Genomic DNA, 461,373 nt, shown 5'->3' with positions numbered 1-461,373 from the left:
CCTTGTTGTTATGAACCCTGTTTTTAAAATATAACTGTGCGCTGGTCGCTGTATGTGGCGGTTTTGTTGATGAATTGTCGGCTTTATTGAATATTGATAAACAATTAAAAATAAAAATGAATTTTGCATAACTGGATGGAAGTGACTGATATAATATTCGGGTCATATCTTTATTTACATATTATGTCTGGTGATCTGCGTCCATATTTCTGGAAAAGATACCCTTTAGCAGAGCTGACTCTTCCAGAATGGGAAGCGCTGTGTGATGGGTGTGGCCTGTGCTGTCTGGTGAAACTCGAAGATGATGAAACCCAGGAAGTTGCCTATACCCGCGTCTCATGTAAATTACTGGACTGTGAAACGGCTCAGTGTAGCAATTATCCTGAACGTCAGATGCTGGTTCCTGACTGTATTCAGCTGACACCTGAAAAGCTGGAAACCATACACTGGTTACCGCCCAGCTGCGCTTACCGCCGTCTTAAAGAGGGCAAAAATCTGCCGACCTGGCATTATCTGAATTCCGGTTCCAGAAGCAGTGTCATCAAAGCCAGAAAGTCCGCAGCAGGTCGGTGTATTTCAGAAACAGAAGTGGATGAAGACGATATTGAAGATCATATCGTGCGCTGGGTGCGTTAATCTTCTGTTAAAGCGAGTAGTTCTAAAAACTGATTTTCGGAAATGACCTGGAAGCCATGTTGTAGCAGCAGTGTTGCAGTAACCCCCATTCCCTTGATTTTCTGAGCATTGAAACTGCCGTCATAAATCCAGTGCCGACCACAGGATGGACTGTTTTCTTTGAGCACCACCGTCTGAATGTGGTGCAGCTGTGCGAGTTCCAGTGTCCGATATGCCCCTTGTATAAATGCCTGACTGACATCCTGTCCCACAGCATCAATGACCTGAGCGGTTCCATTCAGTACATCTGCACCATTACCATTCTGAATTTCAGCAGGCAGGCGAGGACACGAGAGCCCACCCAGCAGTTCAGGGCAAGCTGTTATGACTTTTCCCTGCTGAATCAGCCGTTGAATCTGCTCATAATGATAACTTTTGCTGTCATAACGGACAGGTTGTCCTGCCAGACAGGCACTGATCAGGTACATAAGGTCAAATACTGCAAAAAAAATATATGAAGACTTTATCGCAGACAGGGCGGAGATGAAACTAGATGAGAAGTGTCTGATTCAGTTTTTTTGCAGCAGTTGCAGGGCATCTGAAGATGACATAGGCTGATAAAAATAGAAGCCCTGTCCAATATGACAATCACAGTCGATCAGGGTGTTCAGCTGTTCTGTGACTTCAATGCCTTCTGCCAGAATATCCAGTGACATACCAGGGCCAAGCTGACTGATGGCACGGACAATGGCAAGAATCGAAGGGTCATTCTGCATACCGACCACAAAACTGCGGTCGATTTTCAGACAGTCCACAGGATAGTCTTTCAGACGGGTCAGAGATGAATGTCCTGTTCCAAAGTCATCCAGTGATATACGCAGTCCTGCTTTTTTCAACAGGTTTAAGGCGCGGATGACATAGCTTGCACCACCTTCAGCAAGGCTCAGCTCAGTGATTTCAATTTCGATCAGTTCTGGAGGAATTTTATAGAACTGCATACGTTTCAGCAGGGTTTCAGCATAGTTGTCACGCAGAAACTCAACTGGAGCAGCATTGATTGAGACAGGCAGAACTTTGGTATCCTGTTTCAGCCACTGTGCAATATCCTGAAAAACTGAGGTCTGCATTTTTTCACTGATACGGGTTGCCAGGTCATAGTCCTGGAACGACTTATAAATTCTGGAGGGTAACTGAACATCACCATGTTCATCACGCCAGCGTAACAGTGCTTCAAAGCCAACCAGTTTTTTATCTTTTAAACGGACTTTAGGCTGATAAAAAGGAAAAATGCTGTTATCACGAATCAGCTGTCGGGCAAGAATCAGCTGTCGGGCCGACTCCTCCAGCACATCGAGCATGCTCTGGCTGAACATCTGAATACCGCCACGCCCCCCTGATTTCAGGTTATTGAGAGCAATATCAGCACATTTCAGCAAAGCAGAGGAGTCTTTGGCATCACGGGGATAAACAGCATAACCGATACTCATGCTGCCATTTAAAAACTGACCGTTATAACGGATAGGCAGATCAAGCTGTTTCTGTAATTTAGCTGCAATGTTCAGAATATCCTGATCATCTCCAGTCTCTGGCAGAATAATGGAAAACTCATCACTGCCCAGTCGGGAAACATAGGCATTGCTGTCCAGACAGTTTTTCAGGCGTTTTCCGAGTACTCTCAGGAGGTGATCGCCCGCAACATAGCCCATTGCATCATTGATATGTTTGAAATAATCCAGATCCAGTAAAAGCAATGCTGTGGACGTGGTATTTCGTTTGGACTGCTGTAAGGTTTTACTCAGCAGTTTTTTAAAGGCACGACGGTTGTACAGACCGGTCAGGTCATCCCGCTCATTGAGCTGATGCAGTTTTTCAGCGGTAATCCGTTGTTCACTGACATCGCGTGAAACACACAGAATATTCTGAGGCAGACCCTCATGATTCAGAATAGGGGTCAGAATATTGTCCCAGTACTGTGGGTTGCCGTTTTCAACCTGGGTGATTCCATCAAATCGGGCTTTTTTCCCCTGAGCAGCAGCCTGAAGTGCCCGTTGTCCATTTTTACGGACATGAGGGGCGAGCAGATTCAGCCAGGGCATCCCAAAAGATGTGACATCATGACTGATCCCAAGAGCCTCACGTCCAGGCTGATTAATGGAAATGACCTGCCCTTTTTGTGACAGCAGTTTGATGCAGTCCACACTAGCATCAAGCATCTGCGTCTGAGCTGAAATCTGTTGTGCCAGTTTCTGCTGATTTATAATCTGGTCATCAATATCTGTACAGCTGATCAGCCATTCAAGCTCATTGTCCATTGCTGGAAAAACAGCAGAGATGCTGAACCAGTGATACTGCTGAGTACTGTCTTTAATACGGCAGGTGATTTCAATATGCTGCAGTTCAGACAGCCCTTTGAACCATTGAGCCAGAAAGTATTCATGGTCTTCTGGATGGATATACAGCTGCCAGAATTCTGGGTCATTCATTTCAATGGCGAGAGTGCCGGTATAACAGCGCATCGCCTGATTACAGAACAGGCGCTGTGAGCGTGTTTTAGTACAGATCAGCTGAGGCAGGGCATCGAGTAAATTTTCAGCGACAGTATCTGACCAGCGACTGACAGGCAGTACTGGGAAATCCTGAATTTCAGGCGATGCCTGTTTATTCTTAAATAAGGATTTCATACAGATGAAAAACTCGCTATAGGGTGAAAAGTGTGATTAATATCACATAATCAGTATATCAGTAAAAAATAGCCTGCTGAATATACACCATACCATTTTCGGATAAACAGGCAGGAGTATAAACACTGTATTAACATTCAAAAAGTGGCAGCTTTGAAAAATAAGCAGTTTAAAAACTGTAAATTCATACGGTGTATATTTTTATTACAAAAATATAAAACAGCGTATTGGAAATACTCGGTGGATGATTTACATAGTAGACTATCGACAGCACTATTTTTTAGAATTATCCAAGATGTCAGACAGCAGTATTCCACTTCCAGAAAGGCTTCGCCCGAAAGATCTGTCGCAGATTATCGGACAGGATCATTTATTGGGTGAGCATGCACCATTACGTCAGATGATTGACCAGGGGCATTTACCTTCGATTATTTTCTGGGGACCCCCTGGTGTAGGTAAAACCACCATTGCACTGTTGCTGGCTCAGGCGGTGGATCGCCCATTTGTCAGTCTTTCTGCGCTGAATACGGGTGTGAAAGAGTTAAGGGAAGTGATTGCAGATGGTGGAGATCTGCTGACACCTGTGGTTTTTATTGATGAGATACACCGCTTCAATAAATCACAGCAGGATGCACTGCTGAATGCGGTGGAAAAAGGCAAAATCACCCTGATCGGCGCAACGACAGAAAATCCGTCTTTTGAGGTGAACAGCGCGCTGTTGTCCCGCTGTCAGGTGTATACCCTGAATGCACTGAGCAATGAAGCGATTGAGCATTTACTGAAGCAGGCGGTTCAGCAGGATGGTTTCCTGAAAGAACGCTATATTCAGATCGAGGAGTTTGATGCGCTGATTCAGTTCGCCGCCGGTGATGCCAGAAAAGCACTGAACCTGCTGGAGCTGATTGCAGGCACTTTTGAGCCTGAGGTGGAAAACATCATTACCAATGCCATGGTGGTGAAAGTGGCACAGCAGAATATTGCCCGTTATGACAAATCGGGTGAACAGCATTATGATCTGGTTTCCGCATTCATCAAATCCATTCGGGGCAGTGATCCTGATGCGGCACTGTACTGGATGGCTCGTATGCTCAAAGGTGGAGAAGATCCTGTTTTTATTGCCCGTCGTATGCTGATTGCAGCATCTGAAGACATTGGAAATTCAAACCCGAATGCGCTGTTGCTTGCAGGAGAATGCTTCCGTTCAGTTCAGGCTGTCGGTATGCCTGAATGCAGAATAATACTGGGGCAGTGCGCAGTTTATCTGGCGACGAGTGCCAAGAGTAACAGTACTTATATGGCGATCAATAAAGCGATGGAGCTGGCTGAAAAAACAGCAAATTTGCCTGTTCCACTGCATTTAAGAAATGCACCGACCCGCATGATGAAAGAGCAGGGCTATGGTGCAGACTATCTGTATCCACATAGCTATCCTGAGCATTTTGTGATGCAGGATTATCTGCCACCGGAGCTGAAAGGCACAAAGCTGTATGAGTCTGCCCGAAATAAACGGGAAGTTGAAGGAGAGCGCCTGCAACAGCGCAGATGGCAGCAAAGTCAGCAACAGCAGTAAGCTGTGTGCAGAATGGATAGGATGAATCAGAACCTGTCACTTTTGATTCATCATAAAAAAACCGGGCAAAAGCCCGGTTTTTTAGATCTGATGTTTAAATCAGATATCAGAAAGGTCTACACCAATACGTGTAGCAACTTCTTCATAAGCCTCAACAACACCGCCTAAACCTTGACGGAAACGGTCTTTATCGAGTTTTTTCTTGGTGTCTTTATCCCATAAACGGCAACCGTCTGGAGAGAACTCATCACCCAGTACGATACGGTCATGGAAAACACCAAATTCAAGTTTGAAGTCCACCAGCATCATGTTGCCAGCATCAAATAATGATTTCAGTACTTCGTTGACTTTATAAGTCAGAACTTTCATCTGCTCAAGCTGTTCAGCATTTGCCCAGCCTAAAGCAATAGCCTGAGATTCGTTGACCATTGGGTCGCCAAGCGCATCGTCTTTGAAGAAAAGTTCAAAAGTAGGTGGAGTCAGTTCTTTACCTTCTTCAACACCTAAACGACGGCATAATGAACCTGCTGCAAAGTTACGGATAACGCATTCAACAGGAATCATGTGCAGTTTTTTCACTAAAACTTCAGTTGGAGAAAGCAGTTTCTCAAAATGAGTTTCAATGCCTGCAGCAGCCAGTTTTTCCATGATAAAGGCGTTAAAACGGTTGTTCACCTTGCCCTTACGATCCAGCTGTTCGATTTTTTCGCCATTGAAGGCAGAGGCATCATCACGGAAGACTAAGATCAGATGGTCTGCGCTGTCTGTTTCATAAACAGATTTTGCTTTACCGGTATAGAGCAAGGTTTGTTTTAACATGGGGGAACCTTTTGCAAAAAAAAATTGCCTAGAACGACTAGGCTGGCCAGTTTTGGGAAATCTGGGTTAACAGCTCAGCAGCTTTCTGAGGGTCTGCAAAACTGTTGTTGGCATTAAAAACAGCCAGGTTGTTGCTGGTCCCAACAGAGGTGAGTCGTAACACATAAGTCTGCTGATCGACTTTTAAAGTCACTTCGTGACGGTTTTTACTTTGACCAGCAATGGTGTGATTCAGACTGCCGAGAGTCGCAAGTGTGTACTGCCAGATTGTATCAGAATTTCCTTCTATTTTGAGCAGGGGATTCTGATTTCCATCTGTTACAAGTTGAGGACGACCAGTATTTGTACCGGTTTCCACAGCATCATTCGCTGAGGTGTCGGTCTGGGTCATCTCGGGACGGGGTAAAGCAAAACGGTTGCCACGCTTGTTCTCAAGCTTAGGTGCATGATCAATTGCAAGCTGTTCAACCGTAGGAGCAGGATACAAAGGCGTTGCCGGGCGAACCATAGAACCTTCAGGGTATTGCAGTGGCTCCAGTGAGGATGCTTTTTTATAATCCAGGGAACCGTTGCCGATGCCCATGGTGCTGCAACCTGCCAGTGTAAATGCTGAAAGTACGAGGGTCAGACCGAAACGTAATTGCATAGTGTCGTGCTCTTATTTAATGACGCCCGCAGCGATCAGTGCTTCGCGAAGCGGTGCGCGGTATTGTTGTGCCAATGGCGTTAATGGCAGGCGAATACCTGTACCGATTAATTCCATTTCATGAAGTGCCCATTTCACAGGAATCGGGTTGGATTCACAAAACAGAATATTGTGTAAATTTGCAATCTGGTTGTTCTGCTGTTCAGCCTGAGCTGCATCACCGGCAATTGCAGAGGCACAGACCTGACTCATTTCTTTCGGTGCGACGTTTGCAGTTACAGAGATATTGCCTTTTGCACCGCGTAAAATCAGCTGATATGCAGTTGCGTCATCACCTGAGTAGACGGTCATGTTTTTATTGCTCAGACCGTCCAGCAGTTCCTGACCACGAGGAATGTCACCGGTTGCATCTTTAATGCCTACGATATTTGCAATGTCTGCCAGACGGATAACAGTCTCATTTTCCATATCCACACCGGTACGACCCGGTACGTTATACAGAATGATCGGTAAATCAACAGCTTCAGCAATCGCTTTATAGTGCTGGAACAGACCTTCCTGGGTCGGTTTATTATAATAAGGAGTAACCAGCAGTGCTGCATCAGCACCAAGCTCTTTGGCTTCTCTGGTCAGTTCAATCGCTTCGTGGGTTGAGTTTGCGCCAGTGCCGGCAATGACAGGAATACGTCTGTCAGCGACACGGATGATTTCCTTGATCACCTGTGTGTGCTCAGCCATGCTCAGTGTAGAGGCTTCACCTGTTGTGCCAACAGCAACAATACTGTTTGTACCTTCCGCAATGTGCCACTCAACGAGCTTCTCCAGGCTCTTCCAATCTACACTGCCATCTTCAAACATTGGGGTGACGATTGCGACGATTGAGCCTTGAATGATCTGTGCTTGCTGAGTCATTTTGAAAAAATATCCTGTTTTTCCATCCGGATGGGTAATAAAACGAAGGTCGGGATGGTTGCGTTTTTTGATTTTCAGCACTTCAGACCTGTGTTTCAGGGTTGAATAATGCTTATGCAAATTATGACTGATCAGAGGCATAAGAACAATACGCTTTAGTCAAAGCTGTGAAAAACTTTATAAAAAGTACAGCAGAATATGGATAAAAAGCATGAGCTTCCAGTCCGGAACAGAACGGCTGTGAAAGTGATTTTTTCAGGCAGAGCCTGTAACAGCATTGAAATCCTATGAATTAACTCAGAATTTAAGATGAAATAAGAATCAACATAGATGTAAAAGTTATATTTACATTCGTGTGATTAATCGCAATGAATCATTAAAAACAAGGGGAGTAATCACTTTTAACTATTATTTGTAATTTTACGTAACTTCGGTGCTCAGGCTGCTGATATTGATATTTAAGTCGTATTTCTGATGGTTTTACTCAGAATTTATTTGAATTAATTGTTTTTACGACTATAGCCTGCCGGTTTCAGATAGCAGAAATTTCAACTGATGATCAGAAAAATAAGAAAAATCTTAAACTTATTGGTAGTTATGACAATACATCGACTGAGGGATGATGAGGCTTCTATTGGACACTGATTGAACAAGGAGCTGCTTATGGAAAAACCGGATAATAAACATGCCATTGTAACGGTGGCAATCTGTTTCCTGATCGCTGTGATTGAAGGACTGGATATTCAGGCTGCGGGAATTGCAGCTGCGGGTATCCGTGAGCATTTTGCTTTGGACAGTTCACAGTTGGGCGTGTTTTTCAGCGCAGGGATTCTGGGCTTATTGCCTGGTGCGCTGATTGGTGGTCGGTTTGCTGACAGAATCGGACGTAAAAAAGTCCTGATCTGGTCAACAGGAGTATTTGCGGTATTTACTTTATGTACCGCGTGGGTCAACAGCTTCAACAGTCTGCTGGCGGTACGTTTTCTGGCGGGTGCAGGACTGGGTGCTGCGATGCCTATTCTGATCACACTGGCTTCAGAAGCTGTTTCACCGCAGAACCGTGGACGGGCTGTAGGCTTGATGTACTGTGGTATGCCGGTTGGGGCAGCCATTCTGTCCCTGGTTGCCAGTACTGATTTTGGTACTAACTGGAAAAATATTTTTTATCTGGGTGGTTTACTGCCGATTATTGTGATTCCTGTGATGATGTTTTTCCTGCCAGAGTCGAAGGAATATCTGAAAGCACAGAATCAGGCTGTCACTGAAAATGTAGCACCACAGGCTTCATTTAAAGAGCTGTTTAATTCTACGAATTTTATGCGCACCATTCTGATCTGGGTCAGCTATTTCTTTACCCTGATGGTGGTGTACATCATGCTGAGCTGGTTGCCATCCCTGTTTATGGAACTGGGCTTCTCACGTAAGGAAGGCAGTACAGCACAGTTCTTCTTTATGGTCAGTGCGACTGTAGGTACTGTGATTCTGGGTATGCTGACTGACCGCTGGAAAAAAGCTTATGTGATTATTCTGATGTACGGTGGTATTCTGGCAGGTCTTTTTGCACTGAATTCAGCGGGTTCACTGACTCAGATGTATATGGCATCGGCACTGGTGGGGGCATTTGTGATTGGCTGTCAGGGCGTACTGTATGCGTTCGGCAGTATTGTTTACCCAACTGAAATGCGTGGTACAGGTGTCGGTATGGCTTCAGCTGTTGGTCGTGTGGGTGCGATGCTTGGACCGGTGATTGCAGGGCAGCTGCTTGCAGCAGGTTTTGGTGCAGCTGGAGTTATTTCAGCAGCGATTCCGTGTATTCTGATTTCAGCGGTATTTATGCTGTTCCTGGTACGTCGTATTCAGGCTTAAACTGCAGTAATTGATATTCAGCGTTGGACAGCCCGTTTTTACGGGCTGTTTTTTATCTGTATAAACTGTCGGACAGGCAGTGGACTGCGCATTCAACCGCAGAAAAGCATTCTGTTGTATGCTTGGAGCAGAATGAAAAAAATGGACAGAGGTATCATGCAGAAGAATACGGCTTTAATTGTTGTGGATGTACAGAATGGATTTACACCAGGGGGACATCTGGCGGTTGCCGGTGCAGATCAGATTATACCGGTGATCAATCAGCTGGCAGACAGTTTTGACAATATTGTCATTACTCAGGACTGGCATCCAGAAAACCATATTTCTTTTGCTGAAAATCATCCTGGGAAACAGCCTTATGATCAGATTGAGCTGAATTATGGAACTCAGGTGCTGTGGCCAGCGCACTGTGTTCAGGGCACACAGGATGCAGAGCTGCATCCGGCACTGAATTTACCCAGAGCACAGTTGATTATCCGCAAGGGGTTTCATCCTGAGATTGACAGTTATTCTGCATTTATGGAGGCAGACAGGAAAACCGTGACCGGACTGGAGGGTTATTTAAAAGCCCGTGGGATTGATACTGTTTATATCACCGGTATCGCGACTGATTTCTGTGTAGCATGGACTGCGATTGACGCCAGCCGTATGGGATTTAAAACTTGGGTGATTGCAGATGCGACCCGTGGGATTGATCTTCAGGGGTCATTACAGCATGCATGGCAGGATATGCTGGCTGCCGGTGTGAAACGGATTTACAGCAAAGCGCTGATACAAACACCGTGACAGCGGGTAAAAAAAAATGATATACCGCCAGTATGACAGTTCAGAAAAACTGAAGTGTCAGTTTACCGGGAATTCAGTATGTCTGCTTTTTTGCGTCTGACGCAGTTTATTCAGAAAACTTTTGCACTCTGGGTGGTGCTTTTTGCAGGACTTGCCATGCTCGAGCCTGCTGCTTTTGTGTGGCTGAAACCCTATATTACCTGGATGCTGGGCATTATTATGTTCGGAATGGGCATGACCATGACCGTGCAGGACTTCCGTGGGGTACTGCAAAGTCCAAAAGCCGTTTTGACCGGTGTCGTGGCTCAGTTTCTGATTATGCCTGCGCTGGCTTATCTGCTGTGTAAACTGTTCAGTCTGCCTGCTGAAATTGCGGTTGGGGTGATTCTGGTGGGGTGCTGTCCTGGTGGAACAGCGTCCAATGTCATTACTTATATGGCAAAAGGCAATACAGCACTGTCAGTTGCCTGTACTTCGGTTTCAACGTTGCTGGCACCTGTACTGACTCCTGCTGTTTTTTATCTGCTGGCCAGTCAGTGGATTGAGATTAATGCACTGTCCATGCTCACCTCGATTTTACAGGTTGTGCTGTTTCCCGTTTTACTCGGACTGGTCATGCGTACTGTGCTGAAACAGAAAGTTGAACGTTATATTGCTGTGATGCCACTGATTTCAGTCATAGCGATCGTGGCGATTGTTGCCGCGATTATTGGTGGCAGTAAAGCGCAGATTCTTGAGTCAGGTCTGCTGATTTTAGGTGTAGTAATACTGCATAACGGATTGGGTTATCTGCTCGGTTTCTGGGCAGGTCAGCTACTGAAGTTGCCTTACGCAGACTCCAAAGCAATTGCGATTGAAGTCGGTATGCAGAACTCAGGACTGGGGGTGGCACTCGCTGCTGTGCATTTTGCTGCGTCACCGCTGACCGCAGTGCCCAGTGCAATTTTCAGTTTATGGCACAATATTTCAGGTCCGGCACTGGCGACCTACTGGGCGTCAAAAACTGACCACCCTGAAACTTAAACGTACCGTATTTAACAATCAGAGGGCATCGCCCTCTTTTTTATGCTGCGGTTTTTTAAAGCTGTTTCATGAGCACCGTCCATAATTCTTTTTCAGATGTAACTAAACTGTCATAAAGCCTGCCTAACATGCCGTTGAGGGTTTTACAGACAGACTGTGGCAGACAGCAAAGAGAAATATGGAAAACTTCCAGCATTCATCCGAAACGTATTTTAACCGTGAACTAGCCTTATTTGAATTTCACCGCAGAGTCCTGGCACAGGCAAAAAATCCTGAATTTCCATTACTGGAACGGTTGAATTTTTTAATGATTTTTTCACGCAATTTGGATGAATTTTTTGAAATTCGGGTTGCTGGTTTAATGAAGCAGCTGGATCTGAACGCCATTACCCGGACTCCCGATGCGCTGCCGGCTGAAGTCGTGCTGCAGGAGCTGTCCGAAGCTGTTCATCAGTCAGTAAAAGAGCAGTATCAGCTGTTGAATCATACGTTATTGCCTGCTTTGCAGAGTGTCGGCATTCACTTTATTCAGTTTCAGGATATTCTGGAAAAGCATAAACGCTGGGTTGCAGAATATTTCAGTAAACAGGTGCAGCCTGTGCTGACCCCGATCAGTCTTGATCCATCACATCCTTTCCCACGGCTGGTCAATAAAAGCCTGAATTTTATTGTCAGTCTGGAAGGGAAAGATGCTTTTGGGCGACAGATTGAGATGGCGATTGTTCCTGCACCCCGTTCGTTGCCCCGTTTTATTTCCATTCCAGAACATGTTTCGGGCAATGCTCAGGAATATATCTTTTTAAGCGCCATTCTTCAGCAGCATATTGATGATCTGTTCCCAGGCATGAAAGCAACTGGCTGTTATGCATTTCGGGTCACCCGTAATGCGGATCTGGTTCTTGCTGAAGATGTGGATGATCTGGCGGTTGCCTTAAAGGATGAGCTGTCATCCCGCCGTTTTGGACGGGCAGTCCGTCTGGAAATAGAGGATGACTGTCCGCAGGAAATTACGGATTATCTGCTGAATGAGTTTGATCTGGACGAAAGTCATCTCTACCGCATAGATGGTCCTGTGAATTTATCCCGTCTGACCGCAGATTTTGACCGCCCTGAACTGAAATTTCCCGTGTATACACCGGTGATTCCAAAGATTCTGCGTAAAGGTTCCGTATTTGAAGTACTGAAAAAGCAGGATGTGCTGCTGCATCACCCTTTTGACTCATTTAAACCTGTGATTAATTTATTGCGTGAAGCTGCCAAAGATCCTGGCGTGCTTGCAATTAAACAGACGCTGTACCGCAGTGGTCCGGATTCTGAAATTGTGCAGGTGCTGGCAGAGGCAGCACGAAACGGTAAGGAAGTGACGGCCGTTATTGAGCTTCGTGCCCGTTTTGATGAAGAGTCCAATATTACCGTTGCCAATATTCTTCAGGAAGCTGGGGCAGTGGTGGTCTATGGCATTGTGGGGTATAAAACCCATGCCAAAATGATCCTGATTGTACGCCGTGAAGATAATCAGCTGGTGCGCTATGTACATCTGGGAACAGGGAATTATCATGCGGGCAATGCGCGGATGTATACCGATTATGGTCTGATGACAACAGATAGCCAGATCTGTTCGGATGTACATCTGATGTTTCAGGAACTGACAGGCATGGGCAAAATGGTGCATCTCAAAGCATTACTGCATGCCCCTTTTACTCTGCACGCAGGACTGTTACAACTGATTGAGCAGGAAACCGCGTTTGCCCGCGCAGGGAAGCGGGCGCATATTATGATTAAGGTCAATGCGCTGACAGAGCCGAAACTGATTACTGCACTGTATAAGGCTTCACAGGCAGGTGTAAAAATTGATCTGCTGATCCGTTCAATCTGCTGTCTGATTCCAGGGCAGAAAGGGCTGTCTGAAAATATTCGGGTACGTTCCATTGTCGGACGTTTTCTAGAGCATACCCGTGTGTATTATTTTGAACATGGGGGCGCACAGAAGCTTTATTGTGCCAGTGCGGACTGGATGGGACGGAATCTGTTTTCACGGGTTGAAACCTGTTTCCCGATACTGAACTCCAGACTGAAAAAACAGATTATTAAAGATGGCTTAGAGAACTATATGGCAGATAATCAGAATGCCTGGACTCTGTATTCAGATGGTCATTGGGAAAAAGTGACAGCGGGCGCAGATGAAAATCCGTTCAGTGCTCAGCTTTATCTGATGGAACAGAAACAGAACAATATCTGATCCATAAAAAAATGCCTGGTGTTGACCAGGCATTTTTTATGGGGAAAGAAAAATCAATCAGTGTCTCAGGATGCCCTGGACTGCTTGCCTTTCAGGATATCGGTTCTTAAGGTCTGTGCCAGTTCAGCAGTATTGCTGTCCATACCATTGATCATAAATGCCTGACGGGTCAGTACATTGGCAGGATTCGGCATGTTGACCAGCTGATAATGGTCTGAAATTTCTTTCAGCAGTTCAGCTGGTAAATGTACCGCACTTTCCTTGGCAGACAGGTGCTGTACAAGACGTTCAGCCGCCTGAACAGAACTCAGCTGCATAGCATCCACTGCACTGGAAACCGCACTTCGGGTCTGTAAAACAAAGCGTTTTTCTTCACGGTAGCGTTTATAGAGTACGTCAGACAGCAGTTGAAATACCGTGCCGATCATGGTCAGACATTCAACTGAGTTGGGTGTCTCAGCAGAAATAGTCAACGTTGCACCCTGCTCACAGAACTGCTGAACCGTGGTGATATCGGAACGGTTAAGTTTGTAATGCTGTAAGCACAGTTCAATACTTTTGTTCAGAAAGATCTGACACAGATTGAAGTAGGGAATGGATACGGTGTTATTGACCGAATCCAGCAGTTGCTTTGGATCATAAAACTGAATATTCAGAGCAACGGTGTTGTTGTCTGTTTCCACAGTGGCTTTGGCTTCTTTGGGTTTAATCCGAACCTGAACCTGCTGCTGTACCTGAGCAATCGCCACAGCGGAATTATGTTTTTCCTGCTCCAGTGCCTGGGTCAGTGTCTGAAGTTCATGTTTCAGACGGGATTCATTGTTAATACGGGCAAGGTATTCTGTACGGCTTGGACGGGCAATTGCACGATAGGCAAGCCACAACAGACCATGCAGGAACAGCGAAGTCAGAATCGCCAGCCATTGTGTACGCAGAATTTCCCCGATACTCGGTTTGATCAGTGTAATTTCAACCGTTCCGGCTTTTTTCTCATTCTGAAGCGCATCACGGACAAAAACTTCACCATTTCTTGTTTTTGCCTGACCACCCGTCGCCAGAACCTGATTGCCAGCGTCCAGAATACGGATGGATGCAACACTTGGGTTGGTGGCGTAACGATCCACCAGCAGCGCCAGTGACACTGTATTGGCAGGAGATAACTCAGAAAGACTGTCTGTAACCAGCTGACTGGTCATGAGCTGTCCCTGACTGGCACGGTTTTCATTTAGCTGGTGAGTGGTTGCAACCACTAATAAAAAGGTGTGCAACGCGAAACTTACAATCAGCAGGCTGGCAAACAGCCCTTGTCTAGGCGCATTCAACGTAAACTTCCAAGGCAATTATATTCAATTTCGATTATGATTCTCACAATAGTTGCAGTTCTGATTCGAGTCAATTCATGCGAGAAATCATTCTTATTTCATTTTTAGGACCCGACCAGCCTAATCAGTTCACCCGATTAATGCAGGTTTTATCCACTCATTCCTTACAGATCCTGGATGTTGGTCAGGCCGTCATCCATAACCAGCTGACTTTAGGTATTGTTGTTTCGTCAGATGACCAGACAGCTACAGCATTAGCCATGAAGGAAATTCTGATTTTAGCACATGATATTGGCTTAACTGTTCGCTTTAAGCCTATCTCTGCAACAGAATATGACCAATGGGTGAGTGAAGGTGGACGGACACGCTATATTGTGACAGCGCTGGCGCCTGAACTGACCGCATCTCATTTACAGGCTGTTACCCGTATTGTGTCTAGCCAGGGCTTCAATATTGAAACAGTGACCCGACTTTCTGGGCGTCCTGATCTTGTAAATGTTGCAGATGCACCAAAACGGGCATGTGTCCAGTTCGGTTTAAGCGGGCAGATGCTGGATTCTGTGGCAATGCGTGAGGCCTGCCTGCGTCTTTCCACGGAACTGAGTGTGGATGTTGCGGTACAGGAAGACAATGCATACCGCCGCAACCGTCGTCTGGTGTGTTTTGATATGGACTCTACGCTGATTGAACAGGAAGTGATTGATGAGCTTGCTATTGAGGCAGGTGTTGGCGATCAGGTTGCTGAGATCACTGAACGTGCCATGCAGGGTGAACTTGATTTTCAGCAGAGTTTCCGTGCGCGGGTTGCCTTACTCAAAGGACTGGATGCATCAGTGCTGCCTGCCATTGCAGAACGGCTGACCATTACAGAAGGGGCGGAGCGTCTGATTTCAACCCTGAAAGCACTGGGCTATAAAACAGCCATTCTGTCCGGTGGTTTCCAGTATTTTGCAGAATATCTTCAGCAGAAACTGGGCATAGATGAAGTGCATGCCAATATTCTGGATGTACAGGACGGTGTGGTCACAGGAGAAGTGAAAGGGCATATCGTGGATGGTGCACGAAAAGCACTATTGCTGCGTGAGCTGGCCGATAAGATGGGTATTTCTCTGGAGCAGGCGATTGCGGTAGGAGATGGTGCCAACGATCTGCCTATGCTTTCAATTGCAGGTCTGGGTGTTGCATTCAGAGCAAAACCGCTGGTGCGTCAGAATGCCAATCAGGCAATTTCCAGTGTCGGTCTGGATGGTGTTCTTTATCTGCTGGGTGTGCATGACAAAGACCTGAACAGAGCCTGAGATATATTGCATTTTTATGAAATGGCGCGACTGAAGTCGCGCTTTTTTTGTGCATAAATCCGTGTATTTCCGATAGATGACTGCATTCCATCGACTTAAAGAAAAACGATTATCGGGATCGGTAAAATTTTTTTTATTGCATGAAAATGGCGTTGTTTTTTTGTAATGACACGCTGAGCATGATGCTGTCTCACTTCCACAAAAGACGAAATTACAAAAAATGTAATGACAAAATAATATGGCGACAAAATGTGTCGTACGGGGAAAAAGCAAGACTTTTTTTATCGCTAAAACTCCTCATAATGCTTCCATAGAGACAAAGTACAAAAAACTGGAAATTTTTTATTTAACTTAAAACGGTGATGGAACTGGTCAGAATAATGCAGGTGCAGGAAACAGTTCTGGATGACGGAGGTTCATATGGTAACAGCGAATTTGGCAACCATAGCTGGCACAGGTTTGGTGGCAGCTGCTGTGATTGCTGTTTTCTTCTCGCCTTATCGCCGCTGGTTGGGATTCATGGTCGCAGGCATGGTGTTCTGGGGCTTACTGGAAACAGTACGTTTTGGTATTCAGAACCTGTTTGAGCTGTCGGTTGCTTACAGCTATCTGTCTGCACTGACACTGGCAATGGGTATGGTGACCTTACTGCTGCTGCGTGAAGACCGCCGTGCAGAGCGAGCAATGGCAAAACGCCGTTATATAGAACATACCCCTGTCTATGAAGAAGAGCGTCAGCAGATTTCAAGCCGCTGATTGCTTTAAGACAGCACGGTGTCAGATAAAAACAGAAACACGAAAAATGTACAGCAGTGTACATTTTTTTTTACCTTAGACTAATGATTGTTATACAAAGCCTTGATGCAGAAACAGCAACTTATGCTAGGATGAGGCAGTTAATTTTCCAACAATTACAACAGGCTTAAATGTCATGAAACTTTCTTCGATTCCAGTCGTGAAATTACCTTTGGTCGATGTCAGCACAGATCCACTTGATCTGCTTGTGGCGGGTCTGGCACTGCGCATGAAGCAGCTTGCCCGTACAAGTCCAAAATTTATTGAGCTGGTTCACGAACGTCAGTTCCGCATCCAGATCGGTACAGATCTGGGCATGGCGCGCCAGATTATTGTAGATAATGGACAGATTGATACTGTTGCCGGTGATGCAGAAAAAGCAGATTTTATTCTCCAGTTTGCAGACAGCGAACAGGGTGTGAAAACACTGGTGAAAGGTGATCCTTCAGCGTTCATGACAGGTATGCAAAGCGGTACCATTAAAATGGAAGGTGATTTTGGTTTGCTGGTATGGTTTAACCAGGCGGCGAAACTGATTCCACCTAAACTGCCAAAACCGGTCAAAGAAAAAATCAGACTTGCCCGTGCATTCATTAAAGAAAAAACAGGTAAATAAGATAAAAAACCATCGAATACAAAGGTTTTGATGGTTAAGAATGCCTCCTGTACAGGGGGTATTTTTATGAAAAAAATAATAACATCAGGTCTGATTGCTGTATCACTGAGCATGACAGGCTGTGCAAGTATTATTTCTGGGGCAAATCAGACACTGACGTTCAGATCTGTTCCAGTCGAAGCGTTGATTTCCATCACCAATAAAGCCGGTGAAAAAAATCATACAGGAACCATACCTGTAACAGTCACCTTAAAAAGGGGGGCGGGGTACGTTAAAGCCGCAGCTTATGAGGTCAGATTTGAGAAAGAAGGGTATCAGGCGAAAACTGTTTTATGTGCGTGGTACCGGAAATGGCTGGTATATTGCAAATGTTCTTCTCGGTGGTCTGGTCGGTCTGCTGATTGTAGATACAGTCACAGGTGCCATGTATACCTGACCCCATCTGATGTAAATGCTGTGCTGGATGCCAGTCCGGATGTGGTCACAAAGACAGGTGAACCGTCTTTAACGGTCATGCCTGTACAGGACATTCCAGCAGAGATGATGCAGCGTGCAGAGTTGATTACATTCTTATAATTCTGCAGCCTTGTTTGGAATTTCGATATAAAAGAGCCCGCGGTTGAGGGCTTTTTTTATATCAGCATCTGTTCTATTCAACTTCCAGATTGAATGTGACCGGTCCATCATTGACCAGGTGTACTTTCATGTCCGCTGCAAAAATACCCGTCTGCACCTGTCCGAACTGACTTCTGGCATAGTCCACCAGCTGCTCATAAAGCTCTTTTGCAGCTTCAGGCGGCATAGCAGGACCAAAGTCAGGACGTAAACCCTTTTGTGTCTGTGCCATCAGTGTGAACTGTGAAACAAGCAGTAAACCACCGCCTGCCTGGCTGACATTCCAGCCCATTTTGCCTTGCTCATCATCAAAGAAGCGGTATTTCAGAATCTTATCAATCAGTTTTTGCCCCTTCTCCAGCGTATCTTCTTTGCCGATGCCCAGAAAAACTAAAACTCCATGCTGAATTTCACCTGTGGTTTCGCCATCGACCACGACTTTCGCTTCCAGGACACGCTGTAATAAGGCACGCATATGGGTTTCTTTTCCTGCTGAATTTAATAAGTGTGAATTGTAGCGTACTGACTGTACGGCAATGCAGTTTTTACAGGTGATCAGTCGTTAATGTTCTGAAAAAGTAAAATAAAAAATAATCTATCTACTAATACGATTGAAATAATAAATATTATCTGTTTTGTCTATTTGTAAAGAATGGCTATCTTAGCGGGGCAGGAAAGGATCAATTATAGTGAGATGAAGACGATGTTTAAGCGTTCTTTACTTGTTGCCATGTTGGCAACAGCAACAGTGGCGGTTCAGGCAGCGCCATTAACTAAGGACAATGGTGCACCGGTTGGTGATAACCAGAACTCGATTACGGCAGGTCCGAATGGTTCTGTTTTACTTCAGGATGTTCAGCTGGTTCAAAAGTTACAGCGTTTTGGTCGTGAGCGTATTCCTGAGCGTGTGGTACATGCACGTGGAACGGGTGCTTATGGAGAGTTTATTGCGACTGAAGATTTGTCTGATCTGACCATTGCTTCAATGTTTAAAGCTGGGACAAAAACACCGGTATTTTTACGCTTCTCTACTGTAATTCATGGTAAAGGCTCTCCAGAAACTTTACGTGACCCGCACGGCTTTGCAGTCAAGTTCTATACGCAGGAAGGTAACTGGGACCTGGTGGGTAACCAGACACCGGTATTCTTTATCCGTGATGCGATCAAATTCCCTGACTTCATTCACGCGATGAAACCAAGCCCAGTCAGTAACGTACAGGATGCAAACCGCGTATTTGACTTCTTGTCCAGCCAGCCATGGGCAACCAACATGCTGACTTATGTGTATGGCAACCACGGTGTTCCAGCCAGTTACCGCGAACAGGACGGCTTTGGCGTACATGCTTTCAAACTTTATAACGATAAAGGCGAATACAGATACGTTAAATTCAACTTCCGCTCCAGACAAGGCGTAAAAGGTCTGAATGTTAAAGAAGCTGCTGAGCAGCAAGGTAAAGATTTCAATCATTTGACCAATGATCTTTATGCCAGCATCAATGCTGGAAAATTCCCGAAATGGGATCTTTACATCCAGGTACTGGAGCCTGAAGACCTGAACAGCTTTGAGTTCGATCCACTGGATCCAACGAAAATCTGGCCTACAGATTTAGTGAAAGAAACCAAAGTCGGTACTTTAACCCTGAACCGTATGCCGAAAAACTTCTTCCAGGAAACGGAACAGGTGGCATTGGCTCCAGGTAACCTGGTGCCAGGTATTGAGCCATCCGAAGACCGCCTGTTACAGGGTCGTATCTTTTCTTATTCTGATACTCAAATGTACCGTTTAGGTGCGAACCATCAGCAAATCCCTGTCAACCGTCCAGTTGTTGCTGTAAACAACAATAATCAGGATGGTTATATGAATGTTGGCGGTACTTCATCTGACGTGAACTACGAACCAAGCCGTATTGAACCAAAACCTGCGACTGAAAAAGCACGTGCAGTTCAGACTCCGCTTACGGGTACAGTTCAGCAGACTGGCGTGAAAGAGCAGAATTTCAAGCAGGCGGGCGAGCTTTACCGTTCATATACGGCTAAAGAAAAAGATAACTTGATTATGAATTTAGCGGCTGACTTAGGCAACGTTAAAGATTCAGAAACCAAGCACATCATGCTGTCTTACTTCTACAAAGCAGACGCTGACTACGGTACTCGTATGACGAAAGCTGTAAACGGCAACCTGGCGACTGTTAAAGCGAAAGCTACACAGCTGAAAGACTGATTACGGTTGGTCTGAATCAGACTGGTGACCAGGACTAAGGCATCACCGACAGAAAGTCCTGTAAAACTCTATACCTTTCCTGCAATCCTGGGATGGGTTTTACAGGCACTGATTTTTATTCTTTGATCTGAATGGACTGAATGATTTCCAGTTCAGTTCACTGTTCGATTTTTGTTGGAGTTCATTATGAGCATGATGCAACGTATATTTTCAGTCAGTATTCTTGCGGTGAGTTCAGCATTTGCAAATGTGACCCTTGCGCAGGATATTTCCCCCGCGAAAACCACTGTGGATGTTCCGATGACCTCACAACAGGAATTGATCGATTTCTTCTTTACTGCAGCCAGAACAGGCAATGAAGACATCATCAATGAATTTTTAAAGCATGGTTTTCCCGTTGATGTACGCAATGCTTCAGGTTTCACACCACTAATGATGGCGACTTATTATGGTCATCAAGGCATTGTCACGTCGTTACTGGCGCATGGCGCTGACCGCTGCGCGCGTGACAGCAAGGGCAATACTGCTTTAATGGGCGCACTGTTTAAAATGGAATTTTCTATTGCCAGACAGCTGCGTAAAGTCGATTGTGACGCCGCTGCAGGTCAGCGCGGGCAGAAGACAGTAGCTGAATTTGCACAGGTGATTGGGCAGGAAAAACAGTTACAGCAGATTGTGGCGTCTCTGGAAAAAGATTCAGCCAAAGACAGAAAGTAATCATGCACACGAACTGGACTTTGGTCTGGAATTCAGTTAGCTGTATGTAAAACTTGCAATACCACTGGGAAAAGTATGCTTTAATGCAAAAAGCACAGCGAAATTTTTCAGAGATATGGCTCCAATCATTCAATCCTTGCTGGACACTGATTTGTACAAATTCACCATGTTACAGGTGGTGTTGCACAAATTCCCTCAGACGCACAGTGTGTACCATTTTCGCTGCCGAAATCTGGAAGACACAGTCTATCCACTGACAGACATTCTGGATGATCTGAATGAACAGCTGGATCATCTGTGTCAGCTGAAGTTTGCTGATGATGAACTGACTTATTTACGCAGTCTGAGATTTATAAAGAGTGATTTTGTTGATTACCTTGAACTGTTTCAGCTGAAACGACGTTTTATTCATGCAGGACTGGATGATCAGGGACGGCTGGACATCTGGGTTGAAGGTCCTATGGTTCAGGCCATGATGTTTGAAATTTTCGTGCTGGCTATTGTTAATGAGCTGTATTTCCGCAGAATCCGCAGTGAACAGGTACTGGAAGAAGGCGAACGCCGTTTAAAAGCTAAAATTGCACTGATTCAGCAATACGAAAAACAGCAGAATCCTGCTGATCCTCCTTTTCTGGTCTCAGATTTTGGAACCCGACGCCGTTACAGTTATGACTGGCAACTGCACGTGATCAAAACTTTTCATGCCGCTGTGCCTCAGATCTTCCGGGGTACCAGCAATGTGCTGATTGCAAAAAATCTGGGTATTTCACCGATTGGAACCATGGCTCATGAATTTTTGCAGGCGTTCCAGGCACTGGATGTCCGTCTGCGTGATTTTCAGAAAGCAGCACTGGAAACCTGGGTTCAGGAATACCGTGGTGATCTGGGGATTGCACTGACCGATGTGGTGGGAATGGATGCATTCCTGCGTGATTTTGATCTTTATTTTGCCAAACTGTTCGATGGCTTACGTCATGACAGTGGTGATCCGTATGAATGGGGCGATAAAGCCTACGCGCATTACCGTAAACTGAAAGTGGACAGTCGAAGCAAAATGCTGACCTTCAGTGATGGTCTGAACCTGGAAAAAGCCTGGTCTTTACATCAGTACTTCAAAGACCGTTTTCAGGTCAGCTTCGGGATTGGAACCAACCTGACCAATGATATGGGACAGACGCCACTGAATATTGTATTGAAACTGGTGGAATGTAACGGTCAGTCTGTGGCAAAAATTTCTGACAGCCCGGGTAAAACCATGACCGATAATGATACGTTCCTTGCATATCTGCGACAGGTGTTTGATATTCAGGCTGAAGAATAATTCATCAGAAGGCAGTACCGTCAAATGCTGAAGGCTTATCTGATATTCTGCTAAAGCAATACATAAAATCTGAAATATTGTGCAAATGAGCTGTGTTAAGATCTGAGCATCTGATTTCAATAAAAACCGAAAATTATGACTCAATCTGCCCTCAGTTTCGGCTTGCTGGTTGAAGCCGAAGAACTTGTGCCTCATCTGGGAAATGAGAAACTTCGGATTGTCGATCTGAGCCGAAGTTCAGTTTATGAACAGCTGCATCTACCTCATGCACTTCACGTCCAGCCGAAGCTGCTGGTCCGTCAGGAAGAGTATGCGTCAGGTCTTTTACCTGATCAGGATGGGCTTGAAGCCCTGGTCCGTTATTTAAATATTTCGCCAGAGCACCATGTTGTGGTTTATGACGATGAAGGTGGTGCATGGGCAGGGCGTTTAATCTGGAATCTGCACTGCATCGGTTTTGAGCAGGTCAGTCTGCTGAATGGCGGTATTCATGCCTGGCTTGCTGCGGGTTATCCGACATCGGCTGAGACAGAAAAATCTGAACCGGTGGATGAGCTGATTTCCTGGCAACCTGTAGAGCAGACATACCGTATTCAATATGAGAGCCTGCTCAATCAGGTCAATAATCAGGGCATTCAGCTGTGGGACTGCCGCACTGAAGATGAATATACCGGTCAGCGTCTGGCAGCCCGACGCGGTGGTCATATACCAGGCGCACTTCATTTTGAATGGAGTACTGCCCTTAACCGACAAAATCATTTAAAATTGCAGCCACTTGAACGCACTCAACAGAGACTTGAGCAGGCTGGATTCAATCTGGAAAAGCCCGTAGTTGTATATTGTCAGTCGCATCACCGCTCAGGTTTTGCCTACATACTCGGACGCTTGCTGGGCTGGAATATACAGGCTTATGATGGTGCGTGGAGTGAATGGGGCAACCGCCTCGATAGTCCTGTCATTACTGGAGAGTTGCCGTCTTGAGCCTCACATCACGATTAAAAAAACAGATTTTCATCCAGGCACAGCGTGTTGTTCCACAGCATCAGTTATCCCGCGTTGTGGGAAAACTTGCAGCAAGTGAAAACCCACTGATTAAAAATACAGTTATTCAGGCATTTAAAGCGCAATACGGTATTGATATGTCTATTGCTGAACAGACCAATGCACTGAAATATAAATCATTTAATGAATTTTTTACCCGCTCTCTGAAAGAGGGTGTGCGTGATGTAGACACCGATCCTGCCAGTGTTGTTTCACCTGCTGATGGTGCGATTTCACAGCTCGGAAAAATTGAAAATGGCGATGTTTTCCAGGCCAAAGGTCAGCGTTTTTCTGTAGAAAAACTGATCGCAGATCCGCGTCTTGCTGAACCGTTTAAGAACGGTGAATTTGCGACGGTTTATCTTTCTCCAAAAGATTATCACCGCGTACACATGCCTTTTGCAGGCACACTGACTGAAACACTGTATGTGCCTGGTGAGCTGTTTTCGGTGAATCAGACCACAGCGGAAAATATTCCAGGGCTGTTTGCACGCAATGAACGCATGGTCTGCCTGTTTGACACTGAAGTCGGGCGTATGGCGGTTGTACTGGTGGGTGCCATGATTGTTGCAGGTATTGAAACGGTTGCAACCGGTAAGGTTAAACCATCAGGTCGTCTTGAACTGAACCAGCACAGTCTGCAACTGGAAAAAGGTGCAGAGCTTGGTCGTTTCTATCTGGGTTCAACAGCTATTGTATTGTTTGAACAGAATAAAATGCAGTGGGATGCAGCGTTTACAGCAAACTCAACTGTTGTGATGGGTGAAGCACTGGGGAAAATTCTGTAAGGGATGAATCAGGCTGAATGCTGTAATGAATATTAAAAAATGGGAGTAAACTCCCATTTTTTATGTCTGATACTGTCGCTCATTTCACGTCTGTGCCTACGCATTCACCTGAACATGATAATGCTTCAGCGTCTGTGTCTTTTTCAGCAGAAACTCAGGTTTCATCTGCTTTGAACAGACGGTCTTTAGGGAATACCACTTTAAAGACAGAGCCCCGATTTTCATGTGACTCAATTTCAAGATAAGCGTTATGCTGCATCAGCACATGTTTCACAATGGCTAAGCCCAGACCGGTTCCACCTGTCTGTCGGCTTCGGGCGCTGTCCACACGATAGAAGCGTTCTGTCAGACGGGGTAAGTGTCGTGGGTCAATTCCGATCCCTGTGTCTTCGACAGTAAAATAGCCATGATCATGATCGTCATGCCAGCCAATGGTGATGGTTCCACCCTTCGGGGTGTATTTGATGGCATTAGTGATCAGATTGCTGAAAGCACTCGCTAGTTCAATGTCTGAACCGATCAGATCACAGTGGCTGTCAATGTCCAGGTTCAGGGTGTGACCATAATCAACGTTGTATGCCTGAGCATCATCAAATAACTGATTCATCAGTCCTGGCATTTCCACGATCTGGTTTTTTGCAACTTTTTTGTCATTTTCCAGGCGCGACAGTAGCAGTAAATCATTGACTAGTGCATTCATGCGTTTGGTCTGTGCCTGCATCTGGTCAAATGCACGTTTCCAGCGGGGATTCAGGTCTTCCTGATCAGTAAACGTTTCAATATAACCACTGAGCACGGTCAGAGGCGTACGCAGCTCATGAGAGATGTTGTCGACAAAGTCTTTGCGCATCTGCTCAAGATTGTGCATACGGGTAACATCATAGGCGACCAGCAGACGACTTTCACCACCAAAACGGGTCATTTTGATCTGAACATAATGGTCTTCAAACGCTGAAGATTTCATTTTCAGCCCATCGGGTGCCTGATCAATATGATTGAAGTATTCAATAAAACCAGGCTGACGAAGAATAGTCAGAATGTTGCGCCCACGGTCCAGTGACTGAATGCCCAGCAGTTTTTCAGCAGCCGGGTTCCACCATTCAATCTGATGCATTTCATCAATCAGTACCACAGCCTCAGCCAGTGCAACCAGTGATGACTGCGCACGGTCAATCAGTCCGACCATTTCTGCCTGAACAATCCGTTCCTGACGCTGAGCACGGTAAACATTGAACAGCAGTGCGCCCCATATTCCATCCAGATTGGGTGGAACATCGTAGGGACGGTTGGAAATCCATTCATTGACCAGGAAAAGCGAGCGCAGCTGTAATGCAAAAAAGACTGCAAATGCAAGCAGCAGACAGCTCCATAAATACCCAGTCCCAAAGCCAACACAGGCCGCGATCAGCAGGAAAAAAGCGAGTAAGCGTAAGTCCTGTTTGGCAAAAGTCCATAAACTGCTGTATCGGAATTTTTTATGTTCACGGGCAAGTTCAGGGACGGGGTAGGGTTCATACATACAGTCAGATTAACCTAAAGCAACATCGGCACGGGTGGAGAAACGGTAGCCCGTACCACGGACAGTCTGTACAAAGCGATCAGCACCATAAGGTTCGAGTACTTTGCGCAGACGGCGGATATGGACATCAATTGTACGGTCTTCAATGTATACATTACCACCCCAGACCTGATCCAGTAACTGAGCACGGGTATAGGCGCGTTCAGGATGGGTCATGAAAAAGGCTAGTAAACGATATTCAGTGGGCCCCATTTCAAGAATGTTGTTGCCAAAGCTGACACGCTGACTGACAGGGTCAAGAATCAGCCCATTGGCATCAATGGTTTTTTCACCGCTGAGCGCATTGGCACGACGCAGAACCGCCTTGATACGGGACACCAGTTCACGTGTGGAAAAAGGCTTGGTCATGTAGTCGTCTGCACCTGCATCCAGACCCTGTACTTTATGGTCTTCTTCGCCGCGTGCTGTCAGCATGATCACTGGGATTTCATTCAGGTTTTCATCACGTTTCAGTCGGCGGCATAAGTCCACACCACTGACACCGCCTGGCAGCATCCAGTCCAGCAGAATCAGCGATGGACGTTGATCCACGATCATCTGGTGAGCCTGTTTGGCATCTTCAGCCTGCAAACACTGAAAGCCTGCCATGTCCAGAGAGGTATGAATCATTTCTCTGATTGGAAGTTCGTCATCGACGATTAATATGTAGTCATCTTTCACAACGCAATATCCTAATTAGTGTAAACGGTGGACCGCTTTTTATTTATGACAGGCTTATTACAAAGATTAATTATGACAGTATCATTGCAGAAAGGGGGCTATCGCTGATTATTGCAACCTTTTGTGACAATTTTTAGACGAATTCATGAACAGTTCAAGACAATGCCATTTTTGAAAAAAATTAAATAAAACAGTTTTCTGAATTGAACAGCATCTGAAAATACCGCTTTAACTGAGAATCAGCCGGGCAGTTCAGCGTGTTCTGCAAATGTTTCCAGCAGTGACAGAAACACGGTTTCACAGGCAGAAACAATCTCATCCAGTGACTGTCTGAAGCCACCCATCACCCAGCGGACAGCAATCTGAGTGACATAACCGTTCAGTCCGGTTGCGACCAGGGAAATTTCCTGCTCGCTGCGGGGAATGCGGGGCATCATCAGCATGACAAAAGCCTGAATCATCCGGTCAAAACGACCCATGGTTTCCTGTATGGTGGCGTGATTATGCAGTTCCTGAACCAGCATGGCATCGACATAAATGATCCGGGCGGTGCGCGGGTCATCTTTCAGCATGGAAAACAGAGCACGAAGTCCGCTGTGAATCATCTGACGTGGTTCGGGGGATGCCTGCATGACACCCTGCATGACGGTCTGCTGCAGCTGTTCAATCAGCTGTAAAAAAATGGTCTGAAACAGATCTTCACTCTTTTTGAAGGATTCGTAGAAGTAACGTTCAGTGAGTTTTGCTTCTACACAGATATCCTTCACAGTCACTGAAAAGAAACCCTGAGAGCCATAGGCTTCAATTCCAGCCTCAATCAGTTTGTCACGACGAGCCTGTTTCCGCTCACTCAGGGACATGCCTTTGAACTGACGCTCTTTGACTGTTTTTTTAACAGGCGCTGTAGAGGCGGTGGGTTTTACATCATGATCTGTATCTGAGTAAGTCATATGAAATTGTGCCAAATGAACCGTGCAAACTGGAATATTTTATCAATAAAATCAGCAGAAGCCTATGTCAGGCTGTTTGTGTAATATTTCATCAGTAAAACATGGATGGATGATATTGACAATATCTATTGTCAAATTTATATTGAGGGTGTGAGCTGCACATGGGTAAACTTTGTGCGGAATTTTGACAAAGGAAAGACAATGAAAAATTTTAAAAACAAAGTCGCTGCAATTACTGGTGCGGGCTCAGGTATGGGACAGCAGCTGGCAATTCTTCTTGCGAAAGCTGGCTGTCATTTATCCATCAGCGATGTCAACGAAAAAGGACTGGCTGAGACTGTAGAACTGACAAAACCTTATAACGTGCGTGTTACAAGTAAAAAAGTAAACGTGGCAGACCGTGAGCAGATGAAAGCATGGGCTGAAGAAACGGTTCAGAATCACGGTTCAGTCAATCTGATTTTCAATAATGCCGGTGTGGCACTGGGTTCGACGGTTGAAGGGGCGAGCTACGAAGATCTTGAGTGGATCATGGGGATTAACTACTGGGGCGTTGTGTACGGCACCAAAGAATTTTTACCGTATCTGAAAAAATCAGGTGATGGTCATATCATCAATACTTCCAGTCTGTTTGGTCTGACAGCTCAGCCAACTCAGTCTGCCTATAACTCTTCCAAGTTTGCGGTACGTGGCTTTACAGAAGCGTTACGTCAGGAACTGGACCTGGAAAAGTGTGGTGTGAGTGCGACCTGTGTACACCCAGGGGGTATCCGTACCAATATTGCCAACGATGCCCGTATGAATGACAGCCTGAAATCATTGGGTATGAATCCTGAAAAGTCAGCGAAAGCATTCAACAAACTGTTGCGTATGCCAGCAGAAGAAGCAGCTCAGGAAATTCTGGATGCTGTGCTGAAAAACAAACGTCGTCTGCTGATTGGTAATGATGCGAAAACACTAGATATTGTTCAGCGTATTCTGCCGACGGGTTATCAGAAAATTACGGGTCTGGCGACCAAAATGAGTAAGCGTCTGGAACCGAAATAAGTTCTGAATACTGATCATGAAAAAACCCGCATTTTGCGGGTTTTTTATTGGAAATTCAGTATCAAATGATCATTCATCCGGTTAAATCAGTGCCTTAATCGCTTTTTTCTTCCACACAAACTGATAATACAGTCCCTGCATCATACACAGACTGACAAAGGCGAGTGCATAAGCGTACCAGATGCCTTTCAGTCCCCACCACTCGCTGAACAGCCATGCAGCAGGAATTTCAATACACACAATCGCTGCGATATTTAAGATCATGGGAACGGTCACTGTTCCGCTTGCCCGCATAATGGAGGCAAAAATAGAAGCAGCACCAAAAAACAGAATTGACCACAGCACAATAAACAGCAGATTCTGTCCCAGCTCAATCACGGTATCATCGGTAATGAAAAGTGCCATCAGATAGCGGGAAAACAGATAGGCAATCGCAATCAGTCCACCTGTAATTGCAATATTCATCAGCAGAGAAGTTCGGGTCACTTTGCGTAACAGCTCAGATTTTCCAGCCCCGATCGCCTGTGCAGCAAAAATGGATGCTGCAATGGAAATGGACAGCGCAGGGAACTGAATATAATTCAGCACCTGATTGACCGCACCATAGGCAGCCGTGGCATGTGCCCCATAATGATTGACCAGTCCGATAATCACCAGGCCTGCTGTCGAGGTGGTGACCATCTGAATGGCGGTTGGAATACCGAGCCGTAAAATAATTTTACTCAGTTGGGGCTGATGTCTGATATGACTGAATAAGGAAGCATCGGGTTTTAAAGGATGATCTTTTTTATTGAGGTAAATAAATAAAAAAATCAGCACCGCGATATAACCGATACTGGTGGCAAGGGCAGGTGCAATAATGCCCAGTTTCGGCATGTTGAAATAACCTGCAATAAAGACAGGCGTAATGATAATACCGATAATAATGGTCATGCTGGACGCAATCAGGGGCGTCACACTGTCACCGACACCCCGCAGAATCGAGGTATAGATAATATAAATAAACAGCAGCGGACTACCGGCCAGCATCCATTGCACATAGGGCAGGGACAGGTGCATGACACTTGGGTCTACGCCCAGCAGGATTAAAATTCTGTGTGCGGACAGAACTCCTGTAATGGCAATAATACTGCCACCGATCAGCGTCATAAACAGCGTGGAACCCACGACACAGCGCACTTTTTCTGTATTGCCTGCACCCCATGCCTGACCGACCAGTACCGTTGCACCAGACGAAATACCAATCACAAAAGCCAGCAGAAAAAACAGAATTGGGAAAAAAACGGAAATGGCGGCAATCGCATCCACACCCATCATCTGCCCAACAAAAACAGTATTAATCGTTCCTGACAGGTTTTGCAGAATATTGGTTGCAATCAAAGGAAGCAGAAAAATCAGAAATGTTTTCCAAAATTTTTCCTGGTTGACTAATTGAGTCTGTGCCATGTGTTTTCAGTATGCTCCTGCTGGACTCTGTCTGATCATTCGGGTGAATGATCAGACTTTGCTTACTGACGCTATCATCCCACAATCCTCTGGAAACTGGATAGTGGTGAATGGTTAAACAGCAGAAAGAATTTTTCCTGCAAGTACCAGCGTTTCCTCTTTTTTTGCAAAACAGAAACGGATCAGTCTCAGGTCTTCAGGGGGCTGCTGATAAAACACAGATACAGGAATAGCCACGATTTTATATTCTTCTGCCAGCAGCTTACACATCTCAGTATCGTTCAGGTCAGGATGAATGTCGCTGTAATCGACATTCTGAAAAAATGTTCCCTGGGATGGCAACAGTTTAAATCTTGAGTCCTGTAAACCGGAGTTGAACAGATCTCTTTTCTGCTGGTAGAAATCAGACAGTCCAGCAATATGTTCCGGATGATTCTGCATATAGCTAGCCAGTGCCATCTGAACAGGCGTTACACCACAGAAACTGGCAAACTGATAAACCTGTCGGAAGATTTTCATCAGTGCAGGTGAAGCCACGCAGTAGCCAGTTTTCCAGCCTGTGACATGGAATGTTTTACCGAATGATCCGATCACAAAACTGCGTTCACGCAGCGCAGGAAAGCTCAGCGCAGAGCGATGTTTTTCGCCGTCATAAATCAGATGTTCATAAACCTCATCGGACAGAACCACAATATTCTTATCCTGAATCAGCGCGGTTAATGTATGCCAGTCCTGTTCTGACCAGATTGCACCTGTTGGGTTGTGCGGTGTGTTGACAATAATCATACGGGTTCGGTCATTGATGGCATCTTTGACCTGATTCCAGTCGACAGAAAAGGCTGGCGCATTCAGTGCAATATGAATGGCTTTTGCTCCGACCAGCTGTATGCTGGGCGCATAGCTGTCATAGGCAGGATCAAACACAATGACTTCATCGCCAGCATGAACGATTGCCTGAATGGCACAGAAAATCGCAATGGTTGCCCCTGGAGTAATGGTGATTTCATGGACGGAATCCAACCTTAAACCATCACGCTTTTGAAAAACCTCTGCAACCTGTTCTCTTAAAGGCAACAATCCATCACCTGGCGCATACTGATTGTATCCGTCCTGAGTCGCCTGACTGAGTGCTTCCAGCAGTGCAGGAGGGGCGGGAAAATCAGGAAAACCCTGGGACAGGTTTAATGCATTCAGGCGTTGTGCCATAGCGGTCATGGTACTGAAAACAGTAACACCTTGCGCAGGAAGTTTGGACTGGAGGTTGATCATATTCAGTGGTCTGAAATGTCTGAAGTTGAAACTGAGTGTAGCAGGTCAGTTTTATCAGCTGAATAGCGCCAGGCAGATGGAGAGCTGTTTTTTAAACCTGATGATTTAAAATCAGAACGGGCGGTATTTTTTACGATTGATTATTCTGGTCTGACTGCATATCGCCGTGTCATTTTTTAGAAGATTCGTTGAACCTCGTGATGACACTCCCTGTGCTGTATAACAAAACAGGGAGTAAATGGATATATGGATTAAGCCAGTTCCACTTCAATGCCTTTTGCCAGACTGGAACGGTCATGCTGTGAATTCTGTTTAATTTTCAGATACGATTTTTTTAATAAACGACGGGACGTTCGGTTCAGTGGTTTTTCAATCCAGCCTGGAAGTTTCATGCCCAGAGGATTGGTTTCGGTTACGGATGCATCTGTGGTTACACGGGTTCCCATAATGTAGTCAAACCATGGACGGGTTACACACCAGTTGGCATTCTGATTGCTGGTCATGTGGTGATCATAATGCCAGGGAATACGCTTTCTGGCATACTCTGGGTCTAAGTGAGATCTGGCATGAACTTTCCAGTAATTATGAATTGAATAATAAAGACCCGCAGTAAAGAATGGCGCAACGGGTAAAAAAATGGTTGCTGCACCTGCCAGACCGATCAGTGCCGTTTTTTCATTATAAATTTCTGCATTTTTAAACATCGACTCGGCATAGCCCTCATCATGAAAGGCATTTAAACGCGCCCGTTTGTGATGTGCAATATGTGTAAAAAAAGGGCTGTTACGGTACTTACTAGGATACTCATGCAACCAGACTTTATGGGCGTACCACTCAATACCATTTGCAACAAAAAGACCTATCGGGAAGCCAAGCATACTGAAAATACTCCATTCACTGTTCTGTGAATTATAGGAGTGAACCCGCAGAACCTTTTGACCCTGACGGAGGCTGAAAACATGTCACTACAGTCAAAACCTTAACTTTGTTTGCGCTGACGGTATGCGGTCGGTGTTTCACCTGTCCAGCGTTTAAAAGCACGTGTAAATGCAGAATGCTCTGAAAAGCCGGTGAGATACACAATCTGATCCATCGTTTCCTGAGTTTCAGCAAGAAGTTTACGAGCCAGACGTTCACGGTACTGATTCAGAATATGCTCATAACTGGTCTCAATGGTCTGTAAATCTGTTCGCAGGGTACGTGGGCTGCAGTTCAGATGCTGGGCAATCAGGGCTTGATCAAACTGTCGGGATTCCAGCAGACCACTGCTGAACAGACGCTCAATTTTATAGACCAGCTGATATTTTTCCAGCTGATGAAGCTTCTGTTCTGCTAGGTCCTCATGAATTTTAAGCAGTTCAGGTTCGGCCGCCAGGGATGCTTTCTGCAACAGTGCAGCAGGGAAAAAAATTGCACCTTTACTTTCACTGAAGTGAACAGGGCAATCCCAGGCATCCATATATGTTTTTTGAGAGGCACTGGAAGCATAGGTCAGTGAAATCTGACTGGGTTGAAAATCTCCGTCGCTGATATATCTGAAAAATGTGAGCATAATACCAATGGCACATTCCAGGTAATGCCTGACTGGATGTTCAAGCCCAGACAGAACAGCAGTGTCTCCTTCCACGGTTAAAGAAAGCTCAAATACATCGGTCAGAATCTTCTGATAACGTAAAAAACGTGCTAAACCCTCACCAAAATTTGGACTGCTTAAAAACAGGTATTCAATGACCAGGCCACGGAAAACAGGCATATTGACACCAATATGCAAGCCAATATCCGGATTCTGGCTGATTTCTTCGGCAGCACTCCAGAATCTGTTCTGGGTGGAGTTGTTACGGCGGACAGTTTTTACAGGTGGTTGGTCGGGTAAATTTACACTTGCAAAAATGGACGCAACATCCATCCCCATTTTTTGCATGGTCTGATAGACCATCCATAAAAACATACCGGCATCTGAAGATTCTTTCGACATATTTAAAATAAAGTCCTGATGTTGTTATAGGGCTTAAGACCTGTATCTGATGCGGATAAAACGAATATTTTTTGTTGTATGGAGCAAAGCCCGTTCATCTTTCAATCTAACATTCAATCAGTGACAGAGGCAAAGGGTTTGCATCGGTTGAATTTTGGGTAATGAGAGTCATTTTTTCAGGATGGGTAATGCAGATTTATAATCATCTGAAAATAAAGATTTGTAAAAAGCTGTTATTCCTAAGTAGAAATGTCCTACCTAATAACCAAATAGAAATGTCCTATACAGACACTTCCAAGTCAAGCACAGGATTCAGATTTCGTTCTTTGATTACTGTTTTCTGTGCACGTCTGCTCGGCATCTTTTGAGAACGATTGCGTTTGTTTTGCTGTTCTAATTCTTCGTGCTGTTGTTGAATATGATTGAGAACAGCACCTAAACGTTTATTCTCAACAACCTCTCGCTGGTTGAGCTGACTTAATTTATCGAAGATGCTGTAATTGATTTTTCTTCCTTGATGTTCAATGGCTACCGTGCCATCCGGGTATTCCAGAAACTCAAGATACTTGCCGATCAACCTTTTATTTTCTTCGGTATTTTCCAGTAAATATACGCATTTATCATAAGTAATCGTCAGGCTGTTCGTGACTCTGCGGGGTTCACGCCAGGTAAAAACATCATCTAATTCTTCGGCTGTTTCAGTGACAGTCCGGTGTAGATCCTTGGGATTAAAGGCCATATTGGCAAATTTACGATTAAATTGCTCGATAAAGCAGGGCAGCCAGGCATTCGCTTGCTCAATCGAATAGATGCCTTCCAGGCGCATTTCTTTAATCAGACGGTCCTGAAGCGTTCTATTCGCCCGTTCTACACGGCCTTTGGCTTGTGGTGAATTGGCGAAGATGATATCGATATTGAGGGTACTGAGTACGCGTCCAAACTGGGTAATCTTGGTGTCTTTCTTGCTGCTTTGATTCACCCTGAAGACTGAATGTTTATCACTGTAAAACGCCAACGGCTTACCATGCTGCTCAACATACAAACGTGTTGAAATCATATAGTCAAATGCTGATTCCGACTCACAGAAACGTAAATGCTGTAATTTTCCTGTGGCATCATCGATAAATACCAGCAGACAGCACTTAGCAGCGCGTCCTTCAAACCAGTCATGGTGTGAGCCATCGATTTGAATCAGTTCACCATAACAATCTCGGTTATAACGAGGCTGATACGGGCGTTTCAGGCGCTTGGCGCGAGGAATCCACAGATCGGCTGCAATCATCCAGGAACGCAGTGTTTCCACTGAAATATCGAATCCATGAACAGTGGTGAGCTTTTCATGCGCTAAAGTGGGTCCGAAACCATGCAGTTGATCCGAAACAATATTGAGGCACTTGAGTCTGAGCTCTTCAGGAAGCCTGGAATTGCTGATTTGGCCACGTGCAGCATGTGCTAATGCAGCTGGGCCTTGAGCTTTGTATTTTTGCAATAAACGTCTGATCTGACGTTCTGAAATATGAAGTAGCTGAGCAGCTTGGGACTGGGTTATGCGTTGATCACAGATTTCTTGCAAGACCGACAATCGTTTAAGTTCTTTATCCGACATAGACACCAACATATCAAACCGTCCGCTAAGAAAATTGCAAAAGTGCATATTCTAAAAGCGGACATTTTTACTTTGGAGAAACCGGACATTTCTACTTGGGGCTTACAAAAGCATTTCGCATAACCCCCATTATGTTAAATGGAGTCTAATTTAGAGGGAATTTCTAGTTTCTGAGTTTTGAATAAGAGACTTTAAATACTTTTAAGCTGAATAATCGCTTCTCTTAAATTTGGATTGTCTTTTATAATTTTATTTATATTATCAACTAATATCTTAGCCTCAGAAATACATTCAGCTCTTACATGTAATGCACAATTATAAAAATCATTTAAAAAATCTTTAGTTAAAAATTCAGAAATAAATCTTCTATTATCTAGGTTGTATGTCATAAATATGTTATTCGGATCAGATATATTAAAAAAAGCTAAATTCATTTCATAGTTATCTTCCATGTGGCTAAAAGTTTCATTACGAAATTTTTTAATTTTATTATGTATTGTTAGTATATTTTTATTTTTTGAAAAAATTTTATCTTTACTTAACAGTGTTTTATACTTTGATTTTTTTTCATTTATGCTTTTTCTGTCAGTATGATTAAATGCTTTATAATATTGAATTGTTATTCCTGCCATTAAGTTTATAGATACATTGATAGAATCTGAAATATCATTTCTTTCAGTTAAATCTATTTTTGTTGCTAAAAATTGTATTGAGTGCCCAATACCATTTAAGATAACAATATATTCTAGTAAGTCATTGAGTCTATGTACTTTTTTTGAAATTAAAGATGATGGTAATTTTTTTGTATTAACAGTAATAGACATTTTTATAAAAACTACAAGTAAAATATATAATTTAAAAGGGAAACTATTTTACTAGCTTTTTATACAAGTAGAATCTTACCCGCCCCCTCTTTTATTCATTAACTAAATAATGAAATGATATAAAAAATACCAGTCGCAATAGCGACAAAAGATATCTCAAATTCAATAGTGAACTTAATCATTTTTGATCTCCATAGTTGATTTTCTAAAGTTGACCGTAAACTCGGTAACACCGAAATTTAGGGACGTTCATGCATACAATCGTATGATGCTTCACCACGTAGATGCTTCCTAACGTGGATCACTTTCCAAATACAAAACTATGAATAACAATGAGATTACGAGCATTCTATAAGTAATTTAAATTTTTTCAAGCGAAATATTTTTAAGTTATTGATTAAATCAACTCTCTCTATTTTTTAAAGATCTCCTAAAATTAACATAATACACCTTATGCGAAATGCTTGGAATTTTACTATAAGCATCAATATCTTAGTCTAAGCCGTTTCAGTATGCAGCGCACTGGAACGGCTTTTTTAATGATTCTTCACGTTCCACGCTTATAAAACAGGAAATTTTCACAAAAACTGCTTAGGACAACTAAGCAGTCAAATTGCAAAATCAATCACTGCACGAATCACACCCAAAGTCAGGCCAATAAATGCACCGACCACAACACCGTTAACACGGATCATATGCAGGTCACCACCGACTTCATTTTCAATCTTGGCAATCATTTCAGTGGAGTCCCATTCATGAATCCGCTCACTGATAAAACGGATCACTTTTTCACTGTACTGATCACTTAAGTTGATCGCAATACCGCTGATACGGTCATTCAGCAAATCACGTACAGACTGATTCTGAATCAGGTTTTCACCGACCTGCTGAATAGCCACCCGCAGATTCATGGCTAACCCTGAGTCAGCTTTCATCAGGTCATTTTTTACAGCATCACACAGAATAACCACAGCCCCTGAAATAAAATTCAGTACAGATTCACTGTCCAGCAGGGCATTTTTAGTTTCATTCAGACGGATACTGGCGGTGCTGTTATTATCAGCCAGCTGTAGCATCAACTGATGAGCAGCTTCTTCAATTTTCTGGCGGACAGGATGTTCATCATCGGCCAGCATGGATTCCACTTTTTCCAGTAAAGAATCTATGGTGCGCTGTTCCACATCAATCCCGATCCAGCTTGCACCTTTGGCAAGCCTTGACACCCCCAGTTCCTTGAACATGGTCTGAGTCAGTTCACGGGTTTTTTCTGGGTGATTGATCATCCATTCATGTGCAACATCCAGTCCACGCTGTAACACATCCTGATGGAAGTCGTTGTCGAGTACAGCTCGCAGCATCTCGCTCGCCAGCTGATTCATGTGAGTATTTCTGACCCATTGAACACAGTTGTTCTGAATAAACTGTCCAATCTGTTCCTGACCGACAAATTCAAAAATTTTAGGAACAGTCTGCTGAATGACTTCAACGACCTGACCATTGTTCTGTGGGTTGGCAAGCCATTGACCGACTGCCATACTTAAATCTGTGTTTTTAAGACTTCGTTCAACCACCTGAGGGGATAAAAAATTTTCTTGGACAAAGCGTCCCATGGACTCCGCGATACGGGCTTTGTTACGTGGAATAATTTCGGTATGGTCTTTTAAAAAACGGGGAATTGGAATTTTTCCAAAAGGGTTACGGAACAGAACGGTAATGGCGTACCAGTCTGCTAAACCACCGACCACACCGGCTTCAGCACCGAGCATAAGGATATGAATAAACCAGGCATATTCAGGCAGCAGTTTTGCAGAAACAATCAATGCAAACCAGGCCACCACTGCAACCACTAAAGCAATGGTTGCAAAGCGTTTACTGCGATCCAGACCTGGAACTTCATGGGCTGATTCACTGTGTTCAATTCCGCTCATGCATTGTCCTAAAAATGATTATTTAGCTGATAGTACAGTAACAGGTTGTGGCTGGAGTACCTGTCCTGTCGGACTGACGCCATATTTTTGACCGAGGGACTGTAAAATCAGACGGGCGTCAAAAGCATCATCAGGTGCAGTTTTCTGTGTTTTATAGCATTCAATGGTATAGGACACCTGAACAGGGTCAATATTGACCACCTGTGGCATGTCATAAAACGGATCAGGCCAGAAACCTGGATAACGACGATAATACCCGTAAGGGGGATACATTGGGGTTGGATAGACCACTGCCTGTCTTGGTGGCTGCTGGTTACGGTTGCTCGGATCATCTATAACTTTAAAAAACTGAAAACCGTTCTGAAGCGCAGTCTGAGCAGATTTCACCAGGGTAATTTCTTCTGCTGTACCAAAACTGAAATTTGGACGTGCAACAAAGCTGACACGATAGGTCTGCGCATTCAGCGGAACAGTGTTGTACTGCCCAAGCTGATCAAAAGTCAGTGGTTTGGATGGTGTGGTGGCACAGCCTGTCAGACTCAGAGCAGCTGCCAGGCTCAGGCAGGTTATGACTTTTTTCATATTAAGCTCCTTAAAAAACCGGACAGGGAAAACAGGTGTTGATCATCTCAGAATTTGATGGATTAAGCATGAATTTCAAGAAGAATTTTGTTACCCGATGGACAGGCATTATAAATTTGTAGCGTCACTTTTTATTCAAAAAATAACTTCAGAGTTGATCAGATGAATCAAAGTGTCCTGGTGACTGGGTGAATATCAATACTTCAGGGATTTGATATACTCCAAGCAAATGAAAGGGTTGATTATGAATTGAATGAGTATTCAGATTAAAGGTTATATTGCGACAAGCGCAGATGGTTATATTGCAACAAAAGATGGCTCAGTTGACTTTTTGACGCCCTGGCAGGCAATTGACTGTGGCTATAACGACTTTATTCAGGAGATTGATATCGTCGTTATGGGGCGTAAAACTTATGAGGTGATCTGTTCCTTTGGCGGTGAATGGCCATACCCAGATCAAAAAGGATTTATCGTCACTTCTGATTCTTCACTGGACTTAATCCATTCGTCACTTTCAATATGGAATCATGGTGTTCATGAGTTGGTCGACCATCTCAGACAGAACTTTGAGGGAAATGTCTGGGTGGTGGGAGGAACGCAGTTACAGAATTCATTCCTTGAACACAATTTACTGAACAGTCTGGAGGTTTTTGTGATGCCGGTGTTACTTGGTGATGGTATTCCGCTGTTTCCGGGCTTTAAGTCGAATGTTCAACCGTTGAAATCCATACAGGCTGAAATGATTGAAAATACGGTCATTAAAAAAACTTATATTTTTTAATGACTGCTTAAAAATAAGATTGTTCAATTGATGAAGGATGCTGCTGCAAACCGTAGGGTGTCTGCAACAGCTTTTACTGATCAGAAACTGCTGTTGGGCTGTTTTAAAAATTCGATTTCTTCCGCAGTTGATTCACGTCCTAAAATTGCATTGCGATGTGGATAACGTCCAAAACGGTCAATAATCACTTTGTGTTTCTTTTCAAAATCTAAATTGATCGGATTGCCCAGTGTTTCAAACAGTTGCAGTGCCTGTTCATGAATCAAGCGGGATTCGCTGTGCATAAAGGGCATATACAGAAAAGAGCGCTGTTCCGGTTTTAACTGATCATCCTGCCCAAGCAGAATGCACTCCTGAGCCAGCGTCAGCGCCTGTGCATCCTGAGCAAAGGATTCTGGACTGTCTCTGAACAGATTGCGTGAGAACTGATCCAGCACAATAATTTCAGCCAGTCGGCCTTCTGCGCTGGTGCGCCATTGCCAAAGTTCTGCCTGACGTGCCTGCAATAACAGATTTTTAAACTTTTTTTCTATGAGTTGATCGAAGTCTGTGCTCTTAGCAAACCATAGAGGCTGTGTGTCTGAGCTGAACCAGAAGTCCAGAATTTCCTGATATTTCATGTGTTTTACAATTCATTAGCATTTATTCAGCAATACAATCACAAATTTTGAGTGTCTTATACAGTAAGTTTGTGATAAAAAATTGCGGAAATTTAAATATCTGTTTTGCCTGGAAAGCAATCAGGATGTCATATGACATTAAAAAATCACGGTATACTGATATAAACTGATGATTTTATTTAGCCGTATTCTGAAAAAAGCGAGATTGCAATGAGTCAACCCACACCAAAAGCTCTGGCTGTACTTCCAACCTGGGTGGATTCATCGCTGTTGAAAGGGATGCTGCGGGGGATTGAGCGTGAAAGCCTGCGTATGCAGAGTAATGGCTTTCTGTCACAGGCAGATCATCCCGCAACATTAGGTTCGGCACTGACACATCCGCACATCACGACAGACTATTCTGAAGCACTGATGGAGTTTATTACGCCACCGAAAGCCAGTATTCCTGAAGCACTGAATTTTCTTGCCGATATTCACGCGGTTGTTCATGCTCAGCTGGAAAACGGGGAAAAGCTGTGGCCTTTATCCATGCCATGTATGCTGGATGATAATGAAGAAAATATCCGTCTGGCACAGTATGGTTCGTCCAATATCGGAAAATTTAAAACACTGTACCGCCGTGGACTGGGCGTGCGTTATGGTCGCCGTATGCAGACCATTTCAGGTGTTCATTATAATATTTCATTCCCGGACCATTTATTTGAGCAGTTGCAGCAACACGAATCTGACGATGCTTTAAAGGCGCTGAATCTTCAGGATTACCGCAGTCACCGTTATCTAGGGCTGGTGCGCAACTTTATCCGTCTGACTCCGCTTGTGGTGTATCTGATCGGTTCCAGTCCTTCGGTGTGCCGTTGCTTTATGACAGGTCGTGAGCATCAGTTGCTGCCGCTGGTGAAAGGGACGCTGCATTTGCCTTATGCAACCGCACTGCGTATGGGGAGTTTCGGTTATCAGAACTCTGCACAGAAGCAGTTGGGCATCCATTACAACAACTTAAAATGCTATGTGGCAGAACTGCAGAAGGCAGTGCATACACCATACCCACCGTTTACACACCTGGGACTGAATGATGCGCAGGGTGAGCCTGTACAGATTAATGACCATGTGCTGCAGATTGAAAATGAATACTACAGTCTGGTGCGTCCTAAGCAGGTACCTAAAGCAGGTGAAACACCGTCTCAGGCTCTTGCGAACCGTGGTATTGGCTATGTGGAATTACGTGCGGTTGATGTCAATCCGTATAACCCTGTAGGTATTGATGAAACCACTGCCGCTTTCCTGGAAGTGCTTGCGTTGTACTGTCTGCTGAAAGACAGTCCTGAACTGCTTGAGCCTGAGCAGGATTTACTTGATCTGAATCATGCAGAAGTGGTGAACCGTGGCCGTGCGCCGAATGCAAAAATACTGGCTGCCGATGGTGAAACTGCACTGGTTGAATGGGTGCAGACACATGTCACTGCCATGCAGGAACTGGCTGAGCTGCTGAATCAGACCTATGACACAGAGTTGTACAGTCAGGCGCTCGTGCTCATGCAGAACCGTATCACTGATGTGGATGCAACATTATCTGCACAGGTGATTTCAGATACACTTGAACATGGTGGTACCTGGAGCTTTGGCAGTTTCATGGCACAACAGCATGCAGATGTGTACGCATCTCATCCGCTGTCTTCAGATGTACAGACTTATTTTGACCATGCCGCTCAACAGTCTCTTCAGCAGCAACAGCAGCTTGAACAGGATGAGAGCATCAGTTTTGAACAATATCTTGCTGATTTCAGATAGCAGGGAACAGATAAAAATTAAGAGGTTTCGCCATGCAGAAGAGTTATCGCCTGGTCAGTGGTCTGCTGGTTCTTGCCAGTATTGTCGGTATGGCATTTGCTTTGTATCTGGAGCACGGACAGGGGCTTTCGCCATGCCCACTGTGTGTATTTCAGCGCGTTGGTCTGATTGGACTGGGGCTGATCTCACTGATTGCATTTATTCATAATCCTAAAACAGGTGCATTCCGTCGCATTTATGCATTTCTTGGACTGGCATCCATTGGCTGGGCAGCAGGTGTTGCAGCCCGTCATGTATGGTTACAGAACCTGCCACCGGATCAGGTGCCAAGCTGTGGACCGGGTCTGGATTACTGGATGGATACTTTGCCGTTAAAATCTGTTTTTGAGCAGGTTCTGACAGGATCGGGTGAATGTGCACTGGTGGACTGGACCTTCCTGGGGCAGTCTTTACCGGTATGGTCACTGGTGTTTTTCAGTGTGCTGGTGCTGATCAGTCTGTGGCAGTTATTCAGAAAATATCCTGCCTGAACAGAGTAAAATAAAAAAAGCCAGCAGTTCTGCTGGCTTTTTTTATGGACTGCACTTAAGTCAGCGCAATACCTTCAAGGCTTTTTAGGTGAATAATATATTCACGGATCTGTTCTTCAGCCTCAATATCATGAACCGGATAAAACCATTTGGCGACCTGTTCAGCCACGCTTGAGTGATACTGAATTTCAAAGTGATTCAGACCATAAAATACTGCTTTATGTGACTCAGGCAGTTTGAGCTGGAAGCGTGGGTTTGGATGTTCACCCAGAGCACTTTTAACACTGACCAGATAGTCACCGATCACTTTTCGGGTTCTGTTCCTGCGATGTTCATGTTCAATGGTTCCAGCCACAAGGAAAGTGTTGATATGCGACGGTAATGGTGCAGGTTTACGGTTATCGTCCATCAGCCCAATACGGATATTATTGTGTTCCCAGTCATCATCACGGACGCTGCCGAAACGCAGATCCAGAATTCCGTTACTGCGGATGTTGACCACATGACCAATAATTTTCACCACAGGCAGGCGTCCCAGTTTTTCCTGCAGTGCAAAGCCAAAGCGTTCAAGTACCGCACCATGATGCGGTGATCCGAGACAGACCAGATTTTCCACCAGCTGAACCCATTCATACATGTTCTGCTTGCCATAGAACAGGGCACTGCGCGAGATCAACCCTCCCATGCTGTGCCCAATCAGATCAATACTGGTGATCCGTGGGTTACGGTGAATCAGATCTTCAAGTGTATTTGCCAGACTGCGTCCATTGGCTGAAATACGGCGACCTGAATTATAATTCAGATAAATCATGGTGTTGTGATCACGCTGTGCCAGCAGTTTTTCACCGATACCACCGAAATTCCGGTTGCTCCAGTCCAGATGGTTCATACACAGACCATGAGCAAACACGACGACACGACCGGTCAGCTCACCTTGCTGCACAGCACCATAATGGTCATACAGTGCCATTGGGAGTGCCATCGGATTCTGCTGTTCAAGCAGATAATCACCCAGCACCCCATTTAAAGCACCAATCAGAAAATGCATGGTGGGCGTTAAGGGCTTCTCGTGCAGATTAGGGAATTTTTCAATAATCTGCCGCAGACCAGGAGCCAGAAAATAATTACCATAATTCTGGAGTGAGCTGTATCCGAACTGATAAATTTTGTCGACATAGGAAATTTTTTGAAACTTTAAGGATTTCTGTTTGCTCAGACCAAAAATACTGAGCAGCATTTCACGCTGAATGCTCTGAATCAGATCCTGTACAACACCGGTCAGACGTGTACTGACCAGCTGTGCCAGTCCTTCAAGTACATCAGCCTGACTGGGTGGCGTCCTGTCCCATTTACAGTAAGTTTCATGCAGTGGTGTTAAACTTGGCATAGTTGTTTTCTGCCCCTATATTGTCTTTATACCTTGCTCTTTATTTTTCATCAGGATCGAGGTATAAATCTGTACGCTTTCATCTTATGTTGTTCATCCCGAACAGCTTTTAAAATACATGATGAATGCACCCATGCTTTAATTTTTTTGTCGGACAATTCTTAAGCTCATACAAATTAAAACACAAATGTGATATATGTCTCATTTTGAAATCTAAAACAGACTGGATAAATTTGCAATAAAAACAGATGAACGTCATTTATTTACATGGATTTAACAGTAGTCCATATTCCATCAAAGGGCAACAGCTGAAACATTATGCAGATGAGCGTGATGATCTGGTGGTGCATCTGCCTGATCTGAATATGCCGCCACTGGACGCAGTGGAAAAAGTGGCTCAGCTGATTCAGGACTTGGAACAGGCGGCACTGATCGGAAGCAGTCTGGGAGGCTTTTATGCGACACAGCTGGTCGCAAAGTATGGTGTGCCTGCTGTACTCATCAATCCTGCCATGCGACCATGGCAGCTGTTCAGAACACTGTTTGCTGAAGCACAGCTGCCTTATCAGGTGACTGCACAATGGTCACTGGATCATGCCCAGCTGGATCAGCTTGAACATATGGCAGTACCATCTGTTCAGTATGCAGACAGTCTGCTGGTGCTGTTGCAGCAGGGCGATGAAGTTTTGGATTATCGTGAAGCAGAACTGTATTATAGTGCAGGGCAGCATCAGTCACTGATCATGACAGAAATGCATGGTAACCATGCAATGGAAAATTTTGCAGATAAAATCCCGATGGTCTTACAGTTTTTATCGGATTGCATAAAATTAAGGAAACATTAAAACGTGTCTCAATATACGGCTCAATCACTTGAAGTTTTATCTGGTCTGGACCCTGTGCGCCGTCGCCCAGGGATGTATACCGATACTTCACGACCGAACCATCTTGCACAGGAGGTGATTGATAACTCTGTCGATGAGGCACTTGCAGGACACGCCAGTAAAATTACCGTCACGGTCTATAAAGACGGCTCCTTATCTGTTGAAGACAATGGTCGTGGTATGCCGGTCGATATTCACCCTGAATATGGGCAGAGCGGGATTGAAATTATTCTGACTAAACTGCATGCGGGCGGTAAATTCAGCACGGATAACTATCAGTTCTCAGGTGGTTTGCATGGTGTGGGGATTTCCGTCGTCAATGCCTTGTCAGATCGCGTTGAAGTGGAGGTTCAGCGTCAGGGCAATCTGTATAAAATGGCGTTTGAACATGGTGAAGCTGTTGCGCCACTGGAAGTCCTGGAAGGTAAAGCGCCGAAGCGTGCTTCAGGAACGACCGTTCATTTCTGGCCAGAAGCTAAATATTTCGACTCTCCAAAATTTGCTTTAAAAGCCTTAAAACATAATTTAAAAGCCAAAGCGGTACTAGCTGCTGGCTTGCAGATTATTTATATCGATCAGATCAATGATGAAAAAATAGAATGGCAGTTTGAAAATGGTCTGGTTGACTATTTGATGGATGAACTGGAAGATCGTGAAATTTTACCTGAGCCTGCTTTTGTTGCCACAGGTGAAGCTGAACGTGCTAGTGCTGAATTTGCGATCTGTTGGAATGTTGAAGGCGGTGAACAGATTCAGGAAAGTTACGTTAACCTGATCCCGACTGCACAAGGCGGTACGCATGTGAATGGCTTGCGTTCAGGTGTCACTGATGCGATGCGTGAGTTCTGTGAGCTGCGTAACTTGTTGCCACGTAACATGAAATTGTCAGCAGAAGATGTCTGGGATGGTGTGAACTACATTCTGTCTTTAAAATTTCAGGAACCCCAGTTTTCAGGTCAGACCAAAGAACGTCTTTCCAGTCGTGAAGCATCCAGTATCGTTTTAAATATTGCCAAAGATGCGTTTGCTTTATGGCTCAACCAGAACTCTGATGTGGCAATGCAACTTGCTGAAATGGTGATTGCCAAAGCAGGTCGTCGTTTAAAAGCTGCGAAAAAAGTTGAACGTAAGAAAATCGTTGCAGGTCCAACTTTACCTGGTAAATTGTCAGACTGTGTAGGGCACAGCCTTGAAGAATCTGAACTGTTTATTGTGGAAGGTGACTCTGCGGGCGGTTCTGCAAAACAGGCGCGTGATAAAAATTTCCAGGCGATCATGCCGATTCGTGGGAAAATTTTAAATACCTGGGAAGTGTCTTCAGATGAAGTTCTAGCTTCTCAGGAAGTCCATAATATTGCGATTGCCATCGGTGTGGATCCAGGCAGTGATGATTTGTCTGAACTGCGTTATGGCAAAATCTGTATCCTTGCCGATGCGGACTCAGATGGTTTGCATATCGCGACCTTGCTTTGTGCTTTATTCGTCAAGCATTTCCCGGCAATGGTGGATGCAGGGCATCTGTATGTGGCTATGCCACCACTGTTCCGTATTGATGATGCGAAAGACGTGCATTATGCGTTGGATGAGCAAGAGTTAGAGGCTATCTTAAAGAAAGTTAAAACGAAAAATCCACAGATTACCCGATTTAAGGGATTGGGTGAGATGAACGCAAGTCAGTTGCGTGAAACCACTTTAGATCCGAATACACGCCGTCTGGTACAGCTGGATCTGGATGATACTCAGCTAACTGCGAATTTACTGGATAAATTACTTGCCAAAAAACGTTCAGGCGATCGTAAAGACTGGCTGGAGCAGAAAGGTAATTTAGCTGATCTAGGTGTGTGATCAAGCCTTGAAAATGATCAAAGCAATCTAAGTATTGCTTTGATCCATCAGAGTGAATTTTAAAAGTTGATGGACTTTGGATAAATCAAGCTGATATTTATCTGCAACTATTAAAATATATTCTCGGATTTTTGGAAGTTCCTGTTTTAACTGCATCACTGCATTTTGAAATTCAGGAAAAGAAACATAAATGTCTTCGAGTCCTTCTTCCTCTTCTTCAATAAATTGAATTTGATCATTGTTTATTTTACAACACAGCATCGGATGACCAATCCAGAATCCCTCTGATTTATGTTCAGCAAGATTAATCCAGCTATCGATATCATTGAAATCTGAACAACAACGATGGGTCAGAATTGGGTTTACTCCATTCGTCACGTCACATAAGGCGAATCCACCTTCTAAGCTGTTTTTATTCTTCTGAATTGCATCCTTTAAAATCTTAAGTAAATTTTTTTCAGTGGTTTGTAAGACTGGATAAAGATTAAAACCTTGTGCAACTGGCTGAAATTTATCTATAAAACCATTTGATTTATAGACCTGGTCAAGATAATTTCCATATTCTTCATCTGTAAATGGAAATGCTGGAAATTTGATTTCAGGGTGTGAATATTCTAATTCAAATACAGGAATGAGCTGTAGTTTCATTTATTTTTCCACTTTTAAATAGGTGCCACCTGCATAAACATTGTGCCCAAAACCACAACCTGAAGCCCCATCATTCTGTTTCACTTCAATAAAATTGCCACGCTCAGGGCTTGTTTTAAAATTCAGATCAATTTTGCAGTCGTCATATTTAAAAGTGGTCTGTTTTTTATTGACAGGCATGTGAGTGTCAAACTCGCCCATGTTCGGTCCATAAATCAGGCTGCGGATTCCCATATACAGCCCGGAATAAGCGATTTCATAGCGTCCATTACGCTTGTTGACCGTAATATGATCCCATTCGCCAAAGCCTGCGTAACTGACATATTCTCCTGATAAATCCGAAGCTGATTTTGCTTTAGGCAACTGCTTTAAATTGTACTGACTGGCTCTGGAAGTGCTGTCTATTTCATACCAGGCCCGTGCCCAGCCTGGCTGGTTCATTCGGGCATAAGTCAGACCGACATTGTTACGGGCAACATCGAGTGCCTGATCTGAAAAACTCATGCCACTTTCATCTGAATTTGCTGTACAGAAATTTGACCATGCCAACTGAAATTTAAACTGTTCGAGTGCTTTTTTATACTGCTTCTGGTCGTACAGTTTTTTACCCAGTTTCGCCGCAGGTGCAATTTTCGAACAGTTCTGTTTAAGCTCCTGCTGGAAGGTGTTTTCTGCATGGCTGTGAGTCATCAACATTAAGCTGAGTATTGGAAATATTATTTTTAAGGTGACTTTATTCATTTTCTGACTCAATTTGATAATAGATACCTGAAGAGTTTACACCGCCGCCAAAGCCACAATCACTGTCATAACCTGTTTGTGTTACTTTGAGCTGATGCTGTTCAAACTGAATGGTGATGAAACATTCACGATCTGAAAATTCTGTATTTTTATAAACAGCAGTTTTTGAGTTGAATGGCATTTCTGTATAAAACTCTCCCATATTCGGGGCACCCAAAACAGCAGTTTTAGGGGTGAAGGCATAGCCTTGAAAGCCAATATCATACTGATTTTTATTTTGATCAACCGTAATCGTATTCCATCGACCATAACCTACATAACCAATATATGTACCATTGAGCTGTGAATTTTCCTCAAGTGGAGGTAAATTTTTTATATTGTACTGGCTGATTTTAGACTCATCCGAGATTGAGAACCATGCGCGAGCCAGCATCGGTTTTCCCAGACTGGCATAAGTTAAACCTACATTGTTCTCAGCTGAAATAATGTCTTTTTCCGAAATTTTGATTCGCGTTTCTTCTTCAAAACTGCTGCACACTGAAGACCAGGTAACCTGATTTTCAAACTGCTGTAAGGCCAGGTTAAATTGCTTTTGATCAAAATAATATTTTCCGTTTTTGGCATATTGTGAAATGCTGCGACATTCTTTATTGAGTATTTTATTTAAGTTTTCTTCAGAAAATTCATCATCTGCAATACAGTGTATAGGCAGGGCAAGGGTTGTTAATAAAATAATTTTTTTCATTTTTTATTCTCAGTTTGTATCAATGATTTTAAAACTATCCAAAAATTAACTGCATTAACACCAGATCTCGCCACTGACCAAATTTTTGACCGACCTGAGGCATATAACCTGTTTGCTTAAAACCGAGCTGTTCATGCAAACGAATCGAGCCAGTATTCTCATGATCAATTGCAGCGACCATGACATGAATGCCCTGTTGTTTGGCATGTCTGATCAGTTCAAGCATCAAGGCTTTGCCTAATCCCTGGCGTGCAAACTGTGGGTCAACATAGACCGCATGCTCAACTGTCTGATGGTAGCCATTAAAATTACGGAAAGTGGAAAATTCTGCATATCCTGCGATCTGCTGTGAGACGGACTCTACAGCAACAAACAGCGGGAAACTGTTTGTCTGCAAGTCATTAAACCACTGTTCATAATCCTGCAGTGATTTGGGCTGACTGTTCCATGTAGCCGTTCCTGTCATGATTTCAGTGTTGTAAATCTGCATAATCTGAGGCAGATCATCTTTTTGCGCAGCGCGGATCATAAAATTCATGAGTGTATGGACATGGAAAAGTGACATGCAATTGTAGCGCATTTACAGGAAACCAATCTGTATAAAACAGGCGGTAAGCTCAAGCAGCAGCGGGGCGAAGATGACAGAAATAAAAAAGCAGAACCGAAGTTCTGCCTGATCTGATGGATTCAGTGATTTATCAGAAATGGTATTTAACCAAAGCGCTGACGTTGTTTTCGTCTTTGCCTTTAACACCGAATTTGTTGTTCCATACGGAATGTTCAATACCGAGGTACAGACGTGTATCTGGAGAGATATGTTTACCTGCATTCCATTTCCACTGTGTCGTCCAGTTCAGTTCGCTTGCATGCGCAACGTCATCTTTTTCAGCAGTTGACCAGTCCAGGAAACCATCAACAAGGAAGTCTTCAGAACCCAGTTTGAATGGCACACCATAAGTGATGGTCATCTGGTAGTCATCTTTCTGAATTTCGTTGTTGGCACGGTAGAAATTGACACTTGCATACTGAGTGTATGGAATGTTCAGATCAAAGCCCACACCATAGAGGAAGTTGTCAAAATCGTTGCCGAAGTTGTCCTGGTTGCCTTCCCATGTAGTTGCGATCAGAACATCTTTAACAGGACCCGCTGCCAGTTTTTTACCGGTAATTTCGCCCAGGCTTAAACGAGGTGCAAGTTCAAAATAAGTGACATTGTTGTCATCTGAACCATGCATGCGATCCATAAAGAAGAATACATCTGCATATTTTACTTTAGCAGCATATTCAACAGTCAGTGTGGTCTGCTTTTCATCTACAACTTCATAGTTTTCACCATAAAGACCTGTCAGACTGAAATCCTGCCAGACTGGAGCAGCCTGAGTGAATGCAGCAGTGGATGCAACTGTCAGAGCAACAGTAATTTGTGTAAGTTTCATTAAAAATCTCTCCCCCGAGAAAGCGTAGTAGAGGATACAGATAATCAGGCAAAAATAAAGCCAAAATTGACCGATGACATGAATCTTCGCCAGTGGAAGACAGTCACAGCGAGCGGAAAAAAGAGGGGCAGGGTCGAAATTTTAAGAAAAAAATGAATAAAAACAGTTTTTTTGAGGACACAAACAGACTGATATTTTCACACTTCTGACCGCTTGTAAATGTGTTGGGTTAAAACACGTAACTTTAGTATGACTTTATTAAAAAAAGATGAAATAGGGCTTGCATATTTTCATTTTAAGCACGATATTCGAAGTATAAGAACACGGTTCTGCAGACTGTTAAAGGTGTTCATCATTCAATATGGAGGGGAGCGTTTCAAACCCGTATGAAGATGTTACAGTGCTGAAAAATCAGCAGGTTATATGCGTGCCAAGATAAAGTTTTGCACTTAAGAAGATTCTGATACACAGAGGACGAGATTATATGAACATTGAAATCCGTACTGATAAAAACATTCAAAACAGCGACCGTTTAATTAGTTATGTACGTGCAGAACTAAACCAGGAATTCCAGCGTCACAGCGAACGGATCACCCATTTTTCAGTGCATTTCAGCGATGAAAATGGTGACAAAGGTGGCGATGATGATATCAAGTGTATGATCGAAGCCCGTCCGGCAGGACTGAAGCCAGTTGTGGTGACCCATCGGGCACATAATGTGGACACCGCTGTTCATGGTGCGATTGATCGTTTAAAACGCAGTCTTGAGCATACATTTGAGAAAAAAGAGAATCCACGTGGTGGGCAGCTTGAATTTGCTGATGCAGATGCAGACATTGCAGATGTCGATGATTGATTTTCAGGTCTGACCTGAAACTGAAAAAAGCCCTGAGGGGCTTTTTTTATTGACATAAAAAATCAGGTTGTCGCATATTTACACAGAACAAAGTCCATATTACTGGGCATAATAGACAAAAATATACAGAAGAGATTCCTCTCCATGCTAACAGCACAGCAACAGGTTCTGGTTCAGGCCATTGAAGAACTGAACGTCGCTCTTGTACAGCGCCTTCTTGCAGAAGGTCTTGACCCTGATTTTATTGATCCTGAAAAAGGACCTGCAATCTCTGTCTGGTCAGACGGTCTGTTCCAGTGGTGGGAGCAGGTCTGTGAAGCCTATGAAACAGGTGAGCCGCTTTCTGAAGATCAGAAACAGCAGTTACTGGCAGCACACATGGATATTCTGGAAGCACTTATTCAGGCAAAAGTGAACCTTCATCTGTGGGATACAGAGGAAGTTTATGGACCCCTCTGGGATGCAGCAAGCTCAGCATGTGTACCTGCGGTTAAACGTTTACTTGAGGCTCAGGTTGAGCCGAACAGTAAAGATGATGAAGGTCTGACCATTCTGTCCTCCATCAGTGATCTGTTTTTTGACTGTGAGTTTGACGAAATTAACTGGGCAGAATCATTGCCTGAAGAAAAGCAGACACTGGAACTGTTACGCAGTCATGGTGCAAAAATGACCAAAGAATTAACATAAATCAACGGGATATATTATGTCAGTTTTTAAATTTACTGGTGTGGTGATTGCCGCCGGTTTCAGCCTGAACGCTGTTGCAGCAGAATTTTCTTTTGACCGCCCTGGCGCAGGTATGGGAACAGGGATTACACCTGTAGGACAGCTTGCCTGGGAGCAGAGTATTCCTGCTGCCAGCTATAATGAAACTGTGTCAGATGGTGTAAAGCAAAAAACAGTCACCCTCAATGGCGACATGCTGTTCCGTACTGGTCTGGCGAAAGATCTGGAACTTCAGTTGGGCTGGCAGGGACCGGGGTGGATCAAGACCAAAAGAGCAGGCAAGTCTGTAGAAGAAGATGGTCTGGGTGATGTCAGTATCGGGATCAAAAAAGCCATTGATCTGAAAGATGATAAACTTAGTATGGCTGTGCTGGCAGAAGCAATCATTGCAACAGGAAATGATGGTTTCACCAATGAAGATGATATTTACAGTCTGACTTCAGCGGTTTCCTATGATTACAGTGATCTGGTGACCACCTCGATTACAATGCGTTATGAAGCGCAGAACAGCGACTGGGCTGTTACGGCTGTACCAACCATTGAATATGCCATTACCGATAAACTCTCTGGCTTTTCTGAGTTTGTATACCGTAAAGCTGAAAGCCAGGATTATGAATATGCTTTAGGTTCAGGGGTTGTTTATGCACTGAATGAGAGTACCCAACTAGATGCCAGTATCGGTGTTGGTTTAAATGGTAATGATCGTGACTATCAGGCAGGCTTAGGTTTCTCATATCTGTTCTGATTCTGACCAATACAGGATTGGTACATCAAAGAGCAGTTTAAACTGCTCTTTTTTTATACCTGAGCCCTTGCATTTTCATGCAGGTAAAACTGATGTAAATGCAAGGGCTGGAGTACCTGTTCAATATTGCTGAAGTCCGTCATTCAGATTAATGTATAAGCAGAAATCATCACTCAGGATCATTAAGATGATGCAGTTATATACAGGCAATAAAAATTACTCCAGCTGGTCTATGCGTGCATGGCTGATTCTGAAGCATTTCGATCTTCCATTTCAGGATCATTTCGTTGCTTTTGATGATTTCAGTGCAGATGGGCAGTTTAAACAGCAGGTATCAAAGCTGAGTCCAGCAGGAAAAGTTCCCGTTTTACTGCATGATCAGCTGGCTGTCTGGGATACGCTTGCTATTGCAGAATATCTGGCAGAGCAGTTTCCAGAAAAGCAGTTATGGCCGCAGGATCGGTTACAAAGAGCCAAAGCCCGAACAGTGGCCGCTGAAATGCACAGTGGTTTTATGCAGCTCAGAAGTCTGTGTCCGATGAATATTGAAGCTGATTTATCCGCTGTAGGTCAGCAGCTGTGGCAGCAGCATGCGGGTCTGCGACAGGATGTACAGCGTGTGGAGCAGATCTGGTCAGAAGCGGATGGTTTTCTTTTTGGAGACTTCAGTATTGCTGATGCATTTTATGCGCCTGTGGTGATGCGTCTGATGAGCTACCGGCTGCCTGTGACTGAGTTGAGTCAGCAATACATGCAGAAAATACAGCATCTGCCTGCGGTCAGACAGTGGATGGATGCTGCAAAACGTGAACATTTGTTTGTACAGGCAGATGAGCCTTACCGTACATCCGGCGGATAACTTCAGGAATGGCGGTTTCTGGATCAGCAGTATTCAGACTGTATCCAGAAAAGCACTGTGGAAATATGAACAGACCTGATTACGCCCCTGAGCCTTTGCTTCATACAGTGCTTTATCTGCAAGATTCAGCAGTTTCATGGGTTTGATACCAGGTGCAGAAGCAGCAATACCAAAACTGGCTGTAATATGAATTGCTTCTTCATCATCACTGAAAAGTACAATCTGTTCAATCGCCTGACGACAGCGTTCTGCAATACGCTGAGCCTGCTGTTCAGAAGAATGATGCAGAATCAGAATGAATTCTTCACCGCCAAAACGCCCGACAATATCACTGTCTCTGACATGTTTTGACAGTTCATCACTGACCAGAATCAGTGCTTCATCACCTTTATGATGTCCAAAACGGTCGTTGATCAGCTTGAAATGATCCAGGTCGACCAGTACCACAGCATATACTGCACTTTCCTTTTCATTGAGTACATCCAGCTGTTCCAGGCATTCATTGATGCTTCGGCGGTTGCGTGTATTGGTCAGTGGGTCAACCTGACTTAAATGTTGAATCAGCTGCTCTCTGTGACGCCACTGGCTCAGAAGCGATTCGAACAGAAACAGACAGGTACACAGAATTGGAATGATAAAAAACAGCATGGAAAGAATCCAGAAGCCGTTTGTGTAGCTGTAACCGCTCAGATGAAAAATAGGTGCATAGGTCATTACCCCCATATAACTGAGATAGCCACAGCCTGCCAGAAAAATGGTTGCGGGTATAAAAGCACAGTAGACAAGCACTCTTGGGAGCAGCACCAGTCCAACTGTGACCAGGCTGACATAGGAAATCATGGTCGCAGGACTGAGCACACCGATCAGATAACCATCACGGCAGATGGATGCAACAAAAATACCGACCGAGATGTAAGGGAACCACTGCTGAACCCATTTTTTTTCAGCCCATAAACGGCAGGGAATAATCATCAGGGTAAAAAGAATCAGAAAGACAATATTGAGCTGAATCTGTTTTTTAATCAACGCCAGGTCAACCCATTGCCATAGCTCAGGATTCAGAATAATAGTGCCTTTCCAGATGACCCAGGTCAGGTGTACGCCTGCCGCAAGAATCAGCATCAGAATGCATTTATTCAGCGTGCCCCAGTTCATGACGGGACCACTTTCGAACAGACTCTCCACCATTTTTGTTTTTAATGAGGAGCTTTTAACCGATGAAAACAGTGCTTTCATTGTACAGACTGTACCCCTTATTCATCCTGAATTTTCTAATGTAAGTATGTTGCTTATATTAATTTTTTAATGTTGCTCAATAACATAGCATACTCTGCTGAATTTTGAACAGCAACAGTGCAGGATGGGGGAAAGTTGAAAAAACTGATTGTTTCAAAAATAGAATATTGTGTCTTGAATTGAGGGATTATCGCAATACTGTAATTTATATAGAATGCCATTATTGATAAAGCATTTTGGAAATAACATGAAAGTTCTACATATTGATTCAAGTATTTTGGGCGATGCATCTGTTTCACGTCAACTGAGTCAGGCGATTGTTAAACAGCTTCAGGCGGGTAACAGCACTGCTGAGGTGCAGTATCTTGATCTGGCACAGCAGGAAATTCCACATCTGACCGCAGACATTCTGATGGGACAGAATGCTGAGCAGTCAGCGCTGGGTGAAAAACTGATCCAGCAGTATCTGGATGCAGATGTGGTTGTAGTGGGTGCAGCCATGTATAACTTCGGTCTGTCATCTGCACTGAAAGCGTGGATTGATCGTATTGCAGTTGCAGGCAAAACATTCAAATATACTGAAAATGGTGCTGTGGGTCTGGCTGGTGATAAAAAAGTGTATATCGCCAGCAGTCGTGGCGGTGTGTATGGCGACAACAGTCCGGCTGACTTTCAGGAAGGTCTGTTGAAAACGGTATTTGGCTTTACCGGTGTGACCGATATTCAGGTGGTTCGTGCTGAAGGTGTCAACATGGGCGATGAACTGAAAAGCAAAGCACTTTCAGATGCGCTGGCACAGGTTCAGGCAATCTGATACCCGTCTGTATACATAAAAAAAGGTCAGCGTTATGCTGACCTTTTTTATGCGTTATGTTTCAGTCCGCATCACACTGATGTGCAAATTCGGCAATATCTGCCAGCGCACGTTCTGCTTCATCAAACCAGTGATGGAACATCTGAAAGTTATGCCACATGCCCGTGTAAAGCTTATAACTGACCTGTACACCCGCTTCGACCGCTTTCTTCTTAAAACGCTCGGCGTCATCCAGTAAAATTTCTTTAGAACCAATCTGCACCAGTGTTGGTGGAAGACCCTTGAAGTCATCAAATAAAGGAGAGACTTTAGGATCAGCCTTATCCATGCCGGCTGGAACATAGTAGGCAATACCTGCTTCCAATGCTTCAGGTGAAAGCAGGGCATCATGTTTACGGTTGTTACGGATGGAGTTTCCAGTCAGAGTCAGATCCAGAAAGGGAGACAGCAGCATCAGACCACTGACCTGTGGCATCTGTTCATTGCGTATTTTCAGGGTCAGTGCAAGAGCGAGGTTGGCACCACATGAATCTCCGGAAAGAATAATATCTTTTGACTGAATCCCCTGATCAATTAAAGTGCAGTAAACATCAAATAATGCATCGACTGCTTCCGGATAAGGATGTTCAGGTGAAAGAGGGTAGTCCACATGAATGACCTGCATTTGTGTACGCGCAGCAAGATCGCTCAGAAATGCCCGATGAGTATTTAATGAACCCAGGAAAAAAGCACCGCCATGAATATGCAGAATCAGCTGAGTTGATTCTTTCTGCGGTTTCAGCTCTTCTGCACGGATGCCGGAAAGTCGAAGGGCACGTACCTGAATATCTCTGTTCTGCGGGAAAATCCGACACATCTGTTCAAGTGCAAATCTGAGACTTCCGACAGGCAGAGTGAACTGACTGGGGGTACGGATGGCGGTCTTTAAAATACTTTCTGTAATAATTTGTTTCCACATGGGTGCGATCTTCATGTTTTTTCCATCTTGTTCTTTGTTTTATAGAATACGAGCATATTTACCAACACAACTTACAAGGTTACACTAAATGGTCACATTCAAAAATTGCAAAATTGTTGTGACTTTTTAATACTTAAAGTCGTCTACAACAGACCAGGGAAACAAACAAAAATGAAAAAAATTGCACTTGCATTAGGATTGCTCGGATTGACAGCTTTAGCTAATGCAGCAGACCCGCTGAATGGCACGGTCTGGAAAACGATTGACGATAAAACCAAGCAACCGAAAGCGGTTGTGAAGTTCACTGAACAGAAAAACGGTACGCTGACGGCCAGCATCCAGAACATTCTGACACCAGGTGAAGAAAACGCCTGTACCAAGTGTGAAGGACCTTATAACAATAAATCACTGAAAGGTTTAACGATTATTCATGGTCTGAAAAATACAGGCGGAACCAGTTATGGCAATGGTTCAATTCTTGATCCTCAGTCTGGTAAAACTTATAAGCTGAAAGGTGAACTGGCTTCTGGCGGTAAGAAACTTGAGCTGAGAGGTTATATCGGTGTTGCTGCTTTAGGTCGTAACCAAACCTGGATTCGTGCAAACTGATTGAGACAGACGCAGTCCATTAAAAAAAGCCCGAACAGATTCGGGCTTTTTTTGTTCAGTACATCAGCATGGTTGATGTGCCGAAAACCATAAAAATTATGCGGATAATTTGCGGTAAGCTGCTTCGTCAAAGCCAACCAGCAGTCCCTGTTCAGTTTCAAGTACCGGTCGCTTAATTATGCTGCTGTGAGTCATCAGTGTTTCAATCAGTGCTGCTTCACTGGACAGTGCATGCTGCTGTTCCTGTTCGGTCAGTTTTTTCCATGTCGTTCCTTTTTTATTCAGAATAACATCCTGTCCGGCTTGCTCAAGCCACTTTTGAATGGACTCGGCATCTATGCCCTGTTTTTTATAATCATGGAATTCGTAAGGCAGATTCAGTTCATTCAGCAGATCAAAGGCTTTTTTCATGGAACTGCAGTTTTTAATGCCATAAATTTTCAGCATACATTTTCCTGTTTTCAGTATGGGCGCATGTCAGGGTAGCGTTTTTTGCTGAAAAGTACCATTCCGCATGACTGAAAATATTTATCTGAAAAAGTGTGAAGAATGTCATGAAAATGAAACCTGTCATGGTCAGAATGAAGGCTATAAAGAATGCTTCATAATTCAAATAACAGAATAATAAAAATTCAAGGGTAGCAGAAAAGAGAAAACCCGCATTTAATCATCCTGATCATGCGGGTCTCATTTCAACGTCCAATGTCACGTCCTTGAGATTCACTGCAGGCAGTGTATCTTTTTCATCCTACGGCTTCCAATCCTTTTGCTGTCATCCTGACAACCATCCCTGTGCCGTGCGACTATAATGCTCGTAATTGGACTGTAAAATAAGTAGCAAACGCGACAGCTTATGTAAGAGAAAACACATTATTCAGTAAACGTATGTTCACTGAATAATGTTCTGCGGTTCAGATTTTATAGTCAATAATGACTGGTGCATGGTCGCTGAACCAGCTGTCTTTATAGACCCAGGCATTGAGCGTGCGGTCTTTCCAGTCAGGTGAGCATGCCTGGTAGTCAATCCGCCAACCGACATTCTTGGCACGAGCCTGCCCCCGGTTGGACCACCACGAATACAGTTCAGCTTCTTTACGCACTTCCCTGAATGTATCCACATAGCCCAGTTCATCATAAATATGATCCAGCCACGCACGTTCATGTGGCAGACAGCCTGAAGATTTCTGATTGCCAGACCAGTTTTTGATATCTATACGCTTGTGAACAATATTGTAATCGCCGCAGACAATGATGGATTTATTTTCATCACGCCATTGTTTTAAAATTTTTGTATATTCTTCAAGAAAATGATCTTTACGTGCCTGTGCTTCATCACCGGATGATCCGGACGGCAGATAAAGCGAGCAGATGTGAGCGGTCTGATCCAGTCCCAGGTCAAATTCAGCACTGATAAAACGCCCCTGAGAATCTGCCAGTTCAAAGCCAAGTCCATCTGTGACTGAAACAAAAGGCAGTCGGCTGTAAATCGCGGTACCTGCATAGCCTGGACGTTCCGCAGGAAACAGGTGGGTATACCATCCTTCAGGTTTGAATTTGTCAGTCCACTGAGCGTGTGTGATCCGGCTTTCCTGAATACAGATAACATCTGCTTCAGACTGTTCCATCCACTCAAGCAAACCTTTTGTGACAGATGATCGTAATCCGTTGACGTTAATTGACACGACTCTTAGAATTTTTTGATCACCTGGGTAGCTACTCTTTGGTATCATGCGCAGTCATAACCTCAATGTATGAATTCTGGAGCACCTCATGTCAACGCAAGCTCAATTTGATCCGCAAGCTTTTATCGAACTCGCATTATCACGCGGTGTGCTTAAATTTGGTGAGTTTACTTTAAAATCGGGACGTGTGAGTCCTTATTTTTTTAATGCCGGTCTGTTGAATGACGGTGAAGCTTTGTCATTGCTGGCTTCAGGCTATGCGGATAAGTTGACTCAGTGTAAAAATGTGGAAGTGATTTTTGGGCCTGCCTACAAGGGTATTCCTTTTGTTGCAGCAACCGCTGTTGCACTTTCACAGAATCATGGTGTCAGTGTACCGTGGGGTTTTAACCGTAAGGAAGCAAAAGATCATGGCGAAGGCGGTGTGCTGGTTGGTGCTTCGGTTCATGGTCAGAAAGTCTGGATTATTGATGATGTTATCACTGCAGGAACAGCAATCCGTGAAGTGGTCACTGTGCTGAAAAATGCAGGAGCAACCATTGCAGGTGTACTCGTTGCGCTGGATCGCCAGGAAAAAGGTCAGGGTGAACTGTCTGCAATTCAGGAAGTTCAGAAAGAACTGGAAATTCCAGTACATGCGCTGATTACCATGAAAGACCTGATGAATTATCTGGACGCAAAAGGTGAAAAGGATGCATTGGCGAAAATGGAAGCTTACCGCGTGAAATACGGTATTTAAACCCGTCCGTGAATATAAAAAGCAGTGTGGCTTTTTATATTCACGGTCAGCTGGATGGGGAAGTGCGTTATCATGCTTTTTCTTGTGTTGTTGGTCTTTTGTGCGGTGGCAGGTTTTTTGATCCTGCAGCATCTGGATCGGAAACGGTGGCACAGATATCAGATTGAACGGGATATTTTTTTCCGTCTGAATCCGTTTGTGCTTCAAAATGATCCTGAGTGCAAAATGATGATTACTCTGAATAAAGCAACACAAAAGAAACTGCTGGGTGTGCTGATGCTGAAACAGCCAGGTCAGTCTGTGAACCGAACAGTTCAGATTCAGCGTGAGCCTGAGCAGAAAAATCAGCAGTTTATTGTGGCAGTGTATTTTCAGGATTTTAAAATAGGCGAACTTGAGCCGAAATACACCACCAGATTGTGTCACAGCCTGGAAAAAACGGATTTTTATATTGGTCGTCCATTGGAAATATCCGCAGAAATCAGCATTACCGAGGGCTTTTCCGGAGATGCCGGATGTCAGGTTCGACTGGGGTTGCCGAGAGACCCGGGTAGCATTGATCAGTTGATTATGGAGCGGCAGAAAGTACAAAGCTGATTTTTAGATCGGGATAATGATCAGACAGATTATCATGATGCAAAAAATTGAACATAAAAATAATAGAACTGAGTGCAGGTTTTTAAAAACAGTGTCAAAAGGCTTTATTAATGAAGAATAAAATTGTTAATCAGCATATTGATTTACCCCATGAGCCTTCATCAGTTCTTCCTGCAGACAGAATTATTGCCATTCATACTGCAAAACAATAAACAGACTCACTCACAGCTTTAAAATATAAATCTGAAATTCCGAACAGTTCTATACCGAAATTGAGAAAAAGAACCGACGAATCTCCGCTATACTCATTCAGAATGAAACTGAAAAAGAGCAGTGACTATGCGTGTACTTGTGGTGATGGACCCAATTGAAAATGTGAACCTGAAGAAAGATTCAACCATGGCAATGCTGTGGGCTGCATCACGCCGTGGGCATGAGCTTGGCTATGTACTGCAGCAGGATCTTTACATTGATCAGGGTAAGGCATACGGGCTGATCTCATCGCTGCAGGTTTTTGAAGATTACAACCATTATTATGAACTGGGTGAAAAGAAAAAAGAATCCATCGCGGCTTATGATGTTGTACTGATGCGTAAAGACCCGCCTTTTGATATGAATTTTGTCTATACGACCTATATTCTGGAGCAGGCAGAGCGTGAAGGTGCATGGATTATCAATAAACCACAGAGTCTGCGTGACTGTAATGAAAAATTGTTTGCAACACAGTTCCCTCAGCTTCAGGTTCCAACTTTGGTGACATCACAGCAGAGCCTGATCCGTGAATTTATTCAGCAGCATGGTGATGTGATTGTTAAACCATTGGATGGAATGGGTGGAATGGGGATTTTCCGTCTTTCTGCCACAGGTGCAAATATTGGTTCCACTATTGAAATGCTGACCTCCATGGGTAGTGTTCCGATTATGGCACAGCGTTATATTCCGGAAATTGTGGATGGTGATAAGCGTATCCTGATGATCAATGGTGAACCGGTTGCTTACTGTCTGGCGCGTATTCCTCAGAATGGTGAAGTACGTGGAAATCTGGCAGCAGGCGGTCTGGGTGAGGCACGTCCACTGACTGAAAATGACAAAGCCATTGCAGCTGAAGTTGGACCATTTTTAAGAGAAAAAGGTCTGATTTTTGTTGGGCTTGATGTGATTGGAAATTATGTCACAGAAATTAATGTCACCAGTCCGACCTGTATCCGTGAAATTGATACCCAGTTTGGAACTTCCATTGCAGATGATCTGTTTGATGTGCTGGAAGCCGGTTTAAAAGCCTGAACAGAAATGAAGAATCATGAGGAGCTTTTACAGTGCATTCTCATGATTTAAGTTTTTATGATTCTGATGGTTAAATTCACTGTCAGAATCACAGAATTGGTACAGATTTTCAGGGTTCTGTATGAATTAATAATAAAACTGGTTTAAACTGAGAAAGATGAGGGAAAAAACAATTAAACACCGGGCGAAATACAGTAATTAAACTTTAATGCCTTGTCGTTTGTGATTACAATTGTCAACTTATATATGAATTTTTATTGCCAGATCTGAATTGAAGAATTAGACCGTGACCAACCCACAGCAAACTAAGCCAAGACATGTCATGATGATGGCCGCAGGTACAGGCGGACATGTATTTCCTGCACTCGCTGTTGCCAAAGAACTGCAACAGCAGGGTTCAGAAGTTTCCTGGCTGGCGACTCCAGCAGGAATGGAAAACCGTCTTCTGAAAAATCATGACATTCCTGTGTATCAGATTGATATTCAGGGTGTGCGTGGTAATGGTGTGCTCAGAAAACTGGCAGCACCATTTAAAATATTAAAAGCAACACTCAGCGCAATGCGCTATATGAAGCAGCTGAACGTGGATGCAGTTGCTGGATTCGGTGGTTATGTTGCAGGGCCTGGTGGTCTTGCAGCCCGAATCCTGGGGATTCCTGTGATTATTCATGAACAGAATGCAATTGCCGGTTTTACCAATACACAGTTGTCCAGAGTGGCAAAGACCGTTTGTCAGGCATTTCCAGGTGCTTTTCCTGATGGACCAAAAATTAAAACGACGGGAAATCCTGTCCGTAAGGAAATTACTGAAATCCTGAATCCGTCATGGCGTTATCAGGAACGTGAAAAATCAGGTCAGCCACTTAAAGTGCTGATAGTGGGTGGCTCACTTGGGGCACAGGCACTGAATGAGCGTGTACCTGCTGCATTGAAACAGCTCCAGGTTCCTGTTTCAGTGTTTCATCAGTGCGGTCAGAATCAGGCAGAAACGACACTGGCGCGTTATGCAGATGCACCAGTGTCACTGAGCGTGGAAGTTCAGCCTTTTATTGATGATATGGCAAAAGCCTACAGTGAAGCTGATCTGATTATCTGTCGCGCCGGTGCTTTAACTGTGACAGAAATTGCGACAGCAGGTGTAGCTGCCATCTTTGTACCGTTACCGAGTGCTGTGGATGATCACCAGACGGCCAATGCAAAATTTCTGGCTGACACGGGTGCTGCAAAAATATCTCCGCAGGCAGATCTGACTTCAGAAAGTCTGGCTGCACTGCTGACTCCTCTTATGAACCGCCAGCTTTTATCTGAAATGGCAGCAAAGGCGCGTCAGAAAGCGCAGCCTGATGCAACCCTGCAAGTGGTTCGTTTAATTCAAGAATTGTAATCCGAGTAAATTATGTCCCCGACTATTCCTGCTGAACAAGCAAAAAAATTAATTAAAATTCCTGAAATGCGCCGAATCAAACACATTCATTTTGTGGGGATTGGTGGGGCAGGCATGTGCGGTATTGCTGAAGTACTGAAAAACCAGGGGTACAAGGTTTCGGGTTCAGATATCAAAGCATCAAAAACCACGGCTCAGCTTGAAGAAAATGATATCCGTGTACACATTGGTCATACCGCTGACAATATTAAAGGGGCAAATGTGTTGGTTGTTTCCACAGCGATTGATCCTGAAAACCCAGAAATAAAAGCGGCGATTGAAAACCGCATTCCCGTGGTGCGCCGTGCAGAAATGCTGGGTGAACTGATGCGTTACCGTCATGGTATTGCGGTTGCCGGGACACACGGGAAAACCACAACCACCAGTCTTGTGACCTGTATGCTGGCAGAAGAAAACCTTGATCCGACTTATGTGATTGGTGGTCTGCTGAACCGTACCGGTGTCAATGCTGCACTGGGTGCGAGCCGTTATATTGTTGCTGAGGCAGATGAGTCAGATGCATCATTCCTGCACCTTGAGCCAATGGCAGCAATCGTGACCAATATTGATGCAGATCATATGGATACTTATGGTGGCAGCTTTGATGTGCTGAAAGACACATTTGTCAAATTCCTGCAAAAAATGCCGTTTTACGGTTTGGCGGTTGTCTGTGGTGATGATGCCAATATCCGTGAAATCATGCCACGGATCGGGCGTCCGTTACTGACTTATGGTTTTAATGAAGACAATGACATCCGTGCGGTTGATGTTGAACAGACCGGTATGCAGTCACACTTTACGGTATTGCGTAAAGGACGTGAGCCATTACGTCTGACCATTAACCTGCCAGGTCTGCACAATATTTTAAATGCACTGGCTGCAATCGGTATTGCAACAGATGAAGGTGTTTCTGATGCTGCCATTGCCCGTGCGCTTGAAAGTTTCAGTGGTGTGGGGCGTCGCTTCCAGGTTCAGGGTGAGTTTGAACTGGACGGTGGCAACGTCAAACTGGTGGATGATTACGGACATCACCCTAAAGAGGTGGAAGCAACCATTAAGGCTGCCCGCGCAAGCCATCCAGACCGTCGTCTGGTCATGATGTTCCAGCCGCACCGTTTCAGTCGTACCCGTGACTGTTTTGATGATTTTGTGGATGTATTGTCACAGGTTGATCAGTTGCTGTTGCTTGAGGTATATCCTGCGGGTGAAAAGCCGATTGTGGGAGCGGACAGCCGTGCTCTGGCAAGAAGCATCCGTTTACGGGGTGAGGTTGAGCCAATTTTACTCGATCCGGTTGAAGGTAATATTCAGAGCGTCATGAAAAAAGTGTTGCAGGCAAACGATCTGCTGCTGACACAGGGTGCAGGTAATGTGGGTGCAATTTCAGTGGAACTGACTCAGCATAACCTCTACTTAAAATAATTGAGCTGAGCTTGGATTTAACCCGTTTTTAAAGATTTAAGGATAAAAAATGTCAAATGCTTCAAAATTCGGCAAAGTTGCAGTGCTGTTGGGTGGTAAGTCGGCTGAACGTGAAGTTTCACTGGCAAGTGGTCAGGCAGTGCTTGAGGCGTTGCTGCGTTCTGGCGTAAATGCAGAAGGTTTTGATCCTCTGGAACGCAGTATTACTGAACTGGTCAATTTTGACCGTGCTTTTATTGTACTGCATGGTCGTGGTGGTGAAGACGGTCAGATTCAGGGTGCGCTTGAGTGGCTGAATCTGCCATATACCGGTACTGGTGTTCAGGGTTCTGCCATTGGCATGGATAAAGTCAAAACCAAACAGATCTGGCAGGGTTCTGAGCTTCCAACAGCACCATATCGCATTGTTGGCAAAGACACAGACCTGAATGAAGTGGTCAGTGTACTTGGTTTGCCATTGATTATTAAACCTGTGCATGAAGGTTCAAGCGTGGGTATGAGCAAGGTGGAAAAAGCAGAAGACCTTGCTGCAGCAATTGAAAAAGCAACGAAACATGATGCCGTTGTGATGGCTGAAAAATGGATTACAGGTCGTGAATATACGATTTCATTCCTGAACGGTCAGCCATTGCCTGTGATTCGTCTTCAGCCACCGGCTGACGTTGCATTTTACGATTATGAAGCAAAATATAACCGTGATGATGTTCAGTACGGTATTCCATGTGGTCTGGAAAAAGCTGAAGAAGAACAGCTTCAGGCGTTGTGCCTGCGTGCATTTAATGCAGTAGGTGCAAGTGGCTGGGGACGTATTGATGCCATGCGTGATGAACAGGGCAATTTCTGGTTGCTGGAAGTAAATACAGTTCCGGGTATGACCAGCCATTCTCTGGTGCCGAAAGCGGCTCAGGCGGTTGGATACAGCTTCGATGAGCTTTGTGTTGCGATTCTTGAGCAGACCTTAGCGGAAAAAGTTCACTGATTTATGGCTCAGCTTCCTGCATCCATGCGCCGAAAAAAGGCAGCAATCACCTCCATTCATGACAAGCCTCCGACACGTGGAGAAAAGCTTGCCAATGCAGGTGGGTGGTTATTGATGCTGATTGCATTCGCTGTACTTGCACTGGGTGTATATGCTCTGTATCAGGTCATGACGGATGCCCGGGTTGCAGAGCTGAATGTTGTGGGAAGCCGTTCGGATGAGGAAGCTCAGCAGGTGATCAAACTTGTATCGCCTGCGGTACAGCATAATTACTTCACCTCTGATCTTGAGCAGATCCGTGATAAAACGCTTGAGATTTCATGGGTGGATCGGGTTGTGGTTTCCAGGGCTTGGCCAAATGCCATTAAAGTCCGGGTTATGCCGAAGCATGCCATTGCCCGCTGGGGTACAGGACGGCTGTTAAGCGACAGCGGTGATGTGTTTTCAGAAGTAAAACCTAAAAATTATCAGAATTTACCGTTACTGCATGGTCCTGTGCATCAGTCAAAAATGATGATGCGCCGTTATCATGAAATTAATCAGTTATTTCAACCAGTGAATATTCGTCTAAAAGAATTATATCTAACAGACCGAATGACCTGGTTTATGCAGTTTGACTCTGGTTTGCGTGTTATCGTGGATCAGGATCAGACGATGAGTAAATTGCAGCGCATGAGCCATCTTGCGCAAAGCGATTTAAAACCGGTGTGGCCTCTGATTTCCTCAATAGACCTGCGGTACCGCAACGGTCTGGCAATACAGTGGAAAAATGGGCTGCCACCAAAAATTGTCAATGGTCACTTTGTTGTAACGATTAGTGACACAGGCATTGCGGATGGAAGAACGGCAAAGCCATAATACCTGGCTTTATAACATAGGCGTTAAGCCATAAATTAAACAGAAATGTAATGGTAGTGAATAATGAATGAAGCTGTTCCCTCAGTTGTTGCGATTGACATTGGGACACACAAAGTTTCAGTTTTGATTGGCAAGGTACACGCTCCGGACAACATCCAGGTGATCGGGATGGCGACTGCGCGTAACCGGGGCATGAGTAAAGGAAAAATTGTCAGTCTTGATAAAGTCATTACAGCTATAAAAAATGCCGTGCAGGAAGCGGAAGATATGGCTGAGTGTCGTGTGCATTCTGCCTGGGTATCCATTCCGAGTGCGGAACTGAAAAGTTTTTATGCATCTGGACGTACTCCAATCGACAACAGTGACCATTCTATTTCCACCAGTGAAGTGGTACGTGCCCTGGAACTTGCCAAAGCCAGTCATGTGACTTCAGACCATTATCTGGTCAGTGCAGTTCCACTGGGTTTTGATCTGGATGATTCTGGTGAATGGGTACAGAATCCGGTCAGAATGTCTGCGCACAGCATGACGGGACATTATCAGCTGATGATGCTGCCGATCAGCACCATGCAGAATCTGGACCGTGCCATGAAAGGCGCAAATATCAGTGTTGAAAAGATGGTGGTTTCCAGCCTGGCGACCGCTGAAGCAAGTCTGCTGAAAGATGAAAAAGAATATGGTGTCTGCCTGGTGGATATCGGTGCAGGAACAACAAATATAGCCGTGTATCTGGATGGGCGACTGGCGTTTGCACACACCTTACAGCGTGGTGGTGAGCATGTTACACGTGATATTGCAGCAGTACTGCAGACCACAACAGAAGAAGCGGAACGGATTAAACTGCTGTACGGCTGCGTAGACCTTAAAGTGGTCAAGCCGGATCACATGATTCAGATTCAGGGAATCGATGGACCTCAGACCATCAGCCGTATTGAACTGACAGAAATTATTATTGCCCGTTACGAAGAAATCTTTGGGCAGGTGCGTGAAGAACTGGAAAAAAGTGGTGCCATTCATGGGCTTTATCATGGTGTGGTGCTGACCGGTGATGCCTGCCAGATTGAAGGGATGATCAGCCTGGTCAGAAAAATGCTGGGTGTTTCTGCACATCTGGGCAATCCACCATTACAGATCAGTGCAGATGATCAGCACCTGGCCGCATTGAGACGTTCACAGTATGCAACTGCGGCAGGGCTACTGCTGTTCAGTCAGAGTGAAACTCAGGAAGCGGTTGTTGAACCGGAAGATACCGATCATTTATCCTTTGTAAAACGGATTGGACGGGCATGGTCAGGGTTAAACGAGAAACTGAAATCAGTTTTTTAGATTAATTTTTTAGGGAATATTGTTTGTAAGATGTACGTCAGACGACTTGGACTTGACAAGCCTTGAGTTGAACAGCATCCTAAAACACAATTTTTTTTGTTTATTAAGATCAAGGCAGTATACGGGCGAGCAGTTTCTGCCAGAGATGAATTAGGAAGTCCAAAGGTCATGGCCTCATTTGAATTTTTAGAAGATGATCAGAACGATAGCAACGGTCAAGCCCGTTTCACTGTATTCGGTGTAGGTGGTGCTGGTGGTAATGCCGTACAGCACATGCTTGAGTCTGATATTCAGGGTGTAAAGTTTGTCTGTGCAAATACGGACAAACAGGCACTTGATCGTATGAATGCTCAGTTCAAGATTCAGCTGGGTGAGCAAAGCACCCGTGGTCTGGGTGCGGGTGCCAATCCTCAGGTAGGACAGGCAGCAGCAGAAGAAAGCCGTGAACTGATCCGCCAGCACCTGGAAGGTACGGACATGGTTTTCGTGACTGCCGGTATGGGTGGTGGTACAGGCACAGGTGCCGCGCCAGTCGTTGCTGAAATTGCAAAAGAAATGGGGATTCTGACCGTTGGTGTTGTCACTACGCCGTTTAACTTTGAAGGTAAGCGTCGTCAGCAGTCTGCGGAAAAGGGCATTGAAGCCCTTGAAGCGCATGTTGATTCCCTGATTATTATTCCAAACCAGCGACTGCTTAAAGTCTTCCGTGATATTTCGATGAAAGATGCCTATAAAAAGGCAGATGATGTATTGCTGAATGCGGTGCGCAGTATCTTTGATCTTGTGGTTCGCCCAGGTCATATCAACCTTGACTTCGCCGATCTGAAAACTGCAATGAGTACCCGTGGTTATGCCATGATGGGTGTGGGCAGTGGACGTGGTGAAACACGTGCACGTCAGGCAGCTGAACAGGCCATCCGCAGTCCGTTACTGGATAATGTCACGATCATGAATGCAAAAGGGATTCTGATCAATGTCACTGGTGGCGATGATGTGACTTTCGGTGAAATTGAGGAAATTACCGATGTAGTCAATCAGATTGTTGATCTGGATGAAGGTCAGGTATTCTACGGTACAGTATTTGATCCAGATGCACGTGATGAAATCAGTGTGACAGTGATTGCAACAGGTCTGACCCGTAATTCCGCAGATTCAGCAGAGCCTGCAAAACGTCCTTCGGCACATGTCAGCCACAGTTCTGCACCTCAGAATACCGCTGAAGATGATGATGTACCTGCTATTCAGCGTCAGCAGGCAGACAGTGCGCCAGCTGCAAATACAGGCAGTTCAGCAGGGACTTCGCGTCCAACGCCAATGAGTATTCAGGATTATCTGAAAAATCAGCAAAGAAAATAAACACTGATCTTTTATAAATCAGTGCTTTATAGATAAAAGGTAGTAGCAATACTACCTTTTTGTTTTTTATCAATGGCTAAATATGCTAACGTATAGCAGTTTTGGAGCAGATGAAAGAAAACGCATGTTGAAACAGAGAACCTTACAGCGTGTAGTGAAAGCCAGTGGTATTGGTCTTCACAGTGGGCAGAAAGTTATGATCAACTTTGTGCCACATCATGTTGATGGGGGAATTGTGTTTCGTCGCATTGACCTGAATCCACCTGTGGATATTCATGCAGATGCCATGCTGATTCAGGAAGCATTTATGTGTTCAAACCTGGTTCAGGAAAGTGCCAAGGTTGGGACAATCGAACATGTGATGAGTGCTATTGCTGGACTGGGAATTGATAACCTGATCATAGAGGTATCTGCTTCAGAAGTCCCAATTATGGATGGCAGTGCCGGACCGTTTATCTATCTGCTGATGCAGGGAGGTCTTGCTGAACAGGATGCTCCGAAAAAATTTATCAGAATATTAAAACCTGTAGAAGCACTGATTGATGATAAGCGTGCGGTTTTTGTACCTCATCAGGGCTTTCAGCTGAATTTCACCATTGATTTTGATCATCCTGCATTTAAAAAAGAATATCAGTCTGCAACCATTGATTTTTCGACAGAGACTTTTGTTTACGAAGTCAGTGGAGCACGTACTTTTGGCTTCATGAAAGATCTGGATTATCTGAAAGCCAATAATCTGGCTTTAGGTGCAAGCCTGGATAATGCTGTTGGTCTGGATGATACCGGCGTGGTCAATGAAGAAGGTTTACGCTTTTCAGACGAATTTGTACGCCATAAAATTCTGGATGCAGTTGGTGATCTGTACCTGCTTGGGCACCAGATTATTGCCCGCTTTGATGGTTATAAATCTGGACATGCTTTAAACAATCAGTTGTTGCGCAATGTCAAAAGCGACCCATCCAGTTATGAAATTGTAACATTTAATGACACATCTGAATGTCCAATTCCTTATGTAAGTGTGACTTAAGTTGTTGTCTTTATAAGGTTGTGTTACAGGGTGATAAATAAAAACGATAAATTAATCACGTTTTATTGGTGAGTTATTATTTTAAAAATCACGCTGTTTACTTTTTATTTCTTGCCAAACGACGCAATGCCTGGCTAAGCTTAGGGTCGTTCACAAAGTCAGCAGCACCATGCAGCATGTCCTGGGTTTCCTGATCAAGTGGAGTTGCAGGGATATCTGATTTAGGGCTTGCCTTAGGCTGAAATCTTAACCTGACCTGTATTTTATGCAGATCATGTAATTCATCTATTTGTGACAATACAGAAATATACTGTTTCTGAAGATAACCGAGCTGACTGATCATAGCCTGATTTTCGCCCGTTAATGTCAGAATACCGTGTTGATAACAAACAACCTGCCATTGCTCTGGTTGGGGCAGCAAGGGTTGAATAATTTTTGTAAGTTTCTGCCATGCAGTCACTTGCTTTGAAAGAAACGTTAAGTTTCCTGTTTTTATGTGTTTTCTTGTTTGCTGAAACGGATTGACGGGTTCTGACATACATTGTTCCTTCATGTTTATGTCTTAATCTTAAGCCCAGTTTTCAGTGGATATCAAGGAAGAGATCACGCAAGGAAATTTTGAGTAAGAACAGTTTAAGAGGTTTTTTATGCATTTGCGACGTATTTTACTGGCATTTTCTTTTGCAGCATCAGCTGCGTCTGTAGCTTTTGCCGATCTGGTTCAACTTGATGCAGCAACAGCGAATGGCAGTTCAGAAGATCGTCTTGAACAGCTGACAAAAACACTGGCATCAGGCTCTTATGCTGAAGTTGAGGACATTGAAATTCCGGCAACTTCAAAAATGTCTGTTCAGCTGCGTGAAAAACCTGTTGAACTGAATAATGAAAGTATTGAAAAGAAATATGGCAGATCTGCCGTCAGTTATTCTTCCTCAAATCCGTATTCGTGGCTGGTTGCCCATCCTTTACCTGATATGAAGCGTGTCAGCTCAAACTATGGTGGTCGTACCATGGGCGGTCGTGCTGAAAACCATTCGGGTCTGGATATGTCTGCGCCAAGTGGCACACCTATTTATGCGACAGGTCCTGGTATCGTCACCAAGTCAGGTTGGGGTACAGGTTATGGTCAGTATGTTGAAATTAATCATGGTAATGGTTATATCACCCGTTATGCGCACGCATCGCGCCTGATTGCCCGTGTTGGTGACCGTGTGGACGCTGGTGAGCAGATTGCCAATGTAGGCTGTACAGGTCGCTGTACAGGCCCTCATCTTCATTATGAAGTAGTGAAGGACGGTCAGCGTAAGAATCCAGCGACCTACCTGGCTATGTTGCCTTAAGTTCACAGCTTATATCATTCAGATAAATTTAATCTGTACAGAAAACCGCCTTTACTGGCGGTTTTTTGTATTCTTGTGTAAGAAATAGTCATTGGGTATTTATTTTCTAAATAATACTGTCATGCTCTATTCAGCTATAGCGATAACTTCATACCACCGGAATATGGTACATATATAAAATAAAATTTGGTAAGGAACAGGTGAATTATGGCGTTTTACGGTGATACTGACGCGCAGGAAACACAGGAATGGCAAGATGCCTTTGATTCAGTTTTACAGCACATGGGGACAGAGCGAGCGGCTTTTCTGTTGGAAAAGCTGTATCAGCAGGCAATTGCAAAGCATGTTCCTATTCAGCGACTGAATACTCCTTACTTAAATACGATTTCGGTAGAAGAATCTCCTGCCATGCCTGGCGATCAGGATATGGAGCGTCGTATTCGCGCCCTGATCCGCTGGAATGCACTGGCGATGGTACTGCGTGCTAACAGAACAGGCGATGACCTGGGCGGGCACCTTGCAAGTTTCGCATCTTCTGCAACATTGTACGATGTAGGTTTTAACCATTTCTTCCGTGCCAACAGCGACAGCTTTGGCGGTGACATGATCTATTACCAGGGGCACTGTGCACCGGGTATTTATGCACGTTCATTTCTGGAAGGTCGTTTAACTGAAGATCAGCTGAATAATTTCCGTCGTGAAGTCGGTGGTCAGGGGCTTTCAAGTTATCCGCACCCATATCTGATGCCTGATTACTGGCAATTCCCAACGGTATCCATGGGTCTGGGTCCAATCATGTCGATCTATCAGGCACATATTCAGAAGTATCTGATGAACCGTGGTCTGATCAAAGAAGAGGACCGTAAAGTCTGGGCTTACCTGGGCGATGGTGAAATGGATGAGCCGGAAAGTCTCGGTGCAATTTCACTGGCAGGTCGTGAGAAGCTGGATAACCTGATCTGGGTGGTGAACTGTAACCTGCAGCGTCTGGACGGTCCTGTTCGTGGTAATGGTAAAATTATTCAGGAACTTGAGTCTGTTTTCCGTGGTGCAGGCTGGCGTGTGATTAAAGTAGTGTGGGGACGTCACTGGGACTCTTTACTCGACAAAGATACGACAGGTGCACTGAAATCCCGTATGGAAGAAGCGGTGGATGGTGATTATCAGCGTTACCAGGTGAAAGGTGGTGCATACACCCGTGAGAAATTCTTTGGGCAATATCCTGAAACTGCGGAAATGGTGAAAAACCTCAGTGATGAAGATATTGATAACCTGAACCGCGGTGGTCATGACCCATACAAAGTGTATGCAGCTTATGCAGCAGCCATGACAAGTAATGGTCAGCCTACTGTGATTCTGGCGAAGACAGTCAAAGGTTATGGTCTGTCAGATGAAATTGAAGCGGTCAATAAAACGCATCAGATCAAAAAAATGCAGATTGATTCGTTGAAATACGTCCGTGACCGTTTCAACCTGCCATTTACAGATGATCAGCTACAGGACGTTCCTCTTTATCGTCCAAGTGAAAATTCACCTGAAATAAAATACATGAAAGCGCGTCGTGAGAGTCTGGGTGGTTATTTGCCGGCACGTCGTAAAGAAAGTGAAGCACTTGCGATTCCTGAGCTTTCTGCTTTTGATGCTGTGCTGAAGGGCAGTGCAGGTAAAGAACAGTCCACCACGATGGTCATGGTTCGTTTAATTGCAGCATTGCTGAAAGATAAAGCGATCAAAGACCGTGTTGTCCCGATCGTTCCGGATGAAGCACGTACTTTCGGTCTGGAAGGCATGTTCCGTCAGCTGGGTATTTATGCTGCGCATGGTCAGAAATATACGCCTGAAGACCAGGAGCAGCTGATGAACTACCGTGAAGCGAAAGATGGTCACATGCTTCAGGAAGGGATCAATGAAGCGGGTGCAATGAGTGCCTGGTCTGCTTTGGGTACCAGTTATTCAACCAATAACCTGCCAATGATTCCGATGTACATGTATTACTCCATGTTCGGTTTCCAGCGTATCGGTGATATTGCATGGGCGGCAGGGGATTCACAGGCTCAGGGCTTCTTACTGGGTGCAACTGCAGGTCGTACCACGTTGAACGGTGAAGGTCTGCAGCATCAGGACGGTCATTCGCATATTCTGGCAAACACCATTCCAAACTGTGTGTCTTATGACCCATGTTTTGGTTATGAGCTGGCTGTGATTGTGCATGACGGTTTGCAGCGTATGTATGTCAATCAGGAACGTGTGTTCTATTACCTGACTGTGATGAACGAAAACTACGAGCATCCTGAAATGCCAGAAGGCGTGGAAGAAGGCATTAAGCGTGGTATGTATCAGCTCGAGCAGGACAGTAAGGCAACGGTTCAGTTACTGGGCTCAGGTGTGATTCTGCGTGAAGTGATCAAAGCTGCGAAAATCCTGCGTGATGAATACCAGATTCATTCCAATGTATGGAGTGTAACGAGCTATAACGAACTGGCACGTGATGGTATGGCTGTTGAAGAATATAACCGCCTGCATCCGCTGGAAGATGGTAAAGAAAGCTGGGTATCTCAGCAGTTACGTGGTACTGACGGTATTGTGGTTTCTGCAACTGATCATATGCGTGCTTACAGCGAACAGATCCGTGCTTATCTGCCAGACAGCCGTCCATTTGTGGCATTGGGTACAGATGGTTATGGCCGTTCAGATACCCGTGGCAACCTGCGCAGTTACTTCGGTGTGGATGCAGCACATATTGTTGTTGCGACACTGAAAAAACTGGCTGATGAAGGCGAAGTGGATGCCCGTCTGGTGAAAGATGCTATTTCGAGTTTTGAACTGGATGTAGACCGTCCTGTTGCATGGTTACCGCAGGCGCATCCATCAGTACAGGAAGTTGCAGCTTATGCTGAACCAGCTGAGGAGAAATAATCATGCAAATTAAAACTCCTGATATTGGTGTGGATAAAGCCACCGTTGCAGAAATACTGGTCAAAGTAGGCGATACAATTGCTGTGGATGACAGTATTGTCCTGCTTGAGTCAGATAAAGCTTCAGTTGAAGTACCCAGTACTGTGGCGGGTGTGGTGAAAAGTATTACGGTATCTGAAGGAGATGAAGTCTCTGAAGGTGCAGTGCTGGTTGAGGTTGAATCTGCTGATGCCGCAGTTGCAGATGAAGCACCTGTTTCATCAGAAGCAGCTCAGGAAGTTGCAGCTGAAACAGTAAAAGCTGAACCTGCCGCTGAAGCAAAAGCGCCTGTAACTGCGTCAGCATCTGCACAGGTTGTGGATGTTAAAGTCCCTGATATTGGTGTGGAAAAAGCACTGGTTGGAGAGATTCTGGTTCAGGTTGGTGATGAAATTGCCGTAGATGACAGCATTGTTGTGGTTGAATCCGACAAAGCAACAGTTGAAGTTCCAAGCACAGTTGCGGGTACTGTTGAAAGTATTACCGTCAAAGAAGGGGATACGGTCAAAGAAGGTGTGGTGCTGATTACAGTTAAAACAGCTTCTGCGGGTAATGATACCGCTCAGCCTGTGTCCACACCTGCAGAGCAGGCATCTGCACCGGTTGCAGAAGTGAAACAGGAACAGCCGGCATCTGCTCAGGCTGGTTCTGTGGATGTCACAGTGCCTGATCTGGGGGTGGATAAAGCTACCGTTTCAGAAATACTGGTGAAAGTTGGTGATCAGGTTGAAAAAGACCAGAGTCTGGTGGTTGCGGAGTCTGATAAAGCCTCTGTTGAAGTGCCAAGTACAGTGGCAGGTGTGGTCAAAGCTATTCATGTCGAACTGAATCAGTCGGTTTCACAGGGTGCAGCACTGGTGACTATTGAGGCTCAGGGTAGTGCCGTTGCGGAAAAACCGCAGCCAGCCCCAGCTGAGAAAAAATCTGAACCTGTTGCAGCTAAAACTGCTGAAGCACAGCCTGCAGTGAAGACAGATGTGTCAGCACCTGCGCAGACTGAAAAACTCAGCAAAGAACAGCAGGCTGAAAATGCCAAAGTGTATGCCGGTCCTGCGGTGCGTAAACTGGCGCGTGAACTTGGTGTTGTTCTGGCTCAGGTCAAAGCATCCGGTCCACATGAACGTCTGATGAAAGACGATGTCTTTGCTTATGTCAAAGGTCGTCTGACTGCACCACAGGCGACAGCTGTTGCTGCGGCAGCACCTGTTGCATCAGGTTTACCGTCATTGCCTGATTTCAGCGCATTTGGTGGTGGTGAAGTCGCGCCAATGACGCGTTTACAGCAAGTGTCTGTGCCCCAGCTGTCACTGAATAACTTTATTCCACAGGTCACTCAGTTTGATCTGGCTGATATTACTGAGCTTGAAGCATGGCGTGGTGAGCTGAAAGGCAAATTTAAACAGGATGGCATCAGTTTAACCATTCTGGCTTTCATTGCAAAAGCGGTGGCATTCCTGCTCAAAGAAGAGCCGTATTTTGCAGGTCATCTAGCAGATGATCAGAAAGGCGTACTGTTACGTAACGAAATTCATATGGGGATTGCTGTAGCAACACCAGATGGGCTGACCGTACCGGTACTGCGTAATCCTGATCAGAAGTCGATTAAACAGATCGCAATTGAACTGGGTGAGCTGAGTAAAAAAGCACGTGATAAGAAACTTTCACCGAAAGACTTACAGGGTGCCAACTTTACTATTACCAGCCTCGGCTCCATTGGTGGTACAGCATTTACCCCACTTGTGAACTGGCCTCAGGTGGCGATTCTGGGGATTTCTCCTGCGACCATGCAACCTGTATGGAATGGTGAAGGTTTTGATCCGAAGCTGATGTTGCCATTGTCCCTGTCATACGATCACCGTGTGATTAATGGTGCGGACGCAGCCCGTTTTACCAATAAACTGACGAAACTGCTGGCAGACATCCGTAATATTCTGCTTTAAGCCTGTCTGGGCTGTTTGATTAAAAACCTGCTTCGGCAGGTTTTTTGTTTTATGAAAGATGCTTTTCTGGATGAATCCCGTTGAAATGTCCTGCCAAGCCATTTAGAATGGATGTACTTCATTGGGGAGTAGCCGCTTTTTACGATCAGTAAAAAGGTGATGGTCAACATAATTGCTCAACAGAGCATGGTCATCATAGCAAAGAACCAATCCAGCTTTTCCAAAGCTTTCTTTTGTTGGCAAGACCTTTGATTTATCACTCTGCAGATATGGCTGGCAGGAGGGATAAGTCATCGGTAATTTTTTGCTGGCCAGAGAAAGACATCATGCATGAATTTCTGATTTCCACTGCAATTGTGGCACTTGCTGAAATGGGAGATAAAACCCAGTTGCTGGCTTTACTGCTGGCGGCAAGATTTAGAAAGCCTGTTCCTATTCTTATTGCCATTCTGCTTGCAACCCTGATCAATCACGGTCTTTCTGCGGCACTGGGTCAGTTCATCACCACATTACTCAGCCCTGAAGTCATGATGTGGATTTTATCGCTTGGTTTTATTGCCATGGCGGTCTGGATGCTGATTCCGGATCAGCTGGATGATGAAACCGACAGCATTAACCGCTGGCAGAAATTTGGTGTTTTTGGTGCCACATTCATTTTATTTTTTCTGGCGGAAATCGGTGATAAAACCCAGATTGCAACGGTTGCACTCGCAGCACGCTTTGACAGTCTCTGGTGGGTCATGGCGGGTACGACGGTCGGGATGATGCTTGCCAATGCACCTGCGGTATTTATTGGAAATAAAATGGCAGACCGTTTACCTGTTTCCCTGATTCATAAGGTCGGTGCTGCAATTTTCCTGATTATCGGTATTTCCACCCTGGTTCAGCATTACCTGTTCTGACCCACAGTAAAATAACCACAGTGATCACAGTTTCGGGTCACTGTGACCTGTTTTTCGACTAAAGATATTCAGAAATACTTGAAACATTCAATGTATATTTATTGTAACTTTCGCCATTTCCATTTATGTTATAAGGAATTAAAAATCCAATGTAAATAACAGATTGTCTGGGGAATTCGGAATGGCTTTTGAGCGCACTACATCGCAGGTACTTTTTGATAATGGTACGCATAAATGTATCAGTTTTACCAGCCTTGTAAAGGGCGAAGGTGTTCAGGCGAACCAGTTCCTGATTATTGACAATGAACGGGCGGCAGTACTGGATCCAGGCGGTGACCTGACCTATGTACCATTAACGATGGAACTAAATAAATATACCCGTCTGACCAACCTGGATTATGTCATGGCATCTCACCAGGACCCTGACATTATCACTTCCATGCCTCGCTGGCTTGTTTATACAGAAGCTAAAATCGTGGCTTCCAAGCTGTGGGCACGTTTCTTACCGCATCTGAATTCAGCTTTTATGAGTGACCGCATGAAAGGCAGCTGGCTGGAGCGTCTGATTGAACTTAAAGATGGTGGTCAGAGAATTCCTTTAGGTGAATCTTATATTGTTGCCGTACCTGCTCACTTCCTGCATTCAGTCGGTAATTTCCAGTTTTATGATCCAGTTGCAAAGATTCTGTTCTCAGGTGACATGGGAGCATCCATCGTGGATGATGCTTCGACACCTCTGGAAGACTTTGAATCGCATATTCCAAAAATGCGTGGTTTCCATCAGCGTTACATGTGCAACAATAAAATTATCCGTCTATGGGTGAGTATGGTTCGCAGCATGGATGTAGAGATGATTGTTCCTCAGCACGGTAATGCGTTTATTGGTCAGGAAAAAATAAACCAGTTCCTGGACTGGGTGGAAACTCTGCAGTGTGGTACAGATCTGATGGACGAATCTGTTTTCACCTGCCCAGAGTAAAAAATTAAAAAAAAATCTTGTGCGGAAAAACAACATTTTTTAAGATTCCTGTCGGGAAAATTAATTTTAACGACGAGAATTTATAAGAAATGTTATCTCAGGTACCGACACAGGATGCATGTCTCAGCTGTGGCGCTTGCTGCGCCTATTTCAGGGTTTCGTTTTACTGGGCAGAGGGCATGCCAATGCCTGATTCCTATACGGAACCGCTGTCAGCTGTATATTCCTGCATGAAAGGTACCAATCAGAAAAATCCTCGCTGTATCGCCCTGAATGGTGAAGTTGGTCAGGCAGTCAGCTGTGGGATTTATGAAGCCAGGAGTTCCTCCTGTAAAGAAGTACAGATTGCAGATGCGCAGTGCAATAAAGCACGACGGGCGCATAACATGATTCCTTTTGTGGAAGTGCTGCCTGATGACTCGGTCAACGACGATGATTTTGATCAGGTCTGTTAAACAGCAATATAAAAAAAGCAGGATGAGTTCCTGCTTTTTTTATGCCTGAATTTTAATAAAAACATAAATAAATTATAAATTTAGTATAAAGGCATACTTTTATTATGGAATTAACTGGTTATAATGTAATCAGTGCCACTCATGGAATGTGGGCGCAGAAATGATAAACAGACGGAGAACAAAAAGATGTCAAAAACCACATCCTATACTTTATTTGATAATGGGGAACATAAATGCATCGTCTTTACCAGTCTGGTTAAAGGTGAGGGGGTGCAGGCCAATCAGTTTTTAATTGTGAATGGTCAGGATGGAGCAATTATTGATCCAGGGGGAGATCTGACCTATACACCGCTGACGATGGAGCTGTTTAAATATATCCGGCTGGACAATATCCGGTATGTCTTTGGTTCACATCAGGATCCTGACATTATTACCTCGATGCCCCGCTGGCTGATGCATACCAAAGCTAAAATTGTGGCATCCAGACTCTGGGCGAGGTTTTTACCTCATCTTAACTCTGCTTTTACTATGGATAAAATGGAAGGTGAATGGTTTGAGCGTCTGATTGAACTGCCAGACGAGGGATTGAGCCTGCCCCTGGGGCAAAGTGAGCTGTTCAGCATACCTGCCCATTTTTTGCATTCAGTCGGTAATTTTCAGTTTTATGATCCGATTTCCAAAGTACTGTTTTCAGGTGATCTGGGGGCATCACTTTCAGGTGATCCGCAGACTCCGGTTCAGAACTTTCAGGCGCATATTCCACACATGAAATCCTTCCACCAGCGATATATGTGTTCCAACCGTGTTCTGCGTTACTGGGTGGATATGGTGAAGGACATGGATATAGAAATGATTGTTCCGCAGCATGGAGCACCTTTTGCCGGTCGTGAATCCATTGAGCAGTTACTGGACTGGTTATGGGATCTGCCTTGTGGTGTGGATATTATGGATAAAAATATTTTCCGCTGCCCTGAGAAAATCGCGACGATGGGTTAATCATGAATTTTGTGCATCAGGTTTAATCAGCTGAATCTGGCAGAGGTTTTCAGGTTAAAGCAGATTTTTTATGCGCTGTTGAAATGGGTGCATCAGTGGTGTTTACAGGGCTGATGTACCGTTATGGCACAAAATTACAGGATTAAATGGCAAATTCCACAATTTAAAATGAAAATTAAACTCAGATTTGTATATAATAGCTCACGGAAATTACCAGCGAGACTGTTATGTTGACCATCGTTCAAGACGCGCTAACCTTCGATGATGTCTTATTACTCCCTGCCTATTCTACTGTTCTCCCAAAAGATGTCTCTCTAAAGACACGCCTCACACGCGGCATTCAACTGAATATTCCCATGGTATCAGCAGCAATGGATACAGTGACTGAGTCACGTATGGCGATTGCGATGGCACAAAATGGTGGTATCGGTATTCTGCATAAAAACATGGATATTTCTGCTCAGGCTGCAGAAGTTCGCCGTGTAAAAAAATTCGAAGCAGGTATGGTGAAAGATCCTATCACTGTGACTCCTGAAACAACTGTACGTGAACTGATTGCCATTACTCAGGCAAACAACATCAGTGGTGTACCTGTTGTAAAAGACGGAAAAGTTGTCGGTATCGTAACCGGACGCGACACTCGTTTTGAAACCAATCTGGAACAGCCGGTCAGCAATATCATGACGGGTCAGGACCGTTTGGTGACTGTTCGTGAAAATGAATCCAAAGAAAACATTCAGGCGCTTCTACAGAAAAACCGCATTGAAAAAGTGATCGTTGTTGGTGAAAACAACGAACTGAAAGGTCTGATTACGGTCACAGATTTCCGTAAAGCAGAACTTTATCCAAACAGTTGTAAAGACGAATTAGGTCGTTTACGTGTGGGTGCTGCAGTTGGTACAGGTGTGGAAACACCAAGCCGTGTTGAAGCACTGGTTGAAGCTGGTGTGGATGCAATTGTGGTGGATACAGCACATGGTCATTCTGCTGGTGTGATTGAACGTGTACGCTGGGTGAAAGCAAATTATCCTCAGGTACAGGTGATTGGCGGAAATATTGCAACGGGGGATGCTGCTCTTGCATTACTTGATGCTGGTGCAGATGCGGTTAAAGTCGGTATTGGACCTGGTTCAATCTGTACAACCCGTATTGTTGCCGGTATTGGTATGCCACAGATTTCTGCAATTGACAGTGTTGCCAATGCATTAAAAGATCAGATTCCTTTAATTGCTGATGGTGGTATCCGCTTCTCAGGCGACATGGCGAAAGCGATTGGCGCTGGTGCAAGCACAATCATGGTCGGTTCACTGATGGCTGGTACTGAAGAAGCACCAGGTGAAGTTGAATTCTTCCAGGGTCGTTACTACAAAGCATACCGCGGTATGGGTTCTTTAGGTGCAATGGCTGGTGCAACAGGTTCTGCTGACCGTTACTTCCAGGACTCTAAAGCCGGTGCTGAAAAACTGGTACCAGAAGGTATTGAAGGTCGTGTGCCTTACAAAGGTCCAATGGGAAATATCGTTCATCAGATGATGGGTGGTTTACGTTCATCTATGGGGTATACCGGTTCTGCGACGATTGAAGATCTGCGTCAGAATGCAAAATTTGTGAAAATCACATCTGCAGGTATGTCTGAATCTCATGTTCATGATGTAACGATTACCAAAGAAGCGCCGAATTATCGCGTTGGTTAAACATTCGTATTGTTTATACATAAAGCCGTCATTTTTATGACGGCTTTTTTATTTTGATGGTAAAGTATGGGAAGTTTAAAGATTGATGAAATGTCCGGCAGAGATAGAAAATATCGCTGTGGAATATAAAAAAGTGAGCAGAATATGAGTTATTTCGGTACTGATGGCATTCGCGGAAAGTTTGGGGAACTTCCGATTACTCCTGAGTTTGCATTGAAACTCGGGTTTGCCGCAGGTAAGGTCTTAAAAAAATACAGTCAGAAAAATAAACCGATTGTGGTGCTGGGTAAAGATACCCGTCTTTCGGGATATATTCTTGAAGCCGCACTTCAGGCAGGTCTGAATGCTGCAGGTGTCTATGTACACCTGCTGGGACCATTGCCTACACCTGCGATTGCACATTTGACCCGTGCATTACACGCAAGTCTGGGTATCGTCATTTCTGCATCTCACAATCCATATTTTGATAACGGGATTAAATTCTTTTCATCTGAAGGGAAAAAACTGCCCGATGAAATTCAGAATGCCATTAATCAGGAACTGGAAAAAGACCTGGTGATTGAAGACACTGCCAACCTGGGTAAAAGTGTCCGTGTTAAAGATTCCAATGGTCGTTATATTGAATTCTGTAAATCCACATTCCCATACCATTTTGACCTGAACAATCTGAAAATTGTGGTCGACTGTGCCAACGGTGCAGCTTATAGCGTTGGACCAGCTGTATTCCGTGAACTTGGCGCAAAAGTTGTGGCTATTTATAATGATCCGGATGGTCTGAACATTAATGAAGGCTGTGGGTCAACCCATCCTGAAAATCTTCAGAAAGCCGTTGTAGAGCATCAGGCAGACCTGGGAATTGCTTTTGATGGCGATGCTGACCGGGTGATTCTGGTGGATAAAAACGGTGCACAGGTTACAGGCGATCACATTCTCTATATCCTGGCGACTCAGGGCAAAAATAAGCCCGCAGGTATTGCTGGAACTGTGATGAGTAATATGGCGCTGGAACTGGCACTGGAAAAAGCGGGTGTTCCTTTTGTCCGTGCTAAAGTCGGTGACCGTTATGTACTGCAGGCACTCGAAGAAAATGGCTGGGTGACAGGTGGTGAACCTTCTGGACACGTTCTGACGCTGGATAAAAGTACGACAGGTGATGCAATCATTGCTGCCCTGCAGGTACTGACCGTTATGGTTGAACAGGGTAAAGCACTGCATGAACTGACAGAAGGTTTCCATCTGTTGCCGAATGTGCTGGTCAATGTCCGCCTTGCAGAGATGTTTGACCCGTATGAAGTACCGGCACTGGTTGCAGCGTTTAATCAGGCAGAAGAACAGCTGAAAGGGCGCGGCCGTATTTTAATCCGTAAGTCAGGCACTGAACCTGTGATTCGTGTCATGGTTGAAGGTGATCAGATTGATGAAGTGACCACGCTTGCAAATCAGCTGGCAGATGCCATCCGTGAACATGCAGTCTGAGGTCTGAATAATGAGCGATGTGATTAAGGATTTAAGTGAGTTGCGCCTGACGTATGAAAAAGGTGAACTGCACGAAGACCATATAGATAAAGATCCACATGAACAGTTTCTGAACTGGTTCAATCTGGCTTTAGAGGCAAAACTGCACGAACCCTACGCCATGTCACTGGCAACAGCAGATGCTCAGGGGCGTCCGCATGTCAGAACAGTGTTGTTGCGTGGTGCAACAGAGGCTGGATATGATTTTTATACCAATTATGACAGTCAGAAAGGGCATGATTTAGCCGAAAACCCTTATGCTGAACTGCTGTTTTACTGGCCAGAGCTTGAACGTCAGGTTCGGGTCAGTGGTCGGGTGGAAAAAATATCTCAGGATGAATCTACAGATTATTATCATAAACGACCAAGAGACAGTCAGATTGCAGCACATATCAGCACACCGCAGAGTGGTGTGATTGCGAGCCGTGAACTGTTACAGCAACGCTTTCAGGCACTGCATGATGAAGTTGAAGGAAAGGCTGAGCTGAACAAGCCCGAATTCTGGGGTGGTTACCGTTTGACACCCGAATATTATGAATTCTGGCAGGGCAGACCGAACCGTCTGCATGATCGCCTTGTGTATGAAAAAAACAGCAATGTGTGGACAATCCAGCGACTGATGCCATAAATGTCAAAGATTCAGATTAAACAACGCCCATTTCTGACACGCCCTGAAAATTTTCAGGGCGTGTCACCGTTTATTGCTCAGATTCTTGCCCGCAGGGGGGTGGAGTCGGAACAGCAGCTTGAACTCAAACTGAAGCATTTACTTGCACTAGCCATGAAAGGACTGGATCAGGCGATTCAGCTGATGGATCAGGCGATTGATCAGCAGAAAAAAATTGTCATTGTGGGTGATTACGATGCCGATGGTGCAACCAGTACGGCTTTAATGGTGCTGGCATTAAGAGAGATGGGGGCTCAGGTGCAATACCTGGTTCCAGACCGTTTTAAATACGGTTATGGGCTGACACCAGCCATTGCAGATCTTGCACAGGTGACTGCACAGCCGGAACTGCTGATTACCGTGGATAACGGTATTTCCAGTCATGCAGGTGTAGAGCAGGCTCAGGCACATGGTATGCAGGTGATAATTACCGACCACCATCTGACCACGAAAGATACCCCAGCAGCAGAAGCTGTGGTCAATCCGAATCAGCTGGGCTGTGATTTTCCGAGTAAGGCTCTGGCCGGTGTTGGCGTTGCCTTTTATGTACTTGCAAATTTAAGCAGCCATCGGGCAAAGCAGAATAAATCCACTGCAAAAATGACCCAGTACCTGGATCTGGTCGCACTGGGGACGTATGCAGATGTTGCCAGTCTGGACTATAACAACCGCATACTGGTGGATGCAGGGGTCAAAAAAATTCAGCAGAATCTGTGCAGACCTGGCATCAGTGCGTTGCTGGATATCGCAGGACGCGAACCTGCGGAATTAAAAGCTTCTGATCTGGGATTTGTACTGGGGCCCCGTATTAATGCTGCAGGGCGTATGGATACTATGGATATAGGCATTGAATGTCTGCTCGCTGCCGATATGCAGACAGCCTATGCTTTTGCCCGACAGTTGAATGATCTGAATGTGGAACGCCGTCAGGTGGAAAGCCAGATGAAGCAGGAAGCACTGACCGAGCTGGATGTTTTACAGTTCGACCAGGAAAAGTTGCCAGCTGCCCTGATTATGTTTAATGAACAGTGGCATCAGGGTGTCATTGGAATTGTGGCTGGGCGTTTAAAAGAGCAGTTTCACAGACCAAGTATCGTCTTTGCAGCCGATCAGGATGGTGTACACATCAAAGGCTCAGCCCGCTCGATTGAGGGAGTTCATATCCGTGACTGTATTGAAATGGTGGCAGAACAGCATCCGCATCTGATCAGTCATTTTGGAGGGCATGCAGCAGCAGCAGGTCTGACCATCCGAAAAGAACATTTTGAAGAATTCAGTCAGTACTTTGAACAGTTAATCGCAAGTATGGATGAAACACTGTTTCAGGCAACATTATGGACAGATGGCATATTACCAGCTTCCGAATTTCAGCTTTCCACGGTTGACTTTTTACAGCATCTTTCACCGTGGGGACAGAAATTTCCTTCTCCAGTTTTTGAGGGGGAGTTTCAGGTGGTGGACTACCGCTGGTTAAAAGAGACTCATCTTAAACTTCAGCTGGTGCTGGAAAATGGGCAGGGAGTGGATGCCATTGCTTTTGGTGCTGCTGAAAAATATCAGTTTGATGCGATGAACAGTAAGGTTCGGCTTGTTTATGAACTGGATAAAAATACGTTTAATGGTCACACACGGTTGCAGTTAAGAGTTTTACACCTTGAACAGTAAAAAACCGCTCCATTGGAGCGGTTTTTTGTATTGAGGATGACGGAGTGATTTTAGAAACGGAATGTTCCGTTAATGCCATAAGAATCAGCACCATCCGTTGTTGTGTAGTTCACACCCACCGCAATGGCTGGAGTGAAGAACTTCTGTGCGCGAACTCCAAAAATGGTATCAAAGTCATCCATGGTCGAATCTGCAAATGAAGCGCCTACGCTCAGTGTTGGGTCAATGTACAAATCAGCACCCAGTTGGTAATAAGTTTCATCACCAAAAGAAGAAAGACCTTCAAAGTTGACGTAGTTGTTGCCAATCTGTGTGACATACTTACCGCGCAGGGTAAAAGCAGTATCATCAGCATCACTTGCAAAACGGGAGAAGGTTCTAGTCATACCTTCCTGTCCTGCATTGGCTGCATCAATATTTTCTTTTGAAATACCTGCTGCAATCAATAGGCCATCAACAGGTAAGTAGCCTGCTTCAAGTGCATAACCTGTGTTTGAGTCAGAAGCTTTACCTTCTTCGATTTCAACAGTTACTTTGGATTTGTTCAGGCTTCCTGAAACATAGAACTGAGAATCAGGAATAAAAAATTCACCAGAAACACCATAGCTTTCAATTTTAAATTCAAAACCTTCATCATCTTCGCTGTATTTTGAGTATGCAGCACCTACGTTACTTGCTTTGTTTACAAAAGCGGCTTCAGCAAGTGGAGCGTTTTTGGTTTCTACACTGTTTAAATAGTATTTCCCACCGAATGAATACAGATCACCACTTTCACTGTCATCAAAATCTGTTTTTTCATAACCGGCATTGATTTCTGCCTGATAAGCATGTGCAACCCCAAAGCTTGCTGTAAGTGCAGCAGCAAGAGCAATTTTTTTAAGCATTGGAAAGACTCTCGTTCTTAGTTTTAAAATGTTACTGATTTGTTACGGTTTTGGCTATTGTATGAAAAAAAACCAGTACGTCAATGATCCAGTACTGTTTTTATAAAAAATGTTCAAAAAAAAGCCCATCCGAAGATGAGCTTTTGATTATGAATACATTTTTTTGAACTTAGAAACGGTATTTTGCTGCAACACCGAATTTGTTGTAGTCATTGTTGCCAACTTCACCAAAGCCTACACGACCTTCCAGGCTGACCTGAGGTGTGAAGAATTTGCGGGCATTGATACCGAATTCGTTGTTGTCATTCAGATCATTGCTGTAGTAGTCAGCACCTACACTGAACGTTTTATCAATGAAGTAGTCAGCAGCCAGGTTGTATTCATCCAGGTCACCGAATGCAGCACCGGCTTCAAGGTTAATATCCTTGCCACCTACCTGAGTTACATATTTGGCACGGATAGTTGGATCGACACCATCTTTGTAATCATTGTCATAACCCTTAACACCTGCTGCAATCAGGAAACCAGGTGCAGGCAGATAACCGACTTCTGCACTGTACAGTGTTGTGTCAAGGTCGTTACCATGTTTGAATTTTACGTCCTGACGACCGACGTTACCGCTGACATAAAAGTCAGAACCAGGAACGAAGTATTCAATACCGGCACCGTAGTTGTGAACTTCGTCATCACCGACTTCATCGTAGTGATACTGTGCTTTCACGTTACTTGCACGGTCAAGGAATGCTGCTTCAGCAAGGGGTGCATTACGGGTCTGCACAGGGTTGAAGTAGTAAGTTCCATCAACACCGAAAGAACCGCTTGAACTGCCGTTATCCGGGTCAATTAAACCTGCAGATGCACCAACTTCTGCCTGATAAGCATGAGCTGTACCTGTGATGGCAATCATGGAAAGAACAGCTGAAGCAATGGCTAATTTTTTCATGGATACTACCCCTCTGAAAATGGATAAAAATAATACATTTTTTGTTACAACTTTCAGTCTAAAGAAAATTTCATTCAGGTCAACACGGGAAGCGTCATCATGATGGATTCACTGTAACATCACGTTAATAATGATATTTAAGATTATGATATTTAATGAAAATTAATAATGTTTTGTTTTATTAAAACTGTGTGGGAATTATGGATTTAAGTGTGTTTGAAGTAAGCAGCAGACAAATTTTGTAATATAAAAGTGGTTTGTATCAAAAACAGCTGAAGTGATTTTTCTGAGATTCCGCTCAGTTTTCTATCATTCTGGCGCAATAAAATAAAAAGAAGAATGCTGCGTGAACTGAAATTTTATCTTTCATACTGGTGCTTCTGTTTCTGATCAGGTCTGAAATAATAAAACATTCAGGCGTTGAGATGGGAAGTATTAAATGTGTCGGAATTATTCAGAAGTTAAGTGCTGAATGTGAAGGTTCAAACAGTATGAAAAGTCTGTGATATAATATCCGGCTATTTTTAAGCCCAATTTTTCTTGAGAGTAATTCCGTGGAAATCAATCCTTATCTAAACCAATTAAAAGACTTAAACGACCGTGGTCAGACATTACGGGGGTATCTTTGACTACGATCTGAAGAAAGAGCGTTTAGAAGAGGTTCTCCGCGAGTTGGAAGATCCTGCGATCTGGAATGACCAAAGCCGTGCGCAGGCAATGGCAAAAGAAAAAGGTGAGCTTGAAAACGTAATTAACGTTCTGGAAGGCTTATCGACACAAATTGAAGATGCACAAGCACTTTTAGATTTAGCTGTTGAAGCAGATGATGAAAGCCTTTTGACAGATGTACAAGCTGAGTTAGACACAGCAGAAGCAGAATTGGCGAAGCTTGAATTCCGCCGTATGTTCAGCAACCCAATGGATCCGAACCCATGTTATGTGGAAATTCAAGCGGGTTCAGGTGGTACAGAAGCTCAAGATTGGGCGTCAATGTTGTTGCGTATGTATATGCGCTGGATTGAACGTCATGGCTTTAAAGCAGAGTTGATGGAAGAGTCTGACGGTGATGTTGCTGGGATTAAATCTGCGACGATCCGTGTTGAAGGTGAGTATGCATACGGTTGGTTACGTACCGAATCTGGCGTACACCGTTTAGTGCGTAAGTCACCGTTTGACTCAGGTAACCGTCGTCATACCTCATTCTCAGCAGTGTTTGTATCACCTGAAGTTGATGATAATATTGAAATTGATATTAATCCAGCCGATGTTCGTACCGATACTTATCGTGCATCAGGTGCGGGTGGTCAGCACATTAACAAAACTGACTCTGCGGTACGTTTGACTCACGCACCAACAGGTATTGTGGTGGCATGTCAGAACCAGCGTTCACAACACGCCAACCGTGATCATGCCTGGAAACAGTTACGTGCAAAATTGTATGAGCTGGAAATGAGTAAACGTAACGAAGCTGCGCAAGCACTTGAAGACTCTAAGTCGGATATTGGTTGGGGCAGTCAGATTCGTTCATACGTTTTAGATGACTCACGTATCAAAGACTTACGTACAGGTGTGGAAAATTCCAACACAGGTGCGGTACTGGATGGTGATCTGGATAAATTTATTGAAGCGAGCTTAAAGCAAGGGCTTTAATCGGACGTTTGTTAATAAAATTCTCCATTTAAATTGTGATAAATAGCAAAGCTTTATCGGCATCTTTACAATATATCTAAAATATTCGATATTAAAATCGAAAAAATACGATATATTGTCCACAAAGATGCTGAATAGAGCTTTGCTTAAACTGGATGTATCTGATACGGGTTGTGGCTATGGATATTGATTTAATTTCTAAAGCATTGGCAAATCCGACTCGACGCCAGATTCTGGAGTGGTTGAAAAATCCTCAACAGTATCTGTGTGAAGAGCAGTGCGGTGGATTTAGTCGTGGCATATGTGCAGGGAATATCGAGAAACTTGGTAATGTCTCTCAGTCCACGATGTCTAATCATTTGTCAGTTTTGCAACAGTCAGGATTAATTCAAGCAGAAAAGTATGGTCAATGGTCGTACTTTTCACGTAATGAAGTTCTTATTCAGCAATATATTGAATACTTAAAAAACTCGCTTTGATTGTTGATTTCAACAAAGCGAGTGATGAGGCAAATATGGCTGAACTTAATTCTCCCCTTGTTCTGGGCGATTTACATCTCAAAAATCGTGTCATTATGGCACCACTCACACGTAGTCGTGCGACGGATGATCGTGTTCCAACCGCAATGATGGCGGAATACTATGCACAGCGTGCCAGTGCAGGTTTAATCATTTCCGAAGCGACGGTAATCTCTGAAGAAGCCAATGGTTATTTAAATACCCCAGGGCTATTCACAGATGCGCAAGTTGACGGTTGGAAAGCTGTGACTCAAGCTGTGCATGACAAAGGCGGTTTAATCATCGCGCAATTATGGCATGTGGGGCGTGTTTCGCATCCTGATCTTCTCAATGGTGAAACGCCTGTTTCTGCAAGCGCCGTGCAACAAGCGGGTCAGGTGAGTTTACTGCGTCCAAAACGTGATTATGTTGTACCACGTCCTTTGGAAATTTCTGAAATTAAAACCATTATTGCGCAATATAAACAGGCTGCAATTCGTGCCAAAGCGGCTGGTTTTGATGGCGTTGAACTTCATGCTGCTAATGGTTATCTGATCGACCAATTCTTACAAAGTTCTACCAATCAACGTGATGATGAATATGGTGGATCGGTAGAGAATCGCACGCGTTTATTACTGGAAGTGACTGATGTGTTGATCGAGGTGTGGGGTGCAAGTCGTGTTGGCGTGCATTTAGCTCCACGTGGTGATGAACATGATATGGGTGATGCTGATCCACGTGAAACCTTTGGCTATGCTTTGGAGCAGTTAGGAAAGCGTAAGATCGCATTCTTCTTTACTCGTGAATATCTGGCTGATGATAGTATCAGTGAAGATATGAAACAGCGTTCAGGCGGTGTGCCTTATATTGCCAATATGAAGTTGAGCCGTGATGATGCGATTGCGTTACTGGCTTCAGGTAAGGCAGATGCGGTGTCTTTTGGTAAGGCATATATTGCCAATCCTGATCTGTTTGAGCGTCTGGTTCAGGATGCGCCTTTGAATGAACTGGTGTTTGAAAATATGATCGGTTCGCAGACTGCTGAAGGGTATATTGATTATCCTGCTTTGGATGCAAAAGCTGAAAGTGAATTATCAGTTTAATAGTGAAAGACGGTATTTCTAAATATCGTCTATTTATTCTAGAGCATACGTGAGTTTCAATTTATTCATGATGCACTGCCTCATTTTCCATTAAAATTCTTTATTAGTTTGTGTAGGCGATTGTCACTTTGAGGGATCAAAGTAACCAAAATCCTTTGTTGGGTACAAGGTAAGTCCCTTTACCTGTACCCAACGGCGACATCCCTGTCGCCTAACGTGATAGCACCACCTACATTGAATTGCTTCAATATTGAATGTCCCCTCTCCTTTCAGGAGAGGGGTAGGGAGAGGTTTTCTATTCAAAAACCCCTCATCCTCTTGCGGAGTTTTACTCCTCATCCCAAAGGGAGAAGGGACTTTCATTATTTTATTGAGAATAGCGCTAAATAATATTGTTCTTACTGTCCAAAAAATATATTGAGATTTTTCACAACAATTCGTTAAAGATTATTCATTAACAACTGAATACAGCTCTGTTATATTTGCCCATTAAATTGATTCTGGGGCATTCTGTTTGGCTACTCCTTTTTGGTATAACGCAGCACTGGCGATCGTCAAACCTTTGTATCGCTCGAAAATTAAAAAACGTGCGCAAAATACAGCCGAATATCAACAAGAAGCCCTTGAACGTTTTGGCCCATTTCAGCCTGCTAAAAATCTGCAAACGATATGGTTTCATTGTGTTTCAGTCGGTGAAACCAATGCAGCCCAACCCTTGATTGAGCATTATTTAAAATTGGGTCATACCGTTCTGGTGACCAATACCACCAAGACGGGTCAGGCACGTTCTAAATCATTATTCTTAAAAGCACCCTATGAAGCTTTATTTCAGGCAGTCTATTTACCTGCGGATCAAAAGTTTTTAATCGCTGATTTTTATCAAAAATATCAGCCTAAACTGTTGATTCTGGTTGAAACAGAACTGTGGCCCAACCTGATTGATCAAGCCAAAGAATTCAAAGTGCCTTGTATTTTGGTCAATGCACGTCTTTCGGAAAAATCAGCCAAAGGCTATGGCAAAGTGCCGAGTTTGACCCGCCCAATGTTGCAAAAACTGGATCGTTTATTGGCACAGGATCTGGCAACGCAACAGCGTTTTATTACTTTAGGCAGTCAGCCAGATCAAACTGAAGTTGTCGGCAGTATCAAGTTTGATATTTCAGCACCTGAGCAATTTGTACAGAAAGCTCAACAGTTACAACAGGATTGGAATTTAAGTTCCCGTAAAATTATTACCATTGCCAGTACCCATTCTCCTGAAGAAGAAAAACTACTTACTGCTTTTAAACCGTATCTGGAACAGCATTCGGATTGGTTGTTGATCGTTGTACCTCGTCATCCTGAACGCTTTGATGAAGTCTTTAATATTGCCCAAAGTTTAAATTTAAATACCCAGCGTCGCAGTTTAAACCAATCTATTCAATCAGATACTCAGGTGTATTTAGCAGACAGTATGGGTGAAATGTGGTTGTGGTATGGTTTAAGTCAGGCTTGTTTTGTCGGTGGATCGCTGAATGAACCAGGTGGTGGTCATAATATTTTAGAACCTATGGTGTTAGATGTACCAACGGTGATTGGCCCTAATTATTTTAATTTCCAAGCCATTGTCGATGAGTTTATTCAGGCAGATGCAGTTGCGGTCGGGCAGTCTGTGGATGAAGTGACACAGTTATTAGTACGTTGTTTGCAGGATCAGGCATTTGCTCAGCAGTTGAGCCAACATGCGATTGAGGTTTTAAATCGTAATAAAGGGTCTTTGCAGAAGCATATTGCGGTGATTGATACCTATCTATGAACATCGTGCTGTTAGACCCTCGTCAGACTGAATCTGAAATATGGACAATCAGTTCCAAACGACAACTTGAACATTTACAGACCCATGTCGATGTCAAAGTCGGTGATACGCTGAAAGTTGGGATTCGTGAAGGAAAACGATATTTAACTGAAATTATTGATATTTCAGAAAATTCGATTCAGATCAAACCGCAAAAAGAAGAATCAGCCCCTGAAAAATTACCAGTGACTTTGATTGTGGCTTTACCACGTCCAAAAGTTTTACGTCGTTTAATTATGGATGCGATTACCTTAGGTGTGGATAAGTTGATTCTTATCCACAGTTATCGCGTGGATAAAAGTTACTGGCAAACGCCATTCTTACAACAGCTTGACCATTTTGTGGCATTAGGCTTAGAACAGGCAGGTGACACGATTGCACCAAAAATTGAGCTATATAAACGCTTTAAACCTTTTGTTGAAGATGTATTGCCGAGCATGATCAGCACTCAATGTCCTGCTTATGTCGCACATCCTTATACAGATTTAAAAATGCCTTATGCGGTTGATCATCCATGTACAGTGATCATAGGCCCTGAGGGTGGTTTTATTCCTTATGAAATTGATTTGCTCATAAAAAACGGCTGCCAGGCGGTGAGCTTAGGCAACCGAATTTTAAGAACTGAAACCGCAATTCCCTATGTACTGGGGCGTTTATTTAGCGCGTGCTGATTCATCATCAGGTTGTTCGCCACGATAAACTTTGACTTCCTGAACAGGATAAGGAATGGAAATGTTATTTTCAGCAAAAGACTGAATTACATGTTCCTGTACCATACTGATAGATGCAGATGTCGATGTTTCAGTGGTATTGACCCACCACTGGACTTTTAAATTGACTGAGAAATCCGCAAGTGCCGCCACATTTACAGAAAAACCTGGCTGACTCAGAATAGCCTGATCTTTATCCAGTAATTTTAAAATAATATCTTTGGCTTTTTGCACATCATCTTCATAACCGATACCGACAATAAATTCACAGCGACGACGCTGGTAGGCAGTATTGACCGTCACAGCACTGGTATAAACCGTTGCGTTTGGAATCACGATACGACGACCATCAGGTGAACGCAGGAAAGTTGCACGGATCTGAATATCTTCAACCGTCCCTTCCATGCCTGAAACGATAATGTCATCACCGATTTTAAATGGTTCAGAAAGCAGAATCAGAATCCCTGAAAGTAAATTCTGGAAAATATCTTTAAATGCAAAACCGATGGCTACGGAACCGATCCCCAGGGCGCTCATCAACTGACCTGGTGTAAAACCTGGAATCGCAATCACCATTGCGATCAAGAAACCGAAGAAAATAATCGCGGAGCTACCGACTCTGTTCAGCACCAGCACCAGGTTCTGTTTAGTGTACGAGCGTTCAGACAGCGTTTTGCGAACAAAGAATTTGAACAGTTTTGAAAGCAGGATAAAAACAGTAAATACAATGAATGCAATGCAGATATAAGGCAGGCGCTCCCAGAAACCATCGACAAATTTATCAATGGTTGAATACGCCTCGTTGTATTTTGCAGTATGTTCAATGACAGTCTGTGCTGTTTTTTCGCTAGCTTCCTGAATAAGCTGCGTTGTACCCTGAGTGACTTCACTCAGGGCATTCTGTTGTTCGGCCACGTGAATTCCTTAATAATGAATCATGAAATTTTCTTATGTTTCATCAGTTATGTCTAGAATTTATTGAGCGTTGAGATTAATTCTTTTCCTGTATTTTGAACATACAGTTCTACACCAGATTCATTTAAATGATTGGAATCAAAATAAATAGGTATATCTTTGTAAAATGGAGCAGCAGCAAACATATGATTCTTTGAAAAATCAAGGAAAGTAATATTTGATTTTTTTGATAGTGCCTGAATTTCCTGATTCGCTGTCGATTGATATTCTTCAACATGTATTTCAGGGTTGAGTCCTAAAGACTTGAAATGTTGTACTCTTTTAACATTTCTTGAAAAAGTAGGTATTTGAGCCATTATAAGAATATTATGTGTGTTTTTGGTTTTGTTAATAAAATCAGATAATACAGATGAAAAATCTTTATCTTCTAAGTGCTTCGACCAAAGGGCAGAAATGATAACTGTATCATATTTAGGTAATTCTTTCTGGATAATTTTTATCTGACGCTTACATGGTTCTACTGCCCATTCTGGTAAGTTGTTTATATTAAATTTTTCAATAGGTAAGCATGAGCTTGATGAAATAACATTGAAATTATAATCTGTACTTTTAGATAAATGTTTAAAATATAAATTTAACTGCCCTGCATGTGAGTCCCCGATAACAAGTACATTTTTTTCCTTGGGACTGGTCATAACTAAACAGGATGGAAGTATCTGACTATGACAGATCATCTTTGCATCGGCATATCTTGAGAGGCTTAAAGGATTATCAGGTGTTATTTTTTTATTTATATCTTTTCCATAAGTTAGTAGTAGTAAAATAAATATAAAATTGAATAGAATAAAAGAATAAACTCGGGATTTTTTATTTTTTGAAATAGACTTCTCGATTAAGTGATAAGATAATATAGATAGAATCGCAGTTAGAATAACTGACAGGATAATATATTTCAGATCTAAATTTTTTTGTTCTGAATAATATCTAAAAAAAGCAAGTATAGGCCAATGCCATAGGTATAGTGAATATGAGATAGTACCGATATAAACTATGATTTTTTTAGAAAAATACTGATTAATAATATTTTCCTGTTTTTGCAGAAGGATAAGAGCAGTTGCGAGACACGGCAGTATACTTAAAAATCCAGGAAATTTACTTTCAGGGATTAAAAACAAACATGGAATTAATAAAAATATACCGAAGTGTGAAAGATATCTTAGATTGTAATTTTTTCTATAAATAATTGCAGCGAATGTTCCTATTAAAAATTCAGGAATTCTTGCTGTTAATGAAAAATAGATATCCGAGTGATTTTTATTGTAAAGCTCACACCATATTGTTATAAGTATAATTGTAAATATAATGATCTTTTTATTTATTTTTTCTGAAAAAGCTAGAAGAAGAAATGGTAAAATAAAGTAAAACTGCATTTCTACAGAAAGTGACCATGTATGCAACAGGGGAAGCTCATCTGAGCTTGGAGAAAAATAATTTCCAAAATCTGAAAAATAATAATTGCTATAAAATAATAATGCTGTTTTTATACTCTGATAAAAATCAATTAAATCATTGTTGGTAAAAAGTATTGTTGATACTAAACAGGTTATGCTGAGTAGAAAAATATAAGGAGGAACAATACGTAAGATTCTTTTATTATAGAAATCTAAAATACTAAAATCACTTTTCCTGTTTAATATTATTGTGGAAATAATATAACCAGAAATCACAAAAAAAATATCTACCCCTATAAAACCAGAAGGAAGCCACTCCTTATTTATATGAAAAACTATCACGGCAAGCACAGCTAGAGCACGGAGACCCTGTATATCGAGTCGTAAGGGTAGAGATGACATATAGATGTTTTGAGCTGGTTGGGTGGAAGTTGTTAATAGTAAGCGATGAGTCTATATAAGTTATAGTAAAATCAACTTAAAAATACTCAGTGCGTTTCTGTAAAACTTCAGCCGGAGTATCCAGTTCGCCTGCACCCATCATATACGAGGCTAAACTGCCCATACTGAAAAGGCTCAGTACAGTCAGCAGAATAACCAGCCAGGCGAGGATTTTTTCCCATAAAGCAGTTGTTCTGGGCATACCATAACTGTTATTTCCCCGTGTTCCTGGTGCGATCAGTAAATACAGAATAAAAAAGAACTGAATCACAGGAACAAAGAACAACAGGATGAGCCATCCGGATTTATTCAGGTCATGCAGACGGCGAACAGCAATCAATAATGAAAAATAGAGATAGCTGACCACAAGTGCCAGATATATAAACCCAGTAAAACTTAAAAGAATATCAATAATATTATGGCTGAATGCCATCGCATTCAGATTGAAAATTCCTGTAAATAAACTCAGTGCAATCACCGCCAGAAACACGCTCAGGTTCAGGAAACTTTGCCATCCGATCATGCTTAAGCGACCAAACCGTCCTGCCGCTGACAGAGGGTTGTCTTTGACAGCAGGCTGAGATTTTGAAAAAAAAGAGGATGAACGATGTGAACTCATGAGTGATTCCGGTAGCTTTTCAGTAAGAGAATGCTGGTTTGTTTTAAATCGCCTGCACTGGCTCTGTAAAAATTATAGGATGAATTTAATGAAGCAGATACCAGATGGAGACATGTTTTTGTTGAATATGTTTTAAATGGAGGATAAAACTGTATATATAATATACGACTAAAGCATGATTGAGATGATCAAAAAACAAACGTAATAGTGATCTGATGCAGGTAATAAAAGCAAGAATTTCGGCATACATCTCGTGATGAGATGAATAAAATCAAGGAAGTATAATTATGAATGAGATATATCCGGTACCCGAACAATTTGTAAAAACAGCAAGAACCAATGAACAACAGTATTTTGAACGGTATCAGAAGTCTGTAGAAAACCCAGACGAATTCTGGGCAGAAGCAGCGAAGAAACTTGACTGGATTAAACCCTTCACACAAGTGAAGAATACCAGTTATGACCCCGATCACTTCAAAATCGAGTGGTTTGCAGATGGGCAGTTAAACGTTAGTGAAAACTGTCTGGATCGTCATTTAAAAGAACACCCATTGAAACCTGCGATTATCTGGGAGGGGGATCATCCATCACGTCATAAAATAATCTCTTTTGAAGAGTTACATGATGAGGTATGTCGTTTTGCCAATGTTCTAAAGAAAAATGGTATCCGTAAAGGGGATCGAGTGGTGCTGTATATGCCGATGATTCCAGAGACTGCCATTGCCATGTTGGCATGTACACGTATAGGTGCTGTGCATTGCGTGGTCTTTGGTGGTTTTTCGCCAGATTCTTTGGCGAGTCGTATTGATGACAGTCAGGCAAAACTGGTGATCACAGCTGACCAGGGCATGCGTGGTGGTAAAACCATTCCACTCAAAGAAAATGTCGATGCAGCATTACAACTGGATGGTACATCTTCAGTTGAAAAAATGATTGTGGTACACCGTACAGGGCATCCGATCACGATGAAAGAAGGCCGTGATCTTTGGTATCACATGGAAATCATGACCGTCACTGATATTTGTCCACCTGAACCGATGAATGCGGAAGATCCACTGTTTATTCTGTATACCTCAGGTTCTACTGGAAAACCGAAAGGTGTATTGCATACCACAGGTGGCTATCTGACCTATGCAAATTCAACTTTCCGTGAAGTGTTTGATATTAAACAGAGTGATGTGTTCTGGTGTACTGCCGATGTGGGTTGGATTACGGGGCATTCCTATGTGCTCTATGGTCCATTGTCCAATGGTACGACCACAGTGATGTCGGAAGGTATTCCGCAATATCCTAGCTGGGCACGTACAGGGCATATTGTTGATAAACATAATATTACCATCCTTTACACAGCACCGACTGCGATTCGCGCCATGATGCGTGAGGGTGATGCCTACGTCCGTGAGAGCGATCGTAGCAGTTTACGTCTATTAGGTACTGTGGGTGAGCCGATCAATCCTGAGGCCTGGAACTGGTACTATACCGTCGTTGGTGAAAGTCGTTGTCCAGTTGTAGATACGTGGTGGCAGACTGAAACAGGCGGTATTTTGATTTCCCCACTACCTGGCGCTACAGCGGTTAAACCAGGTTCTGCAACACGTCCTTTATTTGGGGTACAGCCTGCTTTGGTCGATGCAGAGGGCAATGAACTTGAGGGAGAGGCTGAGGGGAATTTAATTATCAAAGATTCCTGGCCTGGACAGATGCGGACGATCTGGGGAGACCCTGAGCGTTTTATTGAAGCGTATTTCTCAACTTACCCAGGAGCGTATTTCACCGGTGATGGGGCACGCCGTGACAAAGACGGATATTACTGGATCACTGGACGCGTCGATGATGTTCTGAATGTTTCTGGGCATCGTTTAGGAACCGCTGAGATTGAAAGTGCTTTGGTGGCGCATGAAAAAGTCGCTGAGTCTGCGGTGGTCGGTATGCCACATGATATTAAAGGTCAGGGCGTTGCCGCCTATGTCACTTTACAGGCAGGTGAAGCTGAAACGGAAGAATTGCGTCAGGAACTGGTGGTGTGGGTACGTAAGGTTCTAGGTCCTGTTGCGACCCCTGATGCCATTTATTGGGCGCCATCATTGCCAAAAACCCGTTCAGGAAAAATCATGCGTCGTATTTTGCGTAAGATCGTTGCCAATGAGCTGGATAGTCTGGGAGATACCTCGACACTGGCTGATCCGAGTGTGGTGGATCAGTTGATTAAAGAAGTGCAGGCGAATAGTTGATTTGACAATTGGTTTTCACCTTTTTCTTGCGGAGTTTCACTCCTCATCCCCAGGGAGAAGGGACTTACATTATGATTTTAATAGAAGCTAAGTGATTACTTTTTAAATTGTGGAAGAATACTATTTATTGAATCACTTTTAGTTCAACAAATTGAATCGAAGGTTAAATACCGTTAGCTTCAGGCCAGCGGTATTTTTTTGTGTGGCTCAGTATTTTCAAAATAGTGCATAAGCACAGCAGGCATTCAGATAAAGCAGTTCAGGATGATCTGCTAAGCTAAAAATATTGAAAATAAGGATAGTCATATGAATGCGCCACAGGCTTTAAACCGATCTCCCCTCGAAGTTGCTCAACGACTGGCTGAGCAATTTGCGCAGACTGCGGCTGAAAGAGACAAGACGGGGGGCAATCCAAAGTATGAACGTGATCTGATTCGTCGCAGTGGTTTGCTTGGACTGTCTATTCCTAAGCAATATGGCGGGCAAGGGGCGGATTGGAAAACTATTTTCCATACCATCCGAACTATTGCACAAGTCGATAGTTCTTTGGCGCATGTCTATGGTTTTCATCATTTATTGATTGCGACAGTGCAATTATTTTCTCAACCTGAGCAATATGCAAAATGGTTTGAAGATACGGCAAAAAATAATCTGTTCTGGGGCAATACTTTAAATCCATTGGATCAACGCACCACAGCAACTCAAATCTCAGAGAATAAATATATTTTTCAAGGTGATAAAAGCTTTTGTTCAGGTTCAATTGATTCAGATATTTTACTCTGTTCGGGTTTTAATGAAGCTGGAAAATTATTGATCGGGGTGATTCCCACTGCACGTGAGGGCGTAAGTTTTTTGGGTGACTGGAACAATATGGGGCAACGCCAGACCGATAGCGGTACTAGCCATTTTGAACAGGTCAAAATTTCCAAAGATGAATTGTTACTTAATCCAGGCCCTTTAAGTACACCATATTCGAGTATACGTCCGTTGATTGCGCAACTGATTTTTGTACATTTATTTTTAGGTGTGGCTGAGGGAGCATTTGAAATTGCCAAAGAGGCTGTGCAAAGTCAGAAAGCATGGTCGAAATCTTTGGCTGAAAATGCGGTCAATGATCCATTTACCCAAAAGCATTTTGCTGAATTTTATGTGCAGCTTGAAAGTGTGCTTTTACTTGCCAATAAAGCCGTAGAAACTTTGCAGGATGCGTGGAATGTAGGTGAGGATTTAACAGCAGAACAGCGTGGACAGGTATCTGTTGCGATAGCCACTGCGAAAATTGCCGCAACCAATACGTCGCTATTTGTGACGCAAAATATTTTCCAGGTCATGGGTGCAAGAGCCACCACAGCCAAACTGAATTTAGACCGTTTCTGGCGGAATGTACGCACGCAGACTTTGCATGATCCGATTGATTATAAGTATCAGGAAGTCGGTGAATGGTTACTGACAGGAAAAGTGCCTGATCCGAGTTTTTATTCTTAAATTCAATAAAATACAGATTTTATTAATATCTGGTCAGCAGTAAAAGCTGATCGTTTATTCATAGTAAATGATGTGCGATTGGCTTGTTTGTACTTAAATATCAACCTTTAAAAATAGGACAATATTTCCTATAAAGCGCACCTTTGGCTCAAAATAACTATGCTAAATTGATTCAATATCAAATCATTGATGAATGAATAATATTGAAAGAATGAGAGAAAATTCATGAAAAAATTAGCTTATGCATTGTTGTTATTACCTGCGATGAGTATGTCGCAAGCTTGGGCAGAAGATCGTCCTGTACAGGTTGAGGAGAAAACAGTTCTGAATTATTCAACAGGCGGTTATGCCACCGTTGAAATTCAAAAACCTGTTGCGCATGTGTTTAAATCATTGACCAATGTCAATATATGGCCAGATATCAATAAAGGTGTGACGCTGCGTATTCAACCTGAAAATGTGAAGGTGCAACAAGGCATTAAGTTTAAGGAAACGATTGCAAGTCCAATTCCTGGTATCAAAAACTGGACCAATGAATGGCATGTTCTGGAATATATTCCGAATAAAAAGTTTGTGATCGCAGGTTGGGAAACTTATGCGCAAGTGCCGATTCATTCTAAAATCAGTTATGAATTTGCAGAAAAATCTCAAAATACAACCGAGTTTAAGCGAACTATTGAAGTGACTTTAGATAAGAAATTTATTGAAGGTGCGAGCAAGCAAGAAGTTGAAGCATTGTATCGTTTTGTCGGTTCACAATGGGAAATGGCGCAACATTTAAAGAATTATATCGAAACACACTGATTGGCTGAAAACTTTAGAAAGCCTCATTGAAATAATATGGGGCTTTTTGCTTTTAGCATGCTTATGCCTCAAACACGTTACGGATGACGTTATCGCGTATCCACTTTTTATTGAGGTGCGATCTAAGATTTGATGTTATTGCGGAACATCAGTTAATAATATCTTTTAATTTTATGATGACCTCTTAACGGGAAATGTTAAGAGGACTTATTTTATGTGGTTATTCAACTGGCATTTTTAGAGTTATGTCGATTTTAATGCAATGAATGAAATACCTCATAAGCAGCTTTGATGCGTTCAGGATTCGGTATTTTTTTGTTCATCAACATCACTAAACCAAATTTTTCTTCAGGAATATAAATGATATAAGACCCAAAACCATTGGTAGAACCTGTTTTATGGAAGACCTTTGAGCCAGTCTCAACCGTTGTTTTCTCAACAGGGTTTGATTGCATAACAACACGCTCAGAGTTGCTTTCCTGTAAGGTCTGCAATGTCGCTGGATAAGTAAATTTTTCCCATCCGAGTGCTTGAGTCATGTCTCCAATTTTATAATAACCTGTATGTGTAGCCTTGATCGCAGGTTTGATCGTTGCTCTGGCAAGCTCAGGATCTATGTTTAAATTGATAAAATGCAACAGATCCGCCAGGTTCGATTTCACGCCATAGGCTTGAGTATCAAAAGCCCCCGCAGTCACACGTATCGGCTGATTCTTTTGATTATAACCAAAGGCATAATTTTTCTGTTGTTGTTTAGGTACCTGAATATAGGTATGTTTGAGATCGAGTTGCGGATAGATGACCTGCTCGGATAAGGTTTTAAAAGACATCTTCATCGCTTTCGCCGTCAACTCACCGAACAGCCCTATACTTGGATTGGAATATTGACGGTATTTTCCAATCGGATTTTTAATGTGCCAGTTTTGAAAATATTGAATAATTTCGGCATCCGTCTGTATTTGATCAGGAAACTGTAAAGGAAGATTGCCACTGGTGTAGGTTGCCAATTCCAGCAGTGTCACTTGATTGATTTCTGAGTTTTTGAGTGCAGGCAGATATTGCGCAGGGTAATCCTGAGGAGACATTTTTCCAAGATTTTGCGCATACGTTCCCGCAATTGCAGTAAATATTTTACTGACTGAACCTAATTCAAAAAGTGTATTTTTATTCACCTTTTTATGGTCTGCAATGGACTGTAAACCTGAATATTGTTCGTAACTTTTTCCCTTATAGATCACGCCGATTGCCATACCTGCGACATCATATTTTTTCATCAGGGGCTGAAATGACTGGTTTATCGCTTTTTCAACCTTGAGCTGATCTGAAGATATTCCTGCTTGGCTGGTATTTGCAGTGGTGATGCTTGTACAACTGATAAAAAAGCAGAAAATAGCGGTGCTTTTATTGAAAAACAACATACAGGAACATCTTCCATTCGAGACAAACTGTCTGAATAGCATGTTGATTGACGATTTGAAAGAAAAAAATCCCTCAGACCGAGTTCTGAGGGAAATATACCGTTGCCGTGGTTATAATGATTATTCAGTTCATGAGAACCCTGCTTGAAAAGCTTCTTTAAGCAGACCTGACCTGCACAAACGATTGCTGTTGTGCTTCCAGTTCACGAACCAATGGCAACACCTTTTCCCCAAAATATTCGACTTCTTCAATAAAATGTAAGAAACCTGAAAGGACTAAATCCACACCGACATTTTTTAATTCAACAATTCGTTCAGCAATTTGTTGTGGTGTCCCGATCAAATTGGTTTTAAAACCATCGTTATATTGAACCAAATCTTCAAAAGTAGATTTTGCCCAGTTACCTTCGCCTTCTTTAGAGGCTGCACCTGCTTCACGGGTGGCATCACCGAAGGCATTGACGGCTTCAACATTGGCTTTGGCAATGATTTCCTGCAGTACCGCTTGTGCTTCTTCTTCAGTGTCACGGGCGATAATAAAAGCATTCACGCCGATTTTTACGCTGTGACCATTCACTTTGGCTTTTTCCCGAATATCATCAATCTGCTTTTTCAGTTCAGCAGGGGTGTTGCCATTGGTAAAGTACCAGTCAGAAACACGGGAAGCCATGTCGCGCGCAGCGCGTGAACTTCCACCCTGGAACACTTCAATATGTGGTTTTTGCACAGGTTTTGGCTTTAAGGTGTAGTCTTTAAACTGGTAATATTTACCATCAAAGCTATAGTTATCCGTTGTCCAGATGCCTTTTAAGGTACGGATAAATTCTTCAGAACGTACATAGCGTTCATCATGTTCAGGCCAAGGCTCACCAATGGCATCAAACTCGCCACGGAACCAGCCACTCACTACATTGATCGCCACACGACCATTAGTTAAATAATCAATGGTTGCCAATTGCTTTGCTGCAAGCGCGGGTTTCCAGGGGCCAGGCAGAATGGCAGCAATGACTTTTAATTTTTCAGTTTTTGCTAAAAGTGCATGACTGAAGCTTACCGATTCATGTTGATTTTCCGCACCATAACCAGCAGTAAAACGGATCTGTGTCAGCGCATATTCAAAACCACTTTTTTCAGCGGCTTGCGCCAAACGAACATTGTAGTCATAGCTCCAGTCGGTACGTTGCTCAATATTACTCACAACTAAGCCACCGCTGACATTGGGAACCCAGTAGGCAAACTTTATGGCTTGTTGTTGAGCTGTATTATTGAATTGATTTTGTGACATGTGATGACCCTCTATTCTTATTATCTATTTACGAGGTTGCACTTAGGCAACCTGTGATTTTGGTGTTTTGGATTTGGCATGTAGACGCGATTCGGCAGCATCCAGGTCTGGAATCGCAGCCGATGGCAGTACTTCATCCTGCTCAATCTGTTTGTTAATGCCTAAGTTTTGATTGGCTTGTTCCGTTTTTGATTTCACCACTTCAGCACGCTGACCTTTGGCAGGTGCCCACTCTAAAATCGGCAAGGCACGTGCAACAGCTAAAGTAATACGATCACGTAAAAACTCGCTGTGAATGGTGTATTCAGGGGTAAAATCACGATCTGTCGCATAGACACCAATCGGTAAAGTCTGCGCCTGGAAGAAGCTGAATAATGGACGTAACTGATGCTCAAGCACTAAAGCATGACGGTCTGAACCACCTGATGCGGCCAATAATACAGGCACATCAACGAGTGCAGTTTGCTCAACAAAATCAAAGAAGTGTTTGAACAGACCGGTGAATGATGCACGGTACACTGGTGTGCCCACGATTAAAGCATCTGCTGCTTCTACGGCAGCTAAATCATCCTGAACACGTTGTGGAAGCTGATTACGGTAAATTGCACCACCTAACAAGTGTCCAATTTCACTGAATTTAATGAAATGCACATTGATTGGTGTTGCTTCGCCTAATTCATCTAAAATGGCTTGAACAAGCGCTTCGGTTTTTGATGGATTATTTAAACCGCCAGATACAGCGACAATATTGAGTGGTTTTTGTTGAGTATAAAAAGACATTTTTGCAACCTGATAAATCAAATCTCGGAATGCCTTTCATTAATCTACATCAGGGGACATGGGTAAAATAAGGAAAAACAGTAAACTTATCTGTTTTGAAGATATGTTATTTTTCAAGTAAAAATGGAAATATAAGTTTATGAAAAATAAACTTATATTGCATAAGAATAAGCTTTTCATACAGAGCACTGAAATTTATATAAAAAACTGATGAAGATGTCATATTTTCAGGAATGCTATTGTTTTGTGCAAATTCCTTAAAATAAATGTGGTTTTGGCTAAAAAAAAGTCAGTCTTTGCATATCCTTAACAGCATATGTGTGGTTAGAATAGGAAACACTGTGCAAAAAGATCTCTTACGTCGCTTATGAACATATTAATCGTTGATGATCATCCGTTGTTTCGTCATGCTTTGATTCAGGCCGTTCGCTACAGCTTACCTCAGGCTCAGATTCATGAGACGGCGGCAGTAAATGAATTTTATGAACGGCTTGAAAATGGTCCAGAGCCTGATCTGGTTCTGCTGGATCTGAATCTGCCAGGCGCGTCAGGTTTTTCAGCACTGGTTCATGTCCGTGCACAGTATCCTGCACTTCCCATTATTGTCGTTTCTGCACATGAAGAAGCATCCATTATGCAACGGGCTATTGCGCATGGGGCAATGGGTTATATTCCAAAATCTGCTCATCCAAGTCATATTGGCGAAGCAATCCGTCAGGTGCTCGAAGGTGAGATCTGGTTACCGCCAAATCTTCAGGCAAACTCTGGATTTGACCCTCGTGCAGCAGATGAAACGGAGCTGGCAGAACGGATTCAGTCTTTAACACCGCAGCAGTTCCGTGTACTGATGATGGTTGCTGAAGGTCTGCTCAATAAACAGATTGCTTATGAGCTGGATGTGTCAGAAGCAACCATTAAGGCTCATGTCACCGCGATTTTCCGTAAACTGGGTGTACAGAACCGGACTCAGGCAGTGCTTGCAATTAACGCTCTGAATATTGAAGATAAAAAAATGTAAGCGATGGCTTTATATGAAAAAAAGACCTCAGTTGAGGTCTTTTTTATTGCAGTCAGTTTTATGCAATGCAGTTCTGTCTGGAAATCAGATCAGGACAGCCCAGTGGATTGAGCGCACATTTCAGGTCTTCAATCTGTTCCTGACTGACATAATTCTGTGCTTTCAGATAGTCTGCAACACGGTCATCACGCAGGCTCAGGAAAGCCGCATCATATACACCCAGGTCAACAAACAGAGCTGCGGTTTCAAGGCTGTTGAAACGGTCGAGGAAGACCTCATTGCCATACATCAGGAAAATATGGTCATGTTCTGCTTCAGCATTTACATTCAGATGTGCAGCCAGTGTTTCAGGTGAGGTTTTGATAAACAGCAGGTCTGAAAGTTCATCAAACTGGGTCATATCAAGCGCATTTTCACCTGTTTTGACTTTGGCGAGCCATGCTTTGAACACCAGTACCGCACCACCACGTAACAGCATGCTCCATAACTGATGACGGGTTTCTTCATTCAGGTCATGACTTTCATGCTGCAGGACAGTCAGCAGTTTTTCTTCCTGCTCTGCCAGGCGGTCAAACAGTCCCAGTCCCTTAGGTGTATAGGCTGCCGGAGCAAAGACATCAAAGTCCAGCTGTTCAAAAACCTGAAGTGCAAGCGGAACCGCGCTTTGATACAGGGTCTGTAAAGCCTGAATGTGAGTTCCGTTCAGTTTGCTGTGACTGAATAGCTGCTGCCAGTCGATTTCTGGCAGTAATGCATTGACACCGTACTGACGGTGGAACTGTAAGCTTTGATTTTCCCCATGCGGAACAGTTTCTGAAATATTCATCTGATCACTCCTTAAAAATAGCGGTTGATCAGCTTTATGGTCAGAATTTTTCAGGACACGTATAAAACACAAAACTGATCGTTTGTTGTGCTTATTTATGAATTATCTGATTTGCAAGGTGAATACGACTAAAGTTCAGAGCAGGAAAATCGTATATATAAAATGGATAAAAATCATAAATTTAATCAATTGTAACCAAGTGTACACATGTTCACTTAATATTCTGGTGGATTTTGCCATAGAAAAATGAGGACTGAAATTTATGGTCAGTTCAAACCATTTTCACAGGCATGATTCTGATATGTTTTGCATTTTATGAAAAATAAAAAGCCAGTCCTGTGCAGAACTGGCTTTGATTGTCTGACAAAAGCCCGATTCAGCTGAATCATCGGGCAGCATCTGAAGGATCAGTTTTCTGATATTTTCAGACCTGAAAGCCATGAACGTAATGAAGCCGGTTTCAGCGGTTTTTTCAGCAGTACGATATTCAGCTCTTTCAGACGCTGTGGCAGTTCTGGATCTGAATCTGCGGTAATCAGTGCAACAGGGACATTGTCCTGACGGTTGTCCAGAATAAAATCCAGTCCAATTTTATCGTGATTCAGGTGCTGATCGACCAGCCAGACCTGTATATTTTCCTGCTGAATCAGTTTTATTGCCTGTTCAGGTTCTGTGGCTTTAAACACCTGATAACCCCATTTACTGAGCAGGGTACTCATGCCTTCAAGAATAGTTTCGTCATTGTCCAGGCACAGTACTTTGTAGGCACGGGTTTTCAGCGGGATCGCCTGTACAGGTGTGGACACTACTTTTGGAGCAGCAACCACAGGCACTTCGATCATAAAGCATGAACCTTTGCCCAGTTCAGAGTAGACATGAACCGGATAATCCAGCAGGCTGGTCATGCGCTGTACAATGGCAAGTCCAAGTCCAAGCCCCTGTTCGCCCCATGGAGAGGTATGTCCACAGCGTTCAAATTCCTGAAACAGCTTGATCCGCTGTTCTTCGGCAATACCTGGACCTGTGTCCCAGACCCCGATCCTGATATGTCCTGGACGTGCAGTGGAGCGCAGAACGCCAACCACAACCCGACCCCGTGCGGTATAACGCAGGGCATTGCTGACAAAATTCTGAATAATCCGGCGGATCCACTGAGGATCTGTATCAATCCAGAACTGAGCATCATGAACTTTCAGCTGAATGGAGCGTTGAGCAGCAATGGACTTGAACTGCAGTTCCAGGTCACTCAACAGGTCGTGTAATGGATAAGCCTGACGTTTAGGCTGAATGGTGCCACCTTCAAGACGGGCAATATCAAGCAGGGCAGAGAGCATACTTTCTGCACCATGCAGGGCACGGTCCAGCTGTTGCAGTGTTTTTCGATCTTCATCGGACTGAATACTCTGTTCCAGTGCGGTACTGAACAGGCGGGCTGCATGCATCGGCTGTAATAAATCGTGACTGGCTGCGGCAATAAACCGGCTTTTGGACATGTTGGCTTTATCAGCCTGTTCACGTGCCAGCTGCTGTTCAGCCAGTGCATTTGCCAGCTGCTGGGTACGGTCAGAAACCCGGGCTTCAAGTACGGCTTCATTTTCACGGAAAGCGGTAATGTCGGCAAATGTGGTTACAAAACCACCGCCTTCAATTGGGTTACCCCTCATCTGAATGACACGACCATCCTTACGGATCCGCTCGAACTCATGCGCACTGCCGACTTTCATCCAGTGCATACGCTTCCGGACATGTTCTTCGACAGAGCCTGGACCACATTCGCCACGTTCTGCGTTATATCGGATCAGATCTGAAATCGGGCAGCCGACATACACAAGGTCTTTAGGATAATCGAACAGTTTTAAATACTGGTTGTTCCATGCGACCAGGCACATATTTTCATCCACCACACTGACCCCCTGAGTCATGTGGTCAATCATGGTCATGATCAGATTCTGGTTGAAGCGCTGCCATTGTGATGCCTGATCGAGGATATTGGCAACCTGTCCCAGAGCAAGTCCGTTGTTGACCATAGCAGTGGTCAGCAGTGTCCGTGCAGATGCTGCACCAATGGTGCCTGCCAGGTACTGTTCGGTAAAACGCCACCACATGCCGTTGGCACTGCTGTTTTCATTCAGTACGACATTGTTCAGGGTACAGAACTGACGGAATGCATGAGTGGTTGGTCCCTCACCGGTAATCCGTTTGGCAAGTGCAATCAGATCCCCGACTTTGAGTTTGGCAACATCATGGTGTAAATAGTTGATCTCTGTGCTGGTGTTCTGTGCAGGCAGGGGTTTGGTTTCATAATAGAAGAAACTTTCAGCCTGAATCTGTTCTGCAATCCCAGGACGGAAGATTCTGGAAATCCAGATATATAAAATAATATTCAGACCGAGTGACCAGATCACACCATGTGTCAGTGGTGCAAAGGATTCAAATCCAAACAGAGCTTCAGGACGTAACCAGTTCAGACCAAATGGCCCCAGATTCAGGAAATGTGAACTGAAGTCAACGAACTGAGCGGGCAGACTCTGCAGAATGGTCGGCAGGAGCAGGGTATAAGCCCACATGACAAAACCCACAATCAGCCCGGCATATACACCCTGTTTACTGCCCCCGCGCCAGTACAGCCCTCCGATCAGGGCAGGTGAAAACTGAGCAACCGCACTGAATGCCAGCAAGCCAAAAACAGACAGTTTGTCGATATCATTAAAGAAATGGAAAAACAGAAAGCCCAGCAGCATGACGGCAAGAATACAGACCCGACGGGTGAACTTCAGTACCAGTGGGAGTCGTTTGTCATGGCGTGACAGCACACCGATTTTCCACAATGCAGGCATGATCAGGTCATTACTGAGCATGATGGACAGTGCGACTGAAGACACCAGCAACATGCCTGTGGAAGCGGAGAATCCACCCAGAAACGCCAGCAGGGTTAACCAGTCCTGACCATAGCTGACGGGTAAGGACAGCACGGCAACATCGGGAATCGCCAGGTATTCGGGTGCAGCATGCAGTGCCCAGCTGGCAATTGGAATAATGGCAAGCGTGGTCAGAATCAGATAAACGGCAAACCATCTGCGGGCACCACGGATATGTTTTTCATCGCGCAGTTCAACGACAGCAACGTGAAACTGGCGTGGCAGACAGATAATTGCCAGTGCTGCAAGCAGTGTCTGTATCCAGAACGTTTCAGGCACGCCCAGCAACTGAACTTCTTTGAATGTATGGGCAACATCGGATGAAATCTGGTGAATATTTTCAGGTGCATCAAACATAAAGAACAGTGCAACACAGAGCAGTGCAAAGAGTTTTACAAAAGACTCAAAAGCAACAGCCAGCATCAGACCGCCGTGCTGTTCAGTGTTTGCAATCTGCCGTGTTCCAAACATCATGGCCAGAATTGCCAGTACAGCTGTCAACAGAAGCACGCCATTGGTGGTCTGGGCAATATTGGTGTTCTGATCCAGGATGACGGCTGCACTGAGTGCAATGGCACGCAGCTGTAAAGCCAGATAAGGAATAATGGCAATAACAGCAAGAATGGTCACCAGGGATGCCAGTGGACCACTTTTTCCGTAGCGCGCTGCAACAAAATCGGCAATGGAGGAAATTGCATGGTGCTGACGGACACGTCCAAGCCGTCGCCAGATGTCATAACCTAAAGCGACAAACAGCAAGGGCCCCAGGTAGATGGGCAGGAAAATAATTCCCTCACGGACCGCAGCGCCTGTTGCACCATAAAAAGTCCAGGATGAACAGTAGACCCCCAGGGTCAGACTGAACAGCAGCATACGACCACGGGTGCTGAGTCGGCTTGCGTGCTTTTCACCAAAAAAAGCACAGATAAAAAGTAATGCGATATAGAGGGCAAGTACCCCCATGATGAGCCAGCTGTTCATAGTGTCTGAAGTTCCACAACCATGGGGCTATGATACCTCATGATGAACTTCATCAGCCTGAATTGCTCAAAATTTAACGACCAAAGTCTAAATTACAAGAACCCCCTAAGATTGTTACTTTTAGGTGCGAAATAATTCGAATTAAAAATTTGTGCCCACGGCTGGGTGCGTACAGGAGCATTGTTATGGATGAAGTACACGTAGATCGTATTCTACAGAATCCAAAATTTAAGGAAATGGTCAGCAGAAAAAGTCGATTAAGCTGGACACTGACAGCAATTATGCTGATTGTCTATGTTGGCTTCATGCTTTTAGTTGGCTATAACAAAGAGTTTTTAATGAGTTCGGTAAGTGGTGGCGTCACCACGTGGGGTATGCCGCTCGGTCTGGGCATTATTGTTCTTTCTTTCATACTCTGTGGCGTGTATTCGTATATCGCGAACAACAAGCTGGATGCCTTGAATGAAGAGGCAATGAAAGAAGTGGAAGCTATTGCTCAGAATAAAGGACAGTAATTTTATGAAATGGAATTCTATTAAATCGAAAGCACTTGCTGCTTCGACGCTGCTGATGTCAGGCATGGCAATGGCAGGTCCAGACCTGGGTGCTGCTGAACAGCAGTCAACCAACTGGCATGCAATCATCATGTTTGCTATTTTCGTGGGTCTGACCCTGTTCATTACTAAATGGGCAGCAAGACAGACGACCAGCACACAGGATTTCTATACCGCAGGTGGTGGTATTTCTGGTTTCCAGAACGGTCTGGCAATTGCCGGTGACTATATGTCAGCAGCATCTTTCCTGGGTATTTCCGCAATGGTGTTCAGTTCAGGCTTTGATGGTCTGCTGTACTCTCTGGGCTTCATGGTTGGCTGGCCAATCGTACTGTTCCTGGTTGCTGAACGTCTTCGTAACTTAGGTAAATATAACCTGTCTGACGTGGTTTCATTCCGTCTGGCTGAAAAACCTGTCCGTACACTGGCAGCTGTAAGCTCGCTGGTTGTTGTAGCATTCTATCTGATCGCTCAGATGGTAGGTGCAGGTCAGTTAATCAAATTACTGTTCGGTCTGAACTATAACATCGCAGTTGTGATCGTTGGCTTACTGATGATGGCTTATGTAATCTTCGGTGGTATGCTGGCGACAACATGGGTACAGATCATTAAAGCAGTTATGCTGCTGTCCGGTGCAACGTTCATGGCGTTCATGGTAATGAAGGCTGTAGGTTTCAGCTTCACTAACATGTTTGAACAGTCAATTGCGATTTATAGTCAGGTACATGACATCAGCCTGTCTGATGCAACCAAGATCATGGGTCCTGGCAGCCTTGCGTCCAACCCGATTGATGCGATTTCTTTAGGTCTTGCATTGATGTTCGGTACAGCGGGTCTTCCACACATCCTGATGCGTTTCTTCACTGTAAAAGATGCAAAAGAAGCTCGTAAATCTGTAGTGGTTGCAACTGGTTTCATTGGTTACTTCTATCTTCTTACTTTCATCATTGGTTTCGGTGCGATCCTGTTTGTTTCAAACAACCCACAGTTCATTGATGTTGCAAAAATGGCGGTAACTGGCAAGCTTGAGCTTGTTGGTGGTAACAACATGGCTGCGGTTCACCTGTCTGATGCAGTGGGCGGCGACCTGTTCATGGGCTTCATTTCAGCAGTAGCATTTGCAACAATCCTTGCGGTTGTAGCGGGTCTGACACTGTCTGGTGCTTCAGCAATCTCTCATGACCTGTATGCAAACGTATTCAAGAAAGGTCAGACGACTCCTGAATCTGAACTGCGCATGTCTAAAATTGCGACTCTTGGTCTTGCGATCTTTGCAATGATCCTGGGTATCATTTTCGAGAAACAGAACGTTGCGTTCATGGTTGGTTTAGCATTCTCTGTAGCAGCTTGTGCAAACTTCCCAGTACTTGTTCTGTCTATGTTCTGGAAAGGCTTAACAACACGTGGTGCTGTAATTGGTGGTGTGGTTGGTCTGGTAACAGCTGTAACATTGATCATTCTGTCTAAAGCAGTATGGGTGGATACATTCAAAATTGCTGAAACACCAATCAACCCATACAATGGTCCAGCTATCTTCGCTATGCCACTTGCATTCTTCTGCTGCTGGTTGTTCTCTGTAACTGACAGCTCTGCTCGTGCAGAAGCAGAACGCAAAGCGTTTGATGCACAGTTTGTACGTTCACAGACTGGTATCGGTATCTCTGGCGCATCAGATCACTGATCCCGCCCGATAAAAAAAGCCCCATTCGGGGCTTTTTTTATGGATGAACCACCGTGTTAAACGTATATAAAAATTCGGCAGATATACAAAATCATTAAAGAATAACACTTCAATTGTGTTAATTTTCAGCAAGTAAAATAACAATCAGCCCTCAGGACAATAACATGCAGGCTTTTGTAGATTTCTGGCGGGTATTCCGCGGTTTACCATCAGCATGGCTGTTGCTTATACAGATTCTGCTTTTATTTTTATCATTACTGACGTATGACAGTCTTTCATTCAGAGCACTGACCTGGGCACTTGGTGTACTGGTGCTGCTGCTGATTGCGAAAGTCATTCGTCAGACCCCTGTATTTACTTTCCTGGGGCTCAGTTTTGTCGGTGGGGCGGTGATCTTTTCCATCCCCATCCTGTTTGGTGTGAAAAATATTACGGTTCAGGTAGTGGCACACGTCTTTGAAGCGGCGGCTTACTTCGTGGCTGCCTATGGCTTGCTGCGTTATATGTTTGCGGATCGTTATCTGACCCGTGATGAGCTGTTTGCAGCGGGTGCAGTCTTTACTTTACTCGCCTGGGGATTTGCATTTCTGTACAGCATCTGCCAGCTGCTGATACCTGGCAGTTTTCAGAATCCGAATGTTTCAGGTTTACAGTCCTGGCTGGATTTACTGTTTCTGAGCTTCAGCCTGCAGTCGGCGACGGGTCTGTCAGATCTGATACCGATGAGCCCTCTGGCACGGGTTCTTGCCATGCTTCAGATGTTCACTGGTGTGATGTATCTGGCACTGATTGTTTCGCGCCTGATTGCCCTGCAGTACATTGCACATCTGCCTGAACGCCCTAAGCCGGATGAGCGTTCACGTGACTGAGCACTTCTATGCTGCAGAATCACTAAGATAATAATGTTACAGGAATGAAACTGCAGTCTGCGCCATCCTGATTTATCCTGAGTCTGGGTTTAATTCATTTTCACTGAACCCGCTTTTTGTTTACTTTGCTGAACATCTTCTCTGACCTGCATGGTCTGTCATTCTTTTCAAAAAATAAAATTGGAGGAGTTATGCCTTCCAGAAAATCAACATGGTTTTCCAATATTAACCCGAACGTATTTTTCAGTACTGTTCTGACAATTGCCGCATTTCTGGCAGTTGTGTTACTTGCTCCCAATGCATTTGACCTGGTGACCAGGCAGATGAACCAGTGGATTACAGATTCCTTCAGTTGGTTTTATGTACTCTCCGTTGCCATTTTTCTGATTCTGCTGATTTATATTGCATGCTCAGACATGGGTAAAATCAAGCTCGGTCCTGAACACAGCGAGCCCAGTTACAGCAATTCATCATGGTTTGCCATGCTGTTTACCGCAGGTATGGGGATTGGTCTGATGTTCTTTGGTGTGGCTGAACCGGTCATGCACTATGTTTCTCCTCCTGCTGGTGAGGCACAGACTATTCAGGCTGCCCAGCAGGCTATGCGTATCACTTTTTTTCACTGGGGATTACATGCCTGGGCTATCTATACTGTCGTAGGATTATCCCTGGCTTATTTTGCGTATCGGCATAATTTACCTTTAAAAGTACGTTCGGCACTCTATCCGATCATTGGTAAAAAAATCTATGGACCCGCAGGGGATGCGGTCGATACTTTTGCCACTATCGGAACAGTTTTCGGTGTTGCGACCACACTGGGTTTTGGTGTGACACAGATCAATTCCGGTCTGAACTATCTGTTTGGTGTAGAGCAGTCGGCTGTGACACAGGTCATTCTGATTGTTGTGGTCAGTGCCATGGCATCTCTGTCCGTATTTCTTGGACTGGATAAAGGGATTAAACGGCTTTCAGAACTGAATCTGGGGCTTGCACTACTGTTGCTGTTGTTTGTGTTTTTTGCAGGTTCAACGATTTATCTGCTGCAGACAACGGTTCAGAATGTCGGTCAGTACATTTCCAGCCTGTTCAGCATGACATTTAACCTTTATGCCTATCAGTCAGATGGCTGGATAGGGGGCTGGACCATCATGTACTGGGCATGGTGGATTTCATGGTCGCCATTTGTAGGAATGTTTATTGCCCGTGTATCCCGTGGACGGAGCATCAGAGAGTTCATTTCCGGCGTACTGCTGATTCCGACAGGTTTTACCCTGATCTGGATGGGCTTTATGGGGAACTCTGCACTGTACAGTATTTTACAGGAGGCAAACACGGGTCTCATGCTGGCTGTGCAGAAAGACTCATCCGTTGCTTTATTTGAATTTCTGCATACTTTGCCATTTTCAGGCGTGATGAGTTCAGTTGCAACCATACTGGTCATGCTGTTTTTTGTGACATCGGCAGATTCAGGGGCACTGGTGACCGATATTCTGACTGCAAAAACTGAAGATTCTCCTGCATGGCAGCGCCTGTTCTGGGTTGTGCTCATGGCGGTACTTGCAGTTGTACTGTTGCTCGTGGGAGGACTGGGGGCACTCCAGTCTGCAACCATGATGAGTGCATTACCGTTTACTTTTATTATGCTGTTGATCTGTTGGGGACTGCTGAAAGCATTACGGCTGGATGCCACTAAAATGGAAGCCTTACAGCTTGCCCGCATTACCCCCCGTGCGATTCAGAATCCCCGTAGCTGGCAGCAGCGTCTAGGACTGATCATGCATTATCCACATACGCAGGACGAGGTGAAACAGTTTATTGCTCAGTCGGTACATCAGGCTTTTCTCAGTATTCAGCATGAGTTCCAGCAGCGTAAACTGGATGTCAGTATTTCAGAGGTCGAGGCAGGACTCCAGCTCAGGGTGGATCATCTGAATGAAATCAATTTCATTTACCAGGTTGTTTCACGTGAAACGACACCACCAGAGTTTATGGTCAATGACGGTATGGATGCTGAATATTATCAGGCAGAAGTTTTTTTGAGGGAAGGTGGGCAGAACTACGATGTCATGGGCTGGACACAGGAAGATCTGTTACAGGATATTATTGATCAGTATGAGCGTCATCTGCATTTCCTGAATCTGGTTCGGACACCGGAACAGCTGAAATAACGAAGACAAAAAAAGGACGCATAAGCGTCCTTTTCTGATTCAGTTTCTAAAATAACTTAGAAGCGGAATTTAGCATTTAAGCCAACAGTCTGAGTGTCACGAACTGTTGTACGAGCTGTTTTATCAGCTTCGTAGTTTGCATTTACGTAGCTTGCACCAACTGCAACAGCAGGAGTGATGAAGTAGTTTACGTTTGCAGCCCATGCTTTGTCTGGAGAACCAGCATAGCTTGATTCAGCGTAAGAAGCACCAACGCTTAAAGCAGGAGTCAAATAAAGATCTGTTTTCAGGTTGTAAGCAGTATCTTCACCGTAAACGATACCAGATTCAAAACCTACAGCCATGTTAGTACCATCAATAGCACCTACGTATTTAGCACGTGCAGTGATCGCATCCTGATCCTGGTTGATTGCAGCAGACTCAAGCGCAGCTTTAGCAACACCGTTGTTCATGATGTTGAAAGCATCATAAGAAGTCTGGTCAGCAACACTTGTATAACCAACAGCTACAAGGAAGTTAGGCGCAACTACCGCACCGAACTCAAGTGCATAACGGTCGCCATCATCATCTTTCTGACCGTCTTTACCGTCAGTGATTGTGTGGTTGTAGTTAACGCTTGCGTAAACAGGAACAACTTTAGTAGGAACATAAGCTTCAGCTTTTGCACCGATTGTGTGAGATACGAAGTTTTTGTCAGCATCAGCTTTAACGTCGTAATCACCATAGTTATAAGCCAGGGATGCATTTGAAGCCTGGTTTAAGAACGCTGCTTCAGCCAGTGGACCTTTTGAAGAATCAACATTTTTGAAGTAGTAAGTCCCTTGAACAGCACCAGTAAAGTTTTTGTCATTTACTGTGTTGTCAATATATTCAGACTGACCTTGTACTTCAAATTGATATGCTTGAGCACCGGTCATGGCTAATAATAAAGCAGTGGCTAAACCGAGTTTTTTCATAATAGTTACCAGTTTTGTTAAAAATGGATTAAACATTGTGCATTGTATTGTAACATTTTATTAAGTCAATGAACTAAAAGAACATTATTTTATTGAGCAATTATTCTAAATATAGTAACGGTTAAAAAAAGCACAATTAAGCTTTACTTTGTCAACCTAAAAACTGTTTTTAGAACAAGTGAATAAGCTGACCGAAATAATCTGACAGGAAAATAAGACAGATAAATGAGGAAAATTAATCATAAATAAAACAGATTGATTTGTATTTATTGATTGAAAATATCAATTTATTAGTGGTTTAATTCCTGATGAAATCTGAATAAAAAATGACATAAATTTCTGATTTAGGCCTGCTGGTTTACCTAAATAATTAGATTGTTTTAAAAATGATCAAAATAATAGTCATTCTGTGATTAAGTATAATGTTTTTTAAATATTTTGAGATATTAGACAAATACATTCAATTCATCGGACTTTACATAATTTGTGATTTAGCTCATAATCTGAAAATCAAGTCTGACTACTTTGGTCAACTTTATGTAATAGTTTCGTGATTTCTCTCATGATTTATTACTTGTGTTGCGATGTGTTGTTTTGATACAGCGTTGCAATGCAGACTCCACAAAAGTTTTACTTTTATCTGCCCAACTTTCCCCAAGGTTGGGCTTTTTTTTGCCTGAAAAACAGGTCTGTTAAAAGATTAAAATTATTGCACTATAATAGTGCGTTAAATCATATGATAATTGTCGATTAATAGTTATCAGCAATAAAAAACCCCGATTTCCTTAAAGAAACCGGGGTTTTTCGCCAAAATATCGGGAAAATTCAGAAAATCTGCTGAGGAATAATCTTATCTTGCCCTATTGAGGGGCATTATGCACTAATTTGATGCGGGTGTAAATATTTTTTAACTTGATTGTATATCATTGATATTTAACAATATAAATATTTTTACAGACCGTGTTTTCATCGTTGTCAGAAAAATAATTCGAACAGTGTAATGTGTGTTTATTAGCATTTATAATCAAATTATTGATATAAATCATTTAATACATAAAAAAGTGATAAATGTTATGATTATTTTATGTAAATATTTTATTTTTATGTAAAAATAAAATCTGAATAATATGGCTTCTGTACTTTTTCCAGCAGGTCAACATAATGAACAGGTATTGGGGTGTATCAGATCATGGCAAATTTGCGTTCTGAACATATAAGAAAAAAGCTGTTTTGGTCCATGATTGCAATTATTTTATGCATTCTTTTGATTTCATTGCCTTTAATTTACAGCAGTTATCAGTATTACAAAAAAGCATCGACCACACTGGTGGAAATCAATTCAATGCGGGCTGTTGCTGAGCTTGCCAATAAAGTATCCAGAGAGCGGGCTCCGGCAAATAAACTGATGTCGGGAGCAGCAGCTGATTTTCATGTGCATCAGCAGGAATTGAAACAATACCGTTCAGAGGTGGATCTTCAGTTTCAGCAGACTGTTGATGTGTTGAAACAGTCAGGCTTCCAGCTTGTCGCTGTTCAGCTGGAAAAAGAACTGGGAGAGTCTTTGCGGCAGGCTCGTCATGATGTGGATCGGGTTTCTTTACTTTCAACAGAGGCGAGAACACCCGCTGAATATGATTATGCGGTTCGTCAGATGTTCAGTGCCTGGGACAGATGCTATGAGGGACTGAGGAATGTGTTGCTGTCTTCCGTGGCGAAAGACACTACGGTTTCCAGCTATTACACCACAATCTTTATCCTGGCTGATTTGCGTGATCAGGCAGGGCGTATGGCTTCCAGTATTTTACCTTATGTTTCCTTCAATGAGAGAATTCCCAAAGACAACCTGGTCAGGTCTTTGCAGACGCAGAAGCAGATCAGCTATTTATGGGATCTGATTAATACACTGCAACAGGATAATGCCAGAACGCCGGAATATACAGCATTGCACCATCAGGTAAAAACAGAATTTCTGGATCAGGGAATACCTATGGTCTCTGGACTGATTGAGGAAAGTATCAATGGTTTACCGTATTCGGTTTCAGGCGTTCAGCTGACTGAAAAAATGGTCAGTAAATTTGCCACAGTTGTGGACTTACAGCACTATCTGCTGGATTACAGTCAGAACGTTGCAGAGGATGATGTTCAGAAAGCCGGACAGCGTCTGGGTTTCAGGCTGATACTGACCCTGATTTCTCTGGGAGCTGCTGTTTTTACTTTGCTGTACGCACGTAATAAGGTGTTTAAACCTCTAATCTACGCAAGAAATACATTACTTGATCTGTCCCAGTATGGAGAGAAGAAGCTCATATCAGAGAAAGCACTGGAAAAGATTTCTCTGCTTGAAGCGATCCAGAAACTTCAGGGGATGCTGCGCCAGAGGGATGTATTGGAAAATCAGCTGCGTAATCATGCTGCTACAGATAATCTAACAGGCGTCTCTAACCGGCTGGCACTGGATGAATATGTCAGCGCTCTGGAAACATCGTCTTCAGGATTGCTTAATACAGGTTTGATTGTGCTGGATATTGATAACTTTAAACAGATTAATGACAGCTATGGGCATGTGGTTGGCGATCAGGTGATCTGTTTTATTGCCGATCAGCTGAAACGTCATGTTCGGTCAGATGATCTGGTGGTTCGCTATGGGGGCGATGAGTTTCTGATTCTTTTTGCAAAAATGCAGATAAAGACCCTGTTCGAAATTGCTGAGAAAATCCGGACTGCGATCGCAGACAATAAGCAGTTTGATCAGTTCAGTATATCTGTGAGTTCCGGTGTGGCTGTGGGTGCGGAAAACTGGGAAGAACTGCTTGTCAAGGCAGATCAGGCACTGTTGCGGGCTAAGGAAAATGGTAAAAATATTGTGGAAGCCTGAAAACTTCCACACTGAAAGTTATTCTTCGTCTTTGAACCAGTCTATACACTGTTTTGTTGAAACTGGTTTGTTCATTTCATTCCAGCATTGTGCAGAGATGATTTTTCCTGTCTGATAATTCAGCACAGCCTGCGGTGTTCCGTCATCGTACCAGGCTTTATAGGTACCGTGGCGTTGTCCTTTTCGGTATTCGCCCTGGCGTTCCATCTGACCATTTCTGAACCACTGTTTCAGCTCACCCTGCATCTGACCATTTTCAAAACGTACATAGGTCCAGGGTTGGCTGTCTTCATACCAGCGCTGTTTCATACCATGCTGAGTATCATCTTTATAGCTCATGGACAGTGCCAGCTGACCATTGGGATGCCAGATGCGGTATTCACCATCTGATACTCCGTTGTGCAGGGTGGATTCCTGTTCTTTTAAACCACTGGCGAACCAGAAAGTCAGTTTTCCATTGTAAATGCCGTCAGTGTATGGAATACGGCTACGCAGTTTGCCGTCTGGATAAAAACTTTCAAACGTCCCTGAACTCTGGATATTGTCAGGAAAATGAACCAGATGTTCACATTCAGCCGCTTTCATGGATGGCTTTGCTGTAGTTGAAAATCTGGAGGTCAAAGGTGAACCATCTGGATAGTTATACTGAACTGACCAGGTTTGAGTTGTGGAGGTTTTCTGAATGACAGGTGTACATTTGGGATTTGCCTGCCATGGGTTATTGCTGCCATCGGAGGATGAACTGAAAATCACCATATTTTCATTCATATAACCTTCGGCAAGAGTATGTAAAGAAATCAGTGCAAGACTGACAGAGAGCAGATATTTATTCATTTTTAGCATTAATTTTAATTAGTCAGTAAAGTAAATTGTTTAATGATACGGTTTTAAGATGAGTCAGAATTTATCATAAAAATATCTGACATAAAAATAAACAGAATATTCTGCACGGTGCTGTTCAGAGACAAGGGATAAAAATACACAACTGTACAGTTATACAGAGCGATAGTTTTTATAATAGGGAAACACTTTTGAAATTTTGACGATGAAAAAAACACTGTTTTTTGCAGTTTCAGCGTGGATGCTGAGCGCATGTTCCGGGGGAGTCATGATGTCTGCGGACAATCAGCAGAAGTCACCATTCATATCTTCAAAGACAGAAGACAGTCGGATACAGCAGATCCTACAGCTGTTTAATGAAGCAGGTGCGCAGGCTGTTTTTGTCACTTTTGATGGCACTGTACTTAAACGTTATGGCAATGATTTAACACGTGCTCAGACTGAGTATATTCCTGCATCCACTTTTAAAATGCTGAATGCTTTGATTGGTTTGCAGCATGATAAAGCGACTTCGACAGAAGTTTTTAAATGGAATGGTGAAAAACGCTCTTTTCCTGCGTGGGAAAAGGACATGACTTTAGCTCAGGCGATGCAGGCTTCAGCTGTACCGGTCTATCAGGAACTGGCAAGACGGATAGGGCTTGAACTGATGCAGCAGGAAGTCCGGCGTGCCGGTTTTGGTAATGCAGACATTGGGAAGCAGGTTGATAACTTCTGGCTGGTGGGGCCACTGAAAATCACGCCTGAACAGGAGGCTCGATTTGCGTATGGACTTGCGACTGAGCAGCTGGGTTTTGATACTGCTGTACAAAAGCAGGTGAAAGATATGCTGTATATAGAAGGTCGTGGAGATGCGAAGCTGTATGCTAAAAGTGGCTGGGGCATGGATGTGAACCCTCAGGTGGGCTGGTATACCGGTTGGGTGGATGATGGTCATGGCAAGGTGACGGCTTTTGCTTTGAATATGCAGATGGAGCAGGGTGATGATGTTGGAGAAAGAAAACAGTTGACTCTGGATGTACTGGATAAATTGGGTGTGTTTTTTTATTTAAGGTAATTGATTGGATTGATTCAGAATAAATAGGGTCATTTATTCTGAATCAATTAATTTAATAGATAGTTAATCAGTGAAAACATATCCCCCGTTTTCTATCTCAGGATCCATTTCATCAATGCTTAAAGGTTGGCTATCTAAAGTATCATTATCTGTAAGTAATAAACGTTTGCTGATTTCTTGTGAAAAAATATTGCATCGTCTAGTGATGAAGAGCTCATAGTCATTTTCAAAAATACCTGATTCATTCAGATGAATTAGGTGTGTTTGCATATGATCATCAAGTGATGAGTTTTGCTTTTGAAAAGTGGTCATATACTCTGAAGGTGCTTTTGCACCTATTTTTCTTTTGTTTAAGAAATCATCAACAATTGTAATGTTGGCTATATGGTTGCTTTGATTTTCAAAAATATTTAATTTATTTAAATAAGCTTTTGGGAAAAAGTGATGATAGTTTTTACTGTTGGCTCGTTGTAGCCAATTATTACTAATGTGGACAATTGCACCATCAATAAATGAGACAGGGCGTTGATATGCCAGTATGCATAAAAGAGCTTTGATATAACTTCTTCCGGCATTGAAGTTCCCATTTTTTCTAATGAATTCAGGAGATGTGTCAATAGACCAGTCATAAACAGGGAGTTTTTCGTTTAAAATGTGATCTATTTTTTTAATATCCTGAGCGAGTTTACTCTCTACCGCACTTGAGTATCTTCCTCCCAGGCTGACTCGCCAAAAAAAATCTTCCAGCAATTTTTGTTTCTGTTCCAAAGGTTTATCTTTATGATAATAAAAGAAATAGGCAAAAGGAGCTAATAAAGAGTTATAAGGCAACAGCTTTGAAACAGGGATACGATAATAGCTTCTGAAATAATCTACAGCAGCTTCTATGGCAATGACCACTTTATCCCAAATAGCAATAAAGTCATTTTTATTGAGGTGGAGAATATGTTTTCGGCTACATTCCTTACTTAGAAGTAAAGAAACTATCTGTAGGACTGTTGCATCTGAAATAGTGTCATATTCAACTTTTTTAAGTGACTTTATAAGATTTTCATATTTTTCGGAAAGATCAAATTTCTGAGTTGAATCGTATGTTTTAGCAACCATAATTTCAAACAGTGATAAAGGTTTACCCCCTACATTAATACGGGTAAAGATTTCAGTTGCAACATCAATAGATGCTTCTTTAACTTCAATTAAGGAAAAATTATATCCAAGGATTGTTTGCTGGTATTCAGCCAGTCTAGTGTGAAACTTTGGATCATAACTGCTTAATGTAATGAAACTGGCATTGATTAAATCAGTCAGACTGATAAAGGATTTCTCTTCCAGATTGCTGATATCTATAGTGACGATTTGCTCTTCATAAGTTGCTTTGAGGTTAATGTAAATTTTACTGAAGTCATCCTGTTTTGAACCTCTTTTTATAGTCAGTCCTTTCAATGCACAGAAAAGGCTGGTCAACCGCTGCTGACCATCGAGTACATATTCTGCAAAGTCACCATCTGGTACAGGAGGTAAGCTGACATTCCCAAGATCTTTGACTACACGTAGGGTTTCTTTGGTTTTCCATGTTATGAAAGTACCGATAGGATATCCTTTAAGGATACTGTCAATTAAATTGGCTGCGCGTTCCAGACTCCAGACGTACTCTCTCTGAAACTGGGGGATTTTGATTAAACCTTTTTCAATATCCGCAAGAAGCGTTTTGTATGGTAAGTTTTTTGGCTCAGGTAAATTCATATTATTCAAAAGTTTGGTGAAATTTTTAAATAATTATGAAGTAAATCAGATACTAATGCTATGTAATTTACTTGAGATTTATCTTAAATATAATAAATCTCAAAAAATTATTGTGTCTAATGTTAATAAAAGATTGGAGGATTACTTCAGCATCGGCTTCAAGAACTTCGCCGTATGTGAAATTTTAGATTTTGATACTTCTTCAGGTGTACCCTCAGCAATAATCTGACCACCACCAGCACCACCTTCAGGACCCAGATCAATCACCCAGTCGGCAGTTTTAATCACATCCAGATTATGCTCAATTACCACAATGGTATTACCCTTGTTGCGTAGCTCATGAAGAATATCCAGAAGCTTCGCAATATCATGGAAATGCAGACCTGTGGTTGGTTCATCCAGTACATATAAGGTCTTACCTGTATCACGCTTCGCCAGTTCACGAGCCAGTTTGACACGCTGTGCTTCACCACCTGAAAGGGTAGTGGCAGATTGACCCAAACGGATATAACCCAGACCGACCTGGTTTAAAGTTTCCAGGCGACGGTGAATCACAGGAATTGCATCAAAGAAATGCATTGCATCTTCAACGGTCATGCCCAAAACATCAGAAATATTTTTACCCTTATAGCCAACTTCCAACGTTTCACGGTTGTAACGATCACCATGACAAGCATCGCATGGCACATACATATCAGGTAAGAAATGCATAGCCACTTTGATCATGCCGTCACCCTCACAGGCTTCACAGCGACCACCTTTCACGTTAAACGAGAAACGACCCGCAGCATAACCACGTGCTTTAGCTTCAGGTGTTTGCGCAAACAGTTCTCGGATTGGCGTGAATAAACCTGTATACGTTGCAGGGTTAGAACGTGGTGTACGACCAATCGGGCTTTGGTCAATATCGACGACTTTATCGAGAAACTGTAAACCATCAATCGAGTCAAATTTCTCAGCTGTAAGTGTCGTTGCACCATTGAGCTGAGTCGCTGCAAGCGGTAACAAAGTACGGTTAATCAAGGTTGATTTACCAGAACCTGAAACACCTGTTACACAGGTCATAATGCCAAGCGGAATGGTTAAATCGACATTCTGTAGGTTATGACCACATGCACCCATCAGCTTGATTTTTTCATCAGGCTTAGGTGGTTGAGTACGCTGTTTCGGTACTTCGATTTTTAATTTACCTGACAGATATTGACCTGTTAAAGACTCTTTATTTGCCAGAATTTCATCATAAGTCCCTTCGGCAATCACATGACCGCCGTGAATTCCTGCACCAGGACCGATATCAATAATATGATCGGCAGCACGAATCGCATCTTCATCATGCTCAACGACTAAAACGGTATTGCCGAGGTCACGTAAACGTACCAAAGTTTCCAGTAGACGATCATTATCACGTTGATGTAGACCAATCGATGGTTCATCGAGGACGTACATCACACCCATTAAACCTGCACCAATTTGCGAAGCTAAACGAATACGCTGTGCTTCACCGCCAGACAGCGTTTCTGCAGAACGTGACAGGCTTAAATAATTCAGACCGACAGAAACAAGGAAGTGCAGACGCTCACGGATTTCTTTAAAAATTTTATCGGCAATTTCACCTTTTGCACCCTCAAGATTTAAATCCTGATAATAATGTTCTGCATCGCCAATCGACATTTTAGTGATCTGTGCAATGGTTTTGTCTTTGACGCGGACATGACGTGAAATTTCATTCAGACGAGAACCACCACAGGCATCGCAGGCAGCATTGGATAAATACTGTGCCAGATCATCACGGACATAGTTGCTTTCAGTTTCACGATAGCGACGTTCCAAGTGTGGCAAAATTCCTTCAAAGGCTTGCACACGACTGTGTTTACGACCACGTTCATCGACATAACTTAGATCAACTTTTTCTTTGCCTGTACCGTATAAAAATTTCTTTTTGGTGTCAGCATCCAGTTCATTCCACGGTGTATCCAAAGAAAAACCGAAATGTGCAGCCACTTTTTCAATCATGCTGTAATAGTATGGGCGCTGTCTGTCCCAACCACGAATTGCGCCTTGGCTGATTGACACATCAGGGCTTGGAATCAGTTTGTCTGCACTGAAATGGCTACGTGTTCCTAAACCATCACAGGTTGGACATGCACCGAATGGATTGTTAAATGAAAACAGGCGTGGTTCGAGTTCAGCAACGGCGCGGTCACATTCAGGACAGGAGTGTTTGGCTGAAAATACTCGCTCAGGCTGTTCGCCATTCATCCATGATAAAACTGCAATATCGCCACCTAAACGCAGTGCAGTTTCAAAACTTTCCGCAATACGGTTGCCGAGATCATCACGGACTTTAAAACGATCTACCACCACTTCGATAGTATGCTTTTTCTTTTTATCGAGTTCAGGTGGGGTATCGATATCAATGACTTCGCCATCAACACGGGCACGTACAAAACCCTGACTTTGCAGTTGTTCAAACAGATTGCTGTATTCGCCTTTACGGTCACGTACCACAGGGGCAAGCAGCATCAATGCTGTACCTTCTTCCAGACCTTTTACAACATCGACCATTTCCGACACAGTCTGTGCAACCATCGGCAAGTCATGTTCAGGACAGTACGGTGTTCCGACACGTGCATAGAGCAGACGTAAATAGTCATAAATTTCAGTAATGGTTCCCACGGTTGAACGTGGGTTATGACTGGTCGATTTCTGTTCGATGGCAATGGCTGGGCTTAGACCCTCAATCGAATCGACCTCTGGCTTTTCCATCTGTGATAAAAACTGACGTGCATAAGCGGAAAGCGATTCGACATAACGACGCTGACCTTCGGCATATAAAGTGTCAAATGCCAGAGATGACTTTCCTGAGCCTGAAAGTCCCGTGATCACCACAAACTTGTCGCGTGGAATATCAAGGGACACATTTTTTAAGTTATGGGTACGTGCGCCTCGAATACGGATATGACTTTGGCTCATAAAACAGTCTCGGAATTGTGCAAATTTAAAGTGATATATGATAGCGATTTAATTTTGTTCAAGCTGTATTAATTCGTTTTTTCACGACAATTTATGTCGGATCAGGTGTCTTTGTTCAGTCATATCTGCATATAAACGCTGCAATACAGATAAAGTTCACTTTTTATGCGTGAAGCTGTTACTGTCAGCTAAAATCCATTTAGAATAGGTTTATTCGCCACATAAAAATAAAGGACAGTCATCACATGATCATTGGCAAAATTCTGATCGCAGTCATTGCACTGCTGCACATCTACTTTTTAGTACTGGAAATGTTCCTCTGGGATAAACCTGCCGGTTTAAAAGCCTTTGGCAATACACCTGAAAAAGCGCAGCTGACCAAAGTACTGGCGCAGAATCAAGGTTTATATAATGGATTTCTGGCAGCAGGACTGATCTGGTCTTTATTTGCCGCACCTCCTTTTTCAGTTCATCTTGCAACATTCTTTCTGGGCTGTGTGCTGGTCGCTGGTGTTTATGGGGCAATGACTGCAAGTAAAAAGATTTTATATATTCAGGCACTGCCTGCCTTGATTGCACTGCTGGTGATACATTTATTCTGAGTGGTCTGTAAAGAACAGATCTGAACATGTTTCCGGATAAGGCTGTTCAATACAGGGTTTTGTTTTACGGATATTTTAAGGGAGCAGGGATGCTGTCACTCTTTTTGAAATGTACAGTCGGGGCAGCCGTTGTGCTGCTGATATCCCTGCTGTCCAGGTCGAAAGCATTTTATATTGCTGGACTGGTTCCACTGTTTCCGACCTTTGCTCTGATTGCACATGTGATCGTGTCGCAGGACAAAGGTACCGAGGCGTTAAAGCAGACAGCACTGTTTGGTATGTGGTCTTTAATCCCGTATTTTATTTATTTGCTGGTGGTCTATCTGCTCGCGACAAAATTCCCCATCTGGTCATGTCTGAGCATAGCTACGCTGTGCTGGATAGTTACAGCAACGCTGCTTGTTTCAGGATGGAATCATTATTTTTCTTAATGAAGTACTTTAATATTGAATTAAAAACGGGTTGGGATAAATAAAGGAAGCGCAGATGTATATTGTAAATTTAAAGTATCAGAAAAGCCTGGAAGAAGTTGATCTGCTGTTAAAAGCACATATTCAGTGGCTGAAACCTCATCTTGCCAGCGGTGATCTGATCGCTGCCGGCAGAAAAAATCCTGTGACAGGTGGAATATTTCTGGTGAAAGATATGCCATTGTCTGAACTGGAGGAGCTCTTAAGCACTGATCCTTTTCAGAGCGTTGCTGAATATGAAATCACCAAAGTGGATATTGGACTGGCTGGGACAGGTTTTGACAATCTGAAAGGCATCTAAAAAAGATTTTTTGCATTTCAGCGCAGATTTTTGAGTTTGTGCCTGAAATGTCATAAAAAAACAGGTACTGGCAGGAAGTGACGGGCTTTGTTATATTTAAGAGATAAGGATGGGTTTGTCAAATAACTTTATGTTTTTCAATAATAAAAACAAATAATAAATCAAAAGTTTCGGGTGGTTTACATATATTTACAGCTCTGTGATTTATTTATAATTTCCTGAAATTAGAAATGGAAAATATTGGGATAATAAATGGGGAAATTATTATTACTGATCTTCACACTGGTATGCAGTGGCTGGAGTCAGGCTCAGGATGCAACAAAAATTCTGGCATTCAATCAATATTTTGATCTGATTGATCAGCAGAAATATGAAGTGGTTTTACCTGAAATTGCGGCAAGCGATCAGGTCTGGAGTGCTGTTTATGTTGTACTTCAGGACAAAACGGCATCAGGGCATTATTTTCTTGATTTGCAGCTGTTACCTCAGGGCATTTTATTTAAAAATAATCCTGCGTTACAGAAAGACAGCCTTCAGGTGGAGTCTGATCAGATAGCCAGAGTTCAGAAGTATTCATTTAAAGAATTTGAAGAACTGAATAAGTTGATTGAAAAGCAGACGTCGGCAGAAATCAAGGATACACAGATTTTTGATACGACCCGTGCACGTGTTATGGGGCGAGTGGATGAATGGGTTCCACAGTATAACCATAATGGGCAGTCCGAGCTTTCTGTTCAGTTCCCGCAGCTGGAAGACGTAGAAGTTAAAGCGGTGTATCTGATCGTGGGTCAGGGTGAAAAACCGAATGATATTGAAAAAATTGCAGCATTGAATCCTGCGCATAAGTTTCAGGGCAATGTTGCTCAGAACACTGCGAAAAATGAGGCCAGAAGATCAATTTTTGAAGCACGCTGGCTGATCTGGGGCGTAATTCTCTGTGCCATGATTTATCTGGGATGGAATAAAACCAGAGGTTGAACAGACCCGTAATAAAAAAGCCCTCACTCACGAGGGCTTTTTTTATCAGATACAGTGATTCAGAGGCTTAATCCAGCCCACTGTTTCTGATGGTAAGCACTGTCCCAGAACAGCCATTCAAGTTCAGCTCCTTTGGTATAGGCTTTGTGCATTTTTTCCAGTGTATCGGCATCGGCACGTTCAGCTATACGGTCAATGGTTGCCAGTACATTGCGTACTGCTTCATTGAAGTCTTCGCCTGAATAGGTATCCACCCATGCCTGATAAGGATTGTTTGGCACAGAACTGCTCACAATGTCTTTGCCCACTTCTGCATAAATCCAGAAACATGGCAGCAGGGATGCCAGTACAACAGGATAGCTTTCTGACCATGCTGTTGCCGTTAAAAATGAAGTGTAATGATGGCAGGCAAGTGTCAGAGGCGTATTTTCAAAGTCTGCTTTGCTGATACCAAAATCTTTCATAAAGCCATCATGCAGGCTGCGCTCCACCACGATGGCTTCTTTTGCACCCTGAGTGAACTGGATAATGTCATCCGCTTCATAGGCTTTAGCACCACAGACAGCGAGTGCGCGACCATAGGCAACCAGGTAATGTGCATCCTGAATGACATAATGACAGAAAGCTTCACGGCTCAATGTCCCTTTGGCAAGCTCCTGGTTAAAGGGAAGCGCCAGGGTTTTCTGGTACAGTTCCAGATTGCGTTGCCAGACATCCTGAGAAAAACTCATTATAAAATCCTGAATAATAACCGTTGAATGGCAGGACTATATCAAGAGATTGATGGCGAAGAAATGACATGTTTTTCAGGGAGTCATGGATATCAAAAAAAATCATACGAAGTCTTTTGGATAAATGTGAAAAAGTCGTCATAATTGCGATCATTCAAGCTTAATCAAATTTAAGTTTAACCCGATTAAAATATTTTCTAAGGTCGATCTGTCATGTGGAAACATTTTGGTTTCTCAATTATTTTTACGATCGTGTGTCTGGGAATATCTGCATACTGGGGGCTGAATCACGGTCCGAATGCAGGAATACAGGCCATGTTCACGGCATTGACCATTACTGCAATTCTTGCTGTGATGGAAGTGTCATTGTCTTTTGACAATGCTGTTGTCAATGCTTCTGTACTGCGCAACTGGGATCATTTCTGGAAAATGATCTTCCTGACAGTCGGTATTCTGATTGCTGTTTTTGGTATGCGACTGGTTTTCCCTGTGGTGATCGTTGCTGTGACCGCAGACATGGGTATGTTTGAAGTTGTACAGATGGCACTGAATAACCCAATTGAATATTCGAAAAAACTGATGGCACATCATGCAGAGATTGCTGCTTTTGGTGGTTCATTCTTGCTCCTGGTGTTTTTAAACTTCTTCCTGGATGAAGGTAAAGATACACACTGGTTCAAGTGGCTGGAAAAACGTCTCGCAAGCCTGGCCAATGTCCCTGCGATGTCGGTTTTTCTTGCGCTGATTGCTTTACTGATCATGGCAGCAAACATTGCTGAAGATACCCGTCTGGTTGTTGTTATGGCAGGGATCTGGGGGATTGTGGTTTATGTAGGCGTACAGGTACTCAGTCATTTACTGGGTGGTGAACCTGAAGTCGATGAAGACGGCAATGCTGTAGGACATGACTCCAATGGCGCACCAACAGGTGTGATTAAAGCCGGTATTGGTGGTTTTATTTATCTGGAAGTGCTGGATGCATCATTCAGCTTTGATGGTGTAATCGGCGCATTTGCGATTACCTCGGACGTTGTGATCATTATGCTGGGCTTAGCGATCGGTGCGATGTTCGTGCGTTCGATGACCATTTACCTGGTGGAAAAAGGCACACTGGATGCTTATATTTACCTGGAGCACGGTGCGCATTATGCCATTGGTGCACTGGCATTTATTATGCTGGCGAGTGGCACAGGGGTACACGTACCTGAAGTGGTAACCGGTCTGATCGGTGTGGCGTTTATTGTATGGGCAGTGATTGCATCCATTCAGTATACGAAACGTCAGGAACGCATCGGTTAATCCTTTTTTAAGAAAAATGATTACAATGAAGGGCGCAGATTTGCGCCCTTTTTGATTTACGATTTCCACAAAGCCACTGCAATATGCGATGATGTGAAATTACTCAGACTGTCCTGAAATTAAAGCCTGTAAATATGATGAATGCACTGGAACGCCGCTCAACTTTTGCCCTAAGCAGTATTTTTGCCTTACGCATGCTCGGTCTGTTCATGATTATTCCTGTATTTGCTGTTGCGGGGCAGTCCTATGCGCATGCAACACCTGCATTGATTGGTCTTGCAGTTGGCGTGTACGGTTTAAGTCAGGCACTTTTACAGATTCCATTCAGTCTGTGGGCTGACCGTTTCAGTCGTAAACCGCTTATTGTATTTGGCTTATTGTTATTTGCCTTAGGTGGTGCAATCGCTGCGATGTCTGAAACCATTTATGGTGTGATTATTGGACGGGCGATTGCTGGAGCAGGTGCAGTTTCGGCGGTGGTTATGGCATTGCTTGCCGATGTGACCCGTGAAGAACAGCGTACCAAAGCCATGGCAGTCATGGGCATGAGTATTGGAATGTCCTTTGTGGTGGCATTCAGTCTTGGACCGTGGCTGACCAGTCTGGTCGGTATCTCAGGGCTGTTCTGGGTGACGACCCTGATGGGTCTGCTGGCAATATTGATGCTGTTCATGGTACCTAAAACCACACGTCATCATAAAAACTTCCGGCAGGGTTATCTGAAACAGCTGAAGCAGGTACTGAAAATGAAAGACCTGAACCGTCTGCATGTTTCGGTATTTTCACTGCATTTACTGCTGACAGCAATGTTCATTTATGTGCCGTCACAACTGATTGGTTATGCAGATATCCCGCTTTCAAAACACGGTATTGTGTATTTACCTTTATTGGTAATCAGTCTGTTTTTTGCCTTTCCAAGTATTATCCTGGCTGAAAAATACCGCAAAATGCGGGGCATTTTCTTAACTGCCATTGGTGGTATCGTTGCGGGTCTTGCCATTTTAATCTTTGGTTATGAGTCCCGTTATGTACTGCTGCTGGGACTGGGTTTATTTTTTATTGCTTTTAATGTGATGGAGGCGCTGTTGCCTTCATGGATGTCCAAATCTGCACCGATTCAGTCCAAAGCCACTGCGATGGGAGTCAATGCCAGTGCTCAGTTCCTGGGGGCTTTCGCAGGAGGGACGCTGGGTGGACAACTGCTGATGCTGAATAATACTGCGCTGGGTTGGAGTATCCTGACCGGTATTGCTATAATCTGGCTGCTCGTCAGTTTTGGGTTGGCTCAGCCACGTTATCTTTCTTCTTTTGTGTTCAGTTTGCCTGAAGGTAAACAAACGGACGAATGGACTTCTCAGCTTTTATCCATTCGTGGTATTGAAGAGGTCGTGGTGATGTCTGACCAGCAGGTTGCTTATATTAAAGTTGATAAACAGCAGATCGATGATGCTGCGCGACAACATTTAACGCACTTGTTGGGGAAAGAGGTAGCCATTTAATCATAACTCTTATAAAGTAAATAATAGAAACATACAGGAAGAATACGTCTGATGCGTGGTGTAAATAAAGTTATTTTAGTGGGTACTTTAGGTAAAGATCCTGAAACGAAAACATTCCCAAACGGGGGCTCACTCACTCAGTTTTCTATCGCAACTAGCGATTCCTGGGTAGATAAAAACTCAGGCGAACGTAAAGAACAGACAGAATGGCACCGCATTGTATTGCATAACCGTTTAGGCGAAATTGCACAGCAGTATCTGCGTAAAGGTTCAAAAGTTTATATTGAAGGTTCACTGCGTACCCGTCAGTGGACAGACCAGAATGGACAGGAACGCTATACCACTGAAATCCGTGGTGACCAGATGCAGATGCTGGACAGCAACCGCCAGCAGAGTGAGCAGGGTCAGGGCTTTGAACAGCCGCGTTTCAACAATAACAGTCAGGGTGGTTATAACAATAACCAGCAGGGTGGTTATGGAAATCAGGGTGGAAACAACCAGGGTGGTTATGGCAATCAGGGCGGTCAGGCACCTCAGTCTGGTTATGCCAACAATAACCCAAGTGGTTTTGCACCTAAAGCACCTGCAGCTCCAGCCGCAGCACCTGCTGATTTAGATGATGATCTACCGTTCTGATTAAAAGACAGTGGTCACTCAACCCTTTGCGGAAGCAGAGGGTTTTTTATTGGATAAAGAATGAAAAGAGAAAATAAAAATGGATAAAGTCATCAGTGATGAATAATTTTCGTTTGGAACTCGAGTTTATACCTGATCATGTGGCTATTGAAATAGAAGGTATTACATTCACAAACTGTGCTTTTTTAAAATTACTGATAGATAACCAGGATTTATGTTCCAGTCAGAATTTTGAAGCAGGGCTTGTTGTTTGGGATGAGTTAAAGCGATCCTTAAAAAAAGTGGACGTTATTTAATATTTACTTGCGCATGTGGCACTGCTGATGATGGAGGTTGGAAAGGAATAAATATCGTTCATGAAAAAGATCGGATTTTATGGGTATTCGAACATGCAGATAAAAGGTACAGCTTTCAATTTAAATATTTAGAATATTTAAATGAAATTAATAAAATAGAACTAAAGCTGAAAGAACATTCAAATGTGATACTGGAGCCAAGGTCTGTAATATTTCCAGAGCATTGGCTAATATCAAAATAAAACGGTATGAGGAAAATCCCCTTTATTAAAAAAGGGATTTGCATAATCATTTTTTCGCCGACACCCACATTGTAATCACGGCTCTAAACACGGTTTCATTTGCTGTATCTTTGACATCAACATTGACCAGATAATCACTGCCTTCTGACCACTGAAAATCAGCATTTACAGGCGTGGCAATCGCAGTCAGATCCGTTTCAGCTTTCTTTAAATATTCCACGGTCATGCCTTTTGGAATCCAGCGATGTGATGATGGCACGGTTGCATCGGTCATGGTTCCGCCTGCGAGTTCCGCCATATTACACATCGCAATCGCATGCACCGTTCCAATGTGATTCAGCACAGCGCGGTGTTTTTTTATTTTTATTTCACAATAACTTTCTTTCAGCTGTTCAAAGACAGGCGAAATGCTGCTGAAGTAAGGTGCTTTCAGACAGATTAATTTTGAAAATGTCCATTTCCCAGCAGGTTTATTTTTAAAACTGTTCCATAATTTTAATGCCTGGCTCATTGTTCTTTCCTGTTTGAATAAATCAGAATATAATTCTAATACAGAATAATATTCTGTTATTGGCTGGGGAATCAGGTTCTTTGTATATAAGAGTCAATCGAAGGCATTGATGGGCGAAAATATGTGAGTTTGGCGATGAATAATCTGGTGTTATTAGAACGAATCTACAGTGGTCGTCGTGCTGAATTAAAGCGTATTATTTTGAATGAAGCACTGGATTGTTTTTTAAACCATGGCATTGAAACGACCAATATCGAAATGATCCGTGAACGTGCAGAAACCAGTGTCGGTGCGATTTATCACCATTTTAAAAATAAAGAAGGCATTGTCCGGAGCTTATATCTGACAGCTTTACAGGATCAGGCTGAGCGCCGTGAACAGGCTCTATTGGAAGTCCAATCCTTAGAGGATGCGATTAAAGCCATTGTGCATAGTTATATTGACTGGGTGACGGATTTTCCTGATTTTGCGCGGTTTTTATATCTATCGAGTGCGATGGTAAAACGTCAGGACAATACAACTGAATTAAAGCTGCAGAATCAGCAACGTAATCATTATTTAATGAATATGGTTCAAAAGTTTCATGACCAACAGGTGATTCAAAATATTCCACATGAGTTGTTGCTGTCCTTAGTGATTGGTGCGACAGAGAGTTATTGTCGCGCATGGTTATCGCATCAGGTTAAAACTTCACCACAGGATTATAAAGCTAAATTAGCAGATTCAGCGTGGCTAAGTTTAGTCAGGTTTAGTTAATTTTATCGTAATTCAGCTGAGTTGATTGATCGGTGTATTCAATGAATGATCAGAAGTTAAAAGAATTTATAAATCTATTTTTTCGATTAATTTTATAAAAAACTACTGTTTTACCTATTTTAAAGAGTTTCGTATTCTAGTTTCACAGATAAGCAATCCCCGAAACGAATTGAAGGAATACCAGATGAGTTTAATCAATACTGAAGTTAAACCGTTTAATGCAACAGCGTATAAAAATGGTGAATTTATCGAAGTGTCTGAAAAAGACATGACGGGTAAATGGTCAGTTGTTTTTTTCTATCCTGCTGATTTTACATTTGTTTGTCCAACTGAATTAGGCGATCTTGCAGATAACTATGCTGAATTTCAGAAAATGGGCGTAGAGATTTACTCGGTATCTACGGATACACATTTCACTCATAAAGCATGGCATGACAGTTCTGATGAAATCAAAAAAATTCAGTACACCATGGTCGGTGATCCAACCTGGACACTGGCAAAAAACTTTGAAGTATTGATCGAAGCTGATGGTTTGGCTGATCGTGGAACTTTCGTGATTGACCCAGAAGGTAAAATCCAGATCATTGAAATCAATGCAGGTGGTATTGGTCGCGATGCACAGGAACTGCTGCGTAAGGTTAAAGCTGCACAGTATGTCCATGCACATCCAGGTGAAGTTTGCCCTGCAAAATGGAAAGAAGGCGATGCAACACTTGCGCCATCCATTGATCTGATCGGTAAAATCTAAGTTAGAACCGTATTGTTCATCCTTAAATGCTGTACAAAAAAATCAGACCTCGTGTCTGATTTTTTGTTTTGGTGAATGTTTTTTGAATGAAAACCAGCATTGAACAGAGCAGTTTAAAATGATGGTTGCAAATTAATCTATTTGGATTAATATAAATTTAATCCAATTGGATTAAATATTCAAAACAGGGAAGTTTTGAATAAAAGGAGCAATTTGTTCGCAAAGTTTTACAATGCGACTGATATGGATAAAGGAAAATGAAAAATACATTTAAATTAAATATAGTGCTGACCGCTGTTTTAACTTCTGTGGGTTTAACTGCATGTGGTGGTGGAAGTGATGATAATTCCACAGTGACGGTTCAGCCTGAGCAGCCATCGGCTCTGACAGACTGTATGTGGCAAAACTCATTCAGCAGTAAATCAGGTACAGGCGAAGATCCTCTGAATATTGCTTTCCCTGATTCGAATGTGAATTACTGGTCTTCGGAATTTGCTGTACCGGAAGGTGCGAAAGTCACGATTGATGGTGATTATCCATATTCACGCCATTTTTCACTGGTGAGTTATACCGCTGAAGGACTTAGAGTAAATTCACTGCTGGATTCGACCATTGCACCGAATAAAGGCTCTGTGAATCCATTCATTCCAGGCAATAAACGACTGGATAAAAGTCGTTCCTATACCGCTCAACTGGAACTGGGTGAGTTACCAGAAAATCCTGTTGAAAATACTTTATACGCTCCAAAAACTGAGGGTAATAAAGTTGCGATGCTTTATCGTGTCTATGTTCCGAATAAAAACATGGATGAAAAGGGCAATGCCAGTTTCCCACGTTTTAAAGTGCAGCTGGCAAATGGAGAGGTAAAAACAGGTAACGATGCATGTAATGTACTCCAGGTTAAACGGACACCTATTCAGAAAACCACGACCATTTCAGAAGCAACTTCACTGGCACTGTTTAATCAACAACTGCATGAAGGCTTCCCGGCTCAGCAGATTCCAACCTGGTATAAGGCATTCAGTGGCGTGGACAACATCAAATGTATTTATAAATTTGATCCAGTGACCAAAAAACCAATTGATAAATGTGAAGGTCAGCCTGTTACTCCAAAACTGAATTACTGGGCGACTCCTGACAATGAATATGTATTTGCCATGACCAGCCGTCGTTTAGGTAAAGTGATGGAACTGCGTGGCAAACTGCCGCCAACAGTGAAAACCCTGAACAATGATCCGCTGTTTGAAAAAACAGATGTGCGCTACTGGTCGATCTGCAGTAATGAACTGATCACGACAGCAACCAATTACTGTCTGTATGACGAACAGATCAAAAATGTCGATAAAGACGGTTTCTATACCATTGTGGCTTCATTACCTGAAGACCGTCCAGCCAATGCAACTGAAGCATGCGGTGTGAACTATCTACAGCTCAGTCCTCGTGGTTCAGGCTATATGGGAGAAGATGGAAAAGCAGTTGGACATGGTGATTTAGGCATCTTTATCATGCGTAACCTGTTACCAGACCCTGAGTTTAAGCAGGCTGTACAGAATGTGAAAGCATGGGGTGAGGAAAAAACTGTGATGGGTGATTATCTGCCAGATATGAAATACACATCCAAAGAAGACTTTGAAGCAAAAGGTTGTAATTAATCCCGTTTGCTCCCGCATAAACCAGTTCTGAAATATGAGCTGGTTTATTTTTTATACCAATGTGTTTCTGAAGTACGTTTCTTTTTATAATGAACTGCATTGATTCACCTGATTTTTTCTATAATACTGAAAAATGAAAATTAAGATGGATCAGGGCAGTCTTTCATAGAAAGCTGAATTTTTGAAAAGTAAAAAGATGATGCACAAAAGAATGGACACCGAATGAGTCAGCAGACCAAAGACAAGCTAATCGAAGCCGCAATTATTCTGTTTTCTCAGAACAATATCGAAACACTGTCGGTGCAGAAAATCAATGAGACAGCAGGCGTTGCCAATAAATCAGCACTGTATTATCACTTTCAGTCCAAATGGGGACTGGTTGAAGCTGCGCTGGATTTTGTGATGCATTCCTATGTGACAGACAGTCTGGCACTGCTGGAAGCCATTGACCCTGAACAGGTTCAAGTGTCTGATGTTGTGGATGCCATGATGAAACCGATGGTGAAAATTCTGCAAAAGGATCATGGCATTCTGCATCTGAAATTCTTTTCTAAAACCATCAGTGCAGGAGATGAAGGGCGGGTTCTGGTTGCAAAAACTTTAGTTCCCATTTCTGAGGCTGCGGTTAAACTTTTACAGAAAGCTATGCCTGATGCAGAACCCGATGCAGTTTCCTTAAAAGTGCTGTTTACTTTTAACATTATTTTAAATGTGATCAGTGATATTGGTCTGGAGCATTTCTGGCCGACGACGGTCAAAGACCCGAAACTGATCGGCAGATATTTAAAAGACTATATCGAAGGTGGTATCCGCTTTAAGGCGGATAAACAGCATCAGCTATAAATGAGTATGATCAGAGGTGATACCCTTCATATTGTTCTGCCATTTCACGCAGTCCTGTCATCAGCGTATCAATCAGTTTCTCCATCACCAGACGCTGTCCTTTACGGGATGCATAAACAAGCTGAACGGTTCCGATATTGGAGCACCATTCGGGCAGTATATGAATCAGTTTCCCTGAACGGATATCCTCATGCACTGTCAGATAAGGCAGATCTGCAATTCCAAGTCCATCTTTCACTGCATAATACACCCCTGCAAGATCATTGCATTTCACCCGTGGAGTCAGTGGAATTTCGATCTTTTCATTGTGCTGCAGGTTATTGAGCAGCCATACATACTGCTGTTTCTGTGTCCCCAGCACAATGCTTGGAAAATGATGCAGTTCTGAAAAATGTTCAATGGTCTGCTGTTGCAGCAGTGCAGGGCTTGCCACCAGGCAGTGCGTGGTTTTAATCACATCACGTACAATCAGATTGGAATCTTCATTGCCCTGAAAACTGGTACGGATTGCCAGATCTATATCATCATGAATCAGATCAACCCGACGGCTGGTCAGCTCCAGTTCAATTTGTACTTTAGGATAATCTTTTAAAAACTGATTCAGTAGGTTGCGAATCTGAAAATGCATCATGACCGATGGACAGCTGATTTTGATCAGTCCCTGAGGTTCACTTTTCTGCCTCAGCAGGACATTTTCGGCACATTCGACCTGAGCAATGACTTTGCTGCATTCCTCAAAAAATTCCTGTCCAAGTGGGGTCACTTTAAAATGGCGGGTGGAGCGTTGAATCAGACTGATGTTGAATCGGGTTTCCATATCCAGAATACGGCGACTGAGTTTGGACTTGGTGATGCCGCTGGCTTCACTTGCTGTACTGAAGCCACCATGTTTGACCACAAGGTAGAAATAATAATAATCATCAAAAGAATGCATGAAAATCCCGAAGCAGTAGAACTGTGATGATCATAACTGAGTTTCGGTTTGCGTTACATCATCCTGAAATTTACATAAAAAAGGGCAATACCCTGTAAGCTCAGGATATTGCCCATCAGATCAAAACATCTGTTATTTGGATGTATTGAAATTATAGCTGTTGATCAGGTTGCGGTAGTCGGGAATATGATTGGAAAATAAGGTTCCCAGACCTTCAACATCATTACGCCAGTCACGGTGTAACTCACATGCCATACCAAACCATGTCATCAGCTGAGCACCGGCGCTGGACATCCGGTTCAGTGCAGAATCACGGGTCAGCTCGTTGAAGGTTCCCGAAGCATCTGTCAGAACAAACACTTCAAAATCTTCTTCAAGCGCGGACAGTGCAGGGAAAGCCACACAGACTTCAGTCACGACACCCGCAATAATCAGCTGTTTTTTACCGGTTGCTTTGACCGCTTTGACGAAGTCTTCATTGTCCCATGCATTGATCTGACCTGGACGGGCAATAAACGGTGCATCAGGGAACATTTCTTTGAGTTCTGGAACCAGCGGACCATTTGGACCGTTTTCAAAACTGGTGGTTAAAATGGTCGGCAAATTAAAATATTTTGCAGCAGCGGCGACGGCGAGGACGTTATTTTTGAATTTATCTGGGTCAATATCACGAACCAGAGACAGTAAACCGGTCTGATGATCGACCAGTAAAACAGCTGCATTATCTTTATCGAGACGTTTATATGGAGTACCCATGTTGATCTTTCCTTTTTGTATTTACAGGTTATATAAAAGTTGATGAATTCATCATAAACAGAAGAAAAGTCGTAATGAAGACAGCTGAATAGGACAAATAATCCTGAAAATAGGAATAAGTGGCTAAATAATTCTTTTAAATAACTTTTGATCCTGTTTTTGTGGTGTATTTTAATATTGTCCTGTTTACAGGAAGCTGAATACTGTTCTGAGTACTGTATATGCGTCCAGTAAGCACTAAAATAGACGCATGTTAAATCCAATGGTCAATACGCAGATATCCAGTATGGCTGCTGTCTGACCCTGGTAGGAGAATTGCAATGAAAAAAATTACTGGCGTGTACCGCAATCAGCATATGCATTGGGTAGGTGACGGTTTTCCTGTAAAAAATCTGTTTTCCTATGACCGTCTTGGACAGGCAATCAGCCCATTTTTATTGCTGGATTATGCAGCACCGTATCATTTTGATCCGACCACAGCTCAGCATGGTGTGGGTTCACATCCTCACCGTGGCTTTGAAACAGTGACCATTGCTTACAGCGGTGAAGTGACTCATAAAGATTCGGCAGGCGGTGGTGGTACCATCCAGACGGGTGATGTGCAGTGGATGACTGCGGGTGCAGGACTGGTGCATGAAGAATTTCATTCCCCTGCTTTTGCGGCACAAGGTGGTCTGTTTGAAATGGTGCAGCTGTGGATGAATTTACCTGCCGCAGACAAAATGACGGCTCCAAAATATCAGGCGATTGAGTCGCAGAATATTCCACGTATTGAATTTGAAGACGGTGCAGGGCATATCCGTGTCATTGCAGGAAAATTTGCTGAACATGCAGGTCCTGCTTCAACTTTCAGTCCGGTCAATGTATGGGATGGTGAACTGAAAGCCGGTCATGTGGAGCATATTCATGTCCCTGTGGATCACAACACCCTGGTGGTGGTGCTTGCAGGTGAAATGTTGCTGAATGGTACTCAGAAAGTGCTCGATCATTCGATTGTGATGTTTGCCCAGGATGGTGAATCCACCATTCAGCTGGAAGCTGCTCAGGATGCAAAATTTCTGGTCCTGACAGGTAAACCACTGAATGAACCGATTCAGGGGCATGGTCCGTTTGTCATGAATACCCGTGATGAAATCATCCAGGCATTCCATGATTTCAACAACGGCAAATTTGGTGCAATTCCGGTCAGTACATAAAATGATCGAAACTGCAATTTAAATGATGTAAATAAAAAAAAGCCCCCTTTCGGGGGCTTAGTTTTTTTCTGGCTTTTTTTTGCGCTGTAGTTACCTGTTTTAACTGCGTTCTTTGAAATAATTTTTGTGACACAGTTATCGTTTTTGTTGAATCGTATCTTAGTGTCGACTTATTGTTTTGTAAATGGGTTTACTGACAGAGGTTCAACTTATTTTTGCTTTTTTAAAGGATTTTTTGGAAAAATAACTAAAAATTCAAACAAATACTTAGAGTTAAAGTCGCCATCAAGAAGTGTAAAGTTTTGTAAATTTTAAAAATATTCTGCTATTGATGGACAATTGTAAACAGCCTGAATCTGGCATTTTTTAATAGCCTGTTTTGCCTGCGCCTGGTACATAATTTCGGGCAGTGTATAACTGATGGATAATTACTTTGGAAATTGCAGTCATTGGTAGTGGCATGGCTGGGCTGGCTACCGCAAGAATTCTCAAGGATGCAGGGCATAACATTAAAATTTTTGAGGCTTTGCCTGGTCGGGGGATGGACAGTCACAGTACTGAGTTTGAAGGTGGTCTGATTGATGCCCCTCTAAGGGTAATGAACCCCCATCTGTGGAAAAATACGCTCAGTCTCGCAGCTTACCTGGGAATTAAGGCATTTCCTGTGCGGACATATATGGCTTGCAGCTGGTTGTTTGAAGATAAAACGGAAACCTGGCTGACCACATCGCGCAGCCGGATCGGTAACTTACCGATCATCAATAACCGTAAAGGAATCCAGCAGTACGGATGGCGGCTGGTGAAAGGAATGCTGCAGCTGAAAACCGCAATACATCAGTTTTTTAAATCTGATCAGCAGGACATGACGCTGGCAGATTTCATCAATAAAAACGACATTGAAGAAGTGTTCTGGCATGGTGCTGTTATGCCGGTGCTGTACACCATCTGTACCTGTAACCCGAAAACCATCGGTGAATGGCCAGCGAAACCGTTACTGACATTTCTGCGTCAGCTGACAGATGGCGATGCCTTATTAAGAATTCAGGGTGGAACTTCTGCACTGGTTGATGGCTTGATCAATGGCATTGATATTTACAGTGGTTCTGCCATTACTTCAGTCAGAACTGAGGGCGAAAAGGTAGAGATCTTAAATTCAGCAGATGAAAAATTTGTCTTTGATCGGGTGATCGTTGCGACACCAACAACAAAAGTTGAAGAATTCCTCGATGCCGAACAGTTTGCAGATGACATAGCTTTGCTCAGACAGTTTAAATTTGAGCAGGGTGATCTGGTGATTCATACTGACCCTACAGTGATGCCGCCTAAGCGTAAAGACTGGGCTGTGCTCAGTTATATGATGGACCGTAAATTTACCCGTCAGCAGTTTACAGTATGGCTGAACTCGATTGAACCGAGCCTGGTTGGAAAATCCCCAGTTTTTCAGACATGGCGTCCGGTGACTGAAATTGATCCGAAGAAAGTGATTTCCACTGTGACACTGACTCGTGCAGTTGTGGATATGCAGACCGTTGCACTGAACAAAGAGTTACAGGAACGCCATAAAATGGCAGACCGTAAGGTCTTTTACTGTGGTTCATGGTCGTGTGATGGTTTACCGATTCTTGAGTCTGCTGTGACTTCTGCAATGCAGATTGCAGAGATTTTTGGTGCACCATTGCCATTTAAAGGCTTAAAACCTAAAGTTGAGGTTGCACCGCAACTCGGCTATTGATCAGATGAAATGGTTACAGGCAATTCAGCAGTTTTTACCTCAGCACAAATATGCCATTAATGCGGTGGCACTTGGGGATAATGCTGAACTGCCCTGGACCAACCTGGGATACTGGAATGATGCAACATCTTCCTATCCGCAAGCCTGTCGTCAGCTGACAGATCACCTGGCACAAGCCATACAGCTGAAAGCAGATGACCGTTTGCTTGATCTGGGCTGTGGGCAGGGGGCAAGTCTTCAGCACTGGCTTGAGCACTATCAGATTCAGGATCTGGAAGCAGTTGAGTTACAGAACCAGTGTGTGCTTCGTATCAAAGAAAAACTGCCTCAACTGACCGCGATTCACCATCAGTCTTTTTTAAATTTAAACTCTGTTTCATTTCCCAGAAAATTTAATGCGGTGATGTGCATAGATGCGGCATATCACTGCAATCTGAATTCATTTCTGACATCAGTCACGGCTGTTTTAAATTCAAAAGCACGGATTGGTTTTCATTGCCTGGTGTTGTCAGATGACTGGCAGACCGCATCAACCATAAAAAAACTGCAATATCAGGCATTACTGAAATCGGCTGATGTCAGTTTGGCATATTTATATGATCAGACTGGTTTAGCGCAGTTATTGCAGCAGCATGGTTATGGGCAGATTGTGATTGAGGATCTGTCTGAACCTGTACTGCATGGTTTTTCAGATTATATTTTCCAGAAAATAAAGACCGCTACGGAACTGGAGCAGCAGAATGCTGGATCGCGACTGGATATTTTTAAAATTCAGATGACTGCCCGATTGTGCAAAAAACTGTATAAGGATGGACTGGTGCGTTATGTTCAGGTCTGTGCAGAATACATCTGACTGTTTATATTTATAAAGATGGATGAGAAACTGAGTTAAATTTTTAAACCCCTTAAAAACAACAAAGCCCCACTGAATAAGTGAGGCTAAGTATATGGTGCCGGCACACGGATTCGAACTGTGGACCTACTGATTACAAGTCAGTTGCTCTACCAACTGAGCTATGCCGGCATTGTGGAGTGCATTTTACAGAAACTCTGACTCAATGCAAGCCAAAAAATAACCGATTAATGAGTTTGATAAAACTAAATATAGATCTGTCCACTAAAGTTCAGATCCTGAAGATTGTCTTTGAGCTGCTTAACTCTGATAAGACGAAACAGAATGGTCTCTGGAACCGATCCAGGAGTAAATGAACTCAGGTTCAACCTGAGTTCATGCTGGGTGATCTTGTTTTAATTTTGAAATGAATTTTCTGAAATCATTGTATTGTTATGTGAAATTTATTTGCTCCTCAGAATTTTATCCAGATCCTGGGCACATTCTTCGAGGGTAAAAGCCATATCAAATTGTAACTGGGGTTTCAGCTCACTGGCTAATTTTCTCCATTCTTCAATTAACTGGATTGCTTTTTGAACCTTGTGTTTATTTACATCCTTGGCAATGGTGGGGGTATATCCACCGCGTTTAGCATTTTTGACCTGTTTTACATAATTTATGCTGTTATTCATTGTCGCTCCCGAATAGCAGTTTCTATGAGTCTTAAGTGCTTCTGTTGGCTTGGTCGCAGAATTCTGTTCTGCTGTTTCTTAAGTTTAGGTTCGGAACATTGCATCCTGATGATAGGTTTTACTGTTTTTATTTACTCCTTGTTGTTTATTGGTTTTTTTATGGATGAAACAGGGATCGTCATTTGATGCTAAACGATGAATTCAGGAATTGGAACACTTCTGTTCTGATTTTTTTATGCAGAATGTAACTGTTTTTGTTTGGATTGTATGCTGCAGTCCTTTATTTTTTTATCTCTGCTGAGATGTTTTCAGTACTGTAATGCGGCGGGTTGTTTAATTGTTGCTGTTTACGTGTATTAAAGAGGAAGGAGTCGGGTTGTTTTACCCCCATTTATACCCCGAAATGACTCTCGAGAATGGGCAGTCAGAATGTACAGGACGTAAAAAAGGCTTAAACCATAACAGTTTAAGCCTTTTTAATTCCACTGGATAAGGTGGAACTGAATCTTGGCGGTGAGAGAGGGATTCGAACCCTCGATACGCGCAAACGTATACACACTTTCCAGGCGTGCTCCTTCAGCCACTCGGACACCTCACCATGCGCTGGGCATGATACCCAAAAAAAAACATTCTGCCAAGAAGAAACCATAGATTTAGAGCAAAACTTTTTTCTCAGTGATATGATTGCGAAAAATCAGTGTCTAAAACGAAGACAAAATATGCAAAGTACTGCAAAAAAAGCAGCCCTGCCGGTCATTACCCTGGCAGCTCTAGGGGTTGTATTTGGAGACATTGGGACCAGTCCGCTGTATGCGCTTCGTCAATGTTTTCTGACAGCACATCTTGCCATTACAGAAGCGTCAGTACTGGGGATTCTGTCTCTGATTGTCTGGTGCATGATGCTGACCATCAGCTTTAAATACGTCAGTGTCATCATGAAAGCAGACAACAATGGTGAAGGCGGTATTATGTCACTGCTGGCATTAAACCTGCGGACAACACGGATTGCCGATAATAAAAAAATTTATCTGATTGCGCTGGGTTTCATCGGTGCTTCACTGTTTTTTGGTGACGGCATTATTACTCCGGCGATTTCAGTCATGTCTGCCATTGAAGGCTTAAGCATTGCAACGCCAATGTTCAATCAGTGGCTGATGCCACTGGCAATCGGTATTCTGACTGGACTGTTTCTGGTACAGCGTCACGGTACGGGGACGATGGGGAAATTTTTTGGTCCCATTACCCTGGCGTGGTTTATTTCGATAGGTCTGATTGGTCTGCACAGTATTATCCAGACCCCTTATGTTCTTTCCATGCTGAATCCTTACTGGGCAATCAGTTTCGTTGTGCAGCAGCCTTATGTTGCATTCCTGACCATGGGTGCTGTGATTCTGACCATGACGGGCGGTGAGGCACTGTATGCAGATATGGGGCATTTTGGACGTATGCCGATTAAAATGGCGTGGTTCATTATTGTGTTGCCCTGTCTGCTGCTGAACTATGCAGGGCAGGGTGCCTTGTTACTGCGTGATGCAAGTGCCCTGGAAAATCCATTCTATCTGCTGGTACCGGAATGGGCACTTTATCCAATGATTGGGCTCGCGACTGCAGCTGCCGTGATTGCCTCACAGGCAGTGATCACGGGCGTATTTTCCATGGCAAATCAGGCAATCCAGCTGCGTTATCTGCCACGCTTAAGTGTTCAGCACACTTCAGATGTGGAGCAGGGGCAGATTTACCTGCCGTTTATTAACTGGGTGCTGTATATCTCTATTTTGCTGCTGATTCTGATTTTTCAGAACAGTGCCAATCTGGCAAGTGCCTATGGTGTTGCGGTCACGATGACCATGCTGTGCGATACGATTTTAATTGCAGTGCTGGCTTATGGTTTCTGGCGCTGGCCTAAATGGAAACTGGCGCTGTTTGTTATTCCATTTCTGGTGATTGATCTGATTTTTATTGCATCAACGTCGCTGAAAATTGTTTCAGGTGGATGGGTGCCAATTCTGATCGGTGCAATTGCATTTACGATTTTAATGACATGGAAAGATGGGCGGGAAATTGTTTATAACCGTTTATCCAAAGACTCCTTATCACTGGATCTGTTCATTAAAAGTGTCAGTATGAGTTCTGAAACCATCTTTGTTCCTGGTGAGGCTGTATTCCTGACAGGTAATCCAGAGATTGTTCCACATGCGATGCTGCACAATATCAAGCACAATCGGGTGCTGCATGAACGTAATATTCTGGTGACTGTTATTACCCGTGATGTTCCTTATGTTTCTGATCAGGAACGGGTCAGGGTGGAAGTGCTGGATGATAAATTTCAGCGGATATTTATTTACTATGGATTTAAGGATCAGCCCAATATTCCTGTCGCACTGGAACTGGCTTATGCACAGCTGGATATTCCGTATGACATGATGCATATCAGCTTCTTTATTTCACGGGATCGACTGATTCATACGGTCGGTGATGGGATGTCGCCGTGGCGGGAAAAACTGTTTATTTCCATGCAGCGAAATACAAGTCCTGTCAGTGATTTCTATCAGATTCCTCCAAACAGAGTGGTTGAGCTGGGCAGTCAGATTGAGATCTGATCTCCGTTCGATATAAAAAACCAGGTCTTCGGACCTGGTTTTTTTGTTTACGCAGGATGGATAGCGTCTGTTTTTCAGATGGATCGGGGTGAATGTTGTTTTATTGATCATAGTGCCTGAATAAACGACAGATTATGTCGTTCTATGGTCGAGTCTGCTGAACAGGCATGCCATAATCATTCATTCCTTTTCAGATACGGATTCGCAGAGCTTGTCATAAAGCGGTTTGTGGGGATGATCTGAAAGTTTTCAGGGTTGATAAATGCAGATTTGCAGCTTCAGCCCGTTTTACTGAATGTCTGTTGTGTTGGAATGGCTCGCAAAAAAAGTCGTGGTTCTACAGGTGGATTCGGGAAAGTTTTTCTGAATAACACACTGGTTAAAATTGTTCTGGGGATGGTTGCTGCAAGCAGCTTTGCAATTGCATTTGGGCAGGAAAAAATCAGCCAGCTGGCTGCCATTATGCCTTCTGCTTCAAATTCTGCCTGTATGGATCAGTTCTATCGGGATGTACCTCCGTATCTGCATAAAACCAGTCTGCAGAAAAATGCATATCCACTGTGTTTCAATGGGTTTAATGTCATGTATTCAGGTGTGTCCAAAACACCGCTCTGGGTAGCCGAAGCATTAACGCCTGAACGTCTGAGTAAAAAAATTCCACGTGAAGACAGTTTTCATGAAGAAAAAAGAGTGCGTGCCGAGCACAGGGCACTGCTTTCGGACTACCGTGGTTCAGGCTATGACCGTGGACATATGGCACCCAATGCAGACATGCCTGTTACTGAAGCACAGTATGACAGTTTTTCTCTTGCCAATATGGTTCCGCAGGCACCCAAGAATAACCAGCAGGTGTGGCGTGAACTGGAAGAAGCCACCCGTGCTCTGGTGACGAAGCAAAAGCAGGATATTTACGTGGTCACTGGACCGGTTTTTTCAGGCAGAAAGCTGAAAACCATTGGTCAGGGGGTGATTGTTCCAACAGCGGTATATAAAGCGGTGTATCTGCCTAAAACCGGCGCGATAGGGGCTTATTATGCACCGAATGATAATTCACAGCAGGTCAGCATTGTCAGTGTCTGTTATCTGGAAGAACAGCTGGGCATCAATCTGTTTCCACAACTGACGGAAGAACAGAAGCGAAATACTTACAAATTGCCACTGACTGCAAATGCAGTGAAAGCGGCTAAACCCTTGGTGTATTCACACTGGGATGCTGAGAGCCAGTGTGCAGAAGACATCAGTGCGGAGCAGTTGAAAGCAGTGCAGAAGGAGTTCAGATCATCATCTGTGGCGACTTCATCCACTTCAGCACCGATCGATTCAGCTGCACAGGATGCGATTGTGAAACAGCTGGTTGAGGCATTATTGCAGTACATTTTACAGCTGTTGAAATAAGAACAGCTGAGTTAGGATAATGCTTCATATAACAAAAAGATGTGAGTATCAGTGAATGTTTAAACCGTTTATTCATGGCAATGAATCACATGCCATTCATGATCTGACCCTGGAAAATGCAGAAGACCGTGTCAGTATTTATGGAAACTTACAGATTACAAAAGATCAGGCTGGACTTCAGGCAGCAAAAGCCTTACAGACTTATCTGAACGAAATTGTTGCAGCACTGGAGCAGCAGACAGATTTACCGGAAGCGCTGGAAACCAGGGTAGAGGGTGAGATTGAAAATCCGTTTCTTTAAAAACAGAAAATAAAAAAACCTGCTGATGCAGGTTTTTTTATTCAGACAGAAATCAGTCCTGCTGTTCACCACCGACAACTTTATAGATGATCGCACCTATAACTGCACCAATAATCGGTGCAACCCAGAATAGCCATAACTGACTTAAAGCAGCTGTTTCAGCAAAGAATGCGACACCTGTGCTTCGTGCAGGGTTAACTGAGGTATTGGTGACAGGAATACTGATCAGGTGAATCAGAGTCAGTGCCAGACCAATGGCAATCGGGGCAAAACCGGCAGGTGCGCGTTTGTCTGTAGCCCCCATAATCACGATCAGGAAAACAGCAGTCAGTACAATTTCAATGACCAGGGCAGAAGTCAGGGAGTATTTACCAGGAGATAATTCACCAAAACCATTACTGGCAAAACCGCCAGTACCTGCAAAACCACTTTGTCCCTGAACAATCAGATACAGTACAAATGCTGCCAGTGCTGCACCAATCACCTGTACGATGATATAGGGTGCCAGGTCTTTGGCATCGAAACGTCCACCGACCCACAACCCGATGCTGACTGCCGGGTTGAAGTGTCCACCTGAGATATGACCCAGCGCATACGCACCTGTCAGGACGGTCAGACCGAATGCCAGGGCTACACCTGCAAAGCCAATACCAAGTTCAGGGAATGCTGCGGCAAGTACGGCACTGCCGCAACCACCAAAGACCAGCCAGAAAGTACCGATCAGTTCTGCTAAATATTTATTCATCGTTTGCTCCATTTGTTATTGTGTTACTTTGTTTTAATGATGAAGATCATTCTTAATCTTTAAATTATCTTTAAAGGAGATTCTGAAGAATCTCAACCTAAACATGATGAACAGACATGACACCTTCATGACAGTGAATCATTCAGGATTGTGCAGTCTCCACTGTTGAGGTGTCAGATTTGCCCATTGTTTAAATGCGCGCTGGAAAGCACTCTGTTCTGAGTAGCCAAGCAATAAAGCAATTTCGTGCAGACTTAAATGGGGATTCTGTAAATATTGTCTAGCCAGCAGGAAGCGGATTTCCTGCATACGCTGCTGATAGGTTGAACCCTGTTGCTGTAGATGCCTTTGCAGCTGGCGTACCGAAAGATTCAGCTGGGTGGCAATATGTTCAATCTGAAACTGATGCTTCTGTAAACCCAGTAAAATAGCCTGCTGTAACCGCTGATCAATCTGTGTGGAGTTGGGTAGCTTATCCAGCAGAGCCTGAGCCTGTTGCATCAGCAGGTGCTGCAAGGTCTGATCACCCTGACGGATCGGTTTGGACAGTTCTGAAACAGGCAGCAGAACCTGTGCATAGGGCTGTGAAAAACGGACTTTGCATCGGAAGTACTGCTCATACAGCCCTTGATTTTTAGGTGCAGGATGACGGAAATGTACTTCATGCAGGTGAATATCATTAAATTCCATATAATGCTTCAGAAACTGGAGCATCAGCGCAATGGCAATTTCATCAGTGGTCTGGGTGGTCAGGTGAATAGGCAGTTCGCCCCAGCGGATCGCAATCAGATCTTCGAGTATTTCCACCTGTAATGTCGTACCGTCATAAACCAGGCGGTGAAAGTCATGATAGCGGTAGAGGGCTTCACCGAGGCTTTCACAGGACAGTGCAATATAGGCAATGATACCCAGATGTTTGGGTTCGACATATTCAGCAATTTCCAGACCGAGGGCAGGGGGGTGCAGCTGCTGATCCATATCGGTCAGCAGACTTCGCCACAGACTGAAGTCAAAGCGTTCAAGGTTCTGAACCTGCTGAAGTTTTATTGAAACAGGAATCCCTTTCTGTTGACAGTAGGCATACAGTAAATGCCCAAGTCCCCCGTAAACTGATCCTGTGTAGTCCTTTAATTTTTGCATATTGATCTGTTTTTTGTTGTCGCAATTTGTCAATGAATTGCAGAGTTGTCGTCAATATTTACCTTTATACCACCATTATATTTAAATAAAAGAAATGGAGGAATAACATATGTGGAAAGGTTTCCTTGCTGGCCTGGTCGTTGCAAACGGCTTCGAGTGGGTTGCACATAAATATATTTTACATGGTACACATCGCCCGGGACAATCCCGTTACAGCCCAGTGCCAGACAGTATGAAATCCCACTGGGAACATCACCGTGAAGTCAGAAAGACGGATTTCAGTGACCACGGTTATGTGGAAGGGATTTCCAACTGGCGTACAAAAAATGAGATCGTTTCCCTGGCTGTCGTTGCAAGTGCTGCAAGTCTTGTGTTTTACCCTTTTTCAAAGGGAATGGCAGCAGCAGCGGTCTACAGTGCATGCAATTATTATTACATTCACCGCCGTGCTCACCTGGAACCAGAATGGGCAATGAAAAAAATTCCATGGCATTATGATCATCATATGAACTCAAATCAGGATGCAAACTGGTGTGTGACAAAACCATGGTTTGACTATGTCATGGGTACCCGTGTCATTTCATCTGCTGCCTTACAGGAAAAAAATCCTTTAGGGATCGCTTTACCAGGTTTTGCAGCGACAGCTTTAAATAAAGCAGTGAACCGTCTGTTTCCAGCGAAATGGGTTGGAAAGGAGCCTGTTCTTCTGAAAGAGGCATCCTGAGCGTAGCTATCAAACAGGATCAGCGGTTGAAAATGATATAATGTCTACGGGTTGGCAGAACAGGGCATGTGTTTAAGAAAATGTCGTGATTTGTCAACTTTTGTGGTGTGAAATGTCAATATCCTGTATGTTTTTTAACATATAGTCTTTGGCAGTTAGATATTGATATGAATTTCAGCTGTAATAATTTCTGTTTGATTTTAAACCACGTGCTGTAGTTTCTTCGGTTTCAAGGAGTCTTCAAGGCTCCTTTTTTTTACCCTGAATTTTTATATCGGATGCGGATTTCAGCATTTTTGATCAGGATGAATACTGAAAATAATATATATCATCTGAAAGCTGAGCTGTTTTTCGCCTGGATAAGCACTTTTAAACTGTTTTAAAATGACAAAGAGCATGCAGTGAATACTCTTTGTCAAAGGTGACTGAGCCTTAGAGGCGCATTTCAATTCCTTGTTCAGCAAGGTATTTTTTTGCTTCAGGGATCGTGTGCTGACCGAAGTGGAAAATGGATGCAGCCAGTACAGCATCTGCCCCACCTTTTAAGATACCATCTGCCAGGTGCTGTAAATTACCTACACCACCAGATGCAATAGTTGGAATGGTGACACGGTCATTGATCTGACGCATCAGCTCAAGGTCGTAACCTGCTTTGGTACCATCGGCATCCATTGAGGTGATCAACAGTTCGCCTGCACCGAAATCAGCCATTTTTACTGCCCATTCGATGGCATCAATTCCAGTTGTCTTACGACCGCCGTGGGTAAAAATTTCCCATTTATTTTCAGCGGTTTTTTTCGCATCAATTGCGACCACAATACATTGAGCGCCAAAACGCTGAGAGGCTTCCTGAACAAATTCAGGATTGAAGACCGCGGCTGAGTTGATGCTGACTTTGTCTGCACCGGCATTGAGCAACAGACGGATATCTTCGACTTTACGGACACCGCCACCGACAGTCAGAGGTACAAAAACAGACTCTGCCATACGTTCTACGGTACGGTAAGTGGTGTCACGGCCATTGGAAGTCGCTGTAATATCCAGGAAAGTAATTTCGTCTGCGCCCTGCTCATTGTAGCGGCGGGCAACTTCGACAGGGTCACCTGCATCACGGATATCAAGAAATTGAACACCTTTCACCACCCGACCATTATCTACGTCCAGGCAAGGAATAATACGTTTAGCGAGCATAAATTTTTCCAGTTATTACAGCCAATTATGAAACTGACCCGCACAGGTGCTACACCTTGGCAGATTGAACGGCTATTCTATCAAACTTAGCTAAGTTTTTTTGCAGGTTTTCTATGTCGGTTTATACCCCACTGAGTTTAAAGGAAGTTCAGGATTTTGCAGCGCCTTATCAACTGGAGGTGACAGATCTGATTCCTATTCAGGGTGGTATCCAGAATACCAATTATTTTGTGGTCTGTGACACAGCTCAGTATGTACTGACGATTTTTGAAGAAATGGATGAGCAGGGTGCATCTGAACTGGTGCCGGTACTGGAACATCTGGGGCAGCAGGGGTTGGCTGTGCCTGTACCTTTAAAGCACAGTGGAAAATCCATTCATATCTTAAAAAATAAACCGGCTCAGATTGCTCCAAGAATGATGGGCAAACACCCGATGCCATCTACTGTAGGGCAGGTCAGGGCAATTGCACAGGCACAGGCACAGATGCATGTGGCACTGCTGGATTTTCCGCTTCAGCGTGCAGAATATCGGGATCACCGTTACTGGCGAAGTGTGGCAAAAGAGATTCAGCCTACACTGGACATGGCAGACCGCACCTTACTCAGTAATCTGCTGGGGCTGTACGATGCTTTGAGCATGATGTATCCAGACCGTCCCCGCGGTTTTATTCATTCAGATCTGTTCAGGGACAACACGCTGTTTGATGGCGATGAACTGAAAGGCATTCTGGATTTTTATGAGCTGAATAAAGATGAATTGCTGTTTGATATTGCCATCAGCATGAATGATTTCTGTACGGATTATCCTTCGGTTGTACTGAACGAAGAAAAAGCGATGGCCTATCTGGAAGCATATAGTGCGGTACGAGCGCTGACAGAAGATGAAAAATCCTGTCTGGAGCTGTATCTGGCGATGGCAGCGGGCAGATTCTGGATGATGCGTTTACAGATTGCACAGAAAAATGCAATGGAAGGACGTACAGGAACAGATATTCTGCAGAAAAACCCCGTAGAAATGCGTAATATGCTGATTGAACGGATGAAATTTGTTACAGCATAAAATGAGGTGAAAATGCGCGATCAGGGTCGGTTGGTGGAATGGTTTGATGAAAAAGGCTATGGTTTTATTCAGCCTGAGGATGTCTCAAAAGATCGTGTATTTCTGCACATCAAGGATTTTTCCCGACCTGGTCCACGTCCAATCGTCGGCTGTGCACTGGAGTATGTGGTTCAGCTGGATGGTCAGGGGCGCTGTAAAGCCCGTCAGGTGACTTATCTGAAAGCCACACAGACCCAGAAAAAACCCTCAAGGGCTCAGCCATCTGCATCTCATGCCAGTCCACGGCTGCAGGGTATGCAGATATTGAGTGTTGCTTATATTGTGGTACTGGCAGGGCTTGTGCTGGCTGGAAAATTACAGGGAATGATTCTGCTGTTCATCAGTATCATCAACGTCATGACTTACTGGGTGTATGCGCAGGATAAAGAAGCTGCACAACAGAACAATCGGCGTGTTCCTGAAAATACTCTGCATCTGTTGTCCTTCCTGGGAGGATGGCCGGCGGCCTGGCTGGCTCAGCAGCGTTTACGACATAAAACACAAAAACAACCTTTCCGTCAGATTTATTTTTGTACCATAGGTTTTAATATATTGCTGATTTTATGGCTGATTTCACCTTTTAACAGCCTGCATATTTAACTGGGTGCTTTTTGCTGAGGGTAGATGATGAATTATGAGATAGATAAAGATCCGAACCGATCTCTGACACTTGTTCTGTATATTCTTTATATTGTTGCTATTTTTTCGGCAGGTCTGCTCGCCGTGATTGCGCTGATCATTAATTATATAAAACGCAGTTCGGTCAAAGGCACTATCTTTGAAAGTCATTTTACCTGGCAGATCAGAACGTTCTGGTGGTATCTCATCTGGAATGTCATAGCCTTTGTACCGTTTATATTTCTGTTTTATAGCGGACAGAATCCTGAGCTGTTTGCCGGTGTTGCGCTGGGCGCATCTGCTTTTTGTATCGTGGTGATTGGACTGGCATGGGTCTGGATTGTTTATCGGGCTTTAAGGGGAATCATTACCCTGAATGACAACAGGGCGATGTATACAGACTGATGATAAAATCCTGAAGGTATAAACAGTAAACATCCTGAATAAAAAAAGAGGTCATATCGACCTCTTTTTTATTGGCTAAACCGTCTTACAGAGACTGTGCATCCAGTAACAGCTGAGCTTCACGCAGGTTCAGTGTATTTTCATAGATCGCACGACCCGTGATCGCACCTAAAATACCAGGCTGACCTTTTAAGTTGCGGACATCATCCAGGTTGGTCACGCCACCTGAAGCAATTACAGGTAGACCTGAGTACTGTGCAAGATGTACAGTCTGCTCAACGTTTACACCCTGCATCATGCCGTCACGGGCAATGTCTGTGTACACAATGCTGGAAACACCTGCATCTGCAAAGCGTTTTGCTAAATCGGTTGCTTTAACATCAGTGACATTTGCCCAGCCATCTGTTGCCACCATGCCGTTGATCGCATCAATACCAACAATGATATGACCTGCAAATTTTTTGCATGCTTCTTCAACAAATTCAGGTTCTTTAACAGCTTTTGTTCCAATAATCACAAAAGACACACCTGCATCCAGGTAGTGTTCAATGGTTTCAAGGGAACGGATACCGCCACCAATCTGAATTGGAAGCTCTGGCTGTGCTTTGGCAATGGCTTCAACCACAGGCTTATGGATTGGTGTACCTGCGAAAGCACCGTTCAGATCGACCAGATGCAGACGGCGTGCGCCTTCATTGACCCAATGCTGTGCAGTGGCAACTGGATCATCAGAAAATACGGTATCGTCTTCCATACGACCTTGTTTTAAACGGACACATTTGCCATCTTTCAGGTCAATTGCAGGGATGATCAGCATGCTTTCGCTCCTAGCCCAGTCTCATAAAGAATTTATTGGCGCTAATCTTAGCAAAATATTGATCAATTTCTAAGAGCCTGCACTGGCTTTTATTACAGCAAAGCAGATTTATGCAGAAAATTTTATGAAATATCAGGTGGAAGTAAACCCTGTTGCTGAAGTGCCTTAAAAATCAGTACAGGGGCATAGGCATCTGCTGCGGCATATTCAATCTGCTGTGGACTCAGGTTTTTCCGTGACCAGTTGGAGGTACTGACAGATTTGCGTTTGGGGAAATTCTGCTGGAACAGAACAGCAATGGCATTTTTAATACCCAAAGGATTCTTAAACCCCAGCTGTGTGAAGCATCTGGACAGATCAACCGTATGATTCAGCTGGATGCCTTTTTTACGGAACAGGTGTGCATCATTTTTCAGTCCAAATCCTGTTTTCAGCTGAGTGTGGCTGGAAAGTACAGTTTGCAGAAATTGCAGAATTTCTGGGGAGACCTGAAACAGCCATGCATCTGTTTCTGTGGCAAGCTGAATCAGATGAGGGCCAGTCTGAGTTTCACCTTTGGTAAATGTTGGACGGGACTCAGTATCAAAGCCCAGAATTTTCGCCGCTTTAAGCTCAGCTTCAATCTGCTGACACTGATCGAGGGTCTGAATAACCCTGATCCGTTCCAGCGGTAGATTCTGAAACAGAGGATAAGTACTGATGGTTGCTGTATCCGGCAAAGTGGGTGCTGAATGATCCAAAAGAAAGAGCCTGAAGTTTTTTTACTGTTATAGCAAAAGCTGAACAAAAAATGTTAGTTTTGCAGAGCAACTGTACAGAGGAGTAAAAACAATGAGCAACAGGGATGATGAGTTTTCTGCATTTGTCGATGGAGCAAAACGGATCAAACAGCTGATTCAGGAAAAGAATATAAAAACCTCTGATATTGTCTCTGCGCTTGAGGTTTCAAAAGACACAGTGGGGCGATGGCTGCAGGGGCAGTCTGTACCCAGTGCGCAGAGTCTGATGGAGCTGGCAAAGTATTTAGGTGTGTCTGAACGCTGGATACTTGAAGGTAAACCTGCTGGCGCTGAAAGTGGAGTACCTGCAGATCTGGTACTGCTGAAACAGGCAAGCGTTGAACAGCTGATGAATGAACTGAAACTGCGCTATGCAGAGCTGAATCTGGACGCTGAAATCCGAGTCAGTGTCAGACCGGTCGAAGGTGGTTTTGTCACACGGGAAGACTGAGGACTGAAACAGAACATTAAAAAAGCCCATTTAAAAATGAGCTTTTCTTTGAAACGGATAATATCTGAGACTAAAAACAGAATCAGATATCCCATTCCACAAAGTTTTTCAGAAGCTGTAAGCCTACAGTATGGCTTTTCTCTGGATGGAACTGAGTCGCAAACAGATTTTCTTTGTGAATCGCGGTACAGAACTCAATGCCATAATTACAGGTGGCAGCAGTATAGGCAGTATTTTCAGGTTCTACATAGTAGCTGTGTACAAAGTAGAAACGTGCATCCTGCTCAATATTTTTCCACATCGGATGCTCAGGGTCAGCCTGATGCACCTGATTCCAGCCCATATGAGGCACTTTTAAGCCTTTCATATCGGGAAAGCGTTTGACCACACCTTCAAAAATGCCCAGTGCTTCAGAACCGCCATTTTCTTCAGAAGATTCCAGCAAAGCCTGCATACCGACACAAATCGCTAAAACAGGTTTGTTGAAAGCTGCCTTGCGTACGACTTCATCAATACCTGCTTCACGCATTCCCTGCATGCAGTCACGCATTGCGCCTACACCAGGAAATACGATTTTGTCTGCCTGAGCAATCAGTTTTGGATCATTGGTCACATCAACAGTTGCACCGACATGTTCAAGGGCTTTTGCTGCTGAGTGAAGGTTTCCCATGCCATAGTCAAGAAGGGCAATACGGGTCATTACAATGTTCCTTTGGTCGATGCCACAGTATTTTCTGCACGAGGGTCAACCTCGCAAGCCATGCGTAAAGCACGTGCAAATGCTTTAAATACACTTTCAATCTGGTGGTGGCTGTTTTTGCCTTTTAAGTTGTCAATGTGCAGTGTCATCAGCGCATGATTGACAAAACCCTGGAAAAACTCTGAAAACAGGTCAACATCAAAACGACCGATCATGGCACGGGTAAACGGAATATCCATGAACAGACCAGGACGACCAGACAGATCCACCACCACGCGGCTTAAAGATTCATCAAGCGGTGCATAGAAATGACCATAACGGCGCAGACCTTTTTTATCGCCTAAAGCCTGAGCGAAAGCCTGTCCTAAAGTGATACCGCAGTCCTCAACCGTGTGGTGATCATCGATTTCCAAGTCACCATCACAGTGAATATCAATATCAAACAGTCCATGACGCTTGATTTGATCAATCATATGGTCTAAAAATGGAACACCGGTGTTCAGCGTGCCTTGACCAGTACCGTCAAGATTCACACGAACACGTATTTTAGTTTCGTTGGTGTTTCTTACTACTTCACTGATACGTTGCGCCATAGACACGTTCCTCAAAAAACGTCAAAAATTAAAAGTTTGATGTAAAGATGTTTCGCTTTGACGAAAGTCACTGCATATTAGATTGCTCAGGAGGGTTAATCAATGCCTATAACCGTACATGCCTATACTTCACTTGAAAATGACGAAGTGCGCAGCCAGCTTGAGCGACTGTATGACACAAGCCCAGAATTTAGTGATGGGCAGGATGCCATTGAACAACTTGAGCAGAACTTAGCTCAGTATACCCTGGTTTATACCGCAGAATTTAATACTAAACTGATTGGTGCACTCTGGTGCACTGGACAGGGAGACAGCAGAACCCTGGAAAATATCGTGGTTCATCCCGCTAACCGAGGGCGGGGCGTTGCTGAAAGGCTGGTGGAAGAAGCCTGTCGTATGGAAGAAGAAAAGGGTGTTAAAGCCTTCGAACCGGGCTGTGGCGCGATACACCGCTGTCTGGATCACATCGGTAAAATTTGAAGAATACCGTTTTTAAAGCAGTCTCAGGACTGCTTTTTTTATGTGTGTAGGTTAATAAAAACCGACTATATAACTGAATCATCAGCAGTAAACAGTTTTAAAAAATAGATAATATGCTGTAAAAGTGAACATTTAAAAGCAATTATTCAGAAAGCTGCTTGACGCTCAGGGACTTAAACTGTTTAATACGCGTCATCGGCGTGATAGCTCAGTAGGTAGAGCAACGGATTGAAAATCCGTGTGTCCCCAGTTCGATCCTGGGTCTCGCCACCATATTTAAAACGTATTTGTGTTTTCAATCCCTGATCCCATCAGGGATTTTTTTTTGCATAAAAAATATGCGATCAAATAAAAATGTGATGATTTTTATTGACTAATCAGAGCAGATACGGCTTAATACACCGCATCGGCGTGATAGCTCAGTAGGTAGAGCAACGGATTGAAAATCCGTGTGTCCCCAGTTCGATCCTGGGTCTCGCCACCATATTCAAAAAACCTCAGACATTGTCTGGGGTTTTTTTATTGGTTAAAATAAAAGATTGAGGATAATAATTGAGATAACAATGAAAAAAATTTTAGGTTTTGGATTTTCGGCATTTCTGGTTGCGCTGCTCAGTGGTTGTGGTGGCGGTGATGGCGGCGATAACTTTAACTCCTCTTATAGTCAGACCATTGTCAAAGGTGCAGTGACTTATGTCTGCCGCAGTGAAAAAGCAGCATCTGCCTGTGAAAAGAACAACGACTGTTCAGCCTGCGAAGACCAGTCTGGGAACCCTATTGTCACTGCCTGTAAAACGACCACAGTTTCAGGGTTGAAAACATTTACGGTCACGCAGGCAGGGTGTGTACTGAACCTGAAAAATACGGCTCAGACCGGTGTCTGTGTCAGCGGTGATCTGAAACTGCTCAATGCTCAGGGAGCAAACCGTGCCAGAGTGCTTGCAGAGGGTTCTACATTTGAGGCATCCAAACTGCCATACAATGTGATGAATAATGAGCAGATTGTCTGCAGTTAAGCCTTAGTCATGCATTATGCTGTAACTGCGGTCATTGCTATCCTGTGCTTTGGACTGGGCTATCTGACCGCTCACTGGTCTTCTGATCAGACACCAGAGACAAAGGTGCCTGATCAGGTTCTGGCTGAGCTGCAACATCCATCTTCTGCTCAGCTGGAGACAGGACAGGGTGTGCCGTCATGGCAGACCCAGCTGAAAACACAGACTCCAGAAATCACCGCATTGATCAACACTGCTTCATCCGAGCAGATCAGTCATTATCTGGAGCAGGTTTTTCCGGATTATGATCTGTCCGAAATCCAGGATAAACGCATGTTTGCAAACCGCCTGATGAATGAATTTATTGAAGCAAAAAATACTGATCCAGCAACGCCTTTAGTGGCAAGCGCGACAGTGAGTTTTTATGAATCCATAACAGCATCTGCGGTTATGCCCCGTGATATACCGTTGCACCAGCCTTTGTTCGCACATCTGGATACACAGGGTAAGGTGGACAGTGGTAAGCAGATTTTTATCCGCTGGAGCAACAGAGACAGCGGTGAAGTGCTGTTTTTTATGCCACAGCGGATCACGGCTGACAGCCAGCAGAACTGGGTCAGTTTCAGTCCTGCAAAAGGCTGGAAGCCAGGAACCTATGATGTCAGATATTATCAGTTGAACAGTGAGATGGTGCCCATCGCACAGACTTCCTATGTCATTGAACGGGTGTTGAACTGAGATTTTTTACTGTCAGAGCTGAAATTTTCAGCTCTCTGACGGGATTGCACATCGAAATTTGCGCTATAAAATCTGCTGTAATCCCTGATCTGTCTTTTATATGAATAAAAAGAATAAGTATTAGAATTTATATTTGATTACATGCATAAGCTGCTAACAATATACTTTGTTATATATTGTTTTTAGTTAAGATAAAATATGAATCATTCAGTTTCGCTGTTATCCCTCAGTGTTGTGATCGCTTTAATCAGTACTTCTGCATCTGCAACCACAGGTTATTTTATGCATGGCTATGGTGTTAAAGTTCAGGGTAATGGGGGGACTTCCATTGCCCAGTTTCAGGATGCATTAACCATTGCCAGTAACCCCGCAGGTTTAAGCTGGATCGGCAGTCGGGTGGATGCGGGTCTGACCGTATTTTCTCCTGACCGTTCTTCGAAAATTTCAGGCAATCAGTATGGAGCCAATGGCAGCTATGATGGCAACGGACGTAAGTATTTTGTCATTCCTGATATTGCGCTGAATCATGAAATTAATGACCAGGTGGCGCTGGGGCTGGCTGTTTATGGCAATGGTGGCATGAATACAGGCTATGACAAAAATCCCTATGCTGCCTTTGGAAATACAGGATCAGCAGGTGTTGACCTGACGCAGGTTTTTGTTTCTCCTGCAGTGTCCTGGAAATATACAGATTATCAGTCGATTGGTATTGCGACCAATATTCTTTATCAGCGTTTTGAAGCCAGAGGGATTGGTGGTTTTGCAGGTTATTCGGCTGATGGCGCAAACCTGAGCAACCGTGGTAAGGATTCATCTACAGGTATTGGCGCACGTATTGGCTGGGCAGGTCATTTCTTTGATGAGCGTCTGACCCTGGGTGCAAATTATTCTTCTAAAATCGATGCAGACCGTTTTGATAAATACCGTGGACTTTTTACAGAGCAGGGTGATTTTGATGTGCCGGAAAGTTATGGCGTTGGTGCTGCATTTAAGGTCACACCCAAACTGACACTGGCAGCAGATGTACAGCGAATCAATTATTCAGATGTCGATTCGGTGGGAAATACATTTGATGTGGCACAGTTGCAGCAGGGACATGCTTTTGGCACAGTCAGAGGTCCAGGGTTTGGCTGGGATGATATCAATGTCTATAAAGTCGGAGCATCATATCAGGCAACACCTCAGCTGACACTGCGGGCAGGTTACAGTCACAATGATCAACCTGTACAGGACAGTGAAACGTTTCTGAATATTCTTGCACCAGGTGTGATTCAGGATCACGTCAGTATCGGGGCAACGTACAATATTGACCCACATCAGGAAATCAGCGTTGCTTATACACATGCGCTTGAGGATGATGTAGAAGGCGCAGTTTCCCCTGCATTTGGTGGCGGAAAAACCACACTGAAAATGAATCAGAACATTCTGGGTTTTTCCTATGGTTATAAATTCTGATCTGAATCTGACAGACCATTTTTAACTTTGGCTGTATTGCCGAGCCCTGTTTCTGGCGTCATGATGTGATGTATGTATAGAAACAGGGTTGAGCGTAATGAAAGATCTGTTTTCTTCGGGCAGTGAGCTGTACCGACAGGCCAGACCGCAGTATTCACAGGCAGTGCTTGATGAAGTCCTCAGGCATGTTTCACAGCGTGAGTGTGCCTGGGACTGTGGTGCAGGTTCGGGGCAGTTTACTCAGATGCTCGCCCCTTTTTTTAAGCACGTGATGGCAACCGATCTCAGTGCTGCACAGCTCGCACAGGCACCTCAGTTCAGTAATGTCACTTATCAGGCGCAGCCAGCAGAGCATTCGACCCTTGGATCTGCTTCAGTTGATCTGGTGACTGTGGCACAGGCAATTCACTGGTTCAGTTTCGATGCCTTTTATGCAGAAGTCCGACGTGTTTTAAAACCTGATGGAGTGATTGTCGTGCTGGGTTATGGTCTGATTCAGCTGCAAAATACGGAGCTGAATCAGCGGGTACATCATCTGTATTCAGATATTCTGGGTAAATACTGGGATGCTGAGCGGCGTTATATTGATGAAAACTACCAGACCATCCCATTTCCTTTCAAAGAGCTGCAAACACCTGAAATAAGCCTGGAATACCAATGGTCAGGACAACAGTTACTGGATTATTTAAACACCTGGTCCGCCTTAAAGCATTATCAGAAAGCTCAGGAGCAGAATCCACAGATGGTGGATGCACTGGCAGAGATTCAGCACTTTCTGCATAACCGTACTGAATTATGGCATGTGACTTTTCCTGTGCTGCTTCGGACAGGGGTGCTTGATTAAGGTCGGTCAGAATTTAAAAATGTCGACTTCTATGCATCATAACCATTTATCCTGAATCAGTACCTGGATCTGTCTGCTTATTGTACTATCTTTACTGACCCGTTTATTTCTGAGTTCCTTCAGGTTGAGTATGAATTTCCTTTCAAAAAATAGCAGTGTTCTGTTGATGGTGTGGTTGTTTTCTGCCCATGCAAATGCGGACACCTCCACGCTGAGTGTTCTGCAGTCTTTGACCGAGCAGGATATGCGAGGAGTGGCAGGCAGCGTTCAATGGAAAACTGATACGCAGAAACTGGATAATATTCAAAGAACGGGTCTGCGCAATCAGCGCGAACTTCAACAGAAAACGGTTCATGGCGAAAACAGTGGCAATGTTGCTGCACTGGATATTCCACAGCAGCAGACTGAATCAGGTCACTTGCCTGAACCCTTACAGCAGCATGTGGAACATATCGCGCAGGGGCTTCAGTCTTCTGACCCGACACGGGGTATCCATACATTGCTTGAGCCTATCGGCAAGGGGAGAAATGACTTACAGATCAATCTGGACAATGTGAAAATCGGAACGGTGGAACGTCAGCTGAACACAGATAGTATTATAAAAATATCTCAACAGTTACAGAATAAACTGCCGTAAAACAATGAACTTTTTAATTCTAATAATTTTTTAAAAAAATGGGGCAATCGTGCATAAAGATACGGTTGTAATAAAAAGCTGAAGTGCTTTAAAAGCAATCCTTTATGAAAGATTGCAGAATTATGGGTCTCTGACCCGCCTGTTATTGGGGAATAACATGAAAAAATTATCACTCGTCACGGGAGGTATCTTCCTGTGTCTAAGCACATCGGTATTCTCAGGGTTTGATACCTTAAGTGACGGGATGCTCAGAGAGGTTGTTGCACAGTCTGATCTTTCTGCACAGTTTACTGACCCGTATCAGCAGAAGCTGTTTGATACTCATATTCAGCTGGCTGAATCGGGACTGGATTTTATGGCAATCCTGTTTATGGAATCTTCAGTGGAAATCAAAAAGGACTCCAGGGGGAATGTAGTGATTCAGCTGGATCGTGGGACAGTCCGACTGGATGAGATTCATACCACATTGAGCCCGCAGGGTGTTTATCGGGGGCAGTTGGTTCAGTCCAGAACCGTTGAGTACTGATCAGTTTCTCTAAAGCAAAAAAAACGCCTCAATGAGGCGTTTTTTTTATGGCGTCAAAATCTTAAGCAGATTTTTTTTTCCTGAGTTTGTGCAGTCAGCATGTGACCATTTTCTTCGAAGTTAGAGTGCCATGACAGCGCTTCACGAAGAATGTGAGGAGTCTGACCACCTTTTTCACATGCACGGTCAAAGTAATCGTTCAGTGCATCACGGTACATCGGGTGTGCACAGTTGTCGATGATTGCACGGGCACGTTCACGTGGAGCAAGACCACGTAAATCAGCAAGACCCTGTTCAGTTACAAGGATGTCAACGTCATGCTCAGAGTGATCGATGTGCGATGCAAATGGAACAACAGAAGAAATGTCGCCGCCTTTTGCAATGGATTTAGTTACGAAGATTGCAAGGTGTGCGTTACGCGCGAAGTCACCTGAACCACCGATACCGTTCATCATTTTCGTACCACATACGTGAGTAGAGTTTACGTTGCCGTAAATATCGAACTCAAGTGCAGTGTTGATACCGATGATACCTAAACGGCGAACCAGTTCAGGGTGGTTAGAGATTTCCTGTGGACGTAATACAAGTTTGTCTTTGTATTGCTCAAGGTTGTTAAATACTTTTTCGCCATATTTAGCAGAAAGCGTAATTGAAGAACCAGATGCAAACTTCATTTTACCTGCATCGATCAGTTCGAATGTACAGTCCTGAAGTACTTCAGAATACATCACTAAGTCTTCAAAGTTGGATTCTTTAAGACCTGTTAATACAGCGTTTGCAATTGAACCGATGCCCGCCTGTAAAGGACCTAAGTCTTTTGGTAAACGACCTTCTTCCACTTCTTTTTCAAAGAAAGAGATCAGGTGGTTTGCAATGCCCTGAGTCTCATCATCAGCATCAGCAACAGTTGATGGAGAGTCATGCAGTTCGCTGTTGATCACGATACCAACAATTTTAGAAGGATCGATGTTGATCGCAGGTGTACCGATACGCTCATCCACTTTAGTCAATGGAATTGGCTGGCGGGTTGGACGGTAAGTTGGGATATAGATATCGTGTAAGCCTTCGAAAGCAGGGCTTAGGTTGGTGTTGATTTCTACAATTACTTTTTCAGCAAAAATTGCAAAGCTTGCAGAGTTACCTACTGAAGTTGTAGGAATGATGCCACCATCTTCAGTGATCGCAACAGCTTCGATTACGGCAACATCAGGCTTTTTCAGCTGAAGGTTACGCATCTGTTCAACAGTTTCAGATAAATGCTGATCGATGAACATCACTTCGCCTTTGTTGATGGCTTTACGTAAAGTGTTGTCCACCTGGAACGGTAAACGACGAGCAAGTACACCTGCTTCAGTCAATTTTTTGTCAAGATCATTACCCAGACTTGCGCCTGTGATTAAAGTGATTTTTAACGGATTTTTTTCCGCTTGTGCTACCAGCGCCAAAGGTACTGCTTTCGCTTCACCTGCACGGGTAAAACCACTCATCCCAACGGTCATGCCGTCCTGGATAAACTGAGCTGCCTGTTCTGCACTCATAACTTTGTCATGAAGTGATGCTAAACGGATGCGATCTAAAGACATGGTTTACTCTCATTAAAATCTTAAACTGATACGGATTGTACCGATCAAAAAAGCCATTTTGCATACCTGTACTGCTAAGGTCTAATTTTTTGAGAAAATGTGGGTATAAGATTTTTTTATGATATTTATCAGTATGATTTTAAACACTTTAAAATCATAAGATTAATAGTTGATCAAAACTGTATGATCAACTATTGAACAGGTGTCAAAAGCGTTCAGTCAAAGTCTGACGAATTTTTTCAAGTGTGCTGCTGCTTGTTTTTTCATCATCACTGATGGTGTTCAGCGGCAGGGAAACAATTGCTTCCAGTCCACCCTTTTCACGATTATGTATTAAAAGTTCACCTTGATGAATGTCTACAATCCGCTTCACAATAGCGAGTCCGAGTCCGCTGCCCTGAACAGTTCTTGCTTCATTTCCACGGACAAAGGGTTGCATCAGTTCTTCAATCTGGTCTTCAGGAATACCCTCACCATGATCTGCAACGCTAATTAAAATATGTTCATTTTCAAGTGTTGCAGAGAGTTCAATCGGCTCTGCCCCATAACGCTTGGAGTTGTTGATCAGGTTTCCGATCAGGCGTTTCAGTGACAGACTGCGGGCCTGAATCACAGGCAGTTCATGTTGCTGAAAACGGATATCCAGTGGTTTGAACTGAATGATCAGTTCCTGTAGCAGCATATTCAGGTCTGTATCCTGTGGTTTTTCATCAGATCCATCCCTCATGTAGGAAATGAACTGATTCAGAATCGCATCCATGTCCTCAACATCATAAATCAGACCTTCTTTCAGAAAGTCATCATCAGGCATCATTTCGGCACTCAGGCGGATACGGGTCAGGGGAGTGCGCAGGTCATGTGAAATACCGGCGAGCATGATTCTGCGGTCACGTTCCGTCTGCTCTAGGGTATAGATCATATGGTTGAAAGCCTGGTTGACTTCACGGATTTCCTGAGGGCCATGATTGGTCTCCAGGTAAGGTGCTTTACCGGTTTTACTGTAACTGTTTGCGGCATTCTGCAGACGGCGCAGAGGACGGTTCAGCTGCCGAACCAGGGTCAGGATAATCGCTGCGGCAAGCAAAGGAACACCAAGCAGCCAGCCGAACACCAGTTCTGGACTGTAGTTGGCATAGGTTTTTAAGGGTTCACGAACCCAGTTGCCGTTCATTTCAGGTGTCTGAATCCAGATGCGAGGGCTGGGCTTGAACTGGAAATACACTGTTACTTCGTCTTCTTTAAGTTCCTTCGCCAGCTTTTTTTCAATCTGACTGGTAAAGAACTCAGCAATCACTTTGTCGCGGACATTAGGATAGTCGGCAGGATCAGTGACATATTCAATTCCAACCCTGTTTTTCAGCCAGGTGTCCACATCCATTTCAGTATCTTTATGGAAAATACGCAGATCAGGGTTATTTAATATTTCAAGTTCTACAGCAAGGTAGCGGGCATGCTGCTGGATTTCTGGCAGATACAGCGTCTTCCAGAAAAACCACAAAGACATAAACAGGCTGAAAAATACCACAAATAAAACCAGTACCGTTGTGCGCATAGCACCTGAACGAGGCTTGATTTTGTCCAGAAAGCGTTCCCATGGGGTACGTTTCCTTTCAGAATATTCCTCAAATTCTGTAAATTGCTGCGGATCAATCGGTTCTAATTTCACTGATATTTTCCATGTATGCCGTGGCTTGGGAGCTTAAATAAAATAAGCCTTTTAAAAAGGCTTATTTGACTGAAGACGATTATTCAGCACCATCTGGAACAAAGACATAACCCACACCCCAGACGGTCTGGATATAACGGGCACGGGCAGGATTTTCTTCGATCAGGCGACGCAGGCGTGAAACCTGAACATCAATCGAGCGTTCCATTGCACCCCATTCACGACCACGGGCAAGATTCATGAGTTTATCGCGGGTCAGTGGTTCACGTGGATGCTGAACCAGTGCTTTGAGTACAGCAAACTCACCCGTTGTCAGTGTTACCACCTGACCTTCACGGGTCAGTGTGCGAGTGGACAGATCAAGTGACCATGGACCAAAGCTGACGACTTCCATCTGCTGACTTGGAGCACCAGGCACTTCACGCACCTGACGGCGCAGTACAGCACGGATACGGGCAAGCAGCTCATTTGGATTGAACGGTTTTGGCAGATAATCGTCTGCGCCTGCTTCAAGTCCTGCAATCCGGTCTGAGTCACTGCCACGGGCAGTCAGCATGATAATCGGTGTGTCTATGCTGGACTGGCGCAAACGACGGCAGATGCTCAAGCCATCTTCTACAGGCAGCATAAAGTCCAGCACGATCAGAGAGAACAGTTCACGCTGTAACAGTCGATCCATCTGAGTGGCATCGTGTGCGGTTTTAACCACAAAACCCTTGTCTTCCAGGAAGCGCTGAAGCAGCGTCCGTAAACGCACATCATCATCAACCACAAGAATACGTTCGACGCGGTCAGTTTCGGCTTGTACGGCATCTTTGTTTTCAGCAGGTACAACTAAACTCATTGATGTGCTCCTTATTCTTTATTGTCATCGTATGAATACAACGGCTGAAGTTGAGTATACGATTCATCTGTATCTGTTTGCTATGTTCTAAAGCAACAAATATTGCAGAAAAAATCAAGACATAGATACCAAATATATACATCTATCATGCAGTAAAACGGAGAAAAAAGGCAGATATAAAATGGACTTATCCGTGAATTTAGTGACTATTTGTGAAAATGTCATGAACTGGCAGGATTGACCACTTATAAATTTAATAAAACAGTTGTGGATTTTATAGTCTTGGTCTTTATAATCATGCCTTTTAGTATTCATCCTTATGGGATCAAACACGATGACTGACTTAGTTCAGCAGCTGGCAAGAGAAATTGCCGTACGTCCAGAGCAGGTGGAAGCTGCCATCCGACTGATAGATGAAGGCTCGAGTGTGCCATTTATCGCGCGTTACCGTAAAGAAGTAACTCAGGGGCTGGACGATATCCAGTTACGTCAGCTTGATACACGTCTGGCTTATTTACGCGATCTGTTTGAACGTCGTGAAAAAGTTCTGGAATCCTTAACGGAACAGAGCAAACTGACCGATGACCTGAAAGCACGGATTTTTGCTGCTGAAACAAAAAATGCGCTTGAAGAGATTTATGCACCTTACCGTCCGAAACGGACCAGCAAATCTTTCAAGGCAAGAGAAGCAGGCCTGGGTGATGCAGCAGATAAAATTCTGAATGAACAGATTGAACCTGCTGAAGCACTTGCAGGATTCAGTCACGAAGATTATCCAGATACTGAAAGCCAGCTGGATGCCATTCAGCACATTATCATTGATGACTGGGCACAGAACATTTCCCTGACAGCTGAGCTGAAAGAGACGTTTGCGAAAACTGCAGAGCTGAAAAGTTCAGTCGCATCTGATGAGAAAAAAGAAGTCGGTAAAAAATTCCGCGATTATTTCGATTTCTCTGAAAATTTAAATAAAATCCCTTCGCACCGTTTACTTGCCATGTTGCGTGGTCGTCAGGAAAACGTACTTGGACTGAAAGTCGATGGTCAGGATGATGCTCCACTGATCCGTGTTGAAACAGAATACGATCTTGAAGCTGCTCAGCCACAGTCACGCCGTGACTATCTGAAACAGACTGCAAAATTATTCTGGCTGGGTAAAGTCCGTCCTGCGATTGAACATTCTTTACTGACAGAAAAACGTCTGGCCGCTGAAGCAGAGGCAATGGATGTTTTTGCTGAAAACCTGCGTCATTTACTGCTTTCTGCTCCTGCGGGTGCGCGCTGTACACTTGGTGTCGATCCTGGTATCCGTACCGGTGTGAAACTGGCAGTAGTCAATCAGTCAGGTGATGTTGTTGCACACAGCACCATTTATCCATTTGCACCGAAAGAAGACAAAGCAGGTTCAATTGCTGAGCTGGCACGTCTTTGCCGTGAGTTCAGTGTTGATCTGATTGCGATTGGCAATGGTACTGCAAGCCGTGAAACAGAAGCAGTTGTTGCTGAAATGATGGCTGAAAATGCAGATCTGAAACTGACCCGTGTTTCAGTTTCAGAAGCAGGTGCATCGGTTTATTCAGCTTCTGAACTGGCATCAAACGAACTGCCTGATCTGGATGTTTCCATTCGTGGGGCGGTGTCGATTGCACGTCGTTTACAGGATCCACTGGCTGAACTGGTCAAAATTGATCCTAAATCCATTGGTGTAGGTCAGTATCAGCACGATGTGAACCAGGCAAGCCTGGCGAAAACACTGGATGCAGTGGTTGAAGACTGTGTGAATGCTGTGGGTGTCGATGTAAATACCGCATCTCCTGCCATTCTGGGGTATATCGCAGGTCTGAATAAATCCATTGCTCAGCAGATCGTGGAATACCGTAAAGAAAACGGTCGTTTTGATAACCGTCAGGCACTGAAAAATGTACCACGTTTAGGCGAGCGTACATTTGAACAGTCAGCAGGTTTCCTGCGTATTCAGGAAGGTTCTGAACCGCTGGATGCTTCTTCTGTTCACCCTGAATCTTATGGTCTGGTCAATAAAATTGTTGAAGCGAAAGCAACCACTGTAAAAGATATTATCGGCAATACCGAAATTATCCGTCAGGTGAAGGCTGAAGACTTTGCTGATGATCAGTTTGGTCTGCCAACTGTTCAGGATGTATTAAGCGAACTGGAAAAACCAGGTCGTGATCCCCGTCCAGAATTCCGTACTGCAAAATTCCGTGAAGACATTACTGAGGTTTCACAGCTGACAGAAGGTCTTAAACTGGAAGGTGTGGTGACTAATGTGACCAACTTCGGTGCATTTGTGGATGTTGGTGTACATCAGGATGGTCTGGTGCATATTTCTGAACTTGCCAACGAATTTGTTGCAGATCCGCATAAAGTGGTTAAACCTGGTCAGATTGTTCAGGTGCGTGTTCTGACGGTCGATGCTGAGCGTAACCGTGTGAATCTGTCCATGCGTGCAGAGGGTGCAGAAGCACCTGCTAAACGTCAGCCACGTCGTGAGCAAAACAATGAACCACGTGGAGAGCGTAAACCGCAGGCGAAGCGTCCACAGCAGTCTCGTCCGCAAGGGGACCGTCCTCAGCGTCAGACAAATCAGCATAAGCCACAGGCTGCTAAACCACAGGAAAATAAAATCGGTGGTTTAGGTGCGCTGTTGCTTCAGGCCGGAATCAAAGGCTCGAAATAAATCCTGAAATGTAAAAAACCTCCCAGATGGGAGGTTTTTTTATTTTCCATACCCTAAAAGGGGGGGATATTTATGAAATCATGCTTTGTATCAGCAGACTGGAAGCTACAGTTCCAGCTCCAATTTTTGAGAAAATATAGCAGTATGGGCTGGGTTTTTCTGAATTTTCAGCCTGGGTCACAGGTGCTGAAGTGTTATTGGCTGTAACGGGTGATATTTTACTTTTTACAGCAAATTCAAGCAGAATTAAAATCAATCCTGACTGGATGAAAACACTGAAAAACTGTATTTGTGATTGTTGTAAGTCAGTGATCAGGTTGAACGCAGTCAGACCTGCACAAAAGAAACAAAACACTTTAAAGAAAAGAAGACTTTTCATGGGCTGTCCCTCATTTTATTGATCTTATAGTGACTGAGTATTCTTAAAGTTATATTAAAATTCTGATTTTCCAGTATTGCTTTTGTTGTTGGGTGGGTAAAATCACTTTGATTATGACAAAACTGAATTGAAACAGTGATCGTATTTTGTAATTTTCTGTGAGATCAAAAGGTCTGTTTCTGGGAGATCAGTCCACATTAAAAAAGGCATCAACTCAAAACAGAGAAGATGCCTTTTTGTGATCTGTGAATCTTTAAAAAATTACCAATGCTCACCAGGGAACAGGCGGGCATAGGCTTTCTGAACCCAGTTCAGCTTTTGCTGTTCACCAACCGATGCAGATGAACTTGGGAAAAGGTTAAAGCCGATCGACATCAGTTTGTTGTTGATGTCCGGTGCAACCGCATAGGTGATGGATGCCAGGCGACCCAGATTGGTTGCCACTTTTTTAGGACGTTTAACAATTGCGTAGGCAACCAGGTCTGCTGCCTGTTCAGGAGACAGAGTCGGTACATATTTATAAATTTTTGTCGGTGCAATCATTGGCGTGCGTACAAGCGGCATATAGACCGATGTAATGGCAATCTTGTGTGAATGTACTTCAGCAGACAGGCAGCGGCTGAATGCATCCAGTGCAGCTTTGGACGCCACATATGCGGAAAAGCGGGTTGCATTTGCCAGTACACCGATTGAACTGATATTGATGATCTGTCCATCTTTACGATGCATCATCTGTGGCAGAACATTCATGACCAGGCGGACAGCACCGAAGTAATTCAGCTGCATGGTACGTTCAAAGTCATGAAAGCGGTCGGCTGACTCATGTACTGCACGACGGATTGAACGTCCGGCATTGTTGATCAGAATATCAATCTGTTCCACGGAAGCTGTAATTTCAGCAGACACAGCATCAATAGCTTCCATGTCATTTAAGTCGCATGGGAATACAGAGGCTTTACCACCGCGGGATTCAATTTCAGCTTTGACCTGATCCAGTGTTTCTTTGGTGCGTGAAACAAGCAGAACATGCGCGCCTGCATCTGCAAGTCTGTGTGCAACAGTCAGCCCTATGCCACTTGATGCCCCTGTGATTAAAACGGTTTTACCCTGAACCTTTTTCTGGAAAAGCTGCTCTAATTTCTGATTCATGTTCTTTACCCTGATTGACGCGATGAACTGCTGAGCTGTAGTTACTTGTTTTGTACCAGCAAGAGGATTTCTGTATAAAAGATGATCGGTTGCTGTGGTGGGGAATAATATACAATATTAAAAAAAATACTAGGGTTAAGTCCATGAATTTATGAATTATTTTTAGAGTAAATACTCTATTGTTTTTCGCCTTATTAAGTGATTTTTAACACACTCTTAGCGCAATGAAAAGATGTAATGCTGACAGGATGAGGGAAGTGCTGTTTTTTGAGATTTGACTGGCTGGAAAACCATCACTGAAAAGTGATGAAAATCAATATGGGCAGAAAAACTGTTTCCTGACCTGCTGATGAGCGGAATGAAAGATGGTGGAACTGTATCCAGTTGAAGAATAAAAAAACTGCACAGGTTTTCAGTGGATTTCTGTCCAGAAACAGCCCTGATGATCAGGGCTGTCTGCTGAATTTTTATCTCAGTATTTATACCGCTGAAAGAGCCTGTTCCAGATCTGCAATCAGGTCATCGATATGCTCAATCCCCACGGACAGACGCACCATATCCACACTGACGCCTGCAGATTTGAGTTCTTCTTCATTGAGCTGACGGTGCGTGGTGGTGGCAGGGTGGCATGCCAGGCTTTTTGCATCACCAATATTCACCAGGCGGGTAAACAGCTGGAGCGCATCAATAAAGCGTGTACCACCGTCACGACCATCCTGAACGCCAAAAGAGAGAATGGCTGATGGCTTGCCTTTGACATATTTCTGAGCAAGCGCATGCTGTGGATGATCTTTTAAGCCTGCGTAATTGACCCATTTTACTTTTGGATGGGCTTTTAAATACTCAGCGACTTTCTGCGCATTTTCAGTATGACGTTCCATACGCAGATTCAGTGTTTCTAAACCTTGTAAGATTAAGAAAACACTTAAAGGACTGATCGCTGAACCTGTATTGCGCAGTGGGACAACACGGGAGCGGGCAATATAGGCTGCCTCACCTAAGGCTTCCACATAGTTCACGCCGTGATAGCTTGGATCAGGTGTATTCAGTACTTTGAAACGTTCAGGATATTTACCCCAAGGGAATTTACCACTATCCACGATTGCGCCACCGATACTATTACCATGACCACCGATATATTTGGTCAGTGAATGCACCACGATGTCTGCACCATGTTCAAAAGGTTTGAGCAGGGCTGGAGTTGCAACTGTATTGTCCACGATCACAGGAACGCCATATTCATGAGCAATTTTTGAAATCGCTTCAAGATCAATGATATTACCGAGCGGATTACCAATCGATTCGACAAATACCAGTTTGGTTTTGTCATCAATCAGATCGCGTAAACTTTCAGGTTTTTGATAATCGAAGAAACGCACTTCGATGCCTTGTTTCGGCAATGTATGCGCAAATAAGTTGTATGTGCCACCATATAGCGTTGAAACAGAAACAATATTGTCACCGGCTTCTGCAATGGTCTGAATGGAATAGGTGATGGCTGCCATGCCCGAAGCCACTGCAAGTGCGCCAATGCCACCTTCCAGTGCTGCAATCCGCTGTTCAAGGACAGCCGTGGTTGGGTTCATGATACGGGTATAGATATTACCCTGTACTTTCAGATCAAACAGGTCTGCACCGTGCTGAGTATTATCAAATGCATAAGAGGTGGTCTGATAAATAGGAACGGCCACGGCTTTGGTGGTGGCTTCAGGGCTGTAACCTGCATGAATGGCAAGGGTTTCGTCTTTGTAAGTCATATTCCATCAACTTTTTGTTAAATTTCAAAAGAGTGTAGCATTGGTTTATATGAAGTAAACAATGGTTTATTAATTTTTAAATCATAAAAAATAATATAGCGTGATTGCGTTGTCATTTAATGGCGATTCATTTTCAGTATGGACAGGGTGAAAAATAATAGTCACAAAAATATGTTACATAGTCAGGAGCACCATTTATTTATCCGTATTTTGGGGTTTCAGGATTTTTAAAATGGGAAGGTAAAGAGCAGGGAAATGGGCAGAAAAATCAATGCAGGCGATATCTTAAAAATATCATCTGCAAATTGGATGAATCTGAACAAAAGCTGATAAATTCAGCGTATAATTATCGCCATTTATTGCTCGCATTTTTGCAGCGTTTTTTTAATTATAGAGGAGTCCTACGTGGCCCAATATATTTACACGATGAACCGTGTGTCGAAAATGGTTCCGCCTAAACGCGAAATCTTGAAAGACATCTCTTTATCATTCTTTCCAGGTGCCAAAATTGGTGTGCTTGGTTTAAACGGTGCAGGTAAATCCACCTTACTCCGTATTATGGCTGGCGTAGATAAAGATTTCTCAGGTGAAGCTCGTGCTCAACCAGGTATCAAAATTGGTTACCTGGAGCAGGAACCACCTTTAGATGAAACAAAAGATGTTCGCGGTAACGTTGAAGATGGTTTACGTGAACCACTTGATGCTTTAGCACGTCTTGACGAAGTATTTGCAGAATATGCAGCAGAAGATGCCGACTTTGATGCACTTGCAAAAGAACAGGAAAAGCTGGAAGCGATTATCCATTCATGGGATGCTCACAATATTGTGAACCAGATGGATCAGGCTGCTGCCGCACTTAACCTTCCAGCCTGGGATGCAGACGTATCCAAACTTTCAGGTGGTGAACGCCGTCGTGTAGCACTGTGCCGTCTGCTGCTGTCTAAACCGGACATGCTGCTTCTGGACGAACCAACGAACCATTTAGATGCTTCATCTGTATCCTGGTTGGAACGCTTCTTAAAAGACTTCCCAGGTACCATTGTTGCGATTACGCATGACCGTTATTTCCTGGATAACGTTGCGGAATGGATTCTTGAGCTTGACCGTGGCATGGGTATTCCATACCAGGGTAACTATTCTTCCTGGTTAGAGCAGAAAAATGCCCGCTTAGAACAGGAAAACAAGCAGGAAGAATCTTTTGCTAAAGCATTGAAAAAAGAACTTGAATGGGTTCGTTCAAATGCCAAAGGTCAGCAAAAGAAAAACAAAGCGCGTATGGAGCGTTTTGAAGAGCTTAACTCCCGTGAATTCCAGCAGCGTAATGAAACCTCTGAAATCTACATTCCACCTGGCCCACGTCTGGGTAACAAGGTTGTAGAAGTTGAAGGCATCAGCAAATCATTTGGTGATCGTACGCTTTATAAAGACTTATCATTTGTTGTGCCACCTGCTGCGATTGTCGGTATCGTAGGTGAGAACGGTGCAGGTAAAACCACACTGTTCCGTATGATGACGGGCGAACAGCAACCAGATACTGGTTCTGTGGTGCTGGGTGAGTCAGTTAAAGTGGCTTACGTGGGTCAGATCCGTGACACTTTGGATAACAACAAAACCGTCTGGGAAGAAGTTTCTGGCGGTCTGGATATCTTAAAAATTGGCGAATACGAAATTGCATCCCGTGCCTATATCGGTCGCTTTAACTTTAAAGGTCAGGATCAGCAGAAGCGTGTAGGTCAGTTGTCAGGTGGTGAGCGTAACCGTTTACAACTTGCGAAAATCCTGCAGATGGGCGCGAACGTGATCTTACTCGATGAACCGTCAAATGACCTGGACATCGAAACTTTACGTGCGCTTGAGGATGCAATTCTTGTATTCCCAGGTACCGTGATGGTGATCTCGCATGACCGCTGGTTCTTAGACCGTATTGCAACGCATATCCTGTCATTTGAAGGTGAAACACCTGAATTCTTTACAGGTAACTATGCTGAGTTTGAAGCATACCGTCAAAAGCGTGATGGCGATGACCTTGTTGCGAAGCGTCAGAAATACCGCAAAATTGGTGTTTAATTTCACCTGAAGGAAAAACCGGTCAATTGACCGGTTTTTTTATGTCTGCTGACTGGATACAGGATGTAATGGTATTACACAGTGCTTCGTTGTTATAGTAGGCACATTCTGTTTCGAAGTGAAATGTGTGAAACGTTCAGGTATTTTCATGACAGTCCTGCTGAGTCTGTTCATGTTCCAGAGTTTATGGAACGTGGCGGCGGCTTTCTGCGCGCATGAAAATCTGAATCATGGCTATACCGTAACGTCACAGTTCCATTTTGGGCATCATGTCGCTTTGAACTGTGAACAGAATCAGCAACATTCACATGATTCAAAGCAGACTGTTGGTATACAGATGAGTGAGTTTATCAGCCAGCTGGATGATGATCACAGCGATCATTTGCCTTCATTTGCGCATTTTATCGTGGCAGATGTATCGCAACAGGCTGATCAGCCTAAATTTGTTGCCTATCCTGAATCTGCCTTTATCGACTGGAAAAATCTGTACCAGTCGCCTGATTTATTTCTGCCTAATCCTCCGCCCGCATCCGCCCCGCTATAAGGTGGGGTAGCCGAAAAGATTGACCCACCACTGAATATTCATTTTAGTGGGGCATTATCATGTCTAAAAGTGTGTCTATAAAAAAATCGATTCCTGTGTCTGAAACAGGATCAAAGGTTGTATTTAAAATACGGAATTCCATTCTCAGCACTGTTGTCATCAGTTTAATGTCATCGGTTGCATGGGCAGATTCATCTGTTCAAAAGCTGAGTTTGCAACAGGCAATTGAGAAAACTGCGCAGTATCAGCAGTCGCAGGGTGTGTGGCAAACTCAGCAAAAAATTAACGATGCGAATATAAAACAGTCAAAGCTGTGGATAAATCCTGAGTTGTCCATAGAGCAGACGGGCTTTGGCTCGGACGAAGAAAAAGAGCTTTCGATTGGTCTTTCTCAGAGACTTGATCTGTTTGGTGAACGTAAGTCTACACAGCAGCTGGCGCGACTTGCCAAAGATCAGACTGTACTGAATCAACGTATTTATCAGGCACAGCTTGAACTGGCGGTGAAATATCTGTGGTCACAACTGGCGATTTTTGAACTGGAACGCAATGTCGTTCGTGAACAGCTCAATGTCAGTGAAGAAAACCTGAATGCGATTCAGAAACGTTATCAGGCGGGCAGTGTGGCGCAGGTCGATGTGGATCGTGCCAGGCTTAGCCATGCGGAAAATGTCCGTTTATACCGTCAGGCAGACTTGCAGTTGCAGGTGGCAACACAGCAGTTGTCCAATGTCTGGGGCGATGCAGACAAATCTATCCGTATCGGTTTAAGTCCGCAGTCACTGTGGCCAAGTTCCACTCCACAACAGGTGCAGGCTTATCTTGCAGATAATCTGATGGAGAAATCACGTCAGTTACAGGTACTCCAAGCCAAAGCCACAGTTGATCAGCTCAAGGCATCGGCACGTCCAAATCCAACAGTCAATTTTGGCATGAATCGAACCAGATCAGCTGAAACAGCGACTGAAAATGCCTTGGTGGTGGGCGTTTCTATTCCTTTAAATATTTTCAATCGTCAGCAGTATGGTGTCGAGATTGCACAGGCAAAGCAGGATTTACTGGGCAAGCAACAGGAATTTTATTTGAAACAGAATGCTTTGCAGATCGGAACCTTACTGACCGAACTACAGGGCCTGGAAGTGCAGTTTAAAGAAGTGGATCAATCTCAGATTCCCCTCGCTACACAGGTTCAGCGTAAAACCCTGCTGGGTTTCAGTGCTGGGAAATTTGCCGTGACTGATGTACAGCAAGCGACATTGCAGTTACAGGAGGTTCGTCTGCGTAAGGTGCAATTACTGAAAGATGGCTGGCAACGTGCCATTGAAGCCGAAAGTCTGAGCTTAGGTTTAGCACCAGATCAGATCATGGCAAAAGATGCGATTGCACAGTTAAATCAGACGTTATGGCAGGACACGCAGGCATTGCCTGTGGTGGGTGGAATGAGTGAGGGAAATTAAAATGTTAAAGCTAAAACACAATTTGAAAAATCAACATGGAAAAATCTCTCAGTCAGTGCTGATCATTATCGCTTTGGTGATCACTGCTCTGGTTGCACTGGGGTTATTTATTTCAGGTAAAAATAAACCTGCTAAAACGGATGAGCATGGTCATGGTGAATCAGAAGCGCATGCGGATGAGGGGCATGCAGAAGAAGCGGAGCATGATCATAAAGAAGATGGTGATCATGCGCATGAAGAGGGTGCTGATGGCGCAGACGATCATGCCGAAGCCATCAGTCTGAGCGCACAGCAAATGGCGGAACAGGGTGTACAGCTTGCCAAAGTTGAAGTCGGTGCTGTGAGTAAATCAGCATCTTATCCTGCTAAATTAACCGTCAATACAGACCGTCAGGCGCACGTTTCACCTGCATTCAGTGGTCATGTGCAGTCGGTCAGTGTTGAACTGGGTCAGCATGTGAAAAAAGGGCAGGCTCTGGCGACCTTACTAGTGCCTGATCTGGTGGATCAGCAGTCTAATTTACAGATTGCACAGTCCAATCTGCAACTGGCAAAACAGGATTATGAGCGTGAACGTCAGTTGTGGTCACAGGGTATTTCTGCCAAGCAGGATTATCAGCGTGCTTATAATGCATATCAGCAAGCGCAGATTCAGGTGCAGGCGACCAAAGCGCGTCTGTCTGCCTTTGGTGCTTCTTCAGGTTCAAATGGCCGTTATGTACTGACTGCACCGATTTCAGGTGTGATCAGTAAGAAAGACTTAGTGGTTGGTGAAAATGTACAGTTGGCGGATCAGCTTTTCATTATTGATCAATTGGATCAGTTGTGGCTTGAATTTATTGCGCCAAGTACTGAGTTTGCCGCTCTGGCGCCGAATCAGCAGATTGAATTTAAATCTTTGCAAACAGGCAATGCATTTAAAGCGCAGATTCAAACCCTGAACAGTGAAGCCGATGCGCAGACAGGTCGTTTACAGGTTCGTGCCAAAGTCCTGTCCAATGCAGCTGAACTGCGTCCAAACTTAATGGTCAATGTGCAACTGCAACAGGCAGGTTCAACACAGGCGATTCGTGTGCTGAAAAGTGCAGTACAGAAAATTGAAGGCAAAGATGCGGTTTTTGTGGCACATGAACATGATAAGAAAATTGAATTCAGCCCACAGCCTGTGGTTTTAGGGCAGATTTCAGGTGATGGTCAGTGGATTGAAGTTCAGTCGGGTCTGATTCAGGGACAGCAGTATGCAGCCCAAGGCAGTTTCCTGTTGAAGTCTGAACTGGAAAAAGGAGAAGCTAGCCATGAGCATTAATGATTCTCCTGATTCTAAAATTGAAAATTCAAATACAGAAACAGCACTTCCAGAACCTGAAGGTCTGTTTGATCGACTGATTCAGTTTGCGATTAAAAATGCTATCTGGGTGATGTTGTTTATTGTCGCGTGGATCGGGGTTGGGATTTACAGTTATCAAAAACTGCCGATTGACGCCGTGCCTGATATTACCAATACACAGGTGCAGATCAACACACAGGCGACAGGTTTTACTTCGCTTGAAGTGGAACAGCGGATTACCTATCCGATTGAAAATGCCATGGCAGGTCTGCCAAAACTGGAAATGACCCGTTCGATTTCCCGTTATGGCTTGTCGCAAGTCACGATTATTTTTAAAGATGGTACGGATATTTACTGGGCACGTCAGCAGATTAATCAGCGTTTACAGGAAGCACAGGCTGAATTGCCTGACAGTATTGCACCGACCATGTCACCTGTATCCACAGGGCTTGGAGAGATTTATCAATGGGTGATCAAGTCTGAACCAAATGCCAAAAAGCCTGATGGTACGCCTTATACAGCGATGGATTTACGTGAAATTCAGGACTGGATTGTACGTCCGCAATTGCAGCGTGTGGCAGGGGTTGCTGAAGTCAACTCGATTGGTGGATTCAACAAAACTTATGTGGTGACACCTGATTTAAGCCGCCTGCAACAGTTGCAGATTCCATTGACGGATTTGCAGACTGCACTGACGGAAAATAATGAAAACCGCGGTGCAGGCTTTGTTGAGACCAATGGTCAGCAATTGACGGTACGTGTACCAGGTACGCTGAACAGTATTGAAGATATTCAGAATGTCACGCTGAGCAATAAAAATGGCTACCCGATCCGTGTTGCAGATGTGGCAACGGTGTCGATTGGGCATGATCTGCGTACTGGTGGAGCAACTTACAATGGTGAGGAAGCGGTACTCGGGATTGCTATGATGATGATGGGGGAAAATAGTCGAACGGTTGCAAAGGCAGTCGATGCCAAAGTGAAGGAAGTTCAGCAGTCTTTACCCAAAGGTGTAGTGATTGAAACCGTTTATGACCGTACTGATCTGGTGGAACGAGCGATTAAAACGGTACAGAAGAACCTTGTGGAAGGGGCGATTCTAGTCATTATTATCCTGTTTTTATTCCTTGGAAATTTCCGTGCAGCTTTAATTACGGCATGTGTGATTCCACTGTCAATGTTGTTCACACTGGCAGGTATGGCAGAACAGAAAATCAGTGCCAATCTGATGAGTTTAGGTGCGCTCGATTTCGGGATTATTGTCGATGGTGCGGTGGTGATCGTGGAAAATTGTATCCGTCGACTGGCTGAAGCACAGCATGCCAAAGGACGTTTACTGAGCCGTGCCGAGCGATTTAAAGAAGTCTTTCTTGCAGCAAAACAGGCGCGTCGTCCGCTCATTTTCGGGCAATTGATTATTCTAGTGGTTTATCTGCCGATCTTTGCGCTGTCAGGTGTGGAAGCCAAACTGTTCCATCCAATGGCAATGACTGTAGTTCTGGCTTTGGTGGGTGCGATTATTCTATCAGTGACTTTTGTTCCTGCTGCGGTAGCACTGTTTGTAAATGGTGAAGTTAAAGAAACCGAAAGTCGCTGGATGCTGTGGTTAAAGCAGAAATATGAAGCACTGTTAAATTTAGCTTATGACTTTAAAGTGTTCGTGGTTACGATTGCGGTCTGTATTCTGTTTCTAACCGGTGTTTTAGCGACACAGATTGGCAGTGAATTTTCACCACAGCTCAGTGAGGGGGATTTTGCGGTTCAGCAGATGCGTTCACCGAGTACGGGCTTGGAACAGTCCTTGCGGATGCAGGAAAATACCGAAAAGTTATTGCTGAAAGAATTTCCTGAAATTAAAGCCATCTTTGCCCGTACAGGAACTGCGGAAGTGGCAACGGATGTGATGCCACCGAATATTTCCGATGCGGTATTGCTGTTAAAACCAAAGGATCAGTGGAAAAATCCAAAAGAAAGTATTGATGAATTACGTCAGCGCATGATCGCATTTCTGGATACTTTGCCAGGTAATAACAGTGAATTTTCACAGCCGATTGAACTGCGTTTTAATGAACTGATTTCAGGTGTACGCAGTGATGTGGGGGTGAAAATTTTCGGTGATGATATGGAGGTGCTGAATCAACAAGCCAATCTCATTGCACAGAAAATCAAAACTATTTCAGGTGCAACAGCAGTCAATGTTGAACAGACTTCGGGTTTACCTTTACTCAATGTGGAAGTGAATCATGCTGCGGCTGCGCAGTATGGTTTATCGGTAAAAGCCATTCAGGACTTGGTTGCAACAAGTGTCGGTGGTCAGAATGTCGGGCAGATTTTACAGGGTGACCGTCGTTTTGATTTTGTGATTCGTCTGGATGATGCACAGCGTACTCCTGAACATCTGGCAAGTTTGCCAATTCAGATTCCGAATGGTGGGTTGATTCAGTTGCGGGATGTTGCCAAAGTCGACAACATTGAGGGGATCAATCAGGTCAGCCGTGAAAATGGTAAGCGTCGGGTCGTAGTGACTGCAAACGTTGAAGGGCGTGATCTGGGTTCATTTGTTACCGAGTTGCAAAGCACATTAGCCAAACAACCAATGCCATCGGGTTACTGGCTGGATTATGGCGGTCAGTTTGAAAATCTGATGTCTGCCAAAGCCCGCATGCAACTGGTTGTACCACTGGCGCTGATCACCATCTTTATTCTGTTGATGGCAGTGTTCCATAACGTTAAAGAAAGTTTACTGGTCTTTACAGGTGTGCCATTTGCGCTGTGTGGCGGATTGGTGGCATTGTGGTTACGCGATATTCCTTTGTCGATGTCTGCGGGTGTAGGTTTTATTGCACTCTCAGGTGTGGCGGTGCTGAATGGTCTGGTGATGCTGACCTTTATAAAGGAACTGCGTCAGCAGATGGATGTCTATCATGCAACGTGGCAAGGTGCGATTTTACGTCTTAGACCTGTATTGATGACGGCTTGCGTGGCATCACTGGGCTTTATTCCCATGGCACTGGCAACAGGTACAGGTGCGGAAGTTCAACGACCATTGGCGACCGTGGTGATAGGTGGGATTGTGTCATCTACTTTATTGACACTGGTGATTCTACCTGTGATTTATCGCTGGATGAGTGAGCGAACTCATTTGAAACAAGAAGAGTTTTGAGGGAAATAAAGATAGATTTATGTGATTAGTATAAGTGTAATCACCTTCGGTGCGACCTACTTTTCTTTCGGGAAAAGTAGGCAAAACCATTGTCATCAGCAAAACTCGTCCAATACCAATGATATATTGAGTGGGTCGCAGAAACATTTTTATCAAATGGTATCCTGCCTCGGACAGTTGCTGATGACGTTTCCGCGTATCAAATTTTTTCATAATTCATATGCTAAAAATGATAGAAAAAACAGGAGTTCACTATGAGTGAGCACGGACATGACCATAGCCATGCAGTGGTGACAGAAGGCAATGCGAAAAAGCTGACCTTTGCTTTGGCATTGACCACCACTTTTTTAATCGTTGAAGTGATTGCGGGTTTTATCACGCAAAGTCTGGCATTACTGTCAGATGCAGCGCACATGTTTACCGATGCTGCGGCACTTGCTATTGCACTGGTGGCAATTAAAATTGGCAAACTGCCGCCCGATGATAAACGTACCTTTGGTTATCAGCGTTTTGAAATACTCGCAGCGCTGTTCAATGCATCCATGCTGTTTGTAGTGGCGATATATATTCTGTATGAAGCCTATCAGCGTTTCAGTCATCCGCCTGAAATTCAAAGTATGGGCATGATGATTGTTGCGGTTATTGGATTGATCATTAACCTGATTTCCATGAAAATTTTATTTTCAAGCTCGCAGGAAAGTCTGAATGTCAAAGGCGCTTATTTAGAAGTTTTAAGTGATGCTGTAGGTTCAATCGGGGTGATTATTGGTGCTGCCGTAATCTACTTCACGGGCTGGATGTGGGTCGATACCGTCATTGCGGTATTAATCGGTTTTTGGGTTTTGCCTAGAACATGGATCTTGCTGAAACAAAGTATCAATATTCTGCTTGAGGGTGTACCTGACGAGATTGATATTGAAAAACTGCGTAATGATTTACTGGCAGTCAAAGGTGTGGAAAGTATTCATCAACTGAAAGTCTGGGCAATTACTTCAAAGAATGTTCATTTAACCGTACATTTATTTGCACCGCATGCAGACCGTAATGCGCTTTATCAGGATGCAATGGAAATGCTCAGTCATGAACATGGTATTACCGAGATGACCTTGCAGATTGAAGATGATGAATGTATGGCACATGCACACAGTACATCAGGGCAAGGTGAGCATGATCATCACGATCACGATCACGATTTACATGAGCATAATGAAAAAAACCATTCACATTAAAGTGAATGGTTTCTGGTTTTTAATAGGCTTTTTGAGAAAGTTGTTTCAGCAAGAACTGAATTAATATTGAATGTTCCCTCATCCTTTCAGGATGAGAAACTTGGTTTCGCAAGAGGGAGAGGTTTTCTATTTAAAAGCCTCTCATCCTCTTGCGGAGTTAGCTCCTCATCCCAAAGGGAGAAGGAACTTCCAATATTCTTTTGAATATGTTTTGAATCTGAATATTTTCTAACTTTCGCAAGAGCTTTAATATATTAAAAATATTGGAATCAGATATTCCACTCATGGTTACAGTCACGGCATTTCCAATGGCGGTTATTGCTCATAAATGCCTGCATGGAAATTTTAAAGTCAGGCAGATCACGCCAGAACATCACACCTGCGCCAGCACAGATCAGGAAAACCACCACAGTTGCAATCTGAAGTGTCTGACCAGCACCATCGCCAAAAGCCCACATTGCAATGCTGATCACCACAAGCAGTAATAAAACAAAAATGGCAGGAATCAGAATGACCAGGCTTTTAGGCACATTTGGGCGTACAGCGGGTTCACTTGCACTGGCAACAGGTAGGATTTTACGGCTCTGACACTTTGGACACTGGTATTGCATGGTGGTTCCACATTTATAATCTGACTATTATTCTAAACGTTCTGCTTCAGAATGCAAAAGACGTGACAAAAGTTGAAAGCAGAATGATTCAATCACTAAAATTCAGGCAATAAAAAACCCAGGTCATTATGCCTGGGTTTTTTACTAAGATGTATGACACCTTGAATATGGCGTCCCTACGGGGATTCGAACCCCGGTTACCGCCGTGAAAGGGCGATGTCCTAGGCCTCTAGACGATAGGGACAAGTGAGGCAACACAGGTAAAGCAATTTAAGAACTTGGTGGAGTCAAGGAGGATCGAACTCCTGACCTCTACAATGCCATTGTAGCGCTCTACCAACTGAGCTATGACCCCAGTCTGTGTGAGCGCTATATTATGGATAACGCCCGCACTCGTCAACTAAAAAATCAGTTAAGCTTTATCAACTGCATCATTTTTCGGCAATTTGATGCTTTCATTCAGCTTTTCCCACACTTTTGCTTCTTTTTTACTCGGTCCGCCTACAATTTCAAGCGCATGACGCAGACGTGCAAAAGTTAAGTCAGGACCAATCGTGACCATGGATTGCATCACTGGTGTTGAAGACGTCGAACCTGCAATCGCGATAAAGAACGCAGGCATGAAATCACGCAGCTTAATTTCCATCTGATTCGCCAGTTCCATCAAGGTCTGGCTGACCGTGTCATTATTCCAAGTGAATAAGCTTTCCAGACGCCAAATCGCAAATTGTAAGCTCTGACGAACCTGTTCTTCAGACAGTTTCTTACTTTCAAACTGTTCTTTGCTTAAGCTTGGGAACTGGTTGAAATAGAAACCTGCCCAGTTTACTGCTTCTGACAATAGGTTAATACGAGGTTGAATTGCAGCAGCAATTTCTTCCAGTGTATTACGGTCAGATTTCCAGGCCAATAAAGTATTTAACAGTTCAGCAGGAGAGAGCGCTTTAATCCACTGACCATTCAACCAGTTGAGTTTTTCTACATCGAAAATTGGACCACCGAGTGATACACGTTTGATGTCGAAATTTTCAATCATTTCAGCCAAAGTGAATTTTTCACTTTCATCCGGCATTGACCAACCCATACGCCCTAAGTAGTTCAACAAAGCTTCTGGTAAAACACCGATGTCTTTGTAGTAGTTGATCGATGTTGGGTTTTTACGTTTAGATAGTTTTGATTTATCAGGATTACGTAACAATGGCATGTGGCACAATGTTGGCATGTCCCAACCAAAATATTGGTATAACAACTGATGCTTAGGCGCAGATGGAATCCATTCTTCACCACGAATGACATGAGTAATTTCCATCAAATGGTCATCTACCACGTTCGCCAAGTGATAAGTTGGTAAGCCATCAGTTTTCAGCAGAATTTGCATATCAACTTGCGCCCAAGGAATCTCAACTTCCCCACGCAGCAAATCATTGAATTTACAAATCCCTTCTTCAGGTACTTTCATGCGGATCACATGCGCTTCACCCGCAGCCAGGCGGCGTTGAACTTCTTCCTGAGAAAGTTTTAAACCACGACCGTCATATTTTGGTGATTCACCTCGTGCCTGCTGTTCAGCACGCATCTGATCGAGTTCTTCTGTGGTTGCGAAGCAATAGAATGCATGACCTTTTTCAACCAGTTCCAGAGCGTATTGTTTATAAATCCCCATACGCTCAGACTGGCGGTAGGGTGCATGTGGACCGCCGACGTCCGGACCTTCAGACCAGTTCAGACCTAACCATCGCAATGAATCCAGAATCATTTTTTCAGATTCAGGAGTAGAGCGAAGCTGGTCGGTATCTTCAATACGAAGAATAAACTCACCGCCATGCTGCTTAGCAAAACATAAGTTAAACAAGGCGATATAAGCGGTACCTACATGAGGAAAACCGGTAGGAGAAGGTGCAATACGGGTACGGACTGTCATAACGGAATATTATTCAGAATGTAAATTGAAACCATTATAACGAAAAAGCCTGATCACTTAATGCTTAATTCGCATTCTGTGATCAGGCAATGTGCGGCTCCCTTTACAGAGGACTGGGCGCCTGAATTAATTAAGAATTATTCTGAGTGAAAAATGACTGAAGAAAACGGCTGAAGCTCTGATTCTGTGATGCAAAGAAGCTTTGTGTCGGTGCTGTTTTAATGGCAGTAATCACTTTAAGATCGTTATCTGACTGTAGGTTTTTATCGCCATTTTTCTGCTGATTCAGGGCTTTTTCAATCAGTGAAGTTTTTTCAGCAGGCAGGCTGACTTTTGCACTGGTTGATTTTATGGATGCAGAAAACGTGCTTTGAGCAGCAAGAGCACAGCTCATGCTGAGCAGTAAAATCTGAATAAACTGTCTGTTCATGTCCAACGTCCCCTTTGGTATTGAAGAAACTGTATTTTTATATAAAGAAGGTTTGTACGACTACAATTTAATCATCTTTTGAAATAAAAAAGTAGAACTACGTCACATTATTTACAAAAATATAAAGAAAACTACTTTAAAACCGTCTTGGTCTAAACATATTTTCTTTTTTCAGCGCATATGTTGTATCAGATAAGTGTGGAGATAAAGTGAAGAATTTTTATAAGTCACTGTTTTTTCAGTCGCTTATAAAAAACAGGTCTATCATTTGCTGTTTTATGGATATGCATAAATCATATTTACAAATAATTATTTATTATAACTAATTGATTGTTTTTAATATTTTAAAAATATAGATTGTGTTTAATCTTTATTTTAAATGAATACCCAATATGAAAAAAATAATTGTATCTACATTTTTCACTGTACTGAGTGGACTGGCGGTTCACAGCCATGCAGGCAAAGAGTTTCTGAATGTCTCCTATGATCCGACCCGTGAATTTTACCAGGAATATAATAAAAGTTTTGGTGAGTTCTGGAAAAAGAAAACAGGGCAGGAGATTGAGTTTAAACAGTCACATGGTGGTTCTGGTAAACAGGCTCGGTCCGTTGTGGATGGATTACAGGCAGATGTCGTCACGCTGGCACTTGCCAATGATATTGAGGAAATTGTAAAAGCAGGTCTGATTGAACCAGGCTGGCAAAAAGAATTTCCAAGTAATTCTGCGCCGTATACCTCAACCATTGTATTTTTAGTTCGCAAGGGCAACCCGAAAGGCATTAAAGACTGGAATGATCTGACAAAGCCGGGTGTGGAAATTATTACCCCAAATCCGAAAACAGGTGGTGCACCCCGCTGGATTTATCTGTCGGCATGGGGTTATGCCCTGAAACAGCCTGGGGGGAATGATGCCAAGGCTCGTGAGCTGGTTAAAAAGCTCTATAAAAATGTAAAAGTACTGGACTCAGGCGCACGGGGTTCACTGACGACTTTTGCTGAACGTGGTATTGGTGATGTGCTGTTGTCCTGGGAAAATGAAGCATTGCTGGCAACATCTGGTCCTGATAAAGATAAATATCAGATTGTGTATCCATCCATTTCGATTCTGGCAGAGCCTTCGGTTGCCATCGTGGATAAAAATGTGGATAAGGATGGAAACCGGAATCTGGCGAAAGGGTACTTAAATTATCTGTACTCACCACTGGGTCAGGATCTGGCAGCAAAATATAATTTCAGACCCCGAAATGCTCAGGCAGCGGCAAAATATGCAGCAAAATTCCCTAAAATTAAACTCTTCACCATTAATGATGTGTTTGGTGGTTGGGCAAAAGCTCAGCAGACGCATTTTGTGAATGGTGCTGTTTATGATCAGATTTCAGCTGAAAAATAACAGAAATGAAATAAATAGGTGGGTTATTATCTGTTTATTTTATAAGTGATTCATAAAAACATATAAATTAAGAATAAGCATTCTGTTTTTAAATTCTCATTTTAAAACAGGGTTTTGAGGAAGAATGCTCCCGTTTTTCCTTATCAGCAAAATCCGGTATTTTCATTGAAGAAGTGCAGCATATTTCATATAGTTATCACAATTAAAGATCAACTGTTCTGAATTCTCATGAAAACTGGTTTAAAAGCATTGATAGGAGCAGCAATTGTTGCTTCTGGTTTCACTCTGACCACTGTCTCTGCACAGGCAGCAGACCGTCAGTTCCTGAATGTATCTTATGATGCAACACGTGAATTTTACGATGAATTCAATAAATCATTCGGGACTTACTGGAAAGACCGTACAGGTCGTACCGTCGATTTTAAACAGTCTCATGGTGGTTCAGGCAAGCAGGCACGCTCTGTTGTTGATGGTCTGAAAGGTGATGTGGTTACACTGGCACTTGCCAATGATATTGATGAAATTGTGAAGTCAGGTCAGATTCAGCCGGGCTGGCAGAAAGAGTTTCCATATAATTCTGCACCTTATACATCCACCATTGTATTTATGGTGCGTAAGGGCAACCCTAAAAAAATCAAAGACTGGACCGATTTAACCAAACCGGGTGTTCAGATCATTACGCCTAACCCGAAAACAGGTGGTCTGCCACGCTGGATTTATCTGTCGGCATGGGGTTATGCACTGAAACAGCCAGCGGGTAATGATGCCAAAGCCCGTGAGTTTGTCTCTAAAATGTATGGCAATGTCAAAGTGATGGACTCGGCTGCACGTGCATCCATGACGACGTTTGCAGAACGTGGTATTGGTGATGTATTGCTGACCTGGGAAAATGAAGCCATGATCAGCCAGAAAACACTGGGTAACAAGTTTGATATCGTTTATCCATCCATGTCGATTCTGACTGAGCCTTCGGTTGCGATTGTTGATAAAACGGTTGAGAAAAACGGTAACAAATGGCTGGCAACGGGTTATATCAACTATCTGTATTCACCATTAGGTCAGGAAATGGCAGCACGTCATTTCTATCGTCCACGTAATCCAGAGATTCTGGCAAAATATTCAAAACAGTTCCCTGCACTGAAAACATTTACCATTGATGAAGTCTTCGGTGGCTGGGCAAAAGCACAGCAGACGCATTTTGTGAATGGTGCTGTTTTTGATCAGATTTACAGTAAAAAACGTTAATCGGTCACGGTGCTGAGCAGAAAACCTCCTTTTTCAGGAGGTTTTTTTATAAAGATCAGATTGATTTTAAAGTAAACAGGGTAATCATGAGTATGCATATACGCGCTGCGACAGCTGAAGATATTGATTTGATCTTTGATATTCGGACAGCAGTCAAAGAAAATCACTTATCCAGAGAGGAACTGGCTGAATCAGGTATTACTGAAGACACGATTCTGGCGTTGATTGAAAACACTCCATCGGTATGGGTAGCTGAACTGAATCATCGTGGATGTGGATTTGCGATCGCTGATCAGGATGAAGGCAGTATTTTTGCCATGTTTGTTCATCCTGATTTTGAAGGACAGGGCGTGGGTGCAGCATTGCTGGAAAAAGCCGAAATTTTTTTATTTCAGTATTTTCAGGAGATCTGGCTTGAAACAGATGCTGAAAGCCGGGCTTATGGGTTTTATTGCCGGCATGGCTGGCGTGTTGCAGAATATTTTGAAAATGGCGATGTGAAAATGATCAGGACAAAGACAGCTGTTTTATAGTTCTGATTCTGCTGTTTTTTTGCACTGAATCTGACTGGAATGACAGGAAAAACGGTTTTCTCTATGAAAATTAATATTTCCCTACAAAAAGACGTTTGGAGCTTTATTAAAACAAGGTAATAATGTGCAGTTAAATTCCCCTGTTAGCTGTTGATTGATTTTTATGTCGCATATTTCTGTATTACTTCACGAAACTGTTGATGCACTGCTGGCAGAGCGCAATACAGGAATTTATGTCGATGGCACATTTGGCAGGGGTGGTCATACCCGACTTTTGCTTTCAAAACTGGATGAAAATTCCCGTGTTTATGCCTTTGATAAAGATCCGCAGGCACTGGAAGTGGCGTATCAGCTGGAAAAAGAAGATCCACGGTTTAAAATTATTCATGCCAGTTTTGCAGATTTAAAAGCAGAAATTAATGGACTTGGTCTGGATAAGGTGGACGGCATTATGGCTGACCTGGGAGTGTCTTCACCTCAGCTGGATCAGGCAGAGCGTGGCTTCAGCTTTATGAAAGATGGTCCTCTGGATATGCGGATGGACAATTCACAGGGACAGACAGCAGCAGAGTGGCTGGTCGATGTGGATGAAGAACATCTGGCGAATGTCATATTTCAGTACGGGGAAGAGCGTTACAGTCGACGTATTGCCAGAGCCATCAAACAGGCGGGATATATTGAAACCACAGCGCAGCTGGCGGAAATTGTCAAAGTGGCGCACCCAAAGTGGGAAAAAAATAAACATGCTGCAACCCGTACATTCCAGGCGATCCGTATTGAAATCAATAAAGAACTGGATGATGTGCATTCATTTTTACCCCAGGCAACAGATTTGTTAAAATCTGGTGGCAGACTGGCAGTGATCAGCTTCCATTCGCTTGAAGACCGAATTATTAAACAGTTTATACAGAAAGAATCCACGCTTGCGGAAGATAATGGCTGGGGTTTACCTCAGAAAGTTGAAGACACCCGCAGACTGAAAAAAATTGACCGAATCCGTGCCAGTGAAGCGGAAGTTAAGGAAAATCCACGTTCCCGCAGTGCATGGTTGCGAGTGGCGGAGCGTCTGACTGCAAAAGGCGAATAATGAAAACAGAAGCAGTTGAAAACAAAACAGAAAATTTGCGGTTAAAAAAAATAATCGTTTATTTTATTTTACTTGCCCTGGTTTTTTCCAGTGCAATGATGGTGGTTTTTCAGGTGTTTGAATATCGGCATGATTATCGGCAGCTCAGTGGTTTTATGCGTGACCGCGATGATCTGAATGCGGAGTGGGGACGTTTGCTGATTGAACAGCAGACTTTTGGTGCAACAGCGCAGATTGGTACACGGGCAGTGACTCAGCTGCGGATGTATTCGCCACCTGCTGCGCAGACGGTAGTGATTTCTTTACCTGCAACAACACAAGATAAAAAATAAGGCTGGCTGTAGATGGTAGATCCACGTAAAAAGCAAACACGTAAAAAGCAGCCCATTACTGAAAAAGCATCATTCAATGTAGATATGTGGCGCTTTTATCTGATGTGGGGAACGGTCCTGCTGTGCTTTGTTGCACTGGTCGGGCGGGCTTTCTATGTTCAGGTGGTGAACAAGGATTTTCTGCAGAATAAAGCCAATGCCAATATTTTACGCACCGAAAAAGTAAAAGCCATGCGTGGGGTGATTTATGACCGCCATGGTGTTCCACTGGCTATCAGTACACCTGTCATGAAAGTGGTGATGGATCCGCGGGATTATTTTGATAACAAAAAGCTGTTTGAAGAAACCACAGCAGAACTGAAAAAAGATCCGAACAACCGTAAGTTAAAACGTCAGTTACCTGATAAAAACCTGAATCTGGATCAGTTGGCAGATGCTGTTGGTATGGACAGGGAAGAACTGAAGAAAAAGCTTTATGAGCGTCCACGTTCGCGTTATCTGGTGCTGAAAAAAGAAGTACCGCCACAGCAGGCAGAACTGATTGCTAAACGTGAATTTCAGGGTGTTTATACTGAAAAAAACTATAAGCGTTATTATCCTCAACCTCAGCCAAACGCACAGATTATCGGTCTGACCAACAGCGAAGGCTCAGGGATTGAAGGACTGGAAATGCAGCTGAACGGTCGTCTTGCGGGTGAGGACGGTGAGCAGCAGGTGATTCGTGATAAGCGCGGAAACCGTGTCCGTGATCCAGAAGTGATCAAGGAAATGGAGCCTGGGGAAAATATTACCCTGAGTATTGATTCACGTCTGCAGTATATTATGTACCGTGAACTGACAGCGGCAGGTGTTGCGAATAATGCCCGTTCAGCAACAGCCATTACTGTTGATGTAAAAACCGGTGAAATTCTGGCAATGACCAGCTGGCCTTCGTATAACCCAAATGATAAAGAAGGCTTAAAAAATAAAGATGCCATGCGTAACCGTGGTGCGGTGGATTCATTTGAACCCGGTTCCACCATGAAGCCACTGACCATAGCAATGGCACTGGAAAGTGGGAAATATACCGCAAATACTGTGGTGAACACGTCTCCAGGTTCCATGCGTGTAGGGAATCACACCATCCGTGATACGCATAATTATGGTGCTCTGACACTGGGCGGTATTATTCAGAAATCCTCCAACGTGGGTGTTGCAAAAATTGCACTGTCTCTGCCTTATGCAACATTGCCGACATTTTATCAGCGTGTAGGTTTTGGTCAGCGTTCTGCGGTGAAATTCCCTGGAGAAAGTGGTGGTCTGATTCTTCCAAAAAATAAATGGAATGTTTCAGAGGTTGCCACCATGGCTTATGGATATGGCTTAAATGCAACCGTACTTCAGATGGCAGATGCTTATGCCATGCTTGCCAATCATGGTGTGAAAGTACCTTTAAGCCTGTATAAACTGGAAGATAAACCAAAAGGTGAACAGATTGTTGCTCCTGAAATTGCAGATCAGGTTCTGCTGATGATGGAAACAGCGACATTACCTGGTGGAACAGCCACCCGGGCAACCATTCCAGGCTATCGGGTCGGTGGTAAAACAGGTACAGCACATAAACTGCGTGCAGACCGTAAAGGTTATTCGCAGAATGAATACCGGGCATTGTTTGCAGGTGTCGCACCGGTCAGTGACCCGCGTCTTGCCATGATTGTGGTCGTGGAAAATCCGAAAGGAACCTATTATGGCGGTACCGTTTCAGCACCGGTTTTTGCACGTGTGATGCAGGAGTCATTGCGTCTGATGAACGTACCGCTGGATAAGCCACTCGACAGCCCTAAAACTCAGTAAACAGGTGATGAATGTCAATTACATTTCAGGATATTTACTCTACAGATCAGCATGCTGAGTGGATGGAAAAACCATTTCAGGGGTTTAATCTGGACAGCCGTTCTGTTCAGCCAGGGCAGATTTTTATTGCGCTGACCAGTTATTCCCAGCCTGAAAAAACATTACAGTTTGCACAGGCAGCACTGGATAAAGGTGCGCTGGCAGTGGTCAGTGAAAATAAACTGGGACTGGATCATGAATTTGTCTGCTCAGATGTCCGTCATCTGATGGGGCAATGGCAAAAACAATATTTACAGGCTACAGATCCAGTCAAAGCTGCACGAATACTGGCTGTAACAGGAACCAATGGTAAAACCACGATTTCCCGCCTGGTTGCAGAACTGCTGATGTTGCAGGGTCGAAAATGTGCAGTGATGGGAACAACAGGCAACGGGATTCTACCGAACCTTGAGGCTTCTTCGCACACGACACTTGATGCATTGCATTTACAGAATTTACTGCATGATTTTGCTCAGAATGGTGCCGAATTTGTTTCACTTGAAGCAAGTTCACATGGTCTTGAACAGGGGCGTCTGAATGGCTGTGATATTGAAATTGCAGCGTACAGTAACCTTAGCCGTGATCATCTGGATTATCACGGGACACTTGAGGCATATGCCGAAGCCAAGTCCCGACTGTTCAGCTTTCCATCCCTGAAAACGGCTGTCATCAATATAGATGATGAACATGCAATGGCCATGCTGGATGCAGCCAGCAGTAATCAGGCACATCCTGAAATACTGACCTATTCCACTTCAAAAAGTGCCGATTATCAGGTTTTTGGTATTCAGTACAGCCTGGAGGGTGCCACTTTTCATCTGAAAACAGCCAAAGGTGAATTTACGGTAAACAGCCCGCTGCTGGGACATTTCAATATTGAAAATCTGGTTGCCAGTCTGATTGTGGCAGAGCAGGCAGGGTTTGATCTGGCACAGCTGATTGCAGCGGTACCTAAGCTGCAGGGAGCACCTGGTCGTATGCAGGTGATCCGTGATGCAAGCCGTTTATTTGTTGTGGACTATGCACATACTCCGGATGCACTGACCCAGGTGCTTAAAACCCTGAAACGCCATGTTGAAAATCAGCTGTGGGCTGTATTTGGCTGTGGCGGTGATCGTGACCGTGGCAAGCGTCCACTGATGACCAAAGCGGCACTTGAGCAAGCAAATCCGGTCATGATTACTTCAGATAATCCACGGACAGAAGATCCTGCACAGATTTTTGCTGACATGAAACGTGATATTGATTTCAGTCAGCACGATGTACATGAAATTCATGACCGCCGTGAAGCAATTAAATATGCCGTTAAACATGCACAATCGGGTGATATTGTGGTGATTGCCGGTAAAGGTCATGAAAATTATCAGGAAATTGATGGTGTACGCCATTGGTTTGATGATGTGGTTGAAGTGCAGTCAGCGATAGATGCACAACACCATAAACCCGATTCAGCGTATCCAGCGCAACAGGAAAAATAGATGCACACTTCCACCACCAGTACTGTGCCTCTGGAACCGTGGACAGCAGATGAACTTGCTGAAGCGACTCAGGGTTACTGGTACTCAGATCAGGCACCGCAGGGTGAAATTAAACGTATTCTGAGTGACTCACGTCATGCAGAGCAGGGCGATGCCTTTCTTGCATTAAAAGGTGAACGCTTTGATGCACATGATTTTATTGCACAGGTTGCAGAAAAAGGCTGTCAGATTGCGATTGTCAGCCATCCTGTGGATGTGGATATCTGTCAGCTTGTCGTGAGTGACACCCGTCTTGCACTGGGGCATCTTGGGGCATACCGACGTACACGTCATGCACAGCTGAAAGTGATTGCACTGACCGGTAGCAGTGGAAAAACCACGACCAAGGAAATGCTGGGCAGTATCCTGTCCCGTCTTGCTCCGACCCTGATTACCCGGGGAAATCTGAACAATGACCTCGGTGTCCCGATGATGTTGCTGGAGCTGCGTGCTGAACATCAGTATGCAGTGATGGAGCTGGGTGCAAGCCATCAGGGTGAGATTGACTATACTTCAAATCTGGTTCAGCCTCATGTTGCCGGTATTCTGAATATCGGTACAGCGCATATGGGCGAGTTCGGTGGGCGTGATGGTATCTGCCGTGCTAAATCCGAAATTTACAGTCATATCAGTCCATCAGGAACATCCATTATTCCTGCACAGGATGATTTTACCGATCAGATCCGCGCTGCTGTACAGACTGAAAAAAGTCTGAGTTTTGGTGAAGGTGGTGATGTTTTTGCTACAGATATTGTACTGCATGCGCAGTCATCTTCATTCATGATCAACACAGCCCATGGTTCCCGGTCAGTGAATCTGCCGTTTGCAGGTCTGCACAATGTACACAATGCAGAAGCCGCGACAGCATTTGCGCTGGCAATCGGTATTGGTCTGGATGACATTGTGGCTGGACTGGAAACAGCTCAGGGTGCCAAAGGTCGCCTGAATTTTATCCGCAAAGCGAATTATCTGTTCATTGATGACACGTATAATGCCAATCCAACCTCCATGCGTGCAGCTGCAGAAGTTTTAGCACAGCAGGATGGTATTAAAGTACTGGTGATGGGTGATATTGGTGAACTGGGTGACAGTGCAGCACAACAGCATTATTTGCTGGGTCGTGATCTCGTGTCAGTTCAGGGGATTAATTTTGTGGTTGCTGTCGGTGAATTTGCACCTGCAGCTCAGGAAGGTGCCCGCAGTACTCAGTATGGGAAAAAAATGCAGGCATTTCTGAATCAGGCACAGGCTTTGCCGTTATTAACAAGTCTGGTGGAAACCCACCAGCCGCAGTCTATGAGTTTCCTGTTTAAAGGTTCTCGTTATACCCATATGGAAACATTGATGACCGAATTGATGGAGAAACTCTAAATGTTGTATTGGTTATTTCAGCATCTGGCTGGCTATGAAAATGCCTTTCAGGTGGTTCGGTATCTATCATTGCGTGCCTTGCTGAGTGTCTTGACAGCCCTGGCAATCGGTTGGGCTTTAGGTCCTGTGATGATCCGTAAATTACAGGCTCTGAAATACGGTCAGGCAGTCAGCTCTTTTGCACCTGAAAATCATGCCAAAAAAATGGGTACGCCTACCATGGGCGGCATCCTGATTCTGTTATCCATTGGGATCAGTACACTGCTGTGGGCAGACCTGAGCAATCCTTATGTCTGGATTGTACTGGGTGTGATGGTTATTTTTGGTGCTGTGGGATGGGCGGATGACTGGATTAAAGTCCGTTATAAAGACAATGCGGGTCTGCCAGCCAGGAAGAAATTTTTCTGGACTTCAGTGGGTTCACTGGGTGCGGGTATTGCGCTGTATGTCATTGCTACACAGCAGGACAATCCGGTACACACTGCCAACATGCTGGATCTGCTGATTCCTTTCTTTAAAAATCTCAGTATTCCATTGTCTTCAATTCCATTGGGTATCGGTTTCATTATTTTCACTTATCTGGTGATTAATGGAGGCTCTAATGCAGTCAATTTGACGGATGGTCTAGATGGTCTGGCAATCATGCCGATCGTACTGGTTGCCGCAGGTCTGGGGGTATTTGCTTACCTTGCGGGTGATATCCGTTTTGCCAGTTATCTGCATATTCCTTATGTGAAATACACCTCTGAGCTGGTGATTATCTGTGCAGCCATGATTGGTGCCGGTCTGGCATTCTTGTGGTACAACGCACATCCGGCTCAGGTATTCATGGGGGATGTCGGTGCGCTGTCACTGGGTGCGATGCTGGGCACAATTGCAGTGATGGTTCGTCAGGAAATTGTTTTTGCGATCATGGGCGGTGTGTTCGTGGTTGAGGCGATTTCGGTATTCCTGCAGATCGGTTCATTGCGTATGCGTAATAAGCGTGTGTTCCTGATGGCGCCATTGCATCATCATTATGAGAAAAAAGGCTGGCGTGAAACTCAGGTTGTGATCCGTTTCTGGATTATTACAATTATGCTGGTAGTTTTGGGTCTGATGACTTTAAAATTACGCTAAGAAAGCATGATACGAAAAGTCGGCAGCTGCCGGCTTTTTTTTATGGCTGATGAGATAACCGCAATGGTCTGGAGAAAGTGATGAATTTGTTGATGTGTCCTGTGTGTCGTGAAGCGCTGAGCTTAACGGAAAAAACGTGGCGCTGCTCCAGTAATCACAGCTATGACGTGGCAAAACAGGGTTATGTCAATCTGCATGTGGTACAGCATAAGCACAGTAAAAATCCAGGAGATACTCCAGAGTCCGTTCAGGCACGCCGCACATTCCTTTCAGGTGGTTTTTATGCACCCTTACAACAGGCGGTGGTTGAGAAAATCAAAAATCTGCGTATTGAAAATCTGCTTGATATAGGCTGTGGTGAAGGCTATTACACCAGTGCCATGCAGGCAGAAGTGCTGCAGTGTGTTGGGGTTGATATTGCGAAAAATGCAGTACAGGTTGCAGCAAAGATGAATAAGGACATCACCTGGGTGGTGGGAACGGGTGCAACTCTGCCAGTGCTGGATCACAGTATTGATTTATGCACCAGTTTATTCAGCCCGATTCCCAAAGAGGAAATCTGCCGTGTGTTGAAGCCTGAAGCTTATCTGATGGTGGTTACGCCAGCTCCTGAGCATCTGTATGCCATGCGTGAAGCGCTGTTTGATGAGGTGAATGCACATGATCCTCACAAATTTGCAGAACAGCTACAGGATGCATTTGAGTTGATTGATCAGTCTGTGATTGAGTCGGAATTTACACTGGATCAGGCACAGCTGAAAAATCTGATTGCCATGACACCTTATGCATACAAAGCAAAACTGGAAAAACGCCAGGCACTGGAGCAGCAACCGAGCACCGATCTGAAAGCCAGTTTTCAGATGTATGTTTTTAAGAAAAAATAAAACAGATTTAAATCTGAAATATAAAAAACCCTCTGATTAAGAGGGTTTTTTATATTCAAGAGAACTGAGAGCTGAGTTTATTCAACTTCATTAATCAGGTTTTCCAGCGCATCAGGACGATGCTCCTGAGGTTTTCTGGCGGGTGCAGGCTGCATTGCCGGTGGCGCTTTTTCATCTGGAATCAGCGTTTCTTCACCTGGTAAGTCATCGAAATCACGCTCTGGTACACGGGTCGGTGCAGCAGGAGTAGGTCGGTATAATGGTCTTGCCAAAGGCGGTGAAGAGCGGTCTTCTTCTCTTTGCGCAATTTCAGTCGGATTGGTTATAGTTGTGCGGTTAACTGGCGCTTTTGCATTTTTGTCCAGGTGAACCCATGCCGCAGGTGTTCCTTTCAGCGCATTGCCCATAAAGTTGGTCCAGATCGGCAGAGCAGCGACACCACCGTATTCACGACGACCAAGCGTGGTCGGTTTATCAAAACCTACCCATGCAATTGTCACCAGTTTGCCATTGAAGCCCGCAAACCAGGCATCCTTCGCATCATTGGTGGTTCCTGTTTTGCCGCCAATATCGCCACGACCAATTTTTAAAGCCGCACGTCCAGTACCATGCTGAATCACATCCCGTAAAATGTTCGCCATGTCATACGCAGAACTGGATTTTAAAATACGCTGTGCCTGACGGTACTGACCACGGTCTTCCGAAGCATTTTCAGCTTCAATTTTATCTTTATTCAGATTGGTGACTTCAATGACTTCATCATCAGGTGTGATTGCATCATCAGCACCGGACGCTGCATTTTCGTCACTGGCAATATCATCCTCAGGAGCATCAGGCTCATTAATACAGGGAATGCATGCATATTCAGGATTAACCTGGTAAATGACTTTGCCATAAGCATCTTCAATCCGGTCAATAAAGTGCGGCTGAATACGGTAACCGCCATTTGCAAATGTTGCATAGCCCGTTGCCATCTGCACAGGCAATACCTGTGGCGTTCCGAGTGCGATGGTGTAGTTGCGTGGAATCTGATCTTCCTGAAGCCCGAAATCCATAAATAACTGGCGGGTACGTTCAATACCGACACTTTGCAGCAGACGGACAGAAACCGTATTTCGGGACAGATAAAGCGCCCGACGTAATGGAATCATCCCGAGATAGCGACCATCGGAGTTTCTTGGTGACCATTTCCCGATGGTGATGGGATTGTCATTGACCATGGTATAAGGCGTCATACCACGCTCAAGTGCGAGGGCATAGACAAAGGGTTTAATGGTGGAGCCGGGTTGCCGCCAACCCTGTAATGCGCGGTTGAAGCGTGACTGATAAAAGTTATATCCACCGACAATAGCTTCAATGGCACCGTTGTTTGGGTTTAATGCAATCAGCTGACCCTGTACTTTAGGTGCCTGAACCAAGGCCCAGGAGGTTTTGTTTTCATTTGGTCGAAGACGGATAATATCTTTAACTTTTACGATCTGTGATGCACGGCTGGGTGCACCACCGACACTGTTGGCATTGCGGTAGGGTCTCGCCCATGACATGCCTGACCAGGGAACAGTCACAATGCTGCCATCCTGCATCAGTGCTTCAAACGAACTGGTGTTGACTTTGGTGACCTGAGCCGGATAGGTGTTTGCATAAGCAACAAATTCTTTCAGTGGTTTATCATGAGCTTCTGCACCGCGCCAGCCATGACGACGATCATAGTCTTCAAGCCCTTTCTGTACTGCTTCTTCGGCATAAGCCTGACGCTGGCTGTTAATGGTTGAATAAACCTTGTAGCCTGAATCGACTGCCTGCTCACCAAATTTTTCCACCAGTTCAGCACGGATCATTTCCCCAACATAGGGAAATTTATTGCTGATTCCCCGCTCTGGCATATCCAGGCTGATCGGTTCAGCAATCGACTTCTGGTACTGTCCCTGATTCAGGTAGCCCAACTGCAGCATACGTCCCAGAATCCAGTTGCGGCGTTCAAGAGCCCGCTCAGGATTGGCGACAGGGTTGTATTTTGAAGGTGCTTTGGGTAAGCCTGCAATCATTGCCATCTGGGCAACTGTCAGCTCATCCAGGCTTTTGTTGTAGTAAATTTTGGCAGCCGCAGCAATTCCGTATGCATTTTTTCCCAGAAAGATTTTATTGACATACAGCGTCAGAATTTCTTCTTTAGTCAGATTCTGTTCAATTTTACGTGCCAGGAAAATTTCAGTCAGTTTGCGTTTCAGTGTTCTTTCAGGTGAGAGGTAATAGTTTTTTGCCACCTGCATGGTGATGGTTGAGCCACCGGTCTGTACACCAGAACCAGTAACACTTTCCGAAACTGCACGTCCCAAGCCTTTAAAACTGATCCCGCTGTGTTCAAAAAATGATGAGTCTTCAGCTGCAAGAAAGGCATGAATAAAAGAACTCGGGATCTGTTTGTATTCAACAGGTACTGAAAGCTTGCCACCATACTCGGCAATCAGCTCATTATCAGCGCTGTAAACCTGTAAGGGCTTCAGTAACGGCGCCTTTTTCAGAGTGTTCATTTCTGGCAGGGATGGCGCAATATAGAGATACATGCCATAGAAACCCATAGGAACTGCGACCAGAATTATAATTATGATCAAAAAAAATGGATGAACACGACCTGAACAAGATAGCTTTTTCATAACAAGTAAGTTTTAATAGGAGCTAATGGCAAACTAATTGGTGGTCAGTATAGCCTTTACACATACGGATTGTTAGATGAGTAATTGTATCCGTATAAAATTATAGATCACAGCCGATTAGTGGGTTAATTTTTTTGGGGATAAAAAAATAATAGGAATAGTATTGTGCTCAGGTTATATCGTAAGCCAAATAAGGGGTTAATGGGAGTAGATATCAGTTCTACTTCTGTTAAGTTACTGGAACTATCTGTAAAGAATGGTAGGTATTGGGTAGAGAGCTATGCACTTGTCCCATTACCGGAAGGCAGTGTTGTTGAAAAAAATATCCTTAACCCGGAAGCGGTTGGGGATGCGCTTGAACGTGCATTGAATCTGGCAAACTCGCAGTCAACATCTGCGGCAATGGCTATTCCAACCTCAATGGTGATTACCAAAACGATTGAGATGGATGCTGATATGACAGAAGATGAACGTGAAGTTCAGATTCGGATGGACGCAGAACAATACATTCCTTTCCCACTTGATGAAGTCAGTCTGGATTTTGAAGTTTTACCGGATCGCCTGGCAAATCCTTCACGTGTCAATGTTTTACTGGTTGCAACACCGATTGAAAATATTGAAGCACGTTCAGAAGCGCTGGAGTTGGGTGGATTAACTCCAAAAATTGCAGATGTTGAAAGTTTTGCAATGGAGAACGCTTTTCAGGTGTTCTCTGAAACCTTGCCTATGGGGGCAAATACAGTCGGTATCCTGGATATCGGTCATACCATGACCACTTTGTCTGTATTGCAGAATAACAAAATCATATATACCCGTGAGCAGGTGTTTGGGGGCAAACAGCTGACTCAGGAAATTCAGAACCGTTACGGTCTGTCTTTTGAGGAAGCGGGGCGTGCTAAAAAGAGCCGGACTTTACCGGATGACTACGATGCTGAAGTGCTGGAGCCTTATCTTGAGGCTGTGGTTCAGCAGGCAGCACGTTCATTACAGTTTTTCTTTTCATCTTCTCAGTTTAATGAAATTGACCATATTCTGCTTGCAGGGGGTAATGCCAATATTCCGGGCCTTGCCAAACTGCTTCAACAGAAACTGGGCTACCGTGTCACGATTGCCAATCCATTCCTTCAGATGGGCTTCTCACCGCAGATTGATATTAAAAAAATTGAGAATGATGCTTCCTCACTCATGGTGGCATGTGGTCTGGCATTGAGGAGTTTTGATTAATGGCAAGAATTAACCTGCTCCCTTGGCGTGATGCGTTAAGGGAAAAACGAAAAAAAGAATTTATAGCAATCTGTATTGGGGCTGCTTTAATTGGGGTGCTTGCTGTTGTTCTGGCATGGTTCTTCTATGATCAGAAACTTCAGGATCAGGAACAGGCGAATCAGCTGGTGATCAGTACCAATCAGAATCTTGATGTTCAGCTCAAATCACTTGAGGGACTCCAGGATCAGCGTAATGCAATTGTGGAACGGATGAAGCTGATTCAGGGGCTGCAAGGGCAGAGACCGGTTACAGTACGTCTTGTGGATGAGCTTGTGCGTGTTACGCCTACATCTATGTACATTACAAAGTTTGATCGGCTGGGAGATAAATTCACAATTGAAGGTAAGGCGGAAAGCCCAAATACAGTGGCTGAATTCCTGAGAAATCTGGAAGCATCTCCGTGGTACCGCAACGCATTTATGAATTCATTCCTGGCAAAAGAAGAAGATAAGAATAAAACCCAGACTTCAGTTGTGCCTCGTGTTGAAGAAAGCTATGGAACTTTTGTGATTACAGCGGATCTCGACGAAATTGCAGCACCGGTAACATCAGAAAAAACTGCTGATACAGCAGCGGTATCTGTGGCTACAACAACGACGGGTTCAACAGCGGGGGCAGCACAATGAGTCGCGATGAATTTGATGAGTTAAATCAGGATGCTGCTGTTGCTCCGAAAAAGAAAATGACGCTGGATAAATTTGTTCAGCAGTTCAATACGCTTGATCCGAATAATTATGGCAGCTGGCCTTTATCCGTAAAAATCACCTGCTGGATTTTTATCGCACTGGTGATCTGTGCAATTGGCTATTTTGTGGTGATCAAACCGAAACTTGATGCAATTTCCAGTGCCAATGCACAGGAACAGAATCTGCTGAATGAGTTCCGTGAAAAAGACTCCAAACTGCGTAATTTACAGCAGTATCAGTTGCAGTTGCAGCAAATGGAAGCGAGTTTTAACCAACAGCTTGAACAACTGCCGAAAGAAACAGAAATTCCTGGACTGGTTGAAGATATCAACGTGACAGGTGTGAATTCAGGACTGAAGTTTAAAAATATCCGTCTTGAAGGTGAAGTGAAGCAGGAATTCTTTATTGAACAGCCAATTTCCATTGAAGCAACGGGTGATTATCATGCCTTTGGTTCATTTGTCAGTGGTATTGCTGCACTTCCACGTATCGTTACTTTGCATGATTTTACAATTACAGCATCTGAGAACAAAGAGAAGAAATCTGATGTTCCTCAGGTCAGTTATACGGCAAAAGCAAAAACTTACCGTTATATCGGTAATACAGATAATCAGGCGGCTGGTAATGCTCCAGCAGCTGCTGGAGGAGCGAAATAATGAAAACAAAAATTTCTCTCGCTTTAGTTGCAGGTCTGTTGCTGGCAGGCTGTGATTCGCGTATTGATGCAGTGAATCAGCAGATGGCGGATATCCGTAATCAGCCACCGATTCCAATCGAAGCTGCACCAGTGTTTGAACCTGCGCCAACATTTAACTATTCGGCACATCAGCTGAAAAGTCCATTTATGCCAAGTTCGCTGGCTGCAGAGCTGAAAATTATGGCGGGGAAACGGGTTTATCCAAACCTGAACAGACAGCCTCAGCCACTTGAAAGCTATGCACTTGAAGCACTGAATATGAAAGGCAGTATGCGCAGTCAGACGGGTGAAGTGCTTGCTCTGATTCAGACGCCGGATGGTGAGGTTGAGCGTGTGCAGCGTGGCAGTTATATGGGGATGAATCATGGTCGTGTGGTGAATATCACGCCTACGCAGATTGACCTTTTGGAAATTATTCCGGATGGGCGTGAGGGCTATGTGGAACGGCCGAGAAGCTTGGTGTTAATAGGACCAACGCCTTAATTTAAAGGAATAAAAATGAATAACAGTTTTAAAGATTTTATTTTTGGGGATGGCAATACAATGAACAATTTGTTCCGTCAGTTTTCAATGGGTGCAGTGGCAATGGCTGTTATGCAGGCTGCCAGCGCTCAGGTCAGTATTACGAATATCGTACCTATGCAGATACCGGGGCAGGGAACAGAAGTTCGCGTGATGTTCAATGGATTGCCTCCGCAGCCTCAGGCTTATCAGCTTGAGAATCCATCCAGATTAATCCTGGATTTTGATAAGGCTCAGCAGAATCTGAAACAGAACTCAGTTGCTGTAGCAACCAGTGAAGCAAGCTCTGTCGATGTGACTTCAGATGCACAGCGTTCCAGGCTGACGGTTAACCTTGCAGATGCCGGTGCTTTCACCACACGCGTTGAAGGTAATACGTTCATCCTGAAAATTAACTCTGCGGGTGTGGCGGGAACAGCTCAGCCTGTTGCTCAGAAATCTGCACAGGGAATTTCCAATATTGGATTTAACAGAGGCTCTGATGGTGAAGGCCTTGTGGTGATTGATCTGCAGGGAAGCAATACACCTGTCGATGTTCAGCAGCAGGGCAGTAAGATCGTGGTCAGAACGCTGGGAAATAAAGTTCCTTCGCATTTGACGCGCCGTCTGAATGTCAATGATTTTGCTACGCCTGTTTCAACCATTGATGCACAGAATGATGGCAGTAATGGTGTGATCACGATTCAGTCATCTGGCAGCTACGAATACATGGCTTACCAGGCTGAGAATAAACTGACAATCAGTCTGAAGCGACCAGTGGATAAAAACCCACTGAAACCACGTGCTGCTAATACCTATACAGGTAAGAAGATCTCCCTGGACTTCCAGGATATCGAAGTTCGTCGTGTACTCCAGTTATTGGCAGATTTTACCGGTATTAACATGGTGGCAGCAGATACGGTTCAGGGAAATATCACTTTACGCCTGAAGGATGTTCCTTGGGATCAGGCACTCGATATTATTCTGAAAACCAAAAATCTTGATAAACGCCGTAATGGCAACGTGATCTGGATTGCTCCGGTTTCAGAGTTGATCAAGGCTGAAGAAGAAGAAGCCAAAGCAATCGCGCAGAGTGTGAAACTGGCACCTCTGCAGACTGAATATATTCAGCTGAACTATGCGAAAGCAACAGATATCGAAAAACTGATTACACAGGGTAAAAACTCTTCAAACAATAGGGGGGCAGCGGCGGACTCTGACAGTGTCGGCAGTCTGCTTAGCCCACGTGGAACAATTTCTGTTGATCCAAGAACCAACACGATTATTGTCAATGACACCGCGCAGAAGATTGATCAGATCCGAAAAATGATCGACCTGTTGGATGTTTCTGTAAAACAGGTCATGGTTGAAGCGCGTATCGTCCGTGCAACAACTGACTTTACCAAAGAAATGGGCGTGAAATGGGGGATTCTGTCTCAGGGGATTACCAACAATAATAATCTGCTGGTTGGTGGTAGTGATACGACCTTATGGAATCTTCGTGAACCTGAAGAAGATAGTACAACAGGCGGTTATAAGTACACAATTGAGCGTCCTCAGAACCTGAACGTTGACCTGGGTGTGACGACTTCTGGAGCAAGTAAAATTGCTTTTGGTCTGATCAGCCTGTCTGATTTTATGCTGGATCTTGAATTGTCTGCATTACAGGCAGATGGCTACGGTGAAGTAATTTCAACACCAAAAGTTTTAACTGCAGATAAGCAGGCTGCCAAAGTGATGTCCGGTACACAGATTCCTTATCAGTCAGCTGAAGGTGGTGGTGTAAATGCTGTGTCTAAGACAGAGTTTGTTGATGCAACGCTGAGTCTGGATGTGACACCAAGTATCACACCTGATGGTAAGATTCAGATGATGCTGGATATCACAAATGACTCAGTGGGTACTGCAACTCCAACGGGTCAGTTCACCATTAATAAAAACCAGATCAACACGAATGTGCTGGTGGATAATGGTGAAACGGTCGTACTGGGTGGAATATTTGAACAGGTATCAACCAATACTCAGATCAAGGTGCCTTTCCTGGGTGATCTGCCATATATTGGTCGACTGTTCCGTAAAGATTCCAAGTCTGACAAAAAGAGCGAGTTGCTGATTTTTGTTACACCACGAATAGTTAATGACAGTGTTTCGAGAAATCATTAATATATTTTAAATTTAGCAGAATAATAGGTGACTCCTTGCCAGGCAATGAGTTTGAAACCCTGCCAAATATATATTTGGTAGGGCCAATGGGTGCGGGGAAGACGACAGTAGGGCGACATCTTGCAGAGTTGCTTGGTCGGGAGTTTCTGGACAGTGATCATGAAATTGAGCGCAGGACAGGAGCATCCATTCCCTGGATTTTTGAAAAAGAAGGTGAACCGGGTTTCCGCAGTCGTGAAACCTCAGTCATTGATGAACTGACAACACGTAAACAGCTGGTACTTGCGACCGGCGGTGGTGTTGTCACTCAGTCTCCTAATCGGGAATTTCTTAAACAGCGCGGTATTGTTGTTTATCTGTATACTCCTGTCGAAATTCAGCTTCAGCGTACTTATCGCGATAAAAACCGTCCCTTACTTCAGGTGGAAAATCCAGAGCAGAAACTCAGAGAGTTGCTCAGGATCAGAGATCCGTTGTATCGTGAAGTTGCACATCATATTATTGAAACCAACCAGGGGGCAGCCCGGGATCTTGCACAAAAGATTCTTCAGGTCGTTGTTTCAAAAAATACATAATCATAGGCAGACGGGCTTAATTTCCATGCAAACTTTATATGTTGAACTCGGCGATCGCCGTTATCCTATTTTTATTGGCAGTAAACTGAACGCTCAGGAGCTGCTTGAACCCTATATTCATGGTCATCAGGTCATGGTGGTGACCAATACGACCGTTGCCCCGCTGTATCTGGATCATTATGTTGCTGCGCTTGAAGCATCAGGAAAAACAGTACATACCTGTATTCTGTCTGATGGTGAGAAATATAAGGATATTCAGCATCTGAATCTTATTTTTGATGCTTTGCTTGAGGCAGGGTTTAACCGGGATTGTACGGTTCTGGCTTTGGGTGGTGGTGTGATTGGGGATATGGCGGGTTTTGCATCTGCAAGTTTTCAGCGCGGTGTATATTTTGCGCAGGTTCCAACTACATTGCTGTCGCAGGTGGATTCGAGTGTGGGTGGAAAAACGGGTATTAACCATCCTTTAGGCAAGAACATGATTGGTGCTTTTCAGCAGCCACAGGTTGTACTGGCTGATATGTCTCAGTTAAGTACATTGCCTTCAAGAGAATTATCTGCTGGCCTGGCTGAAGTGATTAAATATGCATTACTGGGTGATGTAGAGTTTCTTGACTGGCTTGAACAGCATATGGAAGCGCTTGTCGCAGGCGATGAAACTGTGCTTGCAATCGCAGTTTATAAGTCCTGTGCGCATAAAGCACGGATTGTGGCAAGTGATGAAAAAGAACAGGGTGACCGTGCTCTGCTGAATCTGGGTCATACTTTTGGACATGCAATTGAATCATACCTGGGGTATGGTGAGTGGTTACATGGTGAGGCTGTCGCAACGGGAATGGTTATGGCTGCTGATTTATCTTTCCGTATGGGGTGGATTTCAGAATCTGATCTGGAACGTACAAAAAAAATCATTTTACGTGCCAATTTGCCGATCGTTTGTCCTAAAATTCCATTGGAAGAGTTTCTGGCTTATATGGCACATGATAAAAAAGTGCTGAATGGGCAGTTGAGACTGGTATTAATGAAAAAGCTGGGACAGGCTGTAATTACCCGTGACTTTGATGTCGAGTTGATGAAACAGGTGATTGTAGCGAACCAGCACTGAAAGGTAACTCATGACAGCAATCCGTACACAATGGCAAAAAATACAGGGCTACATCTGGTTGCTGCTGGGCGTTCTGTGTCTGTTTTTTGCGCTTATTTTCTGGGCTGTGACGGATAAGCAGGAACTGGCTGAAGTAGGTAATGTACCTGAGTCTGAGCTGGAGTTACAGATTCAGCCTGAAAAAGTTGCAGCAACGACCCATCTTGGTGCATTAATGGATGAGGTGAGACCTCTGGAGTTGACCAACCGGGTTGTTGCCTCAGGTGATCATAATTTTGAATTTCGTGGTACCCGTTTTATAGATGAAAATAAAAAAGCTTCAACGGTTGAGCTGTTCAGAGTGACTGAAGAAGATATTATCAAAAGCTTTTTAAAAAAATTACCTCAGCGTAAAGACTACTATTACATACGCCTGAGTGGTGAAAATCAGGCAGAGCAATATGTGCTGCTGTATGGTCTGTTTAAAAATAGTGATGAAGCAAAGACGGCATTTGCTCGGCAGAATCTTGTTTTACCGCCATCCGTTAAGCCTGTTGTGAGAACAATAGGACAGTATGCTGGACTTGTAAATGATCTGGGTGCTGATGAGATGGGACTGAACAGTAAGCTTTATGAAGTTCGTTTACGTCCTGCGGCACTGCCATTAATTGATGAAAGTTTACTTGCATTACCTAAGCCGCAGCCCGCAGCACCTGCAACGCCAGGTGCCTTGAGTACAACAACGACGACAGTTACCCGACGTGATGCAGATGGTAACGTGGTGGATGTGCAGAAAAGTCACAGTAATACCGAAAGTAAGCTGGTCGCACCTCAGTCTCCAGTTTCTGCACCAGAATAGGTTCAGCGGATTCAATCGGACTAAAATAGAGCAAAACAATATTTAAACAGATTTTTTTGCCCAAATGTGGTGCAATTATTTTAATGAAAAAGCCTGCTTTTTGTTGTGCTGAAGTCGAATTACACAGTAATCAGAAGATTTAACAAACATAAATATAATTTGGCATATTTATTGCTTTATTGGTGCATGAGTTGAGTCAATATCCCTGTTTTGGCGCGAAATGATTCAATGAGTGTGTGGGATTTTTCAGATCAGCTGCTTTAAAAGAGTGCGGATTTACTGCAGACATTTTGCAGATATTTCATGCATCGGGAATAAAATCGGATTATCTTTATTTTAAGTGAACGATTTGTTCTGTACTGAACAGGGCTTCGCTGAATTGAACGACACAAGTAATAAAATTGTTAATTTGCCCAATGGGCCTATGTAAAAAGAAGGGTACGCTATGCACATGCCATCGCCTAATACTGTAGCTCCCGCTCAAGGTTTATACCAACCGGATGAGTTTAAAGATAACTGTGGTTTCGGTTTGATCGCCCATATGCAGGGTGATGCAAGCCATGACCTGGTCAAGACCGCAATTCATAGCTTAAGTTGCATGACACACCGTGGTGGTATTGCTGCTGATGGTAAGACGGGCGATGGCTGTGGTCTGTTACTGGCTATGCCTAAAAACTTCTTTCGTGAAGAAGCTAAAAAAATCAGTGACATTACACTGAGTGAAATTTTTGCAGTCGGGACCATTTTCCTGAACCTGGATCCAGCACTTGCTGCACATGCCAAACAGATTTTAAGTAAAGAAATTGAGGAAGAAGGTTGCCGTGTTATTGGCTGGCGTGTGGTTCCAACCAATAATGATGCACTGGGTTCAATTGCAATGCAGTCTTTGCCTGCATTTGAGCAGATCTTTGTCAACTGCCCAATGGGTGTGACAGAGGTTGAGTTCAACCGTAAATTATTTATGGCACGTCGTCGTGCAGAGCAGCAACTGACTGCTGACCCTTATTTTTATGTTACAACGCTGTGTTCGACTGTCATCACCTATAAAGGTCTGATGATGCCTGAATACATCACCGATTTTTATACAGATCTTGCCGATGAGCGTCTGGCATCTCATATTGTGGTGTTCCATCAGCGCTTCTCAACCAATACATTGCCACGCTGGCCACTGGCGCAGCCATTCCGTTACCTGGCGCATAATGGTGAAATCAACACCATTACAGCAAACCGTAATTGGGCTGTGGCACGTACGCCTAAATTTGAAAACCCATTACTGCCTGGTCTGACTGAGCTGAATCCAATTGTCAACCGTACCGGTTCGGATTCTTCAAGCATGGATAACATGCTTGAAATCCTGGTGGGTGGTGGTATGGATCTGTTCCGTGCGCTGCGTATGCTTGTGCCACCAGCATGGCAGAACGTTGAAACTCTGGATGCTGATTTACGTGCATTCTATGAGTTCAACTCCAAACATATGGAAGCATGGGATGGTCCTGCTGGACTTGTGATTCAGGATGGTCGTCACGCGATCTGTATGCTTGACCGAAACGGCTTACGTCCTGCACGCTGGGTAATTACCAAAAATGGTTACATCACACTTGCATCAGAAATTGGTGTATGGGGTTATGAGCCTGAAGATGTGATTTCAAAAGGACGTGTTGGTCCGGGTCAGATTCTGGTGGTGGATACCTTTACAGGCAAAATGCTCGATACGAAAGATGTCAGTAATCACCTGAAAAAAATGCGCCCTTACCGTGAGTGGTTACGTGAAAACTCTGTTCGTGTACAGGGCAGTCCGGAACTTGAAGAATATTTATGTGATCAGGGCTTAAAAGGTGATGACCTGAAAGCGGCACAGAAAATGTTCATGGTGACGTTTGAAGAGCGTGATCAGTTGCTTCGTCCTATTGCTGAAAGTGGTCAGGAAGCGGTCGGTTCAATGGGTGACGATACGCCAATGGCCGTTCTGTCACGTCAGGTTCGCCATGTGACTGATTATTTCCGTCAACAGTTTGCTCAGGTGACCAATCCACCAATTGATCCATTACGTGAATCCATCGTAATGTCACTGGAAACCTGTCTGGGTCGTGAGCAGAATGTCTTTGAACAGGGACCTGAACATGCTGACCGTCTGATCGTGTCCAGTCCTGTACTTTCAAATTCGAAAATGCATCAGATCCGCACCAGTGGTCGTAAAGGCTATGAAATTGCAGATATTGATCTGAACTATCCTGAAGCTGAGGGTCTTGAAGCCGCAATTACCCGTATCTGTGAAGATGCAGCTCAGGCAATCCGTGACGGTAAAACATTGCTTGTAATTTCTGACCGTAAAATCCGTCAGGGTTATTTGCCTGCCAACGCAGCGATGGTCACAGGTGCAATTCACCATTATCTGATCAGTGTTGGACTGCGCACAGATGCAAACATCATTGTCGAAACGGCACTTGCACGTGATCCGCATCAGTTTGCGGTGATCTTAGGCTTTGGTGCGACAGCGATTTATCCATACCTGGCTTATGACGTGATCAATGATCTGATTGCTAAAGGTGAGCTGTTAGGTGACCCAATTCATGCACAGGCCAATTTCCGTAAAGGGATTGATAAAGGCTTACTCAAAGTTCTCTCGAAAATGGGTATTTCTACGGTTGCTTCATACCGTGGCGGTCAGTTATTCGAAGCTGTTGGCTTGTCCGATGAAGTGGTTGCAAAATGCTTTACAGGTGTGCCAAGCCGTATTAAAGGTGCGACTTTTGAAGATCTTGAAAATGACCAGAAAAAACTGGCAGAAACGGCGTGGAAACCCCGTAAGCCAATTGATCAGGGTGGCTTACTGAAGTTTGTATTCGATAAGGAATACCATGCATTTAACCCTGATGTGATCAATGCGCTGCACAAATCGGTACGTTCAGGCAATTATGCAGACTTTAAAGAGTATGCAGAGCTTGTAAATACCCGTCCGATTGCGACCATTCGTGACCTGTTGAAACTGAAAACTGACAATCCAATTCCTTTGGAAGCGGTGGAGTCAGTTGAAGAAATTCTGCCACGTTTTGACTCTGCGGGTATGTCACTGGGTGCATTGTCACCAGAAGCGCACGAAGCGATTGCGATTGCGATGAACACCATTGGTGGTCGTTCAAACTCAGGTGAGGGCGGTGAAGACCCTGCACGTTATGGCACGATCCGTAATTCTAAAATCAAACAGATTGCATCGGGGCGTTTCGGTGTAACTCCAGCTTACTTAACCTCTGCGGAAGTGTTGCAGATTAAAGTGGCACAGGGTGCGAAACCGGGTGAAGGTGGTCAGTTACCGGGCGGTAAAGTGAATGGCTTAATCGCACGTTTACGTTATTCAGTGCCTGGTGTAACGCTGATTTCTCCGCCACCACATCACGACATTTATTCAATCGAAGATTTATCACAATTGATCTTTGACTTAAAACAGGTCAATCCACAGGCCATGGTTTCTGTGAAACTGGTCTCTGAACCAGGTGTAGGAACGATTGCAGCAGGTGTTGCCAAAGCCTATGCCGACTTCATTACCATTTCTGGTTATGACGGCGGTACAGCGGCTTCGCCATTATCATCCATTCACCATGCGGGTTCTCCATGGGAGCTGGGTCTAAGCGAGGCACATCAGGCACTGCGTGTGAATGACCTGCGTGGCAAAGTTCGTGTACAGACCGATGGTGGTTTGAAAACTGGTCTGGATGTAGTTAAAGCAGCGATTCTGGGTGCAGAAAGCTTTGGTTTTGGTTCGACACCAATGATTGCATTGGGTTGTAAATACCTGCGCATCTGTCACTTAAATAACTGTGCGACCGGTGTTGCAACTCAGCAGGATCATTTACGTCAGGAGCACTATATTGGTGAACCTGAAATGCTGATCAACTTCTTCCACTTCATTGCGGAAGAGACCCGCGAGTGGCTTGCTGCTTTAGGTGTTGCATCTTTAAAAGACCTGATTGGCCGTACAGATTTACTGGAAACGTTACCTGGTGAAACAGATAAACATGCGCATCTGGATCTGAGTGCATTACTTGAGTCGCATCCATCAGCGGAAGGCAAAGCGCAGTACTGTCAGGTTCAGGGCAATGCACCATTCGACAAAGGCCTGCTTGCAGAAAAAATGATTGCTGAAATGTTGCCAGCGATTGAAGCAGGAACAGGCGGTGAATATCACTTTACTGTGGGTAACTGTGACCGTTCAATCGGTGCCCGTATCTCAGGTGAAATCGCAAAACGTTACGGCAACCTGAGCATGGAAGCACATCCTGTTAAGCTGAATTTGACAGGTACTGCAGGTCAGTCTCTGGGTGTGTGGAACGCTGGTGGTCTGCATATCAAACTTGAAGGTGATGCCAACGACTATGTCGGTAAAGGCATGGCAGGTGGTCGTGTGTCGATCTTCCCTCCAAAAGGTTCACCATTCCAGACTCAGGAAACTGCAATTATTGGTAATACCTGTCTCTATGGTGCAACTGGCGGTAAATTATTTGCTGCAGGTACAGCAGGCGAGCGTTTTGCAGTACGTAACTCAGGTGCATTTGCTGTCATCGAAGGTGCAGGCGACCATTGCTGTGAATATATGACTGGGGGTATTGTGACGGTACTGGGTAAAGTAGGGCATAACTTCGGTGCAGGTATGACTGGTGGTTTTGCTTATGTACTTGATCTGGATAATGACTTTGTAGATCATTACAACCATGAACTGATTGAGTTGAACCGTATTTCAACTGAATCCATGGAGGAGCATAAAGAGTTCCTTGGTCGTATCCTGGATGAACACATCAAGGAAACTGGCAGTGCCTGGGCGTATAAGATCCGTAATGAGTTTGATTTCTATGGCCGTAAATTCTGGCTGGTGAAACCAAAAGCGGCAAACTTACAGACGCTTCTGAAAACCACTCAAGCTGACCCACAATAATTCCACGACTGCAGATAGATAGGCAGGCACAGCTGAAAACAGACAGACTGTGCCTACCCACGGAGTAGAGACATGGCAGAGCGCCTAAACAATGACTTTCAATTTCTGGACGTAGCCCGTCAGGATCCAGAAAAAAAAGATCTCAATGTCCGCAAAGCAGAGTTTGTGGAAATTTATAAACCTTTTACAGCAGAAGTGGCGGCAAATCAGACGCATCGCTGTTTAGGCTGTGGTAACCCATATTGCGAATGGAAATGTCCGGTACATAACTACATTCCCAACTGGCTGAAACTGATTGCGGAAGGTCGTATTTTTCAGGCAGCAGAACTGTGTCATCAAACCAACACCCTGCCGGAAGTCTGTGGACGTGTCTGCCCGCAGGACCGTCTGTGTGAAGGTGCATGTACCTTAAATGATGGTTTTGGTGCAGTGACGATTGGTAATGCTGAAAAATATATCAATGACACGGCTTTTGCACTGGGCTGGCGTCCGGATATGTCTTCTGTAAAGTGGACAGATAAAAAAGTTGCGATCATTGGTGCTGGACCTGCCGGTCTGGGCTGTGCAGATATTCTGGTGCGTAGTGGTGTGAAACCGGTTGTCTTTGATAAACGCCCTGAAATCGGTGGCTTACTGACTTTTGGTATTCCAGAATTCAAAATGGAAAAAGACGTGATGAAACGCCGCCGTGAAATTTTCACAGGTATGGGCGTGGAGTTCCGTTTAAATACTGAAATCGGTACAGATATCACGATTGATCAGTTGCTTGCAGATTACGATGCAGTCTTTATGGGTATGGGAACATACACGTATATGAAAGGCGGTTTTGCGGGTGAAGACCTGGATGGTGTGGTTGATGCACTGGATTTTCTGATTGCCAATGTCAACCGTACACAAGGCTGGGAAAAAGATCCGTCAGAATACATCAGTGTTGAAGGCAAAAAAGTGATTGTACTGGGTGGTGGTGATACAGCAATGGACTGTAACCGTACATCCATTCGTCAGGGTGCTGAGACAGTCACCTGTGCTTACCGCCGTGATGAAGAAAACATGCCAGGTTCACGTCGTGAAGTAAAAAATGCGCGTGAAGAAGGCGTTGAATTTCAGTTTAACCGTCAACCGATTGAAATCGTTGGTGAAAACGGTAAAGTGACCGGTGTTAAATTTGTGACGACTCAGTTAGGTCAGCCTGACAGCCGTGGCCGTCGCAGTCCTGAACCCGTTCCAGGTTCAGAGGAAATACTGGCGGCAGATACCGTATTGCTGGCATTCGGTTTCCGTACCAGTCCTGCTGACTGGTTCACTTCTGCAAACATCAGTCTGGATGGCTCAGGACGAGTAGTTGCAGCTGAAAAGCAGGAATATAAATTTCAGACATCCAACCCGAAAATTTTTGCGGGTGGCGATATGGTGCGTGGCTCTGACCTGGTTGTAACCGCAATCTGGGAAGGTCGTCAGGCAGCAGAAGGTATTCTGGATTACCTTGATGTGTAAGATGGAACGATCACATTAAAAAATACAGAGACCCATTATCAACGCCTGCATTTATGCAGGCGTTGTTTTCTGTCGGAATCTTGCAGGTTTTAGTGACATTTCATTACAGTGAAGTTTTGAGCTGAACTTTTTATATCATTTTGATAAATAATAATTTTAATAAATTTATACTGTTTGATTTCCTGATGAGTGAATGGCTTTTTTGACAGAATGAGCACTTTGGTCATTTAGTGACGGATTGTGCAATATACAAATGTGCATTATCTGCCAGTATAAATCATTATTTCCCGATCTTGTCTGGATTCTGAAATGACAACTACTCAAGTGACAACAGAAAAATCATATTTAAAGCGTCCGAAAGCGATTGGCATTACTGTACGTAAACCACAGTTCAATCCTAAAGCCATCCGTCGTCATTTTTTTGCAAATTCTCCTGTCATGTCTCACCTGTTGACGGCATTGTCTTCCACATTTCCCATTGGTGAGCAGTTCTTTGTACACAGCGTACGGAATGTCCGTGAAAAGGTCACTGATGAAAAACTTCAGGCTGAAATAGCTGCATTTATTGGTCAGGAAGCCATGCATTCCAAAGCACATGCAGAATTTAATGATGCATGGCGTCGTGATGACTATAACCTGGACAGTTTCCAGGCATGGCTTGGTCGCCGTGATGCATTTATTAAAAATGCTCACCCAAAACTGCAGCTGGCCGTTACCTGTGCTTTTGAGCATTTCACGGCTTTACTGGGCGGTTATATTTTACGTCATCCTGAAGTGCTCAGTACCCTGGATGATGATGCAATCAAGCTCTGGGTCTGGCATGCCATTGAAGAAATTGAACACCGTGCCGTTGCCTTTGATGTGTACCAGGCCATTTATAAAGATGACAAAGTCCGCCGGAATGTCATGAAAAGTGTGACCACAGGTTTTGCAAGCCTGACGTTCTATTCGGCTTCCCGTCTGTTTATGCAGGACTGGCGTAAAAGTGTGCCTAAAGTGACGCAGAATGCTTTTGGTGTATATATGATTGCAAAAATGCTGATTTCACTGATCCCTGAATATCTGTCTTATTTCAAAGCAGATTTTCATCCGTCAGAAATTGATTACACAGATCTTGTGAATCACTGGAAAGCCAGGCTTGCAGATGAATATGACATGGATGGATTTAAACCTGAACTGAAAGCCGTACTGTACAGCTGACAGGTTTTCTGATTCCTTTTATTCCTGTCTGGAAAAGATGGAACAGTTCCTTTGTCTGAAATGAAACCGGGATATTCCCGGTTTTTTTATTGTTTATACGGAGTTAAACAAAATAAACACAACAGGGTATAAAATTCACTACAATGGAAATATTTATACAAATACAAAGAAATACCTGAGGATAAAAGCGATGAATTATATCAAAAAAGGCTTGCTTGCTGTGGCTCTGGCTTCAACTCTGACTTTATCAGGCTGTGGCTACAACACTTTACAGGTTAAGGATGAAGCAGTAACAGCGGCCTGGTCTGAGGTGGAAAACCAGTATCAGCGCCGTGCTGATCTTGTGCCAAACCTGGTTAATGTGGTGAAAGGTTATGCAAAGCATGAAGAACAGGTACTGACCGAAGTGACTCAGGCACGTTCCAATGTTGCGGGTTTAAAAGTCGATAAAGAAGTCCTGGAAAACCCAGAGCTGTTTAAAAAATATCAGGAAGCACAGGCACAGATGACAGGTGCGCTGTCACGTTTAATCGCGGTATCAGAAAATTATCCAGACCTGAAAGCCAATGAACAGTTCCGTGATCTGCAGGTTCAGCTTGAAGGTACAGAAAACCGCATTTCAGTTGCACGTAACCGATATATCACAACAGTTCAGGATTTTAATGCCTATTCACGTCAGTTCCCACAGGTCATGACTGCCAAGGTGATTGGTATGAAGACCAAGCCAAATTTCAGTGCAGAACAGGGTGCTCAGAATGCACCGAAAGTTTCATTTGAATAACTCACTGAATTGAGGTGTGCTGATGCCCGAGTCTTTCTGGAAGCGATCATCATTCAACAGAGTATTTCAGCTGATTCTGTTCAGCCTGGTGCTCTGTTGCAGTACGGTCAGCTGGAGTGAAGTTGCAACAGCAACAGATGAAAGTGCTGATGCGGTGGTGGCTGCTAAAATATTGAAGCAGCAACAGGCAAACAGTCAGAAAGCACCCGTAGATGCAACAGCTGTAGAGGTACAGCAGCCACAGATTCAGAATGACATGGCAGATGGTGAGTCCATACGCAGCCTACCGACACTGAATGAACCTGTGGTGGATCAGACAGGAATATTAAGTCCAACTGAAAAACAGCAGATCAGTCAGCGCATATTACAGCTGCATCAGCAGGGAAAAGCACAGATCGGTGTCATTATTGTCCCAACCACGGGGCAGGAAGATATCTTTGACTTTGCCATGCGCAGTGCAGAAAAATGGAAACTGGGTTCTGCAAAACAGGACAATGGTTTATTGATGGCAATAGCTATCAATGACCGACGGATTCAGATTCTGACCGGTTATGGGCTTGAAGGTGTACTGCCGGATATTATCACCAGCCGGATTATCAGAAATCAGATCACGCCTTATTTTAAACAGGCTCAGTACGCGCAGGGGATAGATGCAGGACTGGCAGAAATTGAAAAAGTCCTGAATATGGATCCTGAAACTGCACAGAAAGCTGCGCAGGAACTCAAAGAGCGTCAGGAGCAGGCACTGCATGAACAGCAAGCCAAAGATCGGACTTTCAGTACAGCATTGTTTATTCTGGTCGCAGGTATTTTTGCTTCCTATCTGGTGGGTAACCGACTCAGTGCATCGACTGCTGCGGTTGCAGGCGTAGTTGCAGGGCTGGTCAATGGTGCAGGACTGGTCACCAGTCTGTTACTGGGCGTGGGAATTTTCTTTTTATTAATTACGGCACTGGCTCAGACCATCTTTCAGCTGTTTTTATCTTCTTCAGGTCGTGGTGGAAGCGGTGGAGGCGGATTTGGTGGTGGGGGAGGCTACAGCGGTGGCGGTGGTGGTTTTGGCGGTGGAGGTGCATCAGGCTCATGGTAACTAAAACAGAAACGACAGAAATCGTTACAGAACCAAAACTGCATGAAGTGTCAGAGCCCAGTTTTAAGCGCTGGCTGAAACATTTCTTGTTCATGCCTGCAACAAAACGCTATTTTTCCAAAGCAGATCAGCAGGCTATAGCACTGGCGGTAAAGCAGGCAGAGCAGGGGCATATTGGTGAAATCCAGGTCGTGATTGAAGGGCATATTCCCGCCAGCCAGGCGTATCATCAGAATACTTTGCATCGGGCGAGGCAGCTGTTTGCAGAACTCGGTGTCTGGGATACTGAACTGAACAGTGGTGTTCTGATTTATCTGAACCTTTGCGAGAAAAAAGTGGAGATTGTCATTGACCGTGGTATTAAAAATGCAACAGAACAGACTGTCTGGAATGAAATCTGCCTGGAGATCGTAAAAGAATTAAGCAGTGAGCAATATCGTCTGGCAATGGTGAATGGGGTCATAAGAACTGGGGAAATACTGGATTTATTTTACGCAAATAAATATACAGACAGTAAAAATGAACTGGGAAACAGCCCAATTTTGTTAGGTTGATATGCTTGAAGAGATGGATGAAATTATTCTGTTGCTTTATAAATTTTTGAATTTTAAAATATTAATCAGTTTTTATGCATGTTGTAATAAATGAAAGACGTTCATTCTCTGAATAAAAAAATTGAATCATTAAGTTATAGGGAAATATTCAATCTAATTTTTTTAATCTTGATGCCTAATGTTATTTTTTTGGGATTAGCCTGTTATACGTCTACAGTAAGACCATTGATCAATATAGACTATCTGTTGGCTTTATTGTTAATGTTTACCCCATGGAGAGTCAGTCGTTTTACAGGCAGTGCAGTTCTTGTTTCTGCAGTCATATTTGATGCTTTAATGTTTGTTGTTCAGATTTTCCCTTTTATGGATATTGCATCTATACGCTATCTGGTATCTTTTATACCGATTGCACCCTTACAATATAAGGTATTAATAATACTGTTTCTTGTTCTTATTTTAATAATACTGTGGATAACAGTACAATTTACAAAACAAAAGAATAAAATTTATCCTTGTTTTTTACTTCTCCTTTTAGCTGTGAGCTCTTATATATTGTCTGAGTTGCGGGTCACTTATGCTTCAGGTGGAGGAGTATTAGGAAGAGGTAACCATTATGTTGCTCATAGCCAGCTGTCTTTATATAAGGAGCTGACACAAAGTACACTTCTGAGACTGGCAAACATGACACCAGAGTTGGCTCCTTTGGATGCTCATCAGCAGAGTGTTTCGGGTTATTTAGTTCAGCCACATTCAGATAAAATTCTTTATATTCTTGCGGAATCATGGGGGGTATTACGTAATACAGATGCTCAAAGATCCATTGTGGAGAAAATAATAGAACAAAAAGATAATTTTGAATTTATGAATTATGGTTCGATTGAAGCTTCGGGAGCAACTGTCGCGGGGGAGTTGCGTGAATTATGTCAGTTAAAGCTCGTTAATAATGGGTTTGCGTTGAAGCGTATAGAAAAAGAACAGTTTAAGCATTGTATACCTGAACAGTTACGACAGAAAGAATACCGGACGGTTGCATTACATGGCGCGAGTGGATTGCTTTATGATCGGTTGGACTGGTACCCAAATGCAGGATTTACACAAACTTTGTTTGGTGAAAATTTTATGGGACTTACTCGTTGTGATGCATTTAAAGGGGTCTGTGACAGGAGTTTGATAAAAGAAGTATCGGACTATTTTTTTAAATACGAAGATCAGAAAATATTTTTTTACTGGATGAGCCTTACATCACATCAGCCCTTTGCGGTATCGGATATTTATAATAAACGATTTGATTGTAAATATTACGGAATAAAAGAGAATGGAGATACGTGTCGGAATACCCGACTGGAATCACAGTTTATGGATGAGCTTGCTGAAATAATTAAAGAACCTCATATGAAGGGTGTGGAGATCGTAGTAGTTGGTGATCACCGACCACCTGTATGGAGTGAAGAAGGGAATTTAAATTTCTTCTTCAATAAAGTCAGTTATTTACACTTTAAAATAAAGTAATTTAAAATTCGGAATGGGTTGGGGCTTCATCATTCGAAGGCTTAAGCAGTACCGCAGAATATGAAAGAGGGCTTTTAAATTAAAGTTAGGGATTGGATTTGATCTATGCTTTGTACCTGATATAGATAGATTGAGAAGGATGTTTGAATGGACTAAGAGTGGAATTAAACTGACAAAAAATGTCAGTTTTTTACACAAAATAACAATCGACTAAAGAGTGTTAAAAAATAAAACTATAAAGTGCTGTTTTTTCTTGATAATTAATTATAATGGTCGTTGGCACAAAAAGTGCTAAATATAAATTAGCTTACACAGCTTATAAATAATTAAACAAAACATTTGTGGAGAATGTTATGAACGCTCAAAAGGGTTTCACTCTTATCGATACTCCATAAGTGTCCATATAAAATAAACAATCCATAAGTAAGTCAATATAGACATAAAAATAATAAATTTGATATGAAGAATCACTATTATCTTTTTCTACTTTTTTCAATCTCCGTTTTTACTCATGCTCAAGAACTAGACTTCATTCAATATTCAGATATTTCATCAATTCCTCAAATTGTTTTGAATCCAAAAATCCAAACAGAACTTCAAACATTGTTAAAGCATGATTATCTAAAATTTCAATCTAATTTCGACAATTACTCAGCGCCCTATTTACTGAAAACAGATGAGGCTCTGTATTATGAAGGTCGGTCTGGAAGCAGTTTAGATGCTTCATCCGCGATTGTGTTTAAAGATGGGCGATTGTTTGCTGCAATATATTTTTCCAATACCAAGACTTTAAAATACTTTAGCAACGATGCCAGTTGCTCAGAACAGTTACATCCTGCGATTCAAGTTTTTGCTCAGCAGCGTGAAATTCAAGGTATTGAATATGCAACAGCTAGAGCCAATACCGCTTTAAAATATAATTTTGGTTTGCTTTCTCAATGTGAGGCTTACATAGAAAAGTTAAAGAGGTGAGGTTGAATGAAAAATCAGATGAATAGATAACATGTTTTTAAGAAATTTTAAAAAATAGTTTGTAAGTGAAGATTATTGCTAAATAGTGAGAGGTATTATGTGTCATATTAAAAAAATGGTTGTGCAAATAAATAACCATAAAGAAATATTTTTTGTAAAGTTAAGAAGTTTTGAAGAAAAAATTTACACTCTATCTAGCTCGAGTGGAGATGATATTAATCAATTGTTAACTGTCAATAAAACTGAGAGCGGTATAACTTCAACTACATTTAGTGTATTAAATGAATTAAAAATTGAAGATCAACTTGTTTATGCCTATGTGAAAGAGTTTGATATTATTCAGCGATATTTGATAGGTGAACTTATTGAACTAATTGATTGATCCGAGCCTGTAGGTATGTCTGTGTAATTTATATTTATAAAAAAGGGAGACTTATAAATTATCTCCCTATTCTATTTTGCTCATTTCAATCCGAAAACATAATTTTAGGAAAATTTTTCATGAAGTGGCGTCTAACATAGTTGAAGTCACTGAGATCATGTTGATTTTTTTCAAAATAATTAACCCAAGCTAAAGTTGCATCTTGGTCATTTAAATTGGGGTTAACATTCAGAAACAAAGCTAAATCAAATGTACGGTCAATATTAAACTCTTTGATCAGTGCAACAGCAGTTGAACGAACTTCCTCTGAAACAGAGAATTTTGGAGAAAAATAGTTATTCATAGCTGAACTTCCATAAAAAATTATATAATGAGATTTAGAAAAGTAAACTTGTTTTTAGGGAACAAAATAACCTGCTGTAGGTTAAGTTATCATTCTAAATGTGATTTATCAAGTTAAATTGACTTGCTGTAGGTTAATTTTTTAATTTAAAGGTCGTTATGATTAGATGTAGGCTATCAACTTTGATGGGCGAGCGAAAAATTTTAAAGTTAAGTGAGGTAGCTCAGGCGACAGGTATTAATCGAAATACCCTCACCAGTCTTTACTATGATCGTGCCGTGCGAATTGAACTTTCAGTCGCTGATACCTTGTGCAAATATTTTAATTGCAATATGCAGGATTTATTTGAATATACCAATGGTTAACACATCATTACATGGGGTGATGTGCTGAAAGTTGTGATGATTTGATAAATTAGTCTTCATCTATAATTTTTTAGAAAGGGCATTAATGGCAATAGAGGATGTTTGATCCCAGTCATGCCATACGTCTAAAAAGTCCTTTCGAACGTTATTAGAATCAGTTGCATCCCAAAAGGCTTCCCACCAAATACTTGTGTGCTCTTTTTTTAATAGGGCTAATGGGTGCTCTTCGCACGTTAGAATTTTTTCAAATAATTCATTATTAATTAAGTAGGCATTTGTTCTTGTTAGATATTTTGTAGATTTATATAGTTGTGAACATAGGCGAGCAAAACTTTCTAACATATTTTGTCCACCCACTCCATTGTACGTAGAAACGTGAATATTGGTAGTTAGCACTTCGACACGCCAGTCTTGTAATACTTTAATGATAAGGAGATTGCCCTCTTCAGATATATTTCGAACAAGAATGATTTTCTGAGCCTCAATCTCCTGTTTGGAAACAGGGTCAACATGAGAAAACAGAGAATTGATGTTTGAATCTACATTATTTTCGATCTGCCAGTTAGAGGATAGAATGGGATGCCCATCTCCGTGTATCAACCAATCCTGATCAATATATAAATAGGCTGCGATTTTCTCTAACTCAGTAAAAGAAGGTTCTTGTTTGGCTTGTAACCAATTTAGAAAAACTTCAGCATTTTCATACTTACACATTCTAGCAATGTGTGAGTATTTTACTGCATTCATTTTGAAGCTATTAATTAGATTTAGGCTATGAGCAAGTCTTTCAGCAACTTCTACTTTTCGGTCAATTATTTGATAGTGTGCAAGTTTTAAATTTTTCGGGTTTGTTTCAGGGAGAGTAACAAAGTGAAAGCTTTTTTCCAAGCGATCAACTATCTCTGCATTCATTGAGCGTTTTTCTTGATTTGCAACTTCTTCAATTTTTTGTTTTAGATCACTTGGGAGACGAATTTTCAGTTGAGCATCTTGTAATATTAACATAATTAATACAATCCATTATTGACTACATTACGGGAAAGATTTTTAATTTAAAAGTGGTTTGTTGATGAACCACATTATTAAACCAGGTTGGTTCATATGAAATTATCAAGTTCTTCGACACAACTTAAGTTACGTATTTCACCTGTATTAAAAAGCTGGTTGAAAGAAGAAGCTTTGTTGCAAAACAGATCATTAAATTCACAAGTGAATTTTATTCTAACTCAATTTAAGCAAAACACGGAGGGTCAATTAAAAAAATTGAATTAACTTTTTCATTCGGCAAAAAGTATAAAAGCCCATGCGGGAACATGAGCTTTTATGAATGTCTTCATTGGTGATCAGACATTTGTATTTTGATGAATAGGGGCATTTTTGTCAATCCTACCTCAAAGTCGCTTTTTGCCTGTTTTTAATAAACAGGAGGCTCAAAATGAGCACTAAACTTAAAAATGGTCAGTCACGCTACCAGTCTAAAGCCAAAGTCGTGACCATCAAAAAATTTCAATTATTGACGTTGGCTAAGGCAACTCATTGTTTCAATAATGCTGAGTTCGAAAATTATGGTGATGCTTACCTTGAATTCCCAGTCATTATTCAAGGGGATGGAAGCCCATCAGAAATTTTTAATCTGTATTTGCTGAAAAAACTTGAGCAAACAATACAGTATGATTTTAAAACCTTTGCATCTATTGCACATCAGCTTGTTGATTTTCAGCGCTTTTTAGAAGATGAACAGCTGGATTTCTTGAAATTTCATAAGCTAAAACAGTTGAATGCGATTTTTCAATATCGTACTCGTCTGATTGAGCAGACGAATGCAGGTCTAATCTCGGCCAATTCTGCACGTGGTCGAATTAATGCAGTGGTGAATTTTTATCGCTTTCTTGTCACAGAAGATTTGGTTGATCATCAGCGTTATGGCATACCGTTTAAAGATGTATACAAATATATTGCGGTAGATAATGAATTTGGCGCACGTAGAAAAATGGCAATTAAGTCGCATGATCTTGCGATTCATGTTCCAGCCAAAGCACCGAATCCTGAAACGATTGCGGATGATGGTGAATTAAGTCCATTCAGTATTGAATCGCAAACAGTCATATTAAAAGCACTGCTAAAATCATCACGTGAATATCAGCTGATGTTCTATTTTGCCTTATTCACGGGCGCTCGCTTACAAACCATTTGCACTCTACGAATCAAAAACTTAATTGGTCGTAAGCCCGATAGTCAGGGTTTTATCCGTCTGCCTGTTGGGTCGGGTACGGGCATTGATACCAAATTTCAAAAGCCTATGACGCTACTCATCCCGAATTGGTTAGCACAAGACCTTAAAATTTATATTGATAGCCCACAAGCACAACAGCGTAGACAGAAGTCTAGCTATGGCGAGTCGGATGAAAATTATGTATTTCTCACCAAACTGGGCACACCTTTCTATACCAGCAAAGCTGAGCAGCAAGAGCTAATCGAAAAAATCAAAGCCTCTGATTCGTTTGGGGCGAGGCTTAAACTCTATGAAGGTGAAGCCGTGCGTAGTTACTTAAAAGTCGTGCTATTACCCGAGATTCGTTTGATTGATCCGCAGTTTCCAAGCTTTAAATTTCATGACTTACGTGCCAGTTTTGGGATGAACTTGCTTGAAAGCCAGTTGCAACACCTGCCTGAGGGTCATTCAGCTATGACAGCGGTCGAATATGTGCAAGCTCGCATGGGGCATCGCAATATTAGTACGACTTTGCAATATTTGAACTATAAATCACGCTTGCAATGGCGCAATAAAATTCAGCATGAGTATGAATCTAGCTTGATGAAATACGTCAACTCTTCTGTGAATTTAGCAGGAGATTTGTCATGAATTTTATTCGTACGCCATTGTTGGTAAATATCACAGATATTCATAAACAAATTACTGAGCATGAGCATCTCATACTCGTGCTCAAAGATAAAACAGCTTCATTTTCTTTTAGAACTTTAGATATCGGTACATTCTTTTTTGCTAAAAGAGCATGTTCTTCCGATATATCCGACAATGAGCTTGTTGCATCTTTTGATGAAAAAAGACGCTATTTTTTAAAATGTTTTACCGATTATCTACTGCAAATGGATGGATCGGATCTATCAAAAGGGTTGTTCTATTCCATTATCAAAATATTTTTGGATTGGATTGATCAGCAAAAGAAAAATTTTGATTTATCCGATAAGGACAGCATGATAGATGCCTATCGTCGTTACAGTAAATATTTAGTGGATCGGACTCTGCTTGCGGACACTGATGACGATAACTTGGCTGCACACACAGCAAAGCAGTATCAGCGTTATGTTGCAAAAATAATCGCCTATGTGTTTGATTGTCATGAAATTGATATTGCTAGTCAAGCGATGCAAGTACAGTCGCAGCGTTATGATGTTCCTGTTTTACCAATTGCACAGGAGGATCATCAAAAGATGTATGCGACTTTGTTGAATGTATTTTCGGAAATCCATCGTATCGTTGTACAGGAGGGTAACTTTCCCGCACATTTTCAATCCGTGGATCAGGAAGAGTTCTATTTTTATACAGGCTTTCATCATCAAACTGAAAAACAACATATTCAGTTTGATATGCACAGTTATTTGTCTAAATATTCAACTATTCCCGATTTTTCAAAAATGTTGGTGGATTTCGGGCTTGCTGAGGATAGTGAACATCGAAAGCGTTTACGTGAAAATCGTAATCAAGCGATTCGTAAGCTTGAAGAGCGGAATAAAGACCAACGACATATGGAGCGAGAGCGACTAGCTTCATATGGCCTAGTGATTGGCATGTTGTTGTTTATTTCACAAACGGGGGCTAATTTAGACACAGCTCAGCAGTTACAGTTGGATACGATGGAAATCTTGCCTTCAACTCAGGGACAGAGATTCTCAGGCACAAAAAGTCGTGCTGGCGGGAAAGAAGTTCGGCCCGAATTTGGGGTGACATTTGAACCTGTTTTTAGACAAATTTTAGAACTTCGAGCATGGTATATCCAAGATGAAACCTGTGATTTTATCTTTCCACAACGTAATGAAATTCAAAGGCTTGTACCGATTGGAACTGCTAAGTTGCAATTACTCAGAAGTTTTTTACAACGTATTTTCCCTCAAATGGCCTGGATTACTCCGCAACAGTGGCGTAAGCATAAAAGCGGCCAAACTGTTGAGTTAAGTGATGGTGATTTACTGCTTGAAGCAGAAGTTATGGGTCACTCACTCGATACAGCAAGAAATAATTATGCACGTACGTCATTTAAAGATGCAGCTCAGCAAATTTCACAGTTTTTTAATGAGCTGAGAGAAGTTGCCGTCGAACAAACTCGAACGCTTGAACGAATTGCGGTGCAAACGCTAGATGAGTCTGTTGATGTCCAGACCTTGCCTGTCGGTGCATGTGTGACAGCAACGCCTCAGCCTGAAAAAGCACTTGGTTTTACCGCACAAGCTCCAACCCCAAACTGCCAGCAATTTGAGCATTGCTTGTTCTGTCAGCACTATGCAATCCATGCCGATGATACGGATATTCGTAAGCTTTTATCACTGAAAAGTTTGCTCGGTTACGTTAAGCAAAAAGCTACGGATTTGATTAAATGGGAGTCACAATTCGGTGTGCTTTTACATCGAATTGATGAAGTACTCAACGATTTATCAAATACTTATGAAAATTTGCGTGACCGTATTTTTTCAATTCAAGAAGAAGTAGAAAGCGGCGATTTAGATGCCTATTGGCTCAATCATTTTGAATTATTACTTGATTTGGGGTGGATATCATGAGTTCATTTAATTCGTATTTGTACGCCACTGGTGTTGCTGAGCAGTTTTTACCCGATGAGTATAATTTACAGAATCATCAGTTGGCTGTTCCTGCCTCTTTTGTATTGTCTCGAATGAAAAGTGGTGCAACATTATCGGTTTATGCAGACAATGTTTGGGATCTTTCACCCTATTTACCGAAGTGCCATTGTCGATTAAATTTTAATACATGGCTTGAGAATGCAGAAGAGAACGACTTTCTCTTCTGTCAAATACGTGCAGAAATGAAAAAAATCATCTTTGCGTTATTGTACGTTAAAACGGGTAAGTCGATCATTAAAAGTATTAAGCAGCGTCATCTTGCATTGCGTCAGTTCGCACGACTTGCATACAAGAATGGTTGTACGTTACAGCAGTTATTTGCTGATGGCGCTTATCTATCGAAAGTTAATGATGCTTATGCTGGCGTGAGTTATTCAACCGCCTTGTGCATCAAAGCATTTTTAACCGATTGTTTTAGCCTGCAACAGCAGTACCCCTTATTAATCCCTGCTTTTAGTACCTATCAACCGATTGAGCATTTAGCGAAGTTAGCGGCTCAACTCAGGTTGCAGTCAAATAAAGTCGGCCCGCAAACCAAGGTTATTCCTTCACGGCTTTATATGGCTTTAATTAATACTTTAGCAGATCAATTGAATGAGTTTAATCAAAATGCAGCTGCGTTGTTGCAATGGTTTCAGCGTATTCAGCAGGATGCTAATTTTGCCCTGATGCCTGTGGAGTTTAGACGTGCTAAACGAGCAATAAGTTTCAACGATGCTCGTGATTTGCTGGGTTTAACTCAGCTTTTTGAAAATCATCAGATTAGAAAACATGCCAATCTGACCCGTTATATCACGATAATTCAAGGCATGGCCAAACTTTGGATTCATCTATTTACAGGTATGCGGGACAACGAAGTCAATCAACTGTCTTATGACTGCTATCAAACGGTTAAGAGCAATGAGCATCTTGTGCATGTACTCATGGGCTATACCTCCAAGTTACATGGTGGCGGTAATAAATCCACCTACTGGATCAGCTTTGAAGATATCCAAATCGGAGTGAATGCTGCTCAAAGTATTGGTGAGATTTATGCTTTGCTCAATCCACATTACGATTTTTCTAATCCTCGTGAATATCCCTTATTTCCAACAAGATATTTACCAAAACCTCAGCATAAAAATAATCGAAATATTGAGCACGAAATGGATTTTATTTCTAATTATGAAGGTGCACCGACTCGCACAGAGACTAATTTTAATAATTATCGTCAGCATCTTTTAGAAAAGTTGGGAGATGAACTACGAATTACTGAAAGCGATATAGCCGAACTGGAAGCATTCGATGGCTTCCGCAACTGGCGAGAAGAAAAAGACTGTCAAATGGGTCAATATTGGAATATTTGCACCCATCAATTCAGACGTTCTTTGGCGGTCTATGGTGCACGTTCAGGCGTTATTGGGCTAGGGGCTTTGTCGGTGCAATATAAGCATTTAACTGAAGCGATGACGCTATATTATCGAGAGAACTCAGTCTTTGCGCCGAATATTTTGGCCAGTGAGAGCCAAAAGGAATTTATTCAAGAGCTTGAGTATCAGCGACTGGTACATTCTTATGCACAATTTGATGATGGTGTAATTAACAGTTCTAGTCGTTTGCTGGGTGGGGCAGGTACATATTTGCAGTTACAAAAAGAACGTGAGCAATTAATCAAGGTATTTCCAAATCGTGAAGAAACGATTAAGCGAATGAAAAAGGGAGAAATTGCGTATAAACCAAGTCTTTTTGGTGCTTGTACCAACCCAGATTCTTGCGAAAAAATTTCTTTTACGGCTATTACCAGTTGCTTGAGTTGTGCTCATGCTGTGTTTGATGCTGGGAGTGCTGAAAAAATGCAAAAAGCAGTTCAGCGACTACAACGAGTGCGAGATACACAAACCCCAAATAGCTTGCTGTACGGGCAAATGGACAGTGATATTTTGGCTTTAAACAAAATGATTCAAAAAATTAAGACGATTAATATTGAGGTTTAAGCTATGAGCGCACTTAATGATTATTACGCTGCTTTAGAACGTTTAAAAGCCAACAAACCAGAGGTTCTACCAAAAGGCTCTGCCATTAATAATGATACGGTAGCACTTGAAGCAGGGCGTAAACGCGGCTCTATTAAGAAGAGCCGCCATGCTGCATTAATTGTGGCGATTGAGCAAGCTGCACAGCTAGTGGGGCAAAATATACTTTCGCCTACACAGCGGGTTGAAAAAGCCAAAAGCAAGACCAAGGCGGTTAAAACTGATTATGAGAAACTTCAGGAGGATTATGAGAGACTGTTGGAAAAGTTTAATTCGCTGTTGAGCGAAAATTTTGAGTTGAGGCAAAGTGTCCGAACTTTATAATTGAGATAGCCACTAAATTTGGTAATTTAGTGGCTATTTGATTTTAATTTTTTATTGATAAATGCTCTTTAAAAATGAAATTAGACGATTTTGTATGGCGATATCTCGTTGTTCAATATCATCTTTCACCCAGTCGTTGGGGTAGGGTACTTAAGTCTGGCTATTAAAGCGTATGATTCACACAAATTAATGCAAGTTAAAGCTAAAACCATTTGGTAGATCATATAAATTGGATTTTTCTGTTTTTATATTACAGCTTAAATTTTGTATTGCAGCAGTACATGCTTTTCGTAGGCTTTCGTCTATTCTTGGGTCAAACATAATACTGTCAAAAAGTGTATTAGGTTCAATTGAAAAATTAAATATATTGTTTGGACATTTTCCATCAGAACCTGAATAAATTAAGCGGATTTCTTGCTCATGCTCAAATTCTTTGCGCTTATATAGTAGTGATTGGGCTATACCTGTACCATCAGTAGCGGTTAAGTTAATTTCTTGTAGGAATTCTTTAAGATGATTTTCGTTGGCAGCGTAGATAACTTTTCCAATAAAACAATAAAGTTCAGAATGCTCATGTATGTTAGTTTGTAATGCAGCTAATAGTTTTCTAGGTGTGGTTTGTAGTCGCACGCCATTTTTATGCGGTGAGTAAATGCGCCACATGGCATCTGATTCAGCATGTTGAGTCCAGCATTGACCATAAACAGAATCATGTGCCTCAAAGACTGCTGTTTCGTTAGATGCTGTTTTAAATTCACTTTTTAAGAGTACATTTTCAAAAGGGTCATCCCAAAGATGTGGTTTAACTAGGGTTAGCTGTTTTTTGTCCAAAACTTGAAAAAAACGTTCAAGTGAAAAAATTCGATAAATTGGCTGATCTAAGTCTACTTCTGTTAGTCCAATATAATTGCTGGAATTCATTGTTTAATTTCTCCAAGTGTATTATTAAATTATTTTTTCGTTTATGAAATTGTGCTTAATGCAAACGTTTGATTAACTCCATGGTCTTAAATCTACTATTTTGATGATAGTTGCAGATTCTTTATTAACTAAAACCACCATATCTACTGCATTGGCTTTTAAAGGTAACCAAGCATTTGCATTTGGATATTTTGCTAAAATTTTTTCAACTTCAGTTTTTGAATTGTACTGTTCCAACTCTACAAGCGGCAATGCACGTTGTTGGATTTGGTTTTTAGCTTGAGTGAACTCTACATAGCGTTCTGGGCGCTGTGCAATGGAAATACCACCTAAGACTTCTGCAAACATTTCATCATTGCGTTGTTGCGTATCTTTGGCAAATTCAGTGGCGACATATTGTGGTTTAAACCATGAAGGCTTTTGGAATTGTGGCTGTGCTTGCTGAATATTACTATCAACCAATTCATTTTTTCTAACCAATTCAAAACGATCTACATTATAAACCAACCATGCAGGACGACCTTGTTCAATGCTAAATATGCCATAACATAAAGCTGCGATTTGAATTAAAATAATCACACTCAAGTCAAATTTAAGTGTTTTTTACCTTCTTTATAAACGATAAAGCCAAGCACAGGTCCAATAATGACATCGATAGCCAGTAGCATCAAAAAGATATGCGTCACCCCGACAGCAGTGGCTAGTGGGGATGGATACCAAATAAAAAAGACCATTACTATTGCAACTAGTGCAAGAAAAATAGATATAGAAATATGATTAAGAAAAAATTTTATACGCTTTGGCATTTTTATGACCGATTAGAATTTATATAATTATACAAAAATTAAATGCAAACAGTAGGCTTAAACTTATTATCAATACCTACAGAAGTTGTACAAGACCATGTTCCGCTTGCGCTTCTATTTAAATATAGAGATTCATTCTTTAATATAGCAGCGACATGGTTTAATTTACATACCAGTGCTTGTGCTGCATCTCCCGTAGCATTTGGCGGATTCACAGCATAAATACATAGATTGGATTGCAACCCTGCAAAAAACATATTTGGCACAGTATAGTCCGCACTCCCAGAAGCAGAACCATTACTTACGATAAGCTCATATTGTGTCTTGGCACCCTCCAACTCTGCCAATGCGACAGTAAGCTGACTTTTTGCTACATAGTTTTGATACATAGGAATAGCAATTGCAGCGAGAACTCCAATAATCGCCACAACTATCATCAACTCAATCAAAGTAAAACCTTTTTCTTTATGCATCGCTCTTCCCTCTATTTATTTTTAAGAAAGCAAAAAGCGTGCCAATAAAAAATATATTAAAATCAAAATATTGAGAAAATGAGTATTACTAAGAAAGCATATAAAGTGACAAATTTGGCAAAATAATTACCAAAATGTCACTGTAAAATATGATAAAAATATTTTTCTAAAAAATTTTGATCGTAATTTTCACTATACAATGTTGCGCCATTACTTACCCATATTACGACTTCATTTTTGCTAGTCACCATAGCAAGAGAAGTCGTTGCAGGTAAGCCACCATTTCTAAAATACATTTTTGGATGATTTTTATCTTTTTGATAGTGCCACATCGCATAGCCATTACAGCTTTTAAACTCATTCAAATGACAATTTGCTAAATTATCAGGAGCAATATCCAAAATATTTGGATAAGGCTGCGCAAGCATTGGATATATGGTTTGGGCTAAGGCTTTGGCACTACCTGTCAATCCTGCTGAAGAAGCAATCGCATGGAAGTCAAAAGAGTTATCATCACTTTCCATCCAAAAATCATTATTTCTAAAGTCATAACGCACTTCATCTGGATAATAAGTACCATGACTAAATTTCATATTGTGTTGTTTTAGTGGATAATGTTGCTGTATATATTCTTGATATGGCTGTCCCGTTATTTGCTCTATAACCACACCTAGTAAGCAAGTATTGCGATTATCATAAGTATATTTTGTATTTGGCTCATGGTCGAGCTTAATCGTGCTTATAGCATCCAACTGAGTTGGACACCATGGTTTTTTATTATTAGCAAAAACTATATCTTCACTTTTTAGGCGGTCAAAGCCTGAACGCTGTTGTAACAAGTCTGCAATCGTTATCTGCTGTATACGTGGGTCTTTCATTGGCTTATTTTGTAATTGTGGTAAATAACGAATCAGCGGGTCATTGAGTTGAATTTTATTGTGTGCTATTAAATGCAATATAGCGTGGTTAGTGACTATTTTAGTCATGCTGGCATAGCGAAAACGTGTATCTGCGGTGATTTTCTCAGAAAATACTGCGGTTTTTTGCCAACCACTTTGACAGGTGTACAGTTTTTGCTGCTTATCCACATAAGCAATTTGATTGGTCAAATTTTTTTGATTTTTTATAATATATTTTAAACTATCTTGCATCCAAGTAGGTGTATCCTCTTGATCGCAATCAATACTCCATATCGCAAATTGTGCCTGCACTGGATAAACCAAACGCCAGAAGCCGACTCGATCTATTAAATAAAAGTGAGTTGTGGTAACTACTCCCATTATTAAAAATATAATAAATAAAATATCTTTAAATTTAATCTTAGAGAATAGTTTTCCTCCCATATTTACAACCCTTTTCCATATTTAAATTCTACAATCATGTTATCATCAGTAATGACTTCAGGTTTGCGACCCAAACTAGAAAAATCAATCTCCTTATAGGATAATAATGGATTTTTCATTATTTCATTTGTCGCAAGGATACATTCTTGCCCCAAAAAAACATTTTTCTTCGTCAGGTAATCTCTCAAATTACATAAGTTTTTTTGGACACTATCAAAATCTAATGTTTGTTTTTCATGCGAAGCCAATACCATAAATCTATGCTTATATACATACGGAAATATACTTTTTGCCGTATAATAAGCATCTAAGGATTCTGTTGTATTATAATAAACTACGCCTGTATCATTTAAAGAATGACTTACAAAATTCAAAAAATCCTTGCTTAATAAATTACTCGCATACGCACGCCAGTGCCATGTTGTATTCATTAATACAATATCAAATTTTTTATCTTGATTTTTTTGTATCCATTTTCTACCATCATCAAAAATAAACTCTATACGATTATCTCTCAGTAAATCAGAAACAATTGGATGCTGTTTAATTAAATCAATATACGCTGGATTAATTTCAATCACTGTAATTTTCTTTACATTTGGCATTGTACTGAGTACTTTTACCCACGAACCAGTACTTAACCCTATTACGAGAATATTTTCTGCATTTGGATGTATTGCTGTAAGTAAATAGGCACGCTCAATTCCATTGGTATTTTTAAAAATATCGGTATTGAACTTACCATCATATACATTTGCCCCAAATACAACCTCATCGTCATAAACTTGAATAAAGCCATATTTATTTTCAAAAATTTGGCTAGGATATTTTCCTTCATCCCAACGCCCTTTTGATAATTCAAGGATAATTCTCTCAGATAAGCCAACTAAAACTAAGACACCTACCCCCAATACAACAACAACTTTTTTTACTACACCTGCATTCAAACACAGAAAACCTATAACTAATGTTAAAAAACAAATCAAAAAATAAGTCTGTTGGGTATTAAAATAATCTAAGATAATAAAACCAATCAAAATAGGAGCTAATGCACTTCCAAATACATTTGAGAAATAAACATTTGATATTTGTGCTCCTGTCTTAGCTTGTTCTGTACCTACATGGTGGATTAATGGAAATATAATTCCTCTAATGCCTGCACAAACAAAAACACATAAACCCAAAAATAAAATAGATGTTCCCAATACATTTAGATACCAATAGACCAATCCTATTAATATCAAATCGACAACAGCAATAAGAATAAAAATATGACCTAGTGTATTAATTGAAACAACATTCTTGCTACAAATAGATTTACCAATTTGTGCGCCAACAGCAATCCCAAGTAAAAAAAGTGCCAAAGTATAAGAAAATGTTTGTGGCACAGACATTCCAGCAAAAGAAATCAGGCGCATCCAAATAATTTCTTGTGCTAGACTCAAAAAACCACTAAAAAATGAAATTAAATAAATCAGATAATTATTTTTCATATTTTTTTCTACCATATAAACTGAAAACTAAAACTGAAATAGTTACATTGAGTATTGCAGCTAAATAGATTGCTTCTGAAAGTGTCATGTAGTTAAACAATATAAACCCTGTTGCCAAAGAGCCGAAAGCAGCACCCAATGTATTATAAAAATATAACATCCCAATAGATTTCCCAATATTTTCAATAAAATGATTAAAAAAACTAGTCAATAAAGGCAAAGTCATGCCCATTAAAAAAGTTGGAAAAATTAATAAGATAAATGTTACCACTGCCAACAATCCTAAATTGGCATGAATAAATAAATTTTGTACGGTATGAATTAAAAATGAACTAAAAAAACCAAACATTCCTATTCCTAACTCGACCAAACAAAAAATAATAATAATATTTGAGTTAAATTTATCTGCAATACGACCACCAAAAAAAGCACCGATCCCCAAACCTGCCATAAATACAGAGACAATCACTGTAATTGAGGTTAAATCAATACCAAAACCTGTAAATAGTAAGCGTTGCCAACAAATCTGATAAATCAAGGCACTAAACCCTGAAATAAAAAATATGGCAGCTAAACTTGAGAGCATCGTTTGCTGTGTTTGATTCATTTTATTTCCTTACACATACCTTCATATTTTGCCGTATCATAATTTTTACCTCCAAGAACCACTCTAGGATAATTCTGAAAGCGTTGTAATATACTTCTATCCTTACCATATTCTGGAATTGCTATATTCGCAGCATCTACCAATGTTGGAAATATTGCTGTCTGATTCAATTTTCGATCTTTATTTTCATTTAAGATCTTTACTTTATCAACATAATTTTTTAGAAACTGGTCTGAATACCATGCAAAACTGGCAATCTCAAAATTATATTTTGTTTCCAAACCATGACCACTTTTATCACAGCCATTATCAAATAAATCTTCACCATGATCTGATGTGTACAATAAAAAAGATGCTGTATTTTTCTGTCGCTTTAGGATTTCAATAAACTCATTTAAAACATAATCTGTAAATACAAGTGAATTATCATAGCTATTTGTCAATTCAGCTTTATATTTTTTATCTTGTAAACTATATTTTGCTAAACTATTTAATGATGGTGTAAAAACATTAAACTCTTCTGGATAGCGATGCATATAGTTATAATGACTCCCTAACGTATGAATCACAATAAATTGTTTTTGCTCATTAGACTGAACAATTTTATCCAGAACTGGAATCAATACATCATCTTTTTCTCCTGCATCGGTATAATTTGCCTTATTCAAGAAAATAATTTGATCTGCTTCCTTAGCATATACTGAGGTACTGGTATCAAATGAACCAAACCGCTGCTGTGTAGATAACCAATAAGTTTTAAAACCAGCTTCTTTAAATGCCGAAATGACTGACTTTTCTGCAAAAGTAAATTTATAAACGTGTTCTGCTGGTTTTCGAGTCAGTATCATCGGAATAGAACTACGTGTTGCACTAGAAATGGATAACATATCTGAAAAATTCACTAAATTATTTTGCTGGCTTAATTTTGGATTAGTTGGTCTAGCATAGCCATTTAATTGCCAGTTTTTTCTACGGCTGGTTTCACCAATCACTAAAATATAAAGTTGTTTTTGCTTTGTCTTGATATGTTGCTGAGCAAAAAATTTAAAATTCTTATTTTGCTCAAAAGCACTATTAATTTTTCTTTGTTCTTTCATTAGGTCATAGACAGAAATAAAAAAACCTAAAGGATATGTTCTTTTAACCTCTTGAACAAAGAAATTCTTTTCATCGACTAGGAAATTATCTTGCTGACTCTCAAACGTTTGATCTATCTGGTTTGCAACTTCCGCATTAATCGTATATGAAAACACTACATATATACTTCCAGCAATAAGAAACCACCAACGACTACGGTGTCTCCAGAAGAGAGGCTTTTTATAATGTCGATGTACACTATACGCACACCATATACACCATAAAATAAAGATAAAAATATATAAATAAATTTTATAACCAATAAAATGCCATGCTTCTTGAAAATCTGTTTCTAAAACAACACTAAGTACCTGTTCGTTAATAGAAACATGATAAATTGAAATATAATAAATATATAAAGGAATTAATATAAGTATAGGAAGCGTGATAAATAAATATTTTGTGGTTTTAGTGATTGATAAAATATAAATTAAAAAAAATACGCTTAAAAAGAAAAAATAAAAATTCCAATCTTTAAATAAAAAATATAAATCTGGTATGAGGAAAGCAAACATAAATATCTTTTTCTATAAAAACACCTCCCAAATTGAGAGGTGTTTTAATTAGTATATAAGACTACTAATTAGGTGAACCAGAAGCTGACGCAGCAGTAGAAGCTGTACAGCCTGCTGGACGATATTTTTGTTCTACAGTTGTAGAACAAACCCAAGCACCTGTAGCACCATTACGAGTCCAAGTCAAATTACGTTTACCCGCAACTTGTAATGCTTGAGCTGCACTACCACCAAACTGAGCGACAATTGTAGAATCTGCCTCTCCTGCACCAAAATTAACGGTCAATCCAGTTTGCGGCGTCATTGCACCAATAAGATTACTATTTGTCCAACCAAGCTCACAAGCTGGAGTTGTTGTATCTGTTTTACCATCTAATAAACAAGTTTCAACTGCAGTTTTTAATGCACCAGTTTCAGACATTACACGGCTAACTTGAGATTTAGCAATGTAGTTTTGGTATTGCGGAATCGCAATCGCAGCCAAAATACCGATAATTGCAACAACGATCATGAGTTCAATGAGCGTGAAGCCCTGTTGATTTGATTTCATAACATTCTCCACAAATGTTTTGTTAATTTAATTATAAGCTTTGTAAGCTATTTTAATATTAGCATTAAACATGCCAACTTTTATTATAGACAATTTACACAGAAAAACAGCACCTTACACAAAAAAAATTTAAGACTTTTAATTCGACTGTATATTTTTGTTAAAAAGTGACAAATTTTGTCAGATTGAATTTTATACTTTGGACAAATATTGCCATTATGTGATTCGTATCACATATATTCGGTTATTCTTTTTAGGTGTTGTGATGTCGTTCTTTATGTTGAAGTCTATCGCGTGAAATTTTCTGGGTATAGTCGGGCGCTATTTCTACCATCGTCTGTGCATCTCAATCTCACTCTTTACTAAGTTTATGACACGTTGTTTCAGTTGCTTCAATTTGCGCGATTGAGTCGCGTAACCGTTTTGCATTGGCAGGACTTTTGAGTAGGTACGCTGTTTCTTTAAAGGCATTACAATCATCTAGACTTATTATCACCACGGCTTGTTTATCTTCTCTATTAATAAGTACAGGTGCATGATCGTCTATAACGTAATCGAGTATATCCGCTAAATTGTCTTGCAGCTCAGCACATGTAATGACTTTCATTTCTGCTCCTTAAAAATTTTCTTTATCTAAAAGCTGCGTAGCCTGTTTTAATCGGGTAGGGATCTTATTTTGAGTTTTACATACTTCAACAAATTGCTCGAACTGAGCATGACTTAACTGAATATGAGAGTGTTCTTGTAAAACTTGTGGTGCATGATTTTTGAATAAAATAAAAAAACTCGGTGAGTGTAGCGTAACCCAGAGTAGCGGCAGTTCGTTCTGCCAATTGCTTTGTTTCAGCATCTAGATGTATTTCTATAAACTCGTTGTTGGTCATCAGTCATCTGCTTTTGAGCATAAAATTTTTATATTTTGTATGACGCATAACAAACATAAAATTTTAAGGTCGGTAAGATACAAAAGTTTCTTTTGGTGATTGCTCATTTTTAATTAGGCGGACTAAAACACGTTTTTAACACTTTACGCATTTTTTGAGGATATGGACAAACGTGAAAAATTTGTCGTTATAAAAGCATGTCTATATGGACAAAATATAAAATTGAGTAAATGAATAGAATTCAACAGTTTGGAGCGTGTCCATATAAAGTGACTTATGGAATGAATTAAATTAATGATCGTTGTTGCGATCATTGGTATTCTTGCTGCTGTTGCACTTCCTGCATATCAGGACTATACAGCTCGTGCAAAAGTATCTGAAGTTGTACTTGCAGCTTCTACATGCCGTACAGCAATTTCTGAAGCATCACAGACAGGTTTTGCTGCTACACCAACAGCTGCTGACAGTTTTGGTTGTGGTGAAGGTGGTAGTAGTACAAGTCCGCTTTCACAATATGTCGAAAAGATTTCTACAGCTGTAGATGGTACGATCACTGTTACTGCAAGACAGATCAGCCAGCTTGGTACTAATGTAAATGTTGATTTTGTTCCTTTCACTGTACCAACTGTTCCTGCAAATGGTACTACTGGTAAGGCTGTAGCGGCAGATTTTAACAGAGCAAGTTTGAATGTGATTAAAGCATGGCAATGTAAATCAGGTGCAACTACAGGTATCGAAGCAAAATATTTACCAGCATCTTGCCGTTAATTTTTAGATTCTAAAAAAGGAGCATGTATTGCTCCTTTTTTTTATATCTGGTTGAAATATGAACTATATTTATACTTTAGCAGCGTTATTTTTTTTGCTGGCTTTTTTACTTCCGAACCACTATTTACCGTGGCTCAGTGTTCATCAGGACTTCAGTATATTTTTTGCATCATTTTTAATGATGTTAGGTATGATAAATCTCAAAGAAATTAAAATTCCTCACATCGCTGTTTTTATATTTTTTATTTCATTAGTACCATTGATTTATTACTTGTGCGGTATTTCATACTATTTAAGTGAAGCCATAATGTACTTTTTGTATTTATTGGTTTTTTCAGTATTAATAATTACTGGTTTTAATCTTAATAACAACCCCAAAAAAGAAAATGTAATTTCAGGGTTTTTAATCATTATTATTTTTGCCAGTATTGTTTCTGTATATATTCAGTTGAGGCAATGGCTACTGCTCAGTGGCAGTATATGGATAGTAGATCTACGTCCAGGCGGTCGACCTTTTGCAAATATGGCGCAACCCAATCAGCTTTGCACTTTATTGCTGATGGGGCTGATGAGCTTATTATATCTTTATGAAAATAAAAAAATTAATAGATTGATTGTTGTTTTGTTGTCTTCATATCTTTTGATGGGTGTAGTTCTTACTCAGTCAAGAACAGCCTGGGTATTTGCACTATGTTTTATTGTATGGTGGTTCATAAAAATACATAGGGTGAAAATGCGCTCAAGTACATGGCATATATTTTATTTTTATATCGTATTTATAGTGTTATGGGTAGGATTACCTATACTGAGTGATCTGATAGGTGTTAATACTTTGTCCACACTGGAAGAACGTTCTTTTTCAGGTATGCAGCGGTTGGAAATGTGGAAACAGATTACACATATTTTAATGAACTCACCGTGGTATGGTTATGGTTATGGTTGGGGGCAATTAAACCCAGCTCAATTACTTAATAATACTGATTATATCGAATATCCGGTTTTGGGTTATAGTCATAATCTGTTTCTTGACTTACTGATATGGAATGGACTGATTCCAGGTTCTTTTTTTATTTTTTTAATCTTATATTTTTTTGTTAAACTGTCATTAGCTGTTAATAAGAATAATTTTCTGTTGCTTTCATTGCTTGGTCCGATAGCAGTGCATAGTATGTTTGAGTATCCTTTTGCTTATGCATATTTTTTATTTCCTTTTGGTTTTGTTTTAGGGGTATTGTATGCTCAGTATTATAGTGAGAAAAATATCCAGATAAATAAAAATATATATTATGGAGCTGTTTTTATATTTTTATCAGGCTTGATAGTTTTTTTATTTGATTATAAAAAACTTTCTGATGAATATCAGCTTATGCGTTATGAAAATGTTCAGCTTGAATCGTTGAAAGAAAATAGAATAGAGCTAAACAGCATCTTTTTGAACCATATAAGTGAATATATGTGGTTTACACGATATCCGATTTCCTCAACAGTTTCAGATTCTGATCTGGAAAGGATGAGAATGCTTGTTTATAGATTCCCAGATAGACCAGTATTATATAAATATATTGAGATATTAGTGATGAATCAGAAGGAGGGTGAAGCAAAAAAAATATTAAAAATTTATAATGCATTCTATCAGGAGAATATTACCATATCGTATATTCAGTCTCTGAAAAGAGGCAAATAGTGACAAATAATGTCTTTCTATGTTGATTATAGTTTTTATAAATATTTTTTTAATATAAAATGTTGATTTTTATTATTTTTATTGTTGGCGTGTTTTTTGCATTAGCTGCTTAAGGGTGGCTAATGGTATTAAAAAATGTTGACTGATAATAAAGGGTTTACTTTAATTGAGCTGATGATTGTTGTTGCAATTATAGGAATACTAAGTGCAATAGCTTTACCGGCATATAATGATTATGTCATTCGTACGAAAGTTTCAGAAGTGGTTATGGCGACGTCAGTATGCAGGACTGCAATAAGTGAAGCTTCACAGTCAGGTTTTAGGGTCGCACCAGTTAATGGTACTGAATTTAGTTGTGGTGAGCTGAATGGGGCATCAAATAAGGTTGCAATTATTACAAGTAATCAGAATGGGGTCATTCAGATTCAGGCACAGAATATTCCCGAACTGGGTATGAAAGTTAACCTGGAGTTGATTCCATATAGTGATGCTGAGATGACAACGCCTTCTGTCGCAGCAGATTTTGTGACATCCTCAACAAAGGAAGTCAGGGCCTGGAGGTGTATTGCAAAGCAGGATGGAACAGGTATTGAAGCCAAATATTTACCAATTAACTGTCGATAAACCAGTAAGTGAAATGAAAAATAATCGTAAACGTTTTTTTATATGCCATTTAGGGATTTCCTCAATAGTTGCATTTTTAGTTGTGTGTCTTGTTTTTGGGGTGTGGTATCCATATCCATTATATAAGGCAGTCGGAGTTACCCATATTTTTCTGATGTTAATTATAATTGATGTCATTATAGGGCCATTACTAGGTTTTTTTGTCTATAAAGAAGGTAAAAAAACCTTAAAGATGGATTTGAGTATTATTATACTTATTCAGATTTGTGCATTAAGCTTTGGTGTATACAGTATAGTTCAGGGACGTCCTGCATGGACTGTATTCAGTGTGGATCGTTTTGAGGTTGTGAAGAATAACGAGATCATTGAGCAAGAGGATGCGAATATTTTACCTCAGTTTCAGAGATTACCATGGCTTGGACCGCAGTATGCAGCCTTGCAATTTTCAAATGATACTGAAACAAGAAATAAAGATATGTTTAATGAGGTTTTTTCAGGAATTTCATTGGCACAGTATCCTGAGCGATATGTAGATATATCAAAAGTAACAGATCAAATGCTTAAACGAAGTCATAAAATTGATGAATTAAATCAGTTTAACCCACCTTCATCAGTAAAAAAAATACTTGCTGATAACCCAACAGCGTATGCTTATCTGCCAATGAAAGCCAGTGCTGTTGATATGACTGTATTGATAGATGAAAAAGGCACAGTGATCAAAATCGTAGATTTACGTCCATGGAATTAACTCCCTGTCCGTATTGAGTCAATAAAAAACACCTGAATCATCAGGTGTTTTTTATTATCATATATCAACTGAATCTGCATTTTCTCCAATATGAAATTCCTTTTATTGCTACTCGCCAGTGTCTGTATATCACTGGCATGGCTGCTCCCTGTGCACTACCGGCCATGGGTGACTTATACCGGAGAGCTGTATGCTTTCCTGGCTGTATTTGCTTTGGCTGCCGTTTATCTTAAAGACAGGATCAGCATTCCTCGAATCTCTACTCCGTTGCTGTTGATCTCGTTGATACCTCTGATTCAGTGGGGAGTGGGGCAGATCTTCTTTTTTGATAAGGCTTTGCTCAGCTTCCTGTTCGTCTTTGCTTTCTGGCTCTGTACTGTTCTGGGTTATAACCTGACTCTGAGTAAAACAGATAGAGAGCAGATATTTTCAGGACTTTGTGGAGTATTCATTCTTTGTGGAACACTGACGGGTCTGATTGCAATCAGTCAATGGCTGACAATAGATGCTTATATCCCGGGTATGGTTGACATGAAAAATGCAGTCCGTCCTTATGCAAATTTCGCTCAGCCAAACAACATGGCCAGTTTTCTGGTTATGTCGCTGCTGGCGGGGCTGTATCTGTATGAAAAGCAAAAGCTGGAGACCTGGATGATTGCAGCCTGCACACTGATTATGCTGTTTGCTGTTGCTTTAAGTCAGTCCAGGACCTCATGGGTTGCCTGTATCTGTGTGCTTATTTATGCCGCATGGCAGCAGTACAAAGGCTATATTACTTTAAAGTGGTATTACAGTCTGAGCTGGTTGGCGTTGTTTATTGTATTCACTCTGAGTATTCCTGTACTGACTCAGGCCATTGCTCAGTTTTCGGATGTAAATATTGCCCAGACCAAAGGGGTGGTGGCACGTGCAGCAGTAGATATGTCACGGCTGGCAATATGGGATCAGATGTTGCATGCCATCCAGAATAAACCCTGGTTTGGCTATGGATGGCATCAGACCAGTGTAGCTTACATGCAGATCAGTGACTCATTTCCAGGACCGCTGTGGATACGCAGTGCGCATAATATTGTGATTGATCTGCTGCTGTGGAATGGTCTGCTGCTGGGTGTACCAATACTGCTGTATTTTATCTGGTGGGGTATTCAGCTCAGCAGACAGGTCAATTCAGTGGAATCCGTGATTGGTTTGCTGATGATCGGTGCACTGATGGTACATGGTCTGCTTGAATTTCCGCTGATGTATGCTTACTTCCTGCTGCCGATGGGTTTTATTCTCGGTATTGTGCAGTCGCAGAATACTGAGTGCAGCCAGTTTTCTTTGTCTCCACGGTTTATGCAGATAACATTTGTTATCGGGTTGATTTTACTTGTCTTGATTTACAGGGATTATAAAACACTGGTACCGAAGCTGAACCAGTCCATCCGTTATGATGGGCAGCCTGCAAAACTGACCAATCAGGACGAGATTTATATACTTCAGGAATTTGACCGACGTATTGACTGGATCAGGATGAACCCATATACCCAGGTTTCCCGTGAACAGCTGGATGAACTGAAAGGGATGGTGGAAAATTATCCAACGAAATATGACGTCATTAAATATGCAAAACTGCTTGCTTATAATGGCTATCCAGAAGAAGCAAAGCATCAGTTATGGCTGTTAAAGCAGATGAAAAAAGTAGATGTAAAATATGAACAGCTGCTGCCGGCATCTTCTGTGAAACAGGCAGACTGATTTTTTGTAAATCTCAGACTGAGTCATATTAAAAAAGCCAGCTTCAGCTGGCTTTTTTATTGAAAGAATTACAACTGGCTTTGAATATAGTTCTCTGTGCCGACACTTTGAGCCAGGTCGAGCTGAGTGGTCAGCCAGTCCCAGTATTCTTCTTCTTTTTCCAGGATTTCCTGAGCCAGATCACGTGTCACATAATCCATCTGCTCTTCAGCCAGTGCAACAGCTTTCTGAATTGCTTCAATATTTTCTTTAACTTTGCGGACATCGCAGTTCAGTACTTCAACGGTATGCTGTCCGATATAAAGTTTGCCTAGATGCTGCAGGTTTGGCAGTCCTTCCAGGAACAGAATCCGTTCAATAATTTTATCAGCATGTTTCATCTGACGGATGGATTCTTTGTATTCTGCTGAACCCAGCTGTTCAATTCCCCAGTCATTAAACATACGTGAATGCAGGAAATACTGGTTAATTGCAGTTAAATGATGGTACAGCACCTGGTTTAACTGATTGATTACGTCACGGTTGCCTTTCATTGCATAGCTCCATCAACAATCTATGCCTTAAGGGAGTTAAGGCAATCCATCTGTTTATCTTAATGCGTACAGGGTTGATTGGCGAGTAATTTATGGAACAGCAAATGAAAATCGCAATCAAAAACAGTTGAATAGTCCAAAGATGTTCAGAGCGTTGAAGTCTGCTGCAATAAAAACCCGCTCAGAGTCATAAGCGGGGGAGGAGAAATGGTCTTTCGACCATTGAGTTTATAATTATGATTATTCGGGTGTTGCAAAAAATCAGGCAGCAATTGAAATACGGGCAGCAATTTCTGACAGTTCATCGCTGATAATGCTGCGTGCTTCAGGGGCACAACGACCACAGCATGTTCCCAGATCAAGCAGATCGCGGATTTCACGGTAGCTTTCAGCACCGTTTGCAACTGCGTCTTTAATGTCCTGATCTGTAATACCACGGCACAAACAAACGTACATGCGATACAACCAAAGTATAAATGGGATGGGTGATATTATTGATAATTGTTATCATTTGTCAATAGGATTCATTTAAAAGCTCACTTATGCTGATTGGTATTTTGAATAAAAAAATACCACCTGATCGGTGGTATTGTGTGGTCTGGATTTATGTTATTGATTAATAATAACAATGCCATCCATTTCAACCAGTGCGCCTTTAGGCAGACTTGCAACACCCAGTGCTGCACGTGCAGGATAAGGCTGAGCAAAATATTCGCCCATAATCTGATTGACCAGCTGAAAATGAGACAGATCGGTCAGGAAAATATTCAGTTTTACAATATCAGCCAGAGAACCACCTGCTGCTTCACATACGGCTTTTAAATTATCAAAAACACGTCGGATCTGCGCTTCAATCCCCTCTACCAGTTCCATGCTGTATGGGTCAAGTCCAATCTGACCTGAAAGGTACAGAGTGTTGCCAACCAGAATGGCTTGTGAATATGTACCAATAGCTGCTGGTGCATTTTCAGTATGGATTACCTGACGGGACATCGCTTTCTCCTTTTTTCGTCTGCATACATCATAGTCGAAGCTATGGGCATGCAGAAGTACTATCGTTTTAAGTGATCAACTCGCTTTTGAGGTCTCTGAAATATTCAGTGGCAGGGCAAGGCGGGTAATTCTTGGGAAGCCGTAATGCATTCGCAGGTCACGGATAATACGGGCAATCTGTTTACGGTTGTTGACCACCACGTTGACATAGGTTTTGCCTTCATGGTTACGAACCATTTCCACACCGGTTTTTGCTTTACGGCACTGGTAGATCAGGTCAGAAATCTGTTCGTCATTCATTTCCATATCAATGCTGAGATATGCCGTGAAGCTGACATCATCCACATCTTCGGATGTCCATTGCAGAGGCATGATGTTTTCAGGGTGCAGATGCTGTTCGTGCAGCAGATTGTGACAGCGCGCGCGGTGTACAATCAGACCTCTGCGTGACAGATGTCCCTGAATCGGGTCACCCAGTACAGGGTTGCAGCAGTGTGCATATTTGACATCCACACCTTCAGTACCCTGAATCAGTCGATCAGAGACATGTTCTTCCTGGGTCTGATCCTGAGAATACAGGTGATTGGCAACCAACTGAGGGAGTAAATCACCGACAGCAATCTGTTCAAACAGCTGATCACGTGATTCGACATGACGCCATTGCAGCAGATCGGTCCAATCATCATCACTCAGGTCTTTAATGGAGCGGTTGAACAGCTTAAGTGCGCGGCTCAGTGCCTGCTGTCCAATCAGACGCTGTTCTTCAATGTCCTGATCACGCAGAATATTCTGAAGGGCGCGACGGGCTTTCTGCGTGTTGACGAAACTCAGCCAGTCTGGATTTGGCGTTGCCAGAACATCGGTAATGATTTCCACCACCTGACCACTCAGCAGAGGAGTGGATAATGGTTTGGTTTCACCATTGATTTTGGCACCGACGGCGTGGTTTCCCAGGAACAGGCTTGCAGAATATGCAAAATCGACGGCTGTTGCTCCCTGTGGGAGTTCGTGCAGGTGCCCATGTGGGGTATACACCCAGATTTTTTCCTGATGCAGGTAGTCCAGCAGATCACTGAATGTGGTTTTGGCACACTGGTCATCAATCAGGATATTCAGATTCTGCATGGATGCCTGAATTGCAGAGCGACAGGCCTGCGGTGCATTTTCACCAAGTACGACACCAAAACGGGCAGCTTTACGCATCAGTTCAGTCTGTATGGTCAGTGAAAGTGTGGTTTTTTCACCTTTCAGGCGCATCATGAGGGACTGGTTGCCGCCAGGCAGTGGTTTACGGATGTGATCTTCGTAATGCAGAACCTGAAAATGTTCAGCGAGTATTTCAGCGAGGCGGTCACAGTCAGCAATGCTCTGTAAAATAATTTCAAAGGCGTGACTGTGCGTCAGTTCCTGTAAATCAATGTCATTTTTGACGAAGTGTCTTAAAAGCTCAATATTGTTGTTTTTCTTTTTGATACGACCGGCAATCTGGTTCTGTTGAAGCAGGGCAGTGAGGTTGTTTTCCCATTTGGTCTGGTATTCACAGCGTTTGGGTTTGGTCTGAAGCAGGGCTTCCTGAACATTGTTGAACATATCCAGATCCAGATTCTGGTAGCACAGATGCTCCAGGTTATCTGCCATTTCATTCATACCGACCAGTCGTGCCATAGGTACAAAAACATCAAAGGTTTCCTGTGCAATCCGGGCACGCTTGTCAGGACGTAATGCCCCCAGGGTGGTCATATTATGATAGCGGTCAGCCAGTTTAATAATAATGACACGTGGATCCTGTAAGGTCGCCTGTAAAATTTTTCTGAACGATGCGGCTTTGTTATATTCTTTATCACTTGAATGGCTGAGTTTGGTTACGCCATCCACCAGTTCTGCGACTGTTTTACCAAATTTTTCAGTGATGTCATCTTTGCTGAAATCAGTGTCTTCAATGACATCATGCAGCAGCGCTGCCATCAGGGTTTCAGGATCAAGCCGCATATGCGCAAGAATACTGCTGACCGCAATTGGATGTAAAATATAGGGTTCGCCACTTTTACGGGTAATCCCGTCATGGGCAAGATCAGCATAATCGCAGGCCACAAGAACGCGCTCGATATCGCTTTGATCCATGTAAGCATCGATAATGATTTTGAGCTGTTGCTTGGCTTGGCTGACCTCTGAGCCTGGCATAAAACACCTTTTACACAATTACTGTTAACAGAAGATGGTTGGCTGCCTTTCCTCAGAAAAGCAGATTGCCCGACCTGTCAGACTGTTCATTTCAGAAAATGAAAGCTGTCAGACCAGCAATAAATATGAATATCTACTGTTATAACGGTTATTGAGAAAATATTAAAGTTCAGAACATAAAAAAGCCTGGTAAAAACCAGGCTTTTTTTCAGGTTACTTTCTTACTGGAAAGAAAAACCATCAAGATTCAGATTATTTGCTGATAAAGCAAGATCAAGACTTGAAGTCTGATAGTCCTGTTCACGCTGTTTCAGGATATCTTTGGAAACATGACCTGCTGCAATTTCACGTAATGCTACAACTGTAGGTTTGTCATTGTCCCACTCAACAGTTGGCTCAATACCCTGACGTGCAAGCTGACGCGCACGTTTGCTTGCAACCAGTACAAGCTCAAAGCGGTTGTCTACATGGTCTAAACAATCTTCAACGGTTACGCGTGCCATAAAGTTCTCGTTCGAATGGTAATTTTTAAAACAGACTGCGCAGTATAAAATGCTTTGTCTTCAGACTCAAGTTTTAATCACTTTTGCGCAACGGGTGTAATCAGCTTTCTGATCAGTTCTTCATGACGTTCAGCCTGCTGCGGCATGGTCAGTCGGTTGGCAGTAATCAGTGACTCAAGATCATGCAGTGCTTTGTTGAAGTCATCATTAATAATGACATAGTCAAAATTGGTATACTGCTGCATGTCTTCAACGGCACAGCTTAAACGGTGTTCAATCACTTCAACAGTATCTGTGCCACGGTTGGACAGACGCTGGCGCAGGTCAAACTGGCTTGGCGGAAGAATAAAAATCTGGATGGATTCAGGAAAAAGTTTGCGGACCTGCTGTGCGCCCTGCCAGTCAATTTCAAGCAGTACATCATGACCTTTTGCAAGCTGTTCTTTTACGGTTGCCTGTGCAGTACCGTAATAGTTTCCAAAAACTTCCGCATGTTCAATAAAACCACCCTGTTCAACCAGGGCAAGAAAATCTTCTTTTTTACTGAAATGGTAGTGGACACCGTCCAGTTCACCAGGACGTTGACCTCGGGTAGTGTGGGAAACTGAAACGTGCAGATTGTTGACACGTTCAAGCAGCGCTTTTACGAGGGATGTTTTGCCTGTTCCTGATGCAGCAGAAACGACAAACAAGAGACCCGACATGATATTTTTCCTGATATGATAAAATATCTTCTCTATTTTAGAGCAGACAGGATTCAAACAAAATAGCAAACGTCATTTTGTTTGAAAAAATTCTGGTTTTATCCTTGAATTTAAGTGAACACTGAGGATCCTATGGAAATTGTATTGGCCAATCCACGTGGTTTTTGTGCAGGTGTAGACCGTGCAATTGCGATCGTCAACCGAGCGCTTGAATGTTTTCATCCGCCTATTTATGTCCGGCATGAAGTGGTTCACAACAAATTTGTTGTGGATGATCTGCGTCAGCGCGGTGCTGTTTTTGTGGATGAACTGGATGAAGTACCGGATGACAATATTGTGATTTTCAGTGCGCACGGTGTTTCAAAAGCGGTGCAGCAGGAAGCTGAACGCCGTGGTCTGAAAGTGTTTGATGCAACCTGTCCACTGGTGACCAAGGTGCATATAGAAGTGACTAAATATGCCCGTGAGGGAACAGAAGCCATTCTGATCGGTCATGAAGGGCACCCTGAGGTAGAGGGTACAATGGGGCAGTATGACAAAAAAAAGGGCGGTCATATTTACCTGGTGGAAGATGAAGAAGATGTTGCAGCCCTCGCGGTCATCAATCCTGAAAAAGTTGCGTTTGTGACTCAGACAACACTGTCCATTGATGATACGGCTAAAGTGATTGATGCTTTAAGATTACGTTTTCCTAAAATTCAGGGTCCCCGTAAAGACGACATTTGCTACGCAACCCAGAACCGTCAGGATGCAGTCCGTGATCTGGCTGAGCAGTGTGATGTTGTACTGGTGGTGGGTTCGCCAAATTCATCCAACTCGAACCGTTTACGTGAACTGGCAGAACGCATGGGGAAACATGCTTACCTGGTGGATAATGCAGATCAGCTTGAACAGTCCTGGTTTAATCAGGATTCTAAAATTGGGGTGACGGCAGGGGCATCTGCGCCTGAAATTCTGATTAAACAGGTGATTCAGCGTTTGCAGGACTGGGGGGCAACTGCGCCACAGGAACTGAATGGTCGGGAAGAAAATATTACTTTCAGCTTACCCAAAGAACTGCGGATTCCTGTTGTTACACAGGCATAAAACTGAGCAGTCGCACTAAAAAGCATATTGCATCACATTTGTGGTTGATTTAGCGGATGATTCCTTCTGGATTTCATCCGTTTTTTTATACCGATCATCTGTGATTGTGTTTAAATTACATCCAAAAGTATTAATCTTTAATAAACAATATGATGAACTGCTGCACAGAATGTGATTGTGCGAGTGGATTCAGTCACTGGTATGGGGTTGTAACTGTTTAAGGGGGCAGTACAGAACTGATTATTCAGACAGTGAAGCAAATAAAAACGGCAGTCAGTGATGGCTGAATAAAAATTACAGAAACATAAAAGATCAGATCAGCAGGTGCTGAGTGGGTCAGAACATCAAATCAGAAAAATGAAAGAAATAATAATATTAACAGGGCTGTTCTGGTGCGGAACAGAAGGTGGCAGTGTATGAAGCAATCATTCAATCAACAGGGTGCGGGCATGATGGAAGTGCTTGTGGCATTACTGCTGCTTTCCATAGGTGTGCTCGGTTTTATTGCACTACAGTATCGTGCTGTCGATGCCGGTGGCGAAGCTCTGGTCAGGACTCAGGCAATGGGTCTCGCTAAAGAGCTTGGTGAGCGGATTCGGGCAAATCAGTTTGCATTAGCGTCCTATGCATCGGGGTTAAATGCTGCTTCTGCTGCAACGGTGACCAAATGTCTGGGAACCCAGAAATGCAGCAGTACAGATATGGCAGCTTATGATGTCAGTGATATTCAGTCCAAAGCAGAGCAGCTTGGACTTCAGATCAAAATGCCGAAATGTGACACTGCAGCGGGCAAGGACCGTTACTGCATTTATGTGGCATGGGGAAAAACCAAACCGATTGAAAGTACTTCAGATAGACAGGCATGCACCAAGGGTGGAATTTATCTGCCAACGGCGAAATGCGTCATTATGGAGACCTACCAATGAAAACAATAAAAATAAGAGCGGAACAGAAGGGTTTGACCCTTGTTGAAATGATGATTGCACTTGCGATTGGCCTTGTGATTACAGCAGTTGCAATTCAGCTGTTTCTGACCAGTCAAAGCAGTCTTGCTGTTCAGAAAGCCATGGGAGATATGCAGGATTCTGGGAATTTTGGACTGGAATATATTGCCAGGGATATCCGGAAAGCCAATCTAGGGGCGCTCTCTGCTGTCGCAGATGGAAATATGGCGCAGGGTGGTGTCATTTTATCTCAGAACAATGTGACGAAATATCTGGCGACCGCAGCAGGTGGAACACTGGGTGAAGGTTTTGATGTCGGGTATATGACACGTGGCAATGAAACAGCACTGACCACAGCAGCCAACAGCTGGACGGGTATTTCCAATATGGGAGGTAATGTCAGCAGTGATCAGCTGACCATTCAGTTTAAGGCAATTCAGACGCTGTATTCAGATGAAGAATTCAATGCCATGAAAAACCGTGACACAGGATTATCTGAAGCTGAAAAGGCAACTGTTGTCGGTTACGACTGTTCCGGTGAAAAGATCACCTTACAGAATATTGCAGACCGGACTTATATCATTCAGCGTTATTTTCTGCGCAGAGACAATGATGGCAGCGACACAGAGCCAAATGATCCGCTTTCTCTGGCATGTGCAGCAGGACGTTACAGCCTGCAGTCTATAGAAGCGGCAAGAACAGCAGAAAGCAGCTCGGCTGATAAAAAGACATTTTCACCGGTGATCGTGACAGGAAAACTGCTGGGGCAGGGTGAAATTGTGCTGCGTCGCGTGGATCATTTTCATGTTCTGCTGGGTGTTTCTGAGGGGGGGTATGCAGCTCCTGGCAATATGCGTTATCTGACCGTTAAAGGCTATAACGATCTCATGGCAAATGCCACTGCAGTTAAACCTCAGATCAGAAGTGTACGCTTAGGTTTTGTGGTACGTGCTCAGAACAGTTCAGGCAAAAATATTGATCTGAAAGATATTGAAAAATTTACAGTGCTGGATCAGGAAGATCTCAAGCTGAAAACAGCAGATACCAACTATTTAAGGAAAGTCACGACGCAGACCGTAGCAATGCGTAATGCACTGGGGGAGGCTGAATAATGAAGCATCAAAATCATTTTCAACATCAGCGTGGGGCGGCACTTGTTGTTGTGCTGTTCATCCTGTCACTGATACTGGTGATTGGTGTGCTGGCGATCCGGCAAAGTATCACGTCATTGCAGCTTTCGATGAACAGCCAGGTCGATGATCTTTTGCGACAGGGTTCTGATGCAGTCATGCTTTCTTTGGAAAAACCAGACCGTCTTGGGGAGTTTTCCACTTCAGCAGGATTGCTGGGATTTATTCGTCGCCCTGAAAATCAGGGTAAAGAACTGGTGTTCTGCTTCAGGGAAGGTAAAAAAGTATTTTTTGATATCAACACTGCCAGCATGATTTATAAGGATGGCAGCACCATTAAAAACAGCAGTCTGGGGATGAGTGGATACTGTGATCCGACTTCAACTACAGACAATCATTTTACCAGTAACCGTCGGGCAGTACTGACACAGGTCGCTATCCGCCGTGCATCAGCAACAGATACACCATTTGAAAACTTTGGTACTGGAACAGATGCGGTTTCTGCAAAAACAGACAGCAATGATCGTTTTACCGTATATGTCACTTCTGTACTGCCTGGGCTGGGTGCCGCATCCATGCAACAGATCAGGGGTTGCCTGACAGGCAATATGAGCACAGTGACAAATCCGACAGAAAATACAGTGTCGAAATGCCTTGAAGCACTGGAAGTGCCATACAGCACACAGGTTGCCGAATATAACTATGTGACGGGGTTCAGCTCCTGACATTCCAGGCAGGGCACACAAATACAGACATTAAAACAAAAACTGGGTGATGACATGAAAACAAATAAAATGAAAGTGCTGTACAGGGCGATGCTGGGGTCAGCTTTTATGCTGGGTGCAAGTGGTGCGCAGGCAGCTGATATTGAGATCTATAGAGCGGGTGGTGCAGACGGTTCAGTAGCTCTGATGTTAATGCTGGATCAGACTCAGGCAATGAAGGGAGTGCTCGGAACCTTAAATGATGGGTTTTCAGATTATTCTTTGTGTAATCAGAGTCTTAGTGGTGGAACTGATACGGTTTCAATCAATGGTATTTCATTTCAGACAACTTACTGCCGCTACAATAAAGCAGATGTACTGTTTGCAAATATAGGAAACAACCTGAATCAGGCATTCTTTCCTGGGCGTTATAAAAATTATCTGGATTATGTGAAGGGGACATGCGAGTTAAGGTCAGGATGGGTGCAATATAAATGTCATGATAGGATGTCCAAGGCTAAAATTGCACTGATCAGCCTGTTGGTTGGAAATCCTGATAAGCAGATTGCAGCTTTATCGGATGATAAGGTTGTGGGGCTGTCTTCATTTTCGGCTTATAGTCAAAGTGGAAATGAAAATAATTCCTTTGCAGGGAAAGTGAATATTCCGGCGAGACGACTGGATGCAGATGTTGTGACAACAACAGGAACGGTTAAGCAGCGGGCTTTACTGGCCCGGACTATTGCAAATGCCACCTCGGGTGATGATGAATCACTTTGGGATACGTTGGGCAATCTGTTTTCTGGAGAGCGTGACCGCAACTCTCCAATTGCGAGTACCTATGCGGATACTGCTTCTGCTTTAATGGGGACAACAACTAAGGGTGCGGGTGTAAAGGTTATTGGTCGTAAGTTTACATTACTGGGTGGAGATTATTATTCAAAATGTAATGGTGCCTGGGATAAATATGGGCACTGTATTAAACCAGCAGGTTTATTTAATCCGACTTGGAAATTTGAAAAATTTGGTTTTGGTTCAACTGTTGAGAACTATATTTCAGATAACATTCACTATGATGGTTCTTACCTGAGAAATGACCGACCTGGTGATGACAATACTACTGGAATTGGGGACAGCATCATCGGTTTTGAATATTTTTATGTCAATGATGATACAAAAGAAGTCAAATATTCAGGATTCCCTTACGCAGAAGAGGGAAGTGGAAAAACCAGGACAGCAGAAAAATACCACCGCCCTGCACTGATACAGAAACAGATGACACAAACGAATTTAAGTCAGTGTCATGCTCAGGGTGTGTATGTGCTGACAGCAGGGACACCAAGTATCGTCAATACTGAGGGAGCTACTTATACAGCCAGGGTCGGTGTTGAGCGTCTGATGAAAAAAGCCTTGGTAGAGGATGGCTCATCTATAGGAACATCTAAGAACAGTAGGGCTTTCAGTTGTAATGACAGTGGTGCATCTTTACAGAATTATAATTCTGTAACTGATCTGGGGCTGATGAAAGATAATGCAACATGGCCTTGTATTGCGCGTTTTACTGAGGCGCTAAAAAACTCTGCATCGAATCCATCAGGTTTAAGTGTAAAAACAGCGGTAGCAGGTGTGGGGCGGGATTTCTCAGATATTACCAATACTTCCAACTATAATCTGAATGATACAGTTTCTTTAAACAGTTATATGGCAGAGGTTGACAGAACTGCTTTTTCTAAAAGATTTTTTGAAATTCCATCTGCAAGACAGAAGCATAATGTTAAAAATACTGCAAAATGGGGAGCGTTGGGTGGCGGGGGCTTCTATTCGGCCTTATCAGTAGAGGAAATTGTCGACAGTGTAAATAATTTCATCAACGTTATTGCAAAAGATATTCCGGCAGCATCGGCGAGCAGTGTCACCATTCCGGTTGATGCTCTGAACACCTACGAGCTGCAGAATTCTGCATACAGTTCTCAGTTCCAGCCAACGGTCAGCAAAGCATATCCGACCTGGTTCGGAAATGTGAAAAAATACAAAATTGTTGATGGTTTAATCAAAGATAAACTGAATGCGCAGATCTATGAAAAAACAGGATTGATTAAAGACAGTGCTACTGACCTATGGGCATCTGCAAGTACAGATACCACACTGACTTTACATCCTGTTTTTCAGGGTGGTGCTCTGAATAAACTGCTCTTGAAAGAAAATGATAAAGGTGACACGGTTCGTGCATTATTTACTAACCGTAAGTGTGAAGCAGCTACCGATGGTGCAACCTGTACAACAAATAAATCATTAAAATCAATTGATAAAAAATATTTCTCTGATGATGCTACGAAGGCAGATCCTTTACGTGGTTATCTGATGCTGTTGCTTGGCTATGATGTCAGCAATCCTGAAATACCGTCGGACATTGATTTAACAACGCTGAAAAACAGACCTGAGTTGCGTCAGCTGGGCGCAGTAATGCATTCAGACCCAGTTTTACTGACTCAGAAAGGTAAAATTCAGGTGGGTACAACCAGTATCAGTACTGATGATCGGGAAGACTTCCTGTTATTTGGCAGTAATCAGGGTTTGCTGCATGTGGTCAATGCTTCTACGGGTGAGGAAAAACTGGCATTTGTACCTAATGAAATGCTCGAATCAGATCAGAAAAAAGTCTTCCTGAAAAAAGAGCTGACCACAGGCGGAACGCAGAACTATCTGTATGGTGTGGATGGTCCGTGGACTGCTTATACAGAGTATGTACCAACAGGAGCTGAAGGTTATCTGACAGTAGGCAAAGGTAAGTTCAGTTATGCTTCGCAGGCTGCGGATGGTACTGCCAGTGCAAATTATGCCTATGGTAAACAGTGGGTTTACGGTGGTCTGCGCATGGGTGGTCGAAGCTACTATGCACTGGATCTTGGAGATATCAGCAAGCCTGAACTGAAATTCCAGATTGACCCGGTTAACCAGAAGATTATTAACAGTTCAGGTTCAAATACTGTTTCTGCCTTGCAGTATATGGGACAAAGCTGGTCCAAGCCTGTGGTGACCCGTGTGAAATGGGAAGGTTCATCGCGTCTGGTGATGCTGGTCGGCGGGGGATATGATGCAAGCGGCACGGTCAGTTGCACCGATACACTGAATACCAACAAAGGCTATGAATGTAACGAATATGATCAGACCAACGGTACGGGTGCCGGGGTTTATATGTTTGATGCAAATAACGGTGAACTGCTGTGGTGGGGAAGTTCAAATGCCAGCACTGTAAATACAGGTGCTAAAGAACAGGCGCTGAATGTTACAGATATGAAATACAGCGTGGTTTCTTCCATTAAACCGGTAGACCGTAACGGCGATGGTCTGACTGATCATCTGTACTTTGGTGATCTGGGCGGGCAGTTATGGCGTATCGACCTGAACAACAACAAGGTTGCAGGCAGCTCCACCGCATTTGCAACCCGTGCAGTCAAAATGTTGAATCTGCATGAAAGTGCCGGTAAAAGCCCACGTTTTTACAATGTACCTGTATTCAGTCTGTTCAAGGATTCAGCTTCAGGTATGCTGGCAGCTGTCAGTATTGCCTCAGGTAACCGAAGCCGTCCGCTTCAGCAGGAAGGTTCATCTGCGAGCTGGTCAGAAGACGGTGCATATACGGTATTTGATAAGGACGTGATTAAATCAGGGCTGTATTCACTGGATAATGCAAGTCTGGTTACTAAAAACCTGACTAAAACAGGGTTGGTGGAGCTGACAGATGCCATGCGTACAAAGGCTTCGGGTGTAACCAAAGTCACAGCAACAGATGCTGGTTGGTACTATCCATTTTCTTCTTCAGAAAAACGCAGTCAGAAAGTGCTGACTGATTTAGTGGCTGTAAACAAACAGTTGCTGGTCAGTGTATATGACTCATCAAAAGATGGAACTGTACAGGGCTGTAATGCAGGGATCAAAGGTGAAACGGTTATTCAGCGATTCTGTATGCCATACGGTAACTGTGAGACAGAACTGGCGAAAAATAAAATGTATGCCGGTGTTGGAATCGTGGGTATTACCCTGGGTTCTAAAGGATCAGGCGATACAAATACCCGAACTGTTCTGAACAATGCCTGTCAGGGTGATAACTGTACGGGTGCGGACAGCAGCAGTAAGTTAAAGTCTGATAACACATTGACCCGTAAACTGCGCCCAGCCCGCTGGTATGAGCAGTAAGGAGCAGATTATGCAGATAGTTCATCCTGTACGGGGTTTTACACTGATTGAGCTGATGGTGGTGGTGGTGATTGTTGCGATTCTCGCAGCAATCGCTGTTCCCAGCTATCAGGCGTATATACGTAAAGCACATATGTCCGCAGCGCAGCAGGAAATGCAGAAACTTGCTGAACAGCTCGAGCGGCACCGTGCTAAAAATTATACTTACAAAGGCTTTGATCCCAGTTTTCTGTATGCAGATGCAGCCAATCCTTCACAGAATTATTATGTATCTTCAACGGGTAAACTTGAGTTACCTTTAGGCGCGACAGGCAGTGCAGTCAAATATGTCATTGAAATACTGGATGCAGATGAAAAAAAACCGCTGACTGCCGAGGATGTCAAAAATGGTAAGGGGGAAGTGACCAGTACCATTGCGGGTTACAGGTGGCTGATTCGGGCAGAAAGTAAAGATGCCCAGAATTATTCACTGTTGCTGACCAGTCAGGGAACCCGCTGTAAAAACAGAACCTATAACAATATTGGCTATGACTCCTGTGGCAGTATTGCCAATGGTCGGGAGGAATGGTAAATGCATCAGAAAATCAAAGGATTTACCTTAATTGAAATGATGGTGGTGATTGCAATCATCGGTATTCTTGCCGCGATTGCATATCCGACATACAACAACTACAAAGTCCGAACCAACCGAGCGGATTTACAGAATGAATTAAGCCTGATTGCACAGAAATTGCAGGCTTATCACCTTGTTCATAACAGCTATAAAAATGCAGATCTTTCAGTGGCAGGTTATACCGCACCGGCAAAATATCCGAAGCAGGATATGGCGCATTATTCATTGGCACTGACAGTGGATTCAGATTTTAAAGGGTGGACACTGGAGGCAACACCGGTATCGTCTATCCAGAATGGAGATGGAAAAGTCTGTCTGAATGATCAGGGCTATAAATCCTGGAAAAAAGGGCAGGTCAGCTGTTCACTCAGCAGTACATCTGGATGGGATAACTGAGTTGATCCAATTCTGAGAAACTGGATGGTTTAAATCATAACAATGGAAAAGGGATGGCATGAGCTGTCCTTTTTTGTGCATATTTTATCCGCATTCAGGTTTTTGAAAGGCTGGGAGGGAAAATGATGTGCTGTCTGTCTGATTAAATTTACCGCTTATCTAAAGCAGGATGAGAACATTTTAATTACTGATATTTTTTATGGGTTTGTGTGAAGCAGTTCTTGGAAATGCAAATATATGCATGATTTTATAAAAAATATTTATGTTACTATTTTGTAAATAAGTAACTGAAAAATAGTTCGGGTGATTGAGTTGGACAGAGCTTTATTTGTCATACAGAAAAGAGGTCAGATAGGATTTACTCTTATAGAGTTAATGGTGACGATTGCTGTTCTCGCGATCATAGCGGCATTGGCTGCACCTTCGTTCCAGAGTATGCGGGATAATCAGAAGTTGAAGTTGTCTTTAATGGAAATGAGAACAGGAATTCAGCAGGGACGAAGTAGAGCAATTATAGCCAGAAGCCCTACGGTTGTATGTCCGGATACAGTTGCTGAAGTAACTTGTGGAGCGAATATAGCAAATTACGCCTCACTGTCTCAGTCTCAAAAAGATGATAGTGTACTACGCCCTGTAATTGACGATTCGGTTACCATCAAAAGTGGCAGCGTGGATCATTTTATATTTAATCCGCAGGGAATTACAGTAAGTGGAACAATTACACTGTGCAGTGGGAATAAATCTGTTTCTTTAACTGTTAATGGGCCTGGTGTTATTACTCAGACAGATGGAGGAGTATGCTGATGAAGACGACCATTAAAGCTCAAAAAGGAGTGGGAATGATGGAAGTTTTAGTTTCAATGCTTATTTTATCTATCGCTGTTCTAGGGTTTGTTGCTTTGCAGGTCCGTGCAACGTCAGCAACAGATGAAGCATTGAGCCGTTCAGATGCTTTGATTATTCTCAATGGCCTGGCTGAGAGAATCAGGTTGAATTCTAACGGAGACTATAAGGCTGTAATTCCTGCAACTCAGCCGGCGTGTGTTTCTGCTAGAAACTGTAATGAAAATAATCAGGCATTGGCTGATTTATTTGAGCAGAAGAGTATTGCTGATTATAAAGGCATCAGGTTGGGTGTAGTGGATTGTGTGGGTACATCCGCTAACCAGTCAAGATTATGTCTGATTGCTGCGTGGGATAATACAACAGCTACAATTATGGCAAAAAATCAGAAGAACCGTTGTTTGAACAGTGATGATGGTAGGTATGCTGAAGATTCACATTGCCTAGTGCTGGAGGCGTATTGATGAGTAAGTTATTACAGCAGGGTTTTACTTTAATTGAACTGATGATTTCTTTGACCCTCGGTCTTATTCTGGTCGCTGTAGTAATACAGTTGATCATCAGTGGACAGATTAATTACCGTATTCAGAATGCTGCTTCAACAGTTCAGGATAGTGGCGTATTTGGTTTAAATGCTGTGACTAAAAGTGTACGGCTTGCAAATCATGGTAATGCGGGAGCAATGAATGATGAAACTCTTTATGGTGGGATTGTGCTGAGCGCACAAACTACAACAGGGAGTGGCGCGATGACACCAGATGGCAATTTAAAAGGATTGAAGCTAGGTTCAACACTGATCGAAGGGGACCGCTATATTTCTAAAAATGCTCAGAATGACAGTGCTGTGACAGCTTATCCTAAAAGTGATCAGTTGGTGATTGTTTACCAGGCACCCGAAAATATGGTGACTTGTGCAGGACGTAATATAAAGGGGCCGGACAGGAGCCTGACGGCTCTGACACGTGGATGGTATGTGGTTGAAAAATATTATATAAAAAAAATAGCAAGTGGAGATGGTGCTGATTTATATTGTTCAGATGCATTGTTTACAGCAAAAGGAGAACCTGTTTCACAAACTTATACGGTGGGAACAGAAACAACAAAAATTGACACACCAGAGGTCTTAACAGTCAATGCCCCAGGTGATGCTGATTATGGTAGTAAAGATGGCGAAATGATTGCACAGAATGTAGAGTTTTTACGGATACAGCTGATGGTCCGTAATGCTGATGGCAGCAGTGCAACTATGGGAATTAATGATTATCAGGGTTTGACTCTCGATAATGATACAACAACAGCAGCTCCAGCTCACAGACCTGCTGTCACAGGAATTAAACTCGGTATACTGACTCGTTCAAATGAAAAAGTATCTGATGTTAAAAACACAACCTACCAGGTTCTGGACAAATCTTTAACTGCTCCTGATGACAGATATATGCGTCATGTTTATACAACAGTCATTGCTTTAAGAAACGGTGGCTTAGGAGATGTTATTCAATGAAAAAATATTTCCATGAGCAGGGCTCCACTTTGATTGTAGTTCTTATTTTACTGGTTGTAATCAGTGTTATAGGTTTATATGCAATACGCCATAGTTTGACCAGTCTAAAGCTTGCAACGAATGCTCAGGTGCAGACATTATTAATGCAGACATCTGATGTGGCACTTGCCAAGTTGGAAAGAAATTTTAATAACAATGAGGCATCGAACTTGGCAGGGACACCTGTTGGTCAGGTTTTACTGGATGGTAATCAGGGTAAAGAACTGCAGTTTTGTTTTAAACCAACGGAAGTGAGTTCTGACAAAACGATTAAAAATAATCTTTTTTTTGATTTGCGGGACTTTCGTATTATCGAGCGTAAATCGGCCACAGATAAAGAGGCAAAATCTACAGCAGAGTCTGGTGATATTAATGCGGTATGCAATCCGGAAACTATGTTTTCAATCAGTCGTAAAGCGCTGGTTACCCAGGTTGCTGTAGTGAGTCCAGATGACCCTGCTGTTGAAATGGGCCGTTTTGATCTGACGGCTCAAGGTACAGATTTAAAAGACGCAGGTAATATTGAAACTAAACGGGTACGGGTAACAGTGACTTCATTTGCCCCTGCACTGGCACCCTCAGTATCAATAAGCGATATGAATACGTGTCTGAAAGAACGCATGATGGATGATTCTTTACTTAAGAACCGTGCAAATGGTTCAACACAAGTCAAAGTTCAGACTTTACATGAATGTTTAAACCTGCTAGGTATGCCTTTAAATACCCAGACAGCTGAATATGTTGTGAACCTGTCAGAAGTGCGAAGCGGCAGCTAAGCCAAAAGGGGAGACGCTAAAATGATTAAATTAAAAACTTTGGTTAAGATGATGGCGGCAGTTTCAGTGGCAGGTTTACCTGTAACAACTGCCTTATATGCCAGTGACCTGTCTTTGTATAAAGGTAATACGACAGGAAAGACCTCTATTCTGCTGATGCTGGATACTTCAGGCAGTATGGGGATTAGTTCCTTGGTACTGCCAAAAACCAATCAATGGGGTAGTCCAGGCGACGTGGATAGTTCGTTGTGTGACAGGATCAAAGTTCAAGAATATGATAAAAACCGAAAATCATATGATATATGGGAATGGACTTATAATGCGATAGATACACGAAGTCAAATTACTGTGAATGGAAAGGGTGGCGTAACCAACCCAACAAAGGACAAATCTTCTTTTTATAAAGAAGTTAAAATTGGAAGTACCATCGTTCCATATTATGTTCGTGGCTGTTCAAAAGGGGGAGTCACTCAGTATGATCGTTTATCCCGCTTAAAAGATGCGATTTTACCCTTGCTTGCCAGTAATGAGCTAAGTGATGACATAAGCATGGGGCTTGGACAGTTTTCATCTAAGACAGAACTGACTATTGGTACAGCAACAAACCGTTTAACGGATGGACACTCAGGGCGAATTTTGGTTGCAAATAGAGTATTGAGTAATGCGCAAAGAATTAAAATTGCTCAAAAAATAGCGGCAATACAATCGCTAGACACAAGAACAAATGAGGATGGCACGAAGAATGAGTACCTGAAATTATCAAGTAATAACTATCCAAATGTAACCAAAGCTTCTAGTGGTACACCGACTACCCATGCTTATGCTGAAGCGGGAGCATATATGATGGGGACGGGTACAGGGACGAGTGGGAGCAATAGTGGTAAAGTTCAGGTCATTTATGATGGCTATATGGTGAAGCAACAAGGTAATAATGATGGACAAATCTATTTTCTTTGTGCTGAGCTAGGAGGGGGGACTACTGAAACTTTGGGGGCAACAGTTAAACAGTGTCCAAGTGGCTGGCCTGGATATAGTAACAATACAGCAACAGGCACAATTTATAGACCAAGATTGGATTCGAATGGTAATCAACAGCAAGATAGTTCGGGAAAACTGTTGTGGGATAGCGTGAGTTCGGCTGCTTACAAAGCATATGTTAAAAACAATCCAAAACTGGGTGGCACCAATGGCGTCATGAATAGCTTGTGGGACGTGTATAAAAACCTACCTATTGGTTGGCGATTTGATGGTTGGATGCGGGTTGATAATGAACCAATGGACGTTGAACCAGTAGTGGGAACGGTTTGGACCTATGGAGATTCAATTCGAGGAGTAGTGTCTTATCGTACCAATCCATTTTTAGTGGGTGGTACTACGGACAGTATGGTAGGCGGATTTGCCTTTGCTGCAACTGATGATGATGATATTAAAAATGGGTCAGTGTATAAGGCTGGGGGGTCAACCAGTTCTTGTGACGGTAATGGGATTTATTTCTTAACCGATGGTGCGCCAAACTCAACCAAAGACAATATGGCACAAACCATTATGAATACTACTTTGAGTAGTAGTTCTTATCAATTTAAAGCTAAGCCAACAGGTGGTTTGGATTCACCTAAATTAAAGTCTGATTTATTTAGTGGCGAGACAGGCGGTTGGGAATATATTGGCGAATATTCCAGAAAATTACTCGATTCAACCAAAAACCCTGGAAATATGAAAATTAAAACCGCAGTGGTTGGTTTTGGTTCATCCTTTGCAGGGATTCCAAAAAATGGTGATGGCAGTTATAACTGTGAGGCTGTAAAAAATACCAATCAGGATGCCTATAATGCTTGTTTATGGGGAGGTTCAGCCTATGGTGATGGTGGCTTCTACTATGCCGAAAATTCAGATGATATTAAAAACAGTATTATTAAGTTTGTTGACAGCGTCAGTGTCAGTTTTACTCCTTCCAGCCTGGGTTCAATTTCTGTTCCTCGTGACCCTTTAGACCAAACCCAGGTAATGGATACAGGTTTCTTCCCAATGATTTTACCTCAGGAAGGTAGTGGTTTACTGAATTGGGCCGGAAATTTAAAAAAATATAAAATAGTCGGTGGTACACTCAAAGACAGTAGTAATAATGCAATTTATAAAACCGTAAATAATCAGCAAATTATTAACAGTAGTGCTAAAGATTTATGGTCAATTGCAGATATTGGTACAGATCATTCTTTGGTGAATAGTGGAGGAACGTGGAATAAAATTCCTGTACCTTCTACTTTGAATGTCATCAGTGAACCAAGTCGGCAGGATAGCACCCGTAATGTTTTTGTTATGGATGGAACACAGCTTAGACGGGTGACAAAAGAAAACCTTGCGACAGACTATTCTGGATCGACACCGTCTGCTTTAGACCTTGTAAATATTGGTGTGGCAAAGCGCTATAGTTTATTGAATTATCTGGGGTATAAAGCACTTTCTGCATCTACATTGACGGCAGCGCAAGTCAATACTGTTGCAACCACGCCTGCGAGTCCATACCGTTATCTGGGAGGGGTGGTACATTCAACTCCATTGGTGATTACAGACTCTGTAACACTGAGCAGCAGTGGCAATACTGTAGGCAGTCGTAAAGAATATGTTGTATATGGTTCAATGGAAGGTGGTTTACACGTTGTTGATGCTAGTACGGGTGAGGAAAAATCAGTATTTGTGCCTAAAGAGGTTCTGGATAACCAGGATGGGAAATCATTGGCAAATGCTGAATTTAAAGATACCGGTACACTCAGTTATGGAGTGGATGCACCATGGACTGCTGATAATACCTTCAAGGTGGTCTCAACTGTTTCTAATGGAGCGGTAACAACCAGATACGAAGCTACTAAAATGAATGTTTATGGCGGTCTGCGCATGGGGGGGAGTGCTTTCTATGGTTTAAATATCAGTTCACCATCCACTCCTTCTCTGCTTTTCCACATTACACCGGGTACGGCAGGCTTCTCCCGTATGGGGCAAATCTGGTCTAAACCAACGATTGCTGATATTCGAGTGAAAGGTGAGCGTAAGCGGGTGCTGATTTTTGGTGGTGGTTATGATGCTTCAGTATATGAGAAGCCGACAGGACAGTTTACTGAGCCAACAACTTCTACAAAAGGTAATGCAATTTATATTGTTGATGCAAAAGATGGTAAATTAATTTGGATGGCTAGTTCTGATACAGCCGGTATTGCTGAAAGTTATAAAAAAATAACATCATCTGAAATGCTGTACAGTGTTACAGGCCAGCCTGTTGTACGTGATTATGATGCTGATGGTTTAGCTGATATGATTTATTTTGGTGATTTAGGTGGGCAAATTTTTCGGGTGGATTTAAATAATGTTGCACAAGCCACTACTGCAACTGATGTAAACGTTGGGGTGCGAGTCAAACGTATAGCAAATTTAAGGACGGGCTCGGGCAGTAGTCTGTTTGTTCCCCGCTTTTATGAACGCTTGACTACAGCTGTATTTGGGACCAATACAAATCGATTTGTATTGGTTACTGCAGGCTCTGGGAACCGCAGTTTTCCACTGGAGGGAAGTAATAAGAGAAATAAAATTTACGGTATTCTGGATTATGATGCCGCAATTAAAGGGATTGAAAAAACTACCTATGCAGATAATGCTTTCAAAGCAGTCGCAACAAACGATAACCTGCTGGATCGGGGGGTGTTGGGGAAAACCAGTACAACGATTAATAACTGGGGTGGTGGAAGTATCAGTGATGATAAAGCAGTTGCAGCGATGGGGCCAACGGGAACTTATCGTGGCTGGAGATTTGATTTACGTTCAACTGGTGATGAAGCTGCAAAATTTTATGCACAGTCATTTGAAGAATCACAACTGATATCAAAAGATCTGTACGTCAATCTTTATGATTCGAAAGCAGTTTTGGGTGGTGGTACTTCGAATGCATGTGGTGGTGGTGTACAGGGGCTTTCAACGACACACCGTATCTGTGCACCTTATGCAGACTGTGCAGCTTATGTGAAACAGGATTATCAGGGTATTTTAGGTCCAATATTAGGTCTGACGACTGAAGGTTCCCGCACTTCAGGGCTTGTTGGTTCAATTACTGCAACCGAAGAGCAGTGTGTAGGTAAGTGTCCATCCAGTAATACGACATTGAAGGATCAGAATATATTTAACTATTCACAGTCCAGGCAGATTAAACCAACTAAATGGTATGAGCGATAACGGGGTGAATATGTCGAATACCTTTAAGGGTTTTACTTTGTTGGAGTTGATGGTGACATTAGTAATTGTTGCGGTTCTCGCAGCAATTGCTATACCCGGTTATCAATACTTTATAGCAAAAGCGAGAAAGTCGCAGGCTCAGGCAGAAATGTTGAGGCTTTCTGAGCGGCTGGAAAGCTATCGTGGTAAACAACTGACTTATGCGGGTTATATCCCGGAAAATCAGAATGTTGGTAGTGGGCAAAAGGGTGTTGTTAATATTCCTTATGGCAGTACTGGCGTAGAATACGATTATCAGCTTACTGTGATGGATATTAATCCACCTGATTCAGCTAAACCATCACTGGAAGATGCGACAGTTGGTCAGGGGTGGCGAATTCTAGCTGTACCCAATCAGAGAAAAAGCAGTGCGCTTAGAAAATCTGAATCATTACTTTTAGATTCAAGAGGAGTGAAATGTATGACGAAAGACTTACTCACAACTGCAAGTAAAGTATGTACACATTCTGAAGGATGGTAGTATGCCTAAATTGAAAAGTCATGGTTTTACCTTAATTGAACTCATGATTGTTGTTGCAGTTGTTGCAATTATTACTGCAGTTGCTTATCCCAGTTATCAGCAATACGTAAAAAGAGTTAAACGTACGGAAGTTCAATCATATCTGATGGAACTGTCTCATAAACTGACCAGCTATAAGTTGGTTAATCGTAACTATCGTGGTGTTGATCTTGCTGGTATTGGTGGGGAATCAGTTTTTCCGGATTTAACACAGCAAAATTATACGATTGTATTGAAAGATGATGCCGGAGTTGCTTTAGGCAGTGGGGCAGAAAATGGTACTACATGGCTGTTGACAGCAATACCTGCTAATAGTCAGACAGGTGATGGGGCAGTAACTTTGGATCACAATGGTCAAAAATGCTGGTTCAGAGGTAAAGATTCACCAACAGCAACAGATACTTGTTCAGCCTGGTCTGATAAATAAATTCAAAACTGCGGATAAACAGTTTTTGATCTTTCTTTCAGGGCAAATTTCACGTAGAATATTGCCCTCTATGAAAGGGGTTTGAAATGTATCGATGGTCGGTACAGGGATAATCCGTAAAAACTATAAGGTTGTATCATGGTAGTTATTCGTCTTGCACGCGGTGGTGCTAAAAAACGTCCGTTCTATCAAATCATTGTGACTGATAGCCGCAATGCACGTGACGGTCGTTTCATCGAACGTATCGGTTTCTTCAACCCAACAGCTCAAGGTAAAGCAGAAAAACTTCGTCTTGATGCTGACCGTTTTGCACACTGGGTTGCTCTGGGCGCTCAACCGTCTGAACGTGTTGCTTCTTTAGCTGCTGAAGCTAAAAAAGCTGCAGCTGCTGCATAATTATTTTTTAATTGTCAGCAGGTAGCCCATGACACCAACACAGAATGTGCCCGAAGATCGGATTCAGATTGGACAGCTACGTTCAGCATATGGATTAAATGGGTGGCTCTGGGTCTATTCCAATACAGAACCCATGAGCAACATATTTGACTACCTGCCTTGGTACATTGAGACCAAAGCAGGTTGGCAAACAACAGATGTAAAACGCTGGAAACCACATGGCAAAGGCCTGGTTGTTGCGCTGAAAGGGGTCATTGACCGCACTGCAGCTGACAGTCTGGTTGGTGCAGATATCTGGATTTCAAAGTCGCAACTGCCTCAACCGGGCGTGGACGAGTATTACTGGTCAGATCTGAAAGGCTTAACAGTGTTAGGGCTGAATGATGATGAACAGGAAGTCAATCTCGGTAAAATTCACGAACTGTTTGAAACAGGAGCTAACGACGTTATGGTGGTACACGCAACACCTGACAGTGTCGATAGCGAAGAGCGGATGATTCCATGGCATAAAGATGTGGTGCAGCGGGTTGATCTTGAAGCTGGTCGTATTTACGTTAATTGGGGCGTAGATTATTAATTCTTAAATTTATTTTAAAGAATTAACGCAGCAGGAAAACAGAGGAGTCTGCGATGTTTTTTGCAGTCATAACGCTTTTTCCTGAAATGTTTGAAGCGATTACAGCCTACGGTATTAGCGGGCGTGCTGCGAAACGGGACATTATACAGGTTCACTGTATCAATCCCCGCGAATTTGCAGAGGGCAACTATAAAAGAGTGGATGAACGTCCATTTGGTGGTGGTCCTGGTATGGTGATGATGGCTGAGCCTTTGAGCAAAGCAATCAGCCATGCTAAAGAGCTTGCAAAGCAGGCAGGTGCGGTTCATGTTCCTGTGGTGTATATGTCACCGCAGGGAAAAACCTTAAATGAACCTGCGGTACAGCAGTTTGTCGAATATGATGGTCTGATTGTACTGTGTGGTCGTTATGAAGGTGTCGATGAGCGTTTGATCCAGCAATATGTTGATCAGGAATGGTCCATTGGAGATTACGTTCTGTCGGGTGGTGAGCTCCCTGCGATGGTTCTGCTGGACAGTATTATTCGACGTTTGCCGAATACGATGTCTGATGAACAGTCAGCTGTGCAGGACTCATTTGTTGATGGTCTTCTGGACTGCCCACAATATACCAGGCCAGATCATTTTGAAGGTTTGGATGTGCCTGAGGTGTTAAAGTCTGGGCATCATGCAAATATTGAAAAATGGCGGTTTTTGCAGCGTTATCAGCGCACACTTGAACGTCGACCTGAACTGGTTGAAAAAGTGGAGTTGACGAAGCAGCAAAAAAAATGGCTTCGGGATTCAGATACTCAGAATTAATCTGAGTATTTTTAATAGGCTCTTTATGCATTGAAGTGGTCAGGCATAAAGGGAAAGCTAATCGGGTCTATGCGCTTTAGCCTCTATACCCAGCGATGATCAGACCTCTTCTGACTCGCACATACTGGAGATACCCCATGAGTGGTAAGCATCCTTTAGTTCAAGCTGTAGAAAATGCACAGTTAAAATCTGATATCCCTGCTTTTGCACCAGGTGATACAGTAATCGTTCAGGTAAAAGTAAAAGAAGGTGACCGTGAGCGTCTTCAGGCTTTTGAAGGTGTTGTAATCGCGAAGAAAAACCGTGGTTTAAACTCTGCTTTTACTGTACGTAAAATTTCCAGCGGTGTTGGTGTTGAGCGTGTATTCCAGACTCACTCTCCAATCGTTGCTGGTATCGAAGTGAAACGTCGTGGTGACGTTCGTCGTGCTAAACTTTACTACCTGCGTGAATTGTCAGGTAAAGCTGCACGTATTCGTGAGAAATTACCAGCTCGTAAAACTAAAGCATAATTTTAGTTTTATTCGAGTAAAAAATGCGCCCTGGGCGCATTTTTTTTTGCCGATATATTTAGTGTATTGCTCATTTGTTATTTTTTGTAATCAATTGAAGTGTGAAATTATTCTGATTTAATTAGACTTAATAAATATTATAAAAATACAATAAGCTTTAATTTGTAAGAATTTCTATTTTAATTTATACATTAAAAACAATGTAGTCCCTTATAGTATACAGACGTCCTGTTTTTATTTGTTATATATAATAAAAATATATAAAATTAATGAGATTAAAAAACTATCAAAAAAACATTAAGGTTCATGTAAATTGATTTTTTATTTGTTAGTTATTTTTATTATTTGCATTGATTGAATGCATTTTGGGGTGTTAGTTAAGCAAAATCAGGGCTTCACGCTGATTGAACTCATGGTCACAGTTGCAGTGCTTGCCATCATTGTCATGGCGGCAGCCCCTTCTTTTGGTGACATGATGGAACGGCAGCAGCTAAACAGCAGTACACAGAACCTGGTTGGCATACTGAGTCAGGCCAGAGCGCAGGCAACACTGATCAGAAGTGATGTTCAGGTCGAAATTCTGTCATTCTCAGAATGAATTAAATAAAAAATATCAGTCCGTTCAGGCAGACGCTGCTCAGAAAAAAGCACTGGAAGAAAAAAGGCTGTTTCTTTGGGGGCCGGAAGCAAAGGCGGTGCTGAAGAAGGATATTTCTCCCATTACTTTTGAAATGAACGGTACGGTTAAAGGTGCAACTGTCGATACAGCCATCATGATCTGTAATAAAGCGCAGGGTAAAAAGTCCATGACCGTCAGCATTTCCAGAATGGGGCTTATTCAGCCTGTGACCAATGGGGAGTGTTCATGAAGATGCTAAATAATCAAAAAGGGGTAGGACTGGTTGAAGTGCTGGTGTCTTTACTGATTCTGGCATTGGGCATTATGGGGTTTGCAGCACTGCAATACAGAGCGATGGAAGCGACCTCAGAAAGCAGTGCACGGGTGGAAGCAATCAATCTTGCGCGGGGTTTTGCAGAAAGACTTCGGGTGAACCGAGGGGCAATTGAAACCTATAAAACTGAACTGAAAAAAGCAACAGATCAGCAGACATCATCAAAAATCTGTAGCAAAGAAATGTGCAGCGCAGCAGAAATGGCTGATTTTGATGTGGCACAACTGACTCTGAAAGCGGCTGTACGGGGAATGTCTGTCAACCTGGAAAACTGCCAGGGAAATTCAGATGACCGCAGCTGTATTTATATTGCATGGGGTGATACAGCACCGACCAATGGCGATGCCAATGGTGAGGGGAACTGCACAACCAGTACGGCTTATGACCCATCATCGACCTGCCTGATTATGGAGGTGTACTGAGATGAAGTCACAGCAAGGTTTTACGCTGATTGAACTGATGATTGCACTTGCACTGGGACTCGTGGTGACAGCAGCCGCAATGTTACTTTTTCTGACCGCTCAGAAAAGCTATTCCTTACAGAAAGGGATGGGAAATCTCCAGGATAATGCAAATTTTGGTTTAAATCTGATTACTAAAGACATTCGGTTATCCAATCTGAATACCTTTTCATCTGCCATGAATGACGAAACTTCACATGGCGGAATTGTGCTGACTTCATCTGTCAATGCCACTAAAACTGTAGTGACGGCACCTGAAGTCGCAGAGCCGTTAAGCAATCTCTATAAGACGATTAAAGGGGTGACTGCAGATACGAAATTATTATCCAGCTCAGCTTTACATACTTCCAATGTCAGTTGTGTGGCTGCAACGGACAGCAATGTTCAGGCAGCCAATACCTGTAAAGCAGGTGCGGTGCTGCAAAGTGATCAGCTCACGGTGCAGTATAAGCCTCAGTATGTCAAAGATGGCGAAAACTGGTTTGGTGGTTATGACTGTGAAGGGGTGAAAATAGAATTCCCTGTGAAGTCTGGAACAACAGTTAATCCTTTGCGGATGATTGTACAGCGCTATTTCCTGGTGGTGGATGATTCCGTGGATCAGAATGAATCCAATGAACCCCTGGCTTTAGCCTGTGAGGCAGGCTGGTACAGTGAGACGGGTTCACCGGAAAAAATTTCCAGGTTTGACAGCAAAACCTATGGACAGTTTGCCGATAAAGATCCGCAGATCATTATGAAACGTGTGGATCATTTCAGAGTTCTGCTGGAAGTTCAGGCTGAAAACCAGCTCCGCTATATTTCTGTTGCAGATTATATGGCAACACAGGCAGGAACCCGACCACGGATTCTGGCGGTTCAGATTGGGGCTTTAATGCGCTCAGCACAGACGGTCGGAAGCGATGCTGTTTATAAGGCAGATCAGCAGTTTACTGTGCTGGATCAGACTGTAGTGGTGAAGAAGTCTGAAAAAAATCAGCAGGTAAAATATGTCAGACAGGTGGTGACACAGACTGTGGCGTTGCGTAATACGTTTGGGGAAAGGGGAGCACAATGAGAAATTATCAATCGGGTGCGACCCTGATTATTGTGCTGGTATTACTGGTGGCGATTACCATTGTAGGTACCCTGGCCATACGTCAAAGCCAGGTCGGACTGAATATTGCCACCAACAGTCAGGCACAGCAACTGATGCTGCAGAACTCCGATGCTGCATTTTTCAATGTGGAGCAGGAAGACAATATTATTCAGAGCCTGTCCAGCAGTGGTATTTTTGGTTATATAGACGGGGCAGCAAATAAAGACAAGGAACTTGTGTTCTGCTATCGCGGTGTTTTACCTAAAGATAATTCAACGCTGAAAACGCCATTTTTTGATATTTCCCGTGCCAGCATTATGGCGTGGAATGCTCCAGATAAATCTCCAAAAAACAACAGTCTTGGTACAGATGGGTATTGCAGTACCAGTACTGTCAGCGAAAATTTTTTCACCAGTGGGCGCAAGGCTGTCATGACCCAGGTTGCGGTTAAATTCAGTACCGAAGCACAGAATGATCCTTTTTACGGTCAGATTCTGGGGACGGATGACAACACTGTAAAACTGCAGCGCAGTAAGCCGGTCAAGGTATTTGCAGTATCCATTATGCCGGGTCTGACCACAGTTGAAAGCAGCAAAATAGATACCTGCTTCAGTTCTCATATGAATGATCCAACCATTCCTGATGGCGTCAGTCCTGAAGGTGACAGTGAGGACAGTGTTACGCGCTGTCTTGAAAAATTGAGTGTGCCGTTTCAGTCCAGTGTTACTGAGTATGTGATTGCACAGGACTTTGTTTAAGGGGCGGAAGAATGAAAAAGATATCTGAAAAAATGAAAAATAACTGGCGCAAGCAGGTTCTGGCAGTGAATATTGCTGCTCTGAGTACAGTCGTGTTAAGCAGCAGTGTGACACAGGCAAGTGATATTGAGATCTATCAGGAAGCTAAATCGGGTCAGGTTACCCTGATGTTTATGCTGGATATTTCGGGGAGTATGAGTCGTTATAACAGCGATAGATCAGGATATGCATGTGATTTACCCGCAGGTGTTTCAGATCTGGGGCGCGACAGAGCAACAGAATCCCCAATTACAGGTGGTCCAAGTTATCAGCGTGCATGGTGTCGAGCAATAGGTTCTGACCGTATTTATAAATTCCGTTCTTATAAAAGTGGTCGGACAACGTACTATCAGACTTGCCAGAATCCTCAGGCGGACTATGATAAATGTAACTGGTTAACTGCCACAACCAATAAAAATAAAGAAATTAATAGTCTCACTCCTGAACGTGATGGGAGTTATACCTACTATTACAGCAGCTCGGAAGTCCGTTTCTATGACAGAATTACCCGTCTTAAAGACGGTATGATGGATCTGTTATATGGCAACTCTGATAAAGGTATTACTCGGATCAGTGATGATAAGGTGATTGGACTTTCAACACTGGGCGCGACATCAGGAAACAGTTCTGTGAATACCGGTGCGGTACTTGTTCCTGCAAGACGTCTTGATGCGGAAGTGGGGAATTCCACACAGCGTCAGATCCTGATTGATACTATTAAAGGTTTCAGTATCTGGACGAACACACCGACTGCTCGCTCCTATGCAGAGACTGTGGCATATCTGATGGGGAGAACGACCTCAGAAGTTAAAAGTGTCAAAAATTATATTCGCTACGTGAAATTTACATGGTCTGGAAGTCGTTATACACAGAAATGTATAAATAATAATTCATGGGATTCAAGTCAGTGTAATACATGGGAGTGGGATTACTCCGACCCTTCAACAGATGGTATGGAAGAAAGATCATGCTCTGTAATCAGTGGTGGTTCAAACCAGAAGTGTTATTACTACACGGGTGATCTGTATGTGGAAACTACAGGAAGTGGTTTTAAATATTCAAGTGAGCTGACTAAAAATACACAGGGAACTCTTTATGTACCGCCTTCATCTTTAACCCAGGATGATGGTGTGAAAAAATGCAGCGGACAGGGTATTTATGTTCTGACTGATGGTGATCCGACGCAGGACAGTGATTCACAGGCATTGATGAAAGCGGCTTTGGGATATAAAGGAGGTAGTTTCAGTTGTGATGGTTCTTCTTATAATTGTGTGCACAACCTGACAAAATCATTGCTTGATACATCTAAAAATCCAATGAGTCTTGAGTTTAAGACAGCTGTGGTCGGCTTCGGTAATGATTTTAACAATGTGGACTCATATGATCCGAATAAGTCATATGAAGATAATCTGGCACCTTTTTTAGATCGTAATGGAAACATGAAGTCAGATCTGACGAATGTTCAGAAAGCTGCTTATTGGGGAATTATTGGACGTGGTGGCTGGTACTCCGGTTCAAGTTCGCAGGATGTTGTGGAAAGTGTTAATAATTTCATTAACAGCCTGAATACAGAAATTCCTTCTGTGACTACGGGTTCACCAACGATTCCTAAAGATGCACTGAATCCTGCTGTACTTCAGGATGATGCATATTATCAACAGTTCCAGCCAACACCAGATAAAAGTTACCGGCTCTGGGTTGGTAATATGAAAAAATATCTGGTGGATGATAATGGCATTCTGAAAGGTAAGGATGGTAATAAGATTATTGATGAAAAAGGAAAGATCATTGATAACTATGACTATTGGTCATTTGCAGTCGACCCTGCAAAAAAAGATCAGGATTCAAATACACCAGGCAGTACAAAATTTGCCTTACAGGGTGGAGCATGGTCACAGCTGTCGCTCAGAACCGAAACACCTGCTGATCTGACAAGTAAAGTACAGCGGAAACTGTTTACAGATCGTATGTATCAAAGTGGCTCAGGTTCAACTGCTTTGTTTGGACCCGATACAGACTTCAGTTTGCGTCAGGTTAAGCCTTCGGATATGACGGATAATGATTATAAAAATGATCAGAATCGTGGTTATCTGATGGCATTGCTTGGTTATACCGTAGATGCAGCTAATCCAAATGCCACCGATCTGACTAAGGCTGCTGAACAGCGTCAGATCGGTGCGGTCATGCATTCTCAGCCAATTCTGCTGACCAATAAAGGGAAGCTGAAATTCAATACCACAACTAAAATCATGGAGTCTGAAAACAGGCAGGATTATGTCCTGTTTGGTACGACTCAAGGTTTACTGCATGTTGTGGATGCAAAAACAGGCAAAGAAAAATTTGCATTTGTACCTAATGAAATGGTTGAAAAACAGCGTGATGCTTTCCTGAAACCAGAAACAACCAGTGGTGGTCTGAATAAACTGTTCTATGGTGTGGATGGTCCGTGGACGGCTTATACCGAATATGTGATTGATGGCAGTGGTAATCTGACTGTTGGGAAAGGGAAAGGTGAGTCTGGAAAAGAACCACAGGGCGTACAGATGGTCTATGGCGGTCTGCGTATGGGTGGTCGCAGTTATTATGCGCTTGACCTGCGGGATATGGATAAACCTGAGCTGAAGTTCCATATCAATCCGGATGCAGCAGGTTCTGGTACACCATTAAGCTATATGGGACAAAGCTGGTCCAAGCCAACGATTGCATTTGTGAACTGGGGTGGAAAACGTACCCGGGTAATGTTTGTTGGTGGTGGTTATGATATGGGCTATGAAGATGCTGATTATAACCAGGACAATAAAAAAGGCGCTGGTGTGTATATGTTCAGTGCCGATGACAGCAAAGATAAAAATGGTAATGCCATCAAAGCAGGTCAACTGCTGTGGTGGGGCAGTGCCAATGCTTCGGACAGCAGTGCAGCTACAGACAGTGGGACAATTGGCAGTAACCATGCGGAAATGAAATACAGTGTGGTCAGTGAAATCCGTAGTGTGGATCGTGATGGTGATGATCTGACGGACCATATTTATTTTGGGGATCTGGGTGGACAGATCTTCAGAGTCGATTTTGATAACAGCCAGAGCGTTCTGGGCAGTATCGTGAAAAAACCAGTGCGTATTTTCAATGGGCATCTGGATGGTGGCAAGAGCCCGCGTTTTTACGATATGCCAGCATTTTCTCTATACAGCCATAATGGTTCTATTTTTGCGGCTGTTTCTCAGGGAAGCGGGAACCGCAGTAAGCCGTTATTTGCAAATGACAATTACAGCTTTGACGCGATCTATAATATTTATGATAAAGATGTTGCCCGTAAGGATCTGTACACAGCCAGTTCATGGAACACCAAAGACATCCGACCTGACAATGTCAATGGTCTGCGCCTGATCAGTGATGCAGCGCGTCAGGATAACAGTACCCTGGTTGCCCCTGCAGGCAGTAATGGCTGGTATTACGAGTTTAAGGACTGTGTGAAAGGTTTTGGTAAGTGTGAGAGTTACACCAAACAGTCTGAAAAAGTGTTCGGTACGCCGGTTGCACTGAATAAAAAACTGTTTGTTTCCACTTTTGATGCCAGTAAGGATGGTCTGTCTGGCGACTGCGGTGCAGGTGTGAAAGGTGCGAGTCTGATGACGACCTTCTGTTTGCCTTATGGTCAGTGTGCAGCAGATGACCCGACAGGCAGAGGGCATTCGATGATTGGACCGGGTATTCACACGATTACTGTGGGGAATGACAAAAAAAACGGTAATGGCTCTGGTGGTGGATCAGGCGGCGGATCAGGCGGTGGCAATTCTCAGGAAGATCAGACCAGTGCATCCAACTACTGTATCAGCACTGGTGGGCGTATGACTATTACCATCAGTGGGGGAACCAGTACGGGTGAGCAGACACGGATGTGCCTGATTCCACAGCGCTGGTATGAAAAACTCAGATAAGGGAGCCAGTGATGCAGAATCATATGAAATTTTTGCAGAAGGGTTTTACCCTGATTGAACTCATGGTAGTGGTTGTCATTCTTGCTATATTTGCTGCAATTGCTGTTCCCAGTTATCAGGCTTATGTCAAACGGGCACATATGTCACAGGCACAGCAGGAAGTTCAGCGGCTGGCGGCAGAACTTGAGCGGTGGAAATCCCGTAATTTTAATTATCAGGGTTTTGATCTGGCAGTCGGTACCGTGCCGCACTACACGTTTGACGTCAGAGACGGTGCTGATTTTTCCATTAAGCTCAATGAAAAAGATGGTAATGATCTGTATAAGGCATCAGGGCAAAGCTGGATTATTCGGGCAACAGTTGCATCTGATCAGTCGGGTATGGACAGTTATGTGCTCTCAAATACAGGGCTGCGCTGTAAAAAGCAGGGCAGCTCCATTGCTTCAGACTGTAAGGGAGCTGAGACATGGTAAGCCGAATAAGAGGATTTACACTGCTTGAGCTGATGATTGTTGTGGCAATTATTGGAATACTGGCTGCCATAGCCTATCCGTCTTACAGAGAATATGTACGACAGACACATCGTGCAGAAATGCAAACTGGTTTACAGCAGATGGCTGCTCAGATTCAGAAATATAAAATTTCAAATTTTAAAGTGCAAGGTGCTTCTGCATCAGACCTTGGAGTCACTGAAAATTATCCTGTAAATGGTGATGTACTGTATACCGTCGAGCTGGGATGGCTCAACAGTGCAGGAACACTGGAAAAAACAGCGACACTGGGCTCAGAGAAGTGGGTGCTGATAGCCACACCGGTTACGACTGCGGGACAGTATATGGATGGACATCTGGTACTGAACTTCCGTGGTGAACGCTGCTGGGAAAAAGCTTCAGATAAGGGTGGTGGTCAGGCATGTACACCAACGGCTTCTTCCAGCTGGAACAGTCGCTGATCTGCAATAAAAAATGCGCCACAAGGGGCGCATTTTTTATGTCCGGACTTAAAGTCCCTGGAGTTTCAGACGGTTGGCTTGCTGACGGTAAACAGAAACCGGATCTGGTGCAAAAATATTACGTAAGCCCAGTACCTGATTGACCTCATCCAGGTGGTTCCAGTAATAATTATCACGGATGGTTTTTCCGAACCGAGCGCTGCATCGTGGAACCAGACCGTCATTATCACCTTTGTTATTGATAATAAGACTGGTTGCCAGCATGGCAGAATCAGGATCGAGTAAATTGGTTACAGGGGTGTTACCCGTAAAGGAATAAAAATAAATTCCTTTTTCTTTATATGCGCCTTCTCCACAGGCTGTGGTCGGCACACCCATTGGAAATTTAGCATTGAATTTTGCAGACCCAGCAGCAGTCAGACTGTTGGCACCCGCCAGTGAGTCATGCGGATAGCTTTTTGGATCCAGTCCCTGAGCCCAGACGATTGCCTGAGAAAGGAAATTGACGATGGTAACCAGCGGCTTTTCCAGTACGGGTGCGGCATCACGGATATTTAAAATAAAATCAGCAACGGGCGAACCTTTATTTGGTGAACCAATTGCGGTCAGTGAAGCAACCTTATCCGGCATGATTCCGGCAACATAACGGATGGTTGGTCCGCCGTGTGAATGCCCCAGCAGATTCACTTTAGGAGCACCCGTCAGTGCCAGCACTTCCTCTACCTGCTGAGCCAGCTGCTCACCACGGATTTCTGAAGAATTGAAAGGAGAGACACGTGTCGCCCATACATTGGCACCGTTACGTGTAAGGTCGGGAAGAATCTGGTACCAGTAATCCAGTCCCAGTGCATCATTGCCCAAACGGATAAATCCAGACATCCCGTGGCTGAAAACAAGGGGATATTTGGTCTGAGCATAATTTGAAGTGACACGGGAAGCCTCAATTTTCTGAGGTGATGTGACGGCATGTGTGCTGGTGACAGCAGCTGCACTGAGTGTGGCTGCCATTAATAATCCATATTTCATTTGTATATAATCCTCATTGTTCTTTTCGTTTTTATCTGACAATCGGACATGTCAAAAAAAATTATAGGAATTTATTTGTATGTTTTGTGAACTATTCGACAAATGGTTAAAGGAAATGTAAACAATAATGAAACAGGTATTTTTAAAATAAAATTCCCCGCACGGTGGCGGGGAGTTTTCAGTATCAGAGTCCCTGAAGTTTCAGGCGGTTTGCATGCTGTCTGAATAAGGCAACAGGATCTGGAGCGAACAGCCCCTTAAGCCCAAACATCATATTGGCAAGATCGGTGTGGTTTAAGTTGTAATTATCACGGATGACCTGACCGATATGCGAACTGCAGCGGGCAACCATACCGTCATTGTCTTTGTTTCCATAAGATAAAGGTCCCAGCTGCATTAAAATGGTGTCTATATCCAGCAGGTTGGTGGTCTGAGCTGTACCACCCCAGGAATAATAGTAGATGCCCTGATCCACTTTTGAACCACTGCTGTTACAGTTTGCTGCCAGGGCTGTGGTCGGAAAGCGTTTATTGAAATTTGCAGATTCAGTTTCAGTCAGAGACTTCATAGAGCCATCAAAATCAAAAGGCATATCTTTTTGCCCCTGCGCCCATGAAATCAAGGGTGCAACAATATAATCCCCAAGAATATTAAAGAATGTACGGGAACCTGTGTTGCTCTGAATATCATCGGCAACTTTTGAACCACGGAATGTCCCCCCGACACCGGTTACAGATGCAACATACTGAGGTTTGACCGCAGCAACATAACGAACCGTTGGACCGCCGTGTGAATGCCCGACCAGATTGACTTTATTTTTCCCTGTAATGGCAATCACATCTTCGACCTGGGCAATGAGCTGTTCACCACGGAATTCAGTGGTATGGGCAGGAGACAGCTGGGCTGCAAATACGGTCGCGCCATTGCGAGCCATGTCGGGCAGTATCTGATACCAGTAATCAATATTGAAACTCTCGTTGCCAATACGTGACCAGCCTAACCAGCCGTGGGTCATGATGATGGGATATTTGGTACGGGAATAATCAGATTTAGCTGTTTCCTTGATCTGCAATACAGCCGGAGCTGCCTGTACAGTTGAGCTGAGTCCGATACTTGCTGCGGTCATCAGAGATAACAGGACAGCATTTTTCCTTAGACTGGAATTCATGATAAATGATCCTTTTTTATACATTGTTGTTATTACATTCAGCGTTCAGCTGAACTGAGCGATAGCGATGAAAAAGCAGGCAGTTTCCATTTCACTGTTTCGTCGCATTCATTTTGTTTTTGTTTTGTTGCTCAAGCATTTTTCCACTAAAAAAGATTGATGCCATATCATTTCAGGACAACAGAAAACAAAAAAAGTAATCAGAACAGCGAACTGCATCTGAATAAAAAATATACAAATGTCCTTTAGTGACACAGTTGGAATAATCATGAAAAAACCACCACAGCCTGGACCGGGTGGTTTCAATCAGATGAAAATGGTGAGTGAGTTAATCCGCAAAGGGTAATCTTTGCCCCTGATCATGGACGCTTTCAAAAGTTTCAGCACGCAGCTGATCCTGCTTTGAGCTGAAGCGTTGTGTACGTAACTGGTCAATCGCTTGCTGTTTGGCAGAGTCGCTCATACCACTGTTCAGGATACTGTCTCTTTCACTGAGGTAACTGTTGATATTATTTTTCCACTGACCCCGCTGAACATCCAGTGTTTCCAGTCGGGCAGTGGCTTCAGCTCCGACCAGACTGGTGCGCATCTGATGCAGTTCTTCAGCTGATCCCCCACGGGCTTTAATGTCGGCAGTCAGTTTGCGCAGATCTTCCAGTTTATTCAGCTGTTCCAGGTTTTCTTTCCAGTCCTCGGGTAAATCATCAAAAAGTGCTTTCAGTTTTTTGGCTTTTTCCGATTCGGACAGTTTTTTATCTGCCAGAACTTTCATGCGCTCAATGGTGTAGTCATTATAAATATCTTCAGTACCAAACAGACCTTCAATTTCATAAGCTGAAAAGAACTGCTTTCTCAGATTTTTCATATCATTGAAGATTGCAGCATAGTATCCAGGTTCTTCCTGGCTGCCGCCTGGGGATTTGAGCGTACCCAGCTGCTGTCTGTATTGCAGATAACGGTTCCACAAATCAATAATCTGCCCCAGGGCAGGTTCTTTGTAGCTTTTTTCTATATATGCTTTGAAACTCTGCTGGATCTGATCCATATTTTTTTCACCCATCTGGGTAATGAAATATTCAAAACAGTCCCGCGTTTGCTCATTTACAATCAGCCTGTTGCCCGCATCGAGCTGCATCTGACAGTTCACCTCAGTGTCCTGCTGGCTTTTACTGCTGAAAGGATCGGTCTGTGCAGAAGAAGCAGCCTGTTCTTCAGTCTGCTGAAGCAGATTCTGTTCGGAAGGGGGACTGTTCTGCTCTGTCCCTGTTGATGATGATGGTGCCAGCCAGTAGATCAGAGCGCCCGTTGCAATGACAGCAATGATCAGTAATATCCATAATTTATTTTTTTGCATTCCTGCATACCTGTGGGATGTTTTTATTGTTTGAATTCAGCGCTTTTAAATATGCCATAAATTATCAGAGCTGTTAGCGAAAAGTTGTAAATACAGCAGGCACATTGTTACCATTGCACAGTCCGATTCTGTCAGCTTTTTATATGAAACAATCTTCATCCCGTATCCAGCGCCGCCATCTCAGTGGTGTTTTTTTACTGAACAAACCTTTAGGTATTAGCTCCAATGCAGCACTGCAACGGGTTCGCTGGTTGTTCAGAGCACAGAAAGCAGGACATACCGGTGCGCTTGATCCACTGGCTTCTGGTCTTTTACCTGTCTGTCTGGGAGAAGCAACCAAGTTTTCTCATTATCTGCTGGAATCCACCAAACGCTATCAGACCACAGTTTATCTGGGGCACAGCACCACCACAGGTGATGTTGAAGGTGAAAAATTTCAGGAAAAAGCAGTTGAAGAACTGACTGAAGAAAAAATTCAGGCGGTACTGAATGCATTTACAGGTGATATTTCACAGGTTCCACCGATGTATTCGGCACTGAAAAAAGATGGTCGTCCTTTATATGAGCTTGCGCGAAAGGGAATTGAAATTGAGCGTGAAGCCCGACCGATCACAATTGAATCCATTCAGCTGCTCGGCTTTACAGAAAACAGTATCAGCCTGGATGTGACCTGTTCAAAAGGAACCTATATCCGTGTACTTGGTGAAGATATTGCACAGGCACTGGGTACGTTTGGTCATCTCACATATCTGCACCGCATTCAGACCGGGCATTTTGAGTTGATTCAGGAGTACACCATTGAATATCTGGAAAGCCTGGATGAAGCAGAGCGTGATGCGCTGCTGTTGCCTGTTTATGCGCCGGTGGATCATTTTCTGAAAATTCAGGTTCCAGAAGGGCGTGCAGAGTTTTTCTGCCGTGGTATGGAAAGCAATATTGATCATGCGGCACAGGAACAGGTGCTGGTGTTTGATGGTGAAAAGTGTCTCGGACTTGCTGAAATTACTGACAAAAAACGGCTGGTACCAAAACGGGTTTTGAACCTATAATTTTTATTTTTGAATGAATGATAAAAAGAGGTGAGGCAGTATGGACATGGAGATTATTCTCAGCCTGATCTTTTTTGCATTCTGTGCAGGCACCATTGATGCGGCTGTGGGTGGTGGCGGATTAATTCAGATTCCGGCACTGATGGGTGCATATCCTCAGCTTGCACCAGCCACCCTGTTTGGAACCAATAAACTGGCAGCAGTGGTTGGTACAGCAACCTCAGCCTGGTCTTTTTCCAGAAAAGTGCGGTTTGAATGGAAGCTGCTGATCGTGGTGGGTATCTGTGCCATGGTCAGTGCATTTCTGGGTGCAGCCAGTGTTGCCATGATTCCCAAAAGTGTACTTCAGCCTTTTGTCCTGATCATGCTGATAGTTATGGCTGTTTATACATTAATGAAAAAACAGTTTGGTCAGATTCATACCCCTCAGAGCATCACGCCTAAAATTTTACTGCTGGCGGGAGCAGGAAGTCTTGCAATCGGTTTCTATGACGGGCTGTTTGGACCAGGAACGGGCAGCTTCTTTATCTTTTATTTTATCCGCTACTTAAGGGTGGATTTCCTGCACGCTGCCGCGCTGGCCAAAATTGGAAATGTCATGACCAACCTGGCAGCACTGAGCTTTTTTATTCCTTCGGGGCATGTGCTGCTGACCGTGGGATGTATTATGGCGGTTGCCAATATGCTCGGCTCTGTGGTCGGTGTAAAACTGGCACTGAAATACGGCAGTGGTTTTATCCGTATTCTGTTTCTGATACTGGTGTCTGTGCTGATAGTCCGACTCAGCTATCAGATGTTTTTCTCAGCCTGAGATGAGAGATTCTCTAAAATGAAAAAAAAGATGGTTTTAACCATCTTTTTTTATGCCTGAAATAACAGCAATCTGCTTACTGGGTGGGTTCAGGTTTAGCCCTGAACGTCACTCCAATCGATGCTGCCATAATGCAGACCAGCGCAATACACTGATAAAAAGTAATGTGCTCTTTGAGCAGGATCATTCCTGTGACGGCACCAATAGCAGGGGAAAGACTGGATAAAGTTCCATAACTGAGCTTACTCAGCTGTTTCAGTGCCATCAGATCCAGTGCATAAGGGATGGCAGTTGCCAGCAGTGCAATCATCAGTGCCTGTTTCCAGTACTGCGTCTGTAAAAGTGCCTCTGGGTTATGTACAGCACTGACTGGAAGCATCACCATCGCAGACAGCACAATGGCAATGGTCAGGGCATGCATACCGATATTCTGGCGAACCACTTTCTGCCCAAAATAAATATAGAATGCCCAGCAGACACCGGCACCAATTGCAAAAGCAGCACCGAGCCATGAAAAATTATGTGCGGTTGCATCCTGCCACGGGATCATCAGCGCAATGCCCATGACGGCAAGAAATACCCATATATAGTCGCTTTTCTGTTTTATGGATAAAAAAGCAAGGGTTAATGGCCCTAAGAACTCCAGTCCAACGGCAATTCCCTGAGGTAATTTTCCTAAGGAGGCATAAAACAGAACATTCATCAGGCAGACAGAGCCACTGTAAAACAGAAGATCTTTCCATTTTAAATAGGGCAGACGCTTAATGATTTTCCAGGATCGGAACATCAGGAAAATCAGAATGGATGCAAAACAGAGCCTTAAGGTCACTACTGTAAGTGGGTCGAGTACTTCAAACAGTTGTTTGGCAAATGATGCACTGATCTGGTATGCAATCATGGACATAACCATGTAAAACACAGCAGTAATTTGAGTATTTGGCATGATGCACACTGACAGCCGCAGGCGGTGTATTTTCTGAAATGAGTCAGTGAATTATAACAGTGAATCTGGAAATAATAGATGTTATGAAAAAATGGGAAATGCTATCTCATTTATAGATAATATATTAATCACGGTAAAAATAATTCTAATTTGTTATTGAAATTCAAAAACATAATAATAAGCGTGCGTTTTTGCGCACATTAAAACTGGGGACAATAATAATGATTGATTTATCAATTAAATTTAAGCAGATCAGTTTGGTCTGTATGCTTGGGGCATCACTGGCGGGCTGCGGAGGTTCAGACAGTGACAGTAATTCACAGAATAACTCTGCTACAGAAGAAGCGACTGTTTCCAAAGCTGTTTCAGCACTGGTACAGACAGCTACAGGTACTGCGCTTGAAGGTGCTGAAATCAGTATTGCTGGGCAGATATTAAAAACTGATGCAAACGGTAAGATTATTTCGACAGTCAGGATTCCTCAATCGGCAAAATCAGTCATCGTCACCTTTAAAAAAGCAGGCTTTATTACTCAGTCTGTTGAGCTGAAAGTTGAAGATCTCGCTCAGTTAACGGCAAATTTATTACCGGTTAAACAGACACTGACTGTGGCTAAAATTGAAGATGAGCAGGTGATTCAGGCTGCGTTTATGAATGCACAGATCAGTATTCCTGCAAACGCTTTTGTGATTGAAGGTACAACTCAGGCAGCGACAGGTCAGGTGACTGTTGAATTTACCCCGTGGGATATTACCGGCAGTGATCTGAATGCTATGCCAGCCAACGGTGTTGCAGTAGATGCTCAGGGCAATCCGGCATTACTGATCAGTGCAGGGATGATTACCGCAACATTCACAAACAGCGCCGGTCAGAAATTACAGTTAAAGCAGGGTGTAAGTGCTGATATTCAGATGGATTTACCTCTGACCAGTATTAATAATCAGGCGATGACGGTGGGTACATCCATTCCAATGTGGTACTTCGACCCGAAAACAGGAAAATGGAAGGAAGAAGGAACACCAGGTACAGTAATCAGCTCAGTAACCTCGCCAACGGGGCTTGCTGTACATGCAACCGTAACGCACTTTTCCACGTGGAACTGGGACTTCAAATTTGAAAACCCTGGTGAGGTCAATGTGAAATGTAAGTCAGCAGCGACTTATGTCCCGTGTCATATTACCGCGAAAGTTGAGCTGAAAGACGGTTCAGGTTTAACAAAAACCAGTTCAATTCCTGCCGAAGGGGTGGATATTGTCAATATGCCAACGGAAGGTACTATTTACTGGACTGCAAAGGATACAACAGGGACATTAATCGGATCGGTAACATCTCAGTTGCCTGGCGATAAAAATGTGGTGATTGATCTGGGGACACCTGCAACCAGTAATAAAGTTTCCTGTACGCTTAAAAACGGTACGCCTGTCGCTTGCAGTGGTAAATTTACTACGACGGTAAATGGCGATGAGAAAAATGCCGAGTTTACAGCACCGGAAGAAGGTGTGAATGTTCTGACAGGTCTTAAATCTTCTAATAATACATTGGTCTGGCTTGCATATTCAGCGATTACCCTTGAGGGTGATCAGTGGGTTCGTTACAGGGGAAGTAAGGTTTCGGGACCTAAAGCTGATGTGAAAATCGTTCTGGATGATAAAGAAGTTGTTGCTGCGGATAAAGGTCTCAGTTTTTATATACAGTGTATTTATGAAACAGCTCATCCAGACTTGGTTGGCAAACCATGTAATGTGAATGTAAGTGTTGGAACAAATGATTTTGGGCAGGAAACGGAGCTTAGATTTACAGTTCCATTTAATGAGAAAAAATTAGTCAGACTTCCAAACCAGTTTGCAGGTTTTGAATGGTTGGAGGAAGGAAAAATTACCAATTTCAGAGTTACTGGTTCAATGTTGCAAGGTACATTCTGTGGGTATGCAAATGGTACGGAAGGATTTAAGCGGGATGATCCGCAGCAATTTGTAGTCTATCTGTTTAATAATGGGATTCCATCTGATAATCCAGAATACTTCTGCCAGATGCCGACTTAAAACCGTTTCAGATGAATTAAAACCACTCTAAGGAGTGGTTTTTTTATGACTGTTTCTGGCTTTCTGCGTTGTTACAGTACAGCCAATGGATGCACTGATAATCGTTGCAAGTGCAAGCCATTGAGTCCAGAGCAGTTGTTCGCCTAAAAAGATAAATCCTGAAAAGGCAGCAATTGCAGGTTCCAGGCTCATCAATGTCCCAAAACTCAAAGCAGATAAATTTCTGAGTGCAATCATTTCTAAAGAGAAAGGTAAGGCACTGGCTAATACAGCTAAAGCAATAAAATAAATCAGGTTCGATGGTTCGAAAACATGCAGCGGCATACCTGTAAATAAGGCGATTGGCATCAGGCACAACATGCCAATAAACATGCCTAAACACACTGTATGGTTACCTGAAACACCTGAGGGGCGTTGCCCTGCAATAATATACAGTGCCCAGCATGCACCTGCACCCAGTGCAAAAGCAATCCCGATCGGGTCTAAACTTTGTGAGGCTTGCTTGAAAGGAAAAAGTAAAACCAGTCCTAAGATTGCCAGTCCAACCCAGATAAAATCGAACTTCTGACGTGCATGGAATAACGCTACACTGAGTGGACCGATAAATTCAAAGGCGACTGCAATGCCTAAAGGAATCCGTGAAATGGATAAATAGAACAGGGCATTCATCCCTGCCAGAGCGATGCCGTAGGTGGCGATCGCTTTCCATTTCACCTGTTTAAAATCAGCCTGCCAGATTTTAAAAATGACAGCCAGGATTAATGATCCGAGCAGTAAACGCATCGCGGAAATCGTCAGCACAGGGAACTGATCAAACAGGATTTTAGCGAGCGCACCACTGCTTTGCATACTGATCATCGCAATGAACAGCAGAATTAAAGCTTGCAGATAAGGGGTATTTTTTAAATCGGGCATGGGTCTAAGATAAACTAAATTGAGTTCGAATACCTGAACAATAAGAAGAATATTAGAGCTCTTACATCAGCTATTTTGAATCCTAATAAATTCACAATGGAAGTTCCCTCTCATCATAGGAGAGGGTTAGGGAGAGGTTTGATTTAAAGAATACCCTCATCCTCTTGCGGAGTTTCACTCCTCATCCCAAAGGGAGAAGGAACTTTCAATGTTAATTTTATATTGATTACTTAAGGACTTAAGCAATAGGTCTATTTCAGTGAATCATGATTTAAACATAAAAAAACCACAGGCAATGACCTGTGGTTTTTTAACATCAAACTGTCTTAGAACAATACACGAACGCGGATTGTGCCTTCAACTTCATGAAGTGTATCAAGCGCTTCCTGAGATGCAGTTGCATCAACGTCCATCACCAGGTAACCCACATCACCTTTAGTCATTAAAGACTGACCAGAGATGTTGATGCCGTGTTCAGCAAACAGGTTATTGATTTTTGACAGAACGCCTGGCACGTTTTTATGAATGTGCAGTAAACGGTGTTTACCTTCAGTCAGTGGAAGTGCAATTTCCGGGAAGTTTACAGCAGATAAAGTCATACCTTTATCAGAGTAAGCAACAAATTTCTCAGCAACTTCCAGACCGATGTTCGCTTGCGCTTCCATGGTCGAACCACCCACGTGAGGAGTTAAGATCACGTTGTCTAAGCCACGAAGTGGAGAGATAAATTCTTCACCGTTTGCTTTAGGTTCTTTCGGGAATACGTCTACAGCTGCACCCGCGATATGACCTGATTTGATCGCATCTGCTAAATCTTCGATCACAACACATGTACCACGTGCAGCGTTCAGGAAGATTGAACCTTCTTTCATTTTTGCAAACTGTTCTTTTGCAAAGAAGTTTTTAGTTGAAGGAACATCAGGAACATGCAGGCTTACAACGTCTGCATTTGCAAGTAATTCATCAAGTGAACCCACCTGGCGTGCATTACCCATTGGAAGTTTAGTCACTGCATCATAATAAATAACGTGCATACCCAGGCTTTCAGCTAAAACTGAAAGTTGAGAACCGATTGAGCCGTAACCTACGATACCTAAAGTTTTACCACGGGTTTCAAATGAACCCACTGCCGATTTGTTCCAGCCACCACGGTGAGTGGAAGCAGACTTAGCAGGTACGCCACGAAGTAAAAGAATAGTTTCAGCAAGTACAAGTTCTGCAACCGAACGAGTATTTGAATAAGGTGCGTTAAATACAGGAATACCACGAATCATGGCTGCATTTAAATTCACTTGGTTGGTTCCGATACAGAAACAACCCACTGCGATCAGTTTATTCGCAGCTTCAAAGATTTCTTCAGTTAATTGTGTACGGGATCGAATACCAATGAAGTGTGCATCTTTAACCGCTTCTTTCAGCGCTTCACCCTCAAGCGCAGTTTTACGGGAATCGATATTGGTATATCCAGCTGCATTTAACGTGTCGATTGCATTCTGGTGAACGCCTTCCAACAACAAGAAACGAATTTTATCTTTTGGTAGTGAAAGATGTTGGCTCATTACGGCTCCGCTACAAAGGCCAAATTTAGTCGCAGTATGATACCATAGACACTGGTCTATAGATATTTCCATTGTGACTGTACTTATGGATATTTTTTCATCTTTTTGCTGAATTTAACTGCTGAACCGCATGCTTTGGCATTGAACAGGCATGAAAGTCTGAAAAATTCAGGGTGCTATACACAGACTGTGGATAATGTATATCGGGTCTGTACTTTATACTGTGCTTAGATACAGGTAAAATGCAGCCATACAGAACAGAAAAAATGATTTTTTCTGTGGAAATATCTGATTTTACATCGCTTTTGAAGCTATGTGAAAATACAGAACTCCGTTCATGCAACACTTAAATTATTTCTTACCAGGTCTGAAAAACGATGAATGCTCCAGTCGCTTTAACCCCAGAGTTATTGACCCAATTGACAGCTATTGTAGGTGAAAACCGTATTAAAACTGATGCGGACAGCCTGGAAAACTGGGGACGGGATCATACCAAACATTTTGATCCGAACCCATCAGTCATCGTTTTTCCTTCCAGTACTGCACAGGTTCAGGAAGTCGTAAAGCTGGCAAATCAGTTTAACGTTGCAATCACACCGTCTGGTGGTCGTACAGGTTTATCTGCGGGTGCTGTTGCTGCCAATGGCGAAATCGTGATCAGCATGGACAAAATGAACCAGATTCTGGAGTTTTTCCCCGCTGACCGTATGGTTCGTGTGCAGGCAGGTGTCGTGACTGAACAGCTTCAGAACTATGCAGAAGAACAGGGTATGTATTATCCAGTGGATTTTGCATCTTCAGGTTCATCGCAGATTGGCGGTAATATCGGTACCAATGCTGGCGGTATTAAAGTCATCAAATATGGCATGACCCGTAACTGGGTGCTTGGTCTGACTGTTGTGACCGGTAAAGGCGATGTTCTGCGTCTGAACAAAGGCATGATTAAAAATGCAACCGGCTATGCCATGCAGCACCTGTTTATTGGTGGCGAAGGCACACTGGGTCTGGTGACTGAAGCAGAAATTAAACTTGAACGTCAGCCACATGATTTACAGGTGCTGGTACTGGGTGTTCAGGACTTTGATTCGATTATGCCTGTACTGCATGCATTCCAGAAAAAAATTGATCTGACTGCATTTGAATTCTTTGGCGAACTGGCAATGCAGAAAGTACTTGACCGTGGTCATGTACAGCGTCCATTTGAAACTCAGTGCCCATTCTACGTTCTGCTTGAATTTGAAGCACCGTATGAACCGATCATGGATGCTGCGATGGAAATCTTCGAGCACTGCATGGAACAGGGCTGGGTACTTGACGGTGTAATGAGTCAGAGTCTTGAACAGGTTCAGAGCTTATGGCGTTTACGTGAAGACATTTCTGAAACGATTGCACCATTTACACCATATAAAAATGATATTTCAGTATTAATTACGCATGTTCCTGCATTTATTAAAGAAATTGATGCAATCGTGGAGCAGAACTATCCAGACTTTGAAATCTGCTGGTTCGGTCATATTGGTGACGGTAATTTACACTTAAATATTTTAAAACCTGAAAATCTGTCTAAAGATGAATTCTTTGATAAATGTAAGGTTGTAAATAAATACGTATTTGAGATCGTGAAAAAATATGACGGTTCAATTTCTGCTGAACACGGTGTAGGGATGACGAAAAAACCATACCTGGGTTATACCCGTTCTGCAGAAGAAATCGAATATATGAAAGCACTGAAAAAAGTGTTCGATCCAAACGGTATTATGAACCCTGGTAAACTGTTTGATCTATAACAGGACTTTTTACGCTACACAGTTCCAGTAGTGTAATCTGTAAAGGCATAGCATCATTGATCTATGCCTTTTTTATTGGGGGAAACCTGTATGTTATTTAAATTTTCAGTTTCAGCAGTCTGCGCAGTTCTGCTGCTGAGTGGTTGTGCAACGACGCAGAAACTTATGTCCAGTGTCGGGTCTTCAGATACACCACTTGAACAGGTGCTGAAAGCGGAACCTGAGTTGAAACAGGCGACACACAGTATTGAAATCCGTCAGGTGTTTAACCGGGTGGAAGCACCAACTGCTGCACAGGTGACTGTGGTTCAGGCAGGTTTGCTGGATGACTCTGTACGTGCAAGCCGTTCTGTTTACAGTTTTAAGCAGGTCAATGGAGACTGGAAACTGTCAGATACGCAGAAGTCGTATCAGTGCTACCGTGGTAAAAACACCAAGTCTTTCCAGACAGCAAAATGTCCTTGATGATTGTTTGATTTGTTGTTGAAATAAAAAGATAAATCCTTATAAATAGCGTATCGGTTGATGCGCTTTTTTATTTGGGAATAACAATAAATGAATATTTTAATTGTCGGCAATGGTTTTGATCTTTCGCACTATTTGCCGACGAAGTATGACCATTTTATGGATGTAATGAGGGCAATTGAAGAAAAGAATACTGGAGAAAAAGTAAAGGATTTATCTATTCATTCAGTTGAAGAGTGGGTCAACGAAATAGACAAAATTTTTGAAAAGAGAAAAGATCAGATTGACCCAGATTATGCGATGAATTTTGATGAGCTTTTTTCTAAGACAAGGGAATCTTATTTTATAGCGAAAACGAAAGAGTTTTATTTAACTGAGCAAATTAATCTCTCTGCAAAAGATGTATTCAAATTACAGTATCGTTTGGAATTAAATAGTTGGTATCAATATTTTAAAAAACATGTTGAAGAGATCAAAACATGGATCGATTTTGAGCAAAAAATTGAATCGGTAATTGTTGCTACAGCACAATGCATAGCTGATCTTGAAAAAATAAATAATACTTCAGATGTTCACTCATATCTCACATGGAAGTCAAAAGAACAATTCAGAATTAAAGAGAAAATTTTTCATATTTTGGATTGTTTTGGTTTATGGGAGGCTGAGGAATATGTATTAATGGCGGTAGCAGGTGGGAAAACTGTAAAAGGGAGCCGTCCAAATATTAATCCAAGATTCTGTTACGGAGGTAATTTAGAAAATGGATTAAATCCTTTAAGTTTTTTAGATTTTCTACAACAACAATTAGAACAGTTTATAGTTATTTTTGATTTATATTTAGAATTAGTAATTAGTCAACTGAACCCAGCTTCTATGTTGGATATAGAGGCTAAAGAGTTTGTATATCCTGATAAAATATATTCATTTAATTATACAAATACCTATCAACGTATTCATGATTCAGTAGAAGTTGAGTATTTACATGGAAGTCATGGTGAATATCAAAATATTGTTTTAGGTGTATCCGATTTAGAAGATGAGTCTTTAAAAAAGATAAAAGCTTATGGTTTTACGAAGTATCACCAAAAACTTTTTAAAGATACAGATTACTTATTTTTAGATGAATACAAAAAAAACATAGAAGATACAAAGCGCAAATTTGATGAAGATCTTCAATTAATGAGTGCTAATGCATTAAGTGATATAAAAGCAAGATTTATGAAAATGGGGTATACAGGAAATAATATAAATTTGGATTTAAATTTCTATATTTGGGGGCATTCATTAGATGTTTCAGATAAAGATTATATACATGATTTATTTAGCTTAAATGATGATATGGATCGAAATGTACGAGTAATTGTCTATCATTTTAATAAGACAGCAAAATTCGATTTATTGAACAATTTACTTGCAATTTTAGGTAAGGATAAAGTTGAACACTGGATGAAAAACAAGTGGCTTCAATTTAAAGAAAATCCAAAAATTGTTCCAGAAAATGCTATAACTTTAGAAGATTTACCTAAAATGTGAACATAAAGAGGTGGTCCCACTTGTTTGAACAACTAAAAGCGTATTTATAAGTGATATTCCGCTCTAGTTAAGCCACCTTGTTTTGTTGGGGTAGCTGATCATAGTAAAACTCATTTGGTGTCATTTTGTCTAGACTCGAATGAGGTCGTTTCAAATTATAAAACTCAAAATATGCACTTAATTGCTTTTTCGCATCTGTGACACTGCTATAAGCTTTGAGATACACCTCTTCATATTTAACGCTCCGCCATAATCGTTCAACCATCACATTATCTACCCATCGACCTTTACCATCCATACTGATTTGAATGCCATTTGATTTCAATACATCAATAAATGCATCACTGGTAAACTGGCTGCCTTGGTCTGTATTAAATATTTCAGGTCGACCATATTTTTCAATCGCTTCATTTAAAGCCGAAATACAAAAATCCACCTCCATACTAATCGATACCCTATGCGCAAGTACCTTGCGGCTATGCCAATCAATCACAGCACATAAATAAACAAAGCCTTTTGCCATAGGGATATACGTTATATCCGTAGACCACACTTGATTACTGCGCTGAATAGCCAACCCTTTGAGCAGATATGGATATTTACGGTGAGCTTGATTAGCCTGGCTTAAATTTGGTTTGCAATATAACGCCTGAATACCCATTTTCTTCATTAAAGTACGTGTATGACGTCGTCCTATATGATGTCCTTGACGATTCAACAAATCACGCATCATACGACTGCCTGCAAAAGGATATTGCATATGTAATTCATCAATACATCGCATCAGCTTCAGATCTGATGCACTCACAGGTTTTGGGCGATAGTAATAACAACCACGGGAGACTTTCAGCAGCTTAGCTTGCTTAGATACTGAAATCTGAAGTGAGTCGTCGATTAACTTTTGTGGTTGAAGCGGCCCAGTTTCTTCAACACACCTTCTAAAAAATCAATTTCTAATGCCTGCTCACCGATTTTTGCATGTAGTTTTTTTAGATCGATGGGTGGTTCTGTTGGAGCTTTTGATTGATCGAAAGCTTGCGAGGAAGCTGAGATCAATTGATTTTTCCAGTCAATAATTTGGTTTTGATGAACATCAAACTCAGCACTCAATTCAGCAAGTGTTTTTTCTGCTTTAATCGCAGCAAGTGCTACCTTAGCTTTAAAATCATTTGAATGATTTCTTCTTGGTCAGAGGTGGTCCCACTTGTTTGAACAACTAAAAGCGTATTTATAAGTGATATTCCGCTCTAGTTAAGCCACCTTGTTTTGTTGGGGTAGCTGATCATAGTAAAACTCATTTGGTGTCATTTTGTCTAGACTCGAATGAGGTCGTTTCAAATTATAAAACTCAAAATATGCACTTAATTGCTTTTTCGCATCTGTGACACTGCTATAAGCTTTGAGATACACCTCTTCATATTTAACGCTCCGCCATAATCGTTCAACCATCACATTATCTACCCATCGACCTTTACCATCCATACTGATTTGAATGCCATTTGATTTCAATACATCAATAAATGCATCACTGGTAAACTGGCTGCCTTGGTCTGTATTAAATATTTCAGGTCGACCATATTTTTCAATCGCTTCATTTAAAGCCGAAATACAAAAATCCACCTCCATACTAATCGATACCCTATGCGCAAGTACCTTGCGGCTATGCCAATCAATCACAGCACATAAATAAACAAAGCCTTTTGCCATAGGGATATACGTTATATCCGTAGACCACACTTGATTACTGCGCTGAATAGCCAACCCTTTGAGCAGATATGGATATTTACGGTGAGCTTGATTAGCCTGGCTTAAATTTGGTTTGCAATATAACGCCTGAATACCCATTTTCTTCATTAAAGTACGTGTATGACGTCGTCCTATATGATGTCCTTGACGATTCAACAAATCACGCATCATACGACTGCCTGCAAAAGGATATTGCATATGTAATTCATCAATACATCGCATCAGCTTCAGATCTGATGCACTCACAGGTTTTGGGCGATAGTAATAACAACCACGGGAGACTTTCAGCAGCTTAGCTTGCTTAGATACTGAAATCTGAAGTGAGTCGTCGATTAACTTTTGTGGTTGAAGCGGCCCAGTTTCTTCAACACACCTTCTAAAAAATCAATTTCTAATGCCTGCTCACCGATTTTTGCATGTAGTTTTTTTAGATCGATGGGTGGTTCTGTTGGAGCTTTTGATTGATCGAAAGCTTGCGAGGAAGCTGAGATCAATTGATTTTTCCAGTCAATAATTTGGTTTTGATGAACATCAAACTCAGCACTCAATTCAGCAAGTGTTTTTTCTGCTTTAATCGCAGCAAGTGCTACCTTAGCTTTAAAATCATTTGAATGATTTCTTCTTGGTCTACGTGCCATAAAATACTCCATATATTGATGTTTATAACATCATTTGAGGAGCAGAATATCACTTATAGGAGTTGTTCAAATTTACGGATCCATCTCTGTCTACGTGCCATAAAATACTCCATATATTGATGTTTATAACATCATTTGAGGAGCAGAATATCACTTATAGGAGTTGTTCAAATTTACGGATCCATCTCTTAATGAACATCCAACAAGAAATCCAGAACTTATTCCAGAACAGAGATGAACATCCACTGTTTTATATCGAAAGTGGTAGTCGTTTGTGGGGTATGGCAAGTCCAGACAGTGACTACGATGTGCGCGGTTTTCACCTGCCATCAAAAGCCCAATATTATGACTATCGCCAACACCGTGATTTGATCGAAATCATGGATGGTGATTTTGACTTTGTATCATTCGATCTCAATAAAATGTTTGGCTTACTCGCCAAAAGCAACCCAACCGTTTTGGAGTGGGTACGTGCGCATATTGTCTATTTTAATCAATTTCCAGAATGGGAAAAATTTCGAGATGGGCTACTCGAACGGATAGATTATAAGGCTTTGTATTATCATTATTTATCTTTGGCAAAAGGTGGGATGAATGTGATGCAAACAGCAGATAACTTTACCTATAAAAAAGTGTTCTATTCGATTCGTGGTTTGATGTCAGCAGAATTGGCAACCCAACAAATCATGCCTGAATTATTGATTACTGAACTATTCGCGCAAATAGATTCAAATGATCCGTTACGACATTGGGCGGAAGACTATTTAGAAATTAAAAAACAACAGAAAGAAAAGGCTCAGGTTCCTGAGTTAGAACAGGCTCAGATTTTAAAATTGCTGAATGATAAAATTGAAGCATTGAATTTAAGAGCGATTGAGCCAACCAATGATGTGGAAAAATTACAGCAATATTTAACAGAATATAGCTTTAGTTTAAAACAGCATTTTTATGGTTAATATTTGAAATAGCTTTAGATTTGATTGCGAGGATGAGTTGAAGAATATTCGCAGTCATTTTCTGTAGCTTTTAATTGTAAATCATTCCAAGGATAGAACACTGAAACGCATTCAAATGATTGAGCGATGCATACTGATGAATTATGCTTTAACGAGTCTAAATTCATCAGTATAACAACATGAAAACCCTTGCCTTTATCCATCGTAACGATACTCGTTTTGCCATTGGCGATTTTTATCCTGTGCTTTCAGTCTTTTCACACTATGAACTGGGCAATACCGTTTCACCATTCCTCTTACTCGATCACTTAGGTCCAGGCATCTTAAAACCGACCAATTTACGAAAGGGTGTAAGCGAACATCCACACCGTGGATTTGAAACTGTTACCCTGATATTTTCGGGCGAACTCGAACATCGCGACTCAACAGGCGGAGGTGGGATTGTCTCCGCAGGCGATGTGCAATGGATGACCGCCGCTTCAGGTGTAGAACACAAAGAAGTTTTTAGCGAAGCATTCTCCAGACAGGGTGGATACTTTGAAATGGTGCAGCTGTGGGTCAACTTACCTGCCAAAGACAAAATGAATCCACCGCGCTATCAAAGTCTGCGTAAAGACAATATTCCTATGGTTGAACTGCCAAATTCAGCAGGAACATTACGCGTCATCGCAGGTATGTATGTGGATGAAAATAACCAAGTACATCGAGGACCTGCAAAAGTACATTCACCACTCAATGTTTTAGACATAGAAATTAAAGCAGGGCAGAAAGTAACTTTACCCGCTGGGGCAGGAGATACCACGCTTGTGTATTTACGTTCAGGCAAAGCGCAGTTTCAGCCAGAGGATGAAATCTTTGAGGAACAGTCACTGGCTGTTATGTCGAATCTGGAACAGAATTTTGAAATTACCGCATTACAGCACTGTAAATTATTGCTCTTAACAGGCAAACCACTGCAGGAACCCATCAATGGTCATGGTCCATTTGTGATGAACACCTATGATGAAATACTCGAAGCATTTGATGATATTAAAAAGGGCACATTCATCAAATCCAGAGTTTTAGAAGATGAATAAAGAAAAAGCATGCTATCAGGTCGATGACATGCTTTTTAAAAGTGCTTTAAGAAAAGTTAAACAGTAGGATTTTCTTTATTTTTCAGACCGATAATACCTTTGATAAACATGACGATACCAATACCGACACACAGACCCGTCAGGAATTTACCGAAAAAGCCTAAACCGAGTTCCTGGTTGTTGGCTGAACTGATCGCTTTGGCAGTTTCTTCAGCTGAAGTGGCACCATTTGCCTGAGCATTCATCATGGCAACAAAGCCAGTATCGGTTTTACAGCTGCCAATAATGGAACTGGAATTTTCACCATATTTTTGTTGAACTGATGTTTCACAGCGTGCCTGCTCTTCTGCACTGATCGCTGGCTTGGAACTGTTCAAATACAGCCCTCCACCAATGAGGAATAAAACAATACCAATAATGATCATGGCTACAGGATTCTTATTTTTCATTTAAATTATTCATATTTGCTTATAGAGAATTTAGAATATCTTAAGAATAAAAAATGTTCAACTTTGACATGAAATGAACGTGTGTTAGACTGTCACAACTGAATCCTGTGTACATATTTGTCGATTCGGTAAAATCTCACATATCAAAATCTTCTATAGACACCTTGTGAATACGGTGTTTTGACTTGCTTTATCTAAGCAGATTTAACAATTTCAATTTATTTTTTCGGTGTCTGTCATTGCGCTGACGTGTATGTATTTAAAAATACAGCACACAGTTTTCTGTTCTCTTTTTATTGAACAGGAAAGGATATTTATATCTGCTGTTTTATTTCAGCGCATTTTATAAGAACAGCAGATCAGTAAAGCAATTTTGTACAGCTTGAATGATATGCCCGCATGACAGCACAATTCAGATATGTAGACTAAAATGAAAAACAGTATAGAGATTGAACAGACCACCAGACTCAGTCGGGCAACATTCATGTTCCCACTGGCACTGGTGCTGTTCGAATTTTCAGTTTATATCGGTAATGACCTGGTACAACCTGCCATGCTTGCCATTACCAGAGAGTTTGGCGTGAGCAGCAGCTGGGCACCATCCTCCATGTCCTTTTATTTACTGGGTGGTGCCTGTGTTGCGGCATTACTGGGGCCACTGTCGGATCGGATTGGGCGGAAAAAAGTATTACTGGCAGGGGTGGCATTTTTTGTTGTGACCTGTCTGCTGATTTTACTGACTCACAATATTGAGAGTTTTCTTGCTTTAAGATTTTTGCAGGGCTTTGGCCTGTCTGTGATTGCAGCGGTAGGTTATGCCGCAATCCAGGAAACTTTTGAAGAGCGTGATGCCATTAAAGTGATGGCACTCATGGCAAATATTTCTTTGCTTGCTCCACTGATTGGACCTGTGGCAGGTGCATTTTTAATTGATCATGTGTCATGGCACTGGGGATTTATTGGCATTGCCTTTTTAGCATTCCTCAGCTGGTTTGGTCTGAAAGCCAAAATGCCAGTGCAACAGCAGAGTATTCCGAAACAGCCTCTCAGTTATATCTGGGATGACTATAAAAAAGTTCTGAAAAATAAAACTTTTTTAGCCATGACGCTGGGGCTGCCTATGGTGGCGATGCCTTTGATGCTGTGGATTGCCCTGTCACCGGTCATGCTGGTGGAAGAACTGGGACTCAGCAGTATGCAGTATGGTCTGGCGCAGTTTCCTGTACTGGGGGGGCTGATTATTGGCAATATTGTGCTGATTCGTGTGATTGACCGTCTGGCTTTGGGCAAAACTGTACTGGTGGGTTTACCGCTGATGTTGCTGGGAACTGCAACTGTATTGGCTGGGGTCATCTGGCAGGAGTATTTTCTGTTCTGTGTGATTGCAGGGATGACTTTGGTGAGTTTTGGCGAGGGGATCAGTTTCTCCGTGCTTTACCGTTTTGCTTTAATGTCATCCGAGGTTTCAAAAGGTACCGTGGCAGCAACGGTTTCAGTCATTTTAATGCTGATGTTTTTTGCCGTGATTGAACTGGTACGTGTCATGTATGAGCATTTCCACTTATGGGCTTATGCGGTTTCATGTGTCGCCTTGATTGCTTTGTGGTTCACAGCGCCAAGAGCTGTTCTGAAAAATATTATGCAGCAGCGTAAAGCTCAGGGGGAGTTTTAACAAAGCTTCCTTTACTCTTTTAATCACTCTCCCATGTACTCCCTCTCCTTAGGGAGAGGGCTGGGGTGAGGGAGTAAATTATTGTTCAAACTTCTTTAATTTATGATCAAAGACGAAAGGTCCAAAAGGTAAAATCGAGGCAATCAGTCCGAGTAAAAACATTTTAAGTGACCATTTCTGTTTTTCGCAGACCACAAACAGCACAATCAGAAATAAAATAAACAGCACACCATGACCCATTCCAACATATTTGACCAGGACGGGATTGTCCCAGATGTATTTCATTGGCATGGCAATAAACAGGAGGAGAAGAAAAGAAAGACCTTCAAGGAAACCGACGATACGTAAAGATTTGATATTCATGGTCACTTAATCAAATGAGAATGAATCTCGAGTTTAGCCTATCCTGTGATCAATTTATACAAAAATTAAATAAATTAAAAACTTAGATAAATGAGTGGTTTGTACCTTATAAAATTTCCATGTCGAGCAGATTTTTTCTCAGTTTGATCAGTTCGGGCAGAGTTTCCAGAATCAGGCTGATCTGTTTTAAGGTTAAGCGCAGATCTGGAGACAGATCAGGCTGCGTACTCCGTTGCTGAATTTCCTTTAACTGATTTTCTATCAGGGTTTCATCCAGTGCATGCTGCTGTAATAACACATCCGAGAGCGTGTTTTTACACCAGAGCAGTAAGTCCAGAATCTGAGGATCAGTAACCTGTTCGCGATGGCTGCCCAGCGCGGAAATATAGCTCAGCTGGCTGTGACTGTAGACCAGGTAACGGAAAGAGTAATGGATTAAATCTTTATTGGGATTGGGTTCAGTGCTTAAACTGGAAATCATGCTGGAGAGTTCAATCTGTGCATTATGTGCAAAACGACGGGCTTTGCGGTACTGCATACTGTTATCCCGACCATGCTGATACTGCTGCACAATGGCATCGAAATAATCTAAAGTTGCCTGAGTGCTTTTTAAAATATTGTTGGAAATATTACGGAAATTCCAGTCGGGCCAGATAAAGCTGACAGCAAGCCAGGCGATTCCACATCCGAGTAATGTGTCAATAATACGGGGCAGTATGACCGCATAGCCTGCACCTTTTAAATTGAAAATCAGCAGAACCATCAGGGTTGCCATGAGTGTTGCCATGGCGTATTTTTTTGAGCGCAAATAGAAAAAATACACGCCAAATACAATAGTCAGTACAAGCTGGCCCTCAACACCAGGGACAAAATACAGCACAGGAATCCCCAGCAGTACACCTAAGACAGTACCTAAAGTTCTCAGTTTCAGACGACTTTTGGTGGCGAAATAACTGGTCTGACAGACAAATAAACTGGTCAGTAAAATCCAGTAGCCATTTTTAGCGAAGGGCAGCAGGGAAATGGCATAGCCTACGGTAAACACAAATGCGATTCTGACGGCATGACGGAATAAAGCCGAGGCAGGGGTCAGATGCTGGCTGATTTTGAGCCATAAATCCTGTACACCGTGAATATCATCATCCAGTAAATTCAGATCATGCTGATGTCGGCTGTAGCTCTGCTGGTACTGTTCCTGTTCAATGCTCAGATTTTTAAACTGCACCTGCACGTTGTGTAAATTGTTCAGCACCAGTAATAAATTATGAACTTCCAGATTCTGTGGGTTTTCTGCAATCCATGTGTTCATGGATGCTTCCAGGTTATGCAGTACCTGTTCATGCTCCTGACTGAACTGAAAATGCTGTTGCTGTACGACACACACCGCCAGCTGCTGGCAGTTTTGAGCCAGTAAGCGGACATTTTTCTGCACACGGTAAATCAAATCAGTACGGCTGAAGTTTTCATGAATTTTTTCATAATGCAGATAGTTGGACGTCGCCTGTTCATGGATGTCCTGAGCCAGGAAATACAGATTCAGCCAGTAAATGGTGTGTTTATTGGCACGGGATGCTTTTAACCGGGTCAGCAGAGATGCTTTTGTCAGATTCAGTTGCTGGACTACAGCGGAATTTTTAAGGGAAAGATCGTACAGCAGTGTTTCAGTATTATCAGTGTTGTCAGGGTCAAACAGGGTGGCTTTACGGTTCAGTACGTCAGCCAGCGCCAGAAAACTCTGTGCTAAATTGTCCTGAACAGCCTGAGTGGGTTTCAGCAAATAAAAAATAATGGAGCTCAGTCCATACCATAATGCGCCCAGTACGAAGTAGCTGGGTTGCAGATACCACTCGCTGTATTCACCCAGTCCAAACATGGTATAGATGGACAGTAACACTGTGCCGAATGAGATCGTGGCGTAGCGTTGTCCCAGTGCGCCCATGAGCATGAGTACTGCACTGGACAGGGCTAAATACAGAATAAATAAAAACTTGTGGGGATGTAAAAAATCAAGAATACTGCTGACTGCAAAAAACAGCACACAGACGTACAGCAGATTACGCAAGCGGATACTGAGTCGGTCATCAAAATCAGTCAGCGCCGTGGCAATCGCGCCCAGTGTCACAGGTACAATTAACGCTTCAAAACCTGTGAAATATAAGCCCAGTGTTGTCCCTGACAGAACAATAAAAATCTGTAAGCAATACATCAGCAGAAAACTGTTCTGAAAGCTTTTAAAGATGCTATGGGCGGTATTCACAAGGTCGCAGATTTGTATGAAATGAAGTTTATTTTAACATTTCAGGTCTGGACTGAAATTAATTTTAGTATTTTTTTGAAATCCATGATTTTCAATCAGATGCTGATCGTTGCCAATGGCAATAAAAAATGCAGACTTTCATCTGCATTTTTTTATTGAAATCTGGTGTATGTGCATAAGTCTGAACTTATCCACAATACTTTCAGTTATTGAATGACACCACAGGCAATACGTGCTCCGCCACCACCCAGTGGTGCAGGTGTATCAGAATAATTGTCACCACCGGCATGTACCATGACAGCCAGACCTTCAATATCTGCAACTTTCAGCCTTGGCGCCAGTAATCTGGTATTGGCATGTCCAGAAGTATCTACATTCAGTACAGGAAGATCACCTTTATGTCCTGCAAGCGGGTTGCCATGATTTGCTCTTTGTTCAGGGTTGAAATGTCCACCAGCGGCAAGTGCAGCAGTCATTTTTCCGTCTTTTTCAGCAGCTTCACATGAGCCTTTTTCATGGATATGGAAGCCATGTGGTCCTGGTGGTAACTCAGAGAGCTTTGTCGTAATGGCGAGTCCAGCCAGGCTGTCTTTAAACTCAACGGTTCCGATTTTTTGCCCGACACCCTGAGCACTGACTGCATGAATATCTACAGTTTTTGAAGCAGCAGACTGACTGCCAGAGGTACTGCCGGTTGATGCACAACCCGCAGCGAAAATGGAGCTGAGTAGTACAGCTCCAACTGCATTCTGAATGGACATCACTTATTTCCTGTTTTATGAAGAATATTTTCATTCAAACAAAGGTATGCGATCAGTACAAGCTCTATCTGGCAGAGCTGTGTATGACTTTTTTAACCTGATCAGGATGAACTGTTCTGATCAGTCTCGTCTGTGATGTCATAAACCAGTGTGGCTTTAGGCATTAACAGTGCTTCCTGCTCATTGGTTTCATGCAACCATTCACGCCAGATAGCGAGCAGAACTGCCAGAATGACCGGACCAATAAACAGTCCCACCAGACCAAAACTTGCAAGTCCTCCCAGTACACCGAACATGATCAGCAGGAACGGAATTTTGGTTGCGCCTGAAATGACCAGAGGGCGGATAACATTGTCTGCGGTACTGACAATACAGACACCCCAGATCATTACGCCAATGGCTTCGATGGTCTGTCCCTGTGAAAACAGCCACAGTGACACAGCGGTATAGGCAACTGGGGGACCGAAAGGAATCAGTGCAAAAAGGAAGGTGACAATGGTCAGTACCATTGGGTTAGGTACACCGGCAACAAAATAGCTGATTCCGGCCAGGAAAGCCTGAGCCACCGCTGTCAGTCCTACACCATAGACCACAGCACGTGTGGTGTCTGAAATGGTGGAAAGATAGTGATGTACGCGTGGACCAACCACCATTTCAAGTGCTTTGCTGACCTGATTCAAAATGGTCTGTCCATCACGGTAAAAGAAAAACAGGGACATGACTGCAAAACACAGTTTGACAATGTTTTTAGTGACTTCGTTAAACAGGACTTTTCCGTAATTCAGGTGGCTCTGAATCCACAGCGACACAGACTGAATGATACTATTTGGATCGTGGTTGATTTCACGTAAGGTACGACTGACTTCCTTACCAATAATCGGTAAATTGCGGATAAAGTCAGGAACAGAAAGATGACCTGAAAAAACCTGTTTCTGCAGTTCATAATACAGATTGCGACCTTCATGCTGGAGCATGAAAATAGCCATGGTCAGGGGAATACCGATCACCAGCACGATCAGGCTGATCATCAGGGTTGCACTCAGCGTCGCTTTATTTTTACATAAACGCTGAATGGAGCGGTACAGCGGCCAGGTCATGTACGCAATAATTGCTGCCCATAAAACAGGGACAATGAAATACTTGAGCACATGAAAGCCCAGGAACAGAAGGAAAAAAAGCAATCCGAACAGGAGGAGTTTCTGTAAAGTCGACGCGTACTGTTGCACCACGGTATTCACTGTCTAATTTTTTAAATCTCAGCCATCTTAACTGAAAATAAGGCGTCCGAGAATGAGCACCCAGTAAGTATTGTAAAGATTATGTTCCTGATTTCTGATAAAGAATGCTTCAGAACCATTCACCAGGATCATCCACGATGGCATTCAGCACCGGTTGCCACTGGCTCTGGATGCTTAAAAAATTCTTCTGTGTTTTGTCAAAAATGCTCAGACCCTGCATGGCCAGCTGACCGTAGGCAGAGCGTTCAGAAATCCAGGCAACAGGCTGCTGTTCAATTTTACTGAAAAAATCCTGAATATCTTTTGAACTTGAGCTGTTGGGTTTAACACGGTTTGCCAGTAACAGAATCTGCACCTTTCCTTTGCGGATACGTTTGATATCCTGTAAATGTTTCAGGAAACGGCGGGTACTGTCTATATCGAAAAAAGAGGGCTGTAACGGTGTGATAATGGCATGTGCTTCGCTGACCAGCTGCTCTGCATGTTCGCCGGAGAGTGCGCCTGGCGCATCAATAATGAGATAATCAATATTTTTAGGCACTTCACCGATGGATTTTTCATGACGCCAGTCCAGACTCTGTATCTGAGCCACTTCTTCAGGACGTTGCTTCAACCATTGCAGAGAAGATTTCTGATTGTCTGCATCTGCAAGTGCAACCTTATATCCCTTTTGTGCTAAAGCAGATGCTAAACTGATCGCTGTAATGGTTTTGCCACAACCGCCTTTCTGATTGGCAATTAATATAGTTCTCATGACACCGTAAGGTTTTATTATATACCACCCTAGCATATCACTCTTTTGTGACACGGTTATGACACATGACAAAAGTCTTAAATTTTAATCACAGTTTTCAGGAACTGACCACAGGGAGTTTCTGATGTCGGTGTGGATGGCAATGCTGATCGGTGCAGCTATAGGAATTGTACTGACCACCATTATTCTGAGCAATACCCGCAATGGTCGTATCCGTGCTGAATATGAACAGTATATTGCCGAGCTTGAACTGGAGCACCAGCAGGCAATGGCTCAGGCTCAGAAACGCAGTGTAAATACCAGCCGTGCGGTTTTAAAAGGAAAAATGGCAGAGCAGTTTGCACCTGTACTGCCTGAATTTCAGTATTTACCGAGCGATGCACGCTTTCTGGGTGATCCGGTCGACTATGTCGTGTTCGATGGTTATACAGATTTCAGGGATGGCGATGGTTCAGCGGAAGATATAGAAGTGGTTCTGATTGATATTAAAAGTGGTGGAGCGAGACTGACCCGGGGGCAGCAGGCAATTGCTGAGGCAATACGTGAGGGACGGGTACGTTTTGAAACCATACGTATTGATTTTAATGACTGAATAATGTCATGATTTTTATCATTTTATAGAAATTTTCTGAAAATATGAAACAGCTGGCTGTCTGTATTCTGTGTGTGATTGCGCCTTTGTGGATCTGGTCAAAGTATTTCAGAACCATTCCTGATATGAAAACACCTGCTTTGCAGCAGAGTGTGGTGATTGAAAAAAGAGATGATTTTTCGGGTGACTACATTGTGGCTGCGAAAAAAATATATGGAGTCCGACACAGTTCACGACATCTCAGATCCACCAGTACCAGTAATCATCATGAATTCAGTGATATCAGCACTGTGGATCTGTTGCTGTTAAAAGCACCTTATGCGCAGTCGACCTATCTGAAAGGACTGGACTACAGCCAGAAAAATCGCTGTATTTATGCAGATATGAGTTATCTGAACAGTGTCAGTCCTGAGCTGAAAGAACACACCTTTAATATCAATGTGATCGCAGATAATGCCTTTGTTGCTAAAACACTGCGGAAGCTGAAAAAAGGGCAGATTATCCGTCTGGCAGGCTATAGGGTCGGTGTTGAGTCTGTGAAGAACCGTCATGGTTATTATCAGCCCTTGCACAGAAACCCTCAGTGTCAGAAGGTGTTGATAGAGTCCCTGGTCATACTAGGTTAACAGCAGATTTAGTGGCTCTGGCAAGGAACATCAGTTGACCTGGGGCAGGGATGCCTTTGGCAGCAATGTACTGCTTTTCCGTAAAGACAAATCCATGTTCAAGCATCTGCTGTTCAATATTACGGTTCAGATGGCAGCCATCCGCCAGGCGTTTCTGTACTGGTGTCAGCAGATGCTGTAACTGTCGGATTCTGCGGTTTTCATTGTGCAGGACATGCTCAACCAGATGCACAGTACCTGAAGGTTTTAAAACACGGAAGATCTCTTTTAATGCCTGATCCAGGTCAGCAATACTGCACATGGTCCATGTACTGACAATATGATCCAGGCTGTTGTCCGCAAAAGGCAACTTTTCTGCACCTGCCTGAATATGACGCACCTGAAAGGGATTATGGTGTACACGATCCAGCGCGAGTTGATAAATTTCAGTGCTTGGCTCCAGCGCATAAATTAAATCGACATTCTGGTAAAACGGTAGATTCAGCCCAGTCCCAAAACCAATCTCAAGCGCTTCACCCTGCACAAGAAGTAACAGCTCACGGCGTAGATCCATCAGAGCTGGAGTCTGCATCACCTGATTAAGCAGATGAGGAAAAATATGCTGCTGATAAAATTTATAAAGCATGTGTTTCTCTTATTGATAGTTTTATGGTGGACAGAAATAAACAGAGAATGACGACAAAAATATGACGGAATTCATTCATATTGTTACTGTAAATTAAAAATTGCTTAAGACAGATGTTTTATCATGCCTGTTCAGTTTGGGGAATGTACAGGTGAAACAGATGAAATTTAAACTCATTATCAGCAGTGTGCTGGCCATGCTCGCAATACAGAGTCATGCTGCAGCCGATAATATTGCTAAAGGGTTAGCGCCTGTCATGAAGGATCAGTCTATTTCGGTACTGCAGCTATTTAAAGGTGATTTTCGTATTTTAGGCTCAAAAGTCTATACCGAAGATGAACAGGCAAAGTTCTCACCGATTGATTATGCAGTGAGCTGGGGACTGTTTGCTGAACCTGAAATTGCCCGTCACATCAGCGTAAATCAGTATGACCGTTATCTGAACTGGAAAATGGACCGTCTCCCTGTTCCTGCCAGTCAGGCAATGCAAATGGTGTCCAATATGCATATTATTCCTGCCAGTCCTGCAGTTGCAGCTCAGATTAAAAATGTAAAACGTGGCGATCTGGTCCGGCTGAAAGGTGAGCTGGTGGAGATCAAGGACAAAGATCTGGTGTGGACGTCTTCGCTGACACCTGATGACACCGGTGATGGTGCATGTGAATTATTTCGTGTAAATTCAATTCAATGGATTGAAAAAGTAAAAGGCTAGAAGCCTGTTGTAAATGAGTCCGATTGAATGAAAAAGTTACTGGTTCTGATGACAGGTGCAATCCTGCTTGCAGGGTGTGGGAGTATGAGCCCAACTGTAGATGGACAGACGCATGTCTATACACTGAAAAAGAAATGCCCATCCTTAATGGAAATGGATGTCGGTCAGGTGATCGAACTGACCCTTGCTGAAAACCCATCTACAGGATATGGCTGGAAAGTAAATTCTGAGCATCAGCTGTTTGAGATTCAGGAAACTTATCAGCAGGGGAAAAGTAATCAGAAAAACGTGGTGGGCAGTGGGGGAGAACGGGTATTCCGTTTTACTGCGAAAAAGCCGGGTGAAGAACTGATTGATGTAAAACATGTCCGGGCATGGGAAGGAAAACCTGTGGATGAATGGACATGTAGGGTGCGTATCTCCTGAAAACTATAGCTTAAAAGCTATAGTCAGGAAAATCAGCTCTTTATTTTGCAGTCAGAGCAGGGCTTTCAAACTCAATACCATCCCAGCCATTCTGGATAAACTGACGGATGTTCTGATGGTCTGTGGCTTCAGGGCTTGCCTGCACAGATGCATAATGTTCTGCAAACAGACTTAAGGTCTGCTCAGGGTTCAGATTGTTCAGCTTTGCAAAAGCAAAGACTTTGGCACTGCCCTGATTTTCAGTGGCAGCATTATGCTGAGCACCATTTTGAAAAGCAGCAGGAGTATGGGTGTAACGGGCTTCTATATAGCTGATCACATCTGCAAATTTTGCTTCGCCTGTCTGTAACTGCGCAAGTAAATCCTGAGCCATAATTTCCTCAATTCGGTATCTGTTTTAAGCAGAAAGACTATCGTAATTTTTATTGTCATTCATCATAAATTTTAAGCACAGTCAGATTTCAGCTATAGTGCTGTGGATAAAATGACAGTTATACACAAAGCCGGAGGTTGAATGAACTGGTTACTTGTTGCAGCAGGTGGGGCGATTGGTGCAAGTCTGCGTTATGGGGCAGGACTGTGGCTGGTCAGACCGCAGAGTTTATTTCCATGGACAACCTGGTCGGTCAATCTGCTGGGCTGTTTTCTGGCAGGTGTATTTTTTGCTTTCAGTCAGCGTTTTCCCGTACTTCAGAATGAAACACGGCTGTTTATTATGGTAGGAATACTGGGTGGCTTTACCACATTTTCAAGTTTTGGACTGGAAACTTTTCAGCTGATCCGTCAGGGGCAGTTTTCCGTTGCTATGCTCTATGCATTTTCCAGTCTGGTTGTGGGATTGGTGTGCCTGATTGCCGGTTTTTATATTTTTCAGATTTTGCTGGCGAACAGATAAAAAAAGAAGCCAGGGTAAGAGGAGAATACGCTGACTTCAAAATGTCTCTGGAGGAGATCATGAAGTTCATTGTAGGTTTACATTCTTAACGGAAGCTGAAGGGTTTGTAGTGCCAGAGTAATTTTTATAATAAATTCAATTATATTTTTCACACAAGAGATGTATTTCTTACAAACTGACTAAGCAGATCGAATGTTCTCTGCTGAACCGATGAATAAATCTGTATGCATGAAAATGATCAGATCAGAGTGTTTGGTGAGGTTGAGCATCTGGCTCAAAACAGGGCAGCATACAGTGATGTCATGATGCTGTCCTGTTCCGTTTGAAATTCAGTGCTGCACAGGCACCAGTTCTTCAAAAACATCATTCAGGTTGTCATGCACTTTCAGATGAATCAGATTCCAGTACTGACCTGAAATTGTTCGGTTCACCATCAGGGTGTCTGGTGAGGGCTTAAAGACATCCCAGTATTTGAGGGATTTTTTCACCAGTTTCATGCCGTCGTGATGTGCCGAGTTTTCTGCAAAATCATAATGAGTCGTCAATGGACGCAGTAAGACTTCCAGCCAGGCGTTGTACAGTTCTTTTGGAAATTTGCCTTTTTCAGCAAGTGCATCCAGCTCAGTCAGCTGGTTTTCAATGGTGCTGATATCCTGCTGTCTGCCTGCATTTACCAGTGTCTTAAAATGCCCGATAATGTCACTGGATAAGGTTTTTACCCCACCAAAATCATAAATGACGACACTGCCATCTTCACGGAAAGCAAAGTTACCTGGATGCGGGTCGCAGTGAAAACGTTTAAGGAAAAACATCTGCTGACCCAGTGCCTGAATCAGACGACGACCGATCTCATTACGGACTGTTAAATCCCAGCTGCTCGCTGTCTCAATACTTTCACCTTTTTCCAGGCTTAAGGTCAGTACACGCCGTGAAGAATGTTCTTTGTAGACTTTGGGAATAATGATTTTGCTGTCCAGTGCCTGGTGAAAGGTGCGGAATACTTCCAGGTTCTGCGCTTCAATTTCATAATTCAGTTCTTCATGCAGGCTTTCCTGGATTTCATGAAACAGGCGATCCTGAAGTTTTTTATCAACTTTAATCACGCCCATTAAACGCAAAGCCAGTCGAACCTGTTTTAAATCACTTTCACAGGCTTCATCCACACCTGGATACTGAACTTTGACCACGACAGGCGTGCCATTATGCAGGGTGGCTTTATGCACCTGTCCAATAGATGCTGCTGCAAAAGGCTGTTCATCAAAATGCGCAAAGGATTTATTCAGAGGCTGTCCCAGTTCTTTTTCCACCTGTTGCTTAATTTCAGCAAAGGGCATCGCGGGTGCCTGACGCTGTAGTTTAGCAATCGCTTTTGCCACTTCAGGCGGGAAAATATCTTTGTACTGAGATGCAATCTGACCGACTTTCATGACTGCGCCTTTCATTTCCCCCAGCGTGTCGGCAATCTGTACACCAATGTTCTGAAACAGTTTACTTCGGGCTTCATTTTTCTGATCTTCATCGGCATTAAAGTTGCGGATGGAGTTTGAAACTGTTTTGGTCGCAATGCTTGCTGTCATACTGGCAAGCTTCATAAAGCGTTTACCTGGTGTACTTGCACTTTTAGACATGTGTGGATCCCCGTGCCTTGTTGGAATACTGGCTGTTTTGATCATAGGCGACAATGCTTCAACTGCCTACTTTAAATTGTTAAAAGATTGTTTCTTAATGACTCTTATCTGTAGAGCATGTGTCGAAAAATTATCTGGTCAGACAGTCGGGCAGGAACGGACAATATAAATTCCGTTAAAATAAACAGAGATGAAGCAGTTTAAATGATGGGTTATACGTGAAGATTTATCGTTATTTAACAGGAAAAGATGATGTCAGTTTCTGTGCCAGGGTGACCAAAGCCCTGAATGAAGGCTATGAGTTATATGGTGCGCCCACCATGACGTTTAATGGTACAGATGTCATTGTCGGGCAGGTGATTATTAAAAATGATGCGGTGGAAACGGAAGTGCCTCAGGGACTGAAAGATGCTCTGGTAAAATTACAGAAATAAAAACAGCGCATGTGTCATGTCTTTATCTAGCGGACATGACACATGCTTTACCGATTTCAGCCAGGCAGGCTGACCCGTTTATTCATCATGATCAAACGGATAATCAATAAGACACAGGCAATGCTCAGACCTACAATCAGTCCTGTCCAGACACCTGATGCCCCCATTTCCGTATGACGTGCCAGGTAAATCCCAACAGGGAATGCAATTACCCAGTAGGCAAGCATGGTGATCCACATTGGACCTTTAGTGTCCTGCATACCACGCAGACAGCCAGCGGCACTGACCTGCCAGGCATCCATGAGCTGGTAGCCGATGGCAAACAGCACCAGGTACACTGCAATCTGTGTCACAGCATAGTCAGTTGTGTAAATCGCTACGATCTGATGGCGCAACAGCCACATCAGCAACATGGTGATAAAAGCAAAAACAGTTGCGGTCAGGAGCCCGACCTGCTGGACTTTACGCATTGCTTCCCTGTTCTTTTCACCATAATACGTCCCGACCCGAATGGTCAGTGCCAACGCAAGTGACATTGGAATCATAAACAGCTGTGAAGTTACAGAAATGGCAATCTGATGCGCAGCAATGGTGACTTCACCCAGCGTACTCAGCACAATCGCACCGGTACTGAAAATACTGACTTCAAAGAAGATGGCAAGACCGATCGGAAGACCCAGTTTAAGAATCCGTTTGATCAGAACCGGATTGATTTTCTCAAAATGAGTCAGAGGCTGGGTGCGCTGATAGCGTTTCGCCCTAAATACATATACGGCTAAAACAATAAACATCAACCACTGTAAAATTGCAGTTGCAAAACCACAGCCAGCACTGCCTAAATGAGGAACTGGACCGATGCCATACATAAAAATAAAATTCAGTGGAATCAGTACGACCAGGGCAACCAGACTGAGCAAAGTCACAGGACGTGGATAACCTAAGGCTTCTGAATAATTCCGCAGAGCCGCATACATAGTGACAGCGGGCATACCAAAACCGATTGCATGTAAAAACAGACTGGCTTTAGGCAACAGGGAGTCGGGTACACCAAACAGCGGAAGCAGTAATGGCATTGCCTGTAAAATCAGCATGGCAATAATTCCCAGCACCAGAGCCACCCAAAGTGACTGGCGTACAATGGAGGGGATTTTTTCAGGTGTACGTGCCCCATTGGCTTCTGCAACCAGTGGTGTTGTCGCAATCATGATTCCGCTGAACAGCAGCATGATGGGAATCCACAGTCCAACACCCACTGCAATGGCAGCAAGGTCTTCAGCAGACATATGACCTGCCATAATCGTATCAATCAGTCCAAAACCTGCATAGGCGAACTGAGTGACCAGTATGGGCAGCATGAGATGAAACAGTTGCTTTAATTCAAAGCGGGACGTTGTGGCAGTCGTATTTGACACAAGAAGTACTCGTTTTAAATGTGCTTAGAATAAAGAAGGATCAGCGTTGCAGAGTGAGAAGCACACCTATGAAAATCACCACGCTGCCTAAAAGGCGTTGCCAGTTGATGGGTGTTTTTTCGACCCCGAGCCATCCGAAATGATCCAGCAGCATCGACATCATGATCTGTCCAAAAATAATCAGACCTGACAGGGTCAGAAAACCCAGTCTGGGTGCGGTGTAAATGCTGATACTGATGGCATAGACACCTAGGCATCCTCCGAACCACAGATACAAAGGGATCTGATTTAATTCCTGTAAGGAAGGTTTTGCCGCAGACTGAAAAAACACAAAAAAGGCGAGCACTATTGTACCAACTAAAAATGACAAAAGGGCAGCCTGTAACGGCGAGTGTAAATATTCTCTGAGCTGAGAATTGATAGCCGTCTGAAATGTCATGGCGATGCCGATGCCCATTGCCAAAGGAAGCAGTAAGAGAAACTGGCTCGAAAGTTTCATCATCTTATAATCGTGTATTTTTTATCTGGTTGAATTTCAGTCTAATGGAAATTTATGGTATGAGCGAATTTATACAGGTTGATTTCTGAAAATCGTATAGCGTTATGTGGCTCGATGAGTGAAAATTATTCCGCCTGATACACCAGCAATAACAGCACCAGGGAAATTCCATGAAATTAAAAACATAAAAGTGAAAATCATAAAACCGACCAGGATGGAATAAATACTGACCTCTTTTCTGAAAGGAATGTTCATTGCAGTCTGATAATAATAGGAGCTTAAATGTGCAAAAATAGCCACACATGCAAAATACAAAAAAGTTTCAAAAAAAGAACAGTTCATTATTTCCTGTAAAGATGGCATATTTTTTTCCATTTATATTTTCTATCTTTTCAAAAAAGAGTAATTCAGGAAATAAATTTTTAAAGAAAAACGACGATAGGCTGTACCTTGTCCTGCATGAATATTTACGCTCGCTTCAGTTAAACCAGAACTTTTCAGTCATTCAGCTTCAGCATATTGGTTACGGATAAAAATAGGGTCGATTTCCATGAATTCTGTTTTCTTTTTCCTAGACTGACATACTGAACTAAAACGAAGTCAAAAAATCATTTGTGCTCTGCTTTGTGGGGGATTTGGTCGAACAGGGCAGACTCATGTTAAAATTATGCATTCTCCATACCGTTCTGAGCTTCTTCCTTGGCAGATTTAAATCCTCAAAATATTCCCCTTTCTCTGTATATTCACATGCCCTGGTGTGTGCGCAAATGTCCGTACTGTGACTTCAATTCTCATGCGGTGCCTGACGGTGCTCTGTCACAGGAACTGGAGCAGGAATATTTACAGGCGCTGGTTGAGGATTTTAAAACCCAGACGGATTTCGCACAGGGACGTAAAATTCATAGTGTGTTTATTGGCGGGGGAACTCCCTCGCTGATTTCAGCTCAGGGTTATGTATGGTTGTTTGCTCAGTTAAAAGCACTGATTCCTTTTGAGCAGGGATGTGAAATTACACTGGAAGCCAACCCTGGAACGGTGGAACATGATCCCTTTGCGGATTATCTGGATGCCGGAATTAACCGTCTGTCCATTGGGGTACAGAGTTTCAATGCTGATCATCTGCAAAAACTGGGGCGGATTCATTCCAGTGATAATGCGGTGACTGCGATTCAGCATGCCAGAGCCGCAGGCTTTGAACGGGTCAATGTTGATCTGATGCACGGTTTGCCTGAGCAAACACTGGAACAGGCATTGCTTGATCTGAAACTGGCGGTGGAAAGTGGTGCAACGCATATTTCCTGGTATCAGCTGACCATTGAACCCAATACGGTCTTTTTCCGGACTCAGCCGGTTTTACCTGTCGATGAAGTCCTTGAGGACATCCAGGAGCAGGGTGAACAGTATTTAAAAGCCAGCGGTTTTATCAATTATGAAGTGTCTGCATGGCGTAAAGAGAAACCTTCGGCACACAATCTGAATTACTGGCAGTTCGGGGATTACCTCGCAATCGGGGCGGGGGCGCATGGCAAAGTGACACAGCCTGATGGTGTGTACCGTTATCAGAAAACCCGTTTGCCTAAGGATTATTTAGCCAGAGTACCCGCAGAAAATCTGCAGTATAAGCGTATTGAACATGATGATATGCCTTTTGAATTTATGATGAATGCTTTGCGGTTAAATGAAGGTGTTCCTGCTGATTTTTATCTGGAAAGAACAGGCACAGTACTGACGACTGTTGCACCTTTACTGGACTCTCTGAAACAGCGTCATTTAATGGTGGATGATGAAAACCGGCTGGCCTGTACTGAACAGGGGCACATATTTTTAAATTCCGTGCTGGAGGAATTTTTATGATTTTCACGGCGTACAGCGGAAATAACTGAGCCATGATTTATCTGGCACTGGCTTTGATCGGAATCATTTCAGGCATGATCAGCGGTGTTGTGGGGACGGGCTCATCGATTATTTTATTGCCCATACTGGCTTATATTTTTGGTGCAAAACTGGCAGTGCCGATCATGGCAATTGCTTCAATTATGGGAAATATTTCCCGTGTCGTACTATGGCGACATGAGCTGAATGTTAAAGCTTTTTTATTGTTTGTCAGTACAGGTGTCCCTGCTGCTGTTTTAGGTGCAAATACCCTGTGGGCGATTCCGGCAGAGCTTTCCAGTCTCTGTATCGGGCTGTTTTTTATTGCGCTGATTCCACTGCGCCGCCTGGCAAAACATCATGGTTTTCAGTTAAACCGTTTTCATTTAGTGATTGCAGGTGCATTACTGGGTTTTCTGACGGGTGTGGTTTTTTCTACAGGACCTTTACTGTTGCCGGTATTCAGTGGTTTTGGTCTGACCAAAGGCGCTTTACTGGCAACAGAAGCAGCGTCTTCCTTTGCGTTATATGCCTCTAAAAGTATTGCTTTTGGCGCACTGGGGATTCTGAAACAGGACGTGCTTTTGGCAGGGGTAATGGTTGGACTGTCATTGATGGCAGGCAACTATCTGGGCAAATTAATGGTGCTGAAAATATCGGAACGCATGTTCAATTTATGCCTGGATGGCATGTTGCTTCTGGCCGGAGTTTCGATGTTGTGGGGCGTGTTTTGAGTAGTATTAAAAACAGATAAATAAGTGTGTGCAGCATTTTTATCATGAAAACAACAAATCAATAACAAAGGCTCTAAGTAGCTGTTCGGTCGTCTGTTTTAAAATATTGTCTATATATTATTCAATAAATTGAAGTTGCAGTGGCACTGTCCATTTTAGACGAACTGAGTGAGTTTTTGTGCATGCGTGATTCCCGATATCCCTTTGTGAAAATGCTGTGGGTTCTGAGCCTGTCAGGATTGGCTTTAACAGCACCTTTGGCATATGCAGATTCAGAGGATCGAACGGAACTGAGACCCGGTCATCCTGTCTATGATCTGTGGGATCAGTTTTATAAAACGGAAAAAAACAATCCTGCACAGGCTGAACAGATTTTAATTCAACTGACAGAAAAAACGCCCCAGGAAGTGCGTGTCTGGAAAAGTCTGACTTATTTACAGATTAATCAGAAAAGACCGGAGGATGCATTAAAAAGCATTACCCAGGCTCGTGAACTGAGTCCTCAGGATGAAGAACTGACCCTGCAGCAGGCATATTTACTCAATGGTCTGGGACGAAATGCAGAAGCAGTCAGCGTATTTAAAACCTTGCAGAATTCACAGAACCCTCAGACTAAAGCTACAGCTGATCAGGCGGTTCTGAATCTACAGGGGGATCAGAGCAGTACAGGCAGTGCTTATTTTGCAGATATCTATTTTTCGCCCTCTTATGAAGACCGTTTTTCGATGGGTGTTTCACCGCTGAAAGCACGTGCAGGACGTTACTTTGGTGAAAGCCAGCAAGGTCAGGTCTATGGTTTTGCAAGCTTAAACCGGGATACAAAATCGAAGGGCAATACCAATCCTGCGACTTTGCACAGCAATGCTTTAATTTTTGATGACAATGCTGCCATTGCTGGTGTGGGTGTGAGTTATCAACCCTGGTTGAATGTTCCTGTCCGTACTTATGCTGAAGTTGGTGTCAGCTATGATCTGATTGACCGTGATCGTTCCAGAACCCGTGAAAGTGTGGTTGCGGGCGTTACAGGCTATGAAGAATGGCAACATCAAAAACTGACCGAAAATGCATCCTCACCGAACTGGTATACAGATGCTTATGGCAACATCGCGACTTATTCCCGTGAAGATTATTCTGTTCTTTCAGATTTAAGAGTGCGCTCAGGGCTGAACTTCGCAGATCAGGGGCTGAAATTTTATGGCAAGGCACATGCCATTAATGATACAGCACAGCGTTACTACAATAATTTAATTGAAGTGGGTCCTGGCATCTCATGGAAGCCATTTAAGCAATTTCCAGCCACACTCAGCGTGGAAAAAATGTATGGCAAATATATCTCAGGCACACCCTCAGAAATTAAAAACACCTATGACAATACCCGCGTGGAACTCACTTTCTATCATGGATTTTAAATATGACTGCACAAAAATTTAAATTAAGTGTCGTTTTTGGAACTCGTCCTGAACTGATTAAAGTTGCTCCTATTATCCTGCAGGCACAGCAGGATGACCGTTTTGATGTCGAGGTGATATTTACTGGTCAGCATGATGAACTTGTACGTGATGCCATCGATTTTTTTGAAATCAAAATTGACCATCGCTTAAAGATGATGAATGCAGGTCAAAGTCTGAATCAGTTGCTGATCCAGGGTTTACAGCAGCTGGAAACTGTTTTTACGGATGGGCAGAAACGGGATGCTGTGATTGTACAGGGGGATACAACCACCGTACTGGCAGCAGGATTGAGCTCATTTGCTCTCAAACAGGCTGTTGCTCATGTAGAGGCAGGACTGCGTTCTTATGATATGGATCATCCATTTCCTGAAGAAGGCAACCGTCAGCTGGTGTCACGTGTGGCACGCTGGCATTTTGCACCGACCGCACAGTCTGGGCAGAATTTAAAAAATGAAATGATCAATCCTGAGCATATCTGTGTCACCGGGAATACCGTTGTGGATGCTGTGCGACTGGCGAAACAGCGTATGGATGATGGACGTAGCCAGAAGCTGATGCAGGAGCTGGGATTAAATTTTAATCCAGAGCAGAAAGTGGTACTGGTGACAGCGCATCGACGTGAAAACTTTGGTGAAGGGATTGAGCATATCTGTCAGTCAATTCAGACACTGACAGAGCATTATCCTGAGCTGAATTTTGTCTGGCCGGTACACTTAAATCCAGCTGTGCATCAGGTGGTACATGGGTTCTTTAAAGACCATAAACAGGTACATCTGTTACAGCCACTGGATTACCCAAACCTGTTGAATATGATGCATCGGGCATATTTTATTATGACGGATTCGGGAGGACTGCAGGAAGAAGGTCCATCCTTTAACAAGCCAGTACTGATTTTAAGAACAACCACAGAGCGTCCAGAAGTTGTCGATGTGGGTGCTGGTGTACTGGTTGGAACAGACAAAGAGCTGATTATCGAACATGCCAGACGACTGATGGATGATAAAAAATATTATCAGCAAATGTCAGAAGTGGAAAATCCCTTTGGAGATGGTCATGCATCTGAACGTATTCTGGAACGGATGTACCAGGATGTCTTTGGACGCTGAATGATGGAATGTACCTGATCTGACTCAGACATCAGGTATTCATTTTTTGCCATAAAGCAATCATATATACAGATGGTCGGCTCAGATAGTGTGGACCATCAAAGATATAGACTTTCTGGTTCTGATAAGTGTTGAGCTGCTGAATGATTTCCCAGGGATAGGCAGCGCGGAAACCACCACCACGTTTAGGTCTGAATGCTTCAACTACAAGAACAATCCGTTCTTTGCCAAATTTATGCTGCAGATTTTCCAGTATTTTTTTTGCCTGGACGGGGGTACGTACACCTGTACCCACACCATCCTGGAAAAAAACCTGAGTCTGTTCAGGAAGCCAGCTGCCTAACCACAGATCATAAGCGGCGGGTTCGGCTTTAGCACTGTATATACTGACCCATAACGGTTTAGGCAGAGTTTTGAGGGTTTGTCCCAGTAAGCCAACACCTAACCAGGAGGGATCGGCTTCGACAGGAAAATAATAGGCTGTCGGTTTCTGTGTTAACTGCTGTTCCTGAATAAACTGTAGTGACATTTCACCATGGCGGGCTACATTGGCGCGTGCCTGTTTTTCATCATACTCACCTGAAAGCCCCAGAATCAGATGTTTTGCCCATGCATTCTGCTGGACTTTTTTCCAGTCAGGCAGTGGATTCCATTGCGGAATATTTTGCGTAGGAACCCATGATTTACCATCCACCACACCAAACTGAGGTACGAACGTCCGTACCCCGAGCAGATCCCAGTTGCCGCTTGGTCTGGTCTGTAAAGTCGGTTGCCAGAAAACACCAACCACCTGAGCAGGTGATACTGTACCAGGCGTCGCCCATACAGTACCCAGTAACAACACACTGATCATGATGCTGACATAGAGACTGATTTTAATCGTCTTTTTTCGTATCATTTTTACGTTTACGCCATAGTAACAGAAGCATGATGACTACAATTGCAAATAAGCCGAGCATGATCCAGAGGAAGCTGTTGGATTGTTTAATCACTGCCTGCTGCGTTTTCACCGGAGAAATATTTTCCAGGATATGCAACTGTCCTTCAGATGAGACAAAAATCTGTCCTACATTATTTGGAATTTCACTCTGAATGCCAGACCAGTACTGGTTAAAGGTATTGGCTCCAAGCTCGTTACTGGTAATGAAGTGTACATTGTCGTTGGTGAACACCGCAAAAAAACCATTTTGTGCAGTAGGTGCGTAGAGCATATTTTCATGCTGTTTCACCAGTTGCTGATAGGTTGCAGCATCAATACGGATATTCACTTTTTCAGGTGCTGCTGGATTAAAGGTTGAAATCTGCAGCTTGACTGGCGCATTGGTCAGTAACATATCTTTGGCAGACTGCATGGCAGTGACAGCCATTCCCAGACTGCCAGGATCACCGGATACCGCAATTTTTGGTGTGGCGGCAAGAGATGATGAAGCACTCATAACCCCGATTTTTAATGTATAAGGCAGTGTCAGCTGAGATTTTTCTGTATTGACCCAGACTGCGCCGTGTGCAGCGGGCAGACATTGGGAGTTGGCAATAATTGAGTTTTCCAGATGTAAATTATAATTTGGCTTAACTTCAACTTTGGCACCTAAAATATTAAACTGGCGATCAAGCGGTTTTTCTTCCAGATAAGCCAGCTGAATATTCCCTGCCAGTTGGTCATTGATCCAGGCGGAGATTGAAGAACCTTCAAGTAAACCAGTCTGAGAACGCAGTGAAATAATACCGGAAAGACTGTCAGAGGGTTCCCAGACGGATGGGAAGGCTAAACTGAAATTATATTTGTCCAGACCTATCCTGAAGTCCTGAATACCAAAATCCGCCAGGGTATTGAATGTTCGGGCAGTTGCCCATTCAGGCTCAGAAACTGAGGAGGTGATACTGGCAGAGTCACCGGTCAGCTGATTGTTGAACTTTGGTTGCAGCAGTACGCGGGCAACAGCTTCGAGTTGTTCAGCCGTGGAATATTCAATACTTAATGTCGGAATCCCCTGAACATAGCTTAACTTTACAGGTGCAGTAGTTAAGTTCGGAACCTGTTTGATATTAATCCGATAATCAGCCGGCTGCTCTGTTTTCTGTTCAGGACGGAACCATTGAATCTGCCTTGCATGTTCCCAGCCCACGACCAGTCGCGCCAGTATATTACGTTCAGTTATGCTTTTGGTGTTGTAGTCAAAAACAGCTCTGAGTGGTGTTTTACTGGTGAGTTTAGGGTTGTACAACGCATCTGGCAGTTCGCTTAAGCGGAGCTGTGAACGGTGAGGCTGATAACTGATTTCTGCCTGTTCAAGTGAACTGATATAAATGGGTGGTTCAGCACACATATTTTCTTTTGAAGTGGTCTCACGGTTTTCAACAATAAAATCCAGACGGTGAAAGCCACTTTTTTCAACAGGCAGTGGAAAGCTCAGAAGACCGGTGCCATCTAAAGTTGTTCTGTAAATGGGTTTGTCATTATAAGTGACCAGCAGGTGCGTATTGGGGGCGGTATTATATTTTGCTTTATATACCGCATTGTTCCATTGCTCGCCTTGACCGACATAAAAATACTGACTGATCTGACTGCGTTTGTTCTGGCTTAAAACATCGTTAAATGTCCAGCTGGCAGGGACAGCGGCATGAGAGAAGGTCATGAAACTCATGGCACTGGTTGCCAGCAGGCAGAGGGAGAGGGTTTTGAACTGGAAAGTTTTCATTATTTTTTCTCTTTGCTGCGTTCAGTTTTATACCATTGAATACCTTCACCTTTGATTCTGCTTTTCAGCATGTCGTAGGCGGCTTTAACAACGATAATCAGGAAAACTTGTGAATATGAAAAATAAGCAATCACTGAATAAAAATACAATTCAGGTTTTACTTTTTCTAAAGATAAGGTAAACCACATCTGAGCAATATACAGGCAGAATGAGAGCCCCCATAAAGCAACGAAGGGTCCTGGAATGGTCATGCCTGCGATATTCAGCAGCCCTAAAACCAGTGCGACATGGCTCCAGAAAAGGGCAGGTACAAACATGATGTAACACATGATGTTGTTGCCAATTTCAACGCCAATCGGAAAAGGCTTTCTCAGGGCAATGGGGAGGTATTTTTCTGTAACGTAGAAATTCCCCTGAGTCCAGCGTGAACGCTGTTTAATAAATACCTCAAGAGAGGGTGGGTCCTGCTGCCAGCCGATTGCATAGGGAACCCACTTGATTCTTTTACTGCCCAGAAAGACACGGAAGCTCATTTCAGTGTCATCCACCAGGGACTTTTCATCGAAACCGCCTAAGGTATCCAGCGCATTTCGCCAGATCACATAATTGGTGCCCATCAGGGTGGAAAGACGGAAACGGTTCCATCGTCCACCCTGAAAAATCCACTGAAAGTAAATAAATTCAATCGCAATGAAGCGCGTTAAAATACTGTCACGCCAGTTCCGGGTTCGGACTTTACCATTCACTGCAACCAGACTTGAGTCTGCAATCAGTGTCTGTGCCAGTAAGCGTACACAGTCAGGCTCAGGTGTACTGTCCGCATCATAGACCACGATCAGCTCACCTTTGGCATGTGGTAAACCATTGTTCAGGGTTCTGGATTTTCCTTTTCCTCCCATACCTTTGGGAACATTGACAATCTTGATGCAGGGATAGATTTTTGCCAGCCGTTCAGAGATGGCGAGGGTATCGTCTTTGGAACCGTCATTGATTAACAGAACTTCGTATGATGCTGATGGATAATCCTGCGCAGCCATAGCATGCAGGGTGTCTTCAATCACGACTTCTTCGTTGTAGGCAGGAATAAGCACACTCAGCATTGGCCAGCGTTCAGGTGTCGGCAAATTTTTCAGTTCGTCGGCGGCTTTACGTGAATATTGCCAGGCTGAATAACTGAGCCAGGCCCAGAAAGCCTGAGGAATCCAGATGCCAATAAAACCAAATAAGAAAATTAAATTAATCGGTTCCATTTTTCCTTACTTTTCTAATGATAGAAATGCTTAAAAGGACAAACAGTCCTATGCCAAGTAATAACGAGACCCATGAAATGGAGCTGCCTAAGGTACTCAGAATACTGGGGTAACGGGTGTTGAGTATCAGGTCCATGGGTAATAAAACAAAACTTACAATCAGTAAGCCGTAACCTGCGGGAGTGGTATGAATCTGTTCATAATCACTTTTAAAATCAATACCATTAAACCGCCAGGACAGCCCGAATTCAGGGGGCTGTATATTATGTAAAGGGATAGTGTCCGCAGGATTCAGAATGATCTGTTTACCGACAATCAGGTGATCTTTAGTGGTTGTCGCATACAGGGTGAGCTGATTGAATTTAATTTCACGGGCAGGTAGCGGAAGCTGTCCGATACCACGGGTATGCTGAATTAAATAAGTGCCTTTCGGCTGAATCAGTAAATTGGCATCCCAGCCATCTGGAACATAAGCCGCTACGGGGCGTAAGCCGAAAGCTGTGGCTAAGGTCGCTTCTGATGAAAAATAGTCTGGATCTTCAAGCCGGTATTCCAGAACAGGGACGGCACCGCGTTGTACAGCAGATTTAAGCGTTCGGTAATATGCCCAGTTCACAGTAGAAGGAATAATGATGCCTGGTTTGATTCCATTTTCAAGCATCCGGTTAAAACTTGCGGAGTTGATCTGATCGTAGCTGTACAGAGGCCACCAAGTACTCTGTGACGGAAAAAAGACATGAATTTCCCGTGTACGGTGAATGGGCAGTTTTTCATCAGGACTGGCGGGTTGAATTTCAAAACTGCATCCATATTCCTGCTTATAGATTTTCTGCAAAGTTGGATCGGGAAAATGCTGTACTGAAACTAAAAATGCCCCACATATATTAAGGAGTATGGACATAAGCCTCTCCCTGCTGAGCACTGTGAGTCTCAATCAGCTGGCTGTGTATGTCGAACTGCAGACTGTCAATATTTTTGAGTGCTTCAAGAAACAGCGGAGCCTGTTCCTGAGAGGCATTCTGCCGAAATACAATACTGCGGATCTCGTCCAGGTTTTCAGAGGCAAAATGATAGACCGCCCCCTCATTTTTGGTCGCCAGAACCTGGATAATTTTATTTTTTCTCACCAGCCATTCATGTTCACCCAGCATTTCCTGAATCAGAACGACATTGGTGATTTTGATATGAATAATTTCATAATAGTTGAGGGACAAAAAGGGCAGGACTTTCAACACTTCCTGACTGGTGTTCTGCCATGCCCGCAGGGGTAGCAGATCAGTGTTGTAATTACTGATAAATGCTGCTGCATCTGAACTTTCCTGTTTGGTTGAATACAGGTTATAACGGACAGCACTAAGGAAAAGTGGTGCAAACATCACGGTAAACAGCAGTAAAATCTGACGCTGAATATTCAGCATGGAAGAAAGATCAAACAGGAAATAAACTGAAACGCAGAAAAATGCGATAACACCAATCAGAATGGCTGTTCCAAAGCGGACCAGTGCACCAGAAATCATCAGTGTAAGCACGAAAAGCCAACCACCACGGTAGCTCGAAGGGAGCCACTCATAACCGACAATACCAATAAATGCGATTGCCAGGATAATCCAGTACAGGACGGTTTGAATATGGTGACTTTTCATAACATCAGCCTGTTATTTGTAAATAAAATGTATGACATCTATTTCTGGCACAGACGACCGAAAGACGAATTTATAAGAATCTTCTCAAAGATTTATGGTGAATAAACACATGTTTATTGGAACTTTTTTTAATCGGGTTTTCTGTTTTATTTTATTTAAGGATCAGTTTTTTTTGTGTGTTATTTGTGCTTTTTGTAATCTGACCGATTTATGGTTCTGAATCTGTTGCTATAAAAAAAGACCGCCGCAGCGGTCTTTTTTAATGACTGAAAACTCAGTAGTCGAAGCTGAAGTGCTCAGTTTCAAGAGACATTGTTGTTTTGGATGGGTTAACCATCGATTCAGCATGACCCTGTGTACGAGGCAGCAGCTGGTCAAAGTAGAAGTTTGCCACTTTGATTTTTGCTTTATAGAACTCAGGAACTTCAGAACCTGTGCCTGACGCCAGTTTTTCTGATGCTACAGCAGCCTGTTGCGCCCAGTAGAAAGCCATCATTGAATAACCAGAGAACATCAGGAAATCTACAGATGCAGAAGAAACAACGTCGCGGTCTTTACGTGCTGCCAGCATGATACGGACAGTCAGTGCATTCCACTGTGCGCAGATTTTGGTTAGATCCCATGCAAAACGGCGCATGTATTTATTGCGTGCATGCTGACCACAGAATTTCAGAATTTCAGCTGTGTATTCACGAACCACTTTACCTTTGGAGGAAAGCAGAACTTTACGACCGATTAAATCAAGTGCCTGAACACCTGTTGTACCTTCATACAGTGTAGAGATACGTGCATCACGTGCAATCTGTTCCATGCCGTGTTCTTTGATATAACCATGACCACCGAAGATCTGCATACCGTGGCTGGCAGCTTCCTGACCCATTTCAGTTAAGAAACCTTTCAGGATAGGGGTGTAGAAGCCCAGTTTGTCATCGTATTCATCAAATTTTGCCTGATCACCCTGTGCCAGTGCATCAGCCATTTTATCTGCAAGCTGAGCTGCATGATAAATCATGGAGCGACCGCCTTCAGCAATTGCTTTCTGAGTCAGCAGCATGCGGCGTACGTCAGCATGGTGAATAATGGCATCTGCAACTTTGTCTGCATCTTTTTTACCAGACAATGCACGCATGGACATACGTTCTTTTGCATAAGGTAGGGCACCCTGGAATGCAAGTTCTGCGTGTGCAAGACCCTGTACCGCAGTACCGATACGTGCTGTGTTCATAAAGGTGAACATGGCATGTAAGCCTTTGTTGATTTCACCGATCAGATAACCTGTTGCGCCATCAAAGTTCAGTACAGCTGTTGCAGAAGCACGGATACCCATTTTGTGTTCGATTGAACCACAGGTCACCGGGTTACGCTCACCGACACCACCATCAGCCGTTGGCAGGAATTTAGGCACGATGAACAGTGAAATACCTTTGGTACCAGCAGGTGCATCAGGAAGACGTGCAAGCACAATATGCACGATGTTTTCTGTCAGGTCATGTTCACCTGCAGAAATAAAGATTTTTGTACCTGAAATGGCATAAGTACCATCTTCTTTCGGTTCTGCTTTGGTTTTTACCTGACCTAAGTCTGTACCACACTGAGGTTCTGTCAGACACATCGTTCCAGACCATGTACCAGCAGTCAGGTGCGGCATATAAGTGTTTTTCTGTTCATCTGTACCAAACTGCATGATCGTGTTCATACAGCCCATACTTAAACCTGGATACATGGTGAACGACCAGTTTGCCGTACCCATCATTTCAGATTTCACTAGGTTCAGTGACATTGGTAAGCCCTGACCGCCAAACTCTTCTGGATAGGACAGACCTTGCCATCCACCCTGAACAAACTGATCATAGGCTTCTTTAAAGCCTTTCGGTGTGGTCACTTCGCCATCTTTAAAATGACAGCCTTCTTCATCGCCTGACTGGTTCAGCGGAGAAAGAATGTTTTCACAGAAATCTGCGGCACCATCAATGATCATATCAATTGTATCTGCATCAGCATTTTCACCGGTTGACAGTGTTTTGTAGTGTGCTGGATAGTCAAATACTTCATTCATTAAGAAGCGGATATCACGTACGGGAGCTTTATATGCGGGCATGAGATGTCATCCTGAATTCAAATATAGTTATGGGTTTTCACTCTATGGATTTATTATTCAATTTTACTTCTATAAATGCATTGATAAGAAGTCCCGAAAAAACTGTCAGAAAAGCGAATCTGAGCGGAAAGGCTAAATGCTTCCTGTTCACTTTTTGTTAAGATAACAGTATGACGGGATTTAAGTCATATGTATGGATTCTGTACTAAAGTATAAATAAATTAAGGTTTTTATAAGTTTTATGAAATTAAAATATTTAACATTCAGTTTATTTGCTCTGAGTTTAACAGCGTGTTCACAGCATGTCATAAAATCCACTCAGAATAAGTCTGCCACCGTGGAGCAGGATGCGGTGAGTGCCATGAATGCGATGTTTGAAACCTCAGGTTTTGATTATCGTGGCAAAACCACGCTTCAGGCAAAAAGTACAGAACCTGCAAAGTCCTCAAAGAATGCAGATCATCAGACCAGAACACTTGAGCCTGAGTTGAGACGACAGCTGGAGCAGTATCTGACAGGGCAGGGCGTAAAGCTGAGTGCTGAACAGAAATCGCTGCTGTTCAGTCAGCTTGCTCAGGAACAGTCATCCCATACAGATCGGTCAGCAGACGCTTCATCCAGATTTCTTCGTAGCGCAGTCAATATTCTGAATGACCTGAAGTTTGATTATGAGGGTTCGGTACATTATCGTGACAGGTTGGCAACACTGAATATGAATGTTCAGTATCTGAAACCGACGTTACAGATTCAGGCTCAGTTGCCCATGATTGCAGACCTGAAAAATTATCGCTTCTACACCAACTATTTTGCCCTGATGCCATTTCTGGTGAACAGTGAAAGCCAGGACACTTATGCCTATGTCGATTTTTCCAGGTTCAAAGGTGATATTGAAAAAGTCGATATTAAAAAATTTGCAGAATATCTGCGTCAGATGAATGCAGTTCCTTTTGTGCTGGCTGATCAAGGTCAGCTGCGTGAAAGCACTGTGACTGCTCAGGATCAGAAACTGGGAATTCACCGTAAAATCCGTTATCAGGGTGATATGGAAACACTGATGATGCAGATGGCAATTTTTGAAACTGTAAACAGGGACTATGTGCAGAAGCAGATTCTGAAAATTACAGATACAGAACAGGCTGCTGAAAAAAACCATGCTGAATCTGAGGTTCAGGATAATGATGGAAAAGGGGGATCTGACGAATCCCTGTCACTGGCTCAGAAAGCCTATGATTCTGAGGAGCGGGTTGCAGAGCTGGTGAACAGCCGTTTACATGAGCTGATGTACCATCATGATGATCATGAGTATGCGAAACATGCCGAAGCAGAGGCTGAAAGTCAGGGAAATGATTCGAGTGCTGCATATGCCGCTGCGGCTGCGACAGATGCTGCTCCGTCTGATGAAGATATGCCTGCCGAACATATGGATTCTGAAGAACAGCAGAGCGTAGCCGATGCAACTGCAGAACAGTCAGACATCCTTTCCAGGGAAGCCTGTTATGCAATACAGACAGCAGGTTCAGCGGTTCCGATGGGCAGTGTTTCTCAGTGCCAGTATTATTATGGTATTCGGGTACTGAAAGAGGCTGAACAGAAAAAGCAGGCAACCGCTCCAGGTATGCAGGCAATTTCAGCACTGATCAGCGTTGAACCTTTATTTTCACCCTATCAGCAGCGGGTGCTGATGACGGCTCAGGATGTTAAAACCTTATGGCATAAACATCAGGCTGAGATTCAGCAGATGATGGCTGGAACAGCTGATCAGCGAACGCCACTGGTGCTGGACATTGGTATGGATGCGCAAGGGCGTCTGATTCAGCTCGATACGCATGTTGACTGGAAAAGCCCTGAAACAGGAAAGATCAGTCTGCTCAATCAGCTGGCGATCAGCAATTATGGTCATGCAACGGCCATTGACCGCAAACTGATGCAGAATGCCAGATCTATTGATGAAGTCAGCAAAGGTTCCATGTTTGAAAAAATGGTGAAATCTTTTACAGGAAGTCTGGAGCCATCTTCAACGGATCAGAAAGCATCTGGGAAAACCGACAGCAAATCGCTGGAAAAAAATATTGCCGAAATTGCAGAACAGACCTTTACACGTACAGGTTCAGAAGTCCGAACATATCAGGCAGTTTTTGTTCCGGAAATGACGAAGCGTTATCCTGAACTGCTGAAACATTATTCAACAGCACAGTTGAATGAAATTTCTGAAGTTTATGCTTATTACTTTATGGAAGAAAAACAGGAACAGCTGAAAGGAAAAGCATTGCAGCGTCTGGAGGCTTTACAGAAAAAGCATCAGCTGATTCGTTCAGACCAGTTTGATGATGCGGGTGCCAGTATTGAACAGGTCGTTGCTGATGCGGTGAAACAGGTTCAGGCACAACAGAAATGGGCAAAACTGAAAAAGCAGTTCGGAACTGAGCAGGCGGTGTTTGCACAGTATTATATGCAGCTGTTCAGTGCGGATTATGAGATGAATGCAGAACAGCAGCAGAATCTGAAAGCTGTTGCTGCCGTTCTTGCGCAGGCTTATATGGATGATCGAAAAGGCCGACTGACAAAAGCATCAGTCAAAAATCTGAAAGCTGCGCATGATGGTTTCTATGATGGTGATCTGTACCGTAAAGCCTATACAGATGTGATAGAAAACCTGAATCCATAAGCAGATTCATGCTGTCAAAGTGATAAAAAAAAACCTCTGTCATGTGCAGAGGTTTTTTTACTGGTCAGAGAAAATCTTTCAGTTCAGGTTTAATGCCGTTCCAGATGGAAAAAGATTCAATGGCCTGACCCACCAGCATACCAAAACCTTCTGAGTGTGCCACACCACGGGCTTTTGCCTGATCCAGAAAAGATGATGGTTTGCCATAAGCCATTTCATAAGCATGCTGGAACTGTAATGTGTCAGGTAGAACCAGGGCGTCACCGCTTAAACTGGCAGAGGTTGCATTGATGACAATATCAAACTGACCATTCAGTTGATCCAGACCACAGGCAATAAGTTCAGCACCAGGGACGGCATCTTTTAAGTCCGCAATCAGCTGTTCAGCACGGGAAAGTGTACGGTTGGCAATGACAATTTTTTTTGCACCTGCCTGCACCAGTGGATAGATCACGCCACGGGTTGCGCCACCAGCACCGATGATCAGGATATCCGTCTGATCAAGGTTCCATCCCAGTGCCTGAATGGCATAGACCAGTCCCTGTCCATCGGTGTTATCACCATGCAGCTGACCGTTTTCCATCCACAATGTATTGACTGCACCCGCGATTCGGGCACGTTCAGTCAGAACGGAACTAATGTTGTATGCCTGTTCTTTAAAAGGCACAGTGACATTCATCCCTGAACCGCCCTGGTCAAAAAAACTCTGGACACTGTGTTGAAAGCCGTCAAGCGGTGCAAGACGTTTGCTGTATTGCAGAGCTATGCCTGTTTTTTCTGCAAAGGCATGATGAAGTTCAGGTGAGCGTGACTGCTCAATCGGATTGCCAATAACGGCGAATTGTTTGCTCATCGCACAGAGTCCATGTGGAGAAATGTGCATCAATATACGCTGAATTGGAGGGATTCAGAAGTCTTTGCCATAATATTCCGGTATAGCGAAAACAGTGCTGTCTGACTGGATTTCGTTTGTTTTTACCGGTTTATTCTGGATTGCAGATGGCATGTACCAGATTGACCAGCAGTACTGAGGTGCTGCTGACCAGTCCAATAATCGCAATGGTCATGGTTGTGAGGGCAAAATGATCATTAAAAGCACTTTCTGAAAAAACAGTCGTGCTGATAGAGCTGCATAAGACCACTAAAAATATCCAGAACAGAAGCATAGGACGGCTTACAGTAAATTTCGGCATTTCGTTCCCCTGAAAGAATTCAGCATCAAAGTATAATGGCGTGAAATTTTTACACTGTGATGAAAGAGTTTCAGCCTCAAGTTGATTATTAAACTCCGATTGGTGCAGAAGTACCATTTATATTTGTGGGTTAATGTTTCAGGGTTTTTCAGCCCATGAATGATGCTGTTAAAAAAGCCATCCGTAGAAGGATGGCTTTTATGTGATCTGTTTCAGTCTGAAAGTTTTAACCAGTCCTGCGGTTTCAGCCAGTAATCCGTCAGACGTTTTTCAGGGCTGTTTTCATCCCATTCAGGGCGGTATGACCAGCCTGCCAGTGGCGGCATACTGACCAGGATGGATTCAATGCGTCCACCGGTCTGTAAGCCAAACAGGGTGCCACGGTCATAGACCAGGTTGTATTCTACATAGCGTCCACGGCGGTAGAGCTGAAAATCACGCTGAGCCTGGGTAAAAGGTTTGTTCTGATTTCGCTGGAACACTGGAATAATCGCTTCCAGATAGCCGTTGCCCACTGCCTGAATATATTCAAAGCATTTTTCAAAGTCCCACTGGTTCAGGTCATCAAAAAACAGACCACCGACACCACGCTGCTCATCACGATGCTTTAAATAAAAATAATCGTCACACCATTTTTTATGTTCCGGATACACATTTTCGCCAAAGGGCGCACACAGATCATGGGCTGTCTGATGCCAGGCTGAAACATCTTCTGGGTTTGGATAAAACGGGGTGAGGTCAAAACCGCCACCAAACCACCAGATCGGTTCCTGACCTTCTTTTTCTGCAACGAACAGACGGACATTGGCATGAGAGGTTGGAACATTGGGGTTGTTGGGATGAATCACCAGTGAAACACCCATTGCCTGAGCTTTTGCACCTGCAATCTGTGGGTGACGTTCGGTTGCAGATGCAGGCAGTTTTGAGATGTTGATGTGTGAAAACATCACGCCACCTTTTTCAATCACAGTGCCATTCTGCAGTACACGTGAGCGACCACCGCCACCCTCAGGGCGCTGCCAGTCATCTGTTTCAAATGTCGCAGTTCCACCGCCCTGAATTTCCTGCTGTTCTAAAGCAGCACAGATCCGGGCCTGTAAGTCCGTCAGAAAGTCTCTTACACGTTGAATGTCAGCGGATGTTGGATTTTGCATGGCAGGCTTCCTGGGAGATTGACCAAAACAGAAGATGTTTCACATCAAAACATATATTCAGTCAAAAATTAAGGGAATTTCTATATTCAGCATTTTAAGTCATGCAGTTTCGTTGAAATTCCGACTGATCTGCTTGGTTGAATTATTTATTTACGCTCCGCACAATGGAGCTGAAGCTGTGGAAATTTCAGATGTTCTGAGGATTTTTTCTGCAATGCGTACAGGTAAAACAGGTGCTGAAAATGAGTATGTCACTGGTTCAGAAATATAATGTAGCGGGTCCCCGTTATACCAGTTATCCAACTGTGCCGTACTGGGATGAAAGTACATTTTCATCGGTCAGCTGGCAGGATAGCGTATTGCGTTCATTTACTGAATCCAGTCGTGCAGAGGGCATCAGTCTTTATATTCATCTGCCGTTCTGTGAAAGCCTGTGTACATTCTGTGGCTGTCATAAAAAAGTGACTAAACGGCATGAAGTGGAACAGCCCTATATTCAGGCCGTGTTAAAAGAATGGTCGCTGTACTGCACCTTGCTGAAGGACAAACCTGTCATCAGGGAAATACATCTGGGAGGCGGTACTCCTACATTTTTTTCAGTTGAACATTTACAGCAGCTGATTCAGGGCATTTTAGCCAGTGCGGATATTGCCAGTACACATGAGTTCAGTTTTGAAGGGCATCCGAACAATACCACCCGTGAACATTTACAGGCGTTGTATGAGCTGGGATTCCGTCGGGTCAGTTATGGTGTTCAGGACTATAACCCTGATGTGCAGAAAGCCATTCACAGGATTCAGCCTTTTGAAAATGTAGAACGTGTAACCCAGTGGGCAAGAGAAATCGGCTATGAATCCATTTCACATGATCTGGTGTTTGGTCTGCCGTTTCAGCAGCTGGATGATGTGCTGCATACTATTGAACAGACGACACGCCTGATGCCTGACCGTCTGGCATTTTACAGTTATGCCCATGTGCCATGGATTAAAGGCAATGGTCAGCGTGGTTTTAAAGATCAGGATGTGCCTAAAGATGATCTGAAGCGACAGTGTTATGAAGAAGGTAAGAAAAAACTGCTGTCCTGTGGTTATCATGAAATCGGTATGGATCACTTTGCCCTGAAAGAAGATGCCATGTACCAGTCATTTCAGCAGGGCACTCTGCATCGTAACTTTATGGGTTATACCGCTTCCAGAACACAGTTGATGATCGGTCTTGGAGCATCCTCCATCAGCGATAGCTGGTATGGATTTGCGCAGAATGAAAAAAATATTGATGACTATTATGCACGGCTTGAGCGTAATGAACTGCCTGTATTTAAAGGGCATGTTCTGAATCAGGAGGACCTGATCATCCGCAGGCATATTCTGAATCTGATGTGCGGTTTTAAAACGTCATGGCAGGAGTCAGCCATGTATTTTTCTGAACTGCCACAGGTGCTGGAGCAGTTACAGGAAATGCAGCAGGATGGTTTACTGGAAATAACCGAACAGCAGATCTGTGTGACTGAAAAAGGTAAAGCATTTGTACGGAATATCTGTATGGCATTTGATTTAAGGTTAAAACGCAGAAAACCGGATAATCAGATTTTTTCCATGACGATTTAAGTGGTGAGTGCGTTGAGAGGCTTCCTCTCCTTACAAAGGGGAGGAGTCCATTGAACTTACTTGCTTCCTCTGCGGAGCTGACTCCTCATCTCTGAGCCGTTATGGCGCATGAGAAGGGATGTTTAATGTCATTCAAAAATTGTTTTACGAATTTTTTAGCATGATACTTATAAAACAATGCACATCAGATTTATTTAAAAATCATCTTTCTGATACATGTGTGACATACGGTCATGCTTGGTTTTTAAATAATCTTCATTGAATTTATTTAAACCAACGGTCAGCGGAACACGCTCCACCACATCAATGCCCTGATCGGTCAGTGCCTTGAGTTTCAGTGGGTTGTTGGTAATCAGTCTGACCTGCTTAACCTGGAGCTGATCCAGCATGATGTTGCACATTTCATAAGTACGCGCATCGGCAGGTAAGTTCAGCAACAGATTGGCATCCACCGTGTCATGTCCCTGGTCCTGTAAGGCATAGGCACGAATTTTATTGGTCAGCCCAATACCGCGACCTTCCTGACGTAAGTACAGAATAACGCCCTGTCCTGCATCATCAATCATTTTCATGGTGTTGTGCAGCTGTGGACCGCAGTCGCATTTCAGCGAGCCAAATGCATCACCAGTTAAACATTCAGAATGTATACGGACCAGAACGGGTGCAGAGGGTGCTGTTTCAAGCCCTTTGGAGATTGCCACATGTTCTTCACCTGTTTCCGGATCCTGAAATACTGTAATTTTGAATTCGCCATAAGCGGTTGGTAAACGTGAAGTTGCGACAAATTTTACAGGCACTGCTTAACCCATCAGTCAGTTCATAAATTGACTAAAGTATAGCGTAATGCTTGGACATTGGTAGAATTGCATTGATGATTTTATGCAGAAGATTTTCTTTTTTGTATAAAGAGAACGATAATAGTTGATAAACAGGAAGATTATTCAGGATAATCTAGGCTTCGCATTGTCATACTGAACAGTCATTCATTCGGTATGGCATGATAAATGTGGCTGATTGAATGTGTTATGATTCGCGCTCAATCGTTGCTAACCCGTTTCCCTAGCTTAGATTTGCCAGGCTTTAGAAGGCTTCGCCACATATGCTGTATACAGAAATACCCACTCAACGCCCTGTAACTCCTTTGCTGGATACCATAGATCATCCTCAGCAACTGCGTTCACTCGGCCAGTCTCAGCTTGAACAGGTGGCAGATGAGTTGCGACAGTACATTCTGTATGCTGCTGGTCAGAGCGGTGGTCATTTTGGTGCGAACCTGGGTGTAATTGAACTGACGGTTGCACTGCATTACTGTTTCAATACACCACAGGACCGACTGATCTGGGATGTAGGTCATCAGGCTTATCCGCATAAAGCACTGACGGGTCGCCGTGAGCAGCTGGTGACAATCCGTGCCAAAGATGGACTGGCTGCGTTTCCTGCCCGTGAAGAATCTGTATTTGATACCTTTGGTGTAGGACATTCGTCCACTGCTATTTCAGCGGGGCTTGGGATGGCGCTTGCGCGGCGTTATCAGAAAAACCCATGCGAAGTTGTTGCGATTATCGGGGATGGTGCAATGACAGCAGGTATGGCATTTGAAGCCATGAATGATGCTGTGGCACATAACGCTGACCTGATGGTGGTACTGAACGACAACGATATGTCCATTTCATGCAGTACGGGCGGTTTTGCAAAACACCTGGCTGCCATATGGGAAAGCGGTCAGTCTGTCAGTATAGATGATGATGGACAGGCGTATGTTCAGTCACATCCAGAGTGGACATATAATTCAAGATTACACAGTGCTGCTACAGATGCAGCAGATAACCTGTTTAAAGCGATAGGCTTTGATTATTTTGGACCTTTTGATGGTCATGATGTACAGCAGCTGGTTCAGGTCTTCAATGCACTGAAAAAACGTAAAGGACCACGTCTGATTCATATCTATACTGTGAAAGGCAAAGGTTTTGCACCTGCCGAAGCAGATCAGATCAAATACCATGCTATTGGCAAATTAAATGCCGTTGCTGCAAAAACAGCAGCACCAAAATATTCAGATGTGTTTGGTCAGTGGCTGTGTGATGAAGCGGCACAGGATGACAGACTGCTGGCGATTACTCCTGCCATGTGCGAAGGCTCTGGTATGGTGAAATTTGCAAAACAGTATCCTGAGCGTTTCTTTGATGTTGCCATTGCTGAACAGCATGCGGTGACACTGGCTGCCGGTATGGCATGCGAGGGTTTAAAACCGGTTGTTGCCATTTATTCAACGTTTTTACAGCGTGGTTACGACCAGCTGATTCATGACGTTGCACTGCAGAACCTGGATGTTACCTTTGGTATAGACCGTGCAGGTCTCGTGGGTGAAGATGGTCCGACACATGCAGGTGCATACGATTATGCATTTATGCGGACAGTGCCGAATATGGTCATCATGGCACCCAAAGATGAAAATGAATGCCGTCAGATGATGCATACGGCTTATCTGTACCCTGGTCCGGCAGCTGTGCGCTATCCGCGTGGCAATGGTTATGGTGTCGAAATTCAGCAGAAAATGACTGCACTGGAAATCGGTAAAGCTGAAGTGGTTGTCCGATTCAATGATCAGTATGACGAATGTATTACTGTGCTTGCGTTTGGCAGCAGAGTAAATGCTTCTGTTGAAGCTGCACAGCAGCTGGCAAAACAGCATGAAACTGGTGTCTGTGTGGTTAATATGCGTTTTGTGAAACCACTGGATGAGCAGCTTATTTCTGAACTGGCTGACAGTACAGCACTGTTTGTCACCGTGGAAGAACATGCCGTCATGGCAGGTGCTGGCAGTGCGGTGAATGAATATCTGGCTAAGGCGCAGATCGTGAAACCGGTTCTGAATCTTGGACTGGATGACAGCTTTATGCATCAGGCAGCTCATGCTCAGATGCTGAAGCAGGCTGGACTTGATGCACAGGGCATAGAAAATGCAGTGAATCAGGCATGGCTGAGACATATTCAGGCGGTTTAAGCTGCTGAAAAAAATTCTGAAAACATTTTTTACCTAAAGCCTCATATTTTTGCTAAAATATCGGGGCTTTTATGCATTATTCTTTATCAGTCTCCTTTCAGATTTGTAGTGGGTGTTCAATGGAACCTATGGTGGTTATGGCTGCGCGTGCGGCGCAATTAGTTGGTCAAGAGCTTTTAAAAGCGCATCAGAATCGTCATAAACTCGATCTGCAAGTCGAAGAAAAGGGGATTGATGGTCCTGTTACACGTGTAGATCGCTACATTGAACAGCTGACAATTGACACACTTCGCAAAAGTTATAAAAATCACAGTTTCCTCGGTGAAGAGTTTGGTCTTCAGGAAGGTAAAGGTCACGATGCTGACTGGTGCTGGGTGATCGACCCACTTGATGGCACTTTAAATTTTATTAACGGTTTTCCACATTTCTGCGTATCCATTGCAGTTCAGCACAAAGGTGTGACTCAGCACGGTGTTATTTACGATCCAGTAAAAGACGAACTGTTCTCTGCAAGCCGTGGTCGTGGTGCAATGCTGAACCAGCGCCGTATCCGTGTAAATGTCAAAGACAGCCTTGAAAATACCTTTATGGGTGTAGGTCATGCCTACCGTAAAATCCGTAACGGTGAAGTGGTGTCTTATGCGAAAAACCATTTCGACTCATTACTGAACGTTACTGAAGCTGGTGCGCAATACCGCCGTGCAGGTTCTGCTGCACTGGACCTGGCTTATGTGGCTGCTGGTCGTTTAGACGGTTATTTTGAACTGGGTCTGAAACCTTGGGACATCGCTGCGGGCGAACTCATTGTGAAAGAAGCGGGCGGTACAGTGGTTGATGCGCGTGGTGGTTCTGATTCCATGGAAAACGGTCAGGTGATCGCATGTTCCATGAAGATGTTAAAACCATTGATGCAGCAGGTTGTTCCTGCCTGGGGTGATGCTGCTAAATAAGTAGTTTATATCTGATTCAAAAAAGCCTTCATTGATATGAGGGCTTTTTTATGTCTATGATTTTTTAAGTTCATGGCTGATTTTGAATTTATGCATTCTCACTGTAAGTTCCTGGGGATTTATAAGTCAGCACTCTTATATTTTTTATCTTCTTTTTATAAAGGCAATTGATACCTGTGGGAAACTGGATTCCAGGTTTCTGATTTGTATTGAAAGTTTCCACTCCTGATGGGAGAGGCTTAGGGAGAGGCATTTGATCAAATGATCCCTCACAGGAAAAAACAATAAAACTTCGTGACATTATTTTATATTCTGCTATACTCCGCGCACGCACTTAAATTCCGTTCATTACCTGAACATTTCTCTTCTATTATTGTGTATGCGCGTCCGGTCCAAAGAGAGGACAATATTTCGCGCCCCACCCAATCGCTTAAGCGATTCTTTCAGGTTGCGGCTGTAATCATGTGTGCGTTATACGCATCGTCGTTCTCGGATCGCCGCTGATTTATTTTTTCAGCGATTATTGCTGTGCCGCTTTTTGCCGATGTCCATCAGATCTTATATTAATGGAGCACCCACATCAGGGTGAATATCTCTATGAGCAAAACTTTTGCTGATTTTTCTTTAGACGAGTCGCTACAAAAAGCACTTGAATCTCTTGGTTTCACTGCACCTACTCCTGTGCAGGAACAATCTATTCCAGCGGCTATGGAAGGTAAAGACCTTCTTGTATCAAGCCAGACTGGTTCAGGTAAAACTGCTGCTTTCTTACTCCCTACGTTAAATGCTTTGGCTGGTCAGGAAGATACTTTCGTTCCTTTCAAAGAACGTATGAAAGCGGTAACTCAACCAAACATTTTAGTTATTTCTCCTACCCGTGAACTTGCTCAGCAGGTTTGTCAGGATGCAATCGCACTTGTACGCCACATGAAAGGTGTTCGTGTTGCTGCAATCATGGGTGGTATGCCTTTCGGTAAGCAGATCCAGCAGTTAAAAGGTGCACAGGTTGTAGTTGCGACTCCAGGTCGTTTACTTGATCTTGTAAACCGTCGTCAGATCAAACTTGATAAAGTTGACGCTTTAATTGTTGATGAAGCTGACCGTATGCTTGACCTGGGTTTCTCTGAAGACCTTGAAGCAATCAGCGATTTAGCTTTAAACCGTAAACAGACTTTAATGTTCTCTGCAACATTTGCGCCACGTATCATCAATCTTGCTGAACGCATGATGAATGATCCAATGCGTATTTCGATCGAAACTGGCCATTCTACAAATACTGACATTACCCAGACTTTACATTGGACTGATGGTTTTGAGCATAAGAAAAAACTGCTTACGCATTGGTTAAATGAAGAAGATGTTGATCAGGCAGTTGTATTTGCTTCAACTCAGGAAGATACAGACATGCTGGCTGAAGAGCTTGCAGAAGCTGGTCTTTCAGTTGTAGCACTGCACGGTGCAATGCCACAGACTGTACGTAACCGTCGTTTACGCAGCATCCGTGAAGGTCGTGCTAAGATCTTAGTTGCAACTGATGTTGCTGCTCGTGGTCTGGACGTACCGACTATTTCTCACGTAATCAACTTCGGTCTTCCGATGAAGAATGAAGATTATGTACACCGTATTGGTCGTACAGGTCGTGCGGGTCGTACAGGTAAAGCAATCACTCTGGCAACTTACCGTGAACGCGGTAAAATCCGTGCTTTAGAAGATTATTTAGAAGCGCGTTTAAGTGTTTCTGAAATCGAAGGTTTAGAGCCATCTCCACCTCCTGCACGCGGTAGTCGTGATGGCGGCGGTCGCGGTCGTAACGGCGGTGGTCGTGGTCGTGATGGCGGTCGTGGCGGTTTTGGTGGCGGTCGTCGTTTTGAAGGTGAATCAAACTTCAAACGTCGTGAAGGCGGTGATGACCGTCCACGTCGCAGCTACGATGACAAACCACGTGGTGATCGTCCATCTTATGGCGATGATCGTCCTAAGCGTGATTTCGGTGATCGTCCACCACGTCGTGAAGGCGGTTTCGGTGATCGTCCTCAGCGTTCATTCGGTGGCGAAGATCGTCCACGTCGTGAGTTCAACAATGATCGTCCACGTCGTGAAGGCGGTTTTGAAGATCGTCCACGCCGTGAGTTCAACTCTGATCGTCCACGTCGTGAAGGCGGTTTTGAAGATCGTCCACGCCGTGAGTTCAACTCTGATCGTCCACGTCGTGAAGGCGGTTTTAACGATAAACCTCGTTTTAACTCGAATGATGATAACCGTGGTAACAGCGTAGATTACAAACCACGTCGTGAAGGTGGCTTCGGCGACCGTCCTAAACGTGATTTCGGTGATCGTCCAGCACGTCGTGAAGGTGGTTTCGGTGACCGTTCACAACGTTCATTTGGTGATGATCGTCCTAAGCGTTCATTTGGCGGTGAAGATCGTCCGAAACGTACTTTCGGTGAAGATCGCCCACGTCGTAAATTTAACGATTGATTTGATTTCTAAAGTTAAATCGAAAAAACCGGTGGTAACACCGGTTTTTTTTATGGGATTAATAATTGATCTTTTGCTAAGTAAATGTATACTAGATCATACTTTAAATTTGTTTTGATAAATGCGAATAACAATATGATTCATCAGTTATTTTTAAACCGTTCAGCAAAAGAGGTGCTTATGCCATATATCGGTGTGATTCTGCTGCTGTGTAACCTTGCCTATTATCTGTATAGCTATTTTGCGTAATACAGTGTTTTATTTTTAGATATTTCATACTCACAAAAAATAAATAAAATAAGCAAGTAAGAACAATCAGTACACAGTTGCATTTTTTTTACAAGGTAACATTTTGTCTTCCAATCCTTTATAGTATGCATGCTGAAAAAATGCAGGATAACGCTCAGCTATGAATAATCAGACACCTCTACAGGCTCAGACACTCATCGAGGTGAAAAATCTGAGTTTTAAGCGAGGCGACAGAATCATCTATGACAATGTCAGTATAAACATCCGTCGCGGTCAGATCACTGCGATTATGGGTCCATCAGGCACAGGAAAAACCACGCTGCTCAGACTGATCGGCGGACAGCTGACGCCTGATCAGGGTGCGGTACTGCTGGATGGAAAAGATATTGCTCAGATGTCACGGCAGGAACTTTTTGCAGCACGTGCCCGTATGGGGATGCTGTTTCAGAGTGGCGCACTGTTTACGGACATGTCAGTCTATGAAAACGTTGCTTTTCCTATCCGTGCGCACACAAAACTGCCTGAGCATCTGATTGCAGAACTGGTTGCACTGAAACTTGAATCTGTTGGACTGCGTGGTACAGAGCAGTTTATGCCCTCTGAACTTTCGGGCGGGATGAACCGTCGTGTCGCACTTGCCCGTGCCATTGCACTTGATCCTGAACTGATTATGTATGATGAACCTTTTGCAGGGCAGGACCCGATTGTGAAAGGTGTTCTGACCCGCCTGATCCGCTCTTTAAGAGAAGCGCTGGATCTGACCACCATTATTGTTTCGCATGATGTGGAAGAAACACTGTCGATTGCGGACTATATTTATGTGGTTGCTGAAGGCAAGGTTCAGGGTGAAGGTACACCAGCTGAACTGAAAGCTCATGCGTCTCCATTTGTGCGTCAGTTCCTGACCGGTGCTGCTGAAGGTCCGGTGGATTATCAGTTCAGTCATAAACCCTATTTAAGTGATGAGGTGAAGGCATGAATGCCATAGCTCTGCTGGGTCGTCGGGTGATAGATCGGGTACGTGGCATTGGCGTTGCGACGTTAATGCTGCTTCAGATTCTGTTCTCCATGCCCACTCGTATCGGTGTAAAGCTGTTTGTCTATCAGATGTATCGTGTCGGTGTCATGTCACTGCTGATCATTGTGGTTTCAGGGCTGTTTATTGGTGCAGTACTGGGCTTGCAGATGTACAGCATTCTGGTGACTTTTGGCAGTGAGGCGATGCTGGGAACAGCAGTTGCACTGACGCTGCTGCGTGAACTTGCACCTGTGGTTGCAGCATTACTTTTTGCAGGTCGTGCAGGTTCTGCGCTGACCGCTGAAATTGGTCTGATGAAAGCGACTGAACAGCTCTCCAGTATGGAAATGATTGGTGTGGATCCTTTAAAAAGAGTGATTTCACCAAGACTTTGGGCAGGTATTTTCAGTTTACCCATGCTTTCTGTCATCTTCGCTGCAGTGGGCATTATGGGGGGCAAGATGGTGGGTGTGGACTTCCTGGGAGCAGATGAAGGCTCTTACTGGAGTGGTATGGAAAATACCGTCCAGTTTTATAAGGACATCCTGAACGGCACTGTCATTAAAAGTTTTGTTTTTGCATTGATATGTACATGGATTGCGGTATATCAGGGCTATGCCTGTGAGCCGACATCTGAAGGTATTGCAACATCCACAACACGGACAGTGGTGTATTCATCACTGTGTGTACTGGGTTTTGATTTTGTGTTGACTGCGGTCATGTTTGGAGGTGTTTAATGAAATCACGTACAAGTGAGCTGGCCGTAGGTATTTTTGTTGTTATCTTCGGTATTGCGATGTTTTTCCTGGCAATGAAAGTCAGTGGTCTGGTCGGAACAAATCTGAAAGACAGTTATAAGCTGACAGCAACCTTTGATAACGTCAATGGAATCAAGCCACGTGCCAAAGTTGCCATGAGTGGTGTAAAGGTCGGGCAGGTGGATTCGATTACCCTTGATCCTGTAACCCGTCTTGCAACCGTAAAAATAACAATGGATGGAAGCCTGACTTCATTCAATGCAGAACAGTTGAAACAGGTGCAGCAGAATGCACTGGAAGATCTCCGTTACAGCAGTGATTACGAACAGGCTGATCCAGCGAAACAAAAAGAAATGGAACAGCAACTGATTGGTAACATGAAATCCATCACAAATATTGATGAAGATGCTTACATAATGGTAGCAACCAATGGTCTGCTGGGTGAGAAATACCTGAAAGTTGTACCAGGTGGCGGTCTGAATTACTTAAAACGTGGTGATCAGATTGGGAACACACAGAGCACCATGGAAATTGAAGACCTGATCACCAAATTTGTGACTGGTGGTGCAGGTAAATCATCAGATGAAAAGCCAGAAGGTGGAGCGTCTAAAGAGTCCGCTTCTACCGAGACAGCAGATGCTGAAGTGTCATTTGTTGAATAATTTTTGAGGAGAATCAAAGTGAATACACTGATTAAACAAACGCTTGCAGTAAGTATTCTTTCCACGATGATTGCAGGTACAGCTATGGCTGCGCCAGCTGAAGCACCACCTGATTTTATCAAGCGTGTAGCAGATGGTCTGATTTCCAGTCTTAAGGATGATCATGCAAAACTGCAGAATAATCCTGCTGCAGTGAAGGCGATTGTTCGTCAGAAACTGGATCCGCATATTGATTCTCAGGCATTTACCCGCACAGTCATGGGTACTTATGCTCAGAGCAGCAGTCCAGCTCAGCGCGCTCAGTTTGAGAAAAATTTCCGTGAAACACTGATTGAAAACTACGGCAGTGCTTTTGCGAAATATTCAAATCAGACTTACAGCATGCGTCCATACAGAAAAACTGAGAGCAAAAATCCTGTAGTCACTATTGATTTCATTAATAAAGGCGAAAAAATTCCTGTGGCTTTCCAGCTGGCGGATAAAGGCAGTCAGTGGAAAATCCGTAATATCAATGTATCAGGTATTGATCTTGGTCTTCAGTTCCGTAACCAGTTTGCTGCAACTGTAAAACGTAATGGTAATAACCTGGATAAGGCAATTGCCAACTTCAAACCGGATGCAGAAGCAGCGGTTGATAAAAAATAAGACAGGTGGACAATGATTGAATTCATTGATCAGGAATTGAAAGTTTCTGGAACAATAGACGATACCAATGCTGAGCAATATTATCAGCAGGGCATTAAACTGATACAGGCTCAACAGCAGTTTCCTGTTGTGGTTAACCTGAGTCAGCTTGAACAGGGCAGCACACTGGCACTTGCGGTATTAGTGCGCTGGCTTCGACAGACACCAGCGGCAACAGGACTTCAGTTTAAGTCAGTTCCTGAAAAAATGATGAAAATCATCCAGGCCTGTCATTTGCAGGATGCTTTAAAACTCATCTGACGCAATAAAAAAGCACCGAAGGGTGCTTTTTTATTGGATTTAAATTGGTCTTTAACAAATAACGTGCATTTCTTGCGCTGCGCTTTGAAGCAATGCTTCAAAGCTTGCTCAAATCCATTTTTTCCATCTGAAGTAAATCAGTGGACCAATGAAGAAAGCGACCAGAATAAGACTGACGACAATAAAGCTGGTTGTGCCATGCGCAAACGGCAGAACATCTGTATTCATGCCATAGATACTGGCAACCAGCATTGGTGGTGCAAGCATACTCGGTAAGATGGAGAATCGACGGATCGTATCGTTCTGTTCGGTGTTAATGAATCCGGAAGTTGTATCCAGCAGGAATCGGACTTTCTGGAACAGGAACGCATCGTGCTCCACCAGTGATCGTACATCTTCACTGAGCTCTCGGATGTCAGCATCATAGATGTGACTTCCCAGCGCACGTGGACGTGATAAGAAAGTCAGAACACGGCGTAGATCAATCAGACATAGCTGTGCTTTTCCGAGCATGTCTTCGAGTTGAGCCAGTCGGGTAATCATGTCATCCAGGTCCAGAATCATTTCCCTGTGACGGTTATTCAGTACTTCTGTGGAATACTTTTCCAGATCCTTGTGGATATCTTCCAGGATATCCGCAAGCTCATCCAGCTTGGCTTCAAGCAGACCTAATAAAATCCAGGTCGGATCTTTGTAGTCAATATCGTAATCATTGCGTCGGGCACGGGCACGAAAAGCCCGGAACGCCACCAGTTTTTCACCACGCATGGTAAACAGGCGTTCTTTGTGCAGAATAAAAGCAACTGTCTGGACTGTGGCTAAAATACTGGAATTGTCATCAGTTTCGCCATCAAGCAGGAAGTTTTTATTTTTCGTTAAAAAATAGGTGCTGATATGTAAAATACCGTCATCATCGCGATAGAATCGGGCAGAGGATGAAATATCTTCAAGTGATTTCAGTGTAGGTAAATTCTGATCATATGCGTCCATAATCCATTGCTGTTCTTCCTGCGAAGGTGCAATCAGATCCAGCCAGACAAGATCCTGATGCAGGTCGAAGCCACCGTTAATAGTGGCATCTTCCAGGCTACCGCGCTCTGTGGCGTAAAAGGCTTCAAGCATGCCGTCTTTTCTCCTTTGCGCAGTATGGTTGATGTTGATGCATGTATTTTAGACAAGGATTTAAATAAAAACACTGATCGAAACGTTATTTTATTAAAAAATCTGCCTGAAGTTTAATGCAGTGGCATGACAGATGTATAACATGGTGAAAAAATGATGAATTCGATAGCAGTTTTCTGTGGTTCCTCAATGGGAACCGATTCAATCTTCCTTGAAAATGCGCAGAATACCGGTCGTAAAATTGCTCAGGCAGGAAAAACCCTGGTATATGGTGGTGGTCGTTCAGGTTTGATGGGCGTAGTTGCGGACAGTGCTCTGGAAGCCGGTGGTCGAGTGATTGGTGTTATCCCGCAGAATCTTGTGGATGCAGAGCTTGCACATCCACATCTGACTGAGCTGCATGTGGTTAAAGATATGCATGAACGTAAAACTAAAATGTCAGAACTGTCTGATGCCTTTATTGCGTTGCCAGGTGGTCCTGGAACCTGGGAAGAGATTTTTGAACAGTGGACCTGGGCGCAGTTGGGTATCCACTTAAAGCCTTGTGCATTTTTAAATGTGAATGGTTTTTATGATGATTTACTGAAGTTTATCCAGTTGAGTACCGATAAAGGTTTTACGAAAAGTCGCTTTACTGAGGCGTTGATTCAATCCGATTCGGTCGAGGTTATACTGGAGCAGTTTGAGCGTTATATTGCACCTGAACCGAAATGGGGTGCGCAGGAACGGCAGGCTTTGGATAAACTGGCGTAAATAAGTTTTGGCACAATATATTGTTTTTATTTTTAGAAATGTCACAATATATTGTGTTTTATCCTCTGTTTTAATTTTATGAATATCATCACTGTTGCAGCTGCCATTATTTTAAATGAACAGAATCAACTGCTCCTGGTCCGAAAGAAAAATACGCAGTTCTTTATGCAGGTCGGTGGAAAACTGGAACCAGATGAAGCTCCTGAACAGACCATGATTCGTGAAATAGCTGAAGAAATCAGTGTGAATGCAGAAATTGAGCAGTTTGTTGGACGTTTTGAAACGCAGGCTGCCAATGAAGCAGGGCATCAACTGGTCAGCTATGTCTATCAGGTCAGTCTGGATCAGGTACCGCAGATTGATGCTGAAATTGCTGAGATGAAATGGATTGATCTGGATGAAGATCCAACCTGGCTTGCACCTTTGACGAATGAAGTGGTGATTCCGTGGTGTAAGGAAAATCTTGTTAATCATTGATATTAAACACTTTAAAAGAAATACATCTTTTAAGACAGTTTTAAACTTGTTTGACGGAGTCTTACATCAAAAGTTTTGATTTAGGGATTAGCCACTACGTCTTGCGCTTCGTTAAAGCAGTGCTTTAACTGGCTCAGGCTCGACCACACTTTTGTTTAGGCAAAATGAGAAGCGAAGCTTCGCAAGAAAACCACCTTGCGGAGCGTTGCTCCTCACCGAAAAACTCGCCAACCACCATCTTTTGATTGATATATTGCAGAAACATTAACTTAAAGATCTTGCGCCATGACTGGCTCATGCCTCAAATACGTTGCGGATGACGTTATCTCGTATCCAGTTTTATTGAGAAACAAAAATATTTTGATGTTACTACATAACATCGATTAATCATTTTCTTTGAAATTGATCTCTACTTCTCCAGGCTGAGATTGTCTTTTAATTCCTCCTGCTGCAATACATGCGGTATAAATTTGCTGACAGCCAAGTTTTTCTAAGGCTTGGCTGAGTGCATGAATTGAACTTCCTGTTGTTACGACATCATCAATGATCAGTACTTTTTTATATTTCCGTTTTTCTGCTGGAATGATCTGAAACTGTTCTTCGATATTTTCCAGTCGTTCGATGCGACTTAAGCCTTTTTGTGAATATTGCGCTGCACGGATCACAGGTTGCCATACAGGGATTTTCAGTTCTCTCGCCATAATTTTTGCAATGATCAACATCTGGTTATAGCCACGTTCTTTGAGTCGTTCTGTGGAAATGGGCATGGGGACAATGGCGTGAACTTTGGGAGTTCTTAAATTCAGTAAGCTGCGTGCGAGAAGATTCTGATACTGGAGCTGCTGTTCATATTTATAAGTCTGAATAATCCGGTTCATGGGAAAGTCATAATGGTGTGCGCAAAGGATGCTGTGTTCATGACGCTGGATGTGTTGCTTGTACCACGGCAGTTGTTCCCAGCAATCGTTGCAAAGAGAATGCTGCTGCTGATGGTCTATGCCACAGAGCAGGCAAGGGGAGATGCTTTGTACACCTTTATTAAGCAGTTGGTTGATGAATGAGAGCATTTTTATTCTGATTTTTTATTTTAAATAAATTTTGTACAGTATAATTTAGAATAAAGCTTATTCACTATGAAAATTAAAAAATTGAATTACTCTACAGTGTAAAAATTCCATGCCATTTACTTTTTCTCATACTGTGGCAACTTTACTGTTCAGGCCATGGTTACAAAAACAACAACTGTCTGCTACAGGACTGATTCTTGGTTGTATGGCTCCTGATTTTGAATATTTTTTAAGAATGAAAATGCAGGGGGATTTTGGACACCATTTTGCGGGGATATTCCTTGTAGATATTCCTGTCAGCATCATTCTGGCATTGTTCATCCACATCGTGATCCGTGATCAGTTCATAGAGCATCTTCCTTATTTTTTACGACAGCGTTTTATTGTTTTTCAGCATCATGACTGGCTTTCATACTGCATGAAAAATATTTGGATTATTGTGATATCAATTTTTTTAGGTATTTTGACTCATATTGCCTGGGATGCCTTTACCCATAAAACAGGTTTTTTTGTTCAACAGATGTCTTTTTTACAACAAATGTTATATCTGGGGAATATCAGCATTCCTGTGTTTAAGTTTCTGCAATATTTAAGTGGCGTATTGGGATTATGGGTTGTGATGATGTTTATTTATAAAATGCCTGTATCTCAGTTACCTGAAAACCAGAATCACACCCAGAAAATGTTTATTTACTGGAGCATGATTTTGTTGTGCTTTATTTCTTTATTCAGCTGGAAAATGCAGTTTAACTCATTCTCAGCCCAGTCATTGGTGACTGTTCTGGTTGTTGCCATACCTTGTTTCTTCTGGAGTGTGCTGGGTGTATCTGCTTTGTTTAAATATCTGAGGTTAAACAATCAAAAACCTGAATATTTCGATTGATCACACATACGCATATCTTGGTGCTTCCGGTAACCACCGTTTGAGTAAGGCTTCGGCATTTTCAGGGTAGTCTTTTAAAACTTGCCCAGCGACATGGTGGGCTTGATTGAGCAGGTGATCGTCCCGTTCCAATTTTGCCACACGGAAACCCATATCCCCAGTTTGCTTCGTTCCGAGTAATTCACCAGGTCCACGTATTTCCAGATCTTTTTCTGCAATGATAAAACCATCATTGGTTTCACGCATGATACGTAGACGCTCCTGCCCATTTTGCGACAGCGGGCTTTTATAGAGCAGGGCACAGAAGCTCGCTGTTGCACCACGTCCAACACGTCCACGTAACTGGTGCAGTTGTGAAAGCCCTAGACGCTCAGCATTTTCAATCACCATGATGGAGGCATTGGGTACATCGACACCGACTTCAATCACGGTGGTTGCAATCAACAGCTGTAATTCATTATCTTTAAACTGCTGCATGACCGACTGTTTTTCATCGGCTTTCATTTTGCCATGCACCAATCCAATATTCAGTTCAGGAAAGCGATCTTTAATTTCTGCATAAGTCGCTTCAGCAGCTTGAGCATCCAGCGTTTCAGATTGCTCGACAAGGGTACAGACCCAATATGCCTGTTTACCCTCAGCGCAGTTCTTGGCAATGCGCTGTAAAACTTCTTCACGACGATCCAGTGGAATGGTCACGGTTTGAATCGGGGTGCGTCCAGGCGGTAATTCATCAATCACCGAAGTATCCAAGTCACCATAAGCAGACATGGCTAAAGTACGTGGAATGGGTGTTGCTGTCATGACCAGTTGATGTGGCGTGGTATTGTCTACGCCTTTATTGCGCAATGCTAAACGCTGATCGACCCCAAATCGATGTTGTTCATCAATGATCACTAAACCGAGTTTGGCAAATTCGACATTGTCCTGAAAAAGTGCATGTGTTCCCACGATGACATTCGCTGTACCATCTTTGATGGTTTGTTCTGCTGCGGTACGTGCCTTGCCTTTTTGTTTACCCGAAAGCCAGGAAACATTTAAACCCAAAGGTTCAAACCATTTTTTAAAGTTCAGATAATGCTGTTCCGCCAGAATCTCAGTTGGTGCCATCAGTGCGACTTGCCAACCTTCTTCCAAAGCATGACAGGCGGCAACACCTGCAACCAAAGTTTTTCCTGCGCCAACATCGCCCTGTACAAGGCGTAACATCGGTTTGTTCTGTTTTAAGTCTTTGGCAATTTCATTGGAAACACGTTTTTGTGCATTGGTCATTTCAAAAGGTAAACTTGCCAGAAGCTGTTTGGCAAAGCTTTTGCTGTAGGAAAATGACGGTGCTGCAATCTGCTGAATATAAGCACGACGTGTCAGTAAACTGATTTGATGCGCCACCAGTTCTTCAAAAATTAAGCGTTGCTGTGCAGGGTGCGAACCTTGCGACAATTGCAACATATTGGCATCGACAGGGGGGTGGTGGATATATTCAAGTGCCTGATTGAGTGCGTAACCATTGGTGAATTTTTTAGGTAATAATTCAGGCAAATCATCAGCATGATGATTCAGTGCCTGCTTCACATATTCACGCAGTTTTGGTTGAGTTAAACCGTCGGTTGCAGGATAAATGGCGGTCAATTCAGTTTGAGGCAAAGGCGTATGTTCGGTAATGAGCTGTATTTCAGGATGATAAAGCTCTAAACCACGGGAGCCGACACGGACTTCACCGAAGATTCTTAAACGGTTACCTGCTTTGGCACGATCCATCAATGCTTTATAAATATGATAAAAGCGTAAGGTGACTTTGCCGTAATCATCCTGCAACAGAATCGCCATCGACTTGCGTTTTCCAGGTGGCATGTCGATAGATTTGACCACGCCTTCCATGAGGTAGCTTCGCCCAACCTGTAATTGGTTCATGGCAATGATCGTGCTACGATCTTCATAGTCACGGGGCAGATGAAACAACAGGTCGTCTGTGGTGAATATATTCAGTTTTTCAAGTAAAGCAGCGGCGGCATTGCCAACCCCTTGCAATTGATGGACGGCAGCCATGTCCCCTCAACTTAGGTTTATTTGATCCTGATGGATCAGTGTTCAGAATAGGTCATTTGATGCATATTCTATTTATCGGTTATGGTAAAACATCGCAGCGTGTTGCTGAACAATTATTTCAACAAGATCACCAAATTACCACAGTGAGCCGTAGTCCGAAAGAGGATGATTTTGCTGAGCATTTGATTCAGGATATTCAGCAACTGGATTTATCCAAGATCAGTCCTGTTGATGCTGTTTATGTACTCCTTGCACCATCTCGAAATACAACTTTAAGTTCAGTTGAAGCGTATCGGCAGACTTATGTGGATTCTGTTCAACCAATTGTATGTGCTTTAAAAGATCATCTTGTAAAACGAATCATTGTGGTGTCATCTACACGTGTTTATGGTGAAAATCATGGTGAAATCATCAATGATGATTCGCCAGCGATTCCAGGTGATGAGCAGGGAACATTGCTTTTGAAAATGGAGCAATTGTGGCAACAGGCTTATCCTGAGCAGTGTGTGATTGTACGTCCGACAGGGATTTATGGTACGTCCACAGCGAGAATGGTGCAGCTCGCGGAAACTACAAAAACTTATCCAAATATTCATTGGTCGAATCGGATTCACATAGATGATCTGGCGAGTTTCTTAGCGCATTTACTTCACGTGGAACGTCCTGGAAAATCTTATATTTGTACCAATAACAAGCCACAGCCTTTGCATGAAATGATTTTAAAGGTTCAACGTGAGTTGGGTTTGGCTGAACTAGTTTTGGAGAGTGAAAGGGAGACAGGGAAGAGGATCTTTGTGGGAGGAGCATAATTTTTCTATTGAGTTTATAAGAAGAATCATGCAAATAGATTTTTAGATGAAAATAGGTTAGACATTTTTTATCAAGTATTCAAAGATAAGATTAAAGCTCAGCTGAATTAGTCCGAGCTTTAATCTTTTATATAAATTTTCAGTTAGGAAATTCATTTTCATTTATGTTGGAGTAGTTTTGGGTGTTTATGGATGTATTAAAATAATTGTTCAAGCTTTTCAAAATGTAGTCTAATTTGTTTAAAGTCAGTTTCACTGATATCTTTAGCGTGAGCATCAACTCGATATTTATTAACATTATTTAAAATCATTAAAAAATTTTGTTTTTCAAAGTCAATTAAAATATTGGAAAATTTGTCCCAATTTTTATTAAAAATATTAATTAAGTCAATAAAAAATAAAGATGTGCTATTGCTGAGTAGTTCGTTGATAGAAAAGGATTGTAGTTTTTCTCTTCTATCTGTAGGGATTGCTTTTAATAATTCTTCCTGTGCTTTTTTACCATAAGCAAATTTTAAACCATTTAATAGTAAATTTCGAAATTCTTTTTCTAATCTATTTCGTCTTAATGAGATTTCTTCTAATTTTTCTTCATCAGAAAGTATAATTTTTTTAAATTTATTTTTTTCTCGTAAATAAAGCTCAAGGGAATCTAGGCTCAAGACATATTTGTGATTGTAATTTTTTTCAATAAGACCAAATGAAAGTAAATGATAGACCATGCTAGGATTATCTTTTGCAAAATTTTCGAAAGTTTCTATGTCTTCCAAAGCGAGCATAATCAACATTTCATATTCATCAGGATACCAAGAGTTTAAAACATTAAGCATCATATCAAAATATTGTTGAAGATTTGATTTATAAGTTGTTAGGGCTGTTCGATATGTAGCTTTATCAATTGTAAAAGGTCGTTCATTTTTATAACTGTTATGAATGAAACTGCACATTTGTCTGATTAGAAAAGGATGACCTCCACAATCACTATGTAGCATCGCGCAAATATCCGTACCAAAGTTCAATCCCATTAGTCTTCCTAGTGTATCAACCATTTCTATAACTTGATCAGCTGAAAAATTTGGTAAATAATGAATAGAACAAGACAGATAAATTGGATTATCTTGATTAAAAAATTGAGACTCCTCAATACATTTAGGGTTTGTCCCTACAAGAATATAGGTATAAATAAAGGGATATTTTTGATAAAATGATCTCAGAGTTTGCCAAAAGTAAATAAAATCATAATTTTGAGACCAATTGGTAGATGATGCTGTATATGGGCTAATTCTTTCAATTTCATCAAAAATTAATAAAGCAGTTTCCTTTTTCTTAGAATTATATATTTTTAGAATATCTTCTTCAAAACTGCTTGCTGCATTTTTCTCATCATATCTGTTACCTAGCTCAATACGTGCAGTTGAAGATTTAAGATTTTTATATTCTTGTACAACTAATGCTAATAGTTCATACCATCTTTTTTGATGTATAGCAGGACTTTCACAATCAAGCATAATACATGCTTTGTTTTCTATATTAAGTTTTCTCTGAATAGCGTAAATAATTGATGTTTTACCACTTTTTCGTAGCCCAAATACTCCAGCATGTTCACTAGAATTATGTTTGCTGACGAGTTCATTTACTAAGTGGTTCCTGCCAAAGAAATAACTATCCTTTTTTAGTGGAGATTTAAATGCAAATAAATCTCTTGAATAGAAAATTTTTCTAAATCTACCGTCATACAACTCATTTTTTGAATTATTTAAAATTTCATCATAAGTGAAAGGAATGATAATTTTTTGCTCAGGATCAGTGTTGGATATTTTTATGACTAGTTCTTCAACTTTCTTATTTTTACTTATTAAAATCGCACATAAGTTTTCTACACGCGATTTGGGTAGTTTTTCAAAAATGGTTTCAAATACATCTAAAGTCCGAGGTTCAAAATTTTCATATGGACTAAATAAGCAAACAATTTCTCTATCTAAATTAAATTTTTCTGTAAATTGTGTAGTTGGTTTGATTAAAAAATAATTGTATGTAGAATTTTTAATTCTAAGACTATCACCACTATGTGTAACGTACCAAAGTTTACTTAAATTCTTTAAAATATCTTGTTCTATTAAATCGAAGCGTTTTAATGCAAATTTTGGATGAAAGCCAGGATTAACGTAAGGTTGTGATGACATATGATTATACCTTTCATTCAATGTTTTTAAGTAAGTGGTCTATAAAATAGTTATAGATAAATTAGATTATTGATAATAGAGATTCATTGAATATATTTGAATAGAAGAGTTACTAAGGGTTTGTTTATATTTTATTTTCACCCTTAAGTCAATTAAATAGCTGTTATTATAAGCATAATAAGAATTTTTACTTTCCCTCCCAATGGGAGGGAAAGTATAGGAAACTTACTTCTTCTTCCGCTTCAAACGTTTCTTCGCTTGCTGAGCAGCCAAAGCATCCAGTGCTTCTTTTAACTCATCATCGGTAAATGAAGTAATGTGCTGAAGCATCTGTAAAGTCACATCATCTAGTACCAGGTTGGCGTATTGCGCTACATTGCGGAACTGAGCATCAAACACAATCGCATTGTCTTCATTGGTCTTGATATAACCCTGCTCAGTCAACACTTTTACAAAGCTCTGGAACAAGGCTTTATCAAAGAATTCAGGTGAATTGAACTCATATAGCACAGACAGACGCTGACCAACCAGGTGACTCAGTTCCTCAACCTGACGAATCGAAATATTACCTGAACCACGCTGAGTAATCAGTGCCAGAGTCATGTAATAACGCTCAAGACTTTGACGTACAGGTACTGCCAGTACTTTCAGCTGATTATGATCTTCAGAGTTCGGTGTCGGGCTGTAAATAAGATCTGCATCATCGACAAAAATCAGATTTGCCTGAGCCAAAGCATTTACATACTCTTCAACCTGGGCTTTGATTTCACCGTCTTTCCATTTTAAGAACAGTTCAGCTTTTAAGAATGGATAAAGCGTACGGATCACATTGATCAGATCTGCCTTACTGATTTTACCGTTATGTTCAACCAGTGCTGCGACCAGTGAAGGTAAAACAAAGGCATGCAGAATGTTATTACGGAAATAAGTCAGCAGAATCGCCTGATTGTCCTCAATCGCAATAATATCGCCCAGTACGTGCTGAACCCGTTTGATCAGTTTCAGTTTTAGACCATAAGCAATAATTTCTTTGCCTAACAGCGGAGTAACCTGAGTGCGTTCATCATAAGGCAGTGCTGTCAGCAGATTACGGTAAGTATCCAGCTGTTTAATGCAGATTTCTTCATCCAGGGTATGTTTCGGTGTTGCCAGTAAAATTAAGGACAGCAATGAAACAGGATTGATCACTACAGCACGGTTAATATTTTCCAGGATCGCATTGGCAGAGCTGTTGACCGCAGCAGAAACCGCTTCGGGAACAGGTGCATCATTGCTTTCAATTTTGATCTGTTCAGCATTGTGCTGTTTCAGCATGTCATCCAGGAAAACAGGTTCACCAAAGTTCACATGCACTTTGCCAAAAATACGTTCAATTTTACGTAATGTTTTTAAAATGCCGATAATGGATTCAGATTCTTTCGGCTTACCATTCATTTCGCCGACATAGGTCGAACCTTCCATTAAGCGTTCATAACCGACATAAGTCGGAACAAATACAATCGGTTTAGCACGACCACGCAAGTGTCCATGAACAGTCATGGCAAGCATGCCTGTTTTGGGTGGTAACAGACGTCCAGTACGTGAACGGCCACCTTCAATAAAGTATTCCAGTGGTGTGTTACGTGACAGAATGCTGTACAGGTATTCTTTAAATACCGTGGTATACAGCCCATTGCCACGGAAGGTACGACGGATAAAGAATGCACCGCCACCGCGCAGTAACTGACCGACAAAGGGCATGTTCAGGTTATCACCTGCAGCAATGTACGGCACCATCATGCCACGTTTATAAATCACATAAGACAGTAACAGGTAGTCAATGTGACTGCGGTGACATGGGGTGTAAATAATTTCGTAGTCTTTGGCAAGTTCACGGACGGTACTGAAGTTGTGGACTTCCACACCATCATAAAGCTGTGTCCATAAACGGGTCAGCGCCATATCTGCAAAGCGGACTGCTGAATGGGAGTAGTCCGATACAATCTCATTCAGATATCCAATGGCACGGCGTTCTGATTCAATCATGCTGATTTTGCTGCGGATACTTTCACGGCGGATGGCATCCTGTACATCATGTGATTTGATCAGGGAATGCATGACATTGCGACGGTCTGACAGGTCAGGACCGAGTACAACTTCACGTTCATTGTCCAGGAAATCATTTAAGGTGTTTGCAATGTACGTTGCAGGGGATAGGTTCGGATGCGTGGTTTTCGCATAATCCACCAGTTGACGTAAAGACTGTCCCTGATGAAATTCAAGGTACGACTGGCGACCATGCAGACCAATATTTACCAGCTGTTTTACCGTACCAGGTGTTGCCCATGTATCTGTAAACAGCAGTTTCAGCAGCGAGTCTTCTTTGTCAGGAGAACGTCCCCACAGGACTGTCACCGGAATCAGTTCAATATCAGTTTCAGGATGTTTTTCCAGTACTTCAATCAGTCGGAGCAGACGGGGTGGAAATGCATGAAGCGGAGGATTCAGCAGATTGTTTTCATTATGGTGCTGTAAAAACAGAATGGATGCTTTTTCTTTATGTGCCGCAATGTTCAGTGAGTCGAGTGCAGGCGGAAGTTTCAGACGGCGTGTTTCACCATCCACCACCAGCGCATTACTGCGTGAATAATTCTGTAGGACATAACAGACCACCTTCTGCGGTGTCTGTTCTGAATCTGCAGTGGTAGTCAGTTCAGCTGGAACCTCACCAAGTACGTGTGGGGTTACCACCAGGTCAAGCAGCTTGCTGGAAAGCTGGCGATACATTTGACCAAAACCTCTTTGGGACATAAATACTCCTACTCCAAAGGACTGAGAACGGCAGATATTTCAGGGGGATAATATTTTGCGTAATTCTACGCAGAAACAGTATGTCATTTTCTGACAAAATGCAGCGTTATGGTGGGATTTTATCGTTAATAACCGCAAATTTGCAGGATTTTTTCAAAAATAATCATGACACGGCAGTCAGTCATTCTATAGGGTTTTACTCAGGATTTATGGCAGAATATCCATACAGAACATGTTGAAATTATAATACGTCTGCCACATGGTCAGCTTTACTGAAAAGGTTATCCAATGAATGCATTGACTCAGGAACTGGTTGAATTACTCAGCCTTGAAAAACTGGAAGAAAATATTTATCGCGGAATCAGCCGTAACCTGGTCGGTAAACGTGTTTTTGGTGGACAGGTACTGGGGCAGGCTTTAAGGGCAGCTTCCTATACCACTGACCGTCCTGCGCATTCCCTGCATGCTTATTTCCTTTACGGGGGGGATATCAATGCACCTATTATTTATGAAGTTGAGCGTCTGCGTGATGGCAAAAGTTTTGTCAGTCGTCAGGTCAAAGCGATTCAGCATGGGCGTACCATTTTTACAGCCATGATTTCTTTTGCTGCGCACGAAGAAGGTCTGAACTATCAGATCAATGAGCCGGATTATCCCACTGTGGATCAGTTGAAAGCAGAAGCTGAACTGAAAAAAATGATGGTTGAATTTGTGCCTGAAAATGTCCGTGCCAGTTTTATGCGTGACCGCCATGTGGAAATCCGTCCGGTCAATCCAAGTAATCCATATCAGCCACAGCCTGAAGCGCCATCCTATGCGCACTACATCCGCACGCATGACCAGATTGCAGCAGAGGTGGATGATATTTCACTGCATCAGGCGATTGCAGCGTTTTATTCGGATTTCACCCTGATGACCACGGCATTGCGTCCGCATGGGTTGAGTTATCTGTCTCCAAGTCTGCAGTGTGCCAGTATTGATCATGCCATGTATTTTCATAAACCGTTCAGAGTGGATGACTGGATGCTGTATGACATGGATGCAACCGTCAGTGCAAATTCACGCGGTCTGAATTTCGGGCGCATGTGGCAGAACGGTGAACTGGTCTGCAGCACAACGCAGGAAGGTTTAATCCGTCTGCGTGAAATTGAAACTCAGTAAGTCATTTTATGTGTCCCTGAAGCCGCAATATTGCGGCTTTTTTTATTGAAATCAGCGAGTGGCTCAATGGAGTCAGGTTTACAGGTGTATATAAGGTCAGAGGATCAGGTGGTGTCTGCTTTTTATTTAAAGAGACATGCAAAGTTAAAAAACAGCAGAACGATGACAAAATAATGCTCGATTCTGAAAAAATCACATGGCATATTGCCCTCAGGATTGAATGATAAAAGCAGATGCCATGAGCTTGAATACACAAATATTAATTGCTGCGATTCTGGGATTGATTGCGGGATACGTACTGACTCTGTTTCCAGGAAGTCAATTTTTTCATGCAGGTATCTATGGATTAAGCATTATCAGCAGTATTTTTATCGGTCTGCTGAAGATGCTGTTGATTCCTTTGATTTTCAGTTCCATTGTCGTTGGTGTATCCAACTTACAGGCAGGCGGTCAGCTGGGGCGGGTATGGAAAATTACGGTAGCTTGCTGTGTGACGACCACGACCCTGGCACTGATTCTGGGAATTGGCAGTGCGCATCTGTTTGATGTTGGCAAGGGTGTGGATATTGCCATGTTTCAGCAGGCAATGAGCGAGCACCAGACACCGGATACACTGACACCGACCTCATTTTTGACGAATTTTATTCAGAACACACTGATCAATCCTTTCAAGGCATTTGCTGAAGGGAATGTGCTGGCAGTGGTGGTATTCGCTCTGTTTATCGGGGTTGCACTGGTTCATGGCGGAGACCGCTTCAGAACGGTACGTAATCTGAGTGCGCAGTTTTTTGACATTATGATGCTGATGATCGGCTGGGTGATGAAACTGGCGCCACTGGGTATATTTGCACTGCTTGCGAAACTGCTTGCGACTGAAGATATTTCAGTACTGAGCCGTCTGGCTGAATTTGCTGTGGTGGTGACAGGAACCACCATTTTTCACGGTGCTGTTGTTCTGCCTTTACTGTTATGGATTTTTGGAAAGATGGATCCGCTGACCTTTTTTAAGGGTACACGGGCAGCATTGATTACGGCATTCGCCACCAGTTCAAGTTCAGCAACCATGCCTTTATCACTGAAATGTGCCCAGGAAAATCTGGGGGTCAGACCACAGACTGCAGGTTTTGTTATTCCACTGGGGACGCAGCTGAACATGGATGGTACGGCACTGTATGAAGCAGCCGCAGCCTTGTTTATTGCCAATCTGATGGGGCTGGATCTGAGTCTGGGGCAGCAGGTGATTGTCTGTCTGACGGCTATGATTGCATCTCTGGGCGCACCGGGTATCCCAAGTGCAGGCATGGTGACCATGATTATGGTGCTGCAGTCTGTGGGATTGCCTGCGGAAGCGATTGCGATTTTATTGCCGATAGACCGTCTGCTGGACACGGTGCGTACCGTGGTCAATGTTCAGGGCGATATGATGATTTCTGTGGTGGTGGATCGGCATACCCGTGAAATGGAACAGCAGACCTGACGGTTCTGCTGAACAGTATGCTTTCAACAGACATTAAAAAAGCAGGATTGAAATCCTGCTTTTTATTGAGCTGAATATTTAATATCAGTTTAGGCGGCAACCTTTGGTAAAGCGCGTTTTGCAGCAGGGGACTGATCCAGGTATGCAATGGCATCTTCAGTTTTTGCTTCATGTACTGGATCGTACCACGGCATTAAGTAACCGAGCTGTTGTGAAACCAGCCACAGCGGGTGAGGCATGATACGGTTATCTTTTTGAGCGATACTCGCCCATTCACGCCAGATCCACGGTTTATAGAATGCAGGTTTTTTGTCTGCAAAACGTGGATCCTGTCCCATGATGTGTGCCGCACCATCGACCCATAGCGCCAGAATAGCCACAATGGCAATCACACTTTGATAATAGCGGGAAATATAACCACCGCCCAGGTGACGATATAAATCAAAAGCAACAGTACGATGTTCAATTTCTTCCGCGCCGTGCCATTTGATCAGATCAAGCATGTTTGGATCTGCGCCTAATTTTTCCCATTGGGTATTATAAAGCGCATATTTACCTAATACACAGGTCATGTGCTCAACTGTCGCAACAATACCGACACGGAACAGATCCCATTGATGGTCAAGTGCTTTGGGAACTGTGATCCCGAGTGGCTGATCTGCCAGTAATTTTCCAAACAGAAAATCCATAAGATCCAGGTTGCGCTGAATGTCGATGTTACGAACGGTCAGATATTCTTTATTTGCTGATACATGTGCCTGTGCATGCATTGCTTCCTGGCGGATAAATGCGCGGACATCTTCAGCCAGTTTTTCATCAGTGACTTTAGGTAAAACACGGTTGTACAGACGGCAGAACCAGAACTCGCCCGCAGGAAGAATATTGTTAATTTCATTAATAAAATAACTGGTGAACGGATGGTCTGGAATCCAGTCCACAGGCGTTTCTTGCCATTCAAATTTAACCTTACGCGGTTTGATGGAGTAGGAAATGGAAGATCCAATTCGGGAGTTACGGAAACGATCAAAAATTTTCATGCTTATCATCCTTTTAATTTTTCTTGCTTCACTAAGCATAACCATAAGACATACCAGTCAGCATAAAAAAATTGTCCCGAATTGTTATTAGCAATTCGGGACAATTGATTGTCAATTAAAGATGAATCTGGTCGGACAATCTTTAAATTACAGCGAAATCAGGGCGTATCATTTCTGTCATCTGAAGGAGTGTTTTCAGTCTCAGTCTCAGAAAAATCATCTGGATCTTCATCCAGGTCATCTTCTGAAACGTCAGCAATCGAATTGATATCAAAATCCTGTGATTGTTCAAGTGTGAAGTTCAGACGACCTGCCATCACACTCGCCAGTTCTTCCAGTCCCTGTTTGTTCAGGGATGAGAACAGCTGAATGGAGAATTCAAGTTTCATCTTTTTCAGTTGTTGCTGTACATCCAGCAGGACTTTGCTGGCAGGACCACGATTGAGTTTGTCAGATTTGGTTAAAAGTACATGAACAAATAAATGACGTGAATACGCCCACTCAAGCATCATGACATCGAAGTGCTGAAGTGGATGACGGATATCCATCAGGAGTACCAGTCCCTGCAGGCTTTCACGGTGAATCAGATAATTTTCAAGTTCTTTCTGCCATACAATCTTCATGGCTTCAGGAACGGCTGCATAGCCATAACCAGGTAAATCGACCAGTCGCTGGTCAGGATTGCCCAGGCTGAAAAAGTTGATCATCTGGGTGCGTCCGGGACGCTTTGATGCACGGGCAAGCTGTTTCTGGTTGGTCAGGGCATTGATGGCGCTTGATTTACCGGCATTGGAGCGACCGGCAAATGCGACTTCATAACCTGTATCATCCACACACAGATTCAGTTTTGGAGCACTCATCAGAAACTCAGCTTTACGCAACCAGGTCAGTGCCCGTCCAGCATATTCATCAATGACGGAATCAGTCTTTTTTGAATAATTGAATACCTGCTTTGGCGCATTCGCAACTTTACTGTTTCTGGATTTTCCTCTGCTGTGGTGCATGACTCAACTTCAATTTATTACCTGTAATTCTGCATTATAAAGGAAGACGCTTCACCAGGCGAATTTTAGCGTTCACAGTGAGTGATTAAAGGTTCAGTAATGCAATTGGGGAGTTTTTCGGTGGGGCATTCAGTACTGTGCCCAGCGTGTACTGATCCAGGCTTGAATAAAACTGCTCAAGTGCCTGATCCAGTATGCCTTTCAGCCCGCAGTTGGAACGAAGTACGCAGGGCGGGGTGTTGCATTCCACAATCTGATTTTCACCCTGAAGAATACGGACCATAGTGCCCAGCTTTAGTTGCAGTGCTTTTTCATTCAGACGGATTCCACCACCTTTTCCTCGGGTCGTAATCAGCCACTCGTGTTTACCCATAAAATGCACTATTTTTACCAGGTGATTCTGTGAAACACGAAGATCAGTGGCAATTTCGGCAATGGTATAAGGTGTTTCTCTAGGGCGTGAAACATACATCAGAATACGTAAGGCGTAGTCAGTAAATTTATTCAGCTGCATGATAATATTGTGGGTGTTGGAGAAATCAATAAGGGTTAGTCTAGCATAACTAAACTAACCCTATTTTATTTCAGGTGGGCGGGAGAGTTAGTGTTTTACACCACCCGTACCGAAAGCTTCGCTGTGAATACTGGCAGCCGGGATACCACAGGCAATTAAAGCTTTCTGTTGTTCAGCCATAAATGGCATTGGACCACATAGATAATAGTCTGCATTTTGTGGCAATAAAGCCGTATCAATGGTACTGAGATCCAAACGACCACTGATTTCAAAGTCCTCTCCCTGTTTGTCACTGGCATGTGGAAACTCATAAGCAGTCACAGTGTTGAGGCGTGGATATTTCGCTTTCAGATTATGAATATGCTGTTTCATTGCATGTACATGTTTGCTGCGACAGGCATGTATAAAGGTAACGGGCTGCGGCATATCCAAAGTTACCAGTTGATTCAGCATCGCAATCATTGGAGTTAAGCCGACACCACCGCTGATGAAGACATTGCGTTTATTTGGATCAATGAGATAGAAGTTCCCTGTTGGTGCAGACACTTCAATTTCTGAACCGACATCCATACCATGCAGAGTATTCGATACCCAGCCTGCAACCAGGTCACCTTTCTGATCCTCACGTTTCACTGAAATACGTAAATAGTCGGCTTGTGGGCTGGTGGAAAGTGTATATTGGCGCGGTTGTTTTAAACCAAGCTCCTCAACAATTACGCGTACCGAAATATATTGACCTGCTTCATATTTTGGTAAGTCGCCACCATCTACAGGTGCAAGGTAGAATGATGTAATTTCTTCGCTTTCCACCACTTTTTTAGCAATTTTGAAATTGCGCCAGCCTAACCAGCTGCCTTTAGTTTGCTGGTGCTGTTCATAAATGGATTTTTCAGTACTGATGAATAAATCAGCCAGTTGACTATAGGCCGTAGCCCAGGCATCAATTAAAGGATCTTCCATTGAAATACTCAGAACTTCACTGATGGAATGAAGCAGGTTTTCTCCAACAATATTGTAATCTGGTGCTTGAATATTCAGGCTGACATGTTTATGAGCAATCATCTCAACAACAGGTAGCAGTACGGATGGATCTTCAATGTTTTCTGCATAAGCCAGTACAGCCCCTGCCAAAGCCTGTGCCTGCGCACCACTGCGTTGATGCCCCATGTTGAAAGTTTCTTTTAAGCTGGGGTTATTGCCCAGCATACGGTTATAAAAATAGCCAGTTAATGCTACGCCATTTTCACGAAGTACAGGTACAGTGGCTTTTACAAGGTTAATTTGCTGCGGAGTCATGCTTGATCTCTCATGGCTATATAAGATATATTTAAAATACATTTTATATGATCACTTGTAAATATCTTTTCAGATTAAAACCATAATTTTTTTATGGAATATACTTATGATCTGGTTTTTTATTGAAATTTAGTGAAAATATTATGGATAAAATTATGGATAAAATGTACATCTTGAGTGAATTCAATGATTATGTAGAGGGACTTTCCTTATTTTTGTCAAAACTTTACCTATTTCGGGTTAACCTCCTCATTTGAGGATAGTGTACCTTTCTAAAAGTTGTTTAGACTAAAAGTTTATGTAGGAGATCATAAGATGCAAAAGACAAAAATGATTGCTGGTACAGTGTTACTAATGGGGTTGTTGGGTTCTGGTGTGGTACAGGCAAATGATGATGTTCGTTATGGCTACTGTTCCACAAGTTACGGTGAGTCCACTAATCCGCACTATGTGGTTTCTTCTGTATTTCGTATTAAAAATGGTATTTACCATGTTGGTGTTCAGAATAGTTTTCGGTCTTATGTTAATGCTGAATTTGGGACTTTAAGTGATTCTCCAAATTGTTCAATACTATATGCTTCATATCAGGAAGCAGCAGATAAACGTAATGATGAGATCAGTCAAATAAGAAATAGATTTGAATTTCCAGTTCATACAGTCCATTGGTCATATTATGGTGACTAAAGAGAATCACTATGAAAATACCTTTCCAAAAAATCGCCATTGTCTGTTTGGCGACAAGCATGGTTTTAAGTGGTGGCTGCGTGTCACCATATTTTAAGCGTTCATATGTTTCAGTTGCAGAACAAGATGGAGGTAATGGTAAGACGGTTGGGTCATTATTTGTTTGGAATTCTGATGTTTCCGCAGCAGTGATAGATAAAAAAGGACATACTTGTGTTCAACGAGCATTAACCACTAAAGATGTAAAAGCCAGTGTTGCACTGTCAGATCAAATCCTGAAATGGACGAAGGCATTGGAAACCACTAGAAATGAAAAAGAGCGAGAGGCTTTAAGTGCAGCGATTGCAACCACTTCAACACTTTTGACCACCACCACTGAACGCACAGCTTTTCTTGATACAGGTTTATTTTATATCTGTCAGCTTGGGGCAAATAATACTTTAAAACAAGATGAAGTCATTGCGTTAAGCAAACAACTCATTCAGTCCGCAGCAGACTTAAAAGACAATCAGTTTATACCTAACACTGTAAATGGTGCAAACGCCCCTGTACGTTTGGTTGAACCGACACCACCTCAGCCACCCATTGAGCCTTAACTAATTTGGAGCAAAAAATGAAAAAGTTAACTACGGCAATTCTTTTTGGGGCGTTATGTACTGTGCCTGTTGCTTATGCCAATACGCCTCAACCTAGTGTTGAAAATGCACAAAAATTTATTGTCGAAGTATTAAATGCTAAGGCAACAACATTCTGGAGTACTCCTCCATCATTTGTTTCGAATGCAAAATTTAAAGATAAAAAAATTATTTCTGCAAGTGGCGATAGGTGTACGACAGAGGTTACTGTGTCATATCAGGAATCCAATATCTTAATTGACGATAGAGGTAGTTATGTATCAAAATCTAATACAGCGACAATAGCATGGAATAATATCTCAAATGTAAAGAGACCTTATCCTAACAGTTCTGGTGAGGATATTGTGATTGAAGGAAGTATTACTTGGAATGGTGGTCTTACAACTTCAGGAGTAAGTTTTATGGCAGATTCAGTAGCAATGGCAAAACGTTTGGAGACTGCTATGAATTTTTTACGTGAACAATGTGATACCAAGAAAAGCCAATATGGTTTTTAGTGGGTGATTGGTGGGGCAGCGATTTAGCCTAAAAAATATGAGGCTTTAATCAAACATGAAAATCCATCAAATCTTGGTTGGGGCTGTATTGTTTGTAGCAGTATTGGGTTCTGGTGCGGTACAGGCAGAGCCAGCAAATGACGATGCTTATTGTTCAGCTAGTTATGGTGATGCTGCTGATTTAAAGCATGTTGTTAGCTCAGTCTTTACAATTCGGACTGAGGTTTATATCTATAATGTCGAAGTTGAACGCTATTTTCAGGACTATGTCGATGCTGAATTTGGGGTTCTAAGTGAGTATCCAGAGTGCTTCATACGCTATGACACCTATCAGGAAGCGGCAGATAAACGTCATAATGAAATCAGTGATTTAAAAAATAAAGATAATGGAATAGTTCAGATTATTCGTTGGTCATATCATGATGATTAAGCATTTTTGTCGCACAATGCTGTAAGAAAAGTTTAGAGTGGAATCTAATCTTTTTGAATAAATTCTATTTCTTCATACTTACACTCTAAACTTTGATATTATTGGTGGAGATATTAGAGTGTGGGCGAAACATGAGAACACCAAAGATCCGCAGGGAAACCTATTTGGACTTTTTGCATACATGGTAAGACCGTGACCTGATTAAAGTGCTGTCGGGCGTGCGTAGTTCAGGCAAATCGACTTTATTGGCATTGTTTCAGCAGGATTTACAGGCACAGGGTGTACAGCCACAAAATATCATTGCCATTAATTTTGAAATGATGGAATTTGAAGAGCTGACCGACTATCGTAAACTGCTTGACTATATTTTATCAAAAGTCGATAAAAGCCAAAAAAACTATGTGTTTTTAGGTGAAATTCAGCATGTTGCACAATTTGAAAAAGTCGTAGATTCCCTCTATGTACGAGAGTATATCGACTTATATATTACAGGTTCAAATGCGTTCTTTTTAAGTGGTGAATTGGCAATTCTACTCACAGGACGCTACATTGAGCAGATATTTTACCTTTGTCATTTCAAGAGTTTAAGCAATGGCATAGCGAGAATAATCCTGCTATTCAGCAATTATCCAATGAAGTGCTGTATGGTATGTATATCCGCAGCAGCTTTCCTTATACGCTGGCAATATCGAACCAGCAAGAAAGCTATGATTATTTGCAAACTGTGTACGCCGGTATCATGTTTAAAGATGTGATTCCACGTTTAAAGACGAGTGATGTGAATGCACTGGAACGAGTGGCAAAATATTTAGCCAGCGTCACAGGCTCAGCCATTTCCATAAAAAAAATCAAAAACACCTTTGCTTCTAGTGGTGTGAAAATTTCCTTTGAAACCGTCAAACGCTATATTCAGGGCTTGCAGGATGGTTTGCTATTTTATCGTGTTGCACAATTTGAAGTGCGTGGTCGTGAGTTGCTGCAATCATCAGAAAAATACTATCTGGTTGATGTGGGTTTACGCCGTATTATGCTGCCCGATGCCAGTGCAGACCAAGGACATATTTTAGAAAACGTGATTTATCTGGAATTACTAAGACGTGGCTATACGGTTTATGTTGGGCGAATTGATGAATATGAAATTGATTTTGTAGCAGTCGATACGATGCAAAATCTTGCTTATTATCAAGTGGCTTTAGACACGCTCAACGAAGATACTTTGGCACGAGAATTACGCCCACTGCAAAAAATATCCGACTCCTATCCAAAGTATCTTTTAACTTTAGATTGGATCGGTGCTGATACAAATTATAATGGTATTGTGAAAATGAATGCTTTGGATTGGCTGTTATCTAAAGAAAATCGTTAAATTGTTGCAGTCCTATTCTTGATATATTACTGAATAGGGCTGCAACAAAAAACTACTTCTTAAACAACGACCCCAACAGTCCCCGAACGATTTTCTGACCTGTACTGCCTCCCAGGCTGCGGGCAGCACTTTTTGCAAATGTCCCTACAATATCCTGTGTCAGTTTTGCGCGTGCAGCTGCTTCTTTCTCAGCTTCTTTAGCCTGAAGCTTTGCCAGTCGCTCCTGTTCTTTGGCTTGCTGTTTTGCAAGTGCATCCTGCTCTTTAGCCTGCTGTGCAGAGAGAGCATCAGCCTGTTTCTGCTGTTCACTTTCAGACACTTTGCGCTGCAGCATTTCATAGGCGCTGTCACGGTCTACTTCCTGTTCATAAACCCCTGCCACGATGCTTTGTGCCATCAGTGTTTTGCGTTCATCAGGTGTGATTGGGCTGAATGAGGAGTAGGGAGGCATCACCATACCTTTTTCCACAATCTGAGGCGTACCCTGTTCATCCAGGCAGCTGATCAGCGCCTCACCCACAGCTAACTGAGTAATGGCTTCATCCACCTTAAACTCAGGATTTGCCCTGAATGTATCTGCTGCAGTTTTTACTGCTTTCTGATCTTTTGGTGTAAATACCCGTAATGCATGCTGTACACGGTTCCCCAGTTGTCCCAGGACATTTTCAGGAATATCCAGTGGACTTTGGGTAATAAAATAAATACCGACACCTTTTGAGCGGATCAGGCGCACCACCTGCTGAATTTTTTCCTGCAGTGCAGGGCTGGCATTATCAAACAGCAAGTGCGCTTCATCAAAGAAAAACACCAGCTTAGGTTTGTCCATGTCGCCGACTTCAGGCAGTTTTTCAAACAGCTCTGAGAGCATCCACAACAGAAAAGTTGCATACAGCTTGGGTGTATTCATCAGCTTGTCAGCAGCCAGCAGGTTGATATATCCCTGACCATTACTGTCGGTCTGAATAAAATCCATGATATCCAGGCTGGGCTCGCCAAAAAACTTATCTCCACCCTGATCGGCCAGAGCGAGCAGATTACGTTGAATTGCACCCAGGCTGGCAGGTGAAAGGTTGCCATATTCGGCTTTCAGACTGGCCGCATTTTCACTGACATAAGTCAGCATGGATTTTAAGTCTTTAAAATCAATCAGCAGCAAGCCCTGATCATCTGCAACGCGGAATACAGCAGAAAGCACACTTTCCTGTGTGTCATTCAGATTAAGCATCTGTGCCAGCAGTAACGGACCGATTTCTGAAATGGTGGTGCGGATCGGGTGTCCCTGTTCACCAAAAAGATCCCAGAATGTCGTTGGAGATGAAGCAAAAGGAACACTGTCAATTCCTAAGCTTTTAATGCGTTCGTCAAATTTAGGATTGGATGCGCCGGCTTTGGCAATACTTGAAACATCCCCTTTAGCATCAGCAAGGAATACAGGTACACCAATACGTGAAAAACTTTCTGCAAGTACTTTGAGCGTTACAGTTTTACCTGTACCTGTCGCCCCTGCAATCAGTCCATGACGGTTGGCAAATTGTGAATGTAAAACGATGTCTTGTAAGGTATCTGATGTTTTTTTTGCAATGACGATTGGCGTTGCCATAAATAAACCTATTTCTAACTATAAACTTTGGAATTATTGGCTTAATTTTTAACATAGAAAGAATGTGTTGTGCTTAATTTTTATCTGTTTTTACAATGCTCAGACAAAGTCCGACTAAATATTAAATCACTGAATTTATAGTGCTTATAGATGTTTTAATGTGTGTAACTCACTTCTAATAACGTGCACCAAAAAAAGAACAACAGGCTTTACTATGCGTGTTGTTCTTAAGTGCTATTAAATGCATTTGATTTACAAAGCTTTTAAAGCCTGCTGAATATCCGCAACTAGATCATCAGCGTCTTCCAGGCCAATACAAAAGCGAACCAATATGCCTTGTTGTAAATGTGAATGCTCTAAATGACGCATATCAGCCAGGTTATACAACATCACTAAACTGACTGGTCCGCCCCAACTAAAACCGAGTTTAAAAAGCTTTAAAGCATCGCAGAATTTACGAATCGCATTCATATCATATTCAGCTTTAAAGATGACACTGACTAAGCCTGCACTTTGTTCGGTCTGACAAGTTTCTTTCCAATATGAATGGCTGATATTTTCAGGGTCAGCAGAGTGAAGGACTTGTGCAAAAGCCTCTTGTGTTTTGAGCCACGTTAAAAGTTGTAATGCGCTATTTGATTGATGCTGATAGCGGATTTGCATCGACGCTAAGCTACGCTGAACTAGTGCTGCATCATCCCCTGAAATCGCAATGCCCTGTACGGCATGAGTACGGAACAGTTTGTGATGTAATGCTTTATCCTGAGTAATGACAGAACCCATCAGAATATCACCGCCACCACTCGGATACTTGGTCAGCGCATGGACGGTTATATCGACGCTCAGATGTTCATTGCTGAAATCAAAAGCATTAAATGCAAGCCCTGCGCCCCAGGTATTGTCTAAAGCAGTCAGTATATTATGAGCCCTGGCTTTTTTGACCAGACCGATCAGATCAGGAAATTCAAGCGTGATGGAGCCGGCAGCCTCGAGCCACAGCAGCTTTGCTTTTTCAGTCGGCTGAAATGTCGCTACATCTATAGGGTTATACACCCGAACCTGAATACCGTAATGACTTTCCAGATAATTCAGATGCTCCATGTTGGGGCCGTAGATATTGTCAGGAACCCAGACTTCATCGCCCTGATATAAAAAACAGGAATTGACCAGGTTTATTGCAGAAAGACCACTGGGCGTCAGGAGGTGGTATTTCCCACCTTCGATCTGAGCAATGTTGTCGCCCAGGGTAAATGTGGTTGGTGTTCCATGTGTGCCATAGCTGTAGTCGTAGTCATCGGTCCAGTGGCGATTAAACAGTGCATCGGTGTTTCTGAAAATAATCGTGGATGCACGAAACAGGGGAGGTTGTATGGTTTCAATATACTGACCGGCTTTTCTTGGTGCATGAATCAGTGCTGTCTGAAATTTTTTGTCCACAGATATACTCTAAAAATTATTGCTGATTGACCTAAGCTTAAGAGTAAACGGTGTTTTATGGCTAGAGAACCCTGTAAATGTTTAAAAATATAACAAAAACAGAAGTTGGCTTTATTTTTGCTAAATCTAATCAGAGTAAATATAAAAATGAGTCTTTAAATGATGAAGTCACCATTAAAAGTACATTATTTTCAACATATTGCAGGTGAAGGTTTCGGCAGTTGTCTGAGTTATCTCAAAGCTGGGCATGCAGAGATTACGGCAACCGAATTTTTTGCATTACCTGTGGAGCAGCCACTTGAGCTTGAAGCACTGCCAGAGATCAATGATGTTGATCTGCTCATTATTATGGGTGGCACAATGAGTGTAAATGACGAAGCAAATTTTCCATGGCTGAAAGTTGAAAAGCGCTGGATACGCCGTTATCTGGCACAGGGAAAGCCGGCTATCGGTCTTTGTCTGGGCGGACAGCTGATTGCCAGTGCACTGGGTGCGGCTGTCAGCCGGAACCGTCATCAGGAGCTTGGGTGGACATCCGTGACGAAGGTTGGAAATGTACCGGAAGGAACTTTTGAACTGCCTGAAGTCTTCAGTGTCATGCAGTGGCACAGTGAAACATTTGAACTGCCGAAAGGGGCGGTTCATCTTGCTGAAAACAGTGTTTGCCGTAATCAGATGTATCAGCTGGGCAGTAATGTGCTGGGTTTTCAGTTCCATCCTGAAATGACCCCAGAGGTATTACAGATGTTTCTGGAAAATGATGAGGAGCTTGCGGTTTTTAATGGTATCTATGTGCAGAACGAAAAGGAGTTGAAGCAATCGCCAGAACACTGTTTTGAGCAGGGAAATCAGCTGCTCAACAGAGCAATAGACTATGTTCTGGCTAAAACTGCGTGCTGATTAAATAATAAACACCTGATCCTGCTGAACTTCTGTAATCAAAACGAAAAAAGGTAAAAGAAGTTTGCTTATGCATTAAACAATCGCTATAATGAGCGACCCTTTAATGAAAGGGGGTTGGCTGTGAATAAAACAGTCAGCATCGTGACAGTCGTGGCATCGATCATGACCTTAGTGATATTCACTGCTCTTGACACTTGCCTTTTTAGTGGGGTGAGATGCGTCAGGAGTGATTCTTTATATATTTGGCTTGGAGTTAACTGGTATGTCTAACCAGAGAATTCGTATCCGTCTTAAGTCTTTTGATCACCGTTTAATTGATCAATCTTCTCAAGAGATCGTAGAAACAGCAAAACGTACTGGTGCACAGGTTTGTGGTCCAATCCCGATGCCTACCCGTATCGAACGTTTTAACGTTTTAACATCACCACACGTTAACAAAGATGCGCGTGACCAGTATGAGATCCGCACTTATAAACGTCTGATCGACATCGTTCAGCCTACAGACAAAACTGTAGATGCACTGATGAAGTTGGATCTTGCAGCTGGTGTTGATGTTCAGATCGCATTGGGTTAAGGCTTTCGGTTAATTAACGCTCTAAGTTAATTAGGCCGCTTTTTTAGAGGTTTATGCACATGGCTATTGGTTTAGTCGGTCGCAAGTGCGGTATGACACGTATCTTTACAGATGCTGGTGTTTCTGTACCTGTAACAGTGATTGAGGTTGATCCTAACCGCATCACTCAAATCAAAACGCTTGAAACTGATGGTTATCAAGCGATTCAAGTCACTACTGGTGAACGTCGCGAATCTCGCGTAACTAACGCTCAGAAAGGTCACTTTGCGAAAGCTGGTGTTGCTGCTGGTCGTCTGGTTCAGGAATTCCGCGCTACAGAAGCTGATCTTGAAGGTCGTGAAGTTGGTGGTTCTCTTACCGTTGAACTGTTCACAGTGGGTCAGATTGTTGACGTAACTGGTCAGTCTAAAGGTAAAGGTTTCCAAGGTGGTGTTAAGCGTTGGAACTTCCGTACGCAAGATGCTACACACGGTAACTCTGTTTCTCACCGTGTTTTAGGTTCTACTGGTCAAAACCAGACTCCTGGTCGCGTATTCAAAGGCAAAAAAATGGCTGGCCATTTAGGTGCTGAACGCGTAACTACACAGGGTCTTGAAATCGTTGCTATCGACGTTGAACGTTCAGTTCTTGTTGTTAAAGGCGCGGTTCCTGGTGCTACCGGTGGTGACGTAACTGTACGTCCTACAATCAAGGCCTGAGGGGAAATATTGTGAATTTAAATACTGTTTCCGGCTCTGCTGTTGAATTATCTGAAGTTGCTTTCGGTCGTGAATTCAACGAAGCTCTTGTACACCAGGTTGTTACAGCTTATTTAGCTGGTGGTCGTCAAGGCTCTAAAGCACAGAAATCACGTGCAGACGTTTCTGGCGGTGGTAAAAAACCATTCCGTCAAAAAGGTACTGGCCGTGCGCGTGCTGGTTCTATCCGCAGCCCGATCTGGGTTGGTGGTGGTAAAACTTTTGCTGCCCGTCCACAGGACTGGTCTCAAAAAGTAAACCGTAAAATGTATCGCGGTGCAATGCAATGCATCCTGGCTGAACTTGTTCGTCAAGATCGCCTGGTACTGGTTGAAGAGTTTGCTGTTGCAGCTCCAAAAACTAAAGAATTGCTTGCGAAACTTAACGACTTGAATGCAGTTCGCGCATTGATCGTTACTGATGCTGTTGATGAGAATCTGTATCTTGCTGCACGTAACCTTCCACACGTTGATGTGGTTGATGCTGCTGGTATTGATCCTGTTAGCCTGATTGCGTTCGATAAAGTTGTTATGTCTGTTGCTGCTGCTAAGAAAATTGAGGTAGAACTTGGATGAACAACGAACGTATCTATCAAGTCCTGCAAGGACCTGTATTCTCAGAAAAAGCACAAGTTTTAGGTGAAACTGCTGGTGTTCAGGTTTTTAAAGTTGCACTTGATGCAAACAAACTTGAAATCAAGAAAGCAGTTGAGCAACTCTTTGGTGTTCAGGTTGTTAAAGTTAACACAACGATCACTAAAGGTAAGACTAAACGCTTTGGTAAAACTATCGGACGCCGTTCTGATGTTAAAAAAGCATACGTCACCCTGAAAGCTGGCCAGGATGTTGAAATGGCTGACTTGGGCGATACCGCTGAAAGCGCAGCGGAATAAGGACGAAAATTATGCCAATTCAAAAATGTAAGCCAACGTCTCCAGGGCGTCGCTTTGTAGAGAAAGTGGTTCATAATCACCTTCACAAAGGCGCACCATATGCTCCGTTGACAGAAGCTAAAAAACGTACTGGTGGTCGTAACAATAACGGTCACATTACGACTCGTCACGTTGGTGGCGGTCATAAACAACAGTACCGTATTGTTGACTTCAAACGTAACAAAGACGGCATTCCTGCTGTAGTTGAACGTATTGAATACGATCCTAACCGTACAGCTCATATTGCACTTGTGCTTTATGCTGATGGTGAGCGTCGTTATATTATTGCACCTAAAGGTCTTCGCGCTGGTGATAAAGTACAGTCTGGTAACGATGCTCCAATTCGTCCAGGTAACTGCTTGCCACTTCGCAACATGCCTATCGGTTCTACTCTTCACAACATTGAACTTAAAATCGGTAAAGGTGCTCAGTTAGCACGTTCTGCTGGTGCTTCGGTTCAGCTGTTGGGTCGTGACGGTTCTTACGCAATCGTTCGTCTGCGTTCAGGCGAAATGCGTAAAGTACACGTTGAATGTCGCGCTGTGTTAGGTGAAGTATCTAACTCAGAAAGCAACCTTCGTTCACTTGGTAAAGCAGGTGCATCCCGCTGGCGTGGCGTTCGTCCTACCGTTCGTGGTATGGCGATGAACCCAGTTGATCACCCACATGGTGGTGGTGAAGGGCGTAACAAAGGTATTCAACCTGTAAGCCCATGGGGTCAAAAAGCTAAAGGGTACAAGACACGTACCAACAAGCGTACGACTAAGATGATCATTCGCGACCGTCGCGTTAAGTAACAAGTAAAGGAATCTGACAATGCCTCGTTCTCTGAAAAAAGGCCCATTCGTCGATGCGCACTTGTTCGCTAAGGTTGAAGCGGCTATCGCGGCTAATAACCGTAAGCCGATCAAAACTTGGTCGCGTCGTTCGATGATCCTCCCGGATTTTGTTGGTTTAACAATTTCTGTCCATAATGGCCGTAACCATGTTCCAGTGATTGTATCTGAACACATGGTTGGTCATAAACTCGGTGAATTCGCGCCAACTCGTACCTATCGTGGTCACGGTGTTGACAAGAAATCTAAACGTTAAGGTGCGATGATGGAAGTTACTGCTAAATTATGCGGTGCCGCTATCTCGGCACAAAAAACTCGTTTGGTTGCAGACCTGATCCGTGGCAAATCTGTTGCTCACGCGCTTAATATCCTGAACTTCAGCAACAAAAAAGCTGCCGTTCTAGTTAAAAAAGCACTGGAATCTGCGATTGCAAACGCTGAACACAATAACAGTTTAGATGTAGACGACCTTAAGGTAACTACGATTTACGTTGATGAAGGCACAAGCCTTAAACGTATTATGCCACGTGCTAAAGGCCGTGCAGATCGTATTACTAAGCGTACTTGTCACATTACCGTTAAGGTAGGGGTTTGATATGGGTCAGAAGGTTCATCCAATCGGTATCCGCCTTGGTGTTGTAAAACGTCATAACGCCAACTGGTATGCGAGTCCGAAACAATACGCTGAATACTTGCTTAAAGATTTGCAGGTTCGTGAGTTTTTGACTAAAAAACTTAAGAACGCAATGATCAGCAACATTCTTATCGAACGTCCTACAGGCGCTGCTAAAGTAACAATCAGCACTGCCCGTCCTGGTATCGTAATCGGTAAAAAAGGCGAAGACATTGAGAAATTACAGCGTGAGCTTACTCAGATCATGGGTATCCCTGCGCAAGTAAGCATCAACGAAATCGATCGCCCTGACCTGGACGCACGTCTGGTTGCTGAAGCTATCGCTTCTCAGCTGGAAAAACGTGTAATGTTCCGTCGTGCTATGAAGCGTGCGGTACAGAACACAATGCGTGCTGGTGCTAAAGGTATCAAAGTTGAAGTTTCTGGTCGTTTAGGTGGTGCAGAGATTGCACGTACTGAATGGTATCGTGAAGGTCGTGTACCTTTGCATACACTTCGTGCGGACATCGACTACGCTACTATGCGTGCTGAAACAACTTACGGTACGATTGGCGTTAAAGTATGGATTTTCCGTGGTGAGATCTTAGGTGGCATGAAACAAGTCATGAACCCTGCTCCTGCTGAAGAACGTCCAGCTAAACGTGGTCGCGGTCGTGGTGAAGGTCAGGAGCGTCGTGGTCGTCGCAATGATCGTTCTGCTGAAAAAGGAGAATAATCCATGTTGCAACCTAAACGTACTAAATTCCGTAAAGTGCAGAAAGGCCGTAACACTGGTCTGGCACATCGCGGTAGCACTGTATCTTTCGGTACAATTGCGCTTAAATCTGTTGAGCGTGGTCAGATGACTGCTCGTCAAATTGAAGCTGCGCGTCGTACAATCAGCCGTCGTATTAAACGTGGTGGTAAGATCTTTATCCGTGTTTTCCCAGACAAACCAATTACTGAAAAGCCATTAGAAGTTCGTATGGGTAAAGGTAAAGGTTCTGTGGAATACTGGGTTTGCCAAATCAAACCAGGTAAGATCTTGTACGAAATGGATGGTGTTAGTGAAGAACTGGCTCGTGAAGCGTTTACGCTTGCGGCAGCTAAACTTCCTTTCAAAACCACTATCGTTACTAAGACGGTGATGTAATGAATACTAAAGATCTACGTGAAAAATCGGTAGAAGAGTTGACAGCTTTGCTTGATGAGCAACAGCTTAACCAATTCCGTCTTCGTATGGCGAAAGCAACTGGTCAACTGGGTAAATCGCATGAAGTTGCGCTTACTCGTAAGACTATTGCTCGTATCAAGACCCTCCTTACCGAAAAACAGGGGAACGGACAATGAGTGAGCAAACAGTTCGCACGTTAACAGGTAAAGTCGTAAGCGACAAAATGGACAAGTCTATTGTTGTGCTTATTGAACGCCGCGTTCAACACCCGTTGTATGGCAAATCAATCCGCCGTTCAACTAAATTACACGCTCATGATGAGAACAACACAGCTAAAACTGGTGATGTTGTAACCATTAAAGAAAGCCGCCCAATTTCTAAAACTAAGTCTTGGACTCTGGTTGAAGTTGTTGAAGCAGCTGCTGAGTAATTAACGTTCTTGTTGCATCATCGGTCAATTTCGAGTACTCTTTGAGCCTTTCGAAATTGCGACCGGTGATGCTCGGTTTTGGAGTAGGGCAATGATTCAGACCGAAAGTATGCTCGACGTAGCAGACAACAGTGGTGCTCGCCGCGTACAATGTATTAAAGTACTGGGTGGTTCACATCGTCGTTATGCTTCTGTTGGCGACATTATTAAAGTTACTGTAAAAGAAGCTATTCCACGCGCACGTGTTAAAAAAGGTGACGTGATGAATGCTGTTGTTGTACGTACAAAATTCGGCATCCGTCGTCCAGATGGTTCAGTTATCCGTTTCGACGATAACGCAGCTGTTATTTTGAACAACAACAAAGCGCCGATTGCAACTCGTATTTTCGGACCAGTGACTCGTGAACTTCGTACTGAACAGTTCATGAAAATCATTTCATTGGCTCCTGAAGTTCTATAAGAGGCAATCATGGCTAAGATTAAAAAAGGCGATCAAGTAATTGTGATCGCAGGTAAAGAAAAAGGCAAACAGGGTACTGTTCTGTCTGTTTCAAATGACACGGTTAAGGTTGAAGGTCTTAATCTTGTTAAGAAGCACCAGAAGCCAAACCGTGTAACAGGCGCTGAAGGCGGTATTGTTACTCAGGAAGCTTCGCTTCATATTTCAAATGTGGCAATTTTTAATGCTGCAACCCAAAAGGCTGACCGTGTTGGTTACCAAGTGATTGAAGGCGTGAAAACTCGCGTATTCAAATCAAATGGTGAATCAGTGGCGGTAGCGAAGTAATAGGTTGAAATAGGCTATGGCCAGACTTAAAACACGTTATAACGACGAAATCCGCGCTAAGTTAAAAGAAGAACTTGGCCTGGGTAATGTGATGGAGATTCCTCGCATCACTAAAATCACTATCAATATGGGTGTTGGTGCAGCTTCTGCTGACAAGAAACTCCTTGATGGTGCTTTATCTGATATGCAGGCTATTGCTGGTCAAAAACCAGTTTTAACTTTAGCTCGTAAATCAATCGCTGGTTTTAAAATCCGTGATGGTTGGCCGATCGGTTGTAAAGTTACTTTACGCGGCGAACGTATGTACGAATTCTTAGACCGTCTGATCTCTATTGCGATTCCTCGTATTCGTGACTTCCGTGGTTTTTCTGCGAAATCATTTGATGGACGTGGTAACTACTCAATGGGTCTCAAGGAACAGATCATGTTCCCTGAAATCGATTTTGATAAGATCGATCGTATTCGTGGTATGGATATTACTATCACTACGACCGCTCGTACTGATGACGAAGGCCGTGCGCTTATGCGTGGTTTCGGCTTCCCGTTCAAATAAGAGGTCGATATGGCTAAGAAAAGTATGATTAATCGCGAATTGAAACGCGAAACTACTGTTGCTAAATACGCTGCAAAACGTGCTGAATTAAAAGCTGTTATTGCAAACGTAAATGCATCAGATGAAGAACGTTTCGAAGCGATGATGAAGTTACAGGCATTACCACGTAATGCATCTCCAGTACGTCTGCGTAACCGTTGTGGTTTAACTGGTCGTCCTCATGGTTACTTCCGTAAGTTCGGTTTAAGCCGTAACAAATTACGTGACACAGTAATGCAGGGTGATGTACCGGGCGTTGTTAAGGCAAGCTGGTAAGGAGCGACTATAAATGAGTATGCAAGATACCGTTGCCGACATGTTAACACGTGTTCGTAACGCACAGATGGCAAAGAAACAGACTGTTTCTATGCCAAATTCAAAGTTGAAAGTTGCTATTGCTAACGTACTTCAACAGGAAGGTTATATTGCTGATGTTGCTGTTGCTGATAATGAAGGCAAAGCGACTTTAACGATTACTTTAAAATATTTCGAAGGCAAACCAGTTATTGAAACTGTGAAACGCGTAAGCCGTCCAGGTCTGCGTCAGTATCGCGGTAAAGATAACCTTCCTAGCGTTAAGCAAGGTTTAGGTGTTGCAATTGTTTCTACAAGCAAAGGCATCATGACTGATCGCGCTGCACGTGCTGCGGGCATCGGTGGTGAAGTTATTGCTTTTGTTTCTTAATAGGTGATTCCTCATGTCTCGTGTGGCTAAAGCCCCAGTAACTGTGCCTAACGGTGTGACAGTTACTCAGAACGGCCGGCAGGTCGAAGTGAAAGGCACTAAAGGTACATTGTCTTTCAACCTGCATGCGCTGGTCGAGCTCAAACAGGAAGACGGTACATTAGTTATTGCTCCTAAAGCAGAGTCGAAAGACGCTTGGATGCAGGCTGGTACTGCTCGCGCTGTGCTTAACAACCTTGTTAAAGGTGTTAGCGATGGTTTCGAACGTAAGTTACAACTGATCGGTGTTGGTTATAAAGCTGCGGTTAAAGGTAACGTTGTTAACCTTAACCTTGGTTTCTCTCACCCGATTGATTACAACCTTCCTGAAGGTGTAACTGCTGAAACTCCTACAGCGACTGAAATTATCCTGAAATCTGCTGATAAAGCGAAATTAGGTCAAGTTGCTGCGGAAATCCGTGGTTACCGTCCACCAGAGCCTTATAAAGGTAAAGGTGTTCGTTATTCTGACGAAGTTGTACTTCGTAAAGAAGCTAAGAAGAAATAAGGCGCGAGGTTCTTATGAACGAAAAGAAACAATCCCGTTTGCGTCGTGCGAAGAGCACACGCTTGCACATCCGTGCATTGGGTGCGACTCGCCTGTGTGTAAACCGCACACCGCGTCACATCTATGCTCAAGTTATTTCAGCAGATGGTGGCAAAGTTTTAGCGCAAGCTTCAACTTTGGATGCTACTTTACGCGCTGGTACAACTGGTAACGTTGAAGCTGCCACTAAAGTAGGTGCTTTAATCGCAGAACGTGCGAAAGCTGCAGGTGTAACTAAAGTTGCATTTGACCGTTCTGGTTTTAAATATCATGGTCGTATCAAAGCCTTGGCTGATGCTGCTCGTGAAAACGGCTTGGAGTTCTAATCATGGCTAAAGTTGAACAAAACGAAGGTCTTGTTGAAAAGCTGGTTGCCGTTGATCGTGTAGCCAAAGTTGTTAAAGGTGGTCGTATCTTCTCTTTCACAGCATTGACTGTGGTAGGTGATGGTAATGGTCGTGTAGGTTTTGGTCGTGGTAAAGCACGTGAAGTTCCAGCTGCTATTTCTAAAGCACTTGAAGCTGCTCGTCGCAACATGATTACTGTAGAACTGACTGACGGCACTCTGCAACATCCAATCAATGCACGTCATGGCGCAAGCCGTGTTTACATGCAACCTGCTTCTGAAGGTACAGGCGTAATCGCTGGTGGTTCTATGCGTGCCGTACTGGAAGCTGTTGGTGTACGTAACGTATTGACTAAATGTTATGGTTCTACTAACGCTGCAAACGTTGTTAACGCGACTTTTAACGGTCTGCGTGACATGACTTCTCCAGAGAAGGTTGCTGCGAAACGTGGTCTTTCAGTAGAACAAATTTTAGGGTAATCAATCATGAAAACGATTAAAGTTACCCAGACTAAATCTGCTTCGCACCGCTTGAAAAATCACAAGCTTAGCCTGCAAGGTTTAGGTCTGCGTCGTATTGGTCATACCGTAGAAGTGGTAGATACTCCTTCTAACCGTGGTATGATCAACCAAGTCTACTATATGGTTAGTGTAGAGGAATAAGCCATGACTCTGCGTTTAAATACAATTGCACCGGCTGAAGGTGCTAAGCGTGATAACCTTCGTCTGGGCCGTGGTATCGGTTCTGGCGTTGGTAAGACTGGTGGCCGTGGTGTCAAAGGTCAGAAATCACGTAAGAGCGGTGGTGTACGCCCAGGTTTCGAAGGTGGTCAAACTGCGCTTTATCGTCGTTTGCCTAAATTCGGTTTCACTAGCCAACAGGCTCTGAAAACTGCGGAAGTACGTCTGTCTGAACTTTCTAAAGTTGAAGGTGATATTATTTCACTTGAAACTCTGAAAGCAGCTAACGTTGTGCGTAAAGATATGATTCGTGCCCGTATCGTACTTTCTGGTGAAATTACCCGTGCATTCACTGTACAAGGTGTTGCATTGACTAAAGGCGCTAAAGCTGCTGTTGAAGCTGCTGGCGGTAAAGTCGAGGAGTAATCTCCAGTGTCTATGTCTCCTAGTTCTTCAGGTCATGTCAATATGATGAAAGGCCAGCCATTTCATGTGAAATATCGTGAGATTATAAGCCGTATGATGTTTCTCATCGGTGCTTTGCTGGTTTTTCGACTGGGAGCGCATATTCCAGTACCAGGCATTAACAATGCAGCATTGGAAAATCTGTTTAATGCAAACCAGGGGACTATCCTTGGTTTGTTTAACATGTTTTCAGGTGGTGCACTTGAGCGGATGTCGATTCTTGCTTTAGGGATTATGCCGTATATTTCTGCATCTATTATTGTGCAGTTAATGTCGACTGTGGTTCCTTCGCTTGAAGCTTTGAAAAAAGAAGGTGAGCAGGGTAAGCGTAAAATCAATCAGTATACCCGTCAGGGTACGCTGTTGCTTGCGCTTGTGCAGGCTGTAGGTATGTGTGCAGGTCTGATCGGTCAGGGGATTACCCTGAGCTCAGGTCTTGCATTTTATGTTCCTGCAGTGTCTTCTCTGGTTGCAGGTACTATGTTCCTGATGTGGCTTGGTGAGCAGATCACTGAACGCGGTGTGGGAAATGGTATTTCAATGATCATTTTTGCCGGTATTGTTGCCGGGCTTCCAAATCTGATCATGCAGTCCCTGTCATCAGTTGACAGTGGGCAGACCAGTCTGATCGGTCTTGTTATTTTTGGCTTGCTTTCACTTGGTGTACTGGCTGCTATTGTGTTTATTGAGAAAGCGCAACGCCGCATTCCAGTGAACTATGCACAGAAGCAACAGGGTCGCCGGGTATTCACTGCTCAGCAGACACATCTGCCATTAAAAATTAATATGGCGGGTGTTATTCCGGCAATTTTTGCAAGTTCATTACTGTTGTTTCCTGCGAGTCTTGGACAGTGGGTTGGCAGTTCTGATCCAAATGCCGGTTTGATTAAGCGTAGCCTGCAGGATCTGGCACTCGTGCTTTCGCCTGGGCAACCGTTATATTTGGTGCTCTTTGGTGCGTTAATTATCTTTTTCTGCTACTTCTACACAGCGCTGGTTTTCAGCCCTAAAGAAGTGTCAGAGAACTTGAAACGCAGCGGAGCTTACGTGCCTGGTATTCGTCCAGGAGAGCAAACTGCTCGTTACTTAGATCATATTCTCAACCGATTGACGTTTATTGGTGCGATCTATATTACAGTAATCTGTTTAATGCCAATGGTACTGCAAAGTTCATTTGGTATTCCATTCTATCTGGGTGGGACATCATTACTTATTGTGGTTGTTGTTGTGATGGACTTTATGGCTCAGCTACAGGCTCATCTAACTTCACATCAATATGATAATCAATCGCTGATGAGAAAAACGACTGCTCATCCTAAGGGATAAGCGCACTTAGAGGTTTCATCATGAAAGTACAGGCTTCTGTAAAGAAAATTTGTGGTAACTGTAAAGTTATCAAGCGTCATGGGGTTATTCGCGTAATTTGTAGCGCTGAACCTCGTCATAAGCAGCGTCAAGGTTAATCTGATCAAGACCTGTTGATTTCAGTAGGCTAATTAGGTTATTATCCGCCCCTCAAGATTTTTGTGGGGCGGTTGATTATCTTGACTGCCTTTTTGGAGAAAATTGAATGGCTCGTATTGCCGGTGTAAACATTCCGGATAACAAGCATGCTGTTATCTCTCTCACGTACATCTTTGGTATTGGTCGCCACACTGCTAAGAACATCTTAGCTGCTGCAGGTATCACTACTACAACTAAGATCCGTGAATTAGACGACGCTCAGCTTGATGCGATTCGTGCAGAAGTTGCTAAGGTTCCGACCGAAGGTGATTTACGTCGCGAAATTTCCATGAACATTAAACGTTTAATGGATTTAGGCTGCTACCGCGGTCTTCGTCATCGTCGCAGCTTGCCTGTCCGTGGACAACGCACCAAAACTAACGCACGTACCCGTAAAGGTCCGCGCAAACCTATTAAGAAATAAGATTTCTGGAAGCTAAAAGATGGCTAAAGATACTCGCACACGCAAGAAGGTCACCCGTACCGTCTCTGAAGGTGTTGCACACATTCACGCTTCTTTTAATAACACCATTGTTACGATTACCGATCGTCAAGGTAATGCATTGGCTTGGGCTACCTCCGGTGGACAAGGCTTCCGTGGATCACGTAAATCAACACCGTTTGCTGCTCAGGTAGCTGCTGAAGTTGCTGGTAAAGCTGCTTTGGATTACGGTTTGAAAAACCTGGATGTCCTTGTAAAAGGTCCTGGTCCAGGTCGTGAATCTGCGGTTCGTGCATTAGGTGCAGTGGGTTATAAAATTAACAGCATTACCGACGTGACGCCAATCCCGCACAACGGTTGCCGTCCACCTAAAAAACGTCGCGTGTAAGGAGAAACATTCATGGCTCGTTATATTGGTCCAAAATGCAAACTCTCTCGCCGCGAAGGGACAGACCTGCAATTAAAATCTGGCGTTAAACCATTTGACGTCAAAACTAAAAAACATGCTAAAGCTCCTGGCCAACATGGCGGAGCTCGTGGTGGTAAGCAATCTGAGTACTCACTACAATTACGTGAAAAACAAAAAGTACGTCGTATGTACGGTGTTTTAGAGCGTCAGTTTAGTAATTACTACAAAGAAGCTGCTCGTGTGAAAGGCGCAACTGGTGAAAACCTGTTGAAATTGCTTGAAAGCCGTCTGGATAACGTTGTTTATCGCATGGGTTTTGGTTCTACACGTGCAGAAGCTCGTCAGCTTGTATCTCACCGCTCAATCACTTTGAATGGCCGTCGTGTTAACATCGCGTCTATTCAGGTTAAAGCTGGTGATGTAATTGCTGTACATGAAGGTGCTAAACAACAACTGCGTATCAAAAACGCTGTTGAATTAGCTGCACAACGTGGTATTCCTTCTTGGATGGAAATCGACCATTCTAAGCTGGAAGGTACGTTTAAAGCTGCACCTGATCGTTCAGATTTACCTGCTGAAATCAACGAAAGCTTGATTGTAGAATTGTATTCTAAATAATCCTTGAGGTAGCAATAATGACGCGTACTGCAAATGAGTTTCTAACTCCGCAAGCGATCAAGGTCGAAGCGGCAAGCGGGACCTCGGCAAAAGTTATTCTGGAACCGTTAGAGCGTGGCTTTGGTCATACTCTTGGTAATGCTTTACGTCGCATCCTTCTTTCTTCTTTACCTGGCGCTGCTGTGGTTGAAGTTGAGATTGAAGGTGTCGAGCACGAGTACAGTACTTTAGAAGGCTTGCAGCAGGACATCGTCGAGCTCTTGCTGAACCTGAAAGGATTGTCTATTAAGCTGTTCGATCAAAACGAAGCATATTTGACATTGGAAAAACAGGGTCCTGGCGACGTAACTGCTGCTGACCTTCGTTTACCACATAATGTTGAAGTGGTTAACCCTGAACATCTGATCGGTACTCTAAGTGCTTCAGGTTCGCTGAAAATGCGCCTGAAAGTTGCTCAGGGTCGCGGTTATGAAACATCTGATTCTCGATTCCCGGAAGGCGAAACCCGTCCAGTGGGTCGTTTACAGCTTGATGCTTCATACAGCCCGATCAAGCGTGTGTCTTACACAGTTGAAAATGCTCGTGTAGAACAGCGTACGGATCTTGATAAACTTGTAATTGATCTTGAAACCAACGGTACTGTTGATCCGGAAGAAGCGATCCGTAAAGCTGCAACTATTTTGCAGCAGCAGATTGCGATCTTTGTTGATCTTCAGAAAGATCAGGCACCTGTAGCTCAGGAACCTCGTGAAGAAGTTGATCCAATCTTGCTTCGTCCAGTTGATGATCTAGAGCTTACTGTTCGTTCTGCTAACTGTTTGAAAGCAGAAAATATTTACTACATTGGTGATCTGGTACAGCGTACTGAGGTTGAGTTACTTAAAACTCCTAACCTGGGTAAAAAATCGCTTACTGAGATCAAAGATGTTCTGGCTTCGAAGGGCTTACAGCTCGGCATGCGTTTAGAGAACTGGCCACCAGCCAGCCTCCGCATGGACGATCGTTTTGCCTATCGTAGCCGTTAATTAAGTAGGACTATCACCATGCGTCATCGTAATAGTGGTGTGAAATTAGGCCGTACAAGCAGTCATCGTAAAGCGATGTTCCAAAACATGGCTAATTCTTTGTTCGAACACGAGTTAATTAAAACTACTGTTCCTAAAGCAAAAGAATTACGTCGTGTTGCTGAGCCTTTAATCACTTTAGCTAAAGTCGATTCTGTAGCAAACCGTCGTCTGGCATTTGCTCGTACTCGCTCAGCTGCAACTGTTGGTAAATTATTTACCGTTCTTGGCCCTCGTTACAAAGAACGTAACGGCGGTTATCTACGTGTTCTTAAAGCGGGCTTCCGTGCAGGTGATGCTGCACCGATGGCTTACGTTGAGCTTGTAGATCGCGAAGTTAAATAATTTCGCAGAAAGAGCAACAGGTTGTTCGAAAAGGTCGGTTTTTTAACCGACCTTTTTTATTGTCTAAAAAAAGTTATATATTGGAAGCTTAATAATAATTTTAGGAGGAATGAATGATGACTGAAAAACTTAGGGCGGAGATTGAGCATATTAAAATGGAGGATTTTTTACTAATAACACCACGTGAAATAAATAATACGTATTTTGCGTAGGACATTTAAAGTATTCTTTGTTTTTGAAATGATCATTCCTGAAGCTGAGTATTCACTTTGTATCTTTGAGAGGACTGAAATTGATCATGCAAATGGTTTTAAAATTTAAAGCTCGCTGATTCTGACAGTTGGCTTTTATCCGGTTCCAGTAGATACTGGTTGCTGGATAAAAGTGTCGATGAGTCTGATGATTATGATCTACTGTCTTATGGGACAGAATTAAGTGCGGAAACTATGGATGAGTTCAAAAAATTATTGGGACTGAATTAATGCTGGTGTGGGAAGAATAATGATTAAATTTCTGTATAGTATTTAATATCAGTATTTTATGTTGTTGTTTTTAATATAACGCCATATTTTATTGTCTGACAATATTTGAAATTGTCCTGAACTGACATGAATTTCGTCAGTTTTTTTTAAACTTGACATTGCGTATTGTCAAATTTGTGATTAAATAAAAATGTACTTTTAAAAAGGTTATAAAAAGAACATGGAAAAGCAAGTTGATATTCTGATTGTTGGTGCTGGTATTTCTGGTATTGGTGTAGCCGCGCATCTTTCAAAAAACTCACCACAACGTTCATTTGAAATTATTGAGCGCCGGGAAAGCTTTGGGGGCACCTGGGACTTATTTAAATATCCAGGCATCCGTTCTGATTCTGATATGTCTACTTTTGGTTTTAATTTTAAACCTTGGCAAAAAGCAAACGTTCTTGCAGATGGTGCATCAATCAAAGGCTATGTTGCTGAAGTTGTTGATGAATTTAAGCTTAAAGATAAGATTCACTTTAATCATCGGGTCCGCACTGCAAACTATGATTCATCCTTAAAGAAATGGGTTGTAGAAATTGAAGATCCGAATGGTAAGTTACAGACCTGGGTTGCCAATTTTGTGGTCGGTTGTACCGGTTATTATAATTATGATCAGGGTTATCAGCCTGATTATCCAGGAAAAGAAAACTTTAAAGGTGAGTTTGTCAATCCACAGTTCTGGCCTGAAAATTTAGATTATTCGGGTAAGAAGGTAGTGATTATTGGCAGTGGTGCAACAGCAATTACCCTGGTTCCTGCAATGTCCAAAGGTGGTGCAGGGCATGTGACCATGTTACAGCGCTCGCCGACTTATATTGCGTCCATTCCATCTGTTGATTTTGTGTATGACAAAATGCGTAAGGTACTTCCTGAAGATGTTGCGTATAAACTTACACGAGCACGTAATATCGGTATGCAGCGCGGTATCTATGCTTTAGCTCAGAAGCAACCGAAGCTTCTGCGTAAACTGCTTTTAAAATCAATTGAAATGCAGTTGAAAGGCAAAGTGGATATGAAGCACTTTACACCCGCTTACAACCCGTGGGATCAGCGTTTATGTGTTGTACCTGATGGTGATTTATTTAAAATTCTACGCTCAGGTAAGGCGAGTGTTGAAACAGATCATATTGAGAAAATTACTGAGACCGGTATTCAGCTGAAATCAGGTAAACATCTGGATGCGGATATTATTGTGTCTGCAACAGGTCTTGAGATCCAGATTCTGGGTGGTATTAAAGCCACGATTGATGGTAAAGAAATGAATACTTCACATCATATGCTGTATCAGGGTGTGATGGTCAGTGATGTGCCTAATATGGCGATGATCATTGGTTACATCAATGCTTCCTGGACACTCAAGGTGGATATCGCAGGTGAATATATCAGCCGTCTTGTGAATTACATGGATAAGAAAGGTTTTGATGAGGTGATTCCACAAGGGGATGCAACTGAGTTAATGGAAGATACGGTCATGGGCAGTTTATCTTCAGGCTATATTGCCCGTGCTGCGAATGTCATGCCGAAACAGGGTAAACATGCACCATGGAAAGTGACCAATAACTACCTTGCAGACCGTAAAGAGCTTAAAAATGCTAAGTTTGATGATGGTGTACTGAAGTTTCATAAACGTGAGGCTCAGTCTGCAAAAAAGCCTAAACTGGTTTCTTAATCTAGTTTAAGAGACATAAAAGGAGCTTCGGCTCCTTTTTTAATGCCTGTAAATATTGTACGGAGTTGGCTTTGAACAGTTGTGCATAAAAACAGATGCATTAAATAAAGAGCATGGATGTCTGTAATGAACAGACCCAAAAAAGGAGCATATCGCTCCTTTTTCGTTTATGGGAAATGCTTAGAGTGAACGGGAAATCAGTTCTTTCATGATTTCATTGGTACCTGCATAAATGCGGTTTGCACGGTTGTCGATATAAGCGCGGGCGATCGGGTACTCAAGCATATAGCCATAGCCACCATGCAGCTGTAGGCACTCATCGACAACTTCAGAGAACAGTTCTGAAATTTTATATTTAGCGGCAGCAGCAGCATCCACACCCAGTTTTTCTTCGAGTTGCAGTTCCATACAGCGGTCTAAATAGGCACGGCAGAAATCAATTTCAGTGCGCATTTCAGCCAGTTTGAAGCGGGTGTTCTGGAAAGCACCGATTGGTTTACCAAACGCTTTACGGTCTTTTGTATATTGCAGGGTATGTGCAAATGCAGCCTCAGAACCCGCCTGACAGATAATGGCAACTAGCATGCGTTCCCATGCCAGTTCTTTCATCAGCATAATAAAGCCCATGCCTTCCATACCCAGCAGGTTTTCTTTCGGAACACGGACATTGTCAAAGAACAGTTCGCAGGTATCCTGTCCTTTCATACCGATTTTATTCAATGGTTTACCTTTGCTGAAACCTGCGCGATCTGCTTCAACAATAATTAAAGATAAGTTTGCTGAGCCTTTGTCTGAATTACCTGTTTTACAGACCACAATCGCCATGTCACATAAGTAACCATTGGTGATGAAGATCTTGGAACCATTGATGACATATTCATCACCATCCAGTACAGCTGTGGTACGTACACCCTGTAAGTCAGAGCCCGTGCCAGGTTCAGTCATCGCAATCGCAGTTACTGTTTCGCCAGAAACCATTCTAGGAATCCAGTATTTTTTCTGTTCTTCGTTACCAAAGTTATTGACATAGTTGGCGACAATATCTGAATGAAGTGAAAAACCTGTTGAGGAATCCATTGCATAGGCCTGTTCTTCAATCAGAATCATGCTGTAACGACGGTCTACACCATAGCCACCATATTCTTCAGGCATGGTTGCACAGAGTAGCCCCATTTCCCCGGCTTTGTTCCAAAGATCACGGTCTACATGCTGTTGAGCTTCATATTTTGCAATGTTGGGAACGACTTCTTTTTCATAAAATTTACGTACTGTTTCGCGAAAAGCCTCATGTTCAGCATTGAATAATTTGCGAGGCAGCATATTTGCTAAAGGGCGGATTGCACCAGACTGCATTGTTTTTTTCCTTAAGAATTTTCCTTGTACACAGAAGTTAAAATATTGCTGAAAAATGAACAATGTGATGAATGCTCAATTGCATAAAAAAACTGATGAATTTGGTCATTTGCGGGAATTCTGTCGGCACTTTTTATACTGATGCGTTAAACTAGGCAGCAAAACCGATTGGGGAAATTGTATGAGCGAAGAAATCAGCCTGGAAGAAAGAAAGGTCATTTACCGTGCCCGCAGAGGACTGAAGGAAATTGATGTTTATTTTGATCCCTATGTAAAAAATTATTATCTTCAGGCAGATGCAGAAGAAAAAGCTGTTTTTGGTGAACTGGTGGATCAGGAAGACCCTGACTTACTTGACTGGTTTATGGAAGTTTCAGAACCTCCCCGTCCAGAAATGAAAACGCTGATCCAGAAGCTGAAACATTACGTTCATGGCTGATCTGAGTTTTAATGTAGGGCGCAGCAGAACGGGCTGCGCAATACAGATACTCGCTTTGATGCTGGTGCTGACAGCACTGTATCAGGTGCTCAGTCCTGGAATATGGTTGGTTGGTGTATGTATTGCGGTATATTCACTGATCAGGTTGAATGGAAATCAAAAGCCGTTTGTGCTGTCCAGACTTGATCATCAGTTATGGTCAGTGACAGAGCAGGGTAAATCCAGTCAGCTTGAAATTGAGAAAATTCTGGACTTTCAGTTACTGGTCATCATCTGTTTTCATCAGAAGGAAGATCAAAACCGTATCATCTGGCGTGATCAGTTAAGCTATAAGCAATGGAAAAGCATAAAAACACTGGCAGAAATGCTCTGATTGTCCAACAGATATCAAATTTTTAAAATAATTATATTTAATAAATACAAATAGATAATGCTTTATTGGGAATGCGTTGTCAGACAGAGTCTGTATAAATATGCATAAAAGATCAATTGTCAGACAATTTTTAAGCAATGAAACTCAAAGCCCATGTACATTAAACCTACCAACAGCCAACTGAGGAAGTCACCATGGTGATGTCAAACTGGATGTTTCTGGTAATAGCGATTGTTCTTGCAATTGTTATAGGACGACTGGGAACTGTGCTGAAGGAACGATTTGCACAAGAATAGCCCCGAAAGGGTTTTGAGTTAACAAGTAGCATGTGCCGAACCGTCGCAATGCTACTTTTTTTTGCCCGAAATTTCATATTTCTGCCAGTTCAGTCAATTATCCCGCCCTGATTTCGTGGCAAAGTATTCATTGGATTAGAGTAAATACTCTTTTATTCACATTTCGCTTCTGCTATGTTTAGTTTGCATGGACATAAACACAATTATAGAGGACAGGAAAATGTCGCAAGTCCAAAGAATATGCCAGGGTATGGCAGTTACAGCATTAACTCTTTCCGTTTTGTCGGGATGTTCACAGGTGATTAAAACAGGTGCAAATGTCGCCCTGGGTTTTACAGAAAAACACATTGTTCCACCTATTCTGGCGATGGAAGATGCCGATATGGCGTGTAATTCCGGTAATGCCTTAACACCTGCGATTATGGCAACCAAAGATATGGGGGCTGATCCAACGCGTGTTGCTGTACTTCTGTATGCATCAGCGGGGATCTGTGCTGAAAATGAAGCCAACAGCGCGGAACTGCGTTATTTAAGAGCATCTAAAGCCGGTCAGGTGGCTGAGGCTCAGGATGCACGGATAGAACAGAAACGCTGGGCTGCCATTGCTGCACAGCGCCAGTACACCGGTTATCAGCTGTTTGAAAAACGCTGGGAATCCAAATACAAGAAAAAACTGGGTGAAGAATGCCCGAAAATGAAAAGTGATCTGGATCAGACGGTTTACCTGATGGGTATGATCAGTGGTTTGCAGGCAATGACCAACGATATTAACTCGGGTGGTGCAGTCAATGTTCCAAAAGACATTGCTGCCATCGTGGAACGGGGCATGGTCTGCCTGAACAATGAAAAATTCTGGGGAGCACCTGAAGCAACACGTGCTGTCATCTGGACACTGTTACCAGGTGCTGGTGATGGTAAGCCTGATCCTTATCAGACGCTCAAGCAGTCCATGCAGATTGGTGAACAGAAAGGTGTGAGACTGTCTCATGCGCTTTATGCTGTTGCTGCACAGGCAAGTGGCGATGATGCGAAAGTGCGTGATGCACTGAAATCTTATGCAGCATCCCGTGAGGAAGGTAAACTGGTCAATCCGCAGTTTAAGCTGATCGACAGTATGGCGGCTGGTATGATTCAGGGTATTGCAGACCGTTACTGGACTGAAAATACAGGTGTACGTGCAAACGATGAAGGTATGAGCAAGTTCTGGGATGATAAGGAAGATTCATCAGAACTGGATGATCTGTTTGATGGTGATGCCAAAGCAGATGCTAAGAGTGATGCAGCTCAGGAAGCTGAAAGTCAGTAAAACTGTTCCAGGTGTAAAAGGCAGAAACTCTATTCCCATGGATGGGAGCTGAACTGTAAAGGGGCATAATCATGCAGGACCGATTTTTGATTACAAGAATTGTGTTTATCGCAGTGTTTATGTCCCTTTCTGCGTGTTTACAGGTCTTTGCCAATGTATTTATTTACTGGCGTGAGGCACTGCTGCACGATTTCTGGCGATTATGGACAGCACACTGGGTACATGTCGGCTGGGTGCATTTTGTCCTGAACATGCTGGCATTTATGTGTTTGCCTTTTATATTTCCAAGGGCTCAGGTCAGGCATTTTATTGCTTTACTGCTGCTGTTACCACCATGTATCAGTCTGTGTTTTTATTATTTTCTGACGGATATCAGTGCTTATGCAGGACTGTCAGGCGTATTGCATGGAGCATATGTGACGGTAGCCTGTATACATCTGCTTTATCCGCGGGAGAGAAATTTTGCTGCCCTGGTGCTGCTGCTGGTTCTGGGGAAACTGCTCTGGGAAAACAGTTTTGGCAGTATGGGAACAGCTGAACTGATTGGAAGTCCGGTACTGGTTGAAGCACATTTGCTGGGTGTGATCTGGGGAATGATTTTTGCTGTTGTTTATGTGATTCACATGTATGTGACGGATAAGTGAATCTGTTGACTATTTAAACAAAAAAGAAAATGTGTATTGTCATTTTATTTAGGTTTGTTTTCGGTCAGATTTATAGAAAACAAGGAATATGAGATGGTCTAGGATGTTGACCGTTCATAAAGAAGGATCGGTGATCACGACGCTGTCGGAAGAGCCAGTATAAAAATAGGTGTGCGTATGCAGGATAATGGACTGAAAAGATCAGGACTTGATCAGATAAAACATATATGGACAAAATGGGTGTCCACCCTGGTGGTGCTGGTTTTACTGATGCTGACCTTAGTGATCGGCACGGGTGAAATGATTCATGGTCAGTTACTGCGAATGGGGGAAAGCCTGTATGGTAATCCTGCGACAGGTATGCAGTATTCATTTTTACGGGCAGACCCGGTAGCACCTCAGTGTGATCGTCATCCCAATATTGATGCACAGGTTCAGACACAGATGAAAGCTAATGCCGCAGATGAGTTTGCGGATGTATTTGGAACTGCATCTGAATCCGATGTCCGTGCTTCTCTTCTTGCTGCCCAGCAGATGTGTGAAGAAAAATATCAGTTCTTTGATAAAGCTGAAAAGCATCTTGCAGAGCATCCAAGCCTACCGTTCTATCGGACTGTTGAAACGTATTTCTTTGGTATTTTTAAATTTGGTACAGATAACCGTGCAATTTTACTGGTACTGATGGTGGTGTTTGCTGCAATCAGTGCAACACTGAATGCACATCATATTGGACTGCGCAGCCCGACGACAAAGCTCGATTTCAGAGTGTATTCTGTATATATGTTTGTCGGGAATGCATTCCTGACAGCATCCAGTATCAGTCAGTATATTTCAGTTATTAATTCAGGCGTTCCCATCACCGGTGAAATGCAGACGATTTACTGGCTATGGATGACACTGTTTGCAATACTGACAGTGATCAGCTTCTGGCAGCTGCTTAAAGTCCCATCGCAAGCCAAGGAAGGCGGTAATTTTGGAATGGCTTTCTTAAGCATTCCACTCTATGCACACATGGCAATTATTACAGGTGTGGCATTTACCTTCTTCATGGATTATCCAATGGGGCAGGGTATTTACCTCGGACAGCTGGTTGAATTCTCCAGTATTTTTCTGAACCTTGCGCTGTTTATCTGGGCAGGTATGTTGTTGAAACAGACCCGTATTGTGGATCTGTTCCTGAATATTCTGCGTCCGTGGAATCTGGCTCCAGAAACTTTAACCTGGTTGATTCTGATTGCAGCAGCATTACCAACGGCTTATACCGGTGCATCGGGTATTTTCGTTATCGCTGCAGGTGCGATTATTTATAAGGAAGTCTGGAATGCAGGTGGTCGCCGTCAGTTTGCTCTGGCAGCAACCGCAATGTCAGGTTCTCTGGGTGTTGTACTGCGTCCATGCCTCTTGATCGTGGTGGTTGCATCACTGAATAAAGAGGTCACGACTGATCTGCTGTATCACTATGGTGTCTATGTTTTCCTGCTGACCTCGACGATGTTCCTGGTGATTTCGTTGTTCTTTGCTGAACAGAAATTCCGGATTGCATCACCTGCTGTTGCATTTCCGCAGTCTGCACGTGCATTTGTACCGGTATTGCCTTATGTCCTGATCTTTATTCTGATCTGGCTGTTCTATAAATATGCATTGTCTACGGATCTGAATGAATTTACAGCACCTGTCATGATGCCAGTTGTACTGTTGATTATGGTTCTGTTTGATAAATTACGTCATGTGCCTGCACCTGTTGCTGCGACAGGGCACTGGGATGCAAGCCTTTCAGACAGCTCTTCTCAGACCAATGCTGCGAACTATAAAGCGCCTGATCACAGTGGTGAAAGTTCAGCTCAGGGCTTCTGGGGTTCCATGCACACGGCAACCACTGAAACTGTGGGTCACATCGGTGCGCTGATCATTCTGATGGCTCTGTCTGTGAGTGTTGGTGGATTCCTTGAGCGTATCGAAGTGATGGATATGTTCCCAACAGACATCAGCAGTATCTTTATTGTGATTACTCTGATTGTTGCACTGATGGTTTTTGTCGGCATGATCATGGACCCGTTTGGTGCGGTGATTCTGATTTCTGCAACAGTTGCTCCGGTTGCTTATCAGTATGGTATCCATCCTGTGCATTTCTGGATGATTACGCTGATTGGATTTGAACTGGGTTATGTCACACCTCCTGTTGCACTGAATCATCTGCTTGCCAGACAGGCGATCGGTGATGAAGAAGTTGCAGCAGCAGATGCTGAGGTTCGCCACAAACCATTCTATTACCGTTATGAACGATGGATATTACCTGTGATTGTGATGTTACCAGCGATGCTGATTGTGGCTTACATCCCATATATCTTTAAGTTATTTGACTGGTATAAATAAATATGTAAAAAATGATCGGAACCTGGGTTCTGATCATTTGCTTCAGGCGTGGTAAACAAAAAAAATACGGAACTGTTCGGGTCTTAGTTAAACCCTGGCAGATGCTGGCTGAATGATTGAATGGATAATCAGTAATGCCGAATTTCTGAGTGGTTCTCCACGAAGAGAAAAATAAGAAGTGGATATTATGCAAGAGAATAATCAGAACAGGACAGGAATGGGCCTGTTGAGCTATATATGGAATGAATGGATCTCAACGTCGGTCACGTTGTTACTTCTTCTTCTGACATTGGTTATTGGTACGGGTGAGATGATTCATGGGCAGTTACTGCGCGTGGGTGAAAGCCTGTATGGTAATGAAAAAATCGGGATGCAGTATTCATATCTGAGAGCCGAGCCTGAAAAGCCGACCTGTGACCGTCATCCCGATATTGAAATGCTCGTTCAGAAGCAGATGAAAACAAATTCCAATGATGAGTTTGCCGATATTTTTGGTACAACCTCAGAATCGGATGTGCGTACTTCTGTCATGGCGGGTCAGCAGCAGTGTGAGGAAAAATTCCAGTTCTATGACAAAGCCATGAAATATATGGAGAGTCATTCAACTATCAGAGCATACCGTACGCTGGAAACATCGTTTTTTGGTATTTTCAAATTCGGTACAGAAAACCGTGTACTGATTCTTCTGCTGATGGTCGTGGTTGCAGCAATTACCGCTTCTGTGAAATTCCATCACATTGGACTGCGCGCACCAACGACCACACTCGATTATCGGGTGTATTCAGTCGCCATGGCGCTGGGTAATGCATTACTGACTTTCTCTGTGTTCAGTCAGTACCGTTCAGTGATTAACTCAGGTGTAACGGCAACAGCCGAAACCATAGGTGTTTACTGGTTATGGATGATTCTGTTCTCGGTTGTGACCCTGATCAGTATTGTTCATTTTATAAAACCACCTGCGCCTAAGCAGTCAGGTCCTGGTAATTTTGGTCTGGCATTACTGAGTGTGCCATTGTATGCCTACATGGCGATTATTACCGGTATTGCATTTACCTTCTTCATGGATTATCCAATGGGGCAGGGTATTTATCTGGGGCAACTGGTGGAGTTCTCAGGTATTTTCCTGAATCTGGCACTGTTTATCTGGGCAGGTATGCTGTTGACCCAGACCCGTGTAATGGATCTGTTCCTGGGTATTCTGCGTCCGTGGAATCTTGCACCTGAAACACTGACCTGGTTGATTCTGATTGCAGCTGCAATTCCAACGGCTTATACCGGAGCTTCAGGTATTTTCGTTGTCGCAGCTGGTGCGATTATCTATAAGGAAGTGTGGAATTCTGGTTCACGCCGACAGTATGCACTTGCGGTTTCTGCAATGTCAGGTTCACTGGGTGTGGTGATCCGTCCATGTCTGCTGGTGATTCTGATTTCCATGCTGGACAGTCGTCATGTCACATCAGATGAACTGTTTGATCACGGTATATATGTCTTCTGGTTAACAGCATTTATTTTCCTCGGTGTTTCTCTGTATCTGGCTGAAACCCGTTTCCGTGTAAATTCACCTAAAGTTGCGGTTCCTGGTATGTTGCGTGCCTGTGTACCTGTCATCCCATATATCGTGATTACCTTTATTGTGGTTGCCCTGTATAAATACGGGCTGGACACAAAAATGGATGAGTTTACGGCACCTGTGATTCTGCCAATCATTCTGATCGCCTACATCATGTTTGATAAATGGTTCAGTGACCGCTTTACATCAGATGTACCTGCGACAACGCATGATGCGCTTGCGCTGGAACATGAACAGAAATCTGAATTTTTGCGTGAGCATGGTTCAAACAGTGCAGGGAATAAACGTGGTTTCGGTGGGTCAATCTGGTTTGCTTCAGCAGAAACAGTTGGACATATCGGGGCACTGATTATTCTGATGGCATTGTCTGCAAGTGTTGGTGGTCTGATTGAACGTACTGAAGTTGTAGAGCTGTTACCGACACATCTGGGTAATATTTATATTTCTCTTGCCTTTATTGCCTTGTTACTTGCCATTATTGGCATGACGACCGATCCATTCGGCGCCGTGATTCTTGTGGCAGCAACGGTCGCACCTGTGGCTTATGAGAACGGTATTCATCCGATTCACTTCTGGATGATCGTACTGGTGGCATTTGAACTGGGTTATGTGACACCACCTGTTGCACTGAATCACCTGTTGACCAGGCTCTCGGTCGGTGATGAAGAAGTCAGGGCAGCCGATGCAGAAGCGAAAGAGAAATATACCAGTTTCTACTATCGTTATGAACGCTGGTTATTGCCAATCATCGTGCTGTTCCCATCATTACTGATCGTGACTTATGCACCTTATCTTCTCAAAATGTTTGGCTGGTATCAGTAACAGTCAGAATAAAAAAAAGCACCTTCGGGTGCTTTTTTTTATGGTGAATTTCTGAATCTGTGTATCAGTGCTGAAGCCGCTTCTGTAACAGGGGACTGCATAAAATAATCGCCAGCAGAATAAAAGCAAAGCCCAGCAGGCTGTATGTGTCGGGAGTTTCCTGCCAGAACAGATAACCCCAGATACCGGCAAAAATAATGGCAATATAATTGACAGGACCAATCTGACCGGCAGGAGCAAGTCTGTATGCATTCGACATAAAAATCTGGCTGATGTTGGCGAGTAAGCCCGCAGCAATCAGAAAGCTCAGCTCTTTTAAGGTATACCATCTGAAATGCCAGAACATTGGAATCACTGAAATCAGTGTCCCGATAAAACAGAAATAAAACACAATACGTTCAGGTGGTTCTGTCTGAGTCAGCGCACGTACCGTGACAAAAGCCGTAGCAGCCAGAAAACTGGCACCCAGTCCGATGACAGATAACTGGTTAAACATGCCGGCATCCGGTTTGGCAACAAAGATGACACCGATTAAACCGATTGCTGCTGCCAGCAGCATGGAGCGGGTCATTTTTTCTTTCAGAAACAGCCAGGCAATCAGCGGAATAAAAACAGGCGATGAATAAGTAAAGACCATGGCGTTGGAAAGTTTCAGGTGCGCAATGGCATAAAAGAAACCATACATGGCAATCAGTCCGACCACAGCTCGCCAGGTGTGCATCCACAGTTTCTCTGTTTTAAAGAACTGCGGCCCCTGTTTAAAAATCAGGGGTAAAAAGATAAACAGACCGATAAAATTCCGGAAAAAGACAATGGTGGCATTGTCCACAGTGTAGGAGGCATTGCGGATACAGACGCCCATCAGTGAAAACAGCAATGCTGACAGGGTTAACAGCCCAATCGCTTTAAAAAGGGGCAGTGAAGCAGTGGATTGATTCATGAAAAGATTTGCCAGAACACCTGATGGTATTCTAGCAGAATCATTGAACTGAAATTACAGCGGTTCAGGGATGTGGATAACGGTTTCAGCCTGGGCACAGGCATTCAGCAGCGCCTGAATAGAGGCTTTGCCGATATCATGATCTATAGCTATTCCCCAGAAAATACCGATGCCTTTCAGCTGTACCTGAAGATAGCAGATGGAGCGGCTGGACGTGGCTTTGCCGAGAGTATGCTCCTGATAATCCAGCACCTGAATCTGTTGAGGAATCAGTTCACTTAAGGCATTGCAACTCGCTGAAAGCAGACCGTTTCCACATCCCTGTAAGGTACAGGTGACATTCTGCCCATTCAGGGACAGTGTGATTTCTGTCAGTCCCTGCTCAGGCTGGAAACTGTTATAGCTGCTTAGCCGTAGCTTTTCCTGTTTCAGCGCATAGTGCTCACAGAATATATCCCAGATCTGGGCCTGCCCAAGCTCTTTGCCATCCTGATCGGAACGTTGCTGAATAATCTGACTGAACTCACGCTGAAGCTTTGGTGGTAGATCAATACCGTGATTCTGTTGAAGAATCCATGCAGCACCACTTTTACCTGACTGACTGTTGACTCTGATGACCGCTTCATAATTACAGCCCAGATCTTCAGGATCTATCGGTAAATAAGGGACTTCCCAGTAACTGTGCTGCTGATTTTTACGGGCAGCAAATCCCTTTTTAATGGCATCCTGATGGCTGCCTGAAAATGCTGTGAAGACCAGCTCTCCTGCATAAGGATGTCTGGGATGTACAGGCAGCTCATTACATTCTGTCACCACTTCAACCACATGCTGAATATGACTGAAATCAAGCTGTGGTGAAATTCCTTGGGTATAGAGATTCAATGCCAGTGTGACCAGATCTACATTACCGGTACGTTCTCCATTACCAAATAAACAGCCTTCTATCCGGTCTGCGCCTGCAAGCAATGCCATTTCAGCCGTTGCAACACCTGTACCACGATCATTGTGTGGGTGAATACTGATACAGACATTTTTTCGCTGTGAAAAATTCCGGCAGAACCATTCCACCTGATCAGCAAATATATTTGGCATACTGACTTCAACGGTGGTCGGCAGATTCAGAATCATGGGGCGGTTTTCAGAAGGTGCCCATGCCGCACTCACTGCTTCACAGATCTCCAGGGCAAACCGGGCTTCAGTAAAGCAGAAGGTTTCTGGTGAATATTCAAATGTCCACTGGGTTTCTGGGTGCTGGTCGCACAGTTCACGGATATATTGTGTTGCGCTGACAGCGAGTGCAGTAACTTCCTGTTCACTCATTTTAAATACAATACGTCTGAACACTTCCGCCGTGGCATTGTACAGATGAATGGTTGCCTGTTTAGCTCCCCGTAATGATTCAAATGTACGCTCAATCAGGTCCCGTCTTGCCTGAGTCAGCACCTGTATCTGAACATCATCAGGAATCAGATCATGTTCAATCAGCTGACGGACAAACAGAAAATCTGTTTCTGAAGCAGAGGGAAAAGCAACTTCAATTTCCTTAAAACCGCATTCAAGCAGCATTCTGAAAAATTTCAGTTTCCGTTCAGGACTCATTGGATTGATCAGGGACTGATTACCATCCCGCAGATCGGTTGAACACCACCGCGGTGCATGGCGGATTTTATGGTCAGGCCATGTACGATCAGTCAGCTCAATACTTTCAAAAGCTCTGTATTTTTGTTGTGGATGCAGCAACATCATTTTTCTCCATCATAAGGGGCTGAAGAAAATTATGTGTTGTGATCGGAATATATTCGCCTGAATTACTGCCATAAACTGTCGGGAAACAGACAGGCGTATATCGCATTTTTTACAGAAACTGCTGGATATACTCAGACGGACTCATCCCTGTTTCACGTCGGAACATTGCACTGAAAGCACTGGGACTGTCATAACCAAGATCCAGCGCCACACCGAGAACAGGTTTTTTCAGCGCCAGTTCAGTCATGGCATGTAACAGTTTTGCCTGACGCAGCCACTGACTGAAGTTCAGTCCGGTCTCTTTCTGAAAATGCCGACTGAATGTTTTACTGCTCATGTGAACATGCTGTGCTGCATGCTCAATACTCCATGGCAGATTCAACTGAGCCCGAACAGCAGTACAGAGTGCAAGCAGACCTGGATGTCGGGGCTCTGGCAGGTTAAACGGGAGATCGTATAGCTGTCTGACTTCATCCAGAATCAGTTCGAGAACCCGTTCATTTCTGCTGAAAGGGTGGATTTCTTCCTGAATGTTCTGAGCCGCAGTAATCAGTTCCCTGAGCAGGGGAGGAACAGCGACGACACGACATTCCTGGATCAGGTCAGCCCGGGCAAGCGGGTCAATAAAGACACCACATGCCAGTACATCACCACTGATATGCAGGGAGTGAGACTGTCCTGCTGGAATCCAGACTCCACGACCAGGAGGCGTAACCCATGTCCCTGCTTCCGTCTGAATGCGAATGACACCGGTTAATGTATGGATCAGCTGAATCCGTTCGTGTTCATGCCAGTCTTCAACATGACCATGCCGGTAGTCCTGTGAAAATGCATAGACGGGGTAATTCAGATAACCATGTGAATAACGGGTGCCCATATTTTTGCCTTACTTGTCTTTTTATCGACAATAAATGTCTTTTTGTCGTGTAAATAATCCTTTTGATCTTTTTAGCATACATACAGCAAATCTGAAAATACAGGAGTTCCGATGAGCCGTTATGCTTTTATGTATCCCTTGCTGGCGATTCTGTTCTGGGCGGGTAATGTCGTTGTATCGAAAATGGCAAGCCATGCGATTTCACCTGTGGCAATTACATTTTATCGGCTGGTTCTTGCTCTGACTGTGATGAGTACCTTTGTCCTGATTCCTGCCTGGAAAAACCGTCAGATGATCATCAGTTACTGGAAGCAGCTGGCTGTTGGCGGTTTTCTATCAGTCTCACTGTTTCAGTGGCTTTCCTATCAGGCAGCTTCCACAACAACTGCAACCAATATGGCAGTTGTTACAGCCCTGATTCCATTGCTGACACTTCTGATCAGTACCTGGATTTTAAAGGAAGTACTGAGTTATGGCATGGTACTGGGAGGAATACTTTCTCTGATCGGAATTGCTTATCTGCTCAGCCATGGTCAGATCAGTACTTTATTTGCAGGTGGTGTGTATGCAGGCGATGGTCTGATGCTGATAGCAGCGACTGGATATGCACTGTACAGCGTTTTACTCAAATACTGGAAAATGCCAGTTCCTGCATGGCAGTCCACGTATGTACAGGCAATATTCGCATTGATTTATGTTTTCCCGTTTTTTGTGGGACTGCATGACAGTGAACGGCAACTGAACATGCAGACAGTACCATTGATTGTGTATGCAGGTATTTTTTCTTCTGTGCTGCTGTCTTATTTATGGATTGAGGGCGTGCGCTGTCTGGGGCCCAGTAAAAACAGTATTTTTATGAATTTACTGCCTTTATTTACCGCTCTGATTGCAGTCATGATGCTTGGTGAGCAGCTTGAATTTTATCATCTGGCAGGTGGTGGGCTGACACTGGCAGGGATTTTGATGGCACAGTTATTGAATAAACCGCTGAAAACAGGTCAGTTGCGATCCAGCTGAAAAGGGTTTTATGCAGTATTTTATGTCTGATCAGGACTCAGTTCTGAGCAAGCTGAGCTTCCAGCAGTTTTAACTGTTCTTCTTTGAGTTTAATCAGTTCATCTGCATCAGCATGCTGCTGTTTCAGCATTTTTTCCTGATCTTTGAGCTGAGCCTGAAGGTCATCCATTCGGGCAATTTCTTCTTTGGCTAATGAGGCATTTTCAGGAACAGGTGCTTTTAAAAGATCTTCTTCAACCAGTTTGATGGTTTCTTCTTCAGTGGCAACAGGAGGCTGTTCTACAGATGCAGGTACAGCAGATTTTTTAGCAGGGCTTACAGATTGAGCATTGATGTCCTGATATTCAGGCAGCTTTTCGTTGCTGGTTGCAAAGAGCCACTGATATGCAAAAAATATGACTACTGCCGCAACCAGTGCAGCCGTAATTCCCCATAAAAGTACAGAGCTGTTTCTTGAATCTGACGCCATGAAAAGGACCTATAATTATTCAGGTTGACGTGGTTTAAACTGAATGACGCCCACCTCATCAGGCTGAGGTGGTTCTTCTGGTGCATCGACATGGGTTGGACGGTTTTCCGAATAACCGCAGTCGATACATTCAATCCATTCGTCTTCACCAGAGGTGAGCATAACCACCCGATCCATTGCCTGGCATTTCGGACATTTCGCCCCTGCAATGAAGCGACGTTTAATGGTCATTCAGCTCACCCTGTGATCTAATCAAAGGTCAATAGTTTAAGCGTTTTTAGAGGTGTTAGTCCAACCTTGATGACGTAATAAAGCATCTATTTTCGGCTCGCGTCCACGGAAATTGATAAACGCATCAAGTGCTGAATCTTTTCCGCCAACTGCCAGAATAAACGTTCTGAATTGCTTGCCAGTGACAGTATTAAATACACCTTCCTGTTCAAAGCGGTCAAAAGCATCACTTGCTAAAACTTCTGCCCATTTGTAGGAATAATACCCCGCAGCATAGCCACCGGCAAAGATATGGCTGAAACTGTGCTGAAAGCGGTTGTATTCAGCAGAAGGCGCAACAGCATATTTCTGACGGATTTCATTGAGTGTCTGCTGGATCTGATCTGCCTGAAGTGCAGGAGTTTTCCTGTGAATAGTCAGGTCAAAAAGAGCAAACTCGATCTGGCGCAAAGTCTGCATACCGGACTGGAAAAAACGGGCATCAAGCAGTGCTTTGAGCAGGTTTTCTGGCAGGCTTTCAGATGTCTGTATATGCTGACTGATCAGTTGCAGACTTTCAGTATCCCATGTCCAGAATTCCATGAACTGACTTGGCAGTTCCACAGCATCCCAGGCAACGCCGTGTGTACCGGCAACAGAAATATTATCCACTTCAGTCAACATGTGATGCAGACCATGACCAAACTCATGGAACAGGGTCACGACTTCATCATGCGTCAGTTGTGCAGGTTGATCACCCACTGCAGGTGTAAAGTTACCGACCATATAGCAGACCGGTTTCTGCATGCCGTTTTCAGTCTGCATCCGTGAGCGGAACCCACTCATCCAGGCGCCACCACGCTTACCGTTGCGGGCATAAAGATCGAAATAGAAACCACCGATTACGGTGCCCTGGTCTTCAAGCTCATAATAACGTGCATCGGGATGCCAGACAGGTGCTTCACGTTCAATCACCTGAACACCATAAAGACGGTTCACTACACTGAATAATCCCTGAATCACTTTAGGTGCAGGGAAATACGGCTTTAAATCTTCCTGAGATAAATTGAACTTCTGAATTTTAAGTTTTTCTGAATAATAAGAAACATCCCAGGGCTGTAACTGTTCAACACCATCTGCCTGTGCACTGTTCTTCAGTTCAGCAATTTCCTGCTCAGCCGGTGCTTTTGCATGCTCAGCAAGATCAACCAGGAACTGATGGACAGTTTCAACATCAGGCGCCATTTTGGATGCCAGGGAGTATTCTGCATAATTGTCAAAGCCCAGCAGTTTTGCCATTTCCTGACGTAAGCTCAGAATTTCAACCATGACCGGGGTATTGTCAAACTGTAAATCAGCTGCCTGATCCGATGCGCGGGTGGTATAAGCTCTGTACAGTTGCTCACGTAATTCACGGTTATCGGCATAGGTCATTACAGCCAGATACGATGGAATATCCAGTGTCGCAACGGGTTGGTCCAGTTCACGCTGCTGCCCATACTGTTTTAACAGTTCAATACTGCTCTGAGGTAAACCTTTTAACTGATCTTCTGACAGAGACAGACTGAAAGCCTGTGTTGAATCCAGTACATGATTGGAAAAGTCAGAAGACAGCTGAGACAGGCGTGCTGAAATTTCTGCATAACGTTTTTTAGCAGCACCTTCCAGTGCAACACCAGACAGCTTGAAATCTCTTAAAGCAAGTTTAATGGCACTTTGCTGAGCAGGGGGAAGGGTATCAAACAGTGATGCATCATAAACATGCTGATAGGTCTGATACAAAGGAACATGCTGACCAAGCTGTGTGTAATATTCACTTAATCCAGGGAGCAAAGCCTGGTACAGTTCACGTGTCTCAGCATTATTCATGACCGCATTTAAATGGGACAGAATGCCCCATGCTTCGCTCATGCTGTTTTCAAGCGTGTCAATCTGCTCCAGCATCTGAAGTTGCTGCTGAATACTGTCAGGTACTGTCTGCAGGTCATTTAAAAAAGCCTGACCATCTGCAATTGCCTGTTCAATCTGTTGTTTCAGCTGATCCAGTGTGATCTGATCGAACTGGGGTACAGGTAAAGTTGCCTTTTCTAATGTCATGTCTTTATGCCAGATAATGTCCTGAATTATTTATAGATGTAGGGCTTCTGAACGGGGAAATCAAGCTTTGACAATAAATTTAAACAGTGTTGCAGGATTTCATACATTTTCAGACTGGATTTAAATGATGCTGAAAATGGATCGGTATTAAAGTCAGTAAAAGCCGTCACTCTATCTGTTTATTTCGACTGGATACAGACTCATTGCAAATGACTGCTCCTGGACACTCGAATATGATCAATCGAGTGGACAATGGTTCCGAGTGAACTTTTCTGGCTGGTGATCTGTAACATGACTTTTCTGTTCTGGTACTGCTCAAACTCCTGATCACTGATCTTAAAACAGGTAAGCAGGAGTATTTGTTTGATAGGCAGTAAGTTGTTTTTTTCTTAAAGTGATGTTCTTTTGTATGTGCTGTTAAAATTTAAACCGATTTAATTCCAGTGATTTTCGTATAAAACATAGGAAAAAGCTGAGAAAAATTAAGCCAGCAGACCGGGATAAAGCAGATGGGGAATATGATCAGACAATAAAGCAACGGTCGTTTCTGGAAATTTCGCCACGAACGGGGAATGATCCATTGCTGTTTTCTGTATAAAGAACAGAAGTACAGAATGATAACAGCATAGAGTATGACTGATGCACAAAGAGCAAAGATATTGACAGCTTCTGTTGCATGAAAATTAACAAATGAAACTGCATAAGCTGCACTGATGGCTGAAATGGACAGAATGAAAATCAGATAATAGTGATGATCATATTTTGTGATCAAATTTTTTGCCATGACAGATTTTGTTGTTAAATTTCAATCATCATAAACAAAAAAAGCGCCGAAGCGCTCTTTTTAATTCAGATTATTCATCCTTTGCTTTCGCATTGGATTTTTTCTTTTTGGCTTTCGTCTTTTTCTTCACTTTATCTTTAGCCTTTGCTTCAGACTTAGCTGCAGTGTTTTTACCCGGCTTTTTGCTGTAAGAACTGGGTTTTCCTTTGGGCTTCTTTTTAATGGGAGGTCGCTCACCATTTTCGTCGCCTGTGGGTGCTGCAGTCTGTCTGCTGGGACGCTCAGAAAAAACCTGCTCTGAAGCCTGAGTTTTTGCAACCCGTGGAGCTTTACTGCGGATGGCACGTCCAGCATGAGTCAGCTGCTGTAACAGTTCAAAGTCAATTTTGCGTTCTTCAAGATTGACGGCTGCAACTTTAATTTTAACTTCATCTCCCAGGCTGAATGTCTGTCCACGGGACTGTCCAACCAGGCTCTGGCTTGGTTGATCATAAACAAAGTAGTCATCGCCCAGCTGGCTGACATGAATCATGCCATCGACATACAGGTCTTTGAGTGTGACAAACAGACCAAACTCAGCAACAGCACTGATGGTTCCGACAAATTCTTCACCCAGATGCTGTTGCAGATAATGACATTTCAGCCAGGATGTGACCGAACGGGAGGCTTCATCTGCACGACGTTCAGTTGCAGAGAAGTGTTCTCCTGCATCGTCCAGTGCTGCACCTGAAAGAGGATATTTCTTTGTGGTCAGACTGGCTTTGATGGCACGGTGTAACAGCAGATCAGGATAGCGACGGATTGGAGAAGTAAAGTGTGTATACGCTTCATAAGCCAGACCATAATGCCCCAGGTTATTGGCACCATAATACGCCTGCATCATGGAGCGAAGCAGAACAGCATGGATACTTGGCGCATCAATACGGTCTTTGGTTGCTTCAATCACTTTCTGGTAATCTGCCTGTGTTGGCTGATCAGGGAAGGGCAGACCAAGTAACTTCACAAAGTCTTTTACTTTCTGAATACGTGAAAACTCAGGTGCTTCATGCACACGGTACAGCATCGGTACTTCATTTTTCAGACAGTATTCAGCTGCTGCAACGTTGGCAAGCAGCATGCATTCTTCAATCAGTTTATGGGCAACATTACGTGAACGTGGCAGGATTTCTTTAATTCCACCGAGTTCATCGAAGGTCATGTAGGTTTCAACGGTTTCAAACTCCATTGCATGACGTTCTGCACGTAAACCTTTCAGCGTTTCATACAGTTGATACAGTGTATTTAATGATTTGCGTACATCACGGTTTTCAGGAACGGCAGTACTGTCACCATCCAGATACTGAGCAACCTGAGTATAGGTCAGACGTGCCTGAGAGTGCATGACAGATGGATAGAACTCAAATTTTGTCACACGACCAGCACGGCTTAAATTCAGATCGCAGACCATACACAGACGGTCTACATCAGGATTTAAAGAACACAAGCCATTGGAGAGTGCTTCAGGCAGCATAGGCAGAACATAGTGAGGGAAATACACCGATGTCCCGCGTTCCTGAGCTTCATCATCCAGAGGTTTACCAATACGGACATAGTGACTCACATCTGCAATTGCCACGACCACGCGATAACCCCCACCAGGGCGTTTTTCAGCATAGACAGCATCATCAAAGTCGCGTGCGTCTTCACCATCAATCGTGACTAAAGGCAGATCACGCAGATCTATACGGCCTTCACGGTCTTTGGCAGTCGGCTCTTTAAACCGCTCAGCTTCCTCAATCACTTCTTCAGGGAATTCATAAGGCAGACCAAACTCAAGAATGGTCTGTGGAATAATAATTTCAGTGTCGGCTTTATCTGCCATGGACTGAATAATATGACCAGTCGCCAGTTCTTCACGGGTTGGATAATCATCAATCGCAACACGGATTGAGTCGCCGACATTTACCTTAGCGTGTTCAATCAGTTCCTTTTCCAGCGTAATGGGCTGATGCGCATTGGGATTGCCTGGCTGAACAAAGTATTCGCCTTCGTGAACAGTGACTTTACCAATAATCTGTTTCACCCGATGCTGCAGGACTTCGGTAATAAATCCCCATGCCTTACCTTTACGGTCTACTGAAGTCTGACGGACTTTCACCTGGTCGCCATTAAAGACCAGGCGTAATTCACGTTCAGGCAGCATCAGATCATCCTGCCCGGCAATGCTGGCAGTACCAAATCCTTTCGAGTTGATATAAACCGTTGCTTCATGTTCTGGCAGTTCAGCAGCAGGCTGAAATCTGTGACCATCTTTCATCAACTGCCCATCACGAACCATGGCACTCAGACGATGACTCAGCGCATCTATACTTTTCTGGTCTGCAATATCAAATTTTTCGACAAGGTCTGCATGAGACTGTGGCGCATTCATCTGTTCCAGTGTTTCAAGAATCAGTGTCCGGCTCGGGATTGGGTTTTCATAACGTTGTGCTTCGGCTTTTGCCTCAGGGTCTTCCCAGTTTTTCATCATGTATTTTAGCTTCAGTTCAGAAGATTAAGTTAAGCATAAGACATGCAGAACAAGACTGCACGTAATTGATTGCAATAATGTGTTTTATGGGGGCATTTCAGTGGATTTACAGTGCAGCTGAGTGCTCTGGATTGTTTTTTAACCACAGAAAACAGTACCTGAGCATCAAATTGTTTAAAAAATAATTCATTGAGCGAAATTCTTTATTTTTTTTAGCACTATGACTTGCTGAATCGGGTTTAACTTTGTATTATGGCGGCTCGTTACGGTGAGATGGGTGAGTGGCTGAAACCACATCCCTGCTAAGGATGCATACGGGTAACTGTATCGAGGGTTCGAATCCCTCTCTCACCGCCAACGATTTACTTATGTCGCGCTCATAGCTCAGCTGGATAGAGCACTTGGCTACGAACTAAGGGGTCGGGAGTTCGAATCTCTCTGAGCGCACCAATAAGTTAAATCGTTACAACGCATTGCCCTTGCAGGCAACACAAGTATTGCGCTCATAGCTCAGCTGGATAGAGCACTTGGCTACGAACTAAGGGGTCGGGAGTTCGAATCTCTCTGAGCGCACCAACTTGAACATCTTCAGGATGACTATTAAATCGCACATGTTGCGATTTTTTTGTGTCTGATGGTTTTGTACAGGTACAGAATGATGCAGCTTCTGGCAGAATACTTCGCACTGTATTGTTTTATGTTTTACAGCTTTGCTGCATTGTGGTTAAGTTTACGGGTGCAGCACAGGCAATAATTCTGTTTTCCTGTAAGAAATGAAATGTGGTTTGTAATACAGACGATATGAAAGGTCTGATTTTCTGGCCGCTGACCCGAAACTGTTTGCTGAGAGTCAGCAAGAAAAATGATCGTCATTGACCCGTGTTGAACGATTCTGATTTTTTGAATATAAAAATGAAAGTTAAAATATGGAATAGATTATATATTGCTTAATTTTTGTATGAATAAAAGTGAAATCGTCCAATATATATCCGTTCAGTGACATTCAGGTTAAAAAGCACTTAACAACGAAGTGAAAAGGCGTATAATGCGTCCCATCAAGACGTCGCGCTCATAGCTCAGCTGGATAGAGCACTTGGCTACGAACTAAGGGGTCGGGAGTTCGAATCTCTCTGAGCGCACCAGTTTGATTACATCGACAGATGTAAAATGAAAAAAACCGCATATTTTATGCGGTTTTTTTGTGTCTATAATATTCATCAAATATGAAAAAATTATTTCAGTTTCTGCTTTATTTTTAACGTGAAAACGGTATTTCCACCCACAGCAGGCAGTATCTCATGATAAGGGAGACTGCGCATTGCCCTGAGCAGAAACGGAGCTTTTTCATCAATTTTTACAGCGCTGATGACATTAAGCAGGGTTCCATTTTTTTGTGGAATGATCCGCATTGCACCCCGCACAAATTTTAAATCTCCACCATTGGCATAAAAACTGTTCTGCGTGGCATCAGGATATTGAAAGCGCATCTGAAAATCGAAGGGAATGCTGATCACGCCCAGACCGACTGAAATTTTAAATGCAGCATCTTCTGCATTATTGCCTGCAGCGGTGCTTTTAATCTGTTTGACCTGACGTGGAAACAGCGTTTTGTATGCAGTGGGTTTCAGCCAGGGTTGTAAGGCTTCCGGTGTGGCAGCATAATACTGGTAGCTGGTGGTGAAACGCATATTTTCCATACCATGGGTATAGGGCACCTGATTTTGCGGCAGAATAAAAGAAACAGGTTCCTGTGATTGCTGGCTTAGACTGGCAATTTTCTGCATCTGCTGACTGTTCAGTGATGGATAGGGCAATTCACCTGCTTTTAATGGCGTGGCGCTGGATGGTCTGTAGCGGCGTTGCAGTGCTTCAAGCAGAAAAGCATCTGTACCAGCGGGCATACCAAGCCGGACTTCAGGCAATGCTTTTAAAATTTTACTGAAAATAAAACCTTTGGGCTGAGTCAGGTCGCCCCATTGAGTAATCGTCACCAGGGTTTTATTGTTGCCCAGATCAAACCATTCCAGTTTTCCTGCACCATACGGAATCGGTGCATCTATCACCAGGCTTGAAATGCTGTTTGCAGTCAGATGATGCTGCATGGTGATATTTTCTTTAAAGTTCAGTACTGGAATTGGAGTCGGGATATGAATGGAATATCTGACCTGACTGATACTGTCTTTCTGCTCCAGGATTCTGACAGATTTCACTGTGGGAAAAAGCCCTGCATAACCGCTGTAGGTGGAAAGCAGTTTTGCAATGTTCTGGTTGCTGGTTGGAATGACCACTGCACCACTGTAAAAACGGGCTGAGGTTTTAGTATTGCTTTTCATGGTGGGCAGATGAATCTGCTGTACAGGGTGGGCAAAAATCACAATACGGTTGGCAGTCAGCCCCGCAAGTTCTTCGGCACTGTTGTTGAACAGTGAAAGACTGGAAGGGACATTGTCGGTCCAGTCAGTCAGTTTCGCCCAGCTGCTGCTACAGATCAGTGTCGTGACCAGGAGCAGTTTCCATTGCATTATGCGCATAGTGTTCCATCTGCATTTTTATTTTTCTGAATGTCATTTTTACCATTTTTCCAGAAAAATGTAGTGACATGATGTATCTGAAAGGGAAAAACCTGAGGAAAACTGGAAATTCAGTGTAGAATCCAGAACAGTTATAGCCAATTTGATGATTGTTCGATGTCTGAGACTAAGCCTGCTTTATCTTTGCGTTATTACCTGAATCTTGAAGAATCTCAGGATGGTTTTTCCCTTGCTACCTTTGGCAAAAAACAGATTACACGCTTTATTACCCCACTGGTCAGTATAGGTATTATTGTCTGGGGCTTTATGATCGGGTTTGAGGGCGTAGGGCGTTACTATATTGCGCTGGGTACTTTTTTCCTGTTACTTCAGATCATTATGCGATACTGGTTTTTACCGATGATGTTTAAACGCCAGTTTGTAAAATATCAGTTCGGGAAAAGTGAGCAGGGTATGGATCTGTATCAGGATCATGCTGAACTGTATGCCAATGGGCGTAAACAGATGATTCATTATCATGATGTACAGAATTTTGCTGTTGGTAAACTGACGTATATGATTGAGATGAAAAGCCGTACTGTGGTGATTGTACCGAAACGTGCTTTTGAAACTCAGGCTGATCAGACTGTATTTGAAAATACATTTAAAAAGTAAAACAGATGTAACAGCACTTTTTCATACTGATGTTTAAACTGAGCAGGTGCTTAAAGAGCACGATGCACAATAATCATGAAAAAGTGCAAATCAGCGATATGGAAATACAGGAGCACGCCAGACTATGAGTTCACGTCCATCTAAAATTGTCTGTATTGGTCGCATTTATGCAGATCATGCAAAAGAACTTGGAAATGCAATTCCAGACCGTCCGGTGTTATTTATTAAACCGCCGAGCAGCCTGATTTCACTCGATGAGGGTATTTCCTGGAACCCTGAGTGGGGAAACTGTCATTATGAATGTGAACTGACATTACGTATTGATCAGCCTTTAAAGCAGGAAACTGATCCGATCAGAGCACTTGAGGCAATCGGCGCAGTAACACTGGGGCTGGATCTGACTTTACGTGATTTACAGGATGACCTGAAAAAGAAAGGACAGCCCTGGGAGCGTGCCAAAGCATTTGATGGTTCCTGTATGCTGGGCGACTGGGTCAGCCGTTCAGAAATCAAGGACTGGGCAGATGTGCATTACACTCTGCATATCAATGATGAATTACGTCAGTCAGGGGATACTGCACTGCTGCTGTTTGATATCGGGACTTTACTGGTCGATATCAGTCAGGTGTTCAGCCTGGAACCAGGTGATGTGGTGATGACAGGAACACCTGCGGGTGTGGCTGCACTGTTACCGGGCGATCAGCTGACCATGACGCTGAAAGGTCAGACTCAGGACTTCAGCTGGAAGACTGCTGTAAAAGCCTGATTGATAAAAACGTCAATGAAACTGTGTTAAAAAAGGACTGCATGATGCAGTCCTTTTTTAATGTTTACTCAGCTGATGGATCTGTTTCTGAGTTTTCAGCAGTCGGTATTTCAAGCGGTCCTTCATTTTTCCACTGTTCATAGGTATCGACCATCTGCTGTGAATGCTGATCGCCCAGTTCTGCAGATTTTCTGTACCAGTTCAGTGCCTGTTGTCCATCTCTGACGTCATAGTGATAATAATGTGCGACTTTGACCGCAGCATCATTGTTTTTATTTTCCAGTGCTGCTGTTTTTAAATATTCGATACCGGTTTCTGGATCGTCTGAAGGAATTTTATTAAAATAATACATATTTCCCAGTACCTGTTTTGCCAATACATTGCCCTGATCGGCGGCTTTCTGATACCAGTACTGTGCTTTACTCTTATCTTTGATCAGTCCTTTTCCTGTGTCATACATCCAGCCTGCTGCGTATTGTGCCTGACTGTCTCCCTGTTCTGCGAGTGTCAGCATCCACTGGGCAAAATGTACATTACCACGTTCAATCAGCTGGGTCATGGTTGTGGCTGCCTGAGTATTTCCCTGAAGTGCCTGCTGTCTTAACCACTGAAAAGCCCGGGTATCCTGCTGCTGTGCTGCCTGAATATACCAGCGGGTGGCTTCCTGTACATTTTTTTCAGTGCCCTGAGCATTCAGATACATGTCCGCCAGCTGAATCTGGGCATCTACTTTGCCGGATTGCGCTTCTTTGGTGGCTTTTTTGAAGGCACGCTGTTCGGGTGTGCTGCAGGCAGACAGCATAAACAGTGAACAGATGGAGAGGATCAGGGCAGTTTTTTTCATTTTGTATCGTTATTTTAAAGATCAGGAATTTGAGTCTGACTATGCAGATGAACCTGATATTTTTCAACTGTTTGTTTAAGATTTTCAGTTTTTTGATATTACCAGATGCGATGATCTGAAAAATACGGATCCATCAATAAAAAATCTGCTGAGGACAGCAGATGATTTTATGGCGAATAAAGGGTGTACTTTTTATGCATGAACCCGGTGTTCAGTCTTTGAGCAGTTCCTGAAATTTACTTTGCAGTTTCATCAGTTTCGGTGGAATCGCGAAATTACAGTAGCCCTGTGCAGGATTTCTGGCAAAGAAGTTCTGATGATATTCTTCGGCAACATAAAACACAGGTACAGGACTGACTTCAGTCACGATGTCCAGACCTTCTTCCTTGAGTTGCTGTATGAGCTGGTCTGCGGTCTGTTTCTGTTCATCATTATAATAATAGATCACAGAACGGTACTGAGTCCCAATGTCATTGCCCTGACGGTTCAGTGTAGTCGGGTCATGTGTTGCAAAAAATACATTCAGCAACTGCTCATAACTGATCTGATTTTCATCAAATTCTACCTGAATGACTTCAGCATGCTCGGTGTCGCCACGACAGATATCTTCATAGCTGGGCTGAACGGTATTTCCGCCTGCATAACCACTGATGACCTGAGTCACACCTTTGAGCTGCAGAAATACGGCTTCGACACACCAGAAGCATCCACCGCCTAATAAAGCCTGTTGCATAACTGCTTCCTTATTTTATTTTCAGTATGTATATAGGGACGAATCATCAAGCTGCAATGTCCATGCTGCTGAAAAAAGAAAAAAGCCTGAAATCAGGCTTTTTTGATCTTACTGCTGTGGGACTTCACTGGTGAACTGAAGGACAACATTGCCATGTCGGTCGGTCAGTTTCAGGGTTTTGCCATAAGCCTGATAATTAGCGGTTTTTGCCAGCGCTTCATTAAACTGCTGGTCAATATTGCTGTTGTTCAGACATGCCATGCGGGTAGAAGCTACAGGTCCCAGGGTCAGCGTGTCACGCCCAGCGGTATAACTGCCCATAATGCGGTTACAGCCATCAGAACCGCTCAGACGCTGAGTTGCCTGGTCAAACTGCAAGGTTGGTGTGTTACGGTCTGCTGTTGTTTTAATTTCAGTATGACCAATCTGGGTCAGATACCAGGTCTTGCTCTGTAACAGGCTCAGGTTATTTGCCTGGATGCCTGCTGCTGCATTTGGTGTGGTCTGGCAACCTGTGACAAGAATAGCTGTACCGATAACCCCAACTGCAAGTAAGTTTTTTAACATTATGGAAATACTCATGTTTTAAATGACTTGCCTACATATAAACAAATAATTGTGAACAGCTCCAGCAGGAATTGTATCTTTATTTTAATAGGCGTCAGATAAGGGTAATCCCTGACGGGCCAGTGCTGAAAAACGGGCACTGCTGAGGGTGTCATGATCCTGTACGCGAGGGTTGATATGGGCGGTCTGATACCATTGCTGTAAAGTCAGCTGTTGATCCAGGGCTTTTAAATCATACATATAATTAGGCAGATAGCCCGATGCCAGCAAGCGGTAATCGATAGGTAAAGGCTGCCATGTCACGGCCTGTACCATGTCAAAAATCAGTGTCGTACAGTTACTGGTCAAAGTGTTGTACCAGCGTGGAGTATCGGCAAGCTGATCTGCTTTCTGCAGATATTCTTCAAAGAGTGCTTTCATTTCGGGACGGGGCATCTGAACAGGGAAGAAATAAACCTGTTCTTTGCGGATATTGCTGCGGGTAAACACAATATCTTTTTCATCCGATGCAATCAGGCTGAGTTCGTATTTTCTGAAAAATCCACCCAGTGCTGAAAATTCTTCATTCTGCTCTTTTCTGATTTCGATGGAAAAGGTCAGGGGTGCCGCATTGGCAAAATCAAAACTCACCAGGGTATGTGCAATCTGAGGTCCCATCCAGTAAGAGGTAATAATATTGATGCCTGTAATACTGTTCAGATCATACTGGCGGGTTTCCCAGCGTTCATCATAGCTGCCATCTGCATGCCAGTTAAAATTACGGACATTATGCAGCGTCACCAGATTGCCTTGTTTTTCATAACTGAGCATGCGGGCGACTTCAGGATTCCACTGTCTGTCCTGACGGGGTTCAATACTGAAGTACCAGCACAGACTGAGGATGAAAATAATCAGATAAAGTAGAATATCTTTAGTGCGGCTGAAAATATGCCCCGTAAAATAGATGCCTAAAATACTCAGTGCAAACAGTATCCATAAACCCATCAGCAGTTTGCTGAAAAGTGGACTGACAGGTGCCTGGAACCAGAGTGCCATGCACAGCCAAAGCGAGCTGAGCAGGACTGCCAGGCTGAATATAAAATGCAGAAACCCTACGGCAACGGTTCTGATAAATTCCTTTTTATCTGTTGTTGGCATGCGACATATTTATGCTTATGGTTTTACTTATTTTTGATAAGTTGCGAACTCAAAAGCAATGCCTGTTTTGTCGTCAATATGTTTTTCAGAAGCTGTTTTATGGAACTCAGCAGGTACAGCAGGGTAGTGGGCATCTCCCTGGACATCGAGTTCGACATGAGTCAGTTCAAGACGGTCAGCAATATCAATGGTCTGCTTAAAAATTTCACCGCCACCGATAATAAAAATACTGTTTGGCTTTTCAGATGCGAGTACATCAGTTGTTGCAAGTTGCAGTGCTTCTTCGATGCTGTGCGCTGTTTTGACTGTATCAAATGACCAGCGGGTATCCCGGGTGATCACCCAGTTGACGCGCTTGGGTAAAGCTCTGCCCATCGACTCCAGTGTTTTTCTGCCCATGAGCACGACACCGCCCTGAGTGATTTCCTTAAAGTGTTTCAAGTCTGCGGAAATGTGCCACGGCAAATCATTGCCTTTACCAATGCAGTTCTGCTGATCCATTGCCACAACGTGTACAACTTCGAAATTTTTAAAAGCCATGTTTCATTCTCAGTTTCAGACTTTGATATAGAAGTCCCCCCTCGTAAGGGGGAGATAAAAGGAAAATACAGAAAAGCCGCAGGAATCAGACAGCAACAGGTGCTTTGATGGCAGGGTGTGATTCGTAGCCTGTAATTTCAATATCTTCAAATTTAAAATCAAAAATATCTTTAATTTCGGGGTTCAGTTTCAGCTGGCACAATGGCAAAGGTTCACGGGTCAGTTGTAACTGTGCCTGTTCAAAATGGTTGGCATATAAATGTGTATCGCCGCCAGTCCAGACAAAATCACCGACACCCAGTCCACAGACCTGAGCAATCATATGGGTCAGCAAGGCATAACTTGCAATGTTGAACGGTACCCCCAGAAATACATCTGCACTGCGCTGATACAGCTGACAGGAGAGTTTTCCGTTATGGACGAAGAACTGAAACAGGGTATGACATGGAGGTAAAGCAACCCGTCCTGCTTCGTTTGGATTCCATCCAGATACAATCAGACGGCGTGAATTTGGATTGGTTTTAATTTCATTGATGAGCCATTTGATCTGATCAAATCCATTCTGCTCATATAAACCATCTGCTTTTTCGGTTGCGCCAAAATTACGCCACTGATGACCATAAACAGGTCCAAGCTCTCCTGCTGGACGTCCAAAACGCGCAGTCTGTTCGGCAGTTGACCATTCATCCCAGATGGAGACTTTGTTGTCCTGTAAATACTGAACATTGGTGTCGCCTTTGAGGAACCACAGCAGTTCAATCACAATAGAGCGGAAATGAACTTTTTTTGTGGTCAGTAAAGGAAAACCCTGGTTTAAATCAAAACGCATCTGATGACCAAATACCGAACGGGTACCTGTACCGGTACGGTCGCCTTTGTCGCCGCCGTTGTCCAGGATATGTTGCAGAAGGTCTAAATACGTTCTCATAAAATTCTCAAACTGTATGGATGGTCTGTATGCTGAAATCCAGTGCATGCGTCTGGTTTTTCAGGGACATCATAATATATCAGTTTATACGTAATGGATGGTTTTTTTAAACCGTCAGAGCTTCGCTGTCAGTGTCTGAAAACAGTAAATCAGAATAATCTACAGGCAGAATATAAAATTATGAACAGCAGGTCGGTCAAAAAATATTTTTAAAAAATGAATGTAAAATAATCACTTGAACGATATGTATTTACAAACTCAAACTTTTTTACATATTTTTTCATGAAATTTCTGGCTCAGGGGCGTACCATCGCCTGACTTGAAAAATGTTATAGTGTTTCAAAAGAGGTTATGGTTCAGGAATGATTTACGATCAGGGAACAGATGTGAGCAGTGATGTATATGCTCCAGCCGAGGTAAGAGTTGCGTTACGTTCAGGGTCTACAGATCACGGTTCGCAAACATCATCCAGAGCGAAAAGCTACACATCAGCCAGTGCACAGCGTGTTGATATTGACAAGTTTACCCAGAAACTTCAGTCCATTACCCGCCTGACCAGTACTCAGCGTTGTGCCAGAAGTATCCGTGTTGCACTTGAGTCTGCCGGAGCTAAAGTGAAAGGACATCCTGTTGCCGCAGCGGACTGGGGTGGTACCTTGACTAAAATTGGTTATCGTAAAATCAACCCTTCTTTTGAAAATCCTAAAAAAGGCGATATCTATATTATTGACCGCAACGGTTCGAGTAAGTATGGGCATATTGCCGGTTATTCAGGTTCAAACTGGGTATCTGACTATAAGCAGTCAGGTTATGCGGTTTATCGGAATAAAAATGTAAATTACAGTTATTACCGTCTGGATCACTGATTCTGATTCAATAAAAAAGGTCTGACCGATGTGCAGACCTTTTTTATGTGCGCTGTTTATTCATGCCGCCGTGCGCGGTTGTCATAGATGGACACGGTAAATAACCCCAAAGCAATAAATCCGATGCATTGAAGCAACAGGATGACCTGATGCTCCTGAGGCAACCACAGAATCAGGTTCAGTAAAACGATAAAAGGCACAAGTCCCATCAGAATATTGATACCCCGCTGATACTGCGCTTTGACATTGATACGGGATTTCAGCTGATACAGCAGATGCAGTCCTATACCCATTGCCAGGCAGAGCAGTGTCAGTGTTGTGGACAGTTGTGCAACTGTCGTGCACATATAAATCAGCACACAGGTACTGATACAGATGATCAGCCTGATCTGGCGGTTACAGCGTTCTGAATACCAGTAATCCAGCATGTTTATTTCTTCTGTTCCGATGAACTGTTCTGATGAAGCAAAGACAGTGGGGAAAACAGACAGATGGCAATCGCCATAAATCCGATACCCTGAGCACCAGGAATCAGTATTTCACCTGACTGAATATTCATGAAAACCAGTGCCAGGATTAAAGCAAGCGGTATCCAGGTCAGTAAGCGATACAGCAGTCCCGTCGGGTTTTCTGCGGCAAAATGAATTTTGCAGTAACGGCAGATCAGAAAAATAACACCCGTTCCTGCAAACATTAAGATTGCATCGGGTTTTAAGGGAGCCATCCAGTACAGTACAGCGGTCAGTACCGAAATGGAGATCAGAATCAGGAACTTTTTCAGTACGGATACTGTGGGATCAAACCAGAACTCAAGCATAGTGGCATTCAGCGAAAACAGTCAGTAAAACAGAATATGAATGAAGAATAAAAACAGGTTTTACTCTTCATTTTAAGGATTAATGGGTCGTATTTTTCTGAGGACCCCAGTCATAAATTTTCTTCTGGTAGGCGTACCACATCATCGCAGCACCAGCCAGAATCATTGGAATAGTCAGGAACTGACCTTTACTCATCCAGGCAATAAATAACTGTCCGTTATCCGGTTCGCGGAAGAACTCGACAGTAAAGCGGGCAATACCATAACCGATCAGGAACAGAGCAGAAACAGCGTAACGTGGACGGGGCTTCGAGCTGAACCACCACAGTACAATAAACAGAATCAGACCTTCAGCCAGTGCCTGATACAGCTGTGACGGATGTCTGACCAGACCCAGTGGGTCGGTTGGGAAAATCATGCCCAGTGCAAAGTTGGGGTCACCGACGGGACGTCCGTAAAGTTCACCCCCAATAAAGTTCCCGATACGACCAAACATGAGACCGGTCGGAACACAGGGTGCAATGAAATCCAGGGTCTGAAACCATGTCTTGTTGTATTTTTTACACCAGAGCAGCATGGCAATCATGACACCAAGGAATCCGCCGTGGAAACTCATGCCTCCTGTCCAGACCTGGAACAGCCACAGAGGGTTGGCAAGGAACTGCTCAAAGCCATAAAAGAAGACATAACCCACACGACCACCGACCACGACACCCAGCGCGCCATAGAAAATCAGGTCAGACACCATTTCAGAGGTCCAGCCATCCCGTTGTCTGGCACGATGTGTTGCAAGTCCCCAGGCAAATAAAAATGCCAGTAAATACATCAGTCCATACCAGTGAACCTGTAGTGGTCCCAAAGCAACAGCAATGGGGTCAATATTCGGATAGGTCAGCATTCCTGTTCCTTGTCATTTTACTTTGCACAGATTTTAGCTGAAAGAGATGAAAAATGTTGTACATTCAGTGTGTAAAGATATTGAGCCTGAAATATGTGTATTGTTGCGTTTGCATGGCAGGTCCTTGAAGACATGCCTTTATGCCTGATTTCAAATCGGGATGAGTTTTATCATCGTCCGACCCGCGGTCTGCACCAATGGCAGGACAGTCCGGTGGTGGCTGGACAGGATTTACAGTCCGGTGGCAGCTGGATGGGGGTAACGGAACAGGGACGCTGGGCAATCGTGACCAATTTCAGGGATGGGGCAGACAGGCAGAGCTATCCAACTTCACGGGGTGATCTCATCCGCTCATATCTGGAGTCGGATCAGACACCGATCCGTTTTGCCCAGGAGCTAGAAAAAAATCAGCGGGATTATGCAGGCTTTAATCTGTTTATGGGAAACGTACAGCAGGCGGTCTATATGAGCAACAGAGGAGAAGCTCCTCAGGTTTTGCCCAAAGGCGTATATGTCGTATCCAATGGGCTGATGAGTGATGACTGGGAAAAAACCCGACATTTGCGTAAACGTTTCACACAGGAATTTTTACCGATGCTCCAGCTGTCAGGAAATGAGCAGAGTGTTTCAGAAGCAGATTTACAGCATGCGGTATGGGAACTGCTGGAAGATGAGCGGAAAATTATCCCGGCATTACTTCCTGAGACAGGTATTGATGCTCAGATGGAGGAACTGCTGTCTTCGACATTTATTCAGAGTCCAGTGTATGGAACCCGATGTTCCAATTTTCTGAGAATCAATCATGCTGATATTCACTGGCTGGAAAAAAGTCAGCAGGGCGAAACTCAGGGGCAAATGGTTGATCTGCGTCTGCCACTGAAAACAGCCTGAGTGATCGTGAAATAAAAAAGCCGACATGAAGTCGGCTTTTTTGATAATGAGGTTTTTAAGCTTTGGTGGTTTCCAGTGCTTCGCCAGCAATTGCACCGCCGTCTTTACGGGTAATGACCAGTGTTGCAGAGCGCGGACGGGAGCCTAAAACTGCCTTACTTAGATTCAGTGCAGATGGGTGGTTTGCAGGCCAGCTGTTTCCTGGGTGCTGAATGTTGATAAAGATAGCTTTGTAGTCAGGTGTCATGGTCACACCGGTAATTTCACAACCCGCAGGACCTGTGAGGAAACGACGGAGTTTTGTGTTATCCAGTTCTGCACCTGTAGGCGTTGCCAGACCAGCAGAGGTTTTTACCTGACCATCACCAACCTGACCTGGAAGTGCCGCAAGCATCATACAGTTGGTTTCATCCGTATAAGAACCATCATCTGTCTGAATCCACAGAACACCACGTGGATCGAACCACATACCGTCTGGGCTTGAGAAGTCATTGTCAGCACCGAGTTTTGACAGATTAACGTCCTGTACAGAGTCTTCTTCAGCACCAAAAAGGAAAATATCCCAGGTGAAGGTTGATGCGGTCACTACATCTCCCGTTTCTTTGAAGCGGATGATATGACCGTTGATATTTCCTTTAGGGTTACCGCCTTTGTCAGCATCTGCATAGTTACGCGGGTTTGCAGCATCCAGAGGATGAGAAGTACCACGGCTGCTGTTGTTGGTTAAGGTTACGTAGACTTCACCATTTTTAGGATTGACAGCAACCCACTCAGGACGATCCATTTTTGTTGCGCCAACAGCATCTGCTGCAAGGCGGGTATTCACCAGTACGTCAGCCTGATCTGCAAATCTGTATTTTGCATAAGCTGCGATCAGTGGGTTTTTGATATTCAGTTCTACCCATTCGCCTGTTGATTTCTGTGTAGCGGTATCGAAGTTAAACTTCGCAACATAAAGTTTGCCACTGTTCATGTATTTGTCACCAGCGGTATAACCACCATTGACATCTTTGGCATCCCAAAGTGCATCAGAGACAAACTTATAGATGTATTCGCCCTGAGAGTCATCACCCATATAAAATGCGAGTGGCTGACCTGCAATCGCACGGCTTGCACGGCAGTCTTCGTGAGCAAAACGACCAAGTGCAGTACGCTTGACAGGGTAGTGACTGCCATTAAATGGATCAATCTCTACAATCCAGCCAAAAGTGTTGGTCGTGTTACGGAAGTCATCTTTTGCTTCAGCACCAGATACTTTGGTTAACCAGCGATCATAGATGTCCTGAATATTCAGGTCTTTAATATCATTTGTACGTGAGTCTTCAGTCGCTTTTACGGTATGCCATTTGTATGAGCTTGCCGCAGGAATCTTATAACGATCCAGTGCCACAATACTGTTGGCATCGCGACCTGCATCATCACGGGAGAAATACTGGTTAAAGTTTTCTTCAGTGGTCAGGTAGGTGCCCCAAGGGGTATAACCGTTACCACAGTTGTTAATGGTGCCTAAACCGAAGTCACCATTTGGACTGAATCGGGTTTTAACCAGATCACTGCCTTTTACTGGGCCGGTATATTCAATGCGTGATGCAGCGGTAATACGGCGGTTGAATACGGAAGCCTTGTTGATGCCGACCAGCTGTGTTTTGCTGTCTTTTTTCAGTTCAATCACTGAAACGCCGTGACAGTTAATTTCACGCAGCGCTTCATCTTCTGAGCGGACTGCTGCACTGATTGTATTGACAGCAGGATGCAGAATTTTTTTGTCATCGACATATTCATGATTCATCACCAGTAAACCTGAGTCTGACTGGTTTGCATCAAAGCGGTCACTGGTCATGCCAAAGAAAGTCATACCATCATGACATTCTCCTGAGCGACGTACAAAAGACGCGCCTGTTGGAATATTATTTTCGTCCCATTCTGAGAGTCCATTGGATATCGGGTCACCAAGTGCATAAAGAACACGTGCTTCATAACCTTCAGGAACAGTAACCTGATCCAGTACGTTTTTATTGACTGCTTTAAATTTTAATGAATCCGGTGTTTTATTTTTATCAGGTGCTACAGGTGTGGTTGGCGTCAGCTCGTTGTTGTCATCGTCGTTACAACCTGTCAAAGAAGCTGCCAGCGTCAGTGCAACAGCCCCTCCCGCAGTTTTTGTGATTAAGTCACGACGTGTAATTTTCTTATTAAACAGTTCTGAAAATTCAGCATTCCCCGAATTGTTACTATCATAATCATCGTTAAAAGGCATTTGCTCAGTCATAAGTTTTCCTAGCGTCTATGCTTGGTCATTTTTGGAAAGTTACAAATAAGGTAAAGAGTCAATATGACAAAGCGGTGAAGCTTATATGTCAAAAACATGAAATGATCTGAGGCATTTTCAGGCGTCAAAAAAGCAGGCAAAAAAGCCTGCTGAAGTTATTATTGGTATTATGATTTAAGCATCCGCTTCGCGTTTTTTCTCGATGAGTTTTCCTAAAAATAAACCAATCTCAAATAGCAGCCACATCGGAACAGCAAGCATGATCATTGACAGTGCATCGGGCGGAGTAACGAACATGGCAACAAAAAAACAGCCAACAATAATAAATCTTCTTTTTTCAATCAACTGCTGTGTAGACACCAGTCCAATAATGATCAGCAGAAGGGTAATGACAGGTATTTCAAAGGTCAGACCAAAAACCAGGAACAGCTTAAGACAGAAGCTCAGATAACTGTTGATGTCAGTCATGGGGGCGACTGTTTCGGGTGATACACTGATAAAGAAATGCAGGATGGAAGGCAGTGCGACAAAGTACGCAAAAGCGATTCCTGCATAAAACAGGGAAATACTGCCCAGCAGTAATGGTAAAGCCAGCGATTTCTCTTTTTCATACAATGCCGGTTTCACAAATGCCCAGATCTGATAAATGATAAAAGGCATCGCCAGCATAAGAGCAATGAAGAAGTTCAGCTTAAATGGTGCCATAAAGGTCGCTGTAACATCTGTCGCAATCATTGACGATGAAACAGGCAACTGCGCCCGTAAAGGTTCTGACATCATCTGGTAGGTTTTATTTGCAAAGGGAAGTAAGCAAAAAAACAGAACAATGATCAGCCCCACAATTTTAAACAGATGACGCCGAAGAATAATCAGATGCTTTGTTAATGGCATTTCCTCAAAAGGAGGAGTTTGCTCCATATGATGAGGGAGAGCAGGTTGCGTATCTGAATGTCTCATTAAACGGCTACCTTCAGTGGTGTAATTTCTTGTTTTGTGTCGCTAAGTTCAGTATCTGGCTGTTTAACGAAGGTTTTAATATCTGGTCGGTGTGCCAGGCAGGGTTTTACTGTGGGTGTAAATGGATAATAATAAAGAGGCTGTTTTTGTGGCTGCTCAGCTGGATATACAGTCTGTTGCTGTAGCTGACTCATCTGAGCCTGCATTTTTGATTCCAGTTCCTGAATACGCTTCATTTCATTCTGCATCTGTTCACGTAATTCAGACATACGCAGTTCACGATCAATATCATTCTGAACATTACTGATCATACGTTTGATCTTGTTGTACCATTTACCCGCAAAACGTGCAGCTTCCGGAAGTTTGTCAGGACCCAGCACCAGTAAAGCAATGATGGCAAAACACAGTATTTCAGTCATTCCCAGGTTCAGCATGAGATCACCTGCTTAGCTTTTTACCGAGCTTTCAGTGCTTTTAACATCTGCTTCAATCGTACGGGGATCTTTTAACTGCGCTGATTCAGCTTCATCTTCCTTAATGGATTTTTTAAAATCCTTGACCGCACCACCCACGTCTTTGCCGAGGTTTTTCAGTTTGGACGTACCAAACAGTAAAATGACCACAATTGCGAAAATCACAACGTGCCAAATTGATAATCCAGCCATGTTTATATCTCCTGTTTTATTGCAACTATCTCAACAGGTCTGTGTGACAGCGATGTGACATCTGTATTGCAGTTTTACGACATTGATTTTTCAGTAGCTATGAACGGGATGTTTCTGACAGCAACCAAAATGACGTGATAGCATAAGTGACCCAATCAAGGATGACCGAACTTGGCTTTGCTATTTCCTCTGGCGGCATTCATCTGCGGGCTTATGCTTGCATCAGCTGCTGTCGCTACTCAGCTGAAACCGCTGTTGTCCATGCTGCTGGCAAGACTGCTGATTCCTGTTGTGATTATTTACAATATGGTGTTCTACAAAACAGGCAGTGTCATGCTGATTCTGTTTGCCTTTTTTTCCTGTTTTATTCTGTTCATTGTTTATCTGAAACTTTCCAGAGACCGTCTGGCTTCATTATGTTTCAGTTATACCAATATGGCATGGCTTGGGTTTCCTGTTGCGATTGCCATTTTTGGCACAGAACACAGCATGGCAATGATTCCTCTGTATATCGGCGTTTCAATTTTTGGTAACTCCTGGGCAGTGACTTCAGTCAGTTCTGAACCGCAGGCAAAGCTGTATCTGTTGAAAAAAATGCTCCAGTCTCCGCCTGTGATTGCCTTGATGATTGCGGGTGTTTTACGTTGTTTTGATGTACAGCAGTTTCAGAATACTCTGCTGGTTGAATGGATTTACACCCTGGCAAAATGGAGTATGAGTTTTGCAGGCATGTGCGTTCTGGGCATGTGGCTGAGAAAAACCAAAGTACACTGGGCGGACATACAGACCAGCGCTAAACTTGCTGTACTGAAAATGTTCTGTGGTCTGATTCTGTGTGGACTGGCTTATTTTTTTCTGCCACTTCCCCAGATCAATACTTATATTGGCGTGATGTTTTTATTGTTCTGTTTACCCCCAGCCGCCAATATTGTGGCACTGGAAACTGATTATCAGGGTACAGGTATTTCAGCCAAATACATCGCTTCGGGGACAATGGTCAGTGTGGTGGTCTGTGTGATTTATGGCGTGGTGGTTCATTTATTGTAAATGATTTAAGTAATAGAAAGTCTTTCTTATCATAGCTTTGAATCAACCCTAACCCTCCTTTGAAAAAGGAGGGGATTCTCATAGGGATTTACTTCTCTAAACTTGCTTTAAATAACTGCATTGCCTGACCACGGTGGCTGATTTTATTCTTTTCTTCCTTACTCATTTCAGCACTTGAGAGGTTCAGTTCGGGTAACCAGAATAAAGGATCATAACCAAAGCCATTTTCACCACGTGCCTGCTCCAGAACTTCACCTTGCCAGATGCCCTGGAAAATTTGCGGAAGCGGGTCTTCTGCATGTTGTACAAATGCAAGAACACAGACGAACATGCCTTGAACTGGGTTTCCATCCTGGCGATAAGGTTTTAGGTCTGCCAGCAGTTTTGCATTATTGGCAGCATCATCGCCGTGTTCACCTGCATAACGTGCAGAGTAGATACCAGGCGCACCACCTAAAACAGGGACACAGATTCCTGAGTCATCTGCAATTGCAGGTTTACCTGAAATTTTAGAGGCATGACGTGCTTTGATAATGGCATTTTCAATAAAACTTAAACCATCTTCAATCGCGTCTTCGATATTGAGTTTTCCCTGAGGGATCACTTCAACGGGTAGGGCTAATTCGGCAAACAGTTTTTCAAATTCAGCAATTTTGCCTTTGTTATTACTTGCGAGTACCAGTGTGCCCTGGGATAACCAATCTTGTGCAGACATTTCAATTGCTCTGAGTTTGAGTCGTGGAGGGTATTTTAACGGATTTTAGTGGTGAATTTATTTATAAATTATTCTGTTTCTCAAATATGATTTGATTATGATATTTAATACTTTTTTTACAAATATTATGTTTTTTATGGATGTAAATTTCATTAATTTTTAAAGGGATTAAACCATAATCCATCATGACGTGATGATTTGGGCATAGTACTATGATATTTTCAGGTGTATCAGATCCGTTATGCTTTCCTAAAGGGATTATATGATGTGCTTCTGAATAAAAATTTCCGTTCTTTAAGGGAATTGTTAGATTACAAATCTGACATTTATTATTGTAAAGTTTTTTTATTTTTATCGCTAATTGAGTATCTCTTAAAATTCGATATGTAGTAGTTAAAGATTTATTAGGATTTTGATTCCCATTAGGTAAGTCTGGGTTATCAATGTCTTTAGCTACAGGTGTGGAATTTAATGACGTACGGATTCCCCAAATACCGCCACCTATCCCATTAACAGAATAAAAAAGATCATTTTTTTTATTAAAAGCTTCTGAATCAGAAGAGTTTGATTCTAATGTTCTTCTTATAATAGCAGTATAGCTTTTGGGATGTGGTTCTGGTCGTAAAGTTGAGACGGCATCATAAATTTCCTGAAGAGTCCCTATACCATCTATATTATTTAGACCTTTTATTACATCTTCTAACCATGTTGGCATAATTTATCTATCTTGTTAATAAATATTAAATTATACCTTTAGGATCGAAAATGGAATAGCATAAAAGTATCGATAAATACTTTTATTATTTTTTAATAATATTAATATCACCCCCCGTTTTTTTTGGATCAACCAGGATTTTTGCGTGCTGCTCAGGGTCACGCAGTGCAGAAAATGCATTGATCACGCCATCTAAACCCACGATACCTGTAATCAGCGGTGAGCAATCAATTTTGCCTTCTGCAATCATGTGTAAAGCATCGCGAAATTCTAAAGGGGTATAGCCCAGAACAAACTGCATTTCGATTTCTTTATTAATAGCAAGAGCAGGCTCAATACGGTCACTTTGCATGCAGACACCTACGCCAATAATTTTGGACAGTAGCGGTGCGCCATCAATGATCTGTTGCAGGATTCCAGGAACGCCCACACATTCAAAAATAACAGGACGTTTTGGCAATGCACCAAGTTTATCTGCGACACGCCATGCATGCCACCACGGCATACCTGTCGCCTGAATTTTATCAAAAAGACCTAAACCATAATTCAGTGCTTCGGCTGCATCGCCCAGTAAACCAAGCTCTTTCCAGTTTTCAAAAGGGGAGTTCTGTGCAGGATCAATCACTGCATCTGCACCACAACGCTCAGCCAGTTTGCGACGGTTAGCTGAGAAGTCACTGGCGATGACTTTTTTCACACCAGCAGCTTTTAACATCAAAATAATACCCAGTCCGACAGGACCACAACCGATCACGATGGCAGGTTCACTGGTTTTAATCCGGCTGCGTCGAACAGCATGCAAGGCAACTGCCATCGGTTCAGTCATGGCAGCACTGTCTGCATCTAAACCATTGGGTACTTCAAACATCAGGCTGGACTGGACTAAAACCTGTTCCGCATAGCCACCCGATGCATTGGGTGACAGCCCTGTAGACTGATAACCCAAATCCTCCAGTTGTAATAAAGGCATGGCACAGACCAGGGTATCTGTTTTGAATTTTTTACGTGTCTTTGGTCCATAATCGACAATTTTTCCGCAAAATTCATGTCCCATGACAAACTTATCTGAATTTCTGGCAAGTCCCTTAAAGCCAACTTTTGCAGCGAGGTTATGCATATGGTCGCAGTTGTGCTGCATGTGTAAGTCACTGCCACAGATTCCGCAGCGGATTACGTCCAGCAGTACCTGACCTTTGGCAGGGAGCAGTTCAGTTAAGTGTTCTATTTTTAATTCGGCATTCTGACAGACGACTGATTTCATTTAATTTCCGTATTTTTATTTGAATATTCAGCTCATCATTACAGTTCCTGCTGTGGAAAAATATGACTGTGATCGACTTTATATACTTTAAAAAGGTAAATACGGAATTTGATAAATCGTGATTTCTCAGCTAGCTTATTGCTAATACCTTCAATCATTGATAATAAAAATATGAAAAATTTTGACTCATCAGACATTATCGCAGCGCATAAAACATCAAGTTGTCACCGTAAGCTTTTGAGTGAAAGTGATACGTGTGGCTGTTTTTATTGTCTGGATATTTTCGATTATCAGGAGATAACGAAGTGGGTCGATCATGATGATACTGCGATGTGTCCATCATGCGATATTGATTCTGTCATTGGTTCTGCTTCAGGTTATCCAATTACACAAGAGTTTTTAGGTGCGATGAAAAAGCATTGGTTCTGGTAAATAAAAAAGCACCCGTAGGTGCTTTGGTTTTTCAAAATACAGCTTACTGTGCCTGAATCCATTGGTCTGCACGGTCACGCGCAGTACGGATCTGATCTGGTGTCAGGTTGGCAGCCAGAGCGGTTTTTTTCGCTTCAGACATGTTGATGACTTTATTATCCAGCATACCGTCACGTGTGGACAGTTCATACCACTGGTAAGCACCCATGTAGTTTTTCTTCTGCTCATCCATCATGGCAAGGTTAAAGCTGGCGCGGTTATCACCATGACTGGCCGCTTTTTCAAAATATTTACGGGCAAGCGCTTCGTCTTTTCGGGTTCCGATACCATCAGCAAGCATACGGCCAACATTCAGCTGAGCAGGAGACAGTCCCTGATCGGCAGCTGCTTTATACCAGGCAAATGCCTGATGGTCATCTTTCTGTACATCTTTACCATGCTGATATTTGGTTGCCAGGTAAAACTGTGCGCCAGGCTGACCTGCTTTTGCAGCTTTGCTCAGGCTGTTAATGTCCATTACAGAATACTGTGCTGCCTGACTTGAAACAGATGGGGCAGGAGCTACATAGTCTGCATGAGTCTGAATGCTGAACAGTCCAACAACCAGTGTGCTGAATAATATTTTTTTCATAGAGCGCTCACTCGATAAATTGCGACTTCACCAAACAGATTCGGGAGATGTTTACTGAGTAAACTACCTTGCTGGTCCCCATTTACGGCGAGTCGGTTAATAATCCGGATGTTATTTTCAGCACATAAAGCTTCAAAGTCACGGAAAGTACATAAATGAATATTAGGCGTGTTGTACCACATATAGGGTAGGGCTTCAGAAACAGGCATTTTTCCTTTCAGTGCCAGGAAAGAACGGGTCTTCCAGTGTGCAAAGTTTGGAAAAGTAATAATTGCCTGTTTTCCCACGCGCACCATGTCACGTAATAAAACGTCTGGTGCATCTACGGCTTGCAAAGCCTGTGCCATGACAACATAGTCAAAAGACTGGTCGGCAAAACGACTCAAACCGAGGTTTAAGTCCTGCTGTATAATATTTAACCCTCTACTGACTGCAATTGCAATCTTTTCCTGGTCAATTTCCAGACCATAGGCACGGATATTGTGTTTTTTGCTCATATGCGCCAGCAGTTCACCATCACCACAACCGAGGTCAAGCACTTTGGAATCGGGTTTAATCCATGTCTCTGCAAGCTGATGATCAATACGCATTATACTGTCTCCCGTGGTGTTGCATTCAGGTGTTCAACCCCACCTAAAAAGGCACGTAAGGATTTGACATATAAAGGAATAGGGAACAGGAAGGAGTCATGTCCCTGTTCTGCATCAATGTCCAGATAACTGACCGGTTTATGGTTGCTGATCAGGGCATCCACAATCTCCTGAGAGCGTTGTGGAGTGAAGCGCCAGTCAGTGGTAAACGAGATCACCATAAACTGACATTTTGTGTTTGCCATCGCTTTTTTCAATGACTGTTCATACTCACGCGATGGATCAAAGTAGTCCAGTGCCTTGGTCATGATCAGATAAGTGTTGGCATCGAAATTACGGCTGAACTGTTCACCCTGATAACGCAGATAGCTTTCCACCTGGAATTCCACATCAAAGCCGTACATAAATTTGCCGGACTTCAGATCGCGTCCAAATTTCTGTTTCATGGCTTCTTCAGACAGATAGGTGATATGTCCAACCATGCGTGCCAGAATTAAACCACGTTTTGGATAGCTGTCATGCTCCAGGTATCGACCATTATGAAAGTCAGGGTCAGATAAGATGGACTGACGTGCAACTTCGTTAAAGGCAATATTCTGGGCTGAAAGTTTAGGTGCACTGGCAATGATGACGCATTTCTGCAGGCGGTCAGGGTAATCCACAGACCATTGCAGCGCCTGCATACCACCAAGAGAACCACCAATCACAGCATACCAGGTATTTATACCCATACGGTCAGAGAGCATCGCCTGAGTTTTGACCCAGTCACGGACAGTGACCAATGGAAAATCCGGTCCATAAGGACGGTTTTCATTTTCAGGGTTCGGCGAAGTGGGTCCTGTAGAACCACTGCATCCACCAATATTGTTTAAGGCAACGACAAAAAACTTTGAAGTGTCGATGGCTTTTCCTGGACCTATACAGGCATCCCACCATCCTGGTTTTTTGTCATCTTCATGATGATAACCGGCAGCATGGTGATGTCCTGACAGTGCATGACAGATTAAAACCGCATTCGATCGGTCTGCATTGAGCTCACCATAAGTTTCGACCATAATTTCAAAACGTGGAAGGATTCGGCCGCATTCAAGCTCTAATGGCTCTTCAAACTGAAACTTTTCTGGGGTGACAACACCCACTGAGTCAACTGGTAAAGACACAGGAATAATTCGCCTTAAATTCTTTAGAGTGAAGAAATAAAAGAAAGGATACCATCTGGGGTATCCTTTCTAAAGTCTTTTATTTTCTAAGCAATGCTTAAACAGCAGCAGCAATAACCTGGTCAGTACTTAACACACCCTGTTCAATCAGGCGGTTGGTTGCTGCAATAATCGCTTCAATGGATGAAGTGACAATATTGTCATGTACGCCTGCACCAAATGCAGATTTACCTGTACCCTGAACCTGAAGTTCAATCAATGCCAGTGCTTTGGCATGTGCACCAGAGCTGATACCGCGTTCTTCATAATTCAGAACATCAATCGGCAACTGAAGTGCATTCAGAATTGCAGAAATCGGACCGTTGCCTTCACCACGTAAATGCTGAGTTTCACCATTTACAACCACATCAAGCTCAATCACCTGATTGCCGTTTTCATCTGACAGACGATAGTTCTTCGCTGAATAATGCGCATCTTTGGCTGCAACATAAGTGTCTTTGAACAATGTCCAGATCTGTTGAGCGGTGACTTCCACACCTTCATCATCGGCAACCTGCTGAACCACCTGAGAGAATTCAACCTGTAAACGACGAGGTAACACCACGTTGTAGTTGGATTCCAACAAGTACGCAATACCACCTTTACCGGATTGTGAGTTAACACGGATCACCGCATCGTAGTCACGACCTAAATCACGCGGGTCAATTGGCAAGTAAGGCATATCCCACATTTCTTCGTTCTTCTGGAACTCGAAACCTTTTTTAATCGCATCCTGGTGTGAACCTGAGAATGCTGTAAATACTAAGTCACCTGCATACGGATGACGTGGGTGTACAGGTAAGCCTGTGCATTCTTCAACAGTCGCGATGATTTCGTTGATATTTGAGAAATCCAGTTCACATGGCACACCTTGGGTGTACATGTTCAATGCAATCGCAGCAACGTCGACGTTACCAGTACGTTCACCATTACCAAATACACAACCTTCTACACGGTCAGCACCTGCCATGATGGCTAATTCAGATGCAGCGATCCCACAACCACGGTCGTTATGACAGTGAACTGAAATGATCACACCATCACGACGCTGTAAGTTACGGTGCATCCATTCAATCTGGTCTGCATAAACGTGAGGACCAGAAACTTCAACCGTTGCAGGTAAGTTCAGGATCACTTTATTTTCAGGTGATGCTTCCCAGATTTCAGTTACAGCATCACATACGTCTTTAGCAACTTCCAGTTCCGTTGCAGTAAAGCATTCAGGGCTGTACTGAAAAATAAAATCTGTTTCAGGCTGTTTAGCTGCATATTCTTTGACTTTGGTTGCAGCATTGATTGCCAGTTGTTTTGCACCTGCAACATCAACATTCAACACTTTCTGACGGAAAGTTGGAGAGTTTGAGTTGTAAATATGCACGATGGCACGCTTTGCACCTTGTAAAGATTCAAACGTACGTGCAATCAAATGATCACGTGCCTGTACTAAAACTTCGATATAAACATCTTCAGGAATATGACCTTCTTCAATCAGTTTACGTGTGAAATCAAAGTCCACCTGAGACGCTGAAGGGAAGCCAATTTCAATATGTTTGAAACCGATTTTCACCAGCATCTGGAACATTTTGAACTTCTGTTCAATGTTCATCGGTTCGAAAATCGCCTGGTTACCATCACGAAGATCCGTGCTCATCCAGATAGGCGCTTTATTGATTTCGTTGTCAGGCCATTGACGGTCAGGCAAGTCTACACGCTGGTACATGCGACGGTATTTTTTACTTGGATCAGCCAACATCATGAGGTAACTCCTTGTGTAGATGACGTTGCTCGTGTCTTGGATAAAGGCAACGCTCTACTGTATAGATTGTGTCTATTTGACCCATTTACAAGTAAGTTCTGATGAAATTTTACTTTAATTTGCATCAACTTATGTGCTTTTTGAGCAGCATAAGCCCGAAGTCTTAAAACGTGTACAGGGTCTGACTTTAGATTAATTCTAAAACACTCTCTGCGGGAATAATTTCCTTAATTTGCATCATTCAGAACATTCTGGAAAATTATTTCCTTAAAAAGGCTTATTTGTGAGAAATATATTCTGAATTAATCTCGGCTACGGTAGCTGTTCCCATTAATGCCATAGTAATTTCAAATTCTTCTTTTAAAATTTTCAGGACATGTGCAACGCCTAAAGCGCCTGCAACTGCTAAACCATACATGGCAGGGCGACCGATCAGTACCGCAGATGCACCCATTGCCAAAGCTTTGAATACATCTGTACCCCGACGGATACCACCATCGAGCAATAAAGGAAAATCTTCAGGTACAACGGCTTTTATATTCTGTAATGCAGTCAGGGGTGAAATGGAGGTATCCAGAACACGTCCGCCGTGATTGGAAATAATCAGACTTTTGACACCCAGTTCGACTGCTTTTTTTGCATCAAGAGGATGGAGAATTCCTTTTAATATGACAGGCAGTCTGGTCTGAGAAATAATATATTCAATGTCTGCCCATTTAGGTGCAATCTGCATCAGCCCATCAAAAACAGGGTGCTGATGTTCCGTAATTTCCGGGAGGGGGATATGTGCAGGGGTATGTGGGTGCTGCATACCTTCAGGCAGTTCAAAGAATGCCTGGCGCTCACGGTCGCGGATGCCTTTATGTGGTGCATCCACCGTAATCACAATCGCTTTGAAATCATGCTGTTCAGCAAGTTTCAGTAAAGCCAGTGACTTCTCCCTGTTTCCCTGCCAGTACAGCTGAAACCATTTATTCGGATTTTCTTTTTTCAGCTGATGCAGGTCGGTATTGGTAAATGTACTTAATACATAATTACTGCCCATGACTTCAGCTGCCAGTGCAGATGCAGCTTCACCATCCGGATGAAACAGTTGCTGATGCCCAATGGGAGCCAGAAAAACCGGATGAGGGAATTTCTGCCCAAGTATTTCGATCTCGGTTGAACCACCGCTTAAATCATTCAGCAGACGTGGAACAAGCCGAATCTGACTGAACTGATTCAGATTATCCTGGATGCTTTGCTCATCCATAGCACCGCCATTTAAATAATGCCAGCTTGCTTCAGGTAAATGTTTAACCGCCTGTTTTTCATAATCGTTCAGTGTCTGTAAATAGGGCGGAATTTGTGTCAATGGGGCTAAAATTGCGTTGCTCATATTTACCTGACCGATGGCTGAATATTTTTGGATTTAAATTTTTGCTATTGATAATCGTTGAGCTGTTTTATAGCTCAGCCCATTTACGGATTAAGTTGTGGTACAGACTGGTCAGTTTAACCACCTCAGTATGTGCATCCCCCAGTTCTGTTCTTAAATTCTGAATGGTCTGATCCAGGTTAAACAGCATATGTCGTGTTGCATCGTCACGGATCATGCTCTGTATCCAGAAAAATGAGGCTGTGCGACAACCTTTGGTCACAGGTGTAACTTCATGCACGCTGGTGGATGGGTAGAGGATCATATCTCCCGCAGGAAGTTTGACTTCGTGGTATCCATAAGTGTCTTCTACAACCAGATCGCCACCTTCGTATTCTTCAGGTTCACTCAAAAATATGGTGCAGGATAGGTCAGTACGGATACGATGTTGCGTCCCACGTATATTTCGGATGGCATTATCGACATGAAAGCCAAAAGTTTCATGATTTTCATAACGGTTGAAATAAGGCGGTAAAATATCCAGAGGTAGGGCAGCGGATAAAAACAGTGGGTTTTTGCCCAGTGCTTCCAGAATAATATTGCCCAGTTGCTGTGTCAGTGGATGATTTTCAGGAAGCTGTTGATTACGTTTTACACTGGCTGAAAGAGAGCCAGTAGACTGCTGTCCATCAACCCATTCAGCATTTTGCATGGCATCGCGGAAATATTGAACCTGTTCTTTGCTTAGCACATCTGGTATGTGGTGGATCATTGCAGCACCTTAAACTCGATGAGTTGGGAATATATTGTTTTATAGAAAAATAGCCTCTATGAATAGAGGCTATTATATAACAGTTGAGCTTAATCCATATTTTTATTATGGATTAATTTTAAACTCAGTACTTAAAGTTTACAGACAGTACAGCACTGCGGCCTTCAGCTTCAGTTGCATAGTGGGATGCATATGCTTTAGTGAAATAACGTTTGTCAGAAAGGTTGTTTACGTTCAGCTGTAAATCAACATTTTTATTTACGTTATAACGAGCCATTGCGTCATAACGGACATAACCTGGAACAAATTTAGTGTTTGCAGCATTGCCATAGACTTTATCCATCGCAACAGCGCCTACACCTAAATTCAACTGTGGAAGCACTTGATAAGTCGTCCAAAGTGTTGCTGAGTTTTTAGCAACGTTTTGAACCTGGTTCCCTTCATTTGTTTCTTTTGGACCATCATCAACCAGTTCGCTGTCTAAATAGGTATAGCCTGCAGAAACAGCCCATTTATCAGTGATATTACCATTTGCACCTAACTCAATACCATCTACACGGGTTTCACCAATATTACGTGTAAAGTTATCTGCATCAGTTGCACGTGTATTTTCTTTTTCGGTACGGAAAATAGCCGCAGTTAAGTTTAAGCGATCGTTAAGAACATCCCATTTAGTCCCCAGTTCGTAAGTTTTTACTTCTTCAGGTTTCAGGTTGTTCATCGCACGGGCTTGTTCTTCAGAAGTGTTACGACCTGGAGCACCAATGCCTTCTGAGCCATCACCACCATCTACACCGACAGGATTTGCAGAGGTAGCATAGCTGATATAAACAGAACCATTTTCGCGTGGTTTAAATGTTAAACCAGCCTGGTAATTGAAAAAGTCTGAGTCACTGTTCAGTTTAAGTTTGTCACCGGCTTTAGCTGTAGGTTTTGCAGCAGTCACAGCACTGTTTAATGCGCCATAAGTCATGACCTGATCTGTTTCAAACTTATCCCAGCGAACACCAAGATCAAGGATCCATTGCGGGTTAAATTCAATGCTGTCCAGGAAATATACAGAGGTGGATTTAGACTGGATGTTGTATTGGTCAGCGCCTTGAGTACTTAACGTTCCATTGAAACCATAGCGTTCAGGGTTATTGACATTAACACATCCAGGACCTGTAGATGTCACTGCTGAACCACAAGCATACGAAGTACCTGTAGCGTCCTTACCGTTGATAATATACTGGGTACGATCAGTTTCCTGGTCTGAATATTCAGCACCTAAGTTGAAGCTGTGTTTGAGTGCGCCTGTATTAAATTTACCTGTCAGAGCCAGCTGATCAGTAAATGTATCTGTATCAGCAATACGGGAGTTTGCACGTGCCCAGACATTACCCGTTAATGCACCATTGGATTTATCATAGATATTACCTTTAGAGTCGTCAGGGTTTGTCCAAAGGTAGTCATTTTTAGAGTTGTTATAGACTGCTGTATTGGTAAGTGTTAACTCATCAGTTAAATCGTGTTCCAGTTTAATGGTTCCAGCCTGATTTTCCTGTTTCTGGAAATCACGGTCTTTCCATCCATAATAGATGCCTTGTTTAACATCAATAGGTTTACCGTTACCATTCCAATGTGTGAAATCCTTTGACGGATCAGCATTTGCTGAGAAAGGGTTATTGTAAGGTATACCAGAATCCGGCGTATCATCAGTTTTCAGATAATAATAAGCTAAAGTTGCACGTGTTGGAGTGTCTAAGCCAAAGGTAATGCTTGGTGCAATACCTGCACGTTTGTATTCTGCGCCGTCATCCTGACCAGCTTTTTCGTTATGATGTCCCATCACTGCCACACGGGCAGCAATACCGTTACCAAAGTCTTTGTTGCCATCTAAAGTAATACGCTGATAGTTGTCTGTACCGCCTGCTACAGAACCTTCCAGAAAGTCACCTTTTTTAGCCACTTTAGAAATCATGTTGATACTACCACCAGAAGTACCAGCACCACCCATTGCAGAGGCAGAACCTTTGGTGACTTCAACCTGTTCAACAGCAAACATTTCGCGGTTTTGTGAAGATGAGTTGCGGACACCATCGACATACATTGAGCTTTCAGAGTTATAACCACGGATAAACGGACGGTCACCGTTTGGGTTACCGCCTTCACCAGCACCTAAAGTAATACCTGGAACTGTACGCAGTGCGTCGCTCAAAGTTGTCACCTGAGTATCTGCGATTAACTGTTTAGAGATAACAGAAACAGATTTAGGTGTATCCAGTAAAGGTGCTACGAATTTGGAGTTTGCAGATGTATCGACTTTCAAACCCTGTTCAGCAGTTGCTTTAGTACGGATCGTTTCAAGTTGCTGAGCCTGTGTTACGCCATCCTGAGCGATTGCAGCTGTAGCCATGACAGACAGGGAAGAAGCGATTGCTGTAGAAACAATCTTTTTACGTGTTTTAATGAAAGACATATGCATCCCAAACGAGACTGTTAATTTGTATGCGAATAATAATAATTCTTATTTAATTTTTACATCACTGTTTGATTGCAAATGGCGATAAATAATCACAATATGATAGTAGTATTTAATGTAATGATATAACAAAAAATACTTAATGTTATGTTTTTGTTAAATATTGGTAAAATGGTTGGATTTTTAAATTTTTATTGAGAATACTGATTTTTAGTCTGTGCTTTTATTATTCTGTATATATATACAGAGAAAATATGGATAAAAAAAGCAGCATAAATGTATTTTATGCTGCTTTTTCTTATATTTTCAGTTTTAGAAACGATAAGTGCCTTTCACAGCAAATGAGCGACCTGGGGCAATTGTTGAAAATACACCAACATGTGAAGCATCATAAATACGCTCATTTGTAATGTTGTTGATATTAAACTGTAAGCCAAATTCAGGGATCACCTGATACTGAGCAAATGCATCATAGCGGATATGGTCTGGTAAATAATAGGTATTCACGTCATCGACAAAGCGTTTGCCGACATAAGTTGCACCACCACCGAATTTGAACTTGTCTGTTAAGGCATAGGTTGTCCACAGATTTGCACTATGATTGGCAATAAATTTCATTTGCTTGCCTTTCATATTTTCAGCTTTAGCGCCACTTTTATAGTCTAAAATTTCAGGGTCTAAATAGACATAGCCTGCGCTTAAGTTCCATGCAGGTGTAATCTGACCTGTTGAACTTAACTCTACGCCACGCACGCGGTTATCGCCATCATTTGAAAGTATGCCTTCAGCATCATAACTGCGGGCATCTGTTTTCTTTGTTTCAAAAATAGCGGCATTCAGCGCTAAATCGCCATCAAATAGTTCCCATTTTGTTCCAATTTCAATGCTTTTCGATTTTTCAGGATCCAGATCATTCAGAGCTGCACCGCTTGCTGCTCCGTCTGCACCACCAGCCTGACCGAGGTTATCCCCGGTTGGGTTCATTGAAGTTGCATAATTTGCATAAATGCGACCATTTTCAGTCAGTTTATAAACAATGCCTGCCTGGTAGTTAAACATGTTTTCGGAAACTGAGTCAGAAGAACTTGCTGATTTATAATCGTCAAAACGTAGACCTAAATTAACATCCAGTTTTGGTAAAAGAGAAATGGTGTCAAAGACATAAATTCCTTTTGCTTCGATTTCCCCTTCGTTTGTCCATGCGCCCCACGGTATGTGGAAGCCAGAGTAATTTTTCTGTGTCGGATTATAGAAATCAACTGTTTCAGATCCTGCACCAACAGCAGCGCCTGAACGTGTACCGATACGTTCCTTGCTGTAATCAATACCAGTAATCAGGTCATGGGCTATGGAACCTGTTTTAAACTGAGCCTGTAAATCAGCCTGAGCTGCATTGACATGGCTTGTACGGTACGACTGACGGTTTGCTCGGTTATATGTCAGACCAGGACCCTCTGTCTGACATGCCGTTCCACTGCTTGCTACACAGCCAAAGCTTAGACGGGTAAAGAAATATTCCTGTATGGTCTGTAGATCCTGCGCTGCAATACGTAATTTCAGTGCATCGTTGAAATCATGTTCAAAATTCAGGCTGAAAATTTCGGAAGTGTAGTTGCGGTAATCAATGTCTGGGCGGCCAAAATTGGTTTCAAATGGCATGCTTTCAATCGGTGTTTTTCTGTCTGGATTTGATGCATTACTGAATGGAATACCCATATCAGGTGTGTCATTGAATTCCAGTCGGCTATAACCGGCAGTTAGACGGGTAGGGCCATTCATACCAAACGTAATGGACGGTGCAACACCCCAGCGGTCAGTTTCAACATTATCACGACGGGCAACTTCACCCTGATCCAGCATGGCGTTCAGACGAACTGCAATATTGTCGTTAATGGCAACATTATTGTCTGTGGTAAAGCGGTATTTCGCATGACCTTTACCGGAGTTCTGATATTCTGAAGTCACTTCAGATTCTGTTTTGTTTTTTGGTTTTTTAGTAACTAAATTAATTGTTCCACCGGTTGAACCACGACCTGAATATACAGAACCGGGTCCTTTGCTCACTTCAACAGCTTCCAGGTTGAAACTTTCATGAGAGCCACGTGCATAATCACGCATACCATCAATCAGAATATCTGTACTGGCTTCATAACCACGGATGAAAGGGCGGTCGCCCATAGGTGTACCACCTTCGCCTGAGCCTAAAGTGATCCCTGGCGTTGTTCTGAGAATATCCTGTAAAGAAGTGGCTGCACGTTCATCTATTTCTTTTTTTGAAATAATATTGACTGTACGGGCGGTATCCAGCAGCGGTGCTGTCATCTTTGCATTCTGGGATTCTTTAACATAATAGCTTTCCTGTTGCTCGGCAACAAAGGTAATTTTATCCAGCTGTTCTACCTTTTGTACTTTTGTATCACCGTCTGCGAAGACCCAAGGTGATGATAAGCTTATGATTGAAGCAGCAGCCAGCTGAGTGCGCTTCTTATGATTTCTGATATATCCCATGCTCAAACGATTCCGCTAAATAAAAAATAAAAACAATAGGTTAGGTTTTTGCATGCTAATAATAATGAGAAACTTTATCATTTGCAATAGCGGGTTGGAAAATAATCAGATTTAATTGCAGTTTATTGATTTTACTTAGACCGTAAGTTCAGCGTTCAACATGAAATTTATAGTGTTATAATGCTATTTTGTATATTTTTAAATGTTGTCATATAATATGGCACTTTCAAAATTGCAATTACTATTTCTAATATCGAGGAAGCCATGCAAGTAACTTCTGAAGCGGTTTCGGGCGTTGCCCGTCGTTTAAATGTATCTGTACCGACGAGCCGTGTGAACGAGCAGTTTGAAGCTCGTTTGAAACGTACTGCCAAAACTGTAAAGATTAACGGCTTCCGTCCAGGTAAAGTGCCTTTGGATGTTGTGCGTCGCGAATATGGCGCAGGCATTTATCAGGAAGTTGTAAACGATGTGATTCGTGACACAGTGTTTGAAGCGATCCAGCAGGAAAAAATTAATGCTGTAGGCATGCCTAACATTGAAAAAGTTGAAAACAAAGACGACGCACTTGTTTATGAAGCAACTGTTGAAGTTTATCCAGAAGTTGAAGTAAAAGCATTTGATGCGCTTGAAGTTGAACGTAAATCAACTGAAGTAAACGACAAAGACGTTGATCAGATGATTGAAAACCTTCAGAAACAGCGCGCTGAATGGGTTGAAACAAAAGGCATGGCTAAAAAAGACATGCAGGTAACTTTTGATTTTGAAGGTTCAATTGACGGCGAAAAATTTGAAGGCGGTTCTTCAGAAAACTTCAAGCTTGTTCTTGGTTCAGGTCGTATGATTCCTGGCTTTGAAGATGGCATTGTTGGCATGAAGAAAGGCGAAGAGAAAGTAATTGATGTTACTTTCCCAGAAGACTATCAGGCTGCTAACCTGGCAGGTAAAACTGCTCAGTTTAAAATCAATGTTAAACTGGTTGAAAAACAGAAGCTTCCTGAAATTGATGCTGAATTCCTGAAAATCTTTGGTTTAACTGAAGAAGAAGGCGTTGAAAAATTAAAAGCTGACGTTCGTAAAAACATGGAACGTGAAGTTAAAAATGGTTTACGTAACCAGGTGAAAGGCGCTGCTTTTGATGCACTTGTTGCAGCAAACGACATTGAAATCCCAAAGTCTATGATGGCTCAGGAAATTGACCGTCAGCGTCAACAGATGATTCAGCAGTTCACACAGCAGTTTGGTGCTCAGGGCGCTAAAGCATTTGACAGCAGCATGCTGCCGGATGAACTGTTCAAAGAACAGGCTGAAAAATCAGTTAAACTGGGCGTACTGGTAAGCAAAGTACTGGCTGATGCTAAACTTGAAGTGGATGCAGCTCGTGTTGAAGCTTATATCGAAGACATGGCTTCTTCTTATGAAGATCCATCTGAAGTGATCGAATACTTCAAAAACGATAAACAGCAGCGTTCTCAGATTGAAGCAGTTGTTCTTGAAGATCAGGTTGTAGATTACATCCTTGCTTCTGCAAAAGTGACTGATAAAGCTGTAAGCTATGAAGAGCTTCTGAAAGAGCAACAGGCTCGTCAGCAAGGCTGATCACTGCTTGAGTGAAAAAAGGCGCGTAAAGCGCCTTTTTTTCTGCGTATCCATGAGCAGAGGATGTCCTGAATTCACAAAGTATATCCAAAAAAATTCTGTTATTTAATTGTGAATATTTTGCAATTTCAGCAATTATCCCTCATATTGTGGCTATGGGTTGTGTAACAAGAATTCAGGAATAAATAAACGTATGTATGTTCCATCTATTGAAAACGCTTTAGTGCCGGTTGTGGTCGAACAGTCATCCCGTGGTGAGCGTTCTTTTGATATTTTTTCACGTCTTTTACGTGAGCGAGTAATATTTTTAACAGGCGAAGTTGAAGACAACATGGCAAATCTGATTGTTGCCCAGATGTTGTTTCTTGAAGCTGAAAATCCGGACAAGGATATTCATCTGTATATCAACTCTCCTGGTGGTTCAGTCACTGCCGGAATGGCGATTTATGACACCATGCAGTTCATTAAACCTGATGTGGTGACGTACTGTATGGGACAGGCAGCATCCATGGGTGCATTCCTGCTGAATGCAGGTGCCAAAGGGAAACGCTACTGTCTTGAAAATGCCCGTGTCATGATTCACCAGCCACTGGGTGGTTTCCGTGGTCAGGCATCTGACATTGAAATTCATGCCCGTGAAATTCTGTTCATTAAAGAACGTCTGAACAGACTGATGGCTGAACACAGTGGTCAGGACTTTGAAAAAGTGGCACGTGATACAGACCGTGATAATTTTATGACTGCACAGCAGGCTAAAGAATACGGTCTTGTGGACGAAGTGTTATCTAAACGTCCATAAGTAATAAAGATTTAATACTGGAGTGAATATGTCCGATAATCCTCAAGGACAAAAACATTGTTCATTTTGCGGTAAAACGCAGTCTGAAGTCGGGAAACTGATTGCAGGAGAGGACGCATACATCTGTAATGAATGTGTGGACGTATGCCTTGATCTTGTGCAGACCAGTCAGCAGGTTGAATCCGGTGACTGGGCGAGCCGACCTTTACCAAAACCACATGAAATCCGTGCTGCACTGGATCAGTATGTGATTGGTCAGGATGTTGCAAAGAAAACCCTTTCAGTTGCGGTATATAACCATTACAAACGTCTGAAAGTGACACAGTCAGGTCATAAAAATGACGATGCAGTGGAAATTGCGAAAAGTAATATTCTGCTGGTTGGACCGACAGGTTCAGGTAAAACCTTGCTTGCACAGACACTTGCCCGTTTGCTTGATGTTCCATTTGCCATGGCGGATGCAACAACACTGACTGAAGCAGGTTATGTGGGTGAAGATGTTGAAAACATCGTTCAGAAACTGTTGCAGAAAGCCGATTACGATGTGGAAAAAGCGCAGAAAGGGATCATCTACATCGATGAAATCGACAAGATTACCCGGAAGTCTGAAAACCCATCCATTACCCGTGATGTATCCGGTGAAGGCGTACAGCAGGCTTTACTGAAAATGATTGAAGGAACGGTTGCTTCCATTCCTCCTCAGGGTGGACGTAAACATCCACAGCAGGAATTCATTCAGATAGATACATCCAATATCCTATTTATCTGTGGTGGTGCTTTCTCAGGTCTTGAGAAGATTGTGCAGCAGCGTCAGGAAAAAGGTGGTATCGGTTTCACAGCAGATGTGAAGAAAAAAGATGAGACTCAGAAACTTTCTGATCTTTTCCGTAAGGTTGAAGCGACTGATATGGTTAAGTTCGGTCTGATTCCTGAATTCATCGGTCGTCTGCCTGTGATCGCAACACTGGACGAACTGGATGAAGATGCATTGATGCAGATTCTGACAGAGCCTAAAAATGCACTGACACGTCAGTATCAGTATCTGTTTGATATGGAAAATGTGGACCTTGTATTTGAAGAGTCTGCACTGCGTGCTGTTGCTAAAAAGGCACTTGAACGCAATACAGGTGCCCGTGGTCTGCGCTCAATTCTGGAAAACAGTCTGCTTGAAGTCATGTATGATCTGCCTAGCCGAACAGATGTTGGTACGGTTGTGGTCAATGAAGCCGTGATCAATGGTGCTGAACAGCCAGAACTGCGTTCCGAACGTCAGCCAGCAGAACAGAAAGCTGCTGAGCCTAAAGTGGATCTGAAGGTTATAAACAGTAAATCTGCCTGATTTACAGTTGTTCGTCAGAAACGCGTGAAAATGTAGAATTTTCGCGCGTTTTTTTATTTAAAAAAAGATAACTGGATGTTAATCTCTGCCTTAGGCGTGGATGCCTGAAACGCTGTTTGCGTGTTATACAAAAATCGAAAAATAATAAAAACGCAGTGAGGGATAATCATGCGTGGTTTATATGTTGTTATGTGCAGCAGTCTGGTTTTATTTGGCTGCCATGGTAAATCATCTGTTGAGCAGTCGCCTCAACTGACTTCTACACTGAAAAGTGTCGACACTGAGAAAAAACCCGGTTTTTTTGAGCAGTATCGTGTCGGTGGGTTTTCTGTCGGTGGATGGGTCAATCAGAAATCAGGTCAGAACTTCAAAGCAGTTAAGCCTCAGAATGATCAGGCTGCTGTTGTTTATCTTTATCGTCCCGATTCAAAATGGAACCGTCAGGAAATCGTGGCTTCGAGCCTGTTTATTAATGGTGACCGTATTCCAAGTCTGTTGAATAATCACTATTACTGGGTGGAATTACCCGCGGGTACGTATCGTTTATCAACCAGTCGCCCATTGGCTGTTCAGTATTTCCAAAAACCGAAATATCTGGATTTCAGTGTGGAAGCAGGGCAAAGCTATTTTATTAAATACGATGAAGAGAATCTGAGCACCCGTCGTGAAGTTTCAGGACCTCTGATTATTGTTCCTGAGCGTGTTGGGCTGAATGAAATTGCTTTTACTCAGTTAAAGTCTGAAAGTTATAACTTTATTGCAGAAGATCAGCAAACAGGGAAAGTCCGCAGTAAAGCACAGAAGTTGAAAGCACCTAAATATGACCCATCTTCAGATGTGCAGCTGATAAAGCCATTTAAAATATGGAATCCGGCAACCTGGTAATTTTTATTTCAGAATGAGTGGGTGGATGATCGCCATCATCTGCTCTCGGAATTTCTCCTGGCGGGCAGGATCATTCATGATTTCACCCGTCAGGCTGACCGTACCTTTTACAATATCATTCATCAGTCTGGAACTTTTGTTGTTAATGGATTGTCCCATTGGTGTACTGAGAAACTGAATATAAGCCTGTGCTTCTTCTTCTGTAAATGTACTGCGATAACCTGATTTAATCAGATTCAGAAACTTCGGATCAGAGACTATTTCCTGGTTGGTGTTCTGCAGCAGCTGACTGATTTTTTCAGCTGCACGTTGCTGTTCTTTATTCAGCGTCTGTAATCCGAGATTGGCTTTTAAAAGATCCTGTGCCTGAGCATCAAACAGCGGTTTCATGTCATGACTGGACTGAATGATCAGCTGCGATGTGTTGCTGAGCTTAAGTAGTTTTTCAAGCGTTGTGTCCTGTACAGTCTGAGCAAAACCAGCCGTGCTGAAGGTCAGTATGCCGGCTGTTATAAGAATGGACTTGAGCTTTAATAGTGATGTCATAACTGCCCCGATGGATATAAAACACTTAAATTAATATAAATGTGAATCAGTTATCATAACAGTGTGTTCGTGTGCTGAAAAGTCCATCCATCAGCTGATATAAAAAAAGCACCCTGAGGGTGCTTTTTTTGAGTACGAATGATTATTTCGCAGCGGCATCAACCACTGGAATTTTCCCGATTTTTGCTTGCCAGATTTTTGGTGCAGTTGCATGCACAGATGTACCGTTGACATCGACAGCAACAGATACAGGCATATCTTCAACAACAAATTTGTAGATTGCTTCCATACCTAAGTCAGCAAATGCGACAACTTCAGCCTGACGAACTGCTTTAGACACGAGGTAAGCAGCACCACCGACAGCCATCAGGTAAGTTGCTTTGTTGTCTTTGATTGCTTCGATAGCAGTTGGACCACGATCCGCTTTACCGATCATACCGAACAGACCTGTTGCTTCAAGCACCTGACGGGTGAATTTATCCATACGTGTTGCAGTTGTCGGACCAGCAGGACCAACCACTTCATCGCCAACTGGATCAACAGGACCCACGTAGTAAATGAATTTACCTTTAAGATCAACAGGAAGTTCTTCACCATTGTCGAGCATTTCACACATACGTTTATGCGCAGCATCACGACCTGTGTAGATCGTACCGTTTAGCAGTAATGTGTCACCTGGTTGCCATGAGTTCATTTCTTCCTGTGTGATGTTGTCTAAGTCAACACGTTTAGAAGATGAAGAATCCCAGGTCACTTCAGGGTAATCAGAAAGTTTAGGCGCCTGAATATGCGCAATACCTGAACCATCCAGCTGGAAATGTGCATGACGGGTTGCAGCACAGTTTGGAATCATACCGACTGGTTTGCCCGCAGCGTGGCAAGGGTAGTCTTTGATTTTGATATCAAGCACGGTAGTCAGACCGCCAAGACCCTGTGCACCGATACCCAGCGCATTTACTTTCTCGAAGATTTCCATACGGAGTTCTTCGATTTTGTTTTCTGGTCCACGACGAAGTAACTCGTCCATGTTGATTTCTTCCATGAGTGATTCTTTTGCAAGCATCATGGCTTTTTCAGCTGTACCACCAATCCCGATACCGAGCATACCAGGAGGACACCAGCCTGCACCCATCGTTGGGACAGTTTTCAGTACCCAGTCCACGATTGAATCAGATGGATTCAGCATCGCAAGTTTGGATTTATTTTCTGAACCGCCACCTTTGGCAGCCACAGTGATGTCTACTTTATTACCCGGAACGAGTTTGTAGTGAATCACAGCAGGAGTGTTGTCTTTGGTATTTTTACGACCAAAAGCAGGATCTGCAAGTACAGATGCACGAAGTACGTTTGAGTTTTCCAGGTAACCCTGGCGTACGCCTTCGTTGATTGCATCATCCAGGCTCATGGTTAAATCAAATTTAACATCTAAGCCCACATCAACAAATACGTTAACAATACCAGTATCCTGACAGATTGGACGATGACCTTCTGCACACATGCGTGAGTTAATTAAGATCTGTGCAATTGCATCTTTGGCAGCTTTGTTCTCTTCGCGGTCATACGCACGGCTCATTGCCTGGATGAAATCCTGTGGATGGTAATACGAAATGAACTGAAGCGCGTCCTTGACCGATGTGATCAAGTCGTCTTGCTTGATAATAGTTGTCATATCAAAAATCTCTTGAGCGGGCTGATAGCTAGCGGGCTAAATTATACGTGATATTGCACTTTTTGTGGCGTGTTTGTATATTTTATCGGCTAAAGTTTAATGAAATATTTGCTGTCATATTTCACTGAACAAGGGACATAAAATCTGTAATTATTTCATCTGTGAAAATAAAAACTGAATTTTATGGATGGTTTTTATTTTTTAAATAACTGAAAATAAACAGCTTTAATTTATTTCTGTTTTTTATTTAAATTATGACACTGTTGTCATAAAGTTGTCACAAAACTTTCACATAATGCCATCATCAAAACATGAGTGATGAAAGATGACAATTTCAAGCGTGTTGATGGTGATTGGATTCAGTATCTATATTGCTGCAACCTGGATGTACGGTCAGAAAGAAGATTAAGCCCGACGCTTTATCTTCTTTTTTTATGTCTGATTTTATGTTTTTTAATCAATTTTTATGCGGAAACCGTTTTTAATTTTTATACTGATCTGTCATGGAACTAAAGAAGAATAAGGATGATGGATCAGACCTGTCCTGCTGAAAATATTATCAGCCTCTATAAAAAACATGCCCGTGCCTGGACAGCACTTCGTGGAGGCTTGTTGTATGAAAAAGCCTGGCTGGATCATTTTCTGGCATTTATTCCTGAGCATTCACAGATTATTGATTTTGGCTGCGGTTCTGGAAAACCCATTGCAGCGTACCTGATTGCTCAGGGGCATGCGGTGACAGGTGTAGACAGCTCAGATACCATGATTGAAATGGCTCGGCTGAATTTTCCAGATCAGCGATGGATTGTGCATGATATGCGCAGTTTTAAAGCAGATCAGACATTTCAGGGCATATTGGCGTGGGACAGTTTCTTTCATTTGTCACCGGATGATCAGCGTGCGATGTTTCAGCAGTTTAGAGACTGTGCTCAGCAGGGCACGGCATTGATGTTCAGCAGTGGACCTTCAGCAGGTGAAGCAATTGGTGAGCTGTTTGGTGATGCGCTTTATCATGCCAGTCTCTCTCAGGAGGAATACCGGCAGTTGCTTGCAGAGCATGGTTTTGAGGTGTTGAAAATGGTGACCGAAGATCCTGAATGTGCGGGTCATACGGTATGGTTGGCAAAGAAAAAATAACTCATCAGGTTTAATAAAAATAGAGCTCACAGTTTTTAACTGTCGCCATGTCATATTGAAATATCAGGATATGACCTGTGTTATACAGAATCAATCATTATAACAAGGGTGTCTTTGTACGCTATGGCGTACATGAATTGGAGGAATTGTCCAATATACAGCATCTGAATATTTTCTTATGATGGACACATAGAGAGCAGGATGCTCCAAAAATAACAATAAAATACAGTACAAGGAATGTCAGGTAAGACAGGAGTCATGCCTAAGCATCAAATACGAAAAAAGCCCGACAGGATGTCGGGCTTTTTTTATGCCTGAATTGATGTGCGTACATGGCTGGTTCTTTCATGGCACATTTTAACATAAGCTGTCGGCTTTGCTGAAAGTGCAGATATCTGTAAGAAAAACAGGTACCGATCATTTTTGCACATTCGGATTGTGATCAGGCTGATTTCTGATCAGCTTAGTGAATGTCCTGCAGCTTGATCCAGAGCATGGAAGTTGTCTGGTTCTGTGGAGTGCTGCCTGTCATTTGCAGTTGTGTCTTTGCGTTGTTTAACTGACCACTGATTTTATACTGGTAACCATTTTCAGGGTTTGTCCAGAGACCATTACTGAAACGGGTTTTACCTGTATCTGAAGTAAGACCCTGTAATGCTTCCATACCGATAACAGATTGGTTTTTAAGGCTCCCAGTACATTTCTGACAGTTTTTTAAGTTTTTTGAAGCTCCATGCAGCTGAGTAATTACCGCGCTGTACTGTTGTGTTCTGGAGTTTTTACGAATCACAATGTCTGAAATATAAGAGTCTGTGCGGTTATCAATGATTTTCCAGGTTCCAATGAGGGGATCAAAAGTATAGGAAAAAGCAGACGTACTGAACAATGCGAGTGTGAAAGCCGTAGATAAAGATTTAAAATTCATAAACAAAAACAATCAGATAAAAACATGAATATTATACTTGTTGTGATTGTTATTATTATACTAAATATTTGATTTATTGAGTTTTTACTGGGATTTATATTAAAAAAACCACCCTTTTTTACAACAGGGTGGTTGAGTATCAACTCGAAAACGTGAAACTGTTATCCAGCCTGCTGTTCAGACTGAATCGCGGTTAAAGCGATCGTGAAGACAATGTCATCCACCAGAGCACCACGGGACAGATCATTTACAGGTTTGTTCAAACCTTGCAGCATTGGTCCAACGCTGACCACATTGGCAGAGCGCTGAACCGCTTTATAGGTTGTGTTACCTGTATTCAGATCAGGGAAAATAAAGACATTGGCACGACCAGCAACTTTAGAATCAGGTGCTTTAGACTTACCAACGCTTTCAACCGATGCAGCATCGTACTGAAGTGGACCATCAATCAGTAAATCAGGACGGCGTTCTTTTGCAATACGGGTCGCTTCAGCAACTTTTTCAACTTCAGCACCTGCACCTGATGTTCCTGTTGAGTAGGAAATCATGGCAATGCGTGGGTCGATACCAAAAGCTTTTGCGGAGTCAGCAGACTGAATTGCAATCTCAGCCAGCTGTTCTGCATCTGGATCTGGGTTGATTGCACAGTCACCATACACATACACTTCATCAGGCAGCAGCATAAAGAACACAGACGAAACCAGTGAATAATCCGGAGCTGTCTTAATCAGCTGGAAAGCAGGGCGGACTGTATTTGCAGTGGTATGTACTGCACCAGAAACCAGACCATCGACCTGATTCAGAGCAAGCATCATTGTACCCAGTACAACGGTATCCTGAAGCTGTTCACGTGCCTGAAGTTCATTGATTTTGCCTTTACGCAGCTCAACCATTTTTCCGACATAGTTTTCACGGATCAGGTCTGGATCAATCACTTCAAGATCATGTGGAAGTTCAATACCACGAGCTTTTGCAACTTCAATTACAGCTTCTGGTTTAGCCAGAAGAATACATTGTGCAATACCGCGTGACTGACAGATTGCAGCAGCCTGGACTGTACGAGGCTCATCGCCTTCAGGCAGTACAATGCGTTTTCTTGCAGCAATGGATTTCTGTACCAGCTCATGACGGAATGCAGAAGGAGAAAGACGGGTCTGATATGAACCGTTCAGTAGTCTGGTCAGCCAGTCTTCATTGATATGACTGGAAACAAAACGGGTCACCTGTTCAGCACGTTCAGTGTCATCTACAGGAATTTCATTGCTCAGACTGGCAAGGCTCTGTGCTGTTTCAAATGTGCTCAGCGGAGTATGCAGAATAGGCAGACCCTGTTTAATTGCTGTCTGACAGAATTCAATCACCTGTGCATTTGGGGCATGGTGTTCAGTCAGAACCAGACCTGCAAGAGGAATACCATTGCTGCTTGCAAGACTGCTTGCGAGTAGTACGTCAATGCGGTCAGATGCACTGATAATCAGTTCACCTGCAACAAATTTATGCAGTTCATGTTCAATATTGGATGCAATCAGACTGCTGTGTAGAACACGACGCTGAGCTGCTTCACCAGTGTTGATCCATTCAGCCTGAATGTGGCTTGCAAGGTCAGACATACGTGGCACGCTGAGCGTGTTGCTGAATGGTACCAGACCAATCACAGGCAGTTTATCTGTTCCGATATGTGCATGTGTCTGCTGAATTGCGCTGACAAATTTGTTGGTATCGCTGATCAGGCGCAGAGCAGGGTCAATTGTAACCGGAATCTGTGCAGAATCTTCTGGCAGACCTTTGGTACGCATAAACAGAACACCTGAAACACGTGTACCTGTTGAACCACCAAAGTGACGCAGCTGGCTTTCAACTTTTTCAGCTGAACACAGTGGATTTCTGATGTCTGCATTGCTGACAATAATGACTTTGGCATCGAGTGCCTGAGCCAGTGCTGTATTGAGTTCAGATGCAAAAGAGTCGCGGTTGTTTGGCAGCAGACCTTCAACAATGATCAGGTCATGTTTTTTTGCAATCTGACGGTGCAGGCGAACAGCTTCTTCAAGCAGTTCATCACTTTCATCATGGTTCAGCTGCTGAGTTACAGTCGCATAAGGAATTGGTTCAACAGTTTCACTCTGGGTCAGGTGACGGAACAGTGCAGAAGTACGGTCAGCCCCCAGTGTGAGTTCCTGAGAAAATGGTTTCAGGAAACCTGCTTTAACACCCTGACATTCAAGGGCATAAATTAAACCCAGGCATGCAGAAGTTAAGCCTACCCCTTCGCCTGTTGGCACTAAAAGAATTGTTTTCATAATAAAATCTGAAATAAAAATTAAAATTTAACTGGGTAGGGTAAAGAGCGACTGCTTAAGCAGTCGCGGTATCAGTTTCAGACTTTTTTGCAGTTGTCTGATTAACCTCATGAGCTACAACACTTTCAGTTTCTTTAGCAATACGGCCTTCTTCATCTGTTGGAATAACCCAGATCTGTGGTCCTGTACCTGCATCAATACGACCTTCTGAACCACGGTTCAGAGTGCTGTTCTTATCTTTACACAGGTTGAAACCGAAGTGAGGCAGGTAAGCCAGTGTTTTTTCACGGATGTAGGATGAGTTCTCACCAATACCACCTGTGAAGAACAGACCATCAATACGAGGTAAGCCACAGCTGAGAGCAGCCAGTGATTTTGCCAGACGGTAGCAGAACACTTCAATTGCAAGCGCGGCATCTTCATTGCCTTGCTCAGATGCTTCAATCAGTGTACGCATGTCATTGGACAGATCAGAAAGACCCAGAAGACCAGACTGGCTGTTCAGCATTTTATCAATTTTATAGATGTCCCAACCCAGGTTGCTGGCAAGGAAGCTGTGCATACTTGGATCTACATCACCACTACGGGTACCCATAACAACACCTTCAAGTGGTGTTAAGCCCATAGAAGTATCGACGCTCTGACCATTCCAGATGGCACAGGTCGAGCTGCCGTTTCCAAGGTGAGCTGTTAGCCATCCACCCTGTTTAAAGCTGCCTGCCAGTTCAGAACCACGCTCTGAAACATAAGCATGGCTTGTACCGTGGAAGCCATAACGACGCACGTTATGTTCTGTATAAAGGAATTTTGGCACTGCGTAACGGAAAGCGTGAGCAGGCATGGTCTGGTGGAATGCTGTATCAAAAACAGCGACCTGAGGAAGTTCAGGGAACAGACGCATAGTTGCACCGATACCCACAAGGTGAGCTGGGTTATGTAATGGTGCAAGTGGTGTTGCTGAACGAATTTTTTCAATAATTTCAGGCGTCAGTAATTCTGCTTTTGTTAATGTGCCGCCGTGAACAACACGGTGACCAATTGCCTGAGGATTATAATGAGACAGGCGTTCAAGAATTGTTTCAAGTGCCTTTTCATGGTCTGCAAAAGGAATTGACAGTTCAAGCGGCTGGTTTCCAGCGGTAACGCCTTTAATACGGGCTTCTGCTGAACCTAAGTTTTCAGCAAGACCGAAAATGCGGTCTTCACGACGTTCAGACACAAGTGCATATTTGATGGAGGATGAACCGCAGTTAATTACCAATACTGATGTAGACACGTTTTAATACCCAAATTTTAATTGAAATGAATCGTCCATTGAGTGATCTTCATGCAGTACAAATCGGTGCAATCCAGATCAGTAATGACGTTTTAACACGGGTTTTTTCTCTGTTCTAGATAGACTTTAGGAGATTAGACTTAAGCACTATCGACCGAAAAATCATTAATAGTTAATATTTATCAGTTGATTGTTTAAATTTATGATTAGAAGAATAAGCCTTTATTTAACATAGCATGTTCCAGTGCTGTCAGGCGACTCTAAATGTTTAAAAATATTACTTCCACGACCTGATTCAGATCATCTGTCATCACATGTCCACTCAGGCACATATATTCAATGCCTTATCAAAATACCTGTACTGTTTATATCAGCCTCAGTTGAGGTATATGTATTTAATCAGCGTAAAGATGCTGAAAGATTTTTTATTCTGCTTCTGTGACCACGTAGTGATAACTGTACTGGAAAAATGGTATAGCACTGGGTTTATGAAACATCAAAGAAGAAGATGTGAGGAGGGGATTAAGCAGGTGATCTATGAATATAGAAACAGGATGGGCTGTTCAGATGAACAGCAGACTTCCAGGTGCAGGTTTTATGATGTTGCCTGATGCGACAAAAACATAAGACCAGACAAAGAAGTCTGCCGGATATTAAAAAACAGGTCGCTTAGTGACGGATCTGACCATCACCTAAAACAATCCATTTCTGTGAAGTCAGACCTTCCAGTCCAACAGGACCACGGGCATGAATTTTATCTGTAGAGATACCGATTTCAGCACCTAAGCCGTATTCAAAACCATCTGCAAAACGGGTTGATGCATTGACCATTACAGAGCTTGAGTCAACACGGGTCAGGAACTGGCGTGCCAGACTGAAATTTTCAGTAATAATGGCATCGGTATGATGTGAGCCATACTTGTTGATGTGCTGAATTGCTTCTTCAATACCTGAAACAACTTTCACTGCAAGTACAGGGCCCAGGTATTCTTCATACCAGTCTTCCTCTGTTGCTGTTTTTACTGTACTGCCCAGAATCTGGCGGGTTGCAGCATCACCACGAAGTTCAACCTGTTTTTCAGCATACAGCTCTGCAACACGTGGCAGAAAATCTTCAGCAATCTTTTCATCCACCAGCAGGGTCTCCATGGCATTACAGACACCATAGCGATGTGTTTTTGCATTCAGTGCAATCGGCAAAGCTTTATGCAGATCTGCCTGAGCTTCCACATACACATGACAGTTCCCATCTAGGTGTTTGATAACTGGAATGGTTGCTTCATTGGTAATACGTTCAATTAAGCCTTTACCACCACGCGGAACAATCACATCCACAAATTCAGACAGTGTAATCAGCTGTCCTACCGCAGCACGGTCAGTGGTATTGATCACCTGTACGCAGCTTTCTGGAAGTCCTGCAACTTTCAGTCCATGCTGAACAGCTTCAGCAATGGCTCTGTTGGATTCCATCGCTTCTGAACCGCCACGTAAAATAATGGCATTGCCTGACTTAAGTGCCAGTGAAGCAGCTTCAAGCGTCACGTTTGGACGGGATTCATAGATCATGCCGACCACGCCCAGCGGCACGCGCATTTTACCAATCTGAATACCGGTCGGGCGATAAGCCAGGTCTGTAATTTCTCCAATCGGATCAACCAGCGCAATCACATCCTTGAGACCTTGCAGCATGTCTTTAAAGCGTGTGGGCGTCAGTTCCAGACGGTCCAGTAAGGCACTGTCCAGCTGATTGTTACGACCTTTGGTCATATCAGTCTGGTTAGCGGCCAGGATACTGGATTCACTGTTCTCCAACGCTGTATAAACAGCAGAAAGAGCATTGTTCTTTGTCTGGGTAGAAGCGCCAGCCAGGATACTCGATGCCTGACGTGCCTGTTGTCCTACCGTTTGCATGTATTGTTCAATAGAATCTTGCATAGCGGTTTGATCACATGGAAATTTCATCTTCGATAGTAACAGCCAGAGCCTGGACAATGAAGCACCAGAAAATTAAAAAAGCAGGAAAAGCGCTTAAACCTGTAAACATTTTGAAATTGTTTGCCTGAATAAAAGTAGATAAGCGGTTGCATAAGTGGTTGCTTGTAAATTGCTCCTCTGTATAGAATGAAATGCTAAGGACAATGAAGTCATACAAATAAATACAAAAGCAGGATGTTTATATGATGACGAGGGTTTTCTGAATGAATTCTTGCACAATAAAAACAAGGCAGGAAGATTGGAGGAAAGGAAGATGAATTCCATTATCCAGATGGACACGGACGTACATGAAGCCAGTACACACTTTGGTTTCTTTGATGTTTATGATAAACACAGCTTCAAACAGCCGGCACGGACAACGTGGATTGATGGCTGGAAAGTTGAATATATGGCAATTGGTCTTCCTGAGACTATGCACAACACGCCCATTGTGATTATCGGTGGTGCATTTCAGAATTTTAACTCCTACAAATACTGTGTGGAACAGTTGTTTGATGCAGGTCCCGTGGTGCTGATTGATCTGCCATCCATGGGTGCCAATCAGCAGATCTCCAATGTGGACACCGGACTTTCAGCAGGAACACTCGAACTGGAAGACCTGGCAGGTATGCTGGGTCACTGGATGGATATTGTCGGGCTGGAAAAAATCCGGGTTATGGGCATGTCATTAGGTTCAGTTGTTGCATCCTGTCTTGCGCATCAGCGTCCAGAACTGATTGACCGTATGATTCTGATGGGTGTTATGCAGAAGACCCGTAAAAGCTGGCGCATGCTGCTTGAAGAATCCCTGCATCTTATGAAAGAACAGCGCATGGAGGAGTTTGGTCAGGCGGTTATTCTTTACCTGGTCAATCATGCAAAACTTGATGTGACCCGTATGTCACCGACTGCGAAACGTCTGTTCTTTAAGCAAATGGCAGAATTTACGGCAACAGAGCAGGAACGTTATGACATTAACTGTAACCGTTTACTGCGCCTTGCAGGTGTTCCGATTCCACAGTGCCGTACTCTTGTTGCCTGTGGTCAGTATGACAGTTTTACTTTGCCGCATGAAAATGCAAACTTTGCGCTTCAGTGCCCGGATATGGAATTTGCCATGATTGCCAATGCAGATCATGTGCCTCAGCTGCAACGTCGTAAGGAAACCATGAATCTGTTTGCCACTTACTTAAAAGGTGAATCCATTCAGCAGGTTGAAGGCATTATTCCAATGACCCGTGCGCAGCTTCTGACGATGGAGCGCAGAGGTGAAGCACGTGTGCGGGTACAGCAGCCAGAAACTGTCCTGACACATCGTCATTTACCTGTGACACTTCCTGTTCAGGTGGTTGATCTGAATTATTTTGGTGTGTTGCTGGATCTGGGCGACGACCTGATTGCTCAGGTAGAGCAGTATCCAAGAGATCTTGCTTTGCATCTGCATGATGAAGAAGGTGCTTTCAGCATCGAATGTCTTATTTTTGAGACTGAGCAGGGTAAAGCGAGAGCTTTATTCAAGCACGGCAGTTTTGATGTGGCAGATCGCTTGTTACGCTTTGTTCAGCGTCAGAAAGAAGCATTACAGCTGAAAAATGCGTAATGCTGAAATATTTATTCTAAGTATCTGAAACAAGTCTGATCAATGGATCAGGCTTTTTTTTATCCATGACAAAAAAAATTGATCCATGGAAAATATACAGTGTGGATTGTTGTTTAAGCTCAATGATGATTTTTTGTTGATGTATAAAGCCCAAAAAAAGAGTGCTGATAAGCACTCTTTTTTTAATTTCACTGATTATTCAGTTACAAAAGTGACTGTGCCATCTTTCAGTGACTCAACACGAGCCAGTGATTCAACACGGTAACCTTTGTCCAGCAACAGCTGACGACCAGGCTGGAATGATTTTTCAATCACAATACCAATACCGACCACTTCTGCATCTGCCTGATGAATCAGGTCTGCCAGACCCAGTGCCGCCTGACCGTTTGCAAGGAAGTCATCAATCACAAGAACCTTGTCGCTTTCAGTGATATGCTTTTTAGAAATCGCAATGGTGCTTTCAACCTGTTTGGTAAATGAAAATACTTTAGAGCGATATAAGTCATCTTTCAGCGTCAGAGACTGGTATTTACGGGCAAAGATGACTGGAACGCCCAGTTCAAGACCTGCCATAACAGCAGGAGCAATACCTGAAGCTTCAATGGTGATAATTTTTGTAATACCGGCATCTTTAAACAGACGGGCAAATTCCTGACCAACCTGTTGCATCATTACAGGGTCAATTTGATGGTTTAAGAAAGAGTCGACTTTCAGAACTTGATCAGATAGAACGATACCTTCAGCTAAGATTTTCTGTTCCAGAGCGTGCACGGGGAGATTCCTCTAAGGGCAGGTGCTTTTTAAAGCAAAGGCGTATTTTAAAAAGCACCGTAAAAAATGCAAGCGAAATTGATCAAATTGATTAATTTGATGGTCCATTATAACCGGTCAGTAGTAAACCATAAGAGGTTTTCTTGTCGACATGACTGACTTTGACCGGAAGATAATCCAGTTTTGGTGCCAGCCAGAAAATAGTTTCACGACCCGGTTTATCATGTTTCATAACTACTTTGACTGTGTCGAATGTGCCATAAGAGGTTTTGACTTTTTCAGCACCCTGTTTGACAAACCTGCGTGATTCAACTTCTTTGGCATCTGCAATCGAATAACTGGACTTCAAACCACCATTTTTAAGATCTTCACGTAACTGAAGTTCAGCATTCAACTCATCCAGTACACCGGATTTCCATGCAAAAGTACGGGGTTCATTGTCTTTTTTGGTGGTGATGGTTTTTGCGGATGGATTGAAATTCATGCTCATCGTGTTGTTGTGAACAAGAATTTTACTGGTCCGGCTGAAACTTGTTGATGAAATCTGGTCACCATTGAGCGTGAAACGGCTGGTTTCAGTTGCAGAGGCAATTCCACCTGCTTTTGCAGCAAAGACATAATTCCAGCCATTGCCTGATTTACTCAGTGTACGGGTGGCAGAACCTAAGTTTTTACCGTTGTAATTAAACTGATAGCTTGCCTGAAATGGGCTCATGGCAAAAGTCTGGCTTGAGAAACCAGCTAGGAGCAGTGTAGCTGAGACACCTGTTGCCATCGCCATCGTTTTCAATACATGTTGAGCCATAAGTACATTTTCCTTTTTAAGGTCTGATATGCAGAAAATTTTGCATGAGGATATTATGCATCTGAAATATGGAGATATATTCTGTAAATCTGTTCAGAGTGTATCTTTCCTGTTAGGTTTTTTTTGTTCAATGCTCAGGTTTTGATAATCAAAAACGATCAACTCTGTTTCTGTCTGACTGGCGTGACAGTGCTGTCGTCTGTTTCGTCATCTTCTTCAAGATCATCATCCATTCTGTCTTCAGACAGTTTGCTGAACAGTGCTGCTAGATTGACATTGCCAATGACGACCAGTTCTGCATCACGAAGCACTGCATGATTGACGTGTACTTTGGTCAGCGTATCAATAATGGAGCGTTTTTTCCCAAGCCAGCGGTTCAGGTCAAGATGTAGCAGGTCATCTTTGACGGTAACGACATTCAGTTTTTCCAGGATCATTCCCAGGGGATCTTTGTTCAGAACTTTCTGATAAAAAAACAGTGCCAGATTAAAAGCCATTTTCTGAAAGATATTTTTAAAGCGGGCTTCAATCACCTGTGTATCACTGATCTGTTCAAAAACAATCAACTGCATATCTTTGTTCAGTTCCATCTGAATGAGTTTCAGGTCTACAGACAGTGTGGTGTAAAGCCCTTTGACATCCAGTGTGGCATACAGGCGTAACCAGTCATCATGCAGATCGGCATGCAGATCCTGAAGGACTTTGACATTGTCTGTGACGAAACGCTCAAATGTGGCATTCAGAAAAACCTGAGACATTGGAAATTCACGTTCATCTTCAATAAATCCTTCAGCTTTCTGGTATACCTGTCGTATACGTCTGGAGATGCTGGATATCAGTGATTGCATACAGAAAATTCCGTTGATTAGGTTTTGGGAAATTTTTTATCGAAAATGTATTAAAAATACAGACCTGAAACCTTGCAGTTTAACAAAATTAAATGCACCATTTTCATGAATTTATTTATGTGCAGCCCGCATGGTGACAGGCTTCTGCTTTTTGTCTAAAAGTGATGACTGCGTTTATTTTATACTGATTTTGTATTGTTGGGGAATCAGACATTTTGTCGGTTTATTGTGATGCTCAGGAAAATTAACTTTTCTCCACTGGTGAATAACTGGTGGAAAGACCCTGTTTTTGCAACAGCAGTGATCATGGCTGCCGTTCTGCATTTACTGGTGTTGTCTGTGCAGTTCACCATGTCCGAACCACAGGATGCAGCGGTCAGGGAAATTGCGGTCACCATGCGCCCGAGTGAGACGGAAGTTAAAAATGCCGATTTTCTAGCACAGGCAGATCAGCAGGGTTCAGGAACATTCCGTGAAGCACATCGTATGTCCAGTGATATGCCTGCTCCAATGATTGACCAGAGTGCAGGGGAGCAGAAGCAGGAAAGTCGGGAGCAGATGCAGCAGAAAAAAGAGCTGAGCTTCGAAGAAAAAGTACTGATGACCACGCTCAGCTGGCAGAAAGAAGCGGAGCAGAACCGTCGTAAAAAAGCGGCAGATGAAATGAACAGCCAGTATCAGGCAAAGGCAGCCATGATTGCCAGTCTGGAAGCACAGTATCTGCAGCGTCAGCAGAACTTCAGCCGTCAGCAGAAAATTAAAACTGTGGATGGTATTCAGGCTAAACAGGATATGACAGCTGCTTATATGGAAAAATTCCGGCAAAAAGTCGAGTTTTACGGTAACCGCTATTATCCCGACCTGGCAAAAGCACAGCAGCTAGCTGGAGAAGTACGCCTGATGGTGATTCTGAATCAGAACGGCGGAATCCGTGCTATTCGCCTGATTGAAGGTTCAGGTCATTCTGTGCTTGATGAGGCAGCAAAAGCATCTGTCCGTAAAGCAGCTCCATTTGGTGCATTTGATGTAAAAATGAAAGATATTTCTGAACTTCGAATTGTCAGAACATGGCGTTTTGATCCTGCAGATGCTGAGTTTGAGGTGAACTGACGCCGTTTTATTCGGCATCGCTATGAGGTTCAGCCCGGATATATGCACCTTGTTCGCGTCCACCTGACCAGACGGCTTTTAAAATTTTGTCCTGGATTTTCAGCTGAATGGGAAAAATTTCAAGAGATGCCTGGTATTCAGGTTCGGCTTTTAAGCCTATACAGCTTTCATTTTGCCACCATTTTCCTTCTGCGTACTGATCCAGTGCGCCAACTGCCAGGTACCATTTAAAAGTACCATCTGGTTTCAGCAGCAGTTCAGAACCCACTTCCATGACTCCCTGTAAATAATAGTGTCCTGACCACGCTGTCGATACTTTTTCGGATTTCGGCTGCTGGCAGACCGTTTCAATATCTGCATGGGAATGTGCGGTAAATAAGCATGATGTTGCCAGTAGAGTAGAAGTCAGAAATTTTTTCATTGGATTTCTAAGAGTCTGAAATTTTTTCTATTTTTAGCACAGATTAAGATCGGTTTTCTGAAAATAATAATTCTGAACTGATGTCTGATTGTGATAGGAGTTTTTTCAGATGCTGGCAATGAATGTGGATGGCCGATGTGCTGTGTTATTGACTGGAATAGTTTTTCAGGATTTCGCAAATTTCAACACTGAAATACGCATACCATTTTTCTTTGCCCAGCTGCTGCGCCACCTGATGTTCAGCATCTTTGTGCCATGCATGGATATCTTCCAGTGAATTCCAGTAGGAGAGTGCAATTTCAGCATGACGTTCTGTCAGCGATTCAAATTTCTGACAGTTGAACTGAGTCAGTGCTTTTTCACGCAAAGTACAGGCAGTGTCGAAATACTCCTGATCCAGTGTTCTTGTTTCAGCTTTAAAGATCACAACGTATTTCATAGAGGCTCACTGACTGTATTGGCTGAAATGTCTTTTCAGGATGAGACTGCTGCTGATTTTTATTGAATGAGGGACTGAAGCAGTCATCCTCTGCTAAAGAGGATGACTGCCTGAATGGTCAGTCTTCTTTAATAGTATAAGGATTGTCAAAGCCAAGCTTTTTCAGAATTTCAATTTCCAGTGCTTCCATTTCTTCAGCATCTGCATCTGAAGTTTCATGGTCATAGCCCATCAGATGCAGTGTGCCGTGTACGAGCATATGGGTAAAATGCTCAGCAGGCGTCTTTTGCTGTTCATCCGCTTCCTGTAAAACCACGGGAATGCAGATCACTAGATCGCCAATTGGAAAGGTCTCTAAAATCTGTGCCATTTCATCAGGCAGATCACTTGGAAAAGACAGTACGTTGGTCGGTTTGTCCTTTCCTCGATATTCCAGATTCAGTTTGTGACTGTCATTGTTGTCAACGCAGGCTATACCGATTTCACAGTCGCTTTGGGTATCAATATAACGCAGTGTTGTTTCAATCACTTTTTTGATGCTGGCACGTTTGAGTACCAGCGCTGGAGACTGGAAATCCTGTTGTAAGGATAGGCTAAGTTTCAAGATGAATCCTTAATTTATTCAGCTCTGATGCTGTTCGTCCGCTTTGCTGTCATTTTCTGCGACCAAAGCCTCCTGGAGTGCTTTACGTTCAGCTCTGGCTGCTGCTGTCAGACGCTGCTGTTCACTGTCCCAGCCTTCGTAGGCTTCAACAATTTTCTGAACCAGCTGGTGACGGACAACATCACGGGAATGAAAACGGGTGATGTGAATTTCTTTCACATTTTCGATCACACGCAGCGCATGTGCAAGTCCTGATTGCTGCCCACGTGGCAGATCGACCTGAGTGACATCGCCTGTAATAACCGCACGGGAACCAAAACCCAGTCGGGTCAGGAACATTTTCATCTGCTCAGGTGTTGTATTCTGGGCTTCATCCAGAATCACGAATGAGTGATTCAGGGTACGACCACGCATATAAGCTAAAGGGGCAACTTCAATCACCTGGCGTTCAATCAGTTTGGCTACTTTTTCAAAACCCAGCATTTCATACAGGGCATCGTAAAGCGGGCGCAGATAAGGGTCGATTTTCTGGGTCAGGTCACCAGGCAGGAAGCCCAGTTTTTCACCGGCTTCCACCGCAGGACGAACCAGTAATATGCGCTGGATTTCATTGCGTTCCAGCATATCTACAGCGGCTGCAACAGCAAGATAGGTTTTACCCGTTCCGGCAGGACCAATACCAAAAGAAATATCACTCTGTAAAATGCGTTGTACATAACGCTTCTGATTGGCACCGCGAGGATTGATACGACCTTTGCGTGTCTGTAGCCAGACATCATCCAGACCGGTATGTTCCTGATCAAACAGGTCAGCCTGAAGTTCGCGGTCAGTCTGGCTCCCCTGAATCATGAGATGCAGAGTATCTGCACTGATCTGAGGGGAGGTTTCTGCTTCTTCATGCAGGCGCTGCAGAAGCATTTCGGCTCTCTCAACTGCATCCATTTCACCATCAATGAAAAAAGCATCACCGCGATGGGAAAGCTGGACATTCAGTCGTTGTTCTATTTGTTTAAGATGTCCGTTATAAGCGCCAAGCATGCTCTTTAAACGTTCCATCGAAATCCCAGGAAAAGCTACTGTACGTCGAATCGCTGCAGTCAAGAGAAGTCCTTATAGTGTTGTCTTGATTATACCCTTACATTACGTCACGTCAGGCTCAAGATTCAAGAGTTCACCATAAACTAAATTTAAAGTTTTAATCTCTGTAACCTCAATCTCTGCAAAGCGTCCAACCCAGGACGGGTCACCAATAAATGTAACCAGACGTGTATTGTCCGCAGTACCGACCAGCAGGTCAGGATCTTTGGTGGAAACATTCTCGACCAGGACACGCTGAACCGTTCCCAGCATGGCATCTGTTTTGCGGATACTGGACTGTTTGATCCACTGCTGAACTTTTGCCAGGCGTTCTTTTTTCACATCTTCAGGGGTGCTGTCTGGCAGTTCTGAAGCAGGTGTACCTGGACGTTTTGAATAAACAAAACTGTAGGAATGGTCAAAGTCCATGTCCTGGATAAACTGATAGGTTTCTTCAAAATGTTCATCAGTTTCACCCGGGAAGCCAATAATGAAATCTGAAGACAGGTGCATGTCTGGACGGACTTTACGCAGTCGTGCAATTTTATCGATATAGACATCAATGGTGTGGTTACGTTTCATTGCCTGTAACACATCATTTGAACCACTCTGAACCGGCAGATGCAGATGCGAAACCATCTGTGGCAGATCACGGTAACACTGGATCAGATCATCATTGAATTCAAGTGGGTGAGACGTGGTATAGCGGATACGTCCAATACCAGGAATCTCTGCAACCAGACGAAGTAAATCTGCAAAGGTACAGATATTGCCTTCAAAGGTTTCACCACGGTAACCGTTTACATTCTGTCCCAGCAGGGAAACTTCACGGACACCTTTTTCAGCCAGTGTTGCAATTTCAGCCAGCACATCATCAAGTGGACGGGAAACTTCTTCACCACGGGTATAAGGCACCACGCAGAATGAGCAGTATTTTGAACAGCCTTCCATGATGGATACAAAAGCCTTAAAACCTTCAACACGCGGTTCTGGTAAAAAGTCGAATTTTTCAATATCAGGGAAAGAAATATCCACCAGTCTGATTTTTTCTTTTTTCGGTTTTTCAATCTGCTCTACATGCTGATCGAGCATCTGAGGCAGACGGTGCAGGGTTTGTGGACCAAAAACCATATCGACATAAGGCGCGCGTTTCTGAATGTTGTCACCTTCCTGAGAAGCAACACAGCCACCGACACCAATGACAAGTTCTGGATTTTTTTCTTTCAGTTTGCGCCAGCGACCCAGTTCAGAAAAGACTTTTTCCTGCGCTTTTTCGCGGATGGAACAGGTGTTCATCAACAGAATATCAGCATCACCTGGATCGGTGGTCAGCACATAGCCGTGAGAATCACCCAGAAGGTCTGCCATACGGTGACTGTCATACTCATTCATCTGACACCCTTGCGTTTCGATGTACAGTTTTTTAACCGTACCGTCGGCTGGGGTGTGCTGTGGCTGGGTTACAGTGTTTTCTGAGGCAGCTTTGGCACTATTGGGAATGAAGGTTTGAACCGTCATGCAGGCTCCTGGTAAATAATAAGGGAAAATGTCTGGCGGTCTCGGACAGAACAGAATGCTGTAGAGAACAGGCTGGGCATTTTCATGGAGTTTTAATGAAAGGGGCGTATTTTAGCAGGAATTATACCTGAAGCTGTAGCTCTAAATCGCGACTCAAAAATATTGATTTATGGGGTAAAAATGATTGAAAATTAATATTGTTTAATCATAAGGTTACACAACTCAACAGTAGAACGGCTGGAGAGTAATTAAACTAGGTAAAATTGTTCAGATGAATGAAGGCAATCCAAAGATGGCTCAGGGCAGGTCAATGTTTAGTTCGATCAAAAAGAAAAATGGTTACAGAGTACTTGCTTTAAGTGTTACAGCAATCGGATTTGCTACAGGTGTAAGTGCGGCAGATGAACAGTTTACGGCGGCACTCAGCGCTGCAGGTGCCGGCAATGTTGCCCTGTTACAGCAGTATCAGTCTGAAATGCAGAATGACGCACTGGGGTATTATCCTGAATACTGGATACTGAACAACAATCTTGGGATGCAGCCAGCGGCAAATATTGTGAATTTTGCTCAGCGTTATCCGCAGTCTGCAATGGCTGAAAAACTTGCAGCTGATTATGTCGAAGAAAAAGTAAAACAGGCTGACTTTGCAACAGCGCAGCCAGTACTGAAATATGTGACAAATGCAGACCAGGCAGAAAGCTGTGCAGTTGCACAGGTCAGAGCCAGAACAGGCGATCAGCTGGTTTTTGCAGAATATAAAGATGTATGGCTTGCCACCAACTCTCAGCCTGATTCATGCACAGGACTTGGGCGCATGATGCTGTCCAGTCCACTGATGACAGCGCAGGATAAACAGCAGCGTTTATGGGCGCAGTTACGTGCAGGACAGTCTGGTCAGGCAGTGGCAACGGCACAGACACTTGGACAGACCCTGACCCTGGCTCAGCTGAATCAGATACAGGCAAATCCTTTGAATTATCTGTGGTCTGCACCTAAAGCAACCGGTGAAGATCAGGCTTATCTGATCTTTGCGATCGGCCGCCTTGCAGACAGTGACCTGAATTCGGCGATTGCATCTGTGCAGCGTGCAGCGCAGGGAACACCAGAAGCAGTTCAAAAAGCCATGTATCGGGCTGTGGGCTACATTGGTGGAACCACAGTCATGAAAAACAATTTCAACAAAGAAGTGCTGAATTATCTGGATGCCAGTTATGGACTGCCGTTCAGTGCTGAAGAAGCTGAAATTTATGCCCGTCAGGCGATCCGTTTTGGCGCATGGGAAAGTGTGATCCGTGCGGTGGATGCAATGAGTGTCACTCAGAAACAGGAAGACCGCTGGCAGTACTGGCTGGCTCGTGCTTCTGTGCAGCGTGGAGATGCTGCTTCCAGAAAAACAGGACAGGAAATTCTGAACCGTCTTGCACAGGGCGATGACTACCATAACCTGCTGGCAAAAGACCTGGTGGGGAAGACATACAGCAGTACACCATCCAGTTCAGAGCCATCTTCATCTGATATGCAGCGTCTGAATCAGGATATTCATTTCAGTCGTGCTTTTGCCCTGCGCCGTGTCAATGCACCTGAAAATTATGTGAACCGTGAATGGAACTGGGCAGTCCGACAGGCATATCTGAAACATGATGATGGTCTGATTCTGGCTGCGGCTAAACGCGCAACGGATATGGGATGGTATGACCGGGCTATTTATGCAGCGGACAGAACTACCAATAAACATAACTATGCTTACCGTTATGCGATGCCACATCAGGCATATGTGGTCAGTCACAGCCGTAATGCCGGCATTGATCCTGCGTGGGCATATGGTCTGATGCGACAGGAAAGCCGTTTTGTTTCGCATGCCCGTTCGCATGTGGGTGCTGGTGGTCTGATGCAGATCATGCCTGATACAGCAAAACTGGTTGCCCGTCAGATGGGTGAAACCTATAACCCTGCTGCATTGACCGATATGAACACCAATATCCGTTATGGAACTTTTTATCTGTCCATGATTCAGGGGCAGTTGAGCAGTAATCCTGTACTTGCAACGGCAGGCTACAATGCCGGTCCAAACCGTGCGCGCAGATGGCAGCCTGAGTTTCAGTCCATAGCGGCAGATCAGTACACAGAAAGTATTCCGCTGAATGAAACCCGTGACTATGTGAAAAATGTGATGACCAATGCGGCACATTATGGTGTGCTGCTGGGGCAGGGAGCGCAGTCCATTGGAAAACGGATGCAGGTGATACCTTTCAGGAACACGCCTTAACTGTAAATTTTATGAAGTTGTAATATCCACTGGAATTGGGTAGCTGAAAATGACCAGGACTCTACCGTCTGTACCGCTGAAACTGTCATTGCTCAGTCTGGGCGGTGTATGGCTGTCTGTTGTCAGTCCACAGCTCCGTGCAGAGACAGTACAGGGCTACGTGATGGAAGTGCAGTTAACTCCAGCGGCATGTTTAATGGACAGTTTACGGTCAAAAAAACGGAAATGTCTTGAGGGTTACTCTTTAAATATTCAGGGTCTGTTTCCTGAAACTTCAAAGCGTGACTGTCATACCACATCATCAGCAGCATTGTCGCCACTCCAGGCAAAGGTGGTTGCACGGGTCATGCCTGATGAAGGTGCCAGAGTACAGTTGTGGAAGTCTGTGGGTGGATGTGTCCCTGGAAATGCCAGCCAGTATTTCCGGACCATTATCAATTTCGCGGAACGCTTGAAAGTACCTGCGGAACTGACTTCTCCTGAAACACGCCAGATGCAGCTGAACACAGTCAGACTGAAATTTTTGCAGCTTAATCCAGGACTGACATCGGCAGGTATTCATTTTACCTGTCAGAACCATCAGGGAAATCCGCTGTTGACAGGTGTTCAGTTGTGTTACCGGACCAATGGGCAGTACAGACAGTGCTCAGGCACAGTGACAGGGAATTGTCCTGCGACAGTTCTGATCAAAGGTTCCTACTGATTTTATTGAAACATCTTATTTATATTTTCTATCATACTTTTGTTGAAATACGACCTCTTTTATATGCATATCCGAAAAGATTGGAGTACAATCTTGGGCGTTTATGATAATTCGATTAAATGGAAAAGCCCATTTTAATCACATTAACGATCCTCAATTGGAGATAATTACATGAAGCAAGCAGTTCGTGTTGCCGTTACAGGCGCAGCAGGTCAAATCGGTTACAGCCTATTATTCCGTATCGCCAGTGGCGAAATGCTTGGTAAAGACCAACCAGTTATTCTTCAATTATTGGAAGTTCCATTTGAGAAAGCTCAAGCTGCGCTTAAAGGCGTAATGATGGAACTTGACGACTGTGCATTCCCATTGCTTGAAGGCATGATCGGTACTGATGATCCTAAAGTTGCATTCAAAGATGCTGACTATGCACTTTTAGTTGGTTCACGTCCACGTGGTCCTGGTATGGAACGTGCTGAATTGCTTAAAGTAAACGGTGAAATCTTCATCGGTCAGGGTCAGGCTCTGAACGAAGTTGCAAGCCGTGACGTTAAAGTTCTTGTTGTAGGTAACCCTGCGAACACTAACGCTTACATCGCAATGAAATCTGCTCCAGATCTTCCAGCGAAAAACTTCACAGCAATGTTACGTCTTGACCACAACCGTGCGTTAACTCAACTTGCTCAAAAAGCTGGTGTTGCAGTTTCTGATATCAAAACAATGACTGTCTGGGGTAACCACTCTCCAACAATGTATGCTGACTACCGTTTTGCAACAGTAAACGGCGAAAGCTTAAAAGACAAAATCAACGATGCTGAATGGAACAAAGACGTGTTCCTTCCAACTGTTGGTAAACGTGGTGCTGCGATCATCGAAGCGCGTGGTTTGTCTTCTGCTGCGTCTGCTGCTAACGCTGCAATCGACCATATGCGCGACTGGGCTCTTGGCACAAACGGCGAATGGGTAACTATGGGTATTCCTTCTGACGGTTCTTATGGTATTCCTGAAGGCGTAATGTTCGGTTTCCCTGTAACTTGCGAAAATGGCGAATACAAAATCGTTCAAGGTCTTGAGATCGATGAATTCAGCCGTGAACGTATCAACTTCACTCTTGATGAGTTAGAAGGTGAACGTGCAGCAGTTGCTGACATGGTTAAATAATTGAATTTTTAAGATCACTGATCTTTTAAATTGAATTGAAAAAGCACTCCATTCTGGGGTGCTTTTTTTATGGATGAGAAACGGCTTCTACAAAAAATAACAGGATGAATGTTTGATGTAGCAGTATTTAAACCCGTTTCGGGTTAGATTTGTGATGTAAAAATAAAGACTTGAATGGAAAATAAAAATGTTTGATGAACAGCCGACACTCAAATTATTGTTCGATCAGCTGGGACTGGACTCTGAGCCAGCCTCAATCAATTCATTTGTTGAAACACACCAGCTGCCAGAAGGTGTCATGATGCATGAAGCTGATTTCTGGACGGATTCACAGCGTGATTTTCTGGTGAGTCACTGGCAGAAAGATGATAACTGGTCTTTGGTCATTGATGAGCTGAGTGAATTGCTGAGTACTGATGCACAAAAGTAAGGTGAATTGTGCGTAAAACCTGATAGTTTAATTATTGAACACAAATTGAAACAACATCGCCAGCAGATTCAGCTGGCTTTTCTTTGCTTTATCTTATAAGTTAATTGCATAACTAATGACAATTATGCTGATAAGTAAGGAGGGCGCTCATGCTCAGGACGAACAAACCATCCCTCGAAATGCTTTTTTCTCAGTTAGGACTGGCAAACAGCCCCGCTGCAATAGAGCTGTATGTCCGCACTCACCAGTTAACCGCCAGCCAGAACTTACATGATGCACCGTTCTGGAATAAATCACAGCGTGATTTCCTGATCAGCCATTTAGTTCAGGATGATGATTGGTCAATGTGGATTGATGAACTGAATCAACAACTGCATATGGATGCCTATAAATTACAGACGGCATAAGCTGAAGAAATCTCCACAAAAAAAGATGGCAAAAGCCATCTTTTTTATTGGTGTTTATTAATCCTGATGTGATCAGTGCAACCTGTTCTGAATCATCTGGCTAAACCATGCTTCATTCTGTACAGGTTTAAAAGCAGGGTGCTGTTTTAACAAAACCAGATCAAAATCAGCCGTAGCCATATATTTTTTGAGCCAGTGTCGTGTCAGTGACAGTTCATTTTTGCTCACAGAAGCGTAAGCCAGCATAAAATAAATATCAGCACTTTCATGTTGAGTCATCGGTTTTAAAATCTGCTGTGTAATCAGCGCATATCTGGTTTCTTTGCTCAGTTCGAAATAAACCATATAGGCTTTTGCCAGATGCAAAGATAAATTTACATACAGAGGCATCGGCATTTCTTCATATTCAACACGTGCGGTTTCAAACAGCACGATTGCTTCCTGGAGAAAATGAACCTGTTCCTGTCTGGAGTTACTTCGTTCGACCAGCTGTAAACGCAAGTCCCCACGTTCAAGTGCAAGTTCAGGGGTGTTGTTTTCCAGATATAACTGATCTGTCTCACCAATACGCTCGATAAGTTGTTTTGTATTTTCAAACATGATCAGTTCCTCTTGAATAATGTTCAGTATTATGTGGGCATCTTCAGGAATTTAAAGCCCTTGAACATTATACGCAGTGTTGCAGATTTGAAATTCTGCATCGGGCGCTGCTTAAATGATATCTGAATCGCTGCGAAGCCAGGCAGTAATGGACAGACGCTGATGCTTTGCTTTCAGGACTTCGTGTAATAAGTCACTCTGAAACAGTGCAATACGGTTCGGTTTTGGCTGAAGAATATGCCACTGATCATTTTTGTCCTGCAGGTGCAGTTCACCACCCCAGTCACTTTGCCATTGTTCATGCAGATAATAGACTGCGGAAAAGACCCTGCCATTTTTGTTGTGAGGATTGTCCCGATGCAGGGCATAGAATTCACCTGAATTGTAACAGGCAAAATGAGCTTCCACATTTCGGATGCCCGAATAGAAGGCACGGTTCAGCTGCTTTGCCAGTTCTTCCAGTTGATGCACATGCTGACTGGCTGTTTCGAGCTGTTCATTGATCCATAAAATATGATCACTGCGTATTTTGCTGACAACGCCATTCTGAATAGCGGCATCTCTGAATTTATTCAGGTTTGAGGTGCATTCTTCAACCAGTCTGTGCATATATGCGGGAGGGTAGGCTTCATCAATGAGGCTAAAGCCCTGTTGATCCAGATCGTGAATAATCTGATCAACTTTCCATGACTTTGGGAGAAGAACTGCATCCATATAAAATTCCATTGAAAATGAATAACTGAAAGAACGTTATTTTAGTGTAAGACAGCAGTCGGAACGAAACATTTTTTCATGCTAAAATAACAGTTGATATCAGGAATTAATGAAACATGAATTACCGTCACCATTTCCATGCAGGCAACTTTGCCGACGTGATGAAGCACGTATTGCTGCTTCA

The 461,373-nt window shown here is 43.1% G+C and carries 427 protein-coding genes, 10 tRNA genes, 5 pseudogenes and 1 riboswitch (1 of these 443 cut by a window edge); of the genes and pseudogenes, 265 read left to right on the top strand and 177 right to left on the bottom strand.

The genetic code is table 11. From position 1 onward, the window contains the following. Positions 1-183 precede the first annotated feature (183 nt). Positions 184-636, top strand: coding sequence for a YcgN family cysteine cluster protein (locus CDG60_RS17700; RefSeq protein ID WP_087513650.1), 453 nt, complete (start codon positions 184-186; stop codon positions 634-636). On the opposite strand, the gene CDG60_RS17695 is transcribed toward CDG60_RS17700, so the two are convergent. Both CDG60_RS17695 and CDG60_RS17690 read right to left on the bottom strand, forming a co-directional pair. Further along, positions 633-1,103 (bottom strand): 2-thiouracil desulfurase family protein, encoded by a 471-nt coding sequence (locus CDG60_RS17695; RefSeq protein ID WP_087513651.1) that lies wholly within the window; start codon positions 1,101-1,103, stop codon positions 633-635. The two genes, CDG60_RS17700 and CDG60_RS17695, sit on opposite strands and share 4 nt — an antisense overlap. An 81-nt stretch (positions 1,104-1,184) precedes the next feature. Continuing rightward, positions 1,185-3,296 carry a sensor domain-containing protein gene (locus tag CDG60_RS17690; protein ID WP_087513652.1) on the bottom strand — a complete coding sequence of 704 codons (2,112 nt, stop codon included), beginning with the start codon at positions 3,294-3,296 and terminating at the stop codon, positions 1,185-1,187. A gap of 295 nt (positions 3,297-3,591) precedes the next feature. On the opposite strand from CDG60_RS17690, the gene CDG60_RS17685 reads away from it, so the two are divergent. After that, positions 3,592-4,866 (top strand): replication-associated recombination protein A, encoded by a 1,275-nt coding sequence (locus CDG60_RS17685; protein WP_087513653.1) that lies wholly within the window; start codon positions 3,592-3,594, stop codon positions 4,864-4,866. A 99-nt stretch (positions 4,867-4,965) separates the two neighbouring features. Here CDG60_RS17685 and purC read toward each other — a convergent pair whose 3' ends face one another. The 3 genes from purC to dapA are packed head-to-tail and all read right to left on the bottom strand — an operon-like array spanning position 4,966 to position 7,243. Next, complete coding sequence (gene purC, locus CDG60_RS17680; RefSeq protein WP_087513654.1) at positions 4,966-5,685, bottom strand: phosphoribosylaminoimidazolesuccinocarboxamide synthase; 720 nt, start codon at positions 5,683-5,685, stop codon at positions 4,966-4,968. Between the two features lie 37 nt (positions 5,686-5,722). Next, the gene (locus CDG60_RS17675) at positions 5,723-6,331 is read right to left on the bottom strand and encodes a lipoprotein-34 precursor (NlpB) (RefSeq protein ID WP_087513655.1); all 609 of its coding nucleotides are present in this window, start codon (positions 6,329-6,331) and stop codon (positions 5,723-5,725) included. Between the two features lie 12 nt (positions 6,332-6,343). Then, positions 6,344-7,243, bottom strand: a complete 900-nt coding sequence (gene dapA / locus CDG60_RS17670) for a 4-hydroxy-tetrahydrodipicolinate synthase (RefSeq protein ID WP_087513677.1) — start codon at positions 7,241-7,243, stop codon at positions 6,344-6,346. A gap of 663 nt (positions 7,244-7,906) precedes the next feature. Between dapA and mhpT the strand changes: the two genes are divergently transcribed. From mhpT to ppk1, 4 genes are all read left to right on the top strand, one after another. Then, the gene (gene mhpT, locus CDG60_RS17665) at positions 7,907-9,109 is read left to right on the top strand and encodes a 3-(3-hydroxy-phenyl)propionate transporter MhpT (protein WP_087513656.1); all 1,203 of its coding nucleotides are present in this window, start codon (positions 7,907-7,909) and stop codon (positions 9,107-9,109) included. Positions 9,110-9,265: 156 nt separating this feature from the next. Continuing rightward, positions 9,266-9,895 carry a bifunctional nicotinamidase/pyrazinamidase gene (gene pncA, locus CDG60_RS17660; protein WP_087513678.1) on the top strand — a complete coding sequence of 210 codons (630 nt, stop codon included), beginning with the start codon at positions 9,266-9,268 and terminating at the stop codon, positions 9,893-9,895. A gap of 78 nt (positions 9,896-9,973) precedes the next feature. Continuing rightward, positions 9,974-10,918 carry a bile acid:sodium symporter family protein gene (locus CDG60_RS17655; protein WP_087513657.1) on the top strand — a complete coding sequence of 315 codons (945 nt, stop codon included), beginning with the start codon at positions 9,974-9,976 and terminating at the stop codon, positions 10,916-10,918. A gap of 178 nt (positions 10,919-11,096) precedes the next feature. Beyond that, positions 11,097-13,157 (top strand): polyphosphate kinase 1, encoded by a 2,061-nt coding sequence (ppk1, locus tag CDG60_RS17650; RefSeq protein ID WP_087513658.1) that lies wholly within the window; start codon positions 11,097-11,099, stop codon positions 13,155-13,157. Between the two features lie 65 nt (positions 13,158-13,222). Here ppk1 and CDG60_RS17645 read toward each other — a convergent pair whose 3' ends face one another. Beyond that, positions 13,223-14,479 (bottom strand): hypothetical protein, encoded by a 1,257-nt coding sequence (locus CDG60_RS17645; RefSeq protein WP_087513659.1) that lies wholly within the window; start codon positions 14,477-14,479, stop codon positions 13,223-13,225. Between the two features lie 77 nt (positions 14,480-14,556). On the opposite strand from CDG60_RS17645, the gene serB reads away from it, so the two are divergent. The 4 genes and pseudogenes from serB (at position 14,557) to CDG60_RS17625 (ending at position 17,764) form a co-directional block, all read left to right on the top strand. Then, complete coding sequence (gene serB / locus CDG60_RS17640; RefSeq protein ID WP_087513660.1) at positions 14,557-15,777, top strand: phosphoserine phosphatase SerB; 1,221 nt, start codon at positions 14,557-14,559, stop codon at positions 15,775-15,777. Positions 15,778-16,197: 420 nt separating this feature from the next. Beyond that, the gene (gene aciT / locus CDG60_RS17635; RefSeq protein ID WP_087513679.1) at positions 16,198-16,533 is read left to right on the top strand and encodes a ciprofloxacin tolerance protein AciT; all 336 of its coding nucleotides are present in this window, start codon (positions 16,198-16,200) and stop codon (positions 16,531-16,533) included. A gap of 175 nt (positions 16,534-16,708) precedes the next feature. Continuing rightward, positions 16,709-17,188, top strand: a complete 480-nt coding sequence (locus CDG60_RS17630; RefSeq protein WP_087513661.1) for an SCP2 sterol-binding domain-containing protein — start codon at positions 16,709-16,711, stop codon at positions 17,186-17,188. Between the two features lie 66 nt (positions 17,189-17,254). Further along, positions 17,255-17,764, top strand: a pseudogene (locus tag CDG60_RS17625) (peptidase associated/transthyretin-like domain-containing protein). Positions 17,765-17,837: 73 nt separating this feature from the next. Here CDG60_RS17625 and dtd read toward each other — a convergent pair. Further along, positions 17,838-18,278 carry a D-aminoacyl-tRNA deacylase gene (dtd, locus tag CDG60_RS17620; protein WP_087513662.1) on the bottom strand — a complete coding sequence of 147 codons (441 nt, stop codon included), beginning with the start codon at positions 18,276-18,278 and terminating at the stop codon, positions 17,838-17,840. Between the two features lie 228 nt (positions 18,279-18,506). Here dtd and CDG60_RS17615 point away from each other — a divergent pair, with 228 nt between their 5' ends. The 5 genes from CDG60_RS17615 (at position 18,507) to asd (ending at position 23,891) form a co-directional block, all read left to right on the top strand. Then, positions 18,507-20,024, top strand: coding sequence for a catalase (locus tag CDG60_RS17615; RefSeq protein ID WP_087513663.1), 1,518 nt, complete (start codon positions 18,507-18,509; stop codon positions 20,022-20,024). A gap of 186 nt (positions 20,025-20,210) precedes the next feature. Beyond that, a complete protein-coding gene (locus CDG60_RS17610; protein WP_087513664.1) occupies positions 20,211-20,741 on the top strand; it encodes an ankyrin repeat domain-containing protein in 531 nt (176 codons plus the stop codon). 115 nt (positions 20,742-20,856) lie between these two features. Beyond that, positions 20,857-22,062 (top strand): nicotinate phosphoribosyltransferase, encoded by a 1,206-nt coding sequence (pncB, locus tag CDG60_RS17605; protein WP_087513665.1) that lies wholly within the window; start codon positions 20,857-20,859, stop codon positions 22,060-22,062. Positions 22,063-22,197: 135 nt separating this feature from the next. Beyond that, a complete protein-coding gene (locus tag CDG60_RS17600; protein ID WP_087513666.1) occupies positions 22,198-23,043 on the top strand; it encodes a sulfurtransferase in 846 nt (281 codons plus the stop codon). Next, on the top strand, positions 23,040-23,891 hold the full coding sequence (gene asd, locus CDG60_RS17595; protein WP_087513667.1) for an archaetidylserine decarboxylase: 852 nt from the start codon (positions 23,040-23,042) through the stop codon (positions 23,889-23,891). The genes CDG60_RS17600 and asd overlap by 4 nt, the downstream gene beginning before the upstream one ends. 154 nt (positions 23,892-24,045) lie before the next feature. Here asd and phoR read toward each other — a convergent pair whose 3' ends face one another. The 3 genes from phoR to CDG60_RS17580 all read right to left on the bottom strand — a co-directional run bounded on the left by phoR (position 24,046) and on the right by CDG60_RS17580 (position 27,080). After that, positions 24,046-25,410 (bottom strand): phosphate regulon sensor histidine kinase PhoR, encoded by a 1,365-nt coding sequence (gene phoR, locus CDG60_RS17590; RefSeq protein ID WP_087513668.1) that lies wholly within the window; start codon positions 25,408-25,410, stop codon positions 24,046-24,048. A gap of 9 nt (positions 25,411-25,419) precedes the next feature. After that, positions 25,420-26,130 carry a phosphate regulon transcriptional regulator PhoB gene (phoB, locus tag CDG60_RS17585; protein WP_087513669.1) on the bottom strand — a complete coding sequence of 237 codons (711 nt, stop codon included), beginning with the start codon at positions 26,128-26,130 and terminating at the stop codon, positions 25,420-25,422. A gap of 239 nt (positions 26,131-26,369) precedes the next feature. Beyond that, positions 26,370-27,080, bottom strand: a complete 711-nt coding sequence (locus CDG60_RS17580) for a TetR/AcrR family transcriptional regulator (RefSeq protein ID WP_087513670.1) — start codon at positions 27,078-27,080, stop codon at positions 26,370-26,372. A 201-nt stretch (positions 27,081-27,281) separates the two neighbouring features. Here CDG60_RS17580 and CDG60_RS17575 point away from each other — a divergent pair, with 201 nt between their 5' ends. Further along, positions 27,282-28,127: an SDR family NAD(P)-dependent oxidoreductase gene (locus CDG60_RS17575; protein ID WP_087513680.1), complete on the top strand. Its 846-nt coding sequence runs from the start codon at positions 27,282-27,284 to the stop codon at positions 28,125-28,127. Positions 28,128-28,208: 81 nt separating this feature from the next. Here CDG60_RS17575 and CDG60_RS17570 read toward each other — a convergent pair whose 3' ends face one another. From CDG60_RS17570 to CDG60_RS17525, 8 genes are all read right to left on the bottom strand, one after another. After that, a complete protein-coding gene (locus CDG60_RS17570) occupies positions 28,209-29,573 on the bottom strand; it encodes an MATE family efflux transporter (protein WP_087513671.1) in 1,365 nt (454 codons plus the stop codon). Between the two features lie 114 nt (positions 29,574-29,687). After that, on the bottom strand, positions 29,688-30,842 hold the full coding sequence (locus CDG60_RS17565) for a methionine aminotransferase (RefSeq protein ID WP_087513672.1): 1,155 nt from the start codon (positions 30,840-30,842) through the stop codon (positions 29,688-29,690). 251 nt (positions 30,843-31,093) lie between these two features. Then, complete coding sequence (locus CDG60_RS17560; protein ID WP_087513673.1) at positions 31,094-31,720, bottom strand: sterol desaturase family protein; 627 nt, start codon at positions 31,718-31,720, stop codon at positions 31,094-31,096. A 101-nt stretch (positions 31,721-31,821) separates the two neighbouring features. Beyond that, the gene (locus CDG60_RS17555; RefSeq protein WP_087513674.1) at positions 31,822-32,817 is read right to left on the bottom strand and encodes an AraC family transcriptional regulator; all 996 of its coding nucleotides are present in this window, start codon (positions 32,815-32,817) and stop codon (positions 31,822-31,824) included. 280 nt (positions 32,818-33,097) lie between these two features. Then, positions 33,098-34,423, bottom strand: coding sequence for an ISNCY family transposase (locus tag CDG60_RS17545; RefSeq protein WP_079393426.1), 1,326 nt, complete (start codon positions 34,421-34,423; stop codon positions 33,098-33,100). Positions 34,424-34,614: 191 nt separating this feature from the next. Then, positions 34,615-35,247, bottom strand: a complete 633-nt coding sequence (locus CDG60_RS17535) for a hypothetical protein (RefSeq protein ID WP_160117079.1) — start codon at positions 35,245-35,247, stop codon at positions 34,615-34,617. A gap of 608 nt (positions 35,248-35,855) precedes the next feature. Beyond that, complete coding sequence (locus tag CDG60_RS17530; protein ID WP_087511991.1) at positions 35,856-37,175, bottom strand: DUF445 domain-containing protein; 1,320 nt, start codon at positions 37,173-37,175, stop codon at positions 35,856-35,858. An 18-nt stretch (positions 37,176-37,193) separates the two neighbouring features. After that, positions 37,194-37,757, bottom strand: coding sequence for a CC0125/CC1285 family lipoprotein (locus CDG60_RS17525; RefSeq protein WP_087511992.1), 564 nt, complete (start codon positions 37,755-37,757; stop codon positions 37,194-37,196). A gap of 253 nt (positions 37,758-38,010) precedes the next feature. Between CDG60_RS17525 and CDG60_RS17520 the strand changes: the two genes are divergently transcribed. After that, positions 38,011-38,538, top strand: coding sequence for a dihydrofolate reductase family protein (locus CDG60_RS17520; protein ID WP_087511993.1), 528 nt, complete (start codon positions 38,011-38,013; stop codon positions 38,536-38,538). 80 nt (positions 38,539-38,618) lie between these two features. Here the strand turns inward: CDG60_RS17520 and CDG60_RS17515 are convergent, their stop codons facing one another. Beyond that, positions 38,619-39,158, bottom strand: coding sequence for a DUF924 family protein (locus CDG60_RS17515; RefSeq protein WP_087511994.1), 540 nt, complete (start codon positions 39,156-39,158; stop codon positions 38,619-38,621). Between the two features lie 210 nt (positions 39,159-39,368). On the opposite strand from CDG60_RS17515, the gene gshA reads away from it, so the two are divergent. After that, on the top strand, positions 39,369-40,946 hold the full coding sequence (gshA, locus tag CDG60_RS17510; RefSeq protein WP_087511995.1) for a glutamate--cysteine ligase: 1,578 nt from the start codon (positions 39,369-39,371) through the stop codon (positions 40,944-40,946). 32 nt (positions 40,947-40,978) lie between these two features. Next, on the top strand, positions 40,979-41,476 hold the full coding sequence (locus tag CDG60_RS17505; protein ID WP_087511996.1) for a disulfide bond formation protein B: 498 nt from the start codon (positions 40,979-40,981) through the stop codon (positions 41,474-41,476). Between the two features lie 55 nt (positions 41,477-41,531). Here CDG60_RS17505 and CDG60_RS17500 read toward each other — a convergent pair whose 3' ends face one another. After that, positions 41,532-42,863, bottom strand: coding sequence for a PGAP1-like alpha/beta domain-containing protein (locus CDG60_RS17500; RefSeq protein WP_087511997.1), 1,332 nt, complete (start codon positions 42,861-42,863; stop codon positions 41,532-41,534). Positions 42,864-43,111: 248 nt separating this feature from the next. Between CDG60_RS17500 and CDG60_RS17495 the strand changes: the two genes are divergently transcribed. Together CDG60_RS17495 and parE are read left to right on the top strand one after the other, a co-directional pair. After that, positions 43,112-43,708: a YqiA/YcfP family alpha/beta fold hydrolase gene (locus tag CDG60_RS17495; RefSeq protein WP_087511998.1), complete on the top strand. Its 597-nt coding sequence runs from the start codon at positions 43,112-43,114 to the stop codon at positions 43,706-43,708. A 3-nt stretch (positions 43,709-43,711) separates the two neighbouring features. Continuing rightward, positions 43,712-45,592, top strand: coding sequence for a DNA topoisomerase IV subunit B (parE, locus tag CDG60_RS17490; RefSeq protein ID WP_087511999.1), 1,881 nt, complete (start codon positions 43,712-43,714; stop codon positions 45,590-45,592). A gap of 27 nt (positions 45,593-45,619) precedes the next feature. On the opposite strand, the gene CDG60_RS17485 is transcribed toward parE, so the two are convergent. The 5 genes from CDG60_RS17485 to CDG60_RS17465 all read right to left on the bottom strand — a co-directional run bounded on the left by CDG60_RS17485 (position 45,620) and on the right by CDG60_RS17465 (position 49,162). Further along, entirely contained in the window at positions 45,620-46,240 is a 621-nt protein-coding gene (locus CDG60_RS17485) for a hypothetical protein (RefSeq protein ID WP_087512000.1), read from the bottom strand. Further along, on the bottom strand, positions 46,241-46,981 hold the full coding sequence (locus tag CDG60_RS17480) for a hypothetical protein (RefSeq protein WP_087512001.1): 741 nt from the start codon (positions 46,979-46,981) through the stop codon (positions 46,241-46,243). Beyond that, positions 46,974-47,726 (bottom strand): hypothetical protein, encoded by a 753-nt coding sequence (locus CDG60_RS17475; protein ID WP_087512002.1) that lies wholly within the window; start codon positions 47,724-47,726, stop codon positions 46,974-46,976. The genes CDG60_RS17480 and CDG60_RS17475 overlap by 8 nt, the downstream gene beginning before the upstream one ends. A 34-nt stretch (positions 47,727-47,760) precedes the next feature. Further along, positions 47,761-48,264, bottom strand: coding sequence for a GNAT family N-acetyltransferase (locus tag CDG60_RS17470; protein ID WP_087512191.1), 504 nt, complete (start codon positions 48,262-48,264; stop codon positions 47,761-47,763). Between the two features lie 160 nt (positions 48,265-48,424). Further along, positions 48,425-49,162, bottom strand: coding sequence for an outer membrane protein OmpK (locus CDG60_RS17465; protein ID WP_087512003.1), 738 nt, complete (start codon positions 49,160-49,162; stop codon positions 48,425-48,427). Between the two features lie 484 nt (positions 49,163-49,646). On the opposite strand from CDG60_RS17465, the gene CDG60_RS17460 reads away from it, so the two are divergent. The 4 genes from CDG60_RS17460 (at position 49,647) to CDG60_RS17445 (ending at position 52,348) form a co-directional block, all read left to right on the top strand. After that, positions 49,647-50,018 (top strand): HPF/RaiA family ribosome-associated protein, encoded by a 372-nt coding sequence (locus CDG60_RS17460; protein WP_087512004.1) that lies wholly within the window; start codon positions 49,647-49,649, stop codon positions 50,016-50,018. Positions 50,019-50,162: 144 nt separating this feature from the next. Continuing rightward, positions 50,163-50,705 carry an ankyrin repeat domain-containing protein gene (locus CDG60_RS17455; RefSeq protein ID WP_087512005.1) on the top strand — a complete coding sequence of 181 codons (543 nt, stop codon included), beginning with the start codon at positions 50,163-50,165 and terminating at the stop codon, positions 50,703-50,705. Between the two features lie 16 nt (positions 50,706-50,721). After that, the gene (locus tag CDG60_RS17450; protein ID WP_087512006.1) at positions 50,722-51,489 is read left to right on the top strand and encodes a transporter; all 768 of its coding nucleotides are present in this window, start codon (positions 50,722-50,724) and stop codon (positions 51,487-51,489) included. A 187-nt stretch (positions 51,490-51,676) separates the two neighbouring features. Beyond that, a complete protein-coding gene (locus CDG60_RS17445; RefSeq protein ID WP_171405471.1) occupies positions 51,677-52,348 on the top strand; it encodes a glutathione S-transferase family protein in 672 nt (223 codons plus the stop codon). Positions 52,349-52,381: 33 nt separating this feature from the next. Here CDG60_RS17445 and CDG60_RS17440 read toward each other — a convergent pair whose 3' ends face one another. Next, on the bottom strand, positions 52,382-53,584 hold the full coding sequence (locus tag CDG60_RS17440) for a GGDEF domain-containing protein (RefSeq protein ID WP_087512007.1): 1,203 nt from the start codon (positions 53,582-53,584) through the stop codon (positions 52,382-52,384). A 247-nt stretch (positions 53,585-53,831) separates the two neighbouring features. Here CDG60_RS17440 and CDG60_RS17435 point away from each other — a divergent pair, with 247 nt between their 5' ends. After that, positions 53,832-54,398, top strand: coding sequence for an FMN-dependent NADH-azoreductase (locus CDG60_RS17435; protein WP_087512008.1), 567 nt, complete (start codon positions 53,832-53,834; stop codon positions 54,396-54,398). Between the two features lie 61 nt (positions 54,399-54,459). Here the strand turns inward: CDG60_RS17435 and CDG60_RS17430 are convergent, their stop codons facing one another. Beyond that, positions 54,460-55,371 carry an alpha/beta hydrolase gene (locus tag CDG60_RS17430; protein ID WP_087512009.1) on the bottom strand — a complete coding sequence of 304 codons (912 nt, stop codon included), beginning with the start codon at positions 55,369-55,371 and terminating at the stop codon, positions 54,460-54,462. 156 nt (positions 55,372-55,527) lie between these two features. On the opposite strand from CDG60_RS17430, the gene CDG60_RS17425 reads away from it, so the two are divergent. After that, positions 55,528-55,965: a DUF2147 domain-containing protein gene (locus CDG60_RS17425; protein ID WP_087512010.1), complete on the top strand. Its 438-nt coding sequence runs from the start codon at positions 55,528-55,530 to the stop codon at positions 55,963-55,965. Between the two features lie 96 nt (positions 55,966-56,061). On the opposite strand, the gene CDG60_RS17420 is transcribed toward CDG60_RS17425, so the two are convergent. Together CDG60_RS17420 and CDG60_RS17415 are read right to left on the bottom strand one after the other, a co-directional pair. Next, positions 56,062-56,412: a Spx/MgsR family RNA polymerase-binding regulatory protein gene (locus CDG60_RS17420; protein WP_087512011.1), complete on the bottom strand. Its 351-nt coding sequence runs from the start codon at positions 56,410-56,412 to the stop codon at positions 56,062-56,064. 464 nt (positions 56,413-56,876) lie between these two features. Next, positions 56,877-57,695, bottom strand: coding sequence for an exodeoxyribonuclease III (locus CDG60_RS17415; RefSeq protein ID WP_087512012.1), 819 nt, complete (start codon positions 57,693-57,695; stop codon positions 56,877-56,879). Positions 57,696-57,735: 40 nt separating this feature from the next. Here CDG60_RS17415 and pyrE point away from each other — a divergent pair, with 40 nt between their 5' ends. The 10 genes from pyrE to lpxC all read left to right on the top strand — a co-directional run bounded on the left by pyrE (position 57,736) and on the right by lpxC (position 68,658). Continuing rightward, the gene (gene pyrE / locus CDG60_RS17410; protein WP_087512013.1) at positions 57,736-58,386 is read left to right on the top strand and encodes an orotate phosphoribosyltransferase; all 651 of its coding nucleotides are present in this window, start codon (positions 57,736-57,738) and stop codon (positions 58,384-58,386) included. Positions 58,387-58,458: 72 nt separating this feature from the next. Then, complete coding sequence (locus CDG60_RS17405) at positions 58,459-58,983, top strand: hypothetical protein (protein WP_087512014.1); 525 nt, start codon at positions 58,459-58,461, stop codon at positions 58,981-58,983. A gap of 339 nt (positions 58,984-59,322) precedes the next feature. After that, positions 59,323-60,267 (top strand): glutathione synthase, encoded by a 945-nt coding sequence (gene gshB / locus CDG60_RS17400; RefSeq protein ID WP_087512015.1) that lies wholly within the window; start codon positions 59,323-59,325, stop codon positions 60,265-60,267. Positions 60,268-60,553: 286 nt separating this feature from the next. Further along, positions 60,554-61,651, top strand: coding sequence for an undecaprenyldiphospho-muramoylpentapeptide beta-N-acetylglucosaminyltransferase (gene murG, locus CDG60_RS17395; RefSeq protein WP_087512016.1), 1,098 nt, complete (start codon positions 60,554-60,556; stop codon positions 61,649-61,651). 12 nt (positions 61,652-61,663) lie between these two features. After that, positions 61,664-63,112, top strand: coding sequence for a UDP-N-acetylmuramate--L-alanine ligase (gene murC, locus CDG60_RS17390; protein WP_087512017.1), 1,449 nt, complete (start codon positions 61,664-61,666; stop codon positions 63,110-63,112). A 49-nt stretch (positions 63,113-63,161) separates the two neighbouring features. Beyond that, positions 63,162-64,091, top strand: coding sequence for a D-alanine--D-alanine ligase (locus CDG60_RS17385; RefSeq protein ID WP_087512018.1), 930 nt, complete (start codon positions 63,162-63,164; stop codon positions 64,089-64,091). A 3-nt stretch (positions 64,092-64,094) separates the two neighbouring features. Beyond that, on the top strand, positions 64,095-64,949 hold the full coding sequence (locus CDG60_RS17380) for a cell division protein FtsQ/DivIB (protein WP_087512019.1): 855 nt from the start codon (positions 64,095-64,097) through the stop codon (positions 64,947-64,949). A 63-nt stretch (positions 64,950-65,012) separates the two neighbouring features. Then, entirely contained in the window at positions 65,013-66,275 is a 1,263-nt protein-coding gene (gene ftsA, locus CDG60_RS17375; RefSeq protein ID WP_087512020.1) for a cell division protein FtsA, read from the top strand. Between the two features lie 168 nt (positions 66,276-66,443). Continuing rightward, positions 66,444-67,631: a cell division protein FtsZ gene (ftsZ, locus tag CDG60_RS17370; RefSeq protein WP_087512021.1), complete on the top strand. Its 1,188-nt coding sequence runs from the start codon at positions 66,444-66,446 to the stop codon at positions 67,629-67,631. Between the two features lie 124 nt (positions 67,632-67,755). After that, positions 67,756-68,658: a UDP-3-O-acyl-N-acetylglucosamine deacetylase gene (lpxC, locus tag CDG60_RS17365; protein ID WP_087512022.1), complete on the top strand. Its 903-nt coding sequence runs from the start codon at positions 67,756-67,758 to the stop codon at positions 68,656-68,658. 97 nt (positions 68,659-68,755) lie between these two features. On the opposite strand, the gene CDG60_RS17360 is transcribed toward lpxC, so the two are convergent. Then, on the bottom strand, positions 68,756-69,196 hold the full coding sequence (locus CDG60_RS17360) for a DUF721 domain-containing protein (protein WP_087512193.1): 441 nt from the start codon (positions 69,194-69,196) through the stop codon (positions 68,756-68,758). A gap of 109 nt (positions 69,197-69,305) precedes the next feature. Here CDG60_RS17360 and CDG60_RS17355 point away from each other — a divergent pair, with 109 nt between their 5' ends. From CDG60_RS17355 to recJ, 11 genes are all read left to right on the top strand, one after another. Further along, a complete protein-coding gene (locus CDG60_RS17355) occupies positions 69,306-69,998 on the top strand; it encodes a M23 family metallopeptidase (RefSeq protein WP_087512023.1) in 693 nt (230 codons plus the stop codon). Between the two features lie 207 nt (positions 69,999-70,205). After that, complete coding sequence (gene aceE / locus CDG60_RS17350) at positions 70,206-72,914, top strand: pyruvate dehydrogenase (acetyl-transferring), homodimeric type (protein WP_087512024.1); 2,709 nt, start codon at positions 70,206-70,208, stop codon at positions 72,912-72,914. Positions 72,915-72,916: 2 nt separating this feature from the next. Beyond that, positions 72,917-74,893 carry a 2-oxo acid dehydrogenase subunit E2 gene (locus CDG60_RS17345; protein WP_087512025.1) on the top strand — a complete coding sequence of 659 codons (1,977 nt, stop codon included), beginning with the start codon at positions 72,917-72,919 and terminating at the stop codon, positions 74,891-74,893. A 111-nt stretch (positions 74,894-75,004) separates the two neighbouring features. Next, a riboswitch (yybP-ykoY riboswitch) is annotated at positions 75,005-75,147 on the top strand. A 72-nt stretch (positions 75,148-75,219) separates the two neighbouring features. After that, entirely contained in the window at positions 75,220-75,795 is a 576-nt protein-coding gene (locus tag CDG60_RS17340; RefSeq protein WP_087512026.1) for a TMEM165/GDT1 family protein, read from the top strand. A gap of 181 nt (positions 75,796-75,976) precedes the next feature. After that, positions 75,977-76,774: an oxygen-binding di-iron domain-containing protein gene (locus CDG60_RS17335; protein WP_087512027.1), complete on the top strand. Its 798-nt coding sequence runs from the start codon at positions 75,977-75,979 to the stop codon at positions 76,772-76,774. Between the two features lie 89 nt (positions 76,775-76,863). After that, entirely contained in the window at positions 76,864-77,229 is a 366-nt protein-coding gene (locus tag CDG60_RS17330) for a YkgJ family cysteine cluster protein (protein ID WP_087512028.1), read from the top strand. Positions 77,230-77,415: 186 nt separating this feature from the next. Then, the gene (locus CDG60_RS17325; protein WP_087512194.1) at positions 77,416-78,225 is read left to right on the top strand and encodes an oxygen-binding di-iron domain-containing protein; all 810 of its coding nucleotides are present in this window, start codon (positions 77,416-77,418) and stop codon (positions 78,223-78,225) included. A 227-nt stretch (positions 78,226-78,452) separates the two neighbouring features. Next, positions 78,453-79,919, top strand: coding sequence for an IMP dehydrogenase (gene guaB / locus CDG60_RS17320; protein WP_087512029.1), 1,467 nt, complete (start codon positions 78,453-78,455; stop codon positions 79,917-79,919). A 144-nt stretch (positions 79,920-80,063) separates the two neighbouring features. Next, positions 80,064-81,395 carry a phosphoglucosamine mutase gene (gene glmM, locus CDG60_RS17315; RefSeq protein ID WP_087512030.1) on the top strand — a complete coding sequence of 444 codons (1,332 nt, stop codon included), beginning with the start codon at positions 80,064-80,066 and terminating at the stop codon, positions 81,393-81,395. A 10-nt stretch (positions 81,396-81,405) separates the two neighbouring features. After that, on the top strand, positions 81,406-82,062 hold the full coding sequence (pdxH, locus tag CDG60_RS17310) for a pyridoxamine 5'-phosphate oxidase (protein WP_087512031.1): 657 nt from the start codon (positions 81,406-81,408) through the stop codon (positions 82,060-82,062). After that, positions 82,063-83,766 carry a single-stranded-DNA-specific exonuclease RecJ gene (gene recJ, locus CDG60_RS17305; protein WP_087512032.1) on the top strand — a complete coding sequence of 568 codons (1,704 nt, stop codon included), beginning with the start codon at positions 82,063-82,065 and terminating at the stop codon, positions 83,764-83,766. A 50-nt stretch (positions 83,767-83,816) separates the two neighbouring features. Here recJ and CDG60_RS17300 read toward each other — a convergent pair whose 3' ends face one another. Together CDG60_RS17300 and CDG60_RS17295 are read right to left on the bottom strand one after the other, a co-directional pair. Further along, complete coding sequence (locus tag CDG60_RS17300; RefSeq protein ID WP_087512033.1) at positions 83,817-84,650, bottom strand: putative porin; 834 nt, start codon at positions 84,648-84,650, stop codon at positions 83,817-83,819. A 169-nt stretch (positions 84,651-84,819) separates the two neighbouring features. Beyond that, complete coding sequence (locus tag CDG60_RS17295; RefSeq protein WP_087512034.1) at positions 84,820-85,593, bottom strand: putative porin; 774 nt, start codon at positions 85,591-85,593, stop codon at positions 84,820-84,822. 554 nt (positions 85,594-86,147) lie between these two features. Between CDG60_RS17295 and prfB the strand changes: the two genes are divergently transcribed. The 5 genes from prfB to CDG60_RS17265 all read left to right on the top strand — a co-directional run bounded on the left by prfB (position 86,148) and on the right by CDG60_RS17265 (position 91,348). Then, positions 86,148-87,243, top strand: a protein-coding gene (gene prfB / locus CDG60_RS17290; protein WP_118868738.1) for a peptide chain release factor 2 whose coding sequence is annotated in 2 segments (ribosomal slippage) — positions 86,148-86,219 and positions 86,221-87,243 — 1,095 coding nt in all. Because the reading frame shifts where the segments join, the coding sequence is not laid out codon by codon here. Between the two features lie 179 nt (positions 87,244-87,422). After that, positions 87,423-87,722, top strand: coding sequence for an ArsR/SmtB family transcription factor (locus CDG60_RS17285; RefSeq protein WP_087512036.1), 300 nt, complete (start codon positions 87,423-87,425; stop codon positions 87,720-87,722). 35 nt (positions 87,723-87,757) lie between these two features. Continuing rightward, a complete protein-coding gene (locus CDG60_RS17280; protein ID WP_087512195.1) occupies positions 87,758-88,843 on the top strand; it encodes an alkene reductase in 1,086 nt (361 codons plus the stop codon). 514 nt (positions 88,844-89,357) lie between these two features. After that, positions 89,358-90,638, top strand: a complete 1,281-nt coding sequence (locus CDG60_RS17270; RefSeq protein WP_087512038.1) for a 3-deoxy-D-manno-octulosonic acid transferase — start codon at positions 89,358-89,360, stop codon at positions 90,636-90,638. After that, on the top strand, positions 90,635-91,348 hold the full coding sequence (locus CDG60_RS17265) for a 16S rRNA (uracil(1498)-N(3))-methyltransferase (RefSeq protein ID WP_087512039.1): 714 nt from the start codon (positions 90,635-90,637) through the stop codon (positions 91,346-91,348). The genes CDG60_RS17270 and CDG60_RS17265 overlap by 4 nt, the downstream gene beginning before the upstream one ends. Here the strand turns inward: CDG60_RS17265 and CDG60_RS17260 are convergent. The 3 genes from CDG60_RS17260 to CDG60_RS17250 form a co-directional block, all read right to left on the bottom strand. After that, positions 91,331-92,302, bottom strand: coding sequence for a mechanosensitive ion channel family protein (locus CDG60_RS17260; protein WP_087512040.1), 972 nt, complete (start codon positions 92,300-92,302; stop codon positions 91,331-91,333). The genes CDG60_RS17265 and CDG60_RS17260 overlap by 18 nt on opposite strands. A gap of 53 nt (positions 92,303-92,355) precedes the next feature. Next, positions 92,356-94,155: an acyltransferase family protein gene (locus CDG60_RS17255; RefSeq protein WP_087512041.1), complete on the bottom strand. Its 1,800-nt coding sequence runs from the start codon at positions 94,153-94,155 to the stop codon at positions 92,356-92,358. Positions 94,156-94,231: 76 nt separating this feature from the next. Beyond that, a complete protein-coding gene (locus tag CDG60_RS17250; RefSeq protein WP_087512042.1) occupies positions 94,232-94,813 on the bottom strand; it encodes a DUF805 domain-containing protein in 582 nt (193 codons plus the stop codon). 287 nt (positions 94,814-95,100) lie between these two features. Between CDG60_RS17250 and acs the strand changes: the two genes are divergently transcribed. The 3 genes from acs to CDG60_RS17235 all read left to right on the top strand — a co-directional run bounded on the left by acs (position 95,101) and on the right by CDG60_RS17235 (position 99,333). Further along, the gene (gene acs / locus CDG60_RS17245; protein WP_087512043.1) at positions 95,101-97,044 is read left to right on the top strand and encodes an acetate--CoA ligase; all 1,944 of its coding nucleotides are present in this window, start codon (positions 95,101-95,103) and stop codon (positions 97,042-97,044) included. Between the two features lie 306 nt (positions 97,045-97,350). After that, positions 97,351-98,529: an acyl-CoA dehydrogenase family protein gene (locus tag CDG60_RS17240; protein WP_087512044.1), complete on the top strand. Its 1,179-nt coding sequence runs from the start codon at positions 97,351-97,353 to the stop codon at positions 98,527-98,529. 225 nt (positions 98,530-98,754) lie between these two features. After that, positions 98,755-99,333: an SRPBCC family protein gene (locus tag CDG60_RS17235; RefSeq protein WP_087512045.1), complete on the top strand. Its 579-nt coding sequence runs from the start codon at positions 98,755-98,757 to the stop codon at positions 99,331-99,333. A gap of 254 nt (positions 99,334-99,587) precedes the next feature. Here CDG60_RS17235 and ampC read toward each other — a convergent pair whose 3' ends face one another. The 3 genes from ampC to msuE form a co-directional block, all read right to left on the bottom strand. Continuing rightward, positions 99,588-100,748, bottom strand: coding sequence for a class C beta-lactamase (ampC, locus tag CDG60_RS17230; protein ID WP_406565319.1), 1,161 nt, complete (start codon positions 100,746-100,748; stop codon positions 99,588-99,590). A 160-nt stretch (positions 100,749-100,908) separates the two neighbouring features. Further along, positions 100,909-102,036, bottom strand: coding sequence for a dimethylsulfone monooxygenase SfnG (gene sfnG, locus CDG60_RS17225; protein ID WP_087512047.1), 1,128 nt, complete (start codon positions 102,034-102,036; stop codon positions 100,909-100,911). Between the two features lie 42 nt (positions 102,037-102,078). After that, positions 102,079-102,816: an FMN reductase gene (gene msuE, locus CDG60_RS17220; RefSeq protein WP_087512048.1), complete on the bottom strand. Its 738-nt coding sequence runs from the start codon at positions 102,814-102,816 to the stop codon at positions 102,079-102,081. 367 nt (positions 102,817-103,183) lie between these two features. Between msuE and emaR the strand changes: the two genes are divergently transcribed. After that, a complete protein-coding gene (gene emaR, locus CDG60_RS17215; RefSeq protein ID WP_087512049.1) occupies positions 103,184-103,834 on the top strand; it encodes a two-component system response regulator EmaR in 651 nt (216 codons plus the stop codon). A gap of 58 nt (positions 103,835-103,892) precedes the next feature. Here emaR and CDG60_RS17210 read toward each other — a convergent pair whose 3' ends face one another. Continuing rightward, positions 103,893-104,660: a hypothetical protein gene (locus CDG60_RS17210; protein WP_087512050.1), complete on the bottom strand. Its 768-nt coding sequence runs from the start codon at positions 104,658-104,660 to the stop codon at positions 103,893-103,895. 407 nt (positions 104,661-105,067) lie between these two features. Next, the gene (emaS, locus tag CDG60_RS17205) at positions 105,068-108,559 is read right to left on the bottom strand and encodes a two-component system sensor kinase EmaS (protein ID WP_087512051.1); all 3,492 of its coding nucleotides are present in this window, start codon (positions 108,557-108,559) and stop codon (positions 105,068-105,070) included. Positions 108,560-108,744: 185 nt separating this feature from the next. On the opposite strand from emaS, the gene CDG60_RS17200 reads away from it, so the two are divergent. The 4 genes from CDG60_RS17200 to CDG60_RS17185 all read left to right on the top strand — a co-directional run bounded on the left by CDG60_RS17200 (position 108,745) and on the right by CDG60_RS17185 (position 113,831). Further along, positions 108,745-109,074: a DUF485 domain-containing protein gene (locus tag CDG60_RS17200; protein WP_087512052.1), complete on the top strand. Its 330-nt coding sequence runs from the start codon at positions 108,745-108,747 to the stop codon at positions 109,072-109,074. A 4-nt stretch (positions 109,075-109,078) separates the two neighbouring features. Beyond that, positions 109,079-110,794 carry a cation acetate symporter gene (locus tag CDG60_RS17195; RefSeq protein ID WP_087512053.1) on the top strand — a complete coding sequence of 572 codons (1,716 nt, stop codon included), beginning with the start codon at positions 109,079-109,081 and terminating at the stop codon, positions 110,792-110,794. Between the two features lie 164 nt (positions 110,795-110,958). Continuing rightward, entirely contained in the window at positions 110,959-111,663 is a 705-nt protein-coding gene (locus CDG60_RS17190) for an ion channel (RefSeq protein ID WP_087512054.1), read from the top strand. 191 nt (positions 111,664-111,854) lie between these two features. Further along, a complete protein-coding gene (locus CDG60_RS17185) occupies positions 111,855-113,831 on the top strand; it encodes a glycine betaine transporter (protein WP_087512196.1) in 1,977 nt (658 codons plus the stop codon). A gap of 56 nt (positions 113,832-113,887) precedes the next feature. Here the strand turns inward: CDG60_RS17185 and omp33-36 are convergent, their stop codons facing one another. After that, positions 113,888-114,787 (bottom strand): porin Omp33-36, encoded by a 900-nt coding sequence (omp33-36, locus tag CDG60_RS17180; RefSeq protein ID WP_087512055.1) that lies wholly within the window; start codon positions 114,785-114,787, stop codon positions 113,888-113,890. A gap of 1,237 nt (positions 114,788-116,024) precedes the next feature. On the opposite strand from omp33-36, the gene CDG60_RS17175 reads away from it, so the two are divergent. Further along, positions 116,025-117,662, top strand: a complete 1,638-nt coding sequence (locus tag CDG60_RS17175; RefSeq protein WP_227542900.1) for a GGDEF domain-containing protein — start codon at positions 116,025-116,027, stop codon at positions 117,660-117,662. 18 nt (positions 117,663-117,680) lie between these two features. On the opposite strand, the gene CDG60_RS17170 is transcribed toward CDG60_RS17175, so the two are convergent. Further along, positions 117,681-118,496, bottom strand: coding sequence for a toxin-antitoxin system YwqK family antitoxin (locus CDG60_RS17170; RefSeq protein WP_160117077.1), 816 nt, complete (start codon positions 118,494-118,496; stop codon positions 117,681-117,683). A gap of 211 nt (positions 118,497-118,707) precedes the next feature. On the opposite strand from CDG60_RS17170, the gene CDG60_RS17165 reads away from it, so the two are divergent. After that, the gene (locus tag CDG60_RS17165; protein WP_114272532.1) at positions 118,708-119,559 is read left to right on the top strand and encodes an OXA-727 family class D beta-lactamase OXA-727; all 852 of its coding nucleotides are present in this window, start codon (positions 118,708-118,710) and stop codon (positions 119,557-119,559) included. Between the two features lie 63 nt (positions 119,560-119,622). Here the strand turns inward: CDG60_RS17165 and CDG60_RS17160 are convergent, their stop codons facing one another. Both CDG60_RS17160 and uvrA read right to left on the bottom strand, forming a co-directional pair. Beyond that, the gene (locus CDG60_RS17160; protein ID WP_087512057.1) at positions 119,623-121,302 is read right to left on the bottom strand and encodes a DUF262 domain-containing protein; all 1,680 of its coding nucleotides are present in this window, start codon (positions 121,300-121,302) and stop codon (positions 119,623-119,625) included. A 141-nt stretch (positions 121,303-121,443) separates the two neighbouring features. Then, complete coding sequence (gene uvrA, locus CDG60_RS17155; RefSeq protein ID WP_087512058.1) at positions 121,444-124,275, bottom strand: excinuclease ABC subunit UvrA; 2,832 nt, start codon at positions 124,273-124,275, stop codon at positions 121,444-121,446. Positions 124,276-124,523: 248 nt separating this feature from the next. On the opposite strand from uvrA, the gene CDG60_RS17150 reads away from it, so the two are divergent. The 4 genes from CDG60_RS17150 (at position 124,524) to CDG60_RS17135 (ending at position 126,626) form a co-directional block, all read left to right on the top strand. Further along, complete coding sequence (locus tag CDG60_RS17150; protein WP_087512199.1) at positions 124,524-124,877, top strand: DUF1304 domain-containing protein; 354 nt, start codon at positions 124,524-124,526, stop codon at positions 124,875-124,877. An 89-nt stretch (positions 124,878-124,966) separates the two neighbouring features. Then, a complete protein-coding gene (locus CDG60_RS17145) occupies positions 124,967-125,308 on the top strand; it encodes a GlpM family protein (RefSeq protein ID WP_087512059.1) in 342 nt (113 codons plus the stop codon). Positions 125,309-125,363: 55 nt separating this feature from the next. Beyond that, positions 125,364-125,648, top strand: a complete 285-nt coding sequence (locus tag CDG60_RS17140; protein WP_087512060.1) for a YciI family protein — start codon at positions 125,364-125,366, stop codon at positions 125,646-125,648. A gap of 252 nt (positions 125,649-125,900) precedes the next feature. Next, complete coding sequence (locus CDG60_RS17135; RefSeq protein WP_087512061.1) at positions 125,901-126,626, top strand: hypothetical protein; 726 nt, start codon at positions 125,901-125,903, stop codon at positions 126,624-126,626. Between the two features lie 59 nt (positions 126,627-126,685). On the opposite strand, the gene tenA is transcribed toward CDG60_RS17135, so the two are convergent. Next, the gene (gene tenA / locus CDG60_RS17130) at positions 126,686-127,357 is read right to left on the bottom strand and encodes a thiaminase II (protein ID WP_087512062.1); all 672 of its coding nucleotides are present in this window, start codon (positions 127,355-127,357) and stop codon (positions 126,686-126,688) included. Positions 127,358-127,570: 213 nt separating this feature from the next. On the opposite strand from tenA, the gene CDG60_RS17125 reads away from it, so the two are divergent. From CDG60_RS17125 to CDG60_RS17110, 4 genes are all read left to right on the top strand, one after another. Then, positions 127,571-128,656 carry a DUF475 domain-containing protein gene (locus CDG60_RS17125; RefSeq protein WP_087512063.1) on the top strand — a complete coding sequence of 362 codons (1,086 nt, stop codon included), beginning with the start codon at positions 127,571-127,573 and terminating at the stop codon, positions 128,654-128,656. A gap of 134 nt (positions 128,657-128,790) precedes the next feature. Then, positions 128,791-130,155, top strand: a complete 1,365-nt coding sequence (locus CDG60_RS17120) for an MFS transporter (protein ID WP_087512064.1) — start codon at positions 128,791-128,793, stop codon at positions 130,153-130,155. Between the two features lie 51 nt (positions 130,156-130,206). Then, complete coding sequence (locus CDG60_RS17115) at positions 130,207-130,791, top strand: single-stranded DNA-binding protein (RefSeq protein WP_087512065.1); 585 nt, start codon at positions 130,207-130,209, stop codon at positions 130,789-130,791. A gap of 98 nt (positions 130,792-130,889) precedes the next feature. Beyond that, positions 130,890-131,087, top strand: a complete 198-nt coding sequence (locus CDG60_RS17110; protein ID WP_087512066.1) for a hypothetical protein — start codon at positions 130,890-130,892, stop codon at positions 131,085-131,087. A gap of 288 nt (positions 131,088-131,375) precedes the next feature. On the opposite strand, the gene CDG60_RS17105 is transcribed toward CDG60_RS17110, so the two are convergent. Beyond that, complete coding sequence (locus tag CDG60_RS17105; protein WP_087512067.1) at positions 131,376-131,840, bottom strand: hotdog fold domain-containing protein; 465 nt, start codon at positions 131,838-131,840, stop codon at positions 131,376-131,378. Between the two features lie 135 nt (positions 131,841-131,975). Between CDG60_RS17105 and CDG60_RS17100 the strand changes: the two genes are divergently transcribed. The 4 genes from CDG60_RS17100 to CDG60_RS17085 all read left to right on the top strand — a co-directional run bounded on the left by CDG60_RS17100 (position 131,976) and on the right by CDG60_RS17085 (position 135,839). After that, complete coding sequence (locus CDG60_RS17100) at positions 131,976-132,596, top strand: TetR/AcrR family transcriptional regulator (RefSeq protein WP_087512068.1); 621 nt, start codon at positions 131,976-131,978, stop codon at positions 132,594-132,596. A gap of 184 nt (positions 132,597-132,780) precedes the next feature. Then, the gene (gene ahpC / locus CDG60_RS17095; RefSeq protein ID WP_087512069.1) at positions 132,781-133,344 is read left to right on the top strand and encodes an alkyl hydroperoxide reductase subunit C; all 564 of its coding nucleotides are present in this window, start codon (positions 132,781-132,783) and stop codon (positions 133,342-133,344) included. A gap of 257 nt (positions 133,345-133,601) precedes the next feature. Next, positions 133,602-134,996, top strand: coding sequence for a hypothetical protein (locus tag CDG60_RS17090; RefSeq protein WP_087512070.1), 1,395 nt, complete (start codon positions 133,602-133,604; stop codon positions 134,994-134,996). 222 nt (positions 134,997-135,218) lie between these two features. Beyond that, on the top strand, positions 135,219-135,839 hold the full coding sequence (locus CDG60_RS17085; RefSeq protein WP_087512071.1) for a TetR/AcrR family transcriptional regulator: 621 nt from the start codon (positions 135,219-135,221) through the stop codon (positions 135,837-135,839). A gap of 10 nt (positions 135,840-135,849) precedes the next feature. Here the strand turns inward: CDG60_RS17085 and CDG60_RS17080 are convergent, their stop codons facing one another. Both CDG60_RS17080 and ycaC read right to left on the bottom strand, forming a co-directional pair. Then, complete coding sequence (locus tag CDG60_RS17080) at positions 135,850-136,773, bottom strand: LysR substrate-binding domain-containing protein (RefSeq protein WP_087512072.1); 924 nt, start codon at positions 136,771-136,773, stop codon at positions 135,850-135,852. Positions 136,774-136,905: 132 nt separating this feature from the next. Next, the gene (gene ycaC / locus CDG60_RS17075) at positions 136,906-137,529 is read right to left on the bottom strand and encodes an isochorismate family cysteine hydrolase YcaC (RefSeq protein WP_087512073.1); all 624 of its coding nucleotides are present in this window, start codon (positions 137,527-137,529) and stop codon (positions 136,906-136,908) included. A gap of 320 nt (positions 137,530-137,849) precedes the next feature. Between ycaC and CDG60_RS17070 the strand changes: the two genes are divergently transcribed. The 3 genes from CDG60_RS17070 to CDG60_RS17060 all read left to right on the top strand — a co-directional run bounded on the left by CDG60_RS17070 (position 137,850) and on the right by CDG60_RS17060 (position 141,310). After that, positions 137,850-138,725: a pirin family protein gene (locus tag CDG60_RS17070; protein ID WP_087512074.1), complete on the top strand. Its 876-nt coding sequence runs from the start codon at positions 137,850-137,852 to the stop codon at positions 138,723-138,725. A gap of 433 nt (positions 138,726-139,158) precedes the next feature. Then, a complete protein-coding gene (locus CDG60_RS17065) occupies positions 139,159-140,457 on the top strand; it encodes an FAD-dependent oxidoreductase (protein ID WP_118847342.1) in 1,299 nt (432 codons plus the stop codon). A 4-nt stretch (positions 140,458-140,461) separates the two neighbouring features. Then, positions 140,462-141,310: an SAM-dependent methyltransferase gene (locus tag CDG60_RS17060; RefSeq protein WP_087512075.1), complete on the top strand. Its 849-nt coding sequence runs from the start codon at positions 140,462-140,464 to the stop codon at positions 141,308-141,310. A gap of 95 nt (positions 141,311-141,405) precedes the next feature. On the opposite strand, the gene CDG60_RS17055 is transcribed toward CDG60_RS17060, so the two are convergent. From CDG60_RS17055 to CDG60_RS17045, 3 genes are all read right to left on the bottom strand, one after another. Beyond that, positions 141,406-141,481, bottom strand: a tRNA-Thr gene (locus tag CDG60_RS17055). A 272-nt stretch (positions 141,482-141,753) separates the two neighbouring features. Next, entirely contained in the window at positions 141,754-141,981 is a 228-nt protein-coding gene (locus tag CDG60_RS17050; RefSeq protein ID WP_087512076.1) for a hypothetical protein, read from the bottom strand. Positions 141,982-142,489: 508 nt separating this feature from the next. Beyond that, a tRNA-Ser gene (locus CDG60_RS17045) sits at positions 142,490-142,579 on the bottom strand. A 121-nt stretch (positions 142,580-142,700) separates the two neighbouring features. Here CDG60_RS17045 and CDG60_RS17040 point away from each other — a divergent pair. From CDG60_RS17040 to CDG60_RS17030, 3 genes are all read left to right on the top strand, one after another. Then, a complete protein-coding gene (locus CDG60_RS17040; protein WP_087512077.1) occupies positions 142,701-144,581 on the top strand; it encodes a potassium transporter Kup in 1,881 nt (626 codons plus the stop codon). A 312-nt stretch (positions 144,582-144,893) separates the two neighbouring features. Beyond that, entirely contained in the window at positions 144,894-145,976 is a 1,083-nt protein-coding gene (locus tag CDG60_RS17035; RefSeq protein ID WP_087512201.1) for a DNA/RNA non-specific endonuclease, read from the top strand. Positions 145,977-146,031: 55 nt separating this feature from the next. Next, a complete protein-coding gene (locus tag CDG60_RS17030) occupies positions 146,032-146,277 on the top strand; it encodes a hypothetical protein (RefSeq protein WP_087512078.1) in 246 nt (81 codons plus the stop codon). A 52-nt stretch (positions 146,278-146,329) separates the two neighbouring features. Here the strand turns inward: CDG60_RS17030 and aqpZ are convergent, their stop codons facing one another. Then, positions 146,330-147,022: an aquaporin Z gene (gene aqpZ, locus CDG60_RS17025; RefSeq protein ID WP_087512079.1), complete on the bottom strand. Its 693-nt coding sequence runs from the start codon at positions 147,020-147,022 to the stop codon at positions 146,330-146,332. Between the two features lie 138 nt (positions 147,023-147,160). Next, the gene (locus CDG60_RS17020; RefSeq protein WP_087512080.1) at positions 147,161-148,162 is read right to left on the bottom strand and encodes an AraC family transcriptional regulator; all 1,002 of its coding nucleotides are present in this window, start codon (positions 148,160-148,162) and stop codon (positions 147,161-147,163) included. 109 nt (positions 148,163-148,271) lie between these two features. Here CDG60_RS17020 and CDG60_RS17015 point away from each other — a divergent pair, with 109 nt between their 5' ends. After that, positions 148,272-148,886 carry a sterol desaturase family protein gene (locus CDG60_RS17015; RefSeq protein ID WP_087512081.1) on the top strand — a complete coding sequence of 205 codons (615 nt, stop codon included), beginning with the start codon at positions 148,272-148,274 and terminating at the stop codon, positions 148,884-148,886. Positions 148,887-149,318: 432 nt separating this feature from the next. On the opposite strand, the gene hisF is transcribed toward CDG60_RS17015, so the two are convergent. Then, positions 149,319-150,077, bottom strand: coding sequence for an imidazole glycerol phosphate synthase subunit HisF (gene hisF, locus CDG60_RS17010; protein WP_087512082.1), 759 nt, complete (start codon positions 150,075-150,077; stop codon positions 149,319-149,321). Between the two features lie 113 nt (positions 150,078-150,190). Here hisF and CDG60_RS17005 point away from each other — a divergent pair, with 113 nt between their 5' ends. The 3 genes from CDG60_RS17005 to CDG60_RS16995 are packed head-to-tail and all read left to right on the top strand — an operon-like array spanning position 150,191 to position 152,200. Further along, a complete protein-coding gene (locus CDG60_RS17005; protein ID WP_087512083.1) occupies positions 150,191-151,138 on the top strand; it encodes a homoserine kinase in 948 nt (315 codons plus the stop codon). Between the two features lie 12 nt (positions 151,139-151,150). Continuing rightward, positions 151,151-151,777, top strand: coding sequence for a DUF1294 domain-containing protein (locus CDG60_RS17000; RefSeq protein ID WP_087512084.1), 627 nt, complete (start codon positions 151,151-151,153; stop codon positions 151,775-151,777). Between the two features lie 27 nt (positions 151,778-151,804). Next, positions 151,805-152,200: a DUF4870 family protein gene (locus CDG60_RS16995; RefSeq protein ID WP_087512202.1), complete on the top strand. Its 396-nt coding sequence runs from the start codon at positions 151,805-151,807 to the stop codon at positions 152,198-152,200. 85 nt (positions 152,201-152,285) lie between these two features. Here the strand turns inward: CDG60_RS16995 and hisA are convergent, their stop codons facing one another. After that, on the bottom strand, positions 152,286-153,017 hold the full coding sequence (gene hisA, locus CDG60_RS16990; protein WP_087512085.1) for a 1-(5-phosphoribosyl)-5-[(5-phosphoribosylamino)methylideneamino]imidazole-4-carboxamide isomerase: 732 nt from the start codon (positions 153,015-153,017) through the stop codon (positions 152,286-152,288). A gap of 122 nt (positions 153,018-153,139) precedes the next feature. Beyond that, a complete protein-coding gene (locus CDG60_RS16985; RefSeq protein ID WP_087512086.1) occupies positions 153,140-153,757 on the bottom strand; it encodes a 3'-5' exonuclease in 618 nt (205 codons plus the stop codon). A gap of 91 nt (positions 153,758-153,848) precedes the next feature. Between CDG60_RS16985 and CDG60_RS16980 the strand changes: the two genes are divergently transcribed. Continuing rightward, complete coding sequence (locus tag CDG60_RS16980; RefSeq protein WP_087512087.1) at positions 153,849-154,247, top strand: helix-turn-helix domain-containing protein; 399 nt, start codon at positions 153,849-153,851, stop codon at positions 154,245-154,247. 82 nt (positions 154,248-154,329) lie between these two features. On the opposite strand, the gene hisH is transcribed toward CDG60_RS16980, so the two are convergent. Continuing rightward, positions 154,330-154,947: an imidazole glycerol phosphate synthase subunit HisH gene (gene hisH / locus CDG60_RS16975; RefSeq protein WP_087512088.1), complete on the bottom strand. Its 618-nt coding sequence runs from the start codon at positions 154,945-154,947 to the stop codon at positions 154,330-154,332. Further along, positions 154,947-155,540: an imidazoleglycerol-phosphate dehydratase HisB gene (gene hisB, locus CDG60_RS16970; RefSeq protein WP_087512089.1), complete on the bottom strand. Its 594-nt coding sequence runs from the start codon at positions 155,538-155,540 to the stop codon at positions 154,947-154,949. Before hisB ends, hisH begins: the two co-directional genes overlap by 1 nt. A 102-nt stretch (positions 155,541-155,642) precedes the next feature. On the opposite strand from hisB, the gene CDG60_RS16965 reads away from it, so the two are divergent. The 9 genes from CDG60_RS16965 to CDG60_RS16925 all read left to right on the top strand — a co-directional run bounded on the left by CDG60_RS16965 (position 155,643) and on the right by CDG60_RS16925 (position 161,215). Beyond that, on the top strand, positions 155,643-156,020 hold the full coding sequence (locus CDG60_RS16965; protein ID WP_087512090.1) for a GNAT family N-acetyltransferase: 378 nt from the start codon (positions 155,643-155,645) through the stop codon (positions 156,018-156,020). Positions 156,021-156,217: 197 nt separating this feature from the next. After that, positions 156,218-156,293: transfer RNA gene (locus CDG60_RS16960), tRNA-Phe, on the top strand. Positions 156,294-156,428: 135 nt separating this feature from the next. Next, positions 156,429-156,504: transfer RNA gene (locus tag CDG60_RS16955), tRNA-Phe, on the top strand. Between the two features lie 79 nt (positions 156,505-156,583). Beyond that, complete coding sequence (locus CDG60_RS16950; RefSeq protein ID WP_087512091.1) at positions 156,584-157,036, top strand: hypothetical protein; 453 nt, start codon at positions 156,584-156,586, stop codon at positions 157,034-157,036. Between the two features lie 9 nt (positions 157,037-157,045). Further along, positions 157,046-157,753, top strand: coding sequence for a hypothetical protein (locus CDG60_RS16945; RefSeq protein ID WP_087512092.1), 708 nt, complete (start codon positions 157,046-157,048; stop codon positions 157,751-157,753). A 198-nt stretch (positions 157,754-157,951) separates the two neighbouring features. Further along, on the top strand, positions 157,952-159,208 hold the full coding sequence (locus CDG60_RS16940) for an OmpP1/FadL family transporter (RefSeq protein ID WP_087512093.1): 1,257 nt from the start codon (positions 157,952-157,954) through the stop codon (positions 159,206-159,208). Between the two features lie 97 nt (positions 159,209-159,305). Continuing rightward, positions 159,306-160,052, top strand: a complete 747-nt coding sequence (locus CDG60_RS16935) for a class I SAM-dependent methyltransferase (RefSeq protein ID WP_087512094.1) — start codon at positions 159,306-159,308, stop codon at positions 160,050-160,052. Positions 160,053-160,182: 130 nt separating this feature from the next. Continuing rightward, positions 160,183-160,689 (top strand): hypothetical protein, encoded by a 507-nt coding sequence (locus CDG60_RS16930; protein WP_087512095.1) that lies wholly within the window; start codon positions 160,183-160,185, stop codon positions 160,687-160,689. Between the two features lie 157 nt (positions 160,690-160,846). Next, a complete protein-coding gene (locus CDG60_RS16925) occupies positions 160,847-161,215 on the top strand; it encodes a hypothetical protein (RefSeq protein ID WP_160117075.1) in 369 nt (122 codons plus the stop codon). Between the two features lie 53 nt (positions 161,216-161,268). On the opposite strand, the gene scpC is transcribed toward CDG60_RS16925, so the two are convergent. The 3 genes from scpC to ompR form a co-directional block, all read right to left on the bottom strand. Further along, complete coding sequence (scpC, locus tag CDG60_RS16920; protein WP_087512097.1) at positions 161,269-162,798, bottom strand: succinyl-CoA:acetate CoA-transferase ScpC; 1,530 nt, start codon at positions 162,796-162,798, stop codon at positions 161,269-161,271. A 205-nt stretch (positions 162,799-163,003) separates the two neighbouring features. Further along, positions 163,004-164,464 (bottom strand): ATP-binding protein, encoded by a 1,461-nt coding sequence (locus tag CDG60_RS16915; RefSeq protein ID WP_087512098.1) that lies wholly within the window; start codon positions 164,462-164,464, stop codon positions 163,004-163,006. A gap of 79 nt (positions 164,465-164,543) precedes the next feature. After that, a complete protein-coding gene (ompR, locus tag CDG60_RS16910) occupies positions 164,544-165,308 on the bottom strand; it encodes an osmolarity response regulator transcription factor OmpR (RefSeq protein WP_087512099.1) in 765 nt (254 codons plus the stop codon). 334 nt (positions 165,309-165,642) lie between these two features. Between ompR and CDG60_RS16905 the strand changes: the two genes are divergently transcribed. After that, complete coding sequence (locus tag CDG60_RS16905) at positions 165,643-168,006, top strand: Tex family protein (RefSeq protein WP_087512100.1); 2,364 nt, start codon at positions 165,643-165,645, stop codon at positions 168,004-168,006. Positions 168,007-168,076: 70 nt separating this feature from the next. Here the strand turns inward: CDG60_RS16905 and CDG60_RS16900 are convergent, their stop codons facing one another. From CDG60_RS16900 to CDG60_RS16890, 3 genes are all read right to left on the bottom strand, one after another. Then, positions 168,077-168,385, bottom strand: a complete 309-nt coding sequence (locus CDG60_RS16900) for a hypothetical protein (RefSeq protein WP_087512101.1) — start codon at positions 168,383-168,385, stop codon at positions 168,077-168,079. A 261-nt stretch (positions 168,386-168,646) separates the two neighbouring features. Further along, positions 168,647-169,534, bottom strand: coding sequence for an SDR family NAD(P)-dependent oxidoreductase (locus tag CDG60_RS16895; protein ID WP_087512102.1), 888 nt, complete (start codon positions 169,532-169,534; stop codon positions 168,647-168,649). 479 nt (positions 169,535-170,013) lie between these two features. Continuing rightward, positions 170,014-171,291, bottom strand: a complete 1,278-nt coding sequence (locus tag CDG60_RS16890; RefSeq protein WP_087512103.1) for an O-acetylhomoserine aminocarboxypropyltransferase/cysteine synthase family protein — start codon at positions 171,289-171,291, stop codon at positions 170,014-170,016. Between the two features lie 405 nt (positions 171,292-171,696). Here CDG60_RS16890 and ettA point away from each other — a divergent pair, with 405 nt between their 5' ends. From ettA to CDG60_RS16855, 6 genes are all read left to right on the top strand, one after another. Further along, positions 171,697-173,358 carry an energy-dependent translational throttle protein EttA gene (gene ettA, locus CDG60_RS16885; RefSeq protein WP_087512104.1) on the top strand — a complete coding sequence of 554 codons (1,662 nt, stop codon included), beginning with the start codon at positions 171,697-171,699 and terminating at the stop codon, positions 173,356-173,358. A gap of 148 nt (positions 173,359-173,506) precedes the next feature. Next, entirely contained in the window at positions 173,507-173,902 is a 396-nt protein-coding gene (locus CDG60_RS16880) for a cation efflux protein, CzcI-like (RefSeq protein ID WP_171405470.1), read from the top strand. 59 nt (positions 173,903-173,961) lie between these two features. Then, positions 173,962-175,359, top strand: a complete 1,398-nt coding sequence (locus CDG60_RS16875; RefSeq protein ID WP_087512106.1) for a TolC family protein — start codon at positions 173,962-173,964, stop codon at positions 175,357-175,359. A gap of 1 nt (position 175,360) precedes the next feature. Continuing rightward, on the top strand, positions 175,361-176,665 hold the full coding sequence (locus CDG60_RS16870; RefSeq protein ID WP_087512107.1) for an efflux RND transporter periplasmic adaptor subunit: 1,305 nt from the start codon (positions 175,361-175,363) through the stop codon (positions 176,663-176,665). Beyond that, positions 176,655-179,849: an efflux RND transporter permease subunit gene (locus CDG60_RS16865; RefSeq protein WP_087512108.1), complete on the top strand. Its 3,195-nt coding sequence runs from the start codon at positions 176,655-176,657 to the stop codon at positions 179,847-179,849. Before CDG60_RS16870 ends, CDG60_RS16865 begins: the two co-directional genes overlap by 11 nt. A 254-nt stretch (positions 179,850-180,103) precedes the next feature. Continuing rightward, positions 180,104-181,078 (top strand): cation diffusion facilitator family transporter, encoded by a 975-nt coding sequence (locus CDG60_RS16855; protein WP_087512109.1) that lies wholly within the window; start codon positions 180,104-180,106, stop codon positions 181,076-181,078. Positions 181,079-181,347: 269 nt separating this feature from the next. On the opposite strand, the gene CDG60_RS16850 is transcribed toward CDG60_RS16855, so the two are convergent. The 5 genes from CDG60_RS16850 to CDG60_RS16830 form a co-directional block, all read right to left on the bottom strand. After that, the gene (locus tag CDG60_RS16850; protein ID WP_087512110.1) at positions 181,348-181,689 is read right to left on the bottom strand and encodes a zinc-ribbon domain-containing protein; all 342 of its coding nucleotides are present in this window, start codon (positions 181,687-181,689) and stop codon (positions 181,348-181,350) included. Positions 181,690-181,857: 168 nt separating this feature from the next. Next, positions 181,858-181,933, bottom strand: a tRNA-Glu gene (locus tag CDG60_RS16845). 35 nt (positions 181,934-181,968) lie between these two features. Next, positions 181,969-182,044: transfer RNA gene (locus CDG60_RS16840), tRNA-Ala, on the bottom strand. A gap of 57 nt (positions 182,045-182,101) precedes the next feature. Next, on the bottom strand, positions 182,102-183,610 hold the full coding sequence (gene gltX, locus CDG60_RS16835) for a glutamate--tRNA ligase (RefSeq protein WP_087512111.1): 1,509 nt from the start codon (positions 183,608-183,610) through the stop codon (positions 182,102-182,104). A 130-nt stretch (positions 183,611-183,740) separates the two neighbouring features. Continuing rightward, positions 183,741-184,040 (bottom strand): hypothetical protein, encoded by a 300-nt coding sequence (locus tag CDG60_RS16830; protein WP_087512112.1) that lies wholly within the window; start codon positions 184,038-184,040, stop codon positions 183,741-183,743. 392 nt (positions 184,041-184,432) lie between these two features. On the opposite strand from CDG60_RS16830, the gene CDG60_RS16825 reads away from it, so the two are divergent. From CDG60_RS16825 to CDG60_RS16775, 10 genes are all read left to right on the top strand, one after another. Then, the gene (locus tag CDG60_RS16825; protein ID WP_087512113.1) at positions 184,433-185,431 is read left to right on the top strand and encodes a sulfate ABC transporter substrate-binding protein; all 999 of its coding nucleotides are present in this window, start codon (positions 184,433-184,435) and stop codon (positions 185,429-185,431) included. 228 nt (positions 185,432-185,659) lie between these two features. After that, positions 185,660-186,676, top strand: a complete 1,017-nt coding sequence (locus CDG60_RS16815) for a sulfate ABC transporter substrate-binding protein (RefSeq protein ID WP_087512114.1) — start codon at positions 185,660-185,662, stop codon at positions 186,674-186,676. Between the two features lie 86 nt (positions 186,677-186,762). Further along, positions 186,763-187,209, top strand: a complete 447-nt coding sequence (locus CDG60_RS16810; RefSeq protein WP_087512115.1) for a GNAT family N-acetyltransferase — start codon at positions 186,763-186,765, stop codon at positions 187,207-187,209. A gap of 163 nt (positions 187,210-187,372) precedes the next feature. After that, a complete protein-coding gene (gene rsmH, locus CDG60_RS16805; protein WP_087512116.1) occupies positions 187,373-188,296 on the top strand; it encodes a 16S rRNA (cytosine(1402)-N(4))-methyltransferase RsmH in 924 nt (307 codons plus the stop codon). Next, positions 188,296-188,628 carry a cell division protein FtsL gene (gene ftsL, locus CDG60_RS16800; protein ID WP_087512117.1) on the top strand — a complete coding sequence of 111 codons (333 nt, stop codon included), beginning with the start codon at positions 188,296-188,298 and terminating at the stop codon, positions 188,626-188,628. Before rsmH ends, ftsL begins: the two co-directional genes overlap by 1 nt. A 12-nt stretch (positions 188,629-188,640) precedes the next feature. Then, a complete protein-coding gene (gene ftsI / locus CDG60_RS16795) occupies positions 188,641-190,461 on the top strand; it encodes a penicillin-binding protein PBP3 (RefSeq protein ID WP_087512118.1) in 1,821 nt (606 codons plus the stop codon). An 11-nt stretch (positions 190,462-190,472) separates the two neighbouring features. Next, the gene (locus CDG60_RS16790; RefSeq protein ID WP_087512119.1) at positions 190,473-191,978 is read left to right on the top strand and encodes a UDP-N-acetylmuramoyl-L-alanyl-D-glutamate--2,6-diaminopimelate ligase; all 1,506 of its coding nucleotides are present in this window, start codon (positions 190,473-190,475) and stop codon (positions 191,976-191,978) included. Next, a complete protein-coding gene (locus CDG60_RS16785; protein WP_087512120.1) occupies positions 191,979-193,388 on the top strand; it encodes a UDP-N-acetylmuramoyl-tripeptide--D-alanyl-D-alanine ligase in 1,410 nt (469 codons plus the stop codon). Next, on the top strand, positions 193,389-194,507 hold the full coding sequence (gene mraY / locus CDG60_RS16780; RefSeq protein WP_087512121.1) for a phospho-N-acetylmuramoyl-pentapeptide-transferase: 1,119 nt from the start codon (positions 193,389-193,391) through the stop codon (positions 194,505-194,507). It begins immediately after the preceding gene. Positions 194,508-194,587: 80 nt separating this feature from the next. After that, positions 194,588-195,391, top strand: coding sequence for a putative RNA methyltransferase (locus tag CDG60_RS16775; RefSeq protein WP_087512122.1), 804 nt, complete (start codon positions 194,588-194,590; stop codon positions 195,389-195,391). Positions 195,392-195,468: 77 nt separating this feature from the next. Here CDG60_RS16775 and ponA read toward each other — a convergent pair whose 3' ends face one another. Continuing rightward, on the bottom strand, positions 195,469-198,045 hold the full coding sequence (gene ponA, locus CDG60_RS16770; protein ID WP_087512123.1) for a penicillin-binding protein PBP1a: 2,577 nt from the start codon (positions 198,043-198,045) through the stop codon (positions 195,469-195,471). Positions 198,046-198,210: 165 nt separating this feature from the next. Here ponA and pilM point away from each other — a divergent pair, with 165 nt between their 5' ends. The 17 genes from pilM (at position 198,211) to CDG60_RS16685 (ending at position 218,785) form a co-directional block, all read left to right on the top strand. Then, positions 198,211-199,269: a pilus assembly protein PilM gene (gene pilM, locus CDG60_RS16765; protein ID WP_087512124.1), complete on the top strand. Its 1,059-nt coding sequence runs from the start codon at positions 198,211-198,213 to the stop codon at positions 199,267-199,269. Further along, positions 199,269-199,937: a PilN domain-containing protein gene (locus CDG60_RS16760; RefSeq protein WP_087512125.1), complete on the top strand. Its 669-nt coding sequence runs from the start codon at positions 199,269-199,271 to the stop codon at positions 199,935-199,937. Before pilM ends, CDG60_RS16760 begins: the two co-directional genes overlap by 1 nt. Then, positions 199,934-200,653 (top strand): type IV pilus inner membrane component PilO, encoded by a 720-nt coding sequence (pilO, locus tag CDG60_RS16755; protein WP_087512126.1) that lies wholly within the window; start codon positions 199,934-199,936, stop codon positions 200,651-200,653. Before CDG60_RS16760 ends, pilO begins: the two co-directional genes overlap by 4 nt. After that, positions 200,653-201,177, top strand: coding sequence for a pilus assembly protein PilP (locus CDG60_RS16750; protein WP_087512127.1), 525 nt, complete (start codon positions 200,653-200,655; stop codon positions 201,175-201,177). The genes pilO and CDG60_RS16750 overlap by 1 nt, the downstream gene beginning before the upstream one ends. Positions 201,178-201,237: 60 nt before the next feature. Continuing rightward, positions 201,238-203,358, top strand: coding sequence for a type IV pilus secretin PilQ (locus CDG60_RS16745; RefSeq protein ID WP_171405530.1), 2,121 nt, complete (start codon positions 201,238-201,240; stop codon positions 203,356-203,358). Positions 203,359-203,393: 35 nt separating this feature from the next. Beyond that, positions 203,394-203,933: a shikimate kinase AroK gene (gene aroK / locus CDG60_RS16740; protein ID WP_087512129.1), complete on the top strand. Its 540-nt coding sequence runs from the start codon at positions 203,394-203,396 to the stop codon at positions 203,931-203,933. 25 nt (positions 203,934-203,958) lie between these two features. Further along, positions 203,959-205,038 carry a 3-dehydroquinate synthase gene (gene aroB / locus CDG60_RS16735; RefSeq protein ID WP_087512130.1) on the top strand — a complete coding sequence of 360 codons (1,080 nt, stop codon included), beginning with the start codon at positions 203,959-203,961 and terminating at the stop codon, positions 205,036-205,038. A gap of 10 nt (positions 205,039-205,048) precedes the next feature. Continuing rightward, on the top strand, positions 205,049-205,876 hold the full coding sequence (locus tag CDG60_RS16730; protein WP_087512131.1) for a hypothetical protein: 828 nt from the start codon (positions 205,049-205,051) through the stop codon (positions 205,874-205,876). 451 nt (positions 205,877-206,327) lie between these two features. Then, positions 206,328-210,803: a glutamate synthase large subunit gene (gene gltB, locus CDG60_RS16725; protein WP_171405529.1), complete on the top strand. Its 4,476-nt coding sequence runs from the start codon at positions 206,328-206,330 to the stop codon at positions 210,801-210,803. A 72-nt stretch (positions 210,804-210,875) separates the two neighbouring features. After that, positions 210,876-212,297 carry a glutamate synthase small subunit GltD family protein gene (locus tag CDG60_RS16720; RefSeq protein ID WP_087512133.1) on the top strand — a complete coding sequence of 474 codons (1,422 nt, stop codon included), beginning with the start codon at positions 210,876-210,878 and terminating at the stop codon, positions 212,295-212,297. Positions 212,298-212,606: 309 nt separating this feature from the next. Continuing rightward, the gene (locus CDG60_RS16715) at positions 212,607-213,497 is read left to right on the top strand and encodes a metal-dependent hydrolase (RefSeq protein WP_087512134.1); all 891 of its coding nucleotides are present in this window, start codon (positions 212,607-212,609) and stop codon (positions 213,495-213,497) included. 190 nt (positions 213,498-213,687) lie between these two features. Further along, positions 213,688-214,278 (top strand): LemA family protein, encoded by a 591-nt coding sequence (locus CDG60_RS16710; protein WP_087512135.1) that lies wholly within the window; start codon positions 213,688-213,690, stop codon positions 214,276-214,278. Positions 214,279-214,300: 22 nt separating this feature from the next. Further along, positions 214,301-215,368 (top strand): TPM domain-containing protein, encoded by a 1,068-nt coding sequence (locus CDG60_RS16705; protein WP_087512203.1) that lies wholly within the window; start codon positions 214,301-214,303, stop codon positions 215,366-215,368. Continuing rightward, the gene (locus CDG60_RS16700; protein WP_087512136.1) at positions 215,362-215,922 is read left to right on the top strand and encodes a TPM domain-containing protein; all 561 of its coding nucleotides are present in this window, start codon (positions 215,362-215,364) and stop codon (positions 215,920-215,922) included. The genes CDG60_RS16705 and CDG60_RS16700 overlap by 7 nt, the downstream gene beginning before the upstream one ends. 90 nt (positions 215,923-216,012) lie before the next feature. Next, positions 216,013-217,431, top strand: a complete 1,419-nt coding sequence (locus CDG60_RS16695; RefSeq protein WP_087512137.1) for a sulfatase-like hydrolase/transferase — start codon at positions 216,013-216,015, stop codon at positions 217,429-217,431. A 459-nt stretch (positions 217,432-217,890) separates the two neighbouring features. Next, positions 217,891-218,403: a hypothetical protein gene (locus CDG60_RS16690; RefSeq protein WP_087512138.1), complete on the top strand. Its 513-nt coding sequence runs from the start codon at positions 217,891-217,893 to the stop codon at positions 218,401-218,403. A 97-nt stretch (positions 218,404-218,500) separates the two neighbouring features. Further along, positions 218,501-218,785 carry a hypothetical protein gene (locus CDG60_RS16685; RefSeq protein ID WP_087512139.1) on the top strand — a complete coding sequence of 95 codons (285 nt, stop codon included), beginning with the start codon at positions 218,501-218,503 and terminating at the stop codon, positions 218,783-218,785. Between the two features lie 85 nt (positions 218,786-218,870). Here the strand turns inward: CDG60_RS16685 and CDG60_RS16680 are convergent, their stop codons facing one another. Then, entirely contained in the window at positions 218,871-219,128 is a 258-nt protein-coding gene (locus CDG60_RS16680) for a hypothetical protein (RefSeq protein ID WP_087512140.1), read from the bottom strand. Between the two features lie 158 nt (positions 219,129-219,286). Between CDG60_RS16680 and CDG60_RS16675 the strand changes: the two genes are divergently transcribed. Continuing rightward, a complete protein-coding gene (locus tag CDG60_RS16675; RefSeq protein ID WP_087512141.1) occupies positions 219,287-219,493 on the top strand; it encodes a helix-turn-helix domain-containing protein in 207 nt (68 codons plus the stop codon). Positions 219,494-219,553: 60 nt separating this feature from the next. On the opposite strand, the gene CDG60_RS16670 is transcribed toward CDG60_RS16675, so the two are convergent. Beyond that, positions 219,554-220,498, bottom strand: a complete 945-nt coding sequence (locus CDG60_RS16670) for an Arc family DNA-binding protein (protein WP_087512142.1) — start codon at positions 220,496-220,498, stop codon at positions 219,554-219,556. Positions 220,499-220,928: 430 nt separating this feature from the next. Here CDG60_RS16670 and CDG60_RS16665 point away from each other — a divergent pair, with 430 nt between their 5' ends. Genes CDG60_RS16665 through CDG60_RS16650 form a run of 4 tightly spaced genes read left to right on the top strand, consistent with a single transcriptional unit; the run spans position 220,929 to position 226,707 of the window. After that, a complete protein-coding gene (locus CDG60_RS16665; protein ID WP_087512143.1) occupies positions 220,929-222,356 on the top strand; it encodes a tyrosine-type recombinase/integrase in 1,428 nt (475 codons plus the stop codon). After that, on the top strand, positions 222,353-224,290 hold the full coding sequence (locus tag CDG60_RS16660) for a hypothetical protein (protein ID WP_087512144.1): 1,938 nt from the start codon (positions 222,353-222,355) through the stop codon (positions 224,288-224,290). Before CDG60_RS16665 ends, CDG60_RS16660 begins: the two co-directional genes overlap by 4 nt. Then, on the top strand, positions 224,287-226,344 hold the full coding sequence (locus tag CDG60_RS16655) for a hypothetical protein (RefSeq protein WP_087512145.1): 2,058 nt from the start codon (positions 224,287-224,289) through the stop codon (positions 226,342-226,344). The genes CDG60_RS16660 and CDG60_RS16655 overlap by 4 nt, the downstream gene beginning before the upstream one ends. Before the next feature lie 3 nt (positions 226,345-226,347). Next, positions 226,348-226,707 carry a hypothetical protein gene (locus tag CDG60_RS16650; protein ID WP_005249757.1) on the top strand — a complete coding sequence of 120 codons (360 nt, stop codon included), beginning with the start codon at positions 226,348-226,350 and terminating at the stop codon, positions 226,705-226,707. A 186-nt stretch (positions 226,708-226,893) separates the two neighbouring features. On the opposite strand, the gene CDG60_RS16645 is transcribed toward CDG60_RS16650, so the two are convergent. From CDG60_RS16645 to CDG60_RS16600, 10 genes and pseudogenes are all read right to left on the bottom strand, one after another. Then, entirely contained in the window at positions 226,894-227,628 is a 735-nt protein-coding gene (locus CDG60_RS16645; RefSeq protein WP_087512146.1) for a DUF2971 domain-containing protein, read from the bottom strand. A gap of 72 nt (positions 227,629-227,700) precedes the next feature. Then, positions 227,701-228,434: pseudogene (gene tfpZ, locus CDG60_RS16640) on the bottom strand (TfpX/TfpZ family type IV pilin accessory protein). A 38-nt stretch (positions 228,435-228,472) separates the two neighbouring features. Then, positions 228,473-228,907: a pilin gene (locus CDG60_RS16635; RefSeq protein WP_005249766.1), complete on the bottom strand. Its 435-nt coding sequence runs from the start codon at positions 228,905-228,907 to the stop codon at positions 228,473-228,475. A 137-nt stretch (positions 228,908-229,044) separates the two neighbouring features. After that, on the bottom strand, positions 229,045-230,250 hold the full coding sequence (locus tag CDG60_RS16630) for a serine hydrolase domain-containing protein (protein WP_087512147.1): 1,206 nt from the start codon (positions 230,248-230,250) through the stop codon (positions 229,045-229,047). Between the two features lie 2 nt (positions 230,251-230,252). Further along, the gene (locus tag CDG60_RS16625) at positions 230,253-231,743 is read right to left on the bottom strand and encodes a spermine/spermidine synthase domain-containing protein (RefSeq protein WP_227542899.1); all 1,491 of its coding nucleotides are present in this window, start codon (positions 231,741-231,743) and stop codon (positions 230,253-230,255) included. Then, on the bottom strand, positions 231,733-232,350 hold the full coding sequence (locus CDG60_RS16620; RefSeq protein WP_087512149.1) for a fused MFS/spermidine synthase: 618 nt from the start codon (positions 232,348-232,350) through the stop codon (positions 231,733-231,735). Before CDG60_RS16620 ends, CDG60_RS16625 begins: the two co-directional genes overlap by 11 nt. Next, a complete protein-coding gene (locus CDG60_RS16615; protein WP_087512150.1) occupies positions 232,347-234,002 on the bottom strand; it encodes a phosphoethanolamine transferase family protein in 1,656 nt (551 codons plus the stop codon). The genes CDG60_RS16620 and CDG60_RS16615 overlap by 4 nt, the downstream gene beginning before the upstream one ends. A gap of 64 nt (positions 234,003-234,066) precedes the next feature. Beyond that, the gene (locus tag CDG60_RS16610; protein ID WP_087512151.1) at positions 234,067-234,552 is read right to left on the bottom strand and encodes a pilin; all 486 of its coding nucleotides are present in this window, start codon (positions 234,550-234,552) and stop codon (positions 234,067-234,069) included. Positions 234,553-234,904: 352 nt separating this feature from the next. Continuing rightward, the gene (locus tag CDG60_RS16605) at positions 234,905-235,159 is read right to left on the bottom strand and encodes a type II toxin-antitoxin system Phd/YefM family antitoxin (RefSeq protein ID WP_087512152.1); all 255 of its coding nucleotides are present in this window, start codon (positions 235,157-235,159) and stop codon (positions 234,905-234,907) included. A 9-nt stretch (positions 235,160-235,168) separates the two neighbouring features. After that, complete coding sequence (locus tag CDG60_RS16600) at positions 235,169-235,402, bottom strand: type II toxin -antitoxin system TacA 1-like antitoxin (RefSeq protein ID WP_227542898.1); 234 nt, start codon at positions 235,400-235,402, stop codon at positions 235,169-235,171. A 328-nt stretch (positions 235,403-235,730) separates the two neighbouring features. Between CDG60_RS16600 and CDG60_RS16595 the strand changes: the two genes are divergently transcribed. The 5 genes from CDG60_RS16595 (at position 235,731) to CDG60_RS16575 (ending at position 240,997) form a co-directional block, all read left to right on the top strand. Further along, positions 235,731-236,204, top strand: a complete 474-nt coding sequence (locus CDG60_RS16595; RefSeq protein WP_087512153.1) for a pilin — start codon at positions 235,731-235,733, stop codon at positions 236,202-236,204. A gap of 58 nt (positions 236,205-236,262) precedes the next feature. Further along, positions 236,263-237,888: a PglL family O-oligosaccharyltransferase gene (locus tag CDG60_RS16590; RefSeq protein ID WP_087512154.1), complete on the top strand. Its 1,626-nt coding sequence runs from the start codon at positions 236,263-236,265 to the stop codon at positions 237,886-237,888. 135 nt (positions 237,889-238,023) lie between these two features. Then, positions 238,024-238,512 (top strand): pilin, encoded by a 489-nt coding sequence (locus CDG60_RS16585; RefSeq protein ID WP_087512155.1) that lies wholly within the window; start codon positions 238,024-238,026, stop codon positions 238,510-238,512. 13 nt (positions 238,513-238,525) lie between these two features. Further along, entirely contained in the window at positions 238,526-239,260 is a 735-nt protein-coding gene (gene tfpZ / locus CDG60_RS16580; protein WP_087512204.1) for a TfpX/TfpZ family type IV pilin accessory protein, read from the top strand. Positions 239,261-239,350: 90 nt separating this feature from the next. Next, the gene (locus CDG60_RS16575) at positions 239,351-240,997 is read left to right on the top strand and encodes a PglL family O-oligosaccharyltransferase (RefSeq protein WP_087512156.1); all 1,647 of its coding nucleotides are present in this window, start codon (positions 239,351-239,353) and stop codon (positions 240,995-240,997) included. A 68-nt stretch (positions 240,998-241,065) separates the two neighbouring features. Here the strand turns inward: CDG60_RS16575 and bfr are convergent, their stop codons facing one another. From bfr to gmk, 6 genes are all read right to left on the bottom strand, one after another. Beyond that, positions 241,066-241,530: a heteropolymeric bacterioferritin subunit Bfr gene (gene bfr, locus CDG60_RS16570; RefSeq protein ID WP_087512157.1), complete on the bottom strand. Its 465-nt coding sequence runs from the start codon at positions 241,528-241,530 to the stop codon at positions 241,066-241,068. A 261-nt stretch (positions 241,531-241,791) separates the two neighbouring features. After that, positions 241,792-241,986 (bottom strand): bacterioferritin-associated ferredoxin, encoded by a 195-nt coding sequence (locus tag CDG60_RS16565; protein ID WP_087512158.1) that lies wholly within the window; start codon positions 241,984-241,986, stop codon positions 241,792-241,794. Positions 241,987-242,139: 153 nt separating this feature from the next. After that, positions 242,140-242,523: a deaminase RidA gene (gene ridA, locus CDG60_RS16560; RefSeq protein ID WP_087512159.1), complete on the bottom strand. Its 384-nt coding sequence runs from the start codon at positions 242,521-242,523 to the stop codon at positions 242,140-242,142. Between the two features lie 75 nt (positions 242,524-242,598). Continuing rightward, a complete protein-coding gene (locus tag CDG60_RS16555) occupies positions 242,599-244,704 on the bottom strand; it encodes a RelA/SpoT family protein (RefSeq protein ID WP_087512160.1) in 2,106 nt (701 codons plus the stop codon). 221 nt (positions 244,705-244,925) lie between these two features. Continuing rightward, positions 244,926-245,207, bottom strand: a complete 282-nt coding sequence (rpoZ, locus tag CDG60_RS16550) for a DNA-directed RNA polymerase subunit omega (RefSeq protein WP_067762989.1) — start codon at positions 245,205-245,207, stop codon at positions 244,926-244,928. A gap of 77 nt (positions 245,208-245,284) precedes the next feature. Continuing rightward, positions 245,285-245,911 carry a guanylate kinase gene (gene gmk, locus CDG60_RS16545; protein ID WP_087512161.1) on the bottom strand — a complete coding sequence of 209 codons (627 nt, stop codon included), beginning with the start codon at positions 245,909-245,911 and terminating at the stop codon, positions 245,285-245,287. A gap of 132 nt (positions 245,912-246,043) precedes the next feature. Here gmk and ispH point away from each other — a divergent pair, with 132 nt between their 5' ends. The 26 genes from ispH to CDG60_RS16420 all read left to right on the top strand — a co-directional run bounded on the left by ispH (position 246,044) and on the right by CDG60_RS16420 (position 273,805). Next, positions 246,044-246,997: a 4-hydroxy-3-methylbut-2-enyl diphosphate reductase gene (ispH, locus tag CDG60_RS16540; RefSeq protein ID WP_087512162.1), complete on the top strand. Its 954-nt coding sequence runs from the start codon at positions 246,044-246,046 to the stop codon at positions 246,995-246,997. Between the two features lie 416 nt (positions 246,998-247,413). Further along, complete coding sequence (gene pilV / locus CDG60_RS16535) at positions 247,414-247,923, top strand: type IV pilus modification protein PilV (RefSeq protein WP_087512163.1); 510 nt, start codon at positions 247,414-247,416, stop codon at positions 247,921-247,923. Continuing rightward, the gene (locus CDG60_RS16530) at positions 247,920-249,053 is read left to right on the top strand and encodes a PilW family protein (RefSeq protein ID WP_160117087.1); all 1,134 of its coding nucleotides are present in this window, start codon (positions 247,920-247,922) and stop codon (positions 249,051-249,053) included. Before pilV (CDG60_RS16535) ends, CDG60_RS16530 begins: the two co-directional genes overlap by 4 nt. Next, a complete protein-coding gene (locus tag CDG60_RS16525) occupies positions 249,053-249,796 on the top strand; it encodes a pilus assembly PilX family protein (protein ID WP_087512165.1) in 744 nt (247 codons plus the stop codon). The genes CDG60_RS16530 and CDG60_RS16525 overlap by 1 nt, the downstream gene beginning before the upstream one ends. A 54-nt stretch (positions 249,797-249,850) precedes the next feature. Further along, positions 249,851-253,972 carry a pilus assembly protein gene (locus CDG60_RS16520; RefSeq protein WP_087512166.1) on the top strand — a complete coding sequence of 1,374 codons (4,122 nt, stop codon included), beginning with the start codon at positions 249,851-249,853 and terminating at the stop codon, positions 253,970-253,972. A gap of 10 nt (positions 253,973-253,982) precedes the next feature. After that, positions 253,983-254,543, top strand: coding sequence for a type IV pilin protein (locus CDG60_RS16515; protein WP_087512205.1), 561 nt, complete (start codon positions 253,983-253,985; stop codon positions 254,541-254,543). After that, a complete protein-coding gene (locus CDG60_RS16510) occupies positions 254,544-254,981 on the top strand; it encodes a type IV pilin protein (RefSeq protein ID WP_087512167.1) in 438 nt (145 codons plus the stop codon). Between the two features lie 312 nt (positions 254,982-255,293). After that, positions 255,294-255,785 (top strand): GspH/FimT family pseudopilin, encoded by a 492-nt coding sequence (locus CDG60_RS16505; protein WP_227542897.1) that lies wholly within the window; start codon positions 255,294-255,296, stop codon positions 255,783-255,785. Continuing rightward, positions 255,785-256,288, top strand: a complete 504-nt coding sequence (gene pilV, locus CDG60_RS16500; RefSeq protein WP_227542896.1) for a type IV pilus modification protein PilV — start codon at positions 255,785-255,787, stop codon at positions 256,286-256,288. The genes CDG60_RS16505 and pilV (CDG60_RS16500) overlap by 1 nt, the downstream gene beginning before the upstream one ends. Continuing rightward, the gene (locus CDG60_RS16495) at positions 256,288-257,325 is read left to right on the top strand and encodes a PilW family protein (protein ID WP_087512169.1); all 1,038 of its coding nucleotides are present in this window, start codon (positions 256,288-256,290) and stop codon (positions 257,323-257,325) included. The genes pilV (CDG60_RS16500) and CDG60_RS16495 overlap by 1 nt, the downstream gene beginning before the upstream one ends. Then, positions 257,322-258,140 carry a PilX N-terminal domain-containing pilus assembly protein gene (locus tag CDG60_RS16490; protein ID WP_087512170.1) on the top strand — a complete coding sequence of 273 codons (819 nt, stop codon included), beginning with the start codon at positions 257,322-257,324 and terminating at the stop codon, positions 258,138-258,140. Before CDG60_RS16495 ends, CDG60_RS16490 begins: the two co-directional genes overlap by 4 nt. A 21-nt stretch (positions 258,141-258,161) precedes the next feature. Next, positions 258,162-262,358, top strand: coding sequence for a pilus assembly protein (locus CDG60_RS16485; protein WP_227542895.1), 4,197 nt, complete (start codon positions 258,162-258,164; stop codon positions 262,356-262,358). A 10-nt stretch (positions 262,359-262,368) separates the two neighbouring features. Further along, positions 262,369-262,878, top strand: coding sequence for a type IV pilin protein (locus CDG60_RS16480; protein WP_087512208.1), 510 nt, complete (start codon positions 262,369-262,371; stop codon positions 262,876-262,878). A gap of 1 nt (position 262,879) precedes the next feature. Continuing rightward, the gene (locus tag CDG60_RS16475; RefSeq protein ID WP_087512171.1) at positions 262,880-263,344 is read left to right on the top strand and encodes a type IV pilin protein; all 465 of its coding nucleotides are present in this window, start codon (positions 262,880-262,882) and stop codon (positions 263,342-263,344) included. A 138-nt stretch (positions 263,345-263,482) separates the two neighbouring features. Further along, a complete protein-coding gene (rpsP, locus tag CDG60_RS16470; RefSeq protein WP_087512172.1) occupies positions 263,483-263,740 on the top strand; it encodes a 30S ribosomal protein S16 in 258 nt (85 codons plus the stop codon). Between the two features lie 28 nt (positions 263,741-263,768). Continuing rightward, on the top strand, positions 263,769-264,317 hold the full coding sequence (gene rimM / locus CDG60_RS16465; RefSeq protein ID WP_087512173.1) for a ribosome maturation factor RimM: 549 nt from the start codon (positions 263,769-263,771) through the stop codon (positions 264,315-264,317). 53 nt (positions 264,318-264,370) lie between these two features. Then, a complete protein-coding gene (gene trmD / locus CDG60_RS16460) occupies positions 264,371-265,117 on the top strand; it encodes a tRNA (guanosine(37)-N1)-methyltransferase TrmD (RefSeq protein WP_087512174.1) in 747 nt (248 codons plus the stop codon). A 137-nt stretch (positions 265,118-265,254) separates the two neighbouring features. Beyond that, complete coding sequence (gene rplS, locus CDG60_RS16455; RefSeq protein WP_087512175.1) at positions 265,255-265,629, top strand: 50S ribosomal protein L19; 375 nt, start codon at positions 265,255-265,257, stop codon at positions 265,627-265,629. Positions 265,630-265,999: 370 nt separating this feature from the next. Continuing rightward, complete coding sequence (locus CDG60_RS18480) at positions 266,000-266,227, top strand: pilus assembly FimT family protein (protein WP_227542894.1); 228 nt, start codon at positions 266,000-266,002, stop codon at positions 266,225-266,227. Next, positions 266,193-266,498 (top strand): hypothetical protein, encoded by a 306-nt coding sequence (locus CDG60_RS18475; RefSeq protein ID WP_227542893.1) that lies wholly within the window; start codon positions 266,193-266,195, stop codon positions 266,496-266,498. Before CDG60_RS18480 ends, CDG60_RS18475 begins: the two co-directional genes overlap by 35 nt. Further along, the gene (pilV, locus tag CDG60_RS16445; RefSeq protein WP_171405468.1) at positions 266,495-267,004 is read left to right on the top strand and encodes a type IV pilus modification protein PilV; all 510 of its coding nucleotides are present in this window, start codon (positions 266,495-266,497) and stop codon (positions 267,002-267,004) included. The genes CDG60_RS18475 and pilV (CDG60_RS16445) overlap by 4 nt, the downstream gene beginning before the upstream one ends. 1 nt (position 267,005) lies before the next feature. Further along, positions 267,006-268,100: a PilW family protein gene (locus CDG60_RS16440; protein ID WP_087512176.1), complete on the top strand. Its 1,095-nt coding sequence runs from the start codon at positions 267,006-267,008 to the stop codon at positions 268,098-268,100. Continuing rightward, entirely contained in the window at positions 268,097-268,879 is a 783-nt protein-coding gene (locus CDG60_RS16435) for a pilus assembly PilX family protein (RefSeq protein WP_087512177.1), read from the top strand. The genes CDG60_RS16440 and CDG60_RS16435 overlap by 4 nt, the downstream gene beginning before the upstream one ends. A gap of 11 nt (positions 268,880-268,890) precedes the next feature. Beyond that, entirely contained in the window at positions 268,891-272,853 is a 3,963-nt protein-coding gene (locus CDG60_RS16430) for a pilus assembly protein (protein WP_087512178.1), read from the top strand. An 11-nt stretch (positions 272,854-272,864) separates the two neighbouring features. After that, complete coding sequence (locus CDG60_RS16425; RefSeq protein ID WP_319922611.1) at positions 272,865-273,326, top strand: type IV pilin protein; 462 nt, start codon at positions 272,865-272,867, stop codon at positions 273,324-273,326. Further along, on the top strand, positions 273,320-273,805 hold the full coding sequence (locus CDG60_RS16420) for a type IV pilin protein (protein WP_087512179.1): 486 nt from the start codon (positions 273,320-273,322) through the stop codon (positions 273,803-273,805). Before CDG60_RS16425 ends, CDG60_RS16420 begins: the two co-directional genes overlap by 7 nt. Before the next feature lie 48 nt (positions 273,806-273,853). Here CDG60_RS16420 and CDG60_RS16415 read toward each other — a convergent pair whose 3' ends face one another. The 3 genes from CDG60_RS16415 to CDG60_RS16405 form a co-directional block, all read right to left on the bottom strand. Continuing rightward, positions 273,854-274,831 (bottom strand): lipase family alpha/beta hydrolase, encoded by a 978-nt coding sequence (locus CDG60_RS16415; RefSeq protein WP_087512180.1) that lies wholly within the window; start codon positions 274,829-274,831, stop codon positions 273,854-273,856. Positions 274,832-275,015: 184 nt separating this feature from the next. Next, entirely contained in the window at positions 275,016-275,999 is a 984-nt protein-coding gene (locus tag CDG60_RS16410; RefSeq protein ID WP_087512181.1) for an esterase/lipase family protein, read from the bottom strand. Positions 276,000-276,327: 328 nt separating this feature from the next. Then, a complete protein-coding gene (locus tag CDG60_RS16405) occupies positions 276,328-277,353 on the bottom strand; it encodes a lipase secretion chaperone (RefSeq protein ID WP_087512182.1) in 1,026 nt (341 codons plus the stop codon). Positions 277,354-277,496: 143 nt separating this feature from the next. On the opposite strand from CDG60_RS16405, the gene truB reads away from it, so the two are divergent. Beyond that, a complete protein-coding gene (truB, locus tag CDG60_RS16400; protein WP_087512211.1) occupies positions 277,497-278,402 on the top strand; it encodes a tRNA pseudouridine(55) synthase TruB in 906 nt (301 codons plus the stop codon). 40 nt (positions 278,403-278,442) lie between these two features. Beyond that, positions 278,443-279,213: a sulfite exporter TauE/SafE family protein gene (locus tag CDG60_RS16395; RefSeq protein ID WP_087512183.1), complete on the top strand. Its 771-nt coding sequence runs from the start codon at positions 278,443-278,445 to the stop codon at positions 279,211-279,213. Between the two features lie 76 nt (positions 279,214-279,289). Here CDG60_RS16395 and CDG60_RS16390 read toward each other — a convergent pair whose 3' ends face one another. Further along, on the bottom strand, positions 279,290-280,156 hold the full coding sequence (locus CDG60_RS16390) for an EamA family transporter (RefSeq protein ID WP_087512184.1): 867 nt from the start codon (positions 280,154-280,156) through the stop codon (positions 279,290-279,292). A gap of 221 nt (positions 280,157-280,377) precedes the next feature. Between CDG60_RS16390 and CDG60_RS16385 the strand changes: the two genes are divergently transcribed. Beyond that, on the top strand, positions 280,378-282,198 hold the full coding sequence (locus tag CDG60_RS16385) for a hypothetical protein (protein ID WP_087512185.1): 1,821 nt from the start codon (positions 280,378-280,380) through the stop codon (positions 282,196-282,198). Between the two features lie 27 nt (positions 282,199-282,225). On the opposite strand, the gene CDG60_RS16380 is transcribed toward CDG60_RS16385, so the two are convergent. Both CDG60_RS16380 and serA read right to left on the bottom strand, forming a co-directional pair. Beyond that, positions 282,226-283,113, bottom strand: coding sequence for an EamA family transporter (locus CDG60_RS16380; protein WP_087512186.1), 888 nt, complete (start codon positions 283,111-283,113; stop codon positions 282,226-282,228). A gap of 326 nt (positions 283,114-283,439) precedes the next feature. Continuing rightward, positions 283,440-284,672 carry a phosphoglycerate dehydrogenase gene (gene serA, locus CDG60_RS16375; RefSeq protein ID WP_087512187.1) on the bottom strand — a complete coding sequence of 411 codons (1,233 nt, stop codon included), beginning with the start codon at positions 284,670-284,672 and terminating at the stop codon, positions 283,440-283,442. A 377-nt stretch (positions 284,673-285,049) separates the two neighbouring features. On the opposite strand from serA, the gene CDG60_RS16365 reads away from it, so the two are divergent. The 3 genes from CDG60_RS16365 (at position 285,050) to CDG60_RS16355 (ending at position 288,457) form a co-directional block, all read left to right on the top strand. Further along, positions 285,050-286,459 carry a D-2-hydroxyglutarate dehydrogenase gene (locus CDG60_RS16365; RefSeq protein ID WP_087512189.1) on the top strand — a complete coding sequence of 470 codons (1,410 nt, stop codon included), beginning with the start codon at positions 285,050-285,052 and terminating at the stop codon, positions 286,457-286,459. A gap of 90 nt (positions 286,460-286,549) precedes the next feature. Beyond that, positions 286,550-286,924, top strand: coding sequence for a hypothetical protein (locus tag CDG60_RS16360; protein WP_087512212.1), 375 nt, complete (start codon positions 286,550-286,552; stop codon positions 286,922-286,924). Positions 286,925-287,014: 90 nt separating this feature from the next. Next, complete coding sequence (locus CDG60_RS16355) at positions 287,015-288,457, top strand: AbiH family protein (protein ID WP_087512190.1); 1,443 nt, start codon at positions 287,015-287,017, stop codon at positions 288,455-288,457. A 67-nt stretch (positions 288,458-288,524) separates the two neighbouring features. Here CDG60_RS16355 and CDG60_RS16350 read toward each other — a convergent pair. Continuing rightward, positions 288,525-289,645, bottom strand: a pseudogene (locus CDG60_RS16350) (IS3-like element ISAba14 family transposase); the annotation flags it as partial. Positions 289,646-289,708: 63 nt separating this feature from the next. Then, a protein-coding gene (locus CDG60_RS16345) for an IS3-like element ISAba14 family transposase (RefSeq protein ID WP_223155595.1) occupies positions 289,709-290,841 on the bottom strand; the annotation gives its coding sequence in 2 pieces (ribosomal slippage) (positions 289,709-290,589 and positions 290,589-290,841; 1,134 coding nt in all). Between the two features lie 191 nt (positions 290,842-291,032). On the opposite strand from CDG60_RS16345, the gene CDG60_RS16340 reads away from it, so the two are divergent. Together CDG60_RS16340 and CDG60_RS16335 are read left to right on the top strand one after the other, a co-directional pair. Beyond that, the gene (locus tag CDG60_RS16340) at positions 291,033-291,797 is read left to right on the top strand and encodes a nucleotidyltransferase domain-containing protein (RefSeq protein WP_087512883.1); all 765 of its coding nucleotides are present in this window, start codon (positions 291,033-291,035) and stop codon (positions 291,795-291,797) included. A 179-nt stretch (positions 291,798-291,976) separates the two neighbouring features. Continuing rightward, complete coding sequence (locus CDG60_RS16335) at positions 291,977-292,873, top strand: pirin family protein (RefSeq protein ID WP_087512882.1); 897 nt, start codon at positions 291,977-291,979, stop codon at positions 292,871-292,873. A gap of 56 nt (positions 292,874-292,929) precedes the next feature. Here CDG60_RS16335 and CDG60_RS16330 read toward each other — a convergent pair whose 3' ends face one another. Further along, positions 292,930-293,322 carry a hypothetical protein gene (locus CDG60_RS16330; RefSeq protein WP_087512881.1) on the bottom strand — a complete coding sequence of 131 codons (393 nt, stop codon included), beginning with the start codon at positions 293,320-293,322 and terminating at the stop codon, positions 292,930-292,932. A gap of 430 nt (positions 293,323-293,752) precedes the next feature. Here CDG60_RS16330 and craA point away from each other — a divergent pair, with 430 nt between their 5' ends. Beyond that, complete coding sequence (craA, locus tag CDG60_RS16325) at positions 293,753-294,994, top strand: chloramphenicol efflux MFS transporter CraA (protein ID WP_087512880.1); 1,242 nt, start codon at positions 293,753-293,755, stop codon at positions 294,992-294,994. A 78-nt stretch (positions 294,995-295,072) separates the two neighbouring features. On the opposite strand, the gene CDG60_RS16320 is transcribed toward craA, so the two are convergent. The 5 genes from CDG60_RS16320 to CDG60_RS16300 all read right to left on the bottom strand — a co-directional run bounded on the left by CDG60_RS16320 (position 295,073) and on the right by CDG60_RS16300 (position 300,367). Further along, positions 295,073-295,357: a DUF3817 domain-containing protein gene (locus tag CDG60_RS16320; RefSeq protein ID WP_087512879.1), complete on the bottom strand. Its 285-nt coding sequence runs from the start codon at positions 295,355-295,357 to the stop codon at positions 295,073-295,075. A 106-nt stretch (positions 295,358-295,463) separates the two neighbouring features. After that, positions 295,464-297,614 (bottom strand): YccS family putative transporter, encoded by a 2,151-nt coding sequence (gene yccS, locus CDG60_RS16315; protein ID WP_406565293.1) that lies wholly within the window; start codon positions 297,612-297,614, stop codon positions 295,464-295,466. Positions 297,615-297,820: 206 nt separating this feature from the next. Continuing rightward, positions 297,821-298,375, bottom strand: coding sequence for a superoxide dismutase family protein (gene sodC / locus CDG60_RS16310; protein WP_087512877.1), 555 nt, complete (start codon positions 298,373-298,375; stop codon positions 297,821-297,823). 101 nt (positions 298,376-298,476) lie between these two features. Continuing rightward, positions 298,477-299,601, bottom strand: a complete 1,125-nt coding sequence (locus tag CDG60_RS16305; protein ID WP_171405467.1) for an AI-2E family transporter — start codon at positions 299,599-299,601, stop codon at positions 298,477-298,479. A 121-nt stretch (positions 299,602-299,722) separates the two neighbouring features. Continuing rightward, positions 299,723-300,367 carry a ParA family protein gene (locus CDG60_RS16300; RefSeq protein ID WP_087512875.1) on the bottom strand — a complete coding sequence of 215 codons (645 nt, stop codon included), beginning with the start codon at positions 300,365-300,367 and terminating at the stop codon, positions 299,723-299,725. 124 nt (positions 300,368-300,491) lie between these two features. On the opposite strand from CDG60_RS16300, the gene CDG60_RS16295 reads away from it, so the two are divergent. Together CDG60_RS16295 and CDG60_RS16290 are read left to right on the top strand one after the other, a co-directional pair. Continuing rightward, positions 300,492-300,959 carry a Holliday junction resolvase-like protein gene (locus tag CDG60_RS16295; RefSeq protein ID WP_087512874.1) on the top strand — a complete coding sequence of 156 codons (468 nt, stop codon included), beginning with the start codon at positions 300,492-300,494 and terminating at the stop codon, positions 300,957-300,959. Positions 300,960-301,003: 44 nt separating this feature from the next. Further along, positions 301,004-301,585: a hypothetical protein gene (locus CDG60_RS16290; protein WP_087512873.1), complete on the top strand. Its 582-nt coding sequence runs from the start codon at positions 301,004-301,006 to the stop codon at positions 301,583-301,585. Here the strand turns inward: CDG60_RS16290 and CDG60_RS16285 are convergent. Continuing rightward, positions 301,572-302,210: a class I SAM-dependent methyltransferase gene (locus CDG60_RS16285; protein ID WP_087512872.1), complete on the bottom strand. Its 639-nt coding sequence runs from the start codon at positions 302,208-302,210 to the stop codon at positions 301,572-301,574. The genes CDG60_RS16290 and CDG60_RS16285 overlap by 14 nt on opposite strands. Before the next feature lie 160 nt (positions 302,211-302,370). On the opposite strand from CDG60_RS16285, the gene CDG60_RS16280 reads away from it, so the two are divergent. Continuing rightward, positions 302,371-302,922, top strand: a complete 552-nt coding sequence (locus CDG60_RS16280; RefSeq protein ID WP_087512871.1) for a hypothetical protein — start codon at positions 302,371-302,373, stop codon at positions 302,920-302,922. A 27-nt stretch (positions 302,923-302,949) separates the two neighbouring features. Further along, positions 302,950-303,348, top strand: a complete 399-nt coding sequence (locus CDG60_RS16275) for a protease inhibitor I42 family protein (protein WP_227542892.1) — start codon at positions 302,950-302,952, stop codon at positions 303,346-303,348. 40 nt (positions 303,349-303,388) lie between these two features. Here CDG60_RS16275 and CDG60_RS16270 read toward each other — a convergent pair whose 3' ends face one another. Next, on the bottom strand, positions 303,389-303,721 hold the full coding sequence (locus CDG60_RS16270; protein ID WP_087512870.1) for a HopJ type III effector protein: 333 nt from the start codon (positions 303,719-303,721) through the stop codon (positions 303,389-303,391). A 141-nt stretch (positions 303,722-303,862) separates the two neighbouring features. On the opposite strand from CDG60_RS16270, the gene crcB reads away from it, so the two are divergent. Beyond that, positions 303,863-304,243 carry a fluoride efflux transporter CrcB gene (gene crcB, locus CDG60_RS16265; RefSeq protein WP_087512869.1) on the top strand — a complete coding sequence of 127 codons (381 nt, stop codon included), beginning with the start codon at positions 303,863-303,865 and terminating at the stop codon, positions 304,241-304,243. A 329-nt stretch (positions 304,244-304,572) separates the two neighbouring features. Here crcB and CDG60_RS16260 read toward each other — a convergent pair whose 3' ends face one another. Next, positions 304,573-305,871, bottom strand: a complete 1,299-nt coding sequence (locus CDG60_RS16260) for an ABC1 kinase family protein (RefSeq protein ID WP_087512868.1) — start codon at positions 305,869-305,871, stop codon at positions 304,573-304,575. Positions 305,872-306,089: 218 nt separating this feature from the next. On the opposite strand from CDG60_RS16260, the gene CDG60_RS16255 reads away from it, so the two are divergent. Next, positions 306,090-306,305, top strand: coding sequence for a DUF1737 domain-containing protein (locus CDG60_RS16255; protein ID WP_087512867.1), 216 nt, complete (start codon positions 306,090-306,092; stop codon positions 306,303-306,305). Positions 306,306-306,361: 56 nt separating this feature from the next. On the opposite strand, the gene CDG60_RS16250 is transcribed toward CDG60_RS16255, so the two are convergent. Together CDG60_RS16250 and CDG60_RS16245 are read right to left on the bottom strand one after the other, a co-directional pair. Beyond that, complete coding sequence (locus tag CDG60_RS16250) at positions 306,362-307,660, bottom strand: MATE family efflux transporter (protein ID WP_087512866.1); 1,299 nt, start codon at positions 307,658-307,660, stop codon at positions 306,362-306,364. 97 nt (positions 307,661-307,757) lie between these two features. Then, on the bottom strand, positions 307,758-308,219 hold the full coding sequence (locus CDG60_RS16245; protein WP_087512865.1) for a DMT family transporter: 462 nt from the start codon (positions 308,217-308,219) through the stop codon (positions 307,758-307,760). A 696-nt stretch (positions 308,220-308,915) separates the two neighbouring features. Here CDG60_RS16245 and hemW point away from each other — a divergent pair. The 4 genes from hemW (at position 308,916) to wecB (ending at position 313,379) form a co-directional block, all read left to right on the top strand. Next, positions 308,916-310,070 carry a radical SAM family heme chaperone HemW gene (gene hemW / locus CDG60_RS16235; RefSeq protein ID WP_087512863.1) on the top strand — a complete coding sequence of 385 codons (1,155 nt, stop codon included), beginning with the start codon at positions 308,916-308,918 and terminating at the stop codon, positions 310,068-310,070. 32 nt (positions 310,071-310,102) lie between these two features. Next, complete coding sequence (locus tag CDG60_RS16230) at positions 310,103-310,822, top strand: sulfite exporter TauE/SafE family protein (RefSeq protein ID WP_087512862.1); 720 nt, start codon at positions 310,103-310,105, stop codon at positions 310,820-310,822. 182 nt (positions 310,823-311,004) lie between these two features. Next, positions 311,005-312,231, top strand: a complete 1,227-nt coding sequence (locus CDG60_RS16225; protein ID WP_227542891.1) for a tetratricopeptide repeat protein — start codon at positions 311,005-311,007, stop codon at positions 312,229-312,231. 2 nt (positions 312,232-312,233) lie between these two features. Then, complete coding sequence (wecB, locus tag CDG60_RS16220; protein WP_087512861.1) at positions 312,234-313,379, top strand: non-hydrolyzing UDP-N-acetylglucosamine 2-epimerase; 1,146 nt, start codon at positions 312,234-312,236, stop codon at positions 313,377-313,379. A gap of 31 nt (positions 313,380-313,410) precedes the next feature. Here wecB and CDG60_RS16215 read toward each other — a convergent pair whose 3' ends face one another. The 6 genes from CDG60_RS16215 to CDG60_RS16190 all read right to left on the bottom strand — a co-directional run bounded on the left by CDG60_RS16215 (position 313,411) and on the right by CDG60_RS16190 (position 321,069). Next, positions 313,411-314,277, bottom strand: a complete 867-nt coding sequence (locus CDG60_RS16215; protein WP_087512860.1) for an alpha-amylase family protein — start codon at positions 314,275-314,277, stop codon at positions 313,411-313,413. Beyond that, the gene (locus CDG60_RS16210; RefSeq protein WP_087512859.1) at positions 314,255-316,078 is read right to left on the bottom strand and encodes a hypothetical protein; all 1,824 of its coding nucleotides are present in this window, start codon (positions 316,076-316,078) and stop codon (positions 314,255-314,257) included. The genes CDG60_RS16215 and CDG60_RS16210 overlap by 23 nt, the downstream gene beginning before the upstream one ends. After that, positions 316,078-317,328 carry a glycosyltransferase family 2 protein gene (locus CDG60_RS16205; protein WP_087512858.1) on the bottom strand — a complete coding sequence of 417 codons (1,251 nt, stop codon included), beginning with the start codon at positions 317,326-317,328 and terminating at the stop codon, positions 316,078-316,080. The genes CDG60_RS16210 and CDG60_RS16205 overlap by 1 nt, the downstream gene beginning before the upstream one ends. Continuing rightward, complete coding sequence (locus tag CDG60_RS16200) at positions 317,315-318,229, bottom strand: hypothetical protein (protein ID WP_087512857.1); 915 nt, start codon at positions 318,227-318,229, stop codon at positions 317,315-317,317. Before CDG60_RS16200 ends, CDG60_RS16205 begins: the two co-directional genes overlap by 14 nt. Beyond that, complete coding sequence (locus tag CDG60_RS16195; protein ID WP_087512856.1) at positions 318,213-318,971, bottom strand: hypothetical protein; 759 nt, start codon at positions 318,969-318,971, stop codon at positions 318,213-318,215. Before CDG60_RS16195 ends, CDG60_RS16200 begins: the two co-directional genes overlap by 17 nt. Before the next feature lie 274 nt (positions 318,972-319,245). After that, positions 319,246-321,069, bottom strand: coding sequence for an acyl-CoA dehydrogenase C-terminal domain-containing protein (locus CDG60_RS16190; RefSeq protein ID WP_087512855.1), 1,824 nt, complete (start codon positions 321,067-321,069; stop codon positions 319,246-319,248). 241 nt (positions 321,070-321,310) lie between these two features. Between CDG60_RS16190 and CDG60_RS16185 the strand changes: the two genes are divergently transcribed. Beyond that, positions 321,311-323,734, top strand: coding sequence for a hypothetical protein (locus CDG60_RS16185; protein ID WP_087512854.1), 2,424 nt, complete (start codon positions 321,311-321,313; stop codon positions 323,732-323,734). A 64-nt stretch (positions 323,735-323,798) separates the two neighbouring features. On the opposite strand, the gene aroE is transcribed toward CDG60_RS16185, so the two are convergent. The 3 genes from aroE to hemF all read right to left on the bottom strand — a co-directional run bounded on the left by aroE (position 323,799) and on the right by hemF (position 326,081). Next, positions 323,799-324,587: a shikimate dehydrogenase gene (gene aroE, locus CDG60_RS16180; protein ID WP_087512894.1), complete on the bottom strand. Its 789-nt coding sequence runs from the start codon at positions 324,585-324,587 to the stop codon at positions 323,799-323,801. 130 nt (positions 324,588-324,717) lie between these two features. After that, on the bottom strand, positions 324,718-324,927 hold the full coding sequence (locus CDG60_RS16175) for a hypothetical protein (protein ID WP_087512893.1): 210 nt from the start codon (positions 324,925-324,927) through the stop codon (positions 324,718-324,720). Positions 324,928-325,139: 212 nt separating this feature from the next. Then, positions 325,140-326,081 (bottom strand): oxygen-dependent coproporphyrinogen oxidase, encoded by a 942-nt coding sequence (gene hemF, locus CDG60_RS16170; protein ID WP_087512853.1) that lies wholly within the window; start codon positions 326,079-326,081, stop codon positions 325,140-325,142. 242 nt (positions 326,082-326,323) lie between these two features. On the opposite strand from hemF, the gene hemN reads away from it, so the two are divergent. After that, on the top strand, positions 326,324-327,688 hold the full coding sequence (gene hemN / locus CDG60_RS16160) for an oxygen-independent coproporphyrinogen III oxidase (protein ID WP_087512851.1): 1,365 nt from the start codon (positions 326,324-326,326) through the stop codon (positions 327,686-327,688). Positions 327,689-327,882: 194 nt separating this feature from the next. Here the strand turns inward: hemN and ribA are convergent, their stop codons facing one another. Next, a complete protein-coding gene (gene ribA, locus CDG60_RS16155; RefSeq protein WP_087512850.1) occupies positions 327,883-328,485 on the bottom strand; it encodes a GTP cyclohydrolase II in 603 nt (200 codons plus the stop codon). Between the two features lie 302 nt (positions 328,486-328,787). Between ribA and dxs the strand changes: the two genes are divergently transcribed. From dxs to CDG60_RS16115, 8 genes are all read left to right on the top strand, one after another. Next, positions 328,788-330,692 (top strand): 1-deoxy-D-xylulose-5-phosphate synthase, encoded by a 1,905-nt coding sequence (gene dxs / locus CDG60_RS16150; protein WP_087512849.1) that lies wholly within the window; start codon positions 328,788-328,790, stop codon positions 330,690-330,692. Positions 330,693-330,811: 119 nt separating this feature from the next. After that, the gene (locus tag CDG60_RS16145) at positions 330,812-331,642 is read left to right on the top strand and encodes an inositol monophosphatase family protein (protein ID WP_087512848.1); all 831 of its coding nucleotides are present in this window, start codon (positions 330,812-330,814) and stop codon (positions 331,640-331,642) included. 597 nt (positions 331,643-332,239) lie between these two features. Next, a complete protein-coding gene (locus CDG60_RS16140) occupies positions 332,240-334,120 on the top strand; it encodes a DEAD/DEAH box helicase (RefSeq protein WP_087512847.1) in 1,881 nt (626 codons plus the stop codon). Positions 334,121-334,529: 409 nt separating this feature from the next. Continuing rightward, positions 334,530-335,348 carry an ABC transporter ATP-binding protein gene (locus CDG60_RS16135; RefSeq protein WP_087512846.1) on the top strand — a complete coding sequence of 273 codons (819 nt, stop codon included), beginning with the start codon at positions 334,530-334,532 and terminating at the stop codon, positions 335,346-335,348. Further along, positions 335,345-336,124, top strand: a complete 780-nt coding sequence (gene mlaE / locus CDG60_RS16130) for a lipid asymmetry maintenance ABC transporter permease subunit MlaE (protein ID WP_087512845.1) — start codon at positions 335,345-335,347, stop codon at positions 336,122-336,124. The genes CDG60_RS16135 and mlaE overlap by 4 nt, the downstream gene beginning before the upstream one ends. After that, positions 336,124-336,807: an outer membrane lipid asymmetry maintenance protein MlaD gene (gene mlaD, locus CDG60_RS16125; RefSeq protein ID WP_087512844.1), complete on the top strand. Its 684-nt coding sequence runs from the start codon at positions 336,124-336,126 to the stop codon at positions 336,805-336,807. Before mlaE ends, mlaD begins: the two co-directional genes overlap by 1 nt. Positions 336,808-336,825: 18 nt before the next feature. Then, entirely contained in the window at positions 336,826-337,452 is a 627-nt protein-coding gene (locus tag CDG60_RS16120) for an MlaC/ttg2D family ABC transporter substrate-binding protein (protein WP_087512843.1), read from the top strand. Positions 337,453-337,464: 12 nt separating this feature from the next. Further along, positions 337,465-337,752: an STAS domain-containing protein gene (locus CDG60_RS16115; RefSeq protein WP_087512842.1), complete on the top strand. Its 288-nt coding sequence runs from the start codon at positions 337,465-337,467 to the stop codon at positions 337,750-337,752. Between the two features lie 108 nt (positions 337,753-337,860). Here CDG60_RS16115 and CDG60_RS16110 read toward each other — a convergent pair whose 3' ends face one another. Continuing rightward, positions 337,861-338,874, bottom strand: coding sequence for a CorA family divalent cation transporter (locus CDG60_RS16110; protein WP_087512841.1), 1,014 nt, complete (start codon positions 338,872-338,874; stop codon positions 337,861-337,863). A gap of 156 nt (positions 338,875-339,030) precedes the next feature. On the opposite strand from CDG60_RS16110, the gene CDG60_RS16105 reads away from it, so the two are divergent. Together CDG60_RS16105 and CDG60_RS16100 are read left to right on the top strand one after the other, a co-directional pair. Beyond that, on the top strand, positions 339,031-339,627 hold the full coding sequence (locus CDG60_RS16105) for an LOG family protein (protein ID WP_087512892.1): 597 nt from the start codon (positions 339,031-339,033) through the stop codon (positions 339,625-339,627). A gap of 78 nt (positions 339,628-339,705) precedes the next feature. Further along, entirely contained in the window at positions 339,706-340,104 is a 399-nt protein-coding gene (locus CDG60_RS16100; protein WP_087512840.1) for an NUDIX hydrolase, read from the top strand. 383 nt (positions 340,105-340,487) lie between these two features. On the opposite strand, the gene CDG60_RS16095 is transcribed toward CDG60_RS16100, so the two are convergent. Continuing rightward, positions 340,488-341,171, bottom strand: coding sequence for a ComF family protein (locus tag CDG60_RS16095; RefSeq protein WP_087512839.1), 684 nt, complete (start codon positions 341,169-341,171; stop codon positions 340,488-340,490). A gap of 109 nt (positions 341,172-341,280) precedes the next feature. On the opposite strand from CDG60_RS16095, the gene CDG60_RS16090 reads away from it, so the two are divergent. Beyond that, on the top strand, positions 341,281-342,054 hold the full coding sequence (locus tag CDG60_RS16090) for a DUF4184 family protein (RefSeq protein WP_087512838.1): 774 nt from the start codon (positions 341,281-341,283) through the stop codon (positions 342,052-342,054). Here the strand turns inward: CDG60_RS16090 and recG are convergent, their stop codons facing one another. After that, complete coding sequence (gene recG, locus CDG60_RS16085) at positions 342,055-344,100, bottom strand: ATP-dependent DNA helicase RecG (RefSeq protein ID WP_087512837.1); 2,046 nt, start codon at positions 344,098-344,100, stop codon at positions 342,055-342,057. 59 nt (positions 344,101-344,159) lie between these two features. On the opposite strand from recG, the gene CDG60_RS16080 reads away from it, so the two are divergent. Beyond that, complete coding sequence (locus tag CDG60_RS16080) at positions 344,160-344,909, top strand: NAD(P)H-binding protein (protein WP_087512836.1); 750 nt, start codon at positions 344,160-344,162, stop codon at positions 344,907-344,909. A 197-nt stretch (positions 344,910-345,106) separates the two neighbouring features. Here the strand turns inward: CDG60_RS16080 and CDG60_RS16075 are convergent, their stop codons facing one another. Both CDG60_RS16075 and plsB read right to left on the bottom strand, forming a co-directional pair. After that, positions 345,107-347,092, bottom strand: a complete 1,986-nt coding sequence (locus CDG60_RS16075) for a P-loop NTPase family protein (RefSeq protein WP_087512835.1) — start codon at positions 347,090-347,092, stop codon at positions 345,107-345,109. 225 nt (positions 347,093-347,317) lie between these two features. Beyond that, the gene (gene plsB / locus CDG60_RS16070) at positions 347,318-349,882 is read right to left on the bottom strand and encodes a glycerol-3-phosphate 1-O-acyltransferase PlsB (RefSeq protein WP_087512834.1); all 2,565 of its coding nucleotides are present in this window, start codon (positions 349,880-349,882) and stop codon (positions 347,318-347,320) included. A gap of 288 nt (positions 349,883-350,170) precedes the next feature. Between plsB and CDG60_RS16065 the strand changes: the two genes are divergently transcribed. Both CDG60_RS16065 and CDG60_RS16060 read left to right on the top strand, forming a co-directional pair. Continuing rightward, positions 350,171-351,043, top strand: a complete 873-nt coding sequence (locus CDG60_RS16065; RefSeq protein WP_087512833.1) for an acyl-CoA thioesterase — start codon at positions 350,171-350,173, stop codon at positions 351,041-351,043. Positions 351,044-351,281: 238 nt separating this feature from the next. Continuing rightward, positions 351,282-352,520 carry a dicarboxylate/amino acid:cation symporter gene (locus CDG60_RS16060; protein WP_087512891.1) on the top strand — a complete coding sequence of 413 codons (1,239 nt, stop codon included), beginning with the start codon at positions 351,282-351,284 and terminating at the stop codon, positions 352,518-352,520. Positions 352,521-352,609: 89 nt separating this feature from the next. Here CDG60_RS16060 and CDG60_RS16055 read toward each other — a convergent pair whose 3' ends face one another. The 4 genes from CDG60_RS16055 to hmpA form a co-directional block, all read right to left on the bottom strand. After that, positions 352,610-353,557, bottom strand: a complete 948-nt coding sequence (locus CDG60_RS16055) for a metal-dependent hydrolase (RefSeq protein ID WP_087512832.1) — start codon at positions 353,555-353,557, stop codon at positions 352,610-352,612. 158 nt (positions 353,558-353,715) lie between these two features. Then, a complete protein-coding gene (yihA, locus tag CDG60_RS16050) occupies positions 353,716-354,561 on the bottom strand; it encodes a ribosome biogenesis GTP-binding protein YihA/YsxC (protein ID WP_087512831.1) in 846 nt (281 codons plus the stop codon). Positions 354,562-354,646: 85 nt separating this feature from the next. Continuing rightward, a complete protein-coding gene (locus tag CDG60_RS16045) occupies positions 354,647-355,075 on the bottom strand; it encodes an RrF2 family transcriptional regulator (RefSeq protein WP_087512830.1) in 429 nt (142 codons plus the stop codon). A gap of 87 nt (positions 355,076-355,162) precedes the next feature. Beyond that, entirely contained in the window at positions 355,163-356,371 is a 1,209-nt protein-coding gene (gene hmpA / locus CDG60_RS16040; protein WP_087512829.1) for an NO-inducible flavohemoprotein, read from the bottom strand. 315 nt (positions 356,372-356,686) lie between these two features. Here hmpA and CDG60_RS16035 point away from each other — a divergent pair, with 315 nt between their 5' ends. From CDG60_RS16035 to CDG60_RS16015, 5 genes and pseudogenes are all read left to right on the top strand, one after another. Next, positions 356,687-357,055, top strand: coding sequence for a hypothetical protein (locus CDG60_RS16035; RefSeq protein ID WP_087512828.1), 369 nt, complete (start codon positions 356,687-356,689; stop codon positions 357,053-357,055). A gap of 11 nt (positions 357,056-357,066) precedes the next feature. Continuing rightward, positions 357,067-357,651 (top strand): hypothetical protein, encoded by a 585-nt coding sequence (locus tag CDG60_RS16030; protein ID WP_087512827.1) that lies wholly within the window; start codon positions 357,067-357,069, stop codon positions 357,649-357,651. Between the two features lie 17 nt (positions 357,652-357,668). Then, the gene (locus CDG60_RS16025) at positions 357,669-358,187 is read left to right on the top strand and encodes a hypothetical protein (RefSeq protein WP_087512826.1); all 519 of its coding nucleotides are present in this window, start codon (positions 357,669-357,671) and stop codon (positions 358,185-358,187) included. Between the two features lie 55 nt (positions 358,188-358,242). Next, a complete protein-coding gene (locus tag CDG60_RS16020; RefSeq protein ID WP_087512825.1) occupies positions 358,243-358,617 on the top strand; it encodes an RNA-binding protein in 375 nt (124 codons plus the stop codon). Positions 358,618-358,748: 131 nt separating this feature from the next. Further along, positions 358,749-359,983: pseudogene (locus CDG60_RS16015) on the top strand (ATP-binding protein). 52 nt (positions 359,984-360,035) lie between these two features. On the opposite strand, the gene CDG60_RS16010 reads toward CDG60_RS16015, so the two are convergent. Continuing rightward, complete coding sequence (locus tag CDG60_RS16010) at positions 360,036-361,583, bottom strand: helicase HerA-like domain-containing protein (RefSeq protein WP_087512824.1); 1,548 nt, start codon at positions 361,581-361,583, stop codon at positions 360,036-360,038. 252 nt (positions 361,584-361,835) lie between these two features. After that, positions 361,836-363,020 (bottom strand): PLP-dependent transferase, encoded by a 1,185-nt coding sequence (locus CDG60_RS16005; protein ID WP_087512823.1) that lies wholly within the window; start codon positions 363,018-363,020, stop codon positions 361,836-361,838. A gap of 162 nt (positions 363,021-363,182) precedes the next feature. On the opposite strand from CDG60_RS16005, the gene CDG60_RS16000 reads away from it, so the two are divergent. From CDG60_RS16000 to CDG60_RS15855, 30 genes and pseudogenes are all read left to right on the top strand, one after another. After that, positions 363,183-363,920 (top strand): type 1 glutamine amidotransferase, encoded by a 738-nt coding sequence (locus CDG60_RS16000; protein WP_087512890.1) that lies wholly within the window; start codon positions 363,183-363,185, stop codon positions 363,918-363,920. Between the two features lie 265 nt (positions 363,921-364,185). Then, positions 364,186-364,497 carry a 30S ribosomal protein S10 gene (gene rpsJ, locus CDG60_RS15995; protein ID WP_004725677.1) on the top strand — a complete coding sequence of 104 codons (312 nt, stop codon included), beginning with the start codon at positions 364,186-364,188 and terminating at the stop codon, positions 364,495-364,497. 59 nt (positions 364,498-364,556) lie between these two features. Beyond that, positions 364,557-365,195 carry a 50S ribosomal protein L3 gene (gene rplC, locus CDG60_RS15990; protein WP_087512822.1) on the top strand — a complete coding sequence of 213 codons (639 nt, stop codon included), beginning with the start codon at positions 364,557-364,559 and terminating at the stop codon, positions 365,193-365,195. A gap of 11 nt (positions 365,196-365,206) precedes the next feature. Then, on the top strand, positions 365,207-365,809 hold the full coding sequence (rplD, locus tag CDG60_RS15985) for a 50S ribosomal protein L4 (RefSeq protein WP_087512821.1): 603 nt from the start codon (positions 365,207-365,209) through the stop codon (positions 365,807-365,809). Then, positions 365,806-366,126, top strand: a complete 321-nt coding sequence (gene rplW, locus CDG60_RS15980) for a 50S ribosomal protein L23 (RefSeq protein WP_087512820.1) — start codon at positions 365,806-365,808, stop codon at positions 366,124-366,126. Before rplD ends, rplW begins: the two co-directional genes overlap by 4 nt. Positions 366,127-366,137: 11 nt before the next feature. Further along, positions 366,138-366,962, top strand: coding sequence for a 50S ribosomal protein L2 (rplB, locus tag CDG60_RS15975; RefSeq protein ID WP_087512819.1), 825 nt, complete (start codon positions 366,138-366,140; stop codon positions 366,960-366,962). Positions 366,963-366,981: 19 nt separating this feature from the next. Further along, positions 366,982-367,257: a 30S ribosomal protein S19 gene (gene rpsS / locus CDG60_RS15970; RefSeq protein ID WP_004281508.1), complete on the top strand. Its 276-nt coding sequence runs from the start codon at positions 366,982-366,984 to the stop codon at positions 367,255-367,257. 9 nt (positions 367,258-367,266) lie between these two features. Then, a complete protein-coding gene (rplV, locus tag CDG60_RS15965; RefSeq protein ID WP_087512818.1) occupies positions 367,267-367,596 on the top strand; it encodes a 50S ribosomal protein L22 in 330 nt (109 codons plus the stop codon). A gap of 1 nt (position 367,597) precedes the next feature. Then, positions 367,598-368,411 (top strand): annotated as a pseudogene (rpsC, locus tag CDG60_RS15960) (30S ribosomal protein S3); the annotation flags it as partial. Beyond that, on the top strand, positions 368,354-368,767 hold the full coding sequence (gene rplP / locus CDG60_RS15955; RefSeq protein ID WP_087512817.1) for a 50S ribosomal protein L16: 414 nt from the start codon (positions 368,354-368,356) through the stop codon (positions 368,765-368,767). The pseudogene rpsC and the gene rplP, both read left to right, overlap by 58 nt. After that, positions 368,767-368,964, top strand: a complete 198-nt coding sequence (gene rpmC / locus CDG60_RS15950; RefSeq protein WP_087512816.1) for a 50S ribosomal protein L29 — start codon at positions 368,767-368,769, stop codon at positions 368,962-368,964. The genes rplP and rpmC overlap by 1 nt, the downstream gene beginning before the upstream one ends. After that, on the top strand, positions 368,961-369,218 hold the full coding sequence (rpsQ, locus tag CDG60_RS15945) for a 30S ribosomal protein S17 (RefSeq protein ID WP_004691314.1): 258 nt from the start codon (positions 368,961-368,963) through the stop codon (positions 369,216-369,218). The genes rpmC and rpsQ overlap by 4 nt, the downstream gene beginning before the upstream one ends. Positions 369,219-369,309: 91 nt before the next feature. Beyond that, positions 369,310-369,678, top strand: a complete 369-nt coding sequence (rplN, locus tag CDG60_RS15940) for a 50S ribosomal protein L14 (RefSeq protein WP_004657680.1) — start codon at positions 369,310-369,312, stop codon at positions 369,676-369,678. 9 nt (positions 369,679-369,687) lie between these two features. Then, positions 369,688-370,005 (top strand): 50S ribosomal protein L24, encoded by a 318-nt coding sequence (gene rplX / locus CDG60_RS15935; protein ID WP_087512815.1) that lies wholly within the window; start codon positions 369,688-369,690, stop codon positions 370,003-370,005. A 16-nt stretch (positions 370,006-370,021) separates the two neighbouring features. Then, the gene (gene rplE / locus CDG60_RS15930) at positions 370,022-370,558 is read left to right on the top strand and encodes a 50S ribosomal protein L5 (protein WP_087512814.1); all 537 of its coding nucleotides are present in this window, start codon (positions 370,022-370,024) and stop codon (positions 370,556-370,558) included. A gap of 9 nt (positions 370,559-370,567) precedes the next feature. Then, entirely contained in the window at positions 370,568-370,873 is a 306-nt protein-coding gene (gene rpsN, locus CDG60_RS15925; protein WP_087512813.1) for a 30S ribosomal protein S14, read from the top strand. Between the two features lie 13 nt (positions 370,874-370,886). Continuing rightward, complete coding sequence (rpsH, locus tag CDG60_RS15920) at positions 370,887-371,282, top strand: 30S ribosomal protein S8 (protein ID WP_087512812.1); 396 nt, start codon at positions 370,887-370,889, stop codon at positions 371,280-371,282. A 13-nt stretch (positions 371,283-371,295) separates the two neighbouring features. After that, entirely contained in the window at positions 371,296-371,829 is a 534-nt protein-coding gene (rplF, locus tag CDG60_RS15915) for a 50S ribosomal protein L6 (RefSeq protein WP_087512811.1), read from the top strand. A 14-nt stretch (positions 371,830-371,843) separates the two neighbouring features. Continuing rightward, a complete protein-coding gene (gene rplR, locus CDG60_RS15910; protein WP_004650473.1) occupies positions 371,844-372,194 on the top strand; it encodes a 50S ribosomal protein L18 in 351 nt (116 codons plus the stop codon). 2 nt (positions 372,195-372,196) lie between these two features. After that, positions 372,197-372,694, top strand: coding sequence for a 30S ribosomal protein S5 (rpsE, locus tag CDG60_RS15905; protein WP_087512810.1), 498 nt, complete (start codon positions 372,197-372,199; stop codon positions 372,692-372,694). A gap of 6 nt (positions 372,695-372,700) precedes the next feature. Beyond that, positions 372,701-372,877, top strand: a complete 177-nt coding sequence (gene rpmD, locus CDG60_RS15900) for a 50S ribosomal protein L30 (protein WP_087512809.1) — start codon at positions 372,701-372,703, stop codon at positions 372,875-372,877. A gap of 3 nt (positions 372,878-372,880) precedes the next feature. Further along, complete coding sequence (gene rplO, locus CDG60_RS15895; RefSeq protein ID WP_087512808.1) at positions 372,881-373,321, top strand: 50S ribosomal protein L15; 441 nt, start codon at positions 372,881-372,883, stop codon at positions 373,319-373,321. Positions 373,322-373,366: 45 nt separating this feature from the next. Then, entirely contained in the window at positions 373,367-374,686 is a 1,320-nt protein-coding gene (gene secY / locus CDG60_RS15890; protein WP_171405524.1) for a preprotein translocase subunit SecY, read from the top strand. A gap of 20 nt (positions 374,687-374,706) precedes the next feature. Further along, complete coding sequence (gene rpmJ, locus CDG60_RS15885) at positions 374,707-374,823, top strand: 50S ribosomal protein L36 (RefSeq protein ID WP_068973582.1); 117 nt, start codon at positions 374,707-374,709, stop codon at positions 374,821-374,823. 107 nt (positions 374,824-374,930) lie between these two features. Beyond that, a complete protein-coding gene (gene rpsM / locus CDG60_RS15880; RefSeq protein WP_004725722.1) occupies positions 374,931-375,287 on the top strand; it encodes a 30S ribosomal protein S13 in 357 nt (118 codons plus the stop codon). A 19-nt stretch (positions 375,288-375,306) separates the two neighbouring features. Further along, entirely contained in the window at positions 375,307-375,693 is a 387-nt protein-coding gene (gene rpsK, locus CDG60_RS15875) for a 30S ribosomal protein S11 (RefSeq protein WP_001040166.1), read from the top strand. 12 nt (positions 375,694-375,705) lie between these two features. Beyond that, positions 375,706-376,332 (top strand): 30S ribosomal protein S4, encoded by a 627-nt coding sequence (gene rpsD / locus CDG60_RS15870; protein WP_087512806.1) that lies wholly within the window; start codon positions 375,706-375,708, stop codon positions 376,330-376,332. A gap of 17 nt (positions 376,333-376,349) precedes the next feature. Next, complete coding sequence (locus CDG60_RS15865; RefSeq protein ID WP_087512805.1) at positions 376,350-377,357, top strand: DNA-directed RNA polymerase subunit alpha; 1,008 nt, start codon at positions 376,350-376,352, stop codon at positions 377,355-377,357. A gap of 18 nt (positions 377,358-377,375) precedes the next feature. After that, positions 377,376-377,741: a 50S ribosomal protein L17 gene (gene rplQ / locus CDG60_RS15860; RefSeq protein WP_067726622.1), complete on the top strand. Its 366-nt coding sequence runs from the start codon at positions 377,376-377,378 to the stop codon at positions 377,739-377,741. 702 nt (positions 377,742-378,443) lie between these two features. Next, positions 378,444-379,934: a flavin-containing monooxygenase gene (locus tag CDG60_RS15855; protein ID WP_087512804.1), complete on the top strand. Its 1,491-nt coding sequence runs from the start codon at positions 378,444-378,446 to the stop codon at positions 379,932-379,934. Between the two features lie 180 nt (positions 379,935-380,114). Here CDG60_RS15855 and CDG60_RS15850 read toward each other — a convergent pair whose 3' ends face one another. After that, complete coding sequence (locus tag CDG60_RS15850) at positions 380,115-381,287, bottom strand: acyl-CoA dehydrogenase family protein (RefSeq protein WP_087512803.1); 1,173 nt, start codon at positions 381,285-381,287, stop codon at positions 380,115-380,117. Between the two features lie 181 nt (positions 381,288-381,468). Here CDG60_RS15850 and CDG60_RS15845 point away from each other — a divergent pair, with 181 nt between their 5' ends. From CDG60_RS15845 to CDG60_RS15820, 6 genes are all read left to right on the top strand, one after another. Beyond that, positions 381,469-381,726 (top strand): FAD assembly factor SdhE, encoded by a 258-nt coding sequence (locus tag CDG60_RS15845; RefSeq protein ID WP_087512802.1) that lies wholly within the window; start codon positions 381,469-381,471, stop codon positions 381,724-381,726. Continuing rightward, positions 381,719-382,099, top strand: a complete 381-nt coding sequence (locus CDG60_RS15840; protein ID WP_087512801.1) for a hypothetical protein — start codon at positions 381,719-381,721, stop codon at positions 382,097-382,099. The genes CDG60_RS15845 and CDG60_RS15840 overlap by 8 nt, the downstream gene beginning before the upstream one ends. Before the next feature lie 516 nt (positions 382,100-382,615). Further along, entirely contained in the window at positions 382,616-383,701 is a 1,086-nt protein-coding gene (locus tag CDG60_RS15835; protein WP_087512800.1) for a hypothetical protein, read from the top strand. Positions 383,702-383,772: 71 nt separating this feature from the next. Further along, on the top strand, positions 383,773-384,345 hold the full coding sequence (gene rrtA / locus CDG60_RS15830; protein ID WP_087512799.1) for a rhombosortase: 573 nt from the start codon (positions 383,773-383,775) through the stop codon (positions 384,343-384,345). Between the two features lie 177 nt (positions 384,346-384,522). After that, positions 384,523-386,718, top strand: a complete 2,196-nt coding sequence (locus tag CDG60_RS15825; RefSeq protein WP_087512798.1) for a TRAP transporter large permease subunit — start codon at positions 384,523-384,525, stop codon at positions 386,716-386,718. A 187-nt stretch (positions 386,719-386,905) separates the two neighbouring features. Further along, complete coding sequence (locus tag CDG60_RS15820) at positions 386,906-389,110, top strand: TRAP transporter large permease subunit (protein ID WP_087512797.1); 2,205 nt, start codon at positions 386,906-386,908, stop codon at positions 389,108-389,110. Between the two features lie 64 nt (positions 389,111-389,174). On the opposite strand, the gene CDG60_RS15815 is transcribed toward CDG60_RS15820, so the two are convergent. The 3 genes from CDG60_RS15815 to CDG60_RS15805 all read right to left on the bottom strand — a co-directional run bounded on the left by CDG60_RS15815 (position 389,175) and on the right by CDG60_RS15805 (position 392,673). Beyond that, positions 389,175-390,050, bottom strand: coding sequence for a DMT family transporter (locus CDG60_RS15815; protein ID WP_087512796.1), 876 nt, complete (start codon positions 390,048-390,050; stop codon positions 389,175-389,177). Positions 390,051-390,104: 54 nt separating this feature from the next. Beyond that, positions 390,105-391,796 carry a 2-isopropylmalate synthase gene (leuA, locus tag CDG60_RS15810; RefSeq protein WP_264757127.1) on the bottom strand — a complete coding sequence of 564 codons (1,692 nt, stop codon included), beginning with the start codon at positions 391,794-391,796 and terminating at the stop codon, positions 390,105-390,107. A 109-nt stretch (positions 391,797-391,905) separates the two neighbouring features. Beyond that, entirely contained in the window at positions 391,906-392,673 is a 768-nt protein-coding gene (locus tag CDG60_RS15805) for an AraC family transcriptional regulator (RefSeq protein ID WP_087512795.1), read from the bottom strand. 111 nt (positions 392,674-392,784) lie between these two features. On the opposite strand from CDG60_RS15805, the gene CDG60_RS15800 reads away from it, so the two are divergent. Next, positions 392,785-393,690: a DMT family transporter gene (locus CDG60_RS15800; protein ID WP_087512794.1), complete on the top strand. Its 906-nt coding sequence runs from the start codon at positions 392,785-392,787 to the stop codon at positions 393,688-393,690. A gap of 37 nt (positions 393,691-393,727) precedes the next feature. Here CDG60_RS15800 and CDG60_RS15795 read toward each other — a convergent pair whose 3' ends face one another. The 4 genes from CDG60_RS15795 to rnr form a co-directional block, all read right to left on the bottom strand. Then, positions 393,728-394,159, bottom strand: coding sequence for a hypothetical protein (locus CDG60_RS15795; RefSeq protein WP_087512793.1), 432 nt, complete (start codon positions 394,157-394,159; stop codon positions 393,728-393,730). A 15-nt stretch (positions 394,160-394,174) separates the two neighbouring features. Continuing rightward, on the bottom strand, positions 394,175-394,384 hold the full coding sequence (locus CDG60_RS15790) for a YheV family putative zinc ribbon protein (protein WP_171405523.1): 210 nt from the start codon (positions 394,382-394,384) through the stop codon (positions 394,175-394,177). A gap of 42 nt (positions 394,385-394,426) precedes the next feature. Continuing rightward, positions 394,427-396,481 carry a M3 family metallopeptidase gene (locus CDG60_RS15785; RefSeq protein WP_171405522.1) on the bottom strand — a complete coding sequence of 685 codons (2,055 nt, stop codon included), beginning with the start codon at positions 396,479-396,481 and terminating at the stop codon, positions 394,427-394,429. Positions 396,482-397,320: 839 nt separating this feature from the next. Beyond that, positions 397,321-399,756 carry a ribonuclease R gene (rnr, locus tag CDG60_RS15775; RefSeq protein WP_087512888.1) on the bottom strand — a complete coding sequence of 812 codons (2,436 nt, stop codon included), beginning with the start codon at positions 399,754-399,756 and terminating at the stop codon, positions 397,321-397,323. Positions 399,757-400,026: 270 nt separating this feature from the next. Here rnr and CDG60_RS15770 point away from each other — a divergent pair. From CDG60_RS15770 to CDG60_RS15755, 4 genes are all read left to right on the top strand, one after another. Then, a tRNA-Ser gene (locus tag CDG60_RS15770) sits at positions 400,027-400,116 on the top strand. A gap of 16 nt (positions 400,117-400,132) precedes the next feature. Then, positions 400,133-400,209 (top strand) — tRNA-Arg (locus tag CDG60_RS15765). A 49-nt stretch (positions 400,210-400,258) separates the two neighbouring features. After that, positions 400,259-400,335 (top strand) — tRNA-Arg (locus CDG60_RS15760). Between the two features lie 489 nt (positions 400,336-400,824). Beyond that, positions 400,825-400,901, top strand: a tRNA-Arg gene (locus tag CDG60_RS15755). Positions 400,902-400,991: 90 nt separating this feature from the next. Here the strand turns inward: CDG60_RS15755 and CDG60_RS15750 are convergent. After that, positions 400,992-402,290 carry a hypothetical protein gene (locus tag CDG60_RS15750; RefSeq protein ID WP_087512789.1) on the bottom strand — a complete coding sequence of 433 codons (1,299 nt, stop codon included), beginning with the start codon at positions 402,288-402,290 and terminating at the stop codon, positions 400,992-400,994. A gap of 156 nt (positions 402,291-402,446) precedes the next feature. Between CDG60_RS15750 and CDG60_RS15745 the strand changes: the two genes are divergently transcribed. Together CDG60_RS15745 and CDG60_RS15740 are read left to right on the top strand one after the other, a co-directional pair. Then, positions 402,447-402,944 (top strand): YcxB family protein, encoded by a 498-nt coding sequence (locus tag CDG60_RS15745; protein ID WP_087512788.1) that lies wholly within the window; start codon positions 402,447-402,449, stop codon positions 402,942-402,944. Between the two features lie 124 nt (positions 402,945-403,068). Beyond that, complete coding sequence (locus CDG60_RS15740; RefSeq protein ID WP_087512787.1) at positions 403,069-403,710, top strand: fumarylacetoacetate hydrolase family protein; 642 nt, start codon at positions 403,069-403,071, stop codon at positions 403,708-403,710. A gap of 64 nt (positions 403,711-403,774) precedes the next feature. On the opposite strand, the gene CDG60_RS18565 is transcribed toward CDG60_RS15740, so the two are convergent. The 6 genes from CDG60_RS18565 to thyA form a co-directional block, all read right to left on the bottom strand. Next, a complete protein-coding gene (locus CDG60_RS18565) occupies positions 403,775-404,554 on the bottom strand; it encodes a tetratricopeptide repeat protein (RefSeq protein ID WP_087512786.1) in 780 nt (259 codons plus the stop codon). Positions 404,555-404,765: 211 nt separating this feature from the next. Then, positions 404,766-405,287 (bottom strand): peptide-methionine (S)-S-oxide reductase MsrA, encoded by a 522-nt coding sequence (gene msrA, locus CDG60_RS15730; protein WP_087512785.1) that lies wholly within the window; start codon positions 405,285-405,287, stop codon positions 404,766-404,768. Between the two features lie 108 nt (positions 405,288-405,395). After that, complete coding sequence (locus CDG60_RS15725) at positions 405,396-405,854, bottom strand: META domain-containing protein (protein WP_087512784.1); 459 nt, start codon at positions 405,852-405,854, stop codon at positions 405,396-405,398. Between the two features lie 84 nt (positions 405,855-405,938). After that, positions 405,939-406,991 (bottom strand): Lnb N-terminal periplasmic domain-containing protein, encoded by a 1,053-nt coding sequence (locus CDG60_RS15720; protein WP_087512783.1) that lies wholly within the window; start codon positions 406,989-406,991, stop codon positions 405,939-405,941. A gap of 27 nt (positions 406,992-407,018) precedes the next feature. Further along, positions 407,019-407,531, bottom strand: a complete 513-nt coding sequence (locus CDG60_RS15715; protein ID WP_087512782.1) for a dihydrofolate reductase — start codon at positions 407,529-407,531, stop codon at positions 407,019-407,021. 85 nt (positions 407,532-407,616) lie between these two features. After that, positions 407,617-408,459 (bottom strand): thymidylate synthase, encoded by an 843-nt coding sequence (thyA, locus tag CDG60_RS15710; RefSeq protein WP_087512887.1) that lies wholly within the window; start codon positions 408,457-408,459, stop codon positions 407,617-407,619. A 362-nt stretch (positions 408,460-408,821) separates the two neighbouring features. Between thyA and CDG60_RS15705 the strand changes: the two genes are divergently transcribed. After that, positions 408,822-409,325, top strand: a complete 504-nt coding sequence (locus tag CDG60_RS15705) for a peptidoglycan amidohydrolase family protein (RefSeq protein WP_087512781.1) — start codon at positions 408,822-408,824, stop codon at positions 409,323-409,325. A gap of 56 nt (positions 409,326-409,381) precedes the next feature. On the opposite strand, the gene CDG60_RS15700 is transcribed toward CDG60_RS15705, so the two are convergent. The 3 genes from CDG60_RS15700 to lgt form a co-directional block, all read right to left on the bottom strand. Further along, positions 409,382-409,753 carry a hypothetical protein gene (locus tag CDG60_RS15700; RefSeq protein WP_087512780.1) on the bottom strand — a complete coding sequence of 124 codons (372 nt, stop codon included), beginning with the start codon at positions 409,751-409,753 and terminating at the stop codon, positions 409,382-409,384. Positions 409,754-409,755: 2 nt separating this feature from the next. Further along, a complete protein-coding gene (locus CDG60_RS15695) occupies positions 409,756-410,142 on the bottom strand; it encodes a hypothetical protein (RefSeq protein WP_087512779.1) in 387 nt (128 codons plus the stop codon). Positions 410,143-410,221: 79 nt separating this feature from the next. Beyond that, positions 410,222-411,040, bottom strand: a complete 819-nt coding sequence (gene lgt / locus CDG60_RS15690) for a prolipoprotein diacylglyceryl transferase (protein WP_087512778.1) — start codon at positions 411,038-411,040, stop codon at positions 410,222-410,224. Positions 411,041-411,133: 93 nt separating this feature from the next. On the opposite strand from lgt, the gene CDG60_RS15685 reads away from it, so the two are divergent. Next, complete coding sequence (locus tag CDG60_RS15685) at positions 411,134-411,931, top strand: NRDE family protein (RefSeq protein WP_087512777.1); 798 nt, start codon at positions 411,134-411,136, stop codon at positions 411,929-411,931. 55 nt (positions 411,932-411,986) lie between these two features. Here the strand turns inward: CDG60_RS15685 and CDG60_RS15680 are convergent, their stop codons facing one another. The 4 genes from CDG60_RS15680 to CDG60_RS15665 all read right to left on the bottom strand — a co-directional run bounded on the left by CDG60_RS15680 (position 411,987) and on the right by CDG60_RS15665 (position 415,822). Next, positions 411,987-414,200, bottom strand: a complete 2,214-nt coding sequence (locus CDG60_RS15680) for a PhoX family protein (RefSeq protein ID WP_087512776.1) — start codon at positions 414,198-414,200, stop codon at positions 411,987-411,989. Between the two features lie 174 nt (positions 414,201-414,374). Beyond that, positions 414,375-415,118: a twin-arginine translocase subunit TatC gene (gene tatC, locus CDG60_RS15675; RefSeq protein WP_171405521.1), complete on the bottom strand. Its 744-nt coding sequence runs from the start codon at positions 415,116-415,118 to the stop codon at positions 414,375-414,377. 38 nt (positions 415,119-415,156) lie between these two features. Beyond that, positions 415,157-415,591 carry a Sec-independent protein translocase protein TatB gene (gene tatB, locus CDG60_RS15670; RefSeq protein ID WP_087512774.1) on the bottom strand — a complete coding sequence of 145 codons (435 nt, stop codon included), beginning with the start codon at positions 415,589-415,591 and terminating at the stop codon, positions 415,157-415,159. A gap of 12 nt (positions 415,592-415,603) precedes the next feature. Continuing rightward, a complete protein-coding gene (locus CDG60_RS15665; RefSeq protein WP_087512773.1) occupies positions 415,604-415,822 on the bottom strand; it encodes a Sec-independent protein translocase subunit TatA in 219 nt (72 codons plus the stop codon). Between the two features lie 171 nt (positions 415,823-415,993). Between CDG60_RS15665 and CDG60_RS15660 the strand changes: the two genes are divergently transcribed. Beyond that, a complete protein-coding gene (locus tag CDG60_RS15660) occupies positions 415,994-416,869 on the top strand; it encodes an AEC family transporter (RefSeq protein WP_087512772.1) in 876 nt (291 codons plus the stop codon). Positions 416,870-416,957: 88 nt separating this feature from the next. On the opposite strand, the gene rdgB is transcribed toward CDG60_RS15660, so the two are convergent. From rdgB to CDG60_RS15645, 3 genes are all read right to left on the bottom strand, one after another. Beyond that, positions 416,958-417,584 (bottom strand): RdgB/HAM1 family non-canonical purine NTP pyrophosphatase, encoded by a 627-nt coding sequence (rdgB, locus tag CDG60_RS15655; RefSeq protein ID WP_087512771.1) that lies wholly within the window; start codon positions 417,582-417,584, stop codon positions 416,958-416,960. 61 nt (positions 417,585-417,645) lie between these two features. Further along, complete coding sequence (locus tag CDG60_RS15650) at positions 417,646-418,299, bottom strand: HNH endonuclease (RefSeq protein WP_087512770.1); 654 nt, start codon at positions 418,297-418,299, stop codon at positions 417,646-417,648. Positions 418,300-418,384: 85 nt separating this feature from the next. Next, the gene (locus tag CDG60_RS15645) at positions 418,385-419,560 is read right to left on the bottom strand and encodes a zinc-binding dehydrogenase (RefSeq protein ID WP_087512769.1); all 1,176 of its coding nucleotides are present in this window, start codon (positions 419,558-419,560) and stop codon (positions 418,385-418,387) included. Positions 419,561-419,668: 108 nt separating this feature from the next. On the opposite strand from CDG60_RS15645, the gene CDG60_RS15640 reads away from it, so the two are divergent. After that, positions 419,669-419,992: a cytoplasmic protein gene (locus CDG60_RS15640; protein WP_264757126.1), complete on the top strand. Its 324-nt coding sequence runs from the start codon at positions 419,669-419,671 to the stop codon at positions 419,990-419,992. A 43-nt stretch (positions 419,993-420,035) separates the two neighbouring features. On the opposite strand, the gene CDG60_RS15635 is transcribed toward CDG60_RS15640, so the two are convergent. From CDG60_RS15635 to CDG60_RS15600, 8 genes are all read right to left on the bottom strand, one after another. Continuing rightward, positions 420,036-420,623, bottom strand: a complete 588-nt coding sequence (locus CDG60_RS15635) for a tetratricopeptide repeat protein (protein WP_087512767.1) — start codon at positions 420,621-420,623, stop codon at positions 420,036-420,038. Then, positions 420,620-421,213, bottom strand: coding sequence for a methionine biosynthesis protein MetW (metW, locus tag CDG60_RS15630; RefSeq protein WP_087512766.1), 594 nt, complete (start codon positions 421,211-421,213; stop codon positions 420,620-420,622). The genes CDG60_RS15635 and metW overlap by 4 nt, the downstream gene beginning before the upstream one ends. Further along, positions 421,213-422,373, bottom strand: a complete 1,161-nt coding sequence (metX, locus tag CDG60_RS15625; protein ID WP_087512765.1) for a homoserine O-succinyltransferase MetX — start codon at positions 422,371-422,373, stop codon at positions 421,213-421,215. Before metX ends, metW begins: the two co-directional genes overlap by 1 nt. Positions 422,374-422,470: 97 nt before the next feature. Further along, complete coding sequence (leuA, locus tag CDG60_RS15620; RefSeq protein ID WP_087512764.1) at positions 422,471-424,168, bottom strand: 2-isopropylmalate synthase; 1,698 nt, start codon at positions 424,166-424,168, stop codon at positions 422,471-422,473. A gap of 277 nt (positions 424,169-424,445) precedes the next feature. Further along, positions 424,446-425,546, bottom strand: a complete 1,101-nt coding sequence (locus tag CDG60_RS15615) for an alpha-hydroxy acid oxidase (protein WP_087512763.1) — start codon at positions 425,544-425,546, stop codon at positions 424,446-424,448. A 67-nt stretch (positions 425,547-425,613) separates the two neighbouring features. After that, positions 425,614-426,297 (bottom strand): Fe2+-dependent dioxygenase, encoded by a 684-nt coding sequence (locus tag CDG60_RS15610; RefSeq protein ID WP_087512762.1) that lies wholly within the window; start codon positions 426,295-426,297, stop codon positions 425,614-425,616. A gap of 124 nt (positions 426,298-426,421) precedes the next feature. After that, on the bottom strand, positions 426,422-428,758 hold the full coding sequence (locus tag CDG60_RS15605) for a TonB-dependent receptor (RefSeq protein ID WP_087512886.1): 2,337 nt from the start codon (positions 428,756-428,758) through the stop codon (positions 426,422-426,424). Between the two features lie 315 nt (positions 428,759-429,073). Beyond that, positions 429,074-431,269 (bottom strand): TonB-dependent receptor, encoded by a 2,196-nt coding sequence (locus CDG60_RS15600; protein WP_227542890.1) that lies wholly within the window; start codon positions 431,267-431,269, stop codon positions 429,074-429,076. Positions 431,270-431,533: 264 nt separating this feature from the next. Between CDG60_RS15600 and tig the strand changes: the two genes are divergently transcribed. The 4 genes from tig to CDG60_RS15580 all read left to right on the top strand — a co-directional run bounded on the left by tig (position 431,534) and on the right by CDG60_RS15580 (position 435,891). Further along, a complete protein-coding gene (gene tig, locus CDG60_RS15595) occupies positions 431,534-432,868 on the top strand; it encodes a trigger factor (RefSeq protein ID WP_087512760.1) in 1,335 nt (444 codons plus the stop codon). A gap of 193 nt (positions 432,869-433,061) precedes the next feature. After that, positions 433,062-433,667 (top strand): ATP-dependent Clp endopeptidase proteolytic subunit ClpP, encoded by a 606-nt coding sequence (gene clpP / locus CDG60_RS15590; RefSeq protein WP_087512759.1) that lies wholly within the window; start codon positions 433,062-433,064, stop codon positions 433,665-433,667. A gap of 28 nt (positions 433,668-433,695) precedes the next feature. Continuing rightward, on the top strand, positions 433,696-435,006 hold the full coding sequence (gene clpX / locus CDG60_RS15585) for an ATP-dependent protease ATP-binding subunit ClpX (RefSeq protein WP_087512758.1): 1,311 nt from the start codon (positions 433,696-433,698) through the stop codon (positions 435,004-435,006). Positions 435,007-435,174: 168 nt separating this feature from the next. Further along, positions 435,175-435,891: a DUF2846 domain-containing protein gene (locus CDG60_RS15580; protein WP_087512757.1), complete on the top strand. Its 717-nt coding sequence runs from the start codon at positions 435,175-435,177 to the stop codon at positions 435,889-435,891. Positions 435,892-435,894: 3 nt separating this feature from the next. On the opposite strand, the gene CDG60_RS15575 is transcribed toward CDG60_RS15580, so the two are convergent. Next, a complete protein-coding gene (locus tag CDG60_RS15575) occupies positions 435,895-436,437 on the bottom strand; it encodes a DUF2059 domain-containing protein (protein WP_087512756.1) in 543 nt (180 codons plus the stop codon). A 142-nt stretch (positions 436,438-436,579) separates the two neighbouring features. Next, positions 436,580-438,106 carry a fumarate hydratase gene (locus CDG60_RS15570; protein ID WP_087512755.1) on the bottom strand — a complete coding sequence of 509 codons (1,527 nt, stop codon included), beginning with the start codon at positions 438,104-438,106 and terminating at the stop codon, positions 436,580-436,582. 525 nt (positions 438,107-438,631) lie between these two features. Between CDG60_RS15570 and CDG60_RS15565 the strand changes: the two genes are divergently transcribed. Then, positions 438,632-439,243, top strand: coding sequence for a class I SAM-dependent DNA methyltransferase (locus CDG60_RS15565; RefSeq protein ID WP_087512754.1), 612 nt, complete (start codon positions 438,632-438,634; stop codon positions 439,241-439,243). 463 nt (positions 439,244-439,706) lie between these two features. Here the strand turns inward: CDG60_RS15565 and CDG60_RS15560 are convergent, their stop codons facing one another. From CDG60_RS15560 to CDG60_RS15545, 4 genes are all read right to left on the bottom strand, one after another. Next, a complete protein-coding gene (locus CDG60_RS15560) occupies positions 439,707-440,168 on the bottom strand; it encodes a DUF2147 domain-containing protein (protein ID WP_087512753.1) in 462 nt (153 codons plus the stop codon). A 161-nt stretch (positions 440,169-440,329) separates the two neighbouring features. Further along, a complete protein-coding gene (pta, locus tag CDG60_RS15555; RefSeq protein ID WP_087512752.1) occupies positions 440,330-442,468 on the bottom strand; it encodes a phosphate acetyltransferase in 2,139 nt (712 codons plus the stop codon). 55 nt (positions 442,469-442,523) lie between these two features. Continuing rightward, a complete protein-coding gene (locus CDG60_RS15550; protein ID WP_087512751.1) occupies positions 442,524-443,744 on the bottom strand; it encodes an acetate/propionate family kinase in 1,221 nt (406 codons plus the stop codon). A gap of 669 nt (positions 443,745-444,413) precedes the next feature. After that, positions 444,414-445,679, bottom strand: coding sequence for a glutamate-5-semialdehyde dehydrogenase (locus tag CDG60_RS15545; RefSeq protein ID WP_087512885.1), 1,266 nt, complete (start codon positions 445,677-445,679; stop codon positions 444,414-444,416). 313 nt (positions 445,680-445,992) lie between these two features. Here CDG60_RS15545 and CDG60_RS15540 point away from each other — a divergent pair, with 313 nt between their 5' ends. Beyond that, a complete protein-coding gene (locus tag CDG60_RS15540) occupies positions 445,993-447,318 on the top strand; it encodes an alpha/beta fold hydrolase (RefSeq protein WP_087512750.1) in 1,326 nt (441 codons plus the stop codon). A 195-nt stretch (positions 447,319-447,513) separates the two neighbouring features. On the opposite strand, the gene CDG60_RS15535 is transcribed toward CDG60_RS15540, so the two are convergent. From CDG60_RS15535 to CDG60_RS15525, 3 genes are all read right to left on the bottom strand, one after another. Next, positions 447,514-448,089: a xanthine phosphoribosyltransferase gene (locus tag CDG60_RS15535; protein ID WP_087512749.1), complete on the bottom strand. Its 576-nt coding sequence runs from the start codon at positions 448,087-448,089 to the stop codon at positions 447,514-447,516. A gap of 91 nt (positions 448,090-448,180) precedes the next feature. Further along, positions 448,181-448,894: a DUF3108 domain-containing protein gene (locus CDG60_RS15530; protein ID WP_087512748.1), complete on the bottom strand. Its 714-nt coding sequence runs from the start codon at positions 448,892-448,894 to the stop codon at positions 448,181-448,183. A 158-nt stretch (positions 448,895-449,052) separates the two neighbouring features. Further along, the gene (locus tag CDG60_RS15525; protein ID WP_087512747.1) at positions 449,053-449,742 is read right to left on the bottom strand and encodes a hypothetical protein; all 690 of its coding nucleotides are present in this window, start codon (positions 449,740-449,742) and stop codon (positions 449,053-449,055) included. Positions 449,743-449,973: 231 nt separating this feature from the next. Here CDG60_RS15525 and CDG60_RS15520 point away from each other — a divergent pair, with 231 nt between their 5' ends. Next, positions 449,974-450,852: an energy transducer TonB gene (locus tag CDG60_RS15520; RefSeq protein ID WP_087512746.1), complete on the top strand. Its 879-nt coding sequence runs from the start codon at positions 449,974-449,976 to the stop codon at positions 450,850-450,852. Between the two features lie 7 nt (positions 450,853-450,859). Here CDG60_RS15520 and CDG60_RS15515 read toward each other — a convergent pair whose 3' ends face one another. From CDG60_RS15515 to miaB, 5 genes are all read right to left on the bottom strand, one after another. Then, positions 450,860-451,273, bottom strand: a complete 414-nt coding sequence (locus tag CDG60_RS15515; protein WP_087512745.1) for a hypothetical protein — start codon at positions 451,271-451,273, stop codon at positions 450,860-450,862. Positions 451,274-451,418: 145 nt separating this feature from the next. Continuing rightward, positions 451,419-451,712: an antibiotic biosynthesis monooxygenase family protein gene (locus CDG60_RS15510; RefSeq protein ID WP_087512744.1), complete on the bottom strand. Its 294-nt coding sequence runs from the start codon at positions 451,710-451,712 to the stop codon at positions 451,419-451,421. A gap of 118 nt (positions 451,713-451,830) precedes the next feature. Then, the gene (ybeY, locus tag CDG60_RS15505; protein ID WP_087512743.1) at positions 451,831-452,316 is read right to left on the bottom strand and encodes an rRNA maturation RNase YbeY; all 486 of its coding nucleotides are present in this window, start codon (positions 452,314-452,316) and stop codon (positions 451,831-451,833) included. An 18-nt stretch (positions 452,317-452,334) separates the two neighbouring features. Further along, on the bottom strand, positions 452,335-453,417 hold the full coding sequence (locus CDG60_RS15500; protein WP_087512742.1) for a PhoH family protein: 1,083 nt from the start codon (positions 453,415-453,417) through the stop codon (positions 452,335-452,337). A gap of 39 nt (positions 453,418-453,456) precedes the next feature. Continuing rightward, positions 453,457-454,911 carry a tRNA (N6-isopentenyl adenosine(37)-C2)-methylthiotransferase MiaB gene (gene miaB / locus CDG60_RS15495; protein ID WP_087512741.1) on the bottom strand — a complete coding sequence of 485 codons (1,455 nt, stop codon included), beginning with the start codon at positions 454,909-454,911 and terminating at the stop codon, positions 453,457-453,459. A 310-nt stretch (positions 454,912-455,221) separates the two neighbouring features. Between miaB and CDG60_RS15490 the strand changes: the two genes are divergently transcribed. The 5 genes from CDG60_RS15490 to CDG60_RS15470 all read left to right on the top strand — a co-directional run bounded on the left by CDG60_RS15490 (position 455,222) and on the right by CDG60_RS15470 (position 459,875). Further along, entirely contained in the window at positions 455,222-457,177 is a 1,956-nt protein-coding gene (locus CDG60_RS15490) for a lytic transglycosylase domain-containing protein (protein ID WP_406565292.1), read from the top strand. Between the two features lie 49 nt (positions 457,178-457,226). Beyond that, a complete protein-coding gene (locus tag CDG60_RS15485) occupies positions 457,227-457,880 on the top strand; it encodes a ribonuclease T2 family protein (protein WP_087512740.1) in 654 nt (217 codons plus the stop codon). Positions 457,881-458,051: 171 nt separating this feature from the next. Further along, entirely contained in the window at positions 458,052-459,038 is a 987-nt protein-coding gene (locus CDG60_RS15480) for a malate dehydrogenase (RefSeq protein WP_087512739.1), read from the top strand. Between the two features lie 187 nt (positions 459,039-459,225). Further along, on the top strand, positions 459,226-459,468 hold the full coding sequence (locus CDG60_RS15475; protein ID WP_087512738.1) for a DUF2789 family protein: 243 nt from the start codon (positions 459,226-459,228) through the stop codon (positions 459,466-459,468). Between the two features lie 149 nt (positions 459,469-459,617). Next, positions 459,618-459,875, top strand: coding sequence for a DUF2789 family protein (locus CDG60_RS15470; RefSeq protein WP_087512737.1), 258 nt, complete (start codon positions 459,618-459,620; stop codon positions 459,873-459,875). Between the two features lie 72 nt (positions 459,876-459,947). On the opposite strand, the gene CDG60_RS15465 is transcribed toward CDG60_RS15470, so the two are convergent. Continuing rightward, on the bottom strand, positions 459,948-460,475 hold the full coding sequence (locus CDG60_RS15465; protein WP_087512736.1) for a hypothetical protein: 528 nt from the start codon (positions 460,473-460,475) through the stop codon (positions 459,948-459,950). Between the two features lie 111 nt (positions 460,476-460,586). After that, the gene (locus tag CDG60_RS15460) at positions 460,587-461,189 is read right to left on the bottom strand and encodes a 2OG-Fe(II) oxygenase (RefSeq protein ID WP_087512735.1); all 603 of its coding nucleotides are present in this window, start codon (positions 461,187-461,189) and stop codon (positions 460,587-460,589) included. A 116-nt stretch (positions 461,190-461,305) separates the two neighbouring features. Here CDG60_RS15460 and CDG60_RS15455 point away from each other — a divergent pair, with 116 nt between their 5' ends. Continuing rightward, positions 461,306-461,373 carry the 5' portion of a 23S rRNA (adenine(2030)-N(6))-methyltransferase RlmJ gene (locus CDG60_RS15455; RefSeq protein WP_087512734.1) on the top strand. Its footprint extends 790 nt past the window's final position, so 68 of the gene's 858 nt are visible here — the first part of the coding sequence; its start codon is at positions 461,306-461,308; the stop codon falls past the right edge of the window.

It is taken from the genome of Acinetobacter chinensis (assembly GCF_002165375.2).
GTDB lineage: Bacteria > Pseudomonadota > Gammaproteobacteria > Pseudomonadales > Moraxellaceae > Acinetobacter > Acinetobacter chinensis.
This window is presented reverse-complemented; position numbering and strand designations above follow the sequence as displayed.

Coding starts and splice junctions, on each gene's coding strand:
- CDG60_RS17700 (WP_087513650.1), top strand. CDS start 184: ATGTCTGGTGATCTGCGTCCATATTTCTGGAAAAGATACCCTTTAGCA.
- CDG60_RS17695 (WP_087513651.1), bottom strand. CDS start 1,103: ATGTACCTGATCAGTGCCTGTCTGGCAGGACAACCTGTCCGTTATGAC.
- CDG60_RS17690 (WP_087513652.1), bottom strand. CDS start 3,296: ATGAAATCCTTATTTAAGAATAAACAGGCATCGCCTGAAATTCAGGAT.
- CDG60_RS17685 (WP_087513653.1), top strand. CDS start 3,592: ATGTCAGACAGCAGTATTCCACTTCCAGAAAGGCTTCGCCCGAAAGAT.
- purC (WP_087513654.1), bottom strand. CDS start 5,685: ATGTTAAAACAAACCTTGCTCTATACCGGTAAAGCAAAATCTGTTTAT.
- CDG60_RS17675 (WP_087513655.1), bottom strand. CDS start 6,331: ATGCAATTACGTTTCGGTCTGACCCTCGTACTTTCAGCATTTACACTG.
- dapA (WP_087513677.1), bottom strand. CDS start 7,243: ATGACTCAGCAAGCACAGATCATTCAAGGCTCAATCGTCGCAATCGTC.
- mhpT (WP_087513656.1), top strand. CDS start 7,907: ATGGAAAAACCGGATAATAAACATGCCATTGTAACGGTGGCAATCTGT.
- pncA (WP_087513678.1), top strand. CDS start 9,266: ATGCAGAAGAATACGGCTTTAATTGTTGTGGATGTACAGAATGGATTT.
- CDG60_RS17655 (WP_087513657.1), top strand. CDS start 9,974: ATGTCTGCTTTTTTGCGTCTGACGCAGTTTATTCAGAAAACTTTTGCA.
- ppk1 (WP_087513658.1), top strand. CDS start 11,097: ATGGAAAACTTCCAGCATTCATCCGAAACGTATTTTAACCGTGAACTA.
- serB (WP_087513660.1), top strand. CDS start 14,557: ATGCGAGAAATCATTCTTATTTCATTTTTAGGACCCGACCAGCCTAAT.
- aciT (WP_087513679.1), top strand. CDS start 16,198: ATGGTAACAGCGAATTTGGCAACCATAGCTGGCACAGGTTTGGTGGCA.
- CDG60_RS17630 (WP_087513661.1), top strand. CDS start 16,709: ATGAAACTTTCTTCGATTCCAGTCGTGAAATTACCTTTGGTCGATGTC.
- dtd (WP_087513662.1), bottom strand. CDS start 18,278: ATGCGTGCCTTATTACAGCGTGTCCTGGAAGCGAAAGTCGTGGTCGAT.
- CDG60_RS17615 (WP_087513663.1), top strand. CDS start 18,507: ATGTTTAAGCGTTCTTTACTTGTTGCCATGTTGGCAACAGCAACAGTG.
- CDG60_RS17610 (WP_087513664.1), top strand. CDS start 20,211: ATGAGCATGATGCAACGTATATTTTCAGTCAGTATTCTTGCGGTGAGT.
- pncB (WP_087513665.1), top strand. CDS start 20,857: ATGGCTCCAATCATTCAATCCTTGCTGGACACTGATTTGTACAAATTC.
- CDG60_RS17600 (WP_087513666.1), top strand. CDS start 22,198: ATGACTCAATCTGCCCTCAGTTTCGGCTTGCTGGTTGAAGCCGAAGAA.
- phoR (WP_087513668.1), bottom strand. CDS start 25,410: ATGTATGAACCCTACCCCGTCCCTGAACTTGCCCGTGAACATAAAAAA.
- CDG60_RS17580 (WP_087513670.1), bottom strand. CDS start 27,080: ATGACTTACTCAGATACAGATCATGATGTAAAACCCACCGCCTCTACA.
- CDG60_RS17575 (WP_087513680.1), top strand. CDS start 27,282: ATGAAAAATTTTAAAAACAAAGTCGCTGCAATTACTGGTGCGGGCTCA.
- CDG60_RS17570 (WP_087513671.1), bottom strand. CDS start 29,573: ATGGCACAGACTCAATTAGTCAACCAGGAAAAATTTTGGAAAACATTT.
- CDG60_RS17565 (WP_087513672.1), bottom strand. CDS start 30,842: ATGATCAACCTCCAGTCCAAACTTCCTGCGCAAGGTGTTACTGTTTTC.
- CDG60_RS17560 (WP_087513673.1), bottom strand. CDS start 31,720: ATGCTTGGCTTCCCGATAGGTCTTTTTGTTGCAAATGGTATTGAGTGG.
- CDG60_RS17555 (WP_087513674.1), bottom strand. CDS start 32,817: ATGTCGAAAGAATCTTCAGATGCCGGTATGTTTTTATGGATGGTCTAT.
- CDG60_RS17545 (WP_079393426.1), bottom strand. CDS start 34,423: ATGTCGGATAAAGAACTTAAACGATTGTCGGTCTTGCAAGAAATCTGT.
- CDG60_RS17535 (WP_160117079.1), bottom strand. CDS start 35,247: ATGTCTATTACTGTTAATACAAAAAAATTACCATCATCTTTAATTTCA.
- CDG60_RS17530 (WP_087511991.1), bottom strand. CDS start 37,175: ATGAGCGGAATTGAACACAGTGAATCAGCCCATGAAGTTCCAGGTCTG.
- CDG60_RS17525 (WP_087511992.1), bottom strand. CDS start 37,757: ATGAAAAAAGTCATAACCTGCCTGAGCCTGGCAGCTGCTCTGAGTCTG.
- CDG60_RS17520 (WP_087511993.1), top strand. CDS start 38,011: ATGAGTATTCAGATTAAAGGTTATATTGCGACAAGCGCAGATGGTTAT.
- CDG60_RS17515 (WP_087511994.1), bottom strand. CDS start 39,158: ATGAAATATCAGGAAATTCTGGACTTCTGGTTCAGCTCAGACACACAG.
- gshA (WP_087511995.1), top strand. CDS start 39,369: ATGAGTCAACCCACACCAAAAGCTCTGGCTGTACTTCCAACCTGGGTG.
- CDG60_RS17505 (WP_087511996.1), top strand. CDS start 40,979: ATGCAGAAGAGTTATCGCCTGGTCAGTGGTCTGCTGGTTCTTGCCAGT.
- CDG60_RS17500 (WP_087511997.1), bottom strand. CDS start 42,863: ATGCCAAGTTTAACACCACTGCATGAAACTTACTGTAAATGGGACAGG.
- CDG60_RS17495 (WP_087511998.1), top strand. CDS start 43,112: ATGAACGTCATTTATTTACATGGATTTAACAGTAGTCCATATTCCATC.
- CDG60_RS17485 (WP_087512000.1), bottom strand. CDS start 46,240: ATGAAACTACAGCTCATTCCTGTATTTGAATTAGAATATTCACACCCT.
- CDG60_RS17480 (WP_087512001.1), bottom strand. CDS start 46,981: ATGAATAAAGTCACCTTAAAAATAATATTTCCAATACTCAGCTTAATG.
- CDG60_RS17475 (WP_087512002.1), bottom strand. CDS start 47,726: ATGAAAAAAATTATTTTATTAACAACCCTTGCCCTGCCTATACACTGT.
- CDG60_RS17470 (WP_087512191.1), bottom strand. CDS start 48,264: ATGAATTTTATGATCCGCGCTGCGCAAAAAGATGATCTGCCTCAGATT.
- CDG60_RS17465 (WP_087512003.1), bottom strand. CDS start 49,162: ATGAAACTTACACAAATTACTGTTGCTCTGACAGTTGCATCCACTGCT.
- CDG60_RS17460 (WP_087512004.1), top strand. CDS start 49,647: ATGAACATTGAAATCCGTACTGATAAAAACATTCAAAACAGCGACCGT.
- CDG60_RS17455 (WP_087512005.1), top strand. CDS start 50,163: ATGCTAACAGCACAGCAACAGGTTCTGGTTCAGGCCATTGAAGAACTG.
- CDG60_RS17450 (WP_087512006.1), top strand. CDS start 50,722: ATGTCAGTTTTTAAATTTACTGGTGTGGTGATTGCCGCCGGTTTCAGC.
- CDG60_RS17445 (WP_171405471.1), top strand. CDS start 51,677: ATGATGCAGTTATATACAGGCAATAAAAATTACTCCAGCTGGTCTATG.
- CDG60_RS17440 (WP_087512007.1), bottom strand. CDS start 53,584: ATGAAAGCACTGTTTTCATCGGTTAAAAGCTCCTCATTAAAAACAAAA.
- CDG60_RS17435 (WP_087512008.1), top strand. CDS start 53,832: ATGAAAGTTCTACATATTGATTCAAGTATTTTGGGCGATGCATCTGTT.
- CDG60_RS17430 (WP_087512009.1), bottom strand. CDS start 55,371: ATGAAGATCGCACCCATGTGGAAACAAATTATTACAGAAAGTATTTTA.
- CDG60_RS17425 (WP_087512010.1), top strand. CDS start 55,528: ATGAAAAAAATTGCACTTGCATTAGGATTGCTCGGATTGACAGCTTTA.
- CDG60_RS17420 (WP_087512011.1), bottom strand. CDS start 56,412: ATGCTGAAAATTTATGGCATTAAAAACTGCAGTTCCATGAAAAAAGCC.
- CDG60_RS17415 (WP_087512012.1), bottom strand. CDS start 57,695: ATGATACCAAAGAGTAGCTACCCAGGTGATCAAAAAATTCTAAGAGTC.
- pyrE (WP_087512013.1), top strand. CDS start 57,736: ATGTCAACGCAAGCTCAATTTGATCCGCAAGCTTTTATCGAACTCGCA.
- CDG60_RS17405 (WP_087512014.1), top strand. CDS start 58,459: ATGCTTTTTCTTGTGTTGTTGGTCTTTTGTGCGGTGGCAGGTTTTTTG.
- gshB (WP_087512015.1), top strand. CDS start 59,323: ATGCGTGTACTTGTGGTGATGGACCCAATTGAAAATGTGAACCTGAAG.
- murC (WP_087512017.1), top strand. CDS start 61,664: ATGTCCCCGACTATTCCTGCTGAACAAGCAAAAAAATTAATTAAAATT.
- CDG60_RS17385 (WP_087512018.1), top strand. CDS start 63,162: ATGTCAAATGCTTCAAAATTCGGCAAAGTTGCAGTGCTGTTGGGTGGT.
- CDG60_RS17380 (WP_087512019.1), top strand. CDS start 64,095: ATGGCTCAGCTTCCTGCATCCATGCGCCGAAAAAAGGCAGCAATCACC.
- ftsA (WP_087512020.1), top strand. CDS start 65,013: ATGAATGAAGCTGTTCCCTCAGTTGTTGCGATTGACATTGGGACACAC.
- ftsZ (WP_087512021.1), top strand. CDS start 66,444: ATGGCCTCATTTGAATTTTTAGAAGATGATCAGAACGATAGCAACGGT.
- lpxC (WP_087512022.1), top strand. CDS start 67,756: ATGTTGAAACAGAGAACCTTACAGCGTGTAGTGAAAGCCAGTGGTATT.
- CDG60_RS17360 (WP_087512193.1), bottom strand. CDS start 69,196: ATGTCAGAACCCGTCAATCCGTTTCAGCAAACAAGAAAACACATAAAA.
- CDG60_RS17355 (WP_087512023.1), top strand. CDS start 69,306: ATGCATTTGCGACGTATTTTACTGGCATTTTCTTTTGCAGCATCAGCT.
- aceE (WP_087512024.1), top strand. CDS start 70,206: ATGGCGTTTTACGGTGATACTGACGCGCAGGAAACACAGGAATGGCAA.
- CDG60_RS17345 (WP_087512025.1), top strand. CDS start 72,917: ATGCAAATTAAAACTCCTGATATTGGTGTGGATAAAGCCACCGTTGCA.
- CDG60_RS17340 (WP_087512026.1), top strand. CDS start 75,220: ATGCATGAATTTCTGATTTCCACTGCAATTGTGGCACTTGCTGAAATG.
- CDG60_RS17335 (WP_087512027.1), top strand. CDS start 75,977: ATGGCTTTTGAGCGCACTACATCGCAGGTACTTTTTGATAATGGTACG.
- CDG60_RS17330 (WP_087512028.1), top strand. CDS start 76,864: ATGTTATCTCAGGTACCGACACAGGATGCATGTCTCAGCTGTGGCGCT.
- CDG60_RS17325 (WP_087512194.1), top strand. CDS start 77,416: ATGTCAAAAACCACATCCTATACTTTATTTGATAATGGGGAACATAAA.
- guaB (WP_087512029.1), top strand. CDS start 78,453: ATGTTGACCATCGTTCAAGACGCGCTAACCTTCGATGATGTCTTATTA.
- glmM (WP_087512030.1), top strand. CDS start 80,064: ATGAGTTATTTCGGTACTGATGGCATTCGCGGAAAGTTTGGGGAACTT.
- pdxH (WP_087512031.1), top strand. CDS start 81,406: ATGAGCGATGTGATTAAGGATTTAAGTGAGTTGCGCCTGACGTATGAA.
- recJ (WP_087512032.1), top strand. CDS start 82,063: ATGTCAAAGATTCAGATTAAACAACGCCCATTTCTGACACGCCCTGAA.
- CDG60_RS17300 (WP_087512033.1), bottom strand. CDS start 84,650: ATGCTTAAAAAAATTGCTCTTGCTGCTGCACTTACAGCAAGCTTTGGG.
- CDG60_RS17295 (WP_087512034.1), bottom strand. CDS start 85,593: ATGAAAAAATTAGCCATTGCTTCAGCTGTTCTTTCCATGATTGCCATC.
- CDG60_RS17285 (WP_087512036.1), top strand. CDS start 87,423: ATGGATATTGATTTAATTTCTAAAGCATTGGCAAATCCGACTCGACGC.
- CDG60_RS17280 (WP_087512195.1), top strand. CDS start 87,758: ATGGCTGAACTTAATTCTCCCCTTGTTCTGGGCGATTTACATCTCAAA.
- CDG60_RS17265 (WP_087512039.1), top strand. CDS start 90,635: ATGAACATCGTGCTGTTAGACCCTCGTCAGACTGAATCTGAAATATGG.
- CDG60_RS17255 (WP_087512041.1), bottom strand. CDS start 94,155: ATGTCATCTCTACCCTTACGACTCGATATACAGGGTCTCCGTGCTCTA.
- CDG60_RS17250 (WP_087512042.1), bottom strand. CDS start 94,813: ATGAGTTCACATCGTTCATCCTCTTTTTTTTCAAAATCTCAGCCTGCT.
- acs (WP_087512043.1), top strand. CDS start 95,101: ATGAATGAGATATATCCGGTACCCGAACAATTTGTAAAAACAGCAAGA.
- CDG60_RS17240 (WP_087512044.1), top strand. CDS start 97,351: ATGAATGCGCCACAGGCTTTAAACCGATCTCCCCTCGAAGTTGCTCAA.
- CDG60_RS17235 (WP_087512045.1), top strand. CDS start 98,755: ATGAAAAAATTAGCTTATGCATTGTTGTTATTACCTGCGATGAGTATG.
- sfnG (WP_087512047.1), bottom strand. CDS start 102,036: ATGTCACAAAATCAATTCAATAATACAGCTCAACAACAAGCCATAAAG.
- msuE (WP_087512048.1), bottom strand. CDS start 102,816: ATGTCTTTTTATACTCAACAAAAACCACTCAATATTGTCGCTGTATCT.
- emaR (WP_087512049.1), top strand. CDS start 103,184: ATGAACATATTAATCGTTGATGATCATCCGTTGTTTCGTCATGCTTTG.
- CDG60_RS17210 (WP_087512050.1), bottom strand. CDS start 104,660: ATGAATATTTCAGAAACTGTTCCGCATGGGGAAAATCAAAGCTTACAG.
- emaS (WP_087512051.1), bottom strand. CDS start 108,559: ATGAACAGCTGGCTCATCATGGGGGTACTTGCCCTCTATATCGCATTA.
- CDG60_RS17200 (WP_087512052.1), top strand. CDS start 108,745: ATGGATGAAGTACACGTAGATCGTATTCTACAGAATCCAAAATTTAAG.
- CDG60_RS17195 (WP_087512053.1), top strand. CDS start 109,079: ATGAAATGGAATTCTATTAAATCGAAAGCACTTGCTGCTTCGACGCTG.
- CDG60_RS17190 (WP_087512054.1), top strand. CDS start 110,959: ATGCAGGCTTTTGTAGATTTCTGGCGGGTATTCCGCGGTTTACCATCA.
- CDG60_RS17185 (WP_087512196.1), top strand. CDS start 111,855: ATGCCTTCCAGAAAATCAACATGGTTTTCCAATATTAACCCGAACGTA.
- omp33-36 (WP_087512055.1), bottom strand. CDS start 114,787: ATGAAAAAACTCGGTTTAGCCACTGCTTTATTATTAGCCATGACCGGT.
- CDG60_RS17175 (WP_227542900.1), top strand. CDS start 116,025: ATGATTGCAATTATTTTATGCATTCTTTTGATTTCATTGCCTTTAATT.
- CDG60_RS17170 (WP_160117077.1), bottom strand. CDS start 118,496: ATGAATAAATATCTGCTCTCTGTCAGTCTTGCACTGATTTCTTTACAT.
- CDG60_RS17165 (WP_114272532.1), top strand. CDS start 118,708: ATGAAAAAAACACTGTTTTTTGCAGTTTCAGCGTGGATGCTGAGCGCA.
- CDG60_RS17160 (WP_087512057.1), bottom strand. CDS start 121,302: ATGAATTTACCTGAGCCAAAAAACTTACCATACAAAACGCTTCTTGCG.
- uvrA (WP_087512058.1), bottom strand. CDS start 124,275: ATGAGCCAAAGTCATATCCGTATTCGAGGCGCACGTACCCATAACTTA.
- CDG60_RS17145 (WP_087512059.1), top strand. CDS start 124,967: ATGCTGTCACTCTTTTTGAAATGTACAGTCGGGGCAGCCGTTGTGCTG.
- CDG60_RS17140 (WP_087512060.1), top strand. CDS start 125,364: ATGTATATTGTAAATTTAAAGTATCAGAAAAGCCTGGAAGAAGTTGAT.
- CDG60_RS17135 (WP_087512061.1), top strand. CDS start 125,901: ATGGGGAAATTATTATTACTGATCTTCACACTGGTATGCAGTGGCTGG.
- tenA (WP_087512062.1), bottom strand. CDS start 127,357: ATGAGTTTTTCTCAGGATGTCTGGCAACGCAATCTGGAACTGTACCAG.
- CDG60_RS17125 (WP_087512063.1), top strand. CDS start 127,571: ATGTGGAAACATTTTGGTTTCTCAATTATTTTTACGATCGTGTGTCTG.
- CDG60_RS17120 (WP_087512064.1), top strand. CDS start 128,791: ATGATGAATGCACTGGAACGCCGCTCAACTTTTGCCCTAAGCAGTATT.
- CDG60_RS17115 (WP_087512065.1), top strand. CDS start 130,207: ATGCGTGGTGTAAATAAAGTTATTTTAGTGGGTACTTTAGGTAAAGAT.
- CDG60_RS17110 (WP_087512066.1), top strand. CDS start 130,890: ATGAATAATTTTCGTTTGGAACTCGAGTTTATACCTGATCATGTGGCT.
- CDG60_RS17105 (WP_087512067.1), bottom strand. CDS start 131,840: ATGAGCCAGGCATTAAAATTATGGAACAGTTTTAAAAATAAACCTGCT.
- CDG60_RS17100 (WP_087512068.1), top strand. CDS start 131,976: ATGAATAATCTGGTGTTATTAGAACGAATCTACAGTGGTCGTCGTGCT.
- ahpC (WP_087512069.1), top strand. CDS start 132,781: ATGAGTTTAATCAATACTGAAGTTAAACCGTTTAATGCAACAGCGTAT.
- CDG60_RS17090 (WP_087512070.1), top strand. CDS start 133,602: ATGAAAAATACATTTAAATTAAATATAGTGCTGACCGCTGTTTTAACT.
- CDG60_RS17085 (WP_087512071.1), top strand. CDS start 135,219: ATGAGTCAGCAGACCAAAGACAAGCTAATCGAAGCCGCAATTATTCTG.
- CDG60_RS17080 (WP_087512072.1), bottom strand. CDS start 136,773: ATGCATTCTTTTGATGATTATTATTATTTCTACCTTGTGGTCAAACAT.
- ycaC (WP_087512073.1), bottom strand. CDS start 137,529: ATGGGTACTCCATATAAACGTCTCGATAAAGATAATGCAGCTGTTTTA.
- CDG60_RS17070 (WP_087512074.1), top strand. CDS start 137,850: ATGAAAAAAATTACTGGCGTGTACCGCAATCAGCATATGCATTGGGTA.
- CDG60_RS17060 (WP_087512075.1), top strand. CDS start 140,462: ATGAAATGGTTACAGGCAATTCAGCAGTTTTTACCTCAGCACAAATAT.
- CDG60_RS17050 (WP_087512076.1), bottom strand. CDS start 141,981: ATGAATAACAGCATAAATTATGTAAAACAGGTCAAAAATGCTAAACGC.
- CDG60_RS17040 (WP_087512077.1), top strand. CDS start 142,701: ATGCAAAGTACTGCAAAAAAAGCAGCCCTGCCGGTCATTACCCTGGCA.
- CDG60_RS17035 (WP_087512201.1), top strand. CDS start 144,894: ATGGCTCGCAAAAAAAGTCGTGGTTCTACAGGTGGATTCGGGAAAGTT.
- CDG60_RS17030 (WP_087512078.1), top strand. CDS start 146,032: ATGTTTAAACCGTTTATTCATGGCAATGAATCACATGCCATTCATGAT.
- aqpZ (WP_087512079.1), bottom strand. CDS start 147,022: ATGAATAAATATTTAGCAGAACTGATCGGTACTTTCTGGCTGGTCTTT.
- CDG60_RS17020 (WP_087512080.1), bottom strand. CDS start 148,162: ATGCAAAAATTAAAGGACTACACAGGATCAGTTTACGGGGGACTTGGG.
- CDG60_RS17015 (WP_087512081.1), top strand. CDS start 148,272: ATGTGGAAAGGTTTCCTTGCTGGCCTGGTCGTTGCAAACGGCTTCGAG.
- hisF (WP_087512082.1), bottom strand. CDS start 150,077: ATGCTCGCTAAACGTATTATTCCTTGCCTGGACGTAGATAATGGTCGG.
- CDG60_RS17005 (WP_087512083.1), top strand. CDS start 150,191: ATGTCGGTTTATACCCCACTGAGTTTAAAGGAAGTTCAGGATTTTGCA.
- CDG60_RS17000 (WP_087512084.1), top strand. CDS start 151,151: ATGCGCGATCAGGGTCGGTTGGTGGAATGGTTTGATGAAAAAGGCTAT.
- CDG60_RS16995 (WP_087512202.1), top strand. CDS start 151,805: ATGAATTATGAGATAGATAAAGATCCGAACCGATCTCTGACACTTGTT.
- hisA (WP_087512085.1), bottom strand. CDS start 153,017: ATGCTGATCATCCCTGCAATTGACCTGAAAGATGGCAAATGTGTCCGT.
- CDG60_RS16980 (WP_087512087.1), top strand. CDS start 153,849: ATGAGCAACAGGGATGATGAGTTTTCTGCATTTGTCGATGGAGCAAAA.
- hisH (WP_087512088.1), bottom strand. CDS start 154,947: ATGACCCGTATTGCCCTTCTTGACTATGGCATGGGAAACCTTCACTCA.
- hisB (WP_087512089.1), bottom strand. CDS start 155,540: ATGGCGCAACGTATCAGTGAAGTAGTAAGAAACACCAACGAAACTAAA.
- CDG60_RS16965 (WP_087512090.1), top strand. CDS start 155,643: ATGCCTATAACCGTACATGCCTATACTTCACTTGAAAATGACGAAGTG.
- CDG60_RS16950 (WP_087512091.1), top strand. CDS start 156,584: ATGAAAAAAATTTTAGGTTTTGGATTTTCGGCATTTCTGGTTGCGCTG.
- CDG60_RS16945 (WP_087512092.1), top strand. CDS start 157,046: ATGCATTATGCTGTAACTGCGGTCATTGCTATCCTGTGCTTTGGACTG.
- CDG60_RS16940 (WP_087512093.1), top strand. CDS start 157,952: ATGAATCATTCAGTTTCGCTGTTATCCCTCAGTGTTGTGATCGCTTTA.
- CDG60_RS16935 (WP_087512094.1), top strand. CDS start 159,306: ATGAAAGATCTGTTTTCTTCGGGCAGTGAGCTGTACCGACAGGCCAGA.
- CDG60_RS16930 (WP_087512095.1), top strand. CDS start 160,183: ATGAATTTCCTTTCAAAAAATAGCAGTGTTCTGTTGATGGTGTGGTTG.
- CDG60_RS16925 (WP_160117075.1), top strand. CDS start 160,847: ATGAAAAAATTATCACTCGTCACGGGAGGTATCTTCCTGTGTCTAAGC.
- scpC (WP_087512097.1), bottom strand. CDS start 162,798: ATGTCTTTAGATCGCATCCGTTTAGCATCACTTCATGACAAAGTTATG.
- ompR (WP_087512099.1), bottom strand. CDS start 165,308: ATGAGTTTAGTTGTACCTGCTGAAAACAAAGATGCCGTACAAGCCGAA.
- CDG60_RS16905 (WP_087512100.1), top strand. CDS start 165,643: ATGACTGACTTAGTTCAGCAGCTGGCAAGAGAAATTGCCGTACGTCCA.
- CDG60_RS16900 (WP_087512101.1), bottom strand. CDS start 168,385: ATGAAAAGTCTTCTTTTCTTTAAAGTGTTTTGTTTCTTTTGTGCAGGT.
- CDG60_RS16895 (WP_087512102.1), bottom strand. CDS start 169,534: ATGAATCAGAAATTAGAGCAGCTTTTCCAGAAAAAGGTTCAGGGTAAA.
- CDG60_RS16890 (WP_087512103.1), bottom strand. CDS start 171,291: ATGACTTACAAAGACGAAACCCTTGCCATTCATGCAGGTTACAGCCCT.
- CDG60_RS16880 (WP_171405470.1), top strand. CDS start 173,507: ATGACAGTCCTGCTGAGTCTGTTCATGTTCCAGAGTTTATGGAACGTG.
- CDG60_RS16875 (WP_087512106.1), top strand. CDS start 173,962: ATGTCTAAAAGTGTGTCTATAAAAAAATCGATTCCTGTGTCTGAAACA.
- CDG60_RS16870 (WP_087512107.1), top strand. CDS start 175,361: ATGTTAAAGCTAAAACACAATTTGAAAAATCAACATGGAAAAATCTCT.
- CDG60_RS16865 (WP_087512108.1), top strand. CDS start 176,655: ATGAGCATTAATGATTCTCCTGATTCTAAAATTGAAAATTCAAATACA.
- CDG60_RS16855 (WP_087512109.1), top strand. CDS start 180,104: ATGAGTGAGCACGGACATGACCATAGCCATGCAGTGGTGACAGAAGGC.
- CDG60_RS16850 (WP_087512110.1), bottom strand. CDS start 181,689: ATGCAATACCAGTGTCCAAAGTGTCAGAGCCGTAAAATCCTACCTGTT.
- gltX (WP_087512111.1), bottom strand. CDS start 183,610: ATGACAGTCCGTACCCGTATTGCACCTTCTCCTACCGGTTTTCCTCAT.
- CDG60_RS16830 (WP_087512112.1), bottom strand. CDS start 184,040: ATGAACAGACAGTTTATTCAGATTTTACTGCTCAGCATGAGCTGTGCT.
- CDG60_RS16825 (WP_087512113.1), top strand. CDS start 184,433: ATGAAAAAAATAATTGTATCTACATTTTTCACTGTACTGAGTGGACTG.
- CDG60_RS16815 (WP_087512114.1), top strand. CDS start 185,660: ATGAAAACTGGTTTAAAAGCATTGATAGGAGCAGCAATTGTTGCTTCT.
- CDG60_RS16810 (WP_087512115.1), top strand. CDS start 186,763: ATGAGTATGCATATACGCGCTGCGACAGCTGAAGATATTGATTTGATC.
- rsmH (WP_087512116.1), top strand. CDS start 187,373: ATGTCGCATATTTCTGTATTACTTCACGAAACTGTTGATGCACTGCTG.
- ftsL (WP_087512117.1), top strand. CDS start 188,296: ATGAAAACAGAAGCAGTTGAAAACAAAACAGAAAATTTGCGGTTAAAA.
- ftsI (WP_087512118.1), top strand. CDS start 188,641: ATGGTAGATCCACGTAAAAAGCAAACACGTAAAAAGCAGCCCATTACT.
- CDG60_RS16790 (WP_087512119.1), top strand. CDS start 190,473: ATGTCAATTACATTTCAGGATATTTACTCTACAGATCAGCATGCTGAG.
- CDG60_RS16785 (WP_087512120.1), top strand. CDS start 191,979: ATGCACACTTCCACCACCAGTACTGTGCCTCTGGAACCGTGGACAGCA.
- mraY (WP_087512121.1), top strand. CDS start 193,389: ATGTTGTATTGGTTATTTCAGCATCTGGCTGGCTATGAAAATGCCTTT.
- CDG60_RS16775 (WP_087512122.1), top strand. CDS start 194,588: ATGAATTTGTTGATGTGTCCTGTGTGTCGTGAAGCGCTGAGCTTAACG.
- ponA (WP_087512123.1), bottom strand. CDS start 198,045: ATGAAAAAGCTATCTTGTTCAGGTCGTGTTCATCCATTTTTTTTGATC.
- CDG60_RS16760 (WP_087512125.1), top strand. CDS start 199,269: ATGGCAAGAATTAACCTGCTCCCTTGGCGTGATGCGTTAAGGGAAAAA.
- pilO (WP_087512126.1), top strand. CDS start 199,934: ATGAGTCGCGATGAATTTGATGAGTTAAATCAGGATGCTGCTGTTGCT.
- CDG60_RS16750 (WP_087512127.1), top strand. CDS start 200,653: ATGAAAACAAAAATTTCTCTCGCTTTAGTTGCAGGTCTGTTGCTGGCA.
- CDG60_RS16745 (WP_171405530.1), top strand. CDS start 201,238: ATGAACAATTTGTTCCGTCAGTTTTCAATGGGTGCAGTGGCAATGGCT.
- aroB (WP_087512130.1), top strand. CDS start 203,959: ATGCAAACTTTATATGTTGAACTCGGCGATCGCCGTTATCCTATTTTT.
- CDG60_RS16730 (WP_087512131.1), top strand. CDS start 205,049: ATGACAGCAATCCGTACACAATGGCAAAAAATACAGGGCTACATCTGG.
- gltB (WP_171405529.1), top strand. CDS start 206,328: ATGCCATCGCCTAATACTGTAGCTCCCGCTCAAGGTTTATACCAACCG.
- CDG60_RS16720 (WP_087512133.1), top strand. CDS start 210,876: ATGGCAGAGCGCCTAAACAATGACTTTCAATTTCTGGACGTAGCCCGT.
- CDG60_RS16715 (WP_087512134.1), top strand. CDS start 212,607: ATGACAACTACTCAAGTGACAACAGAAAAATCATATTTAAAGCGTCCG.
- CDG60_RS16710 (WP_087512135.1), top strand. CDS start 213,688: ATGAATTATATCAAAAAAGGCTTGCTTGCTGTGGCTCTGGCTTCAACT.
- CDG60_RS16705 (WP_087512203.1), top strand. CDS start 214,301: ATGCCCGAGTCTTTCTGGAAGCGATCATCATTCAACAGAGTATTTCAG.
- CDG60_RS16700 (WP_087512136.1), top strand. CDS start 215,362: ATGGTAACTAAAACAGAAACGACAGAAATCGTTACAGAACCAAAACTG.
- CDG60_RS16695 (WP_087512137.1), top strand. CDS start 216,013: ATGAAAGACGTTCATTCTCTGAATAAAAAAATTGAATCATTAAGTTAT.
- CDG60_RS16690 (WP_087512138.1), top strand. CDS start 217,891: ATGAAGAATCACTATTATCTTTTTCTACTTTTTTCAATCTCCGTTTTT.
- CDG60_RS16685 (WP_087512139.1), top strand. CDS start 218,501: ATGTGTCATATTAAAAAAATGGTTGTGCAAATAAATAACCATAAAGAA.
- CDG60_RS16680 (WP_087512140.1), bottom strand. CDS start 219,128: ATGAATAACTATTTTTCTCCAAAATTCTCTGTTTCAGAGGAAGTTCGT.
- CDG60_RS16675 (WP_087512141.1), top strand. CDS start 219,287: ATGATTAGATGTAGGCTATCAACTTTGATGGGCGAGCGAAAAATTTTA.
- CDG60_RS16670 (WP_087512142.1), bottom strand. CDS start 220,498: ATGTTAATATTACAAGATGCTCAACTGAAAATTCGTCTCCCAAGTGAT.
- CDG60_RS16665 (WP_087512143.1), top strand. CDS start 220,929: ATGAGCACTAAACTTAAAAATGGTCAGTCACGCTACCAGTCTAAAGCC.
- CDG60_RS16660 (WP_087512144.1), top strand. CDS start 222,353: ATGAATTTTATTCGTACGCCATTGTTGGTAAATATCACAGATATTCAT.
- CDG60_RS16655 (WP_087512145.1), top strand. CDS start 224,287: ATGAGTTCATTTAATTCGTATTTGTACGCCACTGGTGTTGCTGAGCAG.
- CDG60_RS16650 (WP_005249757.1), top strand. CDS start 226,348: ATGAGCGCACTTAATGATTATTACGCTGCTTTAGAACGTTTAAAAGCC.
- CDG60_RS16645 (WP_087512146.1), bottom strand. CDS start 227,628: ATGAATTCCAGCAATTATATTGGACTAACAGAAGTAGACTTAGATCAG.
- CDG60_RS16635 (WP_005249766.1), bottom strand. CDS start 228,907: ATGCATAAAGAAAAAGGTTTTACTTTGATTGAGTTGATGATAGTTGTG.
- CDG60_RS16630 (WP_087512147.1), bottom strand. CDS start 230,250: ATGGGAGGAAAACTATTCTCTAAGATTAAATTTAAAGATATTTTATTT.
- CDG60_RS16625 (WP_227542899.1), bottom strand. CDS start 231,743: ATGAAAAATAATTATCTGATTTATTTAATTTCATTTTTTAGTGGTTTT.
- CDG60_RS16620 (WP_087512149.1), bottom strand. CDS start 232,350: ATGAATCAAACACAGCAAACGATGCTCTCAAGTTTAGCTGCCATATTT.
- CDG60_RS16615 (WP_087512150.1), bottom strand. CDS start 234,002: ATGTTTGCTTTCCTCATACCAGATTTATATTTTTTATTTAAAGATTGG.
- CDG60_RS16610 (WP_087512151.1), bottom strand. CDS start 234,552: ATGAAATCAAATCAACAGGGCTTCACGCTCATTGAACTCATGATCGTT.
- CDG60_RS16605 (WP_087512152.1), bottom strand. CDS start 235,159: ATGAAAGTCATTACATGTGCTGAGCTGCAAGACAATTTAGCGGATATA.
- CDG60_RS16600 (WP_227542898.1), bottom strand. CDS start 235,402: ATGCTGAAACAAAGCAATTGGCAGAACGAACTGCCGCTACTCTGGGTT.
- CDG60_RS16595 (WP_087512153.1), top strand. CDS start 235,731: ATGATCGTTGTTGCGATCATTGGTATTCTTGCTGCTGTTGCACTTCCT.
- CDG60_RS16590 (WP_087512154.1), top strand. CDS start 236,263: ATGAACTATATTTATACTTTAGCAGCGTTATTTTTTTTGCTGGCTTTT.
- CDG60_RS16585 (WP_087512155.1), top strand. CDS start 238,024: ATGTTGACTGATAATAAAGGGTTTACTTTAATTGAGCTGATGATTGTT.
- tfpZ (WP_087512204.1), top strand. CDS start 238,526: ATGAAAAATAATCGTAAACGTTTTTTTATATGCCATTTAGGGATTTCC.
- CDG60_RS16575 (WP_087512156.1), top strand. CDS start 239,351: ATGAAATTCCTTTTATTGCTACTCGCCAGTGTCTGTATATCACTGGCA.
- bfr (WP_087512157.1), bottom strand. CDS start 241,530: ATGAAAGGCAACCGTGACGTAATCAATCAGTTAAACCAGGTGCTGTAC.
- CDG60_RS16565 (WP_087512158.1), bottom strand. CDS start 241,986: ATGTACGTTTGTTTGTGCCGTGGTATTACAGATCAGGACATTAAAGAC.
- ridA (WP_087512159.1), bottom strand. CDS start 242,523: ATGTCCCGTCAGGTAATCCATACTGAAAATGCACCAGCAGCTATTGGT.
- CDG60_RS16555 (WP_087512160.1), bottom strand. CDS start 244,704: ATGCCAGGCTCAGAGGTCAGCCAAGCCAAGCAACAGCTCAAAATCATT.
- rpoZ (WP_067762989.1), bottom strand. CDS start 245,207: ATGGCACGCGTAACCGTTGAAGATTGTTTAGACCATGTAGACAACCGC.
- gmk (WP_087512161.1), bottom strand. CDS start 245,911: ATGTCGGGTCTCTTGTTTGTCGTTTCTGCTGCATCAGGAACAGGCAAA.
- ispH (WP_087512162.1), top strand. CDS start 246,044: ATGGAAATTGTATTGGCCAATCCACGTGGTTTTTGTGCAGGTGTAGAC.
- pilV (WP_087512163.1), top strand. CDS start 247,414: ATGAAGCAATCATTCAATCAACAGGGTGCGGGCATGATGGAAGTGCTT.
- CDG60_RS16530 (WP_160117087.1), top strand. CDS start 247,920: ATGAAAACAATAAAAATAAGAGCGGAACAGAAGGGTTTGACCCTTGTT.
- CDG60_RS16525 (WP_087512165.1), top strand. CDS start 249,053: ATGAAGCATCAAAATCATTTTCAACATCAGCGTGGGGCGGCACTTGTT.
- CDG60_RS16520 (WP_087512166.1), top strand. CDS start 249,851: ATGAAAACAAATAAAATGAAAGTGCTGTACAGGGCGATGCTGGGGTCA.
- CDG60_RS16515 (WP_087512205.1), top strand. CDS start 253,983: ATGCAGATAGTTCATCCTGTACGGGGTTTTACACTGATTGAGCTGATG.
- CDG60_RS16510 (WP_087512167.1), top strand. CDS start 254,544: ATGCATCAGAAAATCAAAGGATTTACCTTAATTGAAATGATGGTGGTG.
- pilV (WP_227542896.1), top strand. CDS start 255,785: ATGAAGACGACCATTAAAGCTCAAAAAGGAGTGGGAATGATGGAAGTT.
- CDG60_RS16495 (WP_087512169.1), top strand. CDS start 256,288: ATGAGTAAGTTATTACAGCAGGGTTTTACTTTAATTGAACTGATGATT.
- CDG60_RS16490 (WP_087512170.1), top strand. CDS start 257,322: ATGAAAAAATATTTCCATGAGCAGGGCTCCACTTTGATTGTAGTTCTT.
- CDG60_RS16485 (WP_227542895.1), top strand. CDS start 258,162: ATGATTAAATTAAAAACTTTGGTTAAGATGATGGCGGCAGTTTCAGTG.
- CDG60_RS16480 (WP_087512208.1), top strand. CDS start 262,369: ATGTCGAATACCTTTAAGGGTTTTACTTTGTTGGAGTTGATGGTGACA.
- CDG60_RS16475 (WP_087512171.1), top strand. CDS start 262,880: ATGCCTAAATTGAAAAGTCATGGTTTTACCTTAATTGAACTCATGATT.
- rpsP (WP_087512172.1), top strand. CDS start 263,483: ATGGTAGTTATTCGTCTTGCACGCGGTGGTGCTAAAAAACGTCCGTTC.
- rimM (WP_087512173.1), top strand. CDS start 263,769: ATGACACCAACACAGAATGTGCCCGAAGATCGGATTCAGATTGGACAG.
- trmD (WP_087512174.1), top strand. CDS start 264,371: ATGTTTTTTGCAGTCATAACGCTTTTTCCTGAAATGTTTGAAGCGATT.
- rplS (WP_087512175.1), top strand. CDS start 265,255: ATGAGTGGTAAGCATCCTTTAGTTCAAGCTGTAGAAAATGCACAGTTA.
- CDG60_RS18475 (WP_227542893.1), top strand. CDS start 266,193: ATGTTCAGGTCGAAATTCTGTCATTCTCAGAATGAATTAAATAAAAAA.
- pilV (WP_171405468.1), top strand. CDS start 266,495: ATGAAGATGCTAAATAATCAAAAAGGGGTAGGACTGGTTGAAGTGCTG.
- CDG60_RS16440 (WP_087512176.1), top strand. CDS start 267,006: ATGAAGTCACAGCAAGGTTTTACGCTGATTGAACTGATGATTGCACTT.
- CDG60_RS16435 (WP_087512177.1), top strand. CDS start 268,097: ATGAGAAATTATCAATCGGGTGCGACCCTGATTATTGTGCTGGTATTA.
- CDG60_RS16430 (WP_087512178.1), top strand. CDS start 268,891: ATGAAAAAGATATCTGAAAAAATGAAAAATAACTGGCGCAAGCAGGTT.
- CDG60_RS16425 (WP_319922611.1), top strand. CDS start 272,865: ATGCAGAATCATATGAAATTTTTGCAGAAGGGTTTTACCCTGATTGAA.
- CDG60_RS16420 (WP_087512179.1), top strand. CDS start 273,320: ATGGTAAGCCGAATAAGAGGATTTACACTGCTTGAGCTGATGATTGTT.
- CDG60_RS16415 (WP_087512180.1), bottom strand. CDS start 274,831: ATGAAATATGGATTATTAATGGCAGCCACACTCAGTGCAGCTGCTGTC.
- CDG60_RS16410 (WP_087512181.1), bottom strand. CDS start 275,999: ATGAATTCCAGTCTAAGGAAAAATGCTGTCCTGTTATCTCTGATGACC.
- CDG60_RS16405 (WP_087512182.1), bottom strand. CDS start 277,353: ATGCAAAAAAATAAATTATGGATATTACTGATCATTGCTGTCATTGCA.
- truB (WP_087512211.1), top strand. CDS start 277,497: ATGAAACAATCTTCATCCCGTATCCAGCGCCGCCATCTCAGTGGTGTT.
- CDG60_RS16395 (WP_087512183.1), top strand. CDS start 278,443: ATGGACATGGAGATTATTCTCAGCCTGATCTTTTTTGCATTCTGTGCA.
- CDG60_RS16390 (WP_087512184.1), bottom strand. CDS start 280,156: ATGCCAAATACTCAAATTACTGCTGTGTTTTACATGGTTATGTCCATG.
- CDG60_RS16385 (WP_087512185.1), top strand. CDS start 280,378: ATGATTGATTTATCAATTAAATTTAAGCAGATCAGTTTGGTCTGTATG.
- CDG60_RS16380 (WP_087512186.1), bottom strand. CDS start 283,113: ATGCCCGATTTAAAAAATACCCCTTATCTGCAAGCTTTAATTCTGCTG.
- serA (WP_087512187.1), bottom strand. CDS start 284,672: ATGAGCCAACATCTTTCACTACCAAAAGATAAAATTCGTTTCTTGTTG.
- CDG60_RS16365 (WP_087512189.1), top strand. CDS start 285,050: ATGAATGCTCCAGTCGCTTTAACCCCAGAGTTATTGACCCAATTGACA.
- CDG60_RS16360 (WP_087512212.1), top strand. CDS start 286,550: ATGTTATTTAAATTTTCAGTTTCAGCAGTCTGCGCAGTTCTGCTGCTG.
- CDG60_RS16355 (WP_087512190.1), top strand. CDS start 287,015: ATGAATATTTTAATTGTCGGCAATGGTTTTGATCTTTCGCACTATTTG.
- CDG60_RS16340 (WP_087512883.1), top strand. CDS start 291,033: ATGAACATCCAACAAGAAATCCAGAACTTATTCCAGAACAGAGATGAA.
- CDG60_RS16335 (WP_087512882.1), top strand. CDS start 291,977: ATGAAAACCCTTGCCTTTATCCATCGTAACGATACTCGTTTTGCCATT.
- CDG60_RS16330 (WP_087512881.1), bottom strand. CDS start 293,322: ATGAAAAATAAGAATCCTGTAGCCATGATCATTATTGGTATTGTTTTA.
- craA (WP_087512880.1), top strand. CDS start 293,753: ATGAAAAACAGTATAGAGATTGAACAGACCACCAGACTCAGTCGGGCA.
- CDG60_RS16320 (WP_087512879.1), bottom strand. CDS start 295,357: ATGAATATCAAATCTTTACGTATCGTCGGTTTCCTTGAAGGTCTTTCT.
- sodC (WP_087512877.1), bottom strand. CDS start 298,375: ATGTCCATTCAGAATGCAGTTGGAGCTGTACTACTCAGCTCCATTTTC.
- CDG60_RS16300 (WP_087512875.1), bottom strand. CDS start 300,367: ATGAGAACTATATTAATTGCCAATCAGAAAGGCGGTTGTGGCAAAACC.
- CDG60_RS16295 (WP_087512874.1), top strand. CDS start 300,492: ATGTCGGTGTGGATGGCAATGCTGATCGGTGCAGCTATAGGAATTGTA.
- CDG60_RS16290 (WP_087512873.1), top strand. CDS start 301,004: ATGAAACAGCTGGCTGTCTGTATTCTGTGTGTGATTGCGCCTTTGTGG.
- CDG60_RS16285 (WP_087512872.1), bottom strand. CDS start 302,210: ATGCTTTATAAATTTTATCAGCAGCATATTTTTCCTCATCTGCTTAAT.
- CDG60_RS16280 (WP_087512871.1), top strand. CDS start 302,371: ATGAAATTTAAACTCATTATCAGCAGTGTGCTGGCCATGCTCGCAATA.
- CDG60_RS16275 (WP_227542892.1), top strand. CDS start 302,950: ATGAAAAAGTTACTGGTTCTGATGACAGGTGCAATCCTGCTTGCAGGG.
- CDG60_RS16270 (WP_087512870.1), bottom strand. CDS start 303,721: ATGGCTCAGGATTTACTTGCGCAGTTACAGACAGGCGAAGCAAAATTT.
- crcB (WP_087512869.1), top strand. CDS start 303,863: ATGAACTGGTTACTTGTTGCAGCAGGTGGGGCGATTGGTGCAAGTCTG.
- CDG60_RS16260 (WP_087512868.1), bottom strand. CDS start 305,871: ATGTCTAAAAGTGCAAGTACACCAGGTAAACGCTTTATGAAGCTTGCC.
- CDG60_RS16250 (WP_087512866.1), bottom strand. CDS start 307,660: ATGCTGCCCATACTGGTCACTCAGTTCGCCTATGCAGGTTTTGGACTG.
- CDG60_RS16245 (WP_087512865.1), bottom strand. CDS start 308,219: ATGATGAAACTTTCGAGCCAGTTTCTCTTACTGCTTCCTTTGGCAATG.
- CDG60_RS16230 (WP_087512862.1), top strand. CDS start 310,103: ATGATTTATCTGGCACTGGCTTTGATCGGAATCATTTCAGGCATGATC.
- CDG60_RS16225 (WP_227542891.1), top strand. CDS start 311,005: ATGCGTGATTCCCGATATCCCTTTGTGAAAATGCTGTGGGTTCTGAGC.
- wecB (WP_087512861.1), top strand. CDS start 312,234: ATGACTGCACAAAAATTTAAATTAAGTGTCGTTTTTGGAACTCGTCCT.
- CDG60_RS16215 (WP_087512860.1), bottom strand. CDS start 314,277: ATGATACGAAAAAAGACGATTAAAATCAGTCTCTATGTCAGCATCATG.
- CDG60_RS16210 (WP_087512859.1), bottom strand. CDS start 316,078: ATGAAAACTTTCCAGTTCAAAACCCTCTCCCTCTGCCTGCTGGCAACC.
- CDG60_RS16205 (WP_087512858.1), bottom strand. CDS start 317,328: ATGGAACCGATTAATTTAATTTTCTTATTTGGTTTTATTGGCATCTGG.
- CDG60_RS16200 (WP_087512857.1), bottom strand. CDS start 318,229: ATGTCCATACTCCTTAATATATGTGGGGCATTTTTAGTTTCAGTACAG.
- CDG60_RS16195 (WP_087512856.1), bottom strand. CDS start 318,971: ATGAAAAGTCACCATATTCAAACCGTCCTGTACTGGATTATCCTGGCA.
- CDG60_RS16190 (WP_087512855.1), bottom strand. CDS start 321,069: ATGCCCGCATATAAAGCTCCCGTACGTGATATCCGCTTCTTAATGAAT.
- CDG60_RS16185 (WP_087512854.1), top strand. CDS start 321,311: ATGAAATTAAAATATTTAACATTCAGTTTATTTGCTCTGAGTTTAACA.
- aroE (WP_087512894.1), bottom strand. CDS start 324,587: ATGAGCAAACAATTCGCCGTTATTGGCAATCCGATTGAGCAGTCACGC.
- CDG60_RS16175 (WP_087512893.1), bottom strand. CDS start 324,927: ATGCCGAAATTTACTGTAAGCCGTCCTATGCTTCTGTTCTGGATATTT.
- hemF (WP_087512853.1), bottom strand. CDS start 326,081: ATGCAAAATCCAACATCCGCTGACATTCAACGTGTAAGAGACTTTCTG.
- hemN (WP_087512851.1), top strand. CDS start 326,324: ATGAGTATGTCACTGGTTCAGAAATATAATGTAGCGGGTCCCCGTTAT.
- dxs (WP_087512849.1), top strand. CDS start 328,788: ATGCTGTATACAGAAATACCCACTCAACGCCCTGTAACTCCTTTGCTG.
- CDG60_RS16145 (WP_087512848.1), top strand. CDS start 330,812: ATGGAACCTATGGTGGTTATGGCTGCGCGTGCGGCGCAATTAGTTGGT.
- CDG60_RS16140 (WP_087512847.1), top strand. CDS start 332,240: ATGAGCAAAACTTTTGCTGATTTTTCTTTAGACGAGTCGCTACAAAAA.
- CDG60_RS16135 (WP_087512846.1), top strand. CDS start 334,530: ATGAATAATCAGACACCTCTACAGGCTCAGACACTCATCGAGGTGAAA.
- mlaE (WP_087512845.1), top strand. CDS start 335,345: ATGAATGCCATAGCTCTGCTGGGTCGTCGGGTGATAGATCGGGTACGT.
- mlaD (WP_087512844.1), top strand. CDS start 336,124: ATGAAATCACGTACAAGTGAGCTGGCCGTAGGTATTTTTGTTGTTATC.
- CDG60_RS16115 (WP_087512842.1), top strand. CDS start 337,465: ATGATTGAATTCATTGATCAGGAATTGAAAGTTTCTGGAACAATAGAC.
- CDG60_RS16110 (WP_087512841.1), bottom strand. CDS start 338,874: ATGCTTGAAGCCTTTTACGCCACAGAGCGCGGTAGCCTGGAAGATGCC.
- CDG60_RS16105 (WP_087512892.1), top strand. CDS start 339,031: ATGAATTCGATAGCAGTTTTCTGTGGTTCCTCAATGGGAACCGATTCA.
- CDG60_RS16100 (WP_087512840.1), top strand. CDS start 339,706: ATGAATATCATCACTGTTGCAGCTGCCATTATTTTAAATGAACAGAAT.
- CDG60_RS16095 (WP_087512839.1), bottom strand. CDS start 341,171: ATGCTCTCATTCATCAACCAACTGCTTAATAAAGGTGTACAAAGCATC.
- CDG60_RS16090 (WP_087512838.1), top strand. CDS start 341,281: ATGCCATTTACTTTTTCTCATACTGTGGCAACTTTACTGTTCAGGCCA.
- recG (WP_087512837.1), bottom strand. CDS start 344,100: ATGGCTGCCGTCCATCAATTGCAAGGGGTTGGCAATGCCGCCGCTGCT.
- CDG60_RS16080 (WP_087512836.1), top strand. CDS start 344,160: ATGCATATTCTATTTATCGGTTATGGTAAAACATCGCAGCGTGTTGCT.
- CDG60_RS16075 (WP_087512835.1), bottom strand. CDS start 347,092: ATGTCATCACAACCTTACGTTAATCCTGGCTTTCATCCAAAATTTGCA.
- plsB (WP_087512834.1), bottom strand. CDS start 349,882: ATGTCCCAAAGAGGTTTTGGTCAAATGTATCGCCAGCTTTCCAGCAAG.
- CDG60_RS16065 (WP_087512833.1), top strand. CDS start 350,171: ATGAATGCATTGACTCAGGAACTGGTTGAATTACTCAGCCTTGAAAAA.
- CDG60_RS16060 (WP_087512891.1), top strand. CDS start 351,282: ATGAGCTTGAATACACAAATATTAATTGCTGCGATTCTGGGATTGATT.
- CDG60_RS16055 (WP_087512832.1), bottom strand. CDS start 353,557: ATGAAAATTTTTGATCGTTTCCGTAACTCCCGAATTGGATCTTCCATT.
- yihA (WP_087512831.1), bottom strand. CDS start 354,561: ATGCACCACAGCAGAGGAAAATCCAGAAACAGTAAAGTTGCGAATGCG.
- CDG60_RS16045 (WP_087512830.1), bottom strand. CDS start 355,075: ATGCAGCTGAATAAATTTACTGACTACGCCTTACGTATTCTGATGTAT.
- hmpA (WP_087512829.1), bottom strand. CDS start 356,371: ATGACTCCGCAGCAAATTAACCTTGTAAAAGCCACTGTACCTGTACTT.
- CDG60_RS16035 (WP_087512828.1), top strand. CDS start 356,687: ATGCAAAAGACAAAAATGATTGCTGGTACAGTGTTACTAATGGGGTTG.
- CDG60_RS16030 (WP_087512827.1), top strand. CDS start 357,067: ATGAAAATACCTTTCCAAAAAATCGCCATTGTCTGTTTGGCGACAAGC.
- CDG60_RS16025 (WP_087512826.1), top strand. CDS start 357,669: ATGAAAAAGTTAACTACGGCAATTCTTTTTGGGGCGTTATGTACTGTG.
- CDG60_RS16020 (WP_087512825.1), top strand. CDS start 358,243: ATGAAAATCCATCAAATCTTGGTTGGGGCTGTATTGTTTGTAGCAGTA.
- CDG60_RS16010 (WP_087512824.1), bottom strand. CDS start 361,583: ATGGCAACGCCAATCGTCATTGCAAAAAAAACATCAGATACCTTACAA.
- CDG60_RS16000 (WP_087512890.1), top strand. CDS start 363,183: ATGAAGTCACCATTAAAAGTACATTATTTTCAACATATTGCAGGTGAA.
- rpsJ (WP_004725677.1), top strand. CDS start 364,186: ATGTCTAACCAGAGAATTCGTATCCGTCTTAAGTCTTTTGATCACCGT.
- rplC (WP_087512822.1), top strand. CDS start 364,557: ATGGCTATTGGTTTAGTCGGTCGCAAGTGCGGTATGACACGTATCTTT.
- rplW (WP_087512820.1), top strand. CDS start 365,806: ATGAACAACGAACGTATCTATCAAGTCCTGCAAGGACCTGTATTCTCA.
- rplB (WP_087512819.1), top strand. CDS start 366,138: ATGCCAATTCAAAAATGTAAGCCAACGTCTCCAGGGCGTCGCTTTGTA.
- rpsS (WP_004281508.1), top strand. CDS start 366,982: ATGCCTCGTTCTCTGAAAAAAGGCCCATTCGTCGATGCGCACTTGTTC.
- rplV (WP_087512818.1), top strand. CDS start 367,267: ATGGAAGTTACTGCTAAATTATGCGGTGCCGCTATCTCGGCACAAAAA.
- rplP (WP_087512817.1), top strand. CDS start 368,354: ATGTTGCAACCTAAACGTACTAAATTCCGTAAAGTGCAGAAAGGCCGT.
- rpmC (WP_087512816.1), top strand. CDS start 368,767: ATGAATACTAAAGATCTACGTGAAAAATCGGTAGAAGAGTTGACAGCT.
- rpsQ (WP_004691314.1), top strand. CDS start 368,961: ATGAGTGAGCAAACAGTTCGCACGTTAACAGGTAAAGTCGTAAGCGAC.
- rplN (WP_004657680.1), top strand. CDS start 369,310: ATGATTCAGACCGAAAGTATGCTCGACGTAGCAGACAACAGTGGTGCT.
- rplX (WP_087512815.1), top strand. CDS start 369,688: ATGGCTAAGATTAAAAAAGGCGATCAAGTAATTGTGATCGCAGGTAAA.
- rplE (WP_087512814.1), top strand. CDS start 370,022: ATGGCCAGACTTAAAACACGTTATAACGACGAAATCCGCGCTAAGTTA.
- rpsN (WP_087512813.1), top strand. CDS start 370,568: ATGGCTAAGAAAAGTATGATTAATCGCGAATTGAAACGCGAAACTACT.
- rpsH (WP_087512812.1), top strand. CDS start 370,887: ATGAGTATGCAAGATACCGTTGCCGACATGTTAACACGTGTTCGTAAC.
- rplF (WP_087512811.1), top strand. CDS start 371,296: ATGTCTCGTGTGGCTAAAGCCCCAGTAACTGTGCCTAACGGTGTGACA.
- rplR (WP_004650473.1), top strand. CDS start 371,844: ATGAACGAAAAGAAACAATCCCGTTTGCGTCGTGCGAAGAGCACACGC.
- rpsE (WP_087512810.1), top strand. CDS start 372,197: ATGGCTAAAGTTGAACAAAACGAAGGTCTTGTTGAAAAGCTGGTTGCC.
- rpmD (WP_087512809.1), top strand. CDS start 372,701: ATGAAAACGATTAAAGTTACCCAGACTAAATCTGCTTCGCACCGCTTG.
- rplO (WP_087512808.1), top strand. CDS start 372,881: ATGACTCTGCGTTTAAATACAATTGCACCGGCTGAAGGTGCTAAGCGT.
- secY (WP_171405524.1), top strand. CDS start 373,367: ATGAAAGGCCAGCCATTTCATGTGAAATATCGTGAGATTATAAGCCGT.
- rpmJ (WP_068973582.1), top strand. CDS start 374,707: ATGAAAGTACAGGCTTCTGTAAAGAAAATTTGTGGTAACTGTAAAGTT.
- rpsM (WP_004725722.1), top strand. CDS start 374,931: ATGGCTCGTATTGCCGGTGTAAACATTCCGGATAACAAGCATGCTGTT.
- rpsK (WP_001040166.1), top strand. CDS start 375,307: ATGGCTAAAGATACTCGCACACGCAAGAAGGTCACCCGTACCGTCTCT.
- rpsD (WP_087512806.1), top strand. CDS start 375,706: ATGGCTCGTTATATTGGTCCAAAATGCAAACTCTCTCGCCGCGAAGGG.
- CDG60_RS15865 (WP_087512805.1), top strand. CDS start 376,350: ATGACGCGTACTGCAAATGAGTTTCTAACTCCGCAAGCGATCAAGGTC.
- rplQ (WP_067726622.1), top strand. CDS start 377,376: ATGCGTCATCGTAATAGTGGTGTGAAATTAGGCCGTACAAGCAGTCAT.
- CDG60_RS15855 (WP_087512804.1), top strand. CDS start 378,444: ATGGAAAAGCAAGTTGATATTCTGATTGTTGGTGCTGGTATTTCTGGT.
- CDG60_RS15850 (WP_087512803.1), bottom strand. CDS start 381,287: ATGCAGTCTGGTGCAATCCGCCCTTTAGCAAATATGCTGCCTCGCAAA.
- CDG60_RS15845 (WP_087512802.1), top strand. CDS start 381,469: ATGAGCGAAGAAATCAGCCTGGAAGAAAGAAAGGTCATTTACCGTGCC.
- CDG60_RS15840 (WP_087512801.1), top strand. CDS start 381,719: ATGGCTGATCTGAGTTTTAATGTAGGGCGCAGCAGAACGGGCTGCGCA.
- CDG60_RS15835 (WP_087512800.1), top strand. CDS start 382,616: ATGTCGCAAGTCCAAAGAATATGCCAGGGTATGGCAGTTACAGCATTA.
- rrtA (WP_087512799.1), top strand. CDS start 383,773: ATGCAGGACCGATTTTTGATTACAAGAATTGTGTTTATCGCAGTGTTT.
- CDG60_RS15825 (WP_087512798.1), top strand. CDS start 384,523: ATGCAGGATAATGGACTGAAAAGATCAGGACTTGATCAGATAAAACAT.
- CDG60_RS15820 (WP_087512797.1), top strand. CDS start 386,906: ATGCAAGAGAATAATCAGAACAGGACAGGAATGGGCCTGTTGAGCTAT.
- CDG60_RS15815 (WP_087512796.1), bottom strand. CDS start 390,050: ATGAATCAATCCACTGCTTCACTGCCCCTTTTTAAAGCGATTGGGCTG.
- leuA (WP_264757127.1), bottom strand. CDS start 391,796: ATGATGTTGCTGCATCCACAACAAAAATACAGAGCTTTTGAAAGTATT.
- CDG60_RS15805 (WP_087512795.1), bottom strand. CDS start 392,673: ATGGGCACCCGTTATTCACATGGTTATCTGAATTACCCCGTCTATGCA.
- CDG60_RS15800 (WP_087512794.1), top strand. CDS start 392,785: ATGAGCCGTTATGCTTTTATGTATCCCTTGCTGGCGATTCTGTTCTGG.
- CDG60_RS15795 (WP_087512793.1), bottom strand. CDS start 394,159: ATGGCGTCAGATTCAAGAAACAGCTCTGTACTTTTATGGGGAATTACG.
- rnr (WP_087512888.1), bottom strand. CDS start 399,756: ATGAAAAACTGGGAAGACCCTGAGGCAAAAGCCGAAGCACAACGTTAT.
- CDG60_RS15750 (WP_087512789.1), bottom strand. CDS start 402,290: ATGCGCATAATGCAATGGAAACTGCTCCTGGTCACGACACTGATCTGT.
- CDG60_RS15745 (WP_087512788.1), top strand. CDS start 402,447: ATGTCTGAGACTAAGCCTGCTTTATCTTTGCGTTATTACCTGAATCTT.
- CDG60_RS15740 (WP_087512787.1), top strand. CDS start 403,069: ATGAGTTCACGTCCATCTAAAATTGTCTGTATTGGTCGCATTTATGCA.
- CDG60_RS18565 (WP_087512786.1), bottom strand. CDS start 404,554: ATGAAAAAAACTGCCCTGATCCTCTCCATCTGTTCACTGTTTATGCTG.
- msrA (WP_087512785.1), bottom strand. CDS start 405,287: ATGCAACAGGCTTTATTAGGCGGTGGATGCTTCTGGTGTGTCGAAGCC.
- CDG60_RS15725 (WP_087512784.1), bottom strand. CDS start 405,854: ATGTTAAAAAACTTACTTGCAGTTGGGGTTATCGGTACAGCTATTCTT.
- CDG60_RS15720 (WP_087512783.1), bottom strand. CDS start 406,991: ATGCCAACAACAGATAAAAAGGAATTTATCAGAACCGTTGCCGTAGGG.
- CDG60_RS15715 (WP_087512782.1), bottom strand. CDS start 407,531: ATGGCTTTTAAAAATTTCGAAGTTGTACACGTTGTGGCAATGGATCAG.
- thyA (WP_087512887.1), bottom strand. CDS start 408,459: ATGAGAACGTATTTAGACCTTCTGCAACATATCCTGGACAACGGCGGC.
- CDG60_RS15705 (WP_087512781.1), top strand. CDS start 408,822: ATGATTTACGATCAGGGAACAGATGTGAGCAGTGATGTATATGCTCCA.
- CDG60_RS15700 (WP_087512780.1), bottom strand. CDS start 409,753: ATGCTGGATTACTGGTATTCAGAACGCTGTAACCGCCAGATCAGGCTG.
- CDG60_RS15695 (WP_087512779.1), bottom strand. CDS start 410,142: ATGCTTGAGTTCTGGTTTGATCCCACAGTATCCGTACTGAAAAAGTTC.
- lgt (WP_087512778.1), bottom strand. CDS start 411,040: ATGCTGACCTATCCGAATATTGACCCCATTGCTGTTGCTTTGGGACCA.
- CDG60_RS15685 (WP_087512777.1), top strand. CDS start 411,134: ATGTGTATTGTTGCGTTTGCATGGCAGGTCCTTGAAGACATGCCTTTA.
- CDG60_RS15680 (WP_087512776.1), bottom strand. CDS start 414,200: ATGACTGAGCAAATGCCTTTTAACGATGATTATGATAGTAACAATTCG.
- tatC (WP_171405521.1), bottom strand. CDS start 415,118: ATGGAGCAAACTCCTCCTTTTGAGGAAATGCCATTAACAAAGCATCTG.
- tatB (WP_087512774.1), bottom strand. CDS start 415,591: ATGCTGAACCTGGGAATGACTGAAATACTGTGTTTTGCCATCATTGCT.
- CDG60_RS15665 (WP_087512773.1), bottom strand. CDS start 415,822: ATGGCTGGATTATCAATTTGGCACGTTGTGATTTTCGCAATTGTGGTC.
- rdgB (WP_087512771.1), bottom strand. CDS start 417,584: ATGTCTGCACAAGATTGGTTATCCCAGGGCACACTGGTACTCGCAAGT.
- CDG60_RS15650 (WP_087512770.1), bottom strand. CDS start 418,299: ATGCCAACATGGTTAGAAGATGTAATAAAAGGTCTAAATAATATAGAT.
- CDG60_RS15645 (WP_087512769.1), bottom strand. CDS start 419,560: ATGAAATCAGTCGTCTGTCAGAATGCCGAATTAAAAATAGAACACTTA.
- CDG60_RS15635 (WP_087512767.1), bottom strand. CDS start 420,623: ATGAAAAAAATATTATTCAGCACACTGGTTGTTGGACTGTTCAGCATT.
- metW (WP_087512766.1), bottom strand. CDS start 421,213: ATGCGTATTGATCATCAGCTTGCAGAGACATGGATTAAACCCGATTCC.
- leuA (WP_087512764.1), bottom strand. CDS start 424,168: ATGATGTTGGCTGATCCAAGTAAAAAATACCGTCGCATGTACCAGCGT.
- CDG60_RS15615 (WP_087512763.1), bottom strand. CDS start 425,546: ATGAGCAACGCAATTTTAGCCCCATTGACACAAATTCCGCCCTATTTA.
- CDG60_RS15610 (WP_087512762.1), bottom strand. CDS start 426,297: ATGATCCACCACATACCAGATGTGCTAAGCAAAGAACAGGTTCAATAT.
- CDG60_RS15605 (WP_087512886.1), bottom strand. CDS start 428,758: ATGTCTTTCATTAAAACACGTAAAAAGATTGTTTCTACAGCAATCGCT.
- CDG60_RS15600 (WP_227542890.1), bottom strand. CDS start 431,269: ATGGGATATATCAGAAATCATAAGAAGCGCACTCAGCTGGCTGCTGCT.
- tig (WP_087512760.1), top strand. CDS start 431,534: ATGCAAGTAACTTCTGAAGCGGTTTCGGGCGTTGCCCGTCGTTTAAAT.
- clpP (WP_087512759.1), top strand. CDS start 433,062: ATGTATGTTCCATCTATTGAAAACGCTTTAGTGCCGGTTGTGGTCGAA.
- clpX (WP_087512758.1), top strand. CDS start 433,696: ATGTCCGATAATCCTCAAGGACAAAAACATTGTTCATTTTGCGGTAAA.
- CDG60_RS15580 (WP_087512757.1), top strand. CDS start 435,175: ATGCGTGGTTTATATGTTGTTATGTGCAGCAGTCTGGTTTTATTTGGC.
- CDG60_RS15575 (WP_087512756.1), bottom strand. CDS start 436,437: ATGACATCACTATTAAAGCTCAAGTCCATTCTTATAACAGCCGGCATA.
- CDG60_RS15570 (WP_087512755.1), bottom strand. CDS start 438,106: ATGACAACTATTATCAAGCAAGACGACTTGATCACATCGGTCAAGGAC.
- CDG60_RS15565 (WP_087512754.1), top strand. CDS start 438,632: ATGATGGATCAGACCTGTCCTGCTGAAAATATTATCAGCCTCTATAAA.
- CDG60_RS15560 (WP_087512753.1), bottom strand. CDS start 440,168: ATGAATTTTAAATCTTTATCTACGGCTTTCACACTCGCATTGTTCAGT.
- pta (WP_087512752.1), bottom strand. CDS start 442,468: ATGAAAACAATTCTTTTAGTGCCAACAGGCGAAGGGGTAGGCTTAACT.
- CDG60_RS15545 (WP_087512885.1), bottom strand. CDS start 445,679: ATGCAAGATTCTATTGAACAATACATGCAAACGGTAGGACAACAGGCA.
- CDG60_RS15540 (WP_087512750.1), top strand. CDS start 445,993: ATGAATTCCATTATCCAGATGGACACGGACGTACATGAAGCCAGTACA.
- CDG60_RS15530 (WP_087512748.1), bottom strand. CDS start 448,894: ATGGCTCAACATGTATTGAAAACGATGGCGATGGCAACAGGTGTCTCA.
- CDG60_RS15525 (WP_087512747.1), bottom strand. CDS start 449,742: ATGCAATCACTGATATCCAGCATCTCCAGACGTATACGACAGGTATAC.
- CDG60_RS15520 (WP_087512746.1), top strand. CDS start 449,974: ATGCTCAGGAAAATTAACTTTTCTCCACTGGTGAATAACTGGTGGAAA.
- CDG60_RS15515 (WP_087512745.1), bottom strand. CDS start 451,273: ATGAAAAAATTTCTGACTTCTACTCTACTGGCAACATCATGCTTATTT.
- CDG60_RS15510 (WP_087512744.1), bottom strand. CDS start 451,712: ATGAAATACGTTGTGATCTTTAAAGCTGAAACAAGAACACTGGATCAG.
- miaB (WP_087512741.1), bottom strand. CDS start 454,911: ATGACGGTTCAAACCTTCATTCCCAATAGTGCCAAAGCTGCCTCAGAA.
- CDG60_RS15490 (WP_406565292.1), top strand. CDS start 455,222: ATGTTTAGTTCGATCAAAAAGAAAAATGGTTACAGAGTACTTGCTTTA.
- CDG60_RS15485 (WP_087512740.1), top strand. CDS start 457,227: ATGACCAGGACTCTACCGTCTGTACCGCTGAAACTGTCATTGCTCAGT.
- CDG60_RS15480 (WP_087512739.1), top strand. CDS start 458,052: ATGAAGCAAGCAGTTCGTGTTGCCGTTACAGGCGCAGCAGGTCAAATC.
- CDG60_RS15475 (WP_087512738.1), top strand. CDS start 459,226: ATGTTTGATGAACAGCCGACACTCAAATTATTGTTCGATCAGCTGGGA.
- CDG60_RS15470 (WP_087512737.1), top strand. CDS start 459,618: ATGCTCAGGACGAACAAACCATCCCTCGAAATGCTTTTTTCTCAGTTA.
- CDG60_RS15465 (WP_087512736.1), bottom strand. CDS start 460,475: ATGTTTGAAAATACAAAACAACTTATCGAGCGTATTGGTGAGACAGAT.
- CDG60_RS15460 (WP_087512735.1), bottom strand. CDS start 461,189: ATGGATGCAGTTCTTCTCCCAAAGTCATGGAAAGTTGATCAGATTATT.